This window comes from Mesorhizobium sp. Pch-S, from assembly GCF_004136315.1.
Classification (GTDB): domain Bacteria; phylum Pseudomonadota; class Alphaproteobacteria; order Rhizobiales; family Rhizobiaceae; genus Mesorhizobium.
Genome location: NZ_CP029562.1, coordinates 3,588,111 through 4,042,219 on the forward strand (window position 1 = coordinate 3,588,111; position 454,109 = coordinate 4,042,219).

Sequence of the window (454,109 nt, forward strand, 5' to 3'; positions counted from 1 at the left end):
CTGGCCGCCGACTTCGGCCTGACCAACATCCAGGTCGTCACGCCTGACGAGGCCGCGCTGGCCCGGATCGATCCGACGGGCAAGCTGCACGAGACCAACACCGACGCCTGTTGCGACGTGCGCAAGGTGGAGCCGATGGCGCGTGGCGTCGAGCCGTATCGTGCCTGGTTCACCGGGCGCAAACGCTTCCAGGCTTCGACCCGCGCGGCACTGCCGGCGTTCGAAGCGGTCGGCTCACGCATCCGCATCAATCCGCTCGCGCGTTTCACCACCGCCGACCAGGCCGACTACATGCGCCAGCACGCGCTGCGTGAAAATCCGCTTGTCGCCTATGGCTATCTGTCGATCGGTTGTTTCCCCTGCACGCAGCCGGTGCAGCCAGGCGAAGATGCCCGCTCCGGGCGCTGGGCCGGTCACGCCAAGACCGAGTGCGGCATTCACCTCTCTGGCCTGGAGAAGTCGCTCACGGATGCGTCTTTGTAAATCAGGGAAGTAAGGCAGCAAGGCAAACGCCGATCCAACCTTACTGCCCTAGTCCCTTACCCCTTCTCCGCACTGGAAATTGACGGAAGAATAAGCCATATGCTCGCCTTCATGACCGAGACTGCAAAGCCCGAGATGAATGCCGCGCCGGCGTTGCGCCTGTGGACCCCAAAAGGGTTTCGTGAGGATGACTGGACGCATGCCGAGACGGCCGAGGCGCTTTCCGGCAACGGCCGCTTCATCCTGCCGTTGCAGGTATTCCTCGATCTCGATCCGCAGGTGAGGGCATCGGCCCGGGAACGGCTCGGTGTTTCGCTGCAGCCAGGTGACCAGCTGGACAAGGTCGTCGACCTGCTCGACCAGCTCTCGCTGGTGGCATTGGCTTTCCCGGCGTTCACCGATGGCCGTTCCTTCTCCAAGGCATCGCTGCTGCGCAGTCGCCACGGTTTCGAAGGCGCGATCCGGGCAACGGGCCAGGTGCTGATCGATCAACTGCCGCACATGTTGCGTGTCGGCTTCGACGAGTTCGAGATCTCGCATCCGGTGCTTCTCAAGCGCCTGGAAGAGGGCCGACTGGACGGGCTTCCTGTCTATTATCAGCCGGCAGCGGACACGTCAGCGCCGGCCGGCGGCTACAGCTGGCGCCGCACCCCAGGCAACTGACCACGTATCGACGCGAAACGATCGGCCAAAGGTCCAATTCGCCGGGTTGGTTGCATCTCTTTACAACCCTGAGGTTTGAGGTTTCTCTCTGCTGACGGACGGAAACATCCGCCGCCATCCCGGGGAGGCCCTCATGAAGTTCGACTACGTCATCGTCGGCGGCGGTTCGGCGGGCTCGGTACTGGCCGCTCGGCTCTCCGAAGATCCGTCCGTCAGCGTGTGCCTGCTCGAGGCTGGTGGTGAGGGCAGGGACATGCTGATCCGCGCGCCAGCCGGGATCGTGGCGCTGCTGCCGGGCCGTCCGAAGATCAACAACTGGGCCCTTGAGACGGTGCCTCAGCCGGGACTGAATGGACGCAAGGGCTATCAGCCGCGTGGCAAAGCGCTGGGTGGCTCCAGCGCCATCAACGCGATGCTCTATGTCAGGGGCCATCCGGCCGACTATGACGACTGGGCTGCTGCCGGATGCACGGGCTGGTCCTGGGACGATGTGCTGCCTTACTTCAAGCGCGCGGAGGGCAATCAGCGTGGCGCAAGCGATCTGCATGGCGGCGACGGTCCGTTGCGGGTTGCCGAACAGCAAAGCCCGCGCGCGCTCAGCCACGCTTTCGTGGCGGCATGCGGCGAGAACCAGATCCGGCCGAACGATGATTTCAATGGGGCCGAGCAGGAAGGTGCCGGGCTCTACCAAGTCACCCAGTTCTGGGGTGGAAAGAGCAATGGCGAACGCTGCTCGGCGGCGGCGGCCTATCTGCATCCTGCGATGTACCGCAAGAACCTCACCGTGGTCACCGGTGCCCATGCCACCGGCATCGTGCTGGACGGCAAGCGCGCCGTGGGTGTCCGCTATCGGACCGCCAATGGCGAAGCCTTTGCCCAGGCAGGGCGCGAGGTCGTGGTTTCGGGTGGTGCGTTCGGGTCGCCGCAACTCCTGCTCCTGTCCGGCATCGGGCCCGGCAAGGAACTCGCGGCCCAGAACGTCGCGGTGACCCATGATCTGCCGGGGGTCGGCAAGAACCTGCAGGACCATCTCGATTTCATCATGAGTTGGAAGTCCAGGGAAACCGACATGATGGGCCTTGGCTTCAAGGGCACGATCAACCTGGTGAAACACATCCTGCAGTGGCGCAAGGACGGTACCGGCATGATCGCGACGCCTTATGCGGAAGGTGGTGCCTTCATGAAGTCGGAGCCGGGGCTCGAGCGGCCGGACCTGCAACTGCATTTCATCATCGCGATTGTCGACAACCACGGTCGCAAGATGCACATGGGCTACGGCTTCTCATGCCATGTCTGCGTGCTCAGGCCGCATTCGCGGGGCGAGGTGACGCTTGCGAGTGCCGATCCGCTTGCCGCGCCGCGCATCGATCCGCGTTATCTTTCTGACGAGCGCGACGCGGCGTTGATGCTCAAAGGAGCGAAGATGATGCGCAATGTGCTTGAGGCACCGGCGCTGGCGAAATACCGCCACAAGGAACTCTACACGGCAGGGGTCACCAGCGATGCCGAGCTGATGCACCATATCCGCTCGCGCGCGGATACGATCTATCATCCCGTCGGCAGCTGCCGAATGGGTACGGATGACATGGCGGTGGTCGACCCGCAACTGCGTGTGCGCGGCCTCTCGGGCCTGCGGGTGGTCGACGCCTCGGTGATGCCGACGCTGATCGGTGGCAACACCAACGCGCCGACAATCATGATCGCGGAAAAGGCTGCCGACCTGATCAAGGTCGCTGCCGCCTGACGGAAACGCCGCCCTAGCGGCCGCGCGTGCTGCTTTCCTGTGCGTCGAGCTTCTCAAGCAAGGTGCGCAGCGGTTCCGGAAGCTCGTTCACGACCTTGAATGTCGGCAAGCTATGCAGGAACCGCTGGTTCGAGCGATCGGAAAACTGACGCCTGATCTGCGTCGTCAATGGATCGTGCTTGACTGCATTGGTGCGGGACATGGCCTCAAAATCCTTAGTCGGCCTTGAAACTTCCCCGCCGGTGAATCGTTCCCATATTGCGTCAATTTGGCAAGCGAGGAACGAAAACAGCGTAAAATTTGATTTAATTCGTATGTATTGGCTGCTTTTGAATTTCGGCAGCCGTTGCTTGCCGGAAATACCCTTTCCCCTTGATTTTTGAGTCCCAAACCTCGATATCGGGCACAAATCCAGAACCAACCGGCATGACGGGAAATGGCGATGAGCGACCAGGCAAAAGACGAACGCGCGCCTGAAGATATCGAAGCGGTGGAAGCCGAAACGGAGCGCGCCGAAGGTGGCGTCGATGGCGATTACGAGGCGCTGGTTCGACTGCTGAAGGAAAACGAGGAACTGAAGGACAAGGCGCTGCGCACCGCAGCCGAGATGGAGAACCTGCGCCGCCGCACCGCGCGCGACGTTCAGGACGCCCGCACCTATGCGATCGCCAATTTCGCACGCGACATGCTTTCGGTGTCGGACAATCTCGCGCGTGCGCTGGAGGCGATTCCAGCTGAGGCAAAGGCGTCCGCCGACGCCGGCCTCAAAGCCCTGATCGATGGCGTCGACATCACCGAGCGTGCCATGCTTGGCGCCCTCGAGCGTCACGGCGTGAAGAAGCTTGAGCCGCAAGGCGAGAAATTCGATCCGAACTTCCATCAGGCGATGTTCGAAGTGCCTAATCCGGATGTTCCGGCCAACACGGTCGTCCAGGTCGTGCAGCCGGGCTATTCGATCGGGGAGCGCGTGCTGCGCCCGGCCATGGTCGGCGTCTCGAAGGGCGGCCCGAAGGTCGCTGCCGAGCCTACCGAGCCCGGCCCGGTCAACGAGCAGGCCGAGAAGGATGCCTGAGCAGGCAGTCGGCAACAGGCAGTCGGCAAAATAGGAAAAGGGCGCCAGGTGAGAACCGCGGCGCCCTTGGCTTTTGCAGCACGCTGCATATAGATTCCGGCTGCCGACTTACTGCCGCTCCAGCCTCAGGCTTCCGATGTCCGCCATTACCTTCATCGATTATGCCGGCGTTGCGGTGTTCGCGGCGACGGGGGCGTTGGCTGCCTCGCGCAAGCAGCTCGACATCGTCGGTTTCCTTTTTCTCGCTGCGGTGACCGGTATCGGCGGAGGCACTTTCCGCGACCTGATCCTCGGCGTGCCGGTGTTCTGGATCGGCAATCGCGATTATGTGCTGATCTGCACCGTGGTCGCCCTGGTGGTGTTCTTTGGCGCACACCGTGTCGAATCCCGCTACAAGCTTCTGCTGTGGCTTGATGCGATCGGCCTTGCCGTCTTCGCGGTGATAGGGGCGGCGAAAGGCATGGCGATCACCGGTTCGCCGGCGGTTTCGATCATCATGGGCATGCTCACTGCCTGTTTCGGCGGAATCCTGCGCGATTTGCTGGCCGGTGAACCTTCCGTGCTGCTCACACCGGAAATCTACGTGACAGCGGCAATCATCGGTGCCGGGGTCTACACGGCTGGCGAGCTTCTCCATCTGCCAGGCCAGGTCTCCTATCCCGCCGGCGTGCTTGCGGCTTTCGCGGTGCGGGGCGGTGCGCTGAAATTCGGCTGGTCGTTTCCGCCTTACAAAAGTCGTCCAGGACGACGCCCGGAAGATATTCCGTAGATCTCATCGACCCGGCTCCGGGGCGAAATTACCTGCTGGAGGCTTTCTCCCGTCCGGCCAGCCATGCCCTGGCTTTCGTTTTCGGAACCTGGGTCAGCCAGGTCCGCTCCAGGCGATGACGCAACTCGTCGTCCGACACGGCATTCATGCGCACAAGCAGCGCCGGCCAGCCCTTGTAGTGATCCGTCTCGAAATAGACGTCGGGCGCTGCCTGGAGCAGCATTTCCTTCTCGTCGAGCGGGCACATCACCACCGCCGTTTCCGCGTCCTTGACGCGGGTGAGCAGTTTCTTGCCGGCCTTAAGAGCCGGAGTGCCATAGGATGTGGTCTCGACAATATCGGGCAGCTCTCGAACGGCCTGTTTCAGGCGTTCGAAGATGGCGGAAAAGCCGTCAGCCATCGTCGTTGCTAGGCGGCGAAACGCTGCCCTTCGCCGCCATAATAATTCAGGTAGCGGGCGCCGATCTCGCGCACGGGCAACACGATGAAGACGTCGACGGTCTTGAAATCGTGGTCGATGACACAGCCGTCGCCGATGCGTGCACCGACGCGCAGATAACCCTTCACCAATGTCGGCATCGCAGCGATCGCGGCCTTGGTGTTGACTGCTTCGATCGGCATCAGGTCCATGGAGCAATAGCGCCCGTCATTGGCGCGGATATCCCAGGCCGGGCTGGTGCGGCAATGATGCGCGAGATAGGTGAGGGCCTCGGCATGCGCGGCCGGAACGATGCCGTGGAACGAAGCGCAACCGGTCAGGACACCGATGTCGTAGTGCGTGAAATACGCCCACAGACCCTGCCACAACGCTTCGATGGTGCGCTTCGAGCGGTATTCGGGCAGCACGCAGGAACGGCCGAGCTCGAGGAAGCGCTGGCCAGGGTGCTTGGCGATGAGCCGCCTCAGTTCGAATTCATCCTCGGAATAGAAGCCGCCGGCGCGAACCGCGGTTTCCTGGCGCAGCAGCCGGTAGGTGCCGACGATGCGGCGATGATCCGGGCCGGGCAGGGCGTTGTCGAATACCAGGAGGTGATCGCAGACAGGATCGAAACGATCCGCGTCCCGCCGTTCCAGTGACTGCAGGCGGCTCTTGCGGGCACCGAGCTCATCGTAGAAGACACGGTAGCGGATTTCCTGGGCGGCGGCGATTTCCAGTTCGTCGCGGGCCAGCCGCACTTCAAGGCTGCCGATCTTGCCCAAGGTACCGGTGATGGACTCGATCGTCCTCATCCTCTGGATCGCGCTGCCTCCGGTGTTCCCCTGCATCTCACCTTGCGGCATCGCTGTATGCACGAGTGATTCTCCTTCGAGCCATCCCTCTTGGCGTCGGGATACGATGTAGGTGCTACAGGATTGTGACAGTACCGTGATACAAAGTGAGGAGCAAGGGGAAGACGGCAACGAACCCCTGCCTAGCCGGCTTACCTAAGGGTGCGAAATTGCGGAATCAGGCGGCGGCCTGGCTCTCTACGGCGTGTACCAAAGCCTGTGGATCAAGCGGTTTTGTGACGAAACCGGAGGCACCGTGGGCCAGAACGGCATGACGGGTTCTTTCCTGGCTGTCAGCCGACAGCACCATGATCGGTATCGGCGCCACACCAGACGCTTCCTCATGACGGCGAATCGCCGCGATGGCGTCCATGCCGTCCATCAGCGGCATATGCAGGTCCATCAACACAACATCGTAACGTCTGGCGGGGTTTTCCGTCGCGACGGCATCGACGGCAGCGCGGCCATTGTTGACGATGTCGACGTGATGTCCTGCCTTCTGAAGGCTGGCACGGGCGAGCATTGCGTTGATGTCGTTGTCCTCGGCGATCAGCACCGAAAGACCGCCTGTCGGACCTGCCGGTGCGATCGAGGAATGGTTCGGGCCGGGCAGTGGGCCGCCGACAGCGGCGTGGCCGGCCAGGAGCACCCGCAGCAGGGTTTCACCGCGCACGGGGCGGGCCAGGAACGTCGCGTATCCGCCGGCGCGGAACTCGACCAGGGCACCACGGTCCGATGGGGCGATAAGCGTCACCGCCTCGCATGCCACGAAGCCAGTCTGCCGCAGCCGCTTGAGCGTCCGGCACTCCTTGTCTTCCTGGCGCGCATCAATCAGGAGAACATTGCAGAACCCCGCGAAGGGCAAGGCCTGGGTGGCGTTGGCGACGATTTCAGCGCGGCCGCCATGGGTGCGGATGGTCCGTGCAATCGCTTCGGCTTCGATGGTGTTTTCCGAAATGATGACAGCGCGACGATCGGTCAGCACGCCGGTGCGATCCTCGGTCGTTTCGATCGCTTCCCGTGCCGGCAGTTCGAAGATGAATTCGGAGCCTTCGCCGGGGGCGCTGGAAACGCTGATCGTGCCGTTCATGGCCGCCGCCAGCCGTCGTGAGATGGCCAGTCCAAGGCCGGCGCCGCCATGCTTGCGGGTCGATGTGCCATCGGCCTGCTCGAAATCCTCGAAGATGCGATCCATATCGGCTTCGCTGAGGCCTGGCCCGGTGTCGGTGATCGAGAAGACGATGCGGTCACCGCTGTCGGCGCGCCGGCGCGTGACGCTCACCAGAACTCCGCCTGTTTCGGTGAATTTGACGGCGTTCCCAATCAGGTTGAGCAGCACCTGCCGAACGCGACCGGGATCGGCCGTGATGATCTGAGGCACATCCGGTGCGACGTGGCAGGCCAGGCCGATGGCTTTGGCGAAGGCGCGCGCGGCGAGAAGCTCCACGACATTGTCGGCGATCTCGCGTGGCGACATCGGTTGAGGTTCGGGTGCGAAACGGCCAGCCTCGATCTTGGAATAGTCGAGCAGGTCCTCGATCAGGGCCAGCAGCGCGCTGGCCGATGTCGAGACCGCTCCGACATAGGTACGCTGTTCAGGCGTCAGCCTGGTGTCGGCAAGAAGCTTGGCCATGCCCATGATGCCATTCATCGGCGTGCGGATCTCGTGGCTGACGGTGGCGAGGAAGCGCGACTTGGCCTGGCTGGCATATTCGGCGCGCTCGCGGGCGTTGATCAGTGAGGATTCCGCCTGTTTGCGCGCCGTGATGTCACGCGCGATCGCCCGGTGGGAAACCTCGGCACTGTCCTTGTCGCGCATCGATAGTTCAATCCACGAAAACCAGCGCGGACCGTTCTGCGTACGGATGGCGACGTCGGTTGAACTCAGGCAGTCATGGTCGGAAAAAGCTGCGTCCGGAACGATGCCGATGTCGATGCCGAGTTCCGTCAGCAGCATTCCGGCCAGATCGGTCTGGCTCTGCCCGACGAGGTCGGCGAAGACACGGTTGGCGTAGACGATGCGGCCGTCGCGGTCGCGATGGACGACCAGGTCGCCGAGTGCATCGATGAGACCACGAAAACGCTCCTCGCTTTCCTGCATCTCCCACATGCGGTCGGCCATGGTTTCGATTTCGGCACGGCTGCGGGCTGCCGTGTCGTCGAGGATCGAGACCGCGGTGTGCTCACTGCGCCGGTTGCGCACGAAGAGAGCCAGGCCGGCAATGCCGGTCAGCAGCACGCCCAGGGCGATGAAGGGCGGTGCGCCGGTGAGATGGGAAAGACCGGCGAGAACGACAAGTGCAACGAAAATGACGAAGGGCAGGCCTTCGTGCTCGCGCCTGTCCAGCGTTGGCACCAGTGGTGGCGTCGTGGCCAGCACGCGACGAGGCGTTGCCGGCTCAGCCGGATTCGCCTGATGCTCACCCTCCACCTTTATGGCAGCTCTGTCCCCTATCATGCAGCTATCTTAGCCACAGATAAATTATGGAAGGCTGGGTCGAACCGTTCGAATTTTAGGAATTGGCCGGTTTTCCTTTGACGTCCTGCGGCGGACGCGGAGTATGGAGCCGCTTCGCAATCATTGTAACTTCGGCCCGATGATCGAGATTCGTTTGCTTCGCCAGTTCATTGCCGTTGCCGAAGAGTTGCATTTCCACCGGGCTGCAGAGCGGCTGCATATGGCACAGCCGCCTCTCAGCCAGGCCATCCGCCGGCTGGAAAGCGAAATCGGCGCGCCATTGTTCATCCGGAACAACCGCAACGTGGCTTTGACGCCTGCGGGCATCTCATTTCTGGATACGGCGCGGATCATGCTCGAGACACTGGAAACGGGCGTCGAACAGGCGAGACGGATCGCGTCCGGAACGAGTGGCAGTTTGAAAGTCGTGTTTGTCGGCACGCTGCATTTCAACTTCCTGCCCAAGGTGGTGCAGGCTTTTCGGTCAAGCTTGCCCGATGTCGAACTGATGTTGCGGGAGGGAACGACTGCCGAACAGGTCTCTGCATTGAAAGCGGGCCAGGCGGATATCGGCTTGATGCGGCGGCCAGGCATCGCGGTTCCGGAACTGGTTTTCGAGCGCATTGCGCGTGAAGAGATCATGGTGGCTTTGCCGGAAGATCATGCCCAGGCAGCCGAGGAGCGGGTTTCCCTCGCTGGCTTGGCGCAGGACAATTTCATCGTGACGCCCCGCTCGGAAGGCATGGGATTCTACGACCAGATGATTGCGCTCTGCAATGCGGCCGGATTCTCGCCTCGCATCGTGCAAGAGGCCCGGCAGATCGAGACAATCGCTGGGCTGGTCGCGGGTGGCCTGGGCATTGCCCTCGTGCCGGCCTCCGTCAGTCACGGACGACGGGAAGGCATCGTCTTTCGCCATATCGCGGCGGAGGGAATGGGAGATGCCTTGTTCCTGGATGTGCTTGCAGCCTGGCACGCTTCGAAGTCAGCACCCGCCCGCGCCAAATTTCTCGAAATCGCACGGCAGGCCGGCGGTTTGATATCTTGAGAGTATCAAACCGAATAGAATAATATATTTTACCTACACATTCCGATCGCCCATTCTGGACACCAAGCCAGAGTGGAGCGAACCATGGGCATCGGCGAGAAATCCCGGCAGCGTGGGCAAGCCAGGGCAAATGCCCGCCGATTGGCTGCCAACCGTCGGGAGATCCTTGCAACCATGATCATGGCGGCGTGGTCCGCGCTGTCTCCGGCCCTGGCTGAAAAGCAGAAAGGAGATATCCAGGTGATCCACCAGTTGCGCATCTACGAGATTTTCGACACGAACAAGGCAGCTTTCCATGCTCGCTTCCGTGACCACGCCATCCGTATCATGAAAAGATACGGCTTCGACTTTGTCGCTCTGTGGGAGACGCAGCAACAAGACCGAACCGAGTTTGTCTATATGCTGCGCTGGCCTGACGAGCGGACGATGACCGATGCCTGGGCACAGTTCATGGCGGACGGCGAGTGGTCCGAGATCAAGGAGAAAACCGGCGCTGAATCCGGCAACATGGTCGGCCAGATAACCGAGCGCGTGCTGCGTCCGACCGACTATTCTGCGGCGATCTGACGAAACCTCGTACCTCACGGCCCGGCATCATCGTAGGCGCGCCGACTTTGCTCGATACGGGGCAGATTGTCCTGTATCCAGAAGTTGAGGCCTTCAAGCGCTGACAAAATGCCCGTGCCCATCTCGGTCAGCTGATATTCGACGCGCGGGGGTACTTCAGGAAAATAGTGGCGCGCCACAAGGCCATCGCGCTCCAGATTGCGCAGCGTAAGCGTCAGCATGCGCTGCGTAATTCCTTCGACCTCGTTTTTGAGTCCTGAAAAACGAAGCCGCCTCCCGGGTGCTATCGAAAGGCGCCACAGGACCAGGACGGTCCATTTGTCGCCGAGCCTCGTACAGACACCGTTCGATGGGGATGGTTTGAAGCGGCGGCCAGCCTCGGCAATCTCGTCAGGCCTTGCATGGTGGGATCTGTCCAAGCGTATCATCCTTGTGCCCGAGGCTGGAAAATGTGCCGTCTTCCGCCAGCGTTCCAGCAGTATATATGGGGACCCTTGTTCAACACGAGGGTTCTCGAATGACGAATGACAAGCCTCCAATCCTGGTGTTCGGTGCGACGGGCCGGCAGGGCGGAGCGGTCGCCAGGGCGCTCCGACAGGCGCAGTGGTCCGTTCGTGCGCTGGTGAGGGACACTGCCGCGCCAAGGTCGATCGCGCTTAACGATGCCGGCGTCGAACTGGCACAGGGATCGCTTGAGGATATCGAGGCGATCCGGGCAGCGATGAAGGGCGTGCATGGCGTCTTCAGCGTCCTGCCGGGCAATCTGGCCCAGGAAGAGGAAGTGCGCGCCGGAGTATCCATTGCGGACATCGCCGTCGAGCGCGGCGTTCGCCATTTTGTCTATTCCTCCGGTGCCAGTGCGGGAGACAGGCTGACAGGTGTGGCGCGTTTCGACGCCAAGCCGCGTATCGAGGCGCATGTCCGCAGCCTGCCGATCACCGCAACCATCATCAGGCCGATGATCTTCATGGAGATGCTGGCGAGGCCAGGCTTCGGACTGGAGGAAGGAAGTTACAGTTTCTTCCTCCGTCCGGATCAGGCGATGCAGCTCATTGCCGTCTCCGACATCGGAAAATTTGTAGCCGCGGTCTTCGCCGACAGGAGCCGGTTTGGCGGCGAAACGCTGAAGATTGCCGGCGATACAGTTACCGGCAGCGATCTGGAGGCCGTTCTGACGCAAGCCGCCGGCCGGCCGATCGCCTATGCGCGCTTTTCCGAAGAGACCCTCATGGCCAATCCCGATCTCGGGCACATGGCCGCCAGCCTTGAAACAGGGCCGCTTGCCGACCATGTCGACCTGGATGTCATGCGCCAGATCAATCCGGAAATCATCTCGTTCCGGTCCTGGCTATCCGGGGACGGACTCAAGGCTTTCGAGGAGGCGCTCGGACGGGGAGCGGCCTGAAGTCGTTAATCGGCAGGCTCCATGTCAACGACGACCCGGCCACGGATCTTGCCCTCGACGATGTCGGTTGCGGCGGCAATGATGCCGTCAAAGCCGATGGTGTTGGAAAGCGCCTTGAGTTTTGCCAGATCGAGGTCACTGCCGATGCGCCGCCAGGCTTCGATCCGCACTTCCTTTGGCGCCATGACGGAATCGATGCCGAGCAGCGAGACGCCGCGCAGGATGAACGGAGCGACCGATGAGGGCAGGTCCATGCCGCCAGCCAGGCCGCACGCAGCGATGGCACCGCCATAGGCGGTCATCGAGAGGACGTTGGCCAGCGTGGTGGAGCCGACAGCGTCGATACCACCCGCCCAACGCTCCTTGGCGAGCGGTTTCGCCGGTCCGGTCAGCTCGTCGCGGGCGACGATCTCGGCTGCGCCGAGATCGCGCAGCCAGGCCTCTTCCGAAGCCCGTCCGGTCGAGGCGATGACGTGGTAGCCAAGTTTCGACAGGATCGAGACGGCGACGGAACCGACGCCGCCGGCGGCTCCCGTCACGATCACCGGCCCACGCTGCGGCACGATGCCGTGGCGCTCGAGCGCCATCACCGAAAGCATCGCTGTATAACCCGCGGTGCCGACAGCCATGGCGTCATGCGCCGTGATGCCTTCCGGTAGCGGCACCAGCCAGTCACCCTTGACGCGAGCGCGCTCGGCATAGGCGCCGTAATGGGTCTCGCCGACGCCCCAGCCGTTCAGGATGACGCGATCGCCCTTGCGCCAGTCGGCATGGCTGGATGAGAGCACCGTGCCGGCGAAATCGATGCCGGGCACCAGCGGCCAGCGGCGCACGACGGGCGCCTTGCCGGTGATCGCCAGCCCGTCCTTGTAGTTCACCGTCGTGGCCTCGACCGCAACGACGACATCGCCTTCCATCAGATCGGCTTCAGTCAGCTCGGTGACCGTGACCGACTGTTTCTTGTCTTCGTCGCGAGAGACAAGAATGGCTTTGAAGGTGTCCGGCACTGGCTGCTCCTCGATCCTGGATGAGAAGATCAGGCTAGTTCGAAAACAACCGTGGTCAATCGGCCCGGAGCGCTTCTGCTTTTCGCGGAAACGCTTAAATGCCCTAACTCTTTGTTTTCATGGAATTCCAGAAACAAGACCACTTCGTGCCCTTGCTGGAATTGCTCTAAGGCCGCGGTTGTCGCCGCCAGGTGATGAATTCGTCAAGAACCACGGCTGCAGCTCCTACCGAAATGAAGACATCGGCCAGGTTGAAGATCGCGAAAGACCAGACCGGGGTGTGGAACAGGATGTAGTCGATGACATGTCCGTAGACGGTGCGGTCGATGACATTGCCCAGCGCACCGCCGACAATCAGCGCGAAGCCGATGCGGGCGAGCACCTGGTTTGGTGGGGTTTTCAGAGCCAGATAGAGCACGAAGACGACCACTACCGCGGCAACGGCGATCAGGCCGGTGTCGCTCAGCGACGAAAACATCGAGAAGGCGATGCCGGTGTTGTAAGTGCGGAAAAGCGCCAGAAAGGGGACGAGGTCGATCTTCTCCTGAAAGGGCAGGCCGGTTTCGACCCATTGCTTGATCCATTGGTCGAGCGCGATGGCGACGATGGTCAGCAGGGCATAGGGCGTCAGCGATTTCAGGATCGGTCCTCCAGCGTCAGCGCGCCACGTCTAATCTCGAAAAGCATGACGCCGGTGGCGACTGCCAGGTTCAGTGAGTCCGCGCGTCCGGCTTGCGGGATGCGCAGCAGCCTGTCGCAGCTGGCGGCGAGATCGTCCGGCAAGCCCTGTTGCTCGTTGCCCATCAGGAGCAGCACCGGGCGGTTCGAAAAATCGACCGAGCGATAGTCGACAGCGCCCTTGAGATGCGTGCCGACCACAAGGCCGGGGAAGCCCTTGCGCCAAGACAGGAAGGCATCCTGCGTTGCCCTGGCGACCGGCACGGCGAAGACCGACCCCATGGTGGCCCGTACGGTCTCAAGCGAGAACGGATCGGTGGTGTCGCCGATCAGGATGACGCCCTTGGCGCCGACAGCGTCGACGGTACGCAGTACCGTGCCTAGGTTGCCGGGATCGCGTACGCGGTCAAGCGCCACCCAGACATCGCCATTTTTCGGGCGGACGTCCTTCAGCGTCATGTATTTCTGCGAGAAGACACCCACCACCATCTGCGGATTCTCGCGACGGGTGATGGCGGACAGCACTTTTTCTGAAACCTCGAGCACCATGCCGCCTGCAGCGACGGTGCGGGCGGCGACCTTTTCGACAGCCTGGTTGCCGCGCCCAGCCTTGGCGAAGACCAGCGTCTTGATCTGCCAGCCGAGGTCGAGCGCATCGATGATCAGTTTCAGGCCTTCGGCCATGAACGCATTCTGGCTATCGCGGAATTTCTTCAGCGCCAGCGCCTTGATGTCTTTCACCAGCGGGTTGGCCAGGCTGGTGACCTCTTTGACCTGCCCGACGGCACGGCGGTTCTCATAGTCCGTCATTTTGCCACCCAACGCGAGAAAAGGGAGGTGGAAAGCGCGCGTCCGGCGGACTGCTCACGGATGATCAGTTCGCCTGATTCCACACGTCCGCCCATGCCGGCGAAGGTATCGCGCATCAGGGCATGGGTTGCGAAGAAGGAAGAGCGGATCGAATAGGCAGTCAGGACCACGGCCAGTGGCTTCGGCGTCAGGATCGAGCGGCAGATGTCGGTGAGCGCAGGCAGGTGCTCGAACAATTGCCAGACCTCGCCTTTTGGTCCTCGGCCATAAGCCGGCGGATCGAACAGGATGATATCGTAGCGGCTGCCGCGGCGCTCTTCGCGCTCTGCGAACTTCATCGCATCCTCGACGATCCAGCGGATCGGCTTGTTGCCGAGGCCTGCCATCTCCTGGTTTTCGCGCGCCCAGCCGATGGCTTTCTTGGATGCATCGACATGGGTGACTTCGGCGCCGGCGCGCGCCGCCACCAGCGAGGCGAGCCCCGTATAGCCGAACAGGTTCAATACCTTGACTGGTCGCCTGGTGCTCTCGATCAGGCCGGCCATATGGTCCCAGTGCGAGGCCTGTTCGGGAAAGACGCCGACATGGCGGAAAGACGTGAAGCGGCCGAGATAGTCGATGCCGTCATGTTTCATCGGCCAGGTTTCGCCAAGCGGCTGGCGCGGGAACCGCCAGCGGCCCATGCCTTCCTCGTCAGTGTCGCCGGTGAAGATGGCGTCGACCCGATCCCAGTCCTTGGCCGGCAGTGCCGGCTGCCAGATCGCCTGGCCTTCCGGGCGCACGATGCGATAGGGGCCGTATTGCTCCAGTTTCTGGCCGTTGCCGCTGTCCAGCAGCGCATAATCGGCATTGGGCGCGACTTCGAGGATCAGCGGCAATTTTTCAGCCGGAAGAACGCCTTCGCGGCGGGTCAGCACACGCTGCCCGGTTTCGGCCTTGGTTTCGGGATGGGTTTCGTTTTTTTGTTCGACCGGCCGTGGTGCCCGGTTTTCCTGGCGCTCGGCTTTCGGCTCGGGGCGAAGTGCCTGCTTCTGCCCCTGCTGTCGCTCGGGCTTGCGTTCCGGACGCTTGTCGCGGCGGTCGTCCTGCGCGCGCGGCGGCTGGGTGCCGCTGTCTCGGCGGCCTGATTTGTCCCGGCGTTTGTCGCGCGTGAATTTCAAGAAGGAGGCTCCGCGTTTCGCGCTGCTTTTGGCATAGGGGCCGAAACCGTGCAACATGAAGGGCCGGTCGCGCGACGGAGGCAGGAATACTTCAAGCGGAAAGCTGACAATTCGAAGGCACGAGAACGGCCTGCGCTGTATAAGGTCACAATGTCGCGCTCCGAACGCCTGCTCGATCTCGTCCAGACCTTGCGTCGCTACCGGCTGCCGGTGAGCGGGCAGACCCTGGCCGAAGAACTCGGCATATGATCCGCACGCTTTATCGCGACATCGCCACGCTGCAGGGCCAGGGTGCGCCGATCGAGGGCGAGGCGGGGCTGGGTTATGTGCTGAAGCCTGGTTTCATGCTGCCGCCGTTGATGTTCACCGACGAGGAGATCGAGGCGATCGTGCTCGGTTCACGCTGGGTGGCCAAGCAGCCGGATAACCGGCTGGCCAGGGCGGCGGCCGATGCGCTTGCCAAGATCGCTGCCGTGCTGCCTGAAGATCTGCGCGAGGATCTCGATGCGTCGGCGCTCCTGGTCGGTCCACGCATGGGGGCAAGCGAAGGCATCGACCTTGCGGCCGTGCGCCAGGCGATCCGCGACGAACGGAAACTCGCCATTACCTACAGCGATGCCGGTGGTGCCGGCAGTGAGCGCATCGTGTGGCCTTTTGCACTCGGCTTTTTCGACAAGGTGCGGGTGATGGTGGCCTGGTGCGAGATGCGGCAGGATTTCCGGCATTTCCGCACCGACAGGATCGCGACGCTCGACGCGACCGGCCAGCGTTATCCCAAGCGGCGGCAGTCCCTGCTCAAGCAGTGGCGGGCGACATTGCCGGACGCGTCGCAACGCTGACTTACTGCTGCCAGAATCTGACAGTGGCTTCGACTACAGTCTCTCCACTCACAACACCGGAGAGCCATCATGCAAAGCCCCAACTTCGTCATTCTGTTTGTCGACCAGCCGCAGGTCAGCGGTGTGTTCTATCAGGCGCTTTTCAACCGCACGCCTGTCGAATCGTCACCAACCTTCGTGCTGTTCGTGCTCGACAACGGCTTCAAGCTCGGCCTGTGGTCGCGCCATACGGCGCTGCCTGCTCCTGCCGCTGCCGGCGGAGGCTCCGAGATCGTTTTCCAGCTGGACGCCCCTGAAGCCGTTGATGCGACGCACGCCGATTGGGCTGGCCGCGGTCTTTCCATCCTGCAGACGCCGACGGACCTGGATTTCGGTCGCACCTTCGTGGCTCTCGATCCCGACCAGCACAGGCTGCGTGTCTACTGGCTGAATGACGCAGAAAACGCTCAGCCATGACGCGGTACTGGCTCACTGTGGCCTCGGCCGCGCATGTCAGGCGCGGTCGGGCCGAAGGTTTCATGCAGGTGAACCACGGCAAGGCTGCCCCTCTGCGCCGCATCAAACCGGGCGATGGCGTCGTCTACTATTCACCGAGCACCGTGCTCGGTGAAAAGGACGGCCTGCGTTCCTTCACCGCCATTGGCCAGGTCCGGATTGGCGAACCTTACCAGGGCGACATGGGCGAAGGCTTTCGGCCGTTCCGGCGAGACGTGGCCTGGCAACCATCGCATGAGACGCCGATCACGCCGCTGCTCGACCGGCTGGAGCTGACCGCCGGAAAGTCCAATTGGGGCTATCAGCTGCGGTTCGGGCTGGTCGAACTGACCGAACTCGATTTTCAACGGATCGCCGAGGCGATGGGCGTTTCCGCGAGCAATGATCAAGGCACCAAGTGAGCCTGCCTGGCGAGTGGATCACTCGACCAGGATACGGGCCTCGCGAGCGGCTTCGACGAAGGCTTCCCTTGCCGTGTCGCCCGTGGCGTTGCCATTGATGACGGCCTGCGAGGCGCGCTTGGCATCGAGATGTTTGCGCGTGCCTGCATCCGGCCAGTGGTTGGTCAGCAGGTCGATCGCCTGCCTTGCGTTTGAAATATGGCGAATGTCGCCCAGTATGCCGGTGGCTACCGGCACGACTTTCGAAAACCAGCCTTCGTTCATGGCTTCGGTCCTTGGCTATTGCTGCGGGCAACAAACGCGCAGCTCGACAACCGGTTTCCCGAAAACGAAGGTGATAACCGAAGCGTGAACGTCGGTCAGGATTTCAAGGCTTTGTAGACGGCGATGCCCGCTGCAAGATCCTCGAGTGCCGCGCCAACCGACTTGAACAGCGTGACTTCTTCTGCGCTTTCGCGCCCTCGCTTCTGGCCCCGCGCCAATTCGTGCAGGTCGGCGATGATGGCTTCGTGGCTAAGCGCGCCGGAGGCGAGTGGCTGGACGATGTCGCCGGCCTCCTTGGTGGCACCAGCACGGGTGTCGACATAGACGCGGGCACGGGTAATGGCCGCATCGTCGGCCTCGCGCATGGTCGGCGTGAAGCCACCGACGAGGTCTATATGGGCACCCGGCTTGACGCGAGCGCCCCTGACCAACGGTTCGTTGGAAATGGTCGCGGAGGAAACGATGTCTGCCTCGGCAAGCTCAGCCTCGAGGTCGGTCGCGGCTTCCGCCGGCAAGCCCTCCGCGCGGAGATCGGCCGCAACTTTTTCGGCGTTGGCCAGCGTGCGGTTCCAGATGCGGATCGACGTGATCGGCCTGACCGCCGAATGTGCCTTGGCCAGGAATGGCGACAGTGCGCCGGCACCGATTACCAGCAGTCGGGATGCATCCTCGCGCGCGAGATAGGAGGCGGCGAGCGCCGAAGCGCAGGCGGTGCGCCATTGCGTCAGCCGCTGGCCGTCGATCAACGCCTGTGGTTCGCCGGTCTTGCCGTCAAGAAGCAGATAGAGTCCCATCACCGCGGGTTTGGCAATTGCATTGTTGTCGGGTGAAACCGTGACGATCTTGACGCCGATGTGGCCATCCCTGGAAGTGCCCGCGGCATTGAGGTCGGTCCAGGCCGGCATCAGCAGCAAAGTGGAAGCAGCACCGTCAGGCCGTTCGACCGTATGGTGATGGCGTACCGGCTGCACAGCGCCGTCGTGGAAGGCGGTGCGGAGCGTCTCGACCAGGCCGGAGAACGTCAGCGCGCGATCGACCTCGGCGGCCGAAATGGTCAGCATGGAAGTGTCTCCCGTTCGATCTTATTGATTCTGTCGCACGATCTTTTCCGAAAAGTCTGCAACTTTTCGGATCATGCTCCGTGAAGCGCCGATCAGCTGGTCGGCTTGGGCAGAGCCGGCCCCTGGCCAGCGGAAGGCGCGCGCGCGATCGCCTGGCGCAGGTTCTCTGCTTCGACCCCGCGCTGGCGTGCGAGCTTGCGATAGCGACCCTGGCGCATCCACGTGGCAAAGGAGCCGACGAGGATGCCCACGGCCAATGCCAGGAACAGCATGACGAACAGCGGCAGAGTGAGCGTCAGCGCCGGGTTGCCCGGGTTGAACGGGTCAAGTGTGAAGGCAACCAGTTCGCGGTTCGCCACAGCCAGCGCAATCAGCACGATGGCCAGGGGAACGAAGATGACGATGACAGCGAAGCGGTTGAACATGGCGTCTCCCGTCGGAAGGCTGGTTGCGGCCATCCGAGGCTGGAATGGCGGCTGAGGCGATTTCAGATCACCTTACTTGTCGCCGTTCAGCCTTTCGCGCAGCTCCTTGCCGGTCTTGAAGAACGGCACCCATTTTTCTTCGACCTCGACCGACTCTCCGGTGCGCGGGTTGCGGCCGGTGCGGGCAGGGCGATTCTTGACCGAGAAAGCGCCGAAGCCGCGAAGCTCGACGCGATTGCCCTCTGCGAGCGCGTCGGTGATTTCGTCGAAGACCGCGCCGACGATGTTTTCGACATCGCGCAGGAACAGATGCGGATTGCGGGTGGCGATGATTTGGACGAGTTCGGACTTGATCATGCGGACGGTCCCCGTAAAGGCGCGGCGGCCAATTTTATGCGGATGATTTTATTCGCTTTTTGACTTATGCCCCACGCCAGATCAAGGGTGCCAGACCGAGACGAGACCGTCAAGGAACAAGCGGTCGGCGCCGATCTGGCGCAACACCTCTTCGCTCTCCACCGGCAGGCCGAGCGCGCGGCCGATCTGACGGACCATCGCGTTGGGAAGAAAGAGGCTGCCGCGCTCCGTGCTCTTCCACTCGACGACCTTCAGTTTTTCGTCGACACCCTTGGTGCCGAGCCACTTCACGGCCTCCTGTTCGCCGCCCAGCGCGTCGATCAGCTTGTTGGCGACAGCCTGGCGGCCGGTGAAGATCGAGCCGTCGGCAAGCGCCAGTGCCTGTGGCCTCGGCAGCTTGCGCCGTTCGGCGACGATGTCAACGAACCAGTCATAGCTGTCCATGATCAGCTTGCGCACCATGGCACGCGCTTCCTCGGTGGTCGGCGCGAACGGCGAAGGCGATGCCTTGAGCGGCGAGGATTTCACCTCCTCGAGCTTGACGCCGATCTTGTCCATCAAGCCGGTCACGTCGGGATACTGGATCAGCACGCCGATCGAGCCGACGATCGAGGTCTGGTGTGCGACGATGTAGTCCGAAGCACTGGCGATCATGTAGCCGGCGGATGCCGCCAGCGTGCCGACTTCGGTCACGACCGGCTTTTCGGCGGCAAGCTTGCGTACGGCATCGTAGATGGTCTCGCCGCCCACGGTGGTGCCGCCTGGCGAATTGACCAACAGAATCACGCCCTTGACATGCGACGCCTTGCGCACCGCCTCGATGCGGCGGATCAGTTCGTCGTCCTGGGTGATGGTGCCTTCGATCTTGATCTTGGCGATGTGATCGACGCCGGTGCTCTCGCCGCCGCGGTAATACCAGGCGGACAGGGTGGCCAGTCCGATCAGCAGCACGGCGATGGCAGCGACGCGCCAGAAGGTCAGCTTGCGCCGCAGGCGGCGTCGGTCGATCAGGTCGTCGGCTCTCAGGGTCATGTCAGCCTCAGTTTCGGGGGCACGCAAGCAGACGCTTTTAATGCAACCGCCAATTCAGGGCTACCGCTTTCGGGCCAGTGGGGCGTGCGGCATCGTTGCCGCAAGCATTCCGGACCTCCGGATCAACTCTTCATTAGCGATCTGGCAATACTGGGCAGCGTGATAGTCGAAATGTAGGCATGGCGGTGAAAAAGGCGTCATGCTAGTCTTGACGGATCCCCTGGCGATTTTTCTCCGCTGCAGGGGTAAGTCATATTTTTGCGATTTTTCTTCGCATGCGCTTGCTTGGGCGCAAACCGGCACCAAATAAGGCGCGGGTTCGGCGGGCAAAAGGACCAGAAGGTTTACATGTTGGCACGAACGACCGACCCGGAAGGTAAGGACGAGGTTATTGTCGCGCCGAAACGCGGCGAGCTTCCGTCCGAACGTGCGGTTGCCTTCGACAGCGCACAGCGCCATTCGCGCCGCGTTCGTATCCTCAAACTGGCCTTGCCGGTCATCGCTGGCATCATCGCGATCGCCTTTCCGGTCTATTCCTATCTGAAAACCCCGCCTGCAGCCCCCGTCCAGGCTGATGGCAGCGCGTTCTCCAATGGCAAGCTGGTGATGGCCAACCCCAAGCTCGAGGGTTTCACCAAACAGAATCTGCCTTATTCGATGAAGGCGCTGCGGGCGATTCAGGACGTCGCCAAGGAAAGCATCATCGGCCTCGAGGGCATCGATGCCAAGCTGCCGCTCGACAAGGATACGTCGGCGGTGGTCGGCGCAGCCAAGGGGGTCTACAACCGCGATGCCAACACGCTGGAGTTGGCCAACGACATCACCATGACCACCACCAGTGGAATGGTGGTGAAGATGAAATCGGCCTTCCTTGATATGGCGAAAGGCAATATGAAGACGAACGACCCGGTCGACATCGTCACGCGCGGCTCGCATATCCAATCCGACTCCATGTCGGTGGAAGACAGCGGCAAGGTGCTGGTTTTCGAGAAGCGGGTTCGAGTCAACCTGGAGCCTGGCGTTCTGAAGACGACCAGCGACAAGAGCGGAGAGCCGAATGCGGCCCAATAACATGAAGTGGCTTGCTGCTGCGGCATTTCTGGCAGCTGCATCCGTGCCAGCCTTCGCGCAGTCGGCCCAGACCAACATGTCCGGCCTGAAACTTTCCGGCGACAAGCCGATCCAGATCGAAAGTGACAAGCTTGAGGTCAGGCAGGAACAGAACCTCGCCATCTTCACGGGCAATGTCAGCGTGGTGCAGGGTCCGACCCTGCTGAAGGCCGGCGTCCTGAAAGTGTACTATTTGAAGGATGCCGCCGCCGGCAAGGACGGCTCGAAGAGTGCGGCCATGGCTGGTCCCGCGCTTGGCGGCTCGACCAATATCGACCATCTCGAAGTCGACGGGACCGTTTATCTCAAGTCCGATGATCAGATCGCCACCGGCGAGCGCGGCACTTTTGACATGAAAAGCCAGGTTCTGGTGCTGACCGGTTCCAAGGTGGTGCTGAGCCAGGGCGACAATGTGCTCACCGGCTGCAAGCTGACCGTGCAGATGAAATCCGGCCTTGCCAATGTCGACGGCTGCAGCAAAGGCGGTTCCGGCCGCGTCATGATGCAGATCAATCCGGATTCGACCAAGAAACCCTGACCGAAAGCGCGATGCAGTTGCTGAAACAAACCGACGCCAAGCCGGCCGCGCCTGCCATTGTCGGTGGCGAAAAGGTCAAGCTCAAGGGCACGCTGATGGCCCGTGGCCTGTCCAAGAGCTACAAGGGCCGGCGTGTGGTGAATGGCGTTTCGCTCGGTGTACGCGCCGGCGAAGCCGTCGGACTGCTCGGGCCCAATGGTGCCGGCAAGACCACCTGCTTCTACATGGTGACAGGGCTGGTTCCGGTCGACGAGGGCAAGATCGAGATCGACGGTTTCGATGTCACCTCCATGCCGATGTACCGCCGTGCACGGCTAGGTATCGGCTATCTGCCGCAGGAAGCCTCGATTTTCCGGGGTCTCAATGTCGAACAGAATATCCGCGCCGTTCTCGAAGTCGTGGAAAAGAGCCGCAAGACACGAGAGCGCGAGCTTGACGCATTGCTGGAGGAATTCCACATCACCCATCTGCGCAAGGCGCCTTCCATGGCCTTGTCGGGTGGTGAGCGGCGGCGTCTCGAAATCGCGCGCGCTTTGGCTACCCGTCCTGCCTACATGCTGCTTGACGAGCCTTTCGCAGGCATCGATCCGATCGCCGTGGCCGATATCCAGCAGCTTGTCCGTCATCTGACGGCTCGTGGCATCGGTGTCCTGATCACCGATCACAATGTGCGCGAGACGTTGGGCCTGATCGACCGCGCCTACATCATCCACGCCGGCGAAGTGTTGACGCATGGCCGGGCGGAAGAGATCGTTGCCAATCCCGATGTGCGGCGGCTCTACCTCGGCGAAGCCTTCACCCTTTAACTCCGGCGCCTGGCGCACCCGGCAAGCTCCGGATTTGCTGCGATTTTCATGACCCGCCTAACCTCACGGCAATCCGGCGTGCTAAGGTTCGTTGCTTGACAAGCAAAAGCCGGGCCATTTGATTGCATCGCTGCCGACGGCTTCACCGAACAGGGATTTCGCACCCGGAACATGGCGCTTGCTGCCAAACTACAGCTGAGACAGTCGCAGTCGCTGGTGATGACGCCGCAGCTGATGCAGTCGATCCGACTGTTGCAGCTCACCCATATCGAGCTTGATCGTTTCATCGACGAGGAAATCGAACGCAATCCCCTGCTGGAGCGCGCCGATCTGCAGCCGGATACTCCGGTGGAACCAGCGCAGCAGAGCGAAAGTGAGCGGAAGCCCACGGATGCCGATGAATGGTTCGAGGCGGAGACGGCCTGGAGTTCCGAGGCGATATCGGAAAAGCTCGATTCGTCGCTCGAAAATATCTTTCCGGATGATCCAGGCGTCAGCGAACGGGTCGGGCCTGACCTTTCACAACAATGGAAGTCGGCGCCCGGCGGCAGCTCCGGCGCTTCCGAGAGTTTCGACATGGAGGACGTGGCTGCTGCCGCCGTTACGCTGCGTGAGCATGTCGGCGAGCAGATCGCCTTTACCTTCCTCGATCCCAGTGACCGGCTGATCGCTGCTGAACTTGCGGATGGGCTGGACGAGGCTGGTTACCTGCACGCCGAATTGGGCGAGGTTGCAGAACGTCTTGGGACGGACGCGGTTTCAGTCGAACGTGTTCTTGCTGCCTGCCGCGGCTTTGAACCATCCGGACTGTTCGCACGAGATCTGGCCGAGTGCCTGTCGCTGCAGCTCGTCGCGCGCGACCGCTTCGATCCGGCAATGGAAGCGCTTGTCGCCAATCTGGAATTGCTTGCAAGGCGGGATTTCCAGACGCTGAAGCGCCTTTGTGGCGTTGACGAGGAAGATCTCCTCGACATGCTGGCGGAGATACGGGCACTGGACCCACGACCGGGGCTCGCCTTTTCGGGCGGTGCCAGTGACGCCATCGTCGCGGATGTCGAGGTGCGTCCGGCCGCCGACGGCAGCTGGGCGGTGGAGCTTAACGCCGATGCGCTTCCGCGCGTTCTGGTCGATCAGGTCTATTTCTCTCAGGTGTTCAGCCAGGCCAGGAAGCAGGCAGAGAAGGATTTTCTGTCCGAATGCCTGCAGAACGCCAATTGGCTGACCCGCAGCCTGGATCAGCGCGCGAAGACCATTCTCAAGGTAGCTTCCGAGATCGTGCGGCAGCAGGACGCTTTTCTCGTCCATGGCGTGCGCCATCTGCGACCACTCAACCTGAAGACGGTGGCAGATGCCATCGGCATGCATGAATCGACCGTCAGCAGGGTGACGGCCAAAAAGTACATGCTGACGCCACGTGGCGTGTTCGAACTGCGTTATTTCTTCACCGCATCGATCGCCGCGGCCGATGGCGGGGCCGCCCATTCCTCGGAAGCGGTGCGGGATCGTATCCGGCAACTGATTGATGAGGAGAAAGCTGAAGACGTGCTCTCCGACGATACCATCGTCGACCTGCTCAAGGCAGACGGGGTTGATGTCGCGCGCCGGACGGTTGCCAAGTATCGGGAAGCAATGAACATTCCGTCCTCGGTGCAGCGGCGACGCGAAAAGCGGGCGCTGGCTGGCGCCGGTCGTTGAGAAGCCGCGGATTTCCACAGTTTTTCGTTTCGTTGACAAGCGCCGGGGAGTTGGCTAGAAGCCCGCCCGCATGAGACGGGCCACGGCCCGGAGGTGGTCGGTCCGTCGTGAAGTTGACCTGGGGGCGGTCAAGGTACGGTCCAATGGCCAGCGACAAGGTTCGGTTACAAAATCGGGCGCGGACGGTGCCGCGAAGCTTGTCTGCGCGGACCACAGGTATAAACTCCAGACAGTGTGAAGCCTGAGCAGGAAAGGTCAATTTTCAAATGACGCTGCGCATTTCGGGGAAACACATGGACATCGGCGATGCGTTTCGTACGCGCATCACCGATCGGATCGGCGAAGCTATCGGGAAATATTTCGATCGCGGCTTTGCCGGACATGTGACGGTGGTGAAAGCCGGTTCGCGTTACACCGCTGATTGCATGATCCGTCTGGATTCTGGCACCGCGTTGCAGGCAACCGGAGATGCCCAGGAGCCGACGGCGGCCTTCGAGGCTGCGGCGGACCGATTGGAGACCCGCCTGCGCCGCTACAAGCGCCGCCTGAAATCGCATGCCTCGGGCGCCGGCAACGGTTCAGCCACGGACATTGCCTATACGGTGATGGCTCCGCTCGCAGATGACGACGAGGAAATCCCGGAAAATTACGCGCCCGCCATCGTCGCGGAATCGACCATGGTCCTGAAGACCATGTCGGTCGCCTCCGCCGTGATCGAACTGGACACCAAGGACACTCCTGTCTTCGTTTTCCGCAACGCCGGAAACGATCACCTCAACATCGTCTACCGCCGGCCGGACGGAAACATTGGCTGGATCGACCCTTCGACAACAAAGGTCGCACAGGGATAACGACCCTTGGCTGTGCTTCGGCATGGTCGAGGGTGGTGGGCGAACAAGGGATTTTTCAGATGGATCTGAGTGATCTGATCGACGTTTCGGCGATCATGCCGGCGTTGAAGGCGAACTCGAAAAAGCAGCTCCTGCAGTTGCTCGCCGAGCGCGCCGCCACGATCTCCGGCATTCCGGAGCGCGAGGTTTTCGACATCATCCTGCAGCGTGAGCGGCTGGGCTCCACCGGCGTCGGGAATGGCATCGCCATTCCCCATGGCAAGCTGCCGGGGGTAAAACGTATCGCTGGCGTCTTCGCGCGCCTGGAGACGCCCGTCGATTTCGAATCGCTCGACGATCAGCCCGTCGACCTGGTGTTCCTGCTGCTGGCGCCTGAGGGGGCTGGGGCAGACCATCTCAAGGCACTTTCGCGCATCGCGCGGCTGCTGCGCGATGCCGACACGGTTGCCAAGATCCGCGGCACGCGCGACGCCAATGCCATCCTGGCGCTGCTTTCGCAGGCACCGGCGTCGCACGCAGCCTAATATCTTGGAAAATTAAAGCTTCCATGGGCGGCGCGTGCCGCCCGTTTTCATTCCAGACAGGTGACCGCCGTCCTTTAAGTGGCGCATGATCCTTTCCGAAAATCGATTCCGATTTTCGGGGTCATGCGTCAGTGAATGGCGACGGTAGTCAGGTCGTTTTCCATCGCGCCGGCAAGCGCGCGGTCACGGGCATCCGACAACAGGATCGGCTGGCCATTGGCGGCAAACAGCGCCCACAGTTCCATGCCGGGCTGGATTTCCTCGAGACCGGGAAAGCGGCCGCGCAGGTCATCGCTCGACACTTTTCTGAGATAGGCGACCGAGCCTTCGCCAAGGTGGGCGAGTTCGCTGTTGGTCATGGTCAGTCTTTCGATAGTTCTGGGCATTTTAAGCCTCCTTTCAGCGAGGCGCCTGTCCAGGGCCGCCGCGCGTAAGAGCCATCGGCAAAGTCAGTCTTTCACCGATATGTTTATTTTTCGTACCAGCCTTTCGGCTTCCGGCCGGTCGAGGTCGATCGACAGGAGGCCGTTCTTCAGCTCCGCAGCCAATACCCGCATCCCGTCGGCCAGCACGAAACAACGCTGGAACTGGCGGGCCGCGATCCCGCGGTGAAGGTATTCGCGTTCCGTCTCGTCGTTCTGGCGCCCACGCACCACCAGCTGATTCTCCTCGGTGGTGACGTCCAGATCATCTTCCCCGAAGCCGGCGACCGCCAGCGTGATGCGCAACCTTTCGGCGTCACCTTCGCTGCCGCGCAGCCGTTCGATGTTGTAGGGTGGATAGCTGTCGCCGGATTTCGCCAGGCGTTCCAGCGTCTTTTCCATTGCATCGAAGCCCAAAAGAAGCGGACTGGAAAAGGGCGTCATTCGACTCATCGTACCGTTGTCCTCCAAGAGCGACATGAACCGGTGAAAACCCGACTGGCATTTTCCCGGTCTTCATTGATATGGTCCGCCGCGCGGGCGAGTTCAAGCCATCAAAGGCCCCGCCAACCAAGGACACAAAATGCCGGATAAACGCAAGATCATCATCGACACCGACCCTGGCCAGGACGATGCCGTGGCCATATTGCTCGCGCTGGCGAGCCCTGAACTGGATGTGGTCGGTATCACCGCTGTCGCCGGCAACGTGCCGCTGCAGCTCACTGAAAAGAATGCCCTCAAGATCTGCGAACTGGCTGGCCGCCGCGACGTCAAGGTGTTCTCTGGCGCAATCCGGCCGTTGGTCCGGCAACTGGTCACAGCCGAGCACGTGCATGGCAAAACCGGCCTCGACGGCCCCGACCTGCCGGAACCGACCATGAAACTCCAGGAGCAGCATGCCGTGGATTTCATCGTCGAAACGTTGATGCGCGAAGAGCCCGGTACGATAACCCTTTGCCCGCTCGGGCCACTCACCAACGTTGCGCTCGCCCTGGTCCGCGAACCGCGGATCGCCCCGCGGATCAAGGAAATCGTGCTGATGGGTGGCGGTTTCTTCGAGGGCGGCAATGTCACGCCGGCAGCCGAGTTCAATATTTATGTCGACCCCCATGCCGCGGACGTGGTGTTTCGCTCCGGCGTGCCGATCGTGGTCATGCCACTCGACGTTACCCACAAGGCGCTGACGACTGCCAGGCGGGTCGAGGCGTTCCGCAAGATGGGTTCGAAAGTGGGCGACGCAACCGCAGCGCTGCTCGATTTCTTCGAGCGTTTCGATGAGGAGAAGTACGGCACCGATGGTGGGCCGCTGCACGACCCTTGCGTCATCGCCTATTTGCTGAAGCCGGACCTGTTCAAGGGCCGTCATTGCAATGTGAGCGTTGAAACGGCCTCGGATCTGACCATGGGCATGACCGTGATCGACTGGTGGGGCGTGACCGACAGGCCGAAGAACGCCACTGTCATGCGCGATATCGATTCAGACGGCTTCTTTGCGCTGCTGACGGAAAGGCTGGGGCGGCTGAACTGAGCTTGCCTTTAAAGCGTTTCCGTTTTTCACGGAAACGCTCTGGCTCCTTGTTTACGCAATTCCAAACGAAAAACCGCTACCGGCTGGAGCCGGCCATTCCATAGCTGACCGTTCCATCCGCATGGATGCGACGTTCCAGCAATACGGCTGATCCCCTGGAGACCAACCGGTGGCACGATGCGGCTCTATTTCGTGCGCGAAAAGGCCAGCCACAGTCCACCGCCGACCAGGAAGCCACCGCTGATCCTGGACAGGAGGCGGATACGATGCGCGGAAAGCAGGCGACCGGCTCTGCCTGCTGCAAGGGCATAACAGCTGTCGGACACCGCCGCGAAGGCGAGGGCAGTCAGGCCCATCACCGTCATCTGCAGTGAAAAATTGCCGTTCGGATCGATGAATTGCGGGAAGAAGGCGCCGAAGAACACCAGCGTCTTCGGATTGCTGACGGCGACCAGAACGCCCTGCAGGACAAAGCCGCCGCGCGGCTTCCTGACCGATCCATCCGGGTTCAGGCTGCCCTTGTTGCGGAACATCTGGATGCCCATCCAGATAAGATAGGCGGCGCCGATGAGCCGGACCCATTCGAACCAGTGCCCCATTCCGGCAATCAGCGAGGTCAGGCCGATGGCGACGACGCCGATGGTGATGGCGAGGCCGATCTGCGTGCCCAGGACGTTGCCGAGACCAGCGCGCGTGCCATGACGGATCGAATTGGCGATGATCAGCGTCACCGTCGGTCCCGGCACCAGCACGATGACGATACAGGCCACGACATAAGCGGCGTAGAGTGAAGGCGACATGGACGATCTCCCAATTCGAACGCCGGCCTGAACCGGCATCGGGATCAATGCATGACGCCCTCAGGCGCGCAAGTGAGCGCGGGTCGCGAGGCGAGCCTCGCTCGGTCGCAGAAAACCGCGTCGCGCCTCAGGCCTTCTTCGACTTCTTCGCGGCCTGAGCCGTGTTGACGGCCACGGCGGCGCGGATGAGCGCCTTGAAGGAATCTTCGTCGATCGCGTCGTCTTTGTGGAAATCGATGGCACGCCTCGTGTTGCCGTCGAGGCTGGAATTGAACAGCCCGGAAGGGTCTTCGACCGAGGCGCCTTTGGCAAAGGTCAGCTTCACGGCTGCCTTGTAGGTCTCGCCGGTGCAGATCATGCCGTCATGTTCCCAGACAGGGACGCCGAGCATGGAGTTGGACGGCTTGCGCCACTTCACCTCTTCGACAACATCGGGATCGGCCTGCCTGATCAGCGCGCGCAGCCGGGCAAGCGTCTCGCCACGCCAATCACCCAGCGCCTTGATGGTCTGGTCGATCAATTCAGAGGGGCTGGTCTCTTCGGGAGCGGTTGAGTTCTTTGTCATGACGTCTACCCCTGAACCGGTCGAATTTCGACGCCGCCATATTGCACGCCGGGCACACGCCTGGCGAACTCGATTGCGGCAACCATATCCGCGACCTCTATGAGAAAGAAGCCGGCAACCCGGTCACCGGCCGCCTGGTAGGATCCTTCCATGACGAGCGCCTTGCCGTCGTGCGAGCGGATAGTCGAGACGCCGGCGGGCCATGTGGCCGTCCCGCGTAAGGCGCCGCTTTCGGCAAGGAACGTGTTGAATTCGCCGTAGTCGCGCCCGATGGCTTGTTGTTCGTCGGCTGTTGCCGCCGCCATCTTCGCCTCGTCCTGATAAATCAGCACCAGAAAGAGCATTGTGCCTCCTCGATTGTTTCGTCTTTTTCGGTGGGATTGGTGCGCTGGCCCCGGGCCGTCCACCAGCTACATTTTCTCGCCCGGCTGCTGGCTGGCCTGCCTGACCCAGTCGGCAAACTGTGCTTCGTCGAGCTTGTCCTCGTAGACGTCGTAGTAGCGCACCTCTTTCTGCTTTGAGGTGCCTGGTGGGATCGGGTTCAGGGATGCGCCACGAAAGAAGGATACCTTCACATAACTGTTGAAGAGATGGATGCCGAGGAACCAGCCCATGCCTTCGTCGGCTGCGCCGTAGAGCGGCGAGTTCCATTTCACCGCCTTGCGCAGGCCGGGAACTGTCTTTTCGATGATGGCGTCCAGGCGGCGGGTGACATCGCGCTTCCAGCCGGGTGCTGCGGCGATGTATGCCTGCACCGGCGCGTCGCCATATCCTTTGGCGATCTGCGGGTTGCCGCCCGAAAGCAGAACCGGCTTGTCCGGATCGACCCTGGTAGCCTGCTTCGTGTTCTTTGTTGGTTTCTGAGCTTTTCCATCCGTCATCGCTGTCGGTCCTATCCGCTGGTGGGTTGGCCGTCGCGGCCCTTGGCGATGTAGGGCAGAACGAACATGTAGAGCCCGCTGAACAGCAGCAGGAAGAGCGGAAGCAGCGGCGAATAGACAACCCATGCGGGAGGCTGCCCCATCGCCATGGCGATGAAATTGGCGGCGACCGTGGCGGTGAAGATGATCGACAGCCAGCGATGGGACTGTCGAATCCATTTGTTCCAGATCATGGTTCTCTCTTTTCCAAGTCGGGTGAAGCCCCTGCTGGCCTGGGCACCTAGTCGCTCTTGGCCAGCAGCTGTTCGAGATTTGTGAAGAACTGCTGCCAGCCAGCCTTGGCGCCGCCGAAGGCCTGCTTCTGATCCGGCCGGAAGCCTGACTGTTCCATGCGCAGATGTGTTCCCTTCTCTGTGGCTCTCAGCGTGAAGGTGACCACGCTTTTCATACCATAGGCCGGGTCGTCATGGGCGAAGTCCCAGCGGTAGGAGAGGGTCTTGTGCTGCTCGATGGCCAGCACTTCGCAGTCCAGCACGCCGCCCCATTCGCCACGCAGGTTGAAGCGGTGGCCGACAACGGGTTTGAAATCGTTCTTCATCAACCACTCCTCGATCAGGTGCGGCTGCGTCAGCGCGCGCCACAGTTTTTCCGGCGGGAACGGGATCTCCCGTTCAACGATGACGGTGCGTGTTTCGCTCATTGATCCATCCTTTTCAGCAGGTCTTCGAGGTCGTCGAAACGACTTTCCCAGAAGCCGGCCATTTCCTTTGTCCAGTCGACCAGCGGGGACAGCGCAGCAAGCTGGGCGCTGTAATGCGTCTGGCGACCTTCATGGCGGTCGCGCACCAGACCCGCCTGTTTCAGCACACCCAGATGTTTCGAGACGGCGGGTTGCGACACGCCGGCATGCGTTGTCAGGGCGCCGACAGTCTGCTCTCCGCTACGGCAGAGCCGCTCGAAAATTGCCCGACGTGTCGGGTCGGCGAGAGTTCTGAACAACAGGTCACGCGCGTCCGTCATTGAAATCAATAACCCATTGGCTATGGATTGACGTATAACTGGCGAGCTATGGATTAGTCAAGCGTGACTTTTGCAGGTCGAGAAACGGCTAGCTTTCGGGCGAGGCGCCGGTTTTCCAGGGCAGCGTGGTTTCATAGGCTGCAGCGGCACGCAGGACGGCAAGGTCGCTGCGTGGCCTGCCGATCAGTTGCATGCCCATCGGCCGGCCCTTCGCATCGAAGCCTGCCGGCACGTTCGCGGTCGGGCAGCCGCCCAGGGTCGCGAACGCTGTGACCTGCATCCAGCGATGGTAGCTGTCCATGGCGCGGCCAGCGACTTGGCGTGGCCAATGCGTCGAGACCTCGAACGGGAATACCTGCGCCGTCGGCAGTGCCAGCAAGTCGTAGCGCTCGAACAGCGCCAGCAGCGTACGATGCCAGGCGGTACGCTGCATCGCTGCAGCATGGATCTGGGGCGCGGAGAGGCGGGCGGCTCCCTCAGCCTCCCAAACGGCCTCCGGCTTCAACAGCACGCGCTTCGCCGGATCGTCATAGAGCAGTTTCAGCCCGCAGCCGCTGGAAGACTGGCGCAGTGTCACGAAAGCCTGCCACAGGGCCTCGAAATCGACGTCGGGCAATAGCGGTTCGACTTCGAAGCCGATGCCGGAAAACCGCTGCAGCGCTGCCTCGCAGAGATCGAGGATGCCATCCTCCATGGGCAGATGACCGCCGAAATCAGCCAGCCAGCCGATCTTGCCGCCGGTTGCCATGCCGTCACCGATGCCGTCGAGGAATGATCGCTGCGGATCGTAAGACAGGGGTGCTTGCGGATGATAGCCGGCCTGCACGTCGAGCAGGAGTGCCATGTCGCGCACGCTGCGGCCCATCGGTCCTTCGACGCCCATCTGCGCATGGAAGACCTCGAAACCGGGGCCACCCGGAACCAGTCCCTGCGACGGGCGGAAGCCGAAGACATTGTTGTAGGCGCCGGGATTGCGCAGCGAGCCGCCGAAATCGCTGCCATCAGCCAGCGGTACGAGGTCGAGCGCCAGCGCGACAGCCGCGCCGCCACTGGATCCGCCAGCCGTCCATGCCGGATCGAAGGCATTGAGGGTCGGTCCGAAGACGGGATTGTAGGTGTTTGAGCCGAGGCCGAACTCCGGCACATTGGTCTTGCCGATGACGATGGCGCCGGCGTTGCGCATGCGCTCGACGAAGTACTCGTCGGCCTCGGGAACGAGATCGGCAAAGATCGGTGAGCCGAACGTGGTCTTGAGGCCCTTCGTCTGGGCGAGATCCTTGATGGCGATGGGCAGGCCGAACAAGCTGCCGGTTTTACCTCCCGCAGCAAGATGGCTATCCGCGGCATCTGCCTCGACGAGCAGGTCGGCGCGATCGCGCAGTGAGACGATTGCGTTGACCTTGGGGTTGAGCGCCTCGATGCGATCGAGGAAGGCAGTGACGACCTCGCGCACCGAGAGCCGTCGTTCGCGGATCGCTGCGGCGAGATCGACTGCGCTCAGGGAACAGATGGCACCTGCCGGTGGAACGGCATGCCGGCTTTCGGGACGAGAGCTGGTCATATCAGCGATTGTCCGCGCCGAGTGCCGCCTCGACTTCTGTAGCCTGCGGGATTGCCGGCTGGGCGCCTGGCTTCAGGCATGCGAGCGAACCAGCCGCGGCTGCGCGGATCAGAGCCGCCTCCAATGTCAGGCCGGATTCCAGTCCCGCCGCCAGATAGCCGCAGAACGTGTCGCCGGCGCCGACCGTATCCACTGGAACGATCTTGAGGGCCGGTACTTTCAGGAATTCTTCGCCGGTCGCAGCCAGAACACCTTCGCCGCCGAGGGTGACGACGATGGTGCGGCCGGTTTTCCTTGCATAGGCGCGCATGCGTTCCGGACGATCCGCTCCCGTCAACCCGAGCGGCTGGCAGTAGAGGTCGAACTCGGTCTCGTTGGCCACGACATAGTCGGCCTTGGCGAGCAACGCGGCGGCTTCTCCACGAGCGGGTGCCGTGTTGAGCACGGTGATCGCGCCAGCGTCTCTTGCCGCTTCGAGTGCCGTCTCCACGGTCTTGAGCGGGATCTCGTGCTGCAGCAGGACGACATCGCCCTTTTTGAGCTGCGCCTTGACGATGTCGCCGGGCAGCACGGCGTCGTTGGCGCCGGCGACCACCGCGATCATGTTCTCGCCATCGCCGCCAACCAGGATATGGGCTGTGCCGGTGGAGCTGTGCGTTCGGGCAACGGCCGACAGGTCGACATTGCCGGATTCCAGCAGTGCCAGCGCATCACTGGCGAAGCCATCCTTGCCAACCGCACCCACCATGCGCACCTTGGCGCCGGCGCGCGCGGCGGCCAGTGCCTGGTTGGCGCCCTTGCCGCCCGGTGCGGTTGTGAAGGAGCTTCCGGGCACTGTTTCGCCAGGACCAGGCAGGCGCTCGACCGTGACGATAAGGTCGAGGTTGATGGAACCGATGGTGACGATCAAGGCGGGCCCCTCAGGATTGTTCTGAGCTTGTTTTGGCGCGGACCCTAGCGTTTCTCCTCGTCGAAGGAAACCGATTTGCCGTTAAGCAGGCCCTCCTTCCCCTGCGCAATGGTTCGGACATCAGGCGTGATGTCGCCAGCAAGGAGGCCACCTTGCGGATTTGTCGTTGCACGGGTAAAATAAAACAATAAATTCAATTATTTAAATGGTTTCATCAGGAAAATTGAACCATGCGCCTGCGTCATCTTCTGCTGGCCCTCGGCATCGTTTTCATCTGGGGCGTCAACTTTGCCATTATCAAGCTCGGGTTGAGGCAGGTCTCGCCGTTGGCGCTGGGCGTGGCGCGTTTTGTGCTCGCGGCCTTTCCGTGGGTGTTCTTTATTCCGCGTCCCAAGGTGCCCTTGCGTCTGATCGCGCTCTATGGGCTTCTGATCTTTGCCATGCAGTTCGGCTTCCTGTTCACCGGCATGAAGCTTGGCATGAGTGCGGGGCTGTCCTCGCTCATCCTGCAGTTGCAGGTGTTTTTCACCATTGGCCTGTCGGTGCTGCTGCTTGGCGAGCGGCCGACGATATGGCAGCTGGCCGGCGCGTTGCTGGCCTTCGCCGGTGTCGGCGTGGTGGCCTTCAATGTCGGGGGCGACGTCAGCGTGATCGGTCTCGTCCTGCTCGTCGCAGCAGCTGCTTCCTGGGGCGGCGGCAACATCGTCTCAAAACGGATTTCCCAGCTTTCGACGACCCCCAACGTGCTTGGGCTGGTGGTGTGGGGCAGCCTTTTCGCGCTGCCGATCCTGCTGGTGGTTGCACTGCTGCTCGATCCCGACCACCTCGTTTCGAGCTTCACCAACCTCGACTGGGTATCGGTCGGCTCGATCGCCTACATCGTCTACCTGTCGACCCTGCTCGGTTTCGCGGTCTGGGCGAGTCTGCTTGCCCAATATCCGGTGTCGACGGTCGCGCCGTTCACGTTGCTGGTGCCCGTGTTCGGTTTTCTGGGCTCGGCCGTACTGCTTGGCGAACCGCTGCAAGGCTGGAAGCTCGGCGCCTCCAGCCTTGTCATTGCGGGCCTGTGCATCAACCTGTTCGGGTCGCGGTTTGCAGCGCTTCGCATTCGCTCAAACGCTTAGGCGCGCCCTGACATTCTCAAGCGAGGCCGGCCTTCAGGGTCAGGCCGCGCCGACCGAAAGCTGACCCGCCTCCCAGCCCAGAATGGCGCGCTTGCGGGTCAAGCCCCAGTGGTAGCCGGTGAGCGCGCCGGATTTGCCGAGTGCCCGGTGGCAAGGCACCACGAAGGACAATGGGTTGGCGCCGACCGCTGCACCGACAGCACGGCTGGCAGTCGGCTGGCCGATCTCGGCGGCAATCGCCGAATAGGTGCAGGCCTTGCCCATGGGGATACGCAGCAACGCCTCCCAGACACGGATCTGGAAATCCGAACCGATCATCACCACACGCAACGGCTGGTCGGAACGCCAGCTGGCGGGATCGAAGATGCGTGCGGCATAGGGAGCCGTGGCGCTGATGTCCTCGACGTAGTTGGCGTTCGGCCAGCGGCTCGACATGTCCTTGAACGCGGCCTGCTCGCTGCCCGCGTCATTGAAGGCGAGGCCGGCCAGGCCGCGATCGGTGACCATGATCAACGCGACCCCGAAAGGCGAGAGGTGGAAGCCGTAGCGAATGGTCAGTCCTTCACCACGGGTCTTGTAGTCGCCCGGAGACATCGCCTCGTGCGTCACGAACAGGTCGTGCAGCCGCCCTGGGCCGGACATGCCGACTTCAAGGGAGGTTTCCAGCAGCGGCATGCCTGAATCGAGCAGTCGGCGCGCGTGGTCGAGCGTTACGGCCTGCAGGAAGGCCTTCGGTGACAGCCCGGCCCAACGGGTGAACAATTTCTGCAAGCCGGTTGGCGTTTCGCCAACATCCTCGGCCAGAGCCTCCAGCGACGGCTGGTCGCGGTAGTCGAGGCTGATCTTTTCGATGGCGCGGCGCACGACCTCGTAGTCACTGCCGTCGGGCGTGATGTCCTTCTCGAGGGTCGGGGCGATCTTCATCGGCATTTTGGTATTCATAGCGAGATGAGCGTTCATGGCAATTTCTCCCGGAGCAGAATGCAACGCATTCTGCTCCTTCTTCCTGTTTCGCCGCATGATCCTGTCCGGAAAGTCTGCAACTTCCCGGGATCGTGCTCTTGAACGCGAATATCGGGGTTTCCGCAGGCGGTCTCCACCCGTTTCCTGCGAAGGTCAGCGTGCCTTGACGGTGGCGAGAGCGCGGGTGAAAGCCTTGGCGAAGCTCTCCCGGTCGTCGGGGTTGAGGAAGCCGCCGATCGCCACGCTTTGACCGCGCGACTCGACAGCCATTGCGGTGATGCCGATCTCGGTGTGGCGGGCCACCGAGAAGCGCGACCAGAACGGGTTGAAGTGGTGTTCCTCGGTCCTGCCCGAAGGTGCGGTCTTGCGGATATCGAGTGCCGTACGCGACACCGAGACTTCCTCACGGGCGCGTGCCGCACGATAGTTCAGGCGGAAAGCGATATAGATGGCCAGAACGTCGAGGCCGAAGAAGCCGAAGATCGGCCAGGCGCCGTTGGCCAGGAAGACCACGCCTGTGACGGCCCAGCAAAACAGCAGCGCGCCGATCAGGATCGCGAAGCCCGTGCGGCCCAGCGATCGGTGCGGCATGAGCAAAGCCTGAAAGATCGGTTCGTCAGCAGCGAAAGGGGCATTTGTATCGCTCATCGCGTGATATTATAGGAAGCGCATGGCAGTCCCCAAGCTCAAAGATCGTCGCAGTTCGGAAAATCGGTCCACGTCCAAACGCAACGGGGCGTCGCGGCCCCCAGCAAGGAAATCGTCGCGCAGCAGATCGGCTTATACGCCAGCCGAAGTGCACGAGATTTTCCGCCGTTTTGCCATACAAAGGCCGGAGCCGAAGGGCGAACTCGAACATGTGAACGCATTCACGCTTCTGGTGGCTGTCGTGCTGTCGGCGCAGGCGACCGACGCAGGGGTCAACAAGGCAACCCGTCCTCTGTTCAAGGTCGCCGACACGCCGGAGAAGATGCTGGCGCTCGGCGAGGCCAAGGTGGGCGAGTACATCCGCACCATCGGCCTGTGGCGCAACAAGGCCAAGAACGTGATCGCGCTTTCGCAGGCGCTGATCGACGACTATGGCGGCGATGTGCCTGACAGCCGCGACGAACTCGTCAAGCTGCCCGGGGTCGGCAGGAAAACCGCCAACGTCGTGCTCAACATGGCCTTCGGCCAGCACACGATGGCGGTGGACACGCATATCCTGCGCATCGGCAATCGGCTCGGCCTTGCTCCCGGCAAGACGCCGGAACAGGTCGAGGAGGGGCTCATCCGGATCATTCCGGATGAATACATGCGCCATGCGCATCACTGGCTGATCCTGCACGGCCGCTACGTCTGCAAGGCGCGCAAGCCCGACTGTCAGGCGTGCATCATCGCCGACATCTGCAAGGCCGCTGAAAAGACGAATGCCATCCCAGCGCCTTTGGTCGAACTGGCTCCGCTCGAACCCGCTGGCGAAGTGCTGTAGCCGATAGCCTTAGAGGCCGTAACCACGCGCCATGGCGGCCGCGAAAGCCGGGATCGCCAGGAAAAGCAGAGCTTCCAACCAGATGTAACGGCGCACCGAAGCCAGTTCGTGGCCAGGCGGCTGGAATGCAGGGCTCGCTGTCGCCTGCCGGTTCCAGGAGATGAAACGAATCGTAGGCACAATAGAGAGCAGGCCGACTGTCGCAAAGATCGCCATCTTCACCCAGAACACCCAGTTGTAGACGTAGAATTCCCAGCCTTTCAGGCCATGGAAGACGCGGCCGATGCCGACAAGGATGATCAGAACGGCGAGCATGCCGTAATGGCGATCGACGCGGGCGAGGCGGCGCAATGTGCCGGGCGTCAACTCGTTGCGTATGAGCACGAACTCGGCGGCGATCACGCCAGCCAGCGAAAAGGCCAGCAGGTGATGCAGGATGGTCAGGACGAGATCGGTGGTTTCCATCTGCATTCCCTTTCGCGATCGCATTTTCATACGCTGTCAGCAGAGAAATGCCCAGCCGGCCTAATCGCACGCTGCTGAATTGATCTCTATGCGCGGCTGACTAATGTTGACGGATGACGAAGCTGACACGCGCAATCAATCCAATGCCTGATGATGTCAGGGACGCACTCGACCGGGAGGGGCTCGGTGCCGCGTATGCGGCGCGGCCCGACTACCAGAAGAATGACTATCTGGGCTGGATCTCGCGAGCCAAACGCGAGGAGACACGGCTGAAGCGGCTCAATCAGATGCTGGACGAATTGAAGCGCGGCGGCGCCTACATGAACATGGCCTGGCACGGCTGAGCCTGCCCGAGCTGATTTGTTCCCAGGTTGAGGTACCGTGCTGGCCGGGGCGTGTCTTGTCGACTGGCCCTTGTTCCCTATCCGCCGCCTGTTAGGTGCGACCCGAAATCAGGAGGCGACAATGACAACGACAATTCGCACCGCTGCGATCCTCGAGACTGAAAGGACCATCCTGCGTGCTCACGCTTTGGATGATTTTGACGCCTATGCACAGATGTGGGCCGATCCCGTCGTGTGTCGCTTCATCGGCGGCAAGGTGCGCACACGTGAAGAAAGCTGGATGCGGTTCCTGCGGCATGCCGGCCTGTGGTCTCTGATCGGTTATGGCTACTGGGCGATTGAAGACAAGGCGACTGGACGTTTTATCGGCGAGGCAGGTTTTCACGACATGAAGCGTGACATAACGCCTTCCCTGGAGGGGATGCCCGAAGCCGGCTGGGTATTGGCCTCCGAGGCGCATGGCAAGGGTATCGCCAGCGAGGTTGTTTCGCGCATGGTCACCTGGGCTGATGAGACGTTCGGTGGCGCCCGCACCGTCTGTATCATCGCTCCCGAAAACGGGCCTTCACTGAACGTGGCGTTCAGAGCCGGCTACGCCGAGGTGTTGCGTACGACCTATCATGGGGAGCCCACCATCCTTTTGGAACGGCTGCCCACGTGAGTTGAGTGTTCGCTCGCTTTCGAGCAAACTATTCATCAGGCAGGCGCAGCGTCTTCAGAAGCGTTGCCAGTTCCGGCTCGTCGATCAATGTGGCCGCATCGTCCACCTTGAGCCAGGCACGTTGGCGCGTGTTTGCCTCAGGCCAGTTCGCCAACTCCTCGCTGACCGAGAGCAGATAGACCGTGACATTGACGCGCGCGAAACTGGACGTCAGGCGTTTCCAGTAGGAATAGCTGCCGGCGGGCTGTTTCAACGTCTTGCCGATGACACCCGCTTCCTCCTGGGCTTCGATGGTGGCGGCCTTGCGGCCACTCTTGCCTGGCATCGGCCAACCCTTTGGGACGATGAAACGCTGTGTCTGGCGCGATGTCACCAACATCACTTCGATCCCGCTATCCGCTCCCTGGCGAAAGGGGATGGCGGCGACCTGGCGGATCGTCTTGCCTTTCTTGGCCTGCTCGACCGCCAGCTTTTTCGGCAACGGCTTTGCGACCGACGGCTTGGCTGCGGTCGGAGCGGTATTTTTCCTGGGCGTATTTTCGCGCCCGCTCTTTTTCTTGGTTGCCGCCATGGCGCTTCCAATCAAACCCACCTGGCGGTTCAGGCAGACCTCAAACTAGCATAAACATCGGCAATGCGCGCGATCGCTCGCGTGCTGCAATCCCATTATGGATTCTAATAGACGGCTAAGCAAATTCAATGCTGTCTTGTCAGCGACAGCCACCCACCACGCTACCGCCATTGGCTGACGATTGACAAGGTTGCCGGAGCGCCGGCGCCACCGGCTGTGGTGGCGTGACGACCTGCCGGTCGATCTCACGGTATATTTGCTGCTGCTGCTGAAATTGCTGCCGCTGGATCTGGTTTCGCAGCGCCTGCAGATCGACCTGGCCGATCGAGTTGACGCCCGGGCGTACAGGCTGCAGGGATTGCGCTCCGGCTGGCAAACTGGCGATAGCCGCTAGGCCCAGTCCACAGATGACAGTTGCGTAATGCCGTTTCATCGTCCGCCACCATATCGTTCGGGCAATCATCCGAACTTATATAGTGCAGCTGGCCGGGAGGTCCACGTCAGCCTCATCCTGCATCGGTACAATGCGCTTTGGTCGCCGCAATCGGACATCCGGTAGTTTCGACCGCGCATGCGAAACGGGCCACCCAAGGGCAGCCCGTTTCAATGCACAGCCGGCGGCTATCAAGCCATCATTTGACCTGGTCGGAGATGTTGAACTGGGTGTTCAGTTTATCGCCGAGTGTAGTTGCCCCGCCAATGATCGCAAATGCGATCAAGGTGGCAATCAGGCTGTATCCAATGGCAGTCGCGCCCGATTTATCCTGAACAAACGCACAAGAAGCTGGGCCATCATCGGACTTAATCAGTTAAGCCCAAGGGTCGACGGCGTCTCCGGTATCGGCCGGAAACGCCGCGAAGCCATTACTTGAGCGAGTTGGAGATGTTCGTGAACTGGCTGTTTAGCTTGTTGCCAAGCGTGGTGGCGCCGGTGATGATTGCGAGCGCGATGAGAGCGGCGATCAGGCCGTATTCGATGGCGGTGGCGCCCGATTCATCCTTGAAGAAGCGCGAAATAAGGTTGGTCATGGTGGTACCCTTTGCCCGGTTGTGACGTTCGTTCGACGGTTTCTTTTCGAACCGTGGCCCATCTTGCGAGACTTCAATTGCGGACCGGTTAAGACGAATGGTAAACAAAGTGTAGATCAGGTGTTTGCTTAACAAAGCACCAACGAGAGCGGAGAAATTTCGATAAAATATTGAATATTACTTGGTCCTTAATTTCAGTTCTGTCTGATCTTTCGGATTGAGGTCGATTGGATATGCACTCTTGCCTTGAGCCGCCTCTCGCCTGTTTGACCCGGAACGCAGGCGATAAGCCGTCACATCAGGTTCACCTGGCCTAAATAGGGTTCCCATCGAATTTTGCTGCACTGCAAAAGGAGCGGGACAATGGTGGACGTAACTTCAAGTGAAATAGGAATTCCGCGGCCCGAGCATCCGCTCGAGGGACCAAGCATGGTCGGAAAATGGTTCATGCCGGTTTTCCTGGCAATCGTGATTGGCGGGCTGGCCTATGTCGGCTATGCGCTGAGCCAGGATCTGACCAGCGCCGTGGCCGTGCCGTGGATCCTGCTCGGCCTCGCGCTGCTGATCGCGCTTGGCTTCGAATTCGTCAACGGCTTCCACGACACCGCGAATGCGGTCGCGACCGTGATCTACACGCATTCCATGCCGGCGGAACTCGCCGTGATGTGGTCGGGTTTCTTTAATTTCCTGGGGGTGCTTACAGCCAGTGGCGCTGTCGCCTTCGGCATCATTTCGCTGCTGCCGGTCGAACTCATCCTGCAAGTCGGCTCGAGCGCCGGTCTTGCCATGGTGTTCTCGCTGCTGACGGCGGCGATCATCTGGAACCTCGGTACCTGGTATCTCGGCCTGCCGTCCTCGTCCTCGCACACGCTGATCGGTTCGATCGTCGGCGTGGGCCTCGCCAATCAGTTCCTGGCACCGGCCGGCAGTGCCACCAGCGGCGTCGACTGGACGAAGGCGACGGAAGTCGGCATGTCACTGCTGATATCGCCGCTGTTCGGTTTCGGCATGGCAGCGCTGCTGCTTCTGGTGATGAAGCTGCTCGTCCGCAACAAGGCGCTCTACGAGGCTCCGAAGGGCAACACACCACCGCCATTGTGGATCCGTGCATTGCTCATCTTCACCTGCACGGGTGTATCCTTCGCCCATGGTTCCAATGACGGCCAGAAGGGCATGGGTCTGATCATGCTGATCCTGATCGGCGTGGTTCCGACTGCATTCGCGCTGAACCGCACGCCGGACGTGAATTACCTCGAAGCCTACAAGACTGCTGCGGCACAGGTGGACACCGTGCTCGGAAAATATGTCAAGCCGGGTGTTACTGTCTCGGATGCCAAGGCCGTCGTCAGTGAGGCTGTTCGCACGAAGACCTGGACCGACCAGACCACCCCGGCACTGCAAACCTTCATCCAGCAGACCAACACGCTGGTGTCGCCTTATCCGTCGGTCGAGAAGCTGCCGATCGAGCTGGTCAGCAATGCGCGCAACGACATCTACCTGATCGGTGAAGCGCTGAAGCTGATCGACAAGAAGAAGCTGCTGCCGATGGAAGCCGATGATCTGAAGGTGGTGACCGCCTATCACAAGGCCGTCGACAACGCGACCAAGTTCATCCCGCTTTGGGTCAAGATCGCGATCGCGCTGGCGCTCGGGCTCGGCACGATGGTCGGCTGGAGACGTATCGTCGTCACCGTTGGCGAAAAGATCGGCAAGACGCACCTGACCTACGGCCAGGGTGCTTCCGCTGAACTGGTTGCCATGGGCACGATCGGCGCCGCCGATATGCTCGGGTTGCCGGTCTCCACCACCCATGTTCTGTCGTCGGGTGTTGCCGGAACGATGGCTGCGAACGGTTCCGGCCTGCAGTGGTCGACGGTGCGCAACATGTTGCTGGCCTGGGTACTGACGCTGCCGGCTTCGATTGCGCTGGCCTTCGGCCTCTTCGTGCTGATGCGCGCTCTGTTCTAGGCGCGCGCCGCCTCGGACCAGCGAGGCTGGCGCGGCTTCACCGTGCCAGCCTTTTCGTGGTTTTTGTCACGGGACTTTGTCCCGAAGGACTTTCTGATCGTTCTCGACCAAATCAAGGCTCCATGCATCGATGAATGAAGCGCCGCGTTTCAACCTTCCGGGACACGAGAGCAGCGAACAGGTGCCCGGCCTGATCTTTGCCTATCGTGCATTGCCAGGCCAGCCACCTACGGTTCTGGCGCAGAAGGATATCGAGGCCGCGCTCGCCGCAGATGAAGGATGGGTTTGGCTGCACGTCGATCTGGTCGACCAGCGCGCGCATGGCTGGGTGGGGCACGCTTGCCGGCTGCCCCATGCGTCGCGAGCCATACTGGAAGGGCACGACAGCCTGGTGCTCGGTCATGAGGACGGGGTGGTGCATGGCGTGTCAGCCGACATGCACAAGGATATCGAGCGGCGATCGAGCACGATCGGCCGGCTGCATTTCGCGGTCACCGAACGCCTGCTGGTGACCGGACGCCGGCATTCCCTGGAGGGTGTCGACCAGCTGCGTCGCGCACTCGGCGATGGCTTGAAGCTGCCGACGGCCTTCGATCTGTTCGAGGCGATCGTCGGAGCCTTCTGCAAGAATACCGGCCTGAGGCTCAGCGAAGCAGCAAGACAGCTCGATGAAGTGGAAGACAATCTTGTCACCGAGCGGCTGAGCGATGAACGGCGGCGGCTCAAGGAAGTGCGCCGGCTGGCGGTTGCCCTGCACAGACCGGTTTCCGGCATGGTTGCGCTGTTCGAGGATGAAGATCGCGACGAATGGCAGCTTTCCTCGACTGCTCACGCGGTGTTGCAGCGCCTGTCGACACGGCTTGAACGGCTCGACCGCGAGATCGTCATGATCAATGACCGTGCCAGGTTGCTGCAGGAGGAAATGGCGGCCGAACTGGCCGACGAATCCAACCGAAGCCTGAAGGCCATGGCCGTGATGAGCGCACTGCTTCTGCCGGGTACGCTGGTGGTCGGAATCTTCGGCATGAACACCGCGGGATTGCCGTTCACCCAGGGCGATAGCGGTTTCTGGTGGGCCGTGGGTCTCGGCATCGGGGCAACCGCAACGTTCTATTGGCTGCTACGCCGCGCTGGTATCAGCCTGCGGTTTTGATGCCGGAGCGTTTCCGGACGTAAACCGGTACGCACCTTTGCTGAAATGGCTCCAGCGGTCCTGGCCCGATCGGCTTCAGCTCGGATCCTCGCGGTGCAGGTCGTGAATGGCCACGCCTTCCACATTCGTGGGCGGTGTCAGCCACTGACGGTGTCGCAGTGTACGCTGGGTGTCTTCCAGCCCCGTGTCCCAGTGCTCGCGCATCGAGGTGCCGGAGAACTCGTAGTCCTTGGCGTGTCCCTCATAGCCCTTGTGCTGGTAGATGAGGTGGATGATGTTGACGATCCCGGCATCGGAATAGTCGGCGATCAGAGCCTCTTCCTCCGGAGTACGCATCTCAGCCGGCACGCGCTTGAGCGCATCGAGAAGCTGCATCTTGAGGCCGTGAATGCGCCTGAAATTGTCGGTGTTCTGACGTGTGCGGCTGGAATACATGATGTCCTTGTGGCGCGACAGCACATCCGGCATGCCGCGCGGCAGCACGCCGCGAGCGCTGAACAGATCGACCTGGAAAACCAGCGAGCTGCGGTCTTCCTCCTGGTCGAGGAGGTATTGCAGCGGCGTGTTCGAGACGATGCCGCCGTCCCAGTAGTATTCGCCTTCGATGCGGATCGCGGGGAAGGCAGGAGGCAAGGCACCGGAAGCCATGATGTGCTCTGGCCCGATACGCACCTTGTCGGTGTCGAAATAGACGAAGTTGCCGGTGCGCACGTTGACGGCACCGACGCTCAGGCGCTTGCGGCCATCGTTGAGTACATCAAAGTCGATCAGCTGCTCGAGCGTGTCCTTCAATTCCGCCGTGTCATAGAAACTGGTTGCACCTTCGGCCCCCGACTGCTCCAGCCATGGATTGGGGAAACGCGGCTTGAAGAAGCCGGGTTGTCCCATCGTCATCGTCATCCACGAACTGGTGCGATTGCGGATGTCGCGATAGATGTCGCCTTCCGGTGTGTAGGCCCAGATCTTGCGACCGGAAATCGTCTGCCAGAACTGTTCCAGCCGTTGCAGGCGGCGGCTCGGCTCGTTACCGGCGATGATCGAGGCATTGATCGCTCCGATCGAAACCCCGGAAAGCCATGTCGGCTCGCAACCGGCATCGGACAAGGCCTGGTAGACGCCGGCCTGATAGGCGCCGAGCGCACCGCCGCCCTGCAGCACGAGCGCGACGCGGTCATACTGCGAGGCGATTTCCTGGATGGTGGCGGCGTTCGCCTTGGTTTTGTTGCGGTCCAGCACGGTCAACTCCGGCACATGATTTGAAAGGTCAGCGCGCGCCGGCGAGGTAGTCGTGAACGACCTCGCCGAGGCCGAGGGTAAGGTCGGCGGTGAAATGCAGCGCCGAAACGACTTCGAGCACCGGCAGGCGTGCCACATCGGCCACGACGTGCGGGCGCAGATCGAGCGCCGCGGGGGCGGTCCAGGCCTCCTTCAAGGTGATGTCCGTCAGATGATAGCGCACGAGTTCGCAGATGCGCGGCGTACCGTCGACATGCGGAATGATCTTGACCAGGAAGTTCGGTGCGTTCAGCGCGGCCGTCACCTGCTCACGATCGGCTTCGCGGTGCTTGTAGCCCATCGTGCCGGTGGCGCAGAGCACCGAACCATAGTGCAACGTGCCGACGACGACCTCGCCTTCGTTGACGATCTTCGGGTTGGCCAGCTTCTTCGGGAAGCCCCACAACTCGCGGCCACCAGCGATTGGCGCATCGTCATCCAGATACATGGAATGGACGTAGACGCCGTGCTCGCCATTGAAGCGTACGGGAATGACCTGGCCGCTTTCGGTGTAGTCGCCGAAACCGGTGGAGTCCGGCATGCGGATGAATTCGTATTTCACCAGCGGCTCGCCGTCGATTTCCAGCGGCGCTGGTACCACCGCTTCCAGCGCTTCGCGCGTGGTGCGGTAGGTGATGATGACATACTCGCGGTCGAAGAAACGATAAGGGCCCGGCGGGAAGGAGGGATTGGTCAGCGGCATGGCGTAAGCGCGCTTCACGACGTCGGCGATTTCCAAGCTGTCACCTCGGGACTGAAGGATGTCACATCAGAAATAACGAATGTCATGTTGCATGGCAGCATGACGGGTTTGTGTCGGGTCCATGAACGATTTCAGTCGTTTGTCGGTTCCAGAATGAAATCGACACATGTTTGTGATGGAAACTTGCTGCAATGCACCTAGTTAGAATGTCACTTCAACTGCCAGCCGAGAGATCATCATGGGTTCCCTGACTTCAAAGAACGCGCTCGTCACCGGCTCGACCAGCGGCATCGGCCTCGCCATTGCCCGAGCCTTTGCCGCCGAAGGCGCCAACATCACCATCAACGGGTTGGGTGATCCCGCCGAGATCGAAAAGGAACGCCTGGCGATCGAAGCGGATTTCGGCGTCCAGTGCCGCTATTCCGGTGCCAACATGCTGAAGGGCGAGGAAGTGACTGCGATGGTTCAGGAGGCCGAAAAGGCCTTCGGCAGCGTCGACATCCTGGTCAACAACGCCGGCATCCAGTTCGTCGCGCCAATCGAGGAATTCCCCGATGACAAGTGGGAGGCGATCATCCGCATCAACCTGCTTGCGGCGTTCTATGCGATCAAGGCGGCACTGCCCGGCATGAAGGCGCGCAAATGGGGGCGCATCATCAACACGGCATCCGCTCATGCCCTGGTCGCGTCGCCTTTCAAGTCGGCTTATGTTTCGGCCAAGCATGGCATCGCCGGTCTCACCAAGACGGTAGCCCTCGAAGCCGCTCAGGATGGCGTGACCGTCAACGCGATAGCGCCGGGATATGTGTGGACGCCGCTGGTCGAGAAGCAGATTCCCGACACGATGAAGGCGCGCAACATGACGGAAGAACAGGTCAAGCATGATGTGCTGCTGGCCGCCCAGCCGACCAAGGAATTTGTGACGGTGGAAGAGATCGCCGCGCTTTCGGTGTTCCTCTGCTCGGATGCGGCGAAGCAGATTACCGGAACGACGCTGCCGGTCGACGGCGGCTGGACCGCGCAGTAACGCCTCGCCGTCCAAATGAGATAGCCGGCGTCGCCTGTCGAGGCAGCGCCGGCTGTGTTCCGTGGGCCGATCAGTGGCCGGGCGGAGATAGCAGCGGCGTCATTGCCCGGTTGATCCATTGCCATTCGTTGCCGGGTTTCCGATCCGGCTCCCCACCACGCAGGATGGCCAGCAGTTCCTGGTAGCGGGCCGAGCGGGCATGGTGCTTGCGGTATTGTCCAAGATGCCAGTCGAGGAAGGCGCGGTCAGGTTCGCGCTGCATTGCCTTCGCCGATTTCTCCAGCCATTCGCGAGCAATGGCGATACCGGTCGGTGAGAGTGGGTCGTTGCCTTCATCGATCGCGGTCCTGACGCTGGCCAGAATTGAATTCGCTGCTTCCGCGTAAGCCTTCGGGTCGAATTCACCGTTCCACATCGTGGCTGTGTCCGCCTGCATTTCGGCCAGGAAGCTCTCGTCGGTGATCATTGCGGTGATCTCGTTCCACGCATCGATCTGGTGTGCCGTCGGATCGTCTGGCAATTCCGGCATCGAGGCATCGATCATCTGCCGCTTCCAGTCTTCGCCCATGTCGGCGTTGGCGGCCACCTTGTCGTAGAACCGTTCCATCATGTTTCGCATCTGTGTCTGTGACAGGGTCGTCATCGTCCAAAGTCTCCTCAAGTCGGTTTCGGTTGGCTGATCGATCTTGAGCGTGGTGCGCAGCACGGAGGCGATACGGCGGCGGGAGGCAATCTCGGCTTCCAGTGTATCCAGCCGCATGGCCAGGACCTCTTTCAGCGAAAGATGCCGGGACAGGATCTTGCGGATGGCGGCCAAACCGATGCCTGCTTCCCGCAAGGCCCGGATCAGGTCGAGGCGGGCGACATCGGCATCGGAATAGACCCGGTAATTGCTGAACGTCCGGGTTGCCGGGGGCAGCAGTCCCTTGTCGGAATAGAAACGGATACGCCGCACCGAGATGCCGCTCATCCGTGAAAGGTCGCCGATCGTGTGCATTTTCTCGCTCATGGAACCGTCCTAACGTCTCCACCAGGTGGAGGGTCAAGCGCGGTGATGAGGCTTTTTTGCGTGGGGCTTTTCGCTGAGGCTGGAGCAGCCAGGTGGAATCACCGGGCGTTACAAAACTGCAGTTAAAACAATATCAGGGCGTTTCCGCGTTTCCGTGAAGGACGGAAACGCTCTAGGCAGTGGTCTTCCTGCCGACCGGCGCCGTGGAACTGCGTATGACAAGCACTCCGGAAAGCAGATCGTCGTTCCCGGCAGCTGCTCCGCTGCCATCGATCGCCGCTGCGACAGCGCGTTTGGCGATCTCCTCGACAGGCTGGCCGATGGTTGTGAGCCTGGGTGTTATCAGCCCGGCCAGCGGAATATCGTCGAAGCCGATCACGGAAAGCTCATCCGGCACCTTGATGCCGAGATCGTCGGCGGTGCGCAGAAGGCCGATCGCCTGCTGGTCGTTGGCCGTCGCAATGGCAGTCGGCCGCATGGCCTGAGCGCGATCGAGCAACCGGCGACCGAGTGTTTCGCCGGAAACGTAGTCGAAATGGCCCTCGACGATCTCCGGCTTTATACCCACGGCGTCGAGGTGATCGACAAAACCCGCCCGGCGCGCCCGGGAAACCGGTGCGTCAGCTGGGCCTGCAATGTAGGCAATGCGGCGGTGGCCGAGCCCGATCAGATGGTCCGCGGCAAGTGCGGCGCCGCCATGGTGATCGACGGACAGCAGGCCGTGGCCTGCCAGGCGACGATCGACGACGACGGTCGCCGTATCACCCTTCCAGCCTCGCGACTGGCCGGATTGGATCGGCACCACGATCAGCCCGGTGGGGCGGCTTTTCAACAGACTTTCGATCTGCGCGACCTCGATCTCGGGATCGTCGTTGGTGATCGACAGAAGCACCGACAGGCCGGAGCGGAAGGCGATGGCCTCGACATGCTTGGCAAGCTCGGCAAAAAACGGATTGGTGATGTCGGGGATCACCAGGCCGATCATGTCCGTGCGGCGGCGGCGCAGGCCGCGTGCCACATGGTTCGGCTTGAAGTCGAGCTCGCGGATCGTCGCCTCGACCCTTTCCCGCAATGCCGCGCCCACGGTTTCGTTCTTGGCCAGAACGCGCGATACCGTTCCGATCGAAACCCCCGCCTGTCGGGCAACGTCCTTGATGTGATCACGCTGGTCCCACCCGAATGTTGTGGCGATCATGCCACATTAGAGCGCCGCGCGTCTCTTCGGACGCGCAAAGGTCGCTGTAACATTTTCATCTGGCGCATGATCCTTTCCGAAAATCGATTCCGATTTTCGGGGTCATGCGCTAGGCTTTCGTTAGCCTTTCGCGATATTTGTCAAGGATGACGGCGAGGATGATGACGAAGCCGGTGATCATCTGGCGCATGAAGTCGCTCAGGCCAAGCAGGATAAGACCGTTAGCCAGCACGCCGATGATGCAGGCGCCAAGCAATGTGCCGACGATCGAACCGCGGCCGCCGCTCAGGCTGGTGCCGCCGATGATGACGGCAGCGATCGCGTTGAGCTCGAAACCGATGCCGATGATCGGGCTCGCAATGTTGAGGCGCGCCATGTAGATGATGGCGCCGATGCCGACTGCCGCACCGCAGATGGTGAAGGCTGCTACCTTGTAGAAGAACACGTTGTGGCCGGCGAGGCGGGTTGCTTCTTCATTGTTGCCGATGCCGTAGAGCACGCGCCCGAACACCGTGCGGGTCAGCACGAACCAGCCGATGGCCACAAGCAGCAGCGCGATCAGGAACAACACCGGCACACCGTAGATCGTCTGCGAGCCGAAGGCGTTGAAGGCAGCCGGAAAGGAATAGATGGTCGAAGCGCCAGTAACCTGGAGCGCGGCGCCGCGTGCAATGTTCAGCGTGCCCAGCGTGACGATGAAGGAGGGAATGCCCCACCAGGCGCTGACCAGGCCATTCAACAGACCAAACAGGATGCCTGCCGCGACGGCACTGAGCGTTGCGAGCATGACAGCAACCGATGGATCGAGACCCGGAAGCGTCATCACCGTGCCGGCGACGACCGCGGCAAAGGCCAGGACCGAGCCGACGGACAGGTCGATGCCGCCGATCAGGATGACGAAGGTCATGCCGATCGAGAGCACGAGGTTGATCGTCACCTGGGTCAGGATGTTGGTGATGTTGGATGAAGTCAGGAAGTGCTGCGTCGTCAGCGAAAAGACGATGATCAGCACGATCAGCGCAATGCCGATACCGGCCTCCCGCAACACGGTCTTGGCTGTGGCGCCGAGCGAGCCGGTCGAAGGGCTGTTGAGTTCAGTGGCGTCCATGGTTGTTCTCGTCCTTGTAGGCGAGGGAAAGGATACGCTCTTCGGAGAAGTCCTCGCGTGCGACCTCACCGGCGATACGGTGTTTCGACATCACCAGGATGCGGTCGCAGAGCGTGATCAGTTCAGGCAGTTCCGATGACACGACAAGCAAGGCCAGGCCCTTGTCGGCGAGACCACGTAGCAGCGCGTAGATTTCCGCCTTGGCGCCGACGTCGACGCCGCGTGTCGGTTCGTCAAGCAGCAGGATCTTGGGATCGTTGGCCAGCCACTTGGCCAGGACCACCTTCTGCTGATTGCCACCCGACAGCGTTGAAGCCGCATCGGCGGTCTTGCCGTATTTCAGCTTGATCTCCTTGCCGAGTTTCTCGGTCAGCCGGGTCTCGGCTTCCGCGTCGAGCAGGCCCGCCCGCGAGACCTTGCCAAGATTGGCCAGGCTCACATTGGCGGCGATGGACATGGCGAGGATCAGGCCTTCCTCCTTGCGGTCTTCCGTCAGGAAGCCGATGCCGTCGCGGATTGCTGCCTTGGGGCTCGTATAACGGCGTGGCTGACCGTCGCGCTCCAGCGTGCCTGACAATGGCAGATCGGCAGCAAAGATCGCACGCAGCAACTCGGTGCGGCCGGCGCCGACCAGACCGGCAATGCCGAGGATTTCGCCGTAGCGCATGTCGAGTGAAACACCGTCAGCATGCGGCGATGCCGGATGCCGAAGGTTTTTCAGCGACAAGGCGATGCGGCTGCTGGCGTCGAGGTTGCGTGTCTCTGCCATCTGGGCGGCAAGCTGGCGGCCAACCATCGAAGCGACCAGTTTCTCCCGCGTCATATCGGCGATGTCGGCCGTCATCACGGATTCGCCATTGCGTAACACCGTGACGCGATCGCAATTGGCAAAGACTTCGTTGAGATGGTGCGACACGAAAACGATGGCGACGCCCTTGGCACGCAGGCCATCAATGATGGCGAAGAGCCGCTCGGTCTCGCGTGCCGTCAACGTAGCCGTCGGCTCATCGAGGATCAGGATGCGGCTTTCACCCATCAGCGCGCGGGCAATTTCGACCAGTTGGCGATGCGCTACCCCGAGCGTTTCGACTGGCCGCCGGACGTCGATGTCGTCCAGCCCGATGCGAGCGAGCGCCTGACGGGCCTTGTCATAGACGGCCTTGTAGTCGACGACGCCGAAGCGTTTGCGCGGAATGTCCTCGAAACAGATATTCTCGGCCACCGACAGATAGGGCAGCAGGTTGAATTCCTGGTGCACGACCTGGATGCCATGCGCCTTGGCATCGGCCGGGGAGTGGGGTTCATAGGCGGTTCCGTCGAGAGCGATCTGGCCGTCGTCCCGCTTGACGATGCCGCACAGGATCTTGATGAGCGTCGACTTGCCGGCACCGTTTTCGCCGACCAGCGCGTGCACCTCGCCAGCCCGCAGCGAGAAGGAGACGCCGTTCAGCGCGACGACGCCGCCAAAACGCTTGCGTACGTCAGACAGTTCCAGCACCGGACGCGCCGCATCAGCGGCTGCCCCGGCGGCAGCACTTTGTAAGGGGTTTGCCATGGATCGTTCCACCTTCTGCCACCACGCCCGGCGAAGGGCGCGGCAGCAGGTCGAGGAGGTTACTTCACGTCGTCCGAGGTGACGAGCTTGATGTCGGTCTTGACCCAGCCCTTGAGCGGCGCGCCGCCCTTGAGCACGCCAAGTGCCTTGTCGATTGCATCGGCCGCCATCTGCTGACCGAATTGGTCGACGGTCGCCAGCATCTTCTTTTCCTTGAGCAGCGGCTGCACGGCGGGGATGTTGTCGAAGCCGACAACCTCGATCTGCCCGGTCTTGCCCGCGGCCTCGATGGCCTTGACGACGCCAACGGCCATGGAGTCATTGGCGGCCATCACACCCTTGATGTCGGGATTGGCGGTCAGCATGTTGGCGAAGACCGAATTGGCTTCCTCTGTTTCCCAGTGAGCAGTGCGGGAATCGATCAGGCTGAGCTTGCCGTCCTTGATCGCATCCTCGAAACCGAGCTTGCGCTGCGCGGCGTTGTCGGCACCGGGGTTGCCCTCGATGATGACGACCTTGGCGCCTTCGCCAAGCTTCTTGGCGAGCGCATCGCCGGCCAGTTTGGCACCGGCGCGGTTGTCCGGTCCGACGAAGGCGAGATCTACGCCGGCTTCCTGCTTGGCCTTTTCGTCCAGCGCCACGTCGAAATTGACCACGACGATGCCGGCTTCCATGGCGCGCTTCAGCGGCGGTACCAGCGCACGGGAATCTGCCGGCGCCACAACGATCGCGTCGACCTTCTCGGTGATGAAGCTCTCGACGGCATTGATCTGGGTCTCGATATCAGTCTCCGACTGCATGCCGACAGCCTTCAGCGTGTAATCACCGCGCTTGGCTTCATGCGCCTTGGCGCCTTCGAGCATGTTCTTGAAGAACTCGTTGGCCAGCGACTTCATGACCAGGCCGACAACAGGTTTGTCGGCAGCAAAGCTGACGGCAGGCACGGTCAGCGAAGCCGCCAGGATGCCGGCGGCGATAATCTTTCCGAACTTCATGTTTTCCTCCACGATTTGCCATCGCGTCCTTTCCTCCCGAACGCGATGAAACGTTTCATCGCAGACTTTCGACGAAGCTGTCAAGGATGTCAGGCAAGTCGGATGACGCGATCATTTCGTGTGCCATTGCGCCGTATGGCTCGCCAAAAGCCGGGAAGTATCTGTTTGACAAAAGAAAAAGCCGCCTGCTGAGCGGCGGCTTTCTGCGTGTTTGCGGATACTCAGGCGGAAAGCAGAGCGTTCAGGCGATCCCAGCTCTCGACGGCTCCGGATTCGGCGCCTGATTGCACCATGCCGTCACGCGCTTCGATGGATTGAAACACCGATTGCGCGACGATCCTGGTCTTGCCGCCCACGTCTTCGAAGGTGACGGTTTCAAGCAGGACGTGGCCCGGCATGCCTTCGAATTCAAAGGTGCGCACCATGCGGGAAGGGGCCGTGATTTCATGGTGAACGCCATGGAAGCCATATTCGTTGCCCGCCTTGTCGCGCTGCACGAAGCGCCAGACTCCGCCTTGCCTCGGTTCGAACTTGTCGATCGTCGTCGTCAGCCAGCTTGGCCCCCACCAGTTCGGGATCGCCTTAGGGTCAGTGTAGACGGCGAAGACCTGTTCACGCGGCGCATCGAACGTTCGCGTCATGACGATCTCGTATTTGCCGGTGTCGGCGGTAAATGTGGTCTTGGACATAAAACACTCCATTTCATAATAAAAACAGCTAGTTGAGTGGGTGACGGACGTTCGTCTAGTTCTTGCTGGCTTTTCCTGCTGCTGCGATATCGCTCAGAAAGGCATCAAGCCGATCGAAGCTTTCCTCCCAGTGGGTGCGGTAGTTCCAGACCCAGTCGGCCACCTCTTTCAGGGCCTTGGCTTCGAGATGACAGTGCCGTCGCTGTGCCTCGCGGGTCTGGGAGACCAGGGATGCTTCCTGCAGCACCTTGAGGTGCTTCGAAATGGTGGGGAGACGGAGGTCGAATGGCTCCGCCAGTTCGTTGACGGTCGCGTCGCTTTCAGCCAGCCGCATCAGGATGGCGCGGCGGGTGGGATCGGCAAGCGCATGGAAGGTGAGGCTGAGTTGATCCATTTATTTTCCCATGTAGCTAATTAGCTAATCGGTAAAATAAGAAAGAAGCCGATCCTGTCAAGCCTGCGGCCGCGCGAGGCGGGTATTATTTTCGTCTATGTCGGTGTCCTGGGATGGCCATTGCGAGATTGTCGAGGATCGACAGTGGGTCCATCAGGCTCGGCAACGCCGGCTGGTAAGGTTAACAGTTGGTTTCCAAGCAGAAGCGCAACAAACGTGATGTAAGGGCGGTCGAGGCTAAAAGCCTCATTGGGGGGACATGATCTTGGGGTATGCTGGTGGCATCGTATTTGGAGACGATCTCGGATATTGAAGCGCGCATGCTGAAGCCTCCGGCAAAAGACATTGTCATCAATGCACGCAGCGGTCGCATAGACGGCGCGAGCATGCATGAGGCCGTGGCCCTGCGGACACTGCGGCTGGCGATGCGGGTCCTGTTGCCGCTGCGCCAGTTCGGGTTTTCTTACGTGGCGCGTGCCGTACGCGCCTTGCTGCCAAGCAAACGCTCGATGGTGTTTGCGCTGACACCTGGCGCATCGATGCGCGTTCCCTATTGCGATCCCTACTGGTCGATCCTGCTTTTGCCCGACTATTCGTACGAGCGCTCGATGATGACGCTGCTCGATGCTGTGCGCGACGTCGACTACGGCTTCATCGATGGCGGCGCGAACTACGGCTACTGGTCGATCCTGGCGAGCGGTCCTGAGGCCGGCAACAAGCCGACTGTGGCAATCGAGGCGGCGGCGGATACATTTCGCGTGCTGGAAGACAACCGTTCGCTCAACGGCGGCCGTTACAGCGCCCTGAACCGGGCTATCGGCGCGGTGAGTGGTGAGCATGTACGCATCTTCGGCGCAAAACACGAGGCGCGCACCACCGTCGATCCTGCCGATGGCTCGCGGCCCATTCTCGAATGCGATACGATCAGCGTCGACGATCTCGCCGAATTGCCGCTTTTTGCCGGGCTCGACAAATTCGTGGTCAAGCTCGACGTCGAGGGGGTGGAGATAGCCGCATTCTCAGGCGCAACGCGGTTGCTCGGCAGAGATACCGTTTTCGTCTACGAGGATCACGGGTCGGATCTCGACCACGCGACGACCCGCCATGCGCTGGATGTGCTGAAATTGCGCGTCTTCTGGCTGGGGCATGGCCGGCGCCGCGAAATCACGGCGCCGGAGCAATTGGCGGATATCAAGAAATCGCGGCGTTTCGGCTACGATTTCATCGCCACGTCCAGTCCATTCTGGATCGACCGACTGGAAGGGTTGGTCGACGAATAGAATGCCGGGCGGCGGCAAATTCGTCTTGGCATTTCATTCCAGGCCCTTGGCCCGGTTCCATGCCTTGGACCACATCTTCAAGGCCTTTTGGTCGAGCGCCTTGGGAAGATGAAAGCGCTTCTGAGCTTCCGCGGACGGATAGAGATCCGGGTCGTTGCGCAGCTTTTCGTCGAGCAAGGCAAGCGCGGCTTTGTTCGCGGTCGAAAAACCGGTGTCCCTGGCGGCCGATGCGGCAATCTCGGGCCGCATCACGAAATCGATGAAGGCGTGCGCGGCCTCCGGGTGCGGCGCGTCGCTCGGCACGGCAAGCACGTCCGCCCACATCAGATTGCCTTCTTTCGACAGCCGATAGGTGATCGAGAACGGCCGTTTCGCTTCCTTGGCACGGATGTCGGCGATGTGCATGTCGCCGGAGAAGCCGAGCGCCACACAGGCATCCCCCTCGGCAAGGTCATTGATGTAGCTGGAACTGTGGAACTTGCGCACATAAGGGCGGATGTTGGTGACGACGTCCACCGCCTTCTGCAATTCTCCGGGATTGGTGGTGTCCGGGTCAAGGCCGAGATAGATCAGCGCGAGGCCCAGGACCTGTTCGGAATCGTCGAGCATGGTGACGCCGCAAGGGGCGAATTTGCTGACGACTTCCGGGTCGAAAAGCATGCGCAGCGAGTCGACCGGTGCATCGGGCATGATGGCTTTGATCTTGTCGATATTGTAACCGACACCGGTCGTGCCCCACATCCAGGGCACACCATGCGCGCCGCCCTTGTCGATCTCGTCAACGCGCGCGACCACCGCCGGGTCGAGATTGGACAGGTTGGAAAGCCGGCTCTTGTCAAGCGTGGCCCAGACGCCCACGGGCAATTCACGCTGCAGGTGCGGCGACAGGTTGATGGTGATGGCGTCGTAGCCGGAACCGCCGGTGAGGATTTTGGTCTCGACCATGTCGTTGGAATCGAACAGGTCATAGGAGACCTTGATGCCGGTTTCCTTTTCGAATTTGGAAATGGTGTCGGGTCCGAAGTAGGATTCCCAGGAATAGAGGTGCAGCACCTTTTCTTCGGCCGGAGCCGAGGTCGCAAAAAGGCATGCCGCGGCAAGCGCGGGCCAGAGTTTCATCGTTTCCTCCCTTGGTGCAATTCCAGGAAAAGTGCGTAGCGGTTTTCCGTCCGGAATTGCGTGAAAACAAAGAGTTAGAGCGTTTCCGCGTTTCCGTAAAAAAACGGAAACGCTCTCGTGGGCTCCGAATCGTTGCCGGAGCCGTTTAATCAGAGCGTCGCTTGAACTGTGTGGACGCTCCGATAGTCGTCAACGCCGCCGCCGTTGGCGCATGCGCTATGCAGCATCCTTGGTGAGCAGCCGCTCCGGTGTTGTTTCCAGAAGCGCCTGATAGAGATCGGGACGTCTATCGCGGAACACGCCCCAGCTGCGGCGGGCAGCCGCGATCTCATCGAGATCGAGAGCGGCCGTGATCACGCTCTCGGAGACACGGTCGGCTTCGGCAAGCTTGGCACCGGTGTGGTCGGTGATGAAGGACGAGCCGTAGAACACCACCTCGTTCATTTCACCCTTTTCAACGCCGATCCGGTTGGCGGCAATGACCGGAGTAAGATTGGCGCCGGCGTGGCCTTGCATGACACGTTGCCAATGGTCTCTCGAGTCCCAGCCGGGATAGGACGGTTCCGAACCAATGGCGGTGGGGTAGACCAACACCTCGGCGCCCATCAGCACCATGGCGCGTGCCGCTTCGGGGAACCACTGGTCCCAGCAGACACCCGCGCCGATCTTGCCGGCCGCGGTTTCGAAGACCCTGAAACCGGTATCGCCATCGGCGAAGTAGAGCTTTTCGGAATAGCCGGGGCTGTTGGGAATGTGGCTCTTGCGATAATGGCCGAGCACCTTGCCGTCGGCGTCGATCATCACCAGTGTGTTGAACAATCTCGAACCGTCGCGCTCGAACAGGGACACGGGTAGAACGGTGCCTGTTTCACGCGCCAGGGCAGCCATGCGAGCGACGGTCGGATGGCCGTCGAGGGGGCGGGCACGGACATTGTGACGTTTGTCCTCGTCCATGCAGAAATAGACACCTTCGAACAGTTCCTGCAGAACGACAAGCTGGGCACCGCGCCTTGCAACCGCGCGGACATGGTGTTCAAGCTTGTCGAGATTGGCTTCGATCTCGTCGGTGCAGGAAATCTGGACGGCGGCTGCAATCAGCTGACGCATGGTTCACCTTATCGGGGTTGCTGTTGTGTGACGCAGTGGATGCCGCCGCCGTTCTCGTAGATGCGGTCCATATCGAGCTGCACGATGCGGCGCTCCGGATGCAGCCGGCCGAGCGTTTCCCTGGCAAAGGCATCGGCTTTCCTGTCGCCGAACTGCGGCGTGTAGAGCGCGCCGTTGCCGACATAGTAGTTGGCATAGCTGGTCAGGAAGTCCTCGCTCGTGGAGCGCGCATTCGTGGCGGAGGGAATTGAAATCACCTCGAAAGCACGGCCGCGGGCATCTTTGGCCTTGGCCAGGATGGCGAGCGCCTCTTCGTGAGCCCGACCCCATTCGGACGTATCGCCTGGCCAACTACTGGCCACGAGCAGCCCGGGTTTCACGAAGCGGATCGAACCATCGATATGCCCGTCGGTGATGTCCTTGCCGCGGACGCCAGGGACCCAGACCACGACCTCGACGCCGAGCGTCTTCTTGAGGTGCTGCTCGATCTCGGCGCGACCGAGCCCGGGGTTCCGGTTGTCGTTGACCCAGCAGCTCTCGGTGAGCAGCAAGGTGCCGTGGCCGTCATATTCGATGCCGCCCCCTTCGCCTCTGATCGAAAAGACCCGACGATCGGCCCCGACAGACTTGGCGACGCTGGAAGCGATCTCGGCATCATGCGCATGCGCCTGCTTGTTGCCCCAGCCATTGAAGCGGAAATCGACCGCGGCAATCGTGCCACCTGAAGTTCGCACGAACACCGGTCCGGAATCGCGCATCCACATGTCGTCGGTCGCGATGTCGATGAGCTCGACTTCAGGACCACACAGCTCTGCCGCAAGAGCATGATGTTCCGCAGCCGCGGCCATTGTCACCGGCTCGTTCTCGGCGATGGCTGCCGCCAGGCGGCCGAGCGTCTCCTGGACACTTTCGTAATAAGCGCCCGGCCCGCCATAAACGGCCGGCGTGCTTGGCCAGGCCATCCAGGTCCTGGCATGCGGTTCAGCCTCGGAGGGAACAGTCACCTTCCGGCTTTCCGCGTTCGCCGACTTGATCGCGATCTCAGGCATGAGCGCCAATCCTGCTGCTGCCGTGATGACGTGACGACGTGTCCATGATGGCTCCTTTCGTTCGTCCATTACAGGGGCTGTTCCTGGGTGATGCAGTGGATGGCGCCTCCGGCGGGCACGACAGCGCCGACGTCGACGGTGACGATGCGTCGATCCGGGAAGGCGCGTGCGACCGCTGCCATGGCCTCTTCACCCGAAGGACGGCCGAAGGTCGGCATGACGATGCCGCCGTTGGCAATGGCAAAGTTGATGTAGGAACGTGCGAACACGTCGCTGGTCGCCTCGACATCGTAAGCCTCGGGAATGGGGATGACGTCGAAACTGCGCCCGCGCGCGTCGGTCTGGCTGCGCAGGGCCGCAAGATTGTCGGCAAGGATGCGCCCATGCAGGTCCGCCGGGTCGGGATTGTATTCGAACATCACCACGCCGGGTCGGACGAAGCAGCACATGCCATCGACATGGCCATCCGTTTCGAGATCCAGCGGGTCGCCTGGCAGCCACACGACCTTTTCGAGGCCGAGCATGCGGACGAGTTCCTTCTCCACCCACGCCTTCGACACGCCAGGATTGCGGTTGGAATGCAGCAGGCTGGTCTCGGTCACGATCAGCGTTCCTTCGCCGTCGGTGGTCAGCGAGCCACCTTCACAATGGAGGAAGGAACGAAGGGCAAGTGCATCTTCTCGAGCCAGGATGCGTTCGGCCAGCGCATTGTCCTGATCATAAGGTTCGTGCTTGCAGCCCCAGGCGTTGAAGCGCCAGGACACGCCACCGAGGTTGCCATCGGCAAGCTTCAGGAAGGTCGGGCCTGAATCGCGGATCCAGCAATCGTCGATCGGGATCTCCACGACATCGATGTCTTTTCCAAGCTGGGCATGAGCATCCTTGGCGTGATCGGGATGAACCACCATGCTGACGGGTTCGAACTGAGCAATGGCATGGGCGACATCGGCATAGGCCTGCTGCATTGCCGGCAAATTGGCGCCATACAAGTCCTGGCGGTGGGGCCAAGCCATCCACGTCTTCGCATGCGGCTCGAATTCCGCCGGCCGACGAAATTTCAGCCGCTGCGCCGGCCACTCGATGGCATTCATCAAAACTCTCCATTCATGTATGGAGCTCATTGTTATGCCGATGCCGATCCTATACAACTGAGAAGGATTCCTGCTTTTATTGAATGGAATTCATGTATGGCGCGGTTCCGGCATATTCCTCCCACGCAATTCCTGAAGGGATTCGAAGCGGCTTCTCGGCTCGAAAGCTTCAGCCGCGCCGCCGAGGAGCTCGGCCTCAGCCAGTCGGCAATCAGCCATCAGATGCGCCTGCTCGAAGGTCATGTCGGACAACCGCTGTTCCTGCGCATCGGTCGAGAAGTTCGGTTGACGGATGCTGGGCGCGACTATCAGCGCACGGTACGCCGCTGCCTCGAATTGATGGAAGAGGGCTACCGGCGTCTGGAGCCCTATCGAAAGCCGGGTAGCGTCGTCATCTATGCGCCGCGGGATTTCAGCCGACGTTGGCTGCTGCATCGCTTGTCTTCCTTGCAGGCGGCTGTACCGGCCTGCGAGCCCTGGCTCGACACCAGCGGGACAGCGATCGATTTCCAGACGATGGAAATAGACCTGGCGATCATCCACGCCGAAGTGCCGCCAGAGGGTTACGAGAGCCTGCGGATCGCAAAGGACATCCTGTCACCGGTTGCGACTGTGGCGCTGGCGGAAACACTGGACGAACCATCCGACCTGCTTGGCGTTCCGCTCATCCATGACGAGCGGCCGCTTGGCTGGGCTGATTGGTTCAGGGGCGCCGGCGTCGAAGCGAATGGCAGCTGGCACGGCAGCAACTTCAGCGACTGTGATCTTGCACTTGCGGCGGCCGAACTTGGCCAGGGCGTGGCGCTGGGCAGCCTGCCGCTGGTCGAGGTTGCGCTGGCAACAGGGGCTCTCGTGCGCCCTTATGGCCACGCCCTCGAAACGGGCCGCGCGTGGTACGCCTTGTCCACTCGGGACCGGCTCAGGGATGTCGATGTACAGGGGGTATGGGATTGGTTGGCGGAACATGCCATGGATCCAGGCGATCAATGACAAGTTCTATGGGGTCGGCTGGAGAGACGATCGCATGGCGGCCATATCGCCTCGATGTCAGCGCCCGAGTTCTCGCAGCCATTTTTCGAAAGTCGGCGTCGGCGATTGATCGATGTGGGTAACGGCAGGCAACTGGCCGGTGGCGGCCTTCCGGACATCGCTCGGGCTTAGCCTGAATTCGTGGATGAACGCGCGCGTGAAATTCGCCGCGACGTCAAAGCCTGCCTCCTCGGCAATGTCCAATACGCGCTGGTTGTTGGCCGGATCGCTGAGCGCCGCGTAGGCATCCTGCAGGCGCTTCCTGCGTATGTAGTTGAGAACGCCACCGCTTGCCTCGAACAGCTGGTAGAGACGCGTACGGGAGATGCCCATCGCACGAGAGATGCTGTCGGGATTGAGGTCCTGCGAGCCGAGGTTGCTGTGAATGTAGTGGTGCACCCGTTCCATCGCGCTCAATGTCAGCGGATTGACGCCGTTCTGGCGATTGGCTGCTGCTTCTGCAAGGCAGGTGACGAGCATGTCTCGTATTGTGTACACGATCTTCACGAGGTCGCTCGCCACAAGTGTCGGCAGCCTTGTTTCGACGCTGCCGATATAGTCGATCAAAAGGGTTGCGTAGTTGCCCGTGAAGACTGAATTGTTGGCCGCGACCAGCATGCCCGCGTTGCCGGCGAACAGGTCGTACGGCATGTAGAGCAGGGTCACCTCGCTTTCGGTGGCCCGTCCCCGATAAGGGTGGCCGAGCGAACGAAATGTGACGGTATCGCGGCGGCTTTCCACGACATGGCCATCGACCTCGGTCCAGGCGTTTCCCCTGTGTGGAATGCCGATGTACCAATGATCTATAGAGCTCGAACGCAGTTTTTCAGCCGACCGTGCGTAACGATATGCATCGGTGCGCTGCCGCACGAGCAGCATCTTGCCAAGGTTCCAGGCGGTATGTTCAGCAGCAAAACCATTTTGCGGGGCTACCCCGTCGGGCAGATTGACTTCGACTATGGGCTCCAGATGAGAGCGCCAGATGCTGAATTGTTCTGCCGGTTCGAACTGTGCTGTTGAAAAGCGCAGCGGTGTGAGGGCTGGCGGCGCGGAGAAAACCGCATCATTCGTCTGATCGGTGTCGCGTGGCCAACGCCGCCGCTCCACGCGAGGCGTCCCTTCCGGGTCGGCTGACGCGTTCAACCTATCAGGCTGGTCTGAACGATCGCTCATTCAAGATCTCCAACCCAGACCATGTCGCCGAACAAACGCTGCAACCTTTCAAAAAGTTGCAGAGTAAAAGTCGGCTTTTTCTACATGCCCCAGATTCATGGCGACAATTTGTGGTCGCGGAATCATCCAGACCGGGCCGCATTTCACATACGCGTCGTCGCCAGATTTGGCTGAGAGAAATGTACACCAGGATAACATCTCGGATTCAAGGATAACGACAGCTCCAGGAACATATGCTCTAAATATTTAATGTCTAATTACCAATTAACATCGTTAAATATTGGTGTCTTGAGGGGGTGTATCCAAATAATATTTGGAAAAAATTCTGAAATTTGAAAACAAAAAAGCAAAAATCTGAGTTTGCGTAAAATCGTTGGAGGCGTTGTTGAGTAGAGTAACCAACTATTTGTTTCATTCCGAGCCGGCAAATATTGAGCCGGCTTGGAATGACATTTTGACGCCGCCGCGTCCCAAATCTTCCAAGACAATTCTCGTTGCCGGTGGTGCGGGGTTTCTGGGCTCGCATTTGTGCGAGCTCCTGATCCGCAAAGGACATCGGGTCGTCTGTATCGACAATTTCTCCACGGGCAGGCCGGAAAACGTCCGGCACCTCAGGTCGTCGGGGGCCTTCACATTGCTTCGTCACGATGTCGTTGACCCGATCGATCTGAAGGTCGACGAGATCTACAATCTCGCTTGTCCGGCTTCACCGCCGCACTACCAGGCCGATCCGATCCATACCACCAAGACCAGTGTGCTTGGCGCTCTGAACCTGCTGGAAAATGCTGCCCGCTACAACGCGCGCATCCTTCAGGCCTCGACTTCAGAGGTCTATGGCGATCCGAATGTTCATCCGCAGGTCGAGAGCTACTGGGGAAACGTCAATCCCTTCGGGCCGCGCTCGTGCTACGATGAAGGCAAGCGTTGCGCCGAGACGTTGTTCCACGACTTCAGCAGGATCCGCGGCGTCGAAATCAAGATTGTCCGCATCTTCAATACCTACGGGCCGCGGATGCGGCCTGACGATGGCCGCGTTATTTCCAATTTCATAGTCCAGGCTCTCCGGGACGAGGATATCACCATTCACGGCGATGGTTCGCAGACGCGTTCCTTCTGCTTTGTCGATGACCTGGTTGACGGCTTCCTGTCCATGATGGCGTCACCGGCGTCACTGACGGGACCAGTCAATCTGGGCAATCCGGTCGAGTTTACAGTCGCCGAACTCGCCGGCCAGGTTCTTGCCCTGACTGGGTCGCGGTCGCGCATCGTCCACCGCCCGCTGCCGACAGACGATCCGCGTCAGCGGCGTCCCGACATTTCGCTGGCGATGCACGAACTCGGTTGGCAGCCAAGGGTGGTGCTGGCGGAGGGGTTGAAAAGAACCATAGCCTATTTCGAAGCCGTCCTCGCTGCGGAACGCCGCAAGCTTACCGAGGTGGCATGATGGGCAGCCGGCGTATCCTCGTCACCGGCGGTGCCGGCTACATCGGAAGCCACACAGCCAAGCTGCTGCGGTCGAGAGGCCTGGAGCCCGTCGTCTATGACAATCTGGCAACGGGCAACCGTTCGTCGGTGCGCTGGGGCCCATTCGTGCACGGTGATGTGCTGGATACCGTTCACCTGACGCGCACGATGGAACTGTTTCAACCGACGGCCGCCATTCATTTTGCTGCCTCCGCCTATGTCGGCGAATCCGTCGAGGATCCTTCGAAATATTACCACAACAACGTCGCGGGCATGTTGTCGCTGCTCGACGCCGCCCGGCAGGCGGGCCTGGAAAAGGTCATCTTCTCCTCCAGTTGCGCCACCTATGGCGTGCCCGCCAGTCTTCCGATCGCCGAAAGCATGCCGCAGGTCCCGATCAATCCCTACGGCAAGACGAAGCTGATGGCGGAACAGATGCTGGCCGACTACGCCACTGCCTTTGGCCTGCACTATGTGGCGCTGCGCTATTTCAATGCCTGCGGGGCGGACCCCGAAGGTGAACTTGGCGAATGGCATGATCCCGAAACGCATCTCATTCCGCGGGCGTTGCTGGCCGCCGCCGGCCGCATCGAAAGGCTCGAAGTATTCGGTGACGATTATGACACAGCCGACGGCACCTGCGTCCGCGACTACATCCACGTCAGTGATCTCGCCTGGGCACATGTACTCGCCTACGAGCATCTGGCGCGGGGTGGCGGCAATCTCGCCGTGAATCTCGGCACCGGGCGTGGTGCCTCGATCCTCGAAATCCTCGAAACCATCGATCGCGTCACCGGGCACAGTGTCCCCATCGCGATCCAGCCGCGTCGCGCCGGTGATCCACCCGTGCTTTACGCCGATCCAAGTCTCGCCCGCTCGACACTTGGCTTCTCGCCGCAATACTCAGATCTCGACACCATTGTGCGCACAGCGGCACCGTTCTTCGGATTGGGAGCGTGCCCATGACGGCGTGTACCACCAGCGAGACTCGCGGCCTTCGCCTCAGCCAGAAGCCGTTGCTGGCGCCGGTTCTCCGCGGTTATCGCCGTGCAGAGTACTTCGTCGGCGTGACATTGTGGCTAGCAGCCCTGCTTTATTTCTGGATCTGGTGGTTCAAGCCATCCCATCATTTCAGCCTGTTCGGAAGTGCTTTGACCACCTACGAACTGGCCTGGATCACGCTTATGCCGGTCTATCTGATCGTCGTTTTTGCGGGTGCCCGGCAATCTGTTGGCCCCTTGCGAATACCTGCTGGCAGCCGCGTCGCGATGGTGGTGACCAAGGCTCCGTCGGAGCCGTTCTCGATCGTTGCCGAGACGTTGCGTGCGATGCTGGCCCAGACCGTTCCGCACGACACCTGGCTTGCCGACGAGGATCCATCACCTGCAGTGATCGACTGGTGCCGTCGTCATGGCGTGTTCGTTTCAACCCGCCGCGGGCGGGCCGACTATCACCGCGCTACGTGGCCGCGCCGCACACGCTGCAAGGAAGGCAACCTCGCTTTTTTCTACGACCACTATGGCTATGACCGCTATGATTTTGTCTCGCAGCTGGACGCCGACCATGTGCCGGAGCCCGACTATCTGTGGAACATGCTGCGGCCGTTCGCCGATCCTTCGATCGGTTATGTCTCTGCGCCGAGTATCTGCGACCGCAATGCTCGCCAAAGCTGGTCGGCGCGGGGGCGGCTCTATGCAGAGGCCAGCCTTCATGGGGCGATGCAGGTTGGCCACAACGCCGGGCTCGCTCCGCTCTGCTTCGGATCACACTACGCGGTGCGCACCGCAGCGCTCAAGGAAATCGGTGGCCTGGGGCCGGAACTGGCCGAGGATCATTCGACGACGTTGATGATGAACGCGCATGGCTGGCGCGGAATCCATGCGGTGAACGCGATCGCACATGGTGATGGTCCCAGTACCTTTGCCGATCTCGTCACCCAGGAATTCCAGTGGTCGCGCAGCCTGGTGACGTTGCTGCTGCAACATTCGCCGATCTACGTGCCTCACCTGCCGCGACGGTTGCAGTTCCAGTTCCTGTTTTCCCAGCTCTGGTATCCGCTCTTTTCTTCGTTGATGGCCCTGATGGTGGCGACACCGGTCATTGCGCTGCTTCGCGACGAAAATTTCGTGGCGGTCACCTATCCGGATTTCCTGATGCATTTCCTGCCGCAATGGCTGGTCCTTATCGGACTGTGCTTCCGTTGGCGCGCCGCAGGCTGTTTCAGGCCCGTCGATGCCAAGATCTGGAGCTGGGAAAGCGCATTCTTCCTGTTGGCCCGCTGGCCATGGGCACTCGCTGGCAGCGTCTCTGCTCTGCGCGACTGGATGACCGGAACCTTTGTCGAGTTTCGCGTTACCCCCAAGGGAACTTCGGAAGTCGATCCGTTGCCGTTCAGGGTCTACGCGCCCTACGTGGCGATCGCCGTAGGCTCCGCCTTGCCGGCCTTGTTGATCGATGACGCCAACGCTGGTCGCGGTTTCTATCTTTTCGCAATCATCAACAGCGTTTTCTACACCCTGCTGACGGTCGTCATCCTGGCCAGGCATGGTCGTGAAAATCGTTTGAGGACGGTCAGCCGGTTTTATCGCCCGGCGGTGACCGCAGGCGTTCTCTCCATGATCGCGCTGCCAGCGTTTGCTGCTGTCCTGCATGGCCGCGAGAGTGTCGAGGTTCTCGCCTGGGGCACGCAACATCTTCAGCTTTTCGAGGAGCGCTATTCGGCTGCCGGTGCCGGTATCGGCCGGACGGAGGTGCGAAAAACCGTGTTCAGGCCGCATTGGCGCTGGGCGATCGAAGATACGACGGAATGAGTGCTTAAATGGAGGCGCCGCAGGGCGTTGGATGCCATGAAGATCGCAGTCATTGGAACCGGTTATGTCGGCCTCGTCAGCGGTACATGCTTTGCTGAATGGGGTCATGAGGTGATCTGCGTCGACAAGAACGTCGACAAAATCTCGGGTCTACTCAAAGGACGATTGCCGATTTACGAGCCGGACCTCGACAAGATGGTTGCACGCAACCAGGCGGCGAAACGACTTGCTTTTACCTGTGATCTTGCCGCGGCGGTGACGAATGCGCAGGTCGTGTTCATCGCGGTCGGAACGCCTTCGCGGGCAGGGCAGGGTGACGCCGATCTTTCGTTCGTCTACATGGCGGCGCGCGAGATGGCGCCGTTCCTGGCGGAAGGCGCGGTGGTCGCGGTCAAGTCGACAGTCCCTGTCAGTACAGGCGACGCGGTGGAAAAGATCATCGCCCGTGCGCGTCCCTACGGGTCTTTTTCGGTAGCGTCCAACCCGGAATTCCTGCGCGAAGGCGCGGCGATCGGTGATTTCATGAGGCCGGATCGCGTGGTCGTCGGCGTCGAGGACGGTCGTGCGCGTGCTGTGATGGCAGCACTCTACCAAGGGTCGCTGGGCGATGTTCCACTCGTCTTCACGGACAGGCGTACATCGGAGCTCATCAAATATGCCGCCAACGCCTTTCTGGCTACCAAGATCACATTCATCAACGAGCTGGCGGATCTCTGCGAGAAGGTCGGCAGCAATGTAGGTGAGCTGGCGCTGGGCATAGGGCTTGATCGGCGTATCGGCACCAGCTTCCTCAATGCGGGTCCAGGCTACGGTGGATCCTGCTTCCCCAAGGATACGCTCGCGCTGCTGAGGACCGCTCAGGACTATGGCGTGGTTCTGCGCATCGTGGAGGAAACGATCGTCGCCAACGAGGCCCGCAAGCGCAAGATGGCGCTCAAGGTCATCGAGGCTGTCGGTGGTGACGTCGAGGGGCTGACGATCGCCGTGCTCGGATTGACCTTCAAGCCAGACACCGACGACATGCGCGAGGCACCATCGGTGCCGCTGATCGAGACACTGCAGCGCTATGGGGCCAACGTCCGTGCCTATGATCCCGTCGGACTGGAGAATGCCGCACGCATGCTGGAGGACGTCACCCTGCTTGACGATCCTTACGAATGCGCTCGCAATTCGGATGCGGTGGTGGTGCTTACCGAATGGGACAGCATCCGCCGCATCGACCTAGGCCGTCTCAGGCGGCTGGTGCGGACGCCGGTGCTCGTCGATCTGCGCAATGCGATCGAACCGGGCGCGGCGTCCGCCGCAGGCTTCCACGTTTCGGTGGTCGGGCAACGCTCCGAGCACGCGGAATGGGCGAACCCCACAACGGACGAGCCGGATTTCGAAAAGACAGCCTCCGGTTTGCCTCGGATGGTGCGTGGAAAGTGAGGCGCAGATGAACACTCATGTCATCGATTGCCTGCGGCGCAGCGGTGTTGCTTTCGGCACGTGGCCGTTGACGCTCGTGGCTTTCGGTCTCGCACTGTGCGGTGGAGCGGCTACTGCTGCCGCGGAGCCAAGCGCGGTGCCGGCTCAGGCGAGAGTCATGACTGCGCTTGAGCTACATGACCTTTATCGGGACAAGACCTGGCAGTGGAGCGATGGCGCGGGACGCTTCCAGGAAGAAGGTCGCATTTTCCGGGCCTGGTCTGGCAACGGAGCCAATGCCAGTTGGGCAGAGGGGCGTTGGACCCTGACCAATGACGGGCAGTTGTGCCTGCGGGCTGTATGGCACAGCCCGGGCGGCAGCTCCCCCAAAAAGACCTGCTTCCGCCACAAGCTTCATGACGGCACGGTCTATCAAAAGAAGGAGCCGTCAGGCGCCTGGTATGTGTTCAAGCACGCGGCGCCTGACAAGGACGACGAGTATGTCAAGCTCGTCGAACAAGACACGGTGAGCGCCAAGGTGATGGCCTATCGGCCGGTGGCGCAAGAGATGACAACCCCAAAAACCGTACCGCTTCCGACGCCAGCGCCGGTCGGTGCGCAATGATAGCGGAGAACGACCATGAGAAGGAAATTAGCGGTTATCGCGCTCTCGTGCGCGGGACTGATGCTGAACGGGGCGGGCCTCGCGGCCAACCAACGCCCCCTGGGCATTCCCAACGAAAACTCGGCGACGGCAACCATGCCTTCGGACAAGCGTCCGGTGATCACGCCGGCGTCCGTCGGTTTCGGGGCCTACGATCCTCACGGTGATTTCGGCAGCGACGCCAATTCGAAGATCGAGCATCTGTTCCTGCCCTGGGAAGATGTCGATCTTCGCACGCTCGCGCTGGCCGACGACTATGCGCAGAAACGCGGGCGTTCCCTGCTCATCACCGTCGAGCCATGGTCTTGGTCGCCCAACTGGCGGCTGTCTTCATCGCAATTGCTGTACAGCGTCCTGAGCGGTGAACGCGACGGCTACATGGCTGCCGTCTGCTCCGAGGCCGCGAAGCTGAAAAGCGATGTCACCATTCGCTGGGCACAGGAAATGGACGAAACCGACAACCAGTTCACCTGGGCACACTGGAATCCGCCGGACTATGCGAAAGCCTATCAACGCATGGTGACCGTGTGCCGCGAGCACAACAAGACCGCAAAATACATGTGGTCGCCGAAGGGCAATGAAGGCCTGGAGGCATTCTATCCCGGCACCAACTTTGTCGACATCGTCGGCCTCTCGGTGTTCGGCTACCAACCCTATGACCAGGGTGTCATCGGCCATGACACGAGTTTCGTCGAGCAGATGCGGGAGAAATATGCCCGCGTCAAAGGCTTCGGCAAGCCGATCATGGTTGCAGAACTCGGCTATGAAGGGGATGCCGGCTATGTCAAGGATTGGGCACAGAGCGTCGCCAAATCCTATCCGGAATTTCCCGAGTTGAAGGCCATCGTCTACTTCGACGATCGCGAGGTTTATCCCTGGCCGAAAGGGTACGGCCTGCCGAACTGGCGCGTGGTGCAGACGCGCGAAGCATCGAATTGAATGAGGCGAGGGGTGGGAGAAAAGAGATGACCATTGCACACGGACTGATCATGGTTGCGGCACTGGTCGGCGCGGCGGGCGCTGCAACGGTTGCCGCCTCGGCTGCGCCCAGCGCCGCCACGATCAAACAGGCCGAACCGCTCAGCAACGAAGACCTTTATCGGCTCTACAGCCAGCGGTCATGGATATGGAAAGACGGCGCCGGCTATTTTGCCGTGCCGCAGCGCCGTTTTTCGGCGTGGACGGGGAAGGGCAGGAACGCTTCCTATGGGGTAGGGAGCTGGTTCATTACCGATGCTGGCCGGCTTTGCTTCAAAGCCGACTGGTATGCCAAGATCGGCGCCGCGCCGGCTCTTACCTGCTTCAGCCACCGCAGGAAGGGCAACGTCATATTCCAGAAGCGTGAGCCGAAGGGCGATTGGTATGTCTTCGCAAACGCGCCGGTCCGGAAGGGTGATGAAATCACCAAGCTGCGGCGGGGCGATTATGTCGTCGCAAAATTGGGCAAGGTCGAGGACAGACTGGCACTCAAGCGCTGACCCGGGCAATTCCAGGGAAAGGGTATAACGGTTTTCGGTCTGGAATTGCGTAAATACAAAGAGCTAGAGCATTTCCGCGTTTCCGTGAAAAACGGAAACGCTCAAGAGCCGGCAGTTGTTCGAGCAACTGCCGGTTCCGTCTTCAGCATGTTTGACGTCAGGTTCGGAGGAAACAGTGCGAGGTCTGTCCGAAGCCGCTTGGCGAGCAGATGTGTGGCGCACGGCCATAGAACCGCACGTTGTCGGAAATGTTCTGCGTGCTCTTGGCCACCGTGGCGCGGCGGCTGACCGTCGCGATCTTGCCTTTAGGCTTGATGACCTGCGCCGTGAAGGCATGGCTCGCCTGCGTGGTAACAGACGCGGATTTTACATTGCTGTCGGTTATGGAGTTGCAGCCCGATAGGGCCATTGTCACGATTGCAGCACAGAGCAGCGGAACCGTGTGAAGCTTACTGCCGGCCCGGGAGGGGGCAGCCTTCGAAATCGAAGCCATCCTGTCATTCCTCATTGGTTGGGGGCATGCACGTATGCAACCAAGAGATACACCGAGTCGCTTAAGACACCGTGGAAACAACGCTGCAAATGCACAGCTTTCGCGGAGCCTGTTCTTAACGACTTGCGTGGAAGTTCGTACGAGTGGCTGGCGGTTCCGTACTGCTACAGTGGCGCCGTCTTGATTGCCGGGGCCTTCTAGCGTCGCTTTCCCTTGCCTGACAGTAAAAAATAATCGCAGAGCGAAACAATCGAAGAGTGACGGGTCGATATTGGAGGCAGCCTCCATTCGCCCGCTCCCGACAGTTTCCTTGAACGGCAGGATTTCGGCCGACACGCGCGAACTTCCCCGTGGCAATGGTTCGAGCAAAGATCGATCGCGTAGGTGAAGTCGAGCCGGGGAAAGTCGGCTGGCCATCTTACCGTCCAGCAGTCGGCGTCGCGTTCGGCAGCATGATCCTCAAGTGTAAATGATCGAGAACCGGCCAGGCGGAGCGCAAAAAACATTCGATATTGACGGTGAGGACAGAGGCGATTTTCTTTCCCGCAATCGCAATTTCCATAAGAATTATCGACATCGAACATTCCATGGCGATGGCCCCTTCCGGCTTCATCATCCGGGACAAGTGCTGCTCGGCAGAGAACAGGATTATTCCTTTGACGACGACTGATCTGCACAAGCCGCAGCTTTTCCTGCTTTCTCCCGACTTCGAGGATGCTGCGTATCCCGAGCAACGCTTCTTTTGCCGTCATTCGGCATTGGTCGAGGGCGTCATTGCTTCTTTTCCTGCGCTTGAGGACCTGCTGGACATCCGACGGGTCGACTTCAAACGACCGCGTACGGAGGTTGTCGCCTTGCTCGGAGAAGCGAACCAGGCATTGCCTGTTCTCATACTCCGACCTGGTGAAACGTCTGGACAGGTTTCAGGCGAAGCCGGTGGCAGGCAGTTCATTGCCGGCGCCGAACCGATCATCGCAGCTCTCGTGGAGCGTGAATTCATCCCGCCGCCTCATCCGTAGAGGCCGGCCGGCTGCCTTTCATCAAGGGAAGCGAGCCATTCCGGATTTCGCGCGCCGGCTGAAAGGCTTTTCTCCATAAGCGGCCAATTTCGCCAAATAGTCTATAAAATCTATGGAATTAATCGACTAAAATATCGAGCGATACGGTGACGAAGAAGGGGATGCCATGTCCTACGTTTTGAGTGCACTCGATAAGAGCCCACTGGTCGGTCGGGACAGCCCGACCGATGCGCTGAAGCGCACCATCGCGTTGGCGCAATTGGCAGAACGCCTGGGCTACCATCGCTTCTGGGTCGCGGAGCATCACAACGTTTCCGATCTCGCCAGTTCGTCGCCGGAAATCCTCATTTCCCATCTGCTTGCCCACACCAGCCGCATCAGGATCGGTTCGGGCGGCGTCATGCTGCAGCACTACAGCGCCTACAAGGTGGCGGAGAATTTCAATCTTCTTGCCTCGCTGGCGCCGGGCCGCGTCGACCTCGGTGTCGGCAAGGCGCCAGGTGGCCTGCCGCTGTCGACCCGCGCGCTCCAGGCAGATCGCGACCCGTCGCGCAAACCTGATTTTGTCCAGCAGATCGCGGAACTGGGTGCCTATCTTGACAGGCAGGGGCCAGTCGAAGGACTGGCCGCAACGCCCTTGCCGACGATTGCGCCGCAGCGTTTCCTGCTCGGAGCCAGTGTCGATAGCGCCGAACTTGCTGCGGCACATGGCTGGGAGTTCGTTTTTGCCCGCCACCTTAACGGTGACGACGCCCTGCTCGACGCGGTCGCATCGAGCTATCGCAGCATCGCCGGCAAGGCGCCGATCGTCGCCGTGTCGGCTATCGTTTCGGAATATGCCGGCGAGGCGATCGCAGAGGCGGAAAACACCAAGCTGTTCAAGGTGCATGTGCCAGGTGCGCAGAGCGTAACGGTCGGCAGCGCGGAGCAGGCCGAGGAATATGCACGGCAGGTGGGTGCCGCCGAGTATCGCATCGAACCGAAGCAATCGAGCGTGATCGCTGGCACGCCCGATCAGGTCTGGGCCGAATTCGATCGCCTGGCCGATCGTTACGGTATCGCCGAATTCATTGTCGAACCGGCCGTCAACGGTTCCTGGCGTCTCGCCACGCTGGAGCTCCTGGCGCGTCGACGCTCGGCTGTCGCCGCGTAAGACGCAGCCCGACCAGGAAGAAGGATTTCGCGCATGAGTGAAAAACGCATTCCATTCGGCATCATGCTGCAAGGCCCTGGTGGCCACATGAATGCCTGGCGGCACCCCAGCGTGCCGGCCGACGCAAGCACCAATTTTGACTACTATGTCAGGACTGCCATACAGGCCGAGGCGGCTGGCATCGCATTCGCGTTCGTGGCCGACGGGCTCTACGTCAACGAACAGTCGATCCCGCATTTTCTCAACCGGTTCGAGCCGATCGTGCTCCTGTCGGCATTGGCGGCGGCAACGAACCGCATCGGCCTGGTCGGAACGCTTTCCACATCCTATAGCGACCCGTTTACCGTCGCCCGGCAGTTCGGCTCGGTGGACCTTGTGAGCGGTGGCCGCGCCGGCTGGAATGCCGTCACCTCTCCGCTCGAGGGTTCGGCCAAGAACTATGGCCGCGACAAGCATCCCGAGCACGCGCTGCGTTACCAGATCGCTGCCGAGCATATCGAGATCGTCAAGGGTCTGTGGGACTCCTGGGACGACGATGCCTTCGTTCGCGATCGCGACACCGGCCAATATGTCGATTTCTCCAGGATGCACCGCCTCAACTACAAGGGGCGGTTCCATTCGGCGGAAGGGCCGCTCAATCTCGGCCGCTCCGCCCAAGGGCAGCCGGTGCTGTTTCAGGCAGGTGCCTCCGAGGACGGCGTGTCGCTGGGCGGCCGTCATGCCGACGCCGTCTTTGCCGGCGCTGACTCTTTCGAGGAAAACAAGGCACTTTCCCGGCGGCTCAAGGACGCTGCCGTAGCGCATGGACGCGCTGCTGACGACATCAAGATATTCCCGGGCATCGCGCCGATCGTCGGGGCGACCGAGGCGGAGGCCGAGCGCAAATATCAGTTGATCCGCGATCTCGTCAGCGTGCCGGAAGCGCTGCGCTATCTCGGCCGCTTCTTCGATCATCACGACTTCGCGGCCTATCCGCTCGACGAGCCGTTTCCCGACCTGGGCGATATCGGCCAGAACAACTTCCGCTCGACCACCGATCGTATCAAGCGGACTGCAAGAGAAAGGGGGCAGACGCTTCGTGAGGTTGCCCTGGAAGTGGCAACACCACGGACGCGTTTCATCGGCACGCCTGAAAAGGTCGCAGACGAGATCATCCGCTGGGTCGATGGTGGTGCCGCCGACGGTTTCGTTCTTTCGTTCCAGGTGATCACCGAAGGTCTCGATGACTTCGTCGAACATGTCCTGCCGCTGCTCGAGGCGCGCGGCAGACACAGCAGCCAGCTCGCTGGTAAGACTCTGCGTGATCATCTCGACCTGCCCTTCAAGGAGAGCCGCTACAAGCAGTCCGGTGAGGGAGCCAAATCCGCGGCGGAGCGCGCGGCCTGATGACCATTCATCACGCCGCTCCGGTCAAGGATGACGTTGCTTCGACGCTGCTTGCCTATCGCGACGAATTCATCGCTCTGCGGCGCAAGCTGCATAGCGAGCCGGAAATGGGTTTTCGCGAGGTGAAGACCTCGGCGCTGGTCGCGGAGCTGCTGGAGTCCTGGGGTTACGAGGTGACGCGCGGCGTCGGCAAGACCGGGGTCGTCGGCACATTGCGCAACGGCGACGGCGACGCCTCGATCGGCATAAGGGCTGACATGGATGCGCTGCCCATCGTCGAGGCGACAGGTCTTGCCTATGCCAGCACGACACCCGGCACCATGCATGCCTGCGGTCATGACGGCCACACGACAATCCTTCTGGCCGCGGCGCGGTATCTTGCCGAGACGCGGAAATTCTCCGGAACGTTCCGGGCGATCTTCCAGCCTTCGGAAGAAGGCGGTGCCGGTGCGCGTGCCATGATCAATGATGGCCTGTTCGAGCGGTTTCCCGTCGATGCGGTTTTCGGGCTGCACAACTGGCCTGGCGTGCCAACCGGCCAGTTCGGTTTTCGCCCCGGCCCGACGATGGCTTCGGTCGATCTCGCCATCATCCGCGTCATCGGCAAGGGCGGCCACGGCGCCAAGCCGGCGCAGGCGGTCGATCCGGTTGTTGCCGCAGCTTCACTGGTGCTGGCGCTGCAGACGGTGGTGTCGCGCAACGTCGATCCGCTCGAGACCGCAGTGGTGACCGTCGGCACCATCAACGGCGGGATCGCGGCCAACGTCATACCCGACAGCGTCGAGCTGAAACTGACCGTGCGTACCTTCAACGAAACCGTGCGAGAGCAGATCAAGGCCCGCATCATCGCGCTGGCCGAAGCGCAGGCCGCAAGCTACGGCGCGCGCGTCGAGATCAGCTATCCGCGTGGCTATTCCACGCTGGTCAATCACGAGCGGGAGACGACGTTCGCGCGGCAGGTTGCCTCGCGGCACTTCGGCGAGCGGCGGCTTGAGACGGATTTCCGGCCGATCACCGCCAGTGAGGATTTCGCGTTCATGTTGCAGGAGCGGCCAGGCAGTTATCTGTTCATCGGCAATGGCGACAGCGCCGATCTGCACAGCCCGCGCTACGACTTCAACGACGACATCCTGATCGATGCCGCCCGATACTGGGTGCATCTGGTGCAGGGCTATCTGGCCGATCGCAACGGCAGCCATCCAACCCCTGAAGGAATCGAGGCGCCATGACCGACGGCTTTCTTTACACCACGCCGCTCGATCCGCGCGCGCAACCGCTGATCGAGGCGCTTACCTGGGAATATGAGACACGCTACGGCAATTACTGGGGTGAACCGGCCGGCGCCGAAATGGCGCGCTATCCTGCCGAGCTGTTTGCGCCACCCCACGGCGCTTTCCTCCTGCTGATGCGCGGCGGAACGGCTATCGCCGGAGGCGCCTTCAAGCGCTACGATGAGCGCACCGCCGAACTCAAGCGCGTCTGGACCCATGTCGAGCTGCGTCGGCAAGGACTGGCGCGTATCGTGTTGGCGGAACTCGAAGCGCAGGCACTGCGGCAAGGCTACAGCAGGATCTACCTGACGACTGGCTTTCGACAGCCAGAGGCTGCGGGCCTCTATCTCAACAATGGCTACACCGCGCTGTTCGACACGACAGTCGATCCGGAGATCCACGGCTCGCTTCCCTTTGAGAAAGACATCAGCGCACTGGTGACAGGCGTGGCTGAACCTATCCGCAAGGCAGGGTGAGTGCGTATTTCATGAAGAGTTTCAGTAATCATGCGTGAAATTTGGATGGCAATGTCAATTCGAAGTGAAAAGTTGAAAAAACTTGCCGTGACCGAAGGAAAATAATTCTGAATATGAAATCACAAAGCTGAGAAAATCTTACGATAAACAGATTGTTCCTGGAGAGGCGGAATCGAAATGACAACAGTTACGGATGTCGGCGATATCTCCGCTGCCAGGCGATCACGATCCATCGAAAGCCACACGGGCTACAAGGTCGTACCGGCCAAACATCATTGGCGCACGGTCGGAACGATCGTCGCGGTTCTGGTGATCGCGGTCACGCTGCATTCCGTCCTGACCAATCCGCGCTGGGGCTGGGATGTCTTTGCAAAGTTCTTCTTCTCCGAGCCGGTGCTTGTCGGTCTCGGCCGCACCTTGCTCCTGACGGTGCTTGCTTCCGCGCTGGGCTTCCTGCTCGGCACAGTGCTGGCCTTTGCGCGTGTATCGACCTCGCCGCTGTTGTCCGGCGTGTCCTGGGCTTATATCTGGTTCCTGCGCTCGATCCCTCTGATCGTGCTGCTGCTGGTTCTGAACAATCTCGGTTACCTCTATCCGACCGTCGATGTCGGGGTGCCGTTCACCAGTATCCTGTTTGCGCAATACAATACCGTCGAGGTGCTCAGCCCGTTCGCGGTGGCGCTGATCGGGCTCAGCCTCAACCAGGCCGCCTTTTCGGCCGAGATCATCCGCGGCGGCATCCTGTCGGTCGATCATGGACAGCACGAGGCCGCCGCAGCGCTCGGACTGTCGCGGCGCCGGCAGGCGCTCAACATCGTGCTGCCGCAGGCAATGCGCGCGATCCTGCCCAGTGGCTTCAACGAGATCATCGGCCTGGCGAAATCGACCTCGATGGTCTATGTGCTCGCCCTGCCGGAGCTGTTCTATACAGTCCAGGTCATCTATCGCCGCAACCTGGAAGTCATCCCGCTGCTGATGGTGGCGACGGTCTGGTACCTGGTCATCATGAGCGTGCTCTCGCTCATCCAGATCGCGATCGAGCAGTATTACTCCAAGGGAGCCACCCGCAAGGCGCCCGGGCCCGTGTTCAGGCGGATCGCCGCATTCCTGTCGCGCCTGCCCTTCGGACCGGTGTTGGTTGGGAAACAGAATGTGGTGGAGACGAAGCAGGTCGTCGTCCGCAAGCCTCTTGCTGCGGTCAATCTGGGCGATCGTGGCGCCGGCCGTATCGAGATCCGCGATGTCAGCAAGCGCTTCGGCGTGCTGACCGTACTCGACCAGGTCAGTCTCACTTTGGCACCGGGAACGGTCACGGCCATTATCGGCCCGTCGGGCGCCGGCAAGTCGACGCTGCTGCGTACGATCAACCATCTTGAACGCACGGATGAAGGCTTCATTTCGATTGATGACGAGTTGATCGGTTATGCGCGCGACGGCAACGTACTCTACGAGCTGAAGGAGGGCGCCATCCGCCGCCGCCGTTCGGCAGTCGGCATGGTGTTCCAGAATTTCAACCTGTTCCCGCATCTGACGGTGGTTGAGAACATCATCGAGGCGCCGGTGTCGGTCCATGGCGTACCGCGCGCCGAAGCGGTTGAAACAGCCCTCGATCTGCTCGCCCGCATCGGCTTGTCCGACAAGGCCAATGCCTATCCGCGCCATCTGTCAGGCGGCCAGCAGCAGCGTGTGGCCATCGCCCGGGCACTCGCACTGAGGCCGAAGGTCCTGTTGTTCGACGAGCCGACCTCGGCGCTCGATCCGGAGCTGGTCGGCGAAGTCCTCGACGTCATCAAGGAACTGGCGGATTCCGGCACGACCCTGGTGATCGTCACCCACGAAATCGGCTTCGCCCGTGAGATCGCCGACACCGTCGTCTTCATGGAAAGCGGCAAGGTGGTCGAGGTGGCGCCGCCGGCCAAACTCTTCAGCGAACCGGCGCATCCGCGCACCCGCGCCTTCCTGGCAAAGGTCCTCTAGGCCGATCCCTTTCCACGCCAGTCATCTGTGCGGAGCACTGGCATACCCGTCCTTCGTGGCGGGCAAGCTTTCGCACGTCTCGAAACAGGAGCAGGCACATGACCATTCATCGCAGTCGGTTTTCCTTTGTATTGGCGGGGTTCGCCGGCCTTGGGCTGTGGGCGACGACATCCATGGCAGCCGAGTTCGATCTCAGCCCGGAACAGCCAACGCGCGTTCATGCCGAGAAGAGCGAGAAGGCGATCGCGGCGATCCCGAAGGACTACAAGTTCGTCGAGCCCGGCGTCCTGACCGTCGGCATCAATCCGTGGGATCCACCGGTCGCCACCTATGCCACCGACGCCAAAACCGTCGTCGGCACCGATCCGGACCTTGCCGTCCTGCTCGCAGAAACGCTCGGCCTCAAGCTGAACCTCGTCGCCGTTGCGTGGGAAGACTGGCCGCTTGGCCTGTCCTCCGGCAAGTTCGACGCGGTCATCAGCAATGTGACGGTGACGGAGGAGCGCAAGGAGAAGTTCGACTTTTCCACCTACCGGCAGGATGTGCTCGGCTTCTACGTGAAGAAGGATAGCAAGATCACGTCGATCAAGGAGCCGAAGGACGTTGCCGGGCTCAAGGTCATCACCGGGGCTGGCACCAACCAGGAGAAGATCCTGCTGGAATGGGATCGCGAGAATGTTGCTGCGGGCCTGAAGCCGGTAGAGGTGCAATATTATGATGACCGCGCCGCGAGCCAACTGGCGATCCAGTCGGGTAGGGCGGACGCCGAGTTCAACCCGAATGCCACCCTGGCCTATGGTGCGGCTGTGAACGGCGGAACCAAACTGGTCGGCGTCGTCAGCGGCGGTTGGCCGCGCACCGCCGAAATCGCGGTGGCCACCCGCAAGGGCAGCGGGCTGGCTGACCCATTCAAGGTTGCCGTCAACGAACTAATCGCCAGCGGCAAGTATGGCGAGGTCCTGAAGAAGTGGAGCCTGACCGAGGAGGCGATCGACAAGTCGGCCACCAATCCCCTCGGCCTGCCGAAACCCAACAGCTGATCAGGGGCTGAAGGCCGCAGGCGTATCTCCCGCCTGCGGCCCCGTCCGCGATTTATCTTCAGAACGAGTGTCGCCATGCTCTCCAGAACATACCTTCTTGCTCCCGTTTTCCTGGCTACGTTGCTTGTGGCTGCGGGTGCTGCCGCCACCGCCCAGTTCGACCTCAGCCCGGAGCAGAGCGGCCGTGTACGCGCCGACAAGGACGATGCGCTAGTCAAGACCATTCCGAAGGATTTCCATTTCGTCGATGAAAGCGTGTTCACGGTGGCAGTCGCTCCGTCCGGTGTGCCGCCGATCGCCAGCTACGCCACGGACGCTGCTACGGTCATCGGTGCCGACCCTGATATTGCCCAGCTCGTCGCTGACAAGCTTGGCCGGCCACTGAAGCTGGTGGCGGTCGCCTGGGAGGACTGGCCGCTCGGCATCATCTCCGGCAAATTCGATGCCGTTGTTTCCAATGTCGGCGTGACCGAGGAGCGCAAGCTCAAATACGACTTTTCCAGCTATCGTCAGGGGCTGCACGGCTTCTATGTCCGTAAGGACAGTCCAATCCAGAAGATCGCCGAGCCTACGGACATTGCCGGGCTGAAGATTGTCACTGATCCCGGCACCATCCAGGAAAAGATCATCGTGGAATGGGATCGGCGCAACCGCGAGGCCGGGCTGAAACCGGCCGAGATCATCCTGTTCGACGATGAAGCTGCGTCGAGTCTGGCGTTGCGCTCCGGGCGCGCCGACGCCGTCTTCAGCGTCAATGCGGTGCAATCCTATCAGGCGGCGGTGACCGGCGACGCGCGACTGGTTGGCACCGTCAATGCCGGCTGGCCATTGACCACGGATGTCGGCGTGGTGACGCGCCGCGGCAGCGGCATCGCCGATGTTGTCACGGCCGCGCTCAACGAGACAATCAAGGACGGGACGTACAAGCGAGTTCTCGATAAGTGGAACCTCGGACCTGAAGCGATCGATCAGTCGAGAACCAATCCACCCGGGCTGCCGAAATATTGAGCTCCGATCCGATGCGGAAACGTCCAGCCTGGAGCGAGTACGATCGATGACGAAGCCCATCATTCGGCGTCTCGCTTTCCTCACGCCGGGCAATTATCCAGACAACGATCCAGCCGCCGGTTTCGAAAAGACGCTGCAGCTGTTCGAATTCGGCGAGGACATCGGTTTCGATGGGGCCTGGGTCAGGCAGCGCCACCTGGAACCCGGTATCTCCTCGGCCGCGGCCTTTCTGGCGGCGGCCAGTCAGCGCACCCGCAGGATCGAACTCGGCACCGCGGTCATTCCGATCGGTTATGAAAGCCCTTATCGGCTGGCGGAAGATCTTTCCACCGTCGATGTCCTGTCGCGCGGGCGGCTCAATGTCGGATTGAGTGCCGGCACGCCTCCGCATGCCGAGACGCTGGGGCCGCTGGTGTTTGATGGTGACTGGCGCAGCTTCGATTTCTCACATGAGCGGGTGTTGCGTTTTGTTCGTAATCTCAAGGGGGAGCCAATTGGCGCGCCGGGCGCAATCGTCGAATTTCCTGGCGGCCGCGTCACGCCAAGACTCCAGCCTTATGCGGCCGGCCTTTCAGAGCGGATCTGGTATGGCGGCGGCTCGCTGCGATCCGCCGAATGGGCAGGGCGCAACGGTCTCAATCTCTTGATCGGCAATGTGACTTCGGGTGAAGGTACGGACGATTTCTTCGAAGCCCAGCTTCGGCAACTGGAAGTTTTCAAGGCTCAGGCCGGCCACGGTCGTGTCGCGCTCGGCCGTGTCATCGTCCCTTTCGATGGTGCCGACGCAGTGACGCGCCAGCGCTATCGCGCCTATGGCGAGGGCCGGGACGATAGGACAGGCAAACCGCATGGCGAGCGGCGCACATTGTTCGCGCGCGATCTGGTAGGCCCATCGCAGGCTATCGTGGAGGCGTTGCTCAGCGATCCCGTGTTTGCTGAAGTGGAGGAATTGCGCCTCGAACTGCCTTACAGTTTCCGGCACGAGGACTACGAGCAGATCCTGTCCGATGTGGTGGAACACATCGCGCCGGTTTTCGGATGGGCAGAAAAGACTGCCGAAACAAAGTCGGCACCTGCTTCAGCCTGACAATTTGCGCGAGTCGGCGGCGTTCAAGATACCGTCCGGGCGGCGTCAGCGTTCGTCAACGTCGACACGCTCCTGGTCTTCGGTCGAGATGCTCGGTGCCATTCGATCATTATGGTCGGTATGGAAGGCCAGTTTGCGCTCCCAGGGATCGAAAAACCTGACGATCGAGCGCGCTGTTTTGGCCTTATGGCCAAAGTGGTTTTCTTTCATACTGAACATGGCGCAGGTTCCCCTTCTGCGTTACTCACCCGAAAAGCCGTCGAGTCGACAGGATATCCAGACGGCTTGCCTTGCAGTGTCTGACACCCCCCGCACCATCAAGGCAGTCTACATCTAAACGGACCAAGATGAAGGCGCTTACTCCATTTGGGGCATCAGCCATGACAATTGCGTGTCTGTCTGTAACGTATTTGGCAGAATGCTGTGCTCAATCGGTAAATGCTACAGAAGCGCGGCTACCTGGTACGGTCACAGCACTCCGAACCGTTTCCTGGCGGCATCGGTGGCAGGCATGAACAATGCGACGATCGTGCCTTCGGGGTCGCGGAACTGCATCGAGCAGTTCCCCCAAGGCATCATCTTGGGTTCGTGCACCAGCTCGACCTTGCCCCTCAGCCGGTCAAATTCGGCATCGACGTCGTCGACCATGAATTCGATGATCGCCGTGCGGTTGGCGGATGGCTCGGCGCTGCCTTCCTTGAACAGGGCTACCGTCTCCGCACTGCCGATCGCAAGCGTGGCCGATGGCATGACAATCTCGGCAAAGACAGGGGCCAGCCACTCGGCGCGTTGGCCGGTCACCGTTTCGTAAAAGCCGACCATGCCTTCCACGTCGGAGGCGATCAGGCGAATGGATGCAAATTTCATCGTTTGTGATCCTTCAATTTGGCGCGACGGATATGACGTCGCGACAAGCTTGTGGCACACGCCTGTTGCCACCATAATGGCAGTAGGAGTCAGCATCGCATGCGTCGTGCAGATCGATTGTTTCAGATCATCCAAATCCTGCGGCGGTCGAGCCGACCGGTGACGGCCGCGGCCTTGGCCGCGGAAATCGAGGTATCAAAACGCACCGTGTACCGTGATGTGGCCGATCTCATCGGCCAGAGGGTTCCTATCGTGGGAGAGGCAGGTTTCGGCTACCTGCTGGCTCCTGAATACGACATGCCGCCGCTGATGCTGACGCCTGACGAACTCGAGGCCGTCGTGCTGGGATCGCAATGGGTTGCGGCGCGTGGCGACAGGGTGCTCTCAGGCGCAGCCAATGATGTCGTGGCCAAGATCGCGGCAGTCGTCCCCGAACGCCTGCGGCAGTTCATCGTCGCACCAAGTGTCGGTGCCAAGCCGGGAAGAACTATGTCGCCGGACCCGGTCGACACGACGGAACTGCGGATGGCGATCGCGAAGGCAGGAAGCTGCGTTTGCGTTATCGGTCCGAAAACGGCGAGGAGACGGACCGCATCGTCTGGCCGGTTATCCTGGGCTACGATGAGGCGACACGGCTGATCGTCGCCTGGTGCGAGTTGCGGCAGGGGTTCCGACATTTCCGCACCGACCGGGTGATACAGGCCACGGTTCTTGCGGTTGCCAATGGCCTGCGCAAAGGCGAGTTGCGTCGCCGCTGGGAGCTTTGGCGCGAACAGCAGCGCCGGGATCGAATTCAGCACGAGTGAGGTGCTGACTTTGTCCGCCAGCCACAAGCTGGAACCCGGCCGTTAGGCCGGGTTCCGAGATCCAATTCAGGACGACATTCTAGAAATCGCGCTGGAAACGAAGCACGCCGCCGACCCCGTCGCTCTTGGCGTGGTACTTGCTGGCAGACTTGTTGAAATAGTCCACTTCGCCCGTGACCGTGAAGCCCGGAACGAGCTGATGCGCAATGTTCGCGGCGAGGGCAAAGGTCTTGCCCTGGTCATAGGAGGCCTGGACGTTGAACGCGGTCTTCTCGTTGAACTTGTAGGTGCCGCCGCCCCAGACAGCCCACTTGCCATCCCATGGCTTGTAGAAGCTGCGCAGCGAGTTCTTTTCGGTGCCATAGCCACCGAGCACGAACAGCGAAATCTGGTCGGTTGCCTTCACATCCAGGCGGACCTTGCCGGCCCATTCTTCATAAGCGCTGTTGTAAGCTGCAACGCCGGAGATGGAGCCCCAGCCCTGGGTGTACTTGGCACCTGCGACCACGTGCGGAACGTAGCTGTCGATGGTCTGATTTGCGGCTCTGGCAACCCACAGACCGGCATCATTCTTGACGCGGGTGTTGTAGCTGCCCGATCCCTGTTCCAGCGAAACGATCGCCGAGAAGCCGTTGCCGGCATCAAACGTGTAGCTGATCAGATTGGTGTCGTATTCACCGAAGGGGATGAAATCGTCGTTGATGACGTTGCCGGCATAACCCGAGAAGGTGTTGAAAGCCGATTCATCCTTACCGACGCGCAGGCCACCAAGCTGGATCCATGCGAAGTTCAGCGTGACATCCTTGTTGCGGGCGTTGGCGTTGTCGCCGCTGTTGCCGAAATTGAAGCGGGTTTCGGTATAGGTCTTGAGGGTTCCGAGCTCGGTTTCCTGGCCGGTCCAGGTCTTCAGTGTGAAGCGGGCGTTCTTGGCATAGGTGTCACGCTCACGGCCATTCAGGCGGTCTGTCGTCTTGACGCCGCCGAAATCGCCGAGACCTACGTCATAGCGCACGTAACCGCCAACACGCAGGCAGGTCTCGGTGCCCGGGATATAGAAGTAGCCGGCGCCGTAGACGTCGCAGATCTTGACGTATTCAGCGGGTTCCGGCTCGGCGACGACGACGGCGTCGGCAGCACGCGCACCGGAAACCGCGAGCAGTGCCGCAGCCGAGCCGAGGAGAAGGCCCTTAACGTTCATTTCAAACTCCTGTCTTTGGAAACGTGTCCTCGAAAAGGCAGAATCTTTTTCCTTTTCGTGCGAAGCCATCGCATCGAATCCTGCTGTCGGCAAATTGATTTCAGATTCTATCGAATAGTTGTTGCCATAGTTGTTTCATATGTTGTGAGAATGCCACGATTTAATTCGGATCCTGACCATTTTAATACTTAAGGTAAGGAATCTAACTAAAATTATTTCACTAAAGTATTGTCCGTGGAGTCGTAATCCATTCAGTTGTGCAGTATATGAAAAGCACATCGACCTCCAGTCGATGGGCGGTTCCGTATCGGTGTATCCCCTGCAGTCGAAACGGGACCGCCATCTAATCAGATTTTGATTAGATCCGAATCTCTTTCGATTATGATTTCAGATGTTCTTGGATTGATTTTACGCTATGAGCCTGGCGTCGAGTGGAATAAAAAACCAGTCGACCGGTAGTTTGCAATTGCTTTCAAGCGTACCTGGGTCTGGCCAGGATGTGACGATTTTTCTTACCTGTTGGTGAGAAAACGATTGGATTTTGGCTGTCTCATCGAAATGCGACGAAGGATTTTCGTGGCGATTTCCAGCTCCGCTGTATCGAACTCGGACAAGATGTCTTCATGCAGTTCGCTAAGCATTTCTTCGAGCTTGGCAGCGAGGGTCGTGCCTTCTTCGGTAAGCCAGAGGGCTTTTGCACGTTGGTCCTTCGGATCTTCGCGACGTTCAATCAATTTGGCCGCTTCAAGCTGGGTAATCATGTCGGCAAGCGTCGCTGCGCGAATGCCAATGCTGTTCGCGACCTCGGATTGCCAGACACCATTTCCCAGTCTCGAAACCCAGATCAAAGGCATTGCGCGGGCTTCGGAAATGTCGTGGCGCATGAATTTCCGCTCTGCGTGGGAACGCCAGCGTCTGTCAGCGCGAACCAATTCAGATACCAAGTCCCGACGCGCGCTTTTCAAGTCAAACCGCCTCTATTCCAACTGCACTTGCATTTCGGGCGGTCCTGCGGGCCCTCCTCACCTGCCGGCTTCCCTTGCCCCAATGTCCGATCGAAAGATGTCATGGCACTGAGAGCGCGCCTTTTATCACATGCTGCAAAGGTCGCGATTGCATGGATGGTTCGTGGAGGTTTCGTGGAGCAAGGCCGTTCGACGTTATAAGGATGCCGGCGAATCCTTTGCAGCGCAAATGAGCGGACAAGTCTGCTGCAAGCGACTGTGAGCCGGCTCGTCTCAGCCAGAAACAGCTTTCCCATCCGTGTCAGGCGAGAGCGGCAGCGAGATCTCGATGACAAGACCGCCGCTTGGCGACGTGCGGGCCACGGCATCTCCGCCATGTGCGCGCAGGATGGCTCTCACGATGGCCAATCCCAATCCGCTGCCCCCACTTTTACGAGAGCGAGATTCGTCGGCTCGCCAAAACCGCTCGAACATTTTTTCGTGGCTTTCAGGAGGGACGCCCGGACCGGAGTCGGAGCAGCGAATGATTCCGGTCAAGCCGGAAACAAAGGTCTGCATGTGCACCGTGCTGTGCGGAGCGTAGCGGTGCGCATTGTCGAGTACGGCCAACAGTGCCTGGCGCACGCGATTGCGGTCGACTTTGCATGGAACGGACTGCAGGTCTTGCTCCAGCCTTATACCTGCGGCCGCCGTTTCCGGTTCCATGGCACCGGCGATTGCCTCGACTTCGCGGGCCAGGTCGACCATTTCCAGATCCAGATCGAGATGGCCGGCGCTGGCAAGTCCAAGGGTCCGCAGGTCTTCGACGAGATGCGTCAAACCGTCAACGTGGGCGATGAGATTGCCGTACAACTCTCTGGTCGGCGGAAAGACACCATCGGCCATTCCTTGCAAACGGCCCCGAAGGATCGTCAGCGGCGTGCGCAGTTCGTGCGCGATGGCGGAGTTCGAGAACCGCAGTTCGGATTCGGCGGTCTCCAGGCGCCAGGCCATCGTGTTGAAATCGCTGATCAGCGTTTCGGCTTCCCCAAAACCATTCTGGACCACCTCGGCGCGGGCGCTGAAGTCTCCGCTGGTGATGGAGCGAAGCGCTTTGGCGACGGTTTCCAAGGGACGTAGAATTCGACGCGCCAGCCTCCATCCGACGATACCTGCCGCAACCAGGCTGATCGCAACAAAAATGGCGAGTGCGATGAAATCGGTCAGTACCCAATCGCTCTCCTCACCCTGGATCGCGACGGGCACAAGCCACTCATAATTGTAGTAGTAGAGAATGCCACCGAAGAACATGACTGCGAGCGCCAGCAGCGTCACAGCACTGATCGACAGCATTACCTGACTGCTGAGGGTTCCCTTTCTCATCGAGGTCCAGTCAATCAACGAGAGGCGTCGGGTTGGTCGGCCCGGCAGTGCACATGGAGCGCATCGTGGCCCCTAGTGACAGCTCGAGACGAGCTTGTAGCCGACGCCGCGCACTCCGGTGACAAGACCATCGGCTCCGGCCGAAGCAAGCTTGCGCCTCAGATTGCTTACATGGCTGTCCACCGTACGTTCCAATGCTTCTCCTTCCGGGAGACATGCGTCGACCAACTCGCCGCGCTCGAAAACCCGGTTCGGCGAACCGGCCATATGGGTCAGAAGGCGAAATTCGGTCCGGGTCAGCTCCAGTGAGATCTCACCCCTTACCGTTTCCACTGATGCCATATATGCGCTGGGGTCGATTGTGAGAGGTCCAACCCTGATCGCGGTCCCCGCATCTCGCCCCCGGGTTCGTCGCAACACGGCCTTTGCGCGGGCGACAACCTCGAGGGGGTTGAACGGTTTAACGACATAGTCGTCCGCTCCGATGCGGAGAGCCTGCAGCTTGTCCAGGTCTTCCGCGAGCGCAGTGACCATGATGACAGGAGTGTCGCCTCGTCTGCGCAGGGCGGCGAGCACTTCATATCCGTCCTGTCCTGGCATCTTCACATCCAGAATGATGATATCGGGCCGAAGGCGCAGATGGTGCGCCAGTCCGGTCGGACCGTCATTGGCGCTGACGGTCCGAAAACCCTCCCGGCCGAAGTAGGTCTCAAGAATGTCGACGATTTCGGGCTCGTCCTCGACGAGCAGTACAAGCGCGTTTTCCACCATCATCGGCAACTGTCTTCCGGCGTGCTGTCGTCCGCTGTTTTCCGTCGTCTGGCGATGGTCTGGCGGCTAAAATTGCAAGAGCGCTCCCGTCATAACCCACCCTTGATGGGCGCTTGATCGCGCTGAGTTCAGGATGTGTCGATATTGTGTGGAGTTTTTGTGGAGTCTCGAGGGCGTTTTGAAGGGGAAACAAACCGGGTCTGGCAGAAGCTGAAAAAGGGTTCGGTTCACTGTTGGTAAACCATCCATGGTCGATCGTCCCGACATGGCTGAATTGATTCCCTTTCCACTTCATTCCCGCGCAATCCTGGTTCGCTCGATTTCCGATGATCTGGAGGTCGTTCATGGTCCGAGCGCCAACGCGTTCTGGCGAGAGCGCATTGCCGGTATCGTCGCCGGGTTGCGCGCGGACGGTGTCGCGGATGACGCGATCCGAGTGGAGATTCTTGGCTTGCAGTCCGCTGTTCAGTCAGAGTTGCAGAGACGCGCCCGCTCGGCGGCAGTGCTTTAGAACCGGATCATTGCCGCTAAACGGTGCTTGCGTTTTTCTATCTCGGTTGCCTGATATGACCGCGGCGCGGTCCATGCCCCGGGTGATCAGTCGCGATGGAAATCTGCGACAAAAAGCTTGCCGGCATCGCTTGCATCCGGGGGGAGAACCTCGCCACAGGCCTTGCAGTGCACTTGGGCGACAAATTCCGCCCCACATGAATGTCTCAGGACAAAGGGATCAGCACCGCCGCCGAGATTCTCACGTCCCCAGCGCTTCAATGTGAGCAGCACGGGCGACAGCGCTCGACCGGACGGCGTCAACCGATACTCATAGCGCGGAGGATGTTCGCTGTATGGGACGCGCGTGAGGACACCGTGTTCCTCAAGCTTGCGAAGTCGAACAGCGAGAATGTCCCGCGGCGCCCCGGTGTGGCGGGCGATGTCGGTGAAACGCTGAGGACCGTAAAACAATTCACGGACGACGAGCAGGCTCCATCGATCGCCAACCACCTCCAGGGCATCGGCGATATTGCAATGGCGTGGAACCTCACTTGGCGGAATCGAAAGCATGCCGAAACTTAATCTCCGCAGGGTTTGGAAATCAAACCAAATAAGAGTTGTGTTTTCAAACTCACTATGCAACGAGTAAGTTGGAAAATCCAACTTACTCGTGAAGGGCTCAGATCCCGGCATGACCCCGCAGCATGACACCATCCCCGGGCCCGCCCCTCGTATCGAAGCCTTTGCTGATCGCCTGTTGCGGGTACGGCGACCGCCCGTAGACACACTGACCAAGGGCGAAACAGAGATTTCGCTTCTAGTCACGGCGCCGGGCAGTTGGCCGGATGGTGCCGAAATCAGGGTGAATTTGCGTCGGCGTGGCGATGGACCAAACGTTCTGCTGGTGCACGGCTGGGAGGGCGCGCCGTCCGACTTCACGGTGATCAGTGACAAGTTGGTGGCAGCAGGCTTTTCCCTTTGGTCGCCCGACCTGCCGGGTCACGGCCGCTCCGATGGTGAACGTCTTTCCATTCCACTCGCTGCGCGCGTTCTGCACGCGGTTGCTGCCGAAGCTGGCTCGTTTGCATTGGCTCTCGGCCATTCCATTGGTGGCGCCTGCCTCGTCCACGCGTTGGCGGGAGGCCTTGCCGTCGAACGTGTCGTGCTTCTGGCAACGCCCACGCGTTACGGAAGTTTCGTTCGCTTTGCCTCCGCACAGGCAGGATTGAAGGGATTGGCCGTCGAGGCGCTGATGGAACTCCTGCATGATCTGATTGGTGAACATCCCGACTGGATCGACATGCGTCGTCAGGCGGCGGCCATGCAGAAGCCGGCGCTGTTCGTGCATTCGACCGATGACAGGATCGTGTCCTTCACGGCGGCAAAAGAGGTTGCTTCAATCTGGCGTGGTGCTCAATGGATGGCTGTCAACGGCCTCGGCCACGGGCGACTTCTTGGGGACGCAGACGTCGTTGCCCGTGTGATTGCATTCGCGTGTACCGGCTGAGGAAAGTGGAGATGGTGCACGCGATTTGCCTCGGCACCAAGCCTGGTCATCGGTAGGCGGCCGATAGGCCATCCGGAACTCGTGTCACACCACAATCAGCGATTTGAAAGGCCATGCGGAGTGTTCAGTTGGCGGGGAGAGCGCTCTTACATTTGAGCGATCTGCCTCGCGACTATCGATACAATCGCCACAACCATCACAATCCCCAAAGCCGACAGGAATGCGCCGATAAATAATGGTGAATAGGATTTTCTGTATTCATGGCCTTTGCCAAGATAACGCATCTGAAGAAGTCCTCTCGCGCTGGCAAAACGATGTTGGGCATCGAGGCATTGCGATCGTTCATGGATTGGCGTCCGCCCGGAACGTCTGGCGCTGGGTGCCGAGGCCCTCGATACCGAGTTCGACGACGTCGCCGTCTTTCAGGTAGCGCGGCGGCTTCATGCCCATGCCGACGCCTGGCGGCGTGCCGGTGGAGATGATGTCGCCGGGATGCAGGCTCATGAACTGTGACAGGTAGGAAACCAGGAAAGCCACGCCATAGACCATCGTCCGGGTCGAACCGTTCTGCATCGTCTCGCCATTGACGGTGAGCCACATCTTGAGATCCTGCGGATCCTTGACCTCGTCCCTGGTCACCAGCCATGGCCCGGTCGGGCCGAAGGTGTCGCAGCTCTTGCCCTTGGTCCATTGTCCGGAGCGCTCGGTCTGGAACGCCCGCTCCGACACGTCGTGGGCGACGCAGTAGCCGGCGACATAATCCAGCGCCTCGGCTTCGGAGACATATTTGGCGGTTCTGCCGATGACGACGCCGAGTTCGACTTCCCAGTCGGTCTTGAGCGATCCGCGCGGGATGAGGACGTCGTCATCCGGTCCGACGATGGCCGAGGTGGCCTTCATGAACACCACCGGCTCTGGTGGCACCTGCAGGCCGGATTCGGCGGCATGGTCGGCATAGTTGAGACCGATGCAGATGAACTTTCCCGTGCCGGCGACGCAGGCACCGAAGCGCGGCTTGCCGGAGACGGCCGGCAGGGCCTTCGCATCGAGCCTGGCAAGGCTGGCGAGCGACGCCGGATCCAGGGCCTTGCCGCCGATGTCGGCGACGTGGCCGGACAGATCGCGGATGGTGCCGTCCGCATCGACGAGACCGGGCTTTTCGGCGCCGGCGGCGCCATAGCGAACAAGTTTCATATGTGGTTTCCTTGGCTGTTCAGTAGGTGGCCCGGCCGCCCGACAGGTCGAAGACGGAGGCGGTGGTAAAGCTGTTTTCTTTCGAGACGAGCCAGGCAACCATGTTCGCGGCCTCGTCGACTTCGAGGAAGCGCGCACGAGGGATTTTCGAAAGCATGTAGTCGATGTGCTCCTGCTTCATCTGATCGAAAATGCGGGTGCGTGCAGCTGCCGGAGTGATCGCGTTGACGGCGATGTCGTATCCGGCCAGTTCCTTGCCCAATGATTTCGTCATGCCGATCACCGCTGCCTTGGATGCCGAATAGGCCGATGCATTCGGGTTGCCCTCCTTGCCGGCGACGGAGGCGATGTTGACGATGCGGCCGTAGCCACGCGCCTTCATGCCTGGGACGATGGCGCGATTGACGTAAAAGGCACCATTCAGGTTGATGTCGATCACACGCTTCCAGTCATCGAGCGGATAGGCGTCGAGGGAATGATTGGGACCGGCGATGCCGGCCGAATTCACCAGGATGGCGATCGGCCCGCTCCCGGATTCCGCCTGGGCCGCCGCCGCGACGACGGCACCGGCATCGGTGATGTCGACCACGACGGCTTTGGCTGCATCGCCCAGTTCGGCGGTTGCCCTCGCCAGTTCCCCGGCATCCATGTCCCACAGGGAAACTTTGGCGCCGGAGGCGATGAAACGCCTGGCGATGGCAAAGCCGAGGCCTTGCGCGCCACCGGTGACAACGGCCGTCTGCCCGGCCAGATCGATCTGATTCATGGAGTGGTCCTTCTCATTCAAAAGGCGTCAGCATGGCGCGATCGGCGATCTCCATGCCGAAACCCGGAGCGTCACCAACGACCAGCTTGCCGCCCGTTGGCATCGGCTCGTTCTTGAACAGGCTGCCGAACACCGGCAGCACCGTGCGGCCGTCGGAACTTGCAGCGACATATTCGCAGTAAGGCGAGTTCGGCTGCGAAGCGATGAAATGGTAGGAGTAGGGGCCGCTGCCATGCGGGATGACAGGAATGTCATAGGCGGAGGCATGGGCGGAAATGCGCAGCAGTTCGGTGAGTCCGCCGACCCAAATGACATCGGGTTGCAGGATGTCGACCGCCCGTTCCTCGATCAGGCGGCGGAAGCCGTAACGCGAATACTCGTGCTCGCCCGTCGTCCAGCGGATGGTCGGATGCGCCTGCTTGATAAGCCGCAGGCCCTCGACATCGTCGGGATGCAGCACTTCTTCCCACCAATAGATGTCGAGCGGCTTGCACGCCTCGGCCAGACGAATGGCGTAAGGAACGTCCAGCGACATGTAGCAGTCGACCATCAGCGGATAGCCGGCTCCGACCTTTTCGCGATGCGCAGCGAGGAATTCGACATTGGCGCGCAAGCCGCCTTCGCCGTCGGATGGACCGTGGGGAAGCGGCACCTTGCCGCCCCAGAATCCCATCGCCTTGACGGCATCCGGTGCCGGGCCGGTGCAGTAGAAGCTGATCTCGCTGCGGCTCAGGCCTCCGATCAGATTGTAGACCGGTTCCCCGCGCAGCTTGCCGACCAGATCCCAAAGGGCGAGGTCGACGACGCTGATTGCCGCGACAGTCAGGCCCTTTCGACCATAGAACATCGAGGCTCTGAAGAGCTGATCCCAGATGCGGTTGATGTTGCGGGCGTCCTGGCCGATGAGGAAGCGGGAGAAATGATTGCGGATCAGCCAGAGCGCGGGAGGGCCACCGAAGCCGGTGGCAACGCCGACAGCGCCGGAATCCGTTTCGATCTCGATGACGATCGAGCCGAGCACGCCGATGCCCCAGCTCGTGCGGCTCGACTTGTATTCGGGGTAGGCGGACATCGGGTTGCTGATCAGCGTGTCGATCAGCCAATGCCCTTCTTTCTGCCGGTGATAGTCACCGCCGTTTCCCTGGCTTTCGACGAGATAGGTGCGCACGGCGGCTATTCGAAATTGAGAACTCACTTTGTGCTCCGCTGCTCTGGTGCGTTGACCTATTGGAGGTTGACGAACATGCCGCCGTCCACCAGCAGCGATGCGCCGGTGACATAGGCGGCCATGTCGGATGCGAGGAACGCGACGCAGGTGGCGACATCCTGCGGCTGGCCGATGCGACCCAGCGGGATGCGTTTGCCGAAATAGGCGAGCTTTTCCGCATCCTCGAGGTCTTCGCGGTTCAAGTCAGTCAGGATGGCGCCTGGCATCACGGAATTGCAGCGGATGCCGTAGGGACCAAGCGCGATCGCGGTGGACTGCATGAGTGAATGCAGGCCGGCTTTGGTCGGGGTGTAATGCGTCTGCATGCCGCCCCCGACAAGCGCCGAGATCGAACTGGTGGCCACGATGGCGCCCCCCGTTTTCTGGTTCTTCATCCGGTTTGCTGCGGCCTGGCAGATATGGAATGCACCCTCGAGATTGACGGTCACGGTGCGCTGCAACAGCTCCGGTGGCATGTCGAGGAAGGTGTGGAAGGGACAGATGCCGGCATTGGAAGACAGAATGTCGACGCCACCGAAGGCTTTCACCGCGGCATCGACCAATGCTCTCGCCGTGGCGGGTTCGCCTATGTTGCCCTCTACGGTCACGCATCTGCGCCCAAAGGCCTCGACTTCGGCGACCACGGCGTCGACGGCCGAGGCTTTGCCATAGCTACCATCGTTCTCGCCGAAGTAGCCGAGCACCACGTCCGCGCCCTGCCGCGCGAACTCGGTCACGATGGCGCTGCCGATACCGCGTGATCCGCCGGTGACGATGGCGCGTTTGCCTTCAAGCAGCATGAGCGTTTCTCCTTCAGACCGCGCGAGGGGCAAAGCCGGCTTCGAGTACGGGCATCAGCAGGTCTTCGAGATCGGAGACCTCGACGCGTGCCGGCTTCGGCTCACGCCCGGCAAAGCCGATCGTGGCGCGCACCTGCGGCGACAGGAAATAGATCGCGGCGATTGTCTCGCAGAACGCATCGTAGGCGGCGCTGTCGCGAAGCTTCAGGGCCGTGAGTGCCGCTGCCGGCTCGATGCCTGTTGCTTCAGAAACAACAGCGCGCAGTCGGCCCGGCAGGTCTGGTGCATAAGTCTCGGCCTGAACGAGCAGCGGTCCCGATACCCCAGCCTGGCTGGCACAAATGGCGTCACGCGCCGGGGGGATCAAAGTGTCCGCGAGCCGGTCAAGGACGCTGCATTCGAGGGCTGTCAGCGGTTCGTTGCTCATGACGCCATCCTCTGGCTTGCGCGGTTGGCGACGACATGGGCGGCGCTCCAGGACGCAAAGGCGGCGATGGTGGCCGTTGGGTTGACGCCGGCCGAAGTCGGCCAGACGCTGCCATCGACGATGTAGAGATTGGCTATGTCATGGGCGCGGCCATGGCGGTCGACAACGCTGTCCTGCGGATTGTCGCCCATCCTTGCCGTGCCGAGGATGTGCCAGCCGGATTCGCGGCTTTGTGGTGCTGTGACGGTGCGGTAGGCGCCGGCCTCGACCAATGACTCCCTTGCCCGCTCGGCCATGAACTTCAGCATGCGCTTCGAGTTCTCGCCGGTCCGGTAGTGAATCTTCACGCCCGGCATGCCGGTGTCGTCCGTCGCCGTGGTGTCCAGCTCGATCCGGTTTTCAGTATCCGGCAGATCTTCGCATATGATGCCCCAGGAGACCGAACGGCCGAAACGGCGGGCGAACTCCTCATGGAAGCTTTCACCCCACAGCTGGTTCTCGTCTCCCCAGGGCCAGCGGCGTGCGATCTGGGCCGGGCTGCCCGTCGGCTGCAGACTCCATTTCGATCCGCGCACGAAGTCGCGATCCCTGGATGTCTCGTAGAATTGCAGTGTGTAGGCGACCTGGCCCCAGGCGCCGCGATAGCTTTCCAGCGGTGCATCGAAAAGGCCGACGACAGCTGCCGTGGGGTGCAGCATCAGCCGTCTGCCGACGAGACCGGAACTGTTGGCGATGCCGTCTTCTCGCCCCGGGCGTCTGCTCGACAGGAGCAGGCGAGGCGTGCCGACGCCATTGGCCGCGACGACAACGATCGCTGCCTTGGCGAGATGTTCCTTGCCGGTGTTTCGATCGACATAGACCGCGCCTCGCGCCAGTCCGTTCCGGTCGATTTCTATTCTGGTCGCGCGCGCGTTGGTAACCAATCGCACGCCCTGGCCAAGCAATGCCGGCCAGTGGGTGCGATCGGTTGAAGCTTTCGCCTTTTCGACACAACCCCACATGCAGGCGGTGCGTTGCTGGCAAGGCTCCATGCCATTGCGCGGGACGGTGGCGATGGCGTTGGTGCCGGGCCACCAATGCCAGCCGAGCCGGTTCTGGGCCGCAGCGACAAGGCGTCCCGCCTTCGTCAGGTCCACCGGCGGCAACAACTCGTCCTGTCCCGGATACATCGGGTCGCCGGCGACGCCTGACACGACGAACTCGCGTTCCGTGCGCGCGTAATGCGGCATCAGGTCTTCATAAGAAATCGGCCAGTCGTCCGCGACGCCGTCCAGAGTGCGGACACGGAAATCGCTGGGCAGGTTGCGCATCCAGTTGGCGGCCCAGGAAATGGACGACCCGCCGACACCGTTCCAATAGAGTGGGACAATGTCGGATTGGTCGACCGAGATCGGAAAGTCGCCGGAATTGTCGCGTTTCGTCGGCACATATTGCCAGTCACGGGAAGCGGTCAGTTCGAATCCCGGTCGGTCGGAAATGGCCTTGGCGTAGTCGACCCAGTCGCCCTGTTCGAGGCAGACCACACTCATGCCTGCTTCCGCGGCACGCCTGGCGAACACCGCTCCGGACGGCCCGGATCCGATGATCAGGACATCGCAGTCGATCGGCTTTGGCGTGTCTGCCATGGCTGTGTTTCCCGGGCTCATTGTTTCATGCGCCCTTGAGATTGCGCCGCGCGCCATAGCGGGAGGCAAGGATGTTCAACAGCACCGCGGCGACGATGATGATGCCGCTGACGACCGGCTGCAGGTACGAATTGATGCCCATCAGAACGAGGCCGTTGCCGATCAGGGAAATGACGAAGATGCCAAGCAGCGTCCCGAGGATCGAACCGCGCCCACCGGTCAATGCCGTGCCGCCGACCACGACGGCGGAAATGACACTGAATTCCAGGCCGCTGCGCGAAACACTGGCGTCGCCGACTCCGTTGCGCGCGGTGAGCAGGATCGCGGTTATCGCGGCCAGGAAGCCGGCAATCACAAAGAGCATGACGCGGATGTTGCGCACCTTGATGCCGGCCAGATGCGCCGCACTGGCATTGCCGCCGATGGCAAAGATCGAGCGTCCAAAAGCCGTCTTGCGACTGATGAAGGCAAACAGGCCGAACAGAACGAACATGATGATGGCCGAGACCGGGATTCCCAGCAACTCCCCGCCCAACCAATCGAGGAAATCGTTCGGCGGAATGGTGACCGGGACGGAATCGGTAAGGTAAAGCGCAAGGCCTCCCAGCGCGCTCCACAGACCCAGGGTGCCGATGAACGAAGGAACGTCGAAAAAGGCTCGCAGGATACCCGGCACTGCGCCGAGGGCACAGCCAATCAGGGCCGTCATGAGGAAAGCCAGAACGATCGGCAATTCCTCCGACTTCAACAGAAAGGCGAAACAGACCGACAGGAACGCGACCATCGGGCCGACGCTGATATCGATTTCGCCCGAGATGATGATCAGCGTGGCGCCCCAGGCTGCGATACCGAAGGTGGCGGCATCGCGCAGGATCGAGACCTGGTTTCGGAACGTCAGGAAGTTGTTGGCGTAGAGGGTGAACGCCAGATAGAGCAGGGCAATCACCACCAGCAAGCCGATCTCGTTCATGCGCTGGAAATCGAGACGGCGCTTTGGCCTGGCGACGTCGGTGGAGTATGTTGATGGGGCCATGGTCCTGTCGCCTCAATGCGCTTGATCGGAGATGCTGGCTGTCATCAATGTGTCGGCACTGATGCCCGGAGCGACGAATTCCCCGACGATGCGTCCGTCGCGCAGCACCACCACGCGGTCACACACCTTCGGTAGCTCTTCGATCTCGCTGGAGACGAAGATGATGCTCTTGCCCTCCGCAGCGAGCGCACGGATGATTGCGTAGATCTGGCTTTTGGCCTCGACGTCGACGCCGCGTGTCGGCTCGTCGAGCAGCAACAGTCGCGAACCGGCATGGACCCAGCGGCCGATAACGATCTTCTGCTGGTTGCCGCCGGAAAGTGTGCCAATTGGCGTCGTCGTGTCCGGCGCCTTGACGCTCATACGCTCGATGATCTGGCGCGTAGCGGCGGCCACCCGCCGCGCCGACAGCACACCGAAGGTGGTGACCTGTCCCGCATCGCTCATCACCGTGTTCTCGTCGATGCCGAGAAGCGGCACGATGCCGTCGTCCTTGCGGCTTTCGGGCGTCATGCCGAGCCCTCGTTTCAGCATGCCGGCCCAGTTCTCGTCTGTTACGTCGACTCCGTCGAGGACAACGCTGCCGGCATCGGCGCGCTCCTGACCTGCGATGATGCGGAGCAGCTCGGTGCGCCCCGACCCGAGCAAGCCGGCTATGCCAAGGACCTCGCCGCGCCTGAGATCGAAGCTGATATCGCGAAGTTTGGGCGGGTAGCTGATGTTGCGCACCGCCAGCAACGTGCCGCCCGCGCTGCGCGGTATCACCAGGTCGTCCTTCCTTTCGTCGTGGCCAAGCATCATGCGCACGATGTCGCTTGTGTCGGCGGTGCCGATGTCGAGGGTTGAAACGATGCGACCGTCGCGCATCACGCTCGCCGTGTCGGCGATCTCGCGGATTTCGTTCATGCGGTGGCTGACATAGATCAGGGCGATGCCGTGCTCGCGCATGCGGCGGACCGCCGAGAAAACCTGTTCAACCTCGGCCGCCGCCAGCGAACTCGTCGGCTCGTCGAGGATGACCATCTTCGGCTCACCCATCATGGCACGCGCGATCTCGACCAGCTGGCGTTCGGCCGGACTGAGTGCCGCGATCGTCGTGGCCGGATCGACGGAGAGACCGAGCAGGGCCAGGGCTTCTTCCGCTCGCCGTCGCATGCCCCGATGATCGAGAACACCCCATCGACGGGGCCATGCTCCCAGGAACATGTTCTCTGCGATGCTGATGTCGCTGACCAGGCTGAGCTCCTGGTAAACGGAGCGCACGCCAAGAGCCGAAGCTTGGCGCGTGCGGTTTTCGCCATTCTGGTCCAGCGGTGTACCGACCAGGGTTACCGAGCCCCGGTCGGGCGTCTCGGCACCCGTCAGCAACCGGATCAGGGTCGATTTTCCGGCGCCGTTCTTGCCGAGCAGCGCGCGTACCTCGCCCGGTTGCACGGTGAAGTCGACATGATCCAGCGCCACCACCCCGGCATAGCGCTTCAAAGCGCCAGCGATGTGGGCGATGGGCTGGACTGGATGTCGCGATGCTGCGGATGCCGCCATGAGATTGTTTGCACGATAATGTGGATTTTGCCGTTGCCGGCGCGAGGAGGCGGGCCGGCATGCGTGAAGCCGAGCAACCTATCGCGTCTTACGGCAAGCCGTCGGGGTGCGCCTCCAGCCAGGCTTTTGCCTGGTCGGCGCTGGTATAGAGATCGATCGGATTCGGCACGATCAATTCGCCCCGAGGCTCCTTCTCGATTGCCTTGACCGCCTGCTGCAGTGCCAGTTTGCCCAGCGCCTGACCCGAGACGTCCACCGTGCCGCGCATCACGTCGCCGGCAATGATCTCCTGGGCGATCTCGGTGGTCATGTCCGAGCCGTAGGCATTCATCTTGCCAACATTGTTGGTCTTGCGGATCGCCTTGGCCGCGCCGAGCGCGGCGCCGCCGGATTCGCCCCACAAGGCGTCCAGATCCGGGTTGGCGGTTATGATCTTCTCGCCCGTCGAGATCGCCTTGTCGAGGATCGTAGCCTCCTGGTTGGCGACGATCTTGAAGCCCGGAACCTTCTCGCCGAGCGCCTTTTCGAAGCCGAGGCGGCGTTGCACGCAGACATCGACGAATTCGCAATTGAGGATGCCGATCTTCGGCGCGGTCTTACCTGCCTTGATGAAATCCGCAGCCGCGACCTCGCCGATCTTGTAGCCGAACTGGAAGGGATCGCCCACCGCATAGGCGTAGACGTATTCCTTCATGCTCTTTTCGTTGATGCAGGTGTTGTAGCAGACGATCGGGATGCCGGCCTCGTGCGCACGCTTGACGGCACGCACCGAGCCGTCCGGTGATACTGCCGACAGGATGATGGCCTGCACGCCGGCCGAAACCAGGCGGTCGATGAACGATGCCTCCTTGCCGACATCGCCACCGGCATTGGTCTCGATGATCTGGACATTCTTGCCCAGTTCGCTGCCGCCGACCTGAACACCCTTGCGCACGCCGGCATAGAAACCCTGCGCGTCGAGATAGATGGCGCCGACGGTCAGTTCACCGTTCTCGGCAAAGGCCGGGTTGCCGGCAGTTGCTGTAGTCAGCGCAAGCGCTGCTACGGCTGTTTTGAGTTCCCTCAGCAAGTCGAAATCCTCCCTCTGATGACGCTGCTCCCTCAGCGCAGGGTCATCATGGCGGAAATCAACATGCAGTCAACTGGTAATCTTGTAAGCTAAGTTGCCTTTTTCGCTTTTCTTGATTTGCCGACTGGCGTGTCGCGTTGAGTCCTGGCAGTGCCGAGGCTCTGCATGGCATCGTATGTGGTGCGGTTGATCGAACTCAGATGGGCCTGCATGGCAGCGGCAGCGGCATCGGCATCACGCGTGGCAAGTGCGTCGACAATGGCTTCGTGTTCGGCGGCGCTGCGATCGAGAACGCCCGGTGTCTGCGAGGCAACGCGGCGGTACTCCATGCCAAGTTCGTAGAGGCTGCGCGCCACCACTTCCATGAAAGGATTGCCGGCGATCTTCATGATCTGCTCGTGGAATTCCAGGTCGAGCACCCGGAAACCGACAGGGTCCCTGGTCAGGCTATGACCTGCGGCGACCATCTCGCGCAGCCGCGCCAGCGTTGCATTGTCGACGAGCGGTGCACCCAGGCGGATCAGTCCGACCTCGATGATAAGTCGCGACTGGTAGAGCGCATTGACGTTGCTCTCGTCGAGGGAGATGACGAATTGCAGTGGTGCCAGCAGACGGGAGACCTCGAGGTCGGTGACATAGCAGCGTCCCCCCTGGCGGCTTTCCACCACTCCCATGATCGCGAGACCACGCAGTGCTTCGCGCACCACTGGCCGGCTGACCTGCAACGCCCCGGCCAGGTCGTTTTCCGAAGGCAGCACGTCGCCCGCCTTCAGGTTGCCTGATCGCACCAGTTCGAGCAGTTGGTTGGCTACCCGTTCGGCCGCTGCTGGGGCGCGCTGAAGCGGAATGATCTTTTCGAGTTGTTGCATCTGGCTCTCCGCATCTCTGGCCGCAACCGGAAGCGGCGCGTCTCTGCCTGCAAGGGTGAAGGCAAGGGCGCGATTCTGCAATCTGCAAACTTGTCTGGCAAGAAGTGATGTTGTGACCTGTAACGCCGCGACCGTCAGTCGAAGGCGATGATCACCTTGCCGGACTTGCCACCGGCCATCAGCTGATAGGCCTGCGGCGCGCGTTCAAGCGGAAAGGCATCGGTAATGATATCATGCGGATGCAGCCCCCAGGCCTCGAGATCCTCGCAACACTGATCCATGTTGTGCACGCTGGTCACCCATGAGCCGTAGATGGTGCGCTGCCGGTGCAGAAGATCATCGCTGACGTCGAACTCGACTGGGCCGGTCTCACCGATGTAAACGCAACGCCCCCAGGTCCGGGTGGACTGCAAGGCCATGAGCCGGCCTCGTGGATTGCCCGAGCAGTCTATGGTTACGCCGGCGCCGCCCCTGGTCAGGGCCTCGATCTCGCCAAGGGTATCCGGGCCGGCCGGCAATCCGTGATCCAGCAGTCCCAGCCGGTGCGCTGTCTCGACGCGGTCCGCCTGGGTGTCGACGCCGATGACGAGCCGCGCGCCACGCCCCTTGGCCAGCATAAGCGCCGCCATCCCGACCGGTCCTAGTCCCACCACGACGACGGCGTCACCGCCCGACACATTGCCACGCAGAACCGCCTCGTAGGCGGTGCCGACACCGCAGGAGATGAAGCAGCCGTCCCGGTAGCTCAAGGCGTCCGGCAGGTGCACGAGGTCCCGCTCGTCGGCAACCAGATATTCAGCGTGGCCGCCGTCGCGCTGCCAGCCATAGGCCGCGCGCTGGGGATCGGTACAGGAGATCTGGAACCCCTTGCGGCAGTTGCGGCAGAAGCCGCAGCCGGAGATATGATACACCGCGACGCGATCGCCCGGCTTGAAATGACGGCAGCCGGCACCGAGTTCGACAACCTGACCAGCGGGTTCGTGGCCAGCGACGACGCCTTGATAGGATGTGCGTGGGTCGTCGCCGAGATGGCGATGGTAGATGTAGTGGATGTCGCTGCCGCAGATGCCGGACGCCTTCATCCTGAGAAGCACCTGGCCGATACCGGGAACCGGCCGTCTGATTTCACGCAGGTCGACGGTCGAATCTCCCGGCAGGTATGCGGCCAGCATCGTCTCCATGTCGCGAACTCCTACCCTGCCACCTTGGCCATGAAATCCGCGTCGCGGATGTCCACCATTGTTCCGGCCCGGTCGTCGCCGGCACCCGAGGCGAGCCAGGCGATCGCACCTGCCGAGACCCTGGGGTCGGCGAGCCGTTCCTGCGGTATCTGCGACACTTCGTTGATGCCGGCGGCGCGGATGCTCGCCTGCATGGCCGTGTCGACCAGGCCGGGCGCGATGCCGAAACAGCGTATGCCATGGGCCTTGCCCTCTTCGTCGATTGACCGCGTCAGCATCAGCAACGCTGCCTTGCTCGAGCAGTAGGCGGCCCAGCCGTGCATCGGTCGGGATGCCGCCCCCGAAAGCAGGTTGACGATGCGTCCATGTCCGGCGAAATGCCGCCAAGCGGCATTCGTCACGGCGGCCGCGCCCGAAACGTTTATCCGCATCGCCTGGTCGAACTTTTCCGGATCGAGATCGGCGATCGTGGACATCGGCTCGATCGTCGCGGCATTGTTGACGACGATGTCAAGCCGCCCAAGCCGTTCTGCGATGTCGTCGATACGCCCCCTGACGGCCGCAAGATCGGCAACATCCAGTGCGGCATCGAACGCGCGGCCGCCTTCCGCCTTGATGGCTTCGATCACCGCAGCGCAATCCCCGGCCTTGCGGCCGCACACCGCCACGTTCGCGCCGGCCCTGGCCAAGGCCGAGGCTGTCGCGGCACCGATACCGTGGCGCGCACCTGTGACCAGAGCGCTCTTGCCCGCCAGATCTACTTTCATGAGAGTGCCTCAATCGCGTCGAGAACGGTCTGGCGGTCGGGCGAGACACCATAGGCCTGGAAACCGCCGGTGATCGAGATCACCTCGCCGGTGACGAAATCCGCATCGGGGCCGAGCAGCCAGGATACCGCCCCGGCGACATCCTCTGGCTTGCACCAGCGCCCAAGCGGGATCGAGCCGACGACCTGCCTTTCAAACGCGTCCCAATCCTTGCCGAGCTTTTCCGCCTTTCTGCGGAAAGCTGCCTCCATGCCCGTGCCGATGCCGACATGACCAGGGGCAACGGCGTTCACACGTACTCCGGTTGCCGCCATCTCGACGGCGAGGCATTGCGTCAGTGCCGCCACCGCATTCTTCGATGCCATGTAGACGGAGGAGAATGGATTGCCATAGCCAAGTCGCGTCACGATGTTGACGATATGGCCGTGGCCCTGGCGGCCCATCACGCGCGCCGCTTCGCGGCACATCAGAAAAGTGCCACGCGCATTGACGGTGTGGATGCGATCCCAATCCTCCGCCGTGGTCTCGACCACCAGGCTCTGCATGTGAATGCCGGCATTGTTGACTACCGCGGCAAGTTCGCCATGTGCCCGCGTTACACTGTCTACCGTCGAAACGATGGAGGCCTCGTCGGCGATGTCGAGAACGTGCCAGTCCGCGGAGATCGCCGCCGCTGCCTTGCGTGCCGCTTCGGCGTTTCGATCCGCGATGACCACAGTGAAGCCGTCCGCCTTGAGGCGGGTCGCAATGGCAAGTCCGATGCCGCCGGCGCCGCCGGTTACGAGGGCGGTCCTGTTGCTCATGCAGCCCTCCAGGCACGGAAGAGATCGCGCATCTTGATCGTCTCGGACATCACGTCATCGTGCAGCGTGTCGAAATAGTCCTGGTGCACGTATTCGCTGGCGACATAGCCGTCGAAGCCGGCTTGCCGGAAGGCCGCGAACATCGCCGGAAAATTCAAGGTGCCCTGATCCATCTTGGCCTGCAAAGCGCCGGGTCTGGCCTGGCGCAGATGGGCGTGGCCTAGCCATGGGATCAGCATGTCGATTTCTTCCTGCCGGTAACCGCTGACAGCGAAATGGGCATAGTCGAGCGCCAGCTTCACCCCTGGTGCGCGCGCGCACATTTCAGCCGTGAGGGCAGGGGTCTCGAGATAGGAATGAACATGCGGCTCGACGCAGACCTCTATGCCCGCTTCCTGCCCTGCCTCCACCAGCGGTTTCAGAGATTCCACGGTCTCGCCGAGGGCGTCGTTGCGTGTCTGGCTACCGTTGATCACACCCGGAAGGATGAACACGGTTGGTGCGCCCGCCGCCTTGCAGAATTTCAGCACCTGCTTGAAGTCGGCCAGGTTTTCGTCGCGATGACCCGGCAAGGCTAGGTTGCGCTCGCCGAGCGAGTTTCCGAAGAGATGATAGAGATTGGAGACCGGCAATGGCAGCCTTGATGCGATCTCGTGACCGTAGGCTTCGGGAGCCTGCAAAAGCCGGGCCTTGTCGAGGGCCGAGCGGTAGAAGTAGCCGATGTCGAGCCCCTCCATGCCGATCGCCTTTGCAACAGCCGCGACCTCGTCCAGCGTCAGGAGGGGAAACGACCAGCTGGTGATGCTCAACTTCATGACTCAGACTTCCTCCATCCGCCCGGATCCGGCCGAGCGGTACATTGCATCGAGCACGGCGGTTGCACGCAGACCAATGGTGCCGTCCGCCGGGTTGACGACATCCTTGCCGCGGCAGAGGTCGACGAGCCGCGTGATCGGCTCGACCTGTTCGTAAGCGCCGGCATCCGGCTCCAATGTTTCGACATGCGCCCTGCCGTCATGACGAACCACTTCGACACGTGCCCGTTCGATGTCGAACAACAACATGCCCTCTGTGCCGAACACACGGATATCGAGCTGGAAGCCGCGCGATTTGGGAACCGTCGCCGACCCCGACAGCACCGCGGTTGCACCGTTGGCGAACTCCAGCACTGCCGCGTCGTAGAAGTCCACGCCGGCGGGGGACAGCCCGGTCCTGGCGAAGACGCGCTTCGGTTCGAGGTCGACAAGGCGAAACAGCACACCCAGGCCGTGGGTGAGCTGACCCCAGCCATAACCACCGGAACGCTTCGGATCCGCCCAGGTCGATGTCGGGGGACGAAACAGGTGATCCTTTGTCTCGACCATCGGCTCACCACCGAAAAGATCGGTGAGCGCCGACGCCATCTGTGCGACGACATGGCGAACTTCACCGATCCAGCCGTCCTGAACGAGCCTGTGGGCGGTCTCGGTCATCGCCTTGTAGTTCCAGCCATAGGGCATGATGATTTCGCCGCCCCTGGCAGCGGCCAGCGCGACCAGAGCGCGCGCGTCGGCGGCCGACGTCGCCATGGGCTTTTCGATCAACACCTTCAGCCCGCGCTCGAGCGCCAGCTTCGCGTGCTCGGCATGCAGCACATGCGGGGAGGCGACGACCACCCCGTGCAGTTGCTCGGCATCCAGCATTTCGCGCGCGTCGCGATAGGTGCGAGGCAAGTCGAAGGTCTTCGATACTGTCTCCAGCCCTTCGGGATCGGGGCGATTGATGGCGATGATGTCGACATGCGGGTTGGCGATCAATGCGGGGATATGGCTCAGGGTCGCCCACCAGCCCGCACCGATGATGCCGATATTGACCTTTTCAGGCATGAGCTTCCTCCTGCTCAGTGCTTGGAACCGGGCACCGGCCGGCGCAGCGGTTTGCCGGACAGATGTGCGCTGATGTCGTCGGCGACCATGCGCTGAAGTGTTTCTATTGCCGCCGACGAATACCAGGCCGCATGAGGCGTGAGGATCAGGTTGGGTGCGCCGCGCAGCGGCGACTCCGGTGGAAGCGGCTCCACCTCAAACACGTCCAGCGCAGCACCGGCGATGGTGCCGGCCCTGAGAGCCGCTGCAAGGGCAGCTTCGTCGACAAGCGCGCCGCGTGCCGTGTTGACGATGAAGGCGTTCGACTTCATGCGGGCAAGCCGCTCTGCATTGATGAATTTCGTCGTCTGCGGCGTCGCCGGCACGTGCAGGCTCAGCACGTCGGATCGTTCAACGAGAGCCTGCGGCTCGACAAGCTCGACCTGAAGGTCCGCTGCAGCCTCGACACCCAGCATCGGATCGGATGCCAGGATGTGAAATCCGCAAGGACGCAAGCGATCGGCGACGGCGCGGGCGATCTGCCCGAAGCCGAGGAAACCTATCGTGGTGTCGCGGTAGGCGGCGAGCGGTTTCGCGACGGCAACGGCAGCCCACTGGCCGGCACGAACGCTGGCATCGAGTGGTACGATCTTGCGCAATTGCGTCAGAACCAGCGCGACCGTGTGATCGGCGACCTCGTCGATGCAATAGTCCGGCACATATCCGGCCGGTATGCCGCGGGCATTGGCGGCGGCGATGTCGAGATTGTCGAACCCGATGCCGTAGCGGATGATTGCAGCTCCTTGCGCCAATCCCTCGATCGCCTGCGCACCCAGCGGCGCGAACTGCACCACCGCGACATCGGCTCCGCGAACTGCATCGGCCACTTCCTGTGCCGTGCGGCACTGGAACGCGACGAATTCGGCATCTGACGTGAGGGCGGCCGTTTCTTCATGCAGAAGCGCGGGAAAAGTGTAGTCGGTGACGACGACGCGACGCTTCTGCATGGTTATTTCGAGCCCAGATAGTCGTGGATGATCTCACCGCTCACCAGCGTGAAATCGGCTTTCCAGAAGAATGCTTCGATCGGGTCGAGCACCGGCAGGCGAAATACCGGTGCCTGTGCATTTGGCCTGAGCTCCACCGTGGCCGGTCCGCTCCAGCACCCGTGCACCTTGACCTCGGTCAGTCTGCGCGAGGTGATCTGGCGGATCGCTGGCCGACCGTCGATGTGGTCGATGGCCTTGAGATTGAGGTTGGTGTCGAAATCGAAGTGTCGGCGCATTTCGGCCGGATCGGCTTGCCGCTGTTTGTAGGGTGTGGTGACGGTAACGACATCGATGCCGTTGCGCTCCACCTTGCCAACGATCAGGTCACCGCGAAGCTCCAGCGACGGGTTGGCGTATTTCTTCGGCTGGCCATGGATTTCGCGTCCATGTGAGACGCCGCCATCCGAGCCGAGGAAGAGATAGGGTGAGTAGGCGCCTGCCCGGCCAGCGACTTCGGCGCCGAACATGATGTTGCATTCGTGGTAGGGGCCGATCCAGTCGGGATCGTTCATCCTGTAGAGGTGAATGGCGACGACATCGCCGCTGGATCTGACCGGCGGCGGGGTCAGGAAAGCCGTCGCTGCCGGATCGGTACGATAGAAGACGGTCAGGATCTCGCAATTGCGGAACCGGAAAGGAAAGGGCGGGATGAACGGCGCATCCCACGGCGTCGAAAATCCGCCCTTGATGATGTCGGCTTCGGTCGGCCTGGTCAGGCCCCAGCGGCGTTCGGTCACGATTTGTCTCCCGCCCTCATCGATTCCCGCGTCGATCGCAGGACATTGCGCATATGCGCCACCATCGCGCCGCGCGCCGCCTCCGTATCCTTCGCCCTGAAGGCGGCCACGATCGCCTTGTGGTCCTGAATTGACCGGTTGATGACACCGGGCGTCTCGGACGCGATCTTGCGAAATTCCAGGCCGAGGATGTTCAGGCTTTGCGCGGCGCGGGCGAGGAACTCGTTTTCGGCCAGTTCCGCCAGGCGCCGGTGGAAGGCCGTGTCGACCTCGCGATATGTCACCGGTGTCTCTGTCGCGGCTTCCTGATCCGCGATCAGCTGCTCGAGAAACGCCACGTCGTCGGGGCTGGCATTGGCGGCTGCCCGAGCGGCGATGTCGCCTTCAATCAGCTCGCGCGCCTCGTAGAGCTTGTCGACCTCGGTGTTCTGCAAGGTCAGGAAGAAGGTCAACGGCTTGAGCAGGTCTGCTGCGCTGAGCTGGGAGACGATGATGCCGCCACCATGCCGGATTTCCAGGACACCGAGAACGGCGAGCGCCCTCACGGCTTCGCGGACCGTCGGTCTGCTGACTTGAAATGTCTCGGCGAGATTCCGCTCCGGGGGGAGATGGTCGCCAGGCTTCAGGTTGCCGGCCGTCACCAGTCCCAGGATTCGCGACACCAGGATTTCCGTGAGTCCCGCCTTCTTGAGCGGTTCGACCCCGGAAAAGGTTCCCTCCTGCACGTTTCCACCTCTCGACGCGTTGGATTTTTGCACATTGTCATCAAGGCTGCATTCTTGTCAATTGGACAAGTGGTCTTACCAATTATTGACTTCTCGCCGCAGGTGGTGCTAGTCAGTTCAGCCATCAGGCGCCGGGAAGATGAGAGCGTCGAGGGGCAAGGGTGAGGAAGAGAATGCGGATACGCGCCGTCAGGCCCTACGTGATCGGGTACATCGATCCCAACGACTTCAACCATCGACGCGTGACGACGCTGGTGCGGATAGAAACCACCGACGGGGTCGTCGGCTGGGGTGAAGGCATCGCGATGTGGCCGGAGGCCTGCACGGCGACCGCCGCGATCATGCAAGCGCTTGGCGATCTCCTGATCGAGGCTGGCGACATCACCGTGCGCAGCGCCTGGGACGCGATGCGCGCGCATTGCTGGTGGTACGGCGAGGGTGGTGTCGCATGCTTCGCCTACAGTGCAATCGACATGGCGCTCTGGGATATCGAAGGCAAGCTCAGGGACAAGCCCCTGTTCGCGCTGCTTTCGGACGACAGCCGCGCCAAGCTTCCAGCCTACGCGTCCTGTCACGTCAACAAGGCAACGATGGAAGAATGCGTCGCGGAAGTCCTGGGCTTCAAGGACAGAGGGTTCAGGGGCGTAAAGCTGGGATTCGCAAAGAGGGGACTATCGAATATCGGGCACGATCCCGACAATGACGTCCGTTTTGTCGCTGCGCTGCGGAAGGCGGTTGGTGCCGAGTTCGAAATCATCGTCGATGCCGGCAACGGGGTGAAATGGGACGTCGCCACGGCGATCTCCACCACCCGCCGGATGGCTGAGTACGACATCGGCTGGATCGAGGAGCCGCTCTATCCCACCCTGATCGACGGCTATCGCGAATTGAAGGCGGCGGTCGACGTGCCGATCGGGACGGGCGAACGCGAGTGGACGGTGAGTGGTTACCAGCGCCTCATCGAGACCGGGACCGTTGATGTCGTCAGCGTCGACCCGGCGCGGGCGGAAGGCGTGACGGGTTTCCACATGGTCGACAAGCTGTGCCAGGCGAAGGGCGCGACGATCAACGCGCATGCCTGGAGCACTGCGATCCTCACGTCCGCCAGCCTTCATCTGTCGCTGGCTTCGCGCACGGCGCGCCTGTTCGAGCTGAAGCCTTTTCCGGTCGTCGTCCAGGACGAACTGGTGAAGAACCCCATTCGCCAGACCGACGGCGAAATCGGTGCGCCGACGGGGCCGGGACTTGGCGTGGTGGTCGACGAGGCTGTGCTGGAGAGACTTGCAATATGAGCGCAACGGTAAACTTGTTTGACAAGTTTACCGTTGCGTGAGATTGACGATCGCGCGTGTTTTCTAGGGAGGAACTCATGACGAAACGGAACATCATGGCCCTGGTCGGTTTGACCGCGCTTGGGCTGACTTATGGGAATGTCGCCGCCGCAGATGATTTTCACGGCTTCGATCCGGCCAGCTACGACGGTGCCATGCTGTCGGCCGACCAGTTGCAGGCCATGGTGAAGGACGCGTCGGCAGTCACGCCGCCGCGCAACGGCTCCAAATATGTCATCGGTTTTGCCAATCTGCAGCGCGACATGACTTTCGGCGTGGTCGTGGAGAAAGGCATCCAGGCCAATGCCGATGCCGCCAGTGTCGAATTGACTGTCGCTGACAATCGTCTCGACGGTCCGACCGCACTGGCCAACGCGCAATCCTTCGTGCAGCGCAGCGTCGACTACGTCATCGAGTTCCAGACCGATGTGAATTTCGGCCCGCAGGTCATGAACGTCTTCAACCAGGACGGAGTGAAGGTCGCCGCGATCGATATTCCGATGGCGGGCGCCACCTTCTTCGGTGCGAACAATCCCAAGTCCGGGTTCATGGGCGGCTCCTATCTCGGCCAGGCCGCCATCGCCAAGTTCGGCGCCGACAAGGTCAAGCAAGGGTACTACGTCATCGGCGAGTTGCCGCAGTCGGGCGCAATTCCCGCGATGCGGACCGAGGGCCAGCAGGCCGGCTTCCTGTCAGCAATGCCCGACTTTCCGAAAGACCACATGCTGCGCATCGACACCAAGAACACCTTGCAGGAATCCTTCGCGCAGATGACCAATCTCATGGGGCGCATCCCCGACGGGGTGCCGATCATGATCAATGCCATCAATGACCAGTCGGCCATCGGTATGCTGCGAGCTGTCAAGCAGGCGGGACGGCAGGCCGACGTCATCGCGGTCGGCAACGGTGCGGATGAAACGAAGGCATTGGTCGACGAGCCGGAGCTCGTTGCCGCGACCGGTTATTTTCCGGAACGCTACGGCAACTATCTGATCCCGATCGCCTTGTCGGCGCTCGCCGGCAAACCTCTCCCGCCGGCTGTGCTGGTCAATCACGTGATGATCACCAAGGCCAATGTCTGCGAATACTACAAGGACTACAAGTGCGGCGAAAAGCCGAGCTTCGAGTACAAGTTCCCGCAGGCGGAATTCGAGGCGCACCTCGCTTCGCTGAAGGGACAGGATTCGCTCAAGGGCTACGAGACCCTGATCCCGAGCAAATAGTCATAAATCAAGGCGCGCCGCGCGGCGCGCCTTTCGCATCCGCGGAGGAGTGGATGGCAGATCTGATCAACATGACCGGCATCGGCAAGTCGTTTGGCGGCATTGCTGTCCTGAGCGATGTTTCCCTGCGTGTCGGGCACGGCAAGGTCGTCGCCCTGCTCGGCGCAAATGGCGCCGGCAAATCGACGCTCATGAAAATCCTGTCGGGCAACTACACGCGCGATGCCGGAGAAATCAGCGTCGACGGCAAGCCTGTCGAGTTTCGTGTGCCGGCCAATGCCATCGCCGAGGGCATTCGTCTGTTGCCGCAGGAACTGTCGGTCTTTCCCGATCTCTCGGTGGCCGAAAACATCATGCTTGGCGCGTTGCCGACCAGAGGAGCAGGCTTCCTGCGCACAGTGGACAGGGCTGTGATGGAAGATCGTGCGAGCGAGCTGCTGGTTCGCATGGGATTGAACTGGCTTTCGCCCAAGACGCGCATGGGAGCGGTCTCCCATCATGTGCAGCGCATCGTCGAAATCGCGCGCGCCATGGCCGGCAATGCACGGGTTCTCATCATGGACGAACCGACGGCTTCACTGGCCGAAACCGAAGTGAAGATGCTCTTCCAGATCATCCGCCGGCTGCAGGCCCAGGGCGTGTCGATCGTATACATCTCGCACTACCTGAAGGAGGTTTTCGAGGTATCGGACGAGATCGTCGTTTTGCGCGACGGCAAGAATGCCGGACTGTTCGAAACCGGGAAGACCGACGTCGATACGGTGCTCGAGGCCATCGTCGGCAACCGTGTCGGCAACCTCTATCCCGACTTCGCGGAGCCAGACCATACGGACTCCGATGTCGTTGCCGTCAGCGGTCTGACGCTCGAGGGCTGGCTGCGCGGTGTCGATTTCACCATCCGGAAAGGTCAGATCACCGGCATGCACGGTCTGATCGGCTCCGGTGCCGAAATGGCCGGCCGTGCCCTGTTCGGTGCGGTTCCGCGCGCCAGCGCGGACAGCGCGACGATAGAGGGAAGAGCCTATGCAATCCGCGGTGCCCAGGCCGCCGTCAAAGCCGGGCTGGGACTTGTCGCGGCGGAACGCAAGCGGGAGGGCATAATCTCGATGCTCAGCCTGCGCGAGAACATGTCGGTCTCCAACCTGCCGCGTTTCACGGCTGGGCTGACGATCCAGCGCAAGGCTGAAGCCGCGACCGTTGCTGAATGGATCCAGCGCCTGACCATTCGCTCCCGCAATGCCGAACAGGCCATCGGTACCCTGTCGGGCGGCAATCAGCAAAAGGTATGCCTGGCCAGATGGCTGCTCGGTGACCTGAAGGCGCTCATTCTCGAGGAGCCGACCCGCGGCGTCGATGTCGGCGCCCGCGCGGAGATCTACAGGCAGATCCGCAAGATGGCCAATGACGGCCTTGGTATCCTGCTCATCTCTTCCGATGCCGAGGAGGTCGCGGGGCTGGCTGATCGGTCCGTCGTGCTGGCTGGCGGCACGGTGGTTGCAACCTATGAAACGCCGGTTTCGGCCGGCACGCTGATGAATGCGGCGTCGAAACCTGCTGCAGTGCAAGCGGCCTAGATTGGAGGGGCTCCATGTCTGAAGAAACGGTCAAGGCCGTCATGAGCCAGATTGAGGCCGCGAAGAGCAAATCGGGACGCAGCCTGTTGGGCAAGCCGTGGGCAGGCACAGCCATGCTGCTGGTGATCTATGTCCTGCTGCTGGTCGTGTTCACGATCCTTTCGCCATTTTTCCTGACCTTCAAGAACCTGCTTTCGATCGGTTCGAACATGGCTTTCGTGGGCTTGATGGCGGCGGCCGGGACACCGCTCATCATCGCTGGAGGCCTCGATCTTTCCGTCGCTGCCGTGGCCGGCATCTCGGGTGTCGTCGTGTCGCTGTGCTACGCGGCGGGGATCGATATCTGGCTGGCCTGCGCGGTGGCCATCTTCGTCGGCGGTGCGATCGGCGCCGGCAATGGTGCGCTGACCAATGCGCTGCGCCTCAACCCGTTCATCGTCACGCTCGGCACGATGAGCATCATCACCGGCCTGTCGCTGGTGCTTACCGGCGGCTTGACGCAGCCGCTCGCAATTGCAGGATTCAACTGGATCGGCTCCGGCCGGCTGGGCGGCATCCCGGTTCCCCTCATCCTGATGCTGGTCTTCTTCGCAGTGATCTGGTGGGTGATGACCTTCACGCCATTCGGCCGCTACATCTATGCGTCGGGCGGCAATCCCGACGCCAGCCGGATGCTGGGTATTCCCGTCGACCGCACCCAGATAATGCTTTACGTCCTTTCCGGCATTTCCGGCGCCGTTGCAGGGATCGTCGTTGCTGCGATGCTTGGAGCAGCTGCACCCGATGCCGTCGGCAAGCACCTGTTGACCGTCATCGCCGCGATCATCCTCGGCGGGACCAGCCTGTTCGGCGGACGCGGATCCGTATGGGGCACATTGCTGGCCGTTCTCATCCTCGGAACACTCAACAACGGTCTTACCCTGCTCAATGTTTCGAGCTTCTGGCAGGATGTGACAAAGGGGGCCGTGCTTTTGCTGGCGGTCGGCCTCGACCAACTGCGCATTCGTTCGCAAGCCTAGGACTGGAAACCACATGCCTGAACGCATTGCCTTTCGCATGGTCCTCAATCCCGGTCAGGCGACCGAGTACAAGAAAAGGCACGATGAGATCTGGCCTGAACTCGAGAAGGCGCTGCGTGATGCAGGCGTGTCGGACTATACCATCTGGCTGGACGAGGAAACCAACAACCTGTTCGCGACGCTGGTTCGCAGCGACGACCACACAATGGACAAGCTGCCGCAAACGGAGGTGAACCGCCGCTGGTGGGACTTCATGGCTGATGTCATGCAGTACAACGACCGCAACGAACCGCTTGTCGTGCCTCTCAAGCGCATGTTCGACATGTCCTAGGCATTTTGTGGCCAAGTGGAATCACCTGGCGTTACAAAAATGCGAAGAAAACAAACTTGGAGCGTTTCCGCGTTTCCGTGGAAAACGGAAACGCTCCAGGCATCAGGCCGGCCACCAGCTCGGTTCTAGCCTGTTGGTTTGGAAAAATTCCGATCATACGTATCGGAAATCAGCTTTTCAGCCGCCTTGGCAGCCTTGACCGGATCGCGTTGCTCGATGGCTTTCACGATGGCTTCGTGCATCCCGAGCGCATGGCTCATGCCGCCGAATTTGGCGAAGGTCTTCGGGACGCTGATGGTAAGCGCGGCGCGGATGACGGAACCAACAGGTCCAAGGAAGCGATTGTGTGCGGCCTGGATGATGCCGAGGTGGAAGGCAACGTCGGCTTCCATTGCAAGCCTTGGATTGGATTGATCCTGCGCCATTGTCGCGAGCGCCGTACGAAGCTGCTCGAGATCGGCCTTGGTGGCTCGTCTTGCCGCCAGCCTGGCGGCAAGAGGTTCAATCGCCGATCTGATCTCGAACAACTCTTCCGCGAGAGCCTGTTCATCCTGATCGCCGTGCCATGACATGACAATGGGATCAAGCATGTTCCAGAACTCCGGCGCACGCACGCTCGTGCCGATGCGCTGCTTGGCTTCTATGAAACCTTTGCTGGTTAGGATGGTGAGCGCTTCGCGCAGCGTTGTGCGGCTGACCTGGAGTTGGTCGAGCAGGTCGGTTTCCTTCGGCAGCTTGTCACCCGGCCGCAACTCGCCGCGGAGAATGCTGCGGCCCATGCGAGCAGCGATCTGTGCCGGCAGACCTCGTCCTGAGGCAGGTACAGGTTCCATCATGTCGTTTGCCAGCGCATTCCAGGTCGCCCTCGTATTGTCCGCTATTCAGCAGTCAGCGGGCCGAGTTGTGCCGCGAAACGCTGCACCATCTCAAGCCCGATCTTGTCGGGACGAAGCGCCGGAGCGCGATCGTGGATCGGAATGCCTGCGCGGGCGCCGAAGAGGCGCTTGCCATAGCAGATCAGGTTTTCGATGCCCTGCATGACGAAAACGGCTGGCGGCAACATCGCACGATATTGCGCCTCCGCTCCGCCTTCGTCACCCGCGCTAAAAGCGGCGTAGGCGCGTACTGCGTAGTCGATGCAGTCCGGGGCCAGGATCATGCCTCTGCAACCGATACGGAAATTGTCGATCAACTCCAGCCCGCCGCGACCGTTGAACACCGGCACTCGACGCTCGGTGCGCGAGATCAGGCCTGCTATGTCGACGACAGGGCCTTCACCCTTGACCAGCTGGATGTTGGGATGCTGGCTGACGAGATCGCGTATCTCGTCGGCGGTCAATCCGCGTCCGAAGAAGGCTGGAGCATTCTGGATGGCTACCGGCAAATCCGTTGCTTCCGCAACGCGCCCGAAGAAGCGGATGTATTCGGCCGCGCCATACGTGCCGGCCGACGGTGGCTGCAGGATGACCCAATCGGCACCGACACTTTCGGCATGGCGGATCTGGGCGATCTGCTCGGCGACCGAAGCGCCAAAGATGGTGAAGGCGAGCGGCACCCTTGCACGCGTGTCCTCCGCGACCCAGTCCATCACCGTGCGGCGTTCCGCCTCCGTGAGTTTCGCCACTTCGGTGGCAAGTCCCAGAGCGGCCATGCCGTGGGCACCGCTGCCAAGGCAGAGCTCAACCTGCCTTCGCATGGCGGTGCGGTTCAGCCGCTCTTCGCCATCGAACAATGCGTAGACGATGGCATGGATGCCGTGAAAATTTTCGCTGCCGAACTTGCCCATCTGCGCCCTTAATGGCTTTCGCGCGGAATGGCGTGACCACGGCAGCCGACTAGGAAATCCAGGTCGGCGCCACGATCCGCCTGCAGAACGTGTTCGACATAGAGGCCCTGATAGCCACCTGGCATGGCGGGTACGGGCGGCTCCCATCCCCTGCGCCGCCGCTCCAATTCCTCATCCGAAACGTCGAGGTGGAGCCTGCGGGCATCCACGTCGAGCTCGATGACGTCACCATTGCGCACAAGAGCCAATGGCCCGCCGATGGCGGCCTCCGGCGTCGTGTGCAGCACGACCGTGCCAAAGGCGGTACCGGACATGCGCGCATCCGAGATACGCACCATGTCGCGCACACCTTTCTTGAGAAGCTTCTGCGGCAGCGCCATGTTGCCTACCTCGGCCATGCCGGGATAACCTTTCGGACCGCAGTTCTTCAACACCATGATGCAGCTTTCATCGATGTCGAGCGTCGGCTCATCGATGGTGGCTTTGTAGTGGTCGATGTCTTCGAATACCACCGCGCGACCTCGGTGGCGCATCAGTTCGGGCGAAGCGGCAGAAGGTTTGATGATTGCGCCGTCCGGAGCCAGATTGCCTCGCAAGATCGCGATGCCGCCATTCTGCGTCAGTGCCTTCTGTCTCGGGCGGATCACCTCGGAATTGTAGTTGACGGCTTCGGCAAGCTCGTCACGCAGGGTTCTGCCGGTTACCGTCAAAATGTCGAGATGAAGGAGATCGCTGATCTCCTTCATGACGGCGGGTATGCCGCCGGCGTAGCAGAAATCCTCCATCAGGAAGCGCCCGGAAGGCATCAGATCGAGGATGGTCGGGACGTCGCGTCCGAGCCGATCCCAATCATCGAGCGTCAGGTCCACGCCGACACGTCCGGCGATTGCCAGAAGATGGACGACCGCATTGGTTGAGCCGCCGATGGCGCCGTTGACGCGGATCGCATTCTCAAACGCCTTCTTCGTGAGGACATGCGACAGCTGCAAATTCTCCTCGACCATCTCGACGATGCGACGGCCACTCATCCGCGCCAGCCGCGCACGATGGGCATCCACAGCCGGGTAGGCGGCATTGCCAGGCAAGGCTATGCCGAGCGCTTCAACCATCGAGGCCATGGTCGAGGCCGTGCCCATGGTCATGCAATGACCGGCGGAGCGCGACATCGCACTTTCAGCCTGCGCAAACTCACGCTCGCTCATGATGCCGGCGCGAACATCTTCGGAAAACTTCCAGACATCGGTTCCCGAGCCGATCTCGCGGCCGTGGAAGCGTCCGTTGAGCATTGGCCACCCGAGACGACGATGGAGGGCAGGTCGCATGAGGCCGCGCCCATGACCAGGGCGGGCGTGGTCTTGTCGCAGCCAGCCATCAGCACAACCCCGTCCATGGGGTTGCCACGAATTGCTTCTTCGACATCCATGGAAGCGAGATTGCGAAAGAGCATGGCAGTTGGACGAAGATTGGATTCCCCGCAGGAGAATACGGGAAACTCCAAAGGCAATCCGCCCGCCTCGAGCACACCGGCTTTTATGTGTTCGACCAGCCCGCGGAAATGCGCATTGCAGGGGGTGAACTCGGAAAAAGTATTGCAGATGCCGATCACGGGGCGCCCGTCGAACACATCATCGGGCAGGCCGTTGTTCTTCATCCAGCTGCGATGGATGAAGGCGTCCTTGCCAAATCCGCCGAACCAATGCTGCGAGCGCAGTTTTCTCATCTTAAGAACTCCAATCTTACCTGCATGCGACCGGAGCTCACTTGACGGCGCCCATGGTCAGGCCACGGATGAGCTGCTTCTGGAAGACCAGGACGAACAGCAGCACAGGCACCAGCAACACGATGGAAGCGGCGGACAGTTCACCCCAACGCACCTGCTGGTAGCCGACAAACGCATAGAGACCGAGGGGAACGGTCCGCACATCGTTTCCACCGAGGACCAGTGCAAAAAGGAACTCGTTCCAGGAAAACAGGAATGCCAGGATCGCCACGGCAGCAATCCCCGGCAGAACGACAGGAAGGCATATATGGGCGAAGGCCTGGAAATATGTTGCGCCGTCGATGGCAGCGGCCTCCTCCAGTTCACCGGGGAGGTCTTCGAAGAAGCCTTTCATCAGCCAGACGACGATGGACAGGTTGATTGCCACGTGGGCGACGATGAGGCCGGCATGAGTGCCGATGAGGCCCAGTTTCACATACATCACGAAGAACGGGATCAGCACGGCGACCGGCGGCGTCATGCGGGTGGTCAGGATCCAGAAGCCATAGTCGGCATTGGCGCGAAAGCGGTACCGCGCCAGCACGTAAGCGGCCGGAAGGCCGATCAGCAAGGCCAGCGCCGTCGAGGCGAGGGCCACGATTGCGCTGTTGGCGAAGTAGGTCCAGATCGCCGGATCGGAAAGAACCTTGAGGTAGTTGTCGAAGATCGGCGCGAACAGGAATTTCGGCCTGCGTGCCATGGCGTCGACTTCTGTCTTCAGGGACATCATCGCCAGCCAGTAGATCGGAAACAGGCACCAGAGGGCAAAAGCCCACAATGCCAGGCGGCGCGCCAGGGATGTCGAATTTCGCAGCGCTCTCACAGTACCGCCCTCGGCACGAAGAGGCGCATGCGACGAAGGAAGAGCTGTGCGGCGACGATGGTGATGACCAGCATGACGATCGCGATGGCAGCTGCGTAACCCATCGAGAGAAATTCGACGCCCTGCTTGTAGGCCAGCAGGTTGAGCGTTCTGGTCGCAATGCCCGGCCCTCCACCCGTCAGCACGAAGATGATGTCGAAGGTCTTGAACGCGTCGATGGCACGAAAGACGATGGCGACACCCAAATAGGGGACAAGCGCTGGCAGCGTATGATGGAAGAACACCTGAAGCTCGGTCGCGCCATCCATCCTCGCCGCCTGCAGTGGCTCTTCGTCCATTGCCGCCAGCCCACCTGCCGCGATCAGAAGGATGAAGGGCGCCCACTGCCAGGTGTCGACGATCAGCAGCGACGTCATGGCCATTGCCGGGGTGCCGAGCCAGTCCTGAGGTGGCAGACCGGCGAGCTTCAACAGGTGGTTGAAAACACCCAGCGAGGGGTTGAACATCATGCGGAAGGTGAAGACGGCTGCGACAGGCGTGATTGCCATCGGGAGGAGATAGATCGCCCGCAGGAGCGGGACGGCTCGCGTTTCATGGTGCAGGATTGCGGCGATCGCCACACCGAGCGCGAGCTGGATTGCGACCGCAAGGATGGTGAACAACGCCGTTGCGCGCAGCGCAGCCCAGAATTCTTCCGCCTGCAGGAGTTTGACGTAGTTCTGCAGCCCCGTGAACGCCAGAGTGTCCGGCGTCACCAGAGAATAGTTGCTGAGGCTCATTGCGACGGACGCAATGAAGGGAAAGATGGTGAGGCCGAACAACAGCACTGTCGCCGGCGCCAGCATGAGAACGATGAAACGCGTTCGCGTATTCATTTCCAGATCACGCCTTCATTCTAATGGTCGCGCCCATTGCGGCGCGACCCTTCTCTGTCGATTTCTCGTGCAAGCGACCGACCTCACATCCCGAGAGCCTGGCGAACCTTGCCATCGGCATCGCCAAAAGCGCTGGCCGCGTCCTTGCTGCCGGTTACGACCTCGTTCACCGCGATACCAATCGCATCGAGGATTTCAGGGGCCTTCGGGTGGAACCAGGCAGCCTTGAACAGATCGCCGTCGGCAGCCTGCAGGTTCTTCAGCGCGGCGTCCGCGGCTTGAGCGCCGAAGCGATCACGAAAGGCGGATGTCTGCCAGGCAGAGCTGCGGGGCGTCGCCAAACCAGCAGCGGCGGCCAAGGTCGAGGTGGGTTTGGATGTCGCCCACATCAGGAAAAGCCACGCCGCATCCTTGTTCACGGACTTTGCGTTTATGCCAGCCATCCAGTGCCACATATTGGGTTTGGCCGACTTGCCCGCAGGTGCCGGCAGGACACCGAACAGCGTGTTTCCGGCAACCGTGCTTTTCGCCTTGTCTTCGATATCGGTTGCGAAGTTCGAAGAATCGCAGCCGATCGCCACCGCCCCTTGCATGAAGTCGTTCAGGCATTCCATCCAGTGATAGCTGGCGATTCCGACTGGTCCTGCCTCACGAAGCAGCTTGCCATACATCTCGAGCCCGGCGATGGATTCCGGCATTGCAAGGCCGGATTTGCCGTCCCTGGTCACATAGGCGCCGCCATAGGAGAAAACGAAGCCGGCCAGCGTCCAGGGGGCAGCGTCGCCTGTGGGCTTTGCCCGCATGGCTATGCCGCCTACCTCGTCGCTCTTCAACGCAACGGCGAGCTTGAGCAGTTCGTCCATCGATGTCGGAGCGGAGAGGCCCTTCGAGTCCAGCATGGATCTGTTCATGAACAAGGTCTGCGCCTCGGCAGTGATGGCGAGCCCATAGGATGCGCCGTCGCTCCATTTTTCGAAGCTGCGGGCGGATGAGAAGATGTCAGGCTCGTCGTACCAGGCCGCGTCGAACAGGGATGCTTTGCTTCGGAACGCGTCGAGCGGCTGCAACCATTTGGCCGAAATTGCCTGGCCAAGCGCCCAGATCATGAAGACATCCGGCGTGGCGCTGCCACTGCCCAGTTTCACGGGCATGGAAGCGGAGAATTCCGTTTCGGATTGCTTCTCGACCTTTACTTCAATGCCGGTCAATTGCGTGAAAAGAGGGATAAGCGGCACGACCGCGTTCATCCAGGGGTGTTCCAGGCCGCCCAGAACGATCGTCTGTCCCTTGTGTTTCTGCCAGTCGACTTTTGCGTCTGCATAGAGCTTGAGCAATTCGGCACTGTTTTCCTGTGCGTGCACCGGAAGCCCGGAGCGGAGCATGATTGTGCTGCCCGCAGCCAGTATCGAGGTCGCGCGCAGGAACGAACGACGGTCGATCGCAAGGTGCAGTCCTCCCGTCGGTGTTTTTATGTTGTCCATCACATCCTCCCAACGAACCGGCCATGCCGGGCAACGAGTGCAACTCGCTACTTGAATACTCATATTATCGGAGTTATTGGTGGTCAAGGCGAAATGAGGGAGAGGACATTTGGTCGACGTCGAACTGTCCAATGTGGGAAAGAGCTGGGGCGCGGTGCAGGTCATCCGCAATCTCGATCTTCATGTGAGAGATGAGGAATTCCTGGTGTTGCTTGGTCCTTCCGGCTGCGGGAAGACCACCACGATGCGCATGATTGCAGGCCTTGAGGATGCGACGTCCGGCGATATACGCATCGGCGGCCAGTCGGTCGTGGGCAAGTTGGCGCGTGAGCGCGACATTGCCATGGTGTTCCAGAATTACGGGCTCTATCCACACATGAGCGTGGCCGACAACATCGGCTATCCGTTGCGGCTGCGCAAAGTTCCGGGCGATGCGAGGCACGAGCGCGTCAGGTCGGCCGCCCGCAGGGTCCATCTGGAAGAACTGCTGGACCGCAAGCCTCGCGCTCTGTCGGGTGGGCAACGCCAGCGTGTCGCGCTGGCCCGGGCGATCGTGCGCACCCCACGCCTGTTCATGCTTGATGAGCCCCTGTCCAATCTCGACGCGAAGCTGCGTGTTTCGATGCGCGCGGAGCTCAAGCATCTGCATCACGAAATGAAGACGACCACGATCTATGTCACGCATGACCAGATCGAGGCCATGACGCTGGCAACGCGCGTTGCCGTCATGCATGGCGGTCGCATCGTTCAGCTCGACACGCCGGAAAACATCTACAACGATCCTTCCGAACTGTTCGTCGCCGCATTCATCGGCTCGCCACCGATGAATCTGTTGCGCGGGACGATGTCAGGCGGGATCTTCCGTGGTGTCGGATTTGAAGTGGCAGGACTCCCGGCATCGATCGGTGGCAATGTCACGATGGGAATCCGCCCCGACGATGTCGCCCTCGTGGCGTATCCGGAGAGCGCCGACATGGTCTCCTCGGTCTTTGCAACGGAGTTCGTCGGCCAAAACATCCTGGTTTCGATCAAGGCCGGTGACGACCTCTTCTGCGCAGTGGCAGACGCAGGCCGGAAGGTGAGCATCGGCGAGACCGTTTTTCTTAAACTCAACCGCAGCCGCCTCTTTTTCTTCGACACGGCAACTGAAAAGCGGCTGCGTCCGGCCTGAGCCCAACCCATGAAGCGCTATGACTATATCATCGTCGGGGGTGGTAGCTCTGGTTGCGTGGCAGCCTGGCGCCTGGTCGAAGAGTTCGGCGCCAGCGTCCTCCTCCTCGAGGCGGGCGGGCGACGCATGAGCCCGATCATGCACATGCCTGCCGGATACATGAAGTATCTGGGGCGCGACACCTATCTCGATATGCACCACATGATGCCGCAGCCGCAACTGGATGGACGAAGCACCATTGTGCCACAGGCGAGGGTGCTGGGGGGTGGTTCCTCGGTCAATGCCATGGTCTACATGCGTGGGCAGGCCGCCGACTATGACAGCTGGGCCGCCATGATGGGCACCGGTCACGACTGGTCGTGGGCCGACATGCTTGCGCACTTCAGGGCCTTGGAGAACAACGACCATCTTGGCGCTCCCGCTCACGGCAATGCCGGTCCGCTCAACGTGTCGGCGCCCTTCCATCGCTGTGCGATGACCGACGCCTTCGTGGCAGCTGTTCAGAATGCCGGAGAGATATTCACTCCTGATTTCAATGGTGGAAGGCCGCGCGGTGTCGGCTACATGCAATCGACGATCGGGCCGGATCGTCGTCGCTGCAGCGCTGTCGATGCATTCCTGTCACGGGTGTGGAGCAACCCAGGGCTGGAACTGCGTACACAAATCAAGGTGGACAGGGTCCTGGTCGAGGCCGGCCAAGCCAAGGGCGTCGAGTTTCGCCACAACGGGCACGTCGAACGTGTTCATGCCGATTGCGGTGTCATCCTTGCCGCCGGCACCTACATCACGCCAAAGCTGCTGATGCTTTCGGGGATTGGTGCCGCCGACCAGCTGCGGTCGCAGGATATTGCGCCGATTTGCGATCTGCCTGGTGTCGGGCTCAATCTGCAAGATCATTGCGAGGTGCCGGTCATCTTCAGGAGCAACGGCAGCTATGGCTATTTTGGCGAAGATCGTGGCTGGCGCATGATCCGCAACGGGCTGCAATACCTGCTGTTCGGGTCCGGTCCGGTTACGTCGATCGGCGTCGAGGCCTGCGCTTTCGTCAATCCCGACGATGCCGAAGCCGATGCAACGATCAAGATCTATTGCGTTCCAACCGTCTATGTGGATCGTGACATTTCCGACGTCGAGCCTTGCGATGGCCTGACGATGACCTGCTGCCTGCTGCGGCCACGCTCGCGTGGCAAGGTCATGCTGCGTTCGAACAAGCCAGATGACATGCCGTTCATCGATGGCGGTTTCCTGCGCGACCCGCATGACATGGAAACGATCATCAAGGGGCTGAAGCTGGCGCGTTCCTTTGCACGTCACTCGCCGCTCGCCGGCCTGCTCGAAGACGAGATCGTTCCAGGTGATATGGTCACTGACGACGAGCTTCTGCGGGGCCACGCCAAACGGATGGTCAAGACGAACTATCATCCGGTCGGCACCTGTCGGATGGGCCCTGACAGCGATCCGTTCACCGTCGTCGATCCGCTCTCCATGTCGGTGCACGGACTGGAGAGACTGTATGTGATCGACTGTTCGGTGATGCCCACGATCGTCAGCGCCAACACCAACGCGCCGGCCATGGCGATTGCTCACAAGGCCGCAGGCCTGATCCACAATGCGCAGCGCTAAGCTGATGGGACGCATGCAAAACACGGTACCAACCGTACGCCTCTAGATGGAACCGGCGCAGGGGACGCTCACTTTCGACGCGTTGTTCTATAGCGACCCGTGTGAGGTCGATATCTGGGAGCCGCTGAAGCCAACGCTGGGTGTCGAGGTTCGGTTTCATTATGTAGCAGGGCTTCCGCCACGGTACGAGGCTGTTACGCTGGAAGCCCGACAAGACCCCGTGAATGTTGGTTCGAGCAGATCGCATGATCCCAGACAAAAAAGCCGTCTCGCTGGAGGCTGATGATTTTCCAGGCTTCTGGGATCGCGCATCCGAGCAGGTCGCCGCCGAACTCATCGGCTGCGAGTTTTGCGTTGATGGCGTGGGCGGGGTGATCGTGGAAACCGAAGCCTATTCCCCGGATGACCCGGCCTCACATAGCTTCATTGGAGAAACACCGCGCAACGCCGTCATGTTCGGGCCTCCAGGCCGCATCTACGTCTACCGCTCCTACGGCCTGCATTGGTGCTTGAATTTCGTATGCCAACACGCAAGTGCTGTGCTGATCAGAGCGCTTGAACCTGTTCATGGCTTGGATCGGATGGTTGAGCGCCGCGGCTTGTCGGACCATCGCCTGCTTTGTTCCGGGCCTGGCCGCCTTGCGATGGCCCTGGGCGTGGACGGATCCTTCAACGGAATGTCGCTGTCGGACGCGAGGATATCCGTCTCACCGCCCCAGTGTCAAAGTCCGATCATCGTCGGGACCCGGATCGGGATTTCGAAGGCCGCCGACAAGCCATGGCGGTTTGGCCTGGCAGGCTCGCGGTTCTTGAGCAAGCACTTCAAAGATCTGTGAAAAGCTTGCACGCACGCCGGCCGGCTCTGGTGCCTGCGGTGGTTCCGCGCTTGTAGCGGCCTGTCATGCCACGCTTGAGCGACAAACTCGCCGCAGGGCATCAACCGCTTGTTAACGCTTCATTGACCATAACTTCCGGCGGGGCCTCAGGCGCCGTCTTCCAGTCGATGACCGTATTTGTTTGATCGGAACGTGTTGTGTTCGAGTGTTCATTGCCCTTGCATCGGGCTCATGTCTTGCCAGGTCTGGTTCGAAAGAAGCTTGGAAAGGCCATGCGCGCTGCTGCACGGGCAAGCGTGATCGCCGCGGTCGCCACATTTGCCTTGATCTCTGCCGCTTCGATAGCCTTCGCGGAGGTCCGTTCGCTCAAGCTGTTCTTCACTCATACCGGTGAACGCGAGACGATCATCTATAAACGTGATGGCAGGTACGACGCGAAAGGGCTTGCACGGGTCAATCGCCTTCTGCGCGACTGGCGTCGCAACGAGCCTGCTCGCATGGACCCGCGGCTGCTCGACCTGGTCTGGGAAGTTTATCAGCGCGCCGGAGCCAGGGACTACATCAACATCGTCTCGGCCTATCGCTCGCCGGCCACCAACAACATGCTGCGCGGCCGCTCTCGCGGCAGCGGGGTCGCAAAGAACAGCCAGCATACGCTGGGCAAGGCGATGGATTTCTATATTCCCGGCGTCAAGCTTTCGCGGCTGCGGGAGATCGCCATGCAGTTGCAGATCGGCGGCGTCGGCTACTATCCGACATCAGGATCGCCCTTCGTCCATCTCGACGTGGGGAACGTGCGCGCCTGGCCGCGCATGTCGCGCCAGGAACTCGCGCGCATTTTCCCGAATGGTCGGACACTGCATCTGCCCGCCGATGGCAGGGCGCTGCCAGCCTATGACCTGGCGATGGCGGACTACAGGCAGCGCATAAAGGCTGGGTCTGCCATAGTCGCCAGCGCCGCAGGAAAACCGAAGTCCACAGATGACGCGTCGCAGTCCAGAGGCACGCTGCTCACCGCCATGCTGCCAACCCGCAAGAGCCGCGCACTGGAGGCTGCCGCCTTGCAGATCGCCGGCGGCATGGCTACCTCGGAGCCGTCATTTGCTGACCTCGCGGCGATTGGCGCGCCCATCCCGACATTCCGGCCTGCTGTCGCCGACAATGTGCGTCCGCTGAGCACGGCTGCCTTTGTCCCTTCTGCATCATTCATTCGCGCGCATGAAACGGGCTTCCTGCGGCAACCGGACGCCATGGAGTCCCGTCTCACTGCTTCAGGCCCGGCTGGCGCGCAAGCGCAATGGGCGATTTCGGATGCCGCGCTCCTTGCCTGGGCGTTTGCGTCGGCCAAGGAACTGAAGCAGATGCGCCTTCCGGCTGGCCTGCAGAACGCTGTGGCGAGCCTCGAGGAGGTTGGCAGTCCTCCGGAACAAAGCAGTCGATTTGCCGATCCGCGAGAGCCTCTCGGCGAGGACCATCTCTGGTCGGATGGCTGAGTGACCTGAAGTGGTTCGGCTCGCGTAGAGTTGAGGACGCGCTACGGCTTTCCTCCTCGCACGGACAGTCATAGCTCATCGAGCTGCTACTCAGCCTGCGCAAGCCGCGATAGAGTTGCTGGATTCCAATTGGTTTGGCTGGCGGAGAGAGCGGGATTCGAACCCGCGATACGGTTTCCCGTATACACACTTTCCAGGCGTGCGCCTTCAACCACTCGGCCACCTCTCCGTCGCTTGCGCTGTCGCGGCCGGTTTTGCCGCGCCGGTCTTCGGGAGCGCGTCCCTTGCTGAAACCGAACCGTGGTTCGCGCGGGATTGCCTCGACCGATGGCCAATCCGTTCCTGCGCCCTGAGCCGTCGAAGCTTCGGGTGCGGGGCTCATCTAGTCGATCCGGCAGCGAATGCCAAGTCATATCGGCAGTATTCCTGGCGCTTCTTCATGCTTTCTTTCTGAGGTCGCCGGTTCGCCGTCTCCGGAGCTGGATTGCAGGAGGGGTACCGCTCTGGATGAAATGTCACCGCGAGGCATCCCGAGAACAGCTCAATGGACGCGAACATGCTTTTATCGGCCAAACGCCGATTGCGTGGGTCGGCCTCACGCCATATCTGTAAGGGCGAAACAGACGCTGGAAAGGCCTGCATGTTCCGTTTCCTGTTCAGGCTTGCCGCCATGGTGGCATTGGCGATCGCAGTCATCATGGCCGTGCTCGACGCCACGCGCACGGTTGCGGCCTCGCATCTGGTGATGACCCCGCTTAAGGTGAGCTGGAGTGCGGTTTCGCCCGATACATTGGCCCGGACGGAAGCGTTTGTGCGCGAGAAGGCGGGCGCCGTTGCCTGGGACTCGGTGATCGACAAGGCGCTCGACCTGCCGGGCTTCGTGCTGTTCGCGGTGCTGGCCTTCCTGCTCTATGCCATTGGTTACCGCAGGCAGCGGCGTGCAGGAAACTTCGCGGTCAACACGTAACATTCCGGTGTCCGCGACGAATTAGAAGTCGACGAAACAGGGAGACATCTCATGTTTTTCCTCAGTGACATGTTGAACAAGAAGATCAATCTGCCGAAACCCGAAGAGGCGTTGCCCGGCCGCGAGCGGCCGATCCCGACGGCCTCGAAACACTATGTCTCGAAGCGGCCGCTGAAGGCCCCCTATCCCGATGGGCTGGAGACGGCGCTGTTTGGCCTCGGCTGCTTCTGGGGTGCGGAACGACTGTTCTGGCAGACCGAAGGTGTGTGGGTAACGGCCGTCGGTTACGCCGGTGGCATCACGCCCAACCCGACCTATCAGGAAACCTGCACCGGACTCACCGGGCATGCCGAAGTCGTGCTGGTGGTGTTCGACCCGAAGGTCGTCTCCTACGCGGATCTGCTGAAGATATTCTGGGAGGCGCATGATCCCACCCAGGGCATGCGCCAGGGCAATGATGTCGGCACGACCTATCGTTCCGCCATCTACACGTTCTCGGATGCCCAGCAGCAGGCCGCGATCGCCTCGCGCGATGCCTATCAGGCTTCGTTGCGTGCTGCCGGCCGCGACAAGATCACGACCGAGATCGCGCCGGCGCCTGAGTTCTACTTCGCCGAGGAGGATCACCAGCAGTATCTGGCGAAGAACCCTTACGGCTATTGCGGGCTGAAGGGTACCGGGGTGAGCTGTGCCATTCCGGCTGCCGCGACGGCCTGAGAATGGGCAACAGGCGGTGAAGGTCGGTTTTGGCTGCCGCTAGCGTCCTCTTCAGAAACGGTTTTCCATGGCGCCGCTTCGGCGCCATGCTTTTTCCAAAGGGTCAAAATTCCACGTGAATTTTGTCCCTAGCCGTGCAAGATAAAGCTTGAGCGGGAGGGAACAGCTCCTGCCGGACGTCGCAAGCCGGGCCGGAAACCCGGACTTGCGGCAGACTGGAAAAATAAACCTCAGGGGTGTGGATCCTATGAAACGTATCGTTCTCGGCCTTCTGGCCGCAACCGCGCTGGCCTTCCCGGCAATGGCCGAAGACATCAAGCCGGCGCTGCTTTATGATCTCGGCGGCAAGTTCGACAAATCCTTCAACGAGGCTGCCTACAATGGCGCCGAGAAGTTCAAGAAGGAGAGCGGCGTCGCTTATGTCGAATTCGAAGTCTCGAACGCCTCGCAGCGCGAACAGGCGCTTCGCCGCTTCGCTGAAGACGGCCGCAGCCCGATCGTCATGGCCGGTTTCTCCTGGGTCGATTCGCTGACCAAGGTGGCCAAGGAATATCCGGAGCTGAAGTTCGCCATCATCGACGATCAGGTCGACCTGCCGAACGTGCGCTCGCTGAAGTTCAAGGAGCAGGAAGGCTCCTACATCGTCGGCCTGCTCGGCGCGATGGCCTCCAAGACCAAGAAGGTCGGCTTCATCGGCGGCATGGACATTCCGCTGATCCGCAAGTTCGGCTGCGGTTATGTCGGCGGCGCCAAGGCCAGCGGCGCGACCGACGTCATCTACAATATGACCGGCGACACGCCGGCTGCCTGGAATGATCCGGCCAAGGGCGGTGAAATCGCCAAGACCCAGATGGACCAGGGCGCCGACGTGATCTACGCCGCAGCCGGTGGCACCGGTGTTGGTGTGCTGCAGGCCGCCGCGGATGCCGGCAAGCTCGGCATCGGCGTCGATTCCAACCAGAACGGCCTGCAGCCGGGCAAGGTGCTGACCTCGATGCTGAAGCGCGTCGACGTTGCCGTCTACAGCGCATTCATGGATGCTAAGGACGGCAAGTTCACCGGCGGCATCAACAATCTCGGCCTCAAGGAAGGCGGGGTCGACTATGCCATGGACGACAACAACAAGGATCTCATCACCGCCGACATGAAGGCGGCCGCCGACAAGGCCAAGGAAGAGATCATCGCCGGCAAGATCGAAGTGCACGACTATTCCAGCGATAACAAGTGCCCGTACTGATCTGCTTTTGAGCAGGAAATGACGAACCGCCGGGCGAGAGCCCGGCGGTTCTTTTTTTGCCGGCGAACCTGGTCTACCGACGCCGCGCGATTGGAGTCTTGTCGGGTTGCGAGGGTGCAGGCAGGTGGCTCATCTCGTTCAGGAGACTTCCATGTCCATCGTCATCCGCATGATGCGGCATTCCGATCTCGTGCCGCTGGCGGCGTTGCGCCATGCCACCTTCTTCGCCGAAGGCGGGCACACGCAGGAAGCGGATGTTGTCGCGCTGGCCAGCCTGGTCGAGGGCGACGGCTTCGAGGCCGGGCTCGTTGCCGAGATCGACGGCGAACTGGCCGGCTCGTGCCTGTTCGTGCGCGAGGAATTCGAGCCGTTGCACGATGTTTCCCCATGGCTTGCTGGATTGGTCGTCGCGGAACCCTATCGTGGGCGCGGGCTTGGCCGCATGCTGATCGAAGCTGTCGAGGAGCACGCCCGGTCGGTCCGCTGCAAAGATCTCTATCTCTATACCGATGCCGCGGAGGCGCTCTACGTCAGGCTCGGCTGGATCGCCGTCGAACGGATGGTCATCGACGGAGCACCGCTGGTGCTGATGCAACGGAAATTTTAGCACGCTTCGAAAAGCCGGCTATCGAGGCGTCTTCAAGTAATCTCTTACATGCTAAAGTCGTTGCAGGGCGATGCTGCAAGGGAGACACGGCATGGCAAAGGTAACCGGTATCGGCGGCATGTTCTTCCGTGCCCGTGACCCGAAGTTGCTGGCCGAGTGGTACGAACGTCATCTCGGCATCGATGATATCGCCAAGACCGTATGGCGCCAGGATGCAGGCCTCACCGTGTTCACTCCATTCGCTGAGGATACCGACTATTTTGGCCGTGCCGAGCAGCAATGGTTGATCAACTTTCGTGTCGACGACCTGGACGGCATGATTGCCGGCCTGAAGGCGGCAGGCATCGCGGTCGAAACGCGCGAAGAGTGGGATTCGGAAGTCGGCCGCTTTGCGCGTATCCATGATCCGGAAGGCAATCCGATCGAATTGTGGGAGCCCTCGGTGGATGCCGCGACGATGGCGGAGGAATCAGGCACGCCCTGAGCCTGGGTCTCAACCAAGGCTCAGACGGCCGGCGAGATAACCAAAGGCGAAGGCGATGATCAATCCCGTAGCCACCGCGATGGCGAGCCGCCCCGGCAAGGCATGCAGCCCGATTCCGACTGGCGGAAGTGGCGCGCCGATGGTCCGGTTGCCTGCCTTCGCATTGGTCTGCGGCGACATTTGCGGCAATTCGGCAATGCGTGCGGCGACGTCCTGCCAGGGACGGTTGGCCTCGTCCGTGGTGCCGCGGTCGAACAGATGCATGCGCTCCGCCAACTGGATCACGGCGTTGCGAAAGGCGGGATCGATCTCGAGGTCGCGCTCGGCCCGTTCGCGATCGCGCTCGTTCATGAGCCCGAGCACATAGTCGCTGGCGCGCGCGATACGGTCGCTTTCCCCGGTCATCGCTGCGCTCTCCTTGCCAAGCGGGTGCCTTTACCAGTGCGGTGGCTTGGTCACCGGGACGTCCGGTGCGGTCTGCTCTTCCAGAGCCAGGAAGCGGTTGGTCAACGCGTCGAGCTTTTTCTGCAGGCGTTCAATCGTCTTCCACTGCTCAGCGATCTGGCCGGACAGCTCCTCGATAGTTTTGTCTTGCTCCGCGGTGTGGATCTCCAGCGTCGTCAATCGTTCTTCGGACATATCAATTTCCCTGGGGACCCTGCTTTGGCGGGCTTGAGTTGCGTTACAGCGGCTGCCAATGGCGCATGCCCCGTGTGTTCGAAATTGACAAGCATGCCGGGATTTGTCGAGAGTGGATGCCATAGTCGGCCAATTGGCAGGGGACGGGGGCCGTGCTAGTCAATTTGACCAAACGATAAAAAAATTATGGGAACGATCGCATGGCGGAAGCCGCAATCGAGCTGATCGGCATCAACAAGAGTTTTGGCGCCGTGCGTGCCAATCGCGACATCAACCTGGAAGTCGCTCGCGGGACGATCCACGGCATCGTCGGGGAGAACGGCGCCGGCAAGTCGACGCTGATGTCGATCCTCTACGGCTTTTACCAGGCCGACAGCGGCGAGATCCGCGTCAACGGCAAGCCGGCCTCGATCAAGACATCCAATGATGCAATCGCCACCGGCATTGGCATGGTGCACCAGCATTTCATGCTGGTCGACAATTTCACCGTGCTCGAGAACATCATCCTTGGTGCCGAGAGCGATGCGCTGCTCAAATCCTCGATCGCCAAGGCGCGTTCGGAGCTCGAGCGGCTGGAGCGGGAATACGGGCTGGAAGTGGACCCCGACGCCATCATCGAGGAATTGCCTGTCGGGCTGCAGCAGCGCGTCGAAATCCTCAAGGCGCTCTACCGTGGCGCCGAAATCCTCATCCTGGACGAGCCGACCGGCGTTCTGACACCGGCCGAGGCCGACCACCTGTTCCGTATCCTCAAACAGCTCAAGGACCAGGGCAAGACGATCGTGCTGATCACGCACAAGCTGCGCGAGATCATGGCGATCACCGACTCCGTCTCCGTCATGCGCCAGGGAACGATGGTGGCGACGCGCGAAACCAAGAAGACGACCGTCGAGGAACTGGCCGAGCTGATGGTTGGCCGGCGCGTGCTGCTGCGAGTCGAGAAGGGCGAAGCCAAGGCCGGCGAGGTCAAGCTTTCGGTGAAGAACCTTGTGGTGAAGGACCAGCGGGGCGTCACCATGGTTGATGATGTTTCGCTCGACGTGCGTGCCGGCGAGATCGTCGGCATTGCCGGCGTGGCCGGCAACGGGCAGTCGGAATTGCTGGAGGCAATCTCGGGTATCCGCAAGGCGGTTTCGGGCAGCGTGACCCTGGACGGCAAGCCGATCGACCTGACCGGCGCCGCTGACCCCAGCGAGCTGCGCCAGCGCGGGCTGGCGCATGTGCCGGAAGACCGGCACCATGTCGGCCTTGTGCTGGCTTTCGAGGAAAACGAAAACTCGATCCTCGGCTACCACAACGACAAGCGCTATCTCAAAGGACCGTTGCTCGACGTCGATGCCATCATGGCCGATGCCAAGGACAAGATCGCCAAATACGACATCCGCCCCGCCAATCCGCGTCTGAAGACCGCCAATTTCTCGGGCGGCAACCAGCAGAAGATCGTGCTGGCGCGCGAAATCGAGCAGGACCCCGGCGTGCTGATCGTCGGCCAGCCGACACGCGGCGTTGACGTCGGCGCCATCGAGTTCATCCACAAGCGGCTGATCGCCATGCGTGACCAGGGCAAGGCGGTGTTGCTGGTTTCGGTCGAACTCGACGAGATCCGCTCGCTGTCCGACCGTATCCTGGTGATGTTTGCAGGGCGTGTCGTCGGCGAACGTGGACCCGAGGCCAGCGAAGGCGAGCTTGGCCTGCTGATGGCCGGCGTCGAGCAGAAGGAAGCCGCCGAATGAGCACGCCTTATGCCAAGCTGCCGGCCTGGGCCGATTACGGGCTGATCCCACTGATCAATCTTGCCGTGGCCTTCATCGTCGCGGGCCTCGTCGTGCTGCTGGTCGGCGAAAATCCTTTCCGGGCGGCGGTCATCCTCGTGGAAGGAGCCTTCGGCCGTGGCCAGGGCATCGCCTACACGCTCTTCTACGCGACGAATTTCATTTTCACCGGCCTTGCCGTTGCGGTGGCCATGCATGCCGGGCTGTTCAACATCGGCGGCGAAGGCCAGGCCTATGTCGCCGGCCTCGGCGTGGGACTGGTCTGCCTGGCGCTGGACAGGGTCGTGCCCTGGTACATCACGTTTCCGTTCGCGATCGCCGGCGCCGCCCTGTTTGGCGCGGCATGGGCGTTCCTGCCCGCCTATCTGCAGGCCAAACGAGGCTCGCACATCGTCATCACCACCATCATGTTCAACATGATCGCGGCGAGCCTGATGATCTATGTGCTGCGTGACATCCTGAAGCCGGAGGCGGCACAGGAGGTGAAGACCCGCATGCTGGAGGCAGGGGCCCAGTTGCCCAGGTTGAACTGGATCATCGAACTGTTCGGGACAGCCAAGATCCGTTCCGCGCCGTTCAACGTGTCCTTCCTGCTGGCACTGGTGATGGCCTATCTGGTCTGGCTGCTGATCTGGCGCACCAAGCTCGGTTATGAGATCCGCACCTTCGGCTTCAGCCAGAAGGCGGCGCGTTATGCCGGCATTTCGGAAGTGCGCGTCACTATCATCGCCATGCTGATTTCAGGAGCATTGGCAGGCATGATGTCGATCAACGCGATCATGGGCGACCAGCACAGCGTCTATGTCGATCTGGCGGGTGGCGCCGGCTTCATCGGCATCGCCGTCGCCCTGATGGGGCGCGCGCACCCGGTCGGCATCATCCTCGCCTCCATCCTGTTCGGCATGCTCTATCAGGGTGGCGCTGAACTCTCGTTCGAGATGCCGGCGATCAGCCGCGACATGATCGTCATCATCCAGGGGCTGGTGATCCTGTTCGCGGGCGCGCTCGAACACATGTTCCGGCCCTATATCCAAACGCTGTTCGCTTCGATCAGCCCGAAGTCCGTCGGCATGGCCGCGGTGAAGGGCGAGGGGGCCTGAGATGAGTTTCTTCGACGTCATCATCCAGACGCTGGACTCCACCATCCGCCTGTCGGTGCCGCTGCTTCTGGCCTGCCTCGCCGGTCTTTATTCGGAACGCTCGGGTATTTTCGACATCGGCCTGGAGGGCAAGATGCTGGCGGCCGCCTTTGCGGGCGCCGCTGCAGCCTCGGTCTTCCATTCGGCCTGGATCGGCCTCGGCATGGCCATCCTGGTTTCGGTGTCGCTTGCCCTGGTGCATGGCTTTGCTTCGATCACGCATCGCGGCAACCAGATCGTTTCCGGCCTGGCGATCAATTTCGTCGCCGCCGGTTCCACCATCATTCTCGGCCAGGCCTGGTTCCAGCAGGGTGGCCGCACGCCGGCACTGGCGCCGAACGAACGGTTCGAGGCGATCACGCTTCCCGGAGCCGATGCACTGCGTGACGTCCCGATCATCGGCCCGATCTATTCGGAGCTGATCTCAGGCCATTCGCTGCTGGTCTATGTCGCCTTCCTTGCGGTGCCGTTCACCTGGTGGGTGCTGTTCCGCACGCGCTTCGGCCTCAGGCTGCGCGCCGTCGGCGAGAACCCGGCCGCGGTCGATACGGCCGGTATTTCTGTTGCCTGGCTGCGCTACCGCGCCGTGATCTGCACCGGCATCCTCACGGCCATCGCCGGTGCCTATCTTTCCATGGTGCAGAGCGGCGGTTTCGTGAAGGACATGACGGCAGGCAAGGGTTACATCGCGCTCGCCGCGCTGATCTTCGCCAAGTGGCGGCCGGTCAACGCCATGTTCGCCTGCCTGCTGTTCGGCTTCCTCGATGCGCTGGCGATCCGCCTGCAGGGCGCGCCGTTGCCGATCATCGGCAAGGTGCCGGTGCAGCTCATGCAGGCGCTGCCCTACATCCTGACCGTGATCCTGCTTGCCGGTTTCATCGGCAAGGCGATCCCGCCGCGCGCCGGCGGCGTGCCTTACGTGAAAGAACGCTGATCCATGTCGCATGACCTCTACCTTGCCGCCAAGGCGGCCATGGCCAAGGCCTACGCGCCCTATTCGAAGTTTCCGGTCGGGGCAGCGCTTCGCACCGAAGACGGGCGGGTCTTTGCCGGCGCCAACATCGAGGTGGCTTCCTATCCGGAGGGCTGGTGCGCGGAGACGACCGCGCTCGGGCACTACATCATGGGCGGCGGCGGCAAGATCGTGGAGATTGCCGTCATCGCAGAACGCATGGCGAAATGCTCGCCATGCGGCGGCTGCCGCCAGCGGCTGGCCGAATTCACGCGGCCCGACACCAAGCTTTATCTCTGCGACGAGACAGGCGTGGCCGAAACCGTCACCATGGGTGACATGCTGCCTTATGGCTTCAGGGGCGATATCCTCAAATGAAGGATGCGATCGATCACCTCGTTGAACGGCTGGACGGCCTTGCGCCAACGGTTGCGCTGGTGCTGGGGTCGGGGCTCGGCGGGCTTGTTGAAGAGGTCGAGGATGCCATACGCATCCCCTATGGCGACCTGCCGGGATTTCCGAAAAGCGGCGTGACCGGTCATGCCGGCGCGGTGGTGGCGGGGCATTTCGCCGGCAAGCCGGTGCTGATGCTGGCGGGCCGCGCGCATTATTACGAGCATGGCGATGCTGCGGTCATGCGCCCGGTGATCGAGACATTGGCCGGGATCGGTATCACGAAGCTGATCCTCACCAACGCCGCGGGTTCCGTCGATCCCGACATGCCGCCCGGATCGGTGATGCTGATCAACGACCACATCAATTTCTCAGGCTCCAACCCGCTGTTCGGCGAGCCGACCGACCGCCGCTTTGTCGGCCTGACGGAAGCCTATGACGCCGGCATGCGCGCGGCGATCGAGCGAGCCGCGAAAGCGACCGGCACCAGGCTGCACCAAGGTGTCTACATGTGGTTCTCGGGCCCGTCCTTCGAAACCCCGGCGGAAATCCGCATGGCGCGCATCATGGGTGCCACTGCTGTCGGCATGTCGACCGTGCCTGAGGTGATCCTGGCTCGTTTCTTCGGGCTCAGCGTGGCCGCCTGTTCGGTCATCACCAATCTCGCCGCGGGTATGACCGGCGCCGAGCTGTCGCACACCGAGACCAAGGACATGGCGCCGATCGGCGGTGCCAAGCTCGCCAAGGTGCTGCACAAACTGCTCCGGGACGGACTGCTGGACGGGTGAGGGCAGAGCATTTCCGGCGAAAATCAGGATCGCCTTCGATGCTCTTCCTCCTTGTTTTGACGCAATTCCGGACGCAAAACCGCTACGCACTTTTGCTGGAATTGCTCTAGATGCTGCCTCAGGAAATCATCCGCAGGAAACGTGACGGGCTGAAGCTGTCGGCCGAAGAGATTGCGGCCTTCGTTTCCGGCATCACCTCCGGCACCGTCACGGAAGGGCAGGCAGCTTCCTTCGCCATGGCTGTCTTCTTCAACGGCATGAACCGCGACGAAGCGGTGGCCCTGACCACGGCCATGCGCGATTCCGGCGACGTGCTCGACTGGTCGGACCTTCCCGGTCCGGTGACCGACAAGCACTCGACTGGCGGGGTCGGCGACAACGTCTCGCTGATGCTGGCGCCGATCGTGGCGGCCTGTGGTGCCTACGTGCCGATGATCTCCGGCCGTGGCCTCGGTCATACCGGTGGCACGCTGGACAAGATGGATTCGATCCCCGGCTATGTCAGCCAGCCCGATCTCGGCTTGCTGCGCCAGGCCGTGCTGGAGGCGGGCGCGGCGATCATCGGCCAGACCGGCGAGCTGGCTCCAGCCGACAAGCGGCTCTATGCCATCCGCGACGTCACCGCGACGGTGGAATCGGTGCCTTTGATCACGGCTTCCATCCTGTCGAAAAAACTCGCCGCCGGGCTGCAGTCCCTGGTGCTGGATGTGAAGCTCGGCAACGGTGCTTTCATGGAAAAGTCGCGCGACGCGACCGCGCTTGCAACCAGCCTGGTCGAGGTCGCCAATGGTGCCGGGTTGAAGACCAGCGCGCTGGTGACTGGCATGAACGAGCCGCTCGCCTCCGCTGCCGGCAATGCCGTCGAGGTGCAGAATGCGGTCGATTTCCTCACCGGGCGCAGCCGCGACAGGCGCCTGGAGACCGTAACACTGGCCCTGGCCGCTGAAATGCTGCAATCGGCCGGCGTCGTTGCCTCCAACCAGGACGGGCTGCAGCGCGCCACGGAGGCACTGAGCAGCGGTCGGGCCGCGGCTGTGTTCGGTCGCATGGTCTCGGTGCTGGGCGGTCCGGCGGATTTTGTCGAGAAGGCCACAAAATACCTGCCGCAGGCGCCTGTGCAACTTGCAGTGAAGGCGGATCGCAAGGGTTTTGTCACCGGGATCGCGACGCGCGCGATCGGGCTTGCCGTCGTGACCCTTGGCGGCGGTCGCATGCGGCCGGAAGACAAGGTCGACCATGCCGTCGGGCTGACCCGCCTCTTGCCTGTCGGCGCAGAAGTACGCCCGGGTGAAGCCATCGCGCTTGTCCATGCGCGTTCGCAGGCCGCAGCCGAGCAAGCTGTCGCTGCTGTTTCAGCCGCTTATGCGGTCGGGTCTGCCAAACCGGCCACGGAAAAGGCGATCCTGCGCCGGGTTGTGGCACGCGGTTAGCCGCTAGAGCGCAGCCCGCCTGTCATTGCACCATCAACAACTCGCCGTCCTCGACGGCATATTTACCAAGGCGGCTCAGGAAGCTCATGCCGATCAGGTTGGTGCTGAGCGCCCTGTCATCGATGACGACGGCGTCGATGTTGTCCAGCGCGATCTTGCCGACCTGCAGACTGGAGAGCCGCACCACTGCTACCTTGACCGGGCCATTCGCCGTCGAGACCTGTTGCGTGAAATCCGAAGGGCTGAGCGAAAGCCCGACGCGCCGCGCCGTCGACGTGTTCAGCGCCACCAGCGTTGCACCCGTATCGATGAGGGCATCAACCTGCCTGCCGTTGATCTTGAATGGCGAGCGGAAGTGACCGGTCGCATCGGCCTTGATCAGCACCTTGCGACCGAGAGGTTGTTGAGCGGCCTGTCCGGCCGTGCCTGAACTGCCGGGCAGGTTCACTGCCGTGGCAGGCGTGTCGTTGCCTCTGCCGAGGAAAGTGTTGAGGAGATCCGGGTTCGATTGGAAAACGGAGGGGATTGCCGCCGTGCCGCCGGCAAAAACACCCAGAATGACCAGTTTACGCAGCATGGAACGCCCCCACTCCGGGCGATCCTAGGCAAGCTTGGTATCCGGCGCTTTAATTTCGCCCCCTACTGGCTCCACGATGGCCTGAAACCACACGGATGCGTAAACAAAAGGTAAAGGCCTATTTCGTGCCGAACATGCGATCGCCGGCGTCACCAAGCCCCGGCAGGATGTACCCCTTCTCATTCAGCTCGCGGTCGATAGAGGCTGTGTAGACCGGCACATCGGGATGGGCGGTGGTAAAGCGTTCGATGCCTTCGGGGGCGGCAAGCAGGCACAGGAAAAGGATGTTGGTCGCACCGCGTTCCTTCAGCTTGTCGATCGCCGCGATGGCCGAGTTGGCGGTGGCCAGCATCGGGTCCACCACGATGATCAGACGGTCGGCGAGGTCGCTCGGGGCCTTGAAGAAATATTCGACCGCTTCCAGCGTTTCGTGATCGCGATACAGGCCGATGTGAGCGACGCGGGCGGCAGGCACCAGATCGAGCAGGCCTTCCAGCAGACCGTTGCCGGCGCGAAGCACCGAGGCGAAGACCAGCTTCTTGCCTTCGAGGGTAGGGGCCTCCATCGTCTCCATCGGGGTCTCGATGGTGGTCTTGGTGAGCTCCAGGTTGCGCGTCACCTCGTAACCGAGCAGAAGCGAAATCTCGCGCAGCAGCCGCCGGAACGACGCCGTCGACGTCTCCTTGTTGCGCATGATGGTCAGCTTGTGCTGGACAAGCGGATGATCGACGACGGTTACGCCCTTCATGGTCTTCTCCTCGGTACTTGCAAGAGACCCTAGCGGCTAAGTTCCGGCCAAGAAACGCCTCGACACGCGCCAACCACAGTTTTTGCGGGTTTTCAGCGCGGGCTGCTCTTGTCCAGTCGCGCGATGAGGGCGGCTTTGGTCTTCTTGTCGACGAAAGCCGCATCGATCGCTGTACGGGTCACCGCCGTCAGTGTCTTGTCGTTCATCCCGAAGTGCTCGGCCGCGATGTCGTATTCGCGTTTCAGCGACGTCCAGAAATAGGGTGGGTCGTCGGAATTCAGCGTCACCTTGCAGCCGGCTGCCTTCAGCGTCGGGAAGGGATGGTCGGCAAAGCTGTCGAACACCTTCAGCGCGATGTTGGATCCGGGGCAGCATTCCAGCACTACGCCCTCATCTGCAATGCGGCGCACGAGGTCCGGGTTTTCGACGGCACGGACGCCGTGGCCGATGCGCGATGGACGGATATGGTCGAGCGCGGCCTGCACGCTTTCCCAGCCCATCAGTTCGCCAGCATGGATTGTGATGCCGAGACCTGCTTCGCGGGCGATCTCGAAGGCGCGGACATAATCCTCGAAATCACCCATGCGCTCGTCGCCGGCAACACCGAAGCCAGTGACCAGCGGGTGTCCGCATCTGGCGGCGAAACGGGCAGCCTTTTCGATCGCCTCGACGCCGACATGGCGCACCCCGCTGACGATCATGCGCCCTTCGATGCCGGTCTTGGCCCTGGCGCGTGCCATGCCCTCGCCCAGCGCGTCGGTATAGGCCTTGGGCGACAGGCCGGCGCGCACGGCATGGTCGGGAGAGGTGAACACTTCCGAATAGATGGCGCCGTCGCGTGCCAGGCTGGTCAGGTAGTGCTCGGCCAGCAGCGCATAGTCGTCTTCCGTGCGGAAAAGATCGGCCGAAAAGTCGTAAGCTGCGAGGAAGGACGTGAAATCGTGCCAGACGAAGGAGCCGTCACGGATGAAGGGAGATGGGTCCTTGCCGTACTTCCGTGCCTGCCGCACAACGAGTTCAGGGGCTGCCGCTCCTTCGATGTGGCAGTGCAATTCGGCTTTCAAGACCATGAGGCATTCCTGTGAACGGGGCCGTCCGGCGCGGCCGAACACCGCGCCTTTGACAATAGCGTCGCCTACTGCGATCGGCTATGGTCCGGCCGATTTTATGGCGGATGAAAAAGATGTCTGTTGAGAGAACCACCGCGACCGGAGGCATGGAGACCTCCTACGGCTTCCGGCAGGTCGGAACCGGCGAGAAGCAGCCGCTGGTCAATGAGGTGTTCCACAAGGTCGCCAAACGCTACGACCTGATGAACGATCTGATGTCGGCCGGCATGCATCGCCTGTGGAAGGATGCCATGGTCGCCTGGCTCAACCCACCGAAGCGATCGGACTGGAAGGTCCTGGACGTAGCCGGCGGCACCGGCGACATCGCTTTTCGAATCATCGACGCCAGCCATGGCCAGGCGCAGGCGACCGTGCTGGACATCAACGGTTCGATGTTGGCCGTCGGTCGGGAGCGGGCGGAAAAGCGCGGATTGGCCGCGAACATCGATTTCGTCGAGGCCAATGCCGAGGATCTGCCGTTCGCCGACAATTCCTTCGACGCCTACACGATCGCCTTCGGCATCCGCAATGTGCCGCGTATCGAAGTGGCCCTGAGCGAAGCCTTCCGGGTGCTCAAGCCCGGCGGGCGGTTCCTGTGCCTTGAATTCTCCGAAGTGGAGATGCCGCTGCTCGACAAGGTCTATGAAGCCTGGTCGTTCAACGCCATTCCGAAAATCGGCAAGGCGGTAACCGGCGATGGCGAACCTTATGCCTATCTGGTCGAATCCATCGCCAAGTTTCCGAACCAGCAGAATTTCGCGGCGATGATCGGCAAGGCCGGCTTCGGGCGTGTCAGCTTCCGCAACTATACCGGCGGTATCGCCGCCGCCCATTCGGGCTGGAAGCTTTGAAGCGGGTGCGTTCATGAGTTCCGTCGGAGCGGCATTCCGGCTCGTTCGGGCCGGCTGGGTGCTGGTGCGCGAGGGTGTCGTCGCGGCGATCCCGGGCGACCAGCTGACCGGAATGCCGAAATTTGGCTGGCAAATGGCCCGGCTGTTCACACGCCGTCGCGCCTTGCGCGAAGGCCGCAGCGACCGCATGGCGCATGCGGTGGCGCGGCTGGGGCCGTCTTATGTCAAGCTCGGCCAGTTCCTGGCGACGCGGCCAGACGTGGTCGGCAACGACATCGCGCTCGATCTTGCTCTGCTGCAGGACAAGATGGGCACGTTCCCGCAGTCACAAGCCGTGGCGGCGATCGAGTCCTCACTCGGCCGGCCCGTGTCCGACCTTTACGCCCGCCTGGAGGAGCCGGTGGCGGCGGCGTCGATCGCGCAGGTGCATGAGGCCGAAGTGCTCCGTGATGGCATTCCGACCAAGGTCGCGGTCAAGGTGATCCGGCCGGGCGTGCGCAAGCGCTTCCATCACGACCTTGAAAGCTATTTCCTGGCGGCGCGCCTGCAGGAAAAATACATCCCATCGTCGCGGCGCCTGCGCCCGGTCGAAGTCACCGAGACACTCGCCCAGACCACCAAGATCGAAATGGACCTGCGGCTCGAAGGGGCGGCCCTGTCGGAGCTGGGTGAAAACACCAAGGCCGATCCTGGCTTTCGCGTTCCGGCTGTTGACTGGGAGCGTACAGGCCGTGACGTGCTCACCATGGAGTGGGTCGACGGCATCAAGATGAACGATATCGCCGGCCTGGCAGCGGCTGGCCACGATCTCAAGGCGATCGCCGCCAACCTGATCCAGTCCTTCCTGCGCCATACCCTGCGCGACGGCTTCTTTCATGCCGACATGCATCCGGGCAATCTGTTCGTGGAAGCCGATGGCACCATCGTCGCGGTCGATCTCGGCATTGCAGGCCGCCTCGGCAAGAAGGAACGGCGCTTCCTGGCCGAGATCCTCTATGGCTTCATCACGCGCAACTACCTGCGCGTGGCGGAGGTGCATTTCGAGGCCGGCTATGTGCCGCACAAACACGACGTCGCCGCCTTCGCGCAGGCGATCCGCGCCATCGGCGAGCCGATCCATGGCCAGCCGGCGGAAACCATTTCGATGGCCAAGCTGCTGACGCTGCTGTTCGAGGTGACGGAACTGTTCGACATGCAGACCCGGCCTGAACTGGTTCTGCTGCAGAAGACGATGGTGGTGGTGGAAGGCGTTGCCCGTACGCTGGATCCAGCCTTCAACATGTGGAAGACGGCCGAGCCGGTGGTGGGCGATTGGATCCGATCCAATCTCGGTCCGCGTGGCATGCTGGACGATGCGCGCGAGGGCGTCGGCGCGCTGGTTTCCCTGGCCCGGCAGGCGCCGGACCTGGCGGCGCGCGCGGAGCGGCTGTCGCGCGAAATCGATCTGATGGCCGAACACGGCCTGCGTTTCGACGATGCGACTGCAAAGGCGATCGGCAAGGCCGAGGCACGTCACACCCGCTCCGGGCGCGTGGCGCTTTGGGTGATCGCGCTAACCTTGATCTTCATTGCCTGGAAGCTAATCTGACAGCACTGCTGTTGAGAGCAAAGCATGACCCTTTCCGGAAAGCGTATCCTTCTCGTCATCGGCGGCGGCATCGCAGCCTACAAGTCGCTTGATCTGATCCGGCGGCTGCGCGAGCGCGGTGCTGCCGTGCGCTGTGTCATGACTTCGGCAGCGCAGGAGTTTGTCACCCAGCTTTCCGTCGGCGCGCTTTCTGCGGATCATGTCTTCACCGACCTGTTCGATCGCCAGGACGAGCACGATGTCGGCCACATCAGGCTTTCGCGTCAAGCCGACCTGATCGTCGTGGCGCCGGCCACGGCTGATCTGATGGCCAAGCTCGCCAATGGTCATGCCAACGACCTCGCCTCGACCGTGCTGCTCGCCACCGACAAGCAGGTGTTGATGGCGCCGGCGATGAACCCCAGAATGTGGGCGCATCCGGCGACCCGGCGCAACCATGCCACGCTCATCGAGGATGGCGTGGCGTTCGTTGGGCCGGCCAGGGGCGAGATGGCCGAAAGTGGTGAAGCCGGTGAAGGCCGCATGGCGGAACCGCTGGAGATCGTCGCGGCGATAGAGGCACTGTTCGACAGCCAGCCGAAACCGTTGGCCGGCAGCAAGATCATCATCACGTCCGGCCCGACGCATGAACCGATCGATCCCGTGCGCTACATTGCCAACCGCTCGTCGGGCAAACAGGGACACGCGCTGGCCGGCGCACTTGCGAGGCTCGGTGCCGACGTCCATCTGGTCTCTGGTCCGGTGACGATCGCCGATCCGGCCGGCGTGACAACCGTGCATGTGGAGACGGCGCGGGAGATGCAGGCCGCCGTAGAACGCCTGCTGCCGGCTGATGCGGCCGTGTTCGTGGCAGCCGTTGCCGACTGGCGGACGGCGAATTCTGCCGGCGAGAAGATCAAGAAAGTGGCGGGCGAGGGGCCACCTGCGCTGCAGATGGTGGAGAACCCCGATATCCTGGCCGGTATCGGGCATCATGCGAAGCGGCCCCGCCTCGTGGTTGGTTTCGCCGCCGAGACACAGGACATCCAGAAGAACGCCGAGGCCAAGCTGAGCAGGAAAGGCGCCGACTTCATCGTCGCCAATGATGTCTCGCACGACAGCGGCGTTGGTCCTGCCGGCGTGATGGGCGGTGATCGCAATCGCGTTCGTATCGTTTCGAAGAGCGGCGTCGAGGAATGGCCGGAACTCACCAAGGCGGAGGTTGCCTCGCGTCTGGCCGAGCTGATTGCAAGACGCCTGAAGGCAGTCTGAGCAGCCGTGACGGCAGACTCAGACCTGCTGCGGCAGGCCGGGCCGCCCTGGTACCGAGAAGAGTTTGTACGCCGCGATGGCGCCGAGCAGACCGAGCGGCACGAAGGCCAGGAACAGCCAGACCCCCGCATTTGCCGCCGCCGTGCGGTTGAGCCCCTCCGAAAAGCCACTGGCATTGGCGACAATGCCGGCACTCGCAGCACCCACGGCATAGCCGATGCGCTGCATGGTCGGGACCGCCGACGAGGCGATGGTCTGTTCGTTGGCGGGCGCGGACGCAACGATGATGCGTGTCACGAACGGCCAGGCGATGCCGAAGCCGCCGCCTTGCAGCAGTGCGCAAAACAGGATGAGCGGGATCGAGCCCTGCGGAACCGTGTAGGCGAAGCCGGCAATGCCGGCAGCGATCATCAGCGCGCCGCAGACGATGATCGTCCGTTCGCGTTCAGGCGGTGCGTTGGCGACAAGGATCGACAGGATCGACCAGGCGATCGACTCCGCGGCGATGATGTAGCCCGTGGTCAGCATCGAGATGCCGTGCAGATTGGTCAGGATCAACGGCCCGTAGACCGTAAAGGAACAGGTGGCCACCGAGAACGCGGCGATCATCGTCATGCCGCTGCCGACCGGCGTGCGCCATGAGAACAGGTTTGCCGGAAACAGCCTGGATTGCGGCTTGAGCGCATCGATGCGGAAAAACAGGGCCAGTCCAGCAAGCCCCAGGCCGAGCAGGAGGCTGGAGCGCAGCAGCGCGACGTCGACACCAGCTGAGGCGATCAGGATTACACTGACGGCGAGGCAGCCAAGCGGCAGGGCTGGGAAGGGCGGTAGCGCCGCGCCGGCGCTTTGGGTGCGCCGTGCTTCCGGCGTGTTCAGCACAATCAGGCTGGCCATCGCCATCGCCACGCCGCCGATGACAAAAACGCCAAAGGCCCAGCGCCAGGAAAGCAGTTCGGCCATCAATGCACCGAGCATCGGACCGCTGAAGGCCGCGACGCCCCAGATCGCCGACATCAGGCCGAACAATTGCGGCCAGATCGCGCGCGGAAACAACCGCTCGACCGAGACGAAGGCGAGTGAAACCAGTGCACCGCCGCCGAGGCCTTCGATGAGGCGACCGGCGAGGAAGGCCTGCATGGATGGCGCGGTCGCACAGATGAGCGCGCCGGTCGAATAGAGCAGGGCGGCGACCATGACATTGCTGCGCAGCGCGACATAGCTGACCATGCGGCCCGCTGCCGCGCCTGCAACGATGGCGCCGAGCTCGTAGATCGCCAGCGACCAGCCGACCAGCTGCACGCCGGACAGATCGCCCACCATGGCAGGCATGATGGTCGCCACCATCGTCTCGTTGGTGGCGTGCAGCAGGATGCCCAGCGAAATGAAACAGAAGCGCGCGAGGTCGGCGCTGGCCCACAATGCACGCCAATCCACCCGGTTCGCCCTGTCTTGTGTCATGTGCGCTCGTCCGAAGCCGCCAGTTGCGACTGGTGCTGTATTTTCCAAGTGTTTACTTGTAAAACCTCAAGCGCGGTTGAATGCAAGCGATATTTTGCGGCTAGCGACGGAGTCCGACTGCGCCTTGCCCGTTGCCGGATATCCAGCTTTCGTTCATCACATCGCCATGAATAGTCTGCAGCGTCGTCGAATCTGATGAAACGAGGTACTCGATGCGTCTTTTCACCCTCATTCTGCTCGGAGCAACCGCGATGACTGCCCCTGCTCATTCCGCCGACCTTGTGCTCAAACGGGCGGTCCTCGGCACCGGGGGCGTTGGCTATTTCGAATATGAAGCGACGGTCACCGGCAAGGAAACGCTGACGTTGCGTTCGCGGCTCGACCAGGTCGACGACATTCTCAAGAGCATGATCATCCTCGATCCTGCTGGCACGGGTTCGGCTACACTGCCGGGCAAGGCGGGTGCCGACGAAGCCTTCAACGCGCTGCCATTTTCGCGATCGGATCTAGACAGCATGGCATCCCTGATGACGGCGCTGAAGGGCGCGGAGATCAAGGTCGCTGCACCACGCAGCATTGCGGGCCGCATTGCCAGTGTCCAGCCAGAGCAGGTCACGGACAAGGACGGCCGGACAATCACGCGAACGCGCGTCTCGGTATTTTCCGGCGCCTCGATGGATCAGTTCATTCTTGAAGACGCGCAGGGTCTCGAGTTTGCCGATACGCGGCTGGGCGAGCAGGTTACTGGCGCGCTGACCGCGCTGCGCAGTGCACAGGATCGTTCCGGGCGCGACATCTCCATCCATCTGGCGGACGGTGCGCAACGCACCGTGCGCATCGGCTACGTCGCCGAGGCTCCCGTCTGGAAAACCGCGTACCGCCTGACCCTGCCGAAAGCCGGCGAAGACAAGGCACAACTGCAAGGCTGGGTGGTGCTGGAGAACATGACCGGCGATGCCTGGAAGGATGTCGCGGTGACGCTGTCGTCAGCCGCGCCTGTCACGTTCCGCCAGGCACTCTACGATCCCTATTATGTTTCGCGCCAGACCATCGCGCCGCCGGTGAGTCAGGCTGCCCTGCCGCGAACCGATCAGGGGCAGGTCGCGCTCGGTGGGGCCGGCTATGCCGAAATAGCTGTACCCGCAGCGCCGGAGCAGCAGCGGATAATGCGTAGCAGGAAAATAGAAGCCGTTCAGGACGGGATGGTCCAGCAGACCGAGACCGCGCCGCCGGCATCAACGGAAGAGAACGCTGCCGGCGCCAGCTTCACGCTGTCGGTTCCGGTCAGCGTCGGATCCGGTGAAAGCCTGACCATACCGTTTGTCGACCAGAAAGTGCCGGCGGAGGCAGTGGCCTGGTACCAGGGCGGCGGGCGCAATCCCTGGCAGGGGATGACCCTCAAGAACGATGGGTCGACGTCGCTGCCTGCCGGATCGGCCACCATCTACGAGGCGACCGACGCGGGTCCGTTGTTTTCGGGTGAAGCGCAATTTCCGCTTCTGCCGGCGGGCGATTCCCGCCTTGTCGGCTTCGGTGCGGAACAGAAGATCCTTGTCGACCGTGAAAACCGGACGGCATCGGCCGTTACCAAGGTCAAATCGGTCAACGGTGCATTGCAGATCGAAAGCAAGCTGCGCGAAACAACGCTCTACCGTGTCAAGAACATCGCCGCCGAGGCGCGGCGCATGGTGATCGAGCAGCCACGCGCGCAGGATTGGCGTCTGGTGCAACCGAAGGCCGAGGAAGCGACGCTGGCCGGTTCTGCCTACAGGATGCGTTTTGAGGTCGAGCCCGGCAAGACCAGGGAATTTCCGGTGGTGATGGAGCGGCCTGTCGTCGAGACGGTCGCCATACAGGAGCTGACCGCCGAGCGTATTCTCGCACTGATTGCCAGCACTGAACTCGATGCCGAAAGCAAGGCACGACTTGCCGCGATCGCAGAAGCCGCCAGGGCGAGCGACGAGGCCAGCCAGGTCTTGGCCAGCCGCCAGGAGCGTCGTGACGGGATCACGGCCGATCAGGAGCGGATTCGAGAGAATATCGGCGCTGCGCCCGAAGGATCGGATCTCGCGCGCCTTTATGCGCAGAAGATGCTCGACCAGGAACGGGCGCTGGAGCAGCTGGACAAGGATATTGTCGATGCTCGCACGAAGTATGAAGAAGCACGCCGTGTGCTTGGCGATCGGGTGCGGGCGTTCTGAGGGCCGGCATGTCCGTCCAAAATTTGTCCTGGCGGGGCGCGAGCGCCCCGCCAGGAACTGAATTCGGCTTACTTCAGCGAATGCTGCAGTTCCAGTGACGTCACGGCGGCCGCGACATTGAGGCCGGTCTGTGCCTGCACCGAAAGCGGCTGCAGCGCATAGGAATTGTCGAAACCACCGACCAGCACGTTGAGACCGCCGCCGGTTACCACGCTGGCCTCGGCATTGACGCCGAAATACTTGCCGGCGAGGGCGCCGGAATCATAGCTGCTCGAGGCGGCGAGAACTGCCCAAGAGAGTTGACCCTGGTGCGTCATGCCGAGGTCGACGCCGAGCTTGGAGATAACCCCGGTATAGAGCTCGGACTTGCGGCTGTTGTAGGGGCGGTAGGTGCAGGTGACGCCCTTGTTGGAGGCGACGATATAAGACTGGCCGCCGTCGATGACGCAGTCGAGAACACCAAGTTCAACCTTGCCGGCGCTCGCCGGCGCGGCAACAGTCGTCATGGCCAGGGCGGCTAAACAAGCAAGTTTCTTCATGGTGTCGATCCTTCTGTAGTTCATGCCGGACAACGGCTTAATGCCAAGACCGTTCCCTCAAAACCGTGGCGCGATGGTGGCGCAATCGTGGTCGAGTTGTCGCTTGGTTAAAATGAAGGGAATGCCGTTGCCGATCAGCCACGGTTCAAGCGCGTCTGTTCAGATGCGCCGGCACAAATGGAATGAATCTTGCGGCTAGAGCATTTTGTCGCCAAGTGGAATCACTTGGCGTTACAAAAATGCGACGAAAACAAAACTTAGAGCGTTTCCGCGTTTCCGTGAAAAACGGAAACGCTCTAGGCCCCACCCACTCGGGACAGGCCGTCACGCGCCGGCTGATAGGTCGGCGCCAGCCGGGCGGCTTCCTTGTAGGATTTTATCGCCTTGGCCTTTTCGCCCTTGCGCTCGTAGATCAGCCCCTGGTTGGTCCAGGCTTCGGCATTCTTGCCGTCAAGCTTGATGGCCATGTTGAAGTCGGCGAAAGCGTTGTCGTCCTGGTTGAGGGCGAGATAGGAAAGGCCCCGGCCATTGTAGGGCTCGGACGCATCCGGCGACAGCGAGATCGCGGTCGAGAAGTCTTCGATGGCGAAGGTGTGCTGGCCCTGGCTCTGATAGATCAGGCCGCGGTTGTGATAGGCACGCGCGTCGGTGGTGTCGAGCTGGATCGCCTTCTGGAAATCGTTGAAGGCATCCTGCGTACGGCCGGCCTTTCGGTAGAGGTTGCCGCGACCGATATAGGCAGCATCATAGTTCGCGTTGATCTGGATGGAGCGATTGTAGTCGGCAAGCGCCTTCTGCTGGTCGCCGATGAAACGGTAGATCAGCGCGCGGTTCGAATAGGCCTGGTAGAAATCGGGTTTCAACTGGATCGCGGTGTCGAAATCCTTCAGCGCAGCCTGGTAATTGCCGCCGCGGCCGTAGGCCGAACCGCGCACATTGTAGGCTTCAGGATCGCGTGGATTGCGGTCGACGACCGAAGAGAGCGAAGAGATGTTCTGGCTCGACCCCTGGGCCTTGTCGATCGCATTAAGCTCACCCGTCGGGGTCGACTGGCAGCCGGCAAGCGCCAGGCCGGCCAGCAAAGCGGCGCTCAAGACAAAACCATTCAAGGAGTTTTTGCGCTCCGTGGTCAAAACATGCATCGGCTGCCGTATCCTCAACATCGACGCCCGGCATCCCGGGCTGCCGCTCCGGCCCCTGTCCCGCCGTCCTGCGTTATACAAATATCCGCTTGCGTCAAACAAAAAGGTGGCGGCGATTTACATCGCGCCACCTTGGATATCCCTCGAAAAGGATGGATGCAGGCAGAATTAGCGCGGAGCGCGCGCTGCACCGGCGCCGGTCGGAGCCGGGCGCGGGGTCGAGGGCAGCAGGCCTTCGCGCTGGGCACGCTTGCGGGCCAGCTTGCGGGCGCGGCGCACGGCTTCAGCCTTCTCACGCGCACGCTTCTCGGACGGCTTCTCGTAGTGACCGCGCATCTTCATTTCACGGAAGATGCCTTCGCGCTGCATTTTCTTCTTGAGCGCGCGAAGCGCCTGATCAACGTTGTTGTCGCGGACGAGTACCTGCACGGGCGATCCTGTCTTTCAATTTGAAATCATTAGGCAAAGCGGCAATAGCCACAAGCCTCCGCGGCGCTTCCACCACGAATTCCGGCGGCAAATAGCAGAATCAGGACTGAATGTCCACTGTTGCTTGTCGGGCTTTCGCGGTTTTTGCCGCGTCACGCCTTTCATTGCCGCCAATCCACCCAGAATGAAACGCCCGGATGCAACCGTCAATTCAAACAGTCGCGATTGTATCCGGGCGTTTCGTCGCTCCGTGTTCAGGTGCGGTTGATGGAGACGCCACCATCGGCGAACAGCGCGGTGCCGGTGGTGAAGGATGAGGCGTCCGAAGCCAGATAGAGAGCCGAGCGGGCAATCTCTTCCGGCTTTGCGATGCGCTTCAGCGCATGCAGGCCCTCGACGAAAGCGCGCTCGTCGGCGGTCTTGAAGGTTGCGGCCGGTGTATCGGTACCGCCGGGCAGCAGCGCGTTCACGCGGATGCCCTCGCGACCATATTCCGCGGCAAGGACCTGGGTAAGCCCCACCAGACCGGCCTTGGCGGCGGCATAGGCGGCCATGCCGGGCATACCGGCGGTGACGCCGACGAAGCTCGATGTGAAGATCAGCGAGCCGCTGCCGCGCGCCAGAAGTGCGGGAATCTGATGCTTGGCAGCGAGGAAGGCGCCGGTCAGATTGGTGTCGAGCACGTTTTCCCAGGTCTGGCGCGGCATGTCGGGTACTGGTCCCATCGGCCCGACGGCACCGGCATTGTTGAAGGCGATGTCCAGTCCGCCGAAACGGCCCTGCGCCAGTTCGACCAAGGCTCTAGCGTAGGCCTCGTCGTTGACGTCGCCGGCGAGCGCAACTGCCTCGCCGCCATCCTCGGCGATCTCGGCAGTCAGGGCATCGAGTTCGGCCTGGCGGCGTGCGGCGGCAACAATTCTGGCGCCTTCCCTGGCGAACAGCAGCGCGGTGGCGCGGCCGATGCCGGAGAGGCACCGGTGACGATGGCGACCTTGTTGGTCAGTGCGAGCATGGTCTTGTTCCTTCCAAAAAGTGGATGGCGCTTGCTCGCAGATCGGTGGAACGTGAACCACCCGAAACCCGCCGGGTGTCGCAGCCGTCTTGCTACGGAACGAACGTCAGCGTATCAGGGGCCGTTGAAAACTCGCGGGTGGACGCGCCACCCATTTCAAATGACCCCCCAACAGATGATCGAGACGATCCTTGAACCGTCGTTCGAGGGTGATGGCGTATTGGCAAACGACCTGCTCAAGGAATTAGGCCCTGAATTCCCGAAGGAAAACGTCAGGCCCCTGATAGCCTCGCCCAATCCAGAAACACAAGCAACGGCTGCATTCCTGATGACGTTTTGGGGTTTTGAACTCCATCCGTTTGTCTCGGAAATTGCAACGCTTCTTGAGAGCAAGCATTCCAGGGCGCGTTTCGATGTCACGGAAGTGCTTCTTGGCTGCACCACGCCAGACGATGGAGAGATTCTGGGGCGCGTACTTCTTCTCCTGGACGATCCGCACATAGGCGTTCGATGGAAAGTCGCCCAGTGGATATGTGTGGCGCAGTATTGGCAATTGAGACTGGCTGGTAGGCACGCTGCCAGATTGCGACCGAATTCGGCTTTTGAAATCCTCGAGAAATTCTGTTGCCTCCGGAGGCAGCCAACATCTGAAGAAATCCGGTGGCTCATCCAATACGAAGACCCGATCGTTCGGCGTTTTGGAGCTGCTCTTTCGATCCGTCCGCTTGAAGTGATCGATGAAAGGTTTCTGACAATTGCTTCGATGTCGGATGACGCCGAAGTGGCAGAAATCGTCGAGAGCGGCCGCGGAGGTTTCATGGCACCAGGCCGCGCGATTTTCTCTTCGAGATTGTTTGACGATACGGTGCAGCCCGGCGACTGATCGGTACTCCGAAGAGTTGATTTGGGCGGCGCAAAACGGCAATTGCCGTCGCAAACAGTGCAAGGATGGCTGCAAGGTTTCGCTAGTGATACTGCTCGCGCGTCGGACCCCCGATTGCCATACGCGAGGCCAGGTAACGTGAAGAAATATTCAGTATTCGCCATCGCCCGCGAGGCCATGCGCGGCCACAAGGGCTGGGAAGAGCAGTGGCCCTCGCCGGAGCCGAAGAAGAGCTACGATGTCATCATCGTTGGCGCCGGCGGGCACGGACTGGCGACAGCCTATTATCTGGCCAAGGAACACGGCATCACCAATGTCGGCGTGATCGAAAAGGGCTGGCTCGGCGGCGGCAACACCGGACGCAACACCACCATCATCCGCTCCAACTATCTCTATGACGAGAGCGCGGGCATCTACGACCATGCCGTGAAGCTGTGGGACGGGCTATCGCAGGACCTCAACTACAACGTCATGTACTCGGCACGCGGCGTGATGATGCTGGCACACAATGTGCACGACATCCAGGTGCTGAAGCGCCATGTCCACGCCAACCGCCTCAACGGCATCGACAATGAATGGCTGACGCCGGAAGAAGCCAAGGCCTATTGCCCGCCACTCAACATCTCGCGCAACGCGCGCTACCCGGTGGTGGGCGCAGCACTGCAGCGGCGCGGCGGTACCGCTCGCCATGACGCGGTTGCATGGGGCTATGCCCGCGGAGCGGCAGCCCGCGGCGTCGACATCATCCAGAACTGCGAGGTCACCGGCATCCGGCGCGATGCCAGCGGCGCGGTGACCGGTGTCGAGACCTCGAAAGGTTTCATCGGTGCGCGCAAGGTCGGCGTGGTTGCTGCCGGCCATTCCTCGGTGATCATGCAGATGGCCGATGTGCGCATGCCATTGGAAAGTTACCCGCTGCAGGCGCTTGTGTCCGAACCGGTGAAGCCGGTGTTCCCGTGCGTGGTGATGTCCAACACGGTGCACGCCTATATCTCCCAGTCCGACAAGGGCGAACTGGTGATCGGCGCCGGCACCGACCAGTACGTTTCCTATTCGCAGACCGGCGGATTGCATATCCTGCAGCATACGCTGGACGCGATCTGCGAAATGTTCCCGATGTTCACGCGCATGAAGATGCTGCGCTCGTGGGGTGGCATCGTCGATGTGACGCCGGATCGTTCGCCGATCCTGGCCAAGACCCCGGTCAAGGGACTTTATGTCAATTGCGGCTGGGGTACGGGCGGTTTCAAGGCGACGCCGGGTTCAGGCCATGTCTTTGCCCACACCATCGCACGGGACGAGCCGCATCCGATCAATGCGCCCTTCACGATCGAGCGTTTCCGTAGCGGGCGCCTGATCGACGAGGCGGCTGCCGCTGCCGTGGCGCACTGATGCAAACACTGGCGGCGACCATGGCTCTTGCTGCGCCCTTCATGCTGACCGGCGAAAAGGGGATGTTCCATCTGCCCGATGCGAGCGAAGTGCGGCTGCAGGATATCAGCCGTGCCGCGCACGAAGACGATTGGCCGTTCTCTGTCTCGTCGGGCTATCTCGGATGCGTGTGGAGTGCCGGGCACAAGACCGTTTCGTTCGTGGAGAAGCGCGCATCACCTGGCGAAGAGAACGCGAACGATCCGCGGGTCGTCATCGTTACGACCGATCCTTTCCAACTCACCTTGCTTAACATGGCCAACCGCGACCTTTTCGCACCGGCGGACTCGGTGGAGACGCTGATCAAACGTGTCGCGCCTTTCGAAACACTCGGCGAGAAACTCTGCGACCAGCCGCAAGGCGCGCGCATCGGCGACGGCGAACTCTAGGATCAAAGACAATGCTTCTCATCCGCTGCCCCTATTGCGAGGAAGAGCGTCCGGAACTCGAATTCCGCAACGCCGGCGAGGCGCATATCGCGCGCCCGACCGATATCGCCGCCATCAGCGACGATGATTTCGAAAAGTTCTTCTTCATCCGCGCGAACCCCAAGGGGATCATCTACGAGCGCTGGCGGCACGTGCACGGCTGCGCTCGTTTCTTCAACGCGGTGCGCGACACTGTCAGCGACAAGTTCGTGATGACCTACAAGGCAGGCGAGCCGAAGCCAACCAAGCTGCCCGGAGTTTCCAAATGAGCGGCGCCTTTCGCATCAGCAATGCCGGCCGGTTGATACCTGCCAGGACTGCCCGCTTCAGTTTCGATGGCAAGGCCTATACCGGTGTCGAGGGCGATACGCTGGCTTCAGCGCTGCTCGCCAACGGCGTGCATCTGGTCGGCCGCTCGTTCAAATATCACCGCCCGCGTGGCTTCCTGTCCGCCGGAGCGGAAGAACCGAACGCGCTGGTGGAAATTGCTCGCGACAGCGCCCGCAAGACGCCCAATGTGCGGGCCACGGTACAGGAGCTCTATGACGGGCTGTCGGCCAAGTCGCAGAACCGCTGGCCATCGCTGTCCTTCGACGTGGGTGCGGTCAACGACGTGGCCTCGCCCTTCTTTTCGGCAGGCTTCTACTACAAGACCTTCATGTGGCCGAAGTCGGCCTGGAAGAACCTCTACGAACCGAACATCCGCTCGGCCGCCGGCCTCGGCGTGGCGCCGGACCAGCCGGATCCCGACCACTATTCGTCGCGCTTCGCACATTGCGATGTGCTGGTGCTCGGGGGCGGTGCTGCCGGACTTGCCGCCGCGCTTGCGGCGGCGGAAACCGGCGTGCGTGTCATCATTGCCGACGAGCAGGCCGAATTCGGCGGTGCGCTGCGTTTCGAAAGCGGTGCACGCATCGAAGGCCAGGGCGGCTGGACCTGGGCACAGGACGCCGTGGCCAGGCTGAAAAGCATGGGCAATGTGCGGGTGCTGCCACGCACCACGGCTTTCGGCTACTACGCGCAGAACTTCATCGGCCTGGTGGAGCGCGTCAGCGACCATCTGGCTGATCCCGGTCACGACATCCCGCGCGAGCGGCTGTGGCAGGTGCGCGCCAAACGGGTTGTGCTCGCCACCGGCGCGATCGAGCGTCACATGGTGTTTGCCGACAATGATCGTCCGGGCGTGATGCTGGCATCCGCCGCGCGAACCTATCTCAACCACTATGGTGTCGCGGTCGGCCGCAATGTCGGTGTCTATACGGCGAACGATTCCGCCTATGCCGCGGCGATCGACCTGAAGAAGGCCGGCGTCAATGTCGCGGCCATCGTCGATCTGCGCGACAATCCTTCCGGCACGTTGATCGACCAGGCGCGCGCCGCCGGCATCGAGATCCATGACGGCCGCGCGGTCACACGTGTCGGCGGCAAGCTGCGCGTCTCGTCCATGACCGTGCAGCCGAAGAACGGTGGCGGCGAGCGTACGATCGCCATCGACGCGCTGCTGATGTCGGCTGGCTGGACGCCGTCGGTGCATCTGTTCTCGCAATCGCGCGGCAAGGTCGCCTTCAACGAAGACAAGCGTTTCGTGCCCGGAACCTACGCGCAGGATTGCGTGTCGGTCGGCGCGTGCAACGGCACCGACGGTCTCGCTGCTTCGATCGACGAGGCCTATGCTGCGGGTGCCAAGGCTGCAAAGGAGACTGGCGGCAAGGCCGCCAAGGCTGGCAAGCCGAAGGTCGACGCCGACGAAATCTGGTCGCGCGGCATGCTGGGTTCCGCTCCGGGCGCCGGCCCGGACACGACGGTGAAGGCCTTCGTCGATTTCCAGAACGACGTCACCGCCAAGGACATCCGCCAGGCGGTGCGCGAAGGCATGCGCTCGATCGAACATGTCAAGCGCTTCACCACCAACGGCATGGCGACCGACCAGGGCAAGACCTCCAACATGCACGGCCTGGCGATCGCTGCCGACATGCTGGGGAAAGCCATCCCGGAAGTGGGCCTCACCACGTTCCGTGCGCCCTATACGCCGGTCACCTTCGGCGCCATCATTTCGCATGCACGCGGGCCATTGTTCGACCCGACGCGCCGCACGCCGATGTATGGCTGGGCCGAACAGCATGGCGCCGTGTTCGAGGATGTCGGGCAATGGAAACGCGCCTGGTATTTCCCGCGCTCCGGGGAAGACATGCACGCGGCCGTAAACCGCGAATGTGTCGCGGTGCGCAAGACGGCAGGTCTTTTCGACGCGTCCACGCTGGGCAAGATCGAAGTGGTCGGGCCCGATGCCGCCAAGTTCATGGAATTGCTCTACACCAATCCGTGGGAGAAGCTGGAAGTCGGCCGCTGCCGCTATGGCATCATGCTGCGCGAGGACGGGTTCATCTATGACGACGGCGTGGTTGGCCGCTTGGCCGCCGACCGTTTCCACGTGACGACGACGACGGGTGGTGCCGCCCGCGTCATGAACCACATGGAAGACTATCTCCAGACCGAGTTCCCGCATCTCAACGTCTGGCTGACCTCGATTTCCGAGCAGTGGGCGGTGATCGCGGTACAGGGGCCGAAGTCGCGCGACATCATCGCGCCGCTGGTCGAAGGCATCGACATGTCCGACGAGGCCATGCCGCATATGTCGGTGCGCGAAGGCAGCATCTGCGGCGTTCCGACCCGCCTGTTCCGCATGTCGTTCACCGGTGATCGCGGCTTCGAGGTCAATGTGCCGGCCGATTACGGCCAGGCCGTCTGGGAGGCCCTTTGGGCCGAGGGCCAGAAGCATGGCGCCGCGGCCTACGGCACCGAGGCCATGCACGTGCTGCGCGCCGAGAAGGGTTACATCATCGTCGGCCAGGATACGGACGGCACCGTCACGCCGAATGACGCCGGTCTCGACTGGGCGGTCGGCAAGAAGAAGACCGACTTCGTCGGCATCCGCGGCCTGACGCGGCCAGACCTCGTCGCCAAGGGCCGCAAGCAGCTCGTCGGTCTCAGGACCAAGGACCCAAAGATCGTTCTGGAGGAAGGCGCACAGGTCGTCGACAATCCCAACCAGCCGATCCCGATGAAGATGATCGGCCATGTCACGTCGAGCTACTGGTCGGAAAATTGCGGCCGCTCGATCGCGTTGGGCCTGGTTGCCGGCGGACGTGACCGTACAGGTGAAACACTCTATGTGCCGATGCCGGACAAGGTGATTGAAGTGGAAGTCACCGGCATGGTGTTCTTCGATGAAAAGGGAGAGCGCCTCAATGGCTAAGGCTGCCCAGAAAACCGGCATTGCGCAGGCGGAGCGCCATCCCGCATTGGCGGGGCGCAATGCCTCGGCCGCCCATGTGACGCTGACTGCGTTCGAACCGGCCGAACGTGTTTCGCTGCGCGCTCCGGAGGCCTCGCTCGCGGCCTTGTCCAAGGCTCTCGGGCTGACGTTGCCGAAGAAACCCAAGACCTCGGCCTCGAAGGGAGGCCGCCTTGCGCTCTGGCTCGGGCCGGACGAATGGCTGGTCATCGACGATGCCGGCGGGGACCCGCTGGCTGACTGCGCCAAGGTCAAGCAGCTGCACTCGGCGGTTGGCGTCTCGCACAGGAACGTGGCGATCGGCGTGACCGGACCGGGCGCGGAAGCGACGCTCAGCGCCGGTTGCCCGCAGGACCTGTGCTTGGCGATCTTCCCCGTCGGTGCCTGTTCGCGCACCATCTTCGGCAAGGTCGAGATCGTGATCTATCGCATCGCAGAAGACGCTTTCCGCGTCGAATGCTGGCGCTCCTTCTCGGACTATGTCTTTACTTTCCTTTCCGAGGCAGCACGCGACGCGGCAGCATAGAGCCGGGCGTTCGTCCGAACGCGCGAAGGCGAGGAACCAAAAGGCTGGCCGTGCCGTTTTCTGCCCGAACAGAGGGAGTATCCATGGCCAGTCCATCCAAATCCGCCGCATCGCCAAAACCGGAAAAGACGGATGCGGTGCGCTCGTTCGAGCATGAACGGCGCAGCGGGCATGATGCCGAAGAAGAACTGGAAGAGGGGCTGGAGGACACGTTCCCGGCCAGTGATCCGGTCGCGGTCACGAACACATCCATTTCGGGAGCGCCGGCAAAGCCCGGCAAACCAAAGCGATAGGTTGCTGTTCCGGCGATCACCCGTCGCTGAACCGTGCTCGCGATCCAAAGAAAAAGGGCGGCTGGATATCCAGCCGCCCTTTTGCCGTCAGCGTGTAAGGGAGGGGGGATGCCTTACCGGATGGACGGCATGGTCCACGGGCTGCCCTCAACGCCGAGGCGCGGGCCGTTGGTGGTCTTGCCCTGTTCGATCGAGCCGGTCGACGAATAGTCGACGTTACCGGCGGTCTGGGCATGAGTGGTGGGGGCATGGGTCTTCACGGTTTCGCCAGCGAAGGCGGCGTCCGAAAGGGCAACCAGGGCGGCGAGGGCAAGAGCTGTCGTTTTCATCGACTTTCTCCGGTTCGAGATCTGAATTCAATTTCCGTACATGTACGTTGCATCGCACATGTATGCCCGCCCCAGCAAAAGTTCAAGAGAAAATTGTACGTGTACGAAAAATTTTTTGAGGATTTTTGAAGCACCGCCGTCGACGTGACGTGCATGTCCTTGCCAAGCCCTTGAAAGGACTGGCCGAAAATTGCCGGGACATGATTGACTGGTGCGGTTTGTCGCAGGCGCCTGCAACAGCCTTGCCGCAACGTCACGAAGCCAGAAAGCCTCGCGGCGAGGTTGACCGCAACTTCGGTCTCATTGTGCCGTCAAGAGCCATGCGACCGCCGCTTCAGCACTTCTTGGGAGGCTGATCCCCAAGGGGAGGAATATCCTGGCCCTGCAGGGCTGCCAGCCCGAATTCGCACATCCGTTTCACGAAAGCCTGCTGGTCGCCGAAATGGTAGAAGGGGAAAGTAATCAGCAGCGAGATCGTGCCGTGCCCGGTCGCCCACAACATGGTGGCGATGGCGTGGGGATCACCCTTCAGCTTGCCGGCGGCGACGCAGGCTTCGACGCGGTCGATGAGCAATTTCATCGCCGGGTTTTCCTCGTCGAGCTTTTCGAACGAACGGCCTTCAGGCAGCTTCGTCTTCTCGGTCATGAAGACGGTGCGGTATTCATTCGGATTGCCAAGGCCGAATGCCGCATACTCGGTCATGACCGCACGCAACGCATCGATCGGATCATCGGGAGCGTTCTGCTCTATGCGTCTGGCCAGTATCTGGAAGGCATCTTCGGCCAGCGCAAACAGGATGTCCTGTTTGTCGGCGAAGTAGGAATAGACCGACATTGGCGCATAGCCGACCATCTTGGCCAGCTTTCGGATGGTCAAACCCTCGTAGCCTTCCTCCTGTACCAGCTTGTGAGCTGCGGCCACGAGTTCCGATCGCAATGCCGCCTTTTGTTGTTCACGGCGTGTTTGCGCATTCTGGGGCAATCTTGTTGCCTTTCTTTTTTTGTTTTGCTCCCATTCCCCTCACCTTGGCAGTATATACCCAGTACAGTCATCCGCAAGATATCGTTGGGGAAATTGCCTTCCAGGACCTTACTCAAATGGCTCCAATGCCACCATCGACGGCAAGAGAATGGCCGGTCATGAAGGTGTTTTTGGGATCGGCGGCGAAAAGCATCGCCTCGATGATCTCCGGCACCTCGCCAACGCGTTTCATCGGCACGCCGCGCGTCAGTTCCGACAGGGCCAAGGTTTCCGGTGCGCCTGACAACTTCACGAAGTCATCGACCATTTTTGTGCGCGTATGCGCCGGACATATGGCATTCACTCTGATCCCCTTGACGGCATATTCGGCGGCTGCCGATTTGGTAAGACCGACGACACCGTGTTTCGCAGCGGCATAGACTGAAAGCTTCGGTGCTCCGACCAGTCCTGCCACAGATGCAATGTTGACGATCGCACCGCCTTTGCCACCCGCCTTGAATTGCCGCTCCATCTGCGGGATCTGGTATTTCATGGCGTAGAACACGCCGAGCAGGTCGATTTCCAGGATGCGGCGCGCCTCATCCGAAGGAACCTGCGGCAGCCGCACGAAGCTCTGCGCGACGCCGGCATTGTTGACGGCGACGTCGAGCCTGCCGAACCGTTCGACGGCAAGCTTCACCAAGGCTTCCGAGAGCGTTTCGTCGGCTACGTTGCCGGCCAGCGTTGCCGTTTCAGCGTCGAGGCTCCCAGCAAGGTTCTGCAGCGCGTCGCCGTCGAGGTCGGAGAGGATCAGCCGGGCGCCTTCGGCGGCGAAGCCTTTGGCCGCACCTTGACCGAGGCCGCCAGTGGCGCCCGTGATGAGCACCGTCGCTCCGTCGAAACGGCCCATGGTCATTTTCCTTTTTCGATCAGTTGTATGGCAAGATGGGCAAGCAGCTTGACCGCATCGGCATAGATCTTCGCCTTGGCCGGATTGGAAGCGTTGCCGTCCAGGGCGCGTTTGTAGACGCCCTGACAGATCGCCGCGAGCCGGAAGAAGGAGAAGGCAAGCAGGAATGTCCAGTTGTCGATGCCGTCCAGGCCGCGGCGACGGCAATAGGAGGCGACATAGTCTTCTTCCGACGGCAGTCCGGCTGCTGCGCGATCGATGCCGCCGAGCCCCTTGAAGCCGGACTGATGCGGCAGACGCCACTGCATGCATTGGTAAGCGATGTCGGCAAAGGGATGGCCGAGTGTCGACAGTTCCCAGTCGAGCACCGCAATGACATCGGCGCGCGCCTGTGCAAACATCATGTTGTCCAGCCGGTAGTCGCCATGCACGAGAGCGAGCTGGCCGTCGTCGGCAGGCTTGTTGGCCTCCAGCCAGATGATCAGGGTTTCCATCTCGGCATTGGGTTCGGTTTCGGAGGCGCGATATTGGCTCGCCCAGCGCCCGAGCTGCCGTTCGAAATAGTTTCCGGGCTTGCCGTAGTCGGCGAGACCGACCATCTCGATGTCGACATTGTGGAGCGCCGCCAGCGTGGCGTTCATCGCGTCATAGATCGCCACCCGTTCTTGCCCACTCGAGGCCTCGGGCAGGGCCGGATCCCAGAAGATCCGGCCGTCGACAAAGGTCATGACGTAGAACATGCGTCCGATCGGCGAATCTTCGTCGGACAGATGCAGCATGCGGGGCACCGGAACATCTGTTTCGGCCAATGCCTGCATGACGCGGAACTCGCGGTCGACCTGGTGCGCCGATTTCAGCAACTGCCCGGGCGGCTTGGCTCGCAGCACATAACGACCGCTTGCCGCGGTCAGCAGATAGGTTGGATTGGACTGGCCCGATTTGAACTTCTCGATCGACTGCAGCTTTGAGAAGCCATGAATTTTCTGCTCCAGATAGGGAGCAAGCAGTGTGGCATCGAGCGTGTTCGGGTCGGTCATGCGTCCTGCGCTTCGGGCTCCACGAAGGTCAGTGTCAGCCAGCGCGCGGTGAGCGCGGGCTTCAGCGAGCCTTCGATCTCGATGGTCACGTCATGTGCAGTCTGTACCCAGCCGGACGGCCGTGCCTTGACGTCAGCCAGCACGAAACGGGTACGAATGCGGGCGCCGGTCTTGACCGGGGCCAGGAACCGCACTTCGTCGAAGCCGTGATTGACACCCATCTTGCCCTTTGCAAGCGGCGGCAGGGTTTCGAACGTCATGGCCGAGAGCAGCGACAGGGTGAGGAACCCGTGTGCGATGGTGCCGCCGAACGGCGCTTCCGCAGCGGCACGCTCCGGATCGCAATGAATGAACTGATGATCGTCGGTCGCGTCGGCGAACTGGTCTATCATGGTCTGCGTCACCACGCGCCAGGGCGAGAGGCCGACTTCCTTGCCGACATTGGCGAGCAATACTTCGAGGCTGATGGGTTGCACGGATATCTCCTGGCGCCGTCGCGGCTTCATTCCTTGAACAGGGTCAGGCCGTGCTGCACCGATTGACCGCCATCGATCGGCAGGATCGCGCCGGTGACATAGCTGCCAGCCCGGCTGCACAAATAGAGCGTGGCGCCGCCAATGTCATCCGGCTGCCCGATGCGGCCGATGGGAACATGGCCGCCGACATGCCTGGCCTGTTCCTCCGTGCCGGTGGCAAAGGCTGTCATGCGGCTCTGGAACGGTCCGGGGGCAAAGGCGTTGACGGTGATGCGCCGGGCGGCAAGTTCTATCGCCAGCGTGCGGGTCAGGTGGTGAACGGCGCCTTTGGAAGCCGTATAGGAGTAGGCGTCGTCCGCCAGCGGCTGCGTTCCCATGACCGAACCGAGATTGATGACGCGCGCGGGGTCGGCATCGGTTGCCGCCTTCTCCATCAGCGGCAGCAACTCGCGCGTCAGATGGAACACGGCGGTGACGTTGACGCCGAACACCTTGGCCCAGGCCTGATAGGGGAAGCTCTCCAGCGGTGCACCCCAGGAGATGCCGGCATTGTTGATCAGGATGTTGAGCTGGTCGGTGCGCGCTTTCACCGCTTCGACCAAGGCGTCAATGCCGGCTTCGGAGGAGACATCGCCGGCGAAGCCTTCTGCGCGACCGGATGCGCCGAGGGCATTCAGTTCGTCCGCGACCTTGATGCAGTCGTCACCCTTGCGGGAGGCGATCATCACCGTGGCGCCGCCCTGCACAAGGGCGGTAGCGGCCATGCGGCCGATGCCGGTCGCGGCTCCCGTTACCAGCGCCGTCTTGCCGGCCACCGAGAACAGTTCATCGAGATAGCTCATCGGTCCTCCTGCAGTCTTCTTGTCCGGATCGCGTCCCGATCGTCCCTGGATTGACAACATACCGAGTAGTATGTTGAACTTCGAGCCTTGTAAAGCCGGCAAAAATCGAGGGGCAATGGCAGCGAGACCGCACTTGGCGGAGCGGGAAGAGGAGGCCAGAGCCGTCGGCGGCATGAGCGTCGCCGACGGCTCCCGCGCCGCGATCCTCGATGCCGCTGCCGCCTGTTTCATGGCGAAGGGTTACGCGGCAAGCTCCATCGACGATGTCGCGCGCAGCCTCGGTTCGACCAAGGGGCGCATCTATCACCACTATCCGTCGAAGGGAGACCTCTTTGCCGACGTCTTTCGCGCCGGTATGGAGATGAATTATGCGGCGATCGAGCCGGTGCGCGACGTTGCCGGGCTGGCGGTTGAGCGTTGGCGGCGCATGGCGACAGTACACACGCGTCAGATGATCGTGACCCGGCCCTACCAGCGTGTCGTCTGGGAAGGCGTCGAACTCTACCTGCGCGGCGCAACCACGCCGGAACAGCGTGAGGAGTTCGCGCGGCTGATGCAATACCGCAACGATTATGGTGCGATTTTCCGGCAGGTGATCGTCGCTGCGCGCGAAGCCGGCGACATGCGTTTCGATGATCCGCGCGTCACCGAACAGCTGATGTTCGTCTCGCTGAATTCGCCGCTGTTCTGGTACACACCGCGTCCTGGCGAAAGCGAGCACGATATCGAGGTGATCGTGGCACAGGTCGTCGATTTCACCGCGCGCGGATTGGGTGTCAGCGCATGACCGCGAAAATTGGCAGTTTCCGTGTTTCCGAGAAGAAGTGGAAACGCTCTGGAGAAGGGAGCCTGTGATGGCCGACATGAATCTCGGCATGACGGAGCGGCTGAAGCCAATCCACGCCCAGGTCGCCGCAATGGTGCGCGACGAGGTGATGCCGCTCGATGAGGAATTCCTGGCCGAAGTCGGAAAGGCGGGCGATCGCTGGATTTATTCGAGACGCCAGACCGAGATTCTGGACGGGTTGAAATCCAGGGCGCGCGAGCGCGGCCTGTGGAATTTCTGGCTGACCGGTTCGGAGCGCGGTTACGGACTCACCACGGTTGAATACGCCTATCTCGCCGAAGAGATGGGCAAGGCGCATCTCGGTGCGGAGACCTTCAATTGCTCGGCACCCGACACCGGCAACATGGAAGTGCTGGAGCGCTATGGCTCGCAGGTACATAAGGACAACTGGCTGGCTCCGCTGCTCGACGGCAAGATCCGCTCCGCCTACCTGATGACGGAGCCGGATGTGGCGTCCTCCGATGCCACCAACATTTCCATGCGCTGCGAACACGACGGTGGCGACTATGTGCTGAACGGCGAAAAATGGTGGGCTTCCGGTGCCGGTGATCCGCGCTGCGCCATCTACATCGTCATGGTGAAGACCGGGGGCGACGGCGAGCCCAAACACAAACAGCATTCGATGATCCTGGTGCCCGCGGACAGCAAGGGTGTCACCAGGGTACGCGCCATGCAGGTCTATGGCGACGACGATGCCCCGCATGGGCACATGCATCTGCGCTTCGACAATGTGCGGGTGCCGGCCGCCAACATGATCCTCGGTGAGGGCAGGGGCTTCGAGATCGCACAGGGCCGGCTGGGGCCTGGCCGCATCCACCACTGCATGCGCGCCATCGGCCAGGCCGAGATGGCACTGGAGCTTCTGTCCAGGCGATCGATGCGTCGCGAGGCGTTCGGCCAGCCGCTGGCAAGGCTCGGCGCCAATTTCGATATCATCGCCGAGTGCCGCATGGAGATCGAAATGGCCAGGCTGCTCTGCCTCAAGGCAGCCTGGATGATCGATCAGGGTGACGCACGCGCCGCCGCGCCCTGGATCAGCCAGATCAAGGTGATCGCGCCGCGGGTCGCGCTGAAGGTGGTCGACGAGGCGGTACAGATGCATGGCGCGCAAGGCATCAGCCAGGACACCCCCCTTGCGCGCAGCTGGACGCATCTTCGTACGTTGCGGCTGGCCGACGGACCTGATGCCGTGCACCGTCGCCAGGTCGCGCGCGAAGAACTGAAGAAATATACGCAGGAAAAGCTCTAGGGTTGGTTCAGCGCGCAAGTGGGGAGAAGAGCATGAAAGCCATCATTGCCCGCGCCTTCGCGCCGCTTGACCAGCTCCTCTACGGCGACTGGCCGGAGCCCGAAGCGAAGGGCGATGCCGTGGTTGTTGAAGCCGAGGCCATCGGCGTCAACTATCCGGACGGACTGCTGGTCCAGGGCCTCTATCAGATGAAGCCGCCGACGCCGTTCGTGCCGGGCATGGAGGTGGCGGGACGGGTTGCTGCCATCGGTCCGAAAGTGACGGGGCTTCGGGTTGGCGACAGGGTCGCCGCGCTCACCGTCATCAATGGCTATGCCGAAAAGGTGGCCGTTTCCGAAGCGATGACCATGAAGCTGCCTGATGCGATGGACGCCGCGGATGCCTGCGCGCTCATCTGCGGCTATGGCACGTCTCATCATGCCCTGAAGCAGCGCGCCCGGCTGATGCCGGGCGAGACGCTTTGCGTGCTGGGTGCGGCCGGTGCCACCGGCGTCGCTGCCGTGCAGATCGGCAAGGCGATGGGCGCCAAGGTCATCGGCGTGGCGTCTTCGCCCGAAAAGCAGCGTATTGCCCTTCAGGCCGGTGCCGACATCGCTATCGGCTACGACAATCTGAAGGATGCGCTCAAGGAAATCACCGGCGGCAAGGGGGTCGATGTCGGCTTCGATCCCGTCGGCGGTGACGCGTTCGAAGCGCTGGCACGTGCGATGGGCTGGAACGGACGACTGCTGGTCATCGGCTTCGCCTCCGGAACCATTCCCAAGCTGGCGGTCAACCTGACATTGGTGAAGGGGTTCTCGGTCGTCGGCGTCTATTGGGGCGATTTCACCGTCAAGGAACCACAGGCCTATGCCGACAACATGCGCGAGCTGGTCAGCTGGTATCTTGCAGGCAAGGTCAAGCCGGTGATCGAAGGCATTTATCCATTGGCCGACGCGGCCAATGTCCTGAAACGCGTGCTGGGGCGTGGCGCTTCCGGCAAGCTGATCCTCAAACCGTAACCTCAGCCAAGGAATGCAGCCATGACCATTCCCTCCGAAATGCAGGCACTTCTTCTGGTCGGCGACGGATATGCGCGTGAACCGAGTGGCAGTGTGCTGGAAGCAATGGAGCCCTATGTGCGATCAGGCACCATTGGCGTGCCGGTGCCGGGCGCAACGCAGGTGCTCATCAAGGTGAGTCTGGCGTCGATCAATCCTTCCGACGTGATGTTCGTGAAGGGGCTTTATGGCCAGCCCCGCTCGCAAGGCCAGCCCGCCGGTTTCGAGGGCGTCGGCACCGTGGTCGCGGCAGGCGAGGACAGCTATGCGCAGAGCCTTGTCGGCAAGCGGATTGCCTTCGCCACCGGTCTCACCAACTGGGGCGCCTGGGCCGACTATGCGCTGGCCGAAGCGCTCGCCTGCATCCCGCTGATCGACAGTGTCCGCGATGAGGATGCCGCGGCAATGATCGTCAATCCGCTGACTGCGATCGCCATGTACGGCCTCGTCAAGGATGAAGGGCACAAGGCCTTTGTCATGACTGCCGGCGCCAGCCAGCTCTGCAAGCTGATCATCGGGCTCGCAAAGGAGGACGACTACCACCCGATCGTGACGGTGCGCCGCGACGACCAGATCGCGCCGCTGAAGGAATTGGGCGCGGCGCATGTGCTCAACGAGAAAGCGCCGGATTTCGCCAGGACGCTGCGCGAGGTCATGAAAGCCGAGCAACCGCGCATCTTCCTCGACGCCGTCACCGGCCCGCTCGCCTCGCTGGTGTTCGACGCCATGCCGAAGCGTTCGCGCTGGATCATCTATGGGCGGCTCGATCCTTCGGACACGCTGATCCGCGAGCCTGGCCAGCTGATCTTCCAGCACAAGCAGGTGGAAGGCTTCTGGCTGACCGAGTGGATGCGCAAGCACAAGGATCGTCGCGGTCCGGCGGCGATCGAGGTGCAGCGGCGCTTTTCCGACGGGCGCTGGTCCACCGACGTGACTGCCGTGGTGCCGCTGGCGGAGGCGATGGAACGTGTTCCGGCCGAGCTTGCGAAACCCAATGGCAAGGTCTTCATCCGGCCCTGATCGCAATCCTGCGGCAATGTTGACCGCCTAGACACGCCGTCTCTGGACTCGCCAGCGCGGGACATCGGCGCGTGGACTGTACCGCACAGCCCACGCCATGATATGCCCGCGCCGAGTTCGAAGCGGCTTCCGATTGCGGGAAGTCGCCGGCACTGGGCAATGTTGGGCAATGGCAAAAGTCAGGCAGTCTTGGGACTGGGGTGGTCTTGCCCTGTGGACGGGCGGCTTTGTCGTCATTCTCGTGATGGCCGGCATGGCGCCCGATCATCGCTCGGTGATGCGTGCCTACCGTATTGCCAGCGACATGTTTCTTGCCGGCAAGCCGCTCTACGATCTCGACATCGCCATGGGCTATCTCTACTCGCCGGCCTTCGCGGTACTCTATGTGCCGTTCATGAAACTCGGCCCGGTCATCGGCGATAGTCTCTGGCGCATCCTGGGTTTTGCCGTACTGACCTATGCGGTCTGGCGGCAGGTTCGAACGATCGAGCCTGAAAACCGGCTCTGGATGTTCTCCTACGCGCTTTTCCTGGCGGTGCCGATCACGGCAGGCGCCCTGCGAAATGGCCAGGCGACCATTCTGCTGGCGGGCGCCTGCTGGCTGCTGGTGCTTTCGGCGCTCGAGGGGCGGCGCGCCGAGACGTTCCTGTGGGCGACAATCGCGGTGGTCGCCAAGCCAACCGCCCTCATCGTTTTTCTGCTGGTCGGAGCAATTCGACTGCGGCTTGTCCCGATCCTCGCCTTGTCGCTGCTCTTCGTCCTGGCGCTCCCCTATGCCTTTGCGCCTGCCGACTATGTCAACCAGCTCTATCGCGACTTCGCCACGCTGATGACATCGATGTCGGTCGACAAGTCGACTGCTTTCGAGATGGCTGACTTCACGGCCCCCTTCACCACACTCGGTCTGCCTGTGTCGACCCAGGCAGCAACCGTCGTCCGGATCATTGCTGCTGTACCGACGCTGCTTCTGGTGCTGTGGTACGATCGTTATCTCGACCGCCGGATTGCTGGTCTGGCGGTTTTTCTCACCGCCGCATTTTACATGAGCGTGTTCAATCCCCGGGTCGAGTACAACACCTTCGCCCTGCTCGCGATGCCTGCCGGCGTCGCTCTGGCCGTGATCTGGGACAATGAAGAGGGCGGCATTCTGCGGGGCATTCTGGCCATCGCCTTGTTTGCCACTGGTCTCAGCGGCATCAACCCGCATCTCCAGGAGGCCTTGCGCCTCTGGTTCCGCCCTGTTGCGATGACGGCGATCACGCTGCCCATCCTGTGGTGGTTCTGGTCGGTGGCGCAGGGCAAGTTCAAGCGGCAGGGGACCATGGCTCATGTCTGAATCCAAGCTGACGCTCGACATTGTTGCGCCGTTTTTGAACGAGGCGGCTTCCGTGCCGGGCTTTGCGCGGTTGCTCTCGGAACTCGATGCAGAAGTCCTGCGCCGTTTCGGCCTCAAGACGCGCAAGATCCTGGTTGATGACGGCAGCACCGACGATAGTGCCGCGCTTTTCGGCAAGGCGCTGACAGGCGACTGGGAAATCGTGCGCCTCAGCCGCAATTTCGGCAAGGAGGTGGCCGTTCTCGCCGGTCTCGACAGGACACGGGGCGACATGGTGCTGATCATGGATGCCGATCTGCAGCATTCGCTGGATGTCAGTCTGAAGCTCATTGCCGAACTGGTCGAAAACCCTGATATCGATGTCGTCTATGCCCGCACCAATCGCGAGGGCGCGAGCTGGAAACGCAGCCAGTTGGCCAAATTGTTCTACAGCCTGATCAATTCCAGCCAGCGTTTCGACATCCCTGAAAATGCCGGCGACTTCCGCGTGATGCGCGCGCCAGTGGCAAAGGCGTTTACCCTGCTGCGCGACAAGCGGCGTTTCAACAAGGGCCTCTATGCCTGGGCTGGCTTTCGACACAAGGCGCTCATCTACACGCCGGCAGATCGCGCCGGCGGCACCAGCAAATGGAGCCGAGGCAACCTGCTTGCCTTTTCGCTCGAAGGCATCGCCTCCTTCTCGGTGGTGCCGTTGCGTATCCTCACCCTGAGCGGGCTTGCCGCGGCCCTTGCCGGGGGCATCTATGGCCTCAAGATCTTCTTCGAGGTCTTTTTCTACGGCATCGCCGTGCCGGGCTTCCCGAGCCTGCTGATCGCCGTCGTGGTGCTGGGTGGCTTCAACCTCGCACTGCTTGGCCTCATCGGCGAGTATGTCTGGGTGGCGTTGAGCGAAAGCAAGGATCGTCCAGTCTACATCGTGCGCGATGTGGTGAGCAACGCGAGGGATGGCAAAGAGCCGTGACACGGCAGATCCGCCTGATCGCCGACGACTACGGACTGGCGCCCGGGGTATCGGACGCCATCCTCGACCTGTTGCAAAGGGGACGTCTCACCGGCACTGGCTGCATGACCGGATTTCCGGAATGGCAGCAGGCAGCGGCGCACATCAGCCCCTTCATCGGCCAGGTTCCGGTCGGACTGCACCTCACACTGACCGACCAGCCTGCCTTGACGATCGGAACCAGCCTGGTGTCGGAAGGACGGTTGCCGCCGCTCAGCGCGCTGGCGGCGCCGTTCCGGCGAAGACGCATCGAGACGGGCGACATTCACGCCGAACTCGATGCGCAACTTGCCCGCTTTGTCGATGCGCTCGGCCACACGCCGGATTTCATCGACGGACATCAGCATGTGCATTTCCTGCCTGCGGTGCGCACCTGGTTGAAGACGCGTTTTGCCGGTTCTGAAAAGCCTGTGCTGCGGGGCGCACCGGCGGTGTCGCTCGAGGTTGGTGTCACAGCCATGAAGATGGCGGTGATTGCGGCGCTGGCGCGTGGCTTCGACCGAAGCATGGAGGCTGCCGGATTTCTGGTCATGAAGCCGCTTGCCGGCATCTACGACTGGAAGCGGCCAGACGACTTCGCGCCAACCTTGCGTGCCGCTGTTTCGACATTGCGCGAAGACGGCGTGTTCATGTGTCATCCAGGCCATGTCGACGCGGAGCTCGTGTCGCGCGACCCGATGCAGAAGGTGCGCGAGGTCGAATATGCTTTCCTGGCCTCGGACACCTTCGGCGCATTTCTTGCGGCGAATGATGCTGGCGTGCGGGGTGGCCTGTCGTGAGCAGCGAGCCAGGCCGTTCGCTCGGTAGCAAGATGATCCGTTTCGCCGTTGTCGGTCTCGCGAATACGGCAATCGATCTCGTGGCCTTCACCGTGTTGCTCTGGCTTGCACTCCCGCCATTGGCCGCCAATGTCGGCGCCTGGCTTGTCGCCGTCGCGTTCTCTTTCGTGGCCAACCGTTTCTGGTCGTTCGAGCGCGACCGCTCGATCCCGCTCAGCCATTCCATCTTCCGTTTCATCTCGCTGGGCGCTTTGATCTCGCTTGGCGTCTCCAGCGCGTTCATCATCGGACTGTCCGGATGGACCGGCGTCTGGCCAGCCAAGATCGCCGGCATCATCGTGGCGGCGGTGCTGAATTTCCTCGCCGCGCGCTGGTCGATCGAGGGCCGTTTGCTTCGCTAGGCTGTTTGCCGGGTCTAGAGCGTTTCCGTTTTTCACGGAAACGCGGAAACGCTCTAAGGTTTTGTTTCTTCGCATTTTTGTAACGCCAAGTGATTCCACTTGGCGTTACAAAATGCTCTAGCGAAGGCCCTCCATTTCGCGAATACGCCGCGCGCTGTCCGGCTCCATCTGGCGGGTAACTGCACCGATCAACGTCTCGGCGACCACGAAGAGCGCGGCGGAGGAGTCCCAGGGAGAGGGGACGGCCGTACGCCCGGCAATGACGTGGCGGGCGAAGCGGGCAATGGGTGAAAGCCACTGGTCCGTGAACAGCACGATCTGCACGCCGCGCTGATGCGCTTTCTCGGCGAAGCGGATCAGGCTGTCCTGATAGCGGCGGATGTCGAAGATCACCAGCACGTCGCGCTTGCCCATGTCGATCAGGCGGTCCCGCCACATGCTTTCCTGGCCGACAAGGTGGAAGACGTTGGGACGGATGATGGCAAGGTGAGCGGCCATGTAACGCGCCAGCGGATCGGTGAAGCGTCCGCCGATCAGGAACATGTGGCCGCGGTGGTCGGCCATCTTTTCCGCGATCTCGTTCAACTGCTTGTCCGAGAGGTGGCGAAAGGTCTCGCGCAGATTGTCGAGGGTGGCCTCGATCATCGGCGATGCTGCGTCGCTTCGGCTGGGGGCCGTGGTCGTACGCGAGGCAGGCGACTGCAACTGCGCGGCAAGTTCGTCCTGCAGGGCAGACTGGAATTCCGGGTAGTTCTGAAAGCCCAGTCGGGCAACGAAACGCAGGATTGTCGGTGAGGAGACGCCAGCCTGCTGGGAGAAGTCCGCCACTGTCTTCAGGCCAATGACGGGATAGTTGGCAACCAGCGTCTGGGCGGCGCGGCGTTCACCTGCCGGCATGGAATCGATGCGGTCCGCGATGAGTTCCGCAATGGATGTGGTCGTCGTCTGTGTTCCCAACCCGGTATCCCCCACGCTTTTCGGAAAAGGCGTTTGACAAAGACGAACAAAGTGTATGAAATCATTCATGGGAGCGCAATGAAACAAAATACGTAACATACGATACGTTCCCGGGGACGGCGGATCGGATGGAGAGGACAAGCCATAAAAGGCACCAAGGCGCGGATTCCGTAAGGGTTACCAACCCGGACGGTGCGGGTGCCTTTGTCTTCACCTGCGACCACGCTTCGAACCTTCTTCCTGCCGAATTCGGCACGCTTGGTCTTCCGGCTTCCGACCTTGCTCGCCACATTGCTTGGGATCCCGGTGCGTTGCCGGTGGCGCAGATCTTGAGCGAGCGGCTCGATGCGCCTCTGATCGAAACCTGCCTCTCGCGACTGGTGCTGGACTGCAATCGGCCTCTCGGTGCGCCGGATCTGATTCCTCCGGTGAGCGAAACGACCGTCATTCCCGGCAACGAGAACCTGTCAGCGGATGCGCGCCAGGCGCGCATCGATCGCTGCTGGAAACCTTTTCACCAGGCGATCGAAGACCTGATCGAGGCGCGTACAGAGCGTGGGCTGGAGACACGGCTGGTGTCGGTGCATTCCTTCACGCCGGTCTATAAAGGCATCGACCGGCCCTGGCATATCGGCATCATCCACGACGAGGACACGCGGCTGTCGGCGCCGCTGATTGCGGCGTTGGAGCAGCAAGGCGGCTTCACCGTCGGTGCCAACCAGCCATATTCGCCGGCAGACCGCGTCTACTTCACGCTGGAGCGGCACGCGCGCTCGCGTGGCCTGTTGTGCGCGATGATCGAAATCCGCAACGATGAGATCCGGGATCAAGCCGGACAGAAAAAATGGGGAGAACGGCTGGCGGGCATCTTCACCGGCCTCGAACCGGCGCGGCTGCCGAAGCCGCCGCCCTTGAAATCCGTACAAACGATCGAAGGCACCATCTGAAAGTATAAATAAGGGAACACTCTTATGGCAGCGCCTGGTTACTCTGAACACGACAAGAGCGAGGACGTCAAAGTCCTCCATTCCATGGGCTACGCCCAGGAACTCGAAAGGAGAATGAGCCAGTTCTCCAACTTCGCCGTCTCTTTTTCCATCATCTGCATCCTGTCCGGCGGTATCAATTCGCTGGCGCAGGCAACGTCTGGCGCCGGTGGCGCCGCCATCGGCATCGGCTGGCCGCTCGGCTGTTTCGTGTCGCTGGTGTTCGCGGTGGCGATGGCGCAGATCAGTTCGGCCTATCCGACGGCCGGCGGCCTCTATCACTGGGGTTCGATCCTCGGCAACCGCTTCACCGGCTGGTTGACCGCCTGGTTCAACCTGCTCGGCCTGGTCACCGTGCTCGGGGCCATCAATGTCGGCACCTACTACTTCTTCATGGGTTCTTTCGGTACACCCTATTTCGGTCTCGAGGATACGACCACAACGCGCATCATCTTCCTTGCGATCATCACGGGCGCGCAGGCGCTGGTGAACCACATGGGCATTGGTCTTACGGCCAAACTCACCGATTTCTCGGGTTACCTGATCTTCGCCACGGCAATCGCGCTTTCGATCGTCTGCCTGGCGGCTGCGCCCAGCTATGACATCGCCCGGCTGTTAACCTTCGCCAATTATTCGGGCGAAATCGGCGGCAATGTCTGGCCGCAGAACTCGACGATGTGGGTCTTCCTGCTCGGTCTGCTGCTGCCGATCTATACCATCACCGGCTACGACGCGTCTGCGCATACGTCAGAAGAGACGTTGAAGGCGGCCCATTCGGTGCCACGCGCCATGGTGAGTTCGGTGCTTTGGTCTGCCGCGTTCGGCTACATCATGCTGTGTTCCTTCGTGCTGATGCTCCCGAACATGGAAGATGCGGCGAAGCAGGGCTGGAACGTGTTCTTCTGGGCGATGAACGAACGCGTCAACCCCGTGGTCAAGGACATCCTCTATCTCGCCATCCTGCTCGCGCAGTGGCTGTGTGGCCTGGCGACGGTGACTTCTGTATCGCGCATGATCTTCGCCTTCTCGCGTGACGGCGGCCTGCCAGGTTCGAAGGCGCTGTCCAAGGTCAGCCCGACCTACCGTACGCCGGTAGCCGCCATCTGGACCGGATCGATCCTGGCGGTGTTGTTCGTCTGGTTCTCGTCGCTGGTCTCGATTGGCGACACGCCGGTCTATACCATCGTCGTGGCCTGTACCGTCATCTTCCTCTTCTTCTCCTTCACCATTCCGATCGCGCTCGGCCTCTTCGCCTGGGGTACGTCGAAGTGGAATGTGATGGGGCCCTGGAACCTCGGCGAAGGCGTCTTCAAACTGTTCGCCGTGCTCTCGATCATCGCCATGATCCTGATCTTCGTCATCGGCGTGCAGCCGCCCAACGACTGGGCGCTGTACATCACCGTCGGCTTCCTGGTCGTGACCGCTATCGTCTGGTTCGGCTTCGAGGCCCGTCGCTTCCAGGGACCGCCCATTGGTGACGAGGTGGCGAAGCGCGCCGCCGAAATCGCTGCCGCCGAACGCGCGGTCGGCGAGACCGGCGGGGCTCACTGAGCCCGACAGCTATGACCGTGGCCGGTTTCTCCCGGCCACGGTCGCCTTCCGCAAATACGTTCCAGATAAATTGAAGCCGGAGTGCTCTAAGAATGGCAGGCAACCTTTCGTTCGATCAGTTGAAGAAGGCGGTCCAGGCCGGGGAGATCGACACCGTTCTCGCCTGCGCCGTCGACATGCAGGGCCGACTCGTCGGCAAGCGTTTCCTGGCGCAGTATTTCGTCGATTCCGCGCATGACGAAACGCATGGCTGCAACTATCTGCTGGCGGACGACATCGATATGGAGCCTGTGCCCGGCTACAAGGCCGCGAGCTGGTCGAAAGGGTATGGCGACTTCGTCATGAAGCCCGACCTGGCGACGCTGAGGCAGATACCCTGGCTCGAGAAGACGGCGCTGGTGTTATGCGACCTGCTCGATCATCACAGCCATGAGGACCTTGCCCATTCACCGCGCGCCATTCTGCGCAAGCAGGTGAAGCGGCTGAGCGAGCGTGGCTATATCGGCTATTTCGCATCGGAGCTCGAATTCTATCTGTTCAGCGAGAGCTATGACGCTGCCCGCAAGAAGCACTGGCAAGGTATCGACACGGCATCGCCCTATATCGGCGATTACCAGATCGGCATCACGACCAAGGAAGAAGGCATCATGCGCCGCCTGCGCAACGAGATGCAGGCCGCCGGCATTCCGATCGAGAACTCCAAGGGCGAATGGGGTCCGGGCCAGGAAGAGATCAACGTGCGCTACGCCGAGGCGCTGGAGATGGCCGATCGCCATGTCATCCTGAAGAACGGCGCCAAGGAAATCGCCGACTCAGAAGGCAAGGCGATCACCTTCATGGCCAAGTACAATTACGGCCTGGCCGGCAATTCCAGCCATATCCACAATTCGCTGTGGAGCGCAGACGGCAAGACACCGCTGTTCTATGACAAGAAGGGTCCGTGGACACTGTCGGCACTCGGCCAGGCCTGGTCGGCCGGACAGCTCAAATATGCCAAGGAATTCACCTGGTTCCTGGCGCCCTACATCAATTCCTACAAGCGCTTCCAGTCCGGCACCTTCGCGCCGACCAAGATCATGTGGTCGGAAGACAACCGCACCGCCGGCTTCCGCCTGTGCGGCGAAGGCACCAAGGGCATCCGGATGGAATGCCGCATCGGTGGTGCAGACCTCAATCCCTACCTCGCTTTCGCGGCACTGATCGCGGCTGGCCTTGCCGGTATAGATGAGAAGCTGGAATTGCAGAAACCGTTCGTCGGTGACGCCTACCAGGCCTCGCGTCTGCCGGAGATTCCGAAGACCCTGCGCGAGGCGACGGAGACCATGGCCAAGTCGAAGATGCTGAAGGCAGCCTTCGGCGAGGACGTGATCGAGCACTATGTGCACACCGCCCGCTGGGAACAGTTCGAATACGATCGCCGCATCACCGATTGGGAGCTGCATCGCGGCTTCGAACGGTATTGATTGCCTCCCCGGTTACGGCAAGGCGATCCGCATGGGGCCGGGCAGGGCTGTTTGACAAAAGGCATTTCGTATAGACGCTGCTGCTCGGCTTATCCCGTTCGCTGGCTCTCTGAGAAAGAAGCGGCGAACCATTTTTGATATGAAGGACATCGATATGACCGAGACGGTCAAGCTCACATCCCCCATCGACGGCTCGATCTATGTCGAACGGCCGGTCGCGACGGACCAGGCCATCAACGCTGCTGTCGAGCGTGCCCGCACCGCGCAGGCCGACTGGGCGCGGCTGCCGGTGGCGGAGCGTGCCAAATACATGCTGAAGATGCTGGAAGCGCTGGTCGGCATGGCAGACGAGATCGTGCCGGAACTGGCCTGGCAGATGGGTCGTCCGGTGCGCTATGGCGGCGAGTTCGGCGGCGTCAAGGAACGCACGCAGTACATGGTCGAGATCGCCGAGCGCGCGCTGGCGCCGGTGCCCGCCTCCAATCCGAAGGACGGTTTCCGCCGCTACGTGAAGAAGGATCCGCTCGGCGTTGTCATGGTGATCGCGCCGTGGAACTATCCCTATCTTACATCGGTCAACACCATCGTGCCGGCGCTCATTGCTGGTTCCACCGTCATCCTCAAGCACGCCGCGCAGACCTTGCTTGTCGGCGAGCGTTTCGCCAAGGCTTTCGAGGCTGCCGGACTGCCGAAACATGTCTTCCAGAACATCGTGCTCAACCATGCGCAGACCGAGAAGCTGCTGGGCTCCGGCAAGATCGACCATGTCAACTTCACCGGCTCGGTCGCCGGCGGGCGCGCCATCGAGAAGGCGGCGGCGGGCACCTTCATGACGCTTGGTCTCGAACTCGGCGGCAAGGACCCGGCCTATGTGCTGCCGGACGCCAAGCTCGACCACGCGGTCGCCAATCTCGTCGAAGGCGCCTTCTTCAATTCGGGCCAATGCTGCTGCGGCATCGAACGCGTCTATGTGCACGAGAAGGTCTATGACGATTTCGTCGAGGGCTTCATCGCAGAGACCAAAAGCTATGTGCTGGGCAATCCGCTCGACCAGACGACCACGATGGGGCCGATGGCGCAGGCGCGTTTTGCCGACTTCATTCGCGAGCAGAAGGCCGAGGCATTGCGCAAGGGTGCAACCGCGCACATGAACACCAAGGACGCTGCGGACAAGGCCGGGTCTCCTTATCTGCCGGCCGAGGTCCTTACCAACGTCGATCACCAGATGAGCGTGATGCGCGAGGAGAGCTTCGGCCCTATCGTCGGCATCATGAAGGTGCGCAACGATGAGGAAGCGATCGCATTGATGAACGACAGCCCCTATGGGCTGACGGCCTCGATCTGGACAGCCGACACCGACCGTGCCGTCGCCATCGGCGATCGCGTCGAGACCGGCACCGTCTTCATGAACCGTTGCGACTATCTCGATCCGGCGCTGGTGTGGACCGGCGTCAAGGACACCGGCAAGGGCGCGGCACTGTCGCAGATCGGCTATGACAACCTGACCCGGCCGAAGAGCTACCATTTGCGCGAGAAGGTATGAGCCAGGAAGGGCCAAATCCGAACCCGATCGCCGGGAACCCCCGAGGGGACTTGAACCGTCCTCTTCAGGACGGTCCTGTCGGTCTGGGCGGTTGGCTGATCCTGCCGATCATCGGACTGCTGGTAACACCGCTGCGCGGCGTATTTCATCTGGCAGGTTACGGAGGGCTGCTGGCGTCGATGCAGCGGCTGCCAGGCAGTCTGTCGGCTTTCCTGGTGCTGGAGTTTGTCGGCAACATCGTTGTCCTGATCGTGCTGCCCGTCATCCTGCTGGTGCTGCTGTTCCGGAAGAGCGCCTCCTTTCAACGCCTGTTCGTCCTATGGGCTGCCGGAGGCCTGGCCTTCATCGTCCTCGATCTGATCGGGACGCAGGTCCTTTTCGGCGATCTCATGGAGGCAACCAATCAGCCGCTGCTGGATGAGCAGACGACAATAGAACTCCTCCGCAGCGTGGTCTTTTCGGTGATCTGGATACCGTACATGAGGCTCTCGCGACGCGTCGCCAACACATTCACCACTTGAATTCATCCAACAGGCAAACAACACATGTCCAAACTCGTCTCGAAATGGAACTACCCCACCACCGTGCGTTTCGGCGCGGGCCGGATCTCGGAATTGCCGGATGCGCTGGCTGCGACCGGCATCAAGAAGCCGCTGTTCGTCACCGATCCGGGGCTCGCCAAATTGCCGGTTGTCGCTTCCACGCTCAAGATCCTCGATGAGGCGAAAGTTCCCTACGCCGTCTTTTCGGAAGTGAAGCCGAACCCGATCGAGTCCAACCTCACGGCCGGCATCGCGGCGTTCAAGAAGGGCAAGCATGACGGCGTCATCGCCTTCGGAGGCGGCTCGGCACTCGACCTTGCCAAGCTGATCGCCTTCCAGGCTGGCCAGACCCGCCCAGTCTGGGATTTCGAGGATATTGGCGACTGGTGGACGCGGGCGAACTCCGACGCCATCGTGCCGATCGTTGCCGTGCCGACCACTGCTGGCACAGGCTCGGAAGTCGGTCGCGCTGGCGTCATCACCCACGAGGAGAGCCATACCAAGAAGGTGATCTTCCATCCGAAGATGTTGCCGGGCATCGTCATTGCCGATCCTGCGCTGTCGGTCGGCATGCCAGCCTTCATCACCGCCGGAACCGGCATGGACGCGCTCGCCCATTGTCTGGAGGCCTATTGCGCACCTGGCTATCATCCGATGGCCGACGGCATTGCGGTTGAGGGCGTGCGGCTGGTGTTCGAGAACCTGCCCAAGGCCTATGCCAACGGCAAGGACCTGACCGCCCGCGCGCACATGATGAGCGCGGCTGCCATGGGCGCCACCGCTTTCCAGAAGGGGCTGGGCGCGATCCACTCGCTGTCGCATCCGATCGGCGCGCTCTACGATACCCACCACGGCATGACCAACGCTGTCTTCATGCCTTATGTGCTTGCCTTCAACCGCGATGCCATCGAGGGCAAGATCGAGCGTCTGGCCGCCTATTGCGGCATCAAGGGCGGCTTCGACGGCTTCGCCAAGGCCATCATCAAGTTGCGCAAGGAACTCAAGGTTCCCCATACGCTCGGTGGCCTGATCAAGGGGCTGGACATGGACAAGAAGCGCAAGGCGCTGATCGCCGATATGGCGATCGTCGACCCGACCGCCGGCGGCAATCCTGTTAAGCTGACCAAGAAGGCGGCGCTGTCGCTGCTGGAAAACTCTTTGTCGGGAACGGTATAAGAGACGCGCGAGACAGGTGCGACTGTCTTTCGCAAGCTTGCGAAAAATAAGAAAAGCAAGGGGAACGAAAGGGCTGGGAGGAGGCGCCAGAAAGTTTAGCCGGAAAATGATTGGGCACCCGATTGCGGGTGTCCGGCAGTTGTAGTTAACTTTTTCCAGCCCTTCGGGGCGCGGGGGCGGTCCGCCTTCATCGGACTGTCATATATCGAGGATACCAGCCAGTTGCTGGCGTCCCACGGCGCAGTTCAACGGAGAGACAAATGTTCAGATTCACGGGAAAAGTGCTTTCCCTTACGGCAGTGGCCCTGATGGTCACGACGGCGATTTCGTCAGCCGAGCCTTCAGCTGAGCTCGTTGCCGCGGCCAAGGCCGAAGGTCAGCTCACCACGATCGCGCTGCCGCACGACTGGTGCGGTTACGGCGCCGTCATCGACGCCTTCAAGGCCAAGTATCCGGAAATCAAGGTCAACGAACTCAACCCCGATGCTGGTTCGGGCGATGAGATCGAGGCGATCAAGGCCAACAAGGACAACAAGGGTCCGCAGGCACCTGACGTCATCGACGTCGGCCTCTCCTTCGGTCCGTCCGCCAAGAAGGACGGTCTGATTCAGCCATACAAGGTCTCGACCTGGGACTCGATCCCTGACAGCGCCAAGGATGCCGAAGGCTTCTGGTACGGCGACTATTACGGCGTCCTGTCCTTCATGGTGAACAAGGACCTGGTCAAGAACATCCCGGCCGACTGGGACGATCTGCTGAAGCCGGAATACGCCAACTCGGTTGCGCTGGCCGGTGATCCGCGCGCTTCCAACCAGGCGATCCAAGCGGTTCACGCAGCCGGTCTCGCTTCCGGCGCTGCTGCCGGCAAGGCCGCCGGCGAAGCTGGCCTCGAGTTCTTCAAGAAGCTCAACGCTGCCGGCAACTTCGTTCCGGTCATCGGCAAGCCGGCGACGCTGGCCCAGGGCCAGACGCCGATCCTGATCAACTGGGACTACAACAACCTGTCGGGTCGCGACACGCTGAACGGCAACCCGCCGACCGAGATCGTGATCCCGGCCAAGGGCGTCGTTGCCGGTGTCTACGTGCAGGCGATCAGCGCCTACGCACCGCATCCGAACGCTGCCAAGCTGTGGATGGAACACCTCTATTCCGACGAAGGCCAGATCGGCTGGCTCAAGGGCTATTGCCACCCGATCCGCTTCAATGATCTCGCCAAGAACGGCAAGATCCCGCAGGAACTGCTCGACAAGCTGCCGCCGGCCGCTGCCTACGAAAAGGCTGTGTTCCCGACGCTGGACGAGCAGGGTGCCGCCAAGGAAGCGATCACCAAGAACTGGGACTCGGCGGTCGGCGCCAACGTCAAGTAATTTGCTGATGATTGTCCGGGCGGCCCCGCGCCGCCCGGATTCTTCATAGGTAGAGACAGGCCGGCATGACTGATATCAGCCTTTCAGGACCGGCTGCTGCCGGGAAAACCCTACCGCCGGCGCAGGCGCGCGCGACGCGGTTGCCGACGCAATGGCTGGGCGTGGCCCCGTTCATCATCTTCGCGCTGATGTTCCTGATCCTGCCGACGCTGTATCTGATTGTAGGCGCATTCCAGAACGTGGACGGCGCCTTTACCCTGGAAAACATTGTCGAGCTTTCGCAGCCGACGATCCTTGCCGCCTACTGGATCTCGATCAAGGTCTCCGTTGCGTCGTCGCTTCTCGGTGCGTTCATCGGTCTGGCGATCGCCATCGCGATCGTGCGCGGCGGCCTGCCGAACTGGACCCGTTCCGCGACGCTCACCTTCTCCGGGGTTGCCTCGCAATTCGCCGGCGTGCCGCTGGCCTTTGCCTTTCTCGCGACGCTGGGCCGCTTGGGCCTCGTCACGGTGCTTCTGCGCTCGGTCGGTTTCGATCTCTACCAGCACGGCTTCAACGTGCTTTCCTTCTGGGGCCTGACGCTCACCTATCTCTACTTCCAGATTCCGCTGATGGTCGTGATCATCACGCCGGCGATCGACGGCATCCGGAGGGAATGGGGAGAGGCCGCTGCCACGCTTGGTGCCACCCAGTGGCAATACTGGCGCATGGTCGTCATCCCGGTGATCTGGCCGAGTTTCCTCGGTACGGTCATCCTGCTCTTCGCCAATGCATTTGGCGCGATCGCCACCGCTTACGCGCTGACCGGTTCGTCACTCAACATCGTTCCGATCGTGCTCTATGCACAGATCCGCGGCGACGTGCTGCACAATGCCAATCTGGGCTACGCCATTGCCTTCGGCATGATCTTCATCACCGGGCTCGCCAATGTCTTCTACATCTGGTTCCGGACCCGTTCGGAAAGGTGGCTGAAATGAAGTCCGGCAAGTTCTGGGCCTGGGTCACTTTTATCCTCGGCGCCGCTTACTTCTTTGTTCCGCTGATCGCGACGATGGAGTTCTCCATGCGCATGAAGCGCGGAGAATATTCGTTCGAGGCCTACAGGGTGGTGCTCGGCGATGCACGCTTCCAGGAAAGCTTCACTTTCTCGGTGGTGGCCGCCGTCTTCACCATCATCCTTGGCGTTCTGCTGGTGGTGCCTACCGCCTATTGGATCAGGCTGCGCCTGCCGCAGCTCCGGCCAGTGGTCGAGTTCGTGACGCTGCTGCCGCTGGTCATTCCGGCGATCGTCATCGTCTTCGGCTACATTCGCATGTACGGCTCGAATTCGCCGCTGCCGTTCCTGTCGAGCGACATGGGTACCAATGCGCTGCTGGTCATCGGCTATGCAACGCTGGCGCTGCCTTACATGTACCGCGCCGTCGACACCGGCTTGCGGACGATCGACGTGCGCACCCTGACCGAGGCCGCGCAGATCCTGGGCGCGGGCTGGACCACGATCATCAGCCGCGTCATCCTGCCCAACGTGCTGATCGCCGTGCTCTCTGGCGCCTTCCTGACCTTTGCCATCGTCATCGGCGAATTCACCATAGCCAGCTTGCTCAACCGCCCGGCCTTCGGCCCGTATCTGCAGAATATCGGTGCCAACCGTGCCTATGAGCCGGCGGCGCTCGCCATCATCGCTTTCGTCATCACCTGGGGTTGCATGTCTGTCATCCAGGTGCTTTCCCGTTTCGCGCCGAAATCGGCCAACCGCCCGAATTGAGCCCCGAGAAAGTCCAGCCCATGGCCGATCCATTCCTCTCGATCCAGCATGTGAAGAAAAGCTTCGGGCCCACGACGGTCGTAGAGGATTTCAACCTCGATATCGAGCGGGGCGAGTTCGTCTCTTTCCTCGGCCCATCGGGTTGCGGCAAGACGACGGTGCTGCGCATGGTCGCCGGTTTTGAGGAGCCGACCGCGGGCTCGATCATCGTCGGCGGCAAGGACGTGACCCGGCTGAAGCCCAATCAGCGCAATGTCGGCATGGTGTTCCAGGCCTATGCGCTGTTTCCGAACCTGACGGTAGCGCAGAATGTCGCTTTCGGCCTCAAGGTCGCCGGCGTCGCCAAGGCCGAGAGTGACCGGCGCGTGGGCGAGATGCTGGAATTGATCAAGCTGCCGCAACTGGGCGATCGTTATCCCTACCAGCTGTCCGGTGGCCAGCAGCAGCGCGTCGCTCTGGCCCGCGCGCTGGCGCCAAAGCCGAAACTGCTGCTTCTCGATGAGCCGCTGTCGGCGCTGGATGCCAAGGTGCGTGTGTCGCTGCGCGATGAAATCAGAGCGATCCAGAAGGAGCTGGGCATCACCACAATCTTCGTCACGCACGACCAGGAAGAGGCGCTGTCGATTTCGGACCGCATCGCGGTGATGTATGGCGGCAGGGCCGAGCAGGTCGGTGCGCCATTCGAGATCTACAATCGCCCCGCCACCAAATTCGTCGCGAATTTCGTCGGGACGCTCAACGTGCTGGAGGGCGTGGTCAGCGATGCCGGTTCCGGCCGCGTGCGCATCAATGCCGAGGAGATCGGTCTGAAGGGCAAGCTGAACGGCTCGAAGACCGGTGACACACTTTCGCTGGCGCTGCGACCTGAAGCGATCGCGCTGGGACCGCGCCCGGGCCACGATGCCACTTTGTCCGGCGAGATCGCCGACGTGCATTTCCTCGGTTCGGTGATCCGTGTCAGGGTCGGCATCGGAGCTTCGAAGATTTCGCTCGACACCTTCAACAATTCCTCGACGCCGCCGCCGAATGTCGGCGACAAGGCAGAGATCTCCTTCTCCTCCGGCGACGTGCTGGTCCTGCACTGAGCAGTTTCATTTCCGCAAGACGTGCGGGCGCCTACCTCGGAGTGAGGTGGGCGCCCGCACTGCTTTGGAGCTGCGCCTAACGAAAAACCAGACGGTCCGGCGGTTCGGTCTGCAAAGCCACCGGGCCGAAGGCACTTGTTTACCCCATCTCCCATGGACAAAACGAGCCGCCAGCTTCTCTGAAATGGCGGTTGACCGGGCCGTTCATCGATCATCTGGTCCAAGCTCTCATGCGCCGGCTGTACATTGCGGCCTGCTGCGCAAGGGCGTATTGCGGGCATAAGAGCTGAGCCGGATAACGAATTTTGGACTGATCCGGCGAGTGTCTGTGCGTCCGAAGGCGGGCGTGCTGCGTGAAGGGACCGGATACGCATGAGCCTTGCCGTCTTCCTCGCCGTGCTGGCCGCTGCCGCCATGCACGCAAGCTGGAATGCGATGGTGAAGGTGCATCTCGACCGTTTCCTGTCGGTTACGGTTCTGACGCTGGGCATGGCTTCGATGGCATTGCTGGCGGTGCCCTTTGTCGAATTTCCCAAAGCCGAAGTATGGCCGTGGATTCTTGCCTCGACCATGTTCCATATGGGCTACAAGCTCTGCCTGATCGGCGCATACAAGGCTGGCGATCTTGCCCAGACCTATCCGCTGGCGCGCGGTACTGCTCCCTTGCTCGCTGCCATAGGTGGCATCTTCGTCGTTTCCGAAGTGCCCGGGCCGCTGTCGATCATCGGTATCCTGCTCCTGTGCGCCGGCACGCTGGTGATGTCGTTTCGCGGCGGCGGTCATCTGGAAAAGCTCAATCTGCACGCCGTCGGCTATGCGCTTGCTACCTCCGTCTTCATCGCCAGCTACACTTTGTCCGACGGCAGTGGCGCGCGGCTCGCGGCCAGCGCCTCGAGCTATGCGGTCCACCTGTTCCTCGCAGACGGCATCTGGTCGCTGATCCTGTGCCTGGCCGTGCGCGGACCGCAATCACTGCCGGCCATGGCGCGCGACTGGAAGGTCGGCGCCATCACGGGAGGTCTGAGTGGCACCGCCTACTGGATCGTGATGTGGGCGATGACCAAGGCGCCGATCGCCACCGTGGCGTCCCTGCGCGAAAGCTCGATCCTGTTCGCCATGCTGATCTCCGTCTTCGCGCTCGGCGAAAAGATGACGGTGTGGCGCAGTGCGGCGGCACTTGGCATTGTCGCCGGCGTCGGGCTTTGAGACTGGGCTGAGCGTAGCAAAAGCCTCTTTTGCAAAGAGGGACGGAATGCCGATGACTTCCGTCGCTGTCAGTCTCCGGCAAACTCCAGATCGAACACCATCAGGCCGTCCGTGCCACCTGCGAGTGCCGCGACCAGACGCGCGCCGGCTTGTCTGTGCGCCTCGTGCACCAGATAGGCGTCGCGAGAGATCGCATCGCTGAAATCGATGGTGAAGCCATGCGTGAAGCCACGAGCGAAGGGCTCAGGGCTGACATTGCCGTTGAAATGCACGGCTCCCATGCCGTCGATCAGATCGCGGAGTGTGGAGAGGTCGGCATGGATTGCCGATATCTCTGCCGTGGGAACATCATCGCGAAATTTCACGAAAACACAGTGGCGGATCATGGCGTTTCTACGCGATCCTTTCCTGCGTCGCCGGATCGAAAAACACCGCCTTGGTCAGGTTGAAGGTCAGCGGGGCGGTAGCGCCGGGCTTGATGCGCGCGTCAGCGCGCAGGCGAGCGACTACGCCCTTGCCGCCCAGATTGGTGACCGCGAAAGTATCCGAGCCGGCAGGTTCGACCACTTCTATGTGGCAATCGGTCGTCACCAGATGTTTCGCGTTGCGGTCTGCACCATCGGGATCGGTCAGGGCTTCGGGGCGGATGCCGAACACCACCTCCTTGCCACGATAGGCCGACAGGGCGTTTGACGCGCCGTTGAGTGCCAGCGAGACGGGTGCCGCCCCGGCACGGGCCAGCTCGACGGTGGCTTCGCTGCCGCTCTGGCCGATGGTTGCAGGCACAAGGTTCATGGCAGGCGAGCCCATGAAGTCGGCGACGAACATGTTGACCGGGTTGTTGTAGATTTCCGCCGGCGTGCCGAATTGCTGCAGGATACCGTCCTTCAGCACGGCGATCTTCGTGGCCAGCGTCATCGCCTCGATCTGGTCGTGGGTGACATAGACGATGGTCGTCTTCATGCGCTGGTGCAGGCGCTTGATCTCGGTGCGCATGTCGATGCGCAGCTTCGCGTCGAGATTGGAGAGCGGCTCGTCGAACAGGAAGACCTGTGGCTTGCGCACCAGCGCACGGCCCATGGCGACGCGCTGGCGCTGGCCGCCGGACAACTGGCTCGGCTTGCGGTCGAGCAGGTGACTGATTTGCAGAAGCTGCGCCACTTCGGCGATCGCCTTGTCGCGCTCGGGCTTGGCGACACCGCGGATCTCCATGCCAAAGCCGATGTTTTCACCGACCGTCATGTTGGGATAAAGCGCATAGGACTGGAACACCATGGCGATGTCGCGCTTCGACGGGTGCAGTTCGTTGACACGCTTGCCGGCGATGCGGATCTCACCGCTGGTGATCTGTTCCAGCCCCGCGATGGTGTTGAGCAATGTCGACTTGCCGCAGCCGGAGGGCCCCACGAGCACAAGGAAGCCGCCTTCCTCGATACCGAGTGTGACGCCCTTCAGGATCCTGGTCGTGCCGAAGGATTTTTCGAGATTGTCGATCTCAAGAAAGGACATGGTGCCTTAGCCTTTCACGGCGCCGGCCATCAGGCCGCGCACGAAGTAACGTCCGGAGACGATGTAGACGATAAGGGTGGGAAGGGCCGCCAGGATCGCGCCGGCGAAGTGGACATTGTATTCCTTCACGCCCGTCGAGGAATTGACCAGATTGTTCAGCGCCACCGTGATGGGGATGGAATCGACGCTTGAGAACGACGATCCAAACAGGAAGTCGTTCCAGATGTTGGTGAACTGCCAGATCACGGTGACCACGATGATCGGTCCCGAGGAAGGCAGGAGGATCCGCCGGAAGATCTGGAAGAAGGAGGCACCGTCGATCTGCGCTGCTTTGACCAGCTCGGTCGGGAAGGCTTCATAATAGTTGCGGAAGAACAGCGTCGTGAAGCCGAGCCCGTAGATGGCGTGGATCAGGACCAGGCCGGGCACCGTGCCGGCCAGCCCAAGCAGGCCGAGGATGCGTGCCGAAGGGATCAGCACGATCTGGAAGGGGATGAAACAGGCAAGCAGCATCATGCCGAAGACGATGTTGTCGCCCTTGAAGCGCCATTTGGTCAGCACATAGCCGTTCAGCGCCCCGAGCACCGTCGAGATCGCCACCGCCGGCACCACCATCAGCACCGAATTCAGGAAATAGGGCTTCAGGCCGGTCGGCGAGACACCAATCTGTGCTGTCGACCAGGCCGACAGCCAGGGAGCAACCGTCCATTGCTGCGGCAGAGCCAGCATGTTGCCCTGACGGATTTCGTCGAGGGGCTTCAGCGAATTCACCACCATCACGTAGAGCGGCAGCAGGTAGTAGACCGCGAACAGGATGAGCAGCGCATAGATCAGCGCACGGACGACAACGCCGTTGCGCGTGGCGACGTCTTGCGAGGGGGCGCTCATTTCTTCTTCCCCCCGAGTTCGGAGTAGAGATAGGGCACGATGATGGCGAAGATCATCATCATCATGATGATGGCAGACGCTGCGCCCATACCCATTTCGTTGCGGCCGAAGGTGAATTTCTGCATGAACAGCGCCGGCGTCCAGGTTGCAGTTCCCGGGCCGCCATCGGTCATGGCCACGACGAGGTCATAGGATTTGATGGCAAGGTGGGCGAGCACGACGAAGGCAGACAGGAAGACCGGGCGCATCAGTGGGATGATGATGCGGCGGTAGATGACAAAGGTGGAAGCGCCGTCGATCTGGGCGGCCTTGATGATCTCGTTGTCGACGCCTCGCAGCCCGGCAAGGAACATCGCCATGACAAAGCCGGACGACTGCCAGACCGCAGCGATGACGATGGTGTAGATCGCCATCTTGCCGTCCTTGATCCAGCGGAACGAGAAGCTTTCCCAGCCGATCGACTGCATGACGTGCTCAAGGCCGATGCCGGGGTCGAGAAACCATTTCCAGGCCACGCCGGTGACGATGAAGGACAGCGCCATCGGGTAGAGGTAGATGGGCCTGAGCATGCCTTCGCCGCGGATCTTCTGGTCGAGGAAGATGGCGAGCGCGAGCCCGATCACCGAACAGATGACGATGTAGAGAATGGAGAAGATCGCAAGGTTCTTGAGCGCGACGATCCAGTTCGGGTGGTTGAACAGGCGCACATAATTGCTGAAACCGACCCAGGTCGAGAAATCCGGCAGCAGCTTCGAGCCCGAGAAGGACAACACGGCGGTAAATGCGATGAAGCCGTAGACGAAGATCAGGATCACCGCGAAGCTTGGCGCCAGCACGATCTTCGGCAACAGGTCCTGCAAGGTGGCGCGCGGATTTGCTAAGGCATTTCGCCCGGTCATGGTGGCGTCGGCCATGGTTCGCCTCGGTTGGAAAAAGAATGGGTGCCCCGACCGAAGCCGGGGCACGGAAGCTCAGACCTTGTCAGCCCTTCGCTGCAGCAACCGCCTCGACCAGGGCGGCCGCGGCAGCCTTGGAGTCGAGTTCACCGTTGAAGTGGCGGGTGATCACGTCATACATGGCGTTCTTCACCGCTGCCGGTACGGCGTAGCCGTGGGCCATCGAGCCGAACAGCTTGCCGGACGAATTGGCTTCGGCCAGATCCTTGATGCCCTTCTTGCCGCAGTCGTCAAAAGCGGTGTCCGGCACGTCGGTGCGTGCCGGCACCGAACCCTTCACCACGTTGAACGACGACTGGAAGTCAGGGCTCTCGATATCGGAGGCCATGGTGAGCTGCGCCGCCTTCTTGTCGTCGCCGACCTTGAACATCATGAACATGTCGGAGTTGAAGGTGACCGCGCCCTGCGTGCCCGGGAAGCGGATGCAGACGAAGTCGGAGCCTGGCTTCTGGCCGGCCTTCAGGAACTCGCCCTTGGCCCAGTCGCCCATCATCTGCATGCCGGCCTTGCCTTCGATGACCATGGCCGACGCCAGGTTCCAGTCACGACCCGAGAAGTCCTTGTCGACATAGCTCTTCAGCTTGGCCATGCGATCGAAGGCTTCGACCATCTTCTCGCCACCGAGGGCGGCAGGATCGTTGTCGATCATCGAAGCCTTGTAGAAGTCGGTGCCAAGCGACAGCACGACCGCGTCGAAGATGGTGGCGTCCTGCCAGGCCTGGCCGCCATGGGCGAGTGGCGTGATGCCGTTTGCCTTCATCTTGTCGAGCACCGCGACCAGCTCGTCCCAGTTCTCGGGTACCTTGCCGCCGGCAGCGTCGAGCGCCTTCTTGGAAATCCAGACCCAGTTGGTCGAGTGCACGTTGACCGGTGCCGCGATCCACTTGCCGTCATGCTTGGCGAAGTTCTGCAGCGCGGTCGGAACCACCTTGTCCCAGCCTTCCTTGTCGGCCACTTCGCCGAGATCGCCGACGACGCCCTGCTTGGCCCAGTCGGTGATGTCGAAGCCGAGAGCCTGCACGGCGGTCGGTGGATCACCGGCGGTGACACGGGCGCGCAGTGCGGTCATGGCCGCTTCGCCGCCGCCGCCGGCCACTGGCATGTCTTTCCAGGTCACGCCCTGGCTTTCGAGCTTCTTCTTCAGAACGTCGAGCGCGGCGGCCTCGCCACCAGAGGTCCACCAGTGCAGCACTTCGACCGAGCCGCCAGCAGCATAGGTCGATGCGGCATAGCCAGCAGTGAGCGCCGAGCCCAGCATCGTTCCGATAAGCAGTTTGCGCAACATGAACTTCCTCCCTTGTTGCAGTCACATGACCGGCTGTCGCCGGCTACCTCCCAACTCAGTTCGCGCACCGGAGGTGCTCGGACCGTGATGAAACCTGAATGTCTTTCCCGGTGTAATTCCTCAGCCCGCGCTTGAGCCGGCCGGCCATCCCGATGCGCCCTCCCTGATCGCGTTAGGATGTCTGGAACGTCGTGAATCCGATCGATCGCGAGCATCGATCGGAATTATTCATGGAGTATGATCAATTCCGAAATGCCTGGCAAGAGCGGCGTTTGATCATTCTCACCTCATGCAACACGTCATGTCCCTTGCTTCGTCAACAAACCTTGGGATGCGGTGCTTGCTGCCTGACAGAGGTTGACTCGCGCAGCATCTGTAAATTCTCATCGCGGGTGAGGTGTCGCGCCATTGACACCGGATGAGAGACGCAACCCCGCCAAAGTCATGTTGATGGTCAGCCACGCCCCCATCACCTTCGCCGTCCTGGTGTTTCCGCAGTTCCCGATGATGGCGTTCTCATCGATCATCGAGCCATTGCGCGCCGCCAACATACTGGCAAAGCGGGAATGCTATCGCTGGATCATCGTGGGTGCGGATCGCGAACCGGTCGAGGCTTCCAACGGCGTCGTCATCCAGCCAGGCTTTGCTGCGACCGCCAATCCGAAAGCGGACCGCATCGTGGTCTGTTCCGGTGGTGATGCCGACCATCTGGTCGCGGCAGATGCCGTCGGCTGGATCCGCAAGAGCCTGCGCAGCGGGGCTCATCTCGGCGCGGTGGCCGACGCAGCCTTCTTCCTGGCGCGTGCCGGCCTGCTCGACGGTCACACCTGCACCCTGCACTGGACAAGCCAGGCAGCCTTCACCGAAGCATTTCCCGAGATCGACCTTCGCCGCGACCTTTACGTCATCGATCGCCGGCGTTTCACGTCTGCCGGCGGGGTGGGCAGCCTCGACATGATGCTGGAAATCGTCGCCGGCGACTATGGTGCCGAACTTGCCGCCGGCGTCGCCGAATGGTTCGTGCACAGCCCGCTGCGCTCAAGCGTCGATCGCAAGCTGATGCCGTTGCGGCTGCGCACGGGGGTGCGCAATGAACTGGTGCTGTCGGCCATCGCCATCATGGAAGACGCTGTTGAGGAACGGCTCGCCATGGCGGACCTGGCCGAGCGTCTCGGCGTCTCGCCGGACCGGCTGGAGCGCGGCTTCCGTGCCGAACTTTCGACATCGCCGAACAGTTATTATCGCCGGTTGCGACTGAAGCGTGCGGCCGATCTGCTGGCGCATTCGACACTTGCGGTGCGGGAGGTTTCGCTGGCCTGCGGCTTTGCTTCGATGTCGAGCTTTGCCCGCGCCTTTCGCGAACAGTACGGCCATACGCCAAAGGCGGCACGCCGAAACTGAAGGCGCGGATCACCGCACGATCCTTGCGGCTTTCAGCACAAATCCAATCGACGGTTTGGCTCATTGTCCAAGGCCTCAGAGCAATTCTGGGAAGAGTGCGCAGTTTCCGTGTTTCCGAAGACCGGAAACGCTCTGGAGAGGCAGGCATGAGCATTGTGGTTTTCGACCCCGACAGCACCGACGACGTCGACTTCAAGGATCGCATGCGTCACCCGGCGACGGCAGATCCCGCCGGTGGCATGTGGCTTTCCGATACGGAGCCTTCCTTCATCGACGCGGTGGCGCTGAGGAAAGAACGACTCGAAAGACTGCGCAGCTGGATGCGCGAGGCGGGTTACGGTGCCGTGGTGCTGTTCGATCCCTACAATCAGCGCTACGCCACCGGCTCGCGCAACATGTTCGGCTATTTCCTGCGCAATTCGACACGCTACTTCTTCATCCCGACCGAAGGGCCGATCGTGCTGTTCGAATATCCGCAGAGCTACCATGTCTCCATGGTGCTCGACACGGTGGATGAGGCCAGGCCCTCGAAACTGGTGTGGTCGTCGGTTTCCGGTCGTGACGACGAGACGGCAGGGCCTTTCGCCGACGAGATCGCAGACCTCCTGAAGACGCATGGCGGCGGCTCGATGAAGCTTGGACTGGATCGCTGCAGCCACCTGCAGGCATTGGCGTTGCAGAAGCGTGGCTGCGACGTGAAGGACTGCCAGGGCGAGATCCTGGCCGTTCGCGCGATCAAGACACCGCAGGAGGTAAAATGCCTCGTTGCCTCGATGGCTGGCGCGGAGGCTGCGGTTTCTGCCGTGCGCGAAGCAATCAAACCCGGCGTGGCTGAAAACGAGCTCTTCGCCATCATGTATCACGAGGTTATCCGGCAAGGCGGCGAATTCATCGAGACACGGCTCCTGACTTCTGGCCAGCGCACCAATCCCTGGTTCAACGAAGCGAGCGGCCGCAAGGTACGGCCTGGGGAGCTGGTGGCGCTCGATACCGATACGATCGGCTGTTATGGCTATTATTCGGACTTCTCCCGTACCTTCCGCTGTGGACCGGGCAGGCCGAGCGACTATCAGAAGATGCTTTACCGCATGGCCTACGATCAGGTGCAGCACAACATATCGATCGTGAAGCCGGGGATGGCGTTTCGCGAGATCGCCGAGAAGGCCTGGAAGATCCCGGACCGCTTCGTCGACCAGCGCTACACCTCCGTCATGCATGGGGTTGGCATGCACGGCGAAACGCCTTTCATCGCGCACTCCATGGATTATGAAACCTATGGCCGCGACGGCATCATGCAGCCCGGCATGGTGGTTTCCGTCGAAAGCTATATCGGCGAGAAGGGCGGACGCGAGGGCGTCAAGCTGGAGGACGAGATGCTGATCACCGAAACCGGGACGGAATTGCTGTCGCGCTTTCCCTACGAGGATGAATTCCTCGAAGGCCATGCCTGATGAAGGCGCCTGTTTCGATCCGGCGCGGCACAGCTGCCGCCGTTTTCATCGACCTGCAGGAAGAGCACCGCAAGGACAGCCGCTATCTGGTCGAAGGCTTTTCCGATTTGCTTGCCAATGTGCAACGGCTGCAGGCTGCGGCGCGGGCAAATGGCGTGCCGCTCTATCATTGGGCCTACATCGTCGATCTCGACACGCAAGAGCGGCCGTTTCATCCCCTCGATGGAAATGGCAAATCGGCCTTCTCCAGCAAGGACGACCCGTTGACGGCGATCTGCGCCGAAGTGGCACCGGGAGATGGCGAAACACTGCTGGTCAAGGCCCATGCGAGCGCCTTCCGCACAGCGGAAGCGATCGAGCTTCTCAAGGCCAGCGGCATCGAGTGGCTGATCGTCGCCGGGGTCTGGACCGAGGCCTGCATCGATGCGACGGTGCGCGACGCGGTGACCGCCGGCTTCCGCGTGCTGCTGGTCAAGGATGCCTGCGGCAGCGGCAGTGCCGCCATGCATCAGACGGCGATCCTCAACCTTGCCAACCGTCTCTATGGCGGCGCCGTGGCTGATACAGCCACGGCATGCCGGTTGATGGCAGGCGAGGCGGTTGCCGCCTGGCAGGTCGAAGGCTCCGTGCCGATGCGCTTCACCTATGAAAATGCCGCGGAACTCTACCGATCCCTCTGATGGGGGTATCGAACGCCGAACTGGACCTCAAGGAATGATGGATCGCGGGAAATACGCGGCACTGCTCGATCCGGAGTACTGGACCTACATCGACGCGGTCACCGCAAGGCATTTCCCGGCCGCCGACATGCCCGTCGAACAGGAACGTGCACTTTACGACGAGATGGCGGCCGTCTTTCATACCGGTCGCCCTGCCGGTGTCGAAACCGAGGATGACGCGATCACGTTGGCCGATCGTACCATCCCATTTCGCCGTTACCGGCCGGATGGCCGCTCGCCGCGGGCGGCCATCCTCTATTTCCACGGAGGCGGTTTTGTCTTCGGCGGGCTGGACAGCCACGACGATATCTGCGCCGACCTTTGTGATGAAACCAGCTTTGCCGTGATCTCCATAGATTACCGTCTGGCACCGGAACATCTGCATCCTGCTGCCTTCGATGACGCTGTCGCTGCTTTCGACTGGCTCGTGGCCGGGACCGAACTTCCGATCGTGCTGTGCGGAGAGAGTGCAGGCGGCAATCTGGCCGCCGCCGTTGCCCATGCCTCGCGCGAACGGCCACGACCGGCTATCGGCCAGGTCCTGATCTATCCGAGCCTTGGCGGCGATCCTTCGGCGGGGTCCTATGTCGAGCATGCCGAGGCGCCGCTGCTGTCATCGGCCGATCTCGCTGTCTACAGGCAGATACGCATCGGCCAGGCGCCAGGGCCAGACGACGCAACGCTGGAGCCGCTATCGGACGGCGACTTTGCCGGATTGCCGCCGACGGTGATCGTGACAGCCGAATGTGATCCGTTGTCGTCGGATGGCGAGGCCTATCGCGACCGCATCCTCGCCGCCGGGGGAAGAGCGGCATGGCTCAACGAAAAACGCCTGACACACAGCTTCCTGCGGGCTCGCAAGCGCGTGCCGCGAGCAGGCGAGGCGATGGCAGATATCGTCACGGCGCTTGTGGCGTTGGGCAAGAGTCGCTGGCCATATTGATCGGCTTGCATTGCCTGGTGTCGGCCATAGGCCAGTGCAGCAAAAGGGTGCGGAACAGCGCACAAGATTTACGGGAAACGGAACATTCCCGATTCCACTCCGGACTTATCCTTCACCCCTACCAAGAACGCCCGGCAATCGTCAAAGCCGTGAACAAGCCGGGGTCAGGCAGGGGAGAGCCATGATCAAGCTGATGTTGACCGACCGGCCGCTGCATCCGCGCGCCGAACCGATGGCGCATGACTTCAGGAAAGGCGGGATGAACCGGCGCGAATATCTCGCCGCGATGGCCGCGCTCGGGGTGAGTGCGGCCGGCGCTTTTGCGCTTGGCGGGATCGTGCCGACACCCGCCCGCGCCGAAGAGCCGAAGAAAGGCGGCGTGCTCAAGGTCGCCATGAACGTCAAGGGTTTCAAGGACCCGCGTACTTTCGACGGCGTCGAGATGTCGAATGTCGCGCGCCACTGCAACGAATATCTGGTGCGCTGGAACCGCGACTTCAGCTTTGAACCCTGGCTGCTGGAAGCCTGGGAGATGAGTGACGATGCCAGGACGCTGACGCTGAAGGTGCGCAAGGGCATCACCTGGTCGAATGGCGATGCCTTCAGTGCCGAGGATGTCGTCCACAACCTGACCCGTTGGTGCGAGGCTGACGTTCCCGGAAATTCGCTGGCCGCGCGGATGGGCGCATTGGTCGACGCCAATTCCAAGAAGGCTGTCGCAGGTGGCATCGAGCGTGTGGACGACCACACCATCCGTCTCAACCTGCCGAAACCGGACATTTCGTTGATTGCCGGCATGGCCGACTACCCGGCGCTGATCATGCACCGCTCCTACCAGGGCGACGGCGATCCCAAAAAGGCCCTGGCCATCACCACCGGACCGTTCGAACTGGTGAACTGGGACGCCGAAACCGGCGCCGAGGTCAAGCGCAAGGAGAAATGGTGGAAAGGCGAAGTCCATCTCGATGGCATCAGGTGGATCGACTATGGTTCCGACCCGAGCCCGATGCTGTCAGCCTTCGAATCCGGTGAGATCGACACCAACCACGAGACTTCGGCCGATATCCTGTCCCAGACCGAGGCGATCGGGCTCGGTCAGTCCGAGATCGCGACCGGCTCGACGATCGTGGCGCGTTTCAACGTCAACAGTGCTCCTTATGACGATGTCAGGGTAAGGCGCGCGGCACAGCTCGCGGTGGACAACAGTGCGGTGCTCAAGATAGCGCTCGATGATCGTGGCAAGCCAGCCGACAACCATCATGTCGGACCGATGCATCCCGAATATGCCGATGTCGGTCCTGCGGTGCGCAAGGTTGATGAGGCCAAGGCTCTGTTGAAGGAAGCCGGCAAGGTCGACCATGAGTTCGACCTGATCTCCGTCGACGTCGAATGGCAGAAGTCGTCAGCCGATGCGATCGCGGCACAGATGCGCGAAGCCGGTCTCAAGGTGAAACGGACGGTGCTACCTGCCGCAACCTTCTGGAACGACTGGAGCAAGTATCCTTTTTCATGCACGGAATGGCTGGGGCGGCCGCTGGGAGTGCAGGTGCTTGCGCTTGCCTATCGGTCAGGCGCCGCCTGGAACGAAAGCGCATACTCCAGCAAGGAATTCGACGAACTGCTCGATAAGGCGCTGGCGATGCCGGAAGCCAAGCAGCGGCAGGAGGTCATGGGCAAGATCGAACAGAATCTGCGCGATGCCGGCGTCATCATTCAGCCGTACTGGCGCTCGGTCTTCCGCAGTTTCCGCAACGGCGTGCACAATTGCGAGCAGCACCAGGCACTCGAGCAGCATTTCGAGAAGGTATGGCTGGAAGGGTGAGCGGCTGCAGAGGGCCAGCGTGATCTGTCACAAAACCCCACAAAACATGGTGTAGGAGCGCTGCGCGGAAATCGTTCCTGCAGATGGGTATAACGCTGAAAGGCGATTTTCCCGATCTGGACCAACAAGGGAGCGATGAACGCCCTAAAGCCGCCAAGGTTGGCGGCGCATGGGGTGTGCCGTGCATATTTGTGCGCGCTTGGGGTTTTGGGGGTTATCGTGCATTCGTTGAAAGCGCTCTACGAGCGCAGCGGGTTCGTGCTGTGGTTTCTGACCATCGTAACGGCGGTCTGTCTGGCAGCTCTCAAACCGCTGTCACACTCGGTGTTACCAGCCTATGAATTCGGCACCGCGATGTTCCACGCGGGACGCCCGCTCTACGACCTCAACAGCGCAATGGGCTATCTGTACACGCCCGCCTTCGCCGCGCTCTACAGTCCATTCGCCTGGCTCGGGTCCGAGCTGGGGGGAATCCTGTGGCGGCTTCTCGGCGTAGGTCTGCTCACTTTTGCGATCGTCAAGCAGGCTCGCGTCTTCGATAAGGTCAGAGCCGAGCACATCGCGTCGCTGGCGTTTTTCCTGGCCATCCCGCTGTCGCTCGGTGCCATCCGCAACGGACAGGCAACGGTGCTGCTGACGGCAGCCTGCTGGCTGTTGACCTTGTCTGCCATGGACAATCGTCGCGCCGAAACGATGTTCTGGGCGTCCGTGGCTCTGATTGCCAAGCCGACTGCGATCGTCATGGTCTTGCTGGTCGGAGCCATCAGACTGCGGCTCATCCCTTTCCTGTTGCTCGCGATCGGTCTGGTTTTCGCCATCCCTTATGCATTTGCTCCGGCAGACTATGTGAGCGCACAGCATGCCGAATTCTTCCGGCTGCTCACATCGATGGGGGCAAACCGGTCAGGTGCCTTCGAAGCGGCTGACTTTACCGGGCTTTTCGCGGCATTGGATGTTTCCGTTCCAGCCAGCGTGACCATCGTCCTGCGTTTGGCCGTGGCGGCTGCCGTGCTGCTTGCCTCGCTCTGGCTGGACAGGAAAAACGATCGCCAGTTGAGCGCGTTCGCCATCTTCCTGCTGGCGGCCTACTACATGACGGTTTTCAACCCCAGGGTCGAATCCAACACCTATGTCATGCTCGTCGCGCCGGCCGCGCTTGCCATTTCCCTCATGAGAACCCGGGACGAGGGCTGGAACCTGCCACTGATCCTGGGAGCCGTCGTCTTCATCTGTGGATGGACCGGGATCGACCGCAGTCTTCACGCAGCCCTGAATCCCTGGTTCAAGCCGTTGGCCATGACGCTGGTTCTCGTCCCGGTCCTCCACTGGCTTTACCGGCAGGTGACGACCGGCGCAGATCAGCGGCTGTCGGTGGCGGCGTCGCGAGCCAGCACGGGGTAGCGGCACAGCTATCGCTGCCAGAAGGGCAGTTTGGCGACCTCGTCCTCGACCTGTTCTTTCGTGAGACCCAGATCGTCGATCAGGTGAGGGTTGTCTCTCGCCAGTCGCTTGAGTTCCCAGCGAAAGCGGGTGCGTTGCTGCCAGGCCGTGATGTTGTCGAACAGGTTCAACGGACTGTAGCGCCGGTGTGACGCCTGCTTGGCTGATGGTCCTGATCGCCCTGCTGGCGAAGGGCTGACGCAAAGTGAGTCGTTCATGACAACCTCCATATCGGCTGGAGGGCCAGGCCCTCGTTTGGAAATGAGGTTGAATTCTGCCGGACGCAGCCGGCGTCGTAATTAAGGCTGCCCAAATAGTTCTCAAAACTTCCAAATGGGCTAGGTTTGCAATCCCAAGGGGTCTGAACAGGGTCTCGCCAACCTGCTCGCTCCTGAATTCAGCGAAACCATCATCGCAACGGTCAAGACATGCCAACTTCCCCAGCCTTTCTCGACTTTCCCAGTCACCTTGCCGATGGCCACGTACCCCGTGCCGTCATCTTCGGAGCTGGGTATGGCAGCACCTATCCCGGCGAGGACAGCAGCGGTTACGTTGCGGCTGCCAATGCGATCCGCGCGGCCAGCCAGGATGACGCTGGGCTCGTCGAACACTGGGACTTCGATCTTGGCGGTCCGCTGTTCGGTGGTGGATCAGTCTCCTGCACCGATATCGGCGACATTGCGACCACCATGCACGACAATGCCGGCAACCGGGCCGGGATCGAAGCGAAGACCCGTGAGATCCTGGCGCTGCAGGCTGTGCCGATCCTGCTCGGCGGTGACGATTCCGTGGTTATCCCGTTCCTTGCCGGTTTTGCTGAGCATGGGCCGGTCTGGATCCTGCAGATCGACGCCCATATCGACTGGCGGGACGAAGTGCATGGCGAGCGCTTCGGCTACTCGAGCCCGATGCGCCGGGCGAGCGAGATGCCACACGTCGCAGGCATGGTGCAGGTCGGCCTGCGCAGCGTCGGCAGTGGAAGGCGGTCTGAAATCGAAGCGGCTCAACACTATGGCAGCCGCTTTATCACCGCCCGCGAAGTGCACGCCATCGGCGTCGATGCCGCTCTTCGGCATATTCCCGAGGGTGTGCGAGTCGTCGTCACCCTCGATTGCGACGGCCTCGATCCCGGCATCATGCCGGGTGTGGCGGCACGCACACCCGGAGGCCTCACCTATACACAGGTGATCGACCTGATCGCGGGCGTCTCCCGGCGGGCCAGGATCGTCGGGTTCGATCTTGTCGAGTTCTATCCTCCGGCCGACATAGGCGGCCTCACGGCGCAGACCGCGTCACGGCTTCTGGTGAATGCGATCGGTGCCATTGTCAGGCAGGCGTGATCAGGCCTTCACCCGCAGTGGAATCCGTCGATCAGGATTTCTGCCCAAGGCGGGGCTCCGTTCCTGACAGCAGCCGGCGAATGTTGGCACTGTGGCGCAAGATGACGTAGACGCCGCCTGCGATCACCAGCAGCCGGTAGGCCAGGGGCTGTTCCAGGAGGAAGACGAGCGCGATGGCGGTCACGGCCGCAAGCATCGAGCTCAATGAAACGATCCTAGACACTGCCAGCGAAACCCCAAAAACCGCTGCGGCTGCCAAGCCTGCGGGCCAGGACATCGCCAGCAACACGCCGAGCCCCGTCGCAGCCGACTTGCCGCCGGTGAAATTCAGCCAGATCGACCGGCCATGCCCCAGCAGCGCGGCGAGCCCGGCAAGGCAGACAAGCCAGGGTTCCCATGTCTGCAGGTCAGCCACCGGCATCGTGCCTTGCGGCATTGAAGAGGGCCAAAGGGAAAACCAGCGGGCGAAAGCGACTGCTGCCACGCCCTTCAAGACATCGACCAGGAGAACCGCCAGCGCCGCCCCTTTTCCGATCGTTCGAAGTACGTTCGTTGCCCAGGTGGATCGCGACCCGTGTTGCCGGATGTCGATGCCTTTCAGCCATTTGCCGGCCAGATAGCCCGAGGGTATCGAGCCGAGAAGATAGGCCACCGCCAACACGGCGATGTTCGCAGCCCAGAAAACCATGACAGTTACCTCGATCTTCTGGCGGGGATCGTCTGGAAGATCGCCGCCATTGTCCGTCGAATACGAGTTATACCGGGCTGCATTGCGTCGACAGGAATTTTTCCATCGGGTGAGTTGGTCGCGGAGGCCGGATCGACCTGCCCCGGTGTCCTGGTTTCCTATGAGCCGGAAAGGCTCTAAGGATGCGCCATGCAAGGATCGCGCTTTGCCTTTGGCCCGTTCTTACTTGACCCGGATGCGGGAACGCTGACGCGGAACGATGTCCCTGTGGCAACGGGTTATCGCGGACTGAGGCTGCTCGCGGCTCTTGTGGGCCGGGCAGGCGAAATCCTCGGCAAGGCCGAGCTGATGGATGCGGCCTGGCCGGGCATGGCCGTCGAGGAAGGCAATCTGACGGTGCAGATTGCGCAACTCAGGAAGCTGCTTGGTCCGGCCGCTGATGGCAGCGGTGAATGGATCGCGACTGTGCCGCGCGTAGGCTATCGCTTTGCAGGCAGCGTCGAAAAACGCGATAGTGTGCAGCGAAAGCCTTTGCCGCTGCCTGGAAAGCCCTCCATCGCGGTGCTGCCCTTTGTCAACGTCAGCAATGATCCGGAACAGGAATCGTTCGCGGATGGGCTGACCGAGGATCTCATCACCGACCTTTCCAGGATTCCTGGGTTGTTCGTCATCGCGCGCAATTCGGCCTTCTCCTACAAGGGAAAGGCGACAGATGTGCGCACCATCGCGCAAGACCTCGGCGTGCGTTACCTGCTGGAGGGCAGTGCGCGCCGCGCCGCCGGGCATGTTCGCATCAACGCCCAACTGGTCGACGCGGCGAGCGGCGAACATCTTTGGGCGGAACGCTTCGACCGTGGGCTCGAAGACATCTTCGCCGTTCAGGACGAGGTGACAGCCAGGATCGTCGAGGCGCTGCTCGGCCGGCTGCGCGCCTCGACACCGCGCAATCGGCCCAGGAATCTCGAAGCCTACGACCTCTGCGTCAGGGCCCGCAGGCTGATGGACGATTCGCCACAGACGGCGCGGGAGGCGCATTTGATGCTGACGCGGGCGGTTTCGCTCGATCCCGATTATGCCGAACCCTATCGCTGGCTTGCCATGAACCGCTGGATGGGATGGGTGCATTGGGGCGGACCGACCGAAGATGACCGCAAAATTGCCCTGGAACTGGCGCGCAAGGCCGTGACGATCGATCCGAACGATGCCGGTTGCCGCTGGGTGCTGGGCTATCTGCTGACCTATGAACGCAGTTTCGCGGAAGCGGACGCGGAATTCGCCAGGGCGATCGAGCTTGATCCCAACGAGGCCGATGCCTGGGCGGCGTTGTCCGACGTCGCGGTTTTGGCCGGGTGGATCGACGAAGGGCTCGAGCACATCCGCAAGGCGTTTAGGCTGAATCCGTACCCAGCCAGTTGGTATTATTCGACGCTCGGCCAGGCGCAATATGCCTGCCGTGACTATGAGGCTGCCGTCGAGACGCTGCGCAGGGATGAGACGTACCGCACGAGCTCGCGCCGTTTCTTGGCGGCAAGCCTGGCACAACTCGGCCGCCTCGACGAGGCGCGCGCCGAGGTCGAACTGTTTCTGGTCGGCAATCCCCATTTCACAACCAGCCACTGGGCCGCGACGGAGCCATTTCGCGACAGTGCGATGCTGGAGCATTTCGTCGAGGGATTTCGCAAAGCCGGTCTTCCGGAGTGACTGTCCGCAGCCGGATGTCGCGGATCAGCGGTTGCCGTGGAATTGATCGGTTCCAGGCAAGGCATGCAGCCAGGGTTCTCGCCGTGGTGTCCAGAGTTCATATTGCGGCACAAGGTCGGACGGCGCCTCATCGAGCGTGCCGGCCATGATCTCTGCCTCGGTGTCGCTGAGTGCAAACACCTGGCCGCCGCAGGTCGGGCAGAAGCTGCGGTCTTTATAGGCGGATGTCTGTCCTTCGCATCTGAATGCCGCCAGCGGCCAGATTCCATAGAAAGTAAAAGCCGAGCCGCTGGTGCGTCTGCAATCGGTGCAATGGCAGAGGCCGACGCGCAGCGGATCGCCCGACACGGAGTAGCGAACCTTGCCGCACGCACAGCCGCCATGGCGTTCTGTGGTCATCGTTGCATCTCCAATCGATTCGCGACAATCCTTGCTGCGATGCCGCCTCTTGTCCATGAAGAGAGGTCTATTACAGTGGGGAAGGGGGAGAGATTGCTGTGGGCTGGCTTAGGCCGCTTCGATCTCTGTCTTCGTGCTTGGTCTCCGCGGTCTTGTCGTGATTTTTACTCGGCAAGCAGAAGCAAATTAGGCGCCCTTAGCCTTGGTGTAGATGGCGAAAAATCCTCACCATCAGACAAGAACATACCTCCCATCCTGGTAGTCCAGGGTCTTGCCGACAAACCCCTCGGCATCTTCATACGGGCCGCAAAGGACGTACTCGTATCCGTTGTCGCTTCGTATGTTCTCAAGGATCTCTTGCCGTTCGGTCTCTCTGAACGCTCCGATCGAAACCTCGTACTTTTCCCAAAGAATCGCGGGGATCAGCTCCACCCCAGCAGCAGGTCTCAACTGTTCCATGTCGATGACCAATCGCGCCCTTGCTGCGGCAGAGATTTTGATAGGAGATTTCAACATCGAAACTGCCCCCTGGCCTTGGCACACGCATTCGGCGCTGCCGACGGTTGTCTGCCGGCAGGTTGGAATAGATCGCGCCGCACTCGTTGTAGACGTCAACCGATTCCTTGAGGGTGCATCCCTTGCGCTGACGATCTCGGTCAACAGGTGGGTTAGCGGTCGATCGCCGCCTACCCCCAGCACCTCGAGCTTATCGTATTGCGCATGGATGCCGCATTTCATGGCATGATGGTCCACCGGCAGAAACCGCCGGTCGACAAGCAGCAGCGCGACGTGTGGCTTGGCCACGACGAGAAGCGCGCGGCCAATGCCTATGAGGCGTTCGATCCGGAATACCTGGCAGACTGCATGCAAGCGACCGAAAGGTCGTCGCGGAACTGCAAAAACACACCAAACGCGCCCTGCTTGCCTGCAAGTCGCGACTTCAAGGTGGTTTGGGGGGAAGGCTTGAAACTGAAGCCTTGGAAAGGAAGGGTTCGGATGGTGGGCGTGACAGGGATTGAACCTGTGACCCCTACGATGTCAACGTAGTGCTCTCCCGCTGAGCTACACGCCCATCCGACGCCGCGCATACACCACTTTTGTTTCGGCGCGTCAATAGCGAGAAACACCGAAAGAAAGCCGGCATCTAAAATGTCGCGATGCGCCGGTCCCTCCACGGGATATCGACAGCCCTGGCGGTTGAATTCCGCTGTTGCCAAGATCGTTTTGGAGAAAGTCCCAATCGGGCCGGAGCCGAATCGGCCACACATAGGTGCAGGCGCACGCGGATTTTGCGCCTCGCAAACGACCACGATGTGTGTTGCAGTCGCGCCGCCGCTTATGCGGCGTGCAGCATCTTCTCGACCTCGTTGACGAGGTCGCGCAGGTGGAAGGGCTTGGACAGCACCTTGGCGTCGCGCGGCGCTTTCGAATCGGGGTTCAGCGCAACGGCGGCGAATCCGGTGATGAACATCACCTTGAGATCCGGGTCGATTTCGGTGGCGCGGCGCGCCAGCTCGATGCCGTCCATCTCAGGCATGACGATGTCGGTCAACAGCAGCGAGAACGGCTCTTCGCGCAACCGCTCATAGGCGCTGGCGCCATTGTCGAAATCACTGACCTGGTAGCCTGCGCGCTCTAGCGCCTTGACCAGGAACCGGCGCATATCGTCGTCGTCTTCCGCCAGCAGGATGCGTGCCATTCTCGTCCCGTCCGAATCATCCCCCGAGATTGTGGAGGAACAATCCCGTTAACCATCACGTATATGGAATCGCGAGGGTAAACATCAAGTGAATGATGGGCGTCTATCCCCCAGCGTCAAGCCATCTGGGGGCGCCGAAACGCTGGACATGGCCCCGACGCGGTGGCACGTTGGGATCATGAGAGACGTGTTTCGATGGGTTGCTGAAATTTGACGTCGCCAGCTGAGGATTTTGCGGCCGTCCCGCCCTTCGAAGTCCGCTCGGGCGCAGAGCAGCGCGTTCCCTTCGTTTTCAATTCCCCGCACAGCGGCCGCCATTATCCGGACCGATTCCTGGCGATGACCAAGCTCGACCGCAGCACCATCCGCCGCTCCGAGGATTGTTATGTCGACGAGCTGTTCGGTGCGGCGATCATGCTCGGCGCGCCGATGCTGGCGGCAAACTTCCCGCGGGCCTATCTTGATGTGAACCGCGAGCCGTGGGAACTCGATCCGCGCATGTTCATCGAACCGGTGCCGCCTTATTGCAACATCCGTTCGGCACGCGTCGCTGGCGGACTCGGGACCGTGCCGCGGCTGGTGGGCGAGGGGCTCGACATCTATGGAGCGCGGCTGCCGATCGTTGAGGCTTTCCAGCGCATCGAGCTGATCTACAAGCCCTATCATGAGGCACTGAAGCGATTGATCGCCGGCACCCATGCCCGTTTCGGCTATGCGGTGCTAATCGATTGTCATTCGATGCCGGCCAGCGTGCGGACCAGCGATCAGGGCATGCGCCCCGATTTCATCATCGGCGATCGTTTCGGTACATCTGCTTCGGCGATGCTGACGCAGGAAGCGATCTCACTTCTCAGCGGCATGGGTTATACGGTCGCCTACAACAAACCTTATGCCGGTGGCTTCATCACCGAGCATTATGGCCGGCCGGTGCGCAATCTGCACGCGCTGCAGATCGAAGTGAACCGCGGGCTCTACATGAATGAACGCACCTTCCAGAGGTCGGTTGGGTTCGACGCGCTGACGGAAGACCTGGCGCGCTTTTCGGCGGACCTGATGGCGTTGCCGGACCACCATTTCCTCGACCTGCCGGAAGCGGCGGAATAGGGAACAGTGATATGGTCAACAGTGAGGTGACTGGTTGGACGATACAGTCTTGCCACGACTCACGGCCTCGCTAGTCCAAAAAAAGGACCGCATCGTTGACACGACGCGGTCGAAGTCTAGGGAGGAAACGCCCAAGATGGGCATGGACAGGAGAACCTGTCCGCCTTCGAGGTTATTGTGCGTTGCACAAAAGTCAACCTGATAATTAATTCAGAATGAAATAGGAAAGGCTTGCCGCGCGGCGCGCGTGACATTCCCGCAACGCTTTTGTTAAGTACGCGCCCGGCACACAGTCCGGCCGGCAATTCCAGGAGAGGCACCTTGAACATTTCCCCCGATTTCATGCGGCGGATCGCCGGCGCGGCCGCGGCCGAGACCTTGCCGCGCTTCCGCAGTCAGGGCGCGGTGGTCAACAAGCTCTCCGGCGGCTTCGATCCTGTCACCGAGGCCGATCGGGAGGCGGAACGAGCAATCCGCGCGCTGATCGGTGCCGAGTTTCCGGATCACGGCATCCTGGGCGAGGAACACGGCAGCGAGAACCTTGCCAGCCGGCATGTCTGGGTGATCGACCCGATCGACGGTACCCGCGCTTTCATTTCCGGCCTTCCGGTGTGGGGGACGCTGGTCGGGCTGACGGTCGACGGTGACGCGGTGGCCGGGCTGATGTCGCAGCCCTTCACCGGCGAACTGTTCTACGCCAATGCCGATGGCGCCTTCTATGAAGGACCCGGCGGTCCGCGCAAGCTGGCCGCCCGGAAGACAACGAAGCTGGAAGACGCCACGCTGTTCACCACCACGCCGGCGCTTTTCAAGGGCGACGCACGTAGCCGCTTCGACCTTTTCGAGACCAAGGTGCAGCTGTCGCGGTACGGTACCGACTGCTACGCCTTCGCTATGGTGGCGGCGGGCACGGTCGACATCGTCGCCGATCCGGGACTGAAACCCTACGATATCGTGGCCCTGATCCCGATCATCGAGAAGGCGGGCGGCGTCATCACGACGTTCGACGGGCGACCGGCCGAAAATGGCGGCGATATCCTTGCGGCTGCGACGCCCGAATTGCATGACGCCGCCATGGCGGCCTTGCGAGGGTGAGGACTGACTCATCGCAGGCTTTTTGGAGGTCCGATTGAGGTCAAAATGCCTCGAGGGCCTGCGTCGTTGATTAGAAACCGTCGCAATCCTCGGCCAGGCGCTTCTGGCGTGCGTTGACAATCTTGCCGTCGGCGATGCTGTAGGTTTCCCGGTTGAGCGTGAGGCCCGGCTGAAAATCGTAGCAGACGATCATCGTGATCGTCGTCTCGTCTTTTTCCCGCAGCTTGTGGCGAATCTCGGCGTTGGCCAGGACATCCTGAGACTGGTCCATATAGGCGATGAATTCCTCGCGGCTCTGCGACTTGCCTGAAGCCTCCGTGTGAAAGACGGCGTTTGGCGCAATGAGACCGGCAAGGCCGGCTATGTCGGATTCGGAGAGACGCCGATACCATTCCTGCACCACGCGCTCCGGTTCATCGGCCAGCGCGGGCGCTGTCAAAGCAGTGGCGAACAACGAGCCAGCCAACACGACAAACTGCAGGTTGCGGGTCATCCTGGCTGTTCCTGTCTCGTGTTCCGCAATTCAACCCAGGGCTGCTTCTGCCTGCGCCTCGCTGCCTGGTATGAAGGCGTCGAAAGCTGCCAGGAACTGCTCGCGGTAATAGTCTTTCTCCTGCAGGATCTCGTGTTTGGCACCGTCGATCATGACAAAGGAACCGAGCCGGATGTGGCGGGCGAAATGCTCGACCGCTCGGGTTGAAACGACACGGTCGTTGCCGGCGCCGATGATCAAAGTCGGGATCTTCATCGCAGCCATGAATTCAGGGTCGCGCACGGTTTCCGTGGCGACGGCGGCAGCGCGCAGCCAGCGAACCGTGGGGCCTCCAAGTGCCAGCTGCGGATAGGCCTGATACAGCCCGGTGTTGCGACGATAGCGCTCGGGATCACTGGTCAGCAGATTGCGTTCGAACGGAGTCGGCAAGGCCTTGCGCGGCCCCCAGGCCGCATAGAGGCGGCCAAGGCCCAGACAGGTCAGGACACCGCCGAGGCGACGTACGGTCGTCATCGATACCCGCTGATCGGGCAGGTCGAGAAAAGGTGCGATCAACACCATGCGCTGCACGCGGTTGACCATGTTGGCGCTGGCGAGCAAGGCCACGAGAGCGCCGGCAGAATGCGCGAGGATGTAATAGGGTCCGCGGCAGTCGGGCAGGACCACTTCCGTGAACAGCTGCTCGAGATCCCTGGCATAGTCTTGGAAGCTCTTCACATAGCCGCGCTGCGGGTTCTTGAGCAGGCGGTCGGAAGCGCCCTGGCCACGCCAGTCGAGCATGGCCACGCCGAAACCGCGGCCGGTCAGGTTCCGCACGGTCTCGAAATATTTTTCGATGCATTCATTGCGGCCGGGCAGGACCACCACGGTACCTTTCAGCGGCCTGGCCGTGGCAGAAAACCTGGCGAAGCGGATCTGTTTGCGGTCGCGCGTGGTGAGGAAGCCGGTAAAGGCGTTTTCCGGGACGGGATTGCCGTCGAGTTCGTAGAAGAGATCCGTCATCGGGCGCTTCAAGTGTTCGCACCCGCAGGCGGGCCACCCAGCAGGTGATAGAGGCTATCCGCTAAAATGCAAAGCAAATCCGGTGGCGCGGCAGGTCGCCAGAACGTCTGAAGCCGGAAGCGCGTGACGCAGCGCTTCCGGCTCCTGTCGATCCGGGAGGAAGGGACGTTGCACCCGGCTCGGCTTCGTCGCGGCGCTGTTCTGCCGCTGATTGCGATGTTGGGAGGAAGGTAGTGTCAGCCGTCTGAACGGCGGCAGAAGAGGTGGTTCATCTGCCGTTCATCTGGAACTGGCGCCAGGAACCTCGACCGAATGTCTTGAAACCTCTTTCCGGCACCCCCAGATGTCTGCTGCGGCCGCCGATGTCGGGGTCGCTGGTTCATTGGAAACGCCTCAAGGGTTTCGCCTGGACCATTACGCAAACCATGTTGCTCAACAGGAGAACACACCATGCGTCATGTCGATTTTTCCCCGCTCTATCGCTCGACCGTCGGTTTTGACCGTCTGTTCACGATGCTGGATTCACTGGCCCAGCCTGAAGGTGGCCAGAGCTATCCGCCCTACAACATCGAGCGCACCGGCGAGGATTCCTACCGGATTTCCATGGCCGTCGCCGGTTTCTCGGATGACGAGATTTCGATCGAAGCCCACCGCAATGTGCTGACCATCAAGGGTGAGCGCAAGGACGAGACCAACGGCGAAGGTTCGGAAGTACTTTATCGCGGCATCGCCGCTCGCGCCTTCGAGCGCCGCTTCCAGCTGGCCGACCATGTCGACGTCGTCGGCGCTGCGCTCAAGAACGGCCTGCTTCACATCGACCTGAAGCGCAACATTCCCGAAGAGCTGAAGCCCCGCAAGATCGCGATCTCGGCTGCTCCGGCCAAGACCAAGCAGATCGAAGCCAAGGCGGCCAACTAAGCCCCGGAGCATTTTGTAGCCAAGTGGAATCACTTGGCGCTACAAGAATGCGGCGAAAACAAAAACCTGGAGCGTTTCCGTGAAAAAACGGAAACGCTCCAGGTTGCGGCAAGCCTCCCTCCCGAGACAAAAAGCGGCGCCTTCCGGCGCCGCTTTTTTGTTGCGATTTGGACGGCCAGTGGTCTTACCCGCCGCTTTTGCGGTTGAGCGCAATGGCCCCACAGATGATGGCAAGGGCGGCGAGGCCGCAGGCCGCAGCGAGATAGCTCTCCTGAAAGCCGACGGTGTCGATGAGAGGCTGGCTGGCGAAGGGCGAGGTGAAATGACCGATGAACATCGACGCTGTTACCATGCCGGCCAGCCGTCCGCGGGTGGCCGGGCTGGCCTGCGCGATGATGCCAGACATCAGGTTGGGGATGGTGAGACCGAGACCCGCGCCGGCAACCGCCATGGCAAACAGAACCGAAGGCATCGTCGTTGAAAAGGCGACCAACACAAATCCCAAGGTCATCAGGCAAAGGCCGATGACGAAGATCGCCGGCACGGAAAGCCTGGCGCGTAGCCGGCCATAGCCAAGCGCTGAACCCGCCATGACCAGATTGTGCAGACCGAGCGCAAAGCCGGCATTGCTTGCGGCGCCGATACCGGCCGCACGCAGGTAGAAAGGCAACTGCGGCGGGATGAAATAGAAGATCATGTTGACGAGGAAGGCGAGCGCGCACAGCGCCGCGACCGACAGCCAGCGGACCGCGTCTCCGGAGGCATTGTCGGTGGCGTGCCGGTCGTTTGGCGTCGACCTCCCTGGTTCGGTGAGGAATGCGACTGCTGCGGGGATGATGGCGAATGCCACAGCGTAGATCGCGAAAGGGGCGCGCCAGTGATAGTCGGCAAGAAGACCGCCTGCGGCGACGAAAGCAACTCCGCCTATGCCGGTGAAGGCCTGCTGCAATCCCAGATAACGCTCGCGCTCGCTGCCGCTGAAATAGTCGCCGACGAGCGCGGTGGTCAGCGTCATGATGCCTCCGATCGCGATGCCGAGTGCGGCGCGACCGGCAAGCAGCGCCGGCAGGCTGTCGACAAAGAGGCCTGAAATACCAGAGAGGCCATAGAGCAGGATCGAGCCGATCAGCAGGCGCAGTCTGCCGTAGCGATCAGCAAGACCACCAATCAGCGGCGCGCAGAAGGCAACGAACAAGGCCGGCAGCGTCAGCACCATACGGCTGAGCAGTTTGACACCGTCGACATCGGCAAAGTGCGTCTCGATGGCGGGCAACGAGGGCGAGATCGTGGTGCCGGCCATGATCGTCAAGGTCGCGACCATGAGTAGCGTTATCTTGCGGCCGATAACCGATCGTGCGGTTGTCGCCGGGACCATCGATTGCACCATCGTCATGCCTCGTCTCCATCCTCTTGGGCTGGCAATCCGGCCCCTGATGGCGAGCGGTTGCTTCCCTCTGCGTGTCCGGGCCCCGTGGCATCCGGATCGACTTGGCAGGGGTTCTACAAGTTCAAGTGAACTTTAAGTCAAGAGGGTACGGGAAAAGTTCGACCGGCTCCGTTCGGGCTTCCCGCAGGTGACGATGGGCTGAGGTCAGGTCCTCTGCAATGCCAGGTGTGCGCCAAGCCCCACCAGCAGCGCACCGCCGGCGCGGCGCATCAGCCGCTGGGCGCCACTGGAGCGCTTCAGGCGCGTGACGATGACGCCGGCGAGCAGGACGCAGACGATGTCGGCCGAGGAAAAGATCAGGTTGGCAAGGCTGCCGAGGATCAGGAATTGCACCCAGACCGGGAACGATGCCGAGGGATCGATGAACTGGGGCAGGAAGGCCAGGAAGAACAACGCCGTTTTCGGGTTGAGCACCTCGACGGTGATGCTCTCCACGAATGCGCGGCGGCCCGATTTCGCACCGATGGCATGTGGGTTGATCTCTCCGCCGTCGGACCTTGCGCGAAACATCGAGATACCGAGCCAGACCAGATAGGCCGCACCTGCGAGCTTCACCAGCAGATAAAGAACAGGGACGGCGTGGAAGAGCACCGAGAGACCTGCGGCTGCCGCGACCACATGCACGGTGCAGCCGAGATGGATGCCAACCGCTGCCATGAAACCCGACCAGCGGCCGCGCGCGATGGTCTGGGCTGTCGCGTACAGCATGGCAGGCCCCGGGATGTAGGCAAAAACCGACGTGGTGACGAAAAAGGCGATGAGGAGCTCGGTCGAGGGCATGGTCTTTTCTCTGGAGCTATCAGGTGATGGTGATGTTCTTACATAAAATTCCACACGGGCACATCATGGCAGATGAATTTCCGCCTTCATGAAGGTCACGGCCTTGCCGGTGATCAGCACGCGATCGCCGGAGAGTTCGCACAGGAGATGGCCGCCGCGCGCTGAAGCCTGGAATGCCGACAGATGGGTCTTGCCAAGCTTGCTCGCCCAATGCGGAACAAGTGTCGCGTGGATCGAGCCGGTAACAGGGTCTTCCGGAATGCCGACGCCCGGCGCGAAATAGCGTGAAACGAAGTCGTAGCCATCGCCCTTGCCGGTGATGACCAGGCCCTGCAGTTTCAGGGTGGCGATTCTTGTCAGATCCGGGATGAAGGCGCGGACAGCCGCTTCATCCGGCAGTTCGACGAAGATGTTCTCGAAATTGCGAAAGGCTCTGTGGTCGATATCGGCGAACAGCTCGGCGATCGGCGCAGGCAGGTCCGGCAGTGGTTCCGGAGGAAAGCTGGGCAGATCCATGCGATAGCCGCCGTCGGCGCGGGCAACACGCAGTTCGCCGACGCGTGTCGAGAAGGCCATTTCGCCGATCACCTCGTGATGCGCGGCAAGTACATGCGCGGTCGCCAGCGTGGCGTGCCCACAAAACTCGACCTCATGGACCGGCGTGAACCAGCGCAGGTCCCAGCCCCTGCCATTCGGCCGGGCAAAGGCGGTTTCGGCCAGATTGTTCTCTGCAGCGATGGACTGCATGGTCTCTTCAGCCAGCCAGTCGTCGAGAACAAGCACGGCGGCCGGATTGCCACCGAATATCCGATCCGAAAAGGCGTCGACCTGATACATCACCGTCATGGCAGTTGCTTTCGACTGGGCTTCAGGTCCTGAGTTGTTCGGCGAAACGATCGACGTCCTTTTCGGTGGTGGCGAAGCTGGTCACGAAACGGTAGAGCCCTTCGTTTTCGGCGATATGGCCGTCGAACCCGTGCGGTTTGTGCCAGTCGTAGAAGGCAGCTCCCGAAGCAAGAAGCCGCTCGGCCTTCTTCCTGTCGAGGATAGCGAATACCTCATTGGCCTGCGGCAGCCAGGCGAGCTTGGAGTTTTCGTCATCCTCGATCGCGGCTGCCAGCCGCCCGGCCATGGCATTGGCGTGGTGCGCGGTTTCCATCCACAACCCGTCCCTGAAATAGGCGTCGAACTGGGCGGCGATGAAGCGCGACTTCGAGAAGAGCTGCGCGGCACGCTTGCGCAGGAAGGCGAGCTCCTTGGCGCGGTCGAGATCGAACAGCACGATCGCTTCCGCACACCAGCAGCCATTCTTGGTTCCGCCGAAGGAGAGGATGTCGATACCGTGCTTCCAGGTCATTTCGGCTGGGCTTGCCTCCAGCGAAGCGAGAGCGTTGGCAAAACGGGCGCCGTCCATATGCAGCGGCAGGCCGTAGCGGCTGGCGATCCTCGAAATGGCCCCGATGTCATCCAGTCCGTAGACCGTGCCTGTTTCGGTAGACTGCGTGATGGAGATCGCCATCGGCCTGCCGGCATGAACGTTTTCTCCGGCAAAGCGCTGGATCGCCTGCTCCAGGGCCGCCGGGTCGATGCGGCCCAGCGCGCCGTCGACAGGCCGCAGCCGCGAGCCGCCGGTGAAATATTCCGGTGCGCCGCACTCGTCCTCGACGATGTGCGATTCGCGATGGCAGAAGGTGATGCCGCCGGGCTTGTTGTAGGCGGTAAGCGAAAGCGAGTTTGCGGCGGTACCGGTGGCTACGAAGAAAATCGCGACCTCGCGTTCGAAAATCTCGCTGAAGCGCTGCGCGACTGCTTTGTCGAGATCGCTGTCGCCATAGGCCGCAGCAAAGCCGGTATTGTGCGCATTGAGTGCGGCGGCAACCTTGGGATGGGCACCGGCCCAGTTGTCGGAGGCAAAAAACATGCTTTCAGGGCCCATTTCCTGGAAATTCGGGGAAGGCGCGAACCATGACGGCATTCCGGCCCGGTCTGCAAGGTCCAGCACTGGCCAGATGTTTGGAGCCAGAAGTCATTTGCGCTATCGGGCCAGAAAGTTTCTGTGGTGATGGGTCTGGCGTAATTTTCTTTCGCCAATCGGCTGGAAAATTTCCGAATCGGTCTTGTGCGGTGCCGGGATTTCTGTCATACGAATTTAGGACAGCATTGCTGTCTTATTTACCGATACCAACCAGGCTGGATTGGCGTAAGATAGACGCTGGTCCGGCTGCCGCCACGAGTGGCGTGCGATGACAGGCCGACCGCGGCCGGACGATGCCCGGCATGGTTCGCCAGGATTTCGCGACAGGTGCGAGAAGTGTGGAGAGGGAAGTGTCAAGCTTCCCATGGAGAAGAAGCGCCCGAGTGGCGCAGAACAGAGGATAGGACGATGACGGAAGTGACGCCATCTGTGACGACGGTTTTTGCCCCGGTTGCACAGACGAAAGCGGCCACCGTCAAAACCGCTCTGCGAACCACCACCAATCCGACTACCGGGCTGTTCGACCGATCGCCCTCGGCCCAGGGCATGTATGATCCGCGCAACGAGCATGATGCCTGCGGCGTCGGCTTCATCGCCCAGATGAAGGGCGTGAAGTCGCACCAGATCGTCAAGGACGGCCTGTTCATGCTGGAGAACCTCACCCATCGCGGCGCCGTGGGTGCGGATCCGTTGATGGGCGATGGTGCCGGCGTTCTCGTGCAGATCCCGGATCGTTTCTTCCGGGAGGAGATGGCCAAGCAGGACATCGAGCTGCCGCCGGCCGGCCAGTATGGCGTTGGCCACTGGTTCATGCCACGAGATCCGGAACTGCGCGCCCATGTCGACGCCATCATCACCGAGTCGGCGCAGTCGGAAGGCCTGCCGCTCATCGGTTTCCGCGACGTTCCGGTCGACAATTCCTCCTTGTCCAAGGCGCCCGATATTGCAGCCGCCGAGCCATTCCATCGCCAGGTGTTCATCGGCCGTACGCCCGACATCGACAATGACGAGGAATACGAAGCGCGCCTCTATCTCCTGCGCAAGGTGATTTCGGGCCGCATCTATGCCGAGCACAACAACAAGGACATCGGCTCCTACTGCGTGTCGCTGTCGGCGCGCACCATCGTCTACAAGGGCATGTTCCTGGCCTACCAGGTCGGCGCCTACTACAAGGACCTGTCCGATCCGCGCTTCGAGACGGCGCTGATCCTGGTACACCAGCGCTTTTCGACCAACACCTTCCCATCGTGGAAGCTGGCGCATCCCTACCGCATGGTCGCCCACAACGGTGAGATCAACACCGTGCGCGGCAACAACAACTGGATGGCGGCACGCCAGGCCTCGGTCGATTCCGAACTGTTCGGCAACAACATCTCCAAGCTGTGGCCGATCTCCTATGAAGGACAGTCGGACACGGCGTGTTTCGACAATGCGCTCGAGTTCCTGTTCCAGGGTGGCTACACGCTGGCGCATTCGATGATGATGCTGATCCCGGAAGCCTGGGCCGGCAACAAGTCCATGGATGCCGACCGCAAGGCGTTCTACGAATACCATGCGGCGCTGATGGAGCCGTGGGATGGCCCCGCCGCCGTCTGCTTCACCGACGGGCGCCAGATCGGCGCAACGCTGGACCGCAACGGCCTGAGGCCGGCGCGCTACATCGTCACCGACGACGATCGCGTCATCCTGGCCTCCGAGGCCGGCGTGCTGCCCGTCGAGGAAAAGCACATCGTGCGCAAATGGCGCCTGCAGCCCGGCAAGATGCTGCTCATCGACCTGGTCGAGGGCCGCATCATCTCGGATGAGGAGATCAAGAAGGAGATCGCGGCGCAGCATCCCTACAAGGATTGGCTGAAGCGCACCCAGCTGGTGCTCGAGGACCTGAACCCGGTGGAGCCGCGTGCGCTGCGCAAGGATGTCACCCTGCTCGATCGCCAGCAGTCCTTCGGCTACAGCCAGGAAGACCTGAAGCTGCTGATGGCGCCGATGGCCGTGACCGGCCAGGAAGCCGTCGGTTCGATGGGTACCGACACGCCGATTTCGGCGATGTCGGACAAGTCGAAGCTGCTCTACACCTATTTCAAACAGAATTTCGCCCAGGTCACCAATCCGCCGATCGACCCGATCCGCGAGGAACTGGTGATGAGCCTGGTGTCCTTCATCGGACCGAGGCCGAACATCTTCGATCTGGTCGGCTCCTCCCGCAAGAAGCGGCTGGAAGTGCGCCAGCCGATCCTGACCAACGGCGACCTGGAGAAGATCCGCTCCATCGGCCACACCGAGGACCGTTTCGACACCAAGACCATCGACGTTACCTATTCGATCACCGAAGGGGCAGCGGGAATGGCAGGTGCGGTCGAGCGCCTGTGTGATCGTGCCGAAGCGGCGGTTGCCGGCGGCTACAACATCATCATCCTGTCCGACCGCCAGGTCGGCCCGGATCGCATCGCTATTCCGGCGCTGCTGGCGACGGCGGCCGTGCACCACCACCTGATCCGCAAGGGGCTGCGTACCTCGGTCGGTCTGGTCGTGGAGTCGGGCGAGCCGCGTGAAGTGCACCACTTCTGCTGCCTTGCCGGCTATGGTGCAGAAGCGATCAACCCGTACCTCGCCTTCGATACGCTGCTCGACATGCACAAGAAGGGCGAAATGCCGGAAGAGGTAGACGCTTCGGAAGTCGTGTCGCGCTACATCAAGTCGATCGGCAAGGGCATCCTCAAGGTGATGTCCAAGATGGGCATCTCGACCTACCAGTCCTATTGCGGCGCGCAGATCTTCGACGCCGTCGGCCTGAAGGGCGACTTCATCGAGAAGTACTTCACCGGCACCGCGACCCTTATCGAAGGCGTCGGCCTCGACGAGGTTTCGGAAGAGACGGTGGCACGCCATGGCGATGCCTTTGGTGATGATCCCGTGCTGCGCACCGGCCTGCAGGTAGGCGGCGAGTACATGTATCGCATGCGCGGCGAGGCCCACATGTGGACGCCTGATGCCGTGGCCACGCTGCAGCATGCCGTACGCAAGGGCTCGTGGTCGACCTTCAAGGAATTCTCGCAGCAGATCGACAGCGAGACGGCGCGCGCCCAGCAGATCCGTGGTCTGTTCCGCGTCAAGCTGGCTGAAGAGACCGGCCGAAAGAAGGTTGCCCTGGAAGAGGTGATGCCGGCGGCCGAGATCGTGAAGCGTTTCTCGACGGGCGCGATGTCTTTCGGTTCGATCTCGCGGGAAGCCCACACCACGCTGGCAATCGCCATGAACACGATCGGCGGCAAGTCGAATACGGGGGAAGGCGGCGAGGAGCCGGATCGCTATTTGCCTTTGCCTGGTGGCGGTCGCAATCTCGAACGTTCGGCGATCAAGCAGGTGGCGTCGGGCCGTTTCGGCGTGAGCGCCGAATACCTCGTCAACTCCGATATGATGCAGATCAAGGTGGCGCAGGGAGCCAAGCCCGGCGAAGGCGGCCAGTTGCCTGGCCACAAGGTTGACGCCACCATCGCCAAGGTTCGCCACTCGACGCCGGGCGTCGGCCTGATCTCGCCGCCGCCGCACCACGACATCTATTCGATCGAAGATCTGGCGCAGCTGATCTACGACCTGAAGAACGTCAACCCGGCCGCCGACGTTTCGGTGAAGCTGGTATCGGAAGTGGGTGTCGGCACGGTTGCCGCGGGCGTCGCCAAGGCCCGCGCCGACCACATCACCATCTCCGGCTATGACGGTGGTACCGGTGCTTCGCCGCTGACCTCGCTCAAGCATGCAGGTTCGCCCTGGGAAATGGGGCTGGCCGAGACGCATCAGACCCTGGTGCTCAACGGCCTGCGCTCCAGGGTGGCGCTGCAGGTCGACGGTGGCCTGCGCACCGGTCGCGACGTCATCGTCGGTGCGCTGCTGGGCGCCGACGAGTTCGGCTTCTCGACCGCACCGCTGATCGCGGCAGGCTGCATCATGATGCGCAAGTGCCACCTGAACACCTGCCCGGTTGGCGTCGCCACCCAGGATCCTGTGCTGCGCAAGCGTTTCAAGGGCACGCCGGAGCACGTCATCAATTACTTCTTCTATGTGGCGGAAGAGGTGCGCGAGCTGCTGGCCGAAATGGGTTACACCCATCTCGACCAGATCATCGGCGATACCGACCTTCTCGAAAAGCGTGAGGTCATCAACCACTGGAAGGCACGCGGGCTGGACTTCTCGAAGATGTTCTACAAGCCCGAGGCGCCGCGCGAGGCCGTGCACTGGACCGAGCGCCAGAAACATCCGATCGATGACGTGCTCGACCGCCAGATGATCGAACAGGCCAAGCCTGCGCTCGAGACGCGGCAACCTGTCGAGATCGCACTGCCGATCCGCAACGTCGACCGCTCCGCCGGCGCCATGCTGTCGGGCGAGGTCGCCAAGCGTTTCAGGCACAAGGGCCTGCGCGAGGACACCATCAAGGTGACGCTGACCGGCACCGCCGGCCAGTCCTTCGGCGCCTTCCTGGCACGGGGCGTGTCGTTCGAGCTGATCGGCGCCGGCAACGACTATGTCGCCAAGGGCCTGTCGGGTGGCCGCATCGTCATTCGGCCTCCGGAGGATGCCAAGATCGTCGCTGAGGACTCGATCATCGTGGGCAATACCGTGCTCTACGGCGCGATCGAAGGGGAATGCTACTTCCGCGGCGTTGCCGGCGAGCGTTTCGCCGTGCGCAACTCGGGTGCAGCGGCCGTCGTCGAAGGCGTCGGCGACCATGGCTGCGAATACATGACCGGCGGTGTGGTCGTGGTCATCGGCAAGACCGGCCGCAACTTCGCCGCCGGCATGTCGGGTGGCGTCGCCTATGTGCTGGACGAAGAGGGCGATTTCGCGCTCCGCTGCAACATGGCCATGGTCGAGCTCGAGCCGGTCCCGGAAGAGGACGACCTGATGGAGAAACTGCTCCATCACGGCGGCGACATCGACCACAAGGGCCGCGTCGACGTGTCAGGCGACATGACCAGCCATGACGAGGAGCGCCTCTACCAGCTGATCTCGAACCACGTGCACTTCACCGGTTCGACGCGCGGCAAGGAGATTCTCGACAATTGGGCGAGCTTCCGGCCGAAATTCCGGAAAGTCATGCCGGTCGAGTATCGCCGCGCGCTGCAGGAGATGGAGCGCGCCCGCATGAGCGTGGCGGCCGAATAGGCCTCCGGTGTGCCGGGAAGCAGCTGCTTTCCGGCGCCCGCCACACAACACAGCCAATCATTGACCCGATCCCGCGGTTGCGCTCGCGACTGGATGAGGATAACGGGTGCGGCGGTAACCCCGCCACGTGCTCTACAGGAACCGAGACATGGGCAAGGTAACAGGTTTTCTCGAGATCGACCGGCAGGTGCACAAGTACCAGCCGGCATCCGACCGTATCCGGCATTTTCGCGAGTTCACGCTGCCGATGTCGCAGCCGGAAGTCGAGAAGCAGGCCGCGCGCTGCATGGATTGCGGCATTCCCTTCTGCCACGGCCCGACGGGCTGTCCGATCCACAACCAGATCCCGGACTGGAATGACCTTGTCTACAACGGCGACTGGGACGCCGCGATCCGCAACCTGCATTCGACCAACAACTTCCCGGAATTCACCGGCCGCATCTGCCCGGCGCCGTGCGAGGAAGCCTGCACGCTGAACCTGGAAGACATTCCGGTCGCCATCAAGACGGTGGAGCAGGCGCTGGCCGACAAGGCTACGAGACCGGCTTCGTGCGTCCTTATCCGCCGGAAAAGAAGACCGGCAAGAAGGTTGCCGTCATCGGGTCGGGCCCCGCTGGCATGGCCGCGGCGCAGCAGCTCGGCCGAGCCGGCCATGATGTGCATGTGTTCGAGCGTGAGAGCCGTCCCGGCGGCCTGCTGCGTTTCGGCATTCCCGACTTCAAGATGGAAAAGCATTATATCGACCGCCGCGTCGAACAGATGGCCGGGGAGGGCGTGACCTTCCATTGCGGCGTCAATGTCGGCGTCGACAAGAAGGTCGAGGAACTGCTCGCCGAATATGATGCCGTTCTCTACTGCGGCGGTTCGGAAACGCCGCGTCCGGCCGGTATTCCTGGCGACGATCTCGAAGGCGTGCATGACGCGATGCCTTACCTCGTCCAGCAGAACAAGCGTGTCGGTGGCGAGGACATCCAGTCGGTCGCCTGGGCGTCGCAGCCGATCGTTGCGTCCGGCCAGCATGTCGTGGTTGTCGGGGGTGGCGATACGGCTTCCGACTGCGTCGGAACGGCGTTTCGCCAGGGCGCGGTGCGTGTCACTCAGCTCGATATCCGCCCGCAGCCGCCCGAGAAGGAAGACAAGCTTGCGGTCTGGCCTTACTGGGCGACCAAGATGCGCACCTCTTCCAGCCAGGCCGAAGGCGCCGAACGCGAGTTCCAGGTCGCGACGCTGGAATTCATCGGCGAAGACGGTCAGCTCACCGGCGTCAAGTGCTGTGAGGTGGACGAGAAGCGCAAGCCGATCCCTGGTACCGAATTCGTCATCCGCGCCGATCTCGCTTTCATCGCCATCGGTTTTGCCGGCCCGATCGAAGGCGCTGTGACGGCTGAGCTGGATGGCAAGCTCGACATCATCACCGATGTGCGTCGTTCGAAGAATGTCGCGGCCAACGACGTCGACTATCGCACCAACATGGACCGGCTCTATGCCGCCGGCGATATCCGGCGAGGCCAGTCGCTGGTGGTATGGGCGATCCGTGAGGGCCGTCAGGCGGCGCGCGCGATCGATGAGGCGCTGACTGGCGCGAGCGTGCTGCCGCGCTGATCTGCTCCGCGGGTGGGTTTTGGGAGACGAACCCGCGGACGTTTGCCATGTTCGTGGCAGAGGCGTGCGGTTTCGACAGGTTCGAGAGCCGCTGCCTGCTTATGGCTGCAAGGCGCCGGTCTTGTCTGGAGCAGCCGGCGTTCCTGAGGCAGCCGGTGCCGGTCTTGCAGACCCGCCAAAGTCATCTGCACGGCCTGGCGATGCGGCTGGGGCAATACCCTGGACGGCCAGTTTCTCGCCAGGAAGGATGAGGGCAGGCTTTGTCGGCTGCGTTGCCCCAAGCAACTCCGTCCCCCCATCGAGCGCCGGATCGCCAAGCGCGATCGGGTCGGTGCGATCGACCGGCATAGGCGCCGCCGGGGTCGGTGGCAGACCCGAGGGCAGAGGGCCGGCCGGCAAAGATGCCGGGGCCGTCGGCGTCGACAGGCCGAGGATCTTCATCAACGGTTTTTCGGCATAGAAGGCCAGCTTGCGCTTGCCGCCGCGGGTCAGGTTGATGCCGTCGTCGGCGCGCAGGCGCACCGGCTGGCCATTGACGTCAGGGCCGGTGGAGACAAAAGCGCCGTTCTCGTCGACGAAGCCATCCCAGATGTCGACGAATTCGCCATTGTAGGTCTCGGCCGCCGCGCGATAGATGCCGTTGAAGGCCAGCATGTCTGCGGTCATTTTCTGTGTCTTGAAGGCCGGCATGCCGACCCAGAGATAGGGAATCTTGGAAGCTGCCAGAGCCTTTGCAAGCGCCTCGGTGCGCAGCTCATAGGCCTTGGTCCAGACTTCCGTGCGCGGCTGCTCGCGTTCTTCCCCCACCTTCATCTGCTGGCGGTCGTTCGATCCCATCATGATGATGACGGCTGCCGGTTTCTCGGTCGCCAGTACACCCGCGATCTCCTGTGGCCAGTTATAGACGTCGTCGCGCACGAAGCCGGAGGAGCCCCTGGCCTTGTCGACGACGCGGATGGCGGGATTGTTGGCAAAGACCTCATTCAGCCCTTCGGCGAGACCGCTCGCGATGAAATCACCGATGACGAGGATGGTCCGGGCATCGGTTGTCTTCTCGACCACCGGCACCTGTGGCTCGGCCGGCTTGCGCACGACAGGCTTCTTCTTTTTCGGACGTGCCGGGAAGCGGTCTTCCGGCAGCGGCGCTACACGCTCGCTGCGGCGCGGGAAGAAGAGGTCGCGCAACGACCATGGCCGCGCTTCTTCTTCCTGGGCAAAGGCCGGGGCATGGACCGTGGCAGCGGTGCCGACCAGCAGTACGGCCGCCGCAACGAGGAGGAACGGCAGCCGGCGTAGTCTTGCCATCAAGCGCGTTGCCGCTGCCAAGCTGCCTCTCCGTTTTCCGATATGGACGACCCGTTCCGGCCGGATCGCCCTGTTCCCCAGATGCTGGGCGCGCTTACCGCCGCCGCAGGGTCTTCAGCACTTCCATGCTGGGATTGCCATCCGGGGTCAAGCCAAGCTTGGACTGATAGGCCATGATGGCATCCTTGGAAGCCTGGCCGATCTTGCCGTCAAAATTGCCGCTGTAGTAGCCGTGATCGGCCAGACGCTGCTGCAATTCCTGCTTTTCGGCAAAACTCAGCTTGGTGAACGGCCTGCTCCAGTCATTCACAAGCGTGCCGTAGCCGGCAATCTGGTCGGCCAGCAGGCCAACCGCGAAAGCATACTTGTCGGCGTTGTTGTAGCGCTTGATCACCTGGAAGTTGCGGGTAACCAGGAAAGCAGGGCCTTCGCGACCGCCTGGCAGCTTCAATTCAGCCTTGTCCGCGCCATTCCTGAACGGCTTCCCGCTGGCGCGGGCAATGCCAAGCGACTGCCATTTGGCGAGCGACATGGAGCCACCCGGCATCTTGCCGTCAGGCAGGGCCACTTCGTAACCCCAGGTCTTGCCGGATTGCCAGCCATTCTTCTTCAAAAGATTGGCTGCGGTCGCCAGCGCATCGGGCACCGAATTCCAGATGTCGCGGCGGCCGTTGCCATCGAAATCGACGGCATAGCTCTGGTAGCTGGTCGGGATGAACTGGGTATGACCCATCGCGCCGGCCCACGAACCTTGCAGATGGCTTTCGTCGATGTCGCCGGTCTGCAGGATCTTGAGTGCCGCGATCAACTGGGTACGGGCGAATTTGGAGCGTTTCTTGTCGCCATAGCCCAGGGTCGCCAGCGAACGGATGACGTTGCGCATGACATCGGTGCGCTTGAGCATCTCGCCGTAGTTGGATTCCATCGACCAGATGGCAAGCAGGATGTAGCGGTCGACGCCGAAACGGGCTTCGATCTTGTCAAGCCACGGTTTCCACTTGCGAGCCATCGCCTGGCCGTTGGCGATCGACTGTTCATGCACCCGGTTGTCGAAATAATCCCAGGCGGGAGCGGTGAATTCGGGCTGGAAACGCGCCTTTTCAAGCACTTCCAGATCAGGATCCCTGATGTTGCGGAATGCTTCGTCATAGATCGCACCCGACACGCCCGATTGAACGGCGGTGGCGCGGAAGGAAGCGACCCAGTTGCGGAAGCCGGCATCGGCTTGCGCTGGCCCGGTCGGGATCAGCAGGGCAATCGACAGCGCCGTCGCCGTGGCAAGACCGGCAAGTCGTTTAGAGCGATTCCAGCAAAAGTGCGCAGCGGTTTTGCGTCCGGAATTGCGCAAAACCAAAGAGCTAGAGCGTACCCGCGTTTTCGCAAAGAACGAAAACGCTCTAGCGGCGGTGCGAAAGGGCATCATGTCCTCCATTTTCATCGCAGGAAGAGCATTCATGGCCGAACTCGGTTAGGATTTGGTTTACCATAGAACGGCCGGACAACAAAAACGCGACCGATAGAAATTTTTGACAGGAGGCGCCCAGCCGTTCATTAGAGGGTTTCCGCCGAGCGGAAACACGGAAACACTCTAACTCCTTGTTTTTGCGCAATTCCGGACGCAAAACCGTTGCACACTTTTGCTGGAATTGCTCTAGTCTTCAATTCCGGCATGAAAATGTCCCGGCAAAAGGGTTATCCCCGCAACGGATGATGGATCTATGAGAAAAGTCAGAAAGGCAGTTTTCCCGGTCGCAGGCCTCGGCACGCGCTTTCTCCCCGCCACCAAGGCCATTCCGAAGGAAATGCTGACCGTCGTCGACAGGCCCGTCATCCAGTATGTGGTCGATGAAGCACGGGAAGCCGGCATCGAACATTTCATTTTCGTCACCGGCCGCAACAAGGCGGTGATCGAGGACCACTTCGACGTACAGTTCGAGCTTTATGACACGCTCGCCCAGCGCGGCAAGGATCAGGTGCTGGAGCGTTTGCAGCGCCTGCAGCCGGCACCCGGGCAGACCTCGTTTACCCGCCAGCAGGTGCCGCTGGGCCTCGGCCACGCCGTCTGGTGCGCGCGTGAACTCGTCGGCGACGAACCATTCGCCCTGCTGCTGCCCGACATGATCATGCAGTCGCAGAAGAGCTGCATGAAAGACATGGTCGAACTCTACGAGGAAACAGGCAACAACATCATCGCCGTCCAGGAATGCGACCCGGCCGAAGCGCACAAATATGGCATCGTCGGTCGTGGCGAGGACACCCACACCGGCTTCCGCATCACCGAGATGGTCGAGAAGCCGAAGAAGGGTACTGCCCCGTCGAATTTCTACATCAACGGCCGTTATATCCTGCAGCCGGAAATCTTCCAGATCCTGGAAAACCAGGAGCGCGGTGCCGGCAACGAAATTCAGCTGACCGACGGCATGCTGAAGCTGATGAACAGGCAGTCGTTCTACGGCTACCACTATCGTGGTCGCACCTTTGATTGCGGCTCGCCGGAAGGTTTCGTCGAGGCCAATGTCGCTTTCGCGCTGTGGCGCGAAGGCACTGACAGCAGCATGGCCGGTGTCATCCGCGGGCTGCTGGACGAATTCGAGAGTGCCGGGATCAAGACGTCCGCCGTCTGAGAGCGATCGGCCGGGTTCATAGCCCGGTCGATGCCTTTCGAGGCGAGTGGCAACGCAGACTGTCGCCTACCGCTGGACGGTGAGGCCGAGATAGACGCTGTTGGTCTTGCTGTCGCGGCCATCGATGCTGCTGGTCAGTCGCTCGTGACGCAGATAGGAGGTCAGGCCGAGATAGCGGTTCAGCCACCATGTCGCGCCGACCTGCGCGCTGTAGATCAGGTCATGATCGCCGGTGCCCTTGTAGTCACGATAGGACAAGCCCAAGGCGGCGTTTCCGGTGAGATTGGCACGCATCTCGCGCTGCAGGGTGACACTTGAATTGTAGAGCACCGAACCGCTCTGGCCGGGCGTGGTGGTGTCTTCCAGAACGGTCTGGCCATTGAACCCGACGATGGTGCCGCGTACCGGCGACCAGCGCAGATCCGCGGCCACTGTCGCTCCCGACACCGGGAGCAGGCGACTGTCATCGAAAGTCTGGCGCAGCCATCCGACGGACATCTCGCCGTTCAGCTTCTCGCCCAGGTTGAGCTCCACGCCGCCGCGCAGGCCGAGACGCTTGGACGAGCGTTCATAGCCGTTGAGGTCAACTGTTTCGTCAAAGGTACGGCGGCCAATTTCGACCTCTGCAAACGGGGTCAGTGCCGGCGAGATCTGGTAACCGCCGCGCAAGGTGGTGGTGTAGAGCGTCGAGTTGCGGGTTTCCTGGGACTGAATGGTGCCATCGCCAAGCGTTGCATCACCGAAGATGCTGCGCTCGGCCGCGCCGGTCAGGCCAAGGCGGAGCTTGCCGACATCCTTTTGCAGGGCGAGGCTACCTTCGAAGGTCTTGCGCTGGGGCTGCGTGATCGCACCTGGCACGCCCTCGGGCGAAGTCGCGCCTTCCGGTGCCGTATCAAAACCAAGCCTGCCGATGGCACGCCAGTCGTGATCGAGATCGACATTGAGCGTGCCCTGGAGGTTACCGCGCCATTCCTTGAGTTCCTGACCAGAAATGCTCTTCTGGTAGTTGAAATTGCCGTCGATGGTGGCCGAATTGGTTGCCCAGTCAGATACCGCATTGAGGCGCAAGGTGCTTTGCGAAATCGTGGCAGAGCGACCGGAAGCGCTGTTGTTGGCGTTCGAAGTAGCAAGCACGCCCTGTTCCAGCGAAGGCCTCAGCGTAAAGCTGCCGGCTTTGATCCCGAGCGGCGCATAGGGCGTGTCGTCCCGCCGCATGGCTCCGCCTTCGATTGCTTCGGTGCGGGCAGCGCGCGGATCGAGAGGAGCGCGATCCGCCGAGTCGATTGTTCCGGTGCGGACGACGCGATCGACTTCCTGCTCCGCCTCTGCCGCTGCGGCCGCGGTGCCAGGGCGACGAGGCGCGTTGCGCCGGGTTGCTGCTCGATTGGCCTGGTCCCCGTCTTGCGCGGTTGCCGCTCCGTTGCGGCCGCGCTGTCCGGCGGCGATGCCCTGAAGATTGGCATCGGCGGGCTGTCTTGCCGTAGCCCCGGCCCGGCGACGTGGTGCTGTGGCTGCCTGATCCGCGAAAGGGTCGGCGGCTTGCGCAGTCCCCGGCCCGTTTAGGCCGGCTGCTCCAGGCTGAACAGGATTGTCGGCGTTCAGCTGGCCGGGACCGGCAAGAGGCGTGCCACCCAGTGCGTCGGGGTCGTCCGGCAAAGCGCCTGGACTGGCAGGCTGATATGCCCGGTTCGGGATTCCCTCCGAAGGCCCTGTCGCTGGTGGCAAAGCACCCGGCGTGCGATTGAGCGGCGGCAGACCGTTGGCGCCGAGCTGCGCTGCCGGTGGCAGTCCGCCAGGCTGATTCTGCGTGCCGACCTGCTCGTTCAGCGGACCGCGCAAATCAAGTTGTTGGGCAAAGGCAGATGATGCCAGCAGCATAGGCAAAGCCGTTGCGGCCAGCAGCAAAGCGCCGGCGGCCGTCTTTCCTTGGCTGCTTCTGTCAGGCTGGGCCCGCGACATCGTTACCACACGTTTGTGGCGCACACCCCTGGCGCCATGCTTACCGAACCGTAAATTGGGATGGTTAATGGAGTGTTAGGTTCGAGTGCTGTTGGGCCGGCAAACGAATGAAATGGACAGACGGACGCGGAAAGGATAATCGCTTCGTCCATGCATGCTGCAAGCTTGAAGAAGAAGCCAGCGGATCGTCAGGCCGCCATTGCTTCGGCGCTTAGAACCGTGGCCACCGAACAGGCCGGACTGGCCGCGCTCAGCACGGCGCTGGAGAACGGCCTGGCCGAACCGTTTGCGCGCGCTGTCGATATCCTGTCGCGCATCACCGGTCGCGTCATCGTCACCGGCGTCGGCAAGAGCGGTCATATCGGTTCCAAGATAGCCGCCACTCTGGCTTCCACCGGTACGCCGGCGTTCTTCGTGCACCCTGTCGAGGCCAATCACGGTGATCTCGGCATGATCGCGCCTGACGACGCGATCATCGCGCTGTCATGGTCGGGTGAGAGTCTGGAGCTGAAAGGCATCATCGACTACTCGCGGCGCTTTTCGATCCCTCTGATCGGGCTGACATCCGGCGAAAAATCGGCACTGGGGCGCGCGGCTGACGTGGTTCTGGCGCTGCCCAAGGCTCAGGAGGCCTGCCCGCACGGCCTGGCTCCGACCACCTCGACGCTGCTGCAACTGGTGATGGGTGATGCTCTGGCGATCGCGCTGCTGGAAGCGCGCGGATTCACGCCGGATCATTTTCGCACTTTCCATCCCGGCGGCCAGCTCGGCGCCAATCTGACGCTGATTTCCGAGATCATGCGCACCGGCGACCAGATTCCACTCGTTTCGCTCGGCACCAGGATGCCGGAAGCGGTGATGACCCTGGCGCAGAAGAAAGTCGGCTGCGTGTGTGTCATCGATGGCGACGGCAGATTGGCCGGCATCGTCACGGACGGCGACCTGGCTCGCAATCTGCATCGCAATCTTGGTGAGACGACAGTCGAAGAAGTCATGACCCGCACGCCGAAAACGGTCGAGCCGCAAATGTTCGCCGGCGCGGCCATTGCCTTGCTCAACAAGCACAACATCAGCGCGCTTGTTGTGGTGGAAGGTGGAATGCCGGTGGGCGTGGTGCATTTCCACGATCTGCTGCGCATCGGCGCAGCCTGATCTGTTCTAGGTAAGTAGGCAACGCGTGGCAGCGTTGCCTGTTTGCGGGTTCAGATCTTTTCGACGGTCAATTCCAGGTCCGTTTCCGCCGCGCCCGTTACCCGAACGCGCGCACCGGCTGGCAGGTCAGGTCCAGAGACCCGCCACAGCGTGTCGCCGAGCTGGATGCGGCCGCGGCCTTCGCGGATCGGTTCGGCCAACGTTGCCGTACGACCGATCATCTGTTCGCCACGCCGGTTGAGCAGCGGCTGGTCGCTGCTCTCGCGCCTGCTGCCGAAGAAGCGCTTGCCGGCATAGGCAGACACAAGCGACAGCCCGAGGAAAGCCAGCACCTGCACCTGCCAGGTCCAGAAGGCGGTGTCCCATAGCATCAGCGAGGCCGCCCCGATGAGCAGCGCGGCTATGCCGATCCACACAAGGAAGACGCCGGGGGCGAGAATTTCCGCCACCAGCAGCGCGAAGCCGAGAACCATCCAGTTCCAGGGGCCGAGTTCGAGAAGAAGCCGCTGCAGCATGGCCGTGCTCCGCAATCAGCTTTCGTTCGGACGCACCAGCGGCGGGCGCGCCGCCTGCCGCTGCGTTCCCTGGCCGTCGCCCTTGAACACTTCCTTGGCGATCTCGCCGATCCCGCCCAAGGTGCCGATCAGCGACGAGGCCTCCATCGGCATCAATACGATCTTGGAATTGCCGGCCGTGCCGATCTTGGCGAGTGCTTCGGTGTATTTCTGCGCCACGAAGTAGTTGATTGCCTGCACATCGCCCTTGGCGATGGCTTCCGACACCACCTGGGTGGCGCGTGCCTCTGCCTCGGCGGAGCGCTCGCGCGCTTCAGCGTCGCGGAAGGCGGCTTCGCGGCGGCCTTCGGCTTCGAGGATCTGTGACTGCTTCAGGCCCTCGGCGGCCAAAATCTGTGCGCGCTTGTCGCGTTCGGCCATCATCTGACGAGCCATGGAGTCGACCAGATTGGCCGGCGGGTTGATGTCCTTGATCTCGACGCGGGTGATCTTGACGCCCCAGGGATGTGCCGCCTCGTCAACAACGCGCAGCAGACGCTCATTGATGGCATCGCGGTTGGAAAGCAGCTCGTCCAAATCCATCGAGCCCATCACCGTGCGGATGTTGGTCATGGTCAGGTTGAGGATGGCGTTCTCCAGTCCAGACACCTGGTAGGCGGCCTGCGCGGCATTCAGGATCTGGTAGAAGGCGATGCCGTCGACACCGACGATGGCATTGTCGCGGGTGATGATCTCCTGGGTCGGTACGTCCAGAACCTGCTCCATCATGTTCATCTTGGCGCCGATGCGCTCGAAGATGGGATTGATGATGTTGAGGCCAGGCGTCAGCGTCTTGGTATAGCGGCCGAAACGCTCGACCGTGTGGTTGAAGCCCTGTGGCACCGTCCGGATGCCTTTGAAAAGCAGGATAAGGACCAGCGCGACCAGAACGACGATCGCAATGTCGAAACCCGTGAAACCGCTGAAATCCATTCGGCTCTCCCTCAATTGCCGACCCGTGGCGAAGCTCGTCTATCGGCTCGAAAATCGGCTTCGATCTTCGGCAACCCGATGCGCAGCTCAAAGGTGTCAAAGCGACCTTTCGCGCGTCCGAGTGGACGCATGGCACTCCAATACCTCACGGAACACTTAAGTGTGTTTCATGCTCGTTACAATCGGGTGAGAAAGTTCTGCTGGGGAATGCAGTCCGTCCGGCCTGAATACTTTGCGTCGTATCAGATCCAGCCTGCCAGTTCGCGCCGTGCCAGGGTCTCGATCACATCCATGCCTTCCGGACTGTCGTTCAGGCAGGGGATGTGAGCGAACTTTTCGCCGCCGGCATGCAGGAAAATCTCCTGTGCTTCCTGCGCAATCTCTTCCAGAGTCTCGATGCAGTCCGACGAGAAGCCTGGATTGACGACGGCGATGCGTCTGACGCCTTCCTTGCCCAGGCGTTCCATCGTCTTGTCGGTGTATGGCTGCAGCCATTCCTGTGCGCCGAAACGGGACTGGAAGGTGGAGATCAGTCGTGCTTCGCTCCAGCCCAGCTTTTCGCGCAGCAGTCGCGTCGTTTCCAGGCAGTGCTGCTGGTAGGGATCGCCCTTGTCGGCATAGGGCTTCGGGATGCCGTGATAGGAGGCGACCACCACTTCCGGTTCGAAGTCCAGCGTCGCGAGGTGCTTTTCGATCGAGCGGGCGAGGGCGTCGATGTAGACGGGTTCGGCATAATAGGGCGGAACGGAGCGCACAGCCGGTGCGCGCCGCATCGTCATCAGGGCGCGAAACAACTGGTCGTTGGCGGTGGCTGTCGTCGTTGCCGAATATTGCGGATAGAGCGGAAAGGTGAGGATGCGGTCGCAGCCTTGAGCGACCAGCTTCTCCACCACCGAGCGTGTCGACGGATTGCCGTAACGCATCGCCCAGTCGACGCTGACATTGGCAAGATCGCCCAGGCGCTGCACCAGTTTCTCGCCCTGGCCGCGCGTGTAGGTGCGCAGTGGCGATTCGTTTTTCTCGCGGTTCCAGATCTTGGCGTAGTTGGCACCGGATTTCCTAGGCCGCGTCGTCAGGACCAGGCCGTAGAGGATCGGATACCAGGCCCAGCGCGGCAGCTCGATAACGCGTGGATCGGACAGGAATTCGCGCAAATAGCGCCACATGGGCCCGTATTCGGTACCATCCGGGGTGCCGAGATTGATCAGCATCAGCCCGACTTTTTCAGGGCTGTCGTTTGTCAGGCTGCCAGCGGGCAAAGGAGCCTCGGTTTCGGTAGCGAATGTCATGCGCATCTAATTAACAGCGCCGGACGCGGTTTCAATGCCGCGTCTGGCCGCACCCCGAAGGTGTCGATCTCCCCGCAGAGGAGGAGATCGAGGCAGCATTCATTTTGCTGGTATCTTCAGGTCGCTTCCCACCAGCAGCCGATGCGGTTCCTGGCCGGGATTGGCGTGCGCGATGCGCCGCCATTTGGTGCCGTCGCCATAGGCTTTTACGGCGATATCCCAATAGGTGTCGCCCTTGACGATGGTGTGGGTACCGCCGGCCTGGACTGATGCCGCAGCTTCAGCCGGCTTGGCAGCTTCCGTCGGAGCGGCTTCGCTCGGTTTTGCTGCCGGTGCCTCGACCGCCGGCGGCGTGTTGGCAATGTCGTTGGACGCTGCAGGCGGAGCCGGCATGGCTGGTACGACCTCGGCAGGTGCCGAAGTGCCGCCTTGCGCGGCGTCCGCCGGTTTTGCCGCCTCGGACGGCTGCGCGGCATTCACCTCGGTAATACGGCCTTCCAGCTTCGGGGTGTACGGGCTGTGAGCGCCAATGTAGTCGGCTACGACCTGTTCTAGGCTCGGACCGTAGTCGTAGGCATCCTTGCCGTCGATGAACAGCTTGTAGCCGTCACCGCCCTGGCGGACATAGTTGTTGGTGGCGACGATATATTCCTTGGCCGGATCGATCGGCTTCCACTGGCCGCCTTCCATGACCTCGACCGACTTGATGCGGCCCGCATTGGCCGGCGCAGACCTGTCGAAGGAGTATTTGAGGCCGGCGACCTGCGGGAACTGGCCCTTGCCTTCTTCAACCCCCGAAACGCCGTGCTCCAGCGCGCCAACCACGGTCTTGCCGGGAATCTTGAAGGTGGCGACGGTGTTCTGGAACGGCAGGACCGTCAGCACCTCACCCATCGAGACCTTGCCCTGGTCGATCGAGGCGCGCAGGCCGCCACCATTGGTGAAAACGATCTCGACGCCCTGGCCCTTCACGCGGTCGAGCACCGCGTCTGAAACAAGGTTGCCCATGGCGCATTCGCGCGTCCGGCAACTTTCGCGGCTGCCGTCGATGGCGGCGGTGGTTTCGCCGACCTGCTTGGCCTTCAGTTCCTCGATAGGCGTGCCGAGTTCCTTGATGCGTGCGAGCACTTGCGGGTCCGGGATCACCGACTTGTCGAGCGGGATCGGGTTGCCGCTGGCTTCCTTGACCACGCCATTGTCGTCGAACACAACCTTGAATTCGCCCAGCAGCTTGGAATAGGAGGCGGCCTGGGTCACCGGGACCTTATAGCCGTCCGGGTTGTCGATCATCGTAGGGTAGGGGCCCTCGGCTTTTGGATCGGTGTTGGACAGCAGCGAATGTGAATGTCCGCCGACCACCACGTCGATGCCGGGGATCCTGGCGATCATCTCCTTGTCGCGCGGGTAGCCGACATGGGTCAGCGCGATGATCTTGTTGACGCCCTGGCCTTTCAGCTTCTCGACCTCGGCGGTGATGGTCTTGACGTCGTCCTCGATGGTGATGTTGGGGCCGGGAGTGGCGAGATCGGGTGTGTCATTGGTGACGGCGCCGATGATACCGATCTTCTGGCCGCCGACTTCGATGACGACGGACGGCTTGATGCGGTCGCCCACCTTGGCCGCTGCACTTGCTTTAACATTGGCTGAAAGCACCGGGAACTTGATGACGTCGAGGAACGGTGCCAAGGCATCTTCACCATCGTCGAACTCATGGTTGCCGACGGTCATGGCGTCGAACTTCATCTGGTTCAGGAATTCGGCCTCGGTCTTGCCCTTGTAGGTCGTATAGAAGAGCGAGCCTTGGAAGTTGTCGCCGCCATTGAGCAGCAGCACGTTCTGGCCTTCCAGCTTCTTGCGCTCGGCAGCAATCGCCGTGACAAGGCGTGCGGCGCCACCAAAGCACTCACCTTTGGTTTCTTCCTCGGCCGAACAGGTGGATTCGTATTTGTTGTTGCTTTCGATGCGGCTGTGCCAGTCGTTAATATGCAGGATGTTCAGCGTGTAGTCGGCAAAGGACATGCCGGCGCTCATGCCGAGTGCCGAGGCCGAAAGTGCCATGACGGCAGCGATCTTCTTCATTCCTGCTCTCCCGTTGCGTTCGTGATGCTTCGCCCAGGGCAATGATCGTGTCGAACCCGGGAGCGATGCGGATGGCCTGACGTGGTGTTGTAGGCGCCCTGCTTGACTGGAGTTTTACACGCCCTCGCGGGCATGTTCCCATTGCCTTTCTGCTGTTGCAAGCGGATTCAGGGCTGCGGTTTTGCCGGCGAAACGTCTCGTGCAGACGAAAGCGGCCGCATCCTTGATGCGGCCGCTTGACGGAATACCGGTTGTTGGCGCTTGTCGCGCCGGCTTTGGTCAGCTGCGGCGCGTCAGCACGAAATTCTGGCCGGCCTGGCTGGTGCAGTTGAGCTGGTTTATCGAGACGAGAAGGCAGTTGAACGCGATCGGCGACTGGCGGATCAGCGACGTGCCGTTGATCTCGATCGAAGTCTGGCTGGTCAAGCGATAGCTGCCGTCGGCAAGCTTCTGGCCGGTGTCGGTGGCAACCGTCTGGAACTTGCCAGCCGAAATGGTCGAAAGCCCGGTCCCCTGTGCATCGATCCAGGAGCCCTCTACGCCCTTCGGCGCGGCGGCAGGCGGCGGTTCGCTGGGGCCACCCCCGGTCTGGCAGGCGGCCAGTGCCATGGTTGCGGCTACGGCTAGGCTGGCCGAAACAAGTTTGCGCGCTGTCATCATGTCGTAAAACCTCTCCTCGGTCCGCGCCTCTTCCATCGCTCGAATTGATGATGAAAACAAGGCTCGCTAATAGATGCGGTGCGTTTAGCGTGGCCTGCCGGCAACAGTTTGGTAGGCGCCACGCTCCACCGTTTTGTCGGGGAGAGCTGATTGACAGCCTCTTGAAAGGCTGCAACTTTCGTATATCGAAGAACACAAATGTTCTTGGAGCGGCGCGCCGGAAACAACCGGGCGTCCTGGGGAGGAAAAATGGACACGTTTTTGACCGGCCTGAAATCGGCCGTGGATACGCTTGGCGCGACGGTTCTGTTGCCCATCGTCATTTTCATCATCGCGGTGGTGCTGGGTGCCAAGGTGGGAAGGGCATTTCGTGCCGCCGTCACCATCGGCGTCGCCTTCATCGGTATCAATCTGGTGCTGGGGCTGATGCTCACCTCGATCGGCGATGTGGCCAAGGCCATCGTCACCAACACCGGTATCCAGCGTGACATCGTCGATGTCGGTTGGCCGTCCGCGGCGGCCATCGCCTTTGGTTCCTCCGTCGGCCTTTGGGTGATCCCGATCGGCATTGCTGTCAATGTGGCGCTGTTGCTCCTGCGCCTGACACGGACGCTCAATGTCGACGTGTGGAATTTCTGGCATTTCGCCTTTGTCGGCTCGCTGGCCACGGCTGCCACCAACAGCCTCGCCTATGGCCTGATCGTGGCGGCGCTGGTGGCGGCGCTGGCCCTGCTGTTCGCGGACTGGTCGGCGCGTGCCGTGCAGCAGTTCTACGGCATTCCGGGCGTATCGGTGCCGCATCTGGCATCCGCCCAGATCCTGCCGATCGCGATCGTGCTCAACTGGGTGATGGACCGCATCCCCGGCATCAACAAGATCAACATCAGCACCGAGACGATCGAAAAGCGCTTCGGCGTGTTCGGCGAACCGGTGGTGCTCGGGTTGATCATCGGTCTCGTGCTCGGCCTGATCGCCTACTACAATGCCGGCGATTTCGGCACCGTGCTGTCCAAGGTGCTTTCCACCGGCATGACGCTTGCTGCGGTCATGCTTCTCCTGCCGCGCATGGTGAAGGTGCTGATGGAGGGCCTGCTGCCGGTGTCCGATGCCGCGCAGGAATTCGTGCGCAAGCGCACCGGTGACCGCGAGCTGCTGGTCGGTCTCGACTCGGCGATCCTGATCGGCCATCCGGCCGCGATCTCGTCCTCGCTGATCCTGGTCCCGATCGCCATCATCCTGTCGGTGATCCTGCCGGGCAACCGCGTCATCCTGTTCGCCGACCTTGCCGTCATCCCGTTCATCGTGGCCATGACCGCGCCGCTCCTCAAGGGCAATGTCTTCCGCATGGTGGTGGTGGGCACTATCACGCTCGCGCTCGGCTTCTACGTTGCCAATGCGCTGGCGCCGCTGTTCACCAGCGCTGCCGTCGCCTCCGGCTTCAAGATGCCCGAGCACGCGGTGCAGATCACCTCGGTGGTCGACGGCTTCCTGTGGATTCCCTACGTAATCATCGAGGCGATCCAGGGCCTTGGCGTTGCCGGCCTTGCCGTGCTGGCGCTGGTGATTGCAGGTGCCTTCGTGCTCTACCGACGCAACACGCTGGCCTGGGAACGGGCAGCTGGCGCTGAGGACGAAACGGCCTGAGGCCGTACGGACGGGCTTTCCGTCAGCCAGAGGGGTGGGTTCCACTCGCCTGAATGAAACGTGGGGCCGGTGGCGCGAGATCGCCCCCGGCCCCAAGCTTGGAGAACTAAGCATGGCGCAAGCCTTGATCGACCATATCGACCCTGAAGCGATCCTGCTTGGCGTGACCGCCGACAGCAATGAGGTCGTGATCCGTCAACTGGCATCGCGGCTGGAGGCACTGGGTTACGTCAAGCCAAGCTATGCGGATGCCGTGGTGAAGCGCGAGCAGACCATGCCGACCGGCCTGCCGCTCGGGCTCGCCGAAAATGTCGCCGTGCCCCATACGGATCCCATCCATGTCATCAAGGCCGGCGTTGGACTGGCTGTGCTGTCGAAGCCGGTCGACTTCGCCAATATGGAAGAACCGGATGAAGCGGTTTCCGTTGGCATCGTCTTCCTGCTTGCCATCAACGACAAGGACAAGCAGATAGAAATGCTGCAGGAGATCATGGGTACGATCCAGAGCCCCGAAGCGCTGGCGGGCCTGAAGCAGGCTGCGAGCGTGGACGACGTCAGAGCAGTCTTGAGCTAGCAGGAAGGACATTCGACATGGCCAGACAGAAGACCATTCTTTTCGCCTGTGGCACCGGCGTCGCGACGTCCACGGCGGTCAACGCCACAGTGACGGAAGCCATGAAGGCGCGCGGGCTGACCTTCAATGCCCTTCAGTGCAAGGCGACCGAAGTGGCAAGCATGGCTGACAACGTCGATCTGATTGTCTCGACCACGCCGATCTCGGCTTCGGTGACTGTGCCCATCATCAAGGGGCTGGCCTTCCTCACCGGCATCGGCAAGGACAAGGCGCTGGACGATATCGAGGCCGAATTGAGGAAGTAGCACCGGCCGCTGGCATCTGCGGCCATTTCGACCCGTAAAGTAAAAAAGGGCGCCGATCGGCGCCCTTTTTTAATTCACCACCTGCTGGTCAGCGGACCAGGATGTTGCGGAACTGCCAGGGGTCCTTCTCGTCGATGTCTTCCTTGAACAGGCCGGGGCGGCCGTCCAGTGGCGTCCAGTCGGTGTAGTATCCCTTGACTGGGCCGAGATAAGGCTTCTGCACTTCCAGGCAGCGGGCGAAGTCCATCTCGTCTGTCTCGACGATGCCGGCTTCCGGGTTTTCGAGCGCCCAGACCATGCCGGCAAGCACCGCCGACGAGACCTGCAGTCCGGTGGCGTTCTGGTGGGGCGCGAGCTTGCGGGCTTCCTCCAGCGTCAGCTGCGAACCATACCAGTAAGCGTTCTTCTTGTGGCCGTAGAGCAGGACGCCGAGTTCATCGGAACCGTCCACCAGCTCGTTTTCCTCGAGCACGTGGTGCACCGGCTGCGCCTTGCCGGCTGCGCCGAACATCTCGTGCAGCGACAGCACGGCGTCGTTGCTCGGATGATAGGCGTAGTGGCAGGTCGGGCGATAGGTCACTTCACCATGCTTGTCGCGCACGGTGAAGAAGTCGGAGATCGAGATCGCTTCGTTGTGGGTGACCAGGAAGCCGTATTGCGGACCAGGGGTCGGCACCCAGGTGCGCACACGCGTGTTGGCGCCCGGCTGCTCCAGGTAGATTGCGGCCTTCGAGCCCTTCTTGTGTTTCTTGGCGTTCTTGGGCATCCACTTCTCATGTGTGCCCCAGCCGAGCTCGGCTGGCTGCAGGCCTTCCGAAATGAAGCCCTCGACCGACCAGGTGTTCCAGAACACGTTCAGCGGTTTCGGCTTCTTGCTGCGCTGGGTGTCGCGCTCGGCGATGTGCACGCCTTTGACGCCCACCTTCTTCATCAGCTTGGCCCAGCCTTCGCGGTCATGCTGTGCAGGCGTCTTGAGCTCGAGGCCCAGTTCCTTGGCGAGGTCGATCAGTGCCTGCTTGACGAACCAGGACACCATGCCGGGATTGGCGCCGCAGGTGGAGACGGCCGTCGGGCCGCCCGGATGCTTGCGCTTTTCCGCCAGCATGCCTTCGCGCAGCGCATAGTTGGTGCGGGAGGCGTTGCTGGCTTCGGTATCGAAATAGAAGCCGAGCCACGGTTCCACGACCGTATCGACGTATAGCGCACCCAGCTTGCGGGTGAGCCGCATGAGGTCGACCGAGCCGGTGTCGACCGACAGATTGACGCAGAAGCCCTGGCCGCCGCCATTGGTCAGCAGCGGGGTCAGCACTTCCTTGTAGTTGTCCTTGGTGATGGCCTGCTTGATGAAGGTAATGCCGCGTTCGTCCGCCAGTTTGCGGTTCTCTTCGCTGGGATCGATGATCACCATGCGAGACTTGTCGAATTTGAAATGGCGCTCGATGAGCGGAAGCGAGCCACGGCCGATCGAACCGAAACCAATCATCACGATCGGGCCGGTGATCTCACCATAGACGGGCCATTTTTCATTCGCCATTTTTTGCGGCACTCCTTCTTTGTCGTATGACCTCACAGAAAAGCCGGGCGCGGATGCGCCCGGCTGCAACTGCTAAACCATACATGCTTGTCACAATAAAGCGAATCCGGTCACTGGCGTTAACGGCGGAGGCCGCCAGACGTCAGCTTCTCGACATTGCCTCAAGATAGGCGACCAGCCGGTCGCGGTCGGCAATCAAACCCTTGTAGTCGAGCTGTGCGTCATCGAGCTCGCCGAGTTGCGTCGCGAAACCGGCGGCGATCCGGGCGCGGTCGGGATGACGGATGAGCACCGCCAGCGGATCGAGATAGATGCGGATGGTGAAGAGAATGTCGCGCGACACTGGCAGTTTGCGCAGCGTCTGCCGCTCGACGCGGATGAAGGCATGCGCGTTGATGTCGCCATCCGGGAAAGTCGATTGCCGCCCGGCGGAGCGGGCGATGCGCTGGCGATCCGAAAGCGGATGATAAAGCGCGTCATTGGCCTGGATGGACCAGTTGAAGCGCTCAACGGCCTGGCCCTGGAGGTTGTCGAACATGCGGCTGATGATGTCGGCCGGGCGCGTGCCGGTGCCGAACCCCGGGACGGGATCGTGGATATGGTGCAGCGGCTTGCCGAACTTTTCCGTCAGCGACCAGGACGACGGGAAGCACAGGGAACCTGCCGCGAGGCGCCAGCCATCGTCGCCGCGGCGCATCAGGATGAGATCGTCCTGCGTCATCAACGAAGCCGCCACCAGCGGTGAATCAACCAGCGTACCGGGTACCGTGGCGCCCAGTGCCCGTGCTTCGGCCAGCGCCTGCGCATGATATTGGCGCATGCTCGTCTCAATGAGCTCGAGCACCTCGCGCTGTGCGTCGCGCGTATCGGCCTGTTCGACAAAAACCTTGTCGGGCAGCTCGGCATAGAGGCGATGCTTCTCGGTGAGCTGAGCACCAAAATAGCCATCGACCTCCAGCCAGCGCTCAAGTTCCAAGGGTTTCAGGCCGATGGCGAAGGCCTTTGAAGAGCCGTCGTAAGGCGTATGTGGAGGCAGGGGGCGTTGCACGTTCATCAGTCTTTCAACGCTTCAAGTCCTGCCTCGGCACTGGTCGCGGCAAAGTCGATCACATCGTAGTCGGCAACGTCGGCCTTGGTGAACGGGTCATCGGCCAGCCGTGCATCGAGCGCCTCCCGTGTGCCGCGGGCCAGGATGACGCCGCCGGTGCGCGGACGCTTCGCGCCGGAGGCTATGAAGATGCCGTCCGCATAGCCTGCCTTGACCCATTCCATATGCGCGTCACGCAATCTGTCGATCTCGGTCAGTGGAACCTTGTAGGTGAGGTTGACTACAAACATAGTTTTTCCAATCAGCAATCGAGTCGATGATTTCAGGGCCAGCTTCTTCATCTGGCAAGATCAAGCGCCTTCTCAAGCACAGGGTCACGACCTGCAGCATAGTCGGCAAATGTCGGATCGATCAGGAAGTCCGGTTTCAGCGAAATGCCCCGCGGGCCGAACGCAACGGTTGGCCAATAGCATTCGCCGGGATCGCGGCAGCCATCTTCATAGTCCTCGAAGGCATCGCTGTAGTGCACCTCGATGCCGGAATTCGGAAGCTTCACGTCGCCGCCTTCGGCCCAGAAGCGGCCATCGTCGCCCATTGGTTCGCCTATGAGGACGACGTTGTCCTCGGAAGCGCCTTTCAGCATCGCTGCCGTGATGAGTGCCGCCGAAAATGTCGCGCGGCCGACGAGGATCATGATGTGACCGCCGCGCGGCATCAACTTCGGCAGCGCCTGAGAAAAAAGGATGGTGTTGAAGAAGTCGCCGCCATTGTTGAAACGCAGGTCGACAATCACTGCACGCGGGCGCCTCGCCACCACCGATTTCGCAACAATGTCCCCCAGTTTCAACTGAAGTGGCGTTTCCCCCTGGCTGTTGATCGAATTGCTGCGGATGTAGAGAATGTGCTGGTCAGGGTCGAGCCAGTGCTGCTCGACATCCGTGCGGGCAGCGTAGGCCGGTGAACGGGTAGCAACAGTGTCCAGGACATGCGGCCAGCGGTTCGGGCTGTCTTGCCCATCAGGCACCAGGATGGAATAGACGCGTTTGGTCGGCTGTCCTTCGTCGCCGGGAGCACGCTTCGATGCCGGCTCGAGCAACGCCTCTCTAGTCCTGCCGTCCTTTGAAACCGTGAGTGTGACGGTGTCGTCTGACCCGACACCGATTGCTTTCAGTACATCCGGGCTGGTGAGGAATGCGGCACTGAGATAACGGACACGCATGCCGGTGCCGGAAATGAACGGCGTGACACGCACCAGCGCTTCTTCGCTGGACAGCGCTCCGAACTTTTCTATCCGCGCGCCGAGCAGATCCTTATGCGCCTCATCGGCACTGACGACATAGAGCCCGTCGGCAAACCACCATGCCCGGACAGGAAGAACACGCAATGCCGGGCCAATTGCCGCCGTGGTGTGGCCATTGCCCGACGTCGCTGTTGCTCTTTGGACCGCAAGAGCGAAGTCTGCGGCGGACATGCCGTCTGCGTTTGCAATGGCATCGTCGATCACGCGGTTGAAATCGCGCTTCTCGGCGTCGTCAAAGCTTTTGTCTTGCGGCAACCATCTATCGCGTAGCGCGATGAAATCTTCGCGCATCTGCTGTGGCGTCAGCCGGATATCTTGCTGTGTCCAGGCCGGCAGGGGCAAACCAAGCACCATCGCCACAACAAGCAAGACCACTGGCGCACGATACGCTCGTGATGGACCTGACGGCCGTATCGGCATTGTTGCTCCTCCGTCGGTGCCAAGCCTATCGAATTAGCCTTGCTGCGATCAGTCCGCGCAGCGAGTTTCCTACATAGAGCTGCCTTGCTGCGGTCAGATCGCGCAAGGTTAGAACCGCTTCGCGCGCCCTGCCTTGGTCCAGCAGTTCGCTGCGCAATATGCCTGGCAGCAGACCACAAGCGAGTACGGGGGTGAGCAATGGGCCGCCTTCGCCGGCATCGACGAACAGATTGGTGATGGTGCCCTCACAGATTTCACCACGCTCATTGGCGAGCAGCACCTCGTCGGCGTCAGCGGCCGCATGTTCGGCGCGTGCCTGCTGATAGACATTGCGGCGGCTGGTCTTGTGACGCAGCAATGTATCGCGCGAGGAAAGCTGTTCGCGCGCCAGACGCAAGGTCCAGACCGTGCCGTACGGCAAAGGGTGGAATGGCTGGGCCGTTGCCTCCACGCTGCCGTCCGCGGTGAGGGTGAGACGCATGCGTTGCGGCGCCGACGCGTCCTTGACCGCACTCAGCAACGCGACGCCTGCGGCGTCGGTATCGTGGCGGAAGCCGAGGGCTGTGGCCGAGGCGCTCAGTCGGGCAAGGTGGCGATCGAGGCGCAGGAAGCCGGTTTGCGGTTCCCAGCGCAGCGTCTCGATCAACGAGTAGCCGGGAGCGTCCCTGTCGCGAAGCGGGCTTTCAGCAGGCACTCCTCATACTCCTCCTCCGCCGTGGAATCGAACACCACGCCGCCGCCGACATTGTAGACCGCCTCGCCGTTGGCAAAGAGCGAGATGGTCCGGATGGCGACCGAAAAACGCATCGTCCCGTTGGGTGCTATCCAGCCGATGGCGCCGCAATAGGCATCGCGTGGTGTCCCTTCCAGTTCGCGCAGGATCTCCATCGCACGGATTTTCGGCGCGCCGGTGATCGAGCCGCAGGGAAACAGGGCGGCAAAGATGTCTCGAATGGCAAGGTCGGGCAGCAGCCTGGCCCGCACTGTCGAGACCAGTTGATGCACGGTCGGATAACTCTCGATGCGGAACAGGTCTGGCACGTCGAGTGTGCCGACTTCGGAAATCAGCGAGATATCGTTGCGCAGCAGGTCGACGATCATGCGGTTCTCAGCCTGGTTTTTCTCGTCGTTGCGCAGGAATTCCTTGAGAGCGGCATCCTCCTCCGGCGTCTTGCCGCGCGGGGCGGTGCCTTTCATCGGATGCGTCTCGATCCAGCCGTCGCCGTCCACCTGGAAGAACAGTTCGGGTGAGCGCGACAGCACCGTTGGGCCGGCCAGGGAAACGAGCGCACCGTACTTCACCGGCTGGCGCGCAATGAGCGCGTTGAACGCAGCAAGCGGATCACCCGACCATTGCGCCTTGACCGGAAAGGTGAGGTTGCCCTGGTAACAATCGCCTTTGCGCAGGTGCAGATGCAGGCGTGCGAAGCGTTTTTCGTAGTCTTGGTATGACCATTGTGCAGTGGCGTCGAAGATCGGCCCGTTGGTGGCGGGCTCGACCGAAGGCAAGATGCGATCGGATGGCCCATCGAAGACGCCGAGCGCCACCAGCGGTGCACGCCGGCCTTCCGGCAGCAGCGGTTTCAGCTTGGGTTCGAGCAGATAGCCTGCCTCGTAGGAAAAATAGCCGGCCAGCCATTTGCCGTCGCGGCGGGCGATCTCGGCTTGCTCCAGCGCGGGTTCGAAATCGCGGGGTCTGTCGGCAACGATCAGCGCCGACGGCTCTTCGAACAGCACGTCGCGACCGGCCGGGTCATCGCGAAAAAGTGCGAAAGGGGATGCCGTCAATTTATCTTATACCCCCAAACTCCGTCCGGCCCCGCCTTGCAACGCGTGATGCCAAAATCGTTTCCGGCTCTCGGCATCATGCGTCAGGCCGAACCGGAATTGCTCTAGTCCAGGGCTTCCAATTCGTCGATCAGGTTGGAGATCACGCCAAGCCCGATCTGCCAGAAGGCCGGGTCGCTGGCATCCAGGCCGAACGGCTTCAGCAGCTCGGAATGATGCTTGGTGCCGCCGGCGCGCAGCATGTCGAAATACTTCTCCTGGAAGCCGCGTTCGGCGTTCTGGTAGACGGCGTAGAGTGAGTTCACCAGACAGTCGCCGAAGGCGTAGGCGTAGACGTAGAACGGCGAATGGATGAAGTGCGGGATGTAGGTCCAGAAGGTTTCGTAGCCCTCGCGCAGCTTGATCGCCGGTCCCAGGCTCTCGGCCTGCACTTCCAGCCAGAACTTGCCGAGCTGGTCGGAGGTCAGCTCGCCGTTCTTGCGCTCGGTGTGCACCTTGCGCTCGAATTCGTAGAAGGCGATCTGGCGCACGACCGTGTTGATCATGTCCTCCACCTTCTGGGCGAGCATGGCCTTGCGCTCGCGCCGGTCCTCTGTCTTGTCGAGCAAGGAGCGGAAGGTCAGCATTTCGCCGAACACCGAGGCGGTTTCCGCCAGGGTGAGTGGCGTGGAGGCCATCAAGGCACCCTGGCCGCCGGCCAGAACCTGATGCACGCCATGGCCGAGTTCGTGCGCGAGCGTCATCACGTCGCGCGGTTTGCCCATGTAGTTCAGCAGTACATAGGGATGCGCGGACGGGACCGTGGGATGCGCGAAGGCTCCAGGCGATTTGCCGGGCCGTACCGGCGCATCTATCCAGCTGCGGTCGAAAAAACGGCGCGCAATGTCTGCCATCTCCGGCGAGAAGCGGTGATAGGCTGACAGAACGGTGTTCCTGGCTTCGTCCCACGGTATGGTCGCCTGCGGCGTTTCGGGCAACGGCGCGTTGCGGTCCCAGTGGTTCATCTCGTCCATGCCGAGCCAGCGCGCCTTCATCCGATAATAACGGTGCGACAGGCGCGGATAGGCATCGCGAACGGCGCTCGCCAGCGCATCCACGACGCTGCGCTCGACGCGGTTGGCAAGGTGACGGGAGTCGGCGATGTCCTCGAAACCGCGCCAGCGGTCGGAGATCTCCTTGTCCTTGGCCAGGGTGTTGGTGATCAGCGTGAACGTGCGCAGATTCTTGGCGAAGGTGGCGGCCAGTGCTTCCGAAGCCTGGCGCCGGACCGCGCCATCCGCATCCTGCAGCCTGTTCAGCGTCGGTTCCAGAGTGAGCTTTTCGCCATCAATGTCGAAGCGCAGCTCCGTCATCGTCTCGTCGAACAGGCGGTTCCAGGCGCCGCGGCCGGTGACCGACTTTTCGTGGAACAGCTGCTCGATACGGTCTTCCAGCTGGAAGGGTTTGTCCTTCCTCAGGTCCAGCACCCAGGGCCGGTAGTGGCCGAAAGCCGGGTCGGCATCAAGCGCCTGTTCGATCGCCTGGTCGTCGACCAGGTTCAACTCCAGACCGAAGAACAGCAGATGCGACGACGCATCCGTCATCTTTTCCTGCACGTCGCCGTAGAGTTTGGCGCGCTGTGGATCGGACGTGTCGCCGGCATAGACCAGGCCGGCATAGGAGACGATCCTGCCGACAAGCTCTTCCAGCGCTTCATAGGCCTTCAGCGCTTCGCCGAGCTTGCCCTCTGCACCGCGCGCTGCCTCGGCAGCCAGCGTTCCCTTCCAGCGGTTCTCGAAGGCGACCGCATCGGCACCGGCTTTGTCGATGTCGCGCTTCAGTTCCGGGGCATCCATGCCAGGATAGAGATCGGCAAGATTCCACTCAGGCAGATTGCCGAGCTCCAAAACCTTGCGACCGGACTGTGCCGGTGCATGCAGCCGGCCGAAAAAAGTATGCATTTCAACACCTTCCGGAAATGTCGCGCGAAGCCGATCAATTTCTAAGCAATTCGTTCACCGGCTTTTTTGAAAGCTTATTTAGAACCCTGTGCCAAGATGATCCATAGGGCAAGGTGCGGGGAAGGGGCGAATTCGCAACACTCATGACAGGTTCGATCCTCATCGTCGATGACGACCCGGTTCAGCGCAGGCTTGTGGAGGCCGCGGTCGGTCGTTTCGGCTATCCGGCACTCACCGCTGAAAACGGCGAAGCCGGCCTAGCAGTCATGGACGGTCCCGATGCACGCGAGGTTTCTGTCGTGGTGCTCGACCTTGCCATGCCCGGCATGGACGGCATCGCGGTATTGCAGGCGATGCGCGACCGCGACATCCATATCCCTGTCATCGTGCAGACCGCGCAAGGCGGCATCGAGACCGTCGTGAAGGCGATGCGTCATGGCGCCTTCGACTTTGTCGTCAAGCCAGCCTCGCCGGAGCGCCTGAACGCGGCGATTACCAGCGCACTCAAGGTGGAGGAGGTCGAGGTCGCGGTGAAGCGATCGTCGCGCCGTCCTGGCCAGACGCTGACTTTCAAGGATCTCGCCACGCGCAGCCCGTCGATGGAGCGGGTAATCCGGCTCGGCCAGAAGGCGGCAGGGTCTTCGATCCCGATCCTGATCGAAGGCGAGTCCGGCGTCGGCAAGGAAATGGTGGCCCGGGCCATCCAGGGCAGCAGCGACCGCAAGTCAAAACCGTTTGTCACCGTCAATTGCGGCGCCATTCCCGACAATCTCGTCGAATCGATCCTGTTCGGTCATGAGAAAGGCTCCTTCACCGGTGCCGCCGAAAAGCATACCGGCAAGTTCGTCGAGGCGCATACCGGCACGCTGTTCCTGGACGAAATCGGTGACCTGCCACTCGACGTGCAGGTGAAGCTCCTGCGTGCGGTGCAGGAGGGCGAAGTCGATCCGGTCGGCGCTCGCGCTACCGTCAAGGTCGATATCCGCCTGATCTCGGCGACCCATCGCGACCTGCTGCAGCAGGTGAAGGACAGTCGCTTTCGCGAGGACTTGTTCTATCGGCTCAACGTCTTCCCGATCCTGGTGCCGCCTCTGCGTCATCGCAAGGAGGATATCCCCTTCCTTGCCCGGCATTTCATGGACAAGGTGTCGCCCGTCGGTCCGCGCCGACGCCTCACCCTCTCGGAGGCCGCCCTTGCCATGCTTCAGGCCTATGACTGGCCGGGCAATATCCGCCAGCTGGAAAATGCCATCTATCGGGCTTCGGTGCTCGTCGAGGATGAGGTGCTGACGCCGGAGGAGTTTCCGCAAATCCGGGCACAGGTGGAAGGTACGGTGGTGCTCGAGGTCCCAGCACCGTCGGTCGTGCCCGATTTGCCCGATGAGATCGAGACGGCGCTGCCCCACGAGCGACCCATTGCCGCGGAGGTCGCCGGCGATCGCATGCCGAGGGTCGAACCAAGGTTCGGTACGCTGACCGCGCTGGACGAGCGCGGTAACGTCCGCTCGCTTGCCGCGGTTGAACTGGAGATGATCAGGCTCGCCATCGACCACTACAACGGCCAGATGAGCGAGGTGGCCAGACGGCTTGGCATCGGTCGTTCTACGCTGTACAGAAAGCTCAAGGAGTACGGCATCGACCCGGAAACCGGGCGCGCGGAAAAAATAGCTTCCTGAATCCCGCGCAAGCTTCGGGTGAGTTTCCTGGTTTAAACCAGTGGTTTACCACGAGTTGACGCGCAGCATTTTAGGCGGGATATCGCCATGGTGTTACCGCATTTCAGCTTCAATAAGCGTCGATTAACCATTAGGATCGATTATCGGGTGTGAATCCAACCGCATCCGTTTGATCAAATCCGGGGACAAACGGCAGTCTGCAAGGCCATTTGATTTGAGCAGAATCGAACGACACCAGAACAGGCGTGCATCCTCGTTGAGCGTCTGGCAGAAGTGGCTGACCGGCGCGGTTATGGCGATCGGCCTCGTGGCTGTTTCCGGAGGAACCGCCAGCGCTGAAGTCCGCGCGCTCAAGCTGCGCAACCTGCACACTGGCGAAGTCGACGAGATCGTCTTCAAGCGGAACGGTCGCTATGATCAGGCTGGACTCAAGAAGCTGAATTTCTTTCTGCGCGACTGGCGTCGCAACGAGCCGACCAAGATGGATCCGCGCCTGATGGATCTGGTGTGGGAAGCTTATCGCCAGAGCGGTTCGCGTGGCTACATCCAGGTGATCTGCGGCTACCGTGCGCCTTCTACCAACGCCATGCTGAAATCGCGCAGCCGCCGCAGCGGCGTCGCCGAGAAAAGCCAGCACATCCTCGGCAAGGCGATGGATTTCTACATCGAAGGCGTGCCACTGAAAAAGCTGCGCGACATCGGTCTCAAGATGCAGGGCGGCGGCGTCGGTTATTATCCGACCTCGGGCTCGCCTTTCGTGCATATGGATGTGGGCAATGTGCGCCACTGGCCGGGCATAAGCCGCCAGGAACTGGCGCGTCTGTTCCCGAACGGCAAGACGCTGCACGTGCCGAGCGACGGCCGGCCGTTGCCGGGCTACGAGCAGGCGATGGCCTCCTACAAGGCGCGTAAGTCCAACGGTACGCCGAACATCGAACTCGCCAGCGCTGGTGGCTCGACCCACAAGTCGGGTGGCTTCCTGGCCGCCTTCTTTGGCGGCGGCGAGGACGAGGAAGACGATTCCGCCGATGTCGCCATGGCGCCGGCACCGAAGCCGAAGGCTGCAACGAAGCCGGCTGCATCGGCCAAGAACAGCCTGCCGGGCATCGCCATCGTCTCGCCTGAGAACGCACAGCGCATAGAAATGCCGGCTGCTACCGAGCCGGAAGAGCCGCAGATGGCGGAAGAGCCGAAGCAGACACCGGAAACCATCCTTGCTGCATTGCCGGCGCGTTCGGTGCCTGTGCCGGGTGCCGCCCCGCGTCCGAAGGCGGATGTTGGCATTGCGGCAGCGCCGACACCTGAAACCGTTCCGTTTGGTGTTGCGGACGCCTCTGCCATCCAACAGGCAGAGCAGCCTGCGGTCGTAGCGGCTGCCGCGCCGATCCCACCGGAAAACGTGCCTTTCGGCATGGCTGATCCCAATGCGCCCGCGCCGATTGCCGAAACAACGTCGGTTGCTGGCGTGCAGGCTGTGGCTGGCAATGTTCCGTTGCCGACACGCCGACCAAAGACGCCCGGCGCAGCTGAGCCCAACCAGGAATCGGTGCTGCTCGCGCTGGCCGATACCGCCAAGCGTGACGGGCAGCAGACGGCGACCGACGCATTGGCCATGCTGCCAACCCAACGTCCTGACGAGGTCAAGGCGGTTCTGGAGCAGGCGTCGACCGACACCTATCAGGTTGCGGCTCTGCCGGCCTCGCGTTCGGCCTTCAACGACCCCTCCGGTGTCGATGCAGCAACGCCGCGCGCCGTCGTGGCGAGCCGCCCGGCTGGCTCCGATCCTGCTGCGGCGATGGGCGGCAATGTGAAGACGACACGCAAGGCGGCGCGCGCCAACGCACAGGATGCCAGGCCCGATCACAAGTCGGTGGTCGTTCCGGCTGCACCGAAGGTTGCGCGCTGGGCCCTCCAGGGCAACGAGCAGATCGCCAAGGTGACCGATTCCACCACGGCGCCACGTATGGCCTACAACGTGGTTCGCACCGCACCGAGCGAGGTCTATACGGCCGGCTTCCAGACTGCGAATGAGATGGCGGATTCGAACCGCTTCACCGGGACCGCTGTGAAATTCATGTCGGTCGCACGGTTCCCGACCAAATAGGTCGCGGGTTTTCCGAAACACAAAAACCGCGCCCCAGGGCGCGGTTTTTTGTTTCCGGCCGCCAATTTAAGGCCGCACCCTTTCAGGAAGCAGGGCCGAGCTTATCCCGCCGGGATGCTAGCCCAGGTCGTAGCGCTTGCAGACGGTGCCCGGTGACAGCCGATAGGTGCGGAAGCCCATCGCTTCATAGTAGCCCAGGCCGAGCGGGTTATCATCGGCGATGCTGGCGTCGATGCTTGGCAATCCGGCCTTTTGCGCGGCGTCGCGGCTCACGGCGAACAAACCGGTGCCTACGCCCTGCCGCGCTGCGCGCGGGCTGACATGGGTGCCGATGATGCCCCATCCTTCCGTGACGCCGTAAGGATTGCCCTGTGTTGCAAGCAGCAGCGACTGAAAACCAAGAATCCTGCCGTCGTCGTCTTCCGCAACGGAGCAACGAATCCGATCTGGATGCTCAAGATAGCGCGTGCGTACTGCCGTCACATCCCTCGGACGTTCGCGGCCCGTCATCACGACGATTTCCGAAAGGACATCGCTCATGCCCTGCGCGTCTTCCATCGTGGCGGTTCTGATCTTCATGAAATTTCAAGCTCGAAGCCTGTCTGTCCCAAAAAGCATGGGCAGATGCGTGTTCCAAACAGGCCGTCTGGTCTATTCTATGATTTGCGCAATTTGTTGGCTTCGCGGGCCAGAGCTTCGATGCCAGCCCAGTCTCCGGCCTTGACCATCTCGTCGGGCGCAACCCAGGAACCGCCGACACAGATCACGTTAGGAAGGCTGAGATAATCGGTTGCGTTCTTGGCGCCGATGCCGCCGGTCGGGCAGAATTTCACATCGGCAATCGGTGAAGCCAATGCCTTTAGAAAGGCTGCCCCACCTGCCTGCTCCGCCGGAAAGAACTTCAGGAAGTCGAGCCCGGCCTCCCGCGCCGCCATGATTTCGCCCGGCGTGATCGCCCCCGGCAGCAGTGGCACAGGGCTGTCGGCTGCGGCGGTCAGCAACTGGCTGGTGATGCCGGGACTGACGATGAATTGCGACCCGGCCCTTGACGCCTCCTCGAACTGCCGCGCATTCAGGATGGTACCGGCACCGACGATCGCCTCTTCCACCTCTGCGGCTGCGCGGCGGATTGCCTCGAGCGCGGCTTCGGTCCGCAGGGTGATTTCGATCGCCCTGAGGCCGCCGCGCGCCAGCGCACGTGCCAGTGGCACCGCGTCCCTGGCGTCGGCAATCTTGATCACGGGGATGACTGGCTGGCCATCGAGCAGCGAAAGTAGTTTCTGGGTTTTGCTGGTCATGACGTCGCGCTTCCTTGCCGTTTTCAATCGATTTAACAGACCGTGTTTCCCAAGTCTACGGTGTCATGATGACACTGTGTTGGTGTGGTGGGCCACCGGCAAGTCAGGTTCAGTGTGACCTGAAAATCATGCTGACAAGTCGCGCAAGCCAGTTCCAGGAGGAGGACCCGCCCCTTGCTGCCCGCAACGCATGACTGATGGCTGCCTGGGTAGCGCGACCGGCAATGCCGTCGGCGGCGAGACCATGTTCCTGCTGAAATCTGCTCACGGCGCTGGCTGTGCCGGGGCCGTAGATGCCATCCATGTCGACGACATAGTCGAGGGCAACCAGAGCTTCCTGCAACTCGGTGACCAGTTCACCCCGTGAGCCGATCTTCATCAGCCGGTCGCCCGGCGCGGGTCCCTCCACCTGCTGTCTATAGGCTTCCGCCAACTTCAGGTGATAGCCGTTCTTGGCGAAGCCGGGGCCATTGTAACCATGGCCAACAGCTTCCCAATCATGGGCGTTGAGTGCCGTGGTAAGTCCCGATTTGTCGATATAGCGCGCCATCAGCCGGGCCTGACCGATGGCTCCGGAGCGTGCTTCTTCGACGAGGCCGTCGACCGTATCGAAACCCAGCCATTGCCAGTGCGCACCCATGACCTGGCCTAACCCCCAGGACGTCGATTCATAGGCCGCCTGCCGGTCGATTTGCGCCGCCCGTTCGATGAGTAGCCAACGCGCGGCCTGGCTGCGAGGATTGGCGATCGCACCCGCAACGGGAGAGGCAAGGCCGGCGGCTCGTGCCGTTTCTTGCCTGTCGTCCGCAAGCCTGCGATCGAAGTAGTGTCCCTCGAAGCGGATCAAAGGTTCATTGCGTCCGTCGATGCGGGCAAAAACCTGGCCAGCACTTTCCACCTCGGCAATGGCGAGCAACGCCTTGGGTTCGAGCCCGAATTCCCGCGCTGCCTTTTCGATTGCGTCCGCTGTATGCTTGCTGAACATGCGATCCCCACTCCCTGAGACGGGAGCCATTGTCAAACGACCCTAGCGGCCGCGGATGAACATTTGCGTAATCGGACTATCGCATGGAGTAGGTGATGAGCCTGTAATCCTTGACTTTTCCGGCCTGCATTGAAAATCGTCGGGCAAGGCGGTAGGGCAGCGGACATGAACCTGTCCTCTTCTCCTTTCCGCGTCGCAGCGCTTTATCGTTTTGTACGTCTCGATGGCTACGAGACGCTGCGCCAGCCGCTGGCCGCCTTCTGTTGCGGACGTGACATCAAGGGCACGCTGCTTCTGGCACGTGAGGGCATCAACGGTACCGTCGCCGGCAGCGAACAAGCCATTGCAGAACTCATCGCGCATCTGGAGGCGATGCCGGAATTCGCCGGCCTGGAGGTCAAATATTCTTCGGCCACCGAAATGCCATTCCATCGCATGAAGGTGCGGCTGAAGCGAGAAATCGTCACCATGGGCGTGGAGGACATCGATCCGCTTCGTGCCGCCGGCAGCTACGTCGAGGCGGCCGACTGGAACGCCTTGATCTCCGATCCTGATACCGTCGTCATCGATACGCGCAACGACTACGAGGTGACGCTGGGCACCTTCAAGAACGCAGTCGATCCTCACACCAAGAGCTTTCGCGAGTTTCCGCAATGGGCGCGCGAGCATAGCGCGGAGCTCGAAGGCAAGAAGATCGCCATGTTCTGTACGGGCGGCATACGCTGCGAGAAGGCGACGGCCTATGTGAAGTCGCTCGGCTTCGATGATGTGTTCCATCTCAAGGGCGGCATCCTGAAGTATCTGGAAAATGTGCCGCAGGAAGAAAGTCTCTGGAAAGGCGAGTGTTTCGTCTTCGACGAGCGCGTCTCCGTCTCGCATGGGCTCGAAGAAGGGGAAGCGGAACTATGTCGGGCTTGCCGGCATCCGCTGACCCTCCAGGAGCGGATTTCGGCACAGTATCAACCGGGTGTCTCTTGCCCGCATTGTTATGAAGCGCGCAGCGATGAGGATCGTGCCCGCTATGCCGAGCGGCATCGTCAGGTGGAATTGGCGGATCGGCGCGGCGAGCGCCGCCATATCGGCAGGTAGAAGGGCTTTTATCGGCTGCCTGGTGCGACCGGGTTTAGAACGTCATTGTAATGTTGCCTTGGCGCGCCTACCTCTGCGAGGATCAACCGCCGAGCCCAGAGCGTTTCCGTTTTTCGCGGAACGCGGGAACGCTCTAACTTTTGTTTTTACGCAATTCCAAACGCAAAACCGCGCTTTTGCTGGAATTGCTTAGCTGGAGCCATAGATGTTCGACCCCAAGAAACTGCTCGACGATCTCCTGAGTTCACAGGTTCCCGGAACCACCGGAACGGTGCGCGACAAAGCGGGCCAGGCTGTGCAGATGGCCAAGGACAATCCGCTTGCCGCAGGTGCGCTTGCTGCCGTGCTGCTGGGCACCGGTGCAGGGCGTCAGGTTACCGGTACCGCGGTGAAGCTTGGCGGTCTCGCTGCCATTGGCGGCCTCGCCTACAAGGCCTATCAGAATTACAAGGCAGGCCAGCAGCCGACTGAAGCAGCAAAGCAGCCGGAACTGCTGCCGCCGCCGGCCGGCGACAGCTTTGATCCGGCGCAGGCGCCGCAGGGCGAGGGGGAGTTCGCGCTCACCATCGTGCGCGCCATGATCGCCGCCGCCAAGGCCGACGGACGCATCGACGAAGAAGAGCGCGGCAAGATCATCGACAAGGTCAGCCTTTCCGGTCTCGGCGCTGAAGCGACGGAGTTCTTGAAAGAAGCTTTGGCCGCGCCAGCCGACGTGGATGCACTCGCCTCGGCTGCCAGGAACGAGGCTCAGAAGATCGAGCTTTACACGGCCTCGCGCCTGGCCATCGAGCCGGACACGCGCGCCGAGCGTGGCTATCTCGACATGCTGGCTGGACGGCTCGGGCTGGACGACAAGCTGGTTGACCACATTGAGGCGACCGTTTCGGCAGCGAAGGAAACTGTGCCGTCATCTGGCGCCGGTACCAAGTGGTAACGCACCCTGTCGATGCCTGCTACCGCGTCCGATCTGAAGCATAACAGGTGCGTGCTGGTCTACTGCTGAGGTGCTTTGCCATCGCTGATGAAGACAAGCGATAAGGGCTTACTCTTCACTGTGCCCTCACAACTGAGCGTCATCTTTCCTGCGAAAGGATTGTTGAAGGTACATTGACCAGATGCCTGGCCACCACTGGAAGCAACTCCTTGGATACCCAGGTTCAGCTCAAAGCGAACCAGCTTGATCTGGTCGATATCGTCGGTTGGACCTGGAAGGTCGCTACCCACGATGCTCAGGGTCGCACCGTTCTTAACCAAAAACTGAAACTGGATGCTGTCGGCTGAGGGACTTTTCGAAATCAGAACCGGTTCGCAACCAGGCGTGAAATCCTTGCCGGATACAAGCAATCGCACGCATTCGCCGCGCAATGCCATCTGCTGATCGGCATCGCCGGCAGCCGCGTTATGTGAGACCCCCACTGCAACCATGAGAGAGCAGCGCAGTAAACAAGCCGATTAGCCAAGGCAAATCCCCCCACAGGCAATACATTTGTCCCAAGTCAAGTTTGTTCTTGTTATGTTCTAGCAAATGTTTTCTCCGGCGGCAAGAGAAAACCGGTCCTGGGACGGTGATTGCCGTACGATCGTTGTTGACGGCAAGGCTTGTTAACTTGTCGTTAACCAGTCAGGCGCATCATTTTAATTAGTCGGATCGGCTTTCCTCCTCCCAAGCTGGTTCAGATCGGGCGGTCGCCAATGACCGCCCTTTTTGTTGATCTCCCAATCGTTCCGTCCGCTCTGGTGCTTGTCTTTGAGGGCATCGTTTGCCATGCCTCTTGCTTTCCAGGGAGGACGACATGGCAATCAAAGGCACGGCAATCGTCACCGGCGCTGGCACCGGTATCGGCAGGAGCGTGGCAACCGCGCTGCTGAAGGACGGCTGGAACACGGTGTTCTGCGGTCGTCGCAAGGCACTGCTGGAGGAGGCGATCGCCGGTGCCGGTGAGGCCGAGGCTCGGGCTCTGGCGGTGGCATGCGATATCACCCAGCCGAACCAGGTCGAAGCCCTGTTCGAGGAAGTCGTCGCAACCTTCGGGCGCGTCGACCTGCTCTTCAACAATGCCGGCATGGGATACAAGTCGACGCCGATCGACGAAATTCCGGTCGAGGTCTGGAACGATGTCGTGGCGGTCAATCTGACCGGCTCGTTCCTGTGCGCTCGCGCCGCCTTCGCCGCGATGCGCCGGCAAACACCCATGGGCGGGCGCATCATCAACAACGGTTCGGTTTCCGCGCAGGCACCGAGGCCAGGTTCCGTGCCCTACACTGCCACGAAACATGCCATCAGCGGCCTCACCAAAACATTGGCGCTCGATGGTCGGCCCTTCGACATCGCCTGCGGGCAGATCGATATCGGTAATGCACTGACCGATATGGCCGTGCCGATGACGGTAGGGGTGCCGCAAGCCAACGGCACGATTGCCGCGGAAGCGGTGATGGATGTCGAGCGCGTGGCGGAAGCGGTTGTCTATATGGCGGGCCTGCCGCTCGACGCCAATGTGCTGTTCATGACGGTGATGGCAACCAAGATGCCACTGGTGGGGCGGGGATAGGCAGCGACTTTCCGCCCTCGCTCAAGACAAGGAGGAACGGCTCAGCATTCTCCATCCTTGAGCTTCGCGGTGCCTGCCGCGCGGCGTGCGCAGTCATTGCCATAGGTCTTGCGGTCGCATCCGCAGACCGGTCGATACTCTTCCGTGCAGACCTCGGGCTTTGGCATGCAGATTCCCATGCGGTCGGCACGACCACACTGGGTTTCGGCCGGAAATTCGCAGAACCGGCCGGCATCGCAGGTGAGGCCCCTTATGCCGCCACAGGCCTTGACCGGCTCGTCAGCAAGGCCAGGAAGGATGGTCGCGCCAAGCAAGGTGAAGGCCGCAAATCCGATGGCGACGATGCGTCTCATTTCGTGTCCTGCTGACGCTTGGCATTCGCAGCGAGGAAGTCACCGATGCGTTCCAGCGCACGAAGGATGTTCTCTTCCGAATTGGCATAGGAGAGCCGCATGTAGCCTTCGCCGAGTACACCGAAATCCGGCCCTCCGATCAGCGCCACACCGGCTTGCTCCAACAGCGCCGAGGCCAGTTTCTTGGCTGCCCAACCGGTGCCCGAGATGTTGGGGAACGCATAGAAGGCGCCCTTCGGCGTAATGCACGAAATGCCCGGCAGCGTGTTCAGACCTTCCACCACCAGCCTTCGACGACGATCGAAGGCCTTCATCATGACTGTGACCTCGTCCTGAGGTCCATCTATGGCGGCGATGCCGGCATATTGGCTTGGCGCATTCACGCAGGACCAGCAGTTGACTGCAAGCTTGCGCACCTTGTCGTAGAGATGCGCGCCTTTTTCCCCATTCGGCCAGATTGACCACCCCATGCGCCAACCTGTCATGGCCCAGGTCTTCGACCAGCCGTTGAGCACGATCAGCCTGTCGCGGATTGCCGGAAACTGAAGCAGGGACGTGTGAGCCGCGCCGTCATAGGTCATGACGTCGTAGATCTCGTCGGAGAGGATGGCTACGTGCAGGTGCTTTTCCAGTCCCTTCACCAGCTTCTCGATTTCGGCGCGCGGGGTAACGCCGCCAGTCGGATTGGCCGGTGAATTGAGGATGAGCAGCCGGGTGGCCGGCGTGATCAGCGCCAGTGTCTCCTCGGCCGAGAAAGCAAAACCGTTTTCCTCGCGGATCGGCACCGGCACGGGCCGTGCACCGGTGAACTCGATCATCGACCGGTAGATCGGGAATCCGGGATCCGGATAGAGGATATCGGTGCCCGGCTCTCCGAACATCAGGATGGCGGCGAACATGGTCGGCTTGCCACCAGGCAGGATCATCACATTGTCCGGTGAAACCTCGATGCCGGTCGTCGTCAGCGTGCGACGTGCAACGGCTTCGCGCGTGGCCAGAAGGCCGGTGGCCGGCGTGTAGCCATGATGGCCGTCGCGCAGTGCCTTGATCGCCGCCTCGACAATATGCGCAGGCGTGCGGAAATCCGGCTGGCCGATGCCGAGATTGACGATGTCGCGCCCCTGTTCGGCAAGCGCGGTGGCGCGGGCGAGCACGGCGAACGCATTTTCCTCGCCAAGGCGGTCGAAGGCAGGGATCGTGTGGATCATTTTGTTGGTCCAGCTGGAGCTAGTTGCGGGCTGTTGTTTTTTGGAAGGGTGGAGGGGCCCTGTCAAACGAGGAGATTTCGAAGAATTACTGCATCGATTTTAGACCCAAAGGTCGCACTTACGACGGTTTGCGACCACCCATAGATGCAATAATTCTTCGAAATCGCCTAATATGGAGCCGATTGTGACCGAGGACTTGAAGAACTGGCAGCCGCGTCCGCGTCCCGAACGCAAGGTGCTCGAAGGGCGTTATGTGCGCCTCGAACCGCTCGATGCCGCTCGCCACGGTGATGGATTGTTCGAAGCATCTTCCGTCAGCGACGCCGACGGCCGTTTCCGCTGGTTGCCGGAATTCGCGCCTGAGAAACGCGAGGATTTCCAACCCTGGCTGGACAAGGCGGAAGCCAGTGCGGACCCGCTGTATTTTGCAGTGATCGACAAGGCGAGCGGCAAGGTCGCCGGGCGCCAGACCCTGATGCGTATCGAACCCGCCCATGGCGTCATCGAAATCGGCCATATCTACTGGGGGCCACTGGTCGCGCGCAAACCGGCGGCGACGGAGGCACAGTTCCTGTTCGCGCAATACGCTTTCGATGATCTGGGCTATCGTCGCTACGAATGGAAATGCAACAACAACAATGCGCCCTCAAAGCGGGCGGCTGAGCGATTCGGCTTCAAGTTCGAGGGTATTTTTCGCCAGAACCTCGTGGTCAAGGGTGAGAATCGCGACACTGCGTGGTATTCCATCATCGACAAGGAATGGCCGGATCTGAAAAAGGCCTACGAAGCATGGCTCGATCCGAGCAATTTCGATGACCAAGGCCAGCAAAAGCGCCGTCTGGAGGATTTTCAGGCCTGAATATATTTCAGCTTGCTAATGCGTCTTTGTTAGCCGGGAAAATTTTTTCATGGTTCAGTGTATGACCGCCATCGGATACTTTAATATCCAAATGGATTGAATTAAGTTCGGCGCCCAAAGAGGGGTGACCGATGGGTCGTGAACATCATTCCCACGCAGACGGTGACCACAATCACGGTGGTGCAGGACATCAGCACGAAACTTCAGACAAGAAGCGCGTGCTGATTGCTGCAATACTGACCGGTGGATTCATGGTCGCCGAAATAATCGGCGGGATGCTCACGGGTTCTTTGGCGCTGCTTGCGGATGCCGGCCACATGTTCACCGACGCCATTGCGCTGGCATTGGCGTGGTATGCCTTCCATCTCGCCGACAAACCAGCGACAGGCCGGCACACCTATGGCTATGGCAGGGTCAAGACCCTCGTCGCCTACACCAATGGCCTGGCGATTTTTCTCGTTGCATTGTGGATCTGCTATGAGGCCTGGCGACGGTTCCAGGCACCTCCGCCGGTGCTGGGCGGGCCGATGCTGGTGGTCGCGTTGCTCGGCCTCGTGGTCAACATCGCAGGCTTCGTGATCCTGCATGGTGGAAGCCGCGAGAGCCTCAACATGCGCGGTGCCATCGTGCATGTCCTGGGCGATCTTCTGGGCTCCCTGGCCGCAATCGTTGCAGCGCTGGTCATCATGGCCACCGGCTGGACGCCGATCGATCCGATCCTGTCGGTGCTGGTCGCGGTGCTGATCCTGTCAACCGCCTGGAGCCTGATGCGTGCAGCCGCGCATGTGCTTCTGGAAGGCTCTCCTCCCGGGCTCGATCGCGACCTGATCACCCAGGATCTGCTAGCTTCCGTCAAAGGCGTTCGCGAAATCCATCATGTCCATCTGTGGTCGATCGATGGCGCAAGCAACATGGCGACGCTGCATGCAAGCCTGATGGATGGGCTGGACGCGCACATTGCGGTGGACGCCATCAAACAGCGGCTGTTCACCCAGCATGGTATCAGCCATGCAACCGTTGAGATCGACTATGATCGCCGTGCCGAAGACGGCCGCGCGCGCGACCAGGTCCGTGGCGTCACATCGCAGCCCAGGCACCTGCATTAAAGCGTCGGCTGTGCTAACCATCCTGTCGGGAAGTGCAGGTGGTCCGGAGTGATGATGAGTCCTGAAAACAAGAGCGCCGCCATCGCTGCGCTGTCGATCATGCTGCTGTTCGGTGTGACCGCGTATTATCTGCCGACCATCATGCTGGCGATCGGCCATTTCTCGACGGTGTTGGCCGGCGCTTTCGCGGTTCTTTTCGTGGCTGCGTTCTTCCTGGTGTTCTGGCTGCGCGGGCGAAAGCGCTCGCAAGGGAGAGACTGAAATGCGCGTGCTGATCACCGGTGCCGCTGGCATGATCGGCCGCAAGCTCGTCGCGCGGCTGCTCAGGAATGGAACCCTGCGCGACCGCAAGATCAGCCAGCTCGACCTGCATGACATCGTGGCGCCCGAGGCAACCGGCGGTGCCGACATTGTCATCAACAGCCATACCGGCGATCTTTCGGCTTCGGGAGCCGTTGCGGCGCTGGTTGCGGCGAAGCCGGATGTGATCTTCCATCTGGCGGGAGTTGTCTCAGGCGAAGCGGAAGCCAATTTCGACCTCGGCTATCGTGTCAACCTCGATGGCACCCGCGCCTTGTTCGATGCGGTCCGGCTTGCTGCCTACAATCCGCGCCTGGTGTTCACGTCCTCGATCGCGGTATTCGGCGCGCCCTTTCCGGAAGTCATCCCGGATGACTTCCACGCGACACCGCTGACCTCATACGGGACCCAGAAGCTGATGGGGGAAGCGCTGCTGTGCGACTATTCGCGGCGTGGCCTGTTCGATGGCGTCGCGATCCGGTTGCCGACCATTTGCGTGCGGCCGGGCAAACCGAACAAGGCCGCATCCGGTTTCTTCTCCGGCATCATCCGCGAACCGCTGAAGGGCGAGGGCGCAGTGCTGCCGGTTCCGCGCACGGTGGTGCATACCCATGCTAGCCCCCGATCGGCGGTAGGCTTCCTGGTTCGTGCTGCCGAGATCGATGGCGCGGCGGTCGGGCCGCGGCGCGCGCTCAACATGCCCGGCGTTGGCGTCAGTGTCGCAGAGCAGATCGAGGCACTCGGCCGCATTGCCGGCAGCAAGGCGGTCGCGCTGATCCGCGAGGAGCCCGACGAGGCTGTCTGGGCGATCGTGAAGAACTGGCCGACCCGTTTTGAAGCGCGCCGCGCACGGGAACTCGGCTTCGTCGCCGAAACCAGTTTCGACGACATCATCCGTGCTCATATCGAGGACGAGATGATTTGATCGATCGGCGGCCACCGTCTCTTTCTGAACGAAGAGAAGGTCAGGCGCCGAGGCTGGCGGTCAACAGGATCAGGCCGAACAGGAAGACCAGCGCCGCGCCGCCGATTTCGATGGCCGAATGGACGCGGTTGCCGAGGCGGCCGTTGCCTGCAAGCGCTACCGCCCAATCCTTTGCCGTGACGGCCAGCGTCGCCAGGATGGAAACGGTGATCGCCGTACCGACCGCCATCGCCAGCACCGAGAGGATGCCGCCGGCCCAAAGCCCGTTGAGGAAGGCAAAGGACAGCACGATCAGGGCACCGGAGCATGGCCGGATGCCGACAGCGGCGACGGCCGTCCAGGCGGTGCGCCAGTCGAAGCGATCGCCGGAAAGCAGCGTGGGGTCCGGTGCATGCGAATGCCCGCAGGTTTCGCAGACCTCGCCCGGCCCATGATGGTGATGATGGCCGCCATGATCGTGATGGTCATGTGCATGATGCACATGGCCATGGTGATCGTGATGGTTATGATGATCGTGTTCGGCATGATCATGCGCGGCATGGTCATGTGTATGAGCGGCGTGGGCATGACTGGCATGGCCGGCATGCGCGGCGGACAGGCTGTAAGCCGGCGCTGCCCCGAACAGCCGCGTCAGCGACGGACCGAGCTTTCGCCACAGCAGCCAGGCGCCGAAGGCGGTGACGAAAGCGTAGGAGGCAATCTCCAGGAACCATGCCGTGTCGGTCATGGAGACGGAGGTGCCGCGTAACACGAAATAAGCGAGCAGCATCACCACAATCGCTGTCACGGCCTGCAGGAAGGCGGAGATGAACGACAGCAGGATGCCGCGCCGCAGCGCGACTTCGTTGGCCAGCATGTAGGAGGAAATCACGGCCTTGCCGTGACCGGGGCCGGCGGCGTGGAAGATGCCGTAGAGGAAAGACAAGCCAATCAGCAGCCACAGCTTCGAGCCGTCCTGGCGCATCGCTTTGATGGCCTCGGCGAGGGCATGGTAAAAGCGCTGCTGGTGCAGGTTGACCCAGTTCAGGAAGCCCGCAAACAGCCCGGTCGTCGGCGTCATGGCATCATTGGTGCCGATACCGAGCGAACTCTGCGCATAGGCGTGGCCGGCCGCGGTGATGAAGGCGACACCAAGCAGGCAGACAATCAGGCGGGTGGTCGTCCTGTTCATCGAGGTTACCCTTCCGTGCGGCAGTTCAGCTCGAGCTTGGTGGCGAAGATCTTGCTCATGTCGGTGCCCGTCGGGTCATTGAAGAAGGCCTCGGTGAGCGTTTTCTGGTTCTGTGCGATCGCCGTGTCCGGATCGGGCCGTACCACCGCACGGGCGCATGAGGCCGGCAGATCCTTCACGGAGAGGTTGGCGTCGTCAGTGAAATCGATGGCGGTATAGAAAGTGGGATCATAGACGCCGAGATCGATCTTGCCCTTCAGCCTGATCGGCTCCTGCGGCTGGTCCTCGAACAGCACGATCAGCTGGTTGTTGTCGAAGGAGGCAACGATTTCGGGCGGCGCCTTCATCTTGATGTCCTTGCCGTCGAGCGTGACCATCTGGAAATAATTGTATTCGGCCAGCGATGCCTTGATGGTGTTCGCCACTTCCTTCAGCTCGGCGTCGTCGAGCTTGAGGTCGGAATTCTTGTCGAATTCCATCAGCACGGTCGAGGAAAACAACTCGTCGAAACGCCACAGGTGGCGCAGCGCGGCGATCGACTTGTGGTCGGGAGAAAGCACGACGTCCAGGCGGGCCTCGGCAAAGACGTGCGGATGGACAAGGGCCGGCGTCGTGTCGGCGAGAAGCAGACCGAAGGTAACGGCCATGGTGGCTGTTGATGCCCGAACGTGCATGGCCGGCGACGATTCCCCAGTGTCAGTGTGGCCTGAGGGTTACCAGAAACCGGGCGAAAATGGGACCTAGCTAACGAAAATGTTATGACGTTTCGTGCGTCTTGAACCACTGCACCATGAAGTCGACGAAGACACGCACCTTGGCGGGCAGGTAGCGGCGGTGCGGATAGACAGCGAAGATGCCGCCGTTGAAGTCGATGCGGTCTTCCAGCAAGGACACCAGCCGGCCGCTCTTGATTTCGGGTGCTGCGATGAAATCAGGCAGCAGCGCAAAGCCAAGTCCGTCCAGTGCGGCCATGCGGGTGGTGATCGGGCTGTTGACCATCATCGGGCCACTGATCGGGATGCTGGTGATATCGCCGTCATCGTCGCGGAACGGCCAGTTCGAAGCCCAGCGACCATTGGTGTCGACCACGCAGGGCATGTGTGCGAGATCCTGCGGTCGGGTCGGCTTGCCGTATTTGGCGATCAGTTCCTGCGAACCGCACAGCTTGAGCGAGAAGGGGGCCAGCTTGCGGGCGATCAGCGAGGAGTTCTCCAGCCGGGTGATGCGAATGGCCAGGTCGAAACCTTCTTCGACGAGGTCGACGAAGCGGTCGTCGAGATGCACTTCCAGCGAGACATCCGGATATTGCTTGGCAAAGTCGATCATGGATTGACCAACTGCGGCGTCGGCCATGGTGCGCGGCGCGGTCAGCTTGATCCTGCCGCGCACGTCGCCGGCGCTGTCGCGCACTGCATCGGACAGGCTGTCGATCTCGCGCACGATCTCGGAGGCGCGGCGATAGTAGGTGTGGCCAGCCTCCGTCAGCGAGAACTGGCGCGTGGTGCGGTTGAGCAGCAGCGCACCGAGTTCGTCTTCCAGCTCGCGCACATATTTGGAGAGCAGCGCCTTGGAACGGCCGATCTTGCGGCCTGCCGCCGAGAAGCCTTCCGCCTCGACCACATCGATGAAGGCGCGCATCCGGGTGAGCGTGTCCATGGCGTCAGGCCTTTCCAATCGTTTCGAGAATGCGTCGTCCGAGCCCGATCAAGGCAAGGTCGCTCCCTATGGGGCCAAGCAGGGAGATGCCGAAGGGCGCGCCATCGACCATGCCCAACGGCAAGGTCAGCTGCGGAAAACCGGAGAGACCGGACAGGCAGAGCAGATGCAGGGCGCGCTCGCGATAAGTCTGGGTGTCCTCGAAACTCGAAGCCGCGAGCGGTGCCGCCCCGGGGACAGTCGGCAAAACGAGGACGCCGTCCTTGTCAAGGCGGTCGGCCAGTTCGGCGCGGAAGGCATCTCGACGCGCAATCTCGACCTTCGTGGTCCCGGCGTCGATGGTGGCGCCAAAGGCAAAACGCTCCTTCACGCCAGGGCCGAGGCGGCGGTCTTTCTCCGAAATCCAGGCGCCGTGCGATTGCCAGGCCTCGTGTGCCTGCAATCTGCGGAAACACCAGTAGAGGTCATCGAGGTCGTGGATGAGGGCAGAGGCACCCTGCGGCTCACCAAGCATCGGAGCGATGGCCTTGATCATGTGCCGGTAAGCATGCGTTTCTGCTTCGCCCAGCAGGAGGGCGTCAAGGGCCGCCAGGCGGAACGCTCGCGCGGGCAGCTCGGCATAGCTCTGTCCGAGCAGCACCTGCGCCACTTTCTCGTATGCGTGGATATCCCTCGCGAACCAGCCGAAGGTGTCGAAGCTGGGTGCCAGTGGCATGGTGCCTTGCAGGGAGATCGCGCCATGTGTGGTGCGTAGGCCGATCAGGCCGCAGAAGCTGGCCGGCGCGCGGATCGAACCACCGGTATCGGAGCCGGTGGCGATGTCGGCGAGCCCGCCCGCAACCGCGGCGGCCGAGCCGGACGAAGAACCCCCGGTGACGCGGTCGGGCGCGGCCGCATTCACCGGGTGTGGGTAGTGAGCGTTCTGGCCCATCAGCGAGAAGGCGAGTTCGTCGGTCTGCGTCTTGCCGACGAATCGCGCACCGGCGTCGAGCAGCCTTTGCACCGTGGGTGCAGTCGAGGGCGCGGGTTTGCCGGTTTCCGTCCTGTCGGGGTTGCCGCAGCCGGTGACATAACCGGCAACGTCGAAAATATCCTTCACCGCCAGCGTCAGTCCAGCCAACGGTCCAGATTGTGCATGGGAAACAGGGGCTTGGCCGAGATCGAGGAAGGCGTTGAAGCGGTTGTTCTGCTGGGGCATCGTTCAATATCTGGATACGGTGCGTCCACAGTCGTTCGACAACGGATTTTTTTCAAGCCGAGGTCCGATTTTAATTGATTGTGAAAACATGCGCGCCTATATCGCGCTTGCCCAAAGTCGCACGTGCCTGTGGGCGTCCCCCGACCCTCGAATGGCGAGGATATCGGGACGGTACCCGGGAAGTAACGAGCCCGGTCGGTTCAGCGGCCAACCGCCGATCCGAGGACGTCTTGAAGCAACGACGGTGCGGGCCTTTCTGGTGTTTTCCGGTTGTCCATAGACCGGGGTTACTGAAGAGGCACACCCTCATTGCCGGCAGTGCGGTTGGGAACTCCCATCCAAGCCAAGGCAGACAAAGCGGATCATAGCCGGGCAAGGCTAGGTCCATCGCCGCGAGACGGCTTTCGATGGCTCCGGGGTCTCCACCGGCTGGTGCTATCGGATTTTCGTCCCGCCTTTGTTTGACCGCGTGTTCGCGAGGCTGAAGCCCGCGTCCCGCACCTTTGCACGCGCCGCAAGGCGCGATGGAGAGTCCTATGGCTACGCAACGTGTTCTCGATTTCCTCGCCACCCGACGTCCGGAAGGCCCCTGCCTCGTCGTCGATCTCGACGTCGTGCGTGACAATTTCCGCGCCTTCGAGAAGGCGCTGCCCGATTCCAAGATCTATTATGCGGTGAAAGCAAATCCGGCGCCGGAGATCCTGCGCCTGCTTGCTGCGATGGGTTCATCGTTCGACACCGCGTCGGTTGCCGAGGTCGAGATGGCGCTGGATGCGGGTGCAACCGCCGATCGCATCTCCTTCGGCAACACCATCAAGAAGGAGCGCGATATCGCCAAGGCCTATGCGCTGGGCATCCGTCTCTATGCCGTCGACAGCGTCGAAGAGGTCGAGAAGGTTTCGCGCGCCGCGCCAGGCGCCCGCGTGTTCTGCCGTGTGCTGACCGATGGTGAAGGTGCCGAGTGGCCGCTGTCGCGCAAGTTCGGTTGCGTGCCGGCGATGGCCGTCGACGTTCTGCGTCATGCCCGCAAGCTCGGCCTCGATGCCTATGGCGTGTCGTTCCATGTCGGCTCGCAGCAGACCGACCTCACCGCGTGGGACCGTGCCCTGGCCGATGCCAAGCGCGTGTTCTCGACGCTGGCCGAGGAAGGCATCGTGCTCAAGATGGTCAACATGGGCGGCGGTTTCCCGACCCGTTACCTGAAGGATGTGCCGGCGGCGCAGGCCTACGGCCAGGCGATCTTCGGCGCACTGCGCAAGCACTTCGGCAACGACATTCCGGAAACCATCATCGAGCCGGGTCGCGGCATGGTGGGCAATGCCGGCGTCATCAAGTCGGAAGTCGTGCTGATCTCGAAGAAGGCCGACAACGACAATGTGCGCTGGGTCTACCTCGACATCGGCAAGTTCGGCGGTCTCGCCGAGACGATGGACGAGGCGATCCGTTACCCGATCGTGACCGCGCGTGACGAGGATGAGAAGGCGCTCTGCGTGCTCGCCGGCCCGACCTGCGATTCGGCCGACGTCATGTACGAAAAGGCACCGTATCCGCTGCCACTGTCGCTCACCATCGGCGACGAAGTGCTGATTGAGGGCACCGGCGCCTACACGACCACCTATTCGGCGGTTGCGTTCAACGGCTTCGAGCCGCTCCGATCCTACGTGATCTGACGGGCGGACAGCCCGTCAGATCACCCGATCGCCGGTGCCTTTGGGCGCCGGCGGTGGGTTCGCTTGTGGAACAGTTCTCCGCTCGTGAAGGATCGCGGAAATGGACATTGCCAAAACCCTGCCGGCAGCGTTGCCTGCCATTCTCATCACGGCCGAAGCCGCGGCCGATGTTGCCGCACGCGAAGCGCTGCTCGACCGAGCCATGGGAGCGGGACGCAAGCGCAAGTCGTCGGAAAAGCTGCGGCGTGGACGCCGCGCTTCCGAAGGGCTTGCCTTTGTTGCGCGCAATGAAGGCGGTGCTGTCGTCGGGACCGTGCGGCTGTGGGATGTCCGCCTGGGCGACCAGGGTGGAGCAGCGTTGCTGCTCGGCCCGCTCGCCGTCGATCCGACCGTCAAGAGCGCCGGCATCGGTTCGGCGCTGATGCATCATGCCATCGCGGAAGCGGCTCGCCTTGGCCACCGGGTGATCCTGCTTGTCGGCGATGCCCCTTATTACGCGCGTTTCGGCTTCTCGGCCGAAAAGACCGGCCGGCTGGCGATGCCCGGTCCCTACGAGCGCGATCGCTTCCTGGCGCTGGAACTGGCGCCGGGTGCACTGGATGGTGCCCGGGGCACCTTGAGGGCTTCAGGGCGCAAGGCAGGCGAGCGCACGGCGATGAGGGTCGCAGCAGCCTGAAACGGCAGGGCTGGAGCGTTTCCGTTCTTCTAAGGAAACGCTCTGACTTGTCGTTTGTGCAATTCCGGACGGAAAACCGTTGCGCAGCTTCCTGGAACTGCTCTCGACGGCGGCAGGCGGGTTTCGGCTCACTGTTGCCGCAACTGCCATCAGCGCCAGCAGATGCTGCCTAGGAACGCGCTCCGCTGTTAGAGCGCGCTCGTCACTGGACGCGCAAGGACGCTCTAACATTTTGCATTCGCGTATCGTGCTTCCCCGAGATCGATTTCGATTTCAGGTCGATACGCTGGCTCCGATGGTCGTCGATATCGAAGCGATGGTCTTCGGGTCAGCCGATCAACTGGCTGAGTGCCATGGCGACCGACATGTCGCCCTCGACCTTCAGCTTGCCGGTCATGAAGGCCATGGTCGGGTTGAGATCGCCGGAGAGAAGCGACTCCAGATTGTCGAGCGAAAGCTTGATGGTGCAGTCGGTCGGGGCGTCCGTGGTCGAGATCGCTGCGCCGTCGATGACGATGACGCCGTCGGCGCCGGTGTCGAACTTCACCGATTTGTCGAAGCCGGCGCTTTCGACCTTGGACTTGAGGCTTGCCGCGATTTCCTGAACGCCCATGATTATCTCCCAGTCTTTGCGCGTCGCGCGTGTTCGTTTCCAGCCGGCTTTGCCGGGCACTGCGGCGTTCAAGCCTCGCGCGAACGCGTTCAAGGAGGCCTCGGCGCCGAAGCCGTTCTATAGCCTTCAGTTGACGTTTACGTCAACGTGATTTCTGCGTCATCGTGGCAAGAAAAAAGCCTGCGCACGCCATTGCGCAGGCTGACGGAAATCGCGCGGAAAGCAGCCCAACAGAGTCGACAGTAAGTCGTTCTCTGGTGGACTGAAGGTCGACTAGAACTCCATATCTTCCATGCCGCCGCCATCGAATCCTGTATCCTCGGCGGCAGGCTCCTTTGCGGGCTGTTCGGCCGCCTGGGCTTCGTTGGCGCCGAACATGCTGCCGACGGCGTTTGCGAGCAGCATGCCGCCCGCGACGCCCATGGCGGTTTGTGCTGCTCCGGCAAGGAAGCCGCCGCCTGCACGTTGCTGGCCGAAACCGCCGCCCTGGTTGTAGCCGGGGGCATATGCTGCGTTGGCGCCGACCTGAGGAACGGATGCGCGAGCGGGTTGCCGACTGCCGCCGAACAGTCCGCCGAAGAGGCCGCCGCCCGATGTACGCGAAGCTTCGGCTTCTAGCCGTTCGATCTGGGCGCGGGCGGATTGCAAGGCCTGTTCCTGCACGACAATGGTTTGCGCCATGTAGTACGGCGCGCCGGGCTGGGATGCGACCTTGTCGCGGATGAGGGCCTCTGCCTCGGTGTCACGCGGCGGTGATTGCTGTTCGACAAGCGCGAGCTTGCCGAACAGCTGATCGATCGCCTGGCTGTCGTTGCGGTCCATCTTGTTCTCCTTGGCTGTGCCGATTCCCGGGCGCGCTTATTCGCGCTCGCCCGTGAAATTCAGCAGCAGCTGGAAGATGTTGACGAAGTTCAGGTACAGCGAGAAGGCACCCCAGACGGCCATTTTCTGGCGCGACTCGCTGTCGAAGTTCTCGGCATACTGTTCCTTGATGTTCTGCGTGTCCCAGGCGGTCAGGCCGAGGAAGACGACAATGCCGATGACCGAGATCGCGAACTGCAGCGCCGACGAACCCAGGAAGATGTTGACGATGCTGGCGATGACGACGCCGATCAATCCCATGATCAGGAAGGACGAGAACTTCGTCATGTCGGTCTTGGTCGTGTAGCCGTAGAGGCTCATTGCGCCGAACATCGTGGCGGCGATGAAGAAGGTGCGGGCGATCGAGGTGCCGGTGAAGACGAGGAACACCGAAGCGAGCGACAGGCCCATGACCGCGCAGAAGGCCCAGAACATGGCCTGCGCGCCGGCGGCCGACATCGTCTGGATGCGGAACGAGAACAGCAGCACGAAAGCGAGCGGCGCGAGCATCACCACCCATTTCAGCGGGGTGGAGAAGATCGGCACATAGAGCGCGGGGACCGAGCTCACGGTGAAGGCGATGACGCCGGTCAGGACGAGTCCGAGCGCCATGTAATTGTAGACGCGCAGCATGTGCTGGCGCAGGCCCTCGTCGAAGAGGACGGCACTGGGCTGGCCGAAGCCGGCGTGTAGACGATAGTCGGGCGAGTTCATGTCATGTCTCCTTGGGTGGATGATCAATAAAGGCTGTCGGCGAGTTTCCTGGCCGAGGCGCCGAGTTCCTTCGGGTTGCCGCGTCCGACCAGTGCGTAGGCGACATTGCCGATCTGGAAGTAGCTGGAAGCCGTGCCGCCGACGTCCGTCTGCGTAGGCTTGACGACGTCGAAGGTCCCCGGACGCACCGCGAACAAGGACGCGTCGCCGATAGAATCCGAATGGACGGCCAGTTCGACGCTCGGACCGAAGCGGGACGGGTAGATCTGGACATCCCGGACGCTCCAGTCCCGGGGCAGCGCGGGCATGGTGATGGCGGTCGCCGACAGGATCTCGGCCGGGTCATAGTCGCTGACCTTCGGCTGCGACGTCATCGAGGCGCGCAGCAGGCTGGTGCCGTGCGCGCGCACCGCTTCCTCGACATAGGCCGGTGGCTGAACAGAAGCGATCGACTGGCTGATGCCGAACGGACCGATCGCCTCATGTGCGATCCAGCCCGCTCCGACGAACATCACCACTGCCGCCGCGCGCTGGAGGACGGATGTGATGCGACCGCGCAGCAGGCCTCGCTGAAGCCGCCGCGCCGCTTCCGTCGTGGCCGGCCGCACCGCATATGATGGCACGGAAAGTGCCAGGCGAAGCTCATCATGCAGCCGCAGGTCCGCCATCACGCGGGCGGCTTCTTCGGGGCGTGCGGCAAGATAGGCCTCGACGTCGATCCTACGCGATGTGTCGAGCTGATCGTCGACATAGCTGAGGATATCGGTGTCCGTCACCGGGTCCGTCACGATGTTCCTCCTACAATCCTGAGATGCCCGGGTCGGGACGAAGGGTTCTCTTCCATGTCACGCAGCGCCGCGCGGGCGCGTCCCAGCCTCGACATCAACGTTCCCACCGGAATGCCGAGCGCGTCGGCAGCTTCCTGATAGGAAAGGCCTTCGATCGCCACGAGGTGGATGGCGGCCCGTTGTTCCTCCGGCAATGCGAGGAAGTTCTCACGCACCTGGGCAAGACGAGCCGAATGTTCCTGCGGCGCTTCCATGGAGGTGTCGGCGAGCTGTGCCGCGGCATCCATTCGTCGCTGCTCGGCGCGCGCCGAGCGCCTGCGATCGATGAAGGTGTTGTGGAGGATCGAAAGCAGCCAGCCGCGCAGATTACCGCCGGAGCGGAAGCCCGAGCGGCGTTCATATGCGCGCACCAGCGCGTCGTGGACGAGGTCCTCTGCGTCCGCGTCGTTGCGCGTCAGCGACCGCGCGTAGCGACGCAGCGAGCCGAGCTGAGCGAACACGTCAAAGGATGACCGTCTGGTCTTCATGCGAGGTATACGGTGCCTGTCCGGCATTTAATCCCTCGTGGCGTGAAAGAATCTTCGCACTTCATTGCAACTGACCGGCCCTTCGGCGTTGGGGTGTGATCTTTCGGAGGATCCAGGCGATCAATACGGCGCCCAAAAAGGTCACGCCCGTCAGGCCTATGCCCAGTCCGAGCCATTGGAATTCATTGAGTTCGCCAAACCGTGAAGCACCTTTTGCCGCCAGCCAGCCGGGTGCAAGCATAAGCGGCGCCCAGACCAGCGCCGACCCGATGTTTGCCAGCTGAAACCGCTTCTGATCCATCGCCATCATGCCTGCGACGAGCGGCACGGTTGAGCGAAGGGGACCGAAGAAGCGTCCGAAGAATATTGCTGCGAAGCCGTATCTCCTGAAGAACAGGCGCGCCTGCGCCACGCCGTTCCGGTATCGTTTGAGCGGCCATCGATGTACGATGCTCGGTCCCATCCCGCGACCCAGACCATACGAGACGATGTCGCCCAGGACCGCCCCGATGACTGCACCCAGGACCACGGGAACGGGATCGATCACACCTGCGCCCACAAGCCCTCCGATCAGCACCATGAGCGCTGTCGCAGGAATGAGAAGTCCGACAAGAACCAGGGATTCGCCGAAAGCGACAAGGCCGACTGTCACGCCCGCCCACATCTGATATTCGCGCAAGAAAGTCTCTGTCGTCTGAAGAATTCCATCCATCGTCAGGCTCCAGCCTCGATTTCGTTTCGGGAAGGACAGTCGCCACCAGGGGTCCTGAACGCCATCGGTATGGCGAAGCTCCCAATTGCTGGAACCGCTCGCCTGCCATCACGCTGGGTGCTCAGACCGGGCCGGGCAAACCGCTGAGGAAGATCGAGCAGATTCGCCCAAATGGCTTGCGCCATGCGGATAGCTGCAACGGCCCGATCTGGTATGGATCAGGCTATCGGAGGCGCACAGGCATCATAGGCGCGAGCCAGATCGGTGGACGCACAGTGTCTTGTAGCCGTTGCGCCTGAGGCGATCGCCGTGGGCAGGACCGTAATGGGTAGCTCAGGCAGGATTCCGACCGCATCATGTCCGCTATCCTTCAGGTAGAGCGGACGATCGGCCTTCACCGTCGAGATGGCCATGCGTTTGTGGTTCGTCTGGCGTGCCAGAGCCAGTTCCGTATTCTTCGGCTGGGAGGAGCCCGAAGGCGACGAAGCGGAGAATGGCAATTGACCGAATGCAAAGATCGCAGCCAGGAGCAGCATCGCGGCCGACAGCAGTGTCAGGTTCGACTGTCTCACATGTCTACGGCGGGTCATGAAGCTCCGGTCGGTCGCAGGCTTGATCGGCCGGAGAGGTATATAATCATGTCCGCTCCCTATTCCCAGCGTTGTCGATCACATTGCGGCGCCAGCTGGTTACGGGTGTTGCGGCTTCTTGCGGAATACCTTAGATGGCCAGCCGGCAGCGGCATGTCTCGATGCAACGGCGCACCAGGCCGCAAGGCGCGGCCGGAAGCGTCATCAAGCATCGGGGCTTCATGCGCTTGGGGGTAATCGCAACATGTCCGGTTTCCTGGTTCTGCTGACGCAGGCCTCTGTCTATTTCGCGGCGATGGCGTTTGTTTTCCGCGTCAGGACAAGTCTCGGCATGGGCGTCTTTTTCTGCACGCTCGGAGCGATGCATTTCCTGGAGACCTATCTCGCGGCGGTTTATTTCATCCAGCTGCCGTTCGGGCTGATCTCGCCCGGCTCGACCGTGATGTTTGCCGGCAAGCTCGCCTTCTTCCTGCTGCTCTACATCAAGGAAGATGCCGAGAGCATGCGGCAGCCCACCTACGGCCTGCTCATCGGCAATCTGCTGATGGTGGTGCTAGCCCTGCCGCTGAACTACTACAGCGATCCGGCGCAACTCGCCTGGCGCCAGCCGGAGATGGATTTTATCAACCAGATCGGTTTCCTGATGGTGTGGGGCACCGCGCTGCTTTTCATAGACCTGATCGGCATGGTGCTGCTCTTCGAGCGGCTCGGAACAATCGTCACAAACACCATTCTGGGCCGCATGTTCATCAGCCTGGCAATTGTGCTGAGCTTCGACCAGCTGTTTTTCTATCTCGGCCTTTATCTCGTAACCGGGGCTCCTTTGTCCGCCTTCTACGGTGGCTGGATCGCCAAGATCGGCTCAGCGCTGTTCTTCAGCGCGATGCTGGCGCTTTATCTGCGATTTGTCGAAAAGAGCCCGGTTCCGGTCGGCGTCAGACGCGCCACCGACGTATTCGACAGGCTCACCTACAGGCACCGCTACGAGAAACTCGTCGGGCGGATCGGAAAAGACCCCCTGACAGGTCTCCAGGATCGTGGCCAGCTCGACGAAAAAGGCCCGGCCATGCTGACGGAAGCGCTCAAGTCGGCACTTCCGCTGAGCCTGATGATGATCGACATCGATCATTTCAAAGCCGTCAATGACAACCATGGACATGCCGAGGGCGACAGAATCCTGCAGGCCGTTGCGGACGCTCTTCTCAACGCCAAGCGGGAGGGTGATGAACTCTTTCGTTATGGCGGCGAAGAATTCGCGCTGCTTTGTCCAGAGGCGTCGGCGGGAGCTTTCATGCTTGCCGAACGTATGAGGGCGGCAGTCGCCAATACACTCCATCCCGAACTGAACCGATCGGTGACGGTCAGCATCGGCATCGCGACATGCCCGACGAATGCCACGGATTTTCGTGAGCTTCTGATGTTGGCCGATGCCGCGTTGTACGAGGCAAAGGCGCAAGGCAGGGACCGGGTGTCCATTTCGACCGCGACCGCGGCCGGATACCGGTAACAGGAGCGTTCAGCAGCCTGAAACGGTCCCAACCGGCGCTGATGCCGCGGGCGCTACCAGCTTACCGGCCGGCCATCGAATGCCAGAAAGGCCCCGCTGCGTTCCGGTTTTGCCGCAGCAATGATCGATCGCAACGCTTTTGCGCTTTCTTCCGCAGGCAGGACGGCTTGCACGCCACCCATGTCAGTCTTCACCCATCCAGGATGCAGCGACAGTACGGTGATGCCGTCGGGCTGCAAATCCCGCGCAAGCTGGACGGTTGCCATGTTGAGCGCGGCCTTGGAACAGCGATAGGCGTAGTCGTCATCATCGTCGTCGAGCAGGCCTTCTGCCATCGAGCCGGCACGCGAGCCGATGTTGGCGACGACCGAATCGCCGCCAAGGCGGAGATTCGCCCGCAAGGCCCGCGTCAACAGGACCGGGCCAAGCGTGTTGATGCGCAGCACATCGAGGAATTCGTCCGGTTGCAGGTGATCCAGACCGGGGAGTGGGCTGCGCACGCCCGCGTTGTTGACGAGCACGTCCAGTGGCCGGCCGACGAGCCGAACTGCCAGCGCAGAGATCGATGCCGGATCGGCGACATCGAGCGGCTGGTAGTCGATGCCAGCTTCAAAGCTGTCGGCCGACCGGCTGCGGCCGCAGGCGATGACCTGCCAGCCGCTGGCCGCATATTGCCGCGCCAGTTCGCGTCCAAGTCCGCGCGCCGCACCGGTGACAAGGACGGTCTTAGCCGCCAATTGCGGCGCTCCGCGGCTTGGCTGCCGCTTCCTGGCGCGCGATCGCTGCATAGATCTTCCCGGAATACTTCACCGTGCGCTGCTGTGTCTCGTAGTCGACATGGGTGATGCCGAACGGCGTGGTATAACCATACGCCCATTCGAAATTGTCTATCAGCGTCCAGGCGAAATAGCCGCGTACAGGCACGCCTTCGTCCGCAGCCTTCGCTACCTGTTCCAGATGTTCGACATAATAAGCGGCGCGCAACTCGTCCCAGACATGGCCGTCCGCGCCGACCGTTTCCGGCCGCGTGGCCACGCCGTTCTCGGAAATGTAGATCTCTTTCGGAGCATAGTTGTCGTTCACATAGCGCAGCACGTCATACATGCAGCGCGGCCATATCTCGTAGCCGACGGCGGAGTAGAGGCCGTCCGGCTGGACGCGCCGATAGTTCAGCGGCGCCAGTTCCGTGCCTTCGGCGATGACCGAGCGGCGGTAGATGTTGACGCCGAGATAATCGATGGGCGCTGCGATGACGGCGTTGTCGTCGGCATGGATCTCGGGAAGCAGATCGCCATAGAGCTCCAGCATGTCCCGAGGGTAGCTGCCCTTGAAGACGGCATCGAGGAACCAGCGGTTCTGCGCTCCATCGAAGCGTCGCGCAGCGGCGACATCGCGGGGGTCGCCGCTGGCGGGTTCAGCCACATTGAGGTCGAAGACGATGCCGACGGAGGCGTCCGGCACCTCGGCACGAATGATCGGCACCGCCTTGCCATGGCCGAGCAGAGCGTGATGGCTCGCGGTCACGCCGCCTTTGGTGCCATCGCGCAGGCCCGGCGCATCTTCGCCCGAGGCATGGCCGGACCAGCAGAAGGTCCACGGTTCGTTGAGGGTCGTCCACTTCTTGACGCGATCGCCGAAGCTGCGCGCAGCGAGTGCGGTATAGTCGGCCAGCGCGTCGGCAGTGGCGCGGTTGTACCAGCCACCCTGGTCCTGCAATGCCTGCGGCAGGTCCCAGTGGTAGAGGGTCGCATAAGGTTCGATGCCGGCTGCCAGGAGATCGTCGATCAGCCGGTCGTAGAAGGCCACTCCCTTGGTGTTGACGGTGCCGCGTCCTTCGGGCAGCAGCCGTGTCCAGGCAAAAGAGAAACGGTAGGCGTCAAGTCCGAGCGTTTTCAAGACGGCGATATCGTCTCTCCAGCGGTGGTAGCTGTCGCAGGCAACGTCGCCGCTGGAGCCATCGATGATGACGCCGGGTACCTTGCAGAAGCGGTCCCAGATGCTCTCGCCCTTGCCGTCGGTCGTCGGTGCACCTTCGATCTGGTAAGCGGCCGTGGCGGCGCCGAAGACAAAACCCTGCGGCAAGACGAGCGATGCCGCCCGGGCGTCCAGGATGCGCCTTTTATCGATGCTTGATGTCATATTTTCTCTCGACTGTGCTGACCAGGCTGGCCGCCGCCAGCGTCAGCAGGATGTAGAAGATGGCGGCGGAGTTGTAGGGCGCGAACGGCAGGAAGCTCGCCGACTGGAATTCCCGCATGCGCTGGGTGATGTCGCGGATGGACAGGATCGACAGCAGCGACGTGTCCTTGAGGATGGCGATCAGTTCATTGCCGAGCGGCGGGATGATGATGCGGAAGGCCTGCGGCAGGATGACGAGACGCGCCGTCTGCCAGCTGTTGAGGCCAAGGCTGCGTGCCGCCTCGATCTGGCCGCGCGGAATGGCGTTGATGCCGGAGCGGAAGATCTCGGCCAGATAGGCGGAGTAGGCCAATGCCATGGCGGCGATGCCGCGCGCGAGATTGGGTGGGTCAAACACCCCTTGGGTGGCATCTTTCAGCGCGCCGGCCAGCGGCAGGCCGACATAGAGCACGATCACCAGCATGGGGATGCCGCGGATCGTGTCGACGATGAATTCGGAACCGATCGAAAGCGGGTGGCGGCGATGGATGTGGCCGCCGAAGGTGAGCAGGCCGGTGATGATGGCGAGCACCGCAAGGGTAATGCCGGAGGCCTTGTCGGAATCCTTGAGGGCGGCGGTGCGCCACAGTATCGGCAGGTCGGCAGGTGCTGCTGCCACGGGCAGCAATGCTGCGCTGACATCAGCCTTCTTTTCGAGTGCGGCTATGGCCTCCATCGGCCCCTTGAATGTGCGCAAAGGCACCTCGTCGCCCGGCGCGCCGGGAAACTGGCCGTAGCGAACGGCGCCGATCGTGCCCGACGGGGTGCCGGACACAATGCCGACCTTGCCGTCCAGCTTGCCGACCAGAACATAGTCGACGCTCGGCTGCAGCAGGAACCATGCCGCTGTGCAAGCAAACAGTGCGGTGAGCGCAACGAAGACGAAATTTGCGCGCCGGCTGTAGTCGAGCTTGAGCAGGCCAACCCAGACCAGGCCGAGCAGCGCCGCCAGGATGTAGGCGGCGACCGCGGCCCGAATGGTCGTGGCAACACCGGCGGCGAAGGCCATGGGCGCCAGGAAGAGGATGACGACGAGGCCGATGCCATTGAGCGCAAGCAGCGTCGTCCGGCCGGAATTCTTTGCACGGACCGTTTGTCCGCTGAAAAGGAAAAGCACGAGTGCGGCGATCGTGATCGCCAGATAGGCCCAGAAAAGCACTGATGCATAGCCTTGCACCATCGCGTCAGCAGCGTCGGTGAGGCGGCGTGGGGTCACACCCTGCACCACCAGTTTCGAGGTGAACGGGTCGACTGCATTGGCGACGACGGAAGTCACGTAAGGACGGACGATCCCCGTTGTGGCAGCCGCGAGAGCAGCGAGCAGATTCAGTGCAGCGCACGCCCTGGCAAGATGCGGTTTTGGTGCCGTTGTGCGCGAAAACAGGACGCTTCCAACACCCGCTGCAAAAGCCACGACCAGCAGCAGGAAGCCTGGAATGAAGGCCGAGGAGCCATGCTCGACGCCGACGATGGCGCGCAAGGAGCGCTGGTAGTCTGGCGAGCTCGCAAACAGGTAGACGATGAAGGGCAGGGCGGCTGCGATGATCAGGTTGCTGGGTCGCAGGCGCATGAGGTAGCGCATCTCTATCCACCCTCCTTCGGAAAAAGGCTCCGGCGCGGCGTCCCGCCGGAGCTCGTGTCAAACGAAGCCGCTACTTGGTGCCCCAGTACTTGGCGATCAGCGTGTCCAGCGTGCCGTCCGCCTTGATCGCTGCGATGCCTTCGTTGAACGCGGCGATATTCTCGTCGCCCTTGCGAAAGACGAGGCCGAGCGGATCGGATTGCAGGTTGCGGATGGGTACCACCAGTTCGCCGGCAAACTCCTTCTCGTAGGCAGCAGCGTTGGCACCGTTGATGACGACGCCATCGACATCCTTGTTCTTGAGCGCGATGAGGGAGGCCGCGAAACTGTCATAGGCCGTGACATTGTCCTTGCCGGCGACGCTTTCGGCCACTTGGGCGTCGGTTGTGTTGGCCTGCGCGGAGAGTTTCTTGCCTTTTGTCTTGAAGTCTTCGGCGGTCAGCCCTTCATCCTCGACACGCATCAGGATCGCCTGGCTGTTGACGATGTAGGGCTCGGAGAAATCCATCGCCTTCTTGCGTTCGTCGGTGATGGAGACGCCGGACGCGACGAGATCGAAATTGCCCTGGTCGAGCGCGGCGAAGATGCCGTCCCAGCCTGTGGTGACGAACTCCGCCTTGCAGTTGATCTTGGCGCAGATGGCGTTGACGACGTCGACATCGAAGCCGACGATCTGGCCGGTCGCCGTGTCGACGCTCTCCATCGGTGGGGAGGTGGTGTCGGACCCCACCTTCAGCAATTTGCCGCCGAGATCGGCTGCATGTGCCGCGCCGGACATCAGCAGCGCCATGACAAGTCCCGTCAGAATTCTCTTCATGCTCTTTCCTCCCGTTTTTTTGAGCTTTGATTGATCGGATCAGGTGTGGCCGATGCGGCCGCCCAGATTGTCGGGCTGCCGGCCGATCAGTTCTGGCCGGAAGACCTCGGCGAGCTTCGCCGCGCCTTCGTCCACCATGCGCAGCAGCAGGAATTCGCCGAGCCGGCGTCCGAGCACTTCGATCGGCTGGTAGAGGGTGGTGATCGGCGGGCTGAAATAGGCGCTGACGTTGATGTCGTCATAGGCGATGACGTCGACATTCTCCCCGACGCGAAGACCGAGGCTGCCCAGTGCCGAAAGCACGCCCAAGGTGGTGGCTTCGTTCACGCATACCAGTGCCGTTGGCGGCGACGGCTGCTTGAAGAGGCTCAATGTCGTGTCGCGACCGAAACGCGCGGTGAGGTCGCCACCGTTTACGAGATCGAGCGAGGGCTGAAGTCCGGCTTCCTCGAAAGCACGGCTGAAGCCGTCGATCCTGTCCAACGCATAGGACAGGCGTGGCTGGGCATTGATGAGCGCGATGCGCCGGTGCCCGCCGGCAATCAGCCGGGCCGTTGCGGCATACGCGGCCCATTCGTTGTCGACGTCGACATGGGCATAAGCAAGCGACTGTCGGCAACGGCCAAGCGATACGAAGGGGAAGCCGGCCTCGACCAGCATCGCGATACGTGGGTCGTTTGCCAGAACTCCGGAGAAGATCATTCCGTCGGCAAGTCGCTGCTCGGCGATGCGACGCGCGACGGTACAGGCGTCGTCGAAGCTGCGGTAGCCATAGACGGAAAGCTGGTAGTCGCTGCCGTCCAGAACCTGTGAAATGCCGCTGAGGATCTGCGTGTATTCGACGCCGTCCCACTCATAACCGGCGGCCGAGGTGATCGGCATCAGCACCGCAGCCTGGTAGGTCTTGCCTGTGCGCAGCGCCATACCGCGAGCGTTGGCCTGATAGCCGAGTTCTCGGGCGGCGGCGAGGATCTCCTCGCGGGTGGCGTCGGTGACGACCGGCGAGCCGCGCAAGGCTTTCGATATGGTGCCGATCGAATAGCCGGTGTGCGCGGCCAGCGTCTTGATGGTCGGCAAGGTGCTGTCCGGTGCAGGCTTGGCTTTGGCCATGATCGCCGTCTTCTCCTCTCCTTTTTAGAACGCTATCAAGCAATAAAAACGATTTCAAGGAAAATAAAAACGTTTTTATTGCTGATTGTGACGCGATCTGATGGGTTCTGCAGACAAAACAAAAACGGCGGACCGCGGCCCGCCGTTCGTCAAGGTTTGGAAGTGTGCGACGCTCAGTCGATGTCGAAGGAGACGCCCTGGGCGAGCGGCAGCGCCTTGGAGTAGTTCACGGTGTTGGTGGCGCGCCGCATATAAGCCTTCCACGCATCCGAACCGCTCTCACGACCGCCGCCGGTCTCCTTCTCGCCACCGAACGCACCGCCGATCTCGGCTCCCGACGTGCCGATGTTGACGTTGGCGATGCCGCAGTCCGAACCGTCAGCGGCAAGGAACCGCTCCGATTCCTGCAGATCGCGCGTGAAGATCGACGACGACAGCCCGGCACCAACCGCATTGTGCAGCTCAAGAACGCTGTCGAAGTCGGAATACTTCATCACATAGAGGATCGGCGCGAAGGTCTCTTCCAGCACCGGACCAGCCTGCTTCGGCATCTCCACCAGCGCCGGACGCACATAATAGGCATCGCCATGCCCGTTCTCGACGCGAGCGCCGCCGGTGACCGTGCCGCCATGTTCGCCGGCATGTTTCAGCGCCTTCTGCATGGCGTCGAAGGCTGCCTTGTCGATCAGCGGGCCGACCAGCGACGAAGTCTCCAGCGGATTGCCGACCGAGACGCTCTCATAGGCCTTCTTCAGGCGCGGCACGAGCTGGTCATAGACGCTCTCATGCACGAACAGGCGGCGCAGCGTGGTGCAGCGCTGGCCGGCAGTGCCCATGGCACCGAAGGCGATGGCGCGCAGCGCCATGTCGAGATCGGCACTCGGGCAGACGATGCCGGCATTGTTACCGCCGAGCTCCAGCACGGCACGGGCGAAACGCCTGGCCAGGCGCGGACCGACCTCACGACCCATGCGGGTCGAGCCGGTAGCCGAGACCAGCGGCACTTTCGCATGATCGACCAGCACTTCGCCGATCTCGCGCTCGCCGATCAGCACCGGTGCCAGATTGGCGGGGGCATCGGCACCGAAACGCTTGACGGCGCGCGCGAAGATCGCCGCGCAGGCAAGTGCCGTCAGCGGCGTCTTCTCCGAAGGCTTCCACACCACCGCATCGCCGCAGACCAGCGCCAGTGCGGCATTCCACGACCACACCGCGACGGGGAAGTTGAAGGCCGAGATGACACCGACGACGCCGAGCGGATGCCAGGTTTCCATCATCCGGTGGCCGGGGCGTTCGGTGGCGATGGTCAGGCCGTACAACTGACGCGACAGGCCGACGGCGAAGTCGCAGATGTCGATCATTTCCTGGACTTCGCCCAATCCTTCCGAAGGGATCTTGCCGACCTCGATCGACACCAGGCGGCCGAGCTCGGTCTTGTGGGCGCGCAGTTCCTCACCCAGCAGGCGCACCAGTTCGCCGCGCTTGGGACCGGGCACAAGGCGCCAGGCCTTGAAGGCCTCATGGGCGGCATCGATCGTCTTGTTGGCATCAGCTGCCGAGACCGTCTTCAATGCTGCCAGCTGCTCACCCGTCACCGGGCTGCGCACGACAAGATCACCGCCAGAAAGCACATCCCGTGCAACACCAAGCTTCCCAAGCAGATCCGCCGTTTCACTCGATAGCGTCATGACATTCACCTTTCCATTTGCAGGGGCCGTCGCCCATTGTTCAAAGCCGTACCAAGCCGGTGACGCCCGGTGACGTCGCCTGCTGCAGTCGTGCAGCCATCCGTTTCAGTTTTTCGGGTGTGTAGCGGTCGTAGAAATGCTGGTTGCTGCGACCGAGCCCATGTTCAGCACTGAAGCTGCCGCCGTGCTCTTCGACCGCGATCTCCGTCACGAAGCTGCGCAGGCGCGCCGCGCAAGCCATGTCCGCAGCGCCATTGCGGTCTCGTGGCAGCACCAGATTGAAATGCACGCCACCGTCGCCGATATGGCCGAAGTCGCAGATTTCGACCTGCGGGAACTCCTGCGCCAGCAGCCGCGCCATGCGCTCGCGAAAGCGCATGACCTCACCGCGTCGGAAGGAGAGGTCAAGCCCGACGACATAGCCTGCGGCTTTCGCGCCCTCCGACAGAGTGTGCCGCAGAGACCACATCTCGGTGGGCGCACCAATGAAGGCGTCGGCCAGCGGGCCGCCGGACAGTTCCCAGATTTCCGCCAGGATCTCTTCCAGCATCGCGTCCAGCGTCTGTTCGCCGGCGCGCGGAGCCCAGGAACGCGACAGCTCGACGAGGATGACATAGGCGGGCGTTGCGCCGCCGGGAAACGGATTGCGCAGCGACGGCACGTGGGCAAGCGCGTGACCGATCGCTGCTCCCGACATGCCTTCAAAGGCGCTGAGCAAGGTGCCGGCGCGTTCTTCCAGTTCGTTGAGCAAAGTAAGCGCGGCCGCGGGCGTGGCCGGCACGAGGTAGGCCGTGGCTGTCTGTCTGGGCAGCCGCTCCAGGTTGAAGGTGCATTCGGTGACGATGCCGAAGGCGCCGCTCGTACCGATGAAAAGCTGTTTCCAGTCGGGGCCGGTGTTGTCCTTGCGCAGACCCTTGCCGCAACGCAGGACGGTGCCGTCTTCGTCGGTCAGTACCAGTTCCAATCCCAGCGTGTTGCGGCGTACGTCGCCGAAGCGCAGAAAGCGTGCGCCGCCCGTGTTGGCGGCGACCATGCCGCCCGCCATGGGGTCGGCCCCGAGATCGATGGGGAAGAACAGACCGTGCGGTTCGAGCCGGGCGTTGATTTCCGAGAGACGGAAACCCGCTGCGACGCGCAGGCTGCGGTTGTCGACATCGAGCTCGAAGGTCGAGCGCAGGCGCTCGAGGCTGAGCACGCCCTGCTTACCGCTGTCGTCGGGGGTCGAACCGCCGACGAGCCCGGTGTTGCCGGACTGCGGCACAAGCGTGATGTCGTGACGGGCACAAAAGCCGACCACCTGCGACACGGCCTCGGTCGAGGCAGGGCGCGCGACAAAGGCGGCACGGCCGCCCGTATAGCGGGCCGCGGTTTCATAAGGCGCCATGTCGCTCGGCAAGGCGAGCAGGCCCTGCGGGCCGAGAATGGCGCCGAGCCGGTCGAGGTGATCGGCGGCAAGCACCATCAGGCGGCTGCCGACAGAGTCCGAACAGCAGCCAGGCACTCCTCGGACGAGGCGCGTTCGATACCGGCATAGTGTTCGAACTCGTTGAGTACGGTTGCACCCAGAGCGACCTCGAACAACTTCTGGTTCGGGCTGGCAGCGAAATCCTGGACGGCATCGTCACCCAGATTGGACTGGAAGATACCCGCCGCCGATACCGGCAGGAAATCTTCGTAGACGATCGGGTCGAAACGCACCAGGCCAGCCTCGACCAGGTCCTCGATGTCGGAACGGGCGTGACCGGAGAGATCGGCTCCCGGTATGATGGAATAGAAGAAGTAGCCGAGCCCTGCCTTGCGGATGGCATTCCAGTCGTCCGGGAAGGCGGAGAAGCTTTCCTGCAGCGCGGTGACATAGTCCTGTGCGTTCGAGCCGTCGGCGGCCGGGCGCACCTTGGCGCGCGCTTCGTTGAGCAGCCGGTCATAGAGACCGCGACCCTTGGGGGTCAGGGCCACGCCACGCTGTTCGATCTCGCCGAAACGGGCTGTGTGTGAGCCGCCTGCAAGATTGCCGCCTGGATCGGGGAACAGGACTCGCTCCTCGATAGCCTTGAACGAAGTCTGTCGAAGCAGGATCGGACAGGCGCGGCAGGGTGGTCCCTCGATCACGGCCTTGGGTGCGATGCCGCGTCGCGGCATCTGATCCTGCACGGCGTCGATGTCGAGCGTGCGCGGGGTGAGGTGGTTGATGTGCGGGCCCTTGAAGGACACCACGTCGGCGATCAGGCGATGGGCGGCGTGCAGGCGTTCGTAAAGCGCGTGGTCGACGCTCGCCTGTTCGTGCCAGCGGAAGGTGCCAAGCACCTCGGCCACGAAGCGCTCTCCGTCTTCCGGCGAAAGGCCGCCATCGCGTTCGGCCTTCTCCACCAGCATGACCGCACCTTCCGAGAAGATGCGACGGCGCCCGAGGATTTCCCGAGCGGCTTCGCGCAATTCCGGGTCGGTGATCAGGTCGAGGCGAAGCAGTGAGGTGAACACCCGGAACGGATTGATCTTGAGCGCTTCCTCGCCGACTGGCCGGAAGGCGGTGGAATGGACCGGGACGCCGGCCTCGCTGAGGTCGTAGTAGCCGACTGGAAACATGCCCATGACGGCAAACACGCGACGCATCATGGCAAGCTCGGCTTCGGTGCCGAGGCGGATGGCGCCATGGCGCTCTTCCGAGATGCGGTCCAGTGTTTCGGTGGCCTCGAGGCTGGCCCGCAATCCAGGCTGCTGCTCAAGGGTCGCTGCGTTGACGTCAGCCACCAGTTCCATCAGCGTGCCATAGGCCGGTACTTCATCCCGATACATGGCAGACATGGCGGCCGAGAAGGCGGCGCGGATGGCATCGCTGGACATGAAGCGCGAGACTGGCATGGGACTTTCCAATCATTGCAGGGACAGAGGGCTGGATGAAATGGCGACTTGATGCGTGTTTGATGTTATATCGCGAGGCAGAGTGGCTGAATTAGACTGAATCAATCTGACTTGATGCGAAAATTGCATGACCTTATCCCGTAGCCTGATCCCAGACCTCGGCAGGCTGCAGGCCTTCGAGAGCGCCGCGCGCCATGGCAGCGTCACCCAGGCAGGGCGCGAGTTGAATCTTACCCAGAGCACGGTCAGCCGTCAGATCCGCGAGTTGGAAGCCCAGCTCGGCATCACGCTTTTCGAACGCGTGCGCCAGCGCGTGGTGCTGTCGGAGGCCGGCCGAAAATTCCTGCCCGACGCGCGCAAGCTGCTGGAGCAGGGCGAGGCGGCGATGTTGCGTGCGATGGCGGGCTCGAAGGCTGCGCTTTTGCGCCTTGCCACCTTGCCGACCTTTGGCTCGCGCTGGCTGGTCCCGCGACTGCCGGGCTTCCTGCAAGCGCATCGGGGCGTGGCGCTCGACATCGCCTCGCGCTCGGCTCCGTTCGACCTCGAGGATCAGGGTTTCGACGCGGCGATCCATTACGGCCAGCCGATCTGGGCCAATGCCACTTGCCGCTACATCTGCCAGGAGGTGATCGTGCCGGTGGCAAGCCCGGCACTGGTCGAGGCTGAGCCGCCTCGCACGCCTGACGATCTGACCCGCCTGCCGCTGCTGCATCTCGCGACAAGACCAAAAGCGTGGGTCGACTGGTTCCGTCAGGCCGGCGTGGAAACGCAGGCGGCCTTCCAGGGGCATCGTTTCGACCAGTTCACCATGGTGATACAGGCCGCGCATGCCGGGCTCGGTGTGGCGCTGCTGCCGCTTTACCTGATTGAACAGGAGCTGGCCGCAGCTCGCCTACGGGTGGTGGTCGACCTGCCGCTGCCGACGGAGAACGGGTACCATTTCGTCATGCCGAACAGCAAACTCGATCATCCCGTCGCCAATGAGCTCTATCACTGGATCGTGTCGCAAGTCGGGGCCTAGGGCGTGAACCTGTGTCAAACCATGCACGGGTTCAATGACGCTCGAAAACCACTTCACCCCCGCGGATGGTCAGCACACAATGCGTGTCGTTGAGGATGTCCGCGGGCTGAGCCGTCAGCATGTTGCGCGAGAAGACCGCGATATCCGCGACCTGGCCCGGTGTGAGCTTGCCTTTCACGCTCTCAAGCTTCTGCGAGAAGGCGCCATATTCGGTATAGACCTGAAGGGCTTCTTCAATGGTCACGCGCTCGCGCGCGTCCATCACGGTTCCCTTGCCGGTCTCCCGCGTCAGCATCGAATAGATGTTCGGATATGGGTTCGGATGTGAGACGGGGGAGTCGCTGCCTGTGGCGGGTTTGAAGCCGAGGTTCTTCCAGGTCTTGAGCGGATAGCTCGACAGCGCGCGGTCCTCGCCGAGGACGGAGATGTAGGCGTCGCCGAAATCATAGATGAACACCTGCTGCGGGCAAGGATAGATGCCGGCCTTTTGCATCCGTTCATGTTGTTCCGGCGTGGAGAAGCCGCAATGTTCGATGCGATGTCGCCGGTCCGGATCGGGAAGGGCGGCGAGTGCCTTTTCGTAGGCGGTGATGAGCTGCCCGATGGCGGCATCGCCGATCGCATGGCAGGCAAGCTGGTAGCCCTTGCTGTGCGCATCGAGCACAAGGAGCTCGAGTTCCGTATCTGACAATATCTGCACGCCGGTGGTGTGGTCATCACCGAGATAGGGTTTGCTCATCCATGCCGTTCGGCCGCCCGCCGAACCATCGAGGAAGATCTTGACTGCTCCGATCGTCAGCATGTCGTCGCCGACACCTGACACCAGGCCGGCGTCGAAGCACTGTTGCACCATGGACTGGCGATCCTGAAGCAGCACGAGCCAGCTGCGTACCGGCAGCCGCTTTTGCAGTTTGGCGAGATTGTAGGCGCGGATTTCGTCGAATCCGGCAACCTGTCCGACCGCGGCGTCCATGACGCTGGTGATGCCGTAGGAGAGCAGCAGATGTCCCGCTGCCTCAATCGCGTCGATCATCTCTTCAGTCGTCGGCTTGGGCATGGTCTTGAGAATGATATTCTGGGCATTTTCGGCGACCATGCCGGTCAGCACGCCGTCCTTCTGCTCGATGAGACCGCCCTCCGGCACGGGCGTGGTTTCATCGACCCCTGCCAGTTCGAAAGCCTTCGAGTTGAAGATTGCGACGTGACCGCAGGCGCGTTCGAGCAGGACCGGATTGTTCGGAGCAGCCGTGTCGAGTTCCGACTTGTTCGGATGCCTGCCGACATCGAGCTTTGTCTGGTCGTAACCGCGCGCCTTGATCCATGCGCCAGGGGGCGTTGATGCGGCCTTGTCACGTATGATGTCCAGCAGGCCCTCCAATGTGGGAGCGGCCTGGGGAGAGGCGTCGATCCAGCCGAGCGTCATGCCGACCAGAAGCAGATGAAGGTGGGCATCATTCAAGCCAGGAGTGGCAAAACGTCCTTGCAGGTCGATCAGGCGCGTCTTGTCGCCTTTCAGCGACAAGATCTGTTCCGTCGTACCTGTTGCAAGCACCTTGCCTTGCCAGATGGCGACAGCTTCCACCGTGCCTTCTTCGTAACCGCACCAGATCGTGCCGTTGTGGACGATGGCATCAGCGCACAGTTCGGGTATCGCGGACATTTTTTCGACTCCTGCAAGCGCTGCTGCTCGTCGCGAGCAGGCTTCTGGCAATTCATCAAACGACAAGGCTCGCGGATCTGGGTGCTACGTCACGGTGCGGTTTCCGGAACCGCACGGTAGACGGCTATCTCATCCGACTTGATTTTTTCCGTCATGGTCGCCGACGTTCCCGACTTGATGTTGATTTTCCATTTCCTGGACGCTTTCGACGCTGCGGCGTTGAATGCCGAATTCGGTACCGACTGGAAACTGTTGTAGCGGTACAAATTGTAGGACACGCCGGGCTGGAGTCCCGAGACGGTGATCGTCAACGTCAGATTCTGCGAAGCCGGCCGGGTATTGGAGCCTTCGCGCATGGCCGGTTTTTCATAATTCACATTCGTCGACAGGCGTACCGGCAGCGTCTGACCATCGCGATCGATGATTCCGGTTATCGCAATGCCATAGTTGCTGCCACCACGAGCCAGCGAATAGTCGGGGTGGGCCTTCGAATTCGCTTCCCTGCGGGTCGCCTGGAAGGCTCCGAACGGATATTTGTAAACATAGGTCGGCTTGCCGTTGGGCGTATAAAGCCCGTTATCGCTGAACGTGAGTTCGTCGTCGGCGTAGTAGGTTGCGGACTTGGCGAGCGGATGTTTCGATGAAACGCCGGTGACAGGGACGATATGATCGTACTCATTGTCGCCGGCATTCGGGTCGTTGGATACGTCGAACGAGCGCTGATTGTAATAGACGCCAATGACGACCGGATAGCCCGATGCGACATTTTCCTTGACCCACGCAAGGAAGTTGGTGGTGTTCGATGTGGAGGTGTTTTTCCAGGCTATGGCGTTCAGATGCATCTGCGCTGCGGCGTAGGAGTCATTGACACCAAGCAGAAGCTGGCTGCCTTCCGTGGACTGGTTGGCATTCTTGCTGGCGATCGCGCGCGCATCGTACTGAGACACGTACTGGCCGTAGTAAAGGCCGGCGCTGATCAGCGACACCTCGCCACAATAACCATAGTTGGCCTCCCACTGCAGCCGGGGAGGAATGTCATTGGTCTTGGCGTAGGTCGGCAGGGCGCTCACCGGGGTGGAGTTGCCAAGAGCATTTTGCGCAGAGGCTGTCGGGAGCTGAACGCACATCGCCAAGGCAGTACCTAGAAACAGCGACGCAATGCCAGCCTTCGTGCCCGAAGGTCTGAGACGGTGGGATGTTGAGCAATCTGCCCCGGTCGCCAGCCTAAGCGTGTGGAAGTCACATTCTGCGAGCTTAGCCAAAGAGTATCTCCTCAGGTCTGGAGTTCACGAGTCGGTTCAAGTCGTCTGCAGCGAGAAGGGAAAATGACAAGCGACCCGGCGGCCATCGGCAAGTTGGGCCAGGGCAGGGCGTTCTGTCCTGCAGCGTTCCTGCACGGCAGGACAGCGCGGGTGAAAGCGGCAGCCTGACGGAGGATTGGCGGGGCTCGGAATTTCGCCCTTGAGCAGGATGCGCTCGCGTTTCCTGTTGGCCGCCAAACGCGGAACCGGGATCGCGGACAGCAAGGCCTGTGTATAGGGGTGTGCCGGTGTTCGAAACAGGAGATCGGTTGGACCGATCTCCACGATCGAACCGAGATACATCACCGCCGTACGTTCCGAGACCTGACGCACGACGCTGAGATCGTGGGCAATGAAGAGGGTCGTCAGCTGAAGCCGCCTGCGCAGGTCGGAGAACAGGTTGACGATCTGCGCCTGCACGGACACGTCGAGCGCTGAAACAGGTTCGTCGGCAACGATCAGCTTCGGTTCCAGCGCTAACGCTCGGGCTATGCCGATACGCTGGCGCTGGCCGCCAGAAAACTCATGCGGATAGCGGTCGAGGAAGGAAGCCGGCAGGCTGACGATGTCCATCAATTCGCGCAGCCGCCGGGTGATCCCGAGGCGATCGGCAGTCCTGTGGACGCGCAGCGGTTCGGCGAGCAGATCCCCGACACGGCGGCGCGGATTGAGCGAGGCGGCCGGATCCTGGAAGATCATCTGCATGTGCCGGCGATAGGGCCGCAACTGGCGCGGCGATAGCGGAGCGATGTCTATGCCGTCCAGCACGATCCTGCCTGCACTGACATCATGGAGGCGCATCAGACAGCGGCCGAGAGTCGACTTGCCGCAGCCGGATTCGCCTACCAGACCGAGCGTCTCGCCCGGAAAGACTTCGAAGGAGACGTCGTCGACGGCCCGCACGGCCTGTCCGCTGCCCGGGATGAATGTCTTGCCCACCATGAAGGTCTTCGAGAGAGCCTCGACACGAAGCAGCGGTCGGGTCTCCTGAAAGGTCGAGGGTGCATGCATGGCCGTCATGATGATTGGTCCATGGTTTCGACGAGGCGCGATCGCCGGGCCTCCCTGTCTGCGTGGTCTAGGAAGCACAGGACATCGCGGCCATCGGCCAGCTGCCGCGGCGGCGGTTCGGCACAGGCAGCGATGCGTGAACGGCAGCGCGGCGCGAAAACGCATCCAGGTGGGCGCCTGTCGGGCTGAGGTGGCGAGCCTGGGATCGAGACGAGGCGGTCTGGCCGGGGGCCGTCGAGCGGCGGGATCGAATCGAGGAGGCCCCAGGTATAGGGATGCCAGGCGTCGGCAAAAATCGCTTCGCACGAACCGTGTTCGACGACGCGGCCGGCGTACATGACCAGGACCCGATCGGCCATCTCGGCCACCACACCCATGTCGTGGGTTATCAGCACGATCGAGGATCCGAAATCTCGCCTCAGGCGATGCAGCAGGTCGAGAACCTGTGCCTGAACCGTCACGTCGAGCGCTGTCGTGGGTTCGTCGGCGATGAGCAGCGACGGATTGCACGAAAGCGCCATGGCGATGACGGCGCGCTGGCGCATGCCACCCGAGAGCTGGTGCGGATATTGTCCGGCGATCATGCGTGGATTCGCGATCCCGACTTCACCGAGCAGTTCGACGGCGCGCTTCCAGGCGGCGCGGCTCGACAGATCGGTGTGGGCGCGGATCTGCTCGACGATCTGCCAGCCAATGGTATGGACAGGTATCATGGCCGTCATCGGATCCTGGGAGATGAGGGCAATCTCCCGCCCCCTGAGTTGACGGAGCGTTTCCTTCGAGGCGCCGAGGATGTCTGTTCCCTTGAACGAGGCAGAGCCCTCAACCCTGGACGAGAGAGGGTCGAGCAGCCCGAGCATGCTCATGAGAGCAACAGTCTTGCCCGAGCCGGATTCGCCGACGATGCAGAGCGTTTCCTGCTCGTTGACCTGGAAGGACAGGTCCTCGATCACCTTGATCGGGCCATTGCGGCCCGCAAACGAGATGGAGAGCCCGCGCACGTCGAGAAGCGGTGCCGGCATCTCAGTGGCTCCTCGTGCGGGGGTCGAGCACCGCGTACGTCATGTCAACGACCGCATTGGCCAGCACTACGAAAAAAGAGGCGTACATGACGCTTGCCATGATCACCGGCAGGTCGAGGCTTTGCAGGGAGTCGTAGGTCAGCTTGCCAACCCCATTGAGCCCGAAGATCACTTCGGTCACCAGAGCGCCGCCGCCGACAAGGGCACCGAAATCCAGTCCGAACATCGTCACGAAAGGGACAAGCGACATGCGCAGGGCGTGACGCAACAGGACGCGCGTTTCCGATATGCCTTTGGCGCGCGCCGTGCGGATGAAGTCTTCCTGATAGGTCTCGACGATGTTGGCACGCAGCACGCGTCCATAGATGCCGATGAAGCCCAGCGACAATGTAAGCCAGGGCAGCAGCAGGGCCTTGAACCAGCCGACCGGGTCCACCCACAGGGGTACATAGCCGAGCGCTGGAACCCAGGAGAAAAGCAGCGTGTCGTGCAAGCGGTTCTGCGACACGAGATTGGTCATTTCGCCAAGCCAGAAAACGGGAATGGCCACACCTGTAAGCGAAAGGATCATCAAGACACGGTCGACGATGCCATCGCGGTAAGCGGCGGCGAGAATGCCGACAGCGAGCCCGCCGATCACCCAGAACAGCGCCGCGCCGAAAACGAGCGACAGGGTCACCGGGGCAGCTTCGACGATCGCGGGGACGACCTTCAGTCCGCGATTGACGAATGAAACGAGATCCTGGGTCACGAAAAGCTTCTTCATCATCACGGCGTATTGGACCGGCAGCGGACGATCGAGGCCGAAATCGTGACGCACGGCAATCAGCGTTTCAGGCGCCGCATTCTTGCCCGCGATGCGGGCGGCGGGATCGGAACCCGGCGTTGCGAAGAAGATCAGGAAAACCAGAACACTGATGCCGAACATCACGAACAGCATCTGCGCAACGCGCTGGAGAAGGGCCGCCAACATCATCGTCTCACGGCCTCAGCTTGGCGCGGGGATCGAAAGCGTCGCGCACACCGTCGCCGAGGATGTTCAGCGCGACGATGGTGACAATGATGACCAGTCCGGGCGCCGTCGAAACCCAGGGCCGGCTGTAGAGCAGGTTCTGCCCGTCGCGGATGATCGTGCCCCAGCTCGCGCCCGGCGACTGCACGCCGAGAGACAGGAATGACAGAGCCGTTTCGGTGGCGATGTTCAACGCCATCATCAGCGGAACGAACACGATCAGCGTCGTGATGACATTGGGCAGGATATCGCGGATCAAAATCCGGTAAGGCGGCACACCGAGGCCGATGGCGGCCGTGACGAAATCGCTCTTCCTGAGGGCGAGAACCTGTCCCCGGATCGGCCGAGCCACGTAGGGCACGTAGATGACGCCGATAATGATGATCGGAATGATGAGGCTGCTGGAATCGATGACGATGGGGCCGAGCTCGATGCGGGAATTGAGCAGAACGATCGAGAGGGAGATGGCCAGCAGGTAGATCGGGAAAGCCCACAGGATATCCAGGATGCGGGATATCACCCGGTCGATCCAGCCTCCGAAGAAACCGGCGCAGATGCCCACGAGCGCGGCGAGAACCAGGGTGATCGCCGTGGATGCGCTGCCGATGAACAGGGTGGCTTGTCCGCCATACAGCAGACGCGCCATGACGTCCCGCCCTTGCTCGTCGGCTCCCAGGAAATATGGGCCGAACCGCCATGTCGGCCCGATCGGGATGACGCCGATCCCCAGCCCCTCGGTCGACGGCGCCAGGACCGGGATGGTTTCGCCAGCGAGCGTGATTTCACCTTCCAGGTTGGAGCTGAACGGGTCCACGCCGGCAATCTGCGTGGCATAGACTGGCGCAAACAGCGAGGCGACGATGACGACGGTCAGAACAAGCGCTGCGACCAGGGCCGATCCATCACGCGAAAATCTGTGCAGCGCCTGCAGCCACGGGCCGCGGGCTCGCGCACCGAGTTGCTCGTCGAGGCCAGGCGTTGTCGGCAAAGCCAGGCCAAAGGCGGGTTCCGTCGCCATCTATTGCACCCATCCCAGCGTATAGGCCCAGGTGTTGGTGGCCTTCGAAAACTGGAAATTGCCCATGCGCTTGGAAACAAACGTGACCTGTTTGGGATTGAACAGGGGGATGAGCGGTACCTGCTGCATCATGTCCTGATCGATCGCTGCCCACAGCTCGCCTGCGGCTGCCTGATCCGTGATGCCGACGGCCAGCGCCTTGTCCATCCGGGCCTGGAGGTCCTTGTCGCAGAACCCGGAAATATTGGGGGAGGAGTCGGAACCTTCTCGAAACGAGCCGCATCCTAGCAGAACATTCAGGAAATCGCTGGCGGCCGGATAGTCCGCATACCATTGCGTGACCGATATCTGGACCTTGTTGTTGGTGTTCTGGATGTATCCGTAGTGAATGTTGCCGGATATGGACTTTATGTTTGCATTGTAGCCGATCTGGTTGAGCAGGCTTTGCAGGTATGAGCCGATGTTCCGCGATATCTCGCCGTCCTCGGTAAGAATGGTGATGGCCTGGCCCTTCGTCCCGGACTCGTCGACCAGTTGCTTCGCCTTCTCCAGATCCGGTGCCGTCCACTTGCTGCCAGGGTCCTTGGTATGGAGGCAGAACGATTTGTAGCCCTGCATCCCGGGCGGCAGGATCTGGCAGGTTGGCGTCGCAAGGTTGCGGCCGCCGAAGAAATTGATCACAGCCTTGAGGTCGATGGCGTGGGCCAACGCCTGGCGTGCCTTGAGGTTGTCGAAAGGGGCCAGATTGACGTTGAGCGGCAGGTACCAGAATGCGAGCTGCGGATCGAGGTGAACCTGATTGGGGAACTTGGTTCCGAGTTCCGCAAGGCGGGAGGCCGGTGGCTGATCGAACATGACATCGGCCTGGTCATTGATGATCGCATTGACCTGGGCATCAGCGGTCAGGCCAAAATCGAGCTCGAACCGATCGACATAGCCGTCCGGCTGCGCCTCGGCGCTCCACTCCTTGAAATGCGGATTGCGCGCCCAGATGAGGGCCTTGTTGGGATCATAGCTTTCGAATGCGTAGGGGCCGGTTCCGGGAATGGGATCGATGCCGACGTCCCTGGCGACGGTTTCGGCCGGCAGGATCGAGGCATGCGGCATCGACAGCTTGTCGAGGAACTCGCCGTCGGGTGCGGTGAGATTGATGGTGATGGTCCAGTTCGACTTGTCCGCGACAACCCCGCCCTCGAGCGTGCATTCGGCAGGTTTGGCGAGGCATGCTTTGGCGCCGACGATATCCTTGTACCAGGTCCCCGACGTCGGGCTTGAAACTTTGAAAATGCGCTGGAAGGAGGCCACGACGTCGTCCGTGGTCAGATCCTTGCCGTTCGAAAATTTGATGCCCTTGCGCAATTTGAAGACATAGGTCTTGCCGGCGTTCTCAACGCCCGGCATCGCTTCGGCGAGATCGGGAACGATGACAAGACTGTCGACGCCCCCGGCTTTGCGGAATGTCACGAGACCGTCGTAGATTCCGCCGTAATAACTCCAATAGAGCGGCGCATAGTTGATCTGAGGGTCGATCGTTCCGCCGGCTGACTTGGCAACCACGCGAACTGTCCCACCGCGATGCGCCTGCATCAAATCTGCCCGGGTTTCCGCGGCGTGTGACATGCCCGGCAAAAGCCCGAGCGCAACCAGCGCAATGCTTAGAGTAATTCCAGCAAAAGTGCGCAGCGGTTTTGCGTCCGGAATGCTGTTTCTTCGCGACATAAATCTCTCCCGTTCCGCCTGGGTGGCGGCCACCCCTGTGCACCGCTCCTCCGTGAAATCCGGAGGTGAACGGCGGCGCGTCAAATGTTCCCCTTTCGCGAAGACTAGGTTGGCTTGACTTGAATGGGAAATTTATTTTGTTGTGTCTTTTGATTGAAAAATTTTATTGTGACGCATGCTCAAATACGCCCAAAGCTTCTGTGTCCTGGTTGAAGAATTGCACTACAGCAAGGCTGCGGCGCGCCTGCATCTGACGCAACCGGCCCTGACGTATCAGATCAAGAAACTCGAGGAGCAGATCGGCTGTACGCTGCTGCGGCGGTCGCCGCACAAGGTCATCCTCACCGAAGCCGGGATGATACTGGCTCGGGAATTGAGCGTGGCCTTGAACCATGTCGGCCGGGCCGTCCAGATGGCCCAGGACGCCGCGCGCGGTGACGCCGGCGCACTGGCGATCGGTTATTGCGAGTTGCCCGAGGCTGGGGGCATGACAGCCATCATCCGTCGTTACACGGAACTGTATCCCGGGGTGGACATCACCCTTCTCAACCTGCCGACCATCGAGCAGGTCGATGCCCTGACGGCTGGTTCCATCGACGTGGCCTTCCTCCATCCACCCCTGAACGCTCCGCAACTTGTGATGCGTCCGGCGGGCGAGGAGTGGGTTGTGGCAGCGTTACGCGCCGACCATGCGCTGGCCAGCCAGCCGGTTCTCAAATTGGCGGAACTGATGTCGGAGCGCCTGATCGTCTGTGCCGAAGAACTCGGGCCCATCATGTACAATTCGATACTGGCGGCTTGCGGAAAGGCGGGATTCCAACCGAGGCTGCGCGAAGAAATGTTCCGTTGGCACTCCATGCTCGACCAGGCTGCCTCGGGGCTTGGCGTGGCGTTCGTGCCCGCCTCACTTGCCGGCACTCATCCGCAACTGGTGTTCAGGCCGGTCGAGGATCTCGACGTGAAATTGCTGACGTCGATCGCAACGGCCGGAGAGCCGACCCGGCCCGCAGTCGTCCGGTTTCTTGCGACGGCAGCTTCATATCTGAGCGGTGGAACGTGCTTGTGAACGGCTGCTCATCAGCCCGCGGGCTGGGGGGCATCGCCAGCACGATTGCCCCTTCAATGAGCAGCCGGCTCGGCAGGTGCTTCCGCCTTCGGCTGCAGCGGCTTCATGATCGGTTCCATGAGCCCGTTGCCGCGCCGCTTGATCGCATTGTCGCGAATATCGTCCTTGCTGAGATAGTTGACCTGATTGACCAGCACATCGTGAATGAGCTCGATGCCGACGCGGGCATTGACGCTCTCACGGATCGAGTTGCGGAACTTGTCGAGGTCGACCGTATCCTGCTTGGAAAAATCGATCTGCGGATTGGCGTAGAGATAGGAGTAGACCTGGTCGGTGATCAGCGCCATTGCGGGCACCGACAGCTTCGCCATTTCCTTTGGCTCCACCGTGTAGACCAGTTTGGTCAGGAAATAGCCTTGCACTGCGGAGCCGCGGATGATCGGCACCGAGATGATCTCGGTCGAGACATAATCAAGCCCGCCGAGCAACGGCTTCGGCGCCGGGTCATCGCCGCGTGCGCCTGCTGCCTGAAAGGCATAGAACGTCGCGCCGACGGTTGCGGCGACGATCCAGAGCGCTGCGACGATGAACTTGATCATGGTCCTGCTACGACTTGGCCCAGCCGAATTCGCCGGCGGAATAGGTTCCGTCGGCCTCTGCGTGCTGGATCGCGTTCTTCATCAGGTTCGCCACTTCGCTGACGGCGCTGAGATGGGCGAGCAACGCGGCCTCGTTGCGCTCCAGCTTGCCGCGCAGGCGCAGGAGGCCTTCCTTGTGCTCGTCGACGAGATCTTCGGCCGTGATGTTCTTGATGGCGCGGTTGAGTTCATAGAGGCAACGGCTCTTGCGCGCGTTCGAAGCCCTGAGATCGAAGTTCATGTCGGTGCGGATGGCAGCCGTCTCCGTCTCGACCGCTTCCTCGATGCGATTGATGATGGCGGTCAGGCTGCCCACCCGCGAGATGGTGAGGTCGGAATGTGCCACGAGGCCCGAATTGTGCTCCAACTGATCCATGGTCGTTCCTAAACCCTCGTCTTCGTTTCAATCGGCGCCGCATCGCCGTCAAGCGAGCGTACCATCCGGCGCTGAATTTCCTGCACGAGCGAATCCGACAGTCGGTTCTGCTCGTCGATTGTCGCTTTTTCTGGTCCACCAGCAACGGGGCCGACAGGTACGGTGCGTTCGCCGTCGCGATAGCGGTCGGCCAGCATCGAGCGGGCGATGCCGATGCCGCCGCGCTCGGCCATCACGTCGGCCATGTGCTCGGCAAGCTGCGACTTCCACATGTCTCCTGCCAGGCCCTTGCCATAAACGCTTTCCGTGTCCTTCGGCAGCATGTTCTGGATGAAGGTCTGCAGCACCATCGCTTCGAAGCGTTTGAACTCCTGACCGCGGTCCGTTCCCGCAGGTGGTCCCGCCGGGCGCGATCCCATATCGGCATCGACCGCGAAAGCGACGGAGGCGCCGCCGGCGCGCTTGGTGAGCGCGGCGCGGGCGGCCTCGACGTCCATCGGTTCGGCGGCGCGGGCCACGTCCAGGACGATGTCGCTGGGAGGGGAGATCGCCAAAAAGCTGTACCTTCTTTCTATTTTGCGTTGAGTGATGATGGCCGAACAAGCTTGCCGCAGGCTTGCGGGAGTGGTGCGGATTGTCGTCGCGTTGTCATCTTCATTTCGACATCCTCATTTTTCCGGGCCGCGCTTCTGCTCGATCAGCTCGAGCCGTTCGCGATCGGAGCGCTGGCGTTCGTCGTCGCGGCGCGCATCACGGTAGGCGCGCTCGACCATGTTGGTGCGTGCCGTCGCGGTGGCGAGACTGCCTGCTTCGCGGCGTGCGTCGTCGAGGTTGCGGTCGCGCTCGGCGCGGGCGGCCGCGATCCGCTGCTGGTAGATCTCTGGAAACAGCGCGGACAAGGAATCCGGCGCATCGAAACGCGCGGCGATGTCTGCGGCTTCCTGTTCGGCGGCAACGGCCTTGGCGAGGTAGCCGGCGCGGCGCATCTCATGCAGTGCTTTCAACTGCTCCTGCACCTCGACGAGCTTCTTGAGGCGGTCCTTGCGGTTTGTCATCGCTCACCTGGCCAGCGTGGTTTCGATGAAGCCATCGCCGAACAGCGACAGCAGCGTCGGAATGGCGAAATAAAACAGGATCAAGCCGCCGGCGATGACGAACGGAAGCGAGATGAAGTAGATCGGGATCTGCGGTGTCAGCTTGTTGACGAAGCCGATCGCCAGATTGATCAGGATGGCATAGGCGACGAAGGGGCTGCCCAGCCGGAGCACCAGCAGGAACGATTCCGAGAGCGTGTCGGTGACATCGACCAGCGACGCCTGCGCGCTGAAGAAGACGTTCACCGGTGCCACATTGTACGACGCGATCAGTGCTCGGATGACCTCGTGGTGGAAATTGAGCGCGAAGAGCAGCATCAATGCCGAAAATGAGATCAGCGCGGCGATCGCCGCCTGTGGCTCGGGTTCTTCGATCGCCGGTCCACCGGCGCCGCCGTAACCGATCAGCATGGCAATCCCGGCGCCTATAAAGCGCAGTGCTTCCATATAGAGCCGCGTCAGGGCACCGATCAGACCGCCCACCAGCAGTTCCGAAACGATCATCGGCACGAAGATGGCAGGTCTGGTGTCGACATAGGGATAGATCTTGTCCCACATAAAGGCGAGCAAGCCGACTGTGGCGGCGACAGCCGTGAACAGGCGGATCTGCAGCGGCAGGCGGATCGATGACAGGCCCGGCATCAGCATGAAGCAGGCGCCGACACGGCAGAAGGCGAGGAACGCCGCCAGCACGAAGCCTTGCGTGACCGTCGTCAGATCCATGGTCAGGAAATGGTCCCGAGAACCCTGATCTCGACGCCCTTGGCAATCTCGACATGGCTGAGCACCGGCAAGGTGGTGAACAACCGTTCGATGATCATGCGCACATAGGGGCGGGCATCCGGTGCGGTCACCAGCACGAAGCGTTCGCCGGCCTCCATGTGCTGGCGGACCGCCTTCGATGCTTCCTGGCCGAACTCTTCCAGCTGGCGTGGGTCGATATCGAATTCGCGGATCTCGCCCTTGGCATCGCGTTTGAGGCTCTGATGGAAGGCGAGGTCCCAGCGGTTGCCAAGTCGCAGCACCTTGAGCACGCCACCCTCGGAAAGGTCGCCGCAGATCTGCTGCGCCATGCGGATGCGCACATGCTCGACGATCTGCTCCGTGCGCCGCACATGCGGTGCGATCTCGGCGATCGCCTCGATGATGAGGTGCAGGTTGCGGATCGAGACACGCTCGGCGAGCAGCAGTTTGAGAACTGCCTGCAGGCCCGGATAGGAAATATGCGAGGAGCAGACTTCGTCGGCCAGCTTGCGGTATTCCGGGTCCTGGCTGTCCAGCAGCGTCTTCATGTCCTTGTAGGACAGCAGTTGCGGCAGGTTGTTGCGGATGACCTCAGAGAGATGGGTGAGCAACACCGACATGTTGTCGGCGAAGGTGTACTGCTCGCGCTTCAGGTCTTCGGCGAAAGCTTCCATCACGGAATAGGCGCGCATGCCGAAGGCCGGCTCGCGCACTTCCTCGCCCGGGATGTCCGGCAGGTCGCGGGTACCCAGGAGGACCATGAGCTCGCCAACCCGCATGTGGTGCTCGGCCACGACGGTGCCGTGGATCTTGATCTGGTAGCTTTTCGGCGGGATGCCGAAATCGTCGGTGAGTTTCACCTCGGGCACCACGAAGCCGTATTGCGTGGCGAACTTCTTGCGCATCTTGCCCATACGGAAAGCAAGTTCCTGATGCGAGGTGAGCAGCTTGGTCGAAAGCTGCTTGCCGATCAGCAATTCGATCTCGGCGGTCGCCAGTGACGATTTCACCGAGTTCTTTTCTTCCTCGACCTTGGCGGCTGCTTCGCGGTTGCGTGCCTCCTCCTGCTCGGCCATGCGACGGTTCTGGCGCAACGGAATGACGTAGCCCATGCCGGCCATGGCGGCCGCCAGCGTCACGAAGGGGAACATCGGCAGGCCGGGCATCAGGGCAAGAAGGCCAAGCAGCGCGGCGGCGACATAAAGCGCGCGTGGATGCGCGCCGAGCTGGCCGAACACCGCCTTTTCGGCGGAACCGCGCGTGCCGCCCTTGGAGACGAGCAGGCCGGCGGCAAGCGAGACGATGAGCGCGGGGATCTGGGTGACGAGGCCGTCGCCAACCGAGAGCTTGATGAAGACGTCGGCAGCTTCACCCAGGCCCATATTGTGGCGCAGGTAGCCGATGGCAATGCCACCGACGATGTTGATGGCCGTGATGATCAGGCCGGCGATGGCGTCGCCACGCACGAATTTGGAAGCACCGTCCATGGAACCGAAGAAGGAGGATTCCTCTTCCAGTTCGCGACGACGCAACTGTGCGGTCTTTTCGTCGATCATGCCGGCGGAGAGGTCGGCGTCGATCGACATCTGCTTGCCGGGGATCGCGTCCAGCGTGAAACGGGCGCCGACTTCCGCGATACGGGTGGCACCCTTGGTGATGACGATGAAGTTCACCACGATCAGGATCAGGAACACGATCAGACCGATGACGAAATCACTCGACATGACCAGCTTCGAGAAACCGGAAATCACGTAGCCGGCGGCGTGGGTGCCCTCGTTGCCGTGCGACAGGATCATACGTGTCGTCGCAATGTTCAGGGACAGGCGCAGCATGGTGGCAATGAGCAGAACAGTTGGAAATGACGAAAAGTCGAGTGGTCGTGGAATCCACAACGCGACCATGAGGATCAGCACCGAAAGCGCGATCGAGAAGGCGAGACCAACGTCGATCAGGAAGGCCGGGATCGGCAGAAACAGCACGGCCAAGATGACGACGATGCCCAGCGCGAAGAAGACATCGCGACTGTTGCGCGGCATCGTCTCCGTCGAAATGCTCTCGCTGATCGCCATGTCTACCTCGAATCCAGTGCTCACCGGTCCTGAAACGGCAGTCCGGGCCATGCACCGTAACCGGCCAAGCTTGCGCGAGCCTCGAACGATGCAAATGTGAGAATGCAGCACTGGCAGACAGGATGCGTCGACCTGCGCGGTTGCCATGCCACAGTGTGGGGCGTATCAGGCGATCAAGGGCGTTGCCCATAAAGACATTCGCGAGCCGTCCGTTGTCTTCGACCCATTCCCTGCCCGTCCATGCCCGTCGCCTGCGAGCGCTTCTGGTCCGCTCGATTCCCATGCTGGAGGCACGGGGCATCATCATCGTGCTGATCGCGGCAGTGGTCGGTGCGTTTTCAGGCGTGGCGGTGACCGCGATGAGCGCCTTCGTCCAAGGCATGCATTGGCTGCTGTTCGATGTGCCGGAAGGCGGCCGGCTGTCGTCGATGTTTTCGCTCAGCCATCCGCTGCAGGCAGCAATGCCGGCTGTCGGCGGGCTGTTGCTCGGCCTCTCCATCATCTGGCTGCGCAAGCGTAAATTCCGTACGCCGATCGATCCGATCGAGGCGAATGCGCTCTATGGCGGGCGCATGTCGCTGACCGATACCTTCATCATCGCCGGCCAGACGATGCTGTCTTCCGGCTTTGGCGCTTCGGTTGGTCTCGAGGCCGGATACACGCAGGTCGGTGGCGGCTTCGGTTCGCGTCTGGCGCGGTTCTTCCGCATGAAGCGCAACGATGTCCGCATCCTCGTCGGAGCTGGTGCCGCCGGTGCCATCGCCGCCGCGTTTGATGCGCCTTTGACTGGTGCCTTCTATGGCTTCGAGTTGATCATCGGCATCTATTCCATCGCCAATGTCGCCCCGGTCATGACGGCGGCGATCTGTGCCACGCTGGTGACGGGCTGGCTGGGCGGGGCGCCGTTTCCACTGGAACTCGGTGCGGTGCCGCAACTGACCGCCAGCCAATACCTGCCGTTCCTGGCGCTCGGCTTGATCGCAGGCGGCATTTCGGTCGCGATCATGTATATGGTCGCGGCCGTCGAACGCGGCCTGACGCGGCTGTCGATCGATTCTTCGCTCAGGCCGTTTCTGGGCGGTTGCGCTGTCGGGCTGCTCGGGCTGGTCACGCCACAGGTGCTGTCCAGCGGGCACGGTGCGCTGCACCGGGAATTCGCGATGAACTACGGTCTCACCGTCATCGTCACCGTGTTCCTGCTCAAGATCGCAGCTTCCGTGATTTCGCTCGGCTCTGGTTTCCGCGGCGGCCTGTTCTTCGCTTCACTGCTGCTTGGCGCGCTGCTGGGCAAGATCTTTGCGGCGCTCATGCTGGCGATTGCACCCGCGGCAGGTATCGACCCGGCCGTCGCGGCCGTCGTCGGCATGAGCTCGATGGCGGTCGGCATCATCGGTGGGCCACTGACCATGGCTTTCCTGGCGCTGGAGTCGACGGGCGACCTGACACTGACGGGCGTGGTGCTTGCTGCCGCGATCATCACCTCGATCCTGGTGCGCGAGACCTTCGGTTATTCGTTCTCGACCTGGCGCTTCCACCTGCGCGGCGAAACCATTCGCTCGGCGCAGGATGTCGGCTGGATGCGCAGCCTCACGGTCGGCTTGATGATGCGCAAGGACGTCCGCACCATCGCGGCCATGACGACCATCACCGAGTTCCGCCAGCAGGTCCCGCTCGGCTCGGCACAGCGTGTCATCGCGGTGGATGGCGAGCAGCGCTACATCGGCATGATCATCGTGTCGGACGCCTATGGCGATCAGCCCGATCCCGCAAGCACGGTTCTGACCCTCACGCGCTTCGGCGATTCCGTATTGGTGCCATCGATGAATGTGCAATCGGCGGCAGAGACTTTCCACCGCGCCGGCGCCGAGGAACTGGCAGTGGTGGAAGACTTCGAGAGCCGCAAGGTTGTCGGCCTGCTCACCGAAGGGCATCTCCTGCGACGCTACGCCGAGGAACTCGACAAGGCGCGGCGCGATCTTTCCGGCGAGGGCTAGCCTGCGCGCCGGGCCATGGTTCACCGGGGTCAGTGTTCTTCGTGCGGCTTCGGAGTGCCGTAGTAGCCGACCGGATTGGTCGGGCGCTCGATCATTCGCCGTACCCTGGGTCGCTCGATGCCGGAATGCAGGGCTCGGATGCGCTCGGTGATTTCCGCATCGGCATGCGTGGCGCGGGTGTTGTGGCGGATGTAATCCAGCCAGGTCGGCGTGTGATAACTTTCCATCCAGATTTCGGGATGTTCGAGGTCGCGAGCAAGCACCCAGTTGCGTGCTCCGTCGCGTCGGCGTACGCGCGCCCGATCAGTCATCACCTTCAGAAACTCCGGCACGTCCTCTTCCTTGATGACATATTCGATCGTGATCTCGATCGGTCCCGAGCGGGGTCTGAGGTCGAGCGCCAGCATGGGCTCGCGCCAACGATCGAGCGGATCGAGGTTGGGCGCAATATGCTGCGGCAGTGGCAGGACAAAGCCGATTGCTGCACCGACCAGCATTGTTGCCGCAGCCGCCAGCAGGGCGACGCTGGCACCGTGGTTGTCGGCGGTCACGCCCCAGATCCAGCTGCCCAGGGCGATGCCGCCGAAGGTCGCCATCTGGTAGATGGAAAGCACCCGTCCAACCACCCAGCGCGGGGTGGACATCTGCACGGTGATGTTGAAATGCGAAAGTGCCGTGACCCAACATGCGCCGCCGACGAGGAGGCCGAGCGCCACCTGCCAGGCATCAGGACTGATGGCGGCAACGGTCGCACAAAGCGCAAAGCCGAGGAAAGCCGAGCGCACCATGGTTTCGCTGGGCAGGACCTGTCTCAATCGTGCGCTGGTCAAAGCGCCGACGACAGCGCCGATTCCGAAAGCGCCGAGCATGATACCGTAGGTCAGGGCGCCACCCTTGACGAGATCGCGCGTTACCAGCGGCAGCAGGGCCAGCACGGCACCCGCGCTGAAGCCGAAGGTGAAGCCGCGCACCAGCACCTTGCCGATATTGGGTGACATCGCGACGTAACGCAGGCCGGCGCCCATCGCCGCGCCGAGCGATTCACGCGGCAGGTTGGACGTGGGCAGGTTCGGCTTCCAGCGCGCCATGACGATGATCAGTCCGACATAGCTGAAAGCGTTGGCGGCGAAGGCGGCTGCAGCACCGAGCGTGGCGACGATGATGCCGCCCAGCGCCGGTCCGACGCTGCGGGTCAGGTTGAAGCCCATCGAGTTCAATGCCACCGCCGCAGGCACCTTGTTGCGCGGAACCATATCGCCGACCGAGGCCTGCCAGGACGGGCTGTTCAGCGCTGTGCCGCAGTCGATCAGGAAGGTAAAGGCCAGCAGCAGCCACGGCGTGAGCAGGTCGAGCTGGGTGAAAAGCATCAGCAGCAGCGACACCACGAGCATGAAGCTCTGCGCAATCAGCATCACCTTGCGACGGTTGTAGCTGTCGGCGATCGCGCCTGCGACCAGTGCGAACAGCATGATCGGCAACGTCGTCGAGGCCTGCACCAGGGCCACCTGGTATGGAGAGGTGGCGATCTGCGTCATCATCCAGGCAGCGCCGACGCCTTGGATCAGGCCGCCCAGATTGGAGACCAGGCTGGCGCTCCACACCGCGCGGAAGATACCATGCTGAAAAGGTGCCAGCGCGGAAACGCGCTGACTGTTCGGCTCGTCCTCGATAGCCGGACCGCTGTCTTGGGGCATATCTCGTCTCGTGAATCGCTGCTCTGCCGGCGGCGTTTGCCGACAAAGTTAGACGAGACTGCGGAAAAGGCGAACGAGTTTTCGTGATCCGACTGGTCCAGCCGGAAGATAGGGCAATTCCAGCCAAAAATGGACGACGGTTTTCCGTCCTGAAAAACAAGGAACTGGAGCGTTTATTCCGCGAAAGACGGAAACGCTGCAGACACCGCCACCGGTTGAATTCGTCGACCAGGTTTGACGGTAGATTTGTCGACCAAGTTCGACGGCGCCGAGCAAGATCGACCTTATCAGAAGCCGTGTTGGATTCGTTCGAAGACGACGTTGGTGAAGGCCGAGATCTGGCCGCCGACAAATGGTCCCGTCAGCGCCACCACCAGCATGATGGCGACGATCTTCGGCACGAATGTCAGCGTGATTTCCTGGATCTGCGTCAGGGCCTGGATAAGTGCGATGCCAATGCCGACGACCATGGCGACCAACACGACAGGAGCCGATGCCGTCAGCACCGTCCAGACGGCGAACTGGACGATATCAAGTGCGTCGGCCTCATTCATCGCTCGTGTCTCAGGCTGCGGCCGGGGCCTGCTTGACGACGACGCCCGGCAGGACAGGAACTTCCTTGCCGTCATTCAGCACAGCGATAAGGCCGTCGCTGGCCAATCGCACTTCCTTGACCACACCCGTGGTCTTGCCGTCCGCGGAGGTCAGCTGGCGGCCGATCAGCGAATCCGCCTGCGACAACGCCGAAGACTGGAGAATGTATTCCAGCTTGGTGTTCATCTGCACCGACTGCTCGACCTGCGAGAACTGAGCGAGCTGCGCGACGTACTGGGTGGAGTCCATCGGCTTGGTCGGATCCTGGTTCTTCATCTGCGCCATCAGGAGCTTCAGGAAGGACTGGTAGTCGACCGAGGTCTTGGATTTCTGTTGTGTCTGCGGCGTGCCGTTGCCGACGTTGTTGTTGACGTTCATGTCGACAGCCATGATCAGCGTGCTCCCATTGCCAGCGGACGCGGAGCGTCCTGGAGTTCATTCTCGCTTGCGTCGAGCGCCAGCTTTTCCAGCGGATAGAGCGAGCGGATGGCCCGCAGCGCTTCATAGACGTGGCCTTCCGAAACCATCCGGTCGACGTCCTTCAGCGTCGAGCGGATACGCTCGTTGTGGAAGGAGGCGAGCATCAGCGGCAGCGAATGACGGAACATTTCGCGTGCTTCTTCAGCACCCTGCGGATTGATCAGCATGATCTGCGCCACGAAATAGAGCTGCCGGAGTGGCGTTGACGCGTCTTCGGCCTGAAGGACATGGCCTTCCAGCAGAAACTGTACGTCGTTCAGGAGTTCCAGCGTGACCTTTCGGTCAACGCGGATGACCGCGCCGTTGAGATAGATGCGTTCACCAGGCTTCAGCGAGAGCTTCAGCGTGCTCTTGGAGGGTGTCATTGAATGCCGTCCCGGATGATCTGCGAGACTTCGATCAGCCCGTCGAAGTTGTTGGAACGACCCTGGCGGATATCTTCGGTTTCACGCAGCAGCCACAAGCCAATCGAGATCAGGTTGGCGCGCAGTTCCTTCGGCAGGGCGTTTTCATCGGAGGAGAGATCCTCGAGCAGCGCTGTCCAGACACGGTTGGTGAAGTGCAGGGCTTCCACAGCCTGCATGGATTGGGTGCCGGCGTTGGCTGCATCGATCAGCAGATCGATCGACCGGGTCAGCAGATGCCGCTCGCGTTCCTTGGCGTCGGCTACCGAGTCCGTCTGGATGTCGGCGTAGGAGAATTGATACATCGCTTGTCCGATCGCCGGTTACTTCAGGAAGTTGATCAGGCTGAGCTGTTGAAGGCGCGCGGTGAGCGCGAACGATTGCTGGATATGGGACATCAGATCGTTGACGCGGTTGGCGGCCTCGTACTCGTCCACACCTTCCAGGTCGATCACATGCTTTTCGAACAGGTTGATCTGCGCCTTCATGCGGTCGCTCGCATCAGTCACGCGCTGCTCGATGATACCAGCTTGCGACTGTGTTTGCGCGATGCTGCCGAGGGCTTCGCCTGTCAGGGTTAACGCCTTCTGGGCAACGGCCTTCTTGGCATCCGCGTTGAGGTTGCCGGAGAACAGCGTTGTCACGATGGCTGCCGCCATCGCGAACTTCTTCACGCCGTCGGTGTTGGCGCTGACCGAAGACTCCGTGGTTTCGTTCAACGAGATGCGGCTGACGATCTGCTGATCGGTGGCGTTCGACCAGTTCGTCTTCCAGGCAGGCCCGAAGAACTGGGGCATCACATCCGTGGTGATGAAGTTGTCCAGCTGTGCGCCGGTAAGGTTGGCCGCTGCGGGATCCGTGGAGGCGAAGCCGAAGCGAGCGACAAAGGCGGCGTCCAGAGCCGCCTTGGCCGGCGAGCCGGCCGCCGTGAAGTCGTTGATCGGTTTTACGTCGGTGTTGGTGCCGGCGAACAGATATTCGCCATTGATGCTCGAATTGAGGATCGATGTCATCGACTGCAGGGCGGCTTTGCCGGCATCGCGCGTGACATTCGAGCCCGGATCACCGCTGATAGCGGTGCTGACGGCGGTCAGCAGCTTCTGCGCTGCATCGCCGAGCTTGCCGAGTGCGTCCTGCGTGGTCGAGAGCCGGGACGAAATCAGCTTGTTGGAATCGACGATCGTGTTCAGCCGTTCCAGGTCGCGCGCGAAGGTGACCGACTGTGAGGTGCGCGCACCGAGCGCAAGGCCGAGGTCGGCGACGCGCAGCGTCTCCATCTCCTTCTGACGCTTGATGAGCTCGACCTGCATGCGCGACTGCGAATAGCGCATCGCATTGGACATGGCCGAGGACGAAACGGAGGTGGTCTTCATGACTTATTTCACCGCTGCGAGAAGGGCATCGAGCATCTGGTTGACGGTGGTCAGGATGCGGGCGGAAGCCTGATAGGTGTGTTCGAGATCCAGCATCAGCGACATTTCGTTGTCGACATTGACGCCGGTGGCGTTGGAAAGAGCCTCTCCGGTGCGCTGGGCCAGCGCTTCCTTCGAGTCGGCAAGGTTGGAGGCCTGCTGGCGCGCACCTTCGAACCAGCCGATCGAGCTGGCGGCGTAGGAGACGACGCTGGAATTGGCGGTGATACCTGCATTTGCATCGAAGGCTATCGGCTTGGTGAGTTTTTCGCCGTAAGCGATCAGCCTGTCGGCATAAGACGCGCCGCTGCCGGGCGCGGCGGGATTGGTGCGATAGGCCGCGCCGTTGATGCCGCCATCGCGCAGCAGGACGGGATTGCCGCCGGCTGCGGGATCGACCGCGGCATTGATCTTGATCGTTCCAGCAAGCCCGTCAATCAGTGTGCCGGCCGGCGGAATCCCTGGCGCGCCCGGCCAGCTGAAGAGGCCGACGGCGTCGGGTTGGCCCGGAGCCGTCTCGGCGAAAGCGGTGATGAGACCGCGCGCCACCTCGTCCAATTGGCGCTGCATGGTGACGCTGACATTGTCGCGCAACTGCAGCATGCCGGCCAGTTTGCCGGATGCTTCGGCCGTGCCGGCAACCTTCAGCGGTACCTTGTCGATGTAGATCTGACCACCGACCACGCCAGGTGCGTAGCCGGGCGAAGGCGTGAAGGTCACGGAACGTGGGATCGTCTCGAACAGGGTGGTGCCGTCACCGGTGGTGATGACCATGTCATTGTCGCCACGGGTATAGGTGGAGATCGGAACAAATTCCGAAAGCTTCTTCAGAACCGCGTTGCGCTGGTCGAGCGCGTCGGAGACGTCCTCTCCGGAGCGGGTGCCGTTGATGACGGCCTGGTTGGCGACTTCGAACTGCTTGAGCAGGTCGTTCATGTCGTTGACGGCGGTCGTGATCTCGCCATCCGTCTTGGTGCGGAAGTCCTGAATGGCCTTGGTGCCGTCGTTCAGGGAACGGATCACCTGGCGCGCCGACTCGATCAGGCTGGTGCCGAGATTCTGGTTCGACGGCGTCGTCGCGTAGAGCTGGAGTGCCTTCTGCAGGGCACCTATTGCAGTGGAAGCCGACGCTGCGTTGTCGACGCCATTCACCTGCAGTTCGAGCCGGTCCATGCCCTGGGCAAGGGTCGCCTGTCCGCTCCAGGATGAGAGAGCGCTCAGGTTCTGCCGAAACAGAAGGTCGTTGGCTGCGCGATGGATCTTGACCGCGCTGACGCCCGGGTCGGTATAGGAGAGCATCGCAATGCGGCGGGAGTAGTCCGGATTGGAGGCATCCGCGACGTTGCGCGAGACGATGCTTGTCTGCCGCGACGTTGCCTTGAGTGATGACTGGGCGATGCTGAGTGCGGATGACAACGACATGCGGGTCTTTCAGGCAGTGATGCGGCTGAGGCCCGGTCGACCATCGACCGGGCCTCGGAGCCGCGCCTCATCTCTTCAGGTTGACGAGGATGTCCATCAGTTCGGAACCGGTCTGGAACACCTTCGAATTGGCGGTATAGCTGCGCTGTGAGGAGATCATGTTGGTGAGCTCTTCAGCGATATCGACGTTCGAGTTCTCGAGCGCTCCGGAAATGATCTCGCCGCGCTTGCCTTCGCTGGCAAAACCAATCTGGACGTCGCCCGAATCCGGGCTTTGCGTGAAGACGTTGCCGGATTGCTGGATCAGCCGGTCCGGGCTCGGCACCTGCGCCAGCGGGATCTTGTAGAGCGGTTTTGTCGAACCGTCCTGATACTGGGCATAGATGGTACCGTCCTTGCCGATCGTCACCTTCTCGATGTTGCTCGGGCCGTTGCCGTTTACCTGGCCGGTGACGGTGTAACCGGTGCCGATCTGGCTGAGGCCCTTGAAATCGAGCTTCAATGGAACGCCGCCCGGAGGCGTGAAGGTGACGCTGTCGGTTGCGCCGGTCAGCTTGCCGGTGCCGTCGAAGGTGAGTGTGGCATTGCCCAGCAGGCCGCCTGCACCATACGGGAAAGGTCCGCCGGCGGCAGCCTTGGACTGATCGAAGACGGCCACATCCCAGGTGCCGGCGGCAGTCTTGGTGAAGTAGATGTCGACCATCACCTTGTTGCCGAGATTGTCATAGACGACCATCGACGACTTGTTGGTGTATTGCGCGGTCGCAGCGTTGCCGGAGGGAGCCGTTGCCGGCGCGACGATGGCATTGGCGCCGGAGGGCAGGTTGCCGCTGAAGGTGCCGGAGCTGGAAGGCGTCGCCGTCATCTTTCCATCGGAGATCTGGACAGGTACCAGACCCTGGAAGCCGTTGACCGTCGCAGCCGGCACGCCGTTGGCGTAGCTGTAGGCCATCAGCTGGTAGCCGGCGGCGTTGACCAGCCTGCCCTGCGCGTCCGGAACGAAGGAGCCCGCACGGGTCATGTAGGGGGTGCCGGAAGAATCCTGAACCACGAAGAAGCCGTCGCCCCGGATGGCGAGATCGGAGACCGAGGTGGTGCCCTTGAGATCACCGCGATCGGAGATGGCGGTGCGGATCGTCGAGTTGACACCGCCCGAATTGTAGGCGCCGCCCGTGGTCGGCATCACCAGGCTCGAGAACTCGATCGACGAGCGCTTGTAACCGGTGGTGTCGGAATTGGCGATGTTGTCGGCGACGGTGGACAGGCGATTGGCCTGGGCGTTCATGCCGGAAACGCCGGTCCGCATCATTCCATAGAGGCTCATCGCAACGTCTCCGTTATGCGCATGGTGTCGCCGGCCAAAGTAAACGTGTTGTCTTGCGCGAGGCTGGCGCGGGCCGGACGCATCAAGCGACCAGCCGGTAGCCGAGGAAGCGTTTGGAATCGATCGGGTCGTGACCGAGTCGCTCGCGCAGCTTCTTGCGCAGCTTGGAGATGTGGCTCTCCACCACGTTCTCTTCGACCTCTTCGTCGAAGATGCCGTAGATGGCGTTGAAGACCTGGGTCTTGGTAACCCGTCGGCCACGGTTGCTGGCCAGGTATTCAAGGATTCGCCGCTCGCGGCGCGGCAACGGCATGGGCTGGCCATCGATCTCCGGGTCACGGCCATCCATGAAGATGCGCATCGCCCCGATCTCGGTGAACGAGGCATCTTCGTGGGCGCGGCGGCGGATCGCGGTGATGCGTGCCAGGATTTCGCGGATGTGGACCGGCTTGCGCACGACGTCGTCGACGCCGGATTCGAAAAGGCGCAAGGTGTTTTCGAGGGAATTGTGGTCGCTCAGCGCTATGACGGGAGCACCGGTGCGGTCCCTGATCTGCCGGGGAGAGACAGCACCCTCGCGGCAATCACCGATCAGGAAGGCTCGTACCGATTTCAGATCGTCGTCGGCGGCACTGGAAACCCAGGCGTCGAATTCGCTCGGCGCAAAACCGGCGCTCGCCACACCTTCCCGATCGAACATCGAGCTGTAACCATCAGTTACAAGTTCGCGTTCGTCCACGATTACGATCATCGCCCAGCCCCCGAATCAGTTCATCTGCCCCGTGCGGAAAGGCGTAGTCCCCGTCACGAATCCTGACCAACCGTCATTTCTTGTGACTGCATTCTTGGGAGTCGGGAATCGCGATGGTTGTACCGTGTACAATCTGACGGCGATGTGGTCCGAAATGAGCGACGAAAGCAGCGCCCGTTCGCGCTGCAAGAGTGCGGCCGGCGCCCTGTTGTGACTACAACCTATGGTGTGCAAAAGCTGCGGGCGTTGGCCGTCCACTTGCCAAAGCCAACGGCGACCATATTGGTGATCACCCGGCAGACATAGCGCTTCTGGGCGGGATCGTTGTTGGGGCCGGCATGATATCGGGCAACGGCCATCGACCAAGTCTCGTGCCTGGCATGCAACTGTGTGAGGAAGCGTGCTGCGTAGTCAACGTTGCGACGCGGATCGAGCATGTCCTCGACGCTGCGAAACTGGTCGCCGTGATAGCGATGGTTGATCTGCATACAGCCAAGATCGATCAGAGACTTGCCTTCGCGCCGTGCAGTCTCGAAGGCAAGCAGTGCCTCTGAACGGGAGCGCGGGAAGACGGCTTTCCCCTCTATATTCAATGCATTGGGTTGAAGGCTGCCCTTGTTTCCGGTTTCCGTCAATCCAACCGCGTAGAGAATGCCGGCGGGTATCTGATAGCGGTCCGCGGCGCGCAGGATCTCGGCTTCGCAGGGATTGGTCGCTGCCGCAGCCGTCTGGGCGACAGGCGCGCTAGATAAACAGGCCGCGGCCAGAGCGGTCCTGAGAAGGCGGCGCTGAACGCTGCTCAGGTTGCCTGTCATCACCACGGTTCCTTCCTGACTGCCCGTTTGTGCCATCACCGTTCCCGCTGGAATTGCCTGGCTGGAAGGACGATTGATCCCGCCCGAGTGACGTTCCTGTTTGCGGTGCGTCCGCCCGCGCAGCCGGTGTTGATGCTATCGAAGGTTGTAAGATCGTTACCTTGTCGATGTCGAATCCGAGTGATTTCAGCGACTTCACAATCGCCTCGCTGTCGGAGCTCAATCGACGGTGTGCTTCGTAGGTATCGGGCTTCAATTCAATCGACAGTTGCTCGCCGGCGAGACGAAGGTTGGCGGTGACAGCCCCGAGCTCCGCCGGATGCAATTCGATCTTCAATATGTGTGCCGGAACTGCAACAGGCGAGCCGTTTTGAATGGCTGTAGCGGCTGCTGACGCGGCCCTTGCTGGTGCGGCGTTGCCTGCAATCGCATCGATGACGTCGCGCGCAGCCTGGCTGACGTTTTGAAGAGCTGGCGCCGGAAAATTCTGCTCGGCCGAGACCGTTGCGCGTGAGGCACCTGACTGCTTGAGCGCATCGTTCGAAGCCCGACCGCTGATCCCGCTCTTCAACGGTTCGGCTGGCATGGCTGCATTGTCGCCCGGCACGGCCTCTTCGTTCGTTGAACCGGCCGATATGGCAGCGTCCTGCGCGGACGCGATGTTGTCCGGCGTGCTGGCAGGGGTTGTTGCGCCCCTTACGGGACGAGTTGCCGCCGATTGGTCGATATGGATCTTTGGCGATGGCTTCTCATCGCCAGATCTCGTTCCGGTGTCATCTGTTCCCTGCAAGACCGTCGCGCGCTTTGCCTTGTCTGCGGATGGAAGATCAGCTTCGGCATCGGCTGTGTCCGGTTCGGATTGCTTCTCCTGATTGTCCGATTGCTGTCGACCCAGACCGTGCAGATTCAGGAACAACGGTATGCGGTTGCCTGCCGCCTGCTCCTGGGTGTCGGATGACGTCTTGTCGCCTGACTCTTCTTTGCCACCTTCATTGTCGATCTCCCTTGCGAGATCGTCTGCGGGTGCAGCGATACGATCGCGGCCGTTGAAGTTGAAATCACCGCGGATCTTTTCCCAATGCGAGCTGCCAGATCCACGTTGAGCGGTCTTGTCTTTGCCTGTCGCTTCCCGGTGAGCAAGCAAATCGTCGAAGGCAGGACCATCTTCGCCGGTCTTGCCAGTCGACGGCTGGTTGCCGGACCGTGGCAACGCGATGCCTGGAAAGTTCTGGCCTACACTTGCAGTCATTGAGGCGAGGCTCCCAGCAGAAGGTCGATCTTGTCGAGTTTACGTTTGGTATCCGCGATGGCGGCATCGGTTGTGTCCGAGCCAGCATTCGCGGATGCAGGCAAGATGGCCGCAGGTGGCGGCTGGATCGCTGCATCCTGAGATGCAGGAAGCGGTGTCTCCGCCGCTTTCGCCGCCGTTTCGGTTGCGGGCCGCTCTGATATGGCGTCCTCGACCGGAGGAAGATCTGAACCGTCGTCCTGAGCAGGCGCTGTACGCGCTTCGCCGGCCGGATCGTCTGCTGTCCCAGCCTTTTCTCGTGCAGCGACGTTAGACTTCGACTCTGGCGACTTCGACTCCGGCCCGGCGGGCGTTGAAGGCGGTCTATCGAAGACTGCCGGTATCGGGGGGGCCACGACTTCCTGTGTGATCTGCTGGGCCGCATCGAGCAACGAACGGTCACTCGGCGACAACCGGCTGCGATCGATCGTCTTCAGCTTGGCGCGAATGTCATCGACTGTAGCCGAGGTGATGCTGGACAGGCTGGCGTAGAGTTCGGCGCGCGGATCATCCGCTTGCGTCGCGCCCTTGTCCTGGGGAATGGCCTTCGTGGATGCGAAGGCAGACAGGTCATTCAATCCATCGATGGCGGCGCGGCGCGCGATACGCAGATAGATGACCCGCTCTCGCTCCGTGTCCATCATTGAAGTGATGTCAGCCAGCTTGTCCTGGCTCAGCGCCATGTGCAGTGTCACCACGCCGGCGACAAAGCTGTCGGCGAATTGGGCGGCGTAGGGAGAAAGCAGGTAGCGTTCGACATATTGGGTAGAGGCCTGCGCAAAGCGGGCCGCGTCACCATTGGTCGTGGCAATCGCCACTGAACGGCGCAATGCGGCCTCCTCCACCAGCGTGCCGGGGCTGAGCAGCCTGGCCTGATCGAGCAGTGTCAGCGCCTGAACAGGATCGTCGATCGCCAACAGAGATCCCTTGATCAGGGCGACGAAAGCGCCGACATCAGGCGACAACGTCATCGGATCGATCGGTTGCAATGCCGCAATGGCAGGCCCTGGCTGGCCGCCGAGGTAATCCAGAATGCCATCGACGATCGCCTGGTTGGTCGGATCGAGCTGGACACGTCCGGCTGCACTTCTGACGGTTGCCGGGTTTCCGCCGCTCATGCCGTAGACGAGCAGCGCACGCAGGTTCCTGGGTTCCTTGAAATCGTCGGGTTTCGACGCACGAAAACGGGCGTCAGCCATTTCGAGCAGCTTGTTCTGCATCGGCAGCGCGGCGTGGTCGCCCGACGCCAACCTGTCCTGCACGAGCTGGAGCGAGCGCACCATCTGATAGGGCTGCAACGGATCCTGGGCGAGGGCGGACGTGGTTACGCCCAACCCAAGCAGAGCTGACCCAAGGATGCGCGCTGCGCGGGTCATCCTCCCGTCTCCAGCAGGATCTCGATGCGCCGGTTGACGGCAGCGAGAGGGTCGGCCTTGTTCTTCGGCTCGCGGTCGGCGAAACCGGCAACTTCCTTGATCCGGCTTTCGTCCAGGCCACCACGCACCAGCATGTAGTAGGCCGAATGCGCACGGGCGGTGGAAAGCCGCCAGTTGTCATAACCGCCCTTGAAGGGACGGGCGTCGGTATGACCCTGGATGGCAACCGTGCCCTTCTGCTCCTTGACGATGCGACCGATCTTTTCCATTGCAAGCACGAGTTCGCGACGCGGCATTGCCGAGCCAATTTCGAACATGCCGAAGTTGAAGCTGTCGGTGACCGAGATCACGACACCCTTGTCGGTAGCCTCGACGCTGACGCCATCGGCAATGGCCTCGCCTGGTTTGAAGGCCTCGGCGATCTTCTTCTTCACCTCCTCGGCCGCCTTTTCCGTTGCGGCGGTCGGATCCTTGTCCTGCTTGGCTGTCTCGGCGTTTTCCTTGGCAGCCTCCGGCTTGGCCATGGAAGGATCCTTGACCGGGCTCTGATCCGTGCGCGCCTTTTGATCCTTGCCGACAGGCTGTTCCTTGACCTGCGGCTCGGCGGCTTGCGGATCCCTGGCCGCTGTCTTCGTCAGCTGCTGTGACTGCTCTTCCGGTTTGGCCGCTTCGGCGCTGGCCTCCGGCAGAGGGGTCGATATCTGTTGTGACCAGAAATCCGGAGCGAACGGGTCGCGGTAGGAATCGCCGCCGGAAGCGCCGGTGGCCGGGCCAGCCGTCTGCGCCCCGCCTTCTCCCTTGGTGCTAACGTTCTGTCTCGTACCGGTCTCGGCAGCGATTTCGGCGAGAACCGCGTAGGGATCAGCGAACAATTTCTCGTCGGCGTTCTTGGCCTCTTCGGCCTTGTCTTCCTTGGCGTTCTGACCGCTCTGCTGTTCCTGCGCGCTGCCGGGATTGCCTTTGCCGTTGTGACCCTGCTTGGCGGTTCCTTCGACCGGATCGTTGGAGGTGTAGCCCGGTTCGTCGGGCCCGTCACCGATATCCTGCAGGCCCTTGCGGCTGGCGCTGCGATCGATCAGCGGAACCGGGTTGAAGTAAGAGGCAACAGCCGCCCTGGTCTGTTCATTCGCTGCGTTGATCAGCCACATGACAAGGAAAAAGCACATCATCGCAGTCATGAAATCCGCGAAGGCGATTTTCCAGACACCACCATGGTGGCCGTCATCATGGTCGTCGTGGTTGCGACGGACGATAATGATTTCCTGCCTGTGATCAGCGCCTTCTGTCGTACTCATGAAAGGACCTCAGACAGGGCTGTCGACCATTCCGACATGCGTGTTTCGACGACGGTGTCATTGACGACGAGGGTCAGGTCGAGCGCGGACGCTTCCGTGAAATCCAGGCTCGCTGCCCGTTTTCCGAGTGCAGCCCTCAGCGGCTCGTACAGGGAGAGCGGTCCGCGGACAGAAATGCGAACGGATTCGCTATCGGCGAGCGTATCGCGAATGACCTTTTCCAGCGCGACGAGCGAGCGTTTCTGCAGTTCGTCACTCAACATGCCGCCAACGATGCGGGCGACCGTATCGCCCATCAGATCATGCAGACGGTGTTCCAGTTGCTCCGTTCGCTGCGCGATCGCCTTGCCGACATCATCGCCCAGGCCGTCAACCAGCGCCTTGGCCTGCTCGGCAGCGGCATGGCGCTCTGTCTCAAGCTGTTCGTTGAAGGCTGCGGTCAGCCTGGCTTCGAGGGCGTCCTCGGCCTTGGCGACCGCCATTGCGATCAGCTTGTCGACATCGATCGCGGGGGGGCCGTCGGCAAAGGGGGCCGGCTCAACGAACGTATGGGCCGGCCCGCTGCCGTGGTGGGCCGGCGTGCCGAAATCCGGCAGCAGGTCGGAAAGGGATGCCTGTCGCATCAGCCCGCGGCTTCCTGGGCCGTCCATTTGCGCAGGATGTTGGCCGTACGCTCCTCATTGATATCGACCATGCGGGCGAGCCTGTCCTGCGGCGCCGGCCGCAGTTTCCTGCGCAGGTCGTCGAGGGGGGCCGGGCGACTGTTGTCGGCCAACGCGGGAGTGGGTGTTTCCGCTTCGGAGCCAGCGCCCGGATTGGGCAGCGAGCGCTGCACGTCATCGAAGCTCGGACCGGCCAGCGCTGCCGGCTTGTTGGTCAGTGCCGCAGCCATCGGACGCAGGCCGAAGAAGGCGACAAGGAATACGACAATGATGAACGCTGCGGCGTTGATCAGGCTGCCGGTGTAGCTCGCAACTGCGTCGAGGATGCCGGGCGAAGCGAGTTCCTGGCCATCCAGCCCGTCGATGAATTCGACCGCCGAGACATCGATGATGTCGCCGCGCTTTTCGTCGAGGCCGGTAGCCGAGGCAACCATCTTCTTGATGTCGGCGACGCGCTGGGCGATCTGCTCCGGCTTGGCGTCCTTGCCTAGGACCGACAGCAATCGCTGCTGATTGACGACGACAGCGATCGACATCTTGGTAACCGTGTAGCCGTTGGAAACCGTGGCGATCTTCTTGGAATTGATCTCGTAGTTGGTGATCTCTTCCTTGCGGTCGTTCTGCGAGCTCGACTGTGGACCGTCCGTCGCGGCCGCCTGTGTTTCCGGCAGATTCTGTTCAACCGTGGCCGGCGTTGCCGCCTGGCGCTGGTTGCTGTTTTCGTTCGCCTTGACGGTCTGGACGGAACGCTCGACCCGCGATTCCGGATCGAAGATGGTTTCTTCGGTCTGGCGCGTGTCGGTGTTGACGTCGGCCTTGACGCTGGCGCGGAAATTGTCCGGACCGAGGTAGGGCGTCAGTGCGCGACGGATGTTGTCCTCGATCTGGCTTTCGACGGTGCGTTCGACGCCGAGCGAGCGGGCTGCGCTGGTGTTGGATGGGTCGTCGCCGGCAGCAAGCAGGTTGCCGGCCGAATCAAGCACCGTCACTTTTTCTGCCGACAGGCCGGGCACCGCTGCAGCGACCAGATGGCGGATCGACATGGCAGCCTTGCCGCCGTCGATACCGGCATAGCGGATGACCACGGATGCGGACGGCTGCTGCTCCTCGCGGCGGAAATTGGCGCGCTCGGACATCACGATGTGAACGCGAGCGGCCTTGACGCCGGCCAGGGACTGGATGGTGCGGGCGATCTCGCCTTCCAGCGCACGTACGCGGGTGACCTGCTGCATGAAGGAGGTAAGGCCAAGCGAGCCGACCTTGTCGAACAATTCGTAGCCGGCGTTGGCGCTGGTCGGCAGGCCTTTTTCGGCCAACAGCATGCGTGCCTTGGCAGTGGTGCCGACAGGAACCGACACGCTGGTGCCGTCCGAACCGACGTCGAAATTGAAACCGGCTTCGGAAAGCACCATGCCGATCTGGTTCACGTCGGAGCGTTCGAGGCCGACATAGAGCGTTTCATAGGAGGGGCGGTTCAGGTAAACCGAGCCAATACCGATGACGGCAAGCGTCAACAGCGCGATGCCAGCCATGATGGCCAGCCGCTTGGTGCCAAAATCCTGAAGATTGATGACGATGCTTCTAAGTTGTTCCGGCACGGGTCAAGGGTCCCTGCATGATTGCCCGCTGGAACACTAGACGCCGAAGCTTGTGCGAAAATGGTATCGGGCCGCGCTTGTGGCACGGCCCGATGAATAGGGGACAAAATTCAGGTGAGCAGAACCCGCTGCCGATCAGCTCTTGAACAGGGACAGGATGTTCTGGGCGCTGGAATTGGCAATCGACAAAGCCTGGATGCCAAGCTGCTGCTGCACCTGCAGTGCCTGAAGCCTTGTCGATTCTCGATCCATATCGGCATCGACAAGTTGTCCGACGCCTCGATCAATCGAATCGGAAAGCTTGGAGACGAAATCCTTCTGCATGTCGACGCGGGACTTCGCGGCGCCGAGTTCGGACGCTGCGCTTGCCATCTTGGCAAGCACTTTTTCGACGTCGGTGAGCAGGTTGTCGAACTGTGCTGTTTCGCCCGTGCCGGCGACACCTGTGAGATCGGAGACCGATATGTCCAGCAGCGCTTTGGTGGAGGCGCTTCCTGTCGAATCCAGGATACCAGCCTTGGCGGCGGCACTCGCGTCGATCAGGCGGACATTGTTCAACGGAATGTCGATCATGCCGGTGGTGACATTGCCGGCGGAATCACGATTGTAGGAAGAGATGATGCCGAGGCTGGCGTTCGTGACGCCTGAGTCGGTCTTCAGCATGTTCGTGCCGGCGTAGCTGGCCCCGGCAATGTTGTCCTTCAACTGCTTCTGCAGGGAATCAATGTCCCCCTGAATCTTGCTGCGCTGCTCAGGGCCGGACGCCTTTGCGAGCAGGATCTTCTGCTTGATGGCATCGACGACTTCGATCGCCTTGTTCATGGCGGTGTAGGCCGTGTCGACCTTGCCGGCTCCGAGGCCGAGCGCGTCCTGGACAACGGAATTCGCCTTGTTGTCGGAGCGCATGGTGGTGGCGATCGACCAGTAGGCGGCATTGTCGGAAGCGGTCGAGACGCGGTAGCCGGTCGAAATGCGCGACTGGGTCTGTTCGAGCGCCTTGTTGGTGGCGTTCAGGCTCTGCAGCGCGGTCAGCGCCGAGGCGTTGGTCATGATGCTCGCCAAGATAACTCCCCTTCAAATGGCCGCGCATTCCCCGCGCGATGACTGACCGCCAGCGTTGGCTTCCTGGAAACGGACGGCGGAGCAACGTGGTTAACAATAGCTAACCAGTCATGGTTAACAGATCATTAAAGAGGACTCTAATACAAGTCAGGAACGTTAAGAAAATAAAAAAATCAGGCCGCGCTTTCGGCGCGGCCTGACGATTGGTCGTGTTGCCTGAGAAGGTTCGGGATCAGCCGCGGAAGAGCGACAGGATCTGCTGCGACGAGCCGTTGGCGATCGACAGAGCCTGGATACCGAGCTGCTGCTGGACCTGGAGGGCCTGCAGGCGGGTCGATTCCTTGTTCATGTCGGCGTCAACGAGCTGGCCGACGCCACGATCGATCGAGTCGGAAAGCTTCGAAACGAAGTCCTTCTGCATGTCGATACGAGCCTTGGCAGCACCGAGTTCGGCGGCGCCGGTGGCCATGCCCTTCAGAGCCGATTCAATACCGGTGAGCAGCGCGTCGAAGTCTCCGGCAGTGCTTGCACCACCCGTGCCGGACACCTTCAGGTCCAGGATAGTGGTTTCCGCGCCTGTCGCGCCGAACTGCTTGTCCAGGATGCCGGTCTTGGCGGAAGCCGCAGCGGAGGCGTCCGAATCGATCAGTCGGGTGTTCTTGAAGTCGACGTCGATGGTACCGGTCGTGACCTTGCCCGCGGAATCGCGGTTGTAGGACGTCATGACCGTCAACTTGGTGTCGGTCGCCGCGGCATTGCCGCTGGTCTGCAGCAGGTTCGAGCCGGCATAGTTGGCACCAGCGATGTTGTCCTTGAGCTGGGACTGCAGGTTGCCGATTTCCGTCTGGATGCGTTCGCGGTCGGCGCCGCTCGAGGTCTTGGCCAGCAGTACCTTCTGCTTGATCTGGTCGACGACGTCGATCGCCTTGTTCATGGCGGTGTAGGCGGTGTCGACCTTGCCGGCGCCGAGGCCGAGCGCGTCCTGAACAACCGAGTTGGCCTTGTTGTCCGAACGCATGGTGGTGGCGATCGACCAGTAGGCGGCGTTGTCGGAAGCTTCAGCAACGCGCATGCCGGTGGCGATGCGGCCCTGGGTTACCTGGAGGTTTTTGTTGGTTGCGTTGAGGCTCTGGAGAGCGGTCAAGGCGGCGGCGTTGGTCAGAATGCTGGACATAAGTCCTGTTCCTTTTACTAAACTCTACTAAGGAACATGCCGTGAAGTATCGGCCAGAGCGGAGCGGCATCATGCCTGTGGCCATTCCTGCCACCCGCTCTCTAGGCCGCCTTTATGGCGGATAGGTCCTACCAAACCGCTAACGTCCAGCGTGCAATTCGCCAAATGTCGTTCGAACGGTGCGTTGGCTGCACTTGCCGAACCAATACGGGGGCGGGGAAAGTTTCGCACAATCTACATTTGCAAGGATGACGGCGCGAGCTGCCAATAGCAGCATGTGAAACCGCGGCGGGGAAGGTCGAATGTCGTCAGCAAAAAATCTGCGCACCACCGAAGCTTCGGACGACATTCGATTGCCGATCGGAAGCAATGTCCGCGGTGCCGCGACACTCATCCGCGCGGCCAACGGCGTTGGAATTGGGCCGGCCTTGGCCAATCTCTCCACAGGCGTTTCAGAGCGGGACCGGAAAAACGCGAAAAAAGCCGCGAAACTTGTGAAGCAGGCTCACAAGGCTCTTGAGGAACGCGGTTCCAGAAGAGCGGAGATACTGCTTGATGAAGCAATCGCGCTTCTGGACAATCCGCCTTCCGTATTGTGGTGCCATCGCCTCGTCGCAGCATCCAAGGCATCCAACTATGAATACGTTGTCGAAAACTATCAGCGTATCCGAGACATGGTTACGAGTGAGGACGAAATTGTCGTCGTCGAGCGGTCATGGATCGACTGCCTGATTTCAGCGGGCTTCTATGAAGAAGCATTGCGTGAACTCGATTCCCTTGCTGTCCGCAATGCTCTTGCCTGGAGCGCGATGAAGACCACCCTCGGGGTGATTCACGGCCGGCTGGGCAATCTCGGCAAGGCGATTGCCATCCAGAAGGAAATTCTCGCCAGAGAGCCGTCGGATGTGCTCGCACGCTGGAACCTTTCAATCCATCAACTGGAAGCGGGAGAACTGCCGGAGGCGTTCGACAATTACGAGGCCCGATGGGACTGGAAGGATTTTCCGTCAGAGCACCGTACCTTCGAGATACCGCGCTGGAAGGGTGAGAGCCTTGAAGGAAAGAAGGTTCTCGTCTGGCGCGAACAGGGCGTGGGTGACGAAATTCGTTTTGCCGGTATGTTGCCGGACCTCATTGCCGCCGGGGCCTGTATAACTTTCGAAAGTGCCCGCAAGCTCGCACCGCTGTTTCAAAAGTCCTTCCCTGAGGTTACGGTCCGGCCCGAGCAGCCCGCCGAGGCGCGCAAGCGTGACGACTACAAGGGGTTCGATTTCGAGGTGCCGGTCGGCTCGCTGGCGCGGTACTTTCGACCAACCGTTGCGGATATGCGGTCCAAGTGCCGACCATGGCTCAAACGCGATCCCGAGATCGAAGCGCAGGTGCGTTCTGACATCGGCGCGGCACCACACCAGCCTGTCATTGGCCTGGCCTGGCGATCTTCCAACCAGAATGTGGAGCGAAACCAGCACTACGTGAAAGGGGAATATCTTTCACCGTTGAAGATGCTGGGCGCGGCCAAGTTCATCTGCCTCCAGTATGATGAGTGCAGCGAGGAGGTTGGCGTCATGCGCGAGCTTGGCCTGCCTCTCTATGATTTCCCCGCGATAGACCAGATGAACGATCTCGTGTCGGCCGCTATCTTGCCGGCGCCTGCGATATCGTGATCTCGGCCGGCACCGCCACCGCGGAACTGTGTGCGGGACTTGGCATTCCCACCGTTTTGTTCGGGCTCAAGCATTCCCAGACTCAGCTCGGGACGGATGATGTGCCGTGGCACCCGGCAACCCGGTTCGTGTCGTTGGATCCGGACGAGCCGATCGGTGTACCGAGGTCGATTCTTTTTGACTGGAACAACATCGCCCGCTGGGCCGAGCAGGCGAGCGTCTCTGGTCGGCAGATCGACTGGCGGCTGTCGTTTCCCGGGGCAGCCTGAGAGCGCTGCCCGACAGATATTGGCTGGACACAAAACCAAACGAATGAAGCCTGCCGCAAGGCAGGCTTCATTCGTTTGGTTCCGACTCGTGGTACCGCCCAAAACCTGATGGTGCGTAGTGTTCGCGAGCAAGCTGGCCCAGTTCAGTTCGCAGCCGGAGTTGTGATCCGGTGCGTTCGCTATGTAAACGAACGCACCAGGCTGCCGACCAGCAGGTTCCAGCCGTCGATCAGCACGAAGAACATGATCTTGAACGGCAGCGACACAACAGTCGGTGGCAGCATCATCATGCCCATTGCCATGGTGATGGTGGCCACGATCAGGTCGATGACCAGGAAAGGCAGCACGATCAGGAAGCCGATCTCGAAGCCGCGGCGGATTTCGGAGATCATGAACGCCGGCACCAGGATGCGCAGGTCGACCGTGCCTCTTTCCACCGTCTGGCCGCGCTCGCGGGCGAGGTCGGCGAACAGGTCGAAATCCTTGTCGCGCACATTGTTCAGCATGAAGGTGCGGAACGGATCGGAAATGCGCTCCAGCGCCACCTGCTGGCTGATCTGGTTGTCCATGAGTGGCTTCACGCCATTGGCCCAGGCGCGATCGAAGGTCGGCGCCATGACATAGAAGGTCATGAACAGTGACAGCGAGATCAGGATCAGGTTGGCCGGGGTCGACTGCAGGCCGATACCGGCACGCAGGATCGAAAAAGCGATGATGAAGCGGGTGAAGCTCGTCACCATGATGAGTAGGCCTGGCGCCACCGACAGCACGGTGAGCAGCCCGAACATCTGGATGATGGTCGCAACCGTGGTGCCGCTCGCCTGGCCGATGCCGCCAAGATCGATCTGCTGGGCGCTCGCGGCTGTTGCCGTCGCCGCGAAAACGGTCAGGAAGACGAGGAGTTTTTTCATTCGAACAACAGCGTCCTGACCAGTACTTCCTTGACCTTGCCGCCGCTGCGGATGGCGGCGCGCTCCTGCAGATCCGCACGCAGATGCTGATAGCCGCTGGCGCCTTCGACCTGATGCATCTTCACGGTGCGCAGGAAGGCAAGCAGATCCTGATGCACATCTTCAGCCATGCCGGGGGGCGGCTGGCCGTCGAAAACCAGGGAAAGCTGCACACGGGCCCAGATCTCGGCGGGCGCCGCCAGATTGGTGGTCATCGGCGCCAGATCAACCAGTGCCGGACCCGTGTCGCCTTCCTTCTTGGCCTCGTGGGTCGCTTTCTTCTCGTGGCTTTCCTTGGCCGGCTGTGTCGGCTTCTCGGAGTTCTTGAGGTAGGTGCCGGCAAACCAGCCGACGCCCAATGCCGCGCCGGTCATGGCAAGCAACATCGCTATCTGGATGATGAGCGAGGGGCCTTTCGGCGGCGCTATCTGCTCTGTGTTGGCCACGTTCTTCTATCCGCTAGAACGGCAGTACCTGGTCGAGAACCTGCTGGCCGTATCCGGGCTGCTGGACCTCGGAGACGCGACCACGGCCGCCATAAGAAATGCGTGCCTCGGCGATGCGGTCATAGGCGATGGTGTTTTGCGGTCCGATATCGGCCGGGCGCACGATGCCAGCGATGGTCAGGACGCGCATCTCGTAGTTGACGCGTACTTCCTGCGAGCCGGTGATCATCAGATTGCCATTGGGCAGCACGTTGGTGACGACGGCGGCGACATTGAGCTCGATGGTTTCCGAACGTTCGATGGCACCGTCGGCATTGGTCTTGGTCTTCGATTCCATGCTGCCGTCCAGTTTGCCGCCGGTGCTGGCGCTGTCCCATTCGGCATCGGCCTTCAAACCCAACGAACGGCTTGCAGTACGGCTGCGATCATTCTGGTTCTTGAACTTGGCCCGATCGTTGATCTTGATCATGACGGTGAGGATGTCACCGGCGCGCAGGGCGCGCGGGTCGGTGAACAGGCGGCTCTGGCGGTCATCCCACAGCGAAAAGCGTCGCCGTTGCGTGGCTGGTGGCTCAGGGTACTGGTAGACCGGTTCTGCCTGGCTGCGGATACCCGAACCAACCGGCGACATTCGCGGTTCCTTGTTGACATCGCGCAGGTCAGAGGCGCAGCCGGCGAGGCTGGCGGTGGCGATGAGGATCAATGCCTTGCGGATCATGTCGGGTCTACCCTGCGGGCGGCGCTGCCCATGATGCCGGTGAGCGCGGCAGCCGCCTTGGTGTCCATTTCGTTGAGTATGACGCTTGCCTTGCGCGCATCGAGTTTCATCAGGATGGCGGCGGCGAGTTCGACATTGGTGCCGGCCAACCGCTCGGCGGCGGCGTCGGGTTTCATGCCGGAATAGATCTTGACGAGGCTGTCCTCCGCGCGGGCAAGGAAGACCTCGCGCCGTTTCAGCCATTCCTCGTATTCGGCGCGCTTTTCCTCGAGCGCACCGATGCGTTTGTCGACTTCGGTCTGCAACTGCTTGAGTTCGGCTGCCTGAAGCGAATAACGACGGTCGCGCGCGGCATCGGCGATGTTGGAGCAGAAGCGCTGGACCTCGCTTTCGTCACTTGGCGGGGCGATCGTTCCTGTGGTGAGGGCAGCGGCGCCTTCCTGTACTGCCAACCGCGGTGCGGGTTCGGCCAGCTCAGTCCTTGGCGCCTCGCGGGTCAGGTTCTGCGCGGCAACCGCACCCTGTCCGCCCGGCAGCACCTGCCGTACTTCCTCGGCATGGGCGGACCCGAGTGCGCCCAGAAGGGCGATCAGTGCGCTTGCCTTGACGCTCGATGCGTGGGTGCTGCGTTTGCTTTTCATCGGACAGCCTATTGGAGCACGAGGTCGGCCTGCAGCGCGCCGGCAGACTTGATGCCTTGCAGAATGGCGATGATGCCGTCGGGTTTGACGCCAAGGCGGTTGAGGCCGGAGACCAGCGTCTGCAGATCCGGGCCATCGAGAACGGCGACACGGGCATTGGGCTGGCTGATGTCGATGGCGGTGTTCGGCTCGACTGCCGTGACACCGCGCGAGAACGGCTCAGGCTGCACGACGGTCGGCGCTTCGGTGATGCGCACGGTGAGTGTGCCGTGGCTGATCGCAACACGCGAGATCTTGACCTTGTTGCCGATAACGATCGTGCCGGTGCGTTCGTCAATGACGACGCGGGCAGGAGTATCGGTCTCGATGACGAGATTTTCGATTTCCGCGTAGAAGCGGGCTGCCGCTATGCCCTTCGGCTTCTTGATGGAAACGGTCCGGCTGTCACGTTCTGCGGCGACACGCACGCCGAAACGCTGGCGGGTGTAGTCGTTGACGGCGTCCGCGATGCGTACGGCGGTCGAGAAGTCCGCATTGTACAGTTGCAGCGTAAGCATCGACTGATCGCCGAATTCGGCCTGCACCGCGCGTTCGACGATGGCACCGTTCGGCACGCGGCCGGCAGTCGGGACACCCTGCGTCACCTGCTGTGCCTGTCCCTGCGCGGTGAAGCCGGAGACCACGACAGAGCCTTGGCCGACTGCATAGATTTCGCCGTCAGCGGCTTTCAGCGGGGTCATGATGAGGGTGCCGCCCTGCAGTGAGGTGGCATCGCCCATCGACGACACGCTGATGTCGATGCGGGCACCGGATTGCACGAAGGGTGGCATGTTGGCGGTGACGATGACTGCCGCGACATTCTTGGCGCGCGCGTTGGTGCCTTGTGAAGCGATGCCGAGGTTTTCCAGCATGGCGCGGATCGACTGCTCGGTGAACGGCGAGTTGCGCAACGAGTCACCGGTGCCCTGCAGGCCAATGACGAGGCCGTAGCCGACAAGCTGGTTGTCGCGCGCGCTCTGCAGACGCGCGACGTCCTTGATGCGCGAGGCAACCTGACCGGGCGGCAGCGAACTGGGGCCTGGCGAAACCTGGAACATGCGGCTGGCCGTATCGCCGTCGTAGCTCGGATCGTCGAATTGCCCCCCTTCGCGCGAGGCCTTCGCGGCAAGCTCGCGCTTGGCCTTGGCGTTCAGGCCATCGGCCAGAACGGGCTGTGCACAGAGCAGTGCCGCAAGGACGATGGAAAATGCACGCTTCATGTAGCGGAAACCTGGATGGAACCGTCGGCCATCACTGTTCCGGAAAGCACCTTGCCGCTATCGACATTGCGGACCTTGATCAGGTCGCCGGCCGAGCCCGGCTGCAGGGACACCGCAGAGGCCGAGATGGTGAGCACGCCGGCGGTGAAGAAGACCTGCACCGTCGCTCCCTGTTCAACCAGCCAGGCTTCGCGAACCGAGTTGGCGGGGATGTAGCGGCCGGGCAGCAAGGTGCGCTTGGCAACCTTGCCGTCGAGTTCGGAAGCGATCGTGATCATGCCGGCCGGTTTGCGACGACCCGGTGCGAGGGTGACTTCCTTCAGGGCGGGCAGGCCGATCGTCTCGCCCGGATAGATGACCCGGTTGGGGATCAGCACGACCTCGTCGGCAAACGCCGGCAGCGCGCCAATGGCCAGGGCCAGGGCGAGTGTCAGACCGTAAGCGGTGGGGCGGAGAGCGTGCCGGGTCATCTTCGTTACCGGATGTTCTTGGAGACAACCGCGGCCATTTCGTCAGCTGCCTGGATGACCTTGGAGTTCATCTCGTAGGCGCGCTGCGCGGAAATCAGATCGGTGATTTCCTTGACCGGGTCGACGTTGGAGTTTTCGACATAGTTCTGACGGATCGTCGCGAAACCGGGATCGCCCGGAACGCCGACATTGGCCGGCCCCGAGGCTTCCGTTTCCTGGAACAGGTTGTCGCCCAAAGGAGCAAGGCCGGCCTCATTGGCAAAGGTTGCTACGGTCAACTGGCCAAGATTTTGCAATTCCAGCTGGCCATCGACCCGGGCAAAGACCTGACCCGACTTGTTGATGATGAGTTCCTTGGTATCGAGCGGCACAGTGATCGCGGGGACGATCGGCGCGCCGTCGACCGTCACCATCTGCCCGGTGGCATTGGTGTTGAACGTGCCGGCGCGGGTGTAGAGCGTCTGGCCGTCCGCACCTTCAATCTGGAACCAGCCCTTGCCGTCGAGAGCGAGGTCATAGGAATTGCCGGTGTTGGTGAAGCTGCCCTGGATGTGGACGTTGCGCACCGCGCTGGTCTTCACGCCGAGGCCGACCGACACGCCTTCCGGCACAATCGACGTATTGCCGCGATCGGGCACCCCCTGGGTGCGGTCGACCTGGTAAAGCAGGTCGGAGAATTCGGCGCGCGCTCGCTTGTAGCCGGTCGTGTTGATGTTGGCGATGTTGTTGGCGATGACTTCCAGATTGGTCTGCTGGGCGTTCATGCCGGTGGCGGCGATGGCAAGGGCTTTCACGGGGGCGTCCTCAGATGCTCATGCGGCTGACTTCGAGATAGGCCGTGACGATCTTGTCGCGGATGGCGATGGTCGTCTGAAGCGCCTGCTGCGCCCCCATGACGGCATCGACGACCTGCCGGGTGTCGACGTCGCCTTTCAACGCCTGGATGGAAACCTGTTCGGCGTTCTGCAGCGTGTTGACCGTCTTCGTCGCTGCCTGGTTCAGGGCTTCTGCGAAGGTGGACGCGACCTGCGTTCCGGTGGGTGCCGCGCTCGTTGCGCCGAAAAGATCCGTCGAGGTTTCCGAGCCGCCGGTGGCGGGTTTCAACTGGACTGCGCCGATACCGCCAATCATGACTGGTTCCTCATAAGGTCAATGGTCATCGAGATAAGATCGCGGGCCTGTTTGACGACCTGCAGGTTGGCTTCGTAGGAGCGGTTCGCCTCGGTCATGTCGGCCATTTCAATCAGCACGTTGACGTTGGGCATCTTCACGTAGCCCTTCGCATCGGCGGCCTGGTTGCCGGGCTGGAACTCAACCGGAAAATCGGATGGGTCCTGAGCGATGGAGTTGATCTCCACGGTCGAACCGCCGGAGGCGCGGTCAAGTTCCGAGACGAAGGAGATCGTCTTGCGGCGATAAGGATCGGCGCCTGGCGTGGCTCCCGTGGATTGTGCGTTGGCGAGGTTTTCAGAAACGACGCGCATGCGTTCGGACTGGGCGCCGAGGCCTGAAGCAGCAACCTTGAGAGCGGCGGTGAGAGCATCCATCGCATCAGCCCTTTATCGTGGTCATCATCATCGTGTGGAAAGCCTTCACGATGGCGGTGTTGAGTTCGAAGGAGCGGCGAATTTCGCCTGCCTTCATGAGCTCGTTTTCCATCACCACGGTGTTCTTGGATGGCATCGCCGGGCCTGTGGGCTCCTGCGGCTTGACGGTGAAGGCTGCTTCCGTGACGCCGCCAAGATGGCCGCTCTGGGTGGCGCTCAGGCGAACGGCCGTGCGGTCGAGAACCTTTTCGAAGGGTTCGACGTCTGTAGCGCTGTAGCCCGGCGTGTTCGCGTTGGCGATGTTGCCGGCGACGGACGACTGGCGAACCGACAGCCATTGCGACTGTCTGGTGGCAAGGTTGAAAAGGTTGACGGGCTCCATGGGAATCTCCGGATCGTTAACCGGAAATTAGGACACCAGTCTTGCGCGGGCCTTGCGCGTGGCGGCAAGGCTAGACGGTACGCTAGTTGGAGATTTCGAGCACGCGGTCGGTGTTGGTAACCAGAACCCACTTGCCTGCGCGCTGTTCGATCGATTTCACGCGCGAAGAATCCGGCAGCGTCGAACCGGTCTGGACGACCCAGAGTCCCGAATTGTCCTCGATCATCGCACGACCGTTGGCTATGTGAACCAGCCGGAAAGCCACGGCCTCCACCGGATAAGGCTGTTCTTCGACGCCCGGCACCTGTTCGGGCGCCAGGGGGCGGCTTTGCAGCGTGGCGGTGAAGGACATGTCGAGGTTCGGTTCCAGCGCTTCGGCCTGACCCTGCATCGGGTTGGTTCCGCTGCCGTCCGGCGTTACCACCATGCGTCCGGCGTTCTGGCCACGGCCGCCGAACTTGATGCCCTGAACGCCGAATTGCTCCGGATTGAAGAAGATGTACCAAGGGAAAAGCGCGCAAACGAGGCCGAGCATGACGCCCGAAGCGGCCATGATGAAGTCGCTGCGCCGGGTATCTTTCTTCATCCTCTGGAACGGCTCGCTCGATTGCAGGGGCCGATCAGGGAAATCGGTTCTGGAGGTTCTAGCGGGTCGTCGGCTTAGATTTGGTAAATGAACCTTGGGTTCCGGCGTAATATCTGGCGGTGCAAACAGTTCGGCCAAGGCCTCGCTGCTGCCAAACCCTTGTTCTGCCTTCACCGTCTTTTTCTTCGATTTGCCGGCCAGAGCCGGCTTGCGCTCTTGCCTTGAAAGCGGGCTCAACAGCCTGGACAGCAGGCGCTTTCTCGGGCGCGCACGTTTTTCCGCTGCCGTTGCCTGAGCAAGCATCTCATGCAGCAGCGCCTCGGTCTGCTCCAGGTCAGTCTGTCGGATCGGCATTGTGCCTGCCTCTCAGATGATGGGCTAGATCCGAGAAAGGATCGGCCGAGGGGCCGTCCTTCGGCGATTGCGTCAGGGCTTCATAGATAAGCGGCACCTGACGCACCGCCATGTCGAGTTCAGGGTCCGCTCCGCCCTGATAGGCGCCGAGCAGGCGGATGTCGCGGGTGTCCTCGAAGCGCGAGATCATCGCCTTTAGCCTTGTCACCAATGTCTGCTGGTCAGGCGTCCAGGCCTTTGAGGCGAGACGCGAGATGGAGGCAAGCGGGTTGACCGGCGGATAGCGGCCCTGCTCAGCGATCGAGCGATCGAGCACGACGTGACCGTCGAGAATGCCGCGCACGGAATCTGCGACCGGGTCGTTGTGATCATCGCCGTCGACGAGCACCGAGATGATGGCGGTGATCGAGCCGGTGCCTTCGAGCCCGGGGCCGGCACGCTCGAGCAGTTTGGGCAGATCGGTGAACACCGACGCCGGATAGCCGCGTGCCACCGGCGGTTCGCCGGTGCCTGTTGCCACTTCACGCAGGGCATGTGCGAAACGCGTGATCGAATCCAGGACCAGCAGAACGCGATGGCCCTGGTCGCGGAAGTGTTCGGCGACGCGCATGGCGGTATCGGGCGCGCGCCGCCGCATCATGGCGCTTTCGTCACTGGTTGCGACCACGGCCACGGTCTTTGCCATAGCCGTTGCGCCGATCGTGTCCTCGAGGAATTCGCGCACCTCGCGGCCACGCTCACCGACGAGCGCCACGACCACCGTGTCAAAGGCATCAGCGCCGGCCAGCATGGCGAGCAGCGTCGATTTACCGACGCCTGAGCCGGCGAAGACCCCCATGCGCTGGCCGAAGCAGAGCGGGGTGAAGATGTCGATGACGCGAACACCCGTCATGAAGGATGTACCAACGCGTTGCCGTGCCATGGCTCCAGGCGTGGCGTCGTGTGGAAGTTCGCCCTCGTTCTTCCGCAGCAGAGGCGGACCACCGTCGATGGCGCGCGCCAGCGCGTCGATGGTGCGGCCACGCCACGAGGCGTGCGGCGTCACCGCAAGCGGACCACGCCGGAAAACCGTGTCGCCTATGCCGGCATCGGGGCTGCGTTCGAAGGGCGCGACAACGATGTCGTCGCGACCGATATGAACGATTTCGCCGCGGCGATTGCCGCTGCGGCTCCGGTGTTCGACGATATCCCCGAGCCTCGCGATATCCGACAGGCCACGCACCTTGTAATGTGTAGCCGATACTTCGGCGACAAGACCGCCCCGCTTCAGCATCGCATCGTCATTGTCGAAGCGACGCCAGACATGCTCCAACACCGCAAGCCGGTTCTCAGGCCTTGCATCGCGTTCAGTGGTGCGGATCAGGGACCGGTCGGCGGCAGCCATGGCGGATTACTTCGAACCCAGCGTCTTGATTGCCTCGTCTGTCGAGTTGCCGGCCTGCCGAACCATCGCCGCGACATTCTCGAAGGCACGCTGCACCTGGATCAGCCGCATCATTTCCATGACTGGATTGACGTTGGAGTTTTCCAGGAAACCTTGTGCCACCCCGACGTCGGAACGGTCGGTGACCGGCTCCGGCGCCCGCGGGGGCACGATGCCGGAATTGCCGTAGCGGGTGAAATTCACGCCAGGATCAAAAGTGAACAGGCCGATGGCGCCGACCTGGCGGTCGCCCTGATGCAAAGCGCCGTCCGCGCCGACCTTGGGCGGTCCGCCGCGCGGATCAAGCTGGATCGGGGCGCCGCCTGCATCGAGTACGGGATGCCCTTCGATCGAAAGCAACTCGCCATTCTGGTTCATGGAGAAGCGGCCGTCGCGCGTCATGATGGTGCCCGACGGCGTCTGGATGCCAAACCAGGCGTTTCCTTTGACGGCAAAGTCGAACGGGTTGCCTGTTTCCTGCATGCCGCCATTGGCACCGGAAAGGAAAGTGTCGCCGGTGGATGCAAAGGCGACAGACCGCTGGCCCGTTCCGGAGACGACGTCCTCGAATTTCACACCCGTTGCACGAAAGCCGATGGTCGAGGCGTTGGCGACGTTGTCGGCGATCGTGTTGAGGCGCTTCTCCAGCGCGATCTGGGAGGACAGGGAGACGTAGAGGCTATCTTGCATGATGGTCCTAGAACTTCTTCAGCCGCTGCATGGCAAAGAGGAGATCGGTGGAAACACCGGCGGCGGTCGGCTGGGCAAACAGGATCGTGGCCGCCGACATCTGCGGCGACGACGGATTGTCGAGCTCGTACATGGTGGTGTAGCGGGTGATGAACTTGCCGAGCTTCACGGGATCGGCGAAATCCTTGATGTTGAACTTGCTTTCGAACAGCTTCACCTGCTTGTCGATGTCGGCCTTGGCAAAGGCTTCCGGCAGGCCGAACGCCGTGCGCACCACCTGCGAAAGCGCCTTGTCGGCCAGGACTTCGTACCAGTTGGTCAGCGACGGCGCCTTGCGTTGGAAATAGAGCGCCAGCCGCACGCCTTCATTGGTCTTGCCGGCATCTTCTTCGAGTGTCTGACGCACATACTTGTCGGTCGCCGGCTGTTGCGCCAGCGAACGGGTCACGGCCTTCTCGCCATATTGGGCGAAATTGAAGGCGGTGACGAAGGCGATGTAGTTCTTGCTGCCCGACTTGTTGGCCGGACTGTTCGGATCGGTGATGCCGCCTTCAAGCATCTGGCGGATGCGCGCCGGCGTTTCCTTGGTGGGGTCGAGGCCATAAGCCGTCAGCGCGTAGTTCAACAGACGCTTGTCGGCCAGCAAGCCGTCCACGGAGCGCAGCTTGACGACATTGGTGTTGTAGTAGGCTGTTTCGGCGGCGATGTAATCGGCGCCGGGCTTGATCAGGCCGATCTGGCTTTTCGTGGTGTATAGTTTGAGCGTGTCCTTCTGGACCGCATCGCGCGTGGTCGTGTCCCGACCATACTCGGCAAAATTGAAGGCCGTGACAAAGTCGACATAGGCTTTGCCTGCCACATTGGCCGGGCTTTTCGGATCGGTGATGCCGCCATCCAGCATCTTGCGGATGGCTGTCGGATCTTCCGCATCCATGTCCAGCCCGAAAGCGGACATGGCGACCCGGAGCAGGCGCTTGTCGTTGACCAGATCGTAGGCCGACGTCACCTTGCCGATATTGAGTTTGTAATACTCGCTTTCGGCCTTGGTGTATTCCGGCCGCTGCAGGATCGTGGAAAACCCGGCGTTTGCGATGTACTGCTTGGGCACGGCAAACTGAACAGCGTCCTTGGACGTGGTATCGGCGCCGAATTGGTTGAAATCAAAGGCGGTAACGAAATTGGCGTAGCGCTTGTCACCTGCCGCGGCGAGCTTGTTGGCCGGGCTGTCGGGATTGCTGACCCCGCCCTCCAGCATTTCGCGGATACGCTCTGGCGTCTCTTTCTTGGCATCGATTCCGAAGGCGCCGAGGGCGATGGTCAGCAACCTGGAATCGCCCATCAGGTCGTCGATCGACTTCACGCTTGAAATCTTGCCGATGTAGTTGCGGATTTCGCCTTCGAGAAAGCTGCTGCCCTGCTGCGTGTAAGTGATGCCGACCTGCAGGGAGAAATTCTTCGGCACGTCATGCTGTGCGCCGTTGTAGGAGGTGGCCAACTCGCCATAGCGTTTGAAATTGAAGGCTTTGACAAACTCCGCGTAGCGCTTGTCGGTCAGCTTGTTGGCGAATGAGTCCGGCTTGTCGACGCCCTCGGTCAGCGCCTTTTTCATGAAAGCCTTGGCATAGGCCATGTCTTCGAGGCCGAAGGCCTTCATGGCATATTTGAAAAGGCGGTCGTTTTTCAGGAATTCATCGATCGACTTCACCTTGCCGATGTTGTCGAGATAATACTTCGTGTCGCGCGAGACCGTGACCTGCTTGCTGGTCCGGTCAAGCGACCGGGCAAGGTCCCTGGTGATCAACTGATAGTCCAGATAGGTGCTCACGCACGCCTCCCGCTGCAGCAGTTCGTGCTAAAGTAGGTCAACTTCCTTGCGCGAGGCTGAATCGCATCTGTCAAAAGCAAGGCGGGTGCAGTTCCAGGATTCAAGCCTCACACAAGGCACGACGTCTATTCCGTCTGCAGTTGAATCTCGGAAGGACCGGCAGTGGGCATTTTGATCGGCTTGGTGGTGACGCTCGGTTGCGTCCTCGGCGGCTTCATGGCCATGGGCGGGCACGTGCAGGTGCTGATCCAGCCATGGGAAGCCGTCATCATCTGCGGCGCGGCGCTGGGGTGCTTCCTCGTCGCCAACCCGATGAAGACGGTTAAGGACACGGGCAAAGCCATCCTGGAAGCCTTCAAGCAGTCGGTGCCGAAGGAGCAGGACTATCTCGAGACGCTGGGCGTCCTGCACTCGCTGATGCGCGAACTGCGCTCCAAGTCACGCTCCGAGGTCGAGGCCCATATCGACAATCCGGAGGAGTCGCCGATCTTCCAGGCGTTTCCAACGGTGCTCAAGAACCACGACCTCACGCATTTCATCTGCGACTATTGCCGCATCATCATCATCGGCAATGCGCGTCCGTTCGAGATCGAAGCGCTGATGGATGAAGAGATCCAGACCATCAAGGCCGACAAGCTGAAGCCCTATCATGCGATGGTTGCCGTTGGTGACGGCCTGCCGGCGCTCGGTATCGTCGCGGCCGTGCTGGGTGTGGTGAAGGCGATGGGCGCGCTCGACCAGTCACCGGAAATCCTGGGCGGTTTGATCGGCGCTGCACTTGTCGGCACCTTCCTCGGCATCTTCCTCTCCTATGCAGTGGTCGGCCCGATCGCCACCAAGATCAAGATGGTGCGCGAGAAGAAGAACCGTCTCTACATCATCGTGAAGCAGACGCTGCTTGCCTACATGAACGGATCGCTGCCCCAGGTTGCCATCGAGTTTGGCCGCAAGACGATCTCGTCCTATGATCGCCCGTCGATCGACGCCGTTGAGCAGAGCACGCTGAGCACCGGTGCCGCGGACAAGAAGGCGGCGTAAGCATGGCCTGTAAGAGCAACGATGTGATGGCGTCATGAGCGGCCTTGCCACCATGGATGACAGCCGTGCGCTGGTGATCGAGCGTCTGGTCGGCGACAGCGGAGAAGCGTCGCATGTGATCGGCGCCGGCCGCTCGATGGGCGAACGCATTGTCTCGCCATTGCAGAAGCGTCTTTCCGGCGAGATCGGCGCGCAGGTGACTCTCGACCTTCGCGCTGTCGAGGTTTCCCGCACCATCCAGGCGCGCGCGCATGCCGGTGACAATTTCGCCATGACAGTCGCGCCCTCGACCGTCTCGTCGGATGCGCTGACGATGGTGATGGATGCGCAGGCTGTGGCCGTGATGGTCTCTGCTCTTTTCGGTGGAGACCCGGAAGCCGCGGTTTCGCCGATCGAGCGCGACCTGTCGCCGCTGGAAGCCGAAGTGGCGACACTGGTTTTCGAAGAGATCGCGCAGGCGCTGAACGGGTCGGGCAAGCGTTCGCTCGATCTGCGTTTCCCGGTTCCGCGCGCCATGTCTGGCCAGGAAGCCAGGCGTCGGGTCCTACGCGACGGTGCGGCCGTACGTCTTGTCTTCGGCCTGTCTACCCCGACGGAAAGCGGTACGATCACGGTGATGATCCCCCAGCGCGTGCTTCTGGTGCAGCGCAATGGCGGAGCCGAAGAGGAGACGTCGTCGCAGACCGAATGGCACGAACGTTTCTCCGAGGAGGTGATGCGCTCGGCCGTCACCCTCGAAGCGACGATGCCGCTGGCAAGGATGACCTTGGGCGATCTCGCGCGGCTGCATGTCGGTCAAGTCCTTGATATCGAGGAAAACGCGCAGGGACAGGCGCAACTGTCCGCGCGCAACAAGACGCTGTTTGTCTGCGAGTTCGGCAAACTTGGTCAGAACTATACGGTTCGCATCAAGCAACCTTTTGATGCGGGACAGGACTTCATCGACGGGTTGATGCCCGGCTGATGTCGGAACTATTTGGAGACGACGCATGAGCAAGACCAACCCGGAAGCCGATCTCGAAGCCTCGGACGATCAGCTCAACCGTGCGATCGAGGAATTGCGCGGTGTGCTGCAGGAAGAAGAGCAGCGCGCGGGCACGCCGGCACGCGAGGCGACCGCGACCAATCCAGGTGTCATCCTCAACATCCCGGTTGATGTCCAGATCGTGCTTGGGAGCGCCGAGATGCAGGTGTCCGACCTGATGGGCTTGCAGAAGGGATCTACAGTGGCGTTGAACCGCCGCATCGGCGAACCGGTCGACGTTGTCGTCAACGGCCGCCGCATTGCGCGCGGCGAAATCACGGTCCTTGAAAACGACCCGTCGCGCTTCGGCATTCGCCTGACCGAGATCGTGGCGGCCAAAAAGAACGGTTGACCGGACATGCGACCCGCCGGGCAAGCAGCGAGGATGAGGGGATGAGCACGCCGCTGACGCTGACACGCGCACAGAAGGCCGCCGCAATCCTGGTTGCGATGGGAAAGCCTTCAGCGAGCAAGCTGCTGAAGTTCTTCAAACAGGAAGAACTCAAGGCGCTGATCGAGGCAGCACGCCTGTTGCGAACCATTCCGCAAGCTGACCTGGAACGCGTCGTCGCCGAATTCGAGGCGGAATTCACGGAAGGGGCAGGTCTGCTCGATTCCGCGGACAAGATGGACACGATTCTGAACGAGTCGCTGTCGCCCGAGGAAGTCGACGCCATCATGAGCGGCAAGAAGGCGGAAGCGGAGCCGGCTGGACCCCCGTCGATATGGCCGCAACTCGAGAAGCTGGAACCGCAGCGGTTGGGCAGCTTCCTCTCCGGAGAACATCCGCAGACTTCAGCGGCAGTCCTTTCAATGCTGGCGCCTCAGCCGGCGTCGGCGGTACTGCTCACACTGGACAAACAGCTGCGCAGCGAGATCCTGCGGCGCATGGTGACGATGACCGTGATCCCGGAAACGGCGACGAAGATCGTCGAAAGCCAGCTTCGGGCACGCGTGCTGGCCGAGACGTCATCGAAGGATACGACGGCAGGCCAGATCCGTGTTGCCAGCCTGCTCAACGAAATGGACAAGAGCCAGCTCGACGAGACGATGCAGGATCTCGAGGCCGCCGGCACGCCCGATCTCGACGGCGTGCGCGCCCGTATCTTCAACTTCGACGATCTGCCCCTGCTTACGCAGAAAGCACGCGTTCTCGTTTTCGACGGCTTGTCGAGCGAGGTGGTCACGCTCGCCCTGCGTGGTGCGACACCGGCGCTGACCGAAGCGGTACTGTCCTCCATCGGCCAGCGTTCGCGCCGCATGATCGAAGCCGAACTCAGCCAGGGTTCGGAAGGCGTTCCGATGGCCGACATCATGGCGGCACGCAAGAACGTTGCGGCTTCGACGGTGCGCCTTGCGCGGGAAGGCGCATTCGAACTGCCGGCGGCGCAGAGCGCCGCCGATGCAGCCTGACCAGCGCTAGTCCGGCGGGCGCGGCATGGCGGAGGCCGACGACAAGGATTCCAAAACAGAGGAACCCACAGAGAAGAAGATCCGCGACACGATGGAGAAGGGCAAGCTGCCTCACTCCAAAGAGGCGGCGCTGTTAACCTCCTTTGTGGCCATCCTGGTCTTCGCGGTCTTTTACGCGCGCGAGGCGACGGTAAACCTCAGCATCTTCCTGGCGTCATTCCTCGAGAGGCCGGAATCATGGTCGATCGACACCGAGACTGACGTCATCCACCTCTATGGAATGGTGATGGTCGAGATCGGCCGTGCGGTGGTCGCACTGCTGGTGCTGCTGGTGATTGCAGGCGTTGGTGCGTCGGTATTCCAGAATGTTCCTCAGTTCGTCGGTGAACGAATCCGGCCGCAATGGTCACGCATTTCGCTCGCCCAGGGCTGGAAGCGGCTGTTTGGCCTTCAGGGTTTCGTCGAATTCCTGAAATCGCTGGCAAAGCTCGGCTTTGTCGTCGCGGTGCTGATCTTCACGCTGTCGCAGGACCATCGCAGGTTGCTCAATGGCATGATCACCGGTCCCGTCGAGTTCGGCCTGGTGATACGCTCGATCGCCATTCAGATCCTTGTTGCCATCGTCTTTGTCATGACGGTCATCGCCGCCGCCGACTTTGTCTGGTCACGCTTCCACTGGCGACGCGACCTGAGGATGAGCAAGCAGGAAGTGAAGGACGAGCTGAAGCAGTCGGAAGGTGACCCGATCGTCAAGTCGAGGCTGCGCTCTCTGGCCCGCGACAGGGCAAGGCGGCGGATGATGACGGCAGTGCCCACCGCCACACTCGTCATTGCCAACCCGACCCATTTCTCGATCGCGCTGCGCTACGTCCGCGATCAGGATTCGGCGCCGGTGGTGCTTGCCAAGGGGCAGGACCTGGTGGCGCTGCGCATTCGCGAAATCGCGCGCGAGCACAATATCCCCATTTTCGAGGACGTTGCGCTTGCTCGCTCCATGTACAAGCAAGTTTCGGTTGATAGCGTCATCCCGTCACAATTTTACCAAGCAGTGGCCGAGCTGGTACGCATCGTTTACTCGAAAAAGGCAGAGCGCCGACGGACCTCATGAATCGACAGCCGCACACACTTTCGCGCGAAGTCATCGTAGCCCGTGCCATCGAACAGGTGGTGGCCGAACTCAGGCTCATCGATGTCGCCGACTACATCGCCTTCATCCGGCTCGAGCATTTCGCCTGCCTGTCGGATCTGGTCGATTCAGCATCCGAACTGTTTTTCGTGCCGGGCACATTGCGGCTTGGCAATGGCGGCGAGGCGCATGTCGACTGGAGCGGTTCGCCGCGCATCGTGCTCGACCTGGAACTGAGGCCGCGCGGCGTGACGGTCTATTTCCAGCTCACGCTGACAGAAAACGAAGCTTCGGTGGTCTTGAACTACATCTCGTTCGAGAAACCGGACGAAGATCCGACCCGCAACACCGAGTTGCTGGAGACCATGCTGGAAAGCGCCCGTATCCGGCGTCCCGAGCCGATAGGATAGGCAGGTTCAGTCGATGAGGCCCAGACGCAAGGCCTTCGCAACCGCCTGCGTACGGTTCACCGCATCCAGTTTCTGTGCCGACTGGGTGAGATACTGGTTGGCGGTGTGGACCGACAGCTTCAGAAGCCGCGCGATCTCCTCGCTGGTATAGCCGTTGGCAGTCAGCTTCAGGCATTCCAGCTCGCGCTTCGACATGGCTTTTGCGCGGCCGGTGTCCCCCGGCCGGATGCGGGACACGGCATCGAACAAAGTGAAGCAGCGAGCGTGGATGTCGTATATGGTATCGCCTAGCAGAGGCGTGACGTTTGCACCGAAGAAAACCACCAGGCCGCTCTGGCCGCGCTCGGCGTGAACAGGGAAGGCTATTCCGGTCGTGTCCGGAACGAGGGCAGCCGTACGCTCGATCCAGGGAAACACGCTTTCGGCTTCGGGGGGCCGGTCGATTTCAGTGGACCAGAATCGCGGGCCGGTGGAATGGCGCACGTGCTGGATGATGTCTTCGCTGGCCGCTGTGGAGATGTTGCGTGTTGCTCCGGCGATGCCAGGATAGTCGGAATCGAAACACGGTACCAACCGTGGCCGGTCGGCGGATGGCGAGACGAAATACAATCCGAACGCACTGGCGTTGATGTCCATCGCGATCCAGCGGCAGCGGCGCACGGCATCCGGGATGGTGACGGTGAAAAGGTCGGAGTTCGCTGCTGCAGCGCCGAACGGATTGCGATGCGCGAAGAATGAATCGTCGCCAAGTTCGTGTGCGCGAGCGTGTGTCAAATGATGCCGCTCCTGATCGCAGTCGCAATTGCCATCGCCCGGTTGGAAGCCGAGAACTTCTGGATGGCGTGGGTGATGTAGCTGTTGACCGTGTTGGCGGAGACGCCGAGGATGACGGCAACCTCTTCGGTCGTCTTGCCTTCCGAGACCCAGAACAGGCATTCGCGCTCGCGATCGGAAAGTGGATCCTGCAGCGCTGCGGTGGCGAGAAGCTGCGGCACTTGCGAAAGTGCGTAGCAGCACTTCAACTGTGCCCGGTTGAGGGCATCCTGCTGGATGTTGCCGGCCTCGGCCGCGGAAAACAGCAGGAAAAGACGCTGCCGGCCGACATCGAGGCGCAGCGAATAGAGTTCGGCATGTCCCAGCACATCGAGCAGCTTGGCTTCCTCGCCATTGAGCAGCCCTGCTGCCGTCTCTGCGTGGGATGCAACGAGCGCGCGCGGCCGATTGCCTGGGGGGGAGGTGAGGGGGCCGTGAGCCAGAGCGGCGATCAGATGCTTGCCGATCAATTCGATCGCGTCATACAGCCAGTTCGACGCGACGATACGGGCATCGTTGCGCTCCTCGTCATGGATGATTGCCACCAGCATGTAACTGTCGGCACCGATCTCATCGGAGAGTTGGGTGAGAAACCCGGTCAGGTCCGCGCGAGAGGCCAGACGTGTTCCGATCATGTCGGAAGCTATGGGGGCTGCAAAGGCTGTCATAGTCTTCGGGCCGGAATCGATTCTTATGCCCGGTGCTGGTTCAGCAGCGCCGGACGCGGGTACGCGTCACATTCACCTAAAACACACTCTCGGCGCACAACGGCACCTATCGGCCGAATCCGGCAGGGAACGCGAAACCAATCGCGCCTTGTGCCGGAAAACTCCGGTACAACAGGACTTTGGATGGTTCGCCGTGCCCCCTTGGAACGGCTGATTCGGGTTTAATTTAGCGGTTGATGAATCCGACTTCAAACGGGAATTGACAGATCCGGATTCAGTGGACTCGCAGACGCGACTCAGGCCGCGCATTTGCTGGATTTCGAGCCATGAAAAAAAATGTCTCGCCGCCCCTGGAGCGCTTCCAGGGGCGGCGAGGCGTGGCAGGCTACCGCCCCTCGAAACCGGTCAGGACGCCAACCGCGTTCACGCCGATCTCGTCGACGGCATAGCCGCCTTCCATCACGAACAGCGTCGGCAGGTTCAACCTGGCGATGCGGGCGCCGATCTTGGGATAGTCGCTGCTCTTGAGCTTGAACTGGCTGATCGGATCCTTTTCGAAGGTGTCGACGCCGAGCGAAACGACGACGACATCCGGGCCGTAGGCGGAGAGTTTTGCGCAGGCGTCGTCGAGGGCCGCGTTCCAGGCCTCCCAGCTGGTTCCGAAGGGGAGAGGGTAGTTGACGTTGAAACCTTCGCCGGCACCTTCGCCATGTTCGTCGGCATGGCCGAGGAAGTAGGGATATTCGACCATCGGATCGCCGTGCAGGTTCAGTACCTGTACGTCGGCGCGGGAATAGAAGATCTCCTGCGTGCCGTTGCCGTGGTGGTAGTCGACGTCGAGGATCGCGACGCGCCTGGCACCCTGGTCGAGGAACCATTGTGCGGCGACAGCGGCGTTGTTGATGTAGCAATAGCCGCCCATGAAGCCGGCACCGGCGTGATGTCCAGGTGGGCGGCACAGGGCAAAGGCAGCCGGCTCGCCATCCTTGACCAGCCTGGCGCCGGTCAGGGCAACGTCATACGATGATTTGATCGCTTCCCATGTGCCTTTGACGAAAGGTGCGCCGGCGTCGAAGGAATAATAACCCAGCTTGGCGTCGATGGTGTCGGGCACGACATCGCCACGCAGGCCGCGGGTTGGCCAGGTGTAGGGGATCGCCGAACCGGAGCGACCAAGTTTTTCCCATTCGGGATAGACCGTCGGCAGGAAGTCGATGTAGTCGGCCTTGTGGATGCGCTTGGCCGCGACGAGGTCATGTGTCTCCGGTGGCATGATCGGGCCGAGCTTTTCGCTCTCGACGCGTGCCTTGATGATTTCGGCCCGTGAGGGTTTCTCGAAGCCGGGTACGATCGCTCCCGACATCAGCTCCATCGTGCCGGCATGGCCGGCATGGAGCGGCGAATAGACAGTCTTCATGAAGTTCCTTCCCTGGAATGGTTGTTAGTCGAGATCGAGATAAGGGGTGACGAGCGCGATCCACATGGTCTCGACGTCATCCTCCAGCAGATCGAAGGTCCTGCGGTCCTTCTTGAGGCCAACAAGGCGGCACACGTGCCCGACCTCCATCATCACGACGCCGAGCCGGCTGGCGACGTCTTCCTGCAGGCCCGGATTCACATGACGCAGCCAGGCTGCATAAAGTGCGATAATCTGCTCATCATATTCGTTCTGGATCGGCCTCAGGTCCGGATTGCCGGTGATGGCCTCGATCACCGGCATCAGGCTGGCATTCTCGAGATAGAGCCTTGATGTGTCGATGAAGAGTTCCCGCACCTCGCGCTGAAACGCAGCGCGGGTCGTCGGGCGCGGAACCCGGGTGCGTTTTTCGATCACTTCGGGGAATGCCCCCAGCCAGCGCCGGGCGAGATCGAGAAGAATAGCTTCCTTGTTTGGATAGTATTGGTAGACCGAGCCAACAGACAGGCCGGCGCGCTGCGCAATGGCGAGCGTCGTCGGTGTCCCCGTTCCCTGCTCCCGCGTCAGTATCAGGGCGGCATCGAGAATCCGGTCGACGACTTTGCTCGACCGTTCCTGTCTCGGTTGCTTGCGCGGTTCCAGCGCTATCTTGGTCTTGCGTTTGAGATCGCGCTTCACCGCTTGAATTCCTCGTTCCCCGTCCGCTCTCAGCATACGCGCGGGGTGCTGTCCACAAGGCATCGCAGAATCCACATATTGACAAACGCGAATAAATAGTCGCATTTTTTCTCCACGCTGTCTTTAGGGAAACTAAGGGGAATTCCGGAGGCGGCAGACTGGCATCAATTTCTGTCCGATCACGCCGTCCCTGGGGGGGGCGGTCATGTGTGGAGTGCAGAGTCGAGGCGGTCTTGATCAGTCAAAAGCGCGGAGTCGCGATGTCTGTCACTGGTGCGGTTCATCAAGCCGATCTGATCGTCGTAAACGGCCGTGTGCTGACCATGGATGACGACAGTCCCGTCGCAGAAGCCGTTGCCATCAAGGACGGGTCCATCCTCGCAGTCGGCAGCCGTGCTGTCGTCGAAGCCCTGAAGGGGCCTGCCACCAAAATCGTCGATGCCAAGGGCGGTTCGGTGCTGCCCGGCTTCATCGAAGCGCACATGCATCTCTTTTCCGGTGCGGCCGAGCTGGCGCATCTGCATCTTGCCGGTGTTCATGGCTTCGACGCTCTCAAGGAGGCGGTCCTTGCTTATGCCGCATCCCGGCCGGATGCGCCGATGCTTGTCGCGCAGAGTGCCGACTACACCATCCTCGGCGAGGAGCGGGTGACCCGGCATCATCTCGACGCGATCCTGCGGGATCGGCCGTTCTGCATGGCTGCCCCCGACCATCATACGATGTGGGCCAACACCTGTGCACTGGAAGCCGCAGGGATCCTGCATGGCCGTGCGCTTGGCCCGGGCAACGAGATCGTCATGGGCGAGGACGGGCTGGCCGAAGGCGAACTGCGGGAAGGCGAAGCATTCGGTCCGGTGCTGGCCTTGGCCGGTGAGGAACGTGTGCGGCTCGGACTGTCGACCGGCGGTGAGCCGGATCCGGCACCGACGCCTGAACAGCGTGCCGCCGACCGTGACATCATGCGGCGTGGTCTGGCGTGGTGTGCGCAGCATGGCATCACGTCGATCCAGAACATGGATGGCAATCTTTACCAGCTCGAACTGCTGGCCGAAATCGAAGCCGAGGAAGGGCTTTCCTGCCGCGTGCAGATACCTTTCCACTTCAAGAATTTCATGAAGCTCGACATTCTGGAGAAAGCCTCGCTCATGGCCGAACGCTATGACAGCGAGTGGCTGTCCTCCGGCATCGTCAAGGTTTTCTACGACGGCGTGCTGGATTCATGGACGGCCGTGATGATCGAGCCTTATGCCGATCGCCCGGATTGGGTCGGTGAGCCGTTGTTCACGCCGGAAGAATTCAAGGCCCTGGCCGTTGCCATCGATGCGCGCGGCCTGCAGATCGCGGTGCACTCCATTGGCGACGGTGCCGTGCAGGCTGTGCTCGATGGCTATGAGGCGGCGGCGACAGCCAACGGTCAACGCGAGAGCCGCCACCGCATAGAGCATATCGAGGTGGTTGCGGCTTCCGATGTTCCGCGCTTCGCTGAACTTGGCGTGATTGCCTCGATGCAGCCTCCGCATCCGCCGGGAGCGATGGATTTTCCGCTGGAGCCGACAGTGTCGCGTATCGGCAAGGCGCGCTGGCCGCTGAGCTATGCCTGGCGCACGCTGAAGGATGCAGGCGCGCATGTCGTCTTTGCTTCCGACTGGCCAGTTTCGCCGATTGATCCAATCCTCGGCATCCAGGCGGCGGTGCTGCGCAAGCCTTGGGCGCAAGGCGATCCGGACCAGAGCTTCTCGCTGAGGGAGTCGATCGCGGCCTACACCGTGGAGGGCGCTTATGCCGAGTTCATGGAGCAGCGCAAAGGCAGGCTGAAGCCAAGGTTCATGGCCGATCTCGTTGTGCTTTCGCAGGATGTCGAGGCGGTCGAGCCGCAGCGGCTGCATGAGGTGCGTCCCGTCACGACCATCTGCGGCGGCAAGGTTACCTATCAGTCCTGATGGTGAACATTCGTTTCGCCCGATGAACTGATATTCGATCCGATTGTTGCCAAGCGTGGCGGCTTGTGGTGACAATCTAAACCAGAAGAAAAGGCCTGTTTTCGAGGACGGGCCAAGAAAAAAAGAGGGGCTTGAGTGCCGGAACAACCGGGTAAGAACGCGATCGAAGTCCGCGGTGTGCGGAAGGTCTTCGGTACTGGGGACGCGGCGGTTGCCGCATTGGACACGGTCTCGGTTTCGATCCGGGAGAACGAGTTCTTCACGCTGCTGGGACCTTCCGGCTGCGGGAAGACGACACTGCTTCGGCTGATCGCCGGTTTCGACTATCCGAGTGCTGGCGAGATCCTGCTCTACGGCGACGACATTGCGTTGCTGCCGCCATTCAAGCGGCCGGTCAACACCGTCTTCCAGAGCTATGCGCTGTTTCCGCACATGACGGTGGCCGAGAACATCGGCTTCGGTCTGGAGATGCTGCGCAAGCCCAAGGCCGAGATCAGGGCCCGTGTCGCCGAGATGCTGAAGCTGGTGCGCATGGAGCATCTGGCCTCGCGGCGCACCAGCCAGATTTCCGGTGGCCAGCAACAGCGCGTTGCGCTGGCCCGCGCTCTGGCGCCGCAGCCGAAGGTGCTCCTGCTCGACGAGCCGCTGTCGGCGCTCGACTACAAGCTGCGCAAGGAAATGCAGATCGAATTGAAGCGGCTGCAGAACCAGACCGGCATCACCTTCATCTTCGTCACACACGACCAGGAAGAAGCACTGACCATGTCCGACCGCATCGCGGTGATGTCGTCAGGCAAGATCCTGCAGGTCGGCAGCCCGTGGGACATCTATGACAAGCCGGCTGACCGTTTCGTCGCCGACTTCATTGGTGAGACGAATTTCCTGACCGCCTCCATAGCCGGTGTCGAGAATGGCAAGGCACGCGCCACGCTGAAATCGGGCGCCACCATCACGGCCAGCGTCGCCGACGGTTTCCAGCCGAAGGGAGAAGCCACAGTGGTGGTTCGACCCGAACACGCCAAGCTGGTCAAGGGCAAGGCTGAGCTTTCGGGCACGGTCGAGAACATCGTCTATTTCGGCACCGACACGCATATCCACGTGCGGCTCGACGGCAGCAATGACCTCTTCATCGTGCGGCAGCAGAATGCGCGTAACGCAGACTGCGGCTTTGAAACGGGTGACAAGGCGGGAATCGCGATCAGCGATGACGCCGCACAGGTGTTGAGGGACTGATGGCCACCGCCGAGGAAATCGCCAGGGCGGCCGACCGGCGCGACATTCGCAACCGCTGGTATCTCTCCGCGCCTGCCATGCTCACCATTTTCTTCGCCGCCGTCGGTCCGCTGGCGATCGTGCTCGTCTATTCCTTCCTGACGCCCGGTTCTTATGGCGACGTGAAGTGGCAGTTCTCGCCCGAAGCCTGGGTCTCGGTGCTGTTCGAGCGCGACATCTTCGATGACACGCTCTCGCTCGCCAGTGCCCATATGAGCATCTTCTGGCGCTCGGTGAAGCTTGCGATCATCACGACGATCATCACTCTGGCGATTGGCTTTCCGACCGCCTACTTCATGGCGACGCGCAGCGAAAAGACGCGCGACCTTTGGCTGTTCCTGATCACCATTCCGTTCTGGACGAACCTGCTCATCCGCACCTTTGCGGTGCTGCAGATCATTCGCAACGAAGGCATCATCAACACAGTGCTGATAAAGCTCGGCATCGTCTCGGCGCCGATACAGATCCTGTACACGGACGCGGCGATCCTGATCGGCATGGCCTATGTCTACCTGCCGCTGATGGTGCTGCCGGTCTATGCCTCCATGGAAAAGCTGGATTTCCGGCTCGTCGAGGCCGGCTACGACCTCTACGCGTCGCGCTGGCAGGTGCTGCGCCGCATCATCTTCCCGCTGGTCAAGCCTGGTGTCATCGCCGGCTCGATCCTGGTCTTCATCCCGGCCATCGGCGCCTATGTGACACCGAGCGTGCTCGGCGGCGGCAAGAACATGATGCTGTCCAACCTGATCGAGCTGCAGTTCGGACAGGGCCGCAACTGGCCGCTGGGTTCGGCGTTGTCGATCACCGTCATGCTCATCGTCATGGTGGCGCTGCTTGTCTATGTGCGCAACGCCGGTTCGCAGGAGGCGCGGCATGGCTAAAAGCTTCTCAATCCGCCATCAGCCGGGCTTCACGACGATCGCCGCCGTCTGCTTCGTCGCGCTCTACATGCCGATCATCGTGCTGGTCGTCTATGCCTTCAACGAGGCGCCATCGACGTCGGAATGGGGCGGCTTCTCGCTGAAGTGGTTCCAGTCCGCCTCGCAGAACGCACAGGTCATCGATGCCACGCTGCGCTCCTTCCAGATCGCCGCGATCGCAGCGACCCTCGCCACGATCGCGGCCACGATGGCTGCGCTCGCGACGACCCGCACGCCGCCCTATCCGGGGCTGACCTTCAAATACGCGATGATCAACCAGCCGCTGATGGTGCCGGAAATCGTCACCGGCGTGGCGCTGCTGATCTTCTTCTCGCGCATCAAGATCTTCACCGGCTATTCGGGCCTCGGTTACCTGATCGCCGCGCACACGGCTTTCTGTATTCCCTTCGCCTATCTGCCGATCCGTGCGCGGCTCGAAAACATGGACCTGTCGCTGGAGCGCGCGGCGGCGGATCTCTACGCGACGCCCTGGCAAGCCTTCCGGCGCGTGACGCTGCCACTGCTGTGGCCCGGCATCCTGGCCGGGCTGATGCTGGCCTTCGTGATTTCGCTGGACGACGTCGTCATCACCGAGTTCGTCAAGTCCGGTGGCCAGGACACGCTGCCGACCTACATGCTCGGCCAGATCCGCCGCGGCATTACGCCTGAGATCAATGCGATATCGACGGCGTTTCTGCTGCTGTCGGTCGTCATCGTCACGTTGTTTTTCTTCGTCAGCAAGAAACGCGACTGACGGTGCAAACCGGATGTCAAAAAACCAAAGCAATAATGGGAGAACACAATGAACTGGAAGACCACCGCGACGGCCGTCGGGCTGGCGCTGCTCGCCTCGTCGGGCCTTGCCCGAGCCGAGGGCGCGCTCAACATCTACAACTGGGGCAACTACATCAGCCCCGACATGATCAAGAAGTTCGAGCAGAAATATAGCGTCAAGGTCACCGTCACCGACTACGACTCCAACGACACGGCGCTCGCCAAGGTGCGCCAGGGCGGCACGGGTTTCGATATCGCCATCCCATCGCAGACCTTCATCCCGGTCTGGATCAAGGAGGGTCTCATCCAGGAGACTGATCCGGGCAAGATGGAGAACTTCAAGAACGTCGCGCCGGAATGGGCCAATCCCGACTTCGACCCCGGCCGCAAATACACCGTGCCATGGGCCTGGGGCACGATCGGCGTCGTCGTCAACACCGACACCTACAAGGGACCGGCCAACAGCTGGGGCATCATCTTCAACACGCCTGACGAATTGAAGGGCAAGGTCAATGTCGTTCCCGAGATGAACGACGTGATCTTCGCTGCCATCAAATATGTCGGCGGCCAGCAGTGCACCGACGACAAGGCGGTGCTGAAGAAGGTGCGCGACACGCTGGTAGCGGCCAAGCCGAACTGGATCGCGATGGAATACAACACCATCGAGAAGATGGGTGCCGGCGACTTCAAGGCGACCAGCGACTGGAACGGCTCGGCCCTGCGCCAGCGGCTCGCGAACCCGGCCATCCACTACAACTATCCGAAGGAAGGCTATGGCCTCTGGAGCGACAACGTCGTCGTGCTCAAGGAGGCCAAGAACGTCGAGAACGCCAAGCTGTTCCAGAACTTCATGATGGATCCGGAAAACGCCGCGCTGAACTCGGCCTTCCACCGCTATGCCAACGGCATCGCGGGTTCGGAGAAGTTCATGCCCGCCGACATGAAGGACGCGCCGGAGGTGAACATCCCGGCCGACGTGAAGTCGCTCGGCGAATTGCAGCGGCTGTGCTCGCCGGAAATCCAGGAGATCTACAGCAAGATCTGGACAGAGCTGCAGAAGTAAGCACTCGAGCATTTTGTATGCCAAGTGGAATCACTTGGCGTTACAAAAATACGGCGAAAACAAAAACCTAGAGCGTTTCCGTGAAAAAACGGAAACGCTCTAGGACAACCTGAGATGACGAAGTCGGGACCGATAAATCGGTCCCGGCCGTCGCAAGCTTTTTGCCTGAAGCAGGCAGAATTATCGCAGATTGGAAGAAGGAGCCCTTGTCATGAACTCGAGATTGTTTGCCGCGACGGCGGCGCTGGCGCTGCTTGCAGCGACGGGCCTGGCCCGTGCTGAAGGTGCGCTCAACATCTACAACTGGGGCAACTACACCAACCCGGACGTGATCAAGAAGTTCGAGGAAAAGTACAAGGTGAAGGTCACCATCACCGACTACGATTCCAACGATACGGCTCTGGCCAAGGTCCGTCAGGGCGGCTCCGGTTTCGACATCGTGGTGCCGTCACAGACGCACCTGCCGATCTGGATCCAGGAAGGCCTGCTGCTCGAGACCAACCCAGGCGGCATGGAGAACTTCAAGAACATCGCCCCCGAATGGGCCAATCCCGATTTCGACCCCGGCCGCAAATATTCTGTGCCATGGGCCTGGGGCACGGTCGGCATCGTCGTCAACACCGATGTCTACAAGGGCGATATCAACACCTGGGACATCATCTTCAAGACGCCGGACGAACTGAAAGGCAAGGTCAATGTCGTCCCCGAGATGAAGGACGTGATGACCGCTGCCATCCGCTATGTCGGCGGCGAGCAGTGCACGGCCGACAAGGAAGTGCTGAAGAAGGTGCGCGACCTGCTGACGGCTGCCAAGTCCAACTGGATCGCCATGGAATATGGCGCCGTCGACAAGATGGGTGCTGGCGACTTCAAGGCTTCGTCGACCTGGAACGGCGCCGGCCTGCGCATCCGGCTCGCGCATCCACAGGTTCACTACGGCTATCCGAAGGAAGGCTTCACCTACTGGTCCGACAATGTCGTGGTCCTGAAGGACGCCAAGAACGCCGAGAACGCCAAGCTGTTCCAGAACTTCATCATGGATCCGGAGGTGGCTGCAGGCCTTTCGGCTTTCCACCGCTACGCCAATGGCGTTGCAGGCTCCGAAAAATTCATGCCGGCCGAGATGCGCGATGCGCCGGAGATCATCGTTCCGGAAGAAGCCAAGCCGCATGGCACCATGGCGCTGATGTGTTCGGAAGAGGCTGACGCGCTCTACAAGAAGATCTGGACCGAACTGCGCAAGTAAGCGGTCCTGAGCATTTTGTAGCCAAGTGGAATCACTTGGCGTTACAAAAATGCGGCGAAACCAAAACTTAGAGCGTTTCCGCGTTTCCGTGAAAAGCGGAAACGCTCTAGAAGCAGTTCCCGGAAAGGCGTTTTCCGTCCGGAGTTGCTCAAGGCAAGAAGCTGGAGCGTTTCCGTGAAAACGGGCAACGCTCCAGCGTCCGGCGGTGATTGCTGCCGGACGATCCGTCTGGCGGCTGCCCGGCGCGCCAGTTGTTTCAAGAACCCTGAAATATCGCAGGAGGCGCTCCTCATGCAGCCCTACCGCAACAGCGATCCCCGTCCGTTGATCATGCAAGGTTCGCCGCCAGCGCTGGTGCCGCCCCGGCTCGACTGGGACAGGGCGCCGTGGAACCGCTGGGCTTTCCAGAACATGCGCCAGATCGTTCCGACCGTTGAGGTCTGGCGCGGCCCTGGTCCCGTCAGCGAATTGCCATACGCCGAGACAGATCTCGACGGTCTGCCTGTGACTGACAGCCTTGGCCGCGCCTCGACGCTCGCAGGCCTGCTCGACGAAACCTATACCGACGGTTTCCTGGTGTTGAAGGACGGCTCGATCGCCTATGAGCGCTATTTCAACGGCATGACGCCGCGTTCGCTGCATCTGTCGCAGTCGATGGCCAAGTCGGTGACGGCGGCGGTTTGCGGCATCCTTGTCGGTCGTGGCCTGATCGACCCGGTAAAGCCGGTGACAGCGTATCTTCCTGAACTTGCCGAGACGGGCTGGGTAGGTGCGACGGTTCAGCAGGTGCTCGATATGACGACCGGCGTGAAGTTTTCGGAAGCCTATACCGATCGTTATTCCGACATCGGTCAGGTGGACGTTGCGTCCGGCTGGAAACCGGTGCCGCCAGACAGCGATCCTGCCTTCCCGTGGCCGGCGCATGTCTGGGAACTTATCCTGCGGCTCAGGGAGACCGTGCGGCCGCACGGTGCCGCCTTCGAATACCGTTCAATCGAGACGGATGTGCTCGCCTTTGTCATGGAGCGCGTAACCGGGCGCAGGCTGGCCGAGCTCGTTTCGGAAGAACTCTGGCAGAAGCTCGGCGTGGAGGAAAGCGCGTGCTTCACCGTCGACAGCGCGGGTTACGCACTGGCCGACGGCGGGTTCAATGCCACGCTTCGCGACTACGCACGTTTCGGCCAGATGATCCTCGACAATGGCGCCGGCATTGTTCCCGCTGCCTGGATCGAGGCGACCAGGAATGGTGTGCATGGCGGCAATTTCTCCGAGAGCCTGCCGGAAGGCAGCTATCGCAACCAGTTCTGGATCGAAGATCCGCGTTCGCGCGCGCTCATGTGCCGTGGTGTCTTCGGCCAGCTCATCCATGTGGACTGGAACAGCCGGATGGTGACGGTGAAGCTGTCATCGTTCCCGGATTTCTCGAACACGCCTTTTGCCGTGGCGACGCTGAAGGCGATCGCGGCAATTGCGGCGGAGCTGGGCTCCGCCGCCTGACAGATCAATCGATGCGGAAAACTGGCGCCGGCGATCGTGGATCGTCCTTGCCATGCGCACTACCCAGGAAGGACAAGACGTGACCAACCGGACGAAATTCGAGGAAGCATACGGCTTCCGACGCAGCGCTGTGGCCCTCGCCAACTGGCGCACGGCGCCGTTCAATCGCTGGTCGTTCCTGAATGTCGGCGAACTGGTGCCAAGTGCGCGCATCGAAGCTTCATCGAGCGAAGCCGAACCGGCCATCGCCGATTTCAGCGCGCTGCTCGGTGAAACACTATCGCTTTCCAACGGAACCGAAACCGTTGCAGCATTCCTCGACCGCTCGAGCGCCGATGCGCTGACCGTCATGAAGGGCGGAAGGTTTATCGGCGACTGGTTCGCGCCGCATATGCAGCCTGGCAATCGCCACATCATCTTTTCGATCAGCAAGTCGCTGACCGCAATCCTGGCCGGCATCCTGGAAGGCGAGGGGCGTTTCGATCCGGAAGCACCGGTGACGGCCTATATTCCGGAGGCGACCGGTTCGGCCTATGGCGATGCCACTGTCCGTCACGTGCTTGACATGACGGTGAGCCTCGATTTCGAGGAAGCCTATCTTGATCCAGAAAGCTCCTTCGCCCGCTATCGGCGGGCGACGCTGTGGAATCCCGGTGGCGGCGATGAGGGGCTGGAAGAGTTCCTGTTGTCGATCAAGCGCAGGCCGGAACCGCATGGCGACGTTTTCCGCTATCGCTCGCCGAATTCCGACCTGCTCGGCGTTCTGGTCGAGCGCGCTTCCGGCAAGCGTGTGCCGGAGCTGTTCGCCGAGAAACTATGGGCACCGCTCGGCGCCCGTGGTGAAGGCGCCATCACGGTCGACCGGGTCGGTACGGCACGCACTGCCGGCGGCATCTCGATGACGCCGCGCGACCTTGCTCGGGTCGGCGAGATGATGCGCCAGGGTGGTGTCGCCAATGGCAAGCGTGTCGTGTCGGAAACCTGGGTTCGCGACACAACGACCGCAGGCAGTCTCGAAGCCTGGAAGCGCGGCGACTTCGCGCATCTGTTTGCCCAAGGGCGTTACCGCAACAAGTGGTACCAGAGCGGCAAGGGTTCCTATTGCGGCATCGGCATCCACGGCCAGTGGTTGTTCGTCGATCCGGCAAGCGAGGTGGTCATTGTCAAGATGTCGTCGCAGCCGACGCCGGTCGACGATCCGCTCGATCATGACAATGTCGATTTCTTCGAGGCGCTTGTAAGGATGGTATGACGCGCTTCTCAGCTGCCGGTTTCCGGGCCGATCGGTCTTTCGGCGCGGAGTGTCCGGTCGAGGATACGCAGCAGTTCCCCCACGCGTCCTCCGCCGGGTGGTGCCGAGGGATAGCGGCACAGAACTGCGACGACCGTCGGGCTCGCCTGGCTGGCGGCGCGCCGAAGATGCCGGGTTGCTGCATCCCCTGCGCCTCCTGCCGCAAGTTCGGTGGCGTGCGCAGCATGGGCGGCGGCGCCAAGAATGTGTCTCACCTGCGTGGAGCGTGCCAGCGGGTGGAGATAGGCCGCAGAGGAGGCGCACATGGCAGCTCCCGCAGCCTGGCCGGCAGCTGCCTCTCCGGCTTCTTGTGCTGCCCTGAGCGCCGCCCAGGCCGCATCGCGCAGTGCCTTGCCGCGCCTGCCTCCATTTGCGAAAGCCCTGGCCGCGTCGATGGCGTCGCGGGGACGGCGGTCCGAAGGGTGTGATGTCTCGTAGATTTCCAGCACCTCTGCGGCGCTTCCGGCGGCAAATGCCGTGACTGCGCGCAAATCGTCCATGCCGAGGATGATTTCGCCCGTCATCGTTCTGTCGCCATACCCTGCGGAAGCTTGGTAAGCAGCCAGTTGCGGAAGCTTGCGACCGGCGGGTAAAGGCGCTTCTCGTTGGGCACAACCAGATAGTAGGCGCTTCGGCTCTGCATGGCGCGGCCGGGGGCGGGTACCAACTGGCCGCGTTGCAACTCGCCCGTGATCAGGAACAGCGGCAACAATGCGATGCCGAGACCGGCGATGCAGGCCTGGGCAGCGGTCGAGAACTGCTCGAACTGCATGCCTGGGCCGGTAGGGGCGGCAAGCCCCTGGTGTTCGAACCATTCGGCCCAGCCGCCGGGGCGCGAAGCCATGTGCAGCAGCGGCAGTCGGCCCAGGTCACGCGGTTCGGCCACTGCATTTGCCGTCAGGAATTCGGGCGCGGCGACCGGCGCCACTTCCTCGCGCATCAGAAGGGTGGATGTTGCGCCCGGCCAGTCCGGCTGACCGACATGGATGGCAGCGTCCATCCGTTCGCGGGCGAAATCGAAACGGCCTATGCGGGTGGCGAAGTTGATGGTGATGTCCGGGTTCTGTTCGACGAATTCCGGGATCAGCGGCATCAGCCAGCGCGTGCCGAAGGTGGGCAGGATGGCGAGGTTTAAAACGCCACCATGCCGATTGCTCATCAATCCAAGTGCTGCCTCGCGAAGCTGGCCGAGCGCCGCGCGCACCGTTTCGGCATAGATCTCACCCTCGGGAGAAAGCTGGACATTGCGACTGTCCCGCTCGATCAGCCGCTTGCCGAACTGATCCTCCAAAAGCTTGATCTGCCTGCTGATAGCCCCCTGTGTCAGCGCCAATTCCTGGGCCGCTGCCGTGAACGAGCCCAGCCGTGCCACCGCCTCAAAGGCCGCGAGCGCTCCGGTGGTCGGCAAAAGGCGGCGTTGCACACTCATGATCCATTACTAATCATCATTGATCTCCGAGGCAATTTCATTTGCTTTTTTCCAGGCAGGGGTCGATAAGCCCGGCATTCTGCGCATTCTGGCCGCGCTTTCTGGGAGAAATACGCATGGCTGCCGACAAGAACGCCTTCGTCTGGGACGATCCGTTCCTCCTCGAGGACCAGCTTTCGGAAGACGAACGCATGATCCGCGATGGCGCGGCGGCGTTTGCGGCCGACAAGCTCGCGCCGCGGATCGAAGACGCCTACATGGAAGAAAAGACCGATCCGGCGATCTTCCGCGAAATGGGCGAAGCCGGCCTGCTCGGCATCACCGTCCCGGAAGAGTATGGCGGGCTTGGCGCCAACTACGTGACCTACGGCCTTGTCGCCCGAGAAGTGGAGCGCATCGACAGCGGCTACCGCTCGATGATGAGCGTGCAGTCGTCGCTGGTCATGTATCCGATCCACGCTTATGGCTCGGAAGAACAGCGCAAGAAGTACCTGCCGAAGCTCGCCTCAGGCGAATGGATCGGCTGCTTCGGCCTGACCGAACCGGATGCTGGTTCCGATCCGGGCGGCATGAAGACCCGTGCCGAAAAGACAGCGAACGGCTATCGCATTTCCGGCTCGAAGATGTGGATTTCCAACGCGCCGATCGCCGACGTGTTCGTGGTGTGGGCGAAGTCTGCCGCGCATGACAACCAGATCCGCGGTTTCGTGCTCGAAAAGGGCATGAAGGGTCTGTCAGCGCCGAAGATCGGCGGCAAGCTTTCCCTGCGTGCCTCGATCACCGGCGAGATCGTCATGGAAGGCGTCGAGGTCGGCGAAGATGCGTTGTTGCCCAACGTTTCCGGCCTCAAGGGCCCGTTCGGCTGCCTGAACCGTGCCCGTTACGGCATCTCCTGGGGCGCCATGGGTGCAGCGGAAGACTGCTGGCACCGTGCGCGCCAGTATGGCCTCGACCGCAAGCAGTTCGGCAAGCCGCTTGCCGGCATGCAGCTCTATCAGAAGAAACTTGCCGACATGCAGACCGACATCGCGCTCGGCCTGCAGGGTTCATTGCGCGTCGGCCGGCTGATGGACGAAGGCAAGATGGCGCCGGAGATGATCTCCATCGTCAAGCGCAACAATTGCGGCAAGGCCCTCGACATCGCCCGCATGCGCGTGACATGCATGGTGGAAACGGCATCCAGATCGGCTATCACGTCATGCGCCATGCGCAGAACCTCGAGACGGTCAATACCTATGAGGGTGCACACGACGTGCACGCGCTCATCCTCGGCCGCGCTCAGACCGGCCTGCAGGCGTTCTTCTGAGACGAGCCCCTCTCCCTGTGACCGGGGGGAGGTGCCTGCCGCTGAAGCGCCTGGAGCGGAATGCGATCAGGTAGAATCGCTATTCCGCTCACTTTTCGGGATCATGCTCTAAGCGATCGCGACGGGACGTTTGTCGACGCTGCTCAGAAAGGCGGCGTCGATCAGTTTCTGCATGTCGGCGGCACGACGGAACGATGGATCGCCATTGATGCCGGAGAGCAGGGCGTCAACAAAACGACGCGCATTGCGCTTGATCTCCGGCAGCGCGATATCGCTCCAGGCAACAGTATCGATGTCTTTGCCGAAGCAGCCCTTCAGGGATGAGGTTCGGCCATCGGTCCGCACCCACAGCGCACCTTTGGTGCCATGCAGTTTCAGTTCGAGGTCGTTTAGATGGCCGGTCGCGTAGCGGGTGGCGAGAATGGTGGCCAGTGCGCCGGACGCAAAGCGCGCGGTCATCGCCACACTGTCATTGGCATCCAGCCGATATTTGCCGATCTGATCGCCGGGCGCCTTGGGGAAGGTGACCAGTTCGGCGTTGAGGCTGGCGATATCATCGACGGCGCCGTAGGTCGCGAAGTCGAGAATATGGATGCCGACGTCGCCCAGAACGCCCGTCGAGCCGTGGTCGCTCGATAGCCGCCAAAGCCATTGATCGGTGGTGCGCCAGTCGCCCCAGGCCTTTCCGACCAGCCAGCTCTGCCGGTAGCTTGCCTCGACATGACGCAGTTCCCCGAGCTCGCCGGATTCGACCATTTGCCGGGCGCGCTGCAAGGCGGGCGAGTTGCGATAAGTGAGGTTGACCATGTTGACGAGGCCTGCGCGCTCAGCGGCCTCCGTCATTTCCAGCGCGTCGGCATGGTTGGGCGCCAACGGTTTTTCGCAGAACACATGCTTGCCGGCAGCAAGCAGCATGAGCGTGGTTTCCTTGTGCACGCCATCGGGCGTGGCATTGATGGCCGCATCGAAATCGCCCCAGGCAAGCGCGGCTTCCAGGCCGTCGAAGGCATGGGCGATGTCGTTCTTTTCCGCATAGGCGGCGGCACGGCCCGGCAAGGCGTCAGCGCAGGCAACGATCCCGCACTCCGGCACCTTGCCAAACTCCTCCATATGTTGGCCGGCGATGCCGCCGGTGCCGAGAAGAAGCAGCCGTCTCATCAGCGCAGTCCCTCGTCGCCGTCCTTATGCAGCTTGGGTCCTTTTTCGACCAGCGGCTCCTTGGCAGCCGAAATCGGCACGTTCGGCGCGGCCGCGATCATCGCCCAGGCCGGTGCCGGATTGTGTGCCCAGTGCACGGCATTGCGCAGCACGGTATGCACGTCGGGATGGTGGTAGGTCGGATAGGTTTCGTGACCCGGGCGGAAATAGAAGATGCGGCCGGCACCACGCTGATAGGTCAGGCCGGATCGGAACACCTCGCCACCTTCGAACCAGGAGACGAAGACCGTTTCCATAGGTTCCGGCACGGTGAAGGGTTCGCCGTACATTTCCTCGTTGGGCAGTTCGATGCATTCGCCGAGGCCCTTGGCGATGGGGTGGTTGCGGTTGACCACCCAGATGCGTTCGCGTTCGCCGGCCTCACGCCATTTCAGCGAGCAGGGCGTGCCCATGAGCCGTTTGAAGATCTTCGAGAAATGGCCGGAGTGCAGGACGATCAGGCCCATGCCTTCCCAGACGCGCTGCTGCACGCGCTCGACAATGGCGTCGTCGACCTTGCCGTGAGCGGCATGGCCCCACCAGACCAGCACATCGGTCTTTGCCAGGCGATCTTCGGTCAGGCCGTGCTCCGGGTCCTGCAGCACGACCGTTTCCGCCGTGATGTCCTTGTCGTGGTTGAGGGCTGCCGCGATGGTGCCGTGCATGCCGAGCGGATAGATACCTGCAACGACGGCACTCTCCTGTTCATGCACGTTCTCGCCCCACACCAGTGCTCTGATCGGCATGCTGCATCTCCCACGATCGATTTGATTGGATCGGTTCAATTACAGCATGAACGCAGGGGACGGCAAGAGACAATCGAACATGAGAATGGCCGGCCCTCTCGGGCCGGCCGGATGTCGGTCAGGCGAGGAACTTGGCGATGATGGCGTTGCCCATGGCAACGGTGCCGACCTCGATCTTGCCTTCGGACATGATGTCCTTGGTGCGCAGGCCATCGTCCAGCACGGCGGCGATCGCCGCTTCGAGCCGATCGGCTTCGGCCACCATGTTGAAGGAATAGCGCAGGCACATGGCGAAGGAAGCGATCATGGCGATCGGGTTGGCGATGCCGCGGCCAGCGATGTCGGGGGCGGAGCCGTGTACCGGCTCGTAGAGTGCCTTGCGCTTGCCGGTCTTGGCATCCGGTGCACCGAGCGAGGCCGACGGCAGCATGCCGAGCGAGCCTGTCAGCATCGCGGCGACGTCCGACAGCATGTCGCCGAAAAGATTGTCGGTGACGATGACGTCGAACTGCTTGGGCCAACGCACCAGCTGCATGCCACCGGCGTCAGCCAGCATGTGGTCGAGCTTGACGTCGGCATATTTCGCCTTGTGGGTCGCGCTGACGACCTCGTTCCACAAAACGCCCGACTTCATGACGTTGCGCTTTTCCATCGACGTCACGTGGTTCTTGCGGGTGCGCGCAAGCTCGAACGCGACACCGGAGATGCGCTCGATTTCAAAGGTGTCGTAGACTTGGGTGTCGATACCGCGCTTCTGGCCGTTGCCGAGGTCGATGATCTGCTTGGGTTCGCCGAAATAGACGCCGCCGGTCAGTTCACGCACGATCAGGATGTCGAGGCCCTCGACCACTTCCTGCTTGAGCGAGGAAGAGGCGGCAAGCGCCGGATAACAGATAGCCGGGCGCAGATTGGCAAACAGCTCCATGTCCTTGCGCAGGCGCAGCAGGCCGGCTTCTGGGCGCACCTCATATGGCACGCTGTCCCACTTCGGGCCGCCGACGGCACCGAACAGCACGGCGTCGGCAGCCAGCGCCTTGCTCATGTCCTCTTCGGAGATCGCCTGGCCGTGCGCGTCGTAGGCACTGCCGCCGACAAGGCCCTCGTCGAACGCAAAGCCGGCTCCCTTCTCGTTCATCGCCGCGATCAGTTTCTTGACCTCGGCCATGGCCTCGGGGCCGATGCCGTCGCCAGCGAGCAGGAGAAGTTTTTTCGTTGCCATCTAAGGGACCTTCCACGGGTTCGGAGAATTGCAGCCTTGCTAACGGCAAGGCCGTTGTGGTGCAAGCCCGTTGCCACTGCGAAGTCCTTCGTGGACCGGACAAAGCGGGCGCCTGGAGGGAAGCTTGGTGACGTCGTGCGATGTAGTGATGTGTCGACAAAAGGGGCTTGGAGTCATCCGGCATGAGCAAGCGTGTAGGTCTGGGCATCCTCGGCCTTGGAGCCATGGGAACCGAACTCCTCGAGGCGGCTGCCAGGCACGACGATTTCGAGGTGATGCTTTGTGCCGACGTCAATGAGGCAGCGGTTGCGCGGGAGCGTCGCCGGTACCCCGGCATCGGCTTTACCACCGAGCCGCGAACCGTCGTGGCCAGCGAAGGGGTCGACGCCATCTACATCGCCACGCCGCCAAGGTTTCACGCCGCATATGCGATGGAAGCGATGCGCGCGGGCAAGGCCGTGTTCTGCGAGAAACCGCTGGCGGTCGATCTCGCTGAAGGGCAGGCGATGGCCGACCTTGCGGCCCAGACGGGCGTGGTGACGGCCGTCAATTTCGCGCTTTCCGATCGTCATGCCACGCTGGAGATCGAACGCGCCCTTGCTGCAGGAGAACTCGGCAACGTGGGCGGCGTCGATATCAGGCTGGCCTTTCCGCAATGGCCGCGCGCGTTTCAGGCCGATGCAGGCTGGCTGTCAGGTCGGGCAGAGGGCGGGTTCGTCCGTGAGGTCTTCTCGCACTTTGCCTATCTGACCGACCGGCTCATCGGCGAGCTCGAGCCGGTGTTCACGACCCTGGACTTTCCGCAGCCGGATGAGGCTAGCGAAAACTTGGCCTTCGGCCTGTTTCGTGCCGGCGGCATCCCGGTGCGCGTCTTCGGCCAGGCCGGCCTCGCGGTGCCCGAAAGCTACGAATGGGCCATATCCGGCAGCCTCCGTTCCTATCGCCTGCGCAACTGGGGCGAATTGCAGGTTTCGGACGGCAAGGCATGGCAGGATGTGGCTCTCATCGGCGAACGCGGGTCGGAATACACGCGGCTATCCGCATTCGCACGGGCGATCCGGGGTGAACCTCAAACCAACCTTGCGGATTTTGCCGCAGGCCTCAGGGTCCAGCGCGCAGTGGAGGCCTTTCACACCAAGGCGAACTAAGTTCGGACCGATGCGCCAGTCCAGCAAACTGCGGCCGCAATGCCAGTTCGTCGCATAAAAACGGATAGCTGCGGACGTCACCATCGACGAACACCGCTTCAGGCCAGGCGGAAGACAGCCCCGCGCCAACATCACCACACCTGACGATCGACGTCGTGGGGCCGACCTTCATTAACCCATGGGTTAATGAAACACCGCAAAATATTATTTTTACCGCACCAAAACGTCATGCAATGTGACCGATGAGGATCGAAGCCAACCTGGTTCGGCGGCGTCGGTGTCTGGTATCTGGCCGGGCTTGGCGCCACCGCGCTTGTCTCCGCTTTTCCTGCCAGGCGGCCTTGGGGGAACGCTGGAAGAGCGCTTTGGCTGGCGCCTGCTTTTCGTCGCTTACCGTGTCAGGCCTCAAGCCTACTCGGGGAAAGTCGGCCGGCGGGACCGCCGCTCCGGCACCAACAACGACACATCGGGAGAACGCGTGAGCATGCTGTTCGGCAAAACGATCCTCATCACTGGCATCGCCTCGGGCATCGGCGCCCGAACCGCGGAACTGGCCGGTCAGCTCGGCGCCGACGTGATCGGTGTAGATCGGCACGAGCCAACCGGACACAAAGGCGTCTTCGTCCAGGCTGATATCTCGTCCAAGGCCGGTGTCGACGATCTCGTTGCACGGCTGCCGCAGCGCATCGACGCGCTCTGCAATGTCGCGGGTCTCTCCGGCGACACCGGCGCTGCGCCGACGCTTGCAGTCAATTTCTATGGCCTGCGTGCGCTTTCCGAAGCGCTGGCGCCAAGAATTCGCGAAGGCGGCGCTATCGTCAACGTCGCCTCAATCGCGGGCTTCGGCTGGCGAGCCAACCTCAATCGGACAGCCTCGATGGTAAGCGTGGAAGGCTTCCCGGACGTGGTCAAAGTGATCGCCGACCACGCGGTGAAGAATGAGGAAGGCTATCCGGTCTCGAAGGAGCTGTTGTTGCTCTGGACCTTTCGTGCCGCGCATCAGGAATTGTTCAAGAGCCGCGATATCCGGGTCAATGCGGTGAGCCCCGGTCCAGTCGAGACACCGATCCTGAAACAATTCCGCACCGTGCTCGGCGACGCCCGCGTCGACAGCGATATTTCGAGGGTCGGCCGCGCCGGCACCTCCAGCGACATCGCGCCCGTCGTGCTGTTCCTTTGCTCGGACGGCGCTCGCTGGATCAACGGTGCCAATGTGCCGGTCGACGGCGGCCTTGAAGCATCAATCAACGCCGAGGTGCTCGGCTTCTGACTTTGCAACGCTCCACCGCGGGCGAGGAGACAACTATGGGTATCGGACTTCTGATCGATGGTGATGAACGGCCGGCTGCGGAAGAGGCGTCCTTTGAGCGCTTCGATCCATTCACCGGCAAGCTGGCGACCCGAGCCGCTGCCGCAAGCGTCGCCGACGCCAACGCCGCCGTGGAGGCCGCCGCCACTGCTTTCCCGGCCTGGTCGCGGGTCGGTCCGGGCGAACGCCGCGCCTTGCTTTTAAAGGCGGCCGATATCATGACCTCCAAGGCCGGTGAGTTCACCAAGCTGATGACGGAAGAGACGGGCGCGACCGCTCCCTGGGCAACGTTCAACGTCATGCTGGCCGCGAACATGCTGCGCGAAGCGGCAGCAATGACGACGCAGATATCAGGCGAGGTCATTCCCTCCGACAAGCCAGGCACGTTCGCCATGGCGATCCGTCAGCCGGCCGGCGTGTGCCTCGGTATCGCGCCATGGAATGCGCCGGTCATCCTCGGCACGCGCGCGCTGGCCATGCCACTCGCCTGCGGTAACACAGTGGTGTTGAAAGCCTCGGAAATGTGCCCTGGCACACACCGGCTGATCGGCCAGGTGCTGGTCGAGGCCGGCCTGCCCAGGGGCGTCGTCAATGTCGTCACCAACGACCCGAAGGACGCGGCGGCAATCGTCAAGGCGGTGATTGCGCATCCGGCGGTGAAGCGCGTCAACTTCACCGGTTCGACCAAGGTCGGCCGGATCATCGCCGAGCTCTCCGCCCAGCACCTCAAGCCGGCGCTGCTCGAACTCGGTGGCAAGGCGCCGCTCGTCGTGCTGGAGGACGCTGACGTCGACGCGGCGGTGAGTGCAGCAACCTTCGGCGCGTTCATGCATCAGGGCCAGATCTGCATGTCCACCGAACGCCTGGTCGTCGACGAAAAGATTGCGGACGAATTCGTCGCCAAGCTCGCTGCCCGCGCCTCGAAACTGCCGGCCGGAGATCCTCGCGGTCATGTCGTTCTGGGCTCTTTGATCAGCAGTCAGGCGGCCGACAAGATGGAAGAACTGGTTGCCGACGCTGTTGCCAAAGGCGCCAGGCTGGTTGCTGGCGGCAAGCGGATGGGGACGGTCATGGAGGCAACGCTGCTTGATCATGTCACCCCAGCCATGCGCGTCTATTCGGAAGAGTCCTTCGGCCCCGTAAAGCCGGTGATCCGCGTCAAAGGCGAGGACGACGCGGTGCGCGTCGCCAACGACACCGAATACGGACTTTCATCGGCTGTCTTCAGCCGTGACGTTTCTCGTGCCATGGCCGTCGCGGCGCGCATCCAGGCGGGTATCTGCCACATCAACGGGCCTACCGTAGGCGACGAGGCGCAGATGCCATTCGGCGGCATGAAGGGGTCGGGTTACGGGCGGTTCGGTGGCAAGGCATCGATCGCCGAATTCACTGACCTGCGCTGGCTGACGATCGAGGATCCAGGCCAGCCCTACCCGTTCTGATGAACCCGGCTGGTCGGTCGGCGCCGGCATCCAGGCTGGTCTAGTCGTGCTGGAGGATGTTGATCAGCTTGCCGAAAGGATCGCGCACGAAGAAACGGCGCACGCCCCAGGGTTCGTCGGACGGGCCATATTCGATGGCGAAGCCGGCTTTCTTCATGCCGGCAAGCATGGCGTCGACATCGTCGACCTCGATGGACAGGTCGGGCACCGGCGTTTCGTTGCCACCATGCTCGGCGAATGACACTTGCACTGTCATGCGTTCACTGTTGCCGTAGGTGGCGATCCAGCCATGGTCCATGACGATGTCGAGGCCGAGCACGTCGCCGTAAAAACGCCTCGCCGCCGCGACATCGGTCGTGGCGACGTTGGCGACGATGCGTTTGACGGTCACAGGCCTGTTGCGCCCCGGCGCAAAGCGGTGACCTCGATCTCGATCTTCATTTCCGGCTTGTTGAGCAGGCAGGTGATCATGGTTGCGGCCGGGCGGATGTCGCCGAAATATTCGCCGAGGATGGGGAAGACCTTGTCCACGTCGTTCTGGTCGGTGATGTAATAGTTTGCGCGCACGACATCGGCCAGTTCGAAGCCGCCTTCCTTCAGCGCCTTGGTGATGGTCTGCATGCAATTGCGCGTCTGCGCTTCGACTCCCTCTGGCATGCTCATGGTGGTGTAGTCGTAACCCGTGGTGCCGGCGACAAAACACCAGTCACCCTGCACGACGGCACGAGAATAGCCTGCCGTCTTTTCGAAGGGCGAGCCGGTCGAGATCAGTCTGCGCATCGATAATCCTCCCGAGCGCCGCAACGGGCGCTATTGCGGTTGCTGGAATGCCTTCTTCAAGGCTTCCCTCATCTCCTCCGGCCAGTCCTTGAGTGCCGGCCAGGCATTCGGTTCCGGCTTGTCGGTCTGCTGGGCGAAATAGAGCGCCTGGTTCTTGACGTCGACCGCCATGAAGCCGTCGCTGCCGCCGCAGGCATGCGGCACGCAGCCGCTGGCGTAGAAAGCCCCGGACGGGGTCTTTTCCGTGCCGCCGCCAACCAGAAGGCTGGTCGCGACATTGCCCATCTGGTCACCGAGCAGCTTCTCGGCCGCCTTGTAGACGGCCTCGTTGTGGAAGGCGTCGATGATGTTCTGGTATTTCGACGGATCGACGTCGTTCCAGCCGGTGTTGGGCTGCGGCTTGTAGGTCAGCCGACCTGCGACCTGCAGACCGTCCTGCGGCGACCACTGCAAAGCGTTATTGGAGTCGCCAGGCATGAGATAGGGCACGAAATAAATGGCGTTTTCTGCGACGGCAGCGGGCGGTGCGCCGCAGTCGTCCTGATCTACCCGCACGCTTTGCAGCGTGGCGCTGCCTTCCGGTTTCCACGCGATTATGGTCGCGGGACCACACTGATTGCCGCCCGATCCGACATTGAACAGTGCGACATCGATGCCGCCGACCTTCGCGATCCGGTCGAAGCCGACATAATAGTCGCGGGCAATTTCCTTGCCGTCATAGGCCAGGATCTTATCTTCTTCCGGTTGCTCGACGATGGTGAAGGTGCCGTCTGCGAAGGGGACCGGTGCCGATTTCTCATCGCCATCCACGGCTGCTGGCGCGCCGGTGTCAGGGGAACTGGCGGCCGGAGCATCCTGCGGGGCAGGAGCCTGATCTTGCGCGAGGGCAACTCCAGCCGCGCCGATCGAAAGAAACCCCAACATCAGAAGGCATGGCATCGACTTTGTTACGACTGAGCGCGAACAAGCTGCCATCTTCTCGAAAAGCGAGCCGATCGAGATCTGTCTGGGCATCATTGGTTCTCCAAGCCGGCCTTTTCCAACTCTTCTTCGACTTCTTGTGGCCAGTCCTTCAGCGTCGGCCATGTCCGCAATTCGGATTCGTCGCTCTTCCAGGCGATATAAAGTTTTCTGTTCTTCGCATCGACCGCCATGAAGGCACGGCCCATAGAGGATAAATGTGGCTTGTTGCCGTCGCCATAAAAGATGCCGGATCGGGTTTTTTGGGCTTTTGTGGTGATCGCCAGGCTGTCCGCCACATCACGCAACTGATCGCCGAGTAGCTTTTCGGCAGCCCGATAAACGGCCTCATTGTTGAAGGCGTGTATGATGCCACGGTCGCCAGATAACTCGAAATCGTCCCAACTCGTGCCGGGCTCCGGTATGAAGCTTATCCGTGCCCCGGTCCGCAGGCCGTCTTCCGGCGTCCAAAACAAGAGATTCTTGGGATCGTCCGGCATGATGGAGGGGATGAAATAGATAGCATAGTCGCCGACAGCCATGGACAGTTGGCCGCACTCGTCCTTGTCCGCCATCGCGCTCTGAAGTTCGGTTGCGCCTTGCGGCTTCCAAAGGATTAGCGGTTTGTCCTCACATCCAACGCCGCCATTTCCCAGATAGAATAGCGCGACATCAATGTCCCCGATCTTGGCGATCCGGTTGAACGAAACGTAAGCGTCCCGTGCGATTTCCTTGCCTTCATAGGTAAGGACCGTATTCTTTTCCGCTTCCTCATCATTGCCTGTGGTAATGGTAAAAGTGCCGCCGGCAAATGGAACAGGGGCCGGTTGTTGCTCTGCAAAAGCAAGGCCGCCCGCGCCGACCAGGAACAGGCCTGCGCTCAGAAGGCGTGGAAACAGTCTCATGGCAGCCCCCATTGTCGCGGCCGCAATCATCCCGATGCCGTCGTCGCGCAGGCAGACGATCATGATTCTGCTCGAAACGAAAGGGTTGGCGAAGCCTGCCGGAGCATCGCCCCGGCTACGGCGTCAGGCCCAGGGGCGTTGCTCTGCGTTGCGCTTTTCGAAGCTGGCGATGGCGTTGGATTTCTCCATCGTCAGGCCAATGTCGTCGAGGCCGTTGAGCAGGCAGTGACGCTTGAAATCGTCGAGGTCGAAGGTGACGACGCCGCCGTCAGGGCCGCGGATTTCCTTGGCTTCGAGGTCGACCGAAAGCGTGGCGTTGGCGCCGCGCTCGGCGTCGTCCATCAGCTTGTCGAGATCTTCCTGGCTGACGGTGATAGGCAGAATGCCGTTCTTGAAGCAGTTGTTGTAGAAGATGTCGGCAAAAGACGTCGAAATCACGCAGCGGATGCCGAAGTCGAGCAGCGCCCACGGGGCATGCTCGCGGCTGGAGCCGCAGCCGAAATTGTCGCCGGCAACCAGGATCTGGGCCTTGCGGTAGGCCGGCTTGTTCAACACGAAATCCGGGTTCTCGGAACCATCTTCATTGAAGCGCATCTCGGCAAAAAGTCCCTTGCCAAGTCCGGTGCGCTTGATCGTCTTGAGATAATCCTTCGGGATGATCATGTCGGTGTCGACATTGACGATCGGCAGGGGGGCGGCGACGCCGGTGAGCTTGGTGAACTTGTCCATGGCTTTTGCCCGTCTTGGGAGTTTGCTGGCATCGCTTTACACAAGGAGACAAGCAAATGAAAGGCGACAGTTGCCGCATCATTGATGCCAGTCAGGGCTCGATGAGCCAAAACGAGTAAGGTTCCGGCCCCCGCGAGGCTTGACCTGATGCTCCAAGCAACGTTCATGATCGCTCATGGCGAGCGGGAATCAGCAGCGAGCGGCAGAAACCGGGCAGGCAAACGGCCTGCTTGGGCACTATCGGCCGATCGATGGCGTCGTCGACGAGATGGTCGATGCGTCGGGCAATCCGCGTCCGCTATGGAGACAGTTCATTGCATCGCTGGAGGCGCTCGGTCCAGAAAAGCTGACGCAGCGCTTCGCCAGGGCAGACCAGTATCTGCGCGATGCCGGTGTCTATTACCGTGTCTACGACAATGCCGGCGCCAATGAGCGCGCCTGGCCGCCGGCGCATGTGCCGCTGCTGATCGATGAGAAGGAGTGGTCGGCGATCAGCGCTGGCCTGATCCAGCGGGCGGACCTGTTCGAGCGGATCGCCGCCGATATCTACGGGCCAAACCGGCTGGTGGAAGCTGGATTGCTGCCGCCCGGCCTGATCGCAGGCAGCCCGGAATATCTGCGGCCATTGGCGGGAGCGACTCCGGCCGGCGGGCATTTCCTGCATTTCTGCGCCTTCGAGCTCGGCCGTGGTCCGGACGGGCGCTGGTGGGTGCTGGGCGATCGCATGCAGGCGCCATCCGGCGCCGGCTTCGCGTTGGAAAACCGTGTGGCCACCACACGGGCATTGTCTGAGCTTTACGGCGAACTGCACGTGCATCGGCTGGCCGGATTTTTCCGGCGTTTCCGGGATGCCCTGAATTCCTCGGCGGCAGCTTCGCGTGGGCGTGTCGCCATCCTGACGCCAGGGCCGCTCAACGAGACCTATTACGAACACGCCTATATCGCGCGCTATCTCGGCATCATGCTTCTCGAGGGCGAGGACCTCGTCGTCTCCAAGGGGCGGCTGATGGTTCGTACCGTAGCCGGCCTGGTGCCGATCTCGGTGTTGTGGAGACGCCTCGACGCCGCCTTCGCCGATCCGCTGGAATTGCGGACGGATTCGCAGATCGGTACGCCTGGGCTGGTCGAGGTGGTTCGCCAGGGTGCGGTTACGTCAGTGAACGGTCTGGGTTCGGGATTGCTCGAAACGCGCGCCTTGCTCGCTTTCCTGCCGCGGATCAGTCAGGAACTGTGCAAGGAAGATCTGCTTCTGCCCGGTGTCGCGACCTGGTGGTGCGGGCAGGAAGCCGAACGCGAGCATGTGCTGGCCAATCTCGATGGAATGATCGTCGGTCCGGCGCTGTCGACGCGCCTGGCCTTCGAGGACGATGGAGCCAGCGTTCTGGGTGCTTCGCTGTCCGCGGAGGCGCGGGCTGATCTGGTGACGAGCATCGAAGCCAACGGCAGCGCCTTCGTCGGGCAGGAAGCAGTGACGTTATCGACGACACCCGTCTATGTCGACGGGCGGCTGGAGCCGCGCCCGGCCAGCCTCCGTGTCTATCTGGCGCGCACTGCGGACGGTTGGGCGGTGATGCCGGGTGGTTTCGCACGGGTCGGCTTTTCGCTTGATCCGACGGCGATCGCCATGCAGCGCGGCGGCCAGGCGGCCGATGTCTGGGTGGTCAGCGACAGGCCGGTGGAGCGCGAGACATTGTTCCCGCGTGACAGCGAGGGCTTCGACCGCACCGTTCCCGGCAGCCTGCCGAGCCGGGCGGCGGAAAACCTGATGTGGCTCGGCCGCTACATCGAGCGCGCCGAAGACACTGCGCGCATCCTGCGCGCCTATCACGTGCGCCTGGCCGAGACCTCTGATCCGGCCATGCCGCTGCTGGCGGAACTGCGCGCTTATCTAGATCCGCTTGGCATCGATGTCACCGATCCGGTGCCGCAAGGCCTGCTCGACATGATGGACAGCGCCGTCTACAGCGCGGGGCAGGTGCGCGACCGGTTCTCGCCGGACGGCTGGCTGGCGCTCAAGGATCTCTCGAAGACGTTGCATCTGTTCGAAACGACAGTCTCGCGCGGCGACGATGCCACGCGCGCCATGACGGTGATCCTGCGCAAACTGGCCGGGTTTTCGGGGCTCCTGCACGAGAACATGTACCGCTTCACCGGTTGGCGCTTCCTGGAGATCGGGCGGCGCCTCGAGCGCGGTGTCCAGACGGCACGCGTGCTGGCACGGTTGACACGCGCGGATGCGCCGGAAGGCGCGCTCGACATGATGCTGGAGATCGGCGACAGCGTGATGACCCATCGCAGGCAGTACCCGGTGCAGGCGGGACGCAGCACGGTTGTCGATCTGCTGGTGCTGGATCCGCTCAATCCACGATCGATCTTTTTCCAGGTCGAGCGTCTCAAGACGGAAATCGGGCTGCTGCCGGGCGAAAACGGTGCCGGGCATCTGTCGCCCGCGGCCAAGGATATCCTCAAGCTCAACACCGCGCTCGCGGTCAAGGAGCCGTCGGACATGACGGCCTCGGCACTCAATGCCCTGGCGGATGAGATTGGTGGGCTCTACACCAGCCTTGCCAAGGCGTATTTCAGCTGAGGCGCCCCATGCTATACGACATCCGCCTCAACCTGCACTACGACTACGAGACCGCCGTCGGTGGCGGACGCCACCTTGTGCGGGTACTGCCGGCCAATCTTGGCGGTGAGCAGCGTGTCGTGGCGGCATCGCTGTCCTTCGCGCCCACGCCCGGCGAACGGTCGGATTTCCATGATTTCTTCGGTTCGAACGTAACCTCGATCGCGTTTCGCGAGGCGCACCGGACACTCGACGTGCGCATGAGCGCACGCGTCTCCGTCACGCGGCCGGAAATCGGCCTCGACGTGTCGCCTGATGTTGTCGGGCTTGCCCGTGAAATCGCCGACGTGCGATCGCTCCAGCCCGATTCACCGCATCATTTTCTTGCCCCCACCGATTTTGCCGATCTCGATTCCGCCATCACCGCCTATGCCCGCGAGAGCGGCACTGGTTCCGTGGCGGCGATCGCGACGGGAATCTGTAACCGCATCCGGCGTGATTTCACCTATGACGGCACCGCAACCGACGTGCAGACGCGTGCCTCCGATGCCTTCGCGCTGAAGCGCGGCGTCTGCCAGGACTTCTCGCACGTCATGATTTCCGGCCTGCGCGGGCTGGGCATTCCTGCCGGCTATGTCAGCGGTTTCCTGCGCACCATTCCGCCCGCCGGACAGGAGCGGCTGGAAGGCGCGGATGCCATGCATGCGTGGGTTCGGGTGTGGTGCGGACGCGAGGCTGGCTGGCAGGAATTCGATCCGACCAACGGCATGCGGGCTTCCAACGACCATATCACGGTCGGTTATGGCCGCGATTATGGCGACGTGGCGCCGATCGTCGGCGTGCTCAAGACCGCCGGCGGGCAGGCCGGCGCGCAGGCCGTGGATGTCGTTCCGGTAGCCTGAGTCCGTCGCTGCGGACATCCGCAAAAATCGCAGATTTTTTATCGACGTGGTGTCGGGAAGCGCCTAACTCTTTCGTCCTTGAAGCAATTCCAGGAAAGATGCGTAGCGGCTTTCCGTCCGGTATTGCGTACAGCGTTTCCATGAAAAACGGAAACGCTCCGGAGACAGAAAGGGCCTTCCATGCTTTACGCCGTTCTTTGTTACGCTTCCGAAGACGTCGTCGGTTCCTGGACCAAGGAACAGGACGATGCAGTCATGGGCAAGCTGCTCGACGTCCAGCAGAGATATGCGAATGCCGGCAAACTCGGCCCGGTGGCCCGTCTTTTGCCGACCACGGCGGCAACGACGCTGCGCAAGGTGAAAGGCGAATCCCTCGTCATCGACGGTCCGTTTGCCGAGACCAAGGAGCAGTTCCTCGGCTTCTACACGGTCGACGTCGAAAATCTCGATGAAGCCCTGCAGTTCGCGCGCGAACTTTCCGAGGTCAATCCCAGCGGCGGCTCCTATGAGATCCGCCCTGTTTCCATATTCAGTCCTGCAACGGTAAAATCATGAGCGACCTGTCCTGGATCAGCAATGTCATCAGCGCCGCGCGGCCTCAGGCCATGGGGGCGTTGCTACGCTACTTCCGTGATCTCGACACGGCGGAAGAAGCATTCCAGGACGCATGCCTGCGCGCATTGAAGAACTGGCCGCAAAACGGGCCGCCGCGCGATCCCGCCGCCTGGCTGATCTTCGTCGGCCGCAACAGCGGCATCGACGCCGTGCGCAAGAGAAGCAAACAGACGGCGATGCCGGACGAAGACCAGGTGTCGGATCTGGAGGACGCCGAGTCCGACATCGCCGAGCGGCTGGATGGCGCGCATTATCGCGACGATATCCTGCGGCTGCTGTTCATCTGCTGTCATCCTGACCTGCCGCCGACGCAGCAGATCGCGGTGGCGCTGCGTATCGTTTCCGGCCTTTCGGTCAAGCAGATCGCCCGCGCCTTCCTGGTGGGTGAAAGCGCCATGGAGCAGCGCATAACACGCGCCAAGGCGCGCATCGCAGATGCCGGTGTGCCGTTCGAAACGCCGGGCGCTGTCGAGCGGTCGGAACGGCTGGCCGCCGTCATGGCGATGGTCTACCTGGTCTTCAACGAAGGCTATTCCACCAACAGCGGCGAAGCGCAGGCACGGGAGCCCCTGTGCGAGGAGGCGATTCGGCTCGGCCGGCTGTTGCTCAGGCTGTTCCAGACGGAAGCGGAAGTGATGGGCCTCCTGGCGCTGATGCTGCTGCAGCATGCCCGTGCGCCGGCACGGTTCGATGGCAATGGCGAAATCGTGCTGCTCGAAGACCAGAACAGGGAACTCTGGAGCGGCAAGATGATCGAGGAGGGGCTGGCGCTCGTCGACAAGGCTTTGCGCCATCGCAAGCCCGGTCCCTACCAGGTGCAGGCGGCAATCGCGGCCCTGCATGCCCGTGCAGTGAAGGCCGAAGACACCGACTGGCAGGAGATCGACCTCCTCTACAGTCTGCTCGAACGCATGCAGCCGTCGCCGGTAGTGACGCTGAACCGTGCGGTGGCGGTCTCCAAGGTAAAGGGGCCGGAGGAGGCGCTCGCCATGATCGAACCGCTGGCCGAGCGGCTTTCCGGCTATTTCCATTTCTTCGGCCTGAAGGGCGGGTTGTTGATGAAGCTGGGCCGCAATGACGAGGCACGTGTTGCCTTCGACAGGGCAATCGCGCTTGCTAACACAGCTGCCGAGGCTGCGCATATCCGTATGCACATCGACCGGCTCAAGGCCGAGGCCGCGCAAGGCAAGTCCGAAAAAGCGGGCTAGGCGGATCGCCTTCCTTCTCACTGGATCAACGGCGAACACTGCCGGCTTGGACCATGCCGGGGTGGCGGATCTGGCGCGAAACGGGTAATGCCACGCCAAAGACCTGCCTGGTGAGCGGCGGGGTGGCGGACGGCAATGGCTGTCGCCATATCAGCACAAATTCGAAAGGGAAGACGATGACGCTATCGAGTGAAACGGCGGATCTGCTGGGGAAGCTTGGTGTTGCACGGGATGTGCTTTCTGGCGGTGATCTGGTTGTGCGCAGCCCGGTGACGGGTGAGCAGCTGGCAGCATTGAAGACGGTCTCGGCAGCTGATGCCAACAAGACGATCGATGCCGCCCATGAGGCCTTCAAGGCCTGGCGCCTTGTGCCCGGTCCCAAGCGCGGCGAACTGGTGCGCCTGCTGGGTGAGGAACTGCGCGCCCACAAGACCGAGCTCGGCCGCCTGGTGTCGATCGAGGTCGGCAAGATCCCTTCGGAAGGATTGGGCGAAGTCCAGGAAATGATCGACATCTGCGACTTCGCCGTCGGCCTGTCGCGTCAGTTGTACGGCCTGACCATCGCCACCGAACGCCCCGGCCACCGGATGATGGAAACCTGGCATCCGCTCGGCGTCGTCGGTGTCATCTCGGCCTTCAACTTCCCCGTCGCGGTGTGGTCGTGGAATGCCGCACTGGCGCTGGTCTGCGGCGATGCGGTGGTGTGGAAGCCTTCGGAGAAGACGCCGCTGACGGCACTTGCCTGCGCGGCGATCTTCGCGCGCGCCGTCAAGCGTTTCGGTGCCGATGCCCCCGCCAATCTGGCACCGGTGCTGATCGGCGAGCGCGAGATCGGCGAAGTGCTGGTCGATCATGCGAAAGTGCCGCTGGTCTCGGCTACCGGCTCGACCCGCATGGGTCGTGAGGTCGGTCCGCGCCTGGCCAGGCGTTTCGCCCGTGCCGTGCTGGAGCTCGGCGGTAACAATGCCGGCATCGTCTGCCCGAGTGCCGATCTCGACATGGCGCTGCGCGCCATCGCCTTCGGTGCCATGGGCACTGCCGGCCAGCGCTGCACCACGCTGCGCCGCCTGTTCGTGCATGAGAGCGTCTATGACCAGCTCGTGCCGCGCCTGAAGAAGGCCTATGAGAGCGTCTCGGTCGGCAATCCGCTGGAGACTTCGTCGCTGGTCGGCCCGCTGATCGACAAGGCAGCCTTCGACGCCATGCAGAAGGCGCTGAAACATGCCGGCGAACATGGCGGCACGGTCACCGGCGGCGCTCGCGTCGAGAACGGGCATGGCGATGCCTATTATGTGCGTCCGGCGCTGGTGGAGATGCCGAAGCAGGCTGGTCCGGTGCTGGAAGAGACCTTCGCGCCGATCCTCTATGTGATGAAGTATTCCGACTTCGACAGCGTTCTTGAGCTGCACAATGCGGTTGGTGCCGGGCTGTCGTCGTCGATCTTCACGCGCGATCTGCAGGAATCGGAGCGGTTCCTTGCCGCTGACGGTTCGGACTGCGGCATCGCCAACGTCAACATCGGCACGTCGGGAGCCGAGATCGGCGGTGCGTTCGGTGGCGAGAAGGAGACCGGCGGCGGTCGTGAGAGCGGTTCGGATGCGTGGAAGGCTTATATGCGGCGCGCCACCAACACCGTGAACTACTCCAAGGCGCTGCCGCTCGCCCAGGGCGTCTCCTTCGACATCGACTGAGCGTCGCACACTTCCAAACCTTGATGAACGGCGGGCCTCGGGTCCGCCGTTTTTCTTTGTCTTCGCAACACCCGCGTTCCGGGTGGCGCATGGCCTATCCGGGGTGGGGTTTCGCCTACCCGGCAGGCAGGTTTGGCCCGACGCTTGATGGCGGAAGGTTCCACCTTGGCAGGTGTTGTGAGGTGTTGCAGAGGAAAAGATTATTCTTCCCACGGCGGAGCTCGCCGAATGCCTGCCGGTCCCTCGAGGCCGGCGCAGACAGATCGGGAGGATCATCATGGCTGGTTTCACGCATCTCTTCGTCCCCGGACCTACCAACGTGCCGGAAGCCGTCCGGCAGGCCATGAACCTGGCCATGGAGGACATGCGCGCCTCGACATTCCCCCTGCTGACGCTCGGCCTGTTCGATGGCTTGAAGCGGGTGTTCAAGAACGAGACCGGTCGCGTCTTCATCTATCCATCGTCGGGAACCGGTGCCTGGGAATCGGGCATCACCAACACGCTGAGCCCTGGTGACCGCGTGCTGATGTCGCGCTTCGGCCAGTTCTCGCACCTGTGGGTCGACATGGCCGAGCGGCTGGAACTCGACGTCGATGTCGTCGACGTGGAGTGGGGCACCGGCGTGCCGGTCGAGATTTATGCCGAACGGCTCGCCGCCGACAAGGAACATCGCATCAAAGCTGTGTTCTGCACGCACAACGAGACGGCCACGGGCGTCACCAGCGATGTTGCCGGCGTACGCAAGGCGCTGGATGCCTCCGGTCATCCGGCATTGCTTTTCGTTGACGGCGTCTCGTCGATCGGCTCGATCGACTTCCGCCAGGAAGAATGGGGTGTCGACTGCGCGGTCAGCGGTTCGCAGAAGGGCTTCATGCTGCCGGCAGGTCTCGGTTTCCTGTCGGTCAGCCAGAAAGCGCTTGCCGCTGCCAAGACAGCGAAAGGCCGGCGCTGCTACTTCTCCTTCGAGGACATGATTCGCGCCAACGACACCGGCTTCTTCCCCTATACGCCAGCGACCCAGCTGCTGCGCGGCCTGCGCGTTTCGCTGGACCTGATCGAGGCGGAAGGGCTGGAGGCGATCTTCGCGCGCCACCATCATCTGGCCGAAGGCGTGCGCAAGGCGGTCGACGCCTGGGGCCTGAAACTCTGCGCCAAGGAGCGCAAATGGCATTCCGACACGGTGAGCGCCGTCCATGTTCCGGACGGCATCGACAGCGCCGAAATCGTGAAGCGCGCCTATCACAAATACCAGACCTCACTGGGCGTCGGGCTGAACAAGGTTGCCGGCAAGGTGTTCCGCATCGGTCATCTCGGCTGGCTGAATGAGGTAATGGTGTGCGGGGCGTTGTCGGCTGCCGAAATGGCGTTGCGCGATTGCGGCGTGAAGGTTGCACCGGGTTCCGGCGTCGGAGCCGCACTCGAACATTTCCGCCTGGCCGAGCCGGCCGCTGTCGCCAAGGCTGCCTAGGCCACACCAGGGAGGAGACCCGGATGAGCCATACCATCAACCATCTGCGCAAGCTGCGGCTGCAGCGCTCCGAACTCGCGGTTCCGGGCTCCAATCCGGAGATGATCAGCAAGGCTGCGGCAAGTGCAGCCGACTTCATCTTCCTCGACATCGAGGATGCGGTGGCGCCTCCCGACAAGGAGCGGGCGCGCCGCAACATCATCGAGGCGCTGAACGACATCGACTGGCGTGCCAGGGGCAAGACCGTGTCGGTGCGCATCAACGGCCTCGACACGCACTACATGTATCGCGACGTCGTCGACATCATGGAACAGGCCGGCGACCGGCTGGATACGATCCTGGTGCCGAAGGTCGGCGTTCCGGCTGACCTCTACATGGTCGAGGCGATGGTCAACCAGATCGAGATGGCCAAGGGCTACAAGACCCGTGTCGGCCTGGAAGCCTTGATCGAAACGGCGCTCGGCATGGCCAATGTCGAAGCGATCGCCGCCTTCGGCGGACGGCTGGAGGCGCTGCATTTCGGTGTCGCCGACTACGCTGCTAGCTGCAAGGCGCGCACCGTCAACATTGGTGGCCTCAATCCCGACTATCCGGCCGACCAGTGGCATTTCGCACTGTCGCGCATGACGGTCGCCTGCCGTGCCTATGGCCTGCGGGCCATCGATGGCCCGTTCGGCGATTTCTCGGATCCGGAAGGCTACATGGCCGCCGCCCGCCGTGCCGCGGCACTCGGCATCGAAGGCAAGTGGGCGATCCACCCGTCGCAGATCGAACTCGCCAATGCGGTGTTCTCGCCGCCAGAGAAGGAAGTCACCCGCGCCAGGCGCATCATCAAGGTGCTGAAGGAAGCGGAAGAGCAGGGCAAGGGTGCCGCTGCGCTGGACGGCAAAATGATCGATGCCGCTTCCGAGCGCATGGCCCGCAACGTCCTGGTGACCCACGACGCAATCGAGCAGTCGGCGCGCTCGCGCCAAGCTTTACCGAACTGAGGAGGAGTTCGACATGGATATTCACGAATACCAGGCCAAGGAACTGCTTTCGCGCCATTCGGTCCACATTCCGCGTGGCGGACTGGCCTACAGCCCCGAGCAGGCGGCCTATCGCACGCGCGAGATCGGCGGCGACAAATGGGTGGTGAAAGCCCAGATCCATTCAGGCGCGCGCGGCAAGGCCGGCGGCATCCGCATCTGCAAGTCCGACAAGGAAGTCTCCGATGCGGCGGAAGCGATGCTCGGCCGCAAGCTGGTGACGCATCAGACCGGGCCGCGGGGCAAGCTGGTGTCGCGCCTCTACATCGAAGAAACCGTCGACATCCGCCAGGAGATCTATCTCGGCTTCGTGCTCGACCGCAAAGCGGAACGCGTGATGATCGTGGCCTCCGCCTCAGGCGGCATGGAGATCGAGGAGATCGCCGAGCGCCAGCCGGATTCGATCATCCGCGCCACCGTTGATCCCGGTGTCGGCATGCAGCAGTTCCAGGCGCGCGAGATCGCGTTCGGGCTCGGACTGGAGAACAGCCTGATCGGCAAGGCGACCGACACCATCATGGGCTGCTACCAGGTGTTCCGCGACTATGATGCCTCGATGCTGGAGATCAATCCGCTGGTGGTGACGCGCGAAGGCAATCTGATGGCGCTGGACGCCAAGATGTCCTTCGACGAGAACGCGCTGTTCCGCCGGCCGGAGATTTCGGAACTGCGCGACAAGTCGCAGGAAGATCCGCGCGAAACCTTCGCCAGCGACCGCGGCCTCTCCTATGTCGGGCTGGAGGGAAACATCGGCTGCATCATCAATGGTGCCGGACTCGCCATGGCGACGATGGACATGATCAAGATCGCCGGCGGCGAACCCGCCAACTTCCTGGACATCGGCGGCGGCGCTTCGCCGGAGCGTGTCGCCAAGGCTTTCCGTGCCGTGCTCGCCGACAAGAATGTCGAAACGATCCTGGTCAACATCTTCGCCGGCATCAACCGCTGCGACTGGGTGGCGGAAGGCGTGCTGAAGGCGATCCACGAGGTCGGTGTCAACGTGCCGCTGGTGGTGCGGCTGGCGGGCACGAATGTCGAGGAGGGCCGTCGCATCCTGAGTGCATCGGGTCAGTCGATCATCGTTGCCGACACGCTTGCCGAAGCCGCCGAGAAGGCGGTTGCGGCGATGCGCCAGTCGACACTCAAGAAAGCCAGCTGAGGGAGGACGAGATGTCAGTTCTGCTCAATCGCAATACCAGGGTCATCGTCCAGGGCCTGACCGGCAAGATCGGCTCCTTCCATGCCGAGGACATGAAGCGCTACGGCACCAATGTCGTAGGCGGCGTGACGCCGGGCAAGGGTGGCCAGTCACAGCAGGGCATCCCGGTGTTCAACACGGTCAAGGGTGCGGTGCGCGAGACCGGCGCCGAGGCCAGCATCGTGTTCGTGCCGCCGCCTTTCGCGGCGGACTCGATCATGGAAGCCGCGGATGCCGGCATCAAGCTTTGCGTCTGCATCACCGACGGCATCCCCTCGCAGGACATGATGCGGGTGAAGCGCTACATGCTGCGCTACCGCCGTGAAGACCGCATGACGCTGATCGGCCCGAACTGCGCCGGCGTCATCACACCGGGGCAGGCGCTGATGGGCATCATGCCGGGTTCGATCTATCTGCCTGGCCGTGTCGGCATCGTCGGCCGCTCGGGTACGCTTGGATATGAAGCCGCTTCACAGATGAAGGCGCTCGGCATCGGGGTGTCGACCAGCGTCGGCATCGGTGGTGACCCGATCAACGGGTCTTCCTTCAAGGATATCCTCGAACTTTTCGAGAAGGATGATGAGACCGACGCCGTGGTGATGATCGGCGAGATCGGCGGTCCGCAGGAAGCGGAAGCCGCCGAATGGGCGAAGGCAAACATGAAGAAGCCGCTGATTGCCTACATTGCCGGTCTGTCAGCTCCGAAGGGCAAACGCATGGGCCATGCCGGTGCCATCATCTCGGCATTCGGCGAGTCCGCGCAGGAGAAAGTCGAGATCCTGCGCGATGCCGGTGTCACCATCGTGCAGACCCCGGCCTCGTTCGGTCCGACCGTTGCGGGCGTACTGGCCGAGCAGCGCAAAGCAGCCTAAACAGGCCGAGCCAATCGTCTTGTGGGGCGGTGCCGGTCCCGGTGCCGCCTCAACCATGCAGGAGCCTATGATGAAGCCACGCGTTATCGTGACCCGGAAGTGGCCAGCGGCCGTCGAACAGGTGCTCGCCGAGCGCTTCGACACCACCCTCAACGCAGGCGACATTCCATTCACGGCAACGCAGATCAAGGCCGCCCTGCTCAATTTCGATGCCGTGCTGCCGACAGTCAGCGACAAGCTGCCGGCCGAGATATTCCCTGAACAGCCGCAAGCCAGGATCATCGGCAATTTTGGCGTCGGCTTCAGCCATATCGATACCGAAGCGGCGAAGCAGCGCGGCATCGCGGTGACCAATACGCCGGGCGTGCTCACCGACTGCACCGCCGACATCGCGATGAGCCTGCTGCTCGCGGTCGCGCGCCGCACCGGCGAAGGCGAGCGTCAGTTGCGTGGCGGCGAATGGAAAGGCTGGTGTCCGACCCACATGATTGGCGCCAAGGTGACGGGCAAGACGATCGGCATCATCGGCATGGGTCGTATCGGCAAGGCGATGGCACGTCGCGCGCATTTCGGCTTCGGCATGAAGGTGGTCTTCTTCAACCGTTCGCGTGTGGACGACGAAGAGACGCGCGCGATGGAGGCTGCGCAATTGCCATCGATCGAGGCGGTGCTGGAGCAAGCCGATTTCGTGTCGTTGCATTGCCCCGGCGGCGCCGAGAACCGCAACCTGATCAATGCCGAGCGGCTTGGCCGCATGAAGAACAGCGCCTTCCTTATCAACACGGCGCGTGGCGACGTGGTTGACGAGGGCGCGCTGGCCGATGCGCTGGAGAACGGCGTGATCGCCGGTGCCGGGCTCGACGTCTTCGCTCAGGAGCCGCACGTTCCCGAACGGCTGATCAGGCTGGAGAATACCGTGCTGCTGCCGCATCTCGGCAGCGCCACCGAAGAGACCCGTGTCGCCATGGGCATGAAGGTCGTCGACAACATCACCGCCTTCTTTGCAGGCGAGCCGATTCCGGATCGGGTCGTCTGATGGTCGTTCCTCGTCGGGGAGATTGAACGCACAAATCATTCGCTGAGCTGTCGATCCAGGTGGATTGGTTTTCTCCGATCCTCGCACACTTCGCCGCATCCAGGCTTTGGACTTGAACCAAAGTGTGAATATGTTTACCTATGGTGAACATGCGAAGTTTCGGGGGTATATAATGGACAAGTCGGTCAAGGATGGTAAGGGCGCCAGCGCTGCCGCCAAGGCGACCAACGTGTCCAAGAAGGGCTCGGCCTCCGCACAGCTCAAGGCGGCACCGCTGCACCAGGATCCACACGCGGTCCGTGACACGCGGGAAAAGGTTCTCGAAGTTGCCATCGGCCACGAAGTGCGTGCCTTCCGCAAGAAACTCGGCATAACCGTCGCCGACCTTGCCGCTACCACCAACATTTCGCTTGGGATGCTGTCGAAGATCGAGAACGGTATTACATCACCTTCGCTGACAACCTTGCAGGCTCTGTCGCGCGCCCTTGGTGTGCCGCTCAGTTCTTTCTTCCGGCGCTTCGAAGAGGATCGCAACGCTGTCTTCGTGAAAGCCGGCGAAGGCGTCGACGTGGAGCGGCGAGGCACCCGCGCGGGACATCAATACAACCTGCTTGGTTATATCAGCTCGAATACAGCGGGTGTGACCGTCGAGCCCTACCTCATCACGCTGACCGAAAACTCCGACGTGTTTCCAGCCTTTCAGCACGATGGCATGGAATTCCTCTACATGCTGGAAGGCGAGGTGGTTTATCGCCACGGCAGCAATCTCTACCGGATGCTGCCCGGCGACAGCCTGTTCTTCGATGCCGATGCGCCGCATGGCCCGGATGAATTGACGACATTGCCGATCCGCTATCTCTCGATCATCTCCTACAGGCAGGGCTCCGGAAACGAATAGCGCGCCTTTCGGCGCGCTATTGTCTCGCTTGGCAGAGGGTCAATCGCTCGAACTTAGTCCGGGGCGAAACCAGGCGAGGTGGGGGTTCCGTCGTCATACTTCGACAGCCATTCGAGGGTGGTCGGCCGGTAGCGGGTGAGGCCCTTGTATTCGACCAGTTCGTTCGGCAGGTCGCGCAGGACGCGGTGAAAGCGGCGCGCCCATTTCGGCACGGTGACCAGTTCCTCCATCTTGATCAGATAGCAGCGGATCGGGAAGACCAGCGCGTTGGAGCGTGGCAGGCGCCAGAAGCTCTGCAATTCGACACGCAGATGCACCTTGTCGCCGACATTGTCGGGCGTCACCGTGGTCCGGTCTGGTCCCCATTTGTGGTAGTTCTCGGGGCTGGTGTCGAGCCGCGGGTTGATCGTCATCGTCCAGTTGAGACGCCGCGCGGGCTTGCCCTGCTGGATGTTGGTGAGGAACTTCAGGGCCCGCGTGAAGATGCCCTTTTCATGGGCCAGCGGCACCGGCGCGTGCCATTCGAAGAAGTTCATGCCGATGTCGAAGTCGAGCGACCAGTCGGCCTGGGTGGTGACCATGCCGGCGTCCATCCAGAGGTTGCCGTCGCGCTGGTCGAGGATGCAGAAGTCACCCTGGCTCTGACGCGTGATGTATTCCATCGGTCCGTAGGGCAAGGTGGAAAGATCACCAAAGGTGAAGCTGTCGTCGATGCCGAGCGGCCGGTTGATCCAGCGCCAGCGATCGCCGTCGCGGGTGAGCGTAAAGTGCTCGGGATAACCCCTGGCCTGCTCGGTCATCAGAAGTTCGAGCAGGTCCCAGCCGGCCAGCGTCATATGCGGCAGTGACTGGCAGCGCAGCGGATCCTCGGCGAGAACCTTGGCGCGGTCCTGCATCTCGGAGACGTAGTGCTCGTCGACGTCGATGAGGTTTTCGAGCACGGTGCCTCTCGGGCCTGGCACATGCGGCTCGATGTTGACCGCATACATGTAGGCGTCTTCGTGAAACGGGAAGGGAAACCGCCGGATGAATTCCGGGCTGTTCCTGAAGGTGAAATCGTCCCGGAATGTTTCCTGCCTGAAATTGATGCCCATAGGTTCCTCCCCGTGGTTCCAACTCTTTGTGTCTACGCAATTCCGGACGCAAACCGTTGTGCGCGTCTAGCCCGGAAGCGCCCTAGGCTAGCGCTCCAGCACGAGGGACTTGCCCTCGAAGCGTGAAACGCACGGCATGATCTTCTTGCCTGAACAATGTTCGGCCTCGGTCAGCCAGTGGTCATTGTGTTTGAAGGTGCCGTCATAGGAAACGACATTGGTCTCGCACTGGCCACAGACGCCGCCGCGGCACAGATAGGGCGGGTCGATGCCGGCGGCTTCCATCGCCTCGAGCAGGCTCTGTTCTTCGCCGACGCTGATCTGCATCTTGCTGAGCGCCAGCGTGACGTCGAAGGGCAGACCCGGCTGCGGCGCGGCGAAGTGTTCGTAGTGCACGGTTTCGTCCGGCCAGCCATGTGCCGCCGCCGTCTCGCGCACCCAGCGGATCATGCCAGCGGGACCGCAGACATAGAGATGCGTGCCGAGCGGCTGCGAAGTCAGCAGGCGTTCGAGCGGCAGGCGCTCGTTGGTGTCATCGTAGTAGATGTTGACCCGCTTGCCGTAGCGATCGCGCAGCACGTCGGCATAGGTACCGAGCACTGGCGTGCGGCAGGTGTAGTGCAGTTCGAAATTGCCACCTTCAGCCGCAAGCTGGGCAGTCTGGGCCATGAAGGGCGTGATACCGATGCCTCCCGCCAGCAGCAGATGTTTCCTTGCTCTGAGATCGAGCGAGAACAGGTTGACCGGATAGGAGATCACCATCTCCATGCCGCGCTTGACCCGGTTGTGCATGAACAGCGAGCCGCCGCGGCCGGAATCGTCGCGGCGCACGCTGATCGTGTAGTCGCGCGTGTTGTGCGGCGAACTCATCAGCGAATAGGGGTTCAGCCTGGACTTGTCGCCATCGCGCATTTCCACCACGACATGGGCACCGCCGGAAAAGGTCGGCAGGTCGCCGCCATCGGTGCGCTCGAAATGGAAACGCTTCACCAGCTCATTGACCGCAACCACGTCGGTCACGGTGACGTTCAGTTTTGTCGTACCCGCGCTCACCGGAAAATCTCCTCCTTCTGAGGGATCTCGCTCGGATCCTCGGCGTTGATGCAGACGCCCTGGAAGGCGGCAAGGCGGCGCGAGTAATGATCGCGCACCAGAAGCAGCAGGCCGCAATGCGCGCAGGTGGCCGGCTGCGTGGTGACGTTCTCTGTAACGCCCTTGCAATGGACGCACTGTACCCGGCGTGCCCAGGAGCCGCGGTGTTCGGTCTGGATCGAGGAATGATCGATGCCGGCCTCCAGCGCCACCTGCATGGCCTGGCCGATCAGCCCTTCGGTGCCGGCAAGATAAAGCCTCAGTCCCATATGCGCATTGGCAAGCGTCTGCCTGAGACGGGGCAGGGCTGCCGCGATCGAGGGACCCTCGTAGAACTGCGCAGGCTTCAGGGCCCTGAGCGAAGCCTGGAACTGGCTTCGGCTCGTTTCCGGAATGAACATGATGTGTGTGCTGGCGAAGAAGCCGTCCGGAGCTTTCTTCGCCAGGTCGAGGATCGCGGACGCACCTTCGGCGTCCGCGACGAAGAGATGGTTCTTGCCGGTCTGGGGCGACAGGGTTCCATAGACCGGGCGACTGAGGATCGTCTTTGCCGGCATCCCGTCCAACGGATCAGCCTTTCGCCGTGCGCTTCAGCTTCTTGGGATCGTCGAACGGCAATGCCTGTGCGGTCGCCTTCACCGACCCGGACGCGTTGCGGATCTCGAGTTCGGTACCGACGACGGCACAGTCGACATCGAGGCGGGCGATGCCCATCGATTTCTTCACCAGCGGTGAATACATCGCGCAGGTGACGACGCCGACCTTCTTGCCGTTGCGATAGATCGGCGCGCCTTCGTCGGCAGGCTTGGTGCCTTCCAGCAAGACGCCGAAAATCTTGAAGCGCTCCTTGCCCTTGAGGCGGTAGTGTTCCTCGGCGCCGCGGAAGCCGGTCTTGCCGGGGCTGACGGTGAAATCCAGTCCCAGCTCCCACAGGGTGTCGCCAGGTCCTTCGTTGTCGAAGGGGTACTTCTGCGAATTGTCGTAGGGATAAAACAGCAGGTAACTCTCGACGCGCAGCATGTCGAGCGTAGTGAAGCGACAGGGTATGATGCCGTCGCTCTTGCCTTCTTCGAGGATGCGATCCCAGATCGTGCCGGCATCCTGACCACGGCAGAAGATTTCATAGCCGCGCTCGCCGGTATAGCCGGTGCGCGAGATCATCACCGGCAGGCCGAACAGCTGGGTCTGCATATGGTGGAAGTAGTTGAGGTCGCGGATGCCGGGCACATGCCTGGCCAGGTAGTCGACGGCAGTCGGGCCCTGCAGCGACAGGTCGTGCAGGTTGTCGTCGAAGCGAACCGAGACGTCGCGCCCGATGGATGCGCGCGTCAGCTCCTCGTGGCCGGTGCCCGAACCATGCACGACCATCCAGGAATTGGTGCTGATGCGGTAGACGACGCAATCGTCGGTGAACTTGCCGGCCTCGTTGAGCATGCAGGCGTAGACCGACTTGCCCGGGTAGATCTTCTCGACATCGCGCGTCGTGCACAGGTCGATCAGATGCGAGGCGTGCGGGCCGGTGATGTGGACCTTCTTCAGGCCCGAAACGTCCATCAGGCCGGCCTTGGTGCGGATGGCGACATATTCTTCGTCGGCGTCCTTGTCATAGGTCCAGGCCGTGCCCATGCCGCTCCAGTCTTCAAGCTTGGAGCCCAGGGCGCGATGGCGGTCGGCCAAAGTCGAGAAACGCCAGGAAGCTGTCATGTGGGTGTCCTTCTCCTCAAGGGTACCTTCGAAAAGCGGCCATTCTTTTCTTATCGGCCTGCACTTTCGCCAGACGCATATTGACTCGAATTCCGTCGTCTGGGCAATATCTTTGTGCAAGAAATATTACTGATAGGCAACTTTCCCTGGTTCCGACTTTAGTCCTCCCAGGAGGTCCCGGTTCCGCGGCGAGACGTGGTGCGAGACTTTTCTGTAAGGAAAAAAACATTCATAGCAGTTGAATTGGATTTTCAAAGCTGCTAGCGTCCAATCATCGGACCGCTGCCATTGGAGGTAACGTCGTGTGCGGAATTGTGGGACTGTTCTTGAAGGACAAGACATTGGAGCCGCAACTCGGCGCCATGCTCTCTGAAATGCTGGTGATGCTGACCGATCGCGGCCCCGATAGCGCGGGCATCGCGGTTTACGGTGCGGCCACCAAGGGTAAAGCAAAGGTTACGATTCAGTCACCATCACCGGAGGCGGATTTTGCTGGTCTGGAAGCCGAGCTTGGCAAGAAGATCGACGCGAAGGTGAAGCTGCTGGCCAAGTCCACCCATGCGGTGATCGATGTGCCGGCCGGCAAGGTCGAGGCGGCGCGCGAGGCGATCGCCGAACTCCGCCCGTCGGTGCGCATCATGGGCGCTGGCGAAGCCATCGAAATCTACAAGGAAGTCGGTCTGCCGGTCGACGTCGTGAGGCGCTTCGACGTCTGCAAGATGACGGGTACCCACGGCATCGGTCACACTCGTATGGCAACCGAATCCGCAGTCACCACACTCGGCGCGCATCCTTTCTCGACCGGTCCAGATGAGTGTCTGGTGCACAATGGTTCCCTGTCCAACCACAACAACCTGCGGCGCGAACTGATCCGCGAGGGCATGAAATTCGAGACCGAGAACGACACCGAGGTGGCTGCCGCCTATCTGTCCTCGAAGATCGCGCATGGCCTGGATCTTGGCCAGGCGCTGGAAAGCAGCGTCAGCGACCTCGATGGCTTCTTCACCTTTGTCGTCGGCACCAAGAACGGTTTCGGCGTGGTGCGCGATGCCATCGCCTGCAAGCCGGCGGTGCTTGCCGAGACTGATCGCTACGTTGCTTTTGGCTCCGAATACCGTGCGCTGACCAAGCTGCCCGGCATCGAGGATGCCAAGGTGTGGGAGCCGGAGCCGTCAACCGTCTATTTCTGGGAGCACTGAGCCGATGTCCGTGACCACTCTCGCCAAGGCGCCTCAGCGCGAAGTCAACTACGCACCGCGCGTCTTCGACCTTGATGCGGCACCGCTGCGCGAACTCAACCTCGCTCTGCATCAGGTGACGGATGCGGCCGACGAACCAAGCTGGGAAGTGATCAACCCGAAAGGCAGCCACGCAGTTGCTGCCGGTGTGGCGCAACCCATCGCCGTCGAGGTGCGCGGCAGCGTCGGCTATTACTGCGGCGGCATGAATGACAAGGCCAGCATCACCGTGCACGGCTCGGCCGGGCCGGGCGTCGGCGAAAACATGATGTCGGGCCAGATCACGGTGAAGGGCGACGCCAGCCAGTACGCCGGTGCAACCGGCCGCGGCGGCCTGCTGGTGATCGAGGGCAATGCCTCGTCGCGTTGCGGCATCTCGATGAAGGGCATCGACATCGTCGTGCGCGGCAATGTCGGCCACATGTCGGCCTTCATGGCGCAATCCGGCAATCTCGTCGTGCTGGGCGATGCCGGCGATGCGCTGGGTGACTCCATCTATGAGGCACGCCTGTTCGTGCGCGGCGAGGTGAAGAGCCTCGGTGCCGACTGCATCAAGAAGGAAATGCGGCCGGAGCATATCGCCAAGCTCAAGGAACTGCTCGACCGCGCCGGCATCACCGATGTCAAGCCGGAAGAGTTCACACGCTACGGATCGGCCCGTACGCTCTACAATTTCAATATCGACAACGCCGACGCGTACTGAGGGGACGCCTAAATGACCTATCACAATCCTCCGACGACGCCTCGCAGGTCGGCTACGTTCGATGATTATACGATGTCGGAAATCCGCCGTGCGGCGGCGACCGGCATCTATGACATCCGCGGCTCCGGCGCAAAGCGCAAGCTGCCGCATTTCGACGACCTGCTGTTCCTCGGCGCATCGATCTCGCGCTATCCGCTGGAAGGCTATCGCGAGCGCTGCGACACTAGCGTCACGCTCGGCGCTCGCCATGCGAAAAAGCCGATCCAGCTGAAGATTCCGATCACCATCGCCGGGATGAGCTTCGGCTCGCTGTCGGGACCGGCCAAGGAAGCGCTCGGGCGCGGCGCGACGATTGCCGGCACCTCGACGACCACCGGCGACGGCGGCATGACCGAGGAGGAGCGCGGCCATTCCCAGACGCTCGTCTATCAATATCTGCCGTCACGTTATGGCATGAACCCGCGTGACCTGCGTCGCGCCGATGCCATCGAGATCGTTGTCGGCCAGGGCGCCAAGCCAGGCGGCGGCGGCATGCTGCTCGGCCAGAAGATTTCCGACCGCGTCGCCGAGATGCGGACGCTGCCCAAGGGCATCGACCAGCGCTCTGCCTGCCGCCATCCCGACTGGACCGGCCCGGACGATCTCGAGATCAAGATCCTCGAACTGCGTGAAATCACCGACTGGGAAAAGCCGATCTACGTCAAGGTCGGCGGTGCGCGACCCTACTACGATACTGCACTTGCCGTGAAGGCAGGCGCCGACGTGGTGGTGCTCGACGGCATGCAGGGCGGCACCGCGGCAACGCAGGAAGTGTTCATCGAACATGTCGGCCAGCCGACACTCGCCTGCATCCGGCCGGCGGTGAAGGCGCTGCAGGATCTCGGTATGCACCGCAAGGTGCAGCTCATTGTCTCCGGCGGTATCCGCAATGGCGCGGATGTGGCGAAGGCGCTGGCGCTGGGCGCCGATGCCGTGTCGATCGGCACTGCCGCGCTGATCGCGCTCGGCGATAACGACCCGCGCTGGGAAGACGAGTACCAGAAGCTCGGCACCACGGCTGGTGCCTATGACGACTGGCACGAGGGCAAGGACCCGGCCGGCATCACCACCCAGGATCCGGAGCTGATGAAACGCGTCGATCCGATTGCAGCCGGCCGCCGCCTGGCGAATTATCTCAAAGTGATGACGCTGGAAGCGCAGACGATCGCCCGTGCCTGCGGCAAAAATCACGTGCACAACCTGGAGCCGGAGGATCTCTGCGCACTGACAATCGAATCCGCGGCCATGGCTGGCGTTCCGCTCGCCGGCACCGGCTGGATACCGGGAAAGGGCAGCTTCTAGGCATCTTCTTCGATCAATCAAAACAACAAGAAGAAAAACCCAGGGGAAAACAATGGGAACCAATTTCGAAGCCGGCACGGCTGTTACCGCAGAGCTGAAGGATTTCGCCCGGGCGCGTAACGTCAAATATTTCATGATCTCCTACACCGACCTGTTCGGCGGCCAGCGCGCCAAGCTGGTGCCGGCTCAGGCGATATCGGACATGCAGAAGGACGGAGCCGGCTTTGCCGGCTTTGCCACTTGGCTCGACCTGACGCCGGCGCACCCGGACATGCTTGCCGTGCCGGATCCGGATTCGGTCATCCAGCTGCCGTGGAAGCCGGAGGTTGCCTGGCTGGCCTCGGATTGCCTGATGGAAGGCAAGAGCGTGGCGCAGGCGCCACGCAACACGCTGAAGCGCCTGGTTTCAGAAGCGGCCGAATTCGGCATCCGCGTGAAGACCGGCGTCGAGCCGGAGTTCTTCCTGACGACGCCCGACGGCAAGCAGATCTCCGACGAATACGATACGGCTGCCAAATCCTGTTACGACCAGCAGGCGGTGATGCGCCGCTATGACGTGATCGCCGAAATCTGCGACGCCATGCTGTCGTTGAACTGGGAGCCCTACCAGAACGACCATGAAGATGCGAATGGGCAGTTCGAGATGAACTGGGCCTATGACGATGTGCTGGCGACTGCCGACAAGCACTCTTTCTTCAAATTCATGGTGAAGTCGATCGCCGAAAAGCACGGCCTGCGTGCCACCTTCATGCCGAAACCGTTCCAGGGCCTGACCGGCAATGGCTGCCACGCGCATATCTCGGTCTGGGATCTCGGCGGCAAGACCAATGCCTTCGCCGACAAGAACATGGAGCTCGGGCTTTCCGAGCAGGGCCGGCATTTCCTCGGCGGCATCATGAAGCATGCTTCGGCGCTGGCCGCGATCTGCAACCCGACCGTCAATTCTTACAAGCGCATCAACGCACCGCGCACCATATCGGGTGCGACCTGGGCGCCGAACACGGTGACCTGGACCGGCAACAACCGCACGCACATGGTGCGTGTGCCGGGGCCGGGCCGCTTCGAGCTTCGTCTGCCGGACGGTGCCGCCAATCCATATCTGATGCAGGCTGTGATCATTGCCGCTGGCCTCGACGGCATGAAGAGCAAGGCCGATCCAGGCCCACGCAGCGACATCGATATGTACAAGGACGGCCACACCGTGACCCATGGTGCAAAGCTGCCGCTCAACCTGCTCGATGCACTGCGCGAATACGACAAGGACACCTCCCTGAAGGCGGCAATGGGCGAGGAATTCTCGGCTGCCTTCATTCGCCTGAAGCAGCAGGAGTGGAACTCCTACGCGTCGCATTTCACCCAGTGGGAGCGCGATCACACGCTCGACGTTTAGCGGTAGCAGCAAGTCCAGGAAAAGTCGGTAGCGGTTAAGGCGTTTCCGAAAACCGGAAACGCCTTGGGACAAAGGTCAGAACAGACTGAAATGCGGTACTCGATCTTCTCGCTCGCCACGGCGGCCTTTCAGGCCACAAGGGCTGGACGCGCGCCTGGCGCGATCCCCAGCCGAAGAAACACTATGACGTGGTGATCATCGGCGGCGGCGGTCATGGACTGGCCACCGCCTATTACCTCGCCAAGGAATACGGCATCCGCAACGTCGCGGTGCTGGAGAAAGGCTGGATCGGATCCGGCAATGCCGGCCGCAACACCACCATCATCCGCTCCAACTACATGCTGCCGGGTAACACCGGCTTCTACGAGCTGTCGATGAAGCTGTGGGAGCGCCAAGAGCAGGACCTCAACTACAACACGATGGTGAGCCAGCGCGGCATCATCAACCTCTATCATTCCGATGCCCAGCGCGATGCCTTCGCCCGGCGCGGCAACGTCATGCGCATCAACGGCATCGACGCGGAATTGCTCGACAGCGATCAGATCCGCAAGGTGCTGCCGTTCCTCAACTACAACAATGCCCGTTTTCCGGTGATGGGCGGCCTGTGGCAGCCGCGCGCCGGCACAGCCCGCCACGATGCGGTCGTGTGGGGCTATGCGCGCGCCGCCGACTCCTTCGGTGTCGACATCATCCAGAACTGTGAAGTGACCGGCTTCGCGCGCGACCAGAACGGCAGGATCACCGGCGTCGAAACGGCGCGAGGCACGATCGGTGCCGGCAAGGTCGGCATGGCGGTGGCCGGCAGCACCTCGCGCGTCGCGGCGATGGCCGGCATGCGCCTGCCGATCGAAAGCCATGTGCTGCAGGCTTTCGTATCCGAGGCGATCAAGCCGCTCATTCCAGGCGTCATCACCTTTGGCGCGGGCCATTTCTACGTCAGCCAGTCGGACAAGGGCGGGCTTGTCTTCGGTGGTGATCTCGACGGCTACAACTCCTATGCCCAGCGCGGCAACATGCCGGTGATGGAAGACGTCTGCGAAGGCGGCATGGCGCTGATGCCGATGATCGGCCGCGTGCGCCTGCTGCGCCAGTGGGGCGGCATCATGGACATGTCGATGGACGGCACGCCGATCATCGACAGGACGCCGATCGACGGGCTCTATCTCAATGCCGGCTGGTGTTACGGCGGCTTCAAGGCGACGCCGGCCTCCGGCCTGGTCTTTGCCCATCTGCTCGCTCGCGATGAGCCGCATGAAGAAGCGAAACGCTTCCGGCTCGACCGCTTCCGGCGCGGCGCGATGATCGACGAGAAGGGCCAGGGCGCCCAACCCAACCTGCATTGAAAGCGAGTAAGGCGCCATGCGCATAGCATGCCCATTCTGCGGAGAACGCGAACTCGGCGAGTTCACCTACCTCGGCGACGCGGCACCGAGGCGGCCGATGGCTTTCGCAGCCGACGGGACCGAACAGCCGGACGCGCAGGACCTTTTCTTCGATTACGTCTATCTGCGTGACAACGTTGCCGGCGACATGGACGAACGCTGGTACCATGGCGGCGGCTGCCGTTCCTGGCTGACCGTCACCCGCAGCACGACGACACATGAAATCAAGGCCGTGCGCGCGGCACCGGGTGCAGGTGCGCAGAAGCCGGCCAAGGCAGGCGCGACATCATGAGCAGGACCAGCCAGATTTCCGGCGATGCCGCGCCACTCGCCTTCAATGACAAGGCCTCAGCCGATGCACGGCCGCCGCGCTTCGTCTCGGCAGGCACGCAGTCCCACCGCCTGCCGAGCGGTGGCCAGATCGACCGCAAGCAGCCGCTCGGCTTCACCTTCGATGGCAGGAAGATGGTCGGCTTCGCCGGGGATACGCTGGCCTCGGCCCTGGTGGCCAACGGCGTCAGGCTGGTCGGAAGGTCGTTCAAATATCATCGGCCGCGCGGCATCCTGACCGCCGGAGCGGAAGAGCCGAACGCCCTGGTTGAACTGCGCGGCGGCGCACGGCGCGAGCCCAATACACGCTCCACGACGACCGAGCTCTACGATGGGCTCACGGCGGAGAGCCAAAACCGCTGGCCCTCGCTGCGCCATGACGTCATGGCGGTGAACTCGCTGTTTTCGCCGATCTTCGTCGCCGGTTTCTACTACAAGACCTTCATGTGGCCGGCGAAGTTTTGGGAAAAGCTCTACGAGCCAGCCATCCGGCGCGCTGCCGGCCTCGGCAAGGCTTCGGGCGAAGCCGATCCGGATCACTACGAGAAAGCCTGGGCGCATTGCGACGTGCTGGTGGTGGGCAGCGGCCCGGCTGGCCTCGCCGCCGCACTCGCTGCCGGTCGCGCCGGCGCACGCGTCATCCTGGCCGAAGAGGACAATCGACTCGGTGGCCGGCTGCTCTCCGAAAATGGCGAGATCGACGGCAAGCCGGCGGCGGCATGGCTGGCGGAAGCACAGCGCGAGATCGCGGGATTGGCCAACATCCGCATCATGACCCGCACGGCTGTCTTCGGTGTCTATGACGGCGGCACCTATGGCGCACTCGAGCGGGTCAACGATCATGTCGCGGTGCCGCCGGCACATCAGCCGCGCCAGCGGCTCTGGCGCATCGTCGCCAGGCGCGCCGTCGTCGCGGCCGGCGCAATCGAGCGTCCGCTCGTTTTCCCGGGCAATGACAGGCCAGGCGTGATGATGGCATCCGCCGTGCGCAGCTACATCAACCGTTTCGCGGCAATGCCTGGGCGCCAGGTCGCGCTGTTCACCAACAATGATGACGGCTGGCGCACGGCTGAGGCCGTCCAGCGTGCAGGGGCTTCCGTCGCTGCCGTGATCGACAGCCGTGGCGTGGTTCCCGAGGCCTATCGCGGACTCAACGTGCGACAGCTCGGCGGCGTCGTCAGCGAAGTGAAAGGCGGAGTCGACGGCGTGCGCAGCATCATCGTGCGCGATGCAGCCGGCCGTACGCAACAGATCGAAACGGACTGCCTGGCCATGTCGGGTGGCTGGAATCCGAATGTGGCGCTGTCGTCGTTCCAGCGCGGCAGGCCGATCTGGCGCGATGACATCGCGGCTTTTGTACCCGGACAGTGTCCTGCCGGCATGGTCATGGTGGGCGCAGCCGGCGGTGATTTCTCGCTTGCTGCCTGCCTGCGCGAAGGTCATGCGGCCGGGGCCGTTGCCGCGAAAGACTGCGGCGCAAAGGGCAAGGCTGGTGAAGAGCCCCAGGGCGACGATGAAGGATTTGCCATCAAGCCGTTGTGGCATGTCGAAGGGGGCAAGGCTTTCGTCGATTTCCAGCACGACGTCACGGCTTCCGATGTGAAGCTGGCGCAGCGTGAAGGCTTCGAGAGTGTCGAGCATCTGAAGCGCTACACCACGCTCGGCATGGCGACCGATCAGGGCAAGCTGTCCAACGTCAACGGCCTTGCCTTGATGGCCGAGGCAAGCGGGCGCGACATCGCCGATACCGGCACGACGATCTACCGACCGCCCTATGCGCCAGTGGCGATCGGCGCACTGGCCGGTCACCATCGTGACGAGAATTTCCATGCGTGGCGCCTGACGCCATCACACCACTGGGCAGCCGCGCGGGGTGCCGTGTTCGTCGACACAGGCCTCTGGAAGCGTGCGCAATGGTATCCGATCGCGGGCGAGAAGGACTGGCTGGAGTCGGTGACGCGTGAGGTACGCGCCGTGCGCAACGGCGTCGGCTTCTGCGATGTCTCCACGCTGGGCAAGGTCGACGTGCGTGGTCCGGATGCCGGCACCTTCCTCGACCGCCTCTACATCAACACCTTCTCCAATCTCGCGGTCGGCAAAGCCCGCTACGGGTTGATGCTGCGCGAGGACGGCCTGGTCTATGACGACGGCACGACGTCGCGGCTGGCCGAGGATCATTATTTCCTAACCACCACCACCGCCAAGGCCGGGCCGGCCATGCAGCATCTCGAATACTGCCGGCAGGTGCTGTGGCCCGAGCTCGACGTACAGCTGACTTCGGTCACCGATCAGTGGGCACAGTTCTCGATCGCCGGCCCCAACACGCGCGACCTTCTGAAGAACCTGTGCGATCCGGCAGAAGACCTCTCCAATGAAGGGTTTCCGTTCATGGGGGTGCGCGAGGTGTCGCTGCGTGGCGGCATGCGGGCGCGACTCTACCGCATCTCGTTCTCCGGCGAGATGGCGTTCGAAATCGGCGTGCCGGCACGCTATGGCGAAGCCATGGCCGAGAACCTGATGCGCGCTGGCGCCGAGTTCGGGGTTACGCCCTATGGTACGGAAGCGCTTGGCGTGATGCGCATCGAAAAGGGCCATGTCGCCGGCCCTGAGCTCAGCGGCACCACGTCGGCCGACGATCTTGGCCTCGGCAAGATGATGTCGAAGAAAAAGGACTATGTCGGCCGCGTCATGGCCGGTCGCGAGGCGCTGGTCGCGCCGGACCGGCAGGTGGTGGTCGGCATCAAGCCGGTCAACAAGGCCAGCAGGCTGCGTTCGGGTGCGCATGTCATCCCCAAGGGCGCCGTTCCCGGTCCCGACACCGACCAGGGCTATCTGACCTCGGTCTGCTATTCGCCGATGCTCGGTCACTGGATCGCACTGGCGTTGGTCGAGCGTGGACGCGAACGCCATGGCGAGATCGTGCGGGCCTACGATCCGCTGCGGGGCGAAGAGATGGATGTCGAGATCACCAGCCCGGTCTTCTACGATCCCGAGGGAGGGCGCCAGCGTGGTTGAGTATTCCTGGGAAGCGCAGTCACCGCTGCGCAAGGCGTTCACGCCGGGCCGTCTTGGTCTGGCTTCCGGCGATGCCGGTATCGCGATGACGGAAATCAGTGACTTCAACCTGGTGCAGGTGATGGCGCGGCGTGGCCAGGTCGCCGCTGTCGCAAAGGCGGCCAAAAATGCCTGGGGTGTCCTGCCGCCGGAGAAGCCCGGAGCCGCTGTCGGCAAAGGCGTCACGCTGATATGGACCGGTCCGGATCAGTTCTTTGTGCTCAGCGCGGGAAACAACCCCGATCCTGTCCCATCACTGGCGGTTGTCTTCGACGGCATGGCATCTCTCAGTGATCAATCCGGTGGCCGCTGCCTGATCCGGTTGTCGGGCGCCAAAGTACGTGACGCACTCGCCAAAGTGTCGTCGATCGACCTGCATGACGCTGTGTTTCCGGTTGGAGCTGCTGCGGCTACGTCGATCGACCACACTGGCGTCAATCTGTGGCGCGGACCTGATGCTGCCAATGGCAGCCCGGTCTACAGCCTGCTGGTCTTCACCAGTTTTGCCGACAGCCTTTGGCACACGCTTGCCGATGCCGCAGCTGAATATGGCGTCGAGGCCACCCGCACACCGCTGTCCTGATCCGCGGCAGCGTCGCTGCCACCGACGGTTGGACATGTCAGCATTGTCGATCTGTGCCATGGCGCGGCTGTGAGGTGCACGCTACGCTCGCTGCAGTCCGACATCCTGCACAAGGCAAATCCATGAGCGACCAGATCGAACGTGCGCGTGCTTTCCATGCCCTTCACGTCAAGGGCGACCCGGTGGTGCTTTTCAATGTCTGGGATCCCGGCAGCGCGCAAGCGGTCGTCAAGGCCGGCGCCAAGGCGCTGGCGACCGGCAGCTGGCCGGTCGCGGCGGCGTTCGGCTATCCCGATGGCGAGAAGATCCCGCTGGCACTGGCGCTGGACAATTTCCGCCGCATAGCCGCTTCGGTGGAATTGCCGGCTACGATGGATCTCGAAAGCGGCTATGGACCGGCGCCGGCGACGGTCGCGTCGACCGTGGCACAGGCGATCGAGGCTGGTGCGGTCGGTTTCAATTTCGAGGACCAGATCGTCGGTGGCGGTGGTCTTTACGAGATCGCGGTGCAGGTCGAACGCATCAAGGCGGCCGCGGATGCGGTCAAGGCGAGTGGCGTACCGGCCTTCATCAACGCCCGCACCGACATCTTCCTGAAAGCCAAGCCCGAAGAGCACAGCGAAGCCCTGATCGAACAGGCGATTGCGCGTGCCGCAGCTTATGAGAAGGCCGGCGCGCATGGTTTCTTCGCGCCCGGCCTTGGCGATCCGGCGCTGATCGAAAAACTGTGCAAGGCCGTTGCGCTGCCGGTCAACATCATCGCGCTGGCACATGTGCCGCCGCGCCAGAAGCTGGCCGAACTCGGCGTTGCCCGCATCAGCCATGGGCCGGTGCCATACCGCAAGATGGTGGCTTGGCTGGAAGAGCAGGCGCGCGCCGCCATTTCCGGATAAGAGCTAATCCTGGTTGCGGGCGACCTCGGCCGCCCGCCCCAGATGCTGCATGAGCTGGCTGGCGGTCGGTTCGGCAATGCCGGCCTCCGCCACCGCCTTTGCCATGCATTTCAGCCAGAGGTCGCGCATCTTAGGCCGGATCGGAACGTGCTCGTGGATCTCGCGCAGCCGCGAATGACCGTGCCTTTGCACATAGTGCTGGGGACCGCCGAGAAAACCGGAGAGATAGTCGAACTGCTCGATACGGGAATGGGCGACACCATGGCCGCGACGATGGAGGAGGTGCAGTTCCTGCGCATCCTCGTCCTGTTCGATGATGTCGTAAAAGGCCTGGACGAGACGATCCAGGCCATCATCGCCGCCGATGGCTTCGTAGAGTGAAAGCTTCCCCGGTAGTGTCATTTGAAACGAGGCAATCGGCAGTAGGCAATCGGCAGTCAGAAAAGAACGATACCCCGACTGCCTACTGCCGATTGCCGACTGCCATTCCCTTTAGAACAGCCCCTCGATCTGGCCCTGATCGTTGAGGAAGATCTTCTCCGAGGATGGTTTGGAGGGCAGGCCGGGCATGGTCATGACCTCGCCGCAGATGATGACGACGAAGCCGGCACCGGCGGCAAGACGGACCTCGCGCACCGGAACCGTGTGGCCGGTCGGAGCACCACGCAGGTTCGGATCGGTCGAGAAGGAATACTGCGTCTTGGCCATGCACACGGGAAGGTTGCCGTAGCCGGCCTGTTCCCACTGGTGCAGCTGATCACGGATCGCCTTGTCGGCAATCGCCTCGTCACCGCGATAGATGCGCTTGACGATGGTGTTGATCTTCTCGAACAACGGCATGTCGTCGGGGTAAAGCGGCGAGAACTGCGAGGCGCCGCTCTCGGCGATCTCCACCACCTTGTGGGCAAGCTCCTCGATGCCGGCGGAGCCCTGCGCCCAGTGCTTGCACAGGATCGCCTCGGCCCCTTGCGCCGCCACGAACGCCTTCATCGCCTCGATCTCGGCATCGGTGTCGGAGACGAAGTGGTTGATGGCAACCACCGCCGGCACGCCGAACTGCTTCACGTTCTCGATGTGACGACCGAGATTGGCGCAGCCTTTCTTCACCGCCTCGATGTTCTCCTGGCCGAGGTCTTCCTTCTTCACCCCGCCATTCATCTTCATGGCGCGCACGGTGGCGACGATGACGGCAGCGGCCGGCTTCAGGCCAGCCTTGCGGCATTTGATGTCGAAGAACTTCTCGGCACCGAGATCGGCACCGAAGCCGGCTTCGGTCACGACATAGTCGGCGAGCTTGAGCGCGGTGGTGGTGGCGACCACCGAGTTGCAGCCATGGGCGATGTTGGCGAAGGGGCCGCCATGCACGAAGGCAGGGTTGTTCTCCAGCGTCTGCACCAGGTTCGGCTGGATGGCATCCTTCAACAGCACCGCCATGGCGCCGTCGGCCTTGAGGTCACGGGCATAGACCGGGGTCTTGTCGCGGCGATAGGCGACGATGATGTCGCCGAGGCGCTTTTCGAGATCCTTCAGGTCGGTGGCAAGGCACAGGATCGCCATCACCTCGGAGGCGACGGTGATGTCAAAGCCGGCCTCGCGCGGGAAACCGTTGGCGACACCGCCGAGCGAGACGATGATCTGGCGCAGCGCGCGGTCGTTCATGTCCATGACGCGGCGCCAGGCGACGCGACGGATGTCGATGCCGAGTTCATTGCCCCAGTAGATGTGGTTGTCGATGAGGGCCGACAGAAGGTTGTGGGCGGTGGTGATGGCGTGGAAGTCGCCGGTGAAGTGCAGGTTCATGTCTTCCATAGGCACGACCTGGGCATAACCGCCGCCGGCGGCACCGCCCTTGACGCCGAAATTGGGTCCGAGCGAGGCTTCGCGGATGCAAACGACGGCCTTCTTGCCGATGCGGTTGAGGCCATCACCCAGACCGACCGTGGTGGTGGTCTTGCCTTCGCCGGCCGGTGTCGGGTTGATGGCGGTGACCAGGATCAGCTTGCCGTCCTTGTTGCCTTTGACCGACTTGATGAACTCGGCCGAGACCTTGGCCTTGTCATGGCCGTAGGGCAGTAGATGCTCGCTCGGAATGCCGATCTTCTCACCAATCGCCTGGATCGGCTGCTTCTTCGCGCCACGCGCGATCTCGATGTCACTCTTGTACTCGGCCATGAGGGCTCTCCTCCCTTGTCTTTATCCGTTCCCGGTGTTGATCGCCGCGGTGCGGCCTAATTCCTGCTATCGCGGAATGGTCCCTTCAGGCGCGCGGGCTTGCGTCGCGCATGGCCGACGTCAGAGTGTTCGACATCAAAAGCGCGATCGTCATCGGCCCGACACCTCCCGGCACCGGGGTGATGGCGCCTGCCGCGGGCAAAGCCTCGTCATAGGCGACATCGCCTACGAGGCGCGATTTGCCGTTTTCGCCAGGTGGCAACCGATTGATGCCGACATCGATCACCACCGCGCCTGGCTTGACCCAGTCGCCCTTGATCATTTCGGGGCGGCCGACAGCGGCGACGAGAATGTCGGCGGTGCGGCAAAGATCGGGCAGGTTCTTCGTCTTTGAATGCGCGACGGTCACGGTAGCGTTGGCTGCCAGAAGCAGATTGGCTATCGGCTTGCCGACGATGTTGGAGCGACCGACGACGACTGCGTTGAGGCCGGACAGGTCGCGGCCTAGCGCGCGCTCGATCAGCAGCATCGAGCCTGCTGGCGTGCAGGGCACGAAAGCCGTCTCCAGTTCGCCGGCACCCAGCTTGCCGACGTTGACGAAATGGAAGCCGTCGACGTCCTTGTCCGGCGAAATGGTCTGGATGATGCGGCCGGCGTCGATCTGCTTGGGCAGCGGCAATTGCACGAGGATTCCGTGGATGGCGTCATCGGCATTGAGCCGCTCGATCAGCGCTACCAGGTCTTCCTCGGATGTGTCGTCAGGCAGCGTGTGCTGAATCGAGTGGAAACCGCATTCCTTGGCCTTCTTGCCCTTGGAGGCAACGTAGACCTGGCTGGCAGGGTCTTCGCCGACGATGACGACAGCGATGCCTGGCTGTGTGCCGGTTCTCGCCACAAGGTCCTGCGTCGCCGTCTTGATGCCGGCGACGAGTTCTTCGGCGACAGCCTTGCCGTCGATGATCGTGCTCATGGAACGTCCTCTGTCAGTTCGATGCGCGCTGAGAAAGATCGCCAGTGTCGAGACAGCCGGGCGAGGGGATATTCCCGAAGCGCCGGCGGCAATAAGAGAGCATCAGCCGCGCGCCGCGCGCGTAGATGTCGCCGCTGTCGATCAGCGCGCCTTCGCGTGCTGCAGCAAGCACGACGTTGACGGATTCGCGGGTGCGAAAGGGCATCAGGTCGGTGCATTCCAGCATGGCGCCGAAGACGGCGGTCACCGGGACCGCGCAGCCTTCGACGAATACCGCTGGCTCCTGCGCGTCGCCGTCTCCCTCAAGCGTGTCCGTGGCGTCCTGGAAGGCCTGATGCAGGGTGATCGGGGCGTGGCCCTGGTGAAGGTCATACAAAACTTTCGGCACGGCTGCCTCGTCGTCTCGAGTGAGCTTTCGCGACGCCCAGGCGATTGGAGTACGGTTTCGCTCTTTGCATCTTGGGAAAGATATTTGCACATAAGGAAAAGGCAGGCAAGGCGTGTTTCGGTGGAAATCATCCACCTTTCGACCATGATCGCGATGTCTGAAAACAGGGCGGCCGGTGCGGCCGGAAAAGAAAAAAGGCGGATCGCCCAGGGAGTGAAACGATCCGCCTATAAACGGCCTTAGCGCATGACCCCGAAAATCGGAATCGATTTTCGGAAAGGATCAGGCGCCAAATCAAAGTGCTAGAGCGACCTTTGCGCGTCCAAAAGGACGCGCGGCACTCTAGGAACGTGGTCTGGTCTTCTGCGGGTCGTAGTGGGCAAAAGGAACGACCCGGGCGGGAAGGCGCTTCTGGTGGCCGTCGAGCTTGCCGATCTCGACTTCTGTCCCGACTTCGGAATGTGTGACGTCTACTCTTGCCAGAGCGATGTTCTTGCCGAGGATCGGCGAACGCATCGACGAGGTGACCACGCCGATCTGTGCCCTGCCTATATGGACGCAGTCGCCATGGCCGACATCGACATTGCTGTCGATCTCGAGGCCGACGAGCTTGTGGATCGGGTTCTCCTTGCGCCGGATCAAAGCCTCGCGACCGATGAAGTCGTCGGTCTTCGATTTCAACGGCACCGTGAAGGCGATGCCCGCCTCGAACGGGTCGGTCTGGTCGGAGAATTCGTAGCCGGCGAAGATCAGGCCCGCCTCGATGCGCACCATGTCGAGCGCGGCCATGCCCATCGGCACCAGTCCATGTGGCTGGCCGGCTTCCCAGACCGCGTCGAAAACCTTCTCGGCATCGCGCGGATGACACCAGATCTCGTAGCCGAGTTCGCCTGTGTAGCCGGTGCGCGAGACGACGATTGGCACGCCTTGAGAATCGCCGATGCGGCCGATGGTGAAACGGAACCATTCGACTTCGGCCAGCGAAGGCTGATGCGGCGGTGTCCAGACGATGTCCTTCAGGATGTCGCGGCTCTTGGGACCCTGCACTGCGATGTTATGCATCTGATCGGTCGAAGACCGCACGAGGACTTTGAGGCCCAACTCCTCGGCCTTGTCGCGCAGCCATTGGCCGGAATAGTCGTCGCCGCCGATCCAGCGGAAATTGTCCTTGCCGAGCCTCAGCAAGGTACCGTCGTCGATCATGCCGCCGTGCTCGTAGCACATGGCGGTGTAGACGACCTGGCCGATGCCGAGTTTCTTCACGTCGCGGGTGAGTGTGTATTGCAGCAGGGCCTCGGAATCCGGACCGGTGACTTCGAACTTGCGCAGAGCGGAAAGGTCCATCACCACGGCCCTTTCGCGGCAGGCCCTATATTCCTGCAGCGGTCCTTCCTTGGCGAAGGAATTGGCGAGCCAGTAACCCTTGTATTCAATGAAGTTGCGGGTGTGCTTGGCGAAGCTGGAATGGAAGGCGGTTTCGCGGGTCATCTTTGGCTCTGCATCCGGGGTCACTCGTCTGGCAATCGCACGGGAGAATTTGTGCTGTCCGGAATAGGTCCGGATATGGATGTCGGTGAGGTTCCAGCCATTGGCCGGCGTGGTGTCGTCCGGACAGGCGGAAGACACGCAGACGATGTCGGTCAGTGCGCGCAGAAGCACGTAGTCGCCCGGCCGCGACCACGGCTCGTCGGAGAACATGACACCGTGCGCGTCAATCCCGGTGTTGAAGAAGAAATTCACCGCCATCCAGCCGCCGCGGGCGGTCACACCATGCGGGGCGAGGGCGCCGTTGAAATTCTCCGAGCAGTTGATGTGACCCGGATAGCCGATGTCGTCGTAATATTTGGCATAGCAGGCCAGCGCGAAGGCATCATGGCGGCCACAGGTATCCTGCACCACCTCGACCAGCGGTTCGAAATCCTGATCGAAGTATTTCGCATGGAGCCCTGGCATCGGATAGGCATGGCCCATCAGGGAGCGCGTGGCGGTGACGTCGAGCGCGAGATCGCGGCCCTTGTCGAGCTTGCGTGCGGAAAAGCACTGGAAGTCGGTGCACTGGCGACCATCGACGTCGATGATCTGGATGTAGTCGCCGGCCTTGACGAAGTAAGCTTCCGCCGTGCGCGATTTGACCCGTAGGTCGAGCACCGGGTCGGCGAGCGGATCGGGTAGCTCTGACCTCCTCTTGGTGCGGATCGTCGCGCGCCGAACCAACACCACCAGCGGCGTCGCCGTGTCGTGCTCATCCACCGCCATCGGGCCGCCGGGAGCCGCAATGACCAGCGAGCCGTCACGCGTTGCAGTGAAGCTCTCTTCGGTGCCGGCGGGCGTGGTGCTGGAAAAGATACGCAGGGCTTCGGCATTGGCCAACTGCAGCTTTCGGCGTTCCAGACCGTTGCGCAAGGCGTGCAGGCTGTCATCGCCGCCGAGCAGCAGGATCTTGAGGCCGGCAGCGTTGCTGTTGCTCTTGGCCCCGATGATGCCTGTATCGGCGCGGCCGGATTGCTCGAAGGCGACCAGTTCGCAGGGCTGGCCACCTTCCGCATTGCGGATGCTGATCTTGTCTCCGACGTCGACGTCGATAACGATGGCGCTGCCACCCGGCACATGATAGCGCTCTGTGCCCGGCAGAAGCAGTCCGGGCTGGAAGATCAGGCTCGGCCGGGGTGGCCCGGCGACCACGGTGGGATAGGCTGTCTGCTGCATGACCACCTCACACGAATTTGCCCGTGTGTAAAATAATTTCAATCTAGAGAATACCCGTTTCGTCCTCTCACGCAAGCCTGGGTTTTCACCAGCATGTGCGATCCGCGGGGTTTCGGGTCTCCTCCTTTCGTCCACTCCTGGCCACGGATGCCAGGCGCAGCAAGCTTTGCCGGCGTTGCTCGGCACGAAGCTTGTTGACAGCAACGAAATCGCGTTATTATCATCACAGTGAAAATTTTTTCGCTATGGAAATGAACTGGGAGGTGTTTCCGTATGAAAGCGCGCGTCGCCGTGATTGGAGCCGGCCCGTCGGGCCTGGCACAGCTGAGAGCATTTCAATCCGCCGCGGAGAAAGGCGCCGACATTCCGGAAATTGTCTGCTTCGAGAAGCAGGCCAACTGGGGCGGTTTGTGGAACTACACCTGGCGCACCGGCCTCGACCAGTATGGCGAGCCTGTCCACGGTTCGATGTACCGCTACCTCTGGTCGAACGGCCCCAAGGAAGGGCTGGAGTTCGCCGACTATTCCTTCGAGGAGCATTTCGGCAAGCAGATCGCCTCCTATCCACCGCGCGCCGTGCTCTTCGACTACATTCAGGGCCGGGTTGAGAAGGCCGGGGTTCGCAAATGGATCCGCTTCGAGACCGTCGTGCGCATGGTCACCTGGAATGAACAGACCAGGAAGTTCACCGTCACCGTTCAGGACCTGCCGAAAGACCACTGCTATTCCGAGGAATTCGACAATGTCATCGTCGCCTCGGGCCATTTCTCGACCCCGAATGTTCCCGAGTTCCCCGGCTTCGATCGCTTCAACGGCCGCATCCTGCATGCCCACGACTTCCGCGATGCCCGCGAATTCACCGGCAAGGACATCCTGATCGTCGGCACCAGCTATTCGGCAGAAGATATCGGCTCGCAGTGCTGGAAGTACGGTGCCAAGTCGATCACCAATTGCTACCGTACCGCGCCGATGGGCTTCGAATGGCCGGACAACTGGGAAGAGAAGCCGCTGCTGGAGAAGGTCGACATCAACACGGCCACCTTCAAGGATGGATCGACGAAACGCGTCGATGCGATCATCCTGTGCACCGGCTACAAGCACCACTTCCCGTTCCTGCCCGACGACCTGCGCCTGAGGACCGCCAACCGGCTGGCGACCGCCGATCTCTACAAGGGCGTCGCTTATGTCCACAATCCGGCGCTGTTCTATATCGGCATGCAGGACCAGTGGTTCACCTTCAACATGTTCGATGCACAGGCCTGGTGGACACGTGACGTCATCCTCGGTCGCATCAAGATGCCTTCGGGCAAGCAGGAGATGATCGCCGACGTCGAGGATCGCGTGGCGCGCGAGGATGCCGGCAAGGACGCGCACGATGCGATCGAATACCAGGGCGACTACGTCAAGGAACTGATCGCGGAAACCGACTATCCGAGTTTCGACGTCGATGGCGCCAATCAGGCCTTCTTCGAGTGGAAGGAACACAAGAAGCACGGCATCATGGAATTCCGCAACCACTCCTACCGCTCGGTCATCACTGGCACGATGGCGCCGGCGCATCACACGCCATGGAAGGATGCACTCGACGATTCACTCGAATCCTATCTGCGCACCGCTTCGTCCGTCGCCGCGGAGTGAGTTGGCCGATCAGCATCTTCGCCTGAATGGGCAGCCACGCAGCACAATCAAAGGCCCGCCGCGATATCGCGGCGGGCCTTTTCGATGGGCTAGTCCACGGCTCTATCGGTTCGCAGATGTCGCAGCTGTTCGATCGGCCATCGCGTATCTCATGCGTGCCCGACGATAGGCGTCAGGAAGGGAAAGCGCCCAGACAAACAGGCCACCGGCGTGGCGTCCGATGAAGGATTGGTCCGGTGTCGTCGTCATGTAGGTCAGGACCGAAAAGAACAGCACGAAGAACGCAAACACCAGTCCGCGCGGTGCCTCTCGAATGGCGACATGGCCGGCACCTGGCAAGACGACCGCCAAAGCCAGGACCAGATAGGGGTTGATCCGTTTGATCATTCTCCGGCTTCCATCGGCTCTGTCGTCCTCGTTTTCGTGTTGCTGTCCGCAAGGGCTTCCGACAGCAACTGTGCTTCGGCGATGGCGGTGCGCAGGAGGTCGGGTGAAACTGCCTCGAGGGGAAAACGGACCTGGCGCAACAGCAGATGCGCGCCGCGATCGCCTTCAGCCACCTGCCGGATCAGGCGCACACCTTTCGCAGTGATGACGGCTTCCTTGACGGCAGGATTGCGAAACAGCGCCGAGAAGATCGAACCGCTTCGCTCGACCTCGGCCGCCGTTGCCGTGCCATCTCCGCGCATAAGCATCGATGTGTCCGTCCGCGGGGGCGGGAGCCATTCCGGCAGGTCGTGGACCAGCGAATAGAACTCGGCCCCGGTCGGACGCGCCAGCGCGCCGATCGATGGCCGGTTTTGGGGAGAATGTTCGGCCAACGTCAGCTTCAGCCACAGTTGCGGCAGCCGGCGGCAGACGAGCGTGTCGGCGATCAGTTCGATGCGAAGCCGCCTGCCGTCCGAGAGATTTCCATCAAGCATGGGGAAGCCGTCGCGGGCGAGGTGGACACGGCTGTTGTCGAGAATGTCGGACACCTGATCGAGAAGGCCGCGACGTTGGCTGGCCAGCCTGCGCTGGTCGCGTATGGCGATCGCCGCCAGTGTCGTGACGACAATAGCGGCGACCAGGGCAAGGAGGAGGTTGGTGACCATCATGATAATCCGAAGCCGCGCGCCGGGTTCCCAGCGCGCGGCATCTCTAGCTCAATAACCGTTCGGGCGTGGCCACGGCATGGTGAACTGGTCGCCACGCTTGACGAAGCGATAGCGCCAGAAATGAAACCACAGCGAGGCGATGATGTAGAAGCACATCATGGCGATGAGCTGGGTGCCGTAGCCGAGGAACACCGCGACATAGGCAGTGGCGCAAAGAACCAGCAGCAACAACGCCGGGATCGGGTGGAATGGATGCACGTAACCGCGCTTGATGCTGTCGAGCGGCCACTTCTTGCGGAACATCACCATGTTGAAGGTCATGAAGGTGTATCCGAGCAGTCCCGACAGGATCGAGAAGGTCACCACCTGGTCAAGCGGCGCGCCGAGCGCGAAGATGAGCGCGATCGGAACCAGGAAGACGATCGAGCGGTACGGCGTGCGGTAGGTCGGATGCACGGCGCCGAACCAGCTCGGCAGATAGCGGTCGCGGCCCATCGAGAACCAGGCGCGCGAGGCATCGTTGATGCAGCCATTGGCCGAAGCGAGCGTGGCGAAGGTGGTGCCGACGAAGAGCAGCATCATCAGGCCGGTGGAACCGGTTACGCGGGCGGCGTCGAACAGCGGCGTTCCCGCCTGGCCGAGATATTCCCAGGGGATCAGGCCCGAGCAGACATACCAGGTCAGGGTGGCGGCAATCAGCAGCGTCATGATGCCGGCCATCGTGCCGTACGGCAGCGAGCGGGCAGGGGAGCGCACTTCTTCAGCGGCCTGGCAAGTGCCCTCGATGCCGAGATAATACCAGAGCCCGAAATGCAGGGCCGCGACGATGCCGACCCAGCCATAGGGCAGAGGGTCGCTGGTGATGGCGGAGAAGTCGAGTGGCACGGCGGAACCGCCGAACTGCACGGAAAGGAACAGCACGATGATCGACACGAAGGCGATCGCGGTGATGACGAGGTTGAAGGTCAGGGTTGCCAGCACGCCGCGATAGTTCAGCCAGGCCAGGAACATGACGGCAAGGATGATGAAGGGCTTCTGGTTGAGGCCGGAATGGCCGAGCATGCCGGCGACTGTGTCGAGCAGGAAGCCGACGGTGATGGCATTGGCGGCTTCCAGCATGGTGTAGGCCATGACCAGGAAGAGGCCGACATTGAAGGCCATCAACGGCCCGACGATGTGTTTAGCCTGGGCGTATTGACCGCCGGCCGCGGCGACCGTGGAGGTCACCTCGGAATCGATCATCGCGACGCAGGTGTAGAGCAGGCCGGCCACCCAGCAGGCGACAAGACCGGCGATCATGCCGCCTTTGCCGACCGAGAAGTTCCAGCCCATATATTCGCCGACGAGCACGATGCCGACGCCGAGTGCCCAGACATGGGCAGGGCCAAGAACGCGCAGAAGCTGGAGCCGCTCCGGCGCGGCGGTTGAAGTCACATTTGCCATCGCCGTTTTCCCTAGATCGTGTGACGCTCGGCCGTGGCCTCGATCTCGCCTTCACGCGAAGAGGTCAGCAGGTCGTTGTCGTAGGTGGTGTCGACCTTGATCAGGTCGATCAGCATCAAGGCGCCGAACAGCGCAGACAGCGCCCAGGCGGCGTATTCGAGGATGTTCCAGATATCCATCGCGCGCTCCTATCGTTTCGGGCCGAAGCGTTCTTCGATGACTTCGCGATATTCCTTGTCGGACAGGCGCACGACCATGACGAAATAACCGATGACGAAGACGGCCATCACGATCAGCGCGACGCAGCTGAAGGAGTAGTCGAAGCGGGCGGTGATGATGTCACTCGCGGCGGCAGGATCGGTGATGCCGAGTGCTGCCCATTGCTGCTGTTCGGTGGCGTTCTGGCCAAGTGCTTCCCAGGTCGGGTTGGCGATCGGCTGCGGTGTCTTGGCTGCTCCCGCCAGCCCCATGTAGAGCGGGATGTAGAGTGCGCCGACCGTCAGGACGAGAAGGACGAAGACGTCGAAGATCTGCCCGGCAAGGCTTTGTTTCGGAGGTTTGTAGGCCATCGGTTTCCCCTCAAGTTCGGCGTCTGCGCATCTCGTCGAGATGCTTCAGGTCGAGGCCGTAGATGAAGTGCTTGTCGTCGCTGTAGTGGCGCAGCATCGCCGCGATGGCCGCTGTGTTGAGACCAAGCACGAGGACGGCAGCAACCGCCAGGATGATGCGGATGCCGGGCACTTCGATGTAGGGCCAGACGGTGAAAAGGGCGAACAGGATGGTCAGCCAGATGGCTGCCACGAATGCGATCGCGCCGAGGCGGTCGCGCCCATGCATCCGGTCTATTCGTTCGTCAAGTGTAGTCGAACCAGCATGCTGGCTTGATGTCGCATCCATATTCCCCTCCCATGAGGCTGCGCGACTGCGGGGCATCGTTGTTGATTTTGCAGAAAACTATTTGCCCAAGGGGAATATTTAGAAACTGCGACAAACTGTCAAGGAAAAGCGCATGTTGCGCCGCATCAGTTCGCTGCTGCGCTGCGAAGACGATCCTTCGCAATTGCCGAGAGGGTGTTTGAGGGGAGGACGAAACTTATTGCGGACCCATATGCGGGCCTCTGCTGCGCTCGCTGGCGAACAGCGCCACCGCCATGGCACGGTTGCGCACGTCCAGCTTGTCGTAGAGGTTCTTGAGGTGATATTTGACCGTGTTCTCCGAGATGCCGGTGCGCGTGGCGATCTGCAGGTTGGTCCATCCGTCCGCCAGCACCGCCAGCAATTCGCGTTCGCGGGGCGTGAGCCGCGATAGCGGCGTGTCGTTGATGCGCGAAACATCCACATAGGGGATGCAGATGCGGCCGTGGGCGACCGCGATCAGCGTGTCGAACAGGATGGCGGGATCATCGAACTGGTAGCAGAAGCCCTGCACGCCAAGACGCACGCACTGCTTGAGGATGGCGATGTCGTGGTCGTTGGAGAAAATGACGACGCGCGCATGCAGGTTTCGGCGCTGCAATTCGGCCAGCACACCGCTTCCATCCATGTCGGCAAGCTTCCAGCCGAGCACGGCAAGATCGAAGCCGGGTTCTCCCTGGGAGACAGCTTCGAGAAATGCCTCGCCAGCCTGCACGGAACCGACCATGTCGAAGCGGCTGTCTCGGTGGATCATGTCACCAAGTGCTGCGACGACCAGCGGATTGCGTTCCGCGATCAGAACCCTGAATTTCTTCTCTCCCGTCATGGGCGTGACATCGGTCTCCCAACCCGGATGCTGAACTTTCCATACAGCGGTCATCGGCTTCCCACAGGCTCCAGCGCGACCTGGATAGAGCGGAATGCGAACTGACTGAATCGCATTCCGCTCTATCCTTTTGTTTGCCGCATGATCTTGGTCCGAAAAGTCTGCAACTTTTCGGGATCATGCTTAGTCGTAGATCGGGAAGCGGCGCACCAAAGCCTCGACTTCCTCCCGCACCTCATTCTCGATCCGGTTGTTGTTGTGCTCGCCATTGGCGGCAAGGCCGTCGATCACCTCCATGGTCAACCGACCGACGAGACGGAACTCCTCGGCGCGGAACCCGCGCGTCGTGCAGGCCGGCGTGCCGAGGCGAACGCCCGAGGTTACCGCAGGTCCTTGCGGGTCGAACGGAATGCCGTTCTTGTTGCAGGTGATGTGGGCTCGACCCAGGGCAGCCTCCACCGCTTTGCCGGTAAGGTTTTTACGCCGGAGGTCGACCAGCATCAGATGCGTGTCGGTGCCGCCGGACACGATATCGACGCCGCCGGAAGCAAGGGTTTCGGCGAGCGCCTTGGCGTTTTCGACGACGCGGGCGGCATAGGTCCTGAATTCAGGCGTCAGCGCCTCGCCAAAGGCCACCGCCTTGGCGGCAATGACATGCATCAGCGGTCCGCCCTGCAAGCCGGGGAAGACGGTCGAATTGATCTTCTTGCCGATCTCCTCGTCGTTCGACAGCACCATGCCGCCGCGCGGTCCCCGCAATGTCTTGTGCGTCGTGGTCGTCACCACATGGGCATGTTCGAGCGGATTGGGGTGGACGCCGCCGGCGACCAAACCGGCGAAATGCGCCATGTCGACGAACAGCTTGGCGCCGACCTCATCGGCGATCTCGCGGAACGCCTTGAAGTCGATGAATCTTGGGTAGGCCGAGCCGCCAGCCAGCAGCACCTTCGGCCGGTGCTGGAGCGCGAGATCGCGGACCTCGTCCAGGTCGATGCGCTGGTCCTGCTGGCGCACGCCATAAGAAACGACGTTGAACCACTTGCCGGACTGATTGACCGGCGAACCATGGGTGAGGTGGCCACCTGCCGCCAAGTTCAATCCCATGAAGGTGTCGCCCGGCTGCATGAGCGCCATGAATACCGACTGGTTGGCCTGGCTGCCGGAATGCGGCTGCACGTTGACGAACGTGCAGCCGAACAATTGCCTGGCGCGCTCACGTGCCAGCTCCTCGACCTCGTCGACATACTGGCAGCCGCCATAGTAGCGGCGTCCGGGATAGCCCTCGGCGTATTTGTTGGTGAGCACCGAACCTTGCGCTTCCAGGACCGCCTTGGAGACGATGTTCTCGGAGGCGATCAGTTCGATCTCGTCGCGCTGCCTGTCGAGCTCGCGCGCCATGGCGGCGCTGACCGCCGGATCGGTCGAAGCAACGCCACTGTGGAAGAACTGGCTGAGGCCGCCGAGGCCGGGTCGTGCCGGGATGTTCATGCGTCCAATCCTTTCTGGCGCCTGGCGCCGATCCTGTCTTCAACCTGTCCAGCCGAGACCGGAGGATATGCAGTTGATCGAAAGCAGGAGCGCGTTGACCGGCCGCTTCGACGGCGAAGCATTCGCGGCCTGGTCGCGGACTTCCTGCAACAATTTCACCTGGAGCGCGTGGATGCTGTTCATTTCCGGCCGCAAACGGTCGAAATTGCGCTTGAATGCCGGGAAACGCGTGGCGAAGTCGGTGTCGCCCACGATCGACCGCACCATGGCGCTGGTCAGATCGTATTCGGCCTCGATCTTATGGAAGATGCGTTTGCCAACGCTGCTGTCGGCAACGAGCCCTGCATAAAGCCGGCCGATTTCCATGTCGGCCTGGTAGAGGGTCTTGTCGACCTCATCGATGATGAGCCGGAAGAAACGCGAACGCTCGAACATCTGCCGCAGCAGGTCGCGACCGGCATCGCCGCGCACGGTGACGAATGAATTGATGGCACTGCCGATGCCGTACCAGCCGGTGAGCAGATGGCGGTTCTGGCTCCAGGCGAAAACCCAGGGTATGGCGCGCAGGTCAGCGATATCGCGGGCGCCGAAGCGGCGTGCGGGACGTGAGCCGATCTTCAGCAAGGCGAGTTCCTCGACCGGGCTCGCCTGGTTGAAATAGTCGATGAAGCCAGGCTCGCCAATCAGACTGGCATAGGCGGCAAGCGACATGCCGGTGAGGGCTTCCAGCGCCTCGTCGAATTCGGGAATGTCTCTCAGTTCGGCCTCGTTGGGCGATTTCACGCTGTGCGCGAAGACGCTTGCTGCCAGGATTTCGAGCTGATGCAGGCCGGTGCCACGATTGGCGAATTTCGACGAGACGACTTCACCCTGTTCGGTCACGCGCATCCAGCCGTCGACCGTGCCTGCCGGCTGTGCGGCAATGGCGCGGCCGGTGGGGGCGCCGCCACGGCTGACCGAACCGCCCCGCCCGTGGAAGAAGGAAATCCGGACCTTGTGCCTGCGGCCCAGCTTCGTCAGCTGCTTCTGCGCCTTGCTGAGTTCCCAGTTCGCGGCGAGGAACCCACCATCCTTGTTGGAGTCGGAATAGCCCAGCATGATTTCCTGGCGGTTGCCGAAATCACGGATCGTGCGGCGCACGATGGACAGGCCAAGAAGCTGTTCGAGGATGGCCGGGGCCGCGCGCAAATCGGCGATGGTCTCGAACAGCGGCACCACTCTCAGATTGATGGTTCCCGAGCCATCCGATGCGGTTGCCAGCCCGCAGAGCTGCCCGAGCAGGTAGACAGCCAGGATGTCGTCGGCGGATTGTGTCATCGACAGGATGAATGCCCCGATGGCACCGCCCTTCTCGGCGGATGCGTCGCGGATCACGTCGAACAGGTCGAGCAGCTCACGGGTCTCGTCGGTGAGACCCGCCGGGTCAAAGGTGATGCACTCGCCTCTGCGGATCGCGTCGCGGATGCGTGCAGACCACTGCGGCGAACCGGGTGAGGCAGGTTTGCCCGCCGGGTCCATCACGGCAAAGAGCTCTGCCAGTACCCGATTCACAACCGTCGAGTTCTGGCGAATGTCCAGGGCAACGGTGTGAAAGCCGAAGCTCTCGACCTGCTGCAGCAGCGGTCGCACCAGACGTTGCGCCATCATCTTGCCGCCAAGCAGATGCAGCGCTTGCATGAGGCAACTGAGATCCGCCCGGAATGCTTCAGCATTGGGATACGGCACGCCGCTGCCCTCGCCGGTCATGGCTTCCAGCCGGCAGAGCATTGCTGCCGAGAACTGCCTCAGCGGCTCGTCGACGTTACGGCAAGCGATTGCCTCGCCGCAGCCGCTCGCCTGCAGCGCCTCCACCAGAGCCGGTCCGAAATCGGTTGGCATGTCGACGACATTGGTGCTGATGCTGAGCAGGGTCACCAGACGACGCACCTGGGTGAGATACAGGCGGATGGCCATGCCGCGGTTTTCGGCAAGCGCGTAAGCCGTCGTGCCTGCGGTGACATTCGGGTTGCCGTCGCGGTCGCCGCCGATCCAGGATGCAAAATGCATGAAGGAGGGGACGGTGAGGGCGTAGTTGGGGAAGTGACGCTTCAGGGCGCCGTCGACGAGGTCGTAAAGCTGTGGTGTGGCCTCGAACAGGACTTCCCGAAAGAAGTGCAGTCCCCAGGCGATCTCGCGTTCGACCGTCGGGCGTTCCAGCCTGAGTTCGCCCGTCATCCACAGCAGTTCGATTTCGCTTCTGAGATCGCAGACCAGCGTTTCCCGCTCCCGGGGAGCCCAGCGCAGCTGTCCGATCTCCGTCAGCTTGCGATAGATGCGGCGGTGGATTTCGAGCACGGTGACGCGCTTGGCTTCTGTCGGGTGGGCGGTCATGGTCGGGCCGACCATGAGACTGTTCATTGCTTCCTGAACAGCCTCGGCGGAATAACCTTCCGCGGCGATTTCCCCGATCACGTTGGCGAAGGAGCCTATCACCTCCTCGGGGCTTTCCGCCTGCTCGGTCTCGCGCCGGGTGCGCATGGCCTGGAGTTCGCTGGCGATCGCGATCAGCTGGAACCAGATGCCGGTTGCCTGCAGGGCAGGGATGCGCAGTTCCTCGGCCAGGCTGTCGAGTGAACCCCGGCCGACCAGGATCTCCGCGATTTCCGGTTCGCGTTCACTGACCACCGAAACGAGCAAGCGGAAAAGCAGCTCGTGGACGTCGCTGCGGACGTCGAATGGCTTGGCTTCCCTGGCGATCGCAATCGGGCGAGCCGTCGAGCCTGCATCGATTTTCGCGAGACTGAGAATGTCCGTTGCCTCCTCAACAAACATTGCGGCTTATTCCTAGCATGAATGTTTTTTTCATACTAGTGCGTTGAACCAGCATATTCCTTTCGCCGGCGCTGAAAACGCCTGGACGGGTAGATTCCTCGCCCGTTCGGGTGGTGTCCGGATTGGCCGAAAGGGCGAATTTCCGGTGCCTGGCCTGCTATCCGGTGCGAAAACACAGCCGTTTTGCCGGTTTATCGAAAATCGCTTGACGGAGATCGGGATTCCGATGATCTTCACTATTGGGAAACAAATAAGACTAAGCGGAAAACCGCAGTGCCTGCTTTATCGTCCCGATTTCGGCGACGAGACTGTCAACAATGGGGAACCAAGCCATGAGTGCCATGGATGAAACCTACGTGGCCGAAGCCAGTGGGAACCTGCACCGAACCATCGATTGGCGCGGCGCATTCTGGGTCGCCAGCGGCGTGCCGCCGCTGGTGCTGTTTTCGATCGGTGGCATCGCCGGTGTCGGCGGCAACATCGCCTTCGCCATCTGGACGGTGTCCATCCTGATGGGCTTCATCCAGTCCTTCACCTATGCGGAGATCGCCGGCCTGTTCCCCAACAAATCGGGTGGCGCATCGGTCTACGGCGCCACTGCCTGGCTGCGCTATTCGAAGTTCATCGCGCCGCTGTCGGTATGGTGCAACTGGTTCGCCTGGACCCCGGTGCTGTCACTCGGTTGCTCCATCGCGGCGGCCTATATCCTCAATGCACTGGCGCCGATCCCGGGTTTCACCGAAACGTCGCCGGAAGTGGTTGCATACCTTGCCGCGAATGCGGGGACGAGTGCCGCGGACGCGGTCGCGGCGGTGACCGCCGCAGCGACGCCGACGATCCGTACCTGGACGCTCTACACCCACTCGCTCGGGCCGGTTTCCTTCTCGCTCAATGCGACGTTCTGGATCGGCGCGGTGCTGATGCTCGGTACGTTCGCCATCCAGCATCGCGGCATCCTCAGCACCGCCAACGTGCAGAAGGTGGTCGGCCTGCTGGTCATTATTCCGCTGCTGATCGTCGGCATCGCGCCGATCCTGACCGGGCAGGTCAACTGGGCAAACTACTCGCCCTTCGTTCCTCTGGCTGCAGCCTACGCGCCGGAGCCTGGCTCCTGGAACGTCGCCGGCTGGACGCTGGTGCTGGGCGGCATGTTCATCGCCGCCTGGTCAACATACGGCTTTGAGACGGCAGTCTGCTACACACGCGAATTCAAGAACCCCGAAACGGACACGTTCAAGGCGATCTTCTATTCGGGCCTGCTGTGCATCCTGCTGTTCATCCTGGTGCCGTTCACCTTCCAGGGCGTGCTCGGTCTCAACGGCATGCTGGCGACGCCGATCGTCGATGGTTCCGGTGTCGCCGACGCGCTTGCCTCCATGGTCGGTGGCGGCGGCCTCATCAAGACGCTGCTCATCATGCTGATGATCCTGGCGCTGCTGCTGTCGATCATGACTGCGATGGCCGGTACCTCGCGCACGCTTTACCAGGGTGCAGTCGACGGCTGGCTGCCGCGTTATCTCAGCCACGTCAACGAACATGGCGCGCCGACACGGGCGATGTGGACGGACCTGATCGTCAATCTCGGCGTGCTGGCAATCGCCTCGGCGGATGCGACGAGTTTCTTCTTCATCCTCGCCGTCGCCAATTGCGGCTACATCATCTTCAACTTCCTCAACCTGAATGCCGGCTGGATCCATCGCATCGACAACGGCCACATCAAGCGGCCATGGCGCGCGCCGACCTGGTTGCTGGCGGCAGGCACCATCTTCGCCTTTGTCAATGCCGTGTTCATGGGCGCCGGCGCCAAGGTGTGGAACCCGATGGCGCTCTGGGCAGGGCTTGCCACCGTCGCCCTCATCATCCCGGTGTTCTGCTTCCGTCACTACATCCAGGACGGCGGCAAATTCCCGGATCACATGCTGGACGATCTCGGCATGACCGAAAGCAACCTGCGGGAGCGCAAGGCCGGCATGCTGCCTTACCTGACGCTGATCGCCGGCCTGATCGTGGTGCTGATCGCCAACTGGTACTTCGTGTTCTGACCACTGATCCTGCGCGGCCAAGACAGCCGCGCAGGATTCTCCATCAGACAAGGGGATGCGCTCTGAAGAGCCGAAGGGGAAGCCGACAATGACGACGACAACAGCCAGCGCCGCGGCGCCTGCTCACGCAGGAGACGGCCAACTTCATCGCACTATCGACTGGCGCGGCGCCTTCTGGGTCGCCAGTGGCGTGCCGGCACTGGTGCTGTTTTCAATCGGCGGCATTGCCGGCACCGTCGGCACGCCGGCCTACCTGATCTGGACAGCGTCCATCATTCTTGGCCTGATCCAGTCCTTCACCTATGCCGAGATCGCCGGCTTGTTTCCTTCGAAGTCGGGTGGCGCTTCCGTGTATGGTGCCACGGCCTGGCTGCGCTATTCGAAGTTCATCGCGCCGCTGTCGGTGTGGTGCAACTGGCTCGCCTGGACGCCGGTGCTGTCGCTTGGCTGCTCGATCGCGGCGGCCTACATCCTCAATGCCCTGGCGCCGATCCCCGGATTCAGCGATACGTCGCCGGAAGTCGTGGCATGGCTTGCAGACCCGGCCAATGCCGGCAAGGCTGCGACCGATGCCATTGCCGCCCTGACGGCTGCGGGGACACCGGCTATCCGCACCTGGACACTCTTCCACGGTACGCTCGGGCCAGTGAGCTTCTCGCTCAATTCGGTCTTCTTCATCGGCGTCATCCTGATGCTGGTGACTTTCGCGATCCAGCATCGCGGCATTCTCGGCACCGCGAGTGTCCAGAAGTTCATCGGCCTCGTCGTCATCATTCCGATGCTGATCGTCGGTGTCGTGCCGATCATCACGGGTCAGATCAACTGGGCGAACTACTCGCCGCTGGTGCCGCTGGCTGCCGCCTATGCGCCGGAACCGGGCTCGTGGAACGTCGCCGGTTGGACGCTTGTACTGGGCGGCATGTTCATTGCGGCCTGGTCGGCTTACGCCTTCGAGACCGCGATCTGCTACACCAGCGAATTCAAGAATCCGGGCCGCGACACGGTGCGGGCGATCTTCTATTCGGGCCTGCTGTGCCTCGCGCTCTACACGCTGGTGCCGTTCACCTTCCAGGGCGTTCTGGGGCTCAACGGCATGCTGGCGACGCCGATCGTCGACGGCTCGGGTGTCGCAGAAGCCATGGCCCAGATGGTCGGCGGGGCGGGGTTCGTGACCTCGATCATGGTAATGTTGATGATCCTGGCGCTGATGCTGTCGATCATGACGGCAATGGCGGGCTCATCGCGCACGCTTTACCAGGGCTCGGTCGACGGCTGGCTGCCGCGCTATCTCAATCACACCAACGAACATGGCGCGCCGACGCGGGCCATGTGGACCGACCTGATCTTCAACGTCTTCCTGCTGGCCGTTGCCGCTGCCGATGCAACCAGCTTCTTCTTCGTGCTGGCCGTATCGAACTGCGGCTACATCATCTTCAACTTCCTCAACCTGAACTCCGGCTGGATCCATCGCATCGACAACGGCCATATCCACCGGCCGTGGCGGGCGCCGACCCTGCTGATCGCGGTCGGCGGTCTGCTCTCCTACGTCAATGCCGTCTTCATGGGCGCCGGCGCCAAGGTCTGGAACCCGTGGGCCCTGTGGGCCGGCTTTATCGCCGCCGCCCTGATCATTCCGGTGTTCTGCTTCCGTCACTACATCCAGGACGGTGGCAAGTTCCCGGAACATATGCTGGACGATCTCGGTATCTCCCAGGACGACCTCAAGGTGCGCAAGGCCGGTATGCTGCCTTACCTGACGCTTGTCGCCGGACTGGTTGTCGTGCTGCTCGCCAACTGGTTCTTCGTGATCTGAGGAACGCAGGAGCAATTCCAGGAAAAGTGCGTAGCGGTTTCCGTCCGGAATTGCATAAAACAAGGAGTTGGAGCATTTCCGCGTTTCCGAGAAAACGGAAACGCTCCAGCCGCGATCGATACCCGTTGTCGAGCCAATAAAAAAGTCCAGCCGGCCACCGCAGTGGCCGGCTGGACCATTCCGGTGCCCTGATGGTCAGGACGCCGGGGGCGGAGTCGGGCTTGCCGTTTGGGGGTTTACCGGCATGCCCGGCCCGATCTTCTGAAGATTGCCACTGATGATCTTGTCGTTCTCAGTGATGCCCTTGGTGATGGCGATCAGTTCGCCTTCGGTCTGACCGAGTTCGACCAATCGCATTCCAACCTTGTTGCCTTCATCGATGACATAGACAAACTTGCCGAGCTGGCTGGAACCGAGCGCGACCTGCGGCACGAGCAAGGTGTTCGGCGTTTCGCCGATCTGCAGGCGGATGTTCACATACTGGCCTGGCAGCAGCGAGCGGTCGTCATTGCCGATGGTGGCACGCGCCACAATGGTGCCTGTGGCGGCATCGATCCTGTTGTCGATGAAGGTGAGCTCGCCCTTGCGCGGCGGCGTCTTGTCGCCTGGGATCGTCACTTCGGCAACGATCGGCCCACTCGCCTTCGCCTTCTGGATGAGGGCAAGATCACCCTCGCTCGGCGTGAAGGTGACGTAGATCGGGCTGACCTGGACCAGAGTGTTCAGCGAGGTGCCGCCGACATTGACGAGCGTGCCGACAGGCGCCTGGTTGCGGCCGAGGCGACCGTCGAAGGGAGCCCGGATCGTGGTGTAGCCGAGATTGATCTCGGCGGCCTGGATGGCTGCGTTGTCGGCAGCCACGGTCGCTTCGCCCTGCTGCATGGTGCTGCTGCGCTGGTCAAAGCCGTCCTTCGACAGGAAACCGGTCTTGATCAGGTCGTTGCCGCGGGTCAGGCTCGCCTTGGTGTAGCTGAGCGATGCCTGGTTGCGCTGGGCCTGTGCCTTCACCTGGTCGAGGGCGACCTGGTAGTCGCGCGGGTCGATGCGGTAGAGCGTGTCACCCTTCTTGACGTCGACGCCATCCTCGGCTGCCTGCTCGAGGATATAGCCGGAGACCTTGGCCTGCAGCGCAACGCTGCGGATGGCCTCGGCGCGTGCGGTGTAGTCGAGGTAGACCGGCAAGGTCTTCTTCACGACCGCGGCAACCGGCACCGGCATCGCCTGCATGGCTTGTGCGGGAGCCGCCGCATCCGCCGGCTTGCTGATCAGACCGCTCAGGAAGGCAGGCTCGCCGTTGAAGTGGACATATGTTGCCGCCGCGGCGATCACGACGACGGCTGTGGTGATTTTCCAGATACGCATGGAAGGGCTCCGTTATTCTGCCGCCGGGACATGGGTCGGCGAGGGCTGCTCGCCACCATGCGGCGCATGGGATGTTTCGGTATGTTCGGCCTTCGCGCCGGCCTTGCCTTCGCGCCACTGTTCGATGATGGCGTAGAAGACGGGCACGAAGGCGAGCGTCAGGATGGTCGCCGCCAGCATGCCACCGAACACGGCGGTGCCCAGCGACTGACGGCTGGCTGCACCCGCACCTGTCGCCAGCATCAGCGGCACGACACCGAGAATGAAGGCGAAGGCGGTCATCAGGATCGGGCGCAGGCGCAGGCGACCCGCTTCCATCGCGGCTTCGACGATGCTCATGCCCTGTTCGCGCAGATGCTTGGCGAACTCGACGATCAGGATCGCATTCTTGGCCGCCAGGCCGATCAGCATGACGAAGCCGATCTGCGAATAGACGTCCATCTGCATGCCGCGCAGCCAGATCGCCAGCAACGCTCCGAACAAGGCGGTCGGCACCGACAGGATGACCATGAACGGCATCGACCAGCTTTCATACTGCGCGGCCAGGATCAGGAAGACGAAGACGATGGCGAGCGCGAAGACGAAGATCGCGACCGAACCTGCCTTCAGCTCCTGGAAGGTGATGCCTGTCCATTCGAAGCCGAAGTCGTTCGGCAGCGCGGTGGCCGCCGCTCTCTGCATCGCCTCGATCGCCTGACCCGAAGAGAAGCCGGGCGCGGCGCTGCCGTTGATGAGAGCAGAACCGTAGTTGTTGTAGTGCGTCACCGTCTCCGGGCCGACAACGGACCGCATCGTGCCCAGCGTCGACAACGGCACCATCTGACCGGTGTTGTTGCGGACATAGAGCTTGGTGAGGTCGGCTGCCTCGGCACGTGCCGACTTGTCCGCCTGCATGGTGACGCGGAAGGTGCGGCCGAACATGTTGAAGTCGTTCACATAGAGCGAACCCAGATAGATCTGCAGCGTGTTGAAGATGTCCGGCAGGGCAAGGCCAAGCAGCTTGGCCTTGTTGCGGTCGAGGTCGAAGTTGAACTGCGGCGTCGAGGTCGAGAAGGTGCTGAACAGCGTCTGCGGGTTGAGCTCCGGCTGCTTGCGCGCTTCCGCGAGCAATGCCTGCGTCGCCTCGTTGACGGCATTGGCGCCACGACCGGCAAGGTCCTCGACCTGGAATTCAAAGCCGCCCGTCGTGCCGAGGCCCTGGATGGATGGCGGTTCGAAAGCCAGCACCAGGCCCTCGGGCATACCGAACAGCTTCGGTCGCACCGAGTTGACGATGTCGGTGGCGCTCATGCCGGGTCCCGTGCGTTCCTCCCATGGCTTCAGGATGGCGAAGAGCGCTGCCGAGTTCGACTGATTGGCGAAGGTGAGGAAGTTGAAGCCGGCGACCGTGATGACGTATTGGACGCCAGGTGTGGCAAGCAACGTGTCACGCACCTTCTTGGAGACCGCATCCGTGCGTTCGAGCGACGCGCCATCGGGCAACTGCACGATGTTGAAGAAATAGCCCTGGTCCTCCACGGGAAGGAAGGCCGAGGGGATGCGTGTCGAGACGACATAGGTCGCGGCAATCAGCGCCAGGAATATGCCCATCATCAGCCAGCGCAGCTTGATGAAGCCACGCACCGCAGCCGAATAGGCATGCGACAGCCAGGTGAAGCCATCGTTGAACCAGCGATAGAGGAAGAACGTCGATGGCGGACGATGGCGTAGGAACGCCGCGGACAACGCGGGCGACAGGGTCAGCGAATTGAAGGCCGAGATGCCGACAGAGATCGCGACGGTCAATGCGAACTGGTTGTAGAGCTGGCCGGTGACGCCCGGAATGAAAGCAACCGGAATGAACACGGCCATCAGCACCGCCGTGGTGGCGATGATCGGGCCAGTGACTTCCTTCATTGCCAGCCGCGCGGCTTCGAGCGGCGGATGTCCGGCCTCGAGCTGGCGCTCGACGTTCTCGACGACGACGATGGCGTCATCGACGACGAGGCCGATGGCGAGCACCATGCCGAGAAGCGAAAGCATGTTGAGCGAGAAACCCAGCGCCAGCATCACCACCATCGTCGCGATCAGCGATACCGGGATGGCGATGATCGGGATGAGCGTGGTGCGCCAGTTCTGCAGGAAGATGAAGACGACGGCCACGACCAGGACCAGTGCTTCGAGCAAGGTCTTGACCACGTCTTCCATGGCGGCCGACACAAACTTGGTCGTGTCATAGAAGATCGTGTACTCGATGCCCTTCGGGAAGCGAGCCGACAGCTCTTTCATCTTGGCTTCGATGTTTTTCTTCAGCTCCAGCGCATTGGAACCCGGCATCTGGAACGTCGCGATGACGACGGTCGGTTTTTCGTTGGCATAGGTCGACGAATTGTAGAGCAGCGACCCGAGTTCGATGCGCGCGACGTCCTTCAGGCGCACCAGCGAGCCGCTTGCCGAATTGGCACGCACGACGATGTTGCCGAATTCCTTGGGATCGGAGAGACGGCCGGTGGCGTTGACCTGCATTTCGAACGCAGTGCCCGCCGGCGCCGGCGACTGGCCGATCTTGCCTGCGGCAACCTGTACGTTCTGCTCGGCGACGGCGTTCTGCACGTCGACGGCGGTGATACCGAGATTGGCCAGCTTGTCCGGGTCGAGCCAGACGCGCATCGAATAGCGGCGCTCGCCGAAGATCTGTACGTCGCCGACGCCGGGAACGCGTTTCAAAGGATCCGCGACCTGCAGGTAGGCATAGTTGCTGAGCGCAACCGGATCGACCGATCCATCGGGCGAGGTCAGGTTCACGATCAGCACAAAGCTCGGATTCTGTTTTTTGACAGTGACACCGGCCTGGTTGACGATTGCCGGCAGGGATGAAGCTGCCTGCGAAACGCGGTTCTGCACGTCCATCGCAGCGATATCGAGCGGATAGCCGACATCGAAGGTGACGGTGATGCGTGCGGAGCCGTCATTCGAGCTCGCCGAGGACATGTAGGTCATGCCTTCGACGCCGTTGATCGACTGTTCGAGCGGGGTCGTCACCGTATCGGCGACGACCTGCGAGCTGGCGCCCGGATAAACGGCGCTGACGACCACCTGGGGCGGCGCGATGTTGGGAAACTGCGCAACCGGCAAAAGATAATAGGCGATCAGCCCCGCGAGCACCATGATGATGGCGATCGCCGAGGCGAAGATCGGTCGCTGGAGAAAGAAATTGACCATGTTCAAACGGCTTTTCGAGTAGCGGCAAGTGGATCCCTTGGGAGGAATGCGGGATCGGTCCTTGGCAAAGTGGGGTGGTCGTCGGCGTCGCGCAGACGCGCGGCAGTGAGGACAAGCAGGGCTTTCAACGAAGCTGGATCGACGCGATCGGCCCGCATGACGGCGAGCGTCATCGGGTCGTTCAGCAGCTGATCAATGGTCAAGGCCTTCGAATAGGATGCCATCGTTTCGTCTCCCGGCTGATCCAGGCAATAAAAAAGCGCTCGGCGAAGACCGTGCTTGCGGCCTTCACCCTGTTCCATCATTCTTGTCCGGCTTGGCCTATGGTCGACCTTGACGGGGGTATTATGAAATGTTACCGCTCGGTAACAGCCAGATAGTTACTGACCGGTAACACCGACGTCAAGCCATGAGCGATCAAATTTTTCAGACTGCTGACAATAGTGATCATAACGATCGTGTGAGTGCGCGGCCGCGAGAGCGTATCGTGACCACCGCGCGGGAGATGTTTCACCAGCACGGCGTGCGCGGCGTGGGCATCGAAGCGATCACCGAGGCTGCCGGCACGAACAAGATGACGCTCTATCGTCATTTTGCCTCCAAGGACGATCTCATCGTCGAGTGTCTGCAGCGCGCCGCCAAGGAATCCTATTTGAAGTGGGATGAACTGGAGCACCAGCATCCCGGCGATCCGAAAGCGCAGTTGCGAGCCTGGATCGAGAACGCGGCCGAGTGCATCAGCGGCGACTGGCGCGGCTGCGAGATGGCCAATACCGCTGTCGAACTTGCAGATGACGATCATCCGGCCAAGCGCGTGATCGAAGAGGTCAAGAAGAACCATCGCAACTGCCTGGCCAAGCTCTGTGCCCGCGCTGGCCTCGATCAGCCCGAACTGGCCGCCGATATGCTGGGTCTGCTGCTGGAAGGCGCGCGGATCAGTCGCCAGAGCGAAGGGCAGGAAGGTCCGAGCGCCCGTTTCAAGCGTATGGCGGAGGAAGTCATCGCCACTGTCGGCGGCCTCAACGACAAGACCTGACCGGGCTGCCGTTGCTTCTTCCTGCGCGTGTCGCCAGGGGCTGTCGCCGTCGGGTGGAATCGAAAGCTGACCGTATTCGTCGGACATTCCGCCCTCGTTCCTTCTGCCAATTCTCGCTGCAGTTGCGCTGCAGAAGTGATTTTTGGCGTGCTCATCAAACTCAGGCTTCACGATCTGCACCTTCCCGCCATGGTAAGGTCAAACGCCTTTTTACAGGCGACAAAGGCCGTTGCTTCTGCGATGTCACCCGTCGCGAAGCCCCTTGACCTTCCCATGACTGGAAGCTTTATCTCCCTGAGCAACCACTCAAGAAGAGAGTTGCAGCCATGAACGCCGTTGCCCCGAAAATGTTCCCTGCCGCCACACCGAAGGCCGGCACAATCTTTCAACTCGGTATCGAAGGCATGACCTGCGCCTCCTGTGTCGGGCGCGTGGAAAAAGCCATTGCGGCCGCTCCCGGTGTTACCTCAGCAAGCGTCAATCTGGCGACAGAACGTGCCGAAGTGGCTTTTTCAGGCGAGCCCGATCTCGCTCCGGTTCTGGCCGCGGTGGCAGGCGCTGGCTATCGGGCACGCAGCGAGACGATCGAGCTCGCGATCAAAGGCATGACATGTGCCTCCTGCGTGGCACGCATCGAGCGGGCGCTAAAGGCGGTGTCCGGAGTTAGCAATGCCAGCGTCAATCTTGCAACCGAACGGGCGACGGTGACGATCGTCGCTGGCGCGGCGGCGATACCGCCCTTGAAGCGGCTGTGCATGCAGCAGGATACGAAGCGAGGCTCGTTGCCTCCGAGGCAGCCGACGGTCGGGAGGTCGACCATCGCGCCTCGGAGATCGCTTCCCTGCAACGGGCGTTGGCAACGGCGCTCGTCCTGACCCTTCCGATCTTCGTGCTGGAAATGGGTTCGCATCTGGTGCCTGCCTTTCATCACTGGGTGATGGGCACATTCGGTGCCTGGAACTGGCGATTGCAGTTCGTCCTGACCACGCTGGTGCTGTTCGGGCCTGGTCTGCGTTTCTTCGCCAAGGGCGTGCCGGCCCTGCTCAGGGGCGCGCCCGACATGAATGCGCTGGTGGCGCTGGGTGCCGGTGCCGCCTGGACCTATTCGGTGGTCGCAACCTTTCTGCCGGGAGTGCTGCCGACAGGCACGGCCAATGTCTATTACGAGGCCGCGGCCGTCATCGTGACGCTGATCCTGCTCGGCCGTTTTCTCGAAGCCCGTGCCAAGGGGCGAACGGGCGAAGCGATCAAGAAACTGGTCGGTCTTCAGGCGAAAACGGCGCGTGTGATGCGGAATGGCGCTGCCGTTGAGGTGCCGCTGCAGGACGTGCGCGCCGGCGACATCGTGGTGGTGCGGCCCGGTGAGAAGATCGCCGTCGATGGTGAGATCGTCGAGGGCTCTTCCTTCGTCGATGAAGCCATGATCACCGGCGAGCCGGTGCCAGTGTCCAAGGGCATCGGCGCCGAGGTGGTGGGAGGCACCATCAACAAGACCGGCAGCTTCTCGTTTCGTGCCACCAAGGTGGGTTCCGAAACGCTGCTGGCGCAGATCATCCGCATGGTCGAGACCGCGCAGGGCGCCAAGCTGCCGATCCAGGCGCTGGTCGACAAGGTGACGGCCTGGTTCGTGCCGGCAGTGATCGCCGCCGCGCTCGCTACCTTCGGCGTCTGGTATTTCTTCGGGCCGGATCCGGCGTTGTCCTTCGCACTGGTCAATGGCGTCGCGGTGCTGATCATTGCCTGCCCATGTGCGATGGGGCTGGCGACACCGACCTCGATCATGGTCGGCACTGGCCGCGCCGCGGAGATGGGCGTTCTTTTCCGCAAAGGCGATGCGCTGCAGACCTTGCGCGATGCATCGGTCATTGCATTGGACAAGACGGGTACCTTGACCGAAGGTCGGCCCGAACTCACAGACTTCATCGTTGCCGACGGTTTCGAGGAGGCTGAGGTGCTGGGCCTCGTTGCCGCCGTCGAAACGCGCTCGGAACATCCTGTGGCCGAAGCGATCGTGAGAGCTGCCGAAAAGCGTGGCCTGAGGCTCGCGGCAGCCAGCGACTTCGAAGCCATTCCCGGTTTCGGGGCGCGGGCGTGGATCGGAAATAGGCAGGTGGAAGTCGGTGCCGACCGGCTGATGGCGCGGCTTGGTCTCGACGTCTCCGCTTTCGCGCCGGTGGTCGAGCGCTTGGCCGGGGAGGGCAAGAGCCCGCTCTATGCTGCAATCGATGATGAGCTTGCCGCGATCATCGCAGTCGCCGATCCGATCAAGCCGTCGACACCGGCGGCCATCCAGGCGCTGCACGCACTCGGCCTGAAGGTCGTGATGGTGACCGGTGACAACCGCCACACGGCCAAGGCGATCGCCCGGCAGATCGGCATCGATGAAGTTGTTGCCGAGGTGCTGCCAGATGGCAAGGTCGAGGCGATACGACGGCTGGCCTGCGGTGGCGTCCGAGTTGCCTTCGTGGGTGATGGCATCAACGATGCGCCGGCATTGGCTGCCGCCGATGTCGGCATCGCCATCGGCACCGGTACCGACATCGCCATTGAAAGCGCCGATGTCGTGCTGATGTCGGGCGACCTCGTCGGCGTTGCCAATGCCCTGGCTCTTTCCAAGGCGACCATCCGCAACATCCGCCAGAACCTGTTCTGGGCATTTGGGTACAATGCTGCGCTGGTGCCGGTGGCGGCAGGCGTGCTGTATCCCATGAACGGGACCTTGCTGTCGCCGATGCTAGCGGCCGGGGCCATGGCTTTGTCCAGCGTCTTCGTGCTGAGCAACGCGCTGCGCCTGAAGCGCTTCCGGGTACCGCTGGCGGTGAGCCGGCGGGTGATTGCTTGATCCGGGAACTGGACAATTGGTGGGACGGTTCCTACCAATTGTCCATGCCTGCCGTGCCTGACGGGCTGGCCCTGACATGCATGCTCCGCTAACAATCAACCGTGCTTGTCTAACGGATCGATTTTCGTATCCGTGGGATGAAGCGTCGCTGATACGACCGCTTTCGAAGCGCTGGGTCTCTAGCCTGAGCGCTGGTTCGCAATGTCGTTGGGTGCGGCCGAATCTGTCGGACGCAAGTCCGGCCAAAAAGTCTGTTGGAGAGAAGAAGCATGAAAACCCGCGCCGCCGTTGCAGTTGCCGCAGGCAAGCCGCTCGAGATCATGGAGGTGGACCTGGAAGGACCGCGCGAAGGTGAGGTTCTGGTGGAGGTAAAGGCAACCGGCATCTGCCACACGGACGAGTTCACGCTTTCCGGCGCCGACCCGGAAGGCATCTTTCCAGCGATCCTCGGCCACGAAGGGGCAGGCGTCGTCGTCGATGTCGGCAAGGGTGTGACCAGCCTGAAGAAGGGCGATCACGTCATTCCGCTGTACACGCCGGAATGCCGATCCTGTCCTTCATGCCTGTCGCGCAAGACCAACCTGTGCACGGCGATCCGCGCGACCCAGGGCCAGGGCCTGATGCCGGATGGCACCTCGCGCTTCTCTATCGGCAAGGACAAGATCTTCCACTACATGGGCTGCTCGACCTTCTCCAACTTCACCGTGCTGCCCGAGATCGCGCTGGCTAAGGTCAATCCGAACGCGCCGTTCGACAAGATCTGCTACATCGGCTGCGGCGTGACCACCGGCATCGGCGCCGTCATCAACACCGCCAAGGTGGAGGAGGGCGCGACCGCAGTCGTCTTCGGCCTTGGCGGCATCGGGCTCAATGTCATCCAGGGGCTCAAGCTGGCCGGCGCCGACATGATCATCGGTGTCGATCTGAACAACGACAAGAAGGCCTGGGGCGAGCGCTTCGGCATGACGCATTTCGTCAATCCGAAAGAGATCGACGGCGACATCGTGCCATATCTGGTCAACCTGACCAAGCGTGGCGCCGACCAGATCGGCGGTGCCGACTACACCTTCGACTGCACCGGCAGTGTCAAGGTGATGCGCCAGGCGCTTGAGGCAGCGCACCGTGGCTGGGGCAAGTCCATCGTCATCGGCGTCGCCGGTGCAGGCCAGGAGATTTCGACCCGCCCGTTCCAGCTGGTCACGGGCCGCACCTGGATGGGCACGGCCTTTGGTGGTGCTCGCGGCCGCACGGACGTACCGAAGATCGTCGACTGGTACATGGACGGCAAGATCGAGATCGATCCGATGATCACCCACACGCTGAAGCTGGAGGAGATCAACAAGGGCTTCGATCTCATGCACGAAGGCAAGAGCATTCGCAGCGTGGTCGTCTACTGATCGCTTCGGCGGCATCACACCAGGGCGCTCGCTATATGTCGGGCGCCCTTTACGCGTGTTTCCAGAACGTTGATCGAAAGACAGGGCCGATGAAGACCGTTTCCACGTCAAAGTCGCATGGCGGTATCCAGGGCGTCTATTCGCATGCTTCGGACGCTTGCGCGTGCGACATGACCTTTGCCGTGTTCGTTCCACCGCAAGCTAAGGATCAGCCCGTTCCTGTGCTGTGGTATCTGTCGGGTCTCACCTGCACCCATGCAAACGTCATGGACAAAGGCGAATATCGACGGATAGCAGCCGAACTCGGCCTGATGATCGTTTGCCCGGACACCAGCCCGCGCGGCGAAGCCGTGCCGGACGAAAAGGACAACTGGCAGTTAGGCCTCGGTGCCGGTTTCTACGTCGATGCCACAGAGGAGCCCTTTGCCAGGAACTATCGCATGTATTCCTACGTCACCGCGGAATTGCCAGCGTTGATCGCGCGGAACTTTCCGGCAGACATGGCGCGGCAGGGCATCTTCGGCCACTCCATGGGTGGTCACGGCGCGCTGACCGTTGCGCTCAGGAACGCCGACCGTTTCAGGAGTTGCTCGGCTTTCGCGCCGATCGTTCAACCGACGACGGCCGGCTGGTCGAAGCCGGCGCTGGAAAAATATCTCGGCACCGACGAGAAGGCCTGGCGCTCCTATGATGCCACGTTGCTGCTCGAGGATGGCGAGCGGTTTCCGGAATTCCTGGTCGACCAGGGTACGGCCGACGGTTTTCTCGACGAAGGCCTGCGGCCGTGGCTGCTCGAAGATGCCTGCAGGAAGGCTGGAGTCGCGCTGGAGTTGCGCATGCAGGACGGCTACGACCACTCCTATAATTTCATCTCGACTTTCATGGATGACCATTTGAAGTGGCATGCGGCGAGGCTGGCGTGACGGATCGGCCTCGGGCAATCACGCCGCCGGGCCGCCCAGGCTATCTTCGAATGCCTGGTCGATGATGGCCAGTTTCACGGCCTGTGCGTCCATGTATTCACGATAGAAATCGCGCGATACCCACATTGTCGAGTTGCCGCGCTGGCCCAGCCAGCCAACGCTGCCAAGGCCTTCAGCTTCGCGCAGCTTGCGCGCCAGATGAGTGCGCGAGAGCTTCAGCAGATTCGCGAATTCGCCAATCGAAACAACTCCGGTAGGGATGCGATCCTGATCGGCGAGACTGGGTTCCACACCCGAGACCAACCACTCCATGACCACGCCCCCGTTGTTCAGCCAGGTGAACAATGAAAAGGTCCTTTCGGGAGCACGCACGGGCTCCGAGGTGAGCAGGCCGTCCGCGATCAGAGGCTCCACGCGGGCGAGCGCATCTGGCCTGGAAGCGAAGGTTGCCAGCCGTCTGCCACCGTCGAAGCCATCCAATGTCGTGAGATGGACCATTGCCCAGGCAGCCAGGGTTTCCAGTGTCTGGGGGGTTGGACGCAGCGGATTCGATCGGCGGTCGGTATTGTCCGGAAGAGGTTCCACGTAGTTGTATTGCTGCATTTCCTTGATGAAGGCATCGGCCGTGTTTTTGCTCGCGACAGAATGCAGTTCGATCAGTTGAAGGAAACGCGCGGTGGTTATCGCGCCCTGGCGAAAGTAGAGAGCCAGTCCAGCATGTGCCATCAGCCAGCGCTGCTGCGTGGCGAATACCGAAGAGAGCCGGGGTGAACTTTGATACGCAGCCAACAGTGCTTTCGCCTGGCTGCGAACAATACGATGCAGGGCCGGATGTCCGGCAATTTCCTTAGCGCTGAATGCCACCCGGTCACCCTCAACCCCGGTTCTACTTTAGCGAACCGAAAAATAGAATGCGATGGAAATCGCACCCGAGCGAACCGACTCCCGGGCTGATCTGGTCGCGGGCAACCACCGCACCTGCAGGACAGGTGAAGCTTTTGATCCGGAAAGCTATTCGGCAGCGGCGCGCGTCGCTGCCCTGGCGGCAGCATGCGCGCGCACGGCATCGCCGAAGGCCTTGAAGACACGCTGCGAGACGCTGTCGCTTTGCACCCAGTATTCCGGGTGCCACTGCACGCCGACGGCAAACGAGCGGGAATCGCGCACCGAGACGGCTTCGACGGTGCCATCGGTAGCCACCGCCTCGACCTGCAGCTTCGCCCCGAGCCGATCGACAGCCTGGCGGTGCACGGAATTCACCATGACGTCGCCGGCGCCGAAGACACCGGCCAGGCATGAGCCCGGCTTGATGCTGACGCTCTGGCGGATGGCGAAGCGTTCGTCCTGATTGTCCGAAACAGGTGCACGATGATCGAGCGAACCTTCGCGCTCCTGGATTTCGGTGGCGAGCGAGCCTCCGAGCGCAACGTTCATTTCCTGGATACCACGGCAGATGGCCAGCAGCGGTACACCGCGTTCGATCGCCCTGCGGATAAGCGGCAAAGTCGTTGCATCGCGGTCGGGATCATAGGGACCGTTTGCCTCGCTGGCGTCACCGCCATAGAGCGACGGGTGCACGTTCGACTTGGAGCCGGTCATCATCACGCCGTCGACCGACGACAGCAGCTCGTCCAGATCGAGCCGATCGCCGAAGGAAGGAACCAGAACCGGAAATACACCAGCGCCGGCGATAGCCGCTTCCAGATATTGCCGGGGTGCTGCATGCCAGGTGTAATTGTCGAACTGGCGGACATCGGTCGAGACGGCGACAAGCGGCTGCTGCATTTTGGATACGGGTTCCGTTAGGGTCCAAGACTGGAATGCCTATAAAATAGGCGATGCCGAGGCGCTTTTCCACGACAAGTTTATGGCTTCACCAAGACATGCAAGCCATGCACGATCCAGCCGTTAGACTATAGTCGCAGAGCTTGGAAAAGGCTGCTCCACAGCCCCGGCCGCTCGCTGGACACGATGGGAACGGCGTGTATTGTCTTGGCCGGTACAACCCGCCAAATCGGGGAAATCTTCTTTATTTTCATATTGCCCGTTGATCCAAAAAAGGGAGGAACTTCATGGATCGTCGTTCGTTCATCCGCAAAGCCGGTGTTACCGGTGCGGGAGCGGCGGCCGTCGCCACGACACTCGCGGCTCCGGCTATCGCCCAATCCAATCCGAAAGTGACCTGGCGTCTGACGTCGTCTTTCCCGAAGTCGCTGGATACGATCTACGGCGGGGCCGAAGTGTTCTCCAAGATGCTTTCGGAGGCGACTGACGGCAATTTCCAGGTACAGGTCTTCGCTTCCGGCGAACTGGTTCCCGGCTTGCAGGCAGCCGATGCGGCCGCTGCCGGAACGGTTGAGGCCTGTCACACGGTTGCCTATTACTACTGGGGCAAGAACCCGACCTGGGCGCTGGGGGCGGCAGTACCGTTCGCGCTCAACGCGCGCGGCATGAACGCCTGGCATTATCATGGCGGTGGCATCGCGCTGTTCAACGAGTTCCTGGGCAAGCAGGGCCTCTACGGCCTGCCGGGCGGCAACACCGGCGTGCAGATGGGTGGCTGGTTCCGCAAGGAAATCAATACAGTCGCCGACCTCAAGGGCCTCAAGATGCGTATCGGCGGCTTCGCCGGCAAGGTGGTCGAGAAGCTCGGCGTCGTGCCGCAGCAGATTGCCGGCGGCGACATCTATCCGGCGCTGGAGAAGGGCACGATCGATGCGGCCGAGTGGGTCGGCCCCTACGACGACGAGAAGCTCGGCTTCCAGAAGGTCGCGCCTTACTATTACTACCCCGGCTGGTGGGAAGGTGGCCCTACGGTTCACCTGCTGTTCAACAAGGCGAAATTCGAGGAACTGCCTGCCAACTATAAATCGCTGGTGCACACCGCAGCCCAGGCAACCGATGCCAACATGCTGCAGAAATACGACTATGTGAATCCGGGTGCTGTGAAATCCCTGGTGGCTTCGGGCGCCAAGCTGCGACCGTTCAGCCAGGAGATCCTGGCGGCCTGCTTCGAGAAGGCGAACGAGGTCTATGCCGAAATGGAAGCTGGCAATGCCGACTTCAAGAAGATCTGGGAATCGATCAAGGGCTTCCGCAAGGAGCACTATCTCTGGGCGCAGGTGGCCGAATACAACTACGACACCTTCATGATGATCCAGCAGCGCGGCAACAAGCTCTGATCAGCAACAGCCTGAAGGAAAGCCCGGGAGCATTGCTGCCGGGCTTTTTTGTTGGTGCTTTGTCGCCGCGCTGAGCTGAAGCGGCGAATGAAAACCCCGGAGCTAACTCCGGGGTTTGTCGTTCCTTGTACCGATCATTTCGCCCGATCAGTTGAAGCTGGGTGGCTTCGAAAGATCCGGTGTCGATGGCGCCGGCTGTGCAGGTTGGTCGCCGCCGAAGTTCGGCGGCTGCGACAGATCCGTGCCGGGTGCCGCAGGTTGTGCCGGTGTCGTACCGGCGCCGGCATCGGGAGCCGAGCCAAGCGGCGGCAGCCCCATGCCCGGCAGTTCCGGCACCTTGATCTCGATCGTACTCGGATCGACGGGTTTGCCTTTGTAATGCATGACCATCTGCGGGAAGGCGATGGTCAGGCCGATCATCAGCACCTGGATACAGACGAACGGCACGGCGCCCCAGTAGATCTGCCCGGTCGTGACCGGGGCGATCTGCTTGCCGGTGATGCGGTCGAGATAAGGCACTCGGGCAGCCACCGAGCGCAGGTAGAACAACGCAAAGCCGAAGGGCGGATGCATGAACGACGTCTGCATGTTGACGCCCAGGAGCACGCCGAACCAGATGAGGTCGATGCCCAGCTTGTCGGCAGCAGGCGCCAGCAACGGCACGATGATGAAGGCCAGCTCGAAGAAGTCGAGGAAGAAGGCCAGCACGAAGACAAGAATGTTGACGACGATCAGGAAGCCGAGTTCGCCACCCGGCAGTGAGACCAGCAGGTGTTCGACCCAGAGGTGACCGTTGACGCCGTAAAAGGTGAGCGAGAAGACGCGGGCGCCGATCAGGATGAACAGCACGAAAGATGACAGCCTTGTTGTCGAGGCGAGCGCCTGTTTGATGACATCCAGGGTCAACCGCCTCTTGAACGCGGCCATGACCAGAGCGCCAACTGCACCCATAGCGCCACCCTCCGTCGGTGTGGCGATACCGAGAAAGATGGTGCCGAGCACCAGGAAGATCAGCGCCAGCGGCGGGATCAGCACGATCACCACCTGCTGCGCCAGCCGGGACATCATATTGAAGTTCAGTGTCTTGTCGGCAACGGCGACGACATAGATCACGATGACCGCGAGGGTGGCGCCAAGGATGTCCGCGTTGGCGCCGTGGGTTGGTTCGAGATAGCGATAGGCGAGATAGCCGATGACGCCAGTCACCAGCAGGGCTATGACGAGTGACCAGACGCCCTGGCCCAGCGTTCGTGCCTCGGGCGGCAATGCCGGCATCGAATTTGGCCGGATGATCGACATCACGAGGATGTAGAGCATGTAGAGCCCGGTCAGCACGAGGCCAGGGATCAGGGCGCCGGCGTACATGTCACCGACCGACCGGCCGAGCTGGTCGGCGAGCACGATGAGAACCAGTGAAGGCGGAATGATCTGCGCCAGCGTGCCCGATGCGGCGATGACGCCGGAGGCAACGCGCCTGTCATAGCCATAGCGCAGCATGATCGGCAGAGAGATCAGTCCCATGGCGATGACCGAGGCGGCAACCACGCCGGTGGTGGCGGCAAGCAGCGCGCCAACGAAGATGACGGCGTAGGCAAGGCCACCGCGGATCGGGCCGAACAATTGGCCGACCGTGTCGAGCAGATCCTCCGCCATGCCGGACCGCTCCAGCACGATGCCCATGAACGTGAAGAACGGGATGGCCAGCAGCACATCGTTCGACATCACCCGGTTGCCGTAGAAATTCTCGGGCAAAGCCCAGAGCAGCGGCCAGGACAGGTTGATCGAACCGCCGGAGAACGGCGCCAGTTCCACGCCGATGGCGAAGAAGACAAGTCCGCTTGCCGCCAGCGAAAATGCGACCGGATAACCGAAGAGCAGGAAGATGATCAGCGAAGCGAACATGATCGGCGCCATGTTCTGCGCGATGAACGCGATCACGAACGCACCTCTTCGGCCAGCGCCTTGCCTTCGAGTTCGGCTTGCTCGTGCGCCGAGACAAACGGGTTCGGGTCTTCCGTGTCGCCACGCATGATGGCGATCTTCTTGATGATTTCCGAAATGCCCTGCAGCGCCAGAAGGAAAAAGCCAACCAGCAGGATAGCCTTGGCCGGCCAGACGATGAGGCCGCCGGAATTCGTGGACCCTTCACCTGACTGGAAAGAGTGGAGGGTGTAGGGCACGAACATGTAGACCATCAGAAGCACGAACGGCATCAGGAAGAAGAGATGGCCGATCAGGTCGATCCAGTGCTGCACGCGGCGCGACCACATGCCGTAGACGATGTCGATGCGGATGTGCTCGTTCTGCTTGAGCGTATAGGCGGCCGCCAGCATGAAAGCGGCGCCGAACAGGTACCACTGCAGCTCAAGCCAGGCATTCGACGACACGTCGAAAAGCTTGCGGATGATGGCATTGCCGGCACTGACCAGGATCGACACCAGGATCAGCCAGGATACCGATTTTCCGACGAATTCGTTGAGGCGATCAATACCCCGGGACAGAGCCAGAAGCCCTTCCATACAAAACCTCCCTGACGGGCAGGGCGTGCCGCTCCCCTTTTTTGCGCCGCGCCTGCTTGGACCAACGGTATGCCGCGTCTGGTCTGTGGGTCAACACAACCACGAGGCGTCGGAGGGCTGGAATTATTCCAGCCCCCAACTTTCGCAAGGCAGGATCGGCATCATGCGACGAAAGTTTAACGAAATCAGATGGTCCGGCGGGTGTCGCGCCCGGCGCCGACCAGGACGAGGATTGCAACCAGGAAGAGGAACATCCAGGCATCACGCCACTCGACCGTGAAATATCCGGTCCACAACGATTCGGCCAAACCATAGGCGGCTGCCCCTGTCGCGGCTCTGGTGGGAGACAGGTAGCCACCCACCGCGGTGATGAAGAGGACCTTGAGGCCGTAGATAAGGCCGGCGCCGAAGCCGAGATTGCCGTAGTAGAGCGCCGCAAGTATCCCGGCCAGTGCCGCGCAGAGCCCGCCAATCACGACCGCAGTGCGGAAAACCCTATGGACATCTGTTCCGCACATGGCAGCAGCGTGCGGATCGTCGGAAACGGCGCGCCACAACCGGCCATAACGCGATCGTCCCAGGACAAGCGACCCGGCAAGCAACACCAGCGCGACGAGCAGACAGTTCAAAAGCTGGATGACCGTCAACGTCGCCTTGAAGCCCCCGGCTTCGGCGAAGACAACGGGTGTCCCGAGCATCGGCGACAGCCAGACGTCATGTGTATTGGCCGCTATGCGGGCAAGCTCGGTCATGACCAGCGCGACACCCAGCGTCGCGGCCGCGATCGTGTTGGGCGAGCTTTCCGCAAGTGGCTCGAAAAGCGAGCGTGCCAGCAGATGGCTGGCCGCCGCGGCGTAGGCGAACGTCAGTGCGCTCGCGAACAGGATGGTGGCCGGCAAGGTAAGCCACAGGATCTGATAGCCGAAGACCGCTGCAAGGATCATCGTCTGCCCGCAGAATGCAAACAGTGCACCATAGGCAAGGTTGGTCCGATGCAGGATACCGTTGGTCAACGCGTAGCCGAAGGCAAGGAGCGCATAGAGCGCGCCTGAGTGCAGTCCGTTCAGGACCTGTTGAAGGAAGTAGAGCATGCCAGCCACCGGCCAGGGACAATCCGAAGGTGCCGGCAGGCTGCCTTTCTGATTCTAACTTGTCAAATGCATATTACCGGTTAGATTTGCGGCATGACGGTTTCCTGGATCCAGCATCGCTTTGCAGGTGGTGTGCTTGCGCTCGATACGGCCAACACGGTCGTCCTGCGCGGCGATCCCGATCGTGGTTTCGACCGATTTGAGGATCGATCCGAGATCGCTCGGTTTGCGGATGCAGCCAGTGTGTTCCGAGCCACGGAATTGGGCGGACGACGCCTGGAAGCCGGGGAGCCGGCGCGGATCGCGCCGGTGGTGTTGGAGATTCGCGAGACAACAGATCGCCTGTTCCGTGGGGCCGCCCGGGATGGCATCTATGAAGGCAGCCATCTGTCCGATTTCCTGAAGGCCTGCTCCAAAGGTGTTGCAGCCGTGCAGGGCAAGATCGGGGAACCATCACGGCCATTTGGCGATCCGGAAACATCAATTGCCTTCGAAGCCGCGCTGGCCGTTTCCGCCTTGTCACTGCTTGGCGGCGAGACGACGCGCCGTCTGCGGATCTGTGCCAATTGCCGCTGGCTGTTCGTGGACCGCAGCCGCAATTGCAGCCGGCTCTGGTGCGACATGGCGGTGTGCGGAAATCGTCGCAAAGCCAGCCGCCACTACCGCCGTAGCAAGGAAGCGCGGGAGATCGATCGTGGCTAGAGGAAATGCGGCCAGCTGGCGCACACTTGTCCTGGGCGCAGGCCTTCTGGCGGTGATGACACTCGCCGCCTGCCGTCAGTCCGAGGAGGGGCGATATTTCGAAGTTTCCGGACGGCTTTTCGAATTCAACTATCGGCTGGCGCGCGCCACCTATGTCGTGACGCTCAACCCGCTACGGCCGATGGAGGAAGGACAGGTCGCGATCGCAAGTTTCGAGAATCCCGCCGGCGGCGCTCCCTTTGTCGTGAAGCAGCCGGTCTGGCCGAAGATGCGGCATATCACGCTGACCAGCCCGGCGCTGACATGCGTGGTGAAAGACAAACCCTATGATGTCTCCATCCGGATCGAGGATCTGAACGGCAGGTTGCTGCAGGCGTTGCAGACCACGCTGGTTTCGAGCGAGGACCAGAGCGTGCTGCCGGATCGGCCTCTTGTGACGGGGCCCGTCTATGAACTGAACCCGGAGCTGGCAGGCCATCCGGACGGCAGGCTTCCAGATGCGCAGAAGCCTGTCTGTCCGAAGGCCTAGCTGCCGGTGTTTCGCGAAATCATGTAGTCGAGCAGTGCCGCACAGGCATCGCGGAAATGACGGGTCAGATGCCCCACCGCTGCCTGCCTGTCGCCCTGCATGCAGGCGAACAGCATCGCGCGATGCTCATCCTGCGACCGTTCGCGGTAGTCGAGGTTGGACAGCACGATGCGAACGTAGCGGTCGGAGGCGGTGTGCTGCGCCTCGATCAGGTCCAGCAGGCGCCGGTTGCCGCAGTCGCGATAGAGCGCCAGGTGGAACTCGCGGTTGAGTTGCCCCCAGCGGCCGACATCGGTTTCGCGGTCAAGCTGTTCGATCACGCTGGCCGCATGGCGCAAGCTGCCGGGATTCTGCTTTTGCATTGAGAGCCTTAGCGCTTCCGCTTCGAGCAGTTCACGCAGCGCGTAAAGCTCGCTGATATCGGCTGCGTTCATGGCTGCGACCACGGCGCCGCGTGTCGGATGGATGGCGACAAGACCTTCGGCCTCGAGGTAGCGGAGCGCGTCGCGAACCGGCATCCGGCTGACGCCGAATTCCCGGGCGAGCTCATCCTGCCGCAAAGCGGCGCCTGGCGCCAAGGTGCCGGTGGCAATGGCTTCGCGCAGGATTGCCGTCACTCCATCCGCAGCCGTTTGCGGCCTGACGCTTCTGCCTTCGCCAATCTTGCCCCGTCTGTCCATGCAACCGTCCCGGAAATGTGGAGCCAGTGTCGTGCCGCAAAGCCTCTTGTTCGTCAAATCGAATCTGTATACTCGTATACGAGAATACGAAGGGAGGAGAGAGTGACAAAGCAAACGACGGAAGCGGTCGTGATTGGCGGTGGCATCGCCGGATGCACGCTGGCCTATGAATTGGCCCGGCGGGGAATTGGCGTCACGGTGATCGAGCAGGGGCCGATTGCCGCGGAGTCATCCGGACGAAACACCGGCACGCTGCTGTCAGGACCTCAGCGCTCCGTGGTCGAGATGCTCGACAAGAGTGTCGAGATATACGCCGAGCTGGCCGACGGTGCGGTTCCTTTCGAGTTTGGTCGGATCGGGCATCTGCTGATCTCGGAAGACGATGCCAGCCTCGAGGAAGCCGGTGCCATTGTGCAGCGGTACCGCGAAGCCGGTGTCGGCATGGAGAAGGTGAAAGGCGCGGAGCTGGCGAGCGACTATCCCCGGCTCGGCTTCCGGGTTGCCGGCGGCTATTTTGTCGAACGGGCGTGGACGCTGGAGCCTATGGGGGCAACCCATGCCTTTGCCCATGCGGCCCGTCTCGCCGGCGGGCGTTTTCGGACCGGCCTGCGTGTGGCGCAGATCATTTCCCGTGGCGGCAGGGTGAAAGGAGTACTCACCGACGATGGTATCGTTGCCGCCGACATGGTCTTCGTCGCCAATGGTCTGTGGATGTCCGACATGCTGCGCCGGACAATCGGAGACGGGCCGCTACCGGGTCTTCCTTTCACCGCCGGGCGCGGCTGGCTGATCCAGCTCGGCAAGCTGGACTTCGAGTTGCCCTGGATCGTGGAGGAATTGACCTGGCCCGATCAGGACGAACTGGGCCGCCTGTCCCTGGCGGGCCTGGCGGATGTCGCTGCCCAGAACGACGACAGGCCCGGCGTCGAGGCAATCTGCCTCAATCCGATGCGAGGGGGCGATGCCCGTCTGGGCGCGTCCGTTCAACCGGCTTTTCGGGATCTGCTGCGCAACACCGATATGCCGCGCCGTATTGCCGCCCGAGCGCTCAGGATGATCCCGGGACTTGGCTCGCCGGCGGTGAAGAATGTCTATCCGGGCAACCGGCCGATGTTGTCGGACGGATTGCCCGTGGCGGGGCGCACGTCAGTCGACGGCCTCTATGTGCATGGCGGCATGGGCTCAATCGGCATGCATGCGGCGCCGGCAACCGCGCGGTGGCTGATCGATGCGGTGCTTTCCGGTGATGGCAATCCACAGCAATCCTGGCTCAGGCCGCAGCGCTTTGCCGGCTGGTAGGCACAGTCACCTGCGCTCGAAGGGATGGCGGTGAACGTCGAAGTTGGCCTTGATGCGAATTGAATTGACGTTACATGCCGAGGTGGAAAGACTGCGCCGATCCAGTCGCTGTGGCGAATCCGGACGGTTTCGCACGGGAAGGTACCATGACGCTGCACGACGTCTCGCTCGACGACAAATTCGATCTTTCCAAGGAACGTGTTTTTCTCTCGGGTGCCCAGGCCGTTGTGCGCATGCTCCTGATGCAGCGCGAGCGGGACCGACTCGCCGGCCTCAACACGGCAGGCTTTGTGTCCGGCTACCGCGGCTCTCCGCTCGGTGGCCTGGACCTGCAGCTCTGGCGAGCAAAGAACCAGCTTTCGCATGCCGACATCGTTTTCCAGTCGGGCCTCAATGAGGAGCTTGCGGCTACCGCATGCTGGGGATCGCAGCAGGCCGAACTGCTTGGCGAAGGCAGATATGACGGGGTGTTTTCGGTCTGGTACGGCAAAGGTCCGGGTGTCGACCGTTCCGGCGACGTCTTCCGTCATGCCAACCTCGCGGGCTCGTCCAGGCATGGCGGCGTTCTTGCCTTGATGGGCGACGACCACAACGCCGAATCGTCGACCAATGCGCATGCCACGGAGTTTGCCTTCGTTGATGCCATGATTCCGGTTCTCAATCCTGCGGGCGTGCAGGAACTGATCGACTACGGCCTGCTCGGCTTTGCCATGTCACGCTTCTCCGGTACCTGGACGGCGATCAAGTGCGTGAAGGACAACATCGAATCGACGGCATCGGTCGATGCATCGCTGGCGCGCCTGAACATCGTTCTGCCCGAATTCGATATGCCGCCCGGCGGTCTCAACATCCGCAACGAGCTCGACCAGCTTGGTCAGGAAGCGCGGCTGCATGAAGGCAAACGCGCTGCCATGGCCGCCTTCATCCGCGAGAACGGACTGAACCGCATCATCTATTCCGGTGGGCGCAAGGCGAAGCTGGGAATTGTCACCGTCGGCAAAAGCTACCTGGACGTGCGGCAAGCGCTGGAAGATATCGGCATCGACGAGGCCGTGGCGAACCGCATCGGCATCCGCCTGTTCAAGGTAGGCTGTCCGTGGCCGCTCGATCTAGAGCACGTTGCCGAGTTTGCGCGCGGGCTGGAAACGGTTGTCGTTGTCGAGGAAAAGCGCTCGCTGATCGAAGTCCAGCTGCGCGAGAACCTCTACGGTACCGCCAACCAGCCGGTCATCGTCGGCAAGAAGGACGAGCGCGGCGACTGGCTGTTCCCCGCCAAGGGCGCGCTCGACCCGAACGAAATCGCCATCGCACTGGGCGAGCGCATCATCCGGACCATCGGCCCTTCCGAAGAAATCACCCAGCGTGTCTCGAAACTGAAGCAGTTCCAGGCGATGCTGGCCGATGCCAAGGATATCGGTTCGCGTACGCCTTTCTTCTGTTCGGGCTGCCCGCACAACTCATCGACCAAAGTACCGGAAGGGTCGATCGCCGCCGCCGGGATCGGCTGCCATTTCATGGCCTTGTGGATGGACCGCTCGACGATCGGCTTTACCGCGATGGGCGGGGAGGGCGCGCAGTGGGTCGGCCAGGCACCGTTCTCCAAACGCGACCACATCTTCCAGAATCTCGGCGACGGCACCTACAACCATTCGGGAACGCTGGCGCTGCGTTTCGCTTTGTCCGCCGGCACCAACATCACCTACAAGATCCTCTACAACGACGCGGTGGCGATGACCGGCGGTCAGCCACACGAAGGTGGACTGACCGTTGACATGATCGCGCGTCAGGTCCGCGCCGAAGGTGTGGACCGGATTGCCGTCGTCACCGACGAACCCGGCAAGTATGCCGGCCAAGCCGAGTTCCCTGCGGGAGTGACGATCGATCACCGCGACGATCTCGATCGCATCCAGCGCGAGCTGCGTTCGGTGAAGGGTGTTTCGGTCCTGCTCTACGACCAGACCTGCGCTGCCGAGAAGCGGCGTCGCCGCAAGCGCGGAACGTTTCCCGATCCCGACAAGCGCGTCTTCATCAATGAGCTCGTCTGCGAGGGTTGCGGTGATTGCGGGGTGCAGTCCAACTGCGTTTCGATCCAGCCTGTCGAGACTGAATTCGGCCGCAAGCGCAGGATCGACCAGTCGTCGTGCAACAAGGATTTTTCCTGCGTGAACGGGTTCTGCCCGTCCTTCGTCACAGTGCACGGCGCAAAGATCCGCAAGGCGGTTGGCGTTGCCGGTAAGGCGGATCCACTCGACGGCGTGCCTCTGCCGTCGAATTTCGAGCTGGGCAAGGATGGCTGGGCGGCCATCATCGATGGTGTGGGCGGCACTGGCGTCGTCACCGTCGGCGCGATCCTCGGCATGGCGGCACATCTGGAAGGCAAGGGCTGTGGCATGATCGACATGGCCGGTCTTGCCCAGAAGGGCGGCTCGGTGTTCACGCATGTGCGGGTCGCCCGCACACCTGAGGACATCCACGCCATCCGCGTTTCGGCCGGCAAGGCCGATCTCATCCTGGGATGCGATCTGGTCGTTTCCGGCGCCAAGAAGGTGCTGGCGGCGGCGCGCGAGGGACATACGATCTTCGTTGCCAATACCGCCGAGATCATGCCTGGCGAGTTCGCGCGCTCGGCCGATTTCTCACTTCCGACCGAGCGGCTGAAAAAGGCGATCCGCCAGGCGGCAGGCGAAGACAGGACGCATTTCTTCGACGCCACCCGGACGGCGACGGCGCTGTTCGGCAATTCGCTCGGCGCCAACATGTTCATGCTCGGTTTTGCCTTTCAGTACGGCGGATTGCCTCTGTCGGCCGAGGCGGTCGAAAAGGCGATCGAACTGAACGGCGAGGCGGTGGCCATGAATGTGGCGGCCTTCCGCTGGGGCCGGCGTGCGGCGCACGATCCCGAATTCGTGCGTGGCCAGGTCGAGCGGCAGGGACGGACCATACGACCGGCTGCCGAAACGCTGGATGAGATCATCGCCCGACGCGCGGCCTTTCTTGCGGCCTACCAGAACGCCGCTTACGGCAAACGCTACTCGGATCGTATCGCTGCATTCCGGGCGCATGAGGACAGGATGGTTCCGGGCTCGACCGTGGTGACGGAAGCAGCTGCGCGCAACCTGTTCAAGCTGATGGCCATCAAGGACGAATACGAGGTCGCGCGGCTCTACACGGACGGATCCTTCATGCGCTCGCTGTCCCAGCAGTTCGAGAGCTATGATGGATTGGAGTTTCATCTTGCGCCGCCGATCCTTGGTCGCCGCGATGCCGATGGCAAGCCGAGGAAGTCCAGCTTCGGTCCCTGGATGATGAAGGGATTTGGCGCCCTGGCTGCCCTGAGAGGCCTGAGAGGCACGGCTTTCGACGTCTTTGGCTATACGGCAGAACGCCGTGGCGAGCGGCAACTGCTGAAGCAGTTCGAAGGTGATCTCGACCTGATCGCGCGTTCGCTCACACCCGGCAGGATCGAGGCAGCAGCGGCGCTCGCTTCGGTACCGCAGCTGGTGCGTGGCTATGGCCACGTCAAACATGCCGCGATGGAGAAGGCAAACGGCGAACGAGCAAGGCTGATCGAACGACTGACGGGCGCAGAAGAAGTCCGGTTGCAAGCCGCCGAATGAGATGTCACGATCGCACTGGAACCCGGGATCGGGTCAGGAATGGAAGAACGGCATTTGCATGCCGGTCAGGACGTAGCTAATTTTAGCTATTCTAAGCCTTTCTTAAGCCGGTTGTGGGATGAGATTGGCTGGTGCGGCGCCCAGGCCATGAATGTAGATCGACCCGACGACATCTCTGAAGACGTCTATGTTGGCTTTGTTCGTTCGCTTTTTCACGACGCAAGCCTGCTGATCGTTGGCGCCTTCACGCAAGGCGCGGTCGCTCTGCTGGTCTATCTGAAGACCGGCGCCCCGATCTACATCGCGCTTGCCTTCCTGATGACCGGGGTGAGCCTTGGCCGCTACATGGCCATCAGTAGGGTCGATCCGACCAGGATCCAGACTTACCGCTCCGCGCTTGCGTGGGAACGCTACTATCTGATCGCGGGCACGGCGCACGGGCTTGCCATCGGACTGTTTGCGTTTGTCAGCGTCCATGTCGTGCCGGACATGTTCGGCGAGATCGCTGCGATCTCGATGGTGTTGGCCACCACCGTTACAATTGCCGGTCGAAACTTCGGCTCGATCAAGATGGTGGCGATCCTGACGCTGTCGATCGTGGCGCCGATCGCGATCGGCCTGATCATGAAGGGGGACTTCTACAACATCGTCCTCGGCCTCTTCATCGTTCCGTTCATGTTCGCCATCAGCAAGCTGGCGCGGGCGATGCGCGCCATCCTTTTCACCGCGATTACCGAGGAGAAAAAGGCGACCCGCCTGTTCCAGCGGTTTGGGCGCGCGCTCAACACGATGTCGCATGGCCTGGTCATGCTCGACGCGGCTGGAAAGGTGGTGGTCGCCAACGCCGAAGCGGCCCATCTGATGTCGCTCAAATCGGCGGATCAGCTTCTTGGCCGGTCGATCCATTCCCTGCTGATGAGGGGCGTTGCAGGCGGTCTGCTTGCCGCCAAGGACTGTCGCTATGTCGAGGCGCAACTCACCCGTGCCTTGTGGGAAGGACGCAACCGCAAGGTGCTGGTCTCGCTGACCAACGGCCAGCACTATGAGTTTTCGGCGCGAGAAGGCTCGCAGGAGCTTGGGGTCATCACCTTCGAAGACGTCACCCAGCGTGTCGCTGCCGAGGAACGCATCCGTTTCATGGCGAGATACGACAGCCTGACAGGGCTGATGAACCGGGCCTACTTCCACGAACTGGTCAGCGAGGCGATGTCGGGAGGCGATCGCAGCCGCCAATGCGGATTGGTCGTGATCGATCTCGACGACTTCAAGAGCATCAACGACACGCTCGGCCATCCAGTCGGCGATGGCTTGATCTATGCCGCCGCCGAGCGGCTGTCGGTGTTTTCAGCGCCGGGCACCACCATCAGTCGCTTCGGCGGCGACGAGTTCATGCTGTATTTCGACAGGGTCGAGGACGAGAGCCATCTGTCCGGGCTGCTTGAGCGCATTTTCGCCGGACTGCAGGGCGAGGTCGACGTGGCTGGGCATGCGCTGCGCATCCAGGCCAGCGCGGGCGCCGTTCTGTCGCGTGTCGACAGCACCACCGTCGACGAGATGATCGTCAAGTCCGACCTCGCGCTCTACAAGGCAAAGGAACTCGGGAAAAACGGCTGGCGGCTGTTCGAAGCATCCATGGATGCAGCATTCCGCAATCGGCAGCTGATGAAGGCGGATCTGCGCTCGGCGGTGGAGGCCGACGGGCTGCGCATCGTCTATCAGCCGATCGTCGCCATGGAGACCATGCGCATCGTGAGCTGCGAGGCACTTTGCCGTTGGGATCATCCGGACCTTGGTCCGATTTCACCGGCCATCTTCATTCCTCTGGCCGAAGAGATGGGCATCATTTCGCAGATCAGCGAGCTGGTGCTGCGAGCAGCCTGCGCCGAATGCGCGAAATGGCCGAATCAGATTTCGGTGTCGGTCAATCTCTCCGCCAAGGACTTCCGCGACAGCGATGTCGTTGAGAAGGTGAAGGTCGCGCTCGAGGCTGCCAAGCTGGCGCCGAATCGACTCGAGATCGAGGTCACCGAAACTGCGCTTCTCGACGACAAGGCACAGACGCGCGAATTGATCCAGGAGATCAAAAAGCTCGGCGTGCGTATCGCCCTCGACGATTTCGGCACCGGTTATTCGAGCTTGAGCTACCTTCACAAGCTGCCACTCGACAAGGTCAAGATCGACCGATCGTTCCTGATCGACGTTGTTCAGAGCCCGCGTTCACTGGAGCTGCTGAAGGGCATTGTCAGCCTGTCGCGGTCACTCGGATTGAGCGTGACCATCGAAGGCGTTGAAACCTTCGAACAGCTCAAGATCCTGTCGCAGCAGATCGAACCCGATCTCGTGCAGGGCTTCCTGTTCGGGTCCGCACTGAGCGCTTCGGGCATCGAGACAATGTCGAGCACGATCTGGCCCTTCGTCGATGATATCGCTCAGCCGCCCAGGCGGACGAATGTGGATCCAGTTCGTCTGAACGCCCGCCCGAAGGTCGGCGCAAACTGAGGTTTTGCCGGATGGCAGCAACACCCGCGGAAGACGAAACGGGGCGTTAAGGTTAACAAAAGGTAAAACTAATTCAGCGCATTTTGAACTTTACATGCTGGCGCTGTTGCATAGGCTCCCGACCGCGGTGGTGTACGGGGAATTGTTATGAATACGCAGGACGAACCGGGCGGCGGTGCCGGGGGGTCGAAGACTGTTGCCTTTAGCGGCGCGACTTTAAGCGAGAAGGTGTTCGAACTCCTCAACAGGTCCGAATACCGCCGCTGCGACAAGGGTGAAGACCTCGAGGACATCTATCGTCTTCGATACAAAGCGTTCCGATCCAGTGACATGGTCTCGGACAACATCAGCCACACGATCAGTGATGAGCTGGACGAGGTGCCGAACTGCTATCGGTTCGGCATCTACGTGGAGCAGCGCCTCGTCAGTACGATGCGCATCCACCATGTCACGCTCGAAACCCCGCTGTCTCCTTCGACCAAGGCGTTCGGGGACATCATCTATCCCATGCTTGAGGCAGGCGACACATTCGTCTGCATGAGCCGCTTCGCTTCGGATCCGGATTGGACCCGCGTTTATCCGCAGCTCGCCTATGTGACGTTGCGCCTGGCAGGAATGGCCTGCTTCTACTTCGAGGCTCCTTACGGCCTTTCGACCGTGCGCGAGGATCACGCGGGATTCTACCGGCGCGTCTACTATTCGGAGCAGATCAGCGAACTGCGCACATACCCCGGCATTCAGCGGCGCGTGGTGTTGTTCCGCACCGATGCCTACGCCAACCGGGAGCGCTATTATGCGCGGTTCCCGTTCTTCCGGTCGACAGCCGCTGAACGGCGCATGCTTTTCGCGCCGCCCGAGCCCGGCGAACTCGCGCCGCTGACAATCTTGCCGACGGCCAAGTATTTCCGCGACGCCGCCTGAGCTAAATTTGCCGTCCGCCTCACCGCCGACACGAAGACACCAGATCCTGAATGCTGCGACAGATGGGAGACCGACCGTGACCATTTCTGCCATAACGTTGACGCCGCTGATCTCGCTGATTGCCGGCGTGCTCATCCTGATCATGCCCAGGCTGTTGAACTATATTATCGCCCTCTATCTGATCGTCGCTGGACTGCTTGGCCTGTTTCCGAATCTGGCTGGCTGAGCTGCCCGCCAGATCGCCGGCACAGCGCGTGATGGCAGCCGTCGATGACCGCCGGCTTTCAACATTATCTTGACGCTGTTCTCGCCCATCATGCGGCAACAGTGCCATTGCCCTCGGCGGCGCTTTTCGCTATGTGCCCTTGAGACGTTTCCGGAGGGGAATACTGATGGCTGATCACGCGCCGACTGGTCCTGTCGAACTGGGTGCCCAGATGGACTATGCAGAGCACGAGCGAACTTACGCGGGTTTCATCGCGCTCGCGAAATATGGATCGCTTTTCTGCGTCGCGCTGCTCATCGCCATGGCCTTCGGTTTCTTTGCCGGCGGGTTCTTCTCGGGAACGATCCTGTTCGTGATCCTCCTGGCGGTTGGCGGCTTCATTCTCCGATAAGATCTTCCCATTTCGCATGGGACGGCACCGGCCGTTCGGCCGGTGTTCGTAAAAGAACAGAGTTCCAGCCGAAAGGATCATGCGGTGGGACAAGTCGTATTCATACCTCGCGAGATTGATGCGAACGAGGGGCGCGTTGCCGCGTCGCCCGATACGGTGAAACGTATAACTGCCCTTGGCTTCGATGTTGTTGTCGAGGCCGGAGCGGGCATCGCCTCGCGCATTCCGGATGCCGAGTTTGCCAAGGCAGGAGCCACGATCGGCAAGGCAGCGGACGTCGCCAAGGCCGATGTCGTGCTGAAAGTTCGCCGTCCGACCGAAGCCGAGCTGAAAAACTACAAAAAGGGCGCAGCGGTTCTCGCCATCATGGATCCCTATGGCAACGATGCCGGGGTTCACGCGCTCGCCAAGGCTGGCGTGACCGCCTTCGCCATGGAGTTCATGCCGCGTATTACCCGTGCGCAGGTCATGGACGTGCTGTCGTCGCAGGCAAACCTGGCCGGATACCAGGCCGTGATCGATGCGGCCGCCGAGTATGATCGCGCCCTGCCGATGATGATGACGGCCGCCGGCACGGTGCCGGCCGCCAAGGTCTTCATCATGGGTGTTGGTGTCGCCGGCCTGCAGGCCATCGCGACAGCACGCCGTCTTGGTGCGGTGGTCACCGCCACCGACGTGCGCCCCGCGGTCAAGGAACAGGTCCAGTCGCTGGGCGCCAAGTTCATCGCGGTCGAAGACGACGAGTTCAAGCAGGCCGAGACGGCCGGCGGCTACGCCAAGGAAATGTCCAAGGAATATCAGGCGAAGCAGGCGGCCCTGACTGCCGAACATATCGCCAAGCAGGACATCGTCATCACCACCGCCCTGATCCCGGGTCGTCCCGCGCCTCGGCTGGTATCCGCCGAAATGGTCGCTTCAATGCGTCCCGGCTCGGTTCTGATCGATCTCGCTGTGGAGCGTGGCGGCAACGTCGCCGGTGCAGAAGCGGGCAAGACCGTCACCACCGACAATGGGGTCAAGATCGTCGGCCATCTCAATGTGCCGGGTCGTGTCGCGGCTTCCGCATCCCTGCTTTATGCGAAGAACCTGTTCGCATTTCTCGAAACGCTGGTCAGCAAGGACACCAAGGCGCTCGCCATCAATCGCGACGACGAACTGGTGAAAGCGACGCTGCTGACGGATGATGGCAAGGTCGTCCATCCCAACTTCGCGGACAAGCCGGCGACGATGATTGCTTCGGCTGAACCGGCGGCCAAATCCGCCAAACCGACGGCTGCCAAGAAAACCGCCGCAGCCAAGAAGCCCACTGCGACCAAGTCGAAGGGGACTGCCTGATGGAAGCCTTGCAGAAAGCTCTCGATCAACTCGACCAGGCGAGCGCGGCCGTTCGCCTTGCGCTGCAGGACGCCGCCAACCAGCCCGGCGTAGCCGATGCTGCCGGCGGCGCGGCGCACGCGCTCTCGGGCGGGGCGATCGACCCGTTCGTGTTCCGCTTCGCCATCTTCGTGCTGGCGATCTTCGTCGGCTACTATGTGGTCTGGTCGGTGACACCGGCCTTGCACACGCCGCTGATGGCTGTGACCAACGCCATTTCCTCGGTGATCGTGGTTGGCGCGTTGCTGGCTGTCGGCGTTTCGGCTGCCGGCGCGGCGACCGGCTTCGGTTTCATCGCGCTGGTGCTGGTCTCGGTCAACATCTTCGGCGGCTTCCTTGTCACCCAGCGCATGCTGGCGATGTACAAGAAGAAGGACAGCGCGGGCCGGTGATGCAGCTCGTCAAGCTTTTCCTCGCCGCTGCATTCCTGTCGGTCTTCGCCAGCCACGTGCTGGCCCGGCCGGCGACAGAGGCCGAGAGCAAGGCGCTGGTCCAGGCCGTGACGGATTTCGACGCTGCCATGCGCGGCAACGACTATGCCGTGGTCGTCAAGACCATTCCGCCGCGCGTGCTGGAGCATATGGCCAAGACCTCCGGCATGACGGTCGATGCGCTGCGCGGCATCGTCATCGAGCAGATGCAGGCCGCGCTGGCGACCGTGAAAATCGAATCCTTCGCCATGGATGTGTCGAAGGTGGAATACAAGGAATTGCCGAACGGCGAGCCCTACGCACTGATCCCGACCGAGGTCGTGATGGATGCCGGCGGCGCCGACAAGATCCTGGCGAAGTCCCAGACACTCGCGCTGCTCGATGGTGGCGCCTGGTATCTGCTGCGGGTCAACGAAGACCAGCAGGTGACGGTTATGCGCCAGGTTTACCCTGAATTCGCCGAGGTGGAATTTCCAGCCGGCTCGATGGAGGCGTTGAAGAAGCCATGATGTCCGTCAATCTCGCCTCTTTCCTGTATCTTGTCTCGGGCATTCTTTTCATCCTCGCCCTGCGAGGCCTGTCGCATCCGACCACAAGCCGGCAAGGCAACCTCTACGGCATGATCGGCATGGCGATCGCCATCGTCACCACGCTGCTGCTGGCCAAGCCTTCCTTCGGCGGCTTTGCGCTGATCGTGGTCGGGCTGGCCATCGGTGGTGGTGTCGGCGCCTACACGGCCCGTCGCATCGCCATGACCTCGATGCCGCAGCTGGTGGCTGCGTTCCACTCGCTGGTCGGCATGGCTGCGGTGATGGTGGCGGCAGCCGCCATGTATGCGCCAGCTTCCTTCGGCATTGGCGAAGTGGGTGCGATCCACGGCCAGGCGCTGGTGGAGATGAGCCTGGGCGTGGCGATCGGCGCCATCACCTTCACCGGTTCGGTGATCGCGTTCCTGAAGCTGGACGGGCGCATGTCGGGCAAGCCGATCATGCTGCCGGCACGCCATCTCATCAACATCGTGCTTGGCGCTGCACTCGTCGTCCTGATCATCCTGCTCGTCACCACCCAGAGCTACGCCGTCTTCTGGCTGATCGTTCTTGCTTCGCTGGCGCTGGGCGTTCTGCTCATTGTCCCGATCGGTGGTGCCGACATGCCGGTCGTGGTGTCGATGCTCAACTCCTATTCAGGCTGGGCGGCGGCTGCCCTCGGCTTCACATTAGGCAATCTTGCGCTGATCATCACCGGTGCGCTGGTCGGCTCGTCGGGCGCGATCCTGTCCTACATCATGTGCAAGGGCATGAACCGCTCCTTCATCTCGGTCATTCTCGGCGGCTTCGGTGGCGAAACGGCCGCAGCGGCGGATGACGGCATCCAGCGCACGGTGAAGACCGGTGCCGCCGACGATGCTGCCTATCTCATGATGAACGCACAGAAGGTCATCATCGTGCCGGGCTACGGCATGGCGGTCGCCCAGGCGCAGCATGCACTGCGCGAAATGGCCGACAAGCTGAAGGCCAATGGCGTCGAGGTGAAGTACGCCATTCATCCGGTGGCTGGCCGCATGCCCGGCCACATGAACGTGCTGCTGGCGGAAGCCAACGTGCCTTATGACGAAGTATTCGAACTGGAAGACATCAACTCCGAATTCGCACAGGCCGATGTCGCCTATGTCATCGGCGCCAACGACGTCACCAATCCGTCGGCGCGTGACGACAAGTCCTCGCCGATCTACGGCATGCCGATCCTCGACGTCGACAAGGCGCGCACCTGCCTCTTCGTCAAGCGCTCGCTCGGTTCGGGTTATGCCGGCATCGACAACACGCTGTTCTACAAGGACGGCACGATGATGCTGCTCGGTGACGCCAAGAAGATGACCGAGGAAATCGTCAAGGCGATGGATCACTGACGTTTTCGAGCGCTTTGAGGAGCGCACTTCGCAAGACCATATCCCAAAAGAAAAGCCCGGCTTGTGCCGGGCTTTTCTTTTGGTTCGTCGAAACTGGTCTGATCGATTTGCCCGCTATTCGGCAGGCATCTTGCAGTCGGCGGCATAGCTGTCGCTGTGTGCGGTCAGCACCTTGCTGTCGGTCTTCAGCACCATCTTGCCGTCGGCGCCCTTTTCAGCCTTCAGGGAGTACCAGTCCTGGACCGGATGCTGGTTGGGGCCGAACTTGAAGGCGCCACGTACCGAGGGGATCTCTGCGCTGAGCAAGCCTTTGCGAAGGGCTTCGACGTCGCTGGCGCCGGCAGGATCCTTCTCAAGACCAGCGCCGATCAGCAGGGCCGCGTCATAGCCCTGGGCTGCGTAATAGGTGATCGGACGATCGCCGAATTTGGCGCGCCAGGCCGCGACGAAAGCCTTGTTGACCGGATTGTCGAAGTCGTCATTCCAGTGGCTGGTCACCTTGACGCCCGCAGCGGCGTCACCGACGGCCTGGACGATGACCTGATCGAGCGAAGCCGGGTGCACCACCATCGGGATTTCCTTGAGCAGCCCGGATTGCTGGTACTGACGCATGAACGCGATGCCGAGGCCACCCGGCTCGAATTCATAGACGACGTCGGGTTTGGCGGCGCGGATCTGCGCCATCTCGCCGGCGAAGTCGGTCTGGTCGAGGCTGGTGTAGGTTTCGCCAACAACCTCGCCCTTGTAGAAGCGCTTGAACGCGCCCATGGTTTCCTTGCCGGCCTGGTAGTTCGGCGCGATCAGGAATGCCTTCCTGTAGCCGAGCGACTGGGCGAGGGCGCCCGCGCTTTCGCCCTGGCTGTCGTCCTGCCAGGAGCTGACGAAGTGGTTCGGATGGCAATCCTTGCCGGCGAATGTCGCCGATGCCGTGTTGGCGCTGACATAGAGCGCGTCGTTGTCGAGGATTTCGGGAACAGCTGCGAAGGCAACATTGGCGAAGACCATGCCGGTGAAGACTTTGATGCCCTGTTCGGAAAGCATCTTGTCAGCGATTTGCCGGGCATTGCCGGGCTTCAGGCTGTCGTCTTCGACCACGAGCTCCACCGGTGCGCCGCCGAGCTTGCCCTTGTTCTGGTCGATTGCCAGCTGGAAGCCGTCGCGAATGTCCTGGCCCAGATAACCGGCCGGACCTGAGAGCGTGGTGATCATGCCGATCTTGAGCGGATCGGCGGCATGAGCCGTACCCGCCAGCAGCGCCAAGGTGGCAGCCGCCAGTATTCCCTTGCAAGACATGGTGTCCCTCCCGTTCGTATCTTCAAATGCAGGGAGAGTGTCCGCGATCCCGGGTCGCGGTTTTGTGCCTTGCCCCTGCATGCAGTCGTACCGCCGTTGCCGACAGGTCGTCCACACGACCAAGCTTGGGCCAATCAATCTTGCGGTAAATGGAAAACTCATCTCCCAGCTATGAAGACCGGGAATAGCAAGAGTTTCGATAACAGAGGATCAGGCGGTCAGATCGACGGCCGTTCTCCTGAGCGTTTCCGCCAGCAATTCGGCTGCCGGGGAAAGCCTGGCGTTGGTGCGGGTGGTGATCCCGATCGGTATGGCGGTTGCGCGCAAGGTGACAGGCAGGATCGTAATAGCGCCAGCGGCAGCTTCCCTGCGCGCGACCTGGGCCGGGAAGACTCCAAGATAGTCGGCGTCGACGAGCAGGGCGCGGTTGGTGAGCAGGGAGACGGAGTCGACCGCGTGCACCGGCGGTTCCAGACCTTCCTCACGAAAAGCGATGTCGATCTGTCGCCTCAGGCTGGTTTCCTGCGGCGGCAGGATCCACTCCCAGCCGATGAGGTCGGCGAGGCCGAGATCACGGCGATCGGCCAAGGGATGGCCGCGTCGTGCGACGACGCAGGCGATGTCGTCCATCAGCACCTCCTGCACGACATTGAGCCGGTCGCGCAGTTCCGAAAGTCGTCCCACCACCATGTCCAGTTCGCCGGCGCGCAGCGCCGGGATCAAAACGTCATTGGTGCCTTCCACGATCTTCACCACCAGCTTAGGGCGATCCTTGCGCAGGCGGGCGATGGCCGTAGGCAACAGCTCGGCTGCCGCCGACAAAAGCGTGCCGATGGCGACACGGCCGCCGGTGCCGTCGCGCAGATCGGCGAGATGCTCTTCGGCATGAGCGAGCTGCGTGATGACGAGGCGGGCATGTTCGGCAAGCGTTTCCCCGAACATGGTCGGAACCACGCCGCGGTTGTTGCGGTGGAACAGGCGGGCCTTGGTCAACGCCTCCACTTCCTGAAGCGCTTTGGTGACGGCCGACTGCGTCATGTTAAGCCGTTTCGCCGCGCGCACGAGGTTGCCTTCCTCGACGATGGCCACGACCATTCTCAAATGGCGGATGGTGAGGCGACTGGTGACGAGTTTCATGAGCGCGTTGCCGGTTCGATGGTTGGTTCCACTCTGGTATTCCAAAGCTTCATAGAAAATTCCACAGAATTCATTTGTGTGAATTGCCAATCATTGGGAAGGTCTCGCCAACCGGCCGGGCGGTAGCATCGCCGGTACCGAGACATTTGGCGCGGCACGTCGTGGTCCGGCCAAGTCAAGAACAGGTGCGGTCAGCACCGGTGGGAGGAAGTCAGACAATGATGCAGCGAACCGGCGCCGGGCGCCGTGCCGAGATTGCGGGCGCGGGAATTGGTGGTCTGACGACGGCGGCAGCGCTCGCACAGCGTGGCTGGTCGGTGACCGTGCACGAACGCGCTCCGACCCTGCGCACCTTCGGCGCCGGCATCTATATCTGGAGCAATGGGTTGCGCGTGCTCAAGGCGATCGGCGCCTACGAAGAGGCCACCGTCGGTGCGCATATCGGCCCGCAATTCCATACCCGCGACCACAACGACACCACGATGGAAGAAATCCCCATCAACGGGCCGGATGATGCGCGTCTCATCACCATCCTGCGCGAGCAACTGATCAACACGCTGGTCGATACCTGCCGCAAAGCCGGCGTCGAAATCGCGACCGGCTCGGCAGCCATCGGCGCGACGCCGGAAGGTGAATTGCTGCTGGAGGGTGGCGAGCGGCGCAAGGCGGATCTGGTGGTCGGCGCGGACGGCATCAATTCCAGTGTGCGGGATTCGCTCGACCTGATGATGTATCGCAAGCATCTCGGCTACGGCGCGATCCGGATGCTGATCCCACGCGACGACAATGATGTGTCACCCGAGGACCGTGATCGCTACATCGAATATTTCACCGGGTCGCGTCGCATCCTCTACACACCGGCAAGCGCTTCCGATCTCTATGTCGCGCTGTGCTGCGCGGCCGATGATGCTGAGGCACTCAAGGTGCCGGCCGACCGCAAGCTGTGGACGCAATCCTTCCCGCATCTCGCCAATCTGGTCGCACGTTTTGGCGATGCCGGCCGCTGGGATGCCTTCGAGGTGGTGAAGCTCAAGCAGTGGAGCAAGGGACGGGTCGCCATCCTGGGCGATGCCGCGCATGCAATGCCGCCGTACCTTGGGCAGGGCGGTGGCTGCGCGCTGATGAACGGCCTAGCGCTCGCGGCAACTGTCACCGACGCTCCCGATATCGAGGTGGCGCTCGCAGAATGGGAAGCGTGCGAACGTCCGCTGACCGAGCACACCCAGGACACGGCCGAAAGGCTGGGCGACATGAACTTCTGGCCGGACGACATCCGTTCCGAGGTTCTGAAGATCACAGGCAGGTCCGCCGAGATCGGTGCCGTGCGCATGAAGACCGCGCGCCACATCCCGACCGCCACCGAAGCCTTCGCCTGATCGCTTTCATCGAAGGGCTTTCCCGCCCTTCGTCTCGCATTTCGGAGTTCTCGCATGCAGTCCATCCAGATCGGAGCCAACACGCTGTCCTACGACGAAGCAGGAGAGGGGGATGTTCTCCTGCTTCTGTCGGGCTGGTGCCAGGACCATCGTCTGTTCAAGACCCTGGCACCAGAGCTGGCGCGCAGCCACCGGGTCATCAGGTTGGACTGGCGTGGTCACGGCCTGCATCGTGATCATGACGGCGATTTCGTCACCGACGATCAGGCGGCCGACGTCATCGCTTTTCTCGACCGGATGAAGATCGGGAAAGTGGTGCCGGTTTCGACCTCGCATGGCGGCTGGGCCAACATGGAAGTGACCGATCGGCTCGGTAGCGCGCGTGTACCGCGCTCCGTCGTCATCGACTGGATCCAGACTACACCCAACGAAGCCTTCTTTTCGATGATCGACCACATCCAGGATCGCACCAACTGGGAGAATGGCCGCGGCGACTTCTTCAATTACTGGATCGGCGATACCGAGAACCAGGACATCATCGATCACGTCAACGAAGAGATGGCCAAATACAGTTTCGAGATGTGGGCCCGTTCCGGCCGCGAGATCGCAAGGGCGTATCGCAAATGGGGCAACCCGATGCAGCGCATGGCGGCGATGACGGAGCACCGGCCGATCACCCATATCTACTCACAGCCCTTCGAGCCCGAATATGCGCAGGCGCAACTCGACTTCGCCGCCCGGCACGATTGGTACAAGCCGAACAAACTGCCCGGCCGGACGCATTTCCCCACACTCGAGCAGCCCAAGGTGGTGGCCGAAACCATCAGGGCCTTCATCGGCTAGGAGTTGCTCTGCATGACCGGACTAGCCACCGAAGCCGATTGGCCACGCGAGATTCTCGATCGTGACTACAGCGCCCGTGCTTCGGTTTCGGCCGAAGTGTTCGAGGCAGAGATGCGGAACTATCGAAGCCGGTCGGAGGCTGTGAAGGACGTCGCTTCGCATCTCGACGTCGTCTACGATGCCGAAAGCGGTCAAACCCTCGATATCTACGGAGCCGGCGCGGAATTGCGACCGGTCTTCGTGTTCATCCATGGCGGCTATTGGCGGATGCTTTCAAAGCAAGATTCCGCCTTCATGGCCGCGATGCTGGCAAGGCACGGCATCGCCACGGCCGTGGTCGATTACAGGCTGGCGCCAGAGGTCGATCTGGCCGAGATCGTGCGCGAGGTTCGCGCCGCCATCGGCTTCCTGCGGCACAGTGGATCCCGCTACGGCATCGATCCCAACCGCATCTTCGTCGGAGGCAGTTCTGCAGGCGGCCATCTGACCGGATCGGTTCTGTCCGACGGCTGGCATGCTGCGTTCGACGTGCCGGAGGATGTCATCAAGGGTGCCATGCCGATCAGCGGCCTGTTTCACTTGGCGCCAATCTCCCGGTCATTCGTGCAGGACTGGATCAAGCTCGATGATCAGTCGGTCAGGCAGCTGAGCCCGGCCGAGAACCTGCCGCGTGTCGGCTGCCCCATCGTGACAGCCTATGCGGCAGGCGAACCTGACGGGTTCAAGCGCCAGTCGGCGGAATATCATCGGCTGTGGCGGGAAGCGGGTTTTTCTTCCACGCTGATGGAGATCGACAACCGCAATCATTTCGATGTGGTTCTTGATCTGGCGAACAGCGAAGCCGCGCTCTCCAAGGCGTTGCTGCGCCTGATCAATGGCGACCTGCAGCCTCGTTAATTGTTCTCGCGTGGGATGAGGCGCTGCGCATAGCGTCTCACGACCGCGACGAAAGCCTGTGTGGCCGGTGATACGGACCGCCCGGTGGCGTGGATCATGGCCACCTCGCGCGCGATGTTGGGATCGATCAGCGGTTTGCCGACCACCTTGCGGTGACGCGCTGCTGCCAAGGCGTAGGCCGGGAGCACCGCCACCCCCAATCCCGCCTCGACGAGCGCCAGGGCGGTTGTCACCTGGCTGACCTCGAAAGCTGGCTTCAGCGGTATCTCGCTTGTTTCGAAACCGATTTCGACCAGCAGGCGAATGCCGCTGTCGCGCGTCAGCGTGATCAACGGCTGATCCGCCAGATCGCGCCATCTGGCCGTGTCTGCATTCGCAAATATGGAGCGGTCATCGCAAAACAGCATCAGGCTGTCGCGTACCAGGGCGACGCGCTCGATGCCGTCTTCGGCCGGAGAGAAGGTTCCCAGCCCGCAGTCCGCCTTGCCGCTGCGCACGGCTTCGACGATCTGTTCAGTACCGACGTCGGCAAGCTGCACGGCGATACCTGGATAACTCCGCTGGAACTCGGCGATTGCCTGCGGCAGCACCACGGAGGCCAGCAAGGGCGGTGCCGCGATACGCAGGCGGCCGCGTCGCCGTTCTGCCAGCATGTGAACGCCTTCCACCGCGTGCTCCAACTCCTCCATGACCTTGGTGGAGGAGTTCTGGAATTCCCGGCCGGCATCGGTCAGCTCGACGCGGCGGGTAGTGCGATCGAACAGGCGCACGGACAATTCGTCTTCGAGATCGCGGATCGCTTGCGAGAGCGCCGGCTGTGCGGTGCCCAGACGCTTCGAGGCGCGCGAGAAATTGCCGAGTTCTGCGACCGCCAGGAACTGCTGGATCTGCTTGATGGTGATCTTCATCTGTGAAGGCTCAACTGCCGGCTAACCGGTGTTCCGGCGGAAGCCAATTTATACGGATATTGATATTAATTTATCGGATAAATCCGTCTTGTCGATATATCGAAATCCACCGATCTTGGCGTGCGGGAGGTTGCCGGCTCAGGCTGCGCGACGGCTTCCCATAAATTCATGCCAGTATGGAGCTGAGACGCCCCAATGTCGAACTACCCCGATCTTCAGCTCTATATCGGTGGCGCCTGGCGCAAGACGGCAGAGACGCTGCCGGTCATAAATCCAGCTGATGAAAGTGTGATTGGCGCGGTGCCCGTGGCGTCGACACGGGACCTCGACGCGGCGCTTGAGGCGGCCGAGCGCGGCTTTGCCGTCTGGCGCAGGACATCGCCGGCGCGCCGCGCCGAGATCATCCGCAAGACAGCATCGCTCCTGCGCGAGCGCATCGATGGGATCGCCCTCGATATCACCCGCGAACACGGCAAGCCGTTTCAGCAGGCGCGCCTCGAAGTCATTCGTGAGCGGAGTTCTTCGAGTGGGATGCCGGCGAGGCGCAGCGCACCTATGGGCGGGTCATCCCAAGTGAGCCCGGCATTCGTTACGTCGTGCACCACCAGCCGATCGGGACGGTGGCAGCGTTTTCACCGTGGAATTTTCCGCTCAGCCAGCCCGCCCGCAAGATCGCAGGCGCGCTCGCGGCCGGCTGTTCGATCATCATCAAGGCATCGGAAGAGACGCCGGCCGGCTGTCTGCACATCGCCCGGGCCTTTCATGACGCAGGGCTTCCGGCTGGCGTGCTCAATCTCGTCTTCGGCGTTCCGGCGCAGATTTCCGAATATCTCATCCCGCACGAGCAGGTTCGTCTGATTGCCTTCACGGGTTCGACCGCCGTCGGAAAGCGGTTGACCGGCCTCGCCGCGCAATATGTGAAACCCGCGCTGATGGAACTCGGCGGCCATGCGCCGGTCATTGTCTGTGATGATGCCGATCCAGTGAAGGCAGGCGTAACCTCGGCCATCCGCAAGGTACGCAATGCAGGCCAGGTCTGTACCTCGCCGACGCGCTTCTTCGTGCATGAGAAACTCTACAAGCCGTTCACCGACGCATTCGTCGAGCGCGCTCGCCTGGTGAAGACCGGCAACGGCCTCGAAGAGGGGACGGAGATGGGGCCGGTGGCGAACCATCGCCGAGTAGAAGCCCTGGAGGCGCTGGTGGCCGATGCGGTGTCAAAGGGTGCGAAGTTGCTGACTGGCGGGGTGCGACCGGGTAATCGCGGCTACTTCTATCCGCCGACTGTCCTCGCAGATGTACCGGCCAATGCCCGGGTGATGCGCGAGGAACCATTCGGACCGCTCGCGGTGATCAACCCGGTACCGTCGCTGGAAGACGCGATCAAGCAGGCGAATGGCGTGCCCTTCGGGCTCGCCGCCTATGCCTTCACCAACTCGGCCGCCAATGTCGACCAGATCACCGACGATCTGGAGGCCGGCAACGTCTCCATCAACACGCTCGAAGCCTCGGTCGCCGAAACGCCATTCGGCGGCGTCAAGGAAAGCGGCTTCGGTCGCGAGGGCGGAGCGGAAGGCATCATGCATTACATGGTGGTGAAAACTGTCTCGCACCGCATGGCGATCTGAAGGGTTCACAAGCCGATGAAATACGACAAGAAGACTGCCAAGGCCCATTCGCGAGCGACGATGAAAGGCATCTGGGCCGCGGCGCTGATGCCATTCAAGGACGATCTGTCCGTCGATGAAAGCGGCTTCCGCCGCAACGTCGATCATTGGATCGAGGACCTGAAGATCGATGGTTTCTTCATCGCCGGCAAGCAGGGCGAGTTCTTCTCAATGTCGCTGGAGGAACGCAAGCGCAGCTTCGAACTGGCGGTCGATGCCTGTGCCGGACGCGCCCAGACCATCATGTCCTGTTCGGATCAGAACATGGACGTGGTGATCGAACTGGCGAAACACGCGCAGAACGTTGGCGCCGACTATATCGTCGTGCATGCGCCGGTGCTGCATTTCTTCAAGGCGCAGGACGAGACGCTGCTCAACTACTACCGCACCATCGCCGACAAGGTAGACATCGGCATTGCGCTGTGGAGCCATCCCGACAGCGGCTATCTGATGAGCCCGCAGCTGTGCAGCCAACTGGCCGACATCGAGAATGTGGTGGCCATCAAGTACAGTGTACCACGCCCCATGTACAAGGATCTGACCCGCCTTGCCGGTGACCGGATCCTGGTCAGCACGGCTTCCGAAGAAGAATGGCTCGACAACATCGTTGAGCTCGGCTGGCAACTCTACCTCTGCTCCTCGCCGCCCTATCTCATCCAGGCCAAGAACGATACCCGCATGCGCCAGTACACCGATCTCGCCTTCGCAGGCGAAATCGAAAAGGCGCGTGCCGTGCGTGACAGCCTGGATCCGGTCCGTGCCGCGCTCAAGGACACACGTCCGGCGGAGAAACCGCATTCGCATCAGAAATACTGGCAGGACCTGCTTGGCCAGGCCGGTGGGCGGGTTCGTCCACCACTGCTCGAACTGACCGAGGAAGAGAAACGGGCTACCCGCATCGCCTTCGAGGCATGCGGCCTGAAGATCGCCGACTAAATCGAACGGGCGCGACAGCGCCACTATTGGGAGGAATGACCATGACCAGACGCCTGTCTGCTTTCAGCTTCTCGAAATGGATCGACGAGCATGCGCATCTTCTCAAGCCGCCGGTGGGCAACCAGCAGATCTGGGAGGATGCCGACCTCATGGTGACGGTGGTGGGTGGCCCCAACAAGCGCACCGACTATCACGACGATCCGGTCGAAGAGTTCTTCTACCAGCTCAAGGGCGACATGATGCTCAAGGTCGTCGACAACGGCAATTTCTACGATGTGCCGATCCGCGAAGGCGAGATCTTCCTGCTGCCGCCGCATGTACGCCACTCGCCGCAGCGTCCACAGGAAGGATCGATCGGGCTCGTCGTCGAGCCGAAGCGCAATGACGGCCTTCTCGATGCCTTCGAATGGTACTGCTTCGAATGCAACGGGCTGGTCAAGCGGGTCGAGGTTTCGCTGAAAAGCATCGTGCGCGACCTGCCGCCCATCTACCAGGCCTTCTATGCCGATGAGAAGGCACGCACCTGCCCGAATTGCGGATCGATGCATCCCGGCAAGACACCGCCGGATGGCTGGGTGAAGCTCTGACGGGGATGAAGCATCAGGACCTATTCCCATAGGGGTAGGTCCTGTCTAACCTGCCGACCAAGAAAAACGCCGAGACGGCGACAACGGAGGAGAACCAATGCTTATGCGAAAGACACTGCTTGCCGCCTCGGCGCTTGTGGCCACGACGTTCGGCGCGCTGGCCGAGGATCCGGTCAAGATCGGCATGATCACGACGCTGTCCGGTCCGGCTGGCTATCTCGGCCAGGACGTGCGCGACGGTTTCAAGCTCGCCATGGAAGACAACAAGATGGGCGGCGTCCCGGTCGAACTGCTGGTCGAGGATGACGGCCTGAAGCCTGGACAGGGCAAGCAGATCGCGGAGCGCTTCCTGAGTGAAAGCGGCGTCAAGCTGTTCACCGGCATCGTCTTCTCCAACGTCGCCGGCGCAACCGTGCCTGACATCGTCGATGGCGGCGCTTTCTACATCAGCCCCAATGCGGGTCCGTCGAATCTTGCCGGCAAGGGCTGCAATGAAAACTACTTCGTCGTGTCGTGGCAGAACGACAGCCTGCATGAGAGCGCCGGCCAGCTCGCCACCAATCTCGGATACAAGAAGGCGTTCATCCTGGCGCCGAACTATCAGGCCGGAAAAGACGCGCTTGCCGGCTTCAAGCGCTTCTTCAAGGGCGAGATCGCCGGCGAGGTCTACACCCGCCTCGACCAGACCGATTTTGCCGCCGAACTCGCGCAGATCCGTGCGGCAAAGCCGGATGTCGTCTTCCAGTTCCATCCGGGTGGCCTCGGCATCACCTTCCTTCGCCAGTATGAGCAGGCAGGCCTCGGCAAGGAAATCCCGATGGTGCTCGCCGAGCCGTCCATGGACGGCGTGACGCTGGCGGCCGTCGGTGAAGCTGCCGTGGGTGTAAACGTTTCGGCGCACTGGAATACGGACTTCGACAATCCGGCCAACAAGAAATTCATGGAAGCCTGGAACAAGGCCTACAATCGTCCGGCCACCTACTATTCCAGCCAGGGTTACGATACCGGCCAGTTGATTGCTTCGGCGCTCAAGGCGACCGGTGGCAAGCTGGATGACTCTTTCCGCGATGCCCTGCGCAAGGCGGATTTCCAGTCGGTGCGCGGCAAGTTCGCTTTCGGTCCGAACCAGCATCCGATCCAGGACTGGTATGCGCTGAAGGTCGAGAAGGGCGCCGATGGCAAGCCGGTCATCAAGACCGTCGGCGAGGTGTTCAAGGATCACGGCGACGCCTATTCGGCCGACTGCAAGATGTAGTCGCGATAGCGCCGAATTGAGAGGAGAGGCGGCCATGCGCCGTCTCTCCGTGATTTCCCGTTTGCCGAAGTGACCGCGCGATGACGCTCTTCCTCGAACAATTGCTGAACGGTGTGCAGTTCGGCGTGATGCTGTTCCTGATGGCTGCTGGCCTGACCCTGATTTTCGGCATCATGGGCGTCATCAACCTGGCGCATGGCTCCATTTACATGATCGGCGCCTATGCCGGCACGTTCGTTGCAACCGAGACCGGCTCGTTCTGGCTGGGCATTCCGGCGGCGCTCGCTGCCGCGGCGCTCGCCGGCGTCGCGATCGAATTCCTGGTCGTGCGCCGGCTCTACGGTCGCGATCATCTCGACCAGGTGCTTGCCACCTTCGGTCTCATCCTGATCTTCAACCAGGCGGTCACCATGCTGTTCGGCCGCCAGCCACTGTTCGTGCAGATGCCCTCCATTCTGGACGGATCGGTCGAACTGCTGCCTGGGCTCTCTTATCCGATCTATCGCCTTGCCATCATCCTGGTTGGGCTGCTGGTCGCGTTCGGGCTCTATCTGCTGATCAACCGCACACGCATCGGCATGCTGGTGCGCGCCGGCTCCACCAATCGCGAAATGGTGCGCGCGCTGGGCGTCGATGTGCGGCTGCTTTATACGCTGGTGTTCGGCCTCGGTGCCTTGCTGGCCGGGCTTGCCGGTTTCATGGCCGGGCCGATCCTGGCCGTGCAGATCGGCATGGGCGAGCAGATCCTGATCACCACCTTCGTGGTCGTGGTCATCGGCGGTGTCGGCTCCATTCGCGGCGCCTTCTTCGCCAGCCTGATCCTCGGCATCGTCGATACTGGCCTGCGCGCCTATCTGCCGGGGCTGCTCAGGCAAGTTATGGTCGGCCCGGAGGCCGATGCTCTCGGTGCCGGCATTTCCTCCATGGGCATCTATCTGTTGATGGCCATCGTCCTGTTGATCCGGCCCAAGGGCCTGTTCATCCGTAATTCCTGATTGGGCTTGATTGTGAACAGCGAAACTTCCTTCAAGCGCCCGGCACTGCTCGCAGCCGTACTGATCGTGCTGCTCGCATTGCCGATGATCGCGGATGCGACCGGCTATTCGGCGCTCACCTCGCTTGCGACGCGCATCCTGATCTACGGCATCGCAGCGGCCAGCCTCAACCTGGTGCTCGGCTACGGTGGGCTGGTCAGCTTCGGCCACGCCGCCTTCTTCGGCATTGGCGGCTATGTCGTCGGCATCCTCTATCAGCACTATTCGCTCGATGAGCCACTGTTTGGCTTCATTCCGGGTACGAACCAGATGCTGATCACGCTGCCGGCAGCGATCCTGATCTCCGGTCTTGCGGCAGCTGCGATCGGCGCGCTGTCGCTGCGCACCGGCGGCGTGCAGTTCATCATGATCACGCTCGCCTTCGCCCAGATGCTGTTCTTCCTGTTCGTGTCGCTGAAAACCTATGGCGGCGACGACGGCCTGATCATTCGCCGGACCAACGAATTGCCGGGCCTGAACATGCGCGACAAGCAGACGGTCTATTATGTCTGTCTCTTCATCACCGTGGCCTTCTTCGCCCTGTTGTGGCGCATCGTGAACTCGCGCTTCGGCAATGTGCTGGTCGGCCTGCGCCAGAGCGAGAAGCGCATGGCGGCGATCGGCTTGCCGGCCTACCGCTACCGGCTGATGGCATTCATCATCTCCGGCATGGGCTGCGGGCTCGCGGGGGCGCTGATGGCCAATTTCCTGCGTTTCACCAGCCCGGACATGATGCACTGGACCAAGTCGGGCGAACTGATGGTGATGGTCATCCTTGGCGGTGTCGGGACCCTCTTTGGGCCACTGATCGGCGCTGCCGTCTTCATCGTCCTGGAAACCTCTCTGGCAGCGTGGACGGAAAACTGGCAGCTGGCCCTCGGCTTCATCCTGTTGTTCGTGGTGCTCTACACCCATGGCGGCGTTCAGGCCCTTGTGCTGCGTCTGATGGGGAAACGCTGATGACCCAGCCGATCCTCAATGTTCGCGGGCTGGTGAAACGCTTCGGCGGTTTGCTTGCGACCGACCATGTCGACCTGACAGTGCAGCCGGGCGAAATCCACGCATTGATCGGGCCGAATGGCGCCGGCAAGACGACACTGATCTCCCAGCTGATGGGCGAGCTGAAACCCAACGAAGGAACCGTTGAATTGGCCGGGCAATCGCTGGATGCCTTGCCAACTGCACGGCGTGTTGGCCTCGGGCTGGCCCGCACCTTCCAGATCACCTGCCTGCTTCCCGATTACACCGTGCTCGACAATGTCGCGCTGGCCGTGCAGGTGCGGCAGGGCCACTCGTTCCGTTTCTGGAAAAGTGTCCGTGCCGATCGCTCGCTGCGCGATGAGGCTATTGCCTTCCTGGCCGGCACCGGTCTGGAACCGCGCGCGAACGAACTGGTCGCCAATCTCTCTCATGGCGAGCAGAAGCAGCTGGAACTTTCCGTGGCTCTGGCGACACGACCCCGCCTGCTTTTGCTCGACGAGCCGATGGCCGGTCTCGGCCATGCCGAGAGCCAGCAGATGATCGAAACCCTGCGTGGGCTGAAGAACCAGGTCTCGATGCTGCTCGTCGAGCACGACATGGACGCCGTTTTCGCGCTCGCGGATCGGATATCGGTCCTGGTCTACGGGCGTGTCATTGCCAGCGGCAGTGTCGACGAAATCCGGCAGAATCCGGAAGTGCGCACGGCCTATCTGGGAGAAGGGGACGAGCTGTGCTGAAGGTCGCGAAGCTGCAGTCCGCCTATGGGCGAAGCCAGGTCCTGTTCGATGTGGCACTGGAGATCGGCGATGGCGAGGTCGTCACGCTGCTTGGCCGCAACGGCATGGGCAAGACCACGACCGTCAAATCCATCATGGGACTGCTGAAGCCACTTTCGGGCGAACTGCATTTCAGTGGGCAAAACGTGCTGGGCGCCGCACCGGAACGCGTGGCGCGGCTCGGCGTCGGGCTGGTACCTGAAGGGCGTCATACCTTCTCGACGCTGACGGTTCGCGAAAATCTCGTCGCAACGGCCGCCAACCGGCTGGGGCGCAAGAACCCGTGGACGCTGGAGCGGATCTATGCGCTGTTTCCGCGCCTGCGCGAGCGGGCCGGCCAGGCCGCTGGAACCTTGTCGGGCGGCGAGCAGCAGATGCTGGTTGTCAGCCGTGCGCTGATGACCAACCCGAAGCTGCTCATCCTCGACGAAGCCACGGAAGGCCTGGCGCCGGTGATCCGTGCCGAGATCTGGGGCTGCATCGAGGCCCTCAAAGCGGAAGGCCAATCGATCCTGCTGATCGACAAGAACCTGCATGTCCTGAAGCGTCTGGCCGATCGCCACTACATTCTCGAAAAGGGCCGTACGGTCTGGTCCGGCAACAGTCAGGATCTGACGCGTGACGCCGAACTGGTGCATGGTTATGTCGGCCTCTGACCGGCGACGCCTCAACCTGTGTTTCGTCGGCTGGGGGGCGATTGCCCGGCGTGTCGGCGAGCTGTTGTCGGAACGTCACTCGCATGGTGTCAACATCGTCGCGGTGGCTGTGCGTGACCACCATCGTCAACGTCAGGATCTGCCGGCCGAGGTTCGGTTGATCTCGGAGCCCGGCGAGTTGGCGGGGCTCGATATCGATATGGTGATCGAAGCGGCGGGCCGTGATGCCGTCGCGGTCTGGGGCGAGGCGGCATTGCGTTATGCCGCCAGTTTCATCGTCTCATCCACCAGCGCGTTCTGCGATGATGTGCTGCTTGAGCGGCTCATCTCGGTGGCAAAGGAGACGGGCAGCCGCATCGTTATTCCTTCGGGCGCCTTGGGCGATCTCGGTGCGCTGGCCGCCGCCGGCATCCTGCCGCTGCAGGAGGTTGTCCATACCATCGTCAAGCCGCCGCGCGCCTGGCGTGGTACGCCGGCCGAAACCATGCTCGACCTGGAGACGCTTGCGGTCGCTTCACCGTTCTTCGATGGCAGTGCACGCGAGGCCGCTGATCGTTTCCCTCAGAACGCCAATGTCGCGGTGATTTCGGCGCTGTCGGGCATCGGTCTCGACAAGACGAGGGTGGTGCTGGTGGCCGATCCGGCAGCACGCCGCAATGCCCATCGGGTCGAAGCCTCTGGCGCCTTCGGCAGGCTCGACCTCACTCTCGAGAACGAGCCGTTAGCCACCAACCCGAAATCCTCGGAAATGACCGCGCTCAGCCTTGTGCGCCTTGTCGAAAACGCCGTTGCGCCGCTTGTGCGCTAATCATCAAAGCCCTGTCTAGAGCATTTCCGGCGAAATAGAATCGCCGACAATACTCTATCTCTTTGTTTTGACGCAATTTCCGGACGCAAAACCACTGCACACTTTTGCTGGAATGGCTCTAATTTGCCCACTCCGGGTCGGTGGTGAAGGCGATGGTCAGCCAGCGGTCCGGACCCTCGTCGCCGAGAGCCTCGCCGACCTCATCGCGAATGAGGTCCCATTCCTGCAGTCTTTTTGCGGGCCAGTCCGATGGCACGATGAAGAATAATTCGATCTGTCTGCCACGACCGACCCTGGCGACATAGGCGCGATAGTCCAGGAAGCCGTGACGCTTCACCGTTCCCTCGGCGACCTGATCGACATGGCGCTTGAGGTCCGCCGGGGTAACCAGAAGAATGTCCGCCAGCGCCTGTTTGATCGTGCCGAGCGGGATCGGGATGATGATCACGCAGACTGCGGCAAGCACGACCGGATCGACATAGGGCGATGTCCATTCCAGGCTGGTGCCTTGCACCAGATAGCCGAAGACGAAGGCGATGAACAAGGCTGCCGTCAGGGAGGCCGACATGACCCAGGCCTTGGCGTCGAGGGCGACAAAATCCGACTGGATGGTACGGTTTGCCCGGTGGCCGTAGATCGCCATGCCGATGGTCACGGCGAGGGTCACCACCGCATAGATGATGGCCTGGTCGAAGTTCAATTCGCGCCCGCCGGACATGATGCTGCCGATGGCGTTGATCAAGGCATAGATCGCGGCGCCGGAAAGCATGATGCCATTGAGGCCGAGCACCATTGGCTCGAGATGCCAGAAGCCCATGGTGAAGTGTTTCACTAGCTTGCCTCGGGCCGGCCCGACCGCCGTCGACGAAGCGATCAGATTGGCAACGAGAAGGGCAACGATCGTCATGGTCGCGTCGGTCAGCGCATAGATACCGTCGAAGACGATGGCGAAGGAGCCTGACAGAAGGCCGAACACGATGCCGATCACGGCCAGGGCGAAGGTGACGATGATCGATATCCGGAGAACGCCCTGTTCCGTACCTATCGCCGCGTCCTCTCCGTTTGGTTCAGCATGTCCGCGTCTTATGCGGCGGATTTGATCCCTTCGTCCAGCAGCCAGCTTCGCAGCATGGCCACTTCCGGCCGCGCAAGACTGGCTTCCGGTGTCATCATCACATAGGGCTGGCGGATCGGTAGCGAGATGCCGAAGGCGTCGACGAGGCGCCCGCTCTCCAGTTCCTGCTCGACCATGAAGTCCGGCACGAGCGCAAATCCGGCACCAGCGCTGCAGGCCTCGATCGCCAGATGCACCAGATTGAAGGAAAGCGTCGAGCGCAGTTCGAGATGGCCGAAGCCGGTGGCAGCAAACCAGGCCTCCCAGCCTTCGTCGTGCCAGCCCGGTTCGGCAAAATCCACCTTGATCAACGGCCGTGACAACAGGTCGGCGGGCGTCGGCGCCGGCGGCAGGGTTTCGACGAGACGGGGAGAGGCCACGACGACCAGTCTTCCACCGATCAGCGTGTCCTGCCGGACGCCTGGGATGGTGCCGCGGCCGTGGTAGATGGCGAGATCGGGGTCGCGTTCATTGGCATTCCAGCGATGCGGTAGTGCCTGCACCGCGATCTGGATGTCGGGATGCAGCGCGCGGAATTTTCCAATGCGCGGCGCCAGCCATTTCGAGGCCAGCGAGAACTGGCAGCGTACCGTCACGCTGCTGGTACCACCCGGCGCGCGCGCCGCGACCGCGGCCGAGGTGATCTGGTCGAAGATCGCACCCAGGCGGGTCGCAAAGACACGTCCGGTCTCGGTGAGCCGGACGCCATTTGCGCGTCGTTCGAACAGCGGATCTCCGACCCAGTCCTCCAGCTGTTTCATCTGGTGGCTGATGGCGCCTGGCGTGACGCCGAGTTCTCCACCGGCGCGGGCGAAACTCAAATGACGTGCGGCGGCCTCGAATGCACGCAGGGCTGGGAGTGGTGGCAGGTGCCGCGACATGGTGAGGCTTAATCCTATTGAGGCTAACCGAGAAAACTTTTGGTTTGCTCGCATAATCTTTGGCGTGACATCGTTCTGTCAAGAATTCGAATGAGCAGGATTATGTCTCGGAACCAAACCATCGCCCTTGCCACGTCCTTTGCCTCCGACGGCCGTTTCCTGTCCGACCTGCAGCGTCGTGTTGCCATAGCCACGGAAAGCCAGAAGCCCGAGCGCCGTCCCGAATGCTATCGCTATCTCAATGAAATCAGTGCCGATTTCGGTCGGCTCGGCTTTACCGGTGAAGTGGTCGAAAATCCGCACCCCACCGGCGGTCCGCTGTTGATCGCGCGGCGCATCGAATCCGACGCATTGCCTACGCTTCTCGTCTATGGCCATGGCGATGTCGTCGCGGGAATGGAAGGTTCCTGGTCGAACGGCCGCGACCCCTGGCAGGTGAAGGTCGAGGGCGAGCGCATCTATGGTCGTGGGACCGCCGACAACAAGGGCCAGCATACCATCGTCATGCTCGCGCTCGAGGCTGTGCTGGCAACGCGCGGCACGCTCGGTTTCAACACGATCGCGTTGATCGAGACGTCGGAAGAGACGGGTTCGGCGGGGCTTCGCGAAATCTGCGCCGAGCATCGTGCCAAACTGCAGGCTGACTGGCTGATTGCGTCCGACGGGCCACGTCTCGCGCAGCATCGCCCGACGCTGGATGGTGGAACGCGTGGCACAGCGGACTTCGACCTGGTCTGCGATCTGCGGCCTGGCGCGCATCATTCCGGCAATTGGGGCGGCCTGATCGCCAATCCGGCGGTCATCCTCGCCAATGCGATCGCGGCGCTCGTCTCGGCCAACGGCCGCATCAATGTCCGCGATATCCTGCCCAGCGAAATCCCGCAGAGTGTCCGAACCGCCTTGGCCAGGATCGAGCTTGAGACTGAAGAGAATGGTCCCGAGCTAAACCCATGGTGGGGGGAGCCTGGTCTGACGCCGTCCGAGCGGGTGTTCGGCTGGACCGCGCTGGAGGTCCTGGCGATGACATCGGGAAGACCCGAGCAGCCGATCAACGCGATCCCGCCGCATGCCCGCGCCCGCATGCAGATTCGCTATACGGTCGATGTCGATCCTGCGGCTTTCTTCCCGGCCATTCGTGCCTTCCTGGATGAAAACGGCTTCCAGAATGTGACGATCGAACCTATGGCACAGGAATCGGAATGGGGTGCGACTCGCCTCGATCCGGAACATCCGCTGATGCGCTGGGCTGCAGCCTCGGTCGAGAAAACGACCGGGATCGAACCTACGATCCTGCCGAATGCCGGCGGTTCGCTGCCGAACGACTGTTTCGCCGACATTCTCGGCATGCCGACGATCTGGGTGCCGCACTCCTATTCCGGGTGCTCGCAGCACGCGCCGGATGAGCACCTGCTGCAGCCTCTGGTCAAGGAGGGGCTCGCCATCATGGCCGGATTGTTCTGGGACCTTGGTGCAGAGGGACGCCCCGAGCGTCTCCGATAAATGAATAAAGAACAGGGGAGGGAATTCAATCATGCAGAAGACAATCAGGAGCCTGTTGTCGGTTTTCGCGCTCGGCGCAATGCTGTGCGGGCCGGCGGTCGCGCAAGACCAGGCCGAGGTGCGTATCGGCACCGATGGCGGCTACCTGCCATGGACGTCGACGACGCCATCCGGTGAGCTTGCCGGCTTCGAGATCGATCTCGCCAAGCAGGTCTGCGATCGCATGAAGCGCAGCTGCCGGTTCACTGCCCAACCGTGGGAAGGGCAGATCCCGGCACTCGAACAGGGCAAGTACGACATCCTCGTCGGCGGCATCGCCATCACGCCGGAGCGGCAGAAGCGGCTGGCTTTCACGCAGAGCTATGCCAACCTGCCGATCAATTTCGCTGCGGCGAAGACGTCCGGCCTGAACGGCAAGGCAAACTGGCAGGAGCTGAAGGCCGCACTTGCCGGCAAGACCATCGGCGTGCAGTCCGGCACCCAGAGCCAGAAGCTCGTCGACAACGAGCTGAAGGGTGAGGTGACGGTCCGGCTCTACGACAACCAGGACAGCCTCAATCTTGACCTGCTGGCCGGCCGCATCGACGCAGCCGTCGCCGGGCGTTCTCCGTGGATCGCCCTGACGCGCTCGCAACAGGGCGAACCGATCGAAATCCTTTCTCCCGATATCGACTTCGAGCAGTTCAACTATCTCGGTGTTGGTGTGGGCGGGCTGATGCGCAAGGATGAAGATGCTCTGCGCAAGGCTTGGGATGCAGCCTTGTGCGAACTGAAGGCGTCGGGCGAATTGAAGAGCATTTCGGAGAAGTGGTTCGGCTTCGACGTTTCGACGAAGCCGGATGCCAAGGTGTGCGGGGCCTGACCCTTTATGGGCTCGAGCGGTTCCGTCCTTGACCTGTTCGCCTGGGGCGGCGACGGCTGGACAAAGCCGTTGCTGACCGGCCTGGGCGTGACGATGGCGTGCGCATGCATCGGCTATGTACTGGGGGTGATGCTCGGGCTTGGCGTGGCGTTTGCGAAGCTGGGGCACAACAGGTGGCTTGCCGCTATAGCGACGCTCTACACGACGCTGCTGCGCGGCGTGCCGCCGCTGCTGGTGATCTTCCTGCTCTTCTTCGGCACCAATGGCGCGTTGATGTGGGTGGCGCGCGGTTTCGGCTATGCCGGCTATATCGAA

The 454,109-nt window shown here is 61.8% G+C and carries 434 protein-coding genes, 2 tRNA genes and 10 pseudogenes (2 of these 446 cut by a window edge); 205 read left to right on the plus strand and 241 right to left on the minus strand.

All coding sequences use genetic code 11. The annotated features are described in order from the left end of the window. From C1M53_RS16750 to C1M53_RS16760, 3 genes are all read left to right on the plus strand, one after another. A protein-coding gene (locus C1M53_RS16750) for a phosphoadenylyl-sulfate reductase (protein WP_129413262.1) crosses the window boundary here: on the plus strand, positions 1 to 483 show its 3' portion. 282 nt of this gene lie to the left of the window's left edge; only the last 483 of its 765 coding nucleotides appear in the window; the start codon falls outside the window, past its left edge; its stop codon occupies positions 481 to 483. 111 nt (positions 484 to 594) lie between these two features. Beyond that, entirely contained in the window at positions 595 to 1,146 is a 552-nt protein-coding gene (locus C1M53_RS16755) for a DUF934 domain-containing protein (RefSeq protein WP_129416217.1), read from the plus strand. A 133-nt stretch (positions 1,147 to 1,279) separates the two neighbouring features. Next, positions 1,280 to 2,890 carry a choline dehydrogenase gene (locus tag C1M53_RS16760; RefSeq protein ID WP_129413263.1) on the plus strand — a complete coding sequence of 537 codons (1,611 nt, stop codon included), beginning with the start codon at positions 1,280 to 1,282 and terminating at the stop codon, positions 2,888 to 2,890. A gap of 13 nt (positions 2,891 to 2,903) precedes the next feature. On the opposite strand, the gene C1M53_RS16765 is transcribed toward C1M53_RS16760, so the two are convergent. Further along, positions 2,904 to 3,092 (minus strand): hypothetical protein, encoded by a 189-nt coding sequence (locus C1M53_RS16765; RefSeq protein WP_129413264.1) that lies wholly within the window; start codon positions 3,090 to 3,092, stop codon positions 2,904 to 2,906. A gap of 240 nt (positions 3,093 to 3,332) precedes the next feature. On the opposite strand from C1M53_RS16765, the gene grpE reads away from it, so the two are divergent. Together grpE and C1M53_RS16775 are read left to right on the plus strand one after the other, a co-directional pair. After that, positions 3,333 to 3,962: a nucleotide exchange factor GrpE gene (gene grpE, locus C1M53_RS16770; protein ID WP_129413265.1), complete on the plus strand. Its 630-nt coding sequence runs from the start codon at positions 3,333 to 3,335 to the stop codon at positions 3,960 to 3,962. A 136-nt stretch (positions 3,963 to 4,098) separates the two neighbouring features. After that, positions 4,099 to 4,731, plus strand: coding sequence for a trimeric intracellular cation channel family protein (locus C1M53_RS16775; RefSeq protein ID WP_129413266.1), 633 nt, complete (start codon positions 4,099 to 4,101; stop codon positions 4,729 to 4,731). Between the two features lie 28 nt (positions 4,732 to 4,759). Here the strand turns inward: C1M53_RS16775 and C1M53_RS16780 are convergent, their stop codons facing one another. The 3 genes from C1M53_RS16780 to C1M53_RS16790 all read right to left on the minus strand — a co-directional run bounded on the left by C1M53_RS16780 (position 4,760) and on the right by C1M53_RS16790 (position 8,458). Continuing rightward, positions 4,760 to 5,131 (minus strand): MmcQ/YjbR family DNA-binding protein, encoded by a 372-nt coding sequence (locus tag C1M53_RS16780; RefSeq protein WP_129413267.1) that lies wholly within the window; start codon positions 5,129 to 5,131, stop codon positions 4,760 to 4,762. 8 nt (positions 5,132 to 5,139) lie between these two features. Then, positions 5,140 to 6,024, minus strand: a complete 885-nt coding sequence (locus tag C1M53_RS16785) for a GNAT family N-acetyltransferase (protein ID WP_129413268.1) — start codon at positions 6,022 to 6,024, stop codon at positions 5,140 to 5,142. A 154-nt stretch (positions 6,025 to 6,178) separates the two neighbouring features. Further along, positions 6,179 to 8,458: a PAS domain-containing hybrid sensor histidine kinase/response regulator gene (locus C1M53_RS16790; RefSeq protein WP_129413269.1), complete on the minus strand. Its 2,280-nt coding sequence runs from the start codon at positions 8,456 to 8,458 to the stop codon at positions 6,179 to 6,181. A 139-nt stretch (positions 8,459 to 8,597) separates the two neighbouring features. Here C1M53_RS16790 and C1M53_RS16795 point away from each other — a divergent pair, with 139 nt between their 5' ends. Further along, the gene (locus tag C1M53_RS16795) at positions 8,598 to 9,506 is read left to right on the plus strand and encodes a LysR family transcriptional regulator (protein ID WP_129413270.1); all 909 of its coding nucleotides are present in this window, start codon (positions 8,598 to 8,600) and stop codon (positions 9,504 to 9,506) included. An 84-nt stretch (positions 9,507 to 9,590) separates the two neighbouring features. After that, positions 9,591 to 10,073 carry an NIPSNAP family protein gene (locus C1M53_RS16800; protein WP_245488178.1) on the plus strand — a complete coding sequence of 161 codons (483 nt, stop codon included), beginning with the start codon at positions 9,591 to 9,593 and terminating at the stop codon, positions 10,071 to 10,073. A gap of 14 nt (positions 10,074 to 10,087) precedes the next feature. On the opposite strand, the gene C1M53_RS16805 is transcribed toward C1M53_RS16800, so the two are convergent. Beyond that, positions 10,088 to 10,501, minus strand: a complete 414-nt coding sequence (locus C1M53_RS16805; RefSeq protein WP_129413271.1) for a helix-turn-helix domain-containing protein — start codon at positions 10,499 to 10,501, stop codon at positions 10,088 to 10,090. Between the two features lie 89 nt (positions 10,502 to 10,590). Between C1M53_RS16805 and C1M53_RS16810 the strand changes: the two genes are divergently transcribed. After that, positions 10,591 to 11,478, plus strand: coding sequence for an NmrA/HSCARG family protein (locus C1M53_RS16810; RefSeq protein WP_129413272.1), 888 nt, complete (start codon positions 10,591 to 10,593; stop codon positions 11,476 to 11,478). A gap of 5 nt (positions 11,479 to 11,483) precedes the next feature. Here the strand turns inward: C1M53_RS16810 and C1M53_RS16815 are convergent, their stop codons facing one another. The 4 genes from C1M53_RS16815 to C1M53_RS16830 all read right to left on the minus strand — a co-directional run bounded on the left by C1M53_RS16815 (position 11,484) and on the right by C1M53_RS16830 (position 14,890). Then, entirely contained in the window at positions 11,484 to 12,485 is a 1,002-nt protein-coding gene (locus tag C1M53_RS16815) for an MDR family oxidoreductase (protein WP_129413273.1), read from the minus strand. A 166-nt stretch (positions 12,486 to 12,651) separates the two neighbouring features. Next, positions 12,652 to 13,125, minus strand: a complete 474-nt coding sequence (gene lspA / locus C1M53_RS16820; RefSeq protein ID WP_129413274.1) for a signal peptidase II — start codon at positions 13,123 to 13,125, stop codon at positions 12,652 to 12,654. Continuing rightward, entirely contained in the window at positions 13,122 to 13,973 is an 852-nt protein-coding gene (locus C1M53_RS16825; RefSeq protein WP_129413275.1) for an RNA methyltransferase, read from the minus strand. The genes lspA and C1M53_RS16825 overlap by 4 nt, the downstream gene beginning before the upstream one ends. Further along, positions 13,970 to 14,890, minus strand: coding sequence for a class I SAM-dependent rRNA methyltransferase (locus C1M53_RS16830; protein WP_245488615.1), 921 nt, complete (start codon positions 14,888 to 14,890; stop codon positions 13,970 to 13,972). Before C1M53_RS16830 ends, C1M53_RS16825 begins: the two co-directional genes overlap by 4 nt. Before the next feature lie 393 nt (positions 14,891 to 15,283). On the opposite strand from C1M53_RS16830, the pseudogene C1M53_RS16835 reads away from it, so the two are divergent. The 3 genes and pseudogenes from C1M53_RS16835 to C1M53_RS16845 all read left to right on the plus strand — a co-directional run bounded on the left by C1M53_RS16835 (position 15,284) and on the right by C1M53_RS16845 (position 16,868). After that, positions 15,284 to 15,972 (plus strand): annotated as a pseudogene (locus C1M53_RS16835) (YafY family protein). Positions 15,973 to 16,041: 69 nt separating this feature from the next. Then, positions 16,042 to 16,428, plus strand: coding sequence for a VOC family protein (locus C1M53_RS16840; RefSeq protein WP_129413277.1), 387 nt, complete (start codon positions 16,042 to 16,044; stop codon positions 16,426 to 16,428). Then, positions 16,425 to 16,868 carry an EVE domain-containing protein gene (locus tag C1M53_RS16845; RefSeq protein WP_129413278.1) on the plus strand — a complete coding sequence of 148 codons (444 nt, stop codon included), beginning with the start codon at positions 16,425 to 16,427 and terminating at the stop codon, positions 16,866 to 16,868. The genes C1M53_RS16840 and C1M53_RS16845 overlap by 4 nt, the downstream gene beginning before the upstream one ends. 18 nt (positions 16,869 to 16,886) lie before the next feature. Here the strand turns inward: C1M53_RS16845 and C1M53_RS16850 are convergent, their stop codons facing one another. The 5 genes from C1M53_RS16850 to sppA form a co-directional block, all read right to left on the minus strand. After that, complete coding sequence (locus C1M53_RS16850) at positions 16,887 to 17,132, minus strand: DUF982 domain-containing protein (protein WP_129413279.1); 246 nt, start codon at positions 17,130 to 17,132, stop codon at positions 16,887 to 16,889. A 95-nt stretch (positions 17,133 to 17,227) separates the two neighbouring features. Next, the gene (locus C1M53_RS16855; protein WP_129413280.1) at positions 17,228 to 18,193 is read right to left on the minus strand and encodes an ornithine cyclodeaminase family protein; all 966 of its coding nucleotides are present in this window, start codon (positions 18,191 to 18,193) and stop codon (positions 17,228 to 17,230) included. Positions 18,194 to 18,285: 92 nt separating this feature from the next. Next, a complete protein-coding gene (locus C1M53_RS16860) occupies positions 18,286 to 18,618 on the minus strand; it encodes a DUF1049 domain-containing protein (RefSeq protein ID WP_129413281.1) in 333 nt (110 codons plus the stop codon). Between the two features lie 72 nt (positions 18,619 to 18,690). Further along, positions 18,691 to 18,975: an integration host factor subunit beta gene (locus C1M53_RS16865; RefSeq protein ID WP_129413282.1), complete on the minus strand. Its 285-nt coding sequence runs from the start codon at positions 18,973 to 18,975 to the stop codon at positions 18,691 to 18,693. Positions 18,976 to 19,056: 81 nt separating this feature from the next. Further along, positions 19,057 to 20,007, minus strand: a complete 951-nt coding sequence (gene sppA / locus C1M53_RS16870; RefSeq protein WP_129413283.1) for a signal peptide peptidase SppA — start codon at positions 20,005 to 20,007, stop codon at positions 19,057 to 19,059. Between the two features lie 348 nt (positions 20,008 to 20,355). Between sppA and lptC the strand changes: the two genes are divergently transcribed. The 6 genes from lptC to ptsN all read left to right on the plus strand — a co-directional run bounded on the left by lptC (position 20,356) and on the right by ptsN (position 25,531). Continuing rightward, positions 20,356 to 21,078, plus strand: a complete 723-nt coding sequence (gene lptC, locus C1M53_RS16875) for an LPS export ABC transporter periplasmic protein LptC (protein ID WP_129413284.1) — start codon at positions 20,356 to 20,358, stop codon at positions 21,076 to 21,078. After that, entirely contained in the window at positions 21,065 to 21,655 is a 591-nt protein-coding gene (locus tag C1M53_RS16880; RefSeq protein ID WP_129413285.1) for an LptA/OstA family protein, read from the plus strand. The genes lptC and C1M53_RS16880 overlap by 14 nt, the downstream gene beginning before the upstream one ends. A 95-nt stretch (positions 21,656 to 21,750) precedes the next feature. Beyond that, the gene (gene lptB / locus C1M53_RS16885) at positions 21,751 to 22,461 is read left to right on the plus strand and encodes an LPS export ABC transporter ATP-binding protein (RefSeq protein ID WP_245488616.1); all 711 of its coding nucleotides are present in this window, start codon (positions 21,751 to 21,753) and stop codon (positions 22,459 to 22,461) included. A gap of 171 nt (positions 22,462 to 22,632) precedes the next feature. Beyond that, complete coding sequence (rpoN, locus tag C1M53_RS16890) at positions 22,633 to 24,156, plus strand: RNA polymerase factor sigma-54 (protein WP_129413287.1); 1,524 nt, start codon at positions 22,633 to 22,635, stop codon at positions 24,154 to 24,156. 266 nt (positions 24,157 to 24,422) lie between these two features. Then, a complete protein-coding gene (gene raiA / locus C1M53_RS16895) occupies positions 24,423 to 25,007 on the plus strand; it encodes a ribosome-associated translation inhibitor RaiA (RefSeq protein WP_129413288.1) in 585 nt (194 codons plus the stop codon). 59 nt (positions 25,008 to 25,066) lie between these two features. Continuing rightward, positions 25,067 to 25,531: a PTS IIA-like nitrogen regulatory protein PtsN gene (gene ptsN, locus C1M53_RS16900; protein WP_129413289.1), complete on the plus strand. Its 465-nt coding sequence runs from the start codon at positions 25,067 to 25,069 to the stop codon at positions 25,529 to 25,531. A gap of 128 nt (positions 25,532 to 25,659) precedes the next feature. On the opposite strand, the gene C1M53_RS16905 is transcribed toward ptsN, so the two are convergent. Both C1M53_RS16905 and C1M53_RS16910 read right to left on the minus strand, forming a co-directional pair. Further along, positions 25,660 to 25,917 (minus strand): DUF1150 family protein, encoded by a 258-nt coding sequence (locus C1M53_RS16905; RefSeq protein WP_054309700.1) that lies wholly within the window; start codon positions 25,915 to 25,917, stop codon positions 25,660 to 25,662. A 63-nt stretch (positions 25,918 to 25,980) separates the two neighbouring features. Next, positions 25,981 to 26,406, minus strand: a complete 426-nt coding sequence (locus C1M53_RS16910; RefSeq protein WP_129413290.1) for an Hsp20 family protein — start codon at positions 26,404 to 26,406, stop codon at positions 25,981 to 25,983. Between the two features lie 130 nt (positions 26,407 to 26,536). On the opposite strand from C1M53_RS16910, the gene C1M53_RS16915 reads away from it, so the two are divergent. Continuing rightward, positions 26,537 to 27,481: a nucleoside hydrolase gene (locus tag C1M53_RS16915; RefSeq protein ID WP_129413291.1), complete on the plus strand. Its 945-nt coding sequence runs from the start codon at positions 26,537 to 26,539 to the stop codon at positions 27,479 to 27,481. Between the two features lie 185 nt (positions 27,482 to 27,666). Here the strand turns inward: C1M53_RS16915 and C1M53_RS16920 are convergent, their stop codons facing one another. The 9 genes from C1M53_RS16920 to C1M53_RS16960 form a co-directional block, all read right to left on the minus strand. Next, complete coding sequence (locus tag C1M53_RS16920) at positions 27,667 to 28,281, minus strand: LysE family translocator (protein ID WP_129413292.1); 615 nt, start codon at positions 28,279 to 28,281, stop codon at positions 27,667 to 27,669. A 127-nt stretch (positions 28,282 to 28,408) separates the two neighbouring features. Next, a complete protein-coding gene (locus tag C1M53_RS16925) occupies positions 28,409 to 28,846 on the minus strand; it encodes a DUF1801 domain-containing protein (protein ID WP_129413293.1) in 438 nt (145 codons plus the stop codon). 5 nt (positions 28,847 to 28,851) lie between these two features. Next, positions 28,852 to 29,190 (minus strand): YciI family protein, encoded by a 339-nt coding sequence (locus C1M53_RS16930; RefSeq protein WP_129413294.1) that lies wholly within the window; start codon positions 29,188 to 29,190, stop codon positions 28,852 to 28,854. 66 nt (positions 29,191 to 29,256) lie between these two features. Next, entirely contained in the window at positions 29,257 to 29,727 is a 471-nt protein-coding gene (locus C1M53_RS16935; protein WP_129413295.1) for a DUF1801 domain-containing protein, read from the minus strand. 11 nt (positions 29,728 to 29,738) lie between these two features. Further along, a complete protein-coding gene (locus tag C1M53_RS16940) occupies positions 29,739 to 29,960 on the minus strand; it encodes a hypothetical protein (protein WP_129413296.1) in 222 nt (73 codons plus the stop codon). A 47-nt stretch (positions 29,961 to 30,007) separates the two neighbouring features. Further along, the gene (locus tag C1M53_RS16945; RefSeq protein WP_129413297.1) at positions 30,008 to 30,427 is read right to left on the minus strand and encodes an SRPBCC domain-containing protein; all 420 of its coding nucleotides are present in this window, start codon (positions 30,425 to 30,427) and stop codon (positions 30,008 to 30,010) included. Continuing rightward, positions 30,424 to 30,747, minus strand: a complete 324-nt coding sequence (locus C1M53_RS16950) for a metalloregulator ArsR/SmtB family transcription factor (protein ID WP_129413298.1) — start codon at positions 30,745 to 30,747, stop codon at positions 30,424 to 30,426. The genes C1M53_RS16945 and C1M53_RS16950 overlap by 4 nt, the downstream gene beginning before the upstream one ends. 88 nt (positions 30,748 to 30,835) lie before the next feature. Further along, positions 30,836 to 32,308 carry an amidase gene (locus C1M53_RS16955; protein WP_129413299.1) on the minus strand — a complete coding sequence of 491 codons (1,473 nt, stop codon included), beginning with the start codon at positions 32,306 to 32,308 and terminating at the stop codon, positions 30,836 to 30,838. A gap of 1 nt (position 32,309) precedes the next feature. After that, a complete protein-coding gene (locus C1M53_RS16960; RefSeq protein WP_129413300.1) occupies positions 32,310 to 33,218 on the minus strand; it encodes a ribokinase in 909 nt (302 codons plus the stop codon). A gap of 230 nt (positions 33,219 to 33,448) precedes the next feature. Between C1M53_RS16960 and C1M53_RS16965 the strand changes: the two genes are divergently transcribed. After that, positions 33,449 to 34,342 (plus strand): EamA family transporter, encoded by an 894-nt coding sequence (locus tag C1M53_RS16965; RefSeq protein ID WP_129413301.1) that lies wholly within the window; start codon positions 33,449 to 33,451, stop codon positions 34,340 to 34,342. A gap of 39 nt (positions 34,343 to 34,381) precedes the next feature. Here C1M53_RS16965 and C1M53_RS16970 read toward each other — a convergent pair whose 3' ends face one another. Both C1M53_RS16970 and C1M53_RS16975 read right to left on the minus strand, forming a co-directional pair. Further along, the gene (locus tag C1M53_RS16970) at positions 34,382 to 35,284 is read right to left on the minus strand and encodes a bifunctional helix-turn-helix domain-containing protein/methylated-DNA--[protein]-cysteine S-methyltransferase (protein WP_129416219.1); all 903 of its coding nucleotides are present in this window, start codon (positions 35,282 to 35,284) and stop codon (positions 34,382 to 34,384) included. A gap of 174 nt (positions 35,285 to 35,458) precedes the next feature. Next, a complete protein-coding gene (locus tag C1M53_RS16975) occupies positions 35,459 to 35,953 on the minus strand; it encodes a DUF2244 domain-containing protein (protein WP_129413302.1) in 495 nt (164 codons plus the stop codon). 22 nt (positions 35,954 to 35,975) lie between these two features. Here C1M53_RS16975 and nth point away from each other — a divergent pair, with 22 nt between their 5' ends. Next, complete coding sequence (gene nth / locus C1M53_RS16980) at positions 35,976 to 36,776, plus strand: endonuclease III (RefSeq protein WP_129413303.1); 801 nt, start codon at positions 35,976 to 35,978, stop codon at positions 36,774 to 36,776. Positions 36,777 to 36,785: 9 nt separating this feature from the next. On the opposite strand, the gene C1M53_RS16985 is transcribed toward nth, so the two are convergent. Continuing rightward, positions 36,786 to 37,241, minus strand: coding sequence for a DUF2214 family protein (locus C1M53_RS16985; RefSeq protein WP_129413304.1), 456 nt, complete (start codon positions 37,239 to 37,241; stop codon positions 36,786 to 36,788). 143 nt (positions 37,242 to 37,384) lie between these two features. Between C1M53_RS16985 and C1M53_RS16990 the strand changes: the two genes are divergently transcribed. Continuing rightward, the gene (locus C1M53_RS16990) at positions 37,385 to 37,585 is read left to right on the plus strand and encodes a YdeI/OmpD-associated family protein (RefSeq protein ID WP_129413305.1); all 201 of its coding nucleotides are present in this window, start codon (positions 37,385 to 37,387) and stop codon (positions 37,583 to 37,585) included. Positions 37,586 to 37,706: 121 nt separating this feature from the next. Next, entirely contained in the window at positions 37,707 to 38,246 is a 540-nt protein-coding gene (locus C1M53_RS16995) for a GNAT family N-acetyltransferase (protein WP_129413306.1), read from the plus strand. Positions 38,247 to 38,274: 28 nt separating this feature from the next. Here the strand turns inward: C1M53_RS16995 and C1M53_RS17000 are convergent, their stop codons facing one another. After that, positions 38,275 to 38,817: an NUDIX hydrolase gene (locus C1M53_RS17000; RefSeq protein WP_129413307.1), complete on the minus strand. Its 543-nt coding sequence runs from the start codon at positions 38,815 to 38,817 to the stop codon at positions 38,275 to 38,277. A 190-nt stretch (positions 38,818 to 39,007) separates the two neighbouring features. On the opposite strand from C1M53_RS17000, the gene C1M53_RS17005 reads away from it, so the two are divergent. After that, on the plus strand, positions 39,008 to 39,211 hold the full coding sequence (locus tag C1M53_RS17005; protein WP_129413308.1) for a hypothetical protein: 204 nt from the start codon (positions 39,008 to 39,010) through the stop codon (positions 39,209 to 39,211). A 238-nt stretch (positions 39,212 to 39,449) separates the two neighbouring features. On the opposite strand, the gene C1M53_RS17010 is transcribed toward C1M53_RS17005, so the two are convergent. After that, positions 39,450 to 39,623, minus strand: a complete 174-nt coding sequence (locus C1M53_RS17010; protein WP_129416220.1) for a Flp family type IVb pilin — start codon at positions 39,621 to 39,623, stop codon at positions 39,450 to 39,452. Positions 39,624 to 39,681: 58 nt separating this feature from the next. Then, complete coding sequence (locus C1M53_RS17015) at positions 39,682 to 39,846, minus strand: Flp family type IVb pilin (protein WP_129413309.1); 165 nt, start codon at positions 39,844 to 39,846, stop codon at positions 39,682 to 39,684. Positions 39,847 to 40,209: 363 nt separating this feature from the next. Here C1M53_RS17015 and C1M53_RS17020 point away from each other — a divergent pair, with 363 nt between their 5' ends. Both C1M53_RS17020 and C1M53_RS17025 read left to right on the plus strand, forming a co-directional pair. Continuing rightward, positions 40,210 to 41,814, plus strand: coding sequence for an inorganic phosphate transporter (locus C1M53_RS17020; protein ID WP_129413310.1), 1,605 nt, complete (start codon positions 40,210 to 40,212; stop codon positions 41,812 to 41,814). A gap of 130 nt (positions 41,815 to 41,944) precedes the next feature. Continuing rightward, positions 41,945 to 42,967 carry a transporter gene (locus C1M53_RS17025; protein ID WP_129413311.1) on the plus strand — a complete coding sequence of 341 codons (1,023 nt, stop codon included), beginning with the start codon at positions 41,945 to 41,947 and terminating at the stop codon, positions 42,965 to 42,967. Positions 42,968 to 43,042: 75 nt separating this feature from the next. Here the strand turns inward: C1M53_RS17025 and C1M53_RS17030 are convergent, their stop codons facing one another. Next, the gene (locus C1M53_RS17030) at positions 43,043 to 44,203 is read right to left on the minus strand and encodes a patatin-like phospholipase family protein (protein WP_129413312.1); all 1,161 of its coding nucleotides are present in this window, start codon (positions 44,201 to 44,203) and stop codon (positions 43,043 to 43,045) included. Positions 44,204 to 44,231: 28 nt separating this feature from the next. Next, positions 44,232 to 44,981: an acetoacetate decarboxylase gene (locus tag C1M53_RS17035; RefSeq protein WP_129413313.1), complete on the minus strand. Its 750-nt coding sequence runs from the start codon at positions 44,979 to 44,981 to the stop codon at positions 44,232 to 44,234. Positions 44,982 to 45,183: 202 nt separating this feature from the next. Here C1M53_RS17035 and C1M53_RS17040 point away from each other — a divergent pair, with 202 nt between their 5' ends. Further along, the gene (locus C1M53_RS17040) at positions 45,184 to 45,972 is read left to right on the plus strand and encodes a 3-hydroxybutyrate dehydrogenase (protein WP_129413314.1); all 789 of its coding nucleotides are present in this window, start codon (positions 45,184 to 45,186) and stop codon (positions 45,970 to 45,972) included. 70 nt (positions 45,973 to 46,042) lie between these two features. Here C1M53_RS17040 and C1M53_RS17045 read toward each other — a convergent pair whose 3' ends face one another. The 7 genes from C1M53_RS17045 to C1M53_RS17075 form a co-directional block, all read right to left on the minus strand. Then, on the minus strand, positions 46,043 to 46,981 hold the full coding sequence (locus tag C1M53_RS17045; RefSeq protein WP_129413315.1) for a MerR family transcriptional regulator: 939 nt from the start codon (positions 46,979 to 46,981) through the stop codon (positions 46,043 to 46,045). Between the two features lie 172 nt (positions 46,982 to 47,153). Beyond that, positions 47,154 to 48,176, minus strand: coding sequence for a LacI family DNA-binding transcriptional regulator (locus C1M53_RS17050; protein ID WP_129413316.1), 1,023 nt, complete (start codon positions 48,174 to 48,176; stop codon positions 47,154 to 47,156). A gap of 109 nt (positions 48,177 to 48,285) precedes the next feature. Further along, on the minus strand, positions 48,286 to 49,284 hold the full coding sequence (locus tag C1M53_RS17055) for an ABC transporter permease (protein ID WP_129413317.1): 999 nt from the start codon (positions 49,282 to 49,284) through the stop codon (positions 48,286 to 48,288). After that, entirely contained in the window at positions 49,271 to 50,839 is a 1,569-nt protein-coding gene (locus C1M53_RS17060) for a sugar ABC transporter ATP-binding protein (RefSeq protein ID WP_129413318.1), read from the minus strand. The genes C1M53_RS17055 and C1M53_RS17060 overlap by 14 nt, the downstream gene beginning before the upstream one ends. Positions 50,840 to 50,898: 59 nt before the next feature. Further along, positions 50,899 to 51,834, minus strand: coding sequence for a sugar ABC transporter substrate-binding protein (locus tag C1M53_RS17065; protein WP_129413319.1), 936 nt, complete (start codon positions 51,832 to 51,834; stop codon positions 50,899 to 50,901). 221 nt (positions 51,835 to 52,055) lie between these two features. Further along, positions 52,056 to 52,523 carry an SRPBCC family protein gene (locus C1M53_RS17070; RefSeq protein WP_207213011.1) on the minus strand — a complete coding sequence of 156 codons (468 nt, stop codon included), beginning with the start codon at positions 52,521 to 52,523 and terminating at the stop codon, positions 52,056 to 52,058. A gap of 55 nt (positions 52,524 to 52,578) precedes the next feature. After that, a complete protein-coding gene (locus tag C1M53_RS17075; protein WP_129413321.1) occupies positions 52,579 to 52,917 on the minus strand; it encodes a metalloregulator ArsR/SmtB family transcription factor in 339 nt (112 codons plus the stop codon). Between the two features lie 278 nt (positions 52,918 to 53,195). Here C1M53_RS17075 and C1M53_RS17080 point away from each other — a divergent pair, with 278 nt between their 5' ends. Further along, the gene (locus C1M53_RS17080; RefSeq protein WP_165358170.1) at positions 53,196 to 54,197 is read left to right on the plus strand and encodes an FkbM family methyltransferase; all 1,002 of its coding nucleotides are present in this window, start codon (positions 53,196 to 53,198) and stop codon (positions 54,195 to 54,197) included. Between the two features lie 33 nt (positions 54,198 to 54,230). On the opposite strand, the gene C1M53_RS17085 is transcribed toward C1M53_RS17080, so the two are convergent. From C1M53_RS17085 to C1M53_RS17100, 4 genes are all read right to left on the minus strand, one after another. Then, positions 54,231 to 55,316 (minus strand): extracellular solute-binding protein, encoded by a 1,086-nt coding sequence (locus C1M53_RS17085; protein WP_129413323.1) that lies wholly within the window; start codon positions 55,314 to 55,316, stop codon positions 54,231 to 54,233. A 216-nt stretch (positions 55,317 to 55,532) separates the two neighbouring features. Next, positions 55,533 to 56,423, minus strand: coding sequence for an N-carbamoylputrescine amidase (aguB, locus tag C1M53_RS17090; RefSeq protein WP_129413324.1), 891 nt, complete (start codon positions 56,421 to 56,423; stop codon positions 55,533 to 55,535). A gap of 8 nt (positions 56,424 to 56,431) precedes the next feature. Then, the gene (locus C1M53_RS17095; RefSeq protein WP_129413325.1) at positions 56,432 to 57,541 is read right to left on the minus strand and encodes an agmatine deiminase family protein; all 1,110 of its coding nucleotides are present in this window, start codon (positions 57,539 to 57,541) and stop codon (positions 56,432 to 56,434) included. Further along, entirely contained in the window at positions 57,541 to 58,485 is a 945-nt protein-coding gene (locus C1M53_RS17100; RefSeq protein ID WP_165358171.1) for an agmatine deiminase family protein, read from the minus strand. Before C1M53_RS17100 ends, C1M53_RS17095 begins: the two co-directional genes overlap by 1 nt. Between C1M53_RS17100 and C1M53_RS17105 the strand changes: the two genes are divergently transcribed. Further along, a complete protein-coding gene (locus C1M53_RS17105) occupies positions 58,408 to 59,553 on the plus strand; it encodes a LysR substrate-binding domain-containing protein (protein WP_129413327.1) in 1,146 nt (381 codons plus the stop codon). The two genes, C1M53_RS17100 and C1M53_RS17105, sit on opposite strands and share 78 nt — an antisense overlap. Positions 59,554 to 59,610: 57 nt before the next feature. Here the strand turns inward: C1M53_RS17105 and C1M53_RS17110 are convergent, their stop codons facing one another. Further along, entirely contained in the window at positions 59,611 to 60,765 is a 1,155-nt protein-coding gene (locus C1M53_RS17110; RefSeq protein WP_129413328.1) for an AraC family transcriptional regulator, read from the minus strand. Positions 60,766 to 61,195: 430 nt separating this feature from the next. Here C1M53_RS17110 and C1M53_RS17115 point away from each other — a divergent pair, with 430 nt between their 5' ends. Genes C1M53_RS17115 through C1M53_RS17145 form a run of 7 tightly spaced genes read left to right on the plus strand, consistent with a single transcriptional unit; the run spans position 61,196 to position 68,588 of the window. Beyond that, positions 61,196 to 62,209, plus strand: a complete 1,014-nt coding sequence (locus C1M53_RS17115; protein ID WP_165358337.1) for a UDP-glucuronic acid decarboxylase family protein — start codon at positions 61,196 to 61,198, stop codon at positions 62,207 to 62,209. After that, complete coding sequence (gene galE, locus C1M53_RS17120) at positions 62,209 to 63,195, plus strand: UDP-glucose 4-epimerase GalE (RefSeq protein ID WP_129416222.1); 987 nt, start codon at positions 62,209 to 62,211, stop codon at positions 63,193 to 63,195. The genes C1M53_RS17115 and galE overlap by 1 nt, the downstream gene beginning before the upstream one ends. Continuing rightward, on the plus strand, positions 63,192 to 65,039 hold the full coding sequence (locus C1M53_RS17125) for a glycosyltransferase family 2 protein (protein ID WP_129413329.1): 1,848 nt from the start codon (positions 63,192 to 63,194) through the stop codon (positions 65,037 to 65,039). The genes galE and C1M53_RS17125 overlap by 4 nt, the downstream gene beginning before the upstream one ends. A gap of 36 nt (positions 65,040 to 65,075) precedes the next feature. Further along, a complete protein-coding gene (locus C1M53_RS17130) occupies positions 65,076 to 66,467 on the plus strand; it encodes a UDP-glucose/GDP-mannose dehydrogenase family protein (RefSeq protein WP_129413330.1) in 1,392 nt (463 codons plus the stop codon). Between the two features lie 7 nt (positions 66,468 to 66,474). Next, positions 66,475 to 67,071, plus strand: coding sequence for a DUF995 domain-containing protein (locus tag C1M53_RS17135; protein WP_129413331.1), 597 nt, complete (start codon positions 66,475 to 66,477; stop codon positions 67,069 to 67,071). 15 nt (positions 67,072 to 67,086) lie between these two features. Then, complete coding sequence (locus C1M53_RS17140) at positions 67,087 to 68,049, plus strand: glycosyl hydrolase (protein WP_129413332.1); 963 nt, start codon at positions 67,087 to 67,089, stop codon at positions 68,047 to 68,049. A gap of 26 nt (positions 68,050 to 68,075) precedes the next feature. After that, complete coding sequence (locus tag C1M53_RS17145; protein ID WP_129413333.1) at positions 68,076 to 68,588, plus strand: DUF995 domain-containing protein; 513 nt, start codon at positions 68,076 to 68,078, stop codon at positions 68,586 to 68,588. Positions 68,589 to 68,745: 157 nt separating this feature from the next. Here the strand turns inward: C1M53_RS17145 and C1M53_RS17150 are convergent, their stop codons facing one another. Further along, complete coding sequence (locus C1M53_RS17150; RefSeq protein ID WP_129413334.1) at positions 68,746 to 69,081, minus strand: hypothetical protein; 336 nt, start codon at positions 69,079 to 69,081, stop codon at positions 68,746 to 68,748. Positions 69,082 to 69,599: 518 nt separating this feature from the next. On the opposite strand from C1M53_RS17150, the gene C1M53_RS17155 reads away from it, so the two are divergent. The 9 genes from C1M53_RS17155 to C1M53_RS17195 all read left to right on the plus strand — a co-directional run bounded on the left by C1M53_RS17155 (position 69,600) and on the right by C1M53_RS17195 (position 79,498). Further along, complete coding sequence (locus tag C1M53_RS17155) at positions 69,600 to 70,100, plus strand: DUF3088 domain-containing protein (protein ID WP_348629992.1); 501 nt, start codon at positions 69,600 to 69,602, stop codon at positions 70,098 to 70,100. Positions 70,101 to 70,266: 166 nt separating this feature from the next. Next, complete coding sequence (locus C1M53_RS17160; protein ID WP_129413335.1) at positions 70,267 to 71,253, plus strand: MsnO8 family LLM class oxidoreductase; 987 nt, start codon at positions 70,267 to 70,269, stop codon at positions 71,251 to 71,253. A 33-nt stretch (positions 71,254 to 71,286) separates the two neighbouring features. Beyond that, positions 71,287 to 72,639, plus strand: coding sequence for an LLM class flavin-dependent oxidoreductase (locus tag C1M53_RS17165; protein WP_129413336.1), 1,353 nt, complete (start codon positions 71,287 to 71,289; stop codon positions 72,637 to 72,639). Continuing rightward, positions 72,639 to 73,868: a M20 aminoacylase family protein gene (locus C1M53_RS17170; RefSeq protein ID WP_129413337.1), complete on the plus strand. Its 1,230-nt coding sequence runs from the start codon at positions 72,639 to 72,641 to the stop codon at positions 73,866 to 73,868. Before C1M53_RS17165 ends, C1M53_RS17170 begins: the two co-directional genes overlap by 1 nt. Then, the gene (locus C1M53_RS17175) at positions 73,865 to 74,386 is read left to right on the plus strand and encodes a GNAT family N-acetyltransferase (RefSeq protein WP_129413338.1); all 522 of its coding nucleotides are present in this window, start codon (positions 73,865 to 73,867) and stop codon (positions 74,384 to 74,386) included. Before C1M53_RS17170 ends, C1M53_RS17175 begins: the two co-directional genes overlap by 4 nt. Before the next feature lie 177 nt (positions 74,387 to 74,563). Further along, entirely contained in the window at positions 74,564 to 76,363 is a 1,800-nt protein-coding gene (locus tag C1M53_RS17180; protein WP_129413339.1) for an amino acid ABC transporter permease/ATP-binding protein, read from the plus strand. Positions 76,364 to 76,536: 173 nt separating this feature from the next. Then, positions 76,537 to 77,403, plus strand: a complete 867-nt coding sequence (locus C1M53_RS17185) for an ABC transporter substrate-binding protein (protein ID WP_245488617.1) — start codon at positions 76,537 to 76,539, stop codon at positions 77,401 to 77,403. A 75-nt stretch (positions 77,404 to 77,478) separates the two neighbouring features. Further along, positions 77,479 to 78,411 carry an ABC transporter substrate-binding protein gene (locus C1M53_RS17190; RefSeq protein ID WP_129413341.1) on the plus strand — a complete coding sequence of 311 codons (933 nt, stop codon included), beginning with the start codon at positions 77,479 to 77,481 and terminating at the stop codon, positions 78,409 to 78,411. Positions 78,412 to 78,457: 46 nt separating this feature from the next. Then, complete coding sequence (locus tag C1M53_RS17195; protein ID WP_129413342.1) at positions 78,458 to 79,498, plus strand: LLM class flavin-dependent oxidoreductase; 1,041 nt, start codon at positions 78,458 to 78,460, stop codon at positions 79,496 to 79,498. A 468-nt stretch (positions 79,499 to 79,966) separates the two neighbouring features. Here C1M53_RS17195 and C1M53_RS17200 read toward each other — a convergent pair whose 3' ends face one another. Then, positions 79,967 to 80,365, minus strand: coding sequence for a VOC family protein (locus C1M53_RS17200; RefSeq protein WP_129413343.1), 399 nt, complete (start codon positions 80,363 to 80,365; stop codon positions 79,967 to 79,969). 99 nt (positions 80,366 to 80,464) lie between these two features. On the opposite strand from C1M53_RS17200, the pseudogene C1M53_RS17205 reads away from it, so the two are divergent. After that, positions 80,465 to 81,171: pseudogene (locus C1M53_RS17205) on the plus strand (YafY family protein). Between the two features lie 79 nt (positions 81,172 to 81,250). On the opposite strand, the gene C1M53_RS17210 reads toward C1M53_RS17205, so the two are convergent. From C1M53_RS17210 to C1M53_RS17225, 4 genes are all read right to left on the minus strand, one after another. Then, the gene (locus tag C1M53_RS17210; protein ID WP_129413344.1) at positions 81,251 to 82,369 is read right to left on the minus strand and encodes a porin; all 1,119 of its coding nucleotides are present in this window, start codon (positions 82,367 to 82,369) and stop codon (positions 81,251 to 81,253) included. Positions 82,370 to 82,881: 512 nt separating this feature from the next. Next, complete coding sequence (locus C1M53_RS17215; RefSeq protein ID WP_129413345.1) at positions 82,882 to 83,253, minus strand: MarR family transcriptional regulator; 372 nt, start codon at positions 83,251 to 83,253, stop codon at positions 82,882 to 82,884. Positions 83,254 to 83,607: 354 nt separating this feature from the next. Continuing rightward, the gene (locus C1M53_RS17220) at positions 83,608 to 84,666 is read right to left on the minus strand and encodes an ATP-binding protein (RefSeq protein ID WP_245488180.1); all 1,059 of its coding nucleotides are present in this window, start codon (positions 84,664 to 84,666) and stop codon (positions 83,608 to 83,610) included. Positions 84,667 to 84,768: 102 nt separating this feature from the next. Next, positions 84,769 to 85,470: a response regulator gene (locus C1M53_RS17225; RefSeq protein WP_207213012.1), complete on the minus strand. Its 702-nt coding sequence runs from the start codon at positions 85,468 to 85,470 to the stop codon at positions 84,769 to 84,771. Between the two features lie 244 nt (positions 85,471 to 85,714). Between C1M53_RS17225 and C1M53_RS17230 the strand changes: the two genes are divergently transcribed. Beyond that, on the plus strand, positions 85,715 to 85,978 hold the full coding sequence (locus C1M53_RS17230; protein WP_129413346.1) for a DUF6074 family protein: 264 nt from the start codon (positions 85,715 to 85,717) through the stop codon (positions 85,976 to 85,978). A gap of 86 nt (positions 85,979 to 86,064) precedes the next feature. Here the strand turns inward: C1M53_RS17230 and C1M53_RS17235 are convergent, their stop codons facing one another. Further along, the gene (locus C1M53_RS17235) at positions 86,065 to 86,622 is read right to left on the minus strand and encodes a helix-turn-helix domain-containing protein (RefSeq protein ID WP_207213013.1); all 558 of its coding nucleotides are present in this window, start codon (positions 86,620 to 86,622) and stop codon (positions 86,065 to 86,067) included. A gap of 28 nt (positions 86,623 to 86,650) precedes the next feature. On the opposite strand from C1M53_RS17235, the gene C1M53_RS17240 reads away from it, so the two are divergent. Next, a complete protein-coding gene (locus tag C1M53_RS17240; protein ID WP_129413347.1) occupies positions 86,651 to 87,466 on the plus strand; it encodes an alpha/beta hydrolase in 816 nt (271 codons plus the stop codon). 342 nt (positions 87,467 to 87,808) lie between these two features. Here the strand turns inward: C1M53_RS17240 and C1M53_RS17245 are convergent, their stop codons facing one another. The 18 genes from C1M53_RS17245 to C1M53_RS17330 all read right to left on the minus strand — a co-directional run bounded on the left by C1M53_RS17245 (position 87,809) and on the right by C1M53_RS17330 (position 105,104). Next, positions 87,809 to 88,660: a fumarylacetoacetate hydrolase family protein gene (locus C1M53_RS17245; RefSeq protein ID WP_129413348.1), complete on the minus strand. Its 852-nt coding sequence runs from the start codon at positions 88,658 to 88,660 to the stop codon at positions 87,809 to 87,811. 19 nt (positions 88,661 to 88,679) lie between these two features. Beyond that, positions 88,680 to 89,426 carry an SDR family NAD(P)-dependent oxidoreductase gene (locus C1M53_RS17250; protein WP_129413349.1) on the minus strand — a complete coding sequence of 249 codons (747 nt, stop codon included), beginning with the start codon at positions 89,424 to 89,426 and terminating at the stop codon, positions 88,680 to 88,682. A 13-nt stretch (positions 89,427 to 89,439) separates the two neighbouring features. Then, entirely contained in the window at positions 89,440 to 90,621 is a 1,182-nt protein-coding gene (gene rhmD / locus C1M53_RS17255) for an L-rhamnonate dehydratase (RefSeq protein WP_129413350.1), read from the minus strand. Positions 90,622 to 90,650: 29 nt separating this feature from the next. Beyond that, a complete protein-coding gene (locus C1M53_RS17260; RefSeq protein WP_129413351.1) occupies positions 90,651 to 91,433 on the minus strand; it encodes an SDR family NAD(P)-dependent oxidoreductase in 783 nt (260 codons plus the stop codon). 13 nt (positions 91,434 to 91,446) lie between these two features. Then, a complete protein-coding gene (locus C1M53_RS17265) occupies positions 91,447 to 91,860 on the minus strand; it encodes a hypothetical protein (RefSeq protein WP_129413352.1) in 414 nt (137 codons plus the stop codon). Next, positions 91,857 to 93,485, minus strand: a complete 1,629-nt coding sequence (locus tag C1M53_RS17270) for a GMC family oxidoreductase (protein WP_207213014.1) — start codon at positions 93,483 to 93,485, stop codon at positions 91,857 to 91,859. The genes C1M53_RS17265 and C1M53_RS17270 overlap by 4 nt, the downstream gene beginning before the upstream one ends. 25 nt (positions 93,486 to 93,510) lie before the next feature. Then, on the minus strand, positions 93,511 to 94,518 hold the full coding sequence (locus C1M53_RS17275) for an ABC transporter permease (RefSeq protein WP_129413354.1): 1,008 nt from the start codon (positions 94,516 to 94,518) through the stop codon (positions 93,511 to 93,513). Between the two features lie 12 nt (positions 94,519 to 94,530). Further along, entirely contained in the window at positions 94,531 to 96,060 is a 1,530-nt protein-coding gene (locus C1M53_RS17280) for a sugar ABC transporter ATP-binding protein (RefSeq protein WP_129413355.1), read from the minus strand. Between the two features lie 88 nt (positions 96,061 to 96,148). Beyond that, positions 96,149 to 97,129, minus strand: a complete 981-nt coding sequence (locus C1M53_RS17285) for a substrate-binding domain-containing protein (RefSeq protein ID WP_245488181.1) — start codon at positions 97,127 to 97,129, stop codon at positions 96,149 to 96,151. 89 nt (positions 97,130 to 97,218) lie between these two features. Further along, a complete protein-coding gene (locus tag C1M53_RS17290) occupies positions 97,219 to 97,998 on the minus strand; it encodes an FCD domain-containing protein (RefSeq protein WP_129413356.1) in 780 nt (259 codons plus the stop codon). Positions 97,999 to 98,132: 134 nt separating this feature from the next. Continuing rightward, positions 98,133 to 99,179 carry a zinc-binding dehydrogenase gene (locus C1M53_RS17295; protein ID WP_129413357.1) on the minus strand — a complete coding sequence of 349 codons (1,047 nt, stop codon included), beginning with the start codon at positions 99,177 to 99,179 and terminating at the stop codon, positions 98,133 to 98,135. An 11-nt stretch (positions 99,180 to 99,190) separates the two neighbouring features. Beyond that, positions 99,191 to 99,946 (minus strand): SDR family oxidoreductase, encoded by a 756-nt coding sequence (locus C1M53_RS17300; RefSeq protein ID WP_129413358.1) that lies wholly within the window; start codon positions 99,944 to 99,946, stop codon positions 99,191 to 99,193. After that, a complete protein-coding gene (locus C1M53_RS17305) occupies positions 99,943 to 100,749 on the minus strand; it encodes an SDR family oxidoreductase (protein WP_129413359.1) in 807 nt (268 codons plus the stop codon). Before C1M53_RS17305 ends, C1M53_RS17300 begins: the two co-directional genes overlap by 4 nt. Next, the gene (locus C1M53_RS17310; RefSeq protein WP_129413360.1) at positions 100,746 to 101,564 is read right to left on the minus strand and encodes a sugar phosphate isomerase/epimerase family protein; all 819 of its coding nucleotides are present in this window, start codon (positions 101,562 to 101,564) and stop codon (positions 100,746 to 100,748) included. Before C1M53_RS17310 ends, C1M53_RS17305 begins: the two co-directional genes overlap by 4 nt. Before the next feature lie 3 nt (positions 101,565 to 101,567). Then, the gene (locus tag C1M53_RS17315) at positions 101,568 to 102,614 is read right to left on the minus strand and encodes a Gfo/Idh/MocA family oxidoreductase (protein ID WP_129413361.1); all 1,047 of its coding nucleotides are present in this window, start codon (positions 102,612 to 102,614) and stop codon (positions 101,568 to 101,570) included. Positions 102,615 to 102,628: 14 nt separating this feature from the next. Continuing rightward, positions 102,629 to 103,600: a C-terminal binding protein gene (locus tag C1M53_RS17320; RefSeq protein ID WP_129413362.1), complete on the minus strand. Its 972-nt coding sequence runs from the start codon at positions 103,598 to 103,600 to the stop codon at positions 102,629 to 102,631. 2 nt (positions 103,601 to 103,602) lie between these two features. Further along, a complete protein-coding gene (locus tag C1M53_RS17325; RefSeq protein WP_129413363.1) occupies positions 103,603 to 104,379 on the minus strand; it encodes an acetoacetate decarboxylase in 777 nt (258 codons plus the stop codon). Further along, entirely contained in the window at positions 104,376 to 105,104 is a 729-nt protein-coding gene (locus C1M53_RS17330; protein ID WP_165358172.1) for a FadR/GntR family transcriptional regulator, read from the minus strand. The genes C1M53_RS17325 and C1M53_RS17330 overlap by 4 nt, the downstream gene beginning before the upstream one ends. 173 nt (positions 105,105 to 105,277) lie before the next feature. Between C1M53_RS17330 and C1M53_RS17335 the strand changes: the two genes are divergently transcribed. From C1M53_RS17335 to rhaM, 5 genes are all read left to right on the plus strand, one after another. Next, complete coding sequence (locus C1M53_RS17335) at positions 105,278 to 106,396, plus strand: mandelate racemase/muconate lactonizing enzyme family protein (RefSeq protein ID WP_129413365.1); 1,119 nt, start codon at positions 105,278 to 105,280, stop codon at positions 106,394 to 106,396. Between the two features lie 77 nt (positions 106,397 to 106,473). Beyond that, positions 106,474 to 107,658 carry a sugar ABC transporter substrate-binding protein gene (locus C1M53_RS17340; RefSeq protein WP_245488183.1) on the plus strand — a complete coding sequence of 395 codons (1,185 nt, stop codon included), beginning with the start codon at positions 106,474 to 106,476 and terminating at the stop codon, positions 107,656 to 107,658. A 53-nt stretch (positions 107,659 to 107,711) separates the two neighbouring features. Beyond that, complete coding sequence (locus C1M53_RS17345) at positions 107,712 to 109,232, plus strand: sugar ABC transporter ATP-binding protein (RefSeq protein WP_129413366.1); 1,521 nt, start codon at positions 107,712 to 107,714, stop codon at positions 109,230 to 109,232. Positions 109,233 to 109,246: 14 nt separating this feature from the next. Next, entirely contained in the window at positions 109,247 to 110,251 is a 1,005-nt protein-coding gene (locus C1M53_RS17350; RefSeq protein ID WP_129413367.1) for an ABC transporter permease, read from the plus strand. Positions 110,252 to 110,264: 13 nt separating this feature from the next. Continuing rightward, positions 110,265 to 110,582 (plus strand): L-rhamnose mutarotase, encoded by a 318-nt coding sequence (rhaM, locus tag C1M53_RS17355; protein WP_129413368.1) that lies wholly within the window; start codon positions 110,265 to 110,267, stop codon positions 110,580 to 110,582. A gap of 125 nt (positions 110,583 to 110,707) precedes the next feature. Here rhaM and C1M53_RS17360 read toward each other — a convergent pair whose 3' ends face one another. From C1M53_RS17360 to C1M53_RS17385, 6 genes and pseudogenes are all read right to left on the minus strand, one after another. Beyond that, positions 110,708 to 111,418 carry a FadR/GntR family transcriptional regulator gene (locus tag C1M53_RS17360; protein ID WP_129413369.1) on the minus strand — a complete coding sequence of 237 codons (711 nt, stop codon included), beginning with the start codon at positions 111,416 to 111,418 and terminating at the stop codon, positions 110,708 to 110,710. Positions 111,419 to 111,459: 41 nt separating this feature from the next. Further along, positions 111,460 to 112,368, minus strand: a complete 909-nt coding sequence (locus C1M53_RS17365) for a dihydrodipicolinate synthase family protein (RefSeq protein ID WP_129413370.1) — start codon at positions 112,366 to 112,368, stop codon at positions 111,460 to 111,462. Positions 112,369 to 112,376: 8 nt separating this feature from the next. Continuing rightward, a pseudogene (locus tag C1M53_RS17370) lies at positions 112,377 to 114,088 on the minus strand (IlvD/Edd family dehydratase). Positions 114,089 to 114,125: 37 nt separating this feature from the next. Then, positions 114,126 to 114,950, minus strand: a complete 825-nt coding sequence (locus C1M53_RS17375) for a carbohydrate ABC transporter permease (RefSeq protein WP_245488185.1) — start codon at positions 114,948 to 114,950, stop codon at positions 114,126 to 114,128. Then, positions 114,947 to 115,825, minus strand: a complete 879-nt coding sequence (locus C1M53_RS17380; RefSeq protein ID WP_129413371.1) for a sugar ABC transporter permease — start codon at positions 115,823 to 115,825, stop codon at positions 114,947 to 114,949. The genes C1M53_RS17375 and C1M53_RS17380 overlap by 4 nt, the downstream gene beginning before the upstream one ends. A gap of 83 nt (positions 115,826 to 115,908) precedes the next feature. Further along, positions 115,909 to 117,306: an extracellular solute-binding protein gene (locus tag C1M53_RS17385; RefSeq protein ID WP_165358173.1), complete on the minus strand. Its 1,398-nt coding sequence runs from the start codon at positions 117,304 to 117,306 to the stop codon at positions 115,909 to 115,911. A 109-nt stretch (positions 117,307 to 117,415) separates the two neighbouring features. On the opposite strand from C1M53_RS17385, the gene C1M53_RS17390 reads away from it, so the two are divergent. The 4 genes from C1M53_RS17390 to C1M53_RS17405 all read left to right on the plus strand — a co-directional run bounded on the left by C1M53_RS17390 (position 117,416) and on the right by C1M53_RS17405 (position 122,429). Next, complete coding sequence (locus tag C1M53_RS17390) at positions 117,416 to 118,477, plus strand: ABC transporter ATP-binding protein (RefSeq protein WP_129413373.1); 1,062 nt, start codon at positions 117,416 to 117,418, stop codon at positions 118,475 to 118,477. A gap of 9 nt (positions 118,478 to 118,486) precedes the next feature. Then, the gene (locus tag C1M53_RS17395) at positions 118,487 to 120,100 is read left to right on the plus strand and encodes a GMC family oxidoreductase N-terminal domain-containing protein (RefSeq protein WP_129413374.1); all 1,614 of its coding nucleotides are present in this window, start codon (positions 118,487 to 118,489) and stop codon (positions 120,098 to 120,100) included. A 245-nt stretch (positions 120,101 to 120,345) separates the two neighbouring features. Beyond that, entirely contained in the window at positions 120,346 to 120,936 is a 591-nt protein-coding gene (locus C1M53_RS17400) for a DNA-3-methyladenine glycosylase (protein WP_129413375.1), read from the plus strand. Between the two features lie 272 nt (positions 120,937 to 121,208). Beyond that, on the plus strand, positions 121,209 to 122,429 hold the full coding sequence (locus tag C1M53_RS17405; protein WP_129413376.1) for a DUF882 domain-containing protein: 1,221 nt from the start codon (positions 121,209 to 121,211) through the stop codon (positions 122,427 to 122,429). Between the two features lie 139 nt (positions 122,430 to 122,568). Here the strand turns inward: C1M53_RS17405 and C1M53_RS17410 are convergent. Continuing rightward, a tRNA-Ser gene (locus tag C1M53_RS17410) sits at positions 122,569 to 122,658 on the minus strand. Positions 122,659 to 123,069: 411 nt separating this feature from the next. Between C1M53_RS17410 and C1M53_RS17415 the strand changes: the two genes are divergently transcribed. The 5 genes from C1M53_RS17415 to C1M53_RS17435 all read left to right on the plus strand — a co-directional run bounded on the left by C1M53_RS17415 (position 123,070) and on the right by C1M53_RS17435 (position 126,441). Then, on the plus strand, positions 123,070 to 123,396 hold the full coding sequence (locus C1M53_RS17415; protein ID WP_129413377.1) for a hypothetical protein: 327 nt from the start codon (positions 123,070 to 123,072) through the stop codon (positions 123,394 to 123,396). A 51-nt stretch (positions 123,397 to 123,447) separates the two neighbouring features. Then, on the plus strand, positions 123,448 to 124,113 hold the full coding sequence (gene msrA / locus C1M53_RS17420; protein WP_129413378.1) for a peptide-methionine (S)-S-oxide reductase MsrA: 666 nt from the start codon (positions 123,448 to 123,450) through the stop codon (positions 124,111 to 124,113). Positions 124,114 to 124,360: 247 nt separating this feature from the next. Next, the gene (locus C1M53_RS17425; protein WP_129413379.1) at positions 124,361 to 125,350 is read left to right on the plus strand and encodes a BMP family ABC transporter substrate-binding protein; all 990 of its coding nucleotides are present in this window, start codon (positions 124,361 to 124,363) and stop codon (positions 125,348 to 125,350) included. Between the two features lie 151 nt (positions 125,351 to 125,501). After that, positions 125,502 to 125,957 (plus strand): GNAT family N-acetyltransferase, encoded by a 456-nt coding sequence (locus tag C1M53_RS17430; RefSeq protein WP_129413380.1) that lies wholly within the window; start codon positions 125,502 to 125,504, stop codon positions 125,955 to 125,957. 91 nt (positions 125,958 to 126,048) lie between these two features. Beyond that, positions 126,049 to 126,441 (plus strand): VOC family protein, encoded by a 393-nt coding sequence (locus C1M53_RS17435; protein WP_129413381.1) that lies wholly within the window; start codon positions 126,049 to 126,051, stop codon positions 126,439 to 126,441. A gap of 9 nt (positions 126,442 to 126,450) precedes the next feature. On the opposite strand, the gene C1M53_RS17440 is transcribed toward C1M53_RS17435, so the two are convergent. Next, positions 126,451 to 126,846 (minus strand): hypothetical protein, encoded by a 396-nt coding sequence (locus tag C1M53_RS17440; protein ID WP_129413382.1) that lies wholly within the window; start codon positions 126,844 to 126,846, stop codon positions 126,451 to 126,453. Between the two features lie 30 nt (positions 126,847 to 126,876). Then, complete coding sequence (locus C1M53_RS17445; RefSeq protein ID WP_186307129.1) at positions 126,877 to 127,080, minus strand: SlyX family protein; 204 nt, start codon at positions 127,078 to 127,080, stop codon at positions 126,877 to 126,879. 200 nt (positions 127,081 to 127,280) lie between these two features. Here C1M53_RS17445 and C1M53_RS17450 point away from each other — a divergent pair, with 200 nt between their 5' ends. The 6 genes from C1M53_RS17450 to deoA all read left to right on the plus strand — a co-directional run bounded on the left by C1M53_RS17450 (position 127,281) and on the right by deoA (position 133,554). Then, the gene (locus C1M53_RS17450) at positions 127,281 to 128,813 is read left to right on the plus strand and encodes an ABC transporter ATP-binding protein (protein WP_129413383.1); all 1,533 of its coding nucleotides are present in this window, start codon (positions 127,281 to 127,283) and stop codon (positions 128,811 to 128,813) included. Further along, positions 128,810 to 129,952, plus strand: a complete 1,143-nt coding sequence (locus C1M53_RS17455; RefSeq protein WP_129413384.1) for an ABC transporter permease — start codon at positions 128,810 to 128,812, stop codon at positions 129,950 to 129,952. The genes C1M53_RS17450 and C1M53_RS17455 overlap by 4 nt, the downstream gene beginning before the upstream one ends. A gap of 1 nt (position 129,953) precedes the next feature. Continuing rightward, on the plus strand, positions 129,954 to 130,925 hold the full coding sequence (locus tag C1M53_RS17460) for an ABC transporter permease (RefSeq protein ID WP_129413385.1): 972 nt from the start codon (positions 129,954 to 129,956) through the stop codon (positions 130,923 to 130,925). Between the two features lie 3 nt (positions 130,926 to 130,928). Continuing rightward, positions 130,929 to 131,321, plus strand: a complete 393-nt coding sequence (cdd, locus tag C1M53_RS17465) for a cytidine deaminase (protein WP_129413386.1) — start codon at positions 130,929 to 130,931, stop codon at positions 131,319 to 131,321. Beyond that, positions 131,318 to 132,124 (plus strand): purine-nucleoside phosphorylase, encoded by an 807-nt coding sequence (locus tag C1M53_RS17470; RefSeq protein ID WP_129413387.1) that lies wholly within the window; start codon positions 131,318 to 131,320, stop codon positions 132,122 to 132,124. Before cdd ends, C1M53_RS17470 begins: the two co-directional genes overlap by 4 nt. A gap of 110 nt (positions 132,125 to 132,234) precedes the next feature. After that, positions 132,235 to 133,554 carry a thymidine phosphorylase gene (deoA, locus tag C1M53_RS17475; RefSeq protein ID WP_129413388.1) on the plus strand — a complete coding sequence of 440 codons (1,320 nt, stop codon included), beginning with the start codon at positions 132,235 to 132,237 and terminating at the stop codon, positions 133,552 to 133,554. 22 nt (positions 133,555 to 133,576) lie between these two features. Here deoA and C1M53_RS17480 read toward each other — a convergent pair whose 3' ends face one another. The 3 genes from C1M53_RS17480 to C1M53_RS17490 form a co-directional block, all read right to left on the minus strand. After that, positions 133,577 to 134,131: a TIGR02281 family clan AA aspartic protease gene (locus tag C1M53_RS17480; RefSeq protein ID WP_129413389.1), complete on the minus strand. Its 555-nt coding sequence runs from the start codon at positions 134,129 to 134,131 to the stop codon at positions 133,577 to 133,579. 118 nt (positions 134,132 to 134,249) lie between these two features. Continuing rightward, complete coding sequence (gene upp, locus C1M53_RS17485; protein ID WP_101938718.1) at positions 134,250 to 134,879, minus strand: uracil phosphoribosyltransferase; 630 nt, start codon at positions 134,877 to 134,879, stop codon at positions 134,250 to 134,252. A 92-nt stretch (positions 134,880 to 134,971) separates the two neighbouring features. Next, positions 134,972 to 135,949 carry an adenosine deaminase gene (locus C1M53_RS17490; protein ID WP_129413390.1) on the minus strand — a complete coding sequence of 326 codons (978 nt, stop codon included), beginning with the start codon at positions 135,947 to 135,949 and terminating at the stop codon, positions 134,972 to 134,974. Positions 135,950 to 136,062: 113 nt separating this feature from the next. Between C1M53_RS17490 and ubiE the strand changes: the two genes are divergently transcribed. The 3 genes from ubiE to coaBC are packed head-to-tail and all read left to right on the plus strand — an operon-like array spanning position 136,063 to position 139,678. After that, a complete protein-coding gene (ubiE, locus tag C1M53_RS17495) occupies positions 136,063 to 136,839 on the plus strand; it encodes a bifunctional demethylmenaquinone methyltransferase/2-methoxy-6-polyprenyl-1,4-benzoquinol methylase UbiE (protein WP_129413391.1) in 777 nt (258 codons plus the stop codon). 13 nt (positions 136,840 to 136,852) lie between these two features. Further along, positions 136,853 to 138,427, plus strand: coding sequence for a 2-polyprenylphenol 6-hydroxylase (gene ubiB / locus C1M53_RS17500; RefSeq protein ID WP_129413392.1), 1,575 nt, complete (start codon positions 136,853 to 136,855; stop codon positions 138,425 to 138,427). Positions 138,428 to 138,451: 24 nt separating this feature from the next. Continuing rightward, positions 138,452 to 139,678 (plus strand): bifunctional phosphopantothenoylcysteine decarboxylase/phosphopantothenate--cysteine ligase CoaBC, encoded by a 1,227-nt coding sequence (coaBC, locus tag C1M53_RS17505; protein ID WP_129413393.1) that lies wholly within the window; start codon positions 138,452 to 138,454, stop codon positions 139,676 to 139,678. Between the two features lie 18 nt (positions 139,679 to 139,696). Here the strand turns inward: coaBC and C1M53_RS17510 are convergent, their stop codons facing one another. Then, positions 139,697 to 141,136, minus strand: a complete 1,440-nt coding sequence (locus C1M53_RS17510) for an MFS transporter (protein WP_129413394.1) — start codon at positions 141,134 to 141,136, stop codon at positions 139,697 to 139,699. A gap of 251 nt (positions 141,137 to 141,387) precedes the next feature. Here C1M53_RS17510 and C1M53_RS17515 point away from each other — a divergent pair, with 251 nt between their 5' ends. Beyond that, positions 141,388 to 143,337, plus strand: coding sequence for a DUF4139 domain-containing protein (locus C1M53_RS17515; protein ID WP_165358174.1), 1,950 nt, complete (start codon positions 141,388 to 141,390; stop codon positions 143,335 to 143,337). Between the two features lie 68 nt (positions 143,338 to 143,405). On the opposite strand, the gene C1M53_RS17520 is transcribed toward C1M53_RS17515, so the two are convergent. From C1M53_RS17520 to C1M53_RS17535, 4 genes and pseudogenes are all read right to left on the minus strand, one after another. After that, a complete protein-coding gene (locus tag C1M53_RS17520; RefSeq protein WP_129413396.1) occupies positions 143,406 to 143,876 on the minus strand; it encodes a DUF992 domain-containing protein in 471 nt (156 codons plus the stop codon). Between the two features lie 296 nt (positions 143,877 to 144,172). Further along, positions 144,173 to 145,018 carry a tetratricopeptide repeat protein gene (locus tag C1M53_RS17525; protein ID WP_129413397.1) on the minus strand — a complete coding sequence of 282 codons (846 nt, stop codon included), beginning with the start codon at positions 145,016 to 145,018 and terminating at the stop codon, positions 144,173 to 144,175. A gap of 168 nt (positions 145,019 to 145,186) precedes the next feature. Then, complete coding sequence (gene rpsU, locus C1M53_RS17530; protein WP_129413398.1) at positions 145,187 to 145,447, minus strand: 30S ribosomal protein S21; 261 nt, start codon at positions 145,445 to 145,447, stop codon at positions 145,187 to 145,189. Positions 145,448 to 145,701: 254 nt separating this feature from the next. Further along, positions 145,702 to 146,459: pseudogene (locus C1M53_RS17535) on the minus strand (SDR family oxidoreductase). 175 nt (positions 146,460 to 146,634) lie between these two features. On the opposite strand from C1M53_RS17535, the gene C1M53_RS17540 reads away from it, so the two are divergent. The 7 genes from C1M53_RS17540 to C1M53_RS17570 all read left to right on the plus strand — a co-directional run bounded on the left by C1M53_RS17540 (position 146,635) and on the right by C1M53_RS17570 (position 153,315). After that, entirely contained in the window at positions 146,635 to 147,342 is a 708-nt protein-coding gene (locus C1M53_RS17540; RefSeq protein ID WP_129413399.1) for a hypothetical protein, read from the plus strand. Positions 147,343 to 147,480: 138 nt separating this feature from the next. Further along, positions 147,481 to 148,734, plus strand: coding sequence for a sarcosine oxidase subunit beta (locus tag C1M53_RS17545; RefSeq protein WP_129413400.1), 1,254 nt, complete (start codon positions 147,481 to 147,483; stop codon positions 148,732 to 148,734). Then, positions 148,734 to 149,162, plus strand: coding sequence for a hypothetical protein (locus C1M53_RS17550; RefSeq protein ID WP_129413401.1), 429 nt, complete (start codon positions 148,734 to 148,736; stop codon positions 149,160 to 149,162). Before C1M53_RS17545 ends, C1M53_RS17550 begins: the two co-directional genes overlap by 1 nt. A gap of 11 nt (positions 149,163 to 149,173) precedes the next feature. Next, positions 149,174 to 149,470, plus strand: a complete 297-nt coding sequence (locus tag C1M53_RS17555; RefSeq protein ID WP_129413402.1) for a sarcosine oxidase subunit delta — start codon at positions 149,174 to 149,176, stop codon at positions 149,468 to 149,470. After that, positions 149,467 to 152,457 (plus strand): sarcosine oxidase subunit alpha, encoded by a 2,991-nt coding sequence (locus C1M53_RS17560; RefSeq protein WP_129413403.1) that lies wholly within the window; start codon positions 149,467 to 149,469, stop codon positions 152,455 to 152,457. Before C1M53_RS17555 ends, C1M53_RS17560 begins: the two co-directional genes overlap by 4 nt. Beyond that, the gene (locus C1M53_RS17565) at positions 152,450 to 153,022 is read left to right on the plus strand and encodes a sarcosine oxidase subunit gamma (RefSeq protein ID WP_129413404.1); all 573 of its coding nucleotides are present in this window, start codon (positions 152,450 to 152,452) and stop codon (positions 153,020 to 153,022) included. The genes C1M53_RS17560 and C1M53_RS17565 overlap by 8 nt, the downstream gene beginning before the upstream one ends. 83 nt (positions 153,023 to 153,105) lie before the next feature. After that, positions 153,106 to 153,315 (plus strand): hypothetical protein, encoded by a 210-nt coding sequence (locus C1M53_RS17570; RefSeq protein WP_129413405.1) that lies wholly within the window; start codon positions 153,106 to 153,108, stop codon positions 153,313 to 153,315. 113 nt (positions 153,316 to 153,428) lie between these two features. Here C1M53_RS17570 and C1M53_RS17575 read toward each other — a convergent pair whose 3' ends face one another. The 6 genes from C1M53_RS17575 to C1M53_RS17600 all read right to left on the minus strand — a co-directional run bounded on the left by C1M53_RS17575 (position 153,429) and on the right by C1M53_RS17600 (position 157,870). Further along, positions 153,429 to 153,644 carry a DUF680 domain-containing protein gene (locus C1M53_RS17575; RefSeq protein WP_129413406.1) on the minus strand — a complete coding sequence of 72 codons (216 nt, stop codon included), beginning with the start codon at positions 153,642 to 153,644 and terminating at the stop codon, positions 153,429 to 153,431. A 334-nt stretch (positions 153,645 to 153,978) separates the two neighbouring features. Continuing rightward, positions 153,979 to 154,626: a TetR/AcrR family transcriptional regulator gene (locus C1M53_RS17580; RefSeq protein ID WP_129413407.1), complete on the minus strand. Its 648-nt coding sequence runs from the start codon at positions 154,624 to 154,626 to the stop codon at positions 153,979 to 153,981. 112 nt (positions 154,627 to 154,738) lie between these two features. After that, positions 154,739 to 155,515, minus strand: a complete 777-nt coding sequence (locus tag C1M53_RS17585; RefSeq protein WP_129413408.1) for an SDR family oxidoreductase — start codon at positions 155,513 to 155,515, stop codon at positions 154,739 to 154,741. Between the two features lie 2 nt (positions 155,516 to 155,517). Then, on the minus strand, positions 155,518 to 156,552 hold the full coding sequence (locus C1M53_RS17590; protein ID WP_129413409.1) for a phosphotransferase family protein: 1,035 nt from the start codon (positions 156,550 to 156,552) through the stop codon (positions 155,518 to 155,520). After that, positions 156,549 to 157,058, minus strand: a complete 510-nt coding sequence (locus tag C1M53_RS17595) for a MaoC family dehydratase (protein WP_281040902.1) — start codon at positions 157,056 to 157,058, stop codon at positions 156,549 to 156,551. The genes C1M53_RS17590 and C1M53_RS17595 overlap by 4 nt, the downstream gene beginning before the upstream one ends. Beyond that, the gene (locus C1M53_RS17600) at positions 157,055 to 157,870 is read right to left on the minus strand and encodes an SDR family oxidoreductase (RefSeq protein ID WP_129413411.1); all 816 of its coding nucleotides are present in this window, start codon (positions 157,868 to 157,870) and stop codon (positions 157,055 to 157,057) included. Before C1M53_RS17600 ends, C1M53_RS17595 begins: the two co-directional genes overlap by 4 nt. Before the next feature lie 115 nt (positions 157,871 to 157,985). Here C1M53_RS17600 and C1M53_RS17605 point away from each other — a divergent pair, with 115 nt between their 5' ends. From C1M53_RS17605 to C1M53_RS17640, 8 genes are all read left to right on the plus strand, one after another. Continuing rightward, positions 157,986 to 158,657, plus strand: coding sequence for a TetR/AcrR family transcriptional regulator (locus tag C1M53_RS17605; RefSeq protein ID WP_165358175.1), 672 nt, complete (start codon positions 157,986 to 157,988; stop codon positions 158,655 to 158,657). Between the two features lie 67 nt (positions 158,658 to 158,724). Further along, entirely contained in the window at positions 158,725 to 159,966 is a 1,242-nt protein-coding gene (locus C1M53_RS17610; RefSeq protein ID WP_129413413.1) for an acyl-CoA dehydrogenase family protein, read from the plus strand. A gap of 32 nt (positions 159,967 to 159,998) precedes the next feature. Next, complete coding sequence (locus tag C1M53_RS17615; protein WP_129413414.1) at positions 159,999 to 160,967, plus strand: NADPH:quinone oxidoreductase family protein; 969 nt, start codon at positions 159,999 to 160,001, stop codon at positions 160,965 to 160,967. A 21-nt stretch (positions 160,968 to 160,988) separates the two neighbouring features. Beyond that, entirely contained in the window at positions 160,989 to 162,026 is a 1,038-nt protein-coding gene (locus tag C1M53_RS17620) for a zinc-binding dehydrogenase (RefSeq protein ID WP_129413415.1), read from the plus strand. A gap of 169 nt (positions 162,027 to 162,195) precedes the next feature. Then, on the plus strand, positions 162,196 to 163,362 hold the full coding sequence (locus tag C1M53_RS17625) for a glycosyltransferase 87 family protein (RefSeq protein ID WP_129413416.1): 1,167 nt from the start codon (positions 162,196 to 162,198) through the stop codon (positions 163,360 to 163,362). Further along, the gene (locus C1M53_RS17630) at positions 163,355 to 164,323 is read left to right on the plus strand and encodes a glycosyltransferase family 2 protein (RefSeq protein ID WP_129413417.1); all 969 of its coding nucleotides are present in this window, start codon (positions 163,355 to 163,357) and stop codon (positions 164,321 to 164,323) included. Before C1M53_RS17625 ends, C1M53_RS17630 begins: the two co-directional genes overlap by 8 nt. Next, positions 164,320 to 165,141, plus strand: a complete 822-nt coding sequence (locus C1M53_RS17635) for a ChbG/HpnK family deacetylase (RefSeq protein ID WP_129413418.1) — start codon at positions 164,320 to 164,322, stop codon at positions 165,139 to 165,141. Before C1M53_RS17630 ends, C1M53_RS17635 begins: the two co-directional genes overlap by 4 nt. Further along, on the plus strand, positions 165,138 to 165,542 hold the full coding sequence (locus C1M53_RS17640; RefSeq protein WP_245488187.1) for a GtrA family protein: 405 nt from the start codon (positions 165,138 to 165,140) through the stop codon (positions 165,540 to 165,542). The genes C1M53_RS17635 and C1M53_RS17640 overlap by 4 nt, the downstream gene beginning before the upstream one ends. A 117-nt stretch (positions 165,543 to 165,659) precedes the next feature. Here C1M53_RS17640 and C1M53_RS17645 read toward each other — a convergent pair whose 3' ends face one another. Then, positions 165,660 to 166,499 (minus strand): MurR/RpiR family transcriptional regulator, encoded by an 840-nt coding sequence (locus C1M53_RS17645; RefSeq protein WP_281040903.1) that lies wholly within the window; start codon positions 166,497 to 166,499, stop codon positions 165,660 to 165,662. A gap of 128 nt (positions 166,500 to 166,627) precedes the next feature. On the opposite strand from C1M53_RS17645, the gene C1M53_RS17650 reads away from it, so the two are divergent. The 11 genes from C1M53_RS17650 to C1M53_RS17700 all read left to right on the plus strand — a co-directional run bounded on the left by C1M53_RS17650 (position 166,628) and on the right by C1M53_RS17700 (position 179,183). Continuing rightward, on the plus strand, positions 166,628 to 167,446 hold the full coding sequence (locus tag C1M53_RS17650) for an N-formylglutamate amidohydrolase (protein WP_129413419.1): 819 nt from the start codon (positions 166,628 to 166,630) through the stop codon (positions 167,444 to 167,446). 24 nt (positions 167,447 to 167,470) lie between these two features. Further along, positions 167,471 to 169,036, plus strand: coding sequence for an amino acid permease (locus tag C1M53_RS17655; protein WP_129413420.1), 1,566 nt, complete (start codon positions 167,471 to 167,473; stop codon positions 169,034 to 169,036). Positions 169,037 to 169,128: 92 nt separating this feature from the next. Beyond that, positions 169,129 to 170,499 (plus strand): glutamine synthetase family protein, encoded by a 1,371-nt coding sequence (locus C1M53_RS17660; protein WP_129413421.1) that lies wholly within the window; start codon positions 169,129 to 169,131, stop codon positions 170,497 to 170,499. 154 nt (positions 170,500 to 170,653) lie between these two features. Next, entirely contained in the window at positions 170,654 to 172,042 is a 1,389-nt protein-coding gene (locus tag C1M53_RS17665; protein WP_129413422.1) for an aldehyde dehydrogenase family protein, read from the plus strand. After that, positions 172,039 to 172,563 carry a DUF2569 domain-containing protein gene (locus C1M53_RS17670; RefSeq protein ID WP_129413423.1) on the plus strand — a complete coding sequence of 175 codons (525 nt, stop codon included), beginning with the start codon at positions 172,039 to 172,041 and terminating at the stop codon, positions 172,561 to 172,563. The genes C1M53_RS17665 and C1M53_RS17670 overlap by 4 nt, the downstream gene beginning before the upstream one ends. A 24-nt stretch (positions 172,564 to 172,587) precedes the next feature. Further along, a complete protein-coding gene (locus C1M53_RS17675) occupies positions 172,588 to 173,760 on the plus strand; it encodes an iron-containing alcohol dehydrogenase (RefSeq protein WP_129413424.1) in 1,173 nt (390 codons plus the stop codon). Between the two features lie 260 nt (positions 173,761 to 174,020). Continuing rightward, positions 174,021 to 175,127 carry an ABC transporter substrate-binding protein gene (locus C1M53_RS17680; protein WP_129413425.1) on the plus strand — a complete coding sequence of 369 codons (1,107 nt, stop codon included), beginning with the start codon at positions 174,021 to 174,023 and terminating at the stop codon, positions 175,125 to 175,127. A gap of 188 nt (positions 175,128 to 175,315) precedes the next feature. Further along, positions 175,316 to 176,104 (plus strand): ABC transporter permease subunit, encoded by a 789-nt coding sequence (locus C1M53_RS17685; protein ID WP_245488619.1) that lies wholly within the window; start codon positions 175,316 to 175,318, stop codon positions 176,102 to 176,104. Beyond that, complete coding sequence (locus tag C1M53_RS17690) at positions 176,101 to 176,892, plus strand: ABC transporter permease (protein WP_129413427.1); 792 nt, start codon at positions 176,101 to 176,103, stop codon at positions 176,890 to 176,892. Before C1M53_RS17685 ends, C1M53_RS17690 begins: the two co-directional genes overlap by 4 nt. A 20-nt stretch (positions 176,893 to 176,912) precedes the next feature. Further along, complete coding sequence (locus C1M53_RS17695) at positions 176,913 to 177,977, plus strand: ABC transporter ATP-binding protein (protein ID WP_129413428.1); 1,065 nt, start codon at positions 176,913 to 176,915, stop codon at positions 177,975 to 177,977. A 372-nt stretch (positions 177,978 to 178,349) separates the two neighbouring features. Next, positions 178,350 to 179,183: an EamA family transporter gene (locus tag C1M53_RS17700; RefSeq protein WP_129413429.1), complete on the plus strand. Its 834-nt coding sequence runs from the start codon at positions 178,350 to 178,352 to the stop codon at positions 179,181 to 179,183. A 68-nt stretch (positions 179,184 to 179,251) separates the two neighbouring features. Here the strand turns inward: C1M53_RS17700 and C1M53_RS17705 are convergent, their stop codons facing one another. From C1M53_RS17705 to C1M53_RS17725, 5 genes and pseudogenes are all read right to left on the minus strand, one after another. Beyond that, positions 179,252 to 179,569 carry a Dabb family protein gene (locus C1M53_RS17705; RefSeq protein WP_129413430.1) on the minus strand — a complete coding sequence of 106 codons (318 nt, stop codon included), beginning with the start codon at positions 179,567 to 179,569 and terminating at the stop codon, positions 179,252 to 179,254. A gap of 7 nt (positions 179,570 to 179,576) precedes the next feature. After that, positions 179,577 to 180,692, minus strand: a complete 1,116-nt coding sequence (locus C1M53_RS17710) for an ABC transporter ATP-binding protein (RefSeq protein WP_129413431.1) — start codon at positions 180,690 to 180,692, stop codon at positions 179,577 to 179,579. Positions 180,693 to 180,698: 6 nt separating this feature from the next. Beyond that, positions 180,699 to 181,580, minus strand: a complete 882-nt coding sequence (locus C1M53_RS17715) for a carbohydrate ABC transporter permease (protein ID WP_129413432.1) — start codon at positions 181,578 to 181,580, stop codon at positions 180,699 to 180,701. Further along, positions 181,577 to 182,494, minus strand: coding sequence for a sugar ABC transporter permease (locus C1M53_RS17720; RefSeq protein ID WP_129413433.1), 918 nt, complete (start codon positions 182,492 to 182,494; stop codon positions 181,577 to 181,579). Before C1M53_RS17720 ends, C1M53_RS17715 begins: the two co-directional genes overlap by 4 nt. Before the next feature lie 67 nt (positions 182,495 to 182,561). After that, a pseudogene (locus C1M53_RS17725) lies at positions 182,562 to 183,737 on the minus strand (ABC transporter substrate-binding protein); the annotation flags it as partial. A 534-nt stretch (positions 183,738 to 184,271) separates the two neighbouring features. On the opposite strand from C1M53_RS17725, the gene C1M53_RS17730 reads away from it, so the two are divergent. The 6 genes from C1M53_RS17730 (at position 184,272) to C1M53_RS17755 (ending at position 191,558) form a co-directional block, all read left to right on the plus strand. Beyond that, positions 184,272 to 185,222, plus strand: coding sequence for a GlxA family transcriptional regulator (locus tag C1M53_RS17730; RefSeq protein ID WP_144377908.1), 951 nt, complete (start codon positions 184,272 to 184,274; stop codon positions 185,220 to 185,222). Positions 185,223 to 185,368: 146 nt separating this feature from the next. Next, entirely contained in the window at positions 185,369 to 186,673 is a 1,305-nt protein-coding gene (locus tag C1M53_RS17735) for a Xaa-Pro peptidase family protein (RefSeq protein WP_129413436.1), read from the plus strand. Further along, positions 186,673 to 187,353, plus strand: a complete 681-nt coding sequence (locus C1M53_RS17740; RefSeq protein WP_129413437.1) for an isochorismatase family protein — start codon at positions 186,673 to 186,675, stop codon at positions 187,351 to 187,353. The genes C1M53_RS17735 and C1M53_RS17740 overlap by 1 nt, the downstream gene beginning before the upstream one ends. Before the next feature lie 34 nt (positions 187,354 to 187,387). Continuing rightward, positions 187,388 to 188,335 (plus strand): alpha/beta hydrolase, encoded by a 948-nt coding sequence (locus C1M53_RS17745; protein WP_165358176.1) that lies wholly within the window; start codon positions 187,388 to 187,390, stop codon positions 188,333 to 188,335. 184 nt (positions 188,336 to 188,519) lie between these two features. Beyond that, entirely contained in the window at positions 188,520 to 190,157 is a 1,638-nt protein-coding gene (locus C1M53_RS17750) for an ABC transporter substrate-binding protein (RefSeq protein ID WP_129416234.1), read from the plus strand. Positions 190,158 to 190,376: 219 nt separating this feature from the next. Next, complete coding sequence (locus C1M53_RS17755) at positions 190,377 to 191,558, plus strand: glycosyltransferase family 87 protein (protein WP_165358177.1); 1,182 nt, start codon at positions 190,377 to 190,379, stop codon at positions 191,556 to 191,558. A gap of 8 nt (positions 191,559 to 191,566) precedes the next feature. Here the strand turns inward: C1M53_RS17755 and C1M53_RS17760 are convergent, their stop codons facing one another. Continuing rightward, a complete protein-coding gene (locus C1M53_RS17760; protein WP_129413439.1) occupies positions 191,567 to 191,815 on the minus strand; it encodes a DUF1127 domain-containing protein in 249 nt (82 codons plus the stop codon). A gap of 210 nt (positions 191,816 to 192,025) precedes the next feature. Here C1M53_RS17760 and C1M53_RS17765 point away from each other — a divergent pair, with 210 nt between their 5' ends. Further along, positions 192,026 to 192,937 carry an agmatinase gene (locus C1M53_RS17765; RefSeq protein ID WP_129413440.1) on the plus strand — a complete coding sequence of 304 codons (912 nt, stop codon included), beginning with the start codon at positions 192,026 to 192,028 and terminating at the stop codon, positions 192,935 to 192,937. A gap of 31 nt (positions 192,938 to 192,968) precedes the next feature. Here the strand turns inward: C1M53_RS17765 and plsY are convergent, their stop codons facing one another. Continuing rightward, positions 192,969 to 193,625, minus strand: coding sequence for a glycerol-3-phosphate 1-O-acyltransferase PlsY (plsY, locus tag C1M53_RS17770; protein ID WP_129413441.1), 657 nt, complete (start codon positions 193,623 to 193,625; stop codon positions 192,969 to 192,971). Positions 193,626 to 193,814: 189 nt separating this feature from the next. Between plsY and C1M53_RS17775 the strand changes: the two genes are divergently transcribed. Next, positions 193,815 to 195,326 carry a winged helix-turn-helix domain-containing protein gene (locus C1M53_RS17775; protein WP_129413442.1) on the plus strand — a complete coding sequence of 504 codons (1,512 nt, stop codon included), beginning with the start codon at positions 193,815 to 193,817 and terminating at the stop codon, positions 195,324 to 195,326. Between the two features lie 24 nt (positions 195,327 to 195,350). Here the strand turns inward: C1M53_RS17775 and C1M53_RS17780 are convergent, their stop codons facing one another. The 4 genes from C1M53_RS17780 to C1M53_RS17795 all read right to left on the minus strand — a co-directional run bounded on the left by C1M53_RS17780 (position 195,351) and on the right by C1M53_RS17795 (position 197,424). Beyond that, positions 195,351 to 195,725 (minus strand): GFA family protein, encoded by a 375-nt coding sequence (locus C1M53_RS17780; RefSeq protein WP_129413443.1) that lies wholly within the window; start codon positions 195,723 to 195,725, stop codon positions 195,351 to 195,353. 231 nt (positions 195,726 to 195,956) lie between these two features. Continuing rightward, a complete protein-coding gene (locus C1M53_RS17785; RefSeq protein WP_129413444.1) occupies positions 195,957 to 196,595 on the minus strand; it encodes a hypothetical protein in 639 nt (212 codons plus the stop codon). A gap of 127 nt (positions 196,596 to 196,722) precedes the next feature. Further along, positions 196,723 to 196,797: transfer RNA gene (locus tag C1M53_RS17790), tRNA-Val, on the minus strand. Between the two features lie 264 nt (positions 196,798 to 197,061). Further along, positions 197,062 to 197,424 (minus strand): response regulator, encoded by a 363-nt coding sequence (locus tag C1M53_RS17795; protein ID WP_018429348.1) that lies wholly within the window; start codon positions 197,422 to 197,424, stop codon positions 197,062 to 197,064. A gap of 210 nt (positions 197,425 to 197,634) precedes the next feature. On the opposite strand from C1M53_RS17795, the gene C1M53_RS17800 reads away from it, so the two are divergent. Further along, on the plus strand, positions 197,635 to 198,528 hold the full coding sequence (locus tag C1M53_RS17800; protein ID WP_129413445.1) for an N-formylglutamate amidohydrolase: 894 nt from the start codon (positions 197,635 to 197,637) through the stop codon (positions 198,526 to 198,528). A gap of 342 nt (positions 198,529 to 198,870) precedes the next feature. Continuing rightward, entirely contained in the window at positions 198,871 to 199,623 is a 753-nt protein-coding gene (gene hisN, locus C1M53_RS17805) for a histidinol-phosphatase (RefSeq protein WP_207213137.1), read from the plus strand. Positions 199,624 to 199,693: 70 nt separating this feature from the next. On the opposite strand, the gene C1M53_RS17810 is transcribed toward hisN, so the two are convergent. Together C1M53_RS17810 and C1M53_RS17815 are read right to left on the minus strand one after the other, a co-directional pair. After that, a complete protein-coding gene (locus tag C1M53_RS17810; RefSeq protein ID WP_129413447.1) occupies positions 199,694 to 200,116 on the minus strand; it encodes a nuclear transport factor 2 family protein in 423 nt (140 codons plus the stop codon). A gap of 30 nt (positions 200,117 to 200,146) precedes the next feature. Continuing rightward, the gene (locus tag C1M53_RS17815) at positions 200,147 to 201,118 is read right to left on the minus strand and encodes an alpha/beta hydrolase (protein WP_129413448.1); all 972 of its coding nucleotides are present in this window, start codon (positions 201,116 to 201,118) and stop codon (positions 200,147 to 200,149) included. Between the two features lie 450 nt (positions 201,119 to 201,568). On the opposite strand from C1M53_RS17815, the gene C1M53_RS17820 reads away from it, so the two are divergent. Further along, positions 201,569 to 202,036 carry an Hsp20 family protein gene (locus tag C1M53_RS17820; RefSeq protein WP_129413449.1) on the plus strand — a complete coding sequence of 156 codons (468 nt, stop codon included), beginning with the start codon at positions 201,569 to 201,571 and terminating at the stop codon, positions 202,034 to 202,036. A 184-nt stretch (positions 202,037 to 202,220) separates the two neighbouring features. Here the strand turns inward: C1M53_RS17820 and C1M53_RS17825 are convergent, their stop codons facing one another. From C1M53_RS17825 to C1M53_RS17840, 4 genes are all read right to left on the minus strand, one after another. Further along, positions 202,221 to 203,429 (minus strand): MFS transporter, encoded by a 1,209-nt coding sequence (locus C1M53_RS17825; RefSeq protein WP_129413450.1) that lies wholly within the window; start codon positions 203,427 to 203,429, stop codon positions 202,221 to 202,223. 198 nt (positions 203,430 to 203,627) lie between these two features. Next, entirely contained in the window at positions 203,628 to 204,263 is a 636-nt protein-coding gene (locus tag C1M53_RS17830) for a LysE family translocator (RefSeq protein WP_129413451.1), read from the minus strand. A 63-nt stretch (positions 204,264 to 204,326) separates the two neighbouring features. Next, positions 204,327 to 205,109: a PhzF family phenazine biosynthesis protein gene (locus C1M53_RS17835; protein WP_348629993.1), complete on the minus strand. Its 783-nt coding sequence runs from the start codon at positions 205,107 to 205,109 to the stop codon at positions 204,327 to 204,329. A 22-nt stretch (positions 205,110 to 205,131) separates the two neighbouring features. After that, positions 205,132 to 206,184 carry a low specificity L-threonine aldolase gene (locus C1M53_RS17840; protein ID WP_129413452.1) on the minus strand — a complete coding sequence of 351 codons (1,053 nt, stop codon included), beginning with the start codon at positions 206,182 to 206,184 and terminating at the stop codon, positions 205,132 to 205,134. Between the two features lie 462 nt (positions 206,185 to 206,646). Here C1M53_RS17840 and gltB point away from each other — a divergent pair, with 462 nt between their 5' ends. Together gltB and C1M53_RS17850 are read left to right on the plus strand one after the other, a co-directional pair. Further along, a complete protein-coding gene (gene gltB, locus C1M53_RS17845; RefSeq protein WP_129413453.1) occupies positions 206,647 to 211,401 on the plus strand; it encodes a glutamate synthase large subunit in 4,755 nt (1,584 codons plus the stop codon). Between the two features lie 127 nt (positions 211,402 to 211,528). Next, positions 211,529 to 213,003 (plus strand): annotated as a pseudogene (locus C1M53_RS17850) (glutamate synthase subunit beta). A 99-nt stretch (positions 213,004 to 213,102) separates the two neighbouring features. Here C1M53_RS17850 and C1M53_RS17855 read toward each other — a convergent pair. Together C1M53_RS17855 and C1M53_RS17860 are read right to left on the minus strand one after the other, a co-directional pair. Next, on the minus strand, positions 213,103 to 214,308 hold the full coding sequence (locus tag C1M53_RS17855; RefSeq protein WP_245488188.1) for a DUF459 domain-containing protein: 1,206 nt from the start codon (positions 214,306 to 214,308) through the stop codon (positions 213,103 to 213,105). A 94-nt stretch (positions 214,309 to 214,402) separates the two neighbouring features. Further along, entirely contained in the window at positions 214,403 to 215,572 is a 1,170-nt protein-coding gene (locus C1M53_RS17860) for a lytic murein transglycosylase (protein ID WP_245488621.1), read from the minus strand. A 454-nt stretch (positions 215,573 to 216,026) separates the two neighbouring features. Here C1M53_RS17860 and galU point away from each other — a divergent pair, with 454 nt between their 5' ends. After that, positions 216,027 to 216,932: a UTP--glucose-1-phosphate uridylyltransferase GalU gene (galU, locus tag C1M53_RS17865; protein ID WP_129413455.1), complete on the plus strand. Its 906-nt coding sequence runs from the start codon at positions 216,027 to 216,029 to the stop codon at positions 216,930 to 216,932. Between the two features lie 66 nt (positions 216,933 to 216,998). Here the strand turns inward: galU and C1M53_RS17870 are convergent, their stop codons facing one another. Next, the gene (locus C1M53_RS17870; protein ID WP_245488189.1) at positions 216,999 to 218,810 is read right to left on the minus strand and encodes an outer membrane beta-barrel protein; all 1,812 of its coding nucleotides are present in this window, start codon (positions 218,808 to 218,810) and stop codon (positions 216,999 to 217,001) included. Positions 218,811 to 219,041: 231 nt separating this feature from the next. Between C1M53_RS17870 and C1M53_RS17875 the strand changes: the two genes are divergently transcribed. Next, the gene (locus tag C1M53_RS17875; RefSeq protein ID WP_129413456.1) at positions 219,042 to 220,043 is read left to right on the plus strand and encodes a KpsF/GutQ family sugar-phosphate isomerase; all 1,002 of its coding nucleotides are present in this window, start codon (positions 219,042 to 219,044) and stop codon (positions 220,041 to 220,043) included. Positions 220,044 to 220,093: 50 nt separating this feature from the next. Here the strand turns inward: C1M53_RS17875 and C1M53_RS17880 are convergent, their stop codons facing one another. The 5 genes from C1M53_RS17880 to C1M53_RS17900 form a co-directional block, all read right to left on the minus strand. Then, positions 220,094 to 220,558, minus strand: a complete 465-nt coding sequence (locus C1M53_RS17880) for an NfeD family protein (protein ID WP_129413457.1) — start codon at positions 220,556 to 220,558, stop codon at positions 220,094 to 220,096. Positions 220,559 to 220,573: 15 nt separating this feature from the next. Further along, a complete protein-coding gene (locus tag C1M53_RS17885) occupies positions 220,574 to 221,530 on the minus strand; it encodes an SPFH domain-containing protein (RefSeq protein ID WP_129413458.1) in 957 nt (318 codons plus the stop codon). Between the two features lie 242 nt (positions 221,531 to 221,772). Then, positions 221,773 to 222,825 carry a ferrochelatase gene (gene hemH / locus C1M53_RS17890; protein WP_129413459.1) on the minus strand — a complete coding sequence of 351 codons (1,053 nt, stop codon included), beginning with the start codon at positions 222,823 to 222,825 and terminating at the stop codon, positions 221,773 to 221,775. Between the two features lie 93 nt (positions 222,826 to 222,918). After that, on the minus strand, positions 222,919 to 224,898 hold the full coding sequence (locus tag C1M53_RS17895; RefSeq protein WP_129413460.1) for a 5'-nucleotidase C-terminal domain-containing protein: 1,980 nt from the start codon (positions 224,896 to 224,898) through the stop codon (positions 222,919 to 222,921). A 279-nt stretch (positions 224,899 to 225,177) separates the two neighbouring features. Then, entirely contained in the window at positions 225,178 to 225,558 is a 381-nt protein-coding gene (locus C1M53_RS17900; protein ID WP_129413461.1) for a hypothetical protein, read from the minus strand. Positions 225,559 to 225,807: 249 nt separating this feature from the next. On the opposite strand from C1M53_RS17900, the gene C1M53_RS17905 reads away from it, so the two are divergent. The 3 genes from C1M53_RS17905 (at position 225,808) to C1M53_RS17915 (ending at position 228,081) form a co-directional block, all read left to right on the plus strand. After that, complete coding sequence (locus C1M53_RS17905; protein ID WP_129413462.1) at positions 225,808 to 227,202, plus strand: PTS transporter subunit IIC; 1,395 nt, start codon at positions 225,808 to 225,810, stop codon at positions 227,200 to 227,202. 112 nt (positions 227,203 to 227,314) lie between these two features. Then, positions 227,315 to 227,776, plus strand: coding sequence for a PTS sugar transporter subunit IIA (locus tag C1M53_RS17910; protein WP_129413463.1), 462 nt, complete (start codon positions 227,315 to 227,317; stop codon positions 227,774 to 227,776). A gap of 17 nt (positions 227,777 to 227,793) precedes the next feature. Then, positions 227,794 to 228,081: a PTS sugar transporter subunit IIB gene (locus tag C1M53_RS17915; RefSeq protein WP_129413464.1), complete on the plus strand. Its 288-nt coding sequence runs from the start codon at positions 227,794 to 227,796 to the stop codon at positions 228,079 to 228,081. A gap of 88 nt (positions 228,082 to 228,169) precedes the next feature. Here the strand turns inward: C1M53_RS17915 and C1M53_RS17920 are convergent, their stop codons facing one another. From C1M53_RS17920 to C1M53_RS17950, 7 genes are all read right to left on the minus strand, one after another. Beyond that, on the minus strand, positions 228,170 to 229,615 hold the full coding sequence (locus tag C1M53_RS17920) for a homospermidine synthase (protein WP_129413465.1): 1,446 nt from the start codon (positions 229,613 to 229,615) through the stop codon (positions 228,170 to 228,172). 142 nt (positions 229,616 to 229,757) lie between these two features. Then, the gene (locus tag C1M53_RS17925) at positions 229,758 to 230,669 is read right to left on the minus strand and encodes a DUF3445 domain-containing protein (protein WP_129413466.1); all 912 of its coding nucleotides are present in this window, start codon (positions 230,667 to 230,669) and stop codon (positions 229,758 to 229,760) included. After that, a complete protein-coding gene (locus C1M53_RS17930) occupies positions 230,669 to 230,953 on the minus strand; it encodes a YciI family protein (RefSeq protein WP_129413467.1) in 285 nt (94 codons plus the stop codon). The genes C1M53_RS17925 and C1M53_RS17930 overlap by 1 nt, the downstream gene beginning before the upstream one ends. Before the next feature lie 47 nt (positions 230,954 to 231,000). Further along, positions 231,001 to 232,383 (minus strand): peptidase S41, encoded by a 1,383-nt coding sequence (locus C1M53_RS17935; RefSeq protein ID WP_245488190.1) that lies wholly within the window; start codon positions 232,381 to 232,383, stop codon positions 231,001 to 231,003. A gap of 25 nt (positions 232,384 to 232,408) precedes the next feature. Next, the gene (locus C1M53_RS17940; RefSeq protein WP_129413468.1) at positions 232,409 to 233,077 is read right to left on the minus strand and encodes an aminotransferase class IV family protein; all 669 of its coding nucleotides are present in this window, start codon (positions 233,075 to 233,077) and stop codon (positions 232,409 to 232,411) included. Next, positions 233,026 to 234,171 carry an aminodeoxychorismate synthase component I gene (locus C1M53_RS17945; RefSeq protein WP_129413469.1) on the minus strand — a complete coding sequence of 382 codons (1,146 nt, stop codon included), beginning with the start codon at positions 234,169 to 234,171 and terminating at the stop codon, positions 233,026 to 233,028. Before C1M53_RS17945 ends, C1M53_RS17940 begins: the two co-directional genes overlap by 52 nt. A 104-nt stretch (positions 234,172 to 234,275) precedes the next feature. After that, complete coding sequence (locus C1M53_RS17950) at positions 234,276 to 236,111, minus strand: M3 family oligoendopeptidase (protein ID WP_129413470.1); 1,836 nt, start codon at positions 236,109 to 236,111, stop codon at positions 234,276 to 234,278. 143 nt (positions 236,112 to 236,254) lie between these two features. Between C1M53_RS17950 and C1M53_RS17955 the strand changes: the two genes are divergently transcribed. Then, positions 236,255 to 237,787, plus strand: a complete 1,533-nt coding sequence (locus tag C1M53_RS17955; protein ID WP_129413471.1) for a sigma-54 dependent transcriptional regulator — start codon at positions 236,255 to 236,257, stop codon at positions 237,785 to 237,787. A 256-nt stretch (positions 237,788 to 238,043) separates the two neighbouring features. Then, the gene (locus C1M53_RS17960; protein ID WP_129413472.1) at positions 238,044 to 239,891 is read left to right on the plus strand and encodes a DUF882 domain-containing protein; all 1,848 of its coding nucleotides are present in this window, start codon (positions 238,044 to 238,046) and stop codon (positions 239,889 to 239,891) included. A gap of 117 nt (positions 239,892 to 240,008) precedes the next feature. Here the strand turns inward: C1M53_RS17960 and C1M53_RS17965 are convergent, their stop codons facing one another. From C1M53_RS17965 to C1M53_RS17975, 3 genes are all read right to left on the minus strand, one after another. Next, complete coding sequence (locus C1M53_RS17965) at positions 240,009 to 240,470, minus strand: GNAT family N-acetyltransferase (RefSeq protein ID WP_129413473.1); 462 nt, start codon at positions 240,468 to 240,470, stop codon at positions 240,009 to 240,011. Positions 240,471 to 240,547: 77 nt separating this feature from the next. After that, positions 240,548 to 241,189, minus strand: a complete 642-nt coding sequence (locus C1M53_RS17970) for a 2-dehydro-3-deoxy-phosphogluconate aldolase (protein ID WP_129413474.1) — start codon at positions 241,187 to 241,189, stop codon at positions 240,548 to 240,550. 109 nt (positions 241,190 to 241,298) lie between these two features. Next, on the minus strand, positions 241,299 to 242,174 hold the full coding sequence (locus C1M53_RS17975; protein ID WP_129413475.1) for an N-acetylmuramidase domain-containing protein: 876 nt from the start codon (positions 242,172 to 242,174) through the stop codon (positions 241,299 to 241,301). Positions 242,175 to 242,339: 165 nt separating this feature from the next. On the opposite strand from C1M53_RS17975, the gene C1M53_RS17980 reads away from it, so the two are divergent. Together C1M53_RS17980 and C1M53_RS17985 are read left to right on the plus strand one after the other, a co-directional pair. Next, a complete protein-coding gene (locus tag C1M53_RS17980; protein ID WP_165358179.1) occupies positions 242,340 to 243,263 on the plus strand; it encodes a rhodanese-related sulfurtransferase in 924 nt (307 codons plus the stop codon). A gap of 205 nt (positions 243,264 to 243,468) precedes the next feature. Continuing rightward, positions 243,469 to 244,197 carry a tellurite resistance TerB family protein gene (locus C1M53_RS17985; RefSeq protein ID WP_129413476.1) on the plus strand — a complete coding sequence of 243 codons (729 nt, stop codon included), beginning with the start codon at positions 243,469 to 243,471 and terminating at the stop codon, positions 244,195 to 244,197. A 59-nt stretch (positions 244,198 to 244,256) separates the two neighbouring features. On the opposite strand, the gene C1M53_RS17990 is transcribed toward C1M53_RS17985, so the two are convergent. Further along, positions 244,257 to 244,688: a hypothetical protein gene (locus tag C1M53_RS17990; RefSeq protein WP_129413477.1), complete on the minus strand. Its 432-nt coding sequence runs from the start codon at positions 244,686 to 244,688 to the stop codon at positions 244,257 to 244,259. A 368-nt stretch (positions 244,689 to 245,056) separates the two neighbouring features. Here C1M53_RS17990 and C1M53_RS17995 point away from each other — a divergent pair, with 368 nt between their 5' ends. Then, a complete protein-coding gene (locus tag C1M53_RS17995; protein ID WP_129413478.1) occupies positions 245,057 to 245,812 on the plus strand; it encodes an SDR family oxidoreductase in 756 nt (251 codons plus the stop codon). Between the two features lie 41 nt (positions 245,813 to 245,853). Here the strand turns inward: C1M53_RS17995 and C1M53_RS18000 are convergent, their stop codons facing one another. Together C1M53_RS18000 and C1M53_RS18005 are read right to left on the minus strand one after the other, a co-directional pair. Then, positions 245,854 to 246,165 carry a Kazal-type serine protease inhibitor family protein gene (locus tag C1M53_RS18000; protein ID WP_129413479.1) on the minus strand — a complete coding sequence of 104 codons (312 nt, stop codon included), beginning with the start codon at positions 246,163 to 246,165 and terminating at the stop codon, positions 245,854 to 245,856. Further along, the gene (locus tag C1M53_RS18005; protein WP_129413480.1) at positions 246,162 to 247,373 is read right to left on the minus strand and encodes a pyridoxal phosphate-dependent aminotransferase; all 1,212 of its coding nucleotides are present in this window, start codon (positions 247,371 to 247,373) and stop codon (positions 246,162 to 246,164) included. The genes C1M53_RS18000 and C1M53_RS18005 overlap by 4 nt, the downstream gene beginning before the upstream one ends. 184 nt (positions 247,374 to 247,557) lie before the next feature. Between C1M53_RS18005 and C1M53_RS18010 the strand changes: the two genes are divergently transcribed. The 4 genes from C1M53_RS18010 to denD all read left to right on the plus strand — a co-directional run bounded on the left by C1M53_RS18010 (position 247,558) and on the right by denD (position 250,563). After that, complete coding sequence (locus tag C1M53_RS18010; protein ID WP_129413481.1) at positions 247,558 to 248,232, plus strand: GNAT family protein; 675 nt, start codon at positions 247,558 to 247,560, stop codon at positions 248,230 to 248,232. A 218-nt stretch (positions 248,233 to 248,450) separates the two neighbouring features. Next, the gene (locus C1M53_RS18015; protein ID WP_348629994.1) at positions 248,451 to 249,338 is read left to right on the plus strand and encodes a cation diffusion facilitator family transporter; all 888 of its coding nucleotides are present in this window, start codon (positions 248,451 to 248,453) and stop codon (positions 249,336 to 249,338) included. Positions 249,339 to 249,389: 51 nt separating this feature from the next. Further along, positions 249,390 to 249,599, plus strand: a complete 210-nt coding sequence (locus tag C1M53_RS18020; protein WP_129413483.1) for a hypothetical protein — start codon at positions 249,390 to 249,392, stop codon at positions 249,597 to 249,599. Position 249,600: 1 nt separating this feature from the next. Further along, a complete protein-coding gene (denD, locus tag C1M53_RS18025; RefSeq protein ID WP_129413484.1) occupies positions 249,601 to 250,563 on the plus strand; it encodes a D-erythronate dehydrogenase in 963 nt (320 codons plus the stop codon). A 40-nt stretch (positions 250,564 to 250,603) separates the two neighbouring features. Here denD and C1M53_RS18030 read toward each other — a convergent pair whose 3' ends face one another. The 4 genes from C1M53_RS18030 to C1M53_RS18045 all read right to left on the minus strand — a co-directional run bounded on the left by C1M53_RS18030 (position 250,604) and on the right by C1M53_RS18045 (position 254,588). After that, entirely contained in the window at positions 250,604 to 251,734 is a 1,131-nt protein-coding gene (locus C1M53_RS18030; protein WP_129413485.1) for a nickel/cobalt transporter, read from the minus strand. A gap of 5 nt (positions 251,735 to 251,739) precedes the next feature. Beyond that, positions 251,740 to 252,381: a DUF1007 family protein gene (locus C1M53_RS18035; protein WP_245488622.1), complete on the minus strand. Its 642-nt coding sequence runs from the start codon at positions 252,379 to 252,381 to the stop codon at positions 251,740 to 251,742. Positions 252,382 to 252,490: 109 nt separating this feature from the next. Further along, on the minus strand, positions 252,491 to 253,390 hold the full coding sequence (locus C1M53_RS18040; RefSeq protein ID WP_129413487.1) for a LysR family transcriptional regulator: 900 nt from the start codon (positions 253,388 to 253,390) through the stop codon (positions 252,491 to 252,493). Between the two features lie 4 nt (positions 253,391 to 253,394). Beyond that, positions 253,395 to 254,588 carry an amidase gene (locus tag C1M53_RS18045; protein WP_129413488.1) on the minus strand — a complete coding sequence of 398 codons (1,194 nt, stop codon included), beginning with the start codon at positions 254,586 to 254,588 and terminating at the stop codon, positions 253,395 to 253,397. Positions 254,589 to 255,124: 536 nt separating this feature from the next. On the opposite strand from C1M53_RS18045, the gene odc2 reads away from it, so the two are divergent. Then, entirely contained in the window at positions 255,125 to 256,258 is a 1,134-nt protein-coding gene (gene odc2, locus C1M53_RS18050; RefSeq protein ID WP_129413489.1) for an ornithine/lysine decarboxylase, read from the plus strand. A 100-nt stretch (positions 256,259 to 256,358) separates the two neighbouring features. Further along, entirely contained in the window at positions 256,359 to 256,934 is a 576-nt protein-coding gene (locus C1M53_RS18055; RefSeq protein ID WP_129413490.1) for an N-acetyltransferase, read from the plus strand. Positions 256,935 to 257,262: 328 nt separating this feature from the next. Here C1M53_RS18055 and C1M53_RS18060 read toward each other — a convergent pair whose 3' ends face one another. The 7 genes from C1M53_RS18060 to C1M53_RS18090 all read right to left on the minus strand — a co-directional run bounded on the left by C1M53_RS18060 (position 257,263) and on the right by C1M53_RS18090 (position 261,739). Then, on the minus strand, positions 257,263 to 257,547 hold the full coding sequence (locus C1M53_RS18060; RefSeq protein WP_129413491.1) for an SCP2 sterol-binding domain-containing protein: 285 nt from the start codon (positions 257,545 to 257,547) through the stop codon (positions 257,263 to 257,265). A gap of 273 nt (positions 257,548 to 257,820) precedes the next feature. After that, complete coding sequence (locus C1M53_RS18065) at positions 257,821 to 258,369, minus strand: DUF2076 family protein (protein ID WP_129413492.1); 549 nt, start codon at positions 258,367 to 258,369, stop codon at positions 257,821 to 257,823. Positions 258,370 to 258,405: 36 nt separating this feature from the next. Beyond that, on the minus strand, positions 258,406 to 259,122 hold the full coding sequence (locus C1M53_RS18070; protein ID WP_129413493.1) for a Bax inhibitor-1/YccA family protein: 717 nt from the start codon (positions 259,120 to 259,122) through the stop codon (positions 258,406 to 258,408). Between the two features lie 23 nt (positions 259,123 to 259,145). Beyond that, the gene (locus C1M53_RS18075) at positions 259,146 to 259,910 is read right to left on the minus strand and encodes an anti-sigma factor (protein ID WP_245488193.1); all 765 of its coding nucleotides are present in this window, start codon (positions 259,908 to 259,910) and stop codon (positions 259,146 to 259,148) included. Further along, positions 259,907 to 260,437: a sigma-70 family RNA polymerase sigma factor gene (locus C1M53_RS18080; protein ID WP_129413495.1), complete on the minus strand. Its 531-nt coding sequence runs from the start codon at positions 260,435 to 260,437 to the stop codon at positions 259,907 to 259,909. Before C1M53_RS18080 ends, C1M53_RS18075 begins: the two co-directional genes overlap by 4 nt. Before the next feature lie 61 nt (positions 260,438 to 260,498). Next, positions 260,499 to 261,149, minus strand: coding sequence for a DedA family protein (locus C1M53_RS18085; protein WP_129413496.1), 651 nt, complete (start codon positions 261,147 to 261,149; stop codon positions 260,499 to 260,501). A gap of 218 nt (positions 261,150 to 261,367) precedes the next feature. Then, positions 261,368 to 261,739, minus strand: a complete 372-nt coding sequence (locus C1M53_RS18090) for a hypothetical protein (protein WP_129413497.1) — start codon at positions 261,737 to 261,739, stop codon at positions 261,368 to 261,370. Positions 261,740 to 261,983: 244 nt separating this feature from the next. Between C1M53_RS18090 and C1M53_RS18095 the strand changes: the two genes are divergently transcribed. Further along, a complete protein-coding gene (locus C1M53_RS18095) occupies positions 261,984 to 263,246 on the plus strand; it encodes a GGDEF domain-containing protein (RefSeq protein ID WP_129413498.1) in 1,263 nt (420 codons plus the stop codon). A 53-nt stretch (positions 263,247 to 263,299) separates the two neighbouring features. Here the strand turns inward: C1M53_RS18095 and C1M53_RS18100 are convergent, their stop codons facing one another. From C1M53_RS18100 to C1M53_RS18135, 8 genes are all read right to left on the minus strand, one after another. After that, positions 263,300 to 263,983 carry an SDR family oxidoreductase gene (locus C1M53_RS18100; RefSeq protein ID WP_245488195.1) on the minus strand — a complete coding sequence of 228 codons (684 nt, stop codon included), beginning with the start codon at positions 263,981 to 263,983 and terminating at the stop codon, positions 263,300 to 263,302. Further along, positions 263,973 to 265,385: a GH1 family beta-glucosidase gene (locus C1M53_RS18105; protein ID WP_129413500.1), complete on the minus strand. Its 1,413-nt coding sequence runs from the start codon at positions 265,383 to 265,385 to the stop codon at positions 263,973 to 263,975. Before C1M53_RS18105 ends, C1M53_RS18100 begins: the two co-directional genes overlap by 11 nt. Then, positions 265,366 to 267,006, minus strand: a complete 1,641-nt coding sequence (locus C1M53_RS18110) for an amino acid ABC transporter permease (RefSeq protein ID WP_129413501.1) — start codon at positions 267,004 to 267,006, stop codon at positions 265,366 to 265,368. Before C1M53_RS18110 ends, C1M53_RS18105 begins: the two co-directional genes overlap by 20 nt. 70 nt (positions 267,007 to 267,076) lie before the next feature. After that, positions 267,077 to 267,823, minus strand: a complete 747-nt coding sequence (locus C1M53_RS18115; RefSeq protein WP_129413502.1) for a transporter substrate-binding domain-containing protein — start codon at positions 267,821 to 267,823, stop codon at positions 267,077 to 267,079. A 39-nt stretch (positions 267,824 to 267,862) separates the two neighbouring features. Next, entirely contained in the window at positions 267,863 to 268,933 is a 1,071-nt protein-coding gene (locus C1M53_RS18120; RefSeq protein ID WP_129413503.1) for a LacI family DNA-binding transcriptional regulator, read from the minus strand. 173 nt (positions 268,934 to 269,106) lie between these two features. Then, a complete protein-coding gene (locus tag C1M53_RS18125; RefSeq protein WP_129413504.1) occupies positions 269,107 to 270,621 on the minus strand; it encodes an aldehyde dehydrogenase family protein in 1,515 nt (504 codons plus the stop codon). Positions 270,622 to 270,661: 40 nt separating this feature from the next. After that, positions 270,662 to 272,080, minus strand: coding sequence for an FAD-binding oxidoreductase (locus C1M53_RS18130; RefSeq protein ID WP_129416240.1), 1,419 nt, complete (start codon positions 272,078 to 272,080; stop codon positions 270,662 to 270,664). A gap of 2 nt (positions 272,081 to 272,082) precedes the next feature. After that, positions 272,083 to 273,480, minus strand: a complete 1,398-nt coding sequence (locus tag C1M53_RS18135) for a VOC family protein (RefSeq protein ID WP_129413505.1) — start codon at positions 273,478 to 273,480, stop codon at positions 272,083 to 272,085. Positions 273,481 to 273,607: 127 nt separating this feature from the next. Here C1M53_RS18135 and C1M53_RS18140 point away from each other — a divergent pair, with 127 nt between their 5' ends. Beyond that, complete coding sequence (locus C1M53_RS18140; protein ID WP_129413506.1) at positions 273,608 to 274,501, plus strand: LysR family transcriptional regulator; 894 nt, start codon at positions 273,608 to 273,610, stop codon at positions 274,499 to 274,501. Between the two features lie 31 nt (positions 274,502 to 274,532). Here the strand turns inward: C1M53_RS18140 and C1M53_RS18145 are convergent, their stop codons facing one another. The 7 genes from C1M53_RS18145 to C1M53_RS18175 all read right to left on the minus strand — a co-directional run bounded on the left by C1M53_RS18145 (position 274,533) and on the right by C1M53_RS18175 (position 283,082). After that, positions 274,533 to 276,161 (minus strand): amidohydrolase, encoded by a 1,629-nt coding sequence (locus C1M53_RS18145; protein ID WP_129413507.1) that lies wholly within the window; start codon positions 276,159 to 276,161, stop codon positions 274,533 to 274,535. 89 nt (positions 276,162 to 276,250) lie between these two features. Further along, a complete protein-coding gene (locus tag C1M53_RS18150; RefSeq protein WP_207213015.1) occupies positions 276,251 to 277,423 on the minus strand; it encodes a C39 family peptidase in 1,173 nt (390 codons plus the stop codon). A gap of 36 nt (positions 277,424 to 277,459) precedes the next feature. Continuing rightward, a complete protein-coding gene (locus C1M53_RS18155; RefSeq protein WP_245488197.1) occupies positions 277,460 to 278,482 on the minus strand; it encodes an ABC transporter ATP-binding protein in 1,023 nt (340 codons plus the stop codon). Next, a complete protein-coding gene (locus tag C1M53_RS18160; protein WP_129413508.1) occupies positions 278,479 to 279,495 on the minus strand; it encodes an ABC transporter ATP-binding protein in 1,017 nt (338 codons plus the stop codon). Before C1M53_RS18160 ends, C1M53_RS18155 begins: the two co-directional genes overlap by 4 nt. A gap of 1 nt (position 279,496) precedes the next feature. Further along, positions 279,497 to 280,468, minus strand: a complete 972-nt coding sequence (locus C1M53_RS18165; protein WP_129416243.1) for an ABC transporter permease — start codon at positions 280,466 to 280,468, stop codon at positions 279,497 to 279,499. Between the two features lie 7 nt (positions 280,469 to 280,475). Then, positions 280,476 to 281,525, minus strand: a complete 1,050-nt coding sequence (locus C1M53_RS18170) for an ABC transporter permease (protein WP_129413509.1) — start codon at positions 281,523 to 281,525, stop codon at positions 280,476 to 280,478. Then, entirely contained in the window at positions 281,526 to 283,082 is a 1,557-nt protein-coding gene (locus C1M53_RS18175; RefSeq protein WP_245488200.1) for an ABC transporter substrate-binding protein, read from the minus strand. Between the two features lie 337 nt (positions 283,083 to 283,419). Here C1M53_RS18175 and C1M53_RS18180 point away from each other — a divergent pair, with 337 nt between their 5' ends. After that, positions 283,420 to 284,310: a LysR family transcriptional regulator gene (locus C1M53_RS18180; RefSeq protein ID WP_129413511.1), complete on the plus strand. Its 891-nt coding sequence runs from the start codon at positions 283,420 to 283,422 to the stop codon at positions 284,308 to 284,310. A gap of 53 nt (positions 284,311 to 284,363) precedes the next feature. Here C1M53_RS18180 and C1M53_RS18185 read toward each other — a convergent pair whose 3' ends face one another. The 6 genes from C1M53_RS18185 to flhA form a co-directional block, all read right to left on the minus strand. Beyond that, a complete protein-coding gene (locus tag C1M53_RS18185) occupies positions 284,364 to 284,909 on the minus strand; it encodes a hypothetical protein (RefSeq protein WP_129413512.1) in 546 nt (181 codons plus the stop codon). 7 nt (positions 284,910 to 284,916) lie between these two features. Beyond that, positions 284,917 to 285,324 (minus strand): hypothetical protein, encoded by a 408-nt coding sequence (locus tag C1M53_RS18190; protein WP_129413513.1) that lies wholly within the window; start codon positions 285,322 to 285,324, stop codon positions 284,917 to 284,919. 8 nt (positions 285,325 to 285,332) lie between these two features. Further along, on the minus strand, positions 285,333 to 285,878 hold the full coding sequence (locus C1M53_RS18195) for a rod-binding protein (RefSeq protein ID WP_129413514.1): 546 nt from the start codon (positions 285,876 to 285,878) through the stop codon (positions 285,333 to 285,335). Positions 285,879 to 285,992: 114 nt separating this feature from the next. Then, the gene (locus C1M53_RS18200) at positions 285,993 to 286,379 is read right to left on the minus strand and encodes a hypothetical protein (protein ID WP_129413515.1); all 387 of its coding nucleotides are present in this window, start codon (positions 286,377 to 286,379) and stop codon (positions 285,993 to 285,995) included. Between the two features lie 3 nt (positions 286,380 to 286,382). Next, complete coding sequence (gene fliR / locus C1M53_RS18205; RefSeq protein ID WP_129416244.1) at positions 286,383 to 287,135, minus strand: flagellar biosynthetic protein FliR; 753 nt, start codon at positions 287,133 to 287,135, stop codon at positions 286,383 to 286,385. 8 nt (positions 287,136 to 287,143) lie between these two features. After that, positions 287,144 to 289,231 carry a flagellar biosynthesis protein FlhA gene (gene flhA, locus C1M53_RS18210; protein WP_129413516.1) on the minus strand — a complete coding sequence of 696 codons (2,088 nt, stop codon included), beginning with the start codon at positions 289,229 to 289,231 and terminating at the stop codon, positions 287,144 to 287,146. 281 nt (positions 289,232 to 289,512) lie between these two features. On the opposite strand from flhA, the gene C1M53_RS18215 reads away from it, so the two are divergent. After that, positions 289,513 to 291,225 (plus strand): chloride channel protein, encoded by a 1,713-nt coding sequence (locus tag C1M53_RS18215; protein WP_245488623.1) that lies wholly within the window; start codon positions 289,513 to 289,515, stop codon positions 291,223 to 291,225. 29 nt (positions 291,226 to 291,254) lie between these two features. On the opposite strand, the gene C1M53_RS18220 is transcribed toward C1M53_RS18215, so the two are convergent. The 17 genes from C1M53_RS18220 to C1M53_RS18300 all read right to left on the minus strand — a co-directional run bounded on the left by C1M53_RS18220 (position 291,255) and on the right by C1M53_RS18300 (position 308,576). Next, the gene (locus tag C1M53_RS18220; protein ID WP_129413518.1) at positions 291,255 to 292,919 is read right to left on the minus strand and encodes an MFS transporter; all 1,665 of its coding nucleotides are present in this window, start codon (positions 292,917 to 292,919) and stop codon (positions 291,255 to 291,257) included. 287 nt (positions 292,920 to 293,206) lie between these two features. Next, positions 293,207 to 293,473: a flagellar biosynthesis protein FliQ gene (fliQ, locus tag C1M53_RS18225; protein WP_024925799.1), complete on the minus strand. Its 267-nt coding sequence runs from the start codon at positions 293,471 to 293,473 to the stop codon at positions 293,207 to 293,209. 10 nt (positions 293,474 to 293,483) lie between these two features. Further along, complete coding sequence (flgD, locus tag C1M53_RS18230) at positions 293,484 to 293,891, minus strand: flagellar hook assembly protein FlgD (protein ID WP_129416245.1); 408 nt, start codon at positions 293,889 to 293,891, stop codon at positions 293,484 to 293,486. Between the two features lie 14 nt (positions 293,892 to 293,905). Next, a complete protein-coding gene (gene flbT, locus C1M53_RS18235) occupies positions 293,906 to 294,358 on the minus strand; it encodes a flagellar biosynthesis repressor FlbT (protein ID WP_129413519.1) in 453 nt (150 codons plus the stop codon). Further along, positions 294,355 to 294,702 carry a flagellar biosynthesis regulator FlaF gene (gene flaF / locus C1M53_RS18240; protein WP_129413520.1) on the minus strand — a complete coding sequence of 116 codons (348 nt, stop codon included), beginning with the start codon at positions 294,700 to 294,702 and terminating at the stop codon, positions 294,355 to 294,357. Before flaF ends, flbT begins: the two co-directional genes overlap by 4 nt. Before the next feature lie 18 nt (positions 294,703 to 294,720). Beyond that, positions 294,721 to 295,770 (minus strand): flagellar hook-associated family protein, encoded by a 1,050-nt coding sequence (locus C1M53_RS18245; protein WP_129413521.1) that lies wholly within the window; start codon positions 295,768 to 295,770, stop codon positions 294,721 to 294,723. Between the two features lie 3 nt (positions 295,771 to 295,773). Further along, the gene (flgK, locus tag C1M53_RS18250) at positions 295,774 to 297,231 is read right to left on the minus strand and encodes a flagellar hook-associated protein FlgK (RefSeq protein WP_129413522.1); all 1,458 of its coding nucleotides are present in this window, start codon (positions 297,229 to 297,231) and stop codon (positions 295,774 to 295,776) included. Between the two features lie 67 nt (positions 297,232 to 297,298). Continuing rightward, on the minus strand, positions 297,299 to 298,555 hold the full coding sequence (locus C1M53_RS18255; RefSeq protein ID WP_129413523.1) for a flagellar hook protein FlgE: 1,257 nt from the start codon (positions 298,553 to 298,555) through the stop codon (positions 297,299 to 297,301). 82 nt (positions 298,556 to 298,637) lie between these two features. Next, the gene (locus C1M53_RS18260) at positions 298,638 to 299,306 is read right to left on the minus strand and encodes a response regulator transcription factor (RefSeq protein WP_129413524.1); all 669 of its coding nucleotides are present in this window, start codon (positions 299,304 to 299,306) and stop codon (positions 298,638 to 298,640) included. A 221-nt stretch (positions 299,307 to 299,527) separates the two neighbouring features. Next, on the minus strand, positions 299,528 to 300,121 hold the full coding sequence (locus C1M53_RS18265; protein ID WP_129413525.1) for a transglycosylase SLT domain-containing protein: 594 nt from the start codon (positions 300,119 to 300,121) through the stop codon (positions 299,528 to 299,530). After that, on the minus strand, positions 300,051 to 301,370 hold the full coding sequence (locus C1M53_RS18270) for a flagellar hook-length control protein FliK (RefSeq protein ID WP_129413526.1): 1,320 nt from the start codon (positions 301,368 to 301,370) through the stop codon (positions 300,051 to 300,053). The genes C1M53_RS18265 and C1M53_RS18270 overlap by 71 nt, the downstream gene beginning before the upstream one ends. Next, entirely contained in the window at positions 301,367 to 302,785 is a 1,419-nt protein-coding gene (locus C1M53_RS18275; RefSeq protein WP_129413527.1) for a chemotaxis protein MotC, read from the minus strand. The genes C1M53_RS18270 and C1M53_RS18275 overlap by 4 nt, the downstream gene beginning before the upstream one ends. Further along, the gene (locus C1M53_RS18280) at positions 302,782 to 304,080 is read right to left on the minus strand and encodes a MotB family protein (protein ID WP_129413528.1); all 1,299 of its coding nucleotides are present in this window, start codon (positions 304,078 to 304,080) and stop codon (positions 302,782 to 302,784) included. Before C1M53_RS18280 ends, C1M53_RS18275 begins: the two co-directional genes overlap by 4 nt. Beyond that, positions 304,077 to 304,703 carry a hypothetical protein gene (locus tag C1M53_RS18285; protein WP_129413529.1) on the minus strand — a complete coding sequence of 209 codons (627 nt, stop codon included), beginning with the start codon at positions 304,701 to 304,703 and terminating at the stop codon, positions 304,077 to 304,079. The genes C1M53_RS18280 and C1M53_RS18285 overlap by 4 nt, the downstream gene beginning before the upstream one ends. Further along, on the minus strand, positions 304,703 to 306,340 hold the full coding sequence (fliF, locus tag C1M53_RS18290) for a flagellar basal-body MS-ring/collar protein FliF (protein ID WP_129413530.1): 1,638 nt from the start codon (positions 306,338 to 306,340) through the stop codon (positions 304,703 to 304,705). Before fliF ends, C1M53_RS18285 begins: the two co-directional genes overlap by 1 nt. A gap of 135 nt (positions 306,341 to 306,475) precedes the next feature. Beyond that, entirely contained in the window at positions 306,476 to 307,390 is a 915-nt protein-coding gene (locus C1M53_RS18295) for a flagellin (protein WP_348629995.1), read from the minus strand. A 244-nt stretch (positions 307,391 to 307,634) separates the two neighbouring features. Beyond that, complete coding sequence (locus C1M53_RS18300; RefSeq protein ID WP_129413532.1) at positions 307,635 to 308,576, minus strand: flagellin; 942 nt, start codon at positions 308,574 to 308,576, stop codon at positions 307,635 to 307,637. Between the two features lie 353 nt (positions 308,577 to 308,929). Here C1M53_RS18300 and C1M53_RS18305 point away from each other — a divergent pair, with 353 nt between their 5' ends. Beyond that, complete coding sequence (locus C1M53_RS18305; RefSeq protein ID WP_129413533.1) at positions 308,930 to 310,240, plus strand: tetratricopeptide repeat protein; 1,311 nt, start codon at positions 308,930 to 308,932, stop codon at positions 310,238 to 310,240. Continuing rightward, positions 310,237 to 310,509, plus strand: coding sequence for a hypothetical protein (locus C1M53_RS18310; RefSeq protein ID WP_129413534.1), 273 nt, complete (start codon positions 310,237 to 310,239; stop codon positions 310,507 to 310,509). The genes C1M53_RS18305 and C1M53_RS18310 overlap by 4 nt, the downstream gene beginning before the upstream one ends. A 179-nt stretch (positions 310,510 to 310,688) precedes the next feature. On the opposite strand, the gene fliP is transcribed toward C1M53_RS18310, so the two are convergent. The 14 genes from fliP to C1M53_RS18380 all read right to left on the minus strand — a co-directional run bounded on the left by fliP (position 310,689) and on the right by C1M53_RS18380 (position 321,800). After that, entirely contained in the window at positions 310,689 to 311,420 is a 732-nt protein-coding gene (gene fliP, locus C1M53_RS18315; RefSeq protein ID WP_129413535.1) for a flagellar type III secretion system pore protein FliP, read from the minus strand. Continuing rightward, complete coding sequence (locus tag C1M53_RS18320; RefSeq protein WP_129413536.1) at positions 311,417 to 311,905, minus strand: flagellar basal body-associated FliL family protein; 489 nt, start codon at positions 311,903 to 311,905, stop codon at positions 311,417 to 311,419. The genes fliP and C1M53_RS18320 overlap by 4 nt, the downstream gene beginning before the upstream one ends. 13 nt (positions 311,906 to 311,918) lie before the next feature. Beyond that, the gene (gene flgH / locus C1M53_RS18325) at positions 311,919 to 312,623 is read right to left on the minus strand and encodes a flagellar basal body L-ring protein FlgH (protein WP_129413537.1); all 705 of its coding nucleotides are present in this window, start codon (positions 312,621 to 312,623) and stop codon (positions 311,919 to 311,921) included. Next, on the minus strand, positions 312,620 to 313,264 hold the full coding sequence (locus C1M53_RS18330; protein WP_129413538.1) for a MotE family protein: 645 nt from the start codon (positions 313,262 to 313,264) through the stop codon (positions 312,620 to 312,622). The genes flgH and C1M53_RS18330 overlap by 4 nt, the downstream gene beginning before the upstream one ends. A gap of 8 nt (positions 313,265 to 313,272) precedes the next feature. Continuing rightward, complete coding sequence (locus C1M53_RS18335) at positions 313,273 to 314,523, minus strand: flagellar basal body P-ring protein FlgI (protein ID WP_129413539.1); 1,251 nt, start codon at positions 314,521 to 314,523, stop codon at positions 313,273 to 313,275. Next, entirely contained in the window at positions 314,520 to 314,993 is a 474-nt protein-coding gene (gene flgA / locus C1M53_RS18340) for a flagellar basal body P-ring formation chaperone FlgA (RefSeq protein WP_129413540.1), read from the minus strand. Before flgA ends, C1M53_RS18335 begins: the two co-directional genes overlap by 4 nt. A gap of 5 nt (positions 314,994 to 314,998) precedes the next feature. Beyond that, entirely contained in the window at positions 314,999 to 315,787 is a 789-nt protein-coding gene (flgG, locus tag C1M53_RS18345; RefSeq protein WP_129413541.1) for a flagellar basal-body rod protein FlgG, read from the minus strand. Between the two features lie 10 nt (positions 315,788 to 315,797). Continuing rightward, entirely contained in the window at positions 315,798 to 316,124 is a 327-nt protein-coding gene (locus C1M53_RS18350; protein WP_129413542.1) for a flagellar hook-basal body complex protein FliE, read from the minus strand. Beyond that, positions 316,121 to 316,540, minus strand: a complete 420-nt coding sequence (gene flgC / locus C1M53_RS18355) for a flagellar basal body rod protein FlgC (RefSeq protein WP_129413543.1) — start codon at positions 316,538 to 316,540, stop codon at positions 316,121 to 316,123. The genes C1M53_RS18350 and flgC overlap by 4 nt, the downstream gene beginning before the upstream one ends. 4 nt (positions 316,541 to 316,544) lie before the next feature. Then, positions 316,545 to 316,922: a flagellar basal body rod protein FlgB gene (gene flgB, locus C1M53_RS18360; RefSeq protein ID WP_129413544.1), complete on the minus strand. Its 378-nt coding sequence runs from the start codon at positions 316,920 to 316,922 to the stop codon at positions 316,545 to 316,547. Between the two features lie 82 nt (positions 316,923 to 317,004). Further along, positions 317,005 to 317,508 carry a hypothetical protein gene (locus C1M53_RS18365; RefSeq protein WP_129413545.1) on the minus strand — a complete coding sequence of 168 codons (504 nt, stop codon included), beginning with the start codon at positions 317,506 to 317,508 and terminating at the stop codon, positions 317,005 to 317,007. Positions 317,509 to 317,842: 334 nt separating this feature from the next. Next, the gene (gene fliI / locus C1M53_RS18370; protein WP_129413546.1) at positions 317,843 to 319,246 is read right to left on the minus strand and encodes a flagellar protein export ATPase FliI; all 1,404 of its coding nucleotides are present in this window, start codon (positions 319,244 to 319,246) and stop codon (positions 317,843 to 317,845) included. Positions 319,247 to 319,252: 6 nt separating this feature from the next. Continuing rightward, positions 319,253 to 319,975: a flagellar basal-body rod protein FlgF gene (gene flgF / locus C1M53_RS18375; protein ID WP_129413547.1), complete on the minus strand. Its 723-nt coding sequence runs from the start codon at positions 319,973 to 319,975 to the stop codon at positions 319,253 to 319,255. A gap of 7 nt (positions 319,976 to 319,982) precedes the next feature. Further along, positions 319,983 to 321,800: a DUF1217 domain-containing protein gene (locus C1M53_RS18380; RefSeq protein ID WP_129413548.1), complete on the minus strand. Its 1,818-nt coding sequence runs from the start codon at positions 321,798 to 321,800 to the stop codon at positions 319,983 to 319,985. Between the two features lie 162 nt (positions 321,801 to 321,962). On the opposite strand from C1M53_RS18380, the gene motA reads away from it, so the two are divergent. From motA to C1M53_RS18410, 6 genes are read left to right on the plus strand one after another with little or no spacing between them, the layout of a single operon-like run. Then, on the plus strand, positions 321,963 to 322,838 hold the full coding sequence (gene motA / locus C1M53_RS18385; RefSeq protein ID WP_129413549.1) for a flagellar motor stator protein MotA: 876 nt from the start codon (positions 321,963 to 321,965) through the stop codon (positions 322,836 to 322,838). A gap of 34 nt (positions 322,839 to 322,872) precedes the next feature. After that, positions 322,873 to 323,802 (plus strand): FliM/FliN family flagellar motor switch protein, encoded by a 930-nt coding sequence (locus C1M53_RS18390; protein WP_129413550.1) that lies wholly within the window; start codon positions 322,873 to 322,875, stop codon positions 323,800 to 323,802. Positions 323,803 to 323,827: 25 nt separating this feature from the next. Continuing rightward, positions 323,828 to 324,214: a flagellar motor switch protein FliN gene (gene fliN, locus C1M53_RS18395; protein WP_129413551.1), complete on the plus strand. Its 387-nt coding sequence runs from the start codon at positions 323,828 to 323,830 to the stop codon at positions 324,212 to 324,214. Between the two features lie 41 nt (positions 324,215 to 324,255). Beyond that, on the plus strand, positions 324,256 to 325,275 hold the full coding sequence (locus tag C1M53_RS18400) for a flagellar motor switch protein FliG (protein WP_129413552.1): 1,020 nt from the start codon (positions 324,256 to 324,258) through the stop codon (positions 325,273 to 325,275). A 25-nt stretch (positions 325,276 to 325,300) separates the two neighbouring features. Further along, on the plus strand, positions 325,301 to 326,383 hold the full coding sequence (gene flhB, locus C1M53_RS18405) for a flagellar biosynthesis protein FlhB (RefSeq protein WP_129413553.1): 1,083 nt from the start codon (positions 325,301 to 325,303) through the stop codon (positions 326,381 to 326,383). Beyond that, positions 326,380 to 326,811 (plus strand): hypothetical protein, encoded by a 432-nt coding sequence (locus C1M53_RS18410; protein ID WP_129413554.1) that lies wholly within the window; start codon positions 326,380 to 326,382, stop codon positions 326,809 to 326,811. The genes flhB and C1M53_RS18410 overlap by 4 nt, the downstream gene beginning before the upstream one ends. 6 nt (positions 326,812 to 326,817) lie before the next feature. Here the strand turns inward: C1M53_RS18410 and C1M53_RS18415 are convergent, their stop codons facing one another. From C1M53_RS18415 to C1M53_RS18430, 4 genes are all read right to left on the minus strand, one after another. Beyond that, positions 326,818 to 327,585, minus strand: coding sequence for a helix-turn-helix transcriptional regulator (locus C1M53_RS18415; RefSeq protein WP_245488202.1), 768 nt, complete (start codon positions 327,583 to 327,585; stop codon positions 326,818 to 326,820). Further along, entirely contained in the window at positions 327,582 to 328,292 is a 711-nt protein-coding gene (locus C1M53_RS18420; protein ID WP_129413555.1) for a helix-turn-helix domain-containing protein, read from the minus strand. Before C1M53_RS18420 ends, C1M53_RS18415 begins: the two co-directional genes overlap by 4 nt. 385 nt (positions 328,293 to 328,677) lie before the next feature. Beyond that, on the minus strand, positions 328,678 to 329,709 hold the full coding sequence (locus C1M53_RS18425) for a histone deacetylase family protein (protein WP_129413556.1): 1,032 nt from the start codon (positions 329,707 to 329,709) through the stop codon (positions 328,678 to 328,680). Between the two features lie 24 nt (positions 329,710 to 329,733). Next, positions 329,734 to 330,387: a TetR/AcrR family transcriptional regulator gene (locus C1M53_RS18430; RefSeq protein ID WP_129413557.1), complete on the minus strand. Its 654-nt coding sequence runs from the start codon at positions 330,385 to 330,387 to the stop codon at positions 329,734 to 329,736. A gap of 260 nt (positions 330,388 to 330,647) precedes the next feature. Here C1M53_RS18430 and C1M53_RS18435 point away from each other — a divergent pair, with 260 nt between their 5' ends. The 8 genes from C1M53_RS18435 (at position 330,648) to C1M53_RS18470 (ending at position 340,351) form a co-directional block, all read left to right on the plus strand. Beyond that, positions 330,648 to 332,327: an amidohydrolase gene (locus tag C1M53_RS18435; RefSeq protein WP_129413558.1), complete on the plus strand. Its 1,680-nt coding sequence runs from the start codon at positions 330,648 to 330,650 to the stop codon at positions 332,325 to 332,327. Positions 332,328 to 332,462: 135 nt separating this feature from the next. Then, positions 332,463 to 333,560 carry an ABC transporter ATP-binding protein gene (locus C1M53_RS18440; protein ID WP_129413559.1) on the plus strand — a complete coding sequence of 366 codons (1,098 nt, stop codon included), beginning with the start codon at positions 332,463 to 332,465 and terminating at the stop codon, positions 333,558 to 333,560. Next, positions 333,560 to 334,480, plus strand: a complete 921-nt coding sequence (locus C1M53_RS18445) for an ABC transporter permease (protein WP_129413560.1) — start codon at positions 333,560 to 333,562, stop codon at positions 334,478 to 334,480. Before C1M53_RS18440 ends, C1M53_RS18445 begins: the two co-directional genes overlap by 1 nt. Then, positions 334,473 to 335,273: an ABC transporter permease gene (locus tag C1M53_RS18450; protein ID WP_129413561.1), complete on the plus strand. Its 801-nt coding sequence runs from the start codon at positions 334,473 to 334,475 to the stop codon at positions 335,271 to 335,273. Before C1M53_RS18445 ends, C1M53_RS18450 begins: the two co-directional genes overlap by 8 nt. 48 nt (positions 335,274 to 335,321) lie before the next feature. Next, the gene (locus C1M53_RS18455; RefSeq protein ID WP_129413562.1) at positions 335,322 to 336,356 is read left to right on the plus strand and encodes an extracellular solute-binding protein; all 1,035 of its coding nucleotides are present in this window, start codon (positions 335,322 to 335,324) and stop codon (positions 336,354 to 336,356) included. 211 nt (positions 336,357 to 336,567) lie between these two features. Beyond that, positions 336,568 to 337,602, plus strand: a complete 1,035-nt coding sequence (locus tag C1M53_RS18460; RefSeq protein ID WP_129413563.1) for an extracellular solute-binding protein — start codon at positions 336,568 to 336,570, stop codon at positions 337,600 to 337,602. Positions 337,603 to 337,893: 291 nt separating this feature from the next. Then, positions 337,894 to 339,099: a serine hydrolase gene (locus C1M53_RS18465; RefSeq protein WP_129413564.1), complete on the plus strand. Its 1,206-nt coding sequence runs from the start codon at positions 337,894 to 337,896 to the stop codon at positions 339,097 to 339,099. Between the two features lie 79 nt (positions 339,100 to 339,178). Next, positions 339,179 to 340,351 carry a serine hydrolase gene (locus tag C1M53_RS18470; protein ID WP_129416247.1) on the plus strand — a complete coding sequence of 391 codons (1,173 nt, stop codon included), beginning with the start codon at positions 339,179 to 339,181 and terminating at the stop codon, positions 340,349 to 340,351. Positions 340,352 to 340,359: 8 nt separating this feature from the next. On the opposite strand, the gene C1M53_RS18475 is transcribed toward C1M53_RS18470, so the two are convergent. Further along, positions 340,360 to 340,914 carry a putative immunity protein gene (locus C1M53_RS18475; RefSeq protein ID WP_129413565.1) on the minus strand — a complete coding sequence of 185 codons (555 nt, stop codon included), beginning with the start codon at positions 340,912 to 340,914 and terminating at the stop codon, positions 340,360 to 340,362. Next, positions 340,911 to 341,819, minus strand: coding sequence for a LysR family transcriptional regulator (locus tag C1M53_RS18480; protein WP_129413566.1), 909 nt, complete (start codon positions 341,817 to 341,819; stop codon positions 340,911 to 340,913). The genes C1M53_RS18475 and C1M53_RS18480 overlap by 4 nt, the downstream gene beginning before the upstream one ends. Positions 341,820 to 341,935: 116 nt before the next feature. Here C1M53_RS18480 and C1M53_RS18485 point away from each other — a divergent pair. Further along, a pseudogene (locus tag C1M53_RS18485) lies at positions 341,936 to 343,125 on the plus strand (acyl-CoA dehydrogenase). 108 nt (positions 343,126 to 343,233) lie between these two features. Here C1M53_RS18485 and C1M53_RS18490 read toward each other — a convergent pair. The 3 genes from C1M53_RS18490 to leuB form a co-directional block, all read right to left on the minus strand. Then, a complete protein-coding gene (locus tag C1M53_RS18490; RefSeq protein WP_129413567.1) occupies positions 343,234 to 344,283 on the minus strand; it encodes a Gfo/Idh/MocA family oxidoreductase in 1,050 nt (349 codons plus the stop codon). After that, positions 344,283 to 345,068, minus strand: coding sequence for a ThuA domain-containing protein (locus C1M53_RS18495; protein ID WP_129413568.1), 786 nt, complete (start codon positions 345,066 to 345,068; stop codon positions 344,283 to 344,285). Before C1M53_RS18495 ends, C1M53_RS18490 begins: the two co-directional genes overlap by 1 nt. Positions 345,069 to 345,186: 118 nt before the next feature. Continuing rightward, positions 345,187 to 346,287 (minus strand): 3-isopropylmalate dehydrogenase, encoded by a 1,101-nt coding sequence (gene leuB, locus C1M53_RS18500; RefSeq protein ID WP_129413569.1) that lies wholly within the window; start codon positions 346,285 to 346,287, stop codon positions 345,187 to 345,189. 182 nt (positions 346,288 to 346,469) lie between these two features. On the opposite strand from leuB, the gene C1M53_RS18505 reads away from it, so the two are divergent. The 3 genes from C1M53_RS18505 to C1M53_RS18520 all read left to right on the plus strand — a co-directional run bounded on the left by C1M53_RS18505 (position 346,470) and on the right by C1M53_RS18520 (position 350,186). Continuing rightward, positions 346,470 to 347,435, plus strand: a complete 966-nt coding sequence (locus C1M53_RS18505) for a Gfo/Idh/MocA family oxidoreductase (protein ID WP_129413570.1) — start codon at positions 346,470 to 346,472, stop codon at positions 347,433 to 347,435. 484 nt (positions 347,436 to 347,919) lie between these two features. After that, positions 347,920 to 348,705 carry a coniferyl-alcohol dehydrogenase gene (locus C1M53_RS18515; protein WP_129416248.1) on the plus strand — a complete coding sequence of 262 codons (786 nt, stop codon included), beginning with the start codon at positions 347,920 to 347,922 and terminating at the stop codon, positions 348,703 to 348,705. A gap of 35 nt (positions 348,706 to 348,740) precedes the next feature. After that, the gene (locus C1M53_RS18520; protein ID WP_129413571.1) at positions 348,741 to 350,186 is read left to right on the plus strand and encodes an aldehyde dehydrogenase; all 1,446 of its coding nucleotides are present in this window, start codon (positions 348,741 to 348,743) and stop codon (positions 350,184 to 350,186) included. A 40-nt stretch (positions 350,187 to 350,226) separates the two neighbouring features. Here C1M53_RS18520 and C1M53_RS18525 read toward each other — a convergent pair whose 3' ends face one another. The 5 genes from C1M53_RS18525 to leuD form a co-directional block, all read right to left on the minus strand. Further along, entirely contained in the window at positions 350,227 to 350,577 is a 351-nt protein-coding gene (locus C1M53_RS18525) for a glyoxalase superfamily protein (RefSeq protein ID WP_129413572.1), read from the minus strand. After that, entirely contained in the window at positions 350,574 to 350,966 is a 393-nt protein-coding gene (locus tag C1M53_RS18530; RefSeq protein ID WP_129413573.1) for a RidA family protein, read from the minus strand. The genes C1M53_RS18525 and C1M53_RS18530 overlap by 4 nt, the downstream gene beginning before the upstream one ends. Before the next feature lie 30 nt (positions 350,967 to 350,996). Beyond that, a complete protein-coding gene (locus tag C1M53_RS18535; RefSeq protein ID WP_245488624.1) occupies positions 350,997 to 351,905 on the minus strand; it encodes a hypothetical protein in 909 nt (302 codons plus the stop codon). Between the two features lie 74 nt (positions 351,906 to 351,979). Then, positions 351,980 to 352,894 (minus strand): hypothetical protein, encoded by a 915-nt coding sequence (locus tag C1M53_RS18540; RefSeq protein WP_129413574.1) that lies wholly within the window; start codon positions 352,892 to 352,894, stop codon positions 351,980 to 351,982. Between the two features lie 60 nt (positions 352,895 to 352,954). After that, a complete protein-coding gene (gene leuD, locus C1M53_RS18545; RefSeq protein WP_129413575.1) occupies positions 352,955 to 353,560 on the minus strand; it encodes a 3-isopropylmalate dehydratase small subunit in 606 nt (201 codons plus the stop codon). 175 nt (positions 353,561 to 353,735) lie between these two features. On the opposite strand from leuD, the gene C1M53_RS18550 reads away from it, so the two are divergent. From C1M53_RS18550 to C1M53_RS18600, 11 genes are all read left to right on the plus strand, one after another. Beyond that, a complete protein-coding gene (locus C1M53_RS18550) occupies positions 353,736 to 356,147 on the plus strand; it encodes a circularly permuted type 2 ATP-grasp protein (protein WP_129413576.1) in 2,412 nt (803 codons plus the stop codon). A gap of 8 nt (positions 356,148 to 356,155) precedes the next feature. Beyond that, complete coding sequence (locus C1M53_RS18555; protein ID WP_129413577.1) at positions 356,156 to 357,028, plus strand: transglutaminase family protein; 873 nt, start codon at positions 356,156 to 356,158, stop codon at positions 357,026 to 357,028. Between the two features lie 180 nt (positions 357,029 to 357,208). Further along, positions 357,209 to 357,583 (plus strand): YciI family protein, encoded by a 375-nt coding sequence (locus tag C1M53_RS18560; RefSeq protein ID WP_129413578.1) that lies wholly within the window; start codon positions 357,209 to 357,211, stop codon positions 357,581 to 357,583. Then, a complete protein-coding gene (locus C1M53_RS18565) occupies positions 357,580 to 358,851 on the plus strand; it encodes an RNA polymerase sigma factor (protein WP_129413579.1) in 1,272 nt (423 codons plus the stop codon). Before C1M53_RS18560 ends, C1M53_RS18565 begins: the two co-directional genes overlap by 4 nt. 176 nt (positions 358,852 to 359,027) lie before the next feature. Continuing rightward, entirely contained in the window at positions 359,028 to 360,542 is a 1,515-nt protein-coding gene (locus C1M53_RS18570; RefSeq protein WP_129413504.1) for an aldehyde dehydrogenase family protein, read from the plus strand. Between the two features lie 277 nt (positions 360,543 to 360,819). Beyond that, positions 360,820 to 362,010 (plus strand): aminotransferase class V-fold PLP-dependent enzyme, encoded by a 1,191-nt coding sequence (locus C1M53_RS18575; RefSeq protein WP_129413580.1) that lies wholly within the window; start codon positions 360,820 to 360,822, stop codon positions 362,008 to 362,010. A gap of 23 nt (positions 362,011 to 362,033) precedes the next feature. After that, on the plus strand, positions 362,034 to 362,999 hold the full coding sequence (locus C1M53_RS18580) for a CoA ester lyase (RefSeq protein ID WP_129413581.1): 966 nt from the start codon (positions 362,034 to 362,036) through the stop codon (positions 362,997 to 362,999). A 13-nt stretch (positions 363,000 to 363,012) separates the two neighbouring features. Next, the gene (locus tag C1M53_RS18585) at positions 363,013 to 364,197 is read left to right on the plus strand and encodes a malate--CoA ligase subunit beta (RefSeq protein WP_129413582.1); all 1,185 of its coding nucleotides are present in this window, start codon (positions 363,013 to 363,015) and stop codon (positions 364,195 to 364,197) included. Positions 364,198 to 364,208: 11 nt separating this feature from the next. Continuing rightward, a complete protein-coding gene (gene sucD / locus C1M53_RS18590) occupies positions 364,209 to 365,108 on the plus strand; it encodes a succinate--CoA ligase subunit alpha (protein ID WP_129413583.1) in 900 nt (299 codons plus the stop codon). Positions 365,109 to 365,175: 67 nt separating this feature from the next. Next, entirely contained in the window at positions 365,176 to 366,144 is a 969-nt protein-coding gene (locus tag C1M53_RS18595; protein ID WP_129413584.1) for a D-glycerate dehydrogenase, read from the plus strand. Between the two features lie 172 nt (positions 366,145 to 366,316). Beyond that, positions 366,317 to 367,042 (plus strand): XRE family transcriptional regulator, encoded by a 726-nt coding sequence (locus C1M53_RS18600; protein WP_129413585.1) that lies wholly within the window; start codon positions 366,317 to 366,319, stop codon positions 367,040 to 367,042. 53 nt (positions 367,043 to 367,095) lie between these two features. On the opposite strand, the gene C1M53_RS18605 is transcribed toward C1M53_RS18600, so the two are convergent. The 4 genes from C1M53_RS18605 to C1M53_RS18620 all read right to left on the minus strand — a co-directional run bounded on the left by C1M53_RS18605 (position 367,096) and on the right by C1M53_RS18620 (position 370,932). After that, the gene (locus C1M53_RS18605; protein WP_129413586.1) at positions 367,096 to 368,136 is read right to left on the minus strand and encodes a DUF3445 domain-containing protein; all 1,041 of its coding nucleotides are present in this window, start codon (positions 368,134 to 368,136) and stop codon (positions 367,096 to 367,098) included. Between the two features lie 87 nt (positions 368,137 to 368,223). Further along, entirely contained in the window at positions 368,224 to 369,189 is a 966-nt protein-coding gene (locus C1M53_RS18610; RefSeq protein WP_129413587.1) for a PDR/VanB family oxidoreductase, read from the minus strand. Continuing rightward, positions 369,186 to 369,785 carry a dimethylamine monooxygenase subunit DmmA family protein gene (locus C1M53_RS18615; protein WP_129413588.1) on the minus strand — a complete coding sequence of 200 codons (600 nt, stop codon included), beginning with the start codon at positions 369,783 to 369,785 and terminating at the stop codon, positions 369,186 to 369,188. Before C1M53_RS18615 ends, C1M53_RS18610 begins: the two co-directional genes overlap by 4 nt. A 13-nt stretch (positions 369,786 to 369,798) precedes the next feature. Beyond that, on the minus strand, positions 369,799 to 370,932 hold the full coding sequence (locus C1M53_RS18620) for an aminomethyltransferase family protein (protein ID WP_129413589.1): 1,134 nt from the start codon (positions 370,930 to 370,932) through the stop codon (positions 369,799 to 369,801). A 302-nt stretch (positions 370,933 to 371,234) separates the two neighbouring features. Here C1M53_RS18620 and C1M53_RS18625 point away from each other — a divergent pair, with 302 nt between their 5' ends. The 9 genes and pseudogenes from C1M53_RS18625 (at position 371,235) to C1M53_RS18665 (ending at position 381,846) form a co-directional block, all read left to right on the plus strand. Beyond that, positions 371,235 to 372,131 carry a glutamine amidotransferase family protein gene (locus C1M53_RS18625; protein WP_129413590.1) on the plus strand — a complete coding sequence of 299 codons (897 nt, stop codon included), beginning with the start codon at positions 371,235 to 371,237 and terminating at the stop codon, positions 372,129 to 372,131. Positions 372,132 to 372,135: 4 nt separating this feature from the next. Continuing rightward, positions 372,136 to 372,873, plus strand: coding sequence for a GXGXG domain-containing protein (locus C1M53_RS18630; protein WP_129413591.1), 738 nt, complete (start codon positions 372,136 to 372,138; stop codon positions 372,871 to 372,873). A gap of 12 nt (positions 372,874 to 372,885) precedes the next feature. After that, on the plus strand, positions 372,886 to 374,214 hold the full coding sequence (locus C1M53_RS18635; RefSeq protein ID WP_101939695.1) for an FMN-binding glutamate synthase family protein: 1,329 nt from the start codon (positions 372,886 to 372,888) through the stop codon (positions 374,212 to 374,214). A gap of 52 nt (positions 374,215 to 374,266) precedes the next feature. Continuing rightward, positions 374,267 to 375,604 (plus strand): type III glutamate--ammonia ligase, encoded by a 1,338-nt coding sequence (glnT, locus tag C1M53_RS18640; RefSeq protein WP_129413592.1) that lies wholly within the window; start codon positions 374,267 to 374,269, stop codon positions 375,602 to 375,604. Between the two features lie 90 nt (positions 375,605 to 375,694). After that, positions 375,695 to 376,947, plus strand: a pseudogene (locus tag C1M53_RS18645) (sarcosine oxidase subunit beta family protein). 16 nt (positions 376,948 to 376,963) lie between these two features. After that, positions 376,964 to 377,278: a sarcosine oxidase subunit delta gene (locus C1M53_RS18650; RefSeq protein ID WP_129413593.1), complete on the plus strand. Its 315-nt coding sequence runs from the start codon at positions 376,964 to 376,966 to the stop codon at positions 377,276 to 377,278. After that, positions 377,275 to 380,331: a sarcosine oxidase subunit alpha family protein gene (locus C1M53_RS18655; protein WP_129413594.1), complete on the plus strand. Its 3,057-nt coding sequence runs from the start codon at positions 377,275 to 377,277 to the stop codon at positions 380,329 to 380,331. Before C1M53_RS18650 ends, C1M53_RS18655 begins: the two co-directional genes overlap by 4 nt. Next, positions 380,324 to 380,953 (plus strand): sarcosine oxidase subunit gamma family protein, encoded by a 630-nt coding sequence (locus C1M53_RS18660; RefSeq protein ID WP_129413595.1) that lies wholly within the window; start codon positions 380,324 to 380,326, stop codon positions 380,951 to 380,953. The genes C1M53_RS18655 and C1M53_RS18660 overlap by 8 nt, the downstream gene beginning before the upstream one ends. Before the next feature lie 122 nt (positions 380,954 to 381,075). Beyond that, entirely contained in the window at positions 381,076 to 381,846 is a 771-nt protein-coding gene (locus tag C1M53_RS18665; RefSeq protein ID WP_129413596.1) for an isocitrate lyase/phosphoenolpyruvate mutase family protein, read from the plus strand. A gap of 3 nt (positions 381,847 to 381,849) precedes the next feature. On the opposite strand, the gene C1M53_RS18670 is transcribed toward C1M53_RS18665, so the two are convergent. The 5 genes from C1M53_RS18670 to C1M53_RS18690 form a co-directional block, all read right to left on the minus strand. After that, a complete protein-coding gene (locus C1M53_RS18670) occupies positions 381,850 to 382,248 on the minus strand; it encodes a group II truncated hemoglobin (RefSeq protein ID WP_129413597.1) in 399 nt (132 codons plus the stop codon). Between the two features lie 90 nt (positions 382,249 to 382,338). Further along, positions 382,339 to 384,018, minus strand: coding sequence for a formate--tetrahydrofolate ligase (locus C1M53_RS18675; protein ID WP_129413598.1), 1,680 nt, complete (start codon positions 384,016 to 384,018; stop codon positions 382,339 to 382,341). Between the two features lie 85 nt (positions 384,019 to 384,103). Beyond that, entirely contained in the window at positions 384,104 to 384,988 is an 885-nt protein-coding gene (folD, locus tag C1M53_RS18680) for a bifunctional methylenetetrahydrofolate dehydrogenase/methenyltetrahydrofolate cyclohydrolase FolD (RefSeq protein ID WP_129413599.1), read from the minus strand. 13 nt (positions 384,989 to 385,001) lie between these two features. Further along, entirely contained in the window at positions 385,002 to 385,376 is a 375-nt protein-coding gene (locus C1M53_RS18685) for a hypothetical protein (protein WP_129413600.1), read from the minus strand. A 342-nt stretch (positions 385,377 to 385,718) separates the two neighbouring features. Then, positions 385,719 to 388,082, minus strand: coding sequence for an aminomethyltransferase family protein (locus C1M53_RS18690; RefSeq protein WP_129413601.1), 2,364 nt, complete (start codon positions 388,080 to 388,082; stop codon positions 385,719 to 385,721). 273 nt (positions 388,083 to 388,355) lie between these two features. Between C1M53_RS18690 and C1M53_RS18695 the strand changes: the two genes are divergently transcribed. Further along, positions 388,356 to 389,720, plus strand: a complete 1,365-nt coding sequence (locus C1M53_RS18695; RefSeq protein WP_129413602.1) for an NAD(P)/FAD-dependent oxidoreductase — start codon at positions 388,356 to 388,358, stop codon at positions 389,718 to 389,720. Positions 389,721 to 389,822: 102 nt separating this feature from the next. Here C1M53_RS18695 and C1M53_RS18700 read toward each other — a convergent pair whose 3' ends face one another. From C1M53_RS18700 to C1M53_RS18740, 9 genes are all read right to left on the minus strand, one after another. Continuing rightward, the gene (locus C1M53_RS18700) at positions 389,823 to 390,107 is read right to left on the minus strand and encodes a hypothetical protein (protein ID WP_129413603.1); all 285 of its coding nucleotides are present in this window, start codon (positions 390,105 to 390,107) and stop codon (positions 389,823 to 389,825) included. After that, positions 390,104 to 390,817 carry a hypothetical protein gene (locus tag C1M53_RS18705; protein WP_129413604.1) on the minus strand — a complete coding sequence of 238 codons (714 nt, stop codon included), beginning with the start codon at positions 390,815 to 390,817 and terminating at the stop codon, positions 390,104 to 390,106. Before C1M53_RS18705 ends, C1M53_RS18700 begins: the two co-directional genes overlap by 4 nt. 48 nt (positions 390,818 to 390,865) lie before the next feature. Further along, entirely contained in the window at positions 390,866 to 392,260 is a 1,395-nt protein-coding gene (locus C1M53_RS18710; RefSeq protein WP_129413605.1) for an amino acid permease, read from the minus strand. A gap of 11 nt (positions 392,261 to 392,271) precedes the next feature. Then, positions 392,272 to 392,439: a hypothetical protein gene (locus tag C1M53_RS18715; RefSeq protein ID WP_165358000.1), complete on the minus strand. Its 168-nt coding sequence runs from the start codon at positions 392,437 to 392,439 to the stop codon at positions 392,272 to 392,274. A gap of 9 nt (positions 392,440 to 392,448) precedes the next feature. After that, positions 392,449 to 392,829 carry a hypothetical protein gene (locus C1M53_RS18720; RefSeq protein WP_129413606.1) on the minus strand — a complete coding sequence of 127 codons (381 nt, stop codon included), beginning with the start codon at positions 392,827 to 392,829 and terminating at the stop codon, positions 392,449 to 392,451. Between the two features lie 10 nt (positions 392,830 to 392,839). Further along, a complete protein-coding gene (locus C1M53_RS18725; RefSeq protein ID WP_129413607.1) occupies positions 392,840 to 393,157 on the minus strand; it encodes a hypothetical protein in 318 nt (105 codons plus the stop codon). A gap of 196 nt (positions 393,158 to 393,353) precedes the next feature. Beyond that, a complete protein-coding gene (locus tag C1M53_RS18730; protein WP_129416251.1) occupies positions 393,354 to 394,001 on the minus strand; it encodes a response regulator transcription factor in 648 nt (215 codons plus the stop codon). 183 nt (positions 394,002 to 394,184) lie between these two features. Beyond that, entirely contained in the window at positions 394,185 to 395,489 is a 1,305-nt protein-coding gene (gene glyA, locus C1M53_RS18735; protein WP_129413608.1) for a serine hydroxymethyltransferase, read from the minus strand. Positions 395,490 to 395,528: 39 nt separating this feature from the next. Beyond that, a complete protein-coding gene (locus C1M53_RS18740) occupies positions 395,529 to 398,300 on the minus strand; it encodes a phosphoenolpyruvate carboxylase (RefSeq protein ID WP_129413609.1) in 2,772 nt (923 codons plus the stop codon). A 332-nt stretch (positions 398,301 to 398,632) separates the two neighbouring features. Between C1M53_RS18740 and C1M53_RS18745 the strand changes: the two genes are divergently transcribed. Continuing rightward, on the plus strand, positions 398,633 to 400,342 hold the full coding sequence (locus C1M53_RS18745) for an APC family permease (RefSeq protein WP_129413610.1): 1,710 nt from the start codon (positions 398,633 to 398,635) through the stop codon (positions 400,340 to 400,342). Between the two features lie 88 nt (positions 400,343 to 400,430). Further along, on the plus strand, positions 400,431 to 402,155 hold the full coding sequence (locus C1M53_RS18750; protein WP_129413611.1) for an APC family permease: 1,725 nt from the start codon (positions 400,431 to 400,433) through the stop codon (positions 402,153 to 402,155). A gap of 195 nt (positions 402,156 to 402,350) precedes the next feature. On the opposite strand, the gene C1M53_RS18755 is transcribed toward C1M53_RS18750, so the two are convergent. From C1M53_RS18755 to C1M53_RS18765, 3 genes are read right to left on the minus strand one after another with little or no spacing between them, the layout of a single operon-like run. Continuing rightward, a complete protein-coding gene (locus C1M53_RS18755; RefSeq protein ID WP_129413612.1) occupies positions 402,351 to 403,517 on the minus strand; it encodes an efflux RND transporter periplasmic adaptor subunit in 1,167 nt (388 codons plus the stop codon). 12 nt (positions 403,518 to 403,529) lie between these two features. After that, entirely contained in the window at positions 403,530 to 406,718 is a 3,189-nt protein-coding gene (locus tag C1M53_RS18760; protein ID WP_129416252.1) for a multidrug efflux RND transporter permease subunit, read from the minus strand. Positions 406,719 to 406,720: 2 nt separating this feature from the next. Continuing rightward, positions 406,721 to 406,942, minus strand: coding sequence for a hypothetical protein (locus C1M53_RS18765; protein WP_129413613.1), 222 nt, complete (start codon positions 406,940 to 406,942; stop codon positions 406,721 to 406,723). Between the two features lie 185 nt (positions 406,943 to 407,127). Here C1M53_RS18765 and C1M53_RS18770 point away from each other — a divergent pair, with 185 nt between their 5' ends. The 4 genes and pseudogenes from C1M53_RS18770 (at position 407,128) to fghA (ending at position 412,916) form a co-directional block, all read left to right on the plus strand. Beyond that, complete coding sequence (locus C1M53_RS18770) at positions 407,128 to 407,754, plus strand: TetR/AcrR family transcriptional regulator (RefSeq protein WP_129413614.1); 627 nt, start codon at positions 407,128 to 407,130, stop codon at positions 407,752 to 407,754. A gap of 347 nt (positions 407,755 to 408,101) precedes the next feature. Continuing rightward, positions 408,102 to 410,596: pseudogene (locus tag C1M53_RS18780) on the plus strand (heavy metal translocating P-type ATPase). A gap of 269 nt (positions 410,597 to 410,865) precedes the next feature. Next, positions 410,866 to 411,993, plus strand: a complete 1,128-nt coding sequence (locus C1M53_RS18785) for an S-(hydroxymethyl)glutathione dehydrogenase/class III alcohol dehydrogenase (protein WP_129413615.1) — start codon at positions 410,866 to 410,868, stop codon at positions 411,991 to 411,993. 89 nt (positions 411,994 to 412,082) lie between these two features. Beyond that, a complete protein-coding gene (fghA, locus tag C1M53_RS18790; protein WP_129413616.1) occupies positions 412,083 to 412,916 on the plus strand; it encodes an S-formylglutathione hydrolase in 834 nt (277 codons plus the stop codon). Between the two features lie 18 nt (positions 412,917 to 412,934). Here fghA and C1M53_RS18795 read toward each other — a convergent pair whose 3' ends face one another. After that, positions 412,935 to 413,780, minus strand: a complete 846-nt coding sequence (locus tag C1M53_RS18795; protein ID WP_129413617.1) for a hypothetical protein — start codon at positions 413,778 to 413,780, stop codon at positions 412,935 to 412,937. 147 nt (positions 413,781 to 413,927) lie between these two features. After that, a complete protein-coding gene (locus tag C1M53_RS18800) occupies positions 413,928 to 414,701 on the minus strand; it encodes a gamma-glutamyl-gamma-aminobutyrate hydrolase family protein (protein ID WP_129413618.1) in 774 nt (257 codons plus the stop codon). A gap of 287 nt (positions 414,702 to 414,988) precedes the next feature. Here C1M53_RS18800 and C1M53_RS18805 point away from each other — a divergent pair, with 287 nt between their 5' ends. Next, the gene (locus tag C1M53_RS18805; RefSeq protein WP_129413619.1) at positions 414,989 to 416,098 is read left to right on the plus strand and encodes a TRAP transporter substrate-binding protein; all 1,110 of its coding nucleotides are present in this window, start codon (positions 414,989 to 414,991) and stop codon (positions 416,096 to 416,098) included. Positions 416,099 to 416,245: 147 nt separating this feature from the next. Here C1M53_RS18805 and C1M53_RS18810 read toward each other — a convergent pair whose 3' ends face one another. The 3 genes from C1M53_RS18810 to C1M53_RS18820 form a co-directional block, all read right to left on the minus strand. After that, positions 416,246 to 418,036 (minus strand): TRAP transporter large permease subunit, encoded by a 1,791-nt coding sequence (locus C1M53_RS18810; protein ID WP_165358181.1) that lies wholly within the window; start codon positions 418,034 to 418,036, stop codon positions 416,246 to 416,248. Then, positions 418,033 to 418,617, minus strand: coding sequence for a TRAP transporter small permease subunit (locus C1M53_RS18815; RefSeq protein WP_129413620.1), 585 nt, complete (start codon positions 418,615 to 418,617; stop codon positions 418,033 to 418,035). The genes C1M53_RS18810 and C1M53_RS18815 overlap by 4 nt, the downstream gene beginning before the upstream one ends. Before the next feature lie 185 nt (positions 418,618 to 418,802). Next, entirely contained in the window at positions 418,803 to 419,708 is a 906-nt protein-coding gene (locus C1M53_RS18820) for a branched-chain amino acid ABC transporter permease (protein ID WP_129413621.1), read from the minus strand. Between the two features lie 93 nt (positions 419,709 to 419,801). Here C1M53_RS18820 and C1M53_RS18825 point away from each other — a divergent pair, with 93 nt between their 5' ends. Continuing rightward, positions 419,802 to 420,410 (plus strand): CGNR zinc finger domain-containing protein, encoded by a 609-nt coding sequence (locus C1M53_RS18825; protein ID WP_129413622.1) that lies wholly within the window; start codon positions 419,802 to 419,804, stop codon positions 420,408 to 420,410. Between the two features lie 55 nt (positions 420,411 to 420,465). Next, entirely contained in the window at positions 420,466 to 420,939 is a 474-nt protein-coding gene (locus C1M53_RS18830; RefSeq protein WP_129416254.1) for a hypothetical protein, read from the plus strand. Here the strand turns inward: C1M53_RS18830 and C1M53_RS18835 are convergent. Further along, on the minus strand, positions 420,936 to 421,619 hold the full coding sequence (locus C1M53_RS18835) for a GntR family transcriptional regulator (RefSeq protein WP_129413623.1): 684 nt from the start codon (positions 421,617 to 421,619) through the stop codon (positions 420,936 to 420,938). The two genes, C1M53_RS18830 and C1M53_RS18835, sit on opposite strands and share 4 nt — an antisense overlap. Before the next feature lie 102 nt (positions 421,620 to 421,721). On the opposite strand from C1M53_RS18835, the gene C1M53_RS18840 reads away from it, so the two are divergent. The 10 genes from C1M53_RS18840 (at position 421,722) to C1M53_RS18885 (ending at position 434,283) form a co-directional block, all read left to right on the plus strand. Further along, positions 421,722 to 422,918, plus strand: coding sequence for an FAD-dependent oxidoreductase (locus tag C1M53_RS18840; RefSeq protein ID WP_245488204.1), 1,197 nt, complete (start codon positions 421,722 to 421,724; stop codon positions 422,916 to 422,918). Positions 422,919 to 423,064: 146 nt separating this feature from the next. Continuing rightward, positions 423,065 to 426,535 carry an indolepyruvate ferredoxin oxidoreductase family protein gene (locus C1M53_RS18845; protein WP_129413625.1) on the plus strand — a complete coding sequence of 1,157 codons (3,471 nt, stop codon included), beginning with the start codon at positions 423,065 to 423,067 and terminating at the stop codon, positions 426,533 to 426,535. 147 nt (positions 426,536 to 426,682) lie between these two features. After that, positions 426,683 to 429,034 carry an EAL domain-containing protein gene (locus tag C1M53_RS18850; protein ID WP_129413626.1) on the plus strand — a complete coding sequence of 784 codons (2,352 nt, stop codon included), beginning with the start codon at positions 426,683 to 426,685 and terminating at the stop codon, positions 429,032 to 429,034. 147 nt (positions 429,035 to 429,181) lie between these two features. Further along, entirely contained in the window at positions 429,182 to 429,955 is a 774-nt protein-coding gene (locus C1M53_RS18855; RefSeq protein WP_129413627.1) for a hypothetical protein, read from the plus strand. A 76-nt stretch (positions 429,956 to 430,031) separates the two neighbouring features. Beyond that, the gene (locus C1M53_RS18860; RefSeq protein WP_101939733.1) at positions 430,032 to 430,181 is read left to right on the plus strand and encodes a DUF3096 domain-containing protein; all 150 of its coding nucleotides are present in this window, start codon (positions 430,032 to 430,034) and stop codon (positions 430,179 to 430,181) included. A gap of 166 nt (positions 430,182 to 430,347) precedes the next feature. After that, on the plus strand, positions 430,348 to 430,572 hold the full coding sequence (locus C1M53_RS18865; protein ID WP_129413628.1) for an aa3-type cytochrome c oxidase subunit IV: 225 nt from the start codon (positions 430,348 to 430,350) through the stop codon (positions 430,570 to 430,572). A gap of 84 nt (positions 430,573 to 430,656) precedes the next feature. Next, positions 430,657 to 431,907, plus strand: a complete 1,251-nt coding sequence (locus tag C1M53_RS18870; protein ID WP_129413629.1) for a Re/Si-specific NAD(P)(+) transhydrogenase subunit alpha — start codon at positions 430,657 to 430,659, stop codon at positions 431,905 to 431,907. Further along, positions 431,907 to 432,338 (plus strand): NAD(P) transhydrogenase subunit alpha, encoded by a 432-nt coding sequence (locus C1M53_RS18875; protein ID WP_165358182.1) that lies wholly within the window; start codon positions 431,907 to 431,909, stop codon positions 432,336 to 432,338. The genes C1M53_RS18870 and C1M53_RS18875 overlap by 1 nt, the downstream gene beginning before the upstream one ends. Continuing rightward, positions 432,335 to 432,886 (plus strand): hypothetical protein, encoded by a 552-nt coding sequence (locus C1M53_RS18880; protein ID WP_129413631.1) that lies wholly within the window; start codon positions 432,335 to 432,337, stop codon positions 432,884 to 432,886. Before C1M53_RS18875 ends, C1M53_RS18880 begins: the two co-directional genes overlap by 4 nt. Next, positions 432,886 to 434,283 (plus strand): NAD(P)(+) transhydrogenase (Re/Si-specific) subunit beta, encoded by a 1,398-nt coding sequence (locus C1M53_RS18885; RefSeq protein ID WP_129416255.1) that lies wholly within the window; start codon positions 432,886 to 432,888, stop codon positions 434,281 to 434,283. Before C1M53_RS18880 ends, C1M53_RS18885 begins: the two co-directional genes overlap by 1 nt. A gap of 114 nt (positions 434,284 to 434,397) precedes the next feature. Here the strand turns inward: C1M53_RS18885 and C1M53_RS18890 are convergent, their stop codons facing one another. Together C1M53_RS18890 and C1M53_RS18895 are read right to left on the minus strand one after the other, a co-directional pair. Next, the gene (locus C1M53_RS18890) at positions 434,398 to 435,576 is read right to left on the minus strand and encodes an ABC transporter substrate-binding protein (protein WP_129413632.1); all 1,179 of its coding nucleotides are present in this window, start codon (positions 435,574 to 435,576) and stop codon (positions 434,398 to 434,400) included. Between the two features lie 210 nt (positions 435,577 to 435,786). After that, positions 435,787 to 436,713: a LysR family transcriptional regulator gene (locus C1M53_RS18895; RefSeq protein ID WP_129413633.1), complete on the minus strand. Its 927-nt coding sequence runs from the start codon at positions 436,711 to 436,713 to the stop codon at positions 435,787 to 435,789. Between the two features lie 218 nt (positions 436,714 to 436,931). On the opposite strand from C1M53_RS18895, the gene C1M53_RS18900 reads away from it, so the two are divergent. The 3 genes from C1M53_RS18900 to C1M53_RS18910 are packed head-to-tail and all read left to right on the plus strand — an operon-like array spanning position 436,932 to position 439,829. Continuing rightward, a complete protein-coding gene (locus C1M53_RS18900) occupies positions 436,932 to 438,089 on the plus strand; it encodes an NAD(P)/FAD-dependent oxidoreductase (RefSeq protein WP_129413634.1) in 1,158 nt (385 codons plus the stop codon). Positions 438,090 to 438,143: 54 nt separating this feature from the next. Beyond that, the gene (locus tag C1M53_RS18905) at positions 438,144 to 438,932 is read left to right on the plus strand and encodes an alpha/beta hydrolase (protein ID WP_129413635.1); all 789 of its coding nucleotides are present in this window, start codon (positions 438,144 to 438,146) and stop codon (positions 438,930 to 438,932) included. A 12-nt stretch (positions 438,933 to 438,944) separates the two neighbouring features. Further along, positions 438,945 to 439,829 (plus strand): alpha/beta hydrolase, encoded by an 885-nt coding sequence (locus tag C1M53_RS18910; RefSeq protein WP_129413636.1) that lies wholly within the window; start codon positions 438,945 to 438,947, stop codon positions 439,827 to 439,829. Here the strand turns inward: C1M53_RS18910 and C1M53_RS18915 are convergent. Beyond that, positions 439,826 to 440,737, minus strand: coding sequence for a LysR family transcriptional regulator (locus tag C1M53_RS18915; protein WP_129413637.1), 912 nt, complete (start codon positions 440,735 to 440,737; stop codon positions 439,826 to 439,828). The genes C1M53_RS18910 and C1M53_RS18915 overlap by 4 nt on opposite strands. 195 nt (positions 440,738 to 440,932) lie before the next feature. On the opposite strand from C1M53_RS18915, the pseudogene C1M53_RS18920 reads away from it, so the two are divergent. From C1M53_RS18920 to C1M53_RS18960, 9 genes and pseudogenes are all read left to right on the plus strand, one after another. Beyond that, positions 440,933 to 442,365 (plus strand): annotated as a pseudogene (locus C1M53_RS18920) (NAD-dependent succinate-semialdehyde dehydrogenase). 15 nt (positions 442,366 to 442,380) lie between these two features. Then, positions 442,381 to 443,340, plus strand: a complete 960-nt coding sequence (locus tag C1M53_RS18925) for a dihydrodipicolinate synthase family protein (protein ID WP_129413638.1) — start codon at positions 442,381 to 442,383, stop codon at positions 443,338 to 443,340. Between the two features lie 41 nt (positions 443,341 to 443,381). Next, on the plus strand, positions 443,382 to 443,927 hold the full coding sequence (locus C1M53_RS18930; RefSeq protein ID WP_129413639.1) for a 3-hydroxyanthranilate 3,4-dioxygenase: 546 nt from the start codon (positions 443,382 to 443,384) through the stop codon (positions 443,925 to 443,927). Between the two features lie 103 nt (positions 443,928 to 444,030). Next, complete coding sequence (locus tag C1M53_RS18935) at positions 444,031 to 445,182, plus strand: ABC transporter substrate-binding protein (protein WP_129413640.1); 1,152 nt, start codon at positions 444,031 to 444,033, stop codon at positions 445,180 to 445,182. A gap of 80 nt (positions 445,183 to 445,262) precedes the next feature. Beyond that, entirely contained in the window at positions 445,263 to 446,177 is a 915-nt protein-coding gene (locus C1M53_RS18940) for a branched-chain amino acid ABC transporter permease (protein ID WP_129413641.1), read from the plus strand. Positions 446,178 to 446,261: 84 nt separating this feature from the next. Next, complete coding sequence (locus C1M53_RS18945) at positions 446,262 to 447,176, plus strand: branched-chain amino acid ABC transporter permease (protein WP_129416256.1); 915 nt, start codon at positions 446,262 to 446,264, stop codon at positions 447,174 to 447,176. Further along, entirely contained in the window at positions 447,176 to 447,934 is a 759-nt protein-coding gene (locus tag C1M53_RS18950) for an ABC transporter ATP-binding protein (RefSeq protein WP_129413642.1), read from the plus strand. The genes C1M53_RS18945 and C1M53_RS18950 overlap by 1 nt, the downstream gene beginning before the upstream one ends. Beyond that, positions 447,928 to 448,629, plus strand: coding sequence for an ABC transporter ATP-binding protein (locus C1M53_RS18955; RefSeq protein WP_129413643.1), 702 nt, complete (start codon positions 447,928 to 447,930; stop codon positions 448,627 to 448,629). The genes C1M53_RS18950 and C1M53_RS18955 overlap by 7 nt, the downstream gene beginning before the upstream one ends. After that, positions 448,616 to 449,437 carry an aspartate dehydrogenase gene (locus C1M53_RS18960; protein ID WP_129413644.1) on the plus strand — a complete coding sequence of 274 codons (822 nt, stop codon included), beginning with the start codon at positions 448,616 to 448,618 and terminating at the stop codon, positions 449,435 to 449,437. Before C1M53_RS18955 ends, C1M53_RS18960 begins: the two co-directional genes overlap by 14 nt. Before the next feature lie 118 nt (positions 449,438 to 449,555). On the opposite strand, the gene C1M53_RS18965 is transcribed toward C1M53_RS18960, so the two are convergent. Together C1M53_RS18965 and C1M53_RS18970 are read right to left on the minus strand one after the other, a co-directional pair. After that, positions 449,556 to 450,482 (minus strand): cation transporter, encoded by a 927-nt coding sequence (locus tag C1M53_RS18965; RefSeq protein ID WP_129413645.1) that lies wholly within the window; start codon positions 450,480 to 450,482, stop codon positions 449,556 to 449,558. Positions 450,483 to 450,520: 38 nt separating this feature from the next. Next, a complete protein-coding gene (locus C1M53_RS18970; protein ID WP_165358183.1) occupies positions 450,521 to 451,432 on the minus strand; it encodes a LysR substrate-binding domain-containing protein in 912 nt (303 codons plus the stop codon). A gap of 102 nt (positions 451,433 to 451,534) precedes the next feature. Between C1M53_RS18970 and C1M53_RS18975 the strand changes: the two genes are divergently transcribed. The 3 genes in view from C1M53_RS18975 to C1M53_RS18985 are tightly spaced (at most 31 nt apart) and all read left to right on the plus strand, a layout consistent with a single transcriptional unit that may run on beyond the window. Beyond that, positions 451,535 to 452,932 (plus strand): M20 family metallopeptidase, encoded by a 1,398-nt coding sequence (locus tag C1M53_RS18975; protein WP_129413647.1) that lies wholly within the window; start codon positions 451,535 to 451,537, stop codon positions 452,930 to 452,932. Between the two features lie 31 nt (positions 452,933 to 452,963). After that, positions 452,964 to 453,794, plus strand: a complete 831-nt coding sequence (locus C1M53_RS18980) for a transporter substrate-binding domain-containing protein (RefSeq protein ID WP_129413648.1) — start codon at positions 452,964 to 452,966, stop codon at positions 453,792 to 453,794. Positions 453,795 to 453,800: 6 nt separating this feature from the next. After that, positions 453,801 to 454,109, plus strand: partial view of an ABC transporter permease subunit gene (locus C1M53_RS18985; protein WP_129413649.1) — the 5' end (the start) only. The gene runs 402 nt beyond the window's last position; the window shows 309 of its 711 coding nt (coding positions 1-309); its start codon is at positions 453,801 to 453,803; its stop codon lies beyond the right edge, outside the window.

Bases quoted from the DNA above. Each gene is read 5' to 3' on its own strand.
- C1M53_RS16755 (WP_129416217.1), top strand. From the start codon at position 595: ATGACCGAGACTGCAAAGCCCGAGATGAATGCCGCGCCGGCGTTGCGC.
- C1M53_RS16760 (WP_129413263.1), top strand. From the start codon at position 1,280: ATGAAGTTCGACTACGTCATCGTCGGCGGCGGTTCGGCGGGCTCGGTA.
- C1M53_RS16765 (WP_129413264.1), bottom strand. From the start codon at position 3,092: ATGTCCCGCACCAATGCAGTCAAGCACGATCCATTGACGACGCAGATC.
- grpE (WP_129413265.1), top strand. From the start codon at position 3,333: ATGAGCGACCAGGCAAAAGACGAACGCGCGCCTGAAGATATCGAAGCG.
- C1M53_RS16775 (WP_129413266.1), top strand. From the start codon at position 4,099: ATGTCCGCCATTACCTTCATCGATTATGCCGGCGTTGCGGTGTTCGCG.
- C1M53_RS16780 (WP_129413267.1), bottom strand. From the start codon at position 5,131: ATGGCTGACGGCTTTTCCGCCATCTTCGAACGCCTGAAACAGGCCGTT.
- C1M53_RS16790 (WP_129413269.1), bottom strand. From the start codon at position 8,458: ATGATAGGGGACAGAGCTGCCATAAAGGTGGAGGGTGAGCATCAGGCG.
- C1M53_RS16795 (WP_129413270.1), top strand. From the start codon at position 8,598: ATGATCGAGATTCGTTTGCTTCGCCAGTTCATTGCCGTTGCCGAAGAG.
- C1M53_RS16800 (WP_245488178.1), top strand. From the start codon at position 9,591: ATGGGCATCGGCGAGAAATCCCGGCAGCGTGGGCAAGCCAGGGCAAAT.
- C1M53_RS16805 (WP_129413271.1), bottom strand. From the start codon at position 10,501: ATGATACGCTTGGACAGATCCCACCATGCAAGGCCTGACGAGATTGCC.
- C1M53_RS16810 (WP_129413272.1), top strand. From the start codon at position 10,591: ATGACGAATGACAAGCCTCCAATCCTGGTGTTCGGTGCGACGGGCCGG.
- C1M53_RS16825 (WP_129413275.1), bottom strand. From the start codon at position 13,973: ATGACGGACTATGAGAACCGCCGTGCCGTCGGGCAGGTCAAAGAGGTC.
- C1M53_RS16840 (WP_129413277.1), top strand. From the start codon at position 16,042: ATGCAAAGCCCCAACTTCGTCATTCTGTTTGTCGACCAGCCGCAGGTC.
- C1M53_RS16845 (WP_129413278.1), top strand. From the start codon at position 16,425: ATGACGCGGTACTGGCTCACTGTGGCCTCGGCCGCGCATGTCAGGCGC.
- C1M53_RS16850 (WP_129413279.1), bottom strand. From the start codon at position 17,132: ATGAACGAAGGCTGGTTTTCGAAAGTCGTGCCGGTAGCCACCGGCATA.
- C1M53_RS16855 (WP_129413280.1), bottom strand. From the start codon at position 18,193: ATGCTGACCATTTCGGCCGCCGAGGTCGATCGCGCGCTGACGTTCTCC.
- C1M53_RS16860 (WP_129413281.1), bottom strand. From the start codon at position 18,618: ATGTTCAACCGCTTCGCTGTCATCGTCATCTTCGTTCCCCTGGCCATC.
- C1M53_RS16865 (WP_129413282.1), bottom strand. From the start codon at position 18,975: ATGATCAAGTCCGAACTCGTCCAAATCATCGCCACCCGCAATCCGCAT.
- sppA (WP_129413283.1), bottom strand. From the start codon at position 20,007: ATGACCCTGAGAGCCGACGACCTGATCGACCGACGCCGCCTGCGGCGC.
- lptC (WP_129413284.1), top strand. From the start codon at position 20,356: ATGTTGGCACGAACGACCGACCCGGAAGGTAAGGACGAGGTTATTGTC.
- C1M53_RS16880 (WP_129413285.1), top strand. From the start codon at position 21,065: ATGCGGCCCAATAACATGAAGTGGCTTGCTGCTGCGGCATTTCTGGCA.
- lptB (WP_245488616.1), top strand. From the start codon at position 21,751: ATGGCCCGTGGCCTGTCCAAGAGCTACAAGGGCCGGCGTGTGGTGAAT.
- rpoN (WP_129413287.1), top strand. From the start codon at position 22,633: ATGGCGCTTGCTGCCAAACTACAGCTGAGACAGTCGCAGTCGCTGGTG.
- raiA (WP_129413288.1), top strand. From the start codon at position 24,423: ATGACGCTGCGCATTTCGGGGAAACACATGGACATCGGCGATGCGTTT.
- ptsN (WP_129413289.1), top strand. From the start codon at position 25,067: ATGGATCTGAGTGATCTGATCGACGTTTCGGCGATCATGCCGGCGTTG.
- C1M53_RS16905 (WP_054309700.1), bottom strand. From the start codon at position 25,917: ATGCCCAGAACTATCGAAAGACTGACCATGACCAACAGCGAACTCGCC.
- C1M53_RS16910 (WP_129413290.1), bottom strand. From the start codon at position 26,406: ATGAGTCGAATGACGCCCTTTTCCAGTCCGCTTCTTTTGGGCTTCGAT.
- C1M53_RS16915 (WP_129413291.1), top strand. From the start codon at position 26,537: ATGCCGGATAAACGCAAGATCATCATCGACACCGACCCTGGCCAGGAC.
- C1M53_RS16920 (WP_129413292.1), bottom strand. From the start codon at position 28,281: ATGTCGCCTTCACTCTACGCCGCTTATGTCGTGGCCTGTATCGTCATC.
- C1M53_RS16925 (WP_129413293.1), bottom strand. From the start codon at position 28,846: ATGACAAAGAACTCAACCGCTCCCGAAGAGACCAGCCCCTCTGAATTG.
- C1M53_RS16930 (WP_129413294.1), bottom strand. From the start codon at position 29,190: ATGCTCTTTCTGGTGCTGATTTATCAGGACGAGGCGAAGATGGCGGCG.
- C1M53_RS16935 (WP_129413295.1), bottom strand. From the start codon at position 29,727: ATGACGGATGGAAAAGCTCAGAAACCAACAAAGAACACGAAGCAGGCT.
- C1M53_RS16940 (WP_129413296.1), bottom strand. From the start codon at position 29,960: ATGATCTGGAACAAATGGATTCGACAGTCCCATCGCTGGCTGTCGATC.
- C1M53_RS16945 (WP_129413297.1), bottom strand. From the start codon at position 30,427: ATGAGCGAAACACGCACCGTCATCGTTGAACGGGAGATCCCGTTCCCG.
- C1M53_RS16950 (WP_129413298.1), bottom strand. From the start codon at position 30,747: ATGACGGACGCGCGTGACCTGTTGTTCAGAACTCTCGCCGACCCGACA.
- C1M53_RS16955 (WP_129413299.1), bottom strand. From the start codon at position 32,308: ATGACCAGCTCTCGTCCCGAAAGCCGGCATGCCGTTCCACCGGCAGGT.
- C1M53_RS16965 (WP_129413301.1), top strand. From the start codon at position 33,449: ATGCGCCTGCGTCATCTTCTGCTGGCCCTCGGCATCGTTTTCATCTGG.
- C1M53_RS16970 (WP_129416219.1), bottom strand. From the start codon at position 35,284: ATGAATACCAAAATGCCGATGAAGATCGCCCCGACCCTCGAGAAGGAC.
- C1M53_RS16975 (WP_129413302.1), bottom strand. From the start codon at position 35,953: ATGAGCGATACAAATGCCCCTTTCGCTGCTGACGAACCGATCTTTCAG.
- nth (WP_129413303.1), top strand. From the start codon at position 35,976: ATGGCAGTCCCCAAGCTCAAAGATCGTCGCAGTTCGGAAAATCGGTCC.
- C1M53_RS16985 (WP_129413304.1), bottom strand. From the start codon at position 37,241: ATGGAAACCACCGATCTCGTCCTGACCATCCTGCATCACCTGCTGGCC.
- C1M53_RS16990 (WP_129413305.1), top strand. From the start codon at position 37,385: ATGCCTGATGATGTCAGGGACGCACTCGACCGGGAGGGGCTCGGTGCC.
- C1M53_RS16995 (WP_129413306.1), top strand. From the start codon at position 37,707: ATGACAACGACAATTCGCACCGCTGCGATCCTCGAGACTGAAAGGACC.
- C1M53_RS17000 (WP_129413307.1), bottom strand. From the start codon at position 38,817: ATGGCGGCAACCAAGAAAAAGAGCGGGCGCGAAAATACGCCCAGGAAA.
- C1M53_RS17015 (WP_129413309.1), bottom strand. From the start codon at position 39,846: ATGACCAACCTTATTTCGCGCTTCTTCAAGGATGAATCGGGCGCCACC.
- C1M53_RS17020 (WP_129413310.1), top strand. From the start codon at position 40,210: ATGGTGGACGTAACTTCAAGTGAAATAGGAATTCCGCGGCCCGAGCAT.
- C1M53_RS17025 (WP_129413311.1), top strand. From the start codon at position 41,945: ATGAATGAAGCGCCGCGTTTCAACCTTCCGGGACACGAGAGCAGCGAA.
- C1M53_RS17040 (WP_129413314.1), top strand. From the start codon at position 45,184: ATGGGTTCCCTGACTTCAAAGAACGCGCTCGTCACCGGCTCGACCAGC.
- C1M53_RS17045 (WP_129413315.1), bottom strand. From the start codon at position 46,981: ATGAGCGAGAAAATGCACACGATCGGCGACCTTTCACGGATGAGCGGC.
- C1M53_RS17050 (WP_129413316.1), bottom strand. From the start codon at position 48,176: ATGATCGCCACAACATTCGGGTGGGACCAGCGTGATCACATCAAGGAC.
- C1M53_RS17055 (WP_129413317.1), bottom strand. From the start codon at position 49,284: ATGGACGCCACTGAACTCAACAGCCCTTCGACCGGCTCGCTCGGCGCC.
- C1M53_RS17060 (WP_129413318.1), bottom strand. From the start codon at position 50,839: ATGGCAAACCCCTTACAAAGTGCTGCCGCCGGGGCAGCCGCTGATGCG.
- C1M53_RS17065 (WP_129413319.1), bottom strand. From the start codon at position 51,834: ATGAAGTTCGGAAAGATTATCGCCGCCGGCATCCTGGCGGCTTCGCTG.
- C1M53_RS17070 (WP_207213011.1), bottom strand. From the start codon at position 52,523: ATGTCCAAGACCACATTTACCGCCGACACCGGCAAATACGAGATCGTC.
- C1M53_RS17075 (WP_129413321.1), bottom strand. From the start codon at position 52,917: ATGGATCAACTCAGCCTCACCTTCCATGCGCTTGCCGATCCCACCCGC.
- C1M53_RS17085 (WP_129413323.1), bottom strand. From the start codon at position 55,316: ATGAAACTCTGGCCCGCGCTTGCCGCGGCATGCCTTTTTGCGACCTCG.
- aguB (WP_129413324.1), bottom strand. From the start codon at position 56,423: ATGCGTCAGCTGATTGCAGCCGCCGTCCAGATTTCCTGCACCGACGAG.
- C1M53_RS17095 (WP_129413325.1), bottom strand. From the start codon at position 57,541: ATGGACGAACGAAAGGAGCCATCATGGACACGTCGTCACGTCATCACG.
- C1M53_RS17105 (WP_129413327.1), top strand. From the start codon at position 58,408: ATGGGCGACATCGGCATAGGCCTGCTGCATTGCCGGCAAATTGGCGCC.
- C1M53_RS17100 (WP_165358171.1), bottom strand. From the start codon at position 58,485: ATGGCTTGGCCCCACCGCCAGGACTTGTATGGCGCCAATTTGCCGGCA.
- C1M53_RS17110 (WP_129413328.1), bottom strand. From the start codon at position 60,765: ATGAGCGATCGTTCAGACCAGCCTGATAGGTTGAACGCGTCAGCCGAC.
- galE (WP_129416222.1), top strand. From the start codon at position 62,209: ATGGGCAGCCGGCGTATCCTCGTCACCGGCGGTGCCGGCTACATCGGA.
- C1M53_RS17125 (WP_129413329.1), top strand. From the start codon at position 63,192: ATGACGGCGTGTACCACCAGCGAGACTCGCGGCCTTCGCCTCAGCCAG.
- C1M53_RS17130 (WP_129413330.1), top strand. From the start codon at position 65,076: ATGAAGATCGCAGTCATTGGAACCGGTTATGTCGGCCTCGTCAGCGGT.
- C1M53_RS17135 (WP_129413331.1), top strand. From the start codon at position 66,475: ATGAACACTCATGTCATCGATTGCCTGCGGCGCAGCGGTGTTGCTTTC.
- C1M53_RS17140 (WP_129413332.1), top strand. From the start codon at position 67,087: ATGAGAAGGAAATTAGCGGTTATCGCGCTCTCGTGCGCGGGACTGATG.
- C1M53_RS17145 (WP_129413333.1), top strand. From the start codon at position 68,076: ATGACCATTGCACACGGACTGATCATGGTTGCGGCACTGGTCGGCGCG.
- C1M53_RS17150 (WP_129413334.1), bottom strand. From the start codon at position 69,081: ATGGCTTCGATTTCGAAGGCTGCCCCCTCCCGGGCCGGCAGTAAGCTT.
- C1M53_RS17160 (WP_129413335.1), top strand. From the start codon at position 70,267: ATGTCCTACGTTTTGAGTGCACTCGATAAGAGCCCACTGGTCGGTCGG.
- C1M53_RS17165 (WP_129413336.1), top strand. From the start codon at position 71,287: ATGAGTGAAAAACGCATTCCATTCGGCATCATGCTGCAAGGCCCTGGT.
- C1M53_RS17170 (WP_129413337.1), top strand. From the start codon at position 72,639: ATGACCATTCATCACGCCGCTCCGGTCAAGGATGACGTTGCTTCGACG.
- C1M53_RS17175 (WP_129413338.1), top strand. From the start codon at position 73,865: ATGACCGACGGCTTTCTTTACACCACGCCGCTCGATCCGCGCGCGCAA.
- C1M53_RS17180 (WP_129413339.1), top strand. From the start codon at position 74,564: ATGACAACAGTTACGGATGTCGGCGATATCTCCGCTGCCAGGCGATCA.
- C1M53_RS17185 (WP_245488617.1), top strand. From the start codon at position 76,537: ATGGCAGCCGAGTTCGATCTCAGCCCGGAACAGCCAACGCGCGTTCAT.
- C1M53_RS17190 (WP_129413341.1), top strand. From the start codon at position 77,479: ATGCTCTCCAGAACATACCTTCTTGCTCCCGTTTTCCTGGCTACGTTG.
- C1M53_RS17195 (WP_129413342.1), top strand. From the start codon at position 78,458: ATGACGAAGCCCATCATTCGGCGTCTCGCTTTCCTCACGCCGGGCAAT.
- C1M53_RS17200 (WP_129413343.1), bottom strand. From the start codon at position 80,365: ATGAAATTTGCATCCATTCGCCTGATCGCCTCCGACGTGGAAGGCATG.
- C1M53_RS17210 (WP_129413344.1), bottom strand. From the start codon at position 82,369: ATGAACGTTAAGGGCCTTCTCCTCGGCTCGGCTGCGGCACTGCTCGCG.
- C1M53_RS17215 (WP_129413345.1), bottom strand. From the start codon at position 83,253: ATGCGCCACGACATTTCCGAAGCCCGCGCAATGCCTTTGATCTGGGTT.
- C1M53_RS17220 (WP_245488180.1), bottom strand. From the start codon at position 84,666: ATGCTGTCGATCAGTGCTGTGACGCTGCTGGCGCTCGCAGTCATGTTC.
- C1M53_RS17225 (WP_207213012.1), bottom strand. From the start codon at position 85,470: ATGATGGTGGAAAACGCGCTTGTACTGCTCGTCGAGGACGAGCCCGAA.
- C1M53_RS17230 (WP_129413346.1), top strand. From the start codon at position 85,715: ATGGTCGATCGTCCCGACATGGCTGAATTGATTCCCTTTCCACTTCAT.
- C1M53_RS17240 (WP_129413347.1), top strand. From the start codon at position 86,651: ATGACCCCGCAGCATGACACCATCCCCGGGCCCGCCCCTCGTATCGAA.
- C1M53_RS17245 (WP_129413348.1), bottom strand. From the start codon at position 88,660: ATGAAACTTGTTCGCTATGGCGCCGCCGGCGCCGAAAAGCCCGGTCTC.
- C1M53_RS17250 (WP_129413349.1), bottom strand. From the start codon at position 89,426: ATGAATCAGATCGATCTGGCCGGGCAGACGGCCGTTGTCACCGGTGGC.
- C1M53_RS17260 (WP_129413351.1), bottom strand. From the start codon at position 91,433: ATGCTGCTTGAAGGCAAACGCGCCATCGTCACCGGCGGATCACGCGGT.
- C1M53_RS17265 (WP_129413352.1), bottom strand. From the start codon at position 91,860: ATGAGCAACGAACCGCTGACAGCCCTCGAATGCAGCGTCCTTGACCGG.
- C1M53_RS17270 (WP_207213014.1), bottom strand. From the start codon at position 93,485: ATGGCAGACACGCCAAAGCCGATCGACTGCGATGTCCTGATCATCGGA.
- C1M53_RS17275 (WP_129413354.1), bottom strand. From the start codon at position 94,518: ATGGCCCCATCAACATACTCCACCGACGTCGCCAGGCCAAAGCGCCGT.
- C1M53_RS17280 (WP_129413355.1), bottom strand. From the start codon at position 96,060: ATGGCGGCATCCGCAGCATCGCGACATCCAGTCCAGCCCATCGCCCAC.
- C1M53_RS17290 (WP_129413356.1), bottom strand. From the start codon at position 97,998: ATGCAACAACTCGAAAAGATCATTCCGCTTCAGCGCGCCCCAGCAGCG.
- C1M53_RS17295 (WP_129413357.1), bottom strand. From the start codon at position 99,179: ATGGAGACGATGCTGGCCGCATACCTGCCGGGAGATTCGACCGTCGAC.
- C1M53_RS17300 (WP_129413358.1), bottom strand. From the start codon at position 99,946: ATGAAAGTAGATCTGGCGGGCAAGAGCGCTCTGGTCACAGGTGCGCGC.
- C1M53_RS17305 (WP_129413359.1), bottom strand. From the start codon at position 100,749: ATGAGCAACAGGACCGCCCTCGTAACCGGCGGCGCCGGCGGCATCGGA.
- C1M53_RS17310 (WP_129413360.1), bottom strand. From the start codon at position 101,564: ATGAAGTTGAGCATCACCAGCTGGTCGTTTCCCCTCCTGACGCTGGAC.
- C1M53_RS17315 (WP_129413361.1), bottom strand. From the start codon at position 102,614: ATGCCTGAAAAGGTCAATATCGGCATCATCGGTGCGGGCTGGTGGGCG.
- C1M53_RS17320 (WP_129413362.1), bottom strand. From the start codon at position 103,600: ATGCAGAAGCGTCGCGTCGTCGTCACCGACTACACTTTTCCCGCGCTT.
- C1M53_RS17335 (WP_129413365.1), top strand. From the start codon at position 105,278: ATGCGGATACGCGCCGTCAGGCCCTACGTGATCGGGTACATCGATCCC.
- C1M53_RS17340 (WP_245488183.1), top strand. From the start codon at position 106,474: ATGACGAAACGGAACATCATGGCCCTGGTCGGTTTGACCGCGCTTGGG.
- C1M53_RS17345 (WP_129413366.1), top strand. From the start codon at position 107,712: ATGGCAGATCTGATCAACATGACCGGCATCGGCAAGTCGTTTGGCGGC.
- C1M53_RS17350 (WP_129413367.1), top strand. From the start codon at position 109,247: ATGTCTGAAGAAACGGTCAAGGCCGTCATGAGCCAGATTGAGGCCGCG.
- rhaM (WP_129413368.1), top strand. From the start codon at position 110,265: ATGCCTGAACGCATTGCCTTTCGCATGGTCCTCAATCCCGGTCAGGCG.
- C1M53_RS17360 (WP_129413369.1), bottom strand. From the start codon at position 111,418: ATGATGGAACCTGTACCTGCCTCAGGACGAGGTCTGCCGGCACAGATC.
- C1M53_RS17365 (WP_129413370.1), bottom strand. From the start codon at position 112,368: ATGGGCAAGTTCGGCAGCGAAAATTTTCACGGCATCCATGCCATCGTC.
- C1M53_RS17380 (WP_129413371.1), bottom strand. From the start codon at position 115,825: ATGAATACGCGAACGCGTTTCATCGTTCTCATGCTGGCGCCGGCGACA.
- C1M53_RS17385 (WP_165358173.1), bottom strand. From the start codon at position 117,306: ATGGACAACATAAAAACACCGACGGGAGGACTGCACCTTGCGATCGAC.
- C1M53_RS17395 (WP_129413374.1), top strand. From the start codon at position 118,487: ATGAAGCGCTATGACTATATCATCGTCGGGGGTGGTAGCTCTGGTTGC.
- C1M53_RS17400 (WP_129413375.1), top strand. From the start codon at position 120,346: ATGATCCCAGACAAAAAAGCCGTCTCGCTGGAGGCTGATGATTTTCCA.
- C1M53_RS17405 (WP_129413376.1), top strand. From the start codon at position 121,209: ATGCGCGCTGCTGCACGGGCAAGCGTGATCGCCGCGGTCGCCACATTT.
- C1M53_RS17415 (WP_129413377.1), top strand. From the start codon at position 123,070: ATGTTCCGTTTCCTGTTCAGGCTTGCCGCCATGGTGGCATTGGCGATC.
- msrA (WP_129413378.1), top strand. From the start codon at position 123,448: ATGTTTTTCCTCAGTGACATGTTGAACAAGAAGATCAATCTGCCGAAA.
- C1M53_RS17425 (WP_129413379.1), top strand. From the start codon at position 124,361: ATGAAACGTATCGTTCTCGGCCTTCTGGCCGCAACCGCGCTGGCCTTC.
- C1M53_RS17430 (WP_129413380.1), top strand. From the start codon at position 125,502: ATGTCCATCGTCATCCGCATGATGCGGCATTCCGATCTCGTGCCGCTG.
- C1M53_RS17435 (WP_129413381.1), top strand. From the start codon at position 126,049: ATGGCAAAGGTAACCGGTATCGGCGGCATGTTCTTCCGTGCCCGTGAC.
- C1M53_RS17440 (WP_129413382.1), bottom strand. From the start codon at position 126,846: ATGACCGGGGAAAGCGACCGTATCGCGCGCGCCAGCGACTATGTGCTC.
- C1M53_RS17445 (WP_186307129.1), bottom strand. From the start codon at position 127,080: ATGTCCGAAGAACGATTGACGACGCTGGAGATCCACACCGCGGAGCAA.
- C1M53_RS17450 (WP_129413383.1), top strand. From the start codon at position 127,281: ATGGCGGAAGCCGCAATCGAGCTGATCGGCATCAACAAGAGTTTTGGC.
- C1M53_RS17455 (WP_129413384.1), top strand. From the start codon at position 128,810: ATGAGCACGCCTTATGCCAAGCTGCCGGCCTGGGCCGATTACGGGCTG.
- C1M53_RS17460 (WP_129413385.1), top strand. From the start codon at position 129,954: ATGAGTTTCTTCGACGTCATCATCCAGACGCTGGACTCCACCATCCGC.
- cdd (WP_129413386.1), top strand. From the start codon at position 130,929: ATGTCGCATGACCTCTACCTTGCCGCCAAGGCGGCCATGGCCAAGGCC.
- C1M53_RS17470 (WP_129413387.1), top strand. From the start codon at position 131,318: ATGAAGGATGCGATCGATCACCTCGTTGAACGGCTGGACGGCCTTGCG.
- deoA (WP_129413388.1), top strand. From the start codon at position 132,235: ATGCTGCCTCAGGAAATCATCCGCAGGAAACGTGACGGGCTGAAGCTG.
- C1M53_RS17480 (WP_129413389.1), bottom strand. From the start codon at position 134,131: ATGCTGCGTAAACTGGTCATTCTGGGTGTTTTTGCCGGCGGCACGGCG.
- upp (WP_101938718.1), bottom strand. From the start codon at position 134,879: ATGAAGGGCGTAACCGTCGTCGATCATCCGCTTGTCCAGCACAAGCTG.
- C1M53_RS17490 (WP_129413390.1), bottom strand. From the start codon at position 135,949: ATGGTCTTGAAAGCCGAATTGCACTGCCACATCGAAGGAGCGGCAGCC.
- ubiE (WP_129413391.1), top strand. From the start codon at position 136,063: ATGTCTGTTGAGAGAACCACCGCGACCGGAGGCATGGAGACCTCCTAC.
- ubiB (WP_129413392.1), top strand. From the start codon at position 136,853: ATGAGTTCCGTCGGAGCGGCATTCCGGCTCGTTCGGGCCGGCTGGGTG.
- coaBC (WP_129413393.1), top strand. From the start codon at position 138,452: ATGACCCTTTCCGGAAAGCGTATCCTTCTCGTCATCGGCGGCGGCATC.
- C1M53_RS17510 (WP_129413394.1), bottom strand. From the start codon at position 141,136: ATGACACAAGACAGGGCGAACCGGGTGGATTGGCGTGCATTGTGGGCC.
- C1M53_RS17515 (WP_165358174.1), top strand. From the start codon at position 141,388: ATGACTGCCCCTGCTCATTCCGCCGACCTTGTGCTCAAACGGGCGGTC.
- C1M53_RS17520 (WP_129413396.1), bottom strand. From the start codon at position 143,876: ATGAAGAAACTTGCTTGTTTAGCCGCCCTGGCCATGACGACTGTTGCC.
- C1M53_RS17525 (WP_129413397.1), bottom strand. From the start codon at position 145,018: ATGCATGTTTTGACCACGGAGCGCAAAAACTCCTTGAATGGTTTTGTC.
- C1M53_RS17540 (WP_129413399.1), top strand. From the start codon at position 146,635: ATGATCGAGACGATCCTTGAACCGTCGTTCGAGGGTGATGGCGTATTG.
- C1M53_RS17550 (WP_129413401.1), top strand. From the start codon at position 148,734: ATGCAAACACTGGCGGCGACCATGGCTCTTGCTGCGCCCTTCATGCTG.
- C1M53_RS17555 (WP_129413402.1), top strand. From the start codon at position 149,174: ATGCTTCTCATCCGCTGCCCCTATTGCGAGGAAGAGCGTCCGGAACTC.
- C1M53_RS17560 (WP_129413403.1), top strand. From the start codon at position 149,467: ATGAGCGGCGCCTTTCGCATCAGCAATGCCGGCCGGTTGATACCTGCC.
- C1M53_RS17565 (WP_129413404.1), top strand. From the start codon at position 152,450: ATGGCTAAGGCTGCCCAGAAAACCGGCATTGCGCAGGCGGAGCGCCAT.
- C1M53_RS17570 (WP_129413405.1), top strand. From the start codon at position 153,106: ATGGCCAGTCCATCCAAATCCGCCGCATCGCCAAAACCGGAAAAGACG.
- C1M53_RS17575 (WP_129413406.1), bottom strand. From the start codon at position 153,644: ATGAAAACGACAGCTCTTGCCCTCGCCGCCCTGGTTGCCCTTTCGGAC.
- C1M53_RS17585 (WP_129413408.1), bottom strand. From the start codon at position 155,515: ATGGGCCGTTTCGACGGAGCGACGGTGCTCATCACGGGCGCCACTGGC.
- C1M53_RS17590 (WP_129413409.1), bottom strand. From the start codon at position 156,552: ATGACCGACCCGAACACGCTCGATGCCACACTGCTTGCTCCCTATCTG.
- C1M53_RS17595 (WP_281040902.1), bottom strand. From the start codon at position 157,058: ATGAAGCCGCGACGGCGCCAGGAGATATCCGTGCAACCCATCAGCCTC.
- C1M53_RS17600 (WP_129413411.1), bottom strand. From the start codon at position 157,870: ATGAGCTATCTCGATGAACTGTTCTCGGTGGCCGGCAAGACGGCGCTG.
- C1M53_RS17605 (WP_165358175.1), top strand. From the start codon at position 157,986: ATGGCAGCGAGACCGCACTTGGCGGAGCGGGAAGAGGAGGCCAGAGCC.
- C1M53_RS17610 (WP_129413413.1), top strand. From the start codon at position 158,725: ATGGCCGACATGAATCTCGGCATGACGGAGCGGCTGAAGCCAATCCAC.
- C1M53_RS17615 (WP_129413414.1), top strand. From the start codon at position 159,999: ATGAAAGCCATCATTGCCCGCGCCTTCGCGCCGCTTGACCAGCTCCTC.
- C1M53_RS17620 (WP_129413415.1), top strand. From the start codon at position 160,989: ATGACCATTCCCTCCGAAATGCAGGCACTTCTTCTGGTCGGCGACGGA.
- C1M53_RS17625 (WP_129413416.1), top strand. From the start codon at position 162,196: ATGGCAAAAGTCAGGCAGTCTTGGGACTGGGGTGGTCTTGCCCTGTGG.
- C1M53_RS17630 (WP_129413417.1), top strand. From the start codon at position 163,355: ATGTCTGAATCCAAGCTGACGCTCGACATTGTTGCGCCGTTTTTGAAC.
- C1M53_RS17650 (WP_129413419.1), top strand. From the start codon at position 166,628: ATGGAGAGGACAAGCCATAAAAGGCACCAAGGCGCGGATTCCGTAAGG.
- C1M53_RS17655 (WP_129413420.1), top strand. From the start codon at position 167,471: ATGGCAGCGCCTGGTTACTCTGAACACGACAAGAGCGAGGACGTCAAA.
- C1M53_RS17660 (WP_129413421.1), top strand. From the start codon at position 169,129: ATGGCAGGCAACCTTTCGTTCGATCAGTTGAAGAAGGCGGTCCAGGCC.
- C1M53_RS17665 (WP_129413422.1), top strand. From the start codon at position 170,654: ATGACCGAGACGGTCAAGCTCACATCCCCCATCGACGGCTCGATCTAT.
- C1M53_RS17670 (WP_129413423.1), top strand. From the start codon at position 172,039: ATGAGCCAGGAAGGGCCAAATCCGAACCCGATCGCCGGGAACCCCCGA.
- C1M53_RS17675 (WP_129413424.1), top strand. From the start codon at position 172,588: ATGTCCAAACTCGTCTCGAAATGGAACTACCCCACCACCGTGCGTTTC.
- C1M53_RS17680 (WP_129413425.1), top strand. From the start codon at position 174,021: ATGTTCAGATTCACGGGAAAAGTGCTTTCCCTTACGGCAGTGGCCCTG.
- C1M53_RS17685 (WP_245488619.1), top strand. From the start codon at position 175,316: ATGTTCCTGATCCTGCCGACGCTGTATCTGATTGTAGGCGCATTCCAG.
- C1M53_RS17690 (WP_129413427.1), top strand. From the start codon at position 176,101: ATGAAGTCCGGCAAGTTCTGGGCCTGGGTCACTTTTATCCTCGGCGCC.
- C1M53_RS17695 (WP_129413428.1), top strand. From the start codon at position 176,913: ATGGCCGATCCATTCCTCTCGATCCAGCATGTGAAGAAAAGCTTCGGG.
- C1M53_RS17700 (WP_129413429.1), top strand. From the start codon at position 178,350: ATGAGCCTTGCCGTCTTCCTCGCCGTGCTGGCCGCTGCCGCCATGCAC.
- C1M53_RS17705 (WP_129413430.1), bottom strand. From the start codon at position 179,569: ATGATCCGCCACTGTGTTTTCGTGAAATTTCGCGATGATGTTCCCACG.
- C1M53_RS17710 (WP_129413431.1), bottom strand. From the start codon at position 180,692: ATGTCCTTTCTTGAGATCGACAATCTCGAAAAATCCTTCGGCACGACC.
- C1M53_RS17715 (WP_129413432.1), bottom strand. From the start codon at position 181,580: ATGAGCGCCCCCTCGCAAGACGTCGCCACGCGCAACGGCGTTGTCGTC.
- C1M53_RS17720 (WP_129413433.1), bottom strand. From the start codon at position 182,494: ATGGCCGACGCCACCATGACCGGGCGAAATGCCTTAGCAAATCCGCGC.
- C1M53_RS17730 (WP_144377908.1), top strand. From the start codon at position 184,272: ATGGTCAGCCACGCCCCCATCACCTTCGCCGTCCTGGTGTTTCCGCAG.
- C1M53_RS17735 (WP_129413436.1), top strand. From the start codon at position 185,369: ATGAGCATTGTGGTTTTCGACCCCGACAGCACCGACGACGTCGACTTC.
- C1M53_RS17740 (WP_129413437.1), top strand. From the start codon at position 186,673: ATGAAGGCGCCTGTTTCGATCCGGCGCGGCACAGCTGCCGCCGTTTTC.
- C1M53_RS17745 (WP_165358176.1), top strand. From the start codon at position 187,388: ATGATGGATCGCGGGAAATACGCGGCACTGCTCGATCCGGAGTACTGG.
- C1M53_RS17760 (WP_129413439.1), bottom strand. From the start codon at position 191,815: ATGAACGACTCACTTTGCGTCAGCCCTTCGCCAGCAGGGCGATCAGGA.
- C1M53_RS17765 (WP_129413440.1), top strand. From the start codon at position 192,026: ATGCCAACTTCCCCAGCCTTTCTCGACTTTCCCAGTCACCTTGCCGAT.
- plsY (WP_129413441.1), bottom strand. From the start codon at position 193,625: ATGGTTTTCTGGGCTGCGAACATCGCCGTGTTGGCGGTGGCCTATCTT.
- C1M53_RS17775 (WP_129413442.1), top strand. From the start codon at position 193,815: ATGCAAGGATCGCGCTTTGCCTTTGGCCCGTTCTTACTTGACCCGGAT.
- C1M53_RS17780 (WP_129413443.1), bottom strand. From the start codon at position 195,725: ATGACCACAGAACGCCATGGCGGCTGTGCGTGCGGCAAGGTTCGCTAC.
- C1M53_RS17795 (WP_018429348.1), bottom strand. From the start codon at position 197,424: ATGGCACGCATCCTGCTGGCGGAAGACGACGACGATATGCGCCGGTTC.
- hisN (WP_207213137.1), top strand. From the start codon at position 198,871: ATGCGGCGGATCGCCGGCGCGGCCGCGGCCGAGACCTTGCCGCGCTTC.
- C1M53_RS17810 (WP_129413447.1), bottom strand. From the start codon at position 200,116: ATGACCCGCAACCTGCAGTTTGTCGTGTTGGCTGGCTCGTTGTTCGCC.
- C1M53_RS17815 (WP_129413448.1), bottom strand. From the start codon at position 201,118: ATGACGGATCTCTTCTACGAACTCGACGGCAATCCCGTCCCGGAAAAC.
- C1M53_RS17820 (WP_129413449.1), top strand. From the start codon at position 201,569: ATGCGTCATGTCGATTTTTCCCCGCTCTATCGCTCGACCGTCGGTTTT.
- C1M53_RS17825 (WP_129413450.1), bottom strand. From the start codon at position 203,429: ATGACGATGGTGCAATCGATGGTCCCGGCGACAACCGCACGATCGGTT.
- C1M53_RS17830 (WP_129413451.1), bottom strand. From the start codon at position 204,263: ATGCCCTCGACCGAGCTCCTCATCGCCTTTTTCGTCACCACGTCGGTT.
- C1M53_RS17835 (WP_348629993.1), bottom strand. From the start codon at position 205,109: ATGACGGTGATGTATCAGGTCGACGCCTTTTCGGATCGGATATTCGGT.
- C1M53_RS17840 (WP_129413452.1), bottom strand. From the start codon at position 206,184: ATGTTTTTTGCCTCCGACAACTGGGCCGGTGCCCATCCCAAGGTTGCC.
- gltB (WP_129413453.1), top strand. From the start codon at position 206,647: ATGACGGAAGTGACGCCATCTGTGACGACGGTTTTTGCCCCGGTTGCA.
- C1M53_RS17855 (WP_245488188.1), bottom strand. From the start codon at position 214,308: ATGGCAAGACTACGCCGGCTGCCGTTCCTCCTCGTTGCGGCGGCCGTA.
- galU (WP_129413455.1), top strand. From the start codon at position 216,027: ATGAGAAAAGTCAGAAAGGCAGTTTTCCCGGTCGCAGGCCTCGGCACG.
- C1M53_RS17870 (WP_245488189.1), bottom strand. From the start codon at position 218,810: ATGCTGCTGGCATCATCTGCCTTTGCCCAACAACTTGATTTGCGCGGT.
- C1M53_RS17875 (WP_129413456.1), top strand. From the start codon at position 219,042: ATGCATGCTGCAAGCTTGAAGAAGAAGCCAGCGGATCGTCAGGCCGCC.
- C1M53_RS17880 (WP_129413457.1), bottom strand. From the start codon at position 220,558: ATGCTGCAGCGGCTTCTTCTCGAACTCGGCCCCTGGAACTGGATGGTT.
- C1M53_RS17885 (WP_129413458.1), bottom strand. From the start codon at position 221,530: ATGGATTTCAGCGGTTTCACGGGTTTCGACATTGCGATCGTCGTTCTG.
- hemH (WP_129413459.1), bottom strand. From the start codon at position 222,825: ATGCGCATGACATTCGCTACCGAAACCGAGGCTCCTTTGCCCGCTGGC.
- C1M53_RS17895 (WP_129413460.1), bottom strand. From the start codon at position 224,898: ATGAAGAAGATCGCTGCCGTCATGGCACTTTCGGCCTCGGCACTCGGC.
- C1M53_RS17900 (WP_129413461.1), bottom strand. From the start codon at position 225,558: ATGATGACAGCGCGCAAACTTGTTTCGGCCAGCCTAGCCGTAGCCGCA.
- C1M53_RS17905 (WP_129413462.1), top strand. From the start codon at position 225,808: ATGGACACGTTTTTGACCGGCCTGAAATCGGCCGTGGATACGCTTGGC.
- C1M53_RS17910 (WP_129413463.1), top strand. From the start codon at position 227,315: ATGGCGCAAGCCTTGATCGACCATATCGACCCTGAAGCGATCCTGCTT.
- C1M53_RS17915 (WP_129413464.1), top strand. From the start codon at position 227,794: ATGGCCAGACAGAAGACCATTCTTTTCGCCTGTGGCACCGGCGTCGCG.
- C1M53_RS17920 (WP_129413465.1), bottom strand. From the start codon at position 229,615: ATGGCGAATGAAAAATGGCCCGTCTATGGTGAGATCACCGGCCCGATC.
- C1M53_RS17925 (WP_129413466.1), bottom strand. From the start codon at position 230,669: ATGAACGTGCAACGCCCCCTGCCTCCACATACGCCTTACGACGGCTCT.
- C1M53_RS17930 (WP_129413467.1), bottom strand. From the start codon at position 230,953: ATGTTTGTAGTCAACCTCACCTACAAGGTTCCACTGACCGAGATCGAC.
- C1M53_RS17935 (WP_245488190.1), bottom strand. From the start codon at position 232,383: ATGCCGATACGGCCGTCAGGTCCATCACGAGCGTATCGTGCGCCAGTG.
- C1M53_RS17950 (WP_129413470.1), bottom strand. From the start codon at position 236,111: ATGCATACTTTTTTCGGCCGGCTGCATGCACCGGCACAGTCCGGTCGC.
- C1M53_RS17955 (WP_129413471.1), top strand. From the start codon at position 236,255: ATGACAGGTTCGATCCTCATCGTCGATGACGACCCGGTTCAGCGCAGG.
- C1M53_RS17965 (WP_129413473.1), bottom strand. From the start codon at position 240,470: ATGAAGATCAGAACCGCCACGATGGAAGACGCGCAGGGCATGAGCGAT.
- C1M53_RS17970 (WP_129413474.1), bottom strand. From the start codon at position 241,189: ATGACCAGCAAAACCCAGAAACTACTTTCGCTGCTCGATGGCCAGCCA.
- C1M53_RS17975 (WP_129413475.1), bottom strand. From the start codon at position 242,174: ATGTTCAGCAAGCATACAGCGGACGCAATCGAAAAGGCAGCGCGGGAA.
- C1M53_RS17980 (WP_165358179.1), top strand. From the start codon at position 242,340: ATGAACCTGTCCTCTTCTCCTTTCCGCGTCGCAGCGCTTTATCGTTTT.
- C1M53_RS17985 (WP_129413476.1), top strand. From the start codon at position 243,469: ATGTTCGACCCCAAGAAACTGCTCGACGATCTCCTGAGTTCACAGGTT.
- C1M53_RS17990 (WP_129413477.1), bottom strand. From the start codon at position 244,688: ATGGTTGCAGTGGGGGTCTCACATAACGCGGCTGCCGGCGATGCCGAT.
- C1M53_RS17995 (WP_129413478.1), top strand. From the start codon at position 245,057: ATGGCAATCAAAGGCACGGCAATCGTCACCGGCGCTGGCACCGGTATC.
- C1M53_RS18000 (WP_129413479.1), bottom strand. From the start codon at position 246,165: ATGAGACGCATCGTCGCCATCGGATTTGCGGCCTTCACCTTGCTTGGC.
- C1M53_RS18005 (WP_129413480.1), bottom strand. From the start codon at position 247,373: ATGATCCACACGATCCCTGCCTTCGACCGCCTTGGCGAGGAAAATGCG.
- C1M53_RS18020 (WP_129413483.1), top strand. From the start codon at position 249,390: ATGATGAGTCCTGAAAACAAGAGCGCCGCCATCGCTGCGCTGTCGATC.
- denD (WP_129413484.1), top strand. From the start codon at position 249,601: ATGCGCGTGCTGATCACCGGTGCCGCTGGCATGATCGGCCGCAAGCTC.
- C1M53_RS18030 (WP_129413485.1), bottom strand. From the start codon at position 251,734: ATGAACAGGACGACCACCCGCCTGATTGTCTGCCTGCTTGGTGTCGCC.
- C1M53_RS18035 (WP_245488622.1), bottom strand. From the start codon at position 252,381: ATGGCCGTTACCTTCGGTCTGCTTCTCGCCGACACGACGCCGGCCCTT.
- C1M53_RS18040 (WP_129413487.1), bottom strand. From the start codon at position 253,390: ATGGACACGCTCACCCGGATGCGCGCCTTCATCGATGTGGTCGAGGCG.
- C1M53_RS18045 (WP_129413488.1), bottom strand. From the start codon at position 254,588: ATGCCCCAGCAGAACAACCGCTTCAACGCCTTCCTCGATCTCGGCCAA.
- odc2 (WP_129413489.1), top strand. From the start codon at position 255,125: ATGGCTACGCAACGTGTTCTCGATTTCCTCGCCACCCGACGTCCGGAA.
- C1M53_RS18055 (WP_129413490.1), top strand. From the start codon at position 256,359: ATGGACATTGCCAAAACCCTGCCGGCAGCGTTGCCTGCCATTCTCATC.
- C1M53_RS18060 (WP_129413491.1), bottom strand. From the start codon at position 257,547: ATGGGCGTTCAGGAAATCGCGGCAAGCCTCAAGTCCAAGGTCGAAAGC.
- C1M53_RS18065 (WP_129413492.1), bottom strand. From the start codon at position 258,369: ATGGACCGCAACGACAGCCAGGCGATCGATCAGCTGTTCGGCAAGCTC.
- C1M53_RS18070 (WP_129413493.1), bottom strand. From the start codon at position 259,122: ATGAACTCGCCCGACTATCGTCTACACGCCGGCTTCGGCCAGCCCAGT.
- C1M53_RS18080 (WP_129413495.1), bottom strand. From the start codon at position 260,437: ATGAAGACCAGACGGTCATCCTTTGACGTGTTCGCTCAGCTCGGCTCG.
- C1M53_RS18085 (WP_129413496.1), bottom strand. From the start codon at position 261,149: ATGGATGGAATTCTTCAGACGACAGAGACTTTCTTGCGCGAATATCAG.
- C1M53_RS18090 (WP_129413497.1), bottom strand. From the start codon at position 261,739: ATGACCCGCCGTAGACATGTGAGACAGTCGAACCTGACACTGCTGTCG.
- C1M53_RS18095 (WP_129413498.1), top strand. From the start codon at position 261,984: ATGTCCGGTTTCCTGGTTCTGCTGACGCAGGCCTCTGTCTATTTCGCG.
- C1M53_RS18105 (WP_129413500.1), bottom strand. From the start codon at position 265,385: ATGACATCAAGCATCGATAAAAGGCGCATCCTGGACGCCCGGGCGGCA.
- C1M53_RS18110 (WP_129413501.1), bottom strand. From the start codon at position 267,006: ATGCGCTACCTCATGCGCCTGCGACCCAGCAACCTGATCATCGCAGCC.
- C1M53_RS18115 (WP_129413502.1), bottom strand. From the start codon at position 267,823: ATGAAGAGAATTCTGACGGGACTTGTCATGGCGCTGCTGATGTCCGGC.
- C1M53_RS18120 (WP_129413503.1), bottom strand. From the start codon at position 268,933: ATGGCCAAAGCCAAGCCTGCACCGGACAGCACCTTGCCGACCATCAAG.
- C1M53_RS18125 (WP_129413504.1), bottom strand. From the start codon at position 270,621: ATGACGCTATCGAGTGAAACGGCGGATCTGCTTGGGAAGCTTGGTGTT.
- C1M53_RS18135 (WP_129413505.1), bottom strand. From the start codon at position 273,480: ATGCCAGTCTCGCGCTTCATGTCCAGCGATGCCATCCGCGCCGCCTTC.
- C1M53_RS18140 (WP_129413506.1), top strand. From the start codon at position 273,608: ATGACCTTATCCCGTAGCCTGATCCCAGACCTCGGCAGGCTGCAGGCC.
- C1M53_RS18145 (WP_129413507.1), bottom strand. From the start codon at position 276,161: ATGTCCGCGATACCCGAACTGTGCGCTGATGCCATCGTCCACAACGGC.
- C1M53_RS18155 (WP_245488197.1), bottom strand. From the start codon at position 278,482: ATGACGGCCATGCATGCACCCTCGACCTTTCAGGAGACCCGACCGCTG.
- C1M53_RS18160 (WP_129413508.1), bottom strand. From the start codon at position 279,495: ATGCCGGCACCGCTTCTCGACGTGCGCGGGCTCTCCATCTCGTTTGCG.
- C1M53_RS18165 (WP_129416243.1), bottom strand. From the start codon at position 280,468: ATGTTGGCGGCCCTTCTCCAGCGCGTTGCGCAGATGCTGTTCGTGATG.
- C1M53_RS18170 (WP_129413509.1), bottom strand. From the start codon at position 281,525: ATGGCGACGGAACCCGCCTTTGGCCTGGCTTTGCCGACAACGCCTGGC.
- C1M53_RS18180 (WP_129413511.1), top strand. From the start codon at position 283,420: ATGCTCAAATACGCCCAAAGCTTCTGTGTCCTGGTTGAAGAATTGCAC.
- C1M53_RS18185 (WP_129413512.1), bottom strand. From the start codon at position 284,909: ATGATCAAGTTCATCGTCGCAGCGCTCTGGATCGTCGCCGCAACCGTC.
- C1M53_RS18190 (WP_129413513.1), bottom strand. From the start codon at position 285,324: ATGGATCAGTTGGAGCACAATTCGGGCCTCGTGGCACATTCCGACCTC.
- C1M53_RS18200 (WP_129413515.1), bottom strand. From the start codon at position 286,379: ATGACAAACCGCAAGGACCGCCTCAAGAAGCTCGTCGAGGTGCAGGAG.
- flhA (WP_129413516.1), bottom strand. From the start codon at position 289,231: ATGGCGATCAGCGAGAGCATTTCGACGGAGACGATGCCGCGCAACAGT.
- C1M53_RS18215 (WP_245488623.1), top strand. From the start codon at position 289,513: ATGCTGGAGGCACGGGGCATCATCATCGTGCTGATCGCGGCAGTGGTC.
- C1M53_RS18220 (WP_129413518.1), bottom strand. From the start codon at position 292,919: ATGCCCCAAGACAGCGGTCCGGCTATCGAGGACGAGCCGAACAGTCAG.
- fliQ (WP_024925799.1), bottom strand. From the start codon at position 293,473: ATGAATGAGGCCGACGCACTTGATATCGTCCAGTTCGCCGTCTGGACG.
- flgD (WP_129416245.1), bottom strand. From the start codon at position 293,891: ATGAACGTCAACAACAACGTCGGCAACGGCACGCCGCAGACACAACAG.
- flbT (WP_129413519.1), bottom strand. From the start codon at position 294,358: ATGACACCCTCCAAGAGCACGCTGAAGCTCTCGCTGAAGCCTGGTGAA.
- flaF (WP_129413520.1), bottom strand. From the start codon at position 294,702: ATGTATCAATTCTCCTACGCCGACATCCAGACGGACTCGGTAGCCGAC.
- C1M53_RS18245 (WP_129413521.1), bottom strand. From the start codon at position 295,770: ATGAAGACCACCTCCGTTTCGTCCTCGGCCATGTCCAATGCGATGCGC.
- flgK (WP_129413522.1), bottom strand. From the start codon at position 297,231: ATGTCGTTGTCATCCGCACTCAGCATCGCCCAGTCATCACTCAAGGCA.
- C1M53_RS18255 (WP_129413523.1), bottom strand. From the start codon at position 298,555: ATGAGCCTCTATGGAATGATGCGGACCGGCGTTTCCGGCATGAACGCC.
- C1M53_RS18260 (WP_129413524.1), bottom strand. From the start codon at position 299,306: ATGATCGTAATCGTGGACGAACGCGAACTTGTAACTGATGGTTACAGC.
- C1M53_RS18265 (WP_129413525.1), bottom strand. From the start codon at position 300,121: ATGACAGGCAACCTGAGCAGCGTTCAGCGCCGCCTTCTCAGGACCGCT.
- C1M53_RS18270 (WP_129413526.1), bottom strand. From the start codon at position 301,370: ATGACTGCAAGTGTAGGCCAGAACTTTCCAGGCATCGCGTTGCCACGG.
- C1M53_RS18275 (WP_129413527.1), bottom strand. From the start codon at position 302,785: ATGACCCGCGCAGCGCGCATCCTTGGGTCAGCTCTGCTTGGGTTGGGC.
- C1M53_RS18280 (WP_129413528.1), bottom strand. From the start codon at position 304,080: ATGAGTACGACAGAAGGCGCTGATCACAGGCAGGAAATCATTATCGTC.
- C1M53_RS18285 (WP_129413529.1), bottom strand. From the start codon at position 304,703: ATGCGACAGGCATCCCTTTCCGACCTGCTGCCGGATTTCGGCACGCCG.
- C1M53_RS18295 (WP_348629995.1), bottom strand. From the start codon at position 307,390: ATGACCAACGCCTCGGCGCTGACCGCGCTGCAGAGCCTGAACGCCACC.
- C1M53_RS18300 (WP_129413532.1), bottom strand. From the start codon at position 308,576: ATGTCCAGCATTCTGACCAACGCCGCCGCCTTGACCGCTCTCCAGAGC.
- fliP (WP_129413535.1), bottom strand. From the start codon at position 311,420: ATGAAAAAACTCCTCGTCTTCCTGACCGTTTTCGCGGCGACGGCAACA.
- flgH (WP_129413537.1), bottom strand. From the start codon at position 312,623: ATGATCCGCAAGGCATTGATCCTCATCGCCACCGCCAGCCTCGCCGGC.
- C1M53_RS18330 (WP_129413538.1), bottom strand. From the start codon at position 313,264: ATGAAAAGCAAACGCAGCACCCACGCATCGAGCGTCAAGGCAAGCGCA.
- C1M53_RS18335 (WP_129413539.1), bottom strand. From the start codon at position 314,523: ATGAAGCGTGCATTTTCCATCGTCCTTGCGGCACTGCTCTGTGCACAG.
- flgA (WP_129413540.1), bottom strand. From the start codon at position 314,993: ATGACCCGGCACGCTCTCCGCCCCACCGCTTACGGTCTGACACTCGCC.
- C1M53_RS18350 (WP_129413542.1), bottom strand. From the start codon at position 316,124: ATGATTGGCGGTATCGGCGCAGTCCAGTTGAAACCCGCCACCGGCGGC.
- flgC (WP_129413543.1), bottom strand. From the start codon at position 316,540: ATGGATGCTCTCACCGCCGCTCTCAAGGTTGCTGCTTCAGGCCTCGGC.
- flgB (WP_129413544.1), bottom strand. From the start codon at position 316,922: ATGGAGCCCGTCAACCTTTTCAACCTTGCCACCAGACAGTCGCAATGG.
- C1M53_RS18365 (WP_129413545.1), bottom strand. From the start codon at position 317,508: ATGAAGAAAGATACCCGGCGCAGCGACTTCATCATGGCCGCTTCGGGC.
- fliI (WP_129413546.1), bottom strand. From the start codon at position 319,246: ATGGCTGCCGCCGACCGGTCCCTGATCCGCACCACTGAACGCGATGCA.
- flgF (WP_129413547.1), bottom strand. From the start codon at position 319,975: ATGCAAGATAGCCTCTACGTCTCCCTGTCCTCCCAGATCGCGCTGGAG.
- C1M53_RS18390 (WP_129413550.1), top strand. From the start codon at position 322,873: ATGAGCGGCCTTGCCACCATGGATGACAGCCGTGCGCTGGTGATCGAG.
- fliN (WP_129413551.1), top strand. From the start codon at position 323,828: ATGAGCAAGACCAACCCGGAAGCCGATCTCGAAGCCTCGGACGATCAG.
- C1M53_RS18400 (WP_129413552.1), top strand. From the start codon at position 324,256: ATGAGCACGCCGCTGACGCTGACACGCGCACAGAAGGCCGCCGCAATC.
- flhB (WP_129413553.1), top strand. From the start codon at position 325,301: ATGGCGGAGGCCGACGACAAGGATTCCAAAACAGAGGAACCCACAGAG.
- C1M53_RS18410 (WP_129413554.1), top strand. From the start codon at position 326,380: ATGAATCGACAGCCGCACACACTTTCGCGCGAAGTCATCGTAGCCCGT.
- C1M53_RS18420 (WP_129413555.1), bottom strand. From the start codon at position 328,292: ATGACAGCCTTTGCAGCCCCCATAGCTTCCGACATGATCGGAACACGT.
- C1M53_RS18425 (WP_129413556.1), bottom strand. From the start codon at position 329,709: ATGAAGACTGTCTATTCGCCGCTCCATGCCGGCCATGCCGGCACGATG.
- C1M53_RS18435 (WP_129413558.1), top strand. From the start codon at position 330,648: ATGTCTGTCACTGGTGCGGTTCATCAAGCCGATCTGATCGTCGTAAAC.
- C1M53_RS18445 (WP_129413560.1), top strand. From the start codon at position 333,560: ATGGCCACCGCCGAGGAAATCGCCAGGGCGGCCGACCGGCGCGACATT.
- C1M53_RS18450 (WP_129413561.1), top strand. From the start codon at position 334,473: ATGGCTAAAAGCTTCTCAATCCGCCATCAGCCGGGCTTCACGACGATC.
- C1M53_RS18455 (WP_129413562.1), top strand. From the start codon at position 335,322: ATGAACTGGAAGACCACCGCGACGGCCGTCGGGCTGGCGCTGCTCGCC.
- C1M53_RS18460 (WP_129413563.1), top strand. From the start codon at position 336,568: ATGAACTCGAGATTGTTTGCCGCGACGGCGGCGCTGGCGCTGCTTGCA.
- C1M53_RS18465 (WP_129413564.1), top strand. From the start codon at position 337,894: ATGCAGCCCTACCGCAACAGCGATCCCCGTCCGTTGATCATGCAAGGT.
- C1M53_RS18475 (WP_129413565.1), bottom strand. From the start codon at position 340,914: ATGACGGGCGAAATCATCCTCGGCATGGACGATTTGCGCGCAGTCACG.
- C1M53_RS18480 (WP_129413566.1), bottom strand. From the start codon at position 341,819: ATGAGTGTGCAACGCCGCCTTTTGCCGACCACCGGAGCGCTCGCGGCC.
- C1M53_RS18490 (WP_129413567.1), bottom strand. From the start codon at position 344,283: ATGAGACGGCTGCTTCTTCTCGGCACCGGCGGCATCGCCGGCCAACAT.
- C1M53_RS18495 (WP_129413568.1), bottom strand. From the start codon at position 345,068: ATGCCGATCAGAGCACTGGTGTGGGGCGAGAACGTGCATGAACAGGAG.
- leuB (WP_129413569.1), bottom strand. From the start codon at position 346,287: ATGGCAACGAAAAAACTTCTCCTGCTCGCTGGCGACGGCATCGGCCCC.
- C1M53_RS18505 (WP_129413570.1), top strand. From the start codon at position 346,470: ATGAGCAAGCGTGTAGGTCTGGGCATCCTCGGCCTTGGAGCCATGGGA.
- C1M53_RS18515 (WP_129416248.1), top strand. From the start codon at position 347,920: ATGCTGTTCGGCAAAACGATCCTCATCACTGGCATCGCCTCGGGCATC.
- C1M53_RS18520 (WP_129413571.1), top strand. From the start codon at position 348,741: ATGGGTATCGGACTTCTGATCGATGGTGATGAACGGCCGGCTGCGGAA.
- C1M53_RS18530 (WP_129413573.1), bottom strand. From the start codon at position 350,966: ATGCGCAGACTGATCTCGACCGGCTCGCCCTTCGAAAAGACGGCAGGC.
- C1M53_RS18535 (WP_245488624.1), bottom strand. From the start codon at position 351,905: ATGCCATGCCTTCTGATGTTGGGGTTTCTTTCGATCGGCGCGGCTGGA.
- C1M53_RS18540 (WP_129413574.1), bottom strand. From the start codon at position 352,894: ATGATCGTCTGCCTGCGCGACGACGGCATCGGGATGATTGCGGCCGCG.
- leuD (WP_129413575.1), bottom strand. From the start codon at position 353,560: ATGGACAAGTTCACCAAGCTCACCGGCGTCGCCGCCCCCCTGCCGATC.
- C1M53_RS18550 (WP_129413576.1), top strand. From the start codon at position 353,736: ATGGCGAGCGGGAATCAGCAGCGAGCGGCAGAAACCGGGCAGGCAAAC.
- C1M53_RS18555 (WP_129413577.1), top strand. From the start codon at position 356,156: ATGCTATACGACATCCGCCTCAACCTGCACTACGACTACGAGACCGCC.
- C1M53_RS18560 (WP_129413578.1), top strand. From the start codon at position 357,209: ATGCTTTACGCCGTTCTTTGTTACGCTTCCGAAGACGTCGTCGGTTCC.
- C1M53_RS18565 (WP_129413579.1), top strand. From the start codon at position 357,580: ATGAGCGACCTGTCCTGGATCAGCAATGTCATCAGCGCCGCGCGGCCT.
- C1M53_RS18570 (WP_129413504.1), top strand. From the start codon at position 359,028: ATGACGCTATCGAGTGAAACGGCGGATCTGCTGGGGAAGCTTGGTGTT.
- C1M53_RS18575 (WP_129413580.1), top strand. From the start codon at position 360,820: ATGGCTGGTTTCACGCATCTCTTCGTCCCCGGACCTACCAACGTGCCG.
- C1M53_RS18580 (WP_129413581.1), top strand. From the start codon at position 362,034: ATGAGCCATACCATCAACCATCTGCGCAAGCTGCGGCTGCAGCGCTCC.
- C1M53_RS18585 (WP_129413582.1), top strand. From the start codon at position 363,013: ATGGATATTCACGAATACCAGGCCAAGGAACTGCTTTCGCGCCATTCG.
- sucD (WP_129413583.1), top strand. From the start codon at position 364,209: ATGTCAGTTCTGCTCAATCGCAATACCAGGGTCATCGTCCAGGGCCTG.
- C1M53_RS18595 (WP_129413584.1), top strand. From the start codon at position 365,176: ATGATGAAGCCACGCGTTATCGTGACCCGGAAGTGGCCAGCGGCCGTC.
- C1M53_RS18600 (WP_129413585.1), top strand. From the start codon at position 366,317: ATGGACAAGTCGGTCAAGGATGGTAAGGGCGCCAGCGCTGCCGCCAAG.
- C1M53_RS18605 (WP_129413586.1), bottom strand. From the start codon at position 368,136: ATGGGCATCAATTTCAGGCAGGAAACATTCCGGGACGATTTCACCTTC.
- C1M53_RS18615 (WP_129413588.1), bottom strand. From the start codon at position 369,785: ATGCCGGCAAAGACGATCCTCAGTCGCCCGGTCTATGGAACCCTGTCG.
- C1M53_RS18620 (WP_129413589.1), bottom strand. From the start codon at position 370,932: ATGACAGCTTCCTGGCGTTTCTCGACTTTGGCCGACCGCCATCGCGCC.
- C1M53_RS18630 (WP_129413591.1), top strand. From the start codon at position 372,136: ATGTCCGTGACCACTCTCGCCAAGGCGCCTCAGCGCGAAGTCAACTAC.
- C1M53_RS18635 (WP_101939695.1), top strand. From the start codon at position 372,886: ATGACCTATCACAATCCTCCGACGACGCCTCGCAGGTCGGCTACGTTC.
- glnT (WP_129413592.1), top strand. From the start codon at position 374,267: ATGGGAACCAATTTCGAAGCCGGCACGGCTGTTACCGCAGAGCTGAAG.
- C1M53_RS18650 (WP_129413593.1), top strand. From the start codon at position 376,964: ATGCGCATAGCATGCCCATTCTGCGGAGAACGCGAACTCGGCGAGTTC.
- C1M53_RS18655 (WP_129413594.1), top strand. From the start codon at position 377,275: ATGAGCAGGACCAGCCAGATTTCCGGCGATGCCGCGCCACTCGCCTTC.
- C1M53_RS18665 (WP_129413596.1), top strand. From the start codon at position 381,076: ATGAGCGACCAGATCGAACGTGCGCGTGCTTTCCATGCCCTTCACGTC.
- C1M53_RS18670 (WP_129413597.1), bottom strand. From the start codon at position 382,248: ATGACACTACCGGGGAAGCTTTCACTCTACGAAGCCATCGGCGGCGAT.
- C1M53_RS18675 (WP_129413598.1), bottom strand. From the start codon at position 384,018: ATGGCCGAGTACAAGAGTGACATCGAGATCGCGCGTGGCGCGAAGAAG.
- folD (WP_129413599.1), bottom strand. From the start codon at position 384,988: ATGAGCACGATCATCGACGGCAAGGCTGTCGCCGAAGAACTCGTCGCC.
- C1M53_RS18690 (WP_129413601.1), bottom strand. From the start codon at position 388,082: ATGCAGCAGACAGCCTATCCCACCGTGGTCGCCGGGCCACCCCGGCCG.
- C1M53_RS18695 (WP_129413602.1), top strand. From the start codon at position 388,356: ATGAAAGCGCGCGTCGCCGTGATTGGAGCCGGCCCGTCGGGCCTGGCA.
- C1M53_RS18700 (WP_129413603.1), bottom strand. From the start codon at position 390,107: ATGATCAAACGGATCAACCCCTATCTGGTCCTGGCTTTGGCGGTCGTC.
- C1M53_RS18705 (WP_129413604.1), bottom strand. From the start codon at position 390,817: ATGATGGTCACCAACCTCCTCCTTGCCCTGGTCGCCGCTATTGTCGTC.
- C1M53_RS18710 (WP_129413605.1), bottom strand. From the start codon at position 392,260: ATGGCAAATGTGACTTCAACCGCCGCGCCGGAGCGGCTCCAGCTTCTG.
- C1M53_RS18715 (WP_165358000.1), bottom strand. From the start codon at position 392,439: ATGGATATCTGGAACATCCTCGAATACGCCGCCTGGGCGCTGTCTGCG.
- C1M53_RS18720 (WP_129413606.1), bottom strand. From the start codon at position 392,829: ATGGCCTACAAACCTCCGAAACAAAGCCTTGCCGGGCAGATCTTCGAC.
- C1M53_RS18725 (WP_129413607.1), bottom strand. From the start codon at position 393,157: ATGGATGCGACATCAAGCCAGCATGCTGGTTCGACTACACTTGACGAA.
- C1M53_RS18730 (WP_129416251.1), bottom strand. From the start codon at position 394,001: ATGACGGGAGAGAAGAAATTCAGGGTTCTGATCGCGGAACGCAATCCG.
- glyA (WP_129413608.1), bottom strand. From the start codon at position 395,489: ATGAACATCCCGGCACGACCCGGCCTCGGCGGCCTCAGCCAGTTCTTC.
- C1M53_RS18740 (WP_129413609.1), bottom strand. From the start codon at position 398,300: ATGTTTGTTGAGGAGGCAACGGACATTCTCAGTCTCGCGAAAATCGAT.
- C1M53_RS18745 (WP_129413610.1), top strand. From the start codon at position 398,633: ATGAGTGCCATGGATGAAACCTACGTGGCCGAAGCCAGTGGGAACCTG.
- C1M53_RS18750 (WP_129413611.1), top strand. From the start codon at position 400,431: ATGACGACGACAACAGCCAGCGCCGCGGCGCCTGCTCACGCAGGAGAC.
- C1M53_RS18755 (WP_129413612.1), bottom strand. From the start codon at position 403,517: ATGCGTATCTGGAAAATCACCACAGCCGTCGTCGTGATCGCCGCGGCG.
- C1M53_RS18760 (WP_129416252.1), bottom strand. From the start codon at position 406,718: ATGGTCAATTTCTTTCTCCAGCGACCGATCTTCGCCTCGGCGATCGCC.
- C1M53_RS18765 (WP_129413613.1), bottom strand. From the start codon at position 406,942: ATGGCATCCTATTCGAAGGCCTTGACCATTGATCAGCTGCTGAACGAC.
- C1M53_RS18770 (WP_129413614.1), top strand. From the start codon at position 407,128: ATGAGCGATCAAATTTTTCAGACTGCTGACAATAGTGATCATAACGAT.
- C1M53_RS18785 (WP_129413615.1), top strand. From the start codon at position 410,866: ATGAAAACCCGCGCCGCCGTTGCAGTTGCCGCAGGCAAGCCGCTCGAG.
- fghA (WP_129413616.1), top strand. From the start codon at position 412,083: ATGAAGACCGTTTCCACGTCAAAGTCGCATGGCGGTATCCAGGGCGTC.
- C1M53_RS18800 (WP_129413618.1), bottom strand. From the start codon at position 414,701: ATGCAGCAGCCGCTTGTCGCCGTCTCGACCGATGTCCGCCAGTTCGAC.
- C1M53_RS18805 (WP_129413619.1), top strand. From the start codon at position 414,989: ATGGATCGTCGTTCGTTCATCCGCAAAGCCGGTGTTACCGGTGCGGGA.
- C1M53_RS18815 (WP_129413620.1), bottom strand. From the start codon at position 418,617: ATGGAAGGGCTTCTGGCTCTGTCCCGGGGTATTGATCGCCTCAACGAA.
- C1M53_RS18820 (WP_129413621.1), bottom strand. From the start codon at position 419,708: ATGCTCTACTTCCTTCAACAGGTCCTGAACGGACTGCACTCAGGCGCG.
- C1M53_RS18825 (WP_129413622.1), top strand. From the start codon at position 419,802: ATGACGGTTTCCTGGATCCAGCATCGCTTTGCAGGTGGTGTGCTTGCG.
- C1M53_RS18830 (WP_129416254.1), top strand. From the start codon at position 420,466: ATGACACTCGCCGCCTGCCGTCAGTCCGAGGAGGGGCGATATTTCGAA.
- C1M53_RS18835 (WP_129413623.1), bottom strand. From the start codon at position 421,619: ATGGACAGACGGGGCAAGATTGGCGAAGGCAGAAGCGTCAGGCCGCAA.
- C1M53_RS18845 (WP_129413625.1), top strand. From the start codon at position 423,065: ATGACGCTGCACGACGTCTCGCTCGACGACAAATTCGATCTTTCCAAG.
- C1M53_RS18850 (WP_129413626.1), top strand. From the start codon at position 426,683: ATGAATGTAGATCGACCCGACGACATCTCTGAAGACGTCTATGTTGGC.
- C1M53_RS18855 (WP_129413627.1), top strand. From the start codon at position 429,182: ATGAATACGCAGGACGAACCGGGCGGCGGTGCCGGGGGGTCGAAGACT.
- C1M53_RS18865 (WP_129413628.1), top strand. From the start codon at position 430,348: ATGGCTGATCACGCGCCGACTGGTCCTGTCGAACTGGGTGCCCAGATG.
- C1M53_RS18875 (WP_165358182.1), top strand. From the start codon at position 431,907: ATGGAAGCCTTGCAGAAAGCTCTCGATCAACTCGACCAGGCGAGCGCG.
- C1M53_RS18885 (WP_129416255.1), top strand. From the start codon at position 432,886: ATGTCCGTCAATCTCGCCTCTTTCCTGTATCTTGTCTCGGGCATTCTT.
- C1M53_RS18890 (WP_129413632.1), bottom strand. From the start codon at position 435,576: ATGTCTTGCAAGGGAATACTGGCGGCTGCCACCTTGGCGCTGCTGGCG.
- C1M53_RS18895 (WP_129413633.1), bottom strand. From the start codon at position 436,713: ATGAAACTCGTCACCAGTCGCCTCACCATCCGCCATTTGAGAATGGTC.
- C1M53_RS18900 (WP_129413634.1), top strand. From the start codon at position 436,932: ATGATGCAGCGAACCGGCGCCGGGCGCCGTGCCGAGATTGCGGGCGCG.
- C1M53_RS18905 (WP_129413635.1), top strand. From the start codon at position 438,144: ATGCAGTCCATCCAGATCGGAGCCAACACGCTGTCCTACGACGAAGCA.
- C1M53_RS18910 (WP_129413636.1), top strand. From the start codon at position 438,945: ATGACCGGACTAGCCACCGAAGCCGATTGGCCACGCGAGATTCTCGAT.
- C1M53_RS18915 (WP_129413637.1), bottom strand. From the start codon at position 440,737: ATGAAGATCACCATCAAGCAGATCCAGCAGTTCCTGGCGGTCGCAGAA.
- C1M53_RS18925 (WP_129413638.1), top strand. From the start codon at position 442,381: ATGAAATACGACAAGAAGACTGCCAAGGCCCATTCGCGAGCGACGATG.
- C1M53_RS18930 (WP_129413639.1), top strand. From the start codon at position 443,382: ATGACCAGACGCCTGTCTGCTTTCAGCTTCTCGAAATGGATCGACGAG.
- C1M53_RS18935 (WP_129413640.1), top strand. From the start codon at position 444,031: ATGCGAAAGACACTGCTTGCCGCCTCGGCGCTTGTGGCCACGACGTTC.
- C1M53_RS18940 (WP_129413641.1), top strand. From the start codon at position 445,263: ATGACGCTCTTCCTCGAACAATTGCTGAACGGTGTGCAGTTCGGCGTG.
- C1M53_RS18945 (WP_129416256.1), top strand. From the start codon at position 446,262: ATGATCGCGGATGCGACCGGCTATTCGGCGCTCACCTCGCTTGCGACG.
- C1M53_RS18950 (WP_129413642.1), top strand. From the start codon at position 447,176: ATGACCCAGCCGATCCTCAATGTTCGCGGGCTGGTGAAACGCTTCGGC.
- C1M53_RS18960 (WP_129413644.1), top strand. From the start codon at position 448,616: ATGTCGGCCTCTGACCGGCGACGCCTCAACCTGTGTTTCGTCGGCTGG.
- C1M53_RS18970 (WP_165358183.1), bottom strand. From the start codon at position 451,432: ATGTCGCGGCACCTGCCACCACTCCCAGCCCTGCGTGCATTCGAGGCC.
- C1M53_RS18975 (WP_129413647.1), top strand. From the start codon at position 451,535: ATGTCTCGGAACCAAACCATCGCCCTTGCCACGTCCTTTGCCTCCGAC.
- C1M53_RS18980 (WP_129413648.1), top strand. From the start codon at position 452,964: ATGCAGAAGACAATCAGGAGCCTGTTGTCGGTTTTCGCGCTCGGCGCA.